The organism is Streptomyces sp. GL_148 (assembly GCF_057834205.1).
The window spans coordinates 802,546-1,252,463 of the sequence record NZ_CM174396.1 but is presented as its reverse complement, the minus strand read 5'-3'; the positions used below and the strand labels follow the sequence as shown (position 1 = coordinate 1,252,463).

Genomic DNA, 449,918 nt, shown 5'->3' with positions numbered 1-449,918 from the left:
GGGATCTTCTGCCCGGGCGGCTGGATCTCGAAGGTCCCGACCATCGCGCACGGGACGACGGGCACCGCGGCGCCCAGCGCCATCGCGGCTACGCCGACCTTGCCCTTGTACAGCCGCCCGTCGTGCGAGCGGGTGCCCTCCGGATAGATGCCCAGCAGCTCGCCCTTGGACAGCACCCCGAGCCCCTCGCGGAGCGCGGCCTGACCGGCGTCCTTACCGGAGCGGTCGACCGGGATCTGTCCGGCGCTGCGGAAGAAGGCGGCGGTGAGCCGTCCCTTCACTCCCGGTCCGGTGAAGTACTCGGCCTTCGCGAGGAAGGTGATGCGCCGCTTGAGGATCGCGGGCATCAGGAAGTGGTCGGAGAAGGAGAGGTGGTTGCCCGCGATGATCGCGGCCCCGTCCTCGGGAATGTTCTCCAGTCCTTCGATGCGGGGCCGGAACAGGAGCCGCAGCAGCGGCCCCAGGATCACGTGCTTGAGCAAGTGGTAGAACACCAGGCGGCTCCCGTCGACGTCCCGTGGTCACGGACATCCTACGGACGGCTCGCCCGGGGACGGAGGGGGCGTCGGCTCAGGTACCGCCCGAGGCCGCCATGCCCGCGGTGAGCAGCCCCAGCACCACCCAGCCGAACCACAGCCAGCCGTTGCTTCCGAGGGCCACGGAATACGTGGCGATCGCCACCAGAGAGGCGAAGGTCATCACTGCCATCGCCTTCACGGATCCGGTCATGCCCCATGGTGGCGCCTGAAGGCGGTCCAGCGCTACTGGCCACGCGCTTGGAGCGAGGCGAGATACGAGTTGTAGGCCGCCAGCTCCTGGTCCCCGTTGCGGTCCTCGGACCGGTCGGAGCGCTTCGCGGCCCGCTGTTCCGAGTGGTACCACTGGTAGACCAGCGCGATGAGCACCAGCACCGAGGGGACCTCGCTGAAGGCCCAGGCGATGCCGCCGCCCCACTGCTGGTCGAGCAGCGGGTCGATGCCGAGGGACGCGGGCGGATTCGCGTACGTCTTGATCATCGGCTCGCTGCCCATCATCAGCGCGATGCCGAAGAAGGCGTGGAAGGGCATTCCGGCGAACAGCTCCAGCATCCGCATCACGTAGCCGGGGCGGTGCGGGCCCGGGTCCACGCCCATGATCGGCCAGAAGAAGACGAGGCCGACGGCGAGGAAGTGCACCATCATCGCGATGTGGCCGGTCTTCGACCCCATCAGGAAGTCGAAGAGCGGGGTGAAGTACAGGCCGTAGAGGCTGGCGATGAACATCGGGATGGTGAACACCGGATGGGTGATCACCTTCATGTACCGGCTGTGCAGGAGCATCAGCAGCAGCTCGCGCGGCCCCTTGTGGCCGCGGGCCGCCGGCGGCAGCGCGCGCAGCGCCAGCGTCACGGGTGCGCCCAGCAGCAGCAGGATCGGGCTGAGCATGCTGATCACCATGTGCTGGACCATGTGCACGCTGAACATGACCATGCCGTAGTCGTTCAGCTTGGTGCACATCACCAGGGCCACGCTCAGCACGCCGATGGTGAAGGCGACCGTCCGCCCGACCGGCCAGGAGTCCCCGCGCCGGCGCAGCCGCACCACGCCCCATCCGTACAGCGCGAGGCCGAGGAGCGAGCCGATCAGGAAGAAGGCGTCGAAGGAGAACTCCAGCCCGCGCCCGAGGGTGAAGGGCGGCAGGTCCATGTTCATGTCGTGCATGTCCATGGTGCCGTGCGCGAGGTAACTCAATCTCTTCACTCCCTTGACCCGTGGTGCCCCACCACAGTAATGCCGCCCCCGGACGGGAAATCGTCCGGGGGCGGCCATTACGGGAGTGACGCGCAGAAAGGGGGAAAGATCACAAAACGTTCTGCGCCTCGGCGTAGCGCTCGGACGGGACCGTCTTCAGGGTCTGCACGGCCTCGTCGAGCGGGACCATGACGATGTCCGTGCCGCGCAGCGCCGTGAGCATCCCGAACTCGCCCCGGTGGGCCGCCTCCACCGCGTGCCAGCCGAAGCGGGTCGCCAGGACCCGGTCGTACGCCGTGGGCGTGCCGCCGCGCTGCACGTGGCCCAGGATGACCGGGCGGGCCTCCTTGCCGAGGCGGTCCTCCAGCTCGACGGCGAGGCGGTTGCCGATGCCGGCGAACCGCTCGTGCCCGTACATGTCGGTGCCGCCCTCCTCCAGGGCCATCGAGCTGCCCTCGGCGGGCTTGGCGCCCTCGGCGACCACGACGATCGCGAAGCGCTTGCCCTGCTCGAAGCGTTCGCCGACGATCGCCGTCAGCTCCTCGATGTCGAAGGGACGCTCCGGTACGACGATCGCGTGCGCACCGGCCGCCATGCCCGAGTGCAGGGCGATCCAGCCGGTGTGGCGGCCCATGACCTCCACGACCATCACGCGCTGGTGGGACTCGGCGGTGGTCTTCAGCCGGTCCAGTGCCTCGGTGGCGACCCCGACGGCGGTGTCGAAGCCGAAGGTGACGTCGGTCGAGGCGATGTCGTTGTCGATCGTCTTGGGGACGCCGACGATCGGCAGACCGCCCTGCGAGAGCAGGTTGGCGGCCTTCAGGGTGCCTTCGCCGCCGATCGGGATGATGGCGTCCAGGCCGAGATCGGCGACGTGGCCGCGGGCCCGCTCCACGCCGTCGCGCAGATGGGCGGGCTGGACCCGGGAGGAGCCCAGAATCGTTCCGCCACGGGCCAGGATGCCGCTCACGGCATCCAGGTCGAGCTTGCGGTAGTCGCACTCCAGCAGGCCGCGCCAGCCGTCGTGGAAACCGATGACCTCGTCCCCGTGGTCGACGACGGCGCGGTGCACGACGGAGCGGATGACGGCATTGAGGCCGGGGCAGTCGCCTCCGGAAGTGAGCACACCTATGCGCATGGCAGGGAGGACCTTTGCAACGTGGGCCGACGACCGGACCACGTCGTCCGGTTGGAACTACCCAGCACCCTACAAGCGGATCGAGGGTGGACTGAACCATCCTCCACATGCTGGTCAGATCAGTCGTACGAAAACACGTCGGCCCGGACACCCCGAGGGGAATCCGGGCCGAACGCCGGGTATCGGCGGTGCCGGTGGCGGTGTGGCTACGTGGGCTACGCGGGCTGTGTGGCCGCCGCGATCCGCTCGGCGCGCAGCGCCTCGTACCAGCGGTCGTCGATGGGCGGCAGCGCGTTCACGTCGAGGGCCAGCTTCAGCAGCAGGTCCGCGATCTGCGGGTTGCGCGCCATCACGGGACCGTGCATGTACGTGCCGAACACCGTGTCGTTGTACGCGCCTTCGGTACCGTCACCGGTGCCGTTGCCCCGGCCGAGCCGGGTGTGGGCGAACGGCTTGGCCGTCGGGCCGAGGTGCGTGACCCCCTGGTGGTTCTCGAAGCCGGTCAGCTGCGGCAGGCCGAGCCGCGGATCGATGTCCGCCAGCACGTCGCCGACGCACCGCTCGCCCTCGCCGCGCACGGTCACCACGTCCAGCAGGCCGAGGCCCTGCTGACGCTCGCCGACGTCGTTGACGAACTCCTGCCCCAGGATCTGGTAGCCGGCGCAGACGGAGAAGACGATCGCCCCGTTCGAGACGGCGCGCTCCAGACCGCCGTCGCGCAGCAGCCGCTCCGCGGCCAGCCGCTGCGGCCGGTCCTCGCCGCCGCCGATCAGGTAGATGTCGCCCGAGGTCGGGATCGGCTGGTCGCTGCGCACGTCCACGCGCTGCACGTCCAGGCCGCGCCGGCGGGCCCGGCGCTCGACGACCAGGGCGTTGCCCTGGTCTCCGTACGTGCTGAGCAGGTCGGGGTAGACCCACACCAGACGCAGGCTGTTGTCGCTCATGCTCTTGTCCTTATGGGTACTAGTTGCCGACGCGGCGGCGCACGTCCTGGAAGGCGGTGTAGTTGGCGATCAGCTCGATCTGTCCGGGCGGCGCCAGCTGCACGGCCTCGTCGAGGGTCTCGCACACCCGGAAGTCCAGGCCCGCGACTTCCAGACGGACCGCGAGGTCCAGCTTGCGGTCGCCGATCACGAAGATCGGGTGGCCGGCCAGGCGCGGGTAGTCCACGTCCCACAGCCAGGAGGTGTCGGTGCCGTCCGCGCCGCGTGCGTTCACCGACAGGATCACCGGGGTCGGCGGCGGGTCGATCAGGGAGAAGGTCTCCAGCCAGCCGGCCGGGTTCTTCGCGAGCAGCAGGCGCAGTTCGCGGCCCTGGAAGCTCACCACGTCGTAGCGTCCGGCGACGGCCTGCACCTGGTACATCCGCTCCAGCGCCACCTGCGGCGGGACGCCGAAGACGGCTGCCACGGCGGCCGAGGTGGCCGCGTTCGCCTTGTTGGCGCGGCCCGGGAGCTGGAGGCTGATCGGCCAGGCGCTGCCGTGCGGGTCGAGCACGTGGTCACCGGAGAGCACCCAGCTCGGGGTGGGGCGCCGGAAACCGCACTCGCCGCAGAACCAGTCGTCGCCCGGACGCTGCATGACGCCACCGCAGGAGGGGCACGACCAGGCGTCGTCCTTCCACTCCTGGCCGGCCGCGACCCACACCACGTTCTGCGAGGAGGAGGCGGCCCACACGATCAGCGGGTCGTCGCAGTTCGCGACGACGACCGCCTTGGAACCCGAGAGGCCCTCGCGCCACTTCTCCGCGAGCATGCGGGTCTCGGCGGCGCGGTCCAGCTGGTCGCGGGAGAGGTTCAGCAGGGCGATCACCTTGGGGGTGACGTCCCGGGCCACTCCGGCCAGGTACTTCTCGTCCACCTCGATGACGCCGTACTTGGCGTCCGAGCCGCCCGCCAGGGCGGAGGTGATGCCCGCCGGCATGTTGGCGCCCAGGGCGTTCGAGACGACCGGGCCGCTGGCCCGCAGGGCCTCCGCGATGAGCCGGGTCGTCGTGGTCTTGCCGTTCGTCGCCGAGACGAGGACGACGTCGAGATGCTGCGCCAGCGCGCCGAGGAGATCGGGGTCGAGCTTGAGCGCGACCTTTCCTCCGATCACCGATCCGCTTCCGCGTCCCGCGGCCCGCGACACCGCCGCCGCGGCCTTGCCCGCCGTCACGGCCAGCTTGGCCCGCGGCGAAAGCGGCTCTGTGTTGCCTGCCATCGTCCCTTGTCCTCCTTGCGTCGGTCACCCCCAGCCTATCCATGACCTGCCCGCGCCCCGACCGCGGCGCCCCCGGTCTGCCGAAGATCTCCTCATATAGTCGCCCGTCGTAGTCTTACCGCCATGCGACAGCGCCCCCTCCCCGGTACCTCCGGCATCGTCCGCACCATGAGCCTGCTGGGCGACCCGGTGCTCCATTCCGCTTGCGCGGAGGTCACCGAGTTCGGCCCGGCCCTCGACCGGCTCATCGAGGACATGTTCGCCACGATGTACGCCGCCCAGGGCGTCGGCCTCGCCGCGAACCAGATCGGCGTCGGACAGCGGGTGTTCGTATACGACTGCCCCGACGACGAGGACGTCCGCCACGTCGGGCACATCGTCAACCCGCGGCTGGTGTCCGCCGACGGGGACGAGTTCCTGGGCCCCGAGGGCTGCTTGTCCCTGCCGGGGCTGGAGGCGGGGACGCTCCGCTACGACAGCGCGGTGGTGGAGGGTGTCACCTCGGACGGCGCGGCCGTACGGATCTCCGGGACCGGGTTCTTCGCGCGGTGCCTGCAGCACGAGTGCGATCACCTGGCCGGTGTGGTGTACGCGGACCGGGTGACCGGGCTGCGGGCCCGGCGCCTGCGGAGGGCCATCCGCAAGACCGACTGGGGCGCGGCGGCGCTGCGCGACTAGCTTGCGGACGGCCGGCGCCCCAGGAACCCCGGCTCCGCCGGGCGCCGGGCTCTGCCCGGACCCGCGCCTCAAACGCCGGCGAGGCTGGATTTGCCCCGGCGGCGCCGGATGTGCCCGGGTGGGCTCAGAAGCCCGGGCCGTCCGCCCGGTTGCCGGCTGTGGCCAGGCGGCCCCACAGGAGGTCGGTGAGGGCGCCGACGAGTTCCGCGCGTTCGCAGGGGCGTTCGCCGAGCCACCAGTCGCCGGCCGCGTGCATCATGCCGACGATGCCGTGGCCCCAGACCCGGGCCAGGCGTTCGCCGCCGGGGCCCAGGTCCACGCGTTCGCCGATCACCTGGGCCAGTTCCTCGCCGAGGCGGCGCAGCAGCGGGGCCGAGTGCAGGCCGACGTCGAAGCCGCGCTCGGGGGCCTGGGAGTCCTCGGCCGGGTGCATGAGGAAGCGGTAGACCTGGGGCCGGGCCTCGATCGCCGCGAGATAGGTGTCGAGGGTGGCCTCCACCCGCCTGCGACGTTCGGCGGGTGCGTCCAGCGCCGCGCGCAGCGAGTCGAGCAGGGCGTCCGTGTGCCGGACGGCCAGGGCCTGGTAGAGGCCCGCCTTGTCGCCGAAGTGGCGGTAGAGGATGGGCTTGGTGATCCCGGCCTCCGCCGCGATGGCGTTCATGGACGCCTTGGGTCCGTCTCTGAGGACGACCCGGTCGGCGGCCTCCAGCAGCTCCCGCCGCCGGCGCTCGCCCGCTCCCGGCTCGCCGGACTGCCGTGTGGTCTCCATGCCCTGTTCACTCCCCGCCCTTGCGATGTCCTGACGCCCACGCAACGTAACACCCCGCACACCCTGGTGATCTCATCGGCGGTCCGTGATCGCTGCTGCTTGACAGTGCTTACCGGCCGGTAACAGACTGGAGTCGGAGTGAGGGTTACCGCTGGTAACTCCTGTGCAGAGAAAGCTGGAGGGGACATGGCGGAGTTCACCATGGAGCTCAACGACGACCAGAAGCAGGTACGGGACTGGATCCACGGCTTCGCCGCCGACGTGATCCGCCCCGCCGCCGCGGAATGGGACGAGCGCGAAGAGACTCCGTGGCCCGTCATCCAGGAGGCCGCCAAGGTCGGCATCTACTCCCTCGACTTCTACGCCCAGCAGTTCTTCGACCCCACCGGCCTCGGCATCCCGATGGCCATGGAGGAGCTGTTCTGGGGCGACGCGGGCATCGCGCTGTCGATCGTCGGCACCGGGCTCGCCGCCATCGGCGTCGTCGCCAACGGCACCGAGGAGCAGATCGGGACCTGGATCCCGCAGATGTACGGCACCCCGGACGACGTGAAGGTCGCCGCCTTCTGCTCCTCCGAGCCCGACGCCGGCTCCGACGTCGGCGCGATGCGCACCCGCGCCGTGTACGACCAGGCGACGGACGAGTGGGTGCTCAACGGGACCAAGACCTGGGCGACCAACGGCGGCATCGCCAACGTCCACATCGTGGTGGCGGTCGTCGACCCGGAGCTGGGGACCAAGGGGCACGCCTCCTTCATCGTGCCGCCGAACACCCCGGGCCTGTCGCAGGGGCAGAAGTTCAAGAAGCACGGCATCCGCGCCTCGCACACCGCCGAGGTGGTGCTGGAGGACGTACGGATTCCCGGCTCCTGCCTGCTCGGCGGCAAGGAGAAGCTGGACGAGCGGCTCGCGCGGGCCCACGAGCGGGCCAAGGCGGGCGGCGGGGAGCGTGTGAAGAACGCGGCCATGGCCACCTTCGAGGCCTCCCGCCCGGCCGTCGGCGCCATGGCGGTCGGCACGGCGCGCGCCGCGTACGAGGTGGCGCTGGACTACGCGAAGACCCGTACGCAGTTCGGCCGGCCGATCATCGACAACCAGGGCGTCGCCTTCCAGCTCGCGGACATGCGGACCTCCATCGACGCGGCCCGGCTGCTGGTGTGGCGGGCTTCCTGGATGGCGGTCGCGGGCAAGCCCTTCACCTCGGCCGAGGGCTCGATGTCCAAGCTGTTCGCGAGCGAGACCGCCAAGAAGGTCACCGCCCAGGCGGTCCAGATCCTCGGCGGCAACGGCTTCACCCGCGAGTACCCGGTGGAGCGCATGCACCGCGACAGCGCGATCTACACCATTTTCGAGGGGACGAGTGAGATCCAGCGGCTGGTGATCGCGCGCACGCTCTCGGGCATGCCGATCCGCTAGCGCGGGGCTGGAGCGGGGAAGGTCAGGGGCCCGGGGCCGCCGTGAGGCGGCCCCGGGCCCCTGCGTGCGCCGGTGCCGCCCGGCGGCCCCTCGTGCCGCCCCGGGCCCCGAAGGCCCGGCCGTGCCGTTCAGGGGCGCAGGAGGGCTTCCAGGGCGCGGGTGAAGAAGAGGCGCGCCGCCGCTGCCACCAGGGGGTCGAAGGGGCGGCCCAGGCCGCGTACGCGCAGTTCCTCGCGCCATTCGGCCTCGCAGCCGCCCGCGGGCGAGGGGCGGAGCTCGATCTCCGCCCGGCCGCGCACCACGCGGCCGTGTTTGACGAGCCGGACCAGTCCCGCGGAGCCGCCCTGCGGGGGCTGCCAGAAGGTCACTTCCATCGGGTCGTCGAAGGTGATGCTCCCCACGCCCGTACGCATGGTGAAACGGGTTCCGGTGTGCGTGGGAGGCGGCGTTTCGACGATCGCCCGGGTGAGCGGGACGGCGGCGGCGTGGCGTTCCCAGTCCGTCAGCCTCCTCCACGCCACCTCGGTGTCGAGAAGTGTGCGGCGAATGATCCGGATAGCGGGCATGAGCGCATCGTAAGCGGGCATACACACCCTGAACTGGGCGGCGAATATGGGTTCCGCCCGGGGGTGGCGATCAGTAATACTCACCGCCACCGTGGATCGCGGATTCGACCGGGTGACCACCGGCCTTCCCGCCCCACTCTGCGAGGAGGTGCGCCATGTGCTCCCACCAGCCCCCCTGCCCGACCGCCGACAGCGTCGACCACGACGCCGCACGCACCGTGGCCTTCCACCCCGAACAGGGCTGGAACCTGCTGTGCAACGGCGCCGTCGTCTTCGATGACACAGGTGAACTGCTCCCCGACGGCCGCACGGTGGAACCCCGCCGCCCGGCCCTGGTCTGAGCGAGGAGGCAGCATGCGCCAGCAGCTGATCCGAAAGCCCGTCCCGAAGCCCGCACCCCGAGACCTGGACCTGCGTACACCGTCGGGCAGACCCCTCCCGTACTGACGGGAGCCCCGGAGTTACGCCACGGCGACATCGGCTGAGCCCACGGCGGGCGTCAGCCGGTGGAAGCCGCCGCGCCGCCCAGGAAGGCGCTCTCGTACGCCTCGTCGCCGATCGCCGCCCTGGCCTGCCGTTCGCCCTGGTCGCGCACGGCCGTGAGCGAGGGGGAGCCCATCTGCGGCCGGCCCACCGTGCGCCACCAGGCGTGCCCCGTGCCCAGTAGCCGGGCCGCCAGCTCGCCGTCTCCCAGGGCCGCCACCGCCGCCGCCAGCAGGTCGAGACCGAGCGCGATCCCGAAGCGGTCGCCCAGCAGCCGCTTGCCCGACAGCATCGCCCGCGCGTGTCGGGCCGCCTCCCCGTGGTGGCCGAGCCCGAACGCCGCCATGGCCAGGATGTAGTCCGCGTACGCCCGCAGCCAGCGCTCGCCCAGCTCCGCGCAGGCCTCGCGCAGGCCCCGCGCCTCCTGCTCGGCCTCCTCGAAGCGCCCGAGGTCGCACAGGGCGTAGCCGGTGGCCAGCCGGCACAGCAGCCAGCCCACGCCGGTGGGTCTCCCGCCGTGGCCCCCGCGCGCCCGGGGGCCGGCGAGCGCCAGGGCCCGTACGGGATCGCCCGGCATCAGCACCGACACCGCGAGCAGGTACGCGGCGCGCAGCTCCGGCTCCGGGTCGGCCAGGGTGGCCGCCGCGCCGGTGCACGCCTTGCCGAGCTCCTGGGACGTGGTCAGGTCGCCCTGGAGCAGAGCGGTGAGCCCCAGGGCCCACAGGGCCTGGACGTAGGCGGCTCCCGAGCGCGGACCCCGGCTCAGAGCCCGTTCCAGGAAGGCCCGGCCCTCGTGGACGTGGCCGCAGGAGAACCAGAAGAACCAGAGCGCGCCGGCCGTCTCCAGGGCCGCCGTGGGATCCGAGCGGAGCAGGTGCTCCAGGGCGGTACGCAGCTGCGCGTGCTCGGCGGTCATCCTGCGGTACCAGTCCACCTGGCCCGGGCCCATCCAGCCCGGGTCGGCGGCCTTCGAGAGGGCTGCGTACCAGTGGGCGTGCCGGTCGGCGACGACCCGTTCCTCGCCGAGCTCCGCCAGCCAGTCCTGGCCGTACTCGCGGATGGTGTCCAGCAGCCGGTAGCGGGCGCCCGCGCCCCGTTCCCGGCTGCACCGGACCACCGACTTGGCCACCAGGCCGGCCAGCACCCGCTCCACCCGTGCGGCGGGCAGCGGTCCGCCCGAGCACACCGCGCGCGCCGCGGCCACGTCGAAGTCCCCGGTGAACACCGAGAGTCGGGCCCACAGCAGCCGCTCGACCGGCTCGCACAGTTCGTGGCTCCAGCCGATCGCGGTGCGCATCGTCTGGTGCCGGGGGAGCGGGGCCGTGGCGGTGCCGGAGAGCAGGTCGAAGCGGCCTTCGAGGCGCTGCGCCATCTGTTCCAGGGTCCAGAGCCGCATCCGGGCGCCGGCCAGTTCGAGGGCGAGGGGAATCCCGTCCAGGCGGCGGCAGATGTCCGCGGCGAGGGCCGCCCGGTCCGGGTCGGCGAAGGCGGCCGCGGCGTGCGGGGTGGCGGCGATCGCACGGGCCCGGAACAGGGCGAGGGCGTCGCTGTCGGGTCCGTCGCTGGGCAGCGGGCTGACCTCGACCAGGTCCTCACCGGGGCTGCGGAGCGGCTCGCGGGTGGTGATGAGCACGGTCAGGCCCGGTGCGGACTGCAGGAGTTCGCCCACCAGGTGCCGGCAGGCGGCCACCAGGTGCTCGCACGTGTCGAGGACGAGCAGCAGCTCCTTGTCGGCCATCCACGCGCACAGTTCCTCGTCCAGGGGGCGCGGGGACTGGTGGGCGAGGCCGACGGCGTGCGCGACGGTGGCGGTCAGCAGTTCGGTGTCGCGCAGCGGGGAGAGCTCCACCCACCACACCCCGTCGGGCCTGCGCTGGCGGGGGTCGGCGGCGGCCCGCAGGGCCAGCCTGGACTTGCCGACGCCGCCGACGCCCGTGAGCGTCACGAGCCGTCGCTCGCGCAGCAGGTCGCAGAGGAGGCCGAGTTCACGCTCACGGCCCACGAAGCTCGCCGTTTCCGGCGGCAGGTTTCCCGGCACGGCGCCAGAGTCTGGCCCAGGATCGCCGTCCGTGGAATCTGCCTGATTGTTGTTGACCGAGTACTCACCGAACACGGGAGTATTCTGCGCGATCTTCTTTCTCCGCAGTACCGTTCGGGACAGATCGAACGAACGGGTTGTCAGGAACCGCTCCACCGCGCGGAGTTCGGGAGGCGGTTCAGGAGGCTTCAGGAGGCAAGTACGATCCGCCGTTCTGCGGAGAAGGCGCCCCAGGTGCCGTCGGGCAGCCGCGCCCGGAGCTTCACCGTCCATGCGGTTCCGGGCGGTTCGGCGACCGTGAGGCGGTGCTCCGCCCAGCCGGCCGGGACGGCGCCCCCGCCGAACTGGATGACGGTGGTGGGGCGTCCGTTGACGTAGAGCTCGTACGCGGTGGTCTCCCGGCCGGTCGCCGGGGCGGTCCAGGCGAGGGTGACCGCGCCCGGCGAGGCGACCGCCGTGAACTCGGCCGGAGCGGTGTCGGTCCGCTGTCCGGGCCCGGGCGGGGTGGTCACGTCCGCGGCGGGACCGGCCGGGGAGGAGTTGTCGGCCCCGTCCCGGGCCCGGACGGTGAAGGTGTACGCGCTGTCGGGCCGGAGGTCCTCCAGGACCGTCGTGGTGGTGCCGGGGCCGACCGTGTGGATCCGGGCGTCGCCCTGGTAGACGTCGTACGCGGTGACGCCCGTGTCGTCGGTGGCCGCGGCCCAGGTCAGTCGGGCGGAGGTGGGCGTGAGGGCCTGCCCGTCCGTACGGGGCGGGGCGGTCGGGGCCTGCCGGTCCTCGGCCGAGGCCGCGGGGGTGGTGGCCGAGGCGGCCGCAGCGGCCGGGGAGGTGTTCCCGGCGGCGTCCCGGGCGCGGACGGTGAACGCGTAGGCCGTCCGCGGGGTGAGGCCGGTGATGTCGGTCATCGTCTTGTCGGCGGGCAGTTCACGGACCAGCCGGTCCGCCTGGAAGACGAGGAAGGAGGTCACCCCGTCGGCGGGCGCGGGCGACTGCCACATGACGTGGACCGAAGTGGCGCTGCCCGCTTGGGCGGTGAGCCCGGCCGGGGCCGCCGGGGGCGTGGTGTCGGAGGCGCCGCACGCCGTCAGCGCGGCGCTCGCGAGGGCCAGGGCGGCGAGGGCGGGCGCCGTTCCCCGTACGGACGGCCACGGGGAGGCGTGCGTGGGGTGGGGCGCGGTGCGGGGTGCGGGGTGGTGCACGGCGGGCGCCCTCTTCTTCCGTTCTTCGGGTCTTCCGGTTCTCCGGTTCTTCCGGCTCCCCGGTTCTTCCGGCTCCCCGGAAAGGTCTAGACATATATGGCATGCCCCGCGGCGGCCGGGCAAGACCCCTGCGCGCCCCCTTCCCGCCGGCGGAGTCCGGTGCGGGCCTGCCGGCGGTGGGGGACGACCCCGTGCTGCTCGGCCGCTGGTGCGGGCGAACGGTCCACTGGGGCGAGATCGTCAAGGACTGAACACCGGTCACGGACCGTCAACACCCGTTTGGCGGACACGAGTTTCGCCCGAAGGGCCCTCCCACTGCGCCACCATGGCGGCGCGTAAGGAGGTGTTCCGATGGTGATCTCCCTCTCCGTCCTCGTCCTGCTCCTCGTCCTCGCATGGATCTTCATGCGCGGTGGCGGCCTCAAGCTGTCGCACGCGCTCGTCTGTGTCCTGCTCGGCTTCTACCTCGCGAGCAGCAGTCTCGCGCAGACCATCCACAACGGGGTCTCGGCCACGGCGAACGTGGTCGGAGGCTTCAAGCCCTGACCCGCGCCCGGTACCGGCGACCCGGCACCCGCCCCTCTCCGTCCGCGAGTTGATCAACTGTTGCGCCTTCGTGAATCATCCGGCTCTTCCATGGACTCCTCAGGCAGTGCGATCTAGCGTCTGGCCCCGGCGCGATGTCAGACGCAATGTCAATAAAACTGAGGACAAGGGAGGAAGTCCGGATGTTCCGAAGAGCGCTGAACTGCGCCGTGGCACCCGCTCTCGCCGCATGTGCGGTGGTGTACGGGGTCTCGCCGGCCGCCGCCGAGGAGATACCCCTGGCCCCTGGCCACCGCCTGGTCAGTCACTACGAGGGCGCCCCGGCCACGGCCGCGCCGCTGCCCGGCGAAGCCCCGCCGCAGCACCCCTTCCTCGCGCCCAACGGCCGCAGCGGCATGCACTCCGACGCGGCGGGCAGCGCCACCTCGCCCTGGTCGGGGCCGCTCGGCAAGAACCCGCAGGTGACCAGCGAGAAGATCGCCGCCCTCGGCGGCGAATGCGCCACCGCCACCTTCGACTCGGGCGGCCGGCTGGTCACGGTCTGCGGCACCTTCGGTGGCTTCAAGGTCAAACTGCTGGAGCCCCGTACGCTCGCCACGCTCGCGGAGTACCAGCTCCCGCAGCGTTCCTCGACGGTCCAGGCGATCACCTCGCTCGACTTCTCGAAGATCTTCAAGGACACCTCGGGCGGCGCCTACTTCTACCTGGACAACCAGGACCGGGCGGTGCTGGCCGACTCCCGCCAGCACGTTCTGAGGCTCTCGCACGGGCAGAAGCCGGACGGCGGCTGGGAGTTCAAGGTCGACAACGACTGGGACCTCACCGGCCAGGTCCCGCACGACTGCGTCGACTGGACCAACCTGTGGCCCACCGGAACCTGTGACCCGGTCACCTCGGTGATGCCCGACTGGAACGGCCGCATCTGGTGGGTCACCCGCCAGGGCCGCGTCGGCACCGTGGACCCGGCGACCTCGGTGATCCGCTCGGTCCGGCTGGCGGGGGAGGAGATCCAGAACTCCTTCTCGGTCGGCGAGGACGGCGTCTCCATCGTCACCGACCACGCGCTGTACAGCTTCACCGCCTCCGCAGACGGCACCCCCGTCGTGCAGTGGCGCCAGACCTACGACCGGGGTACGGGAACCAAACCCGGCTCGGTCAACCAGGGGTCGGGCACCACCCCGGACCTCTTCGGCAACGGCTACGTCGCGATCACCGACAACGCCGACGACCGGATGAACGTGCTGGTCTTCAAGCGGGGCCTGGACGTGCCCGACGGTGAGAGGCTGGTGTGCAAGGTCCCGGTCTTCGGGCCGGGCGCCTCGACCACTGACAACTCCCTGATCACCTGGGGCAACAGCATCGTCGTCGAGAACAACTACGGCTACGAGAACGTCACGTCGCTGGTCCTGGGCAAGTCGGTCGTCGGCGGCGTCAGCCGCATCGACGTCCGCGCCGACGGCAGCGGCTGCGACACGGTCTGGCAGAGCGCGATCCGCTCGCCCTCCGTGGTCCCCAAGCTCTCCACCGCGAACGGACTGCTCTACTTCTACGAGAAGGAGCCGAACGTCTGGGGGATCGACGCCTGGTACCTCACGGCTGTCGACTTCCGCACCGGTGAGCGCCGCTGGCGCCGGCTGACCGGCACCGGCCCGCTGTACGACAACAACTGGGCCCCGATCACGCTGGGCCCCGACGGGACGGCCTACGTCGGCGTCTTCAACGGCATCGTCGCGGTCCGCGACGGCGGCTGAGCCACAGCGCCGACCCACCACGCCGACCCACCACGCCGACCCACCACGCCGACCCACCGCGGGGGCCCGTCCACCGGACGGGCCCCCGCTCAGGGCAGCCGGCCGACGCGCTCGATGGCCACCATCGCCGCGTCGTCGCCCAGGAGGCCGTCCGGGGTGTGGGCGAGCAGGTCCGCGCAGAGGTGGCGCAGGAGGGCTTCCGGGCCGTCGCAGGGCCAGTCCGCGGCCCGCTCCGGCAGCGGGTAGAAGGCCCCCGATGCGTCACGGGCCTCGATGACGCCGTCCGTGTACAGCAGGACCACGTCCCCCGGCTCGAAGGAGAAGGACTGCGGGGTGAAGCCGGTGTCCACGAACTCGGAGAGACCGAGCGGCGGCGCCGGATGCTCCACCTGGAGGGGGATGGCACGGCCCCCGCGCAGCAGCAGCGGGGGTGGGTGCCCGCAGCTGACCAGCCACAGCGACGGCTCCCCGTCGGGAATGTCGAGCACCGCCGCCGTGGTGAACCCCTCCTCCGGCCGGCCGGGGCCCCCGGCGCCGTCCGCGCCCCGGTCGGGGTCGGCGGCCACGGCGGCCTCCAGGTAGCCGACCAGCCCCGGCAGGTCCGCCTCCAGGTGGGCGGCGGCCCGGAAGGCGCCGAGGACGATGGCCGCGTCGCCGACCGCCTCCAGCCCCTTGCCCCGGACATCGCCGATGATCAGCCGGGTGCCGTCGGCGGTACGGACGGCCGCGTACAGGTCGCCTCCGATCTGGGCCTCGGCGTCGGCCGACAGGTACACCGCGGCGATCCGCAGCGGGCCCATCCGGTCGCGCAGCGGTCGTAGGACCACCTGCTGCGCCGCGACCGCGACGGAACGCAGCCGGGTGAGCTGGCGCTCGTGCACTTCGCGCAAGTGTGCGAAGAAGGTGACGAAGGCCGAGATCAGGACGAGGGCGATGATCTGGAAGGTGTGGTTCAGGTCCGTCAGGGAGGTGCGCGCGATGGCCACGCCCACCTGCGCGAGGACCGCCACGGCGCCCACGAAGCCGGTCATGCGCGGCCCGGCGAACGAAGCCGTGAGGGCGGGGGCGGCCACCAGGAAGGGACCCAGGTGGACCTCCGGCGGCGCCAGCACGTCGACCACCGTGACGACGGCGATCAGGGCGAAGGGGACCGGCAGCAGCACCGCGCGTGATTCCCGGAGGCTGCTGGAGCGTGGGTGCGTCGGTGAGGGGTCCATGCCTCCTGCATACACCGCACACGGCCGGGCGGCACCCGCTCCGGCCGTGGGCCGGGGCGGGTGCCGCCCGGGTGGTGCTCAGGGTGCCGGGGGCGTCAGCTCACCTGGAGGGTGACGTCGTCCACGACGAAGGAGGTCTGCAGGGAGGCGTCCTCCACGCCCTGGAACTTCAGGGTGACGCTCTGGCCGGCGAACCGGGAGACGTCGTACGTCTTGAGCTGGTAGCCGGAGGCCGCGTTCACGTTGGACAGGGTCGTCAGCGTCTGGCCGCCCACCGAGACCGTGAAGGTGTCGTAGACCGTGTTCTCGGTCTCGGCGGTGTCGATGTGCAGGTAGAAGCCGAGCTGGTACGAGGAGCAGCCGGTCGGGATGGTCACGGACTGGGAGGCGCTGTCCGTGCGGGTCGTGCCGTAGCCGTTGAGCCAGGCCTTGTAGGTGCCGCCGTGTGGGGTCTGGCCGGCCTGGTTCGTGATGACGTTCGTGGTGGTCGTCCACGGGGTGGTGCCGCTCTCGAACCCGCCGTTGGCGACGAGCTGGCGCGGGGTGCAGGAGGGGCCGGTCCCGGTGACGGTCAGGGTGTAGGTGGTGGTGTGGCTGACCGAGCCCGTGCCGGTGACGGTCAGGGTGTACGTGCCGGGCGCGGTGCTCGCGCCGACCTGGACCGAGAGCGTCGAGGAGCTGCCCGACTGGACCGAGGCGGGGCTCAGCGAGGCGGTGGTGCCGGCCGGGGCTCCGGTCACCGACAGGGCGACGGTCTGGGCGGCGCCGCTGGTGGTGGCGGTGTTGACGGTGGAGGTGGCGGTACCGCCCTGGGCGGCGCTGCCGGTGGCCGGGGAGGCGCTGATCGAGAAGTCCGGGCCGGGGGTGGTGTCGCCGACGGCCTGGTTCCAGACGGTGTAGGCCACGCCGTCGGCGCTGCGGTCCAGGACCGTGGCGCTGATGTTGTTCGTGGTGTCGCAGGAGGCGTGGTAGCAGGGGTCGTACGCCGCGTTCGCGGTGCCGCCCCACTTGGTGGCCTGCGCCGAGGTCTTGCGGGCGCTGGCGCCGGCCGCGTAGCCGGAGGTGGGGATGCCGCCCTGCTGGAAGGAGTAGTCGTCACTGCGGCCCTGGCCCTCTGTGTTCTCCTCGGGAGCGAGGTTCAGGGAGGTCCAGTAGGCCTTGAGCGGGGCGGCCGCCGTGGAGTTGACGTTGTTGATGAAGTAGCCGCCGTTGGTCGAGCCGACCATGTCGAAGTTGTAGTAGGCCTTGATGGCCGACTTCTGGGTGCTGCTGAGCTGGTTGACGTAGAACTTCGAGCCGTTGAGGCCCTGCTCCTCGTCGGTCCACCAGGCGAAGCGCACGTGCTTGGTCATGGTGGGGTTCTTCTGGGCGAGGACGAGCGCGTTCTCCAGCAGGGTCGCGGAGCCCGAGCCGTTGTCGTTGATGCCCGGACCCGCCGAGACGCTGTCGAGGTGCGCGCCGAACATGATCGTCTGGTCGGCGGGACCGCCGGGCCAGTCGGCGATCAGGTTGTTCGACGGGTAGGTGCACGAGCTGCAGTTCTGCTCGGTCACCGTGTAGCCGGCGGCCTGCAGCTTGCCCTTGACGTACGTCACCGACGCCGTGTAACCGGCGCTGCCCGCACGGCGGTTGCCGCCGTTCTGGGAGGCGATCGTGTTGAACTGGGTCAGGTGCGCCTGGACCGCGGCCACGTCGATGTTCGGCGCGCCGGGGTTGGGAGTGGTGCCGCCGACGGTGAGCGCGTAGTCGACGGTGTGCGAGAGGCTGGTGCCCTGGCCCTTGACCACGACGGTCGAGGAGCCGGGGGCCGCGCTGGAGGAGGCGGTCAGCGTCAGCGTCGAGGACTGGCCGGACTGCACGGTGGCCGGGCTGAACGAAGCGGTGACCCCGGCCGGCAGGCCGGACGCGGTGAGGGTCACCTGCTGGGCCGTGCCCGTGGAGATCGCGGTGGCGACCGTGGTGGTGGCCGAGGCGCCCTGCTGGACGGTGCCCGAAGCCGGGTTCAGCGCCAGCGAGAAGTCGCTGTTCTGGCCGCTCGGGGTACAGGTCGGGTCAGCCGCCTGGGCGGGCACGCTGATGGCGTCCCAGGCACCCTTGGTCTTGTTGAACAGGTCGCAGGTGGTGTCCAGCGACTTGGCGGAACTGAGCGTCGCCGTGCGGTACTTCTTGTAGGACATGCTGGAGGTCTTCAGCAGCATGCCGCCGTAGAAGATCTTGCCGGCGTTCTGGACGCCCACGCCGGTCAGCGTGGACTGGTTGCAGGTGCTGCTGTTCGGCTTGCCGCCGCCCGGGCTGGTGCCCTCGGCGAGCAGGTAGAACCAGTGGTTCAGGGGGCCGGCCGCCGCGTGCACCTCGGTGCCTGGTATGGAGGAGCTGTAGCAGGCCGGGTCGTTGTTGACGGCCGCCGGGTTGTACATGTTGCGGATGGGCCCGCTGCCCACGAGGTTGATCGTCTCGCCGACGAGGTAGTCCGGAGTGTCGTACGGCGAGGGCTCGTTGATGTAGGCCTCGGTCAGCGCGCCGAAGATGTCACCGGTGCCCTCGCCGAGCCCGGCCTCCTGGCCGCTGGTGCCGCCCGGGGTGTTGGAGTCGATGGCGTGCCCGTACTCGTGGGCCACCACGTCCACGCTGGCGATCCACTCGTTCGCGTTGTTGTGGCCGATGGTGACCGTGCTGCCGTCCCAGTACGCGTTCACGTCATTGAGGCCGACCTTGCCCGGGAAGCTGCGACCGCTGCCGTTCACGCCGTTGCGGCCGAGCCACTGGCTCAGCATGTCCCACTGCTTCTGCGCCGCGAACATCAGGTCCGTGCAACCGGTCTCCTTGGAGGTCGGGTTGCCGGTGCCCCAGGAGTCGGAGGACTTCGAGAAGACCGTGCCGGAGCTGTAGTCGGCGCAGCTCAGGCCGGTCCGGTTCGGGTCGCGCAGGGAGTACGTGCCACCGGAGGCCGTGGTGTCGATGGTCAGCGGGTTCGGGCCGTTCCATTTGCTGTTGCCGCTGCCCGCGACCACCTCGTCGAAGCTGTCGACGAACTTTCCGGTGCGGGCGTCCACGAACACGTGGAGCCTGCTGGGCGCCTTGGCGGTCCGGCCGATCAGGACGGTCTCCCAGGCCAGCACCGGCTTGTCGTCCTTGATCTTGACGACGAGCCGGCTGCTCTCCACCTTGTCGGTCTTGACCTGCCGGCCGCGGGAGACGGCCTCGGCGGCCTTGGCCGAGAACGACGCGGTGGTCGACACGTCGATCACGGTCGCGGAGGCCGACTGGAGGGCGCGTACCCGGCCCTGCCCGTCGGCGAGGACGACCGCGTCGCCGCCGACGACCGGCAGGCCGCGGTAGCTGCGCTCGTACGCGACGGAGTAGAGGTCCTTCACCCAGGGGGTGACCAGGCGCCGGTCGTACTGCTGCTGCGGGGAGTTGACCAGGCTGTCGAGCCCGCTGCGCACGGCCGCGTCGGCCGCGGCGACCGCCCGTTCGGCAGCGGTGGGCGGGAGGGGATCCGCGTTCTGCGAGGCGGTGGCGGTGGTGGCCAGCGTGCCGGCGAGGCCCGTGGTCAGCACCATGGCCGTGAGGGCGGCCATCCATCTGGTGGGCTGCAAGAGTCCACTCCGATCGTGTGGGGGGGATGGGACGGGGATGCGGATGGGACGGGGATGCGGATGGGGCGGGGACGGGGTTGGGGCGGGGAAAGGCGGTCTGGCTGTTCGCGGCCGAGTATGGGCGTGTCCATGACGACATCGGGACATCCCTGCGGGCATAAGACCGGCGTTATGGCGGCGAAGGATGACGCTGCGTAAGCTGCCGGGATGCAGCTGGAGTTGAGACATCTGCAAGCCGTCTGCCAGATAGCGGAGACCGGAAGCCTGGGGGGCGCGGCGCGGATCCTCGGGGTCTCCCAGCCGGCGCTCTCCGCCCAGCTGCGCCGGATCGAGCGGGTCACCGGCGGCGAACTCTTCGTCCGGGGCCGCCTCGGTGTCGAACCCACCCCGCTCGGCGAGTTCGTCCTGGCGAAGGCCCGCCGGGTGCTCAGCGAGATGGACGCCCTCGGCTCGGAGGCGCGGGCCCGGACGGCCGACGCCCCCCTGCGCCTGGGCTGCATCCTGCTGGTGCTGATCGACGGACTGATCGCCCAGCAGGACCTGGTCCTGCCCGGCCGGGGGATCACCGTGAACATCGAGGACTCGGTGACCGCCCTGGTGCGGATGCTCGGCGCCGGCCGCTACGACGTCATCGTGTACGGCGAGGTGAACGACCACGAGGTGCCTCTGCCCGCGGGCGTGACGGCCCGCACCCTGGTCCCCAAGGAGCCCTTCTGCATCCGCATGTCGGCCCGGCACCCGCTGGCCCGGCTGGAGGCCCTCGACCTCGCGGACCTCGCCGACGAGCAGTGGATGACGCTGGTCGAGGACGACGACGGCGGCCCCGAGGCGCTGGTCGAGGCCTGCGCCAAAGCCGGCTTCGTCCCCGCGCTGCGCTACCGGATCACCGACCGCATGATGCAGTACGACCTGATCTCCGCGGGCCGCGCCGTCTCCCTCAGCCAGCCCACCGCCCCCGCCGTGGCGGGCACGGTGATGCGCCCGCTGATCGGGGCCCCGGTCACGGGCCGCATCCGGCTGGCCTGGAACCGCTCGACGGTCTCGGCCCGGCAGGCGGAGCTCTTCTACCGGTCGGCCGTCTCCGCGTACCTGGCCAATGTGGACAACAACCCCTTCCACCGGACCTGGTGGGACGAGCATCCGGAAGCCCACCCGGCCCTCGACTGAGGTCATTTCACACTCCGTACACGGAACGGGTGTGCGGATCCCCTTACGCTCCGCAGGGAAATGGCCGCCAGACGTTCACCGGAGCAACCATGTCCACCGTGTCCTCTTCGGACTCTTCCTGCTGCACCCCGGGCCACGACGTCCCGGCCGGCGCCCTCACCCTGCTCGCCGCGCCGGCGGTCCCCGCGCCCCGGCCCGTACGCGGTCTGCTCGACCTGCCCGGGGGCCGGTTCCTCATGGGCACCGAGGCCGCGGACGGATTTCCGGCGGACGGGGAGGGCCCGGTCAGGGAGGTCGCGGTGGCACCCTTCCGGATCGCACCGACCACGGTGACGAACGCCCAGTACGCCACCTTCGTCAAGGCCACCGGACACGTCACGGAAGCCGAGGACTTCGGATTCTCCTTCGTCTTCGCCGGCCTGCTCGCGGCGGAACTCGCCGACACCGCACCGGCCGTGGAGGGGGTCCCTTGGTGGCGGGCGGTGTCCGGCGCGACCTGGAAGCGGCCCGAGGGGCCCGGCTCGTCCATCGCCTCCCGGCAGAACCACCCCGTCGTGCACGTCTCGTGGAACGACGCGACGGCGTACTGCGCCTGGTCCGGCACCAGGCTGCCCACCGAGGCCGAGTGGGAGTACGCGGCCCGCGGCGGCCTGGAGCAGCGCCGCTACCCCTGGGGCGACGAACTGGCCCCGGACGGAAGGGCGATGCTGAACATCTGGCAGGGCGACTTCCCCGTCCTGCACACCGGACCCCACCTCGGAACCGTCCCCGTGAAGTCGTACCGTCCCAACGGCCACGGTCTGTACAACACGGTGGGCAACGTCTGGGAGTGGTGCTCCGACCCGTTCGCCCCGGGCCACGCCTCCCGCGCCATGCGCGGAGGTTCCTTCCTCTGCCACGACTCGTACTGCAACCGCTACCGGGTCGCGGCCCGCAGTTCGAACACCCCCGACAGCTCCACGTCCAACATCGGCTTCCGCGTGGCGGCTTGAGGGCGACCGGGCGACCCGGCGACCCGGCAGGCCGGCTCAGTCCGTGCGCACGAGACCGACCACGTGATCGGTGACCATGTCCAGGATCTCGGCGGCGGCCTTTTCGTCGCCGAGGACCAGGAAGTTCAGGGTCACCCCGTCCGTCATGGCCGCCAGATAGCGGGCCAGCACGGCCACCGGCACGCTCAGCTCGAACGGCGTGATCCGGCGCAGCTCTTCGAGCAGCTCGGTGTACGTATCGCAGTAGGACTCATACTGCTTGCGCGCCAGGTGCCCGAACTCCGGCTGGCGCAGCGCGTACTGGGTGAGCTCGTAGGTGAGCATGTGCGCCTCGGGGCCGGCCACCACGTGGTCCCAGTACGCTTGGAAGCCGGCCCGGATGGTCTCGCGCAGCGTCGGCCTCGGCACGATGGCGGCCTTCACGAGGGTGACGTAGTGCGCGGTGATGGTCTCGATGACCGACTCCAGCAGCGCCTGCTTGGAGTCGAAGCAGTAGTGGAAGACGCTCAGGGAGACGCCCGCCTCGGCGGCGATGGACCGGGTCGTGGTCCTGGACACCCCGTCGCGGGTCATCGCGCGGATCGCCGCCTCCGTCAGCTGCCTGCGCCGGTCGGTCAACGGCATCCGTGCCATGTACGGGTTCCCCTTCGCTCCGGTGCGCCCCGAGCGGGGTGTCCGCGGGCGCACCGGCCCCCGGACACCCCGCTCGACGCCGTCAGCTGCTGTATACGCCGACTTCGTACAGGGAGTAACCCCACTGGGTACCGCGTCCCGCTCCGTGGACGCGTACGTACCGGGCCGGGACCCCCGCGAACTGCGCGGTGTCCAGGCCGCCGTCACCGCTCGCCGTGGACCAGGCCGTCTGCCAGTTCGTTCCGTCCGGGGAGAGCTCGATGCGGTACGACCTTCCGTACGCGCGCTCCCATTCGAGCGTGACCCGCTTGACCAGGGACGGGGAGCCCAGGTCGAACTGCACCCACTGGTCGTCGCTCCAGTCGCTCGCCCAGCGGCTGCCCCGGTCGCCGTCCACGGCCTTGCCGGGCGCGTAGCTGATGAACGGGTTCCACTCGGCGGAGCTCGCCGAGGCGGCCCTGCCCGCCGCGAGGTTCACCCCGGCCTTGTGCTGCTCGGAGTTGCCCCAGGTGCGCAGGTAGGACTCGGCGCCCTTGAACAGGTCGTCCACCACGCCCTGGCCGCCGACGAGCCGGATGTCCTCGATCCAGTCCGGCACCAGGCCGTAGTGGGAGGCGCCGTCGGTGTTGAGGTCCCACGTGCGCTGCCCGGTGGTCTGCTTGTCGATGACCGAGCCGCCGTCGGTGCTGCGGAACGGGTACGTGACCGGGTTCGGCGTGTTCGCCCCGCGCGGGCCGGGCCAGCCGCCGACGCCGTTCATGTCGGTGCCGTAGCCGTAGCCGACGTTGTACTTCTCGCGCAGCGCGTCGGTCCGCTTGGCCTCGGCGCTGAAGCCCTCGGAGCCGCCCATGTACGCGGCGGCGAAGCCGCCGAGCTTGTAGAGCCGCTCCATCCAGCCGAGGTCCATCCAGCTGTGCGAGGAGATCACGCCCGGGTACGACTCGGTCTCGAGGATGTCGAAGGCCTGGCCGGCCGCCTTCACGCTCATGTGGTCGAGTTCGAGCATCATCTTGCGCTTCATCATGCCGCGCACCGCGTAGTCACCGAGGTCGGTGAGGCCGCGGGTGTTGCACTGGGCGTTCGAGGCGTACGAGGGCACGCTCACGCCCGCCGGCAGCTCCTTCTCGGCGGCGGCCGCCGGGGCCAGTCCGATGGGGTTGTCGTGCTGCGGGCCCGCGCACTGCTCGGTCTTCCAGAAGGTGCCGGTCGACAGGAACTGGCCGACGTTGATGGCCGTTCCCAGCGCGCCCTCGTCGAAGCGGACCCCGCACAGGGCGTTGTCGAACTTGTGGCACAGGAACATGCTGCGCACGCCGAGGTTGTACAGCTCGTCGAGGCCGCGGTCGATGTCCTGCCTGCTGCACTGGGCGACGTCCAGGATCTGCTTGCAGCCGAAGGGCTCGGAGGTCTCGACGCCGAGGACCACGGCCAGCTTGCCCTGCTTGATCACCTCGCGGGCCTGCGCGGAGTCGGTGACGATGCGGAACCAGCCCTTGCCGGCGCCGCCGTACATCTTGTCGATGTAGGCCTGCATGTCGTAGGTCTTCTGCGCCTCCAGGCGGATGGCGGTCATCTCGTCGCAGCTGCGGTCCTTGAAGAAGTAGACCGAGCAGATCACCCCGTTGGTGACGAGGTCGTTGACGAGGACGCGCTGGCCGCCGCGCCAGGCGCGCTCGATCCAGGCGTAGTAGTTCTGCTGGTGGGTCAGCGAGTCGTGGGCGGGCCAGTCCTTGAAGGTGGGCCAGCCGTCGGGGTCGTGCTTGCCGTCGCCGCCCTTGGTGATGAAGTCGAAGATCGCCAGACTGCCGTCGGGGTAGTGCTCGGGACAGTCCTTGAGCGCGTCGGCGATCCCGGCGTCGGAGAACGGCTTTCCGCAGATCAGCCGGCCGCCGAAGCCCTCGTTCGACATGATGTGGTCGTGCGCGTCGACGAAGCCCCGGACGTTGCCCTGGGCGTCGGTGCCCTTGAAGGGCTCGCCGGTCACGTTGATCTGGGAGTCGGGTGCGGGCCGTGCGGTGGGGTTCCACCAGCCGTTGTCGGCCGACGCTCCCGGTACGGGGCCGAGCGCCATGGCGAGCAGGCCGAGGAGCAGGGACAGGATCGCGATCGGCTTGCGCCGGCGGTGGGGGCGCGCCTCCGGTCGTTGCCTTCGTGGTTCTCGGGTCAGGGCCACTACTCACGTCCTCGGTCGGCGGAGGGCGCGGTCGAGGACACGGTCCACCGGAGGCGTGGCCGCCCTGGCACCTGTTTGTCATGTCCCGCGCAAGCATTGGGACGAGAATCGCTACTGCCGGGTACAGAGTCAAGAGTCCGGGTCACATGACCTGATGGATCGTCACCCTACTCGCCCGTAGGGTCGCCGTCAGCGGGATGCGGAGGATCGGGGCGCGGAGGATCGGGCGTAGCGCCCCGGGGTGGTGCCGACGACACGCTTGAAGTGCCGGGTGAAGTGCGACTGGTCGTAGAAGCCCGCCGCGACCGCCACCTCGGCGGCCGGGCGGCCGTCGAGGAGCAGCCGGCGGGCCAGGGTGACCCGGCGCGAGAGGAGGTACTGGTGCGGCGCGATGCCGAAGGCGCCGCTGAACGCACGCACCAGGTGGGCGGGATGGGCCTGGAGCAGACCGGCCGCCTCATCGAGGGACAGGCCGCCGGCCGCCCGCTCGTCGAGGAGGTCGCGGAGGTTTCGCGCGAGGCCGGGGCCGGGCGATGGGGCCTGGGCGTGGGGGAGTTCGAGGCGGGGCCGGAGCAGGGTGCGCAGCCGTTCGCCGATCAGGGCCAGCCGGCTCTCCGCCTCGAACTCGTCACCGGGGGCGGCCAGGGGCCGGTGGAGCTGTCCGACGCGCCGGCGCAGTACGGGGTCGGTCAGGTCGGGGCCGTCCACGGCGGCGCCGATGAAGCGTTCGTCCAGCAGGGTGGTGTCGAGGTAGACGACGCGCTTCTGGAACCCGTGCGGGGTCGCGGCGGAGCCGTTGTGCGGAACCTGCGGCGGGAGCAGGCTCACGGTGTCGCCCGGGGTGCCGCGCCGGTGGCGGTCCAGGTCGTAGCGGACGGCGCCGTCGTCGACGATCAGCAGGGTCCACGCGTCGTGGACGTGCATGGGGTACGCGTGCGCGGTGAAGCGGGCGTGGAAGACCTCGACGACACCCGCGACCCGCGGACGCCAGGCCGAAACCTCCTGCTGGGGCTGCACGCAAAGAACGTACAAGACCGTGCGCGGGGACGCCCGGCAGTCTCAGGGCATGAGCGACGAGATGCAGAACGAGACGCAGAGCGAGATGCAGAGCGAGACGCAGAACGAGGTGCAGAGTGAGAAGCGGAACGAGGCGGGCGAGCGGGACGTGCCCGTGCGGTTCGACACCAAGATCGCGGTGCTGCTGCGCGACGACCTGGAGACCTGGCAGCGGCTGAACGTCACCGCGTTCCTCGTCAGCGGGCTCGGAACGGCGTACCCCGAGGTGGTCGGCGAGCCGTACGAGGACGCCGACGGGACCCCCTACCTGCCGATGTTCCGCCAGCCCGTACTGGTCTTCGAGGGCGGCAAGGAGACGATGACGGTGGCGCACGAGCGGGCGGTGCGGCGCGGGCTGGCGACGGCGGTGTTCACCTCGGACCTGTTCGGCACGGGCGACGACCGGGCCAACCGGGCGGCCGTGGCGGCGGTGGGCAAGGAGCAGCTCGACCTGGTCGGGATCGCCGTCCACGGGGCGCGCAACTCCGTGGACAAGGTGCTCAAGGGTGCCCGCATGCACGGCTGACGGGCCGGCCGGGCGACGGGAAGCCCGGCGCCGGGAAGCCGTGCGGCGGGTGGCGTTTCAGCCAATCGACCTCAGCGGGCCGAGCCGGTTCACGGGGGCCGAGGGCCGCTCCCCGCGGGAGGCGGCCCCTGCTGCTCCTCCCTGCCGCGGTTGCGGGTTCCGGCTGCCGCCGGGTCGGAAAAGGGGGCCGAGGGTCCCGGCGGAGGCCTCCCGTAGTCCTGCTTCCCGCCAACTTCCGGTCGCCGCAGGCGAAACGCGCCTCCGCCGCGCGTTCACGTGTTCTCCGTTTCTGCTTCACCGATCCGTGTGCCCCAGAGTCCTACGCCCCGTGGATTGTCATGCCCGCGGCCATGGGTGGGTGGCCGGTTTCAGGCCACGCACGGCTTGTGGGGAAGGGGGGCGGTCCGGTGTCTCAGCCACGTTTTCTGTTCGTGTCCTGGGTGGACGTAGAAAGACGTCAGGCGCCTGCGCCGACGGCGGGGGGATCGCACGGAGTGTGCGGGGACGGCGGCCACGGCAGTCACGGCGGCGGGCCCGACGCCGTGACCTGGCGCCTGATCGGCTCCAACAATCACGAACTCGGCCGCAGCCCTTCCGTGTTCCGAGCGCTGGGTGCCTGCGGTGCGGCCGTGGAACGGCTCCGGGAACGGATCGGCGAGGCCGTCCCGATCGTGGCGATGTCCACGGGTGCGGTGGCCGCTGCGGGTACCCGTGGGGTGGGGGGCGCGGCCCCGGGAGGCTCCGCCTCCGGCACTGTGTCCGCCTCCGGCGCCGTGTCCGGCTTCGGCTCCGGCGCCGCCTCCGCCACCGTGTCCGGCTCCGGCATCGGCGCCTGGACCTGGCAGCTCGTCCTCGACGAACAGTGCGTGGCCGTGGCCGTCCGCACCTTCCGTCGCCAGCGCGAATGCCGGCACAGCCTCCAGCTGTTCCTGTCCGCCACCGCCGAGGCGCAGGTGGCCTCCGGCGTCACCCACACCCGGCGTCTGCGCGGTCTGCGGCTGCCCGGCGCCGGGGACGCCCCGGGGCTGGCCCTGCGCGGGGGAGGCCTGCGGTGACCGCGACCACGGTGATCCCTCCGGCCGCCCCCGAGGACGAGCACATCGCCCCGCGCGCCCTCACCAAGAGCGGCGACCCGGCCGACCGGATCTTCCGCGGCTCGGCCCGCACCGCAGGCGCCGCCGTGCTGCTCATCATGGCCCTGGTCGGCGTCTTCCTCGGCGGCCGCGCGCTGCCGGCCCTGGACGATGCCGGCTGGGCCTTCCTCACCACCTCCGCCTGGGAGCCCGACTCCCACAACTTCGGCGTGGCGGCGGTCCTGGTCGGCACCCTGCTCATCGGCGGCGTCGCGATCCTCTTCGCGCTGCCGCTGGCGATGGGCACCGCCCTCTACATCACCGAGTACGCGCCGCGCCGCATCAAGCAGACCCTGATCAGCCTGGTCGACCTGATGGCCGCGGTGCCCAGCGTGGTCTACGGCCTGTGGGGGCTGTTCCTGTTCCAGCCGAACGTGGTCGGCCTGTCCCGCTGGCTCACCACCTACCTGGGCTGGTTCCCGCCCTTCGCGGTGGCAGGTGACGACCCGAGCGATCCGCTCAACCCCAACACCGTCTACACCTCCTCCACCTTCATCGCCGGCATGGTCGTCGCCCTGATGGTCACGCCGATCGCCTGCTCGGTGATGCGCGAGGCCTTCGCCCAGGCGCCGCCCGGCGAACGCGAGGGTGCCTTCGCGCTCGGCGCCACCCAGTGGGGCGTCATCCGCTCCGTCGTCCTGCCCTTCGGCCGGGGCGGGATCATCGGCGGAACCATGCTCGGGCTCGGCCGGGCGCTGGGGGAGACCATCGCCGTCTTCCTGATCATCTCCCCGGTCTTCGTCATCCAGCCGCACATCCTCGAGAACGGCGCCATCTCCGTGTCCGCCCTGATCGCCCTGCGCTACGGCTCGGCCAGCCCCCTGGGGATGTCCGCCCTGATGGCGGCCGGCCTCACCCTCTTCCTGATGACCCTGGTGGTCAACTTCGCCGCCTCCTCGGTCGTGGCCCGCAGCCGCTCCGGAGCGGGGGCCGACGCATGACCGCCCTCACACACAGGCCGCACGGCCCGGGCGCCGCCGACGCTCCGGGTGCTCCGGGAAGTCCCGGGGCTCCGGGTGCTCCGGAGGCGCCCGTCGCCACCGTCCGTCCGCCCGTGGTGCACGACGGCGTCGGCATCCCGCCCGAACACCGGCGCAACACCGCGACCCTGCACGTCCGCGACGTCCTGGCCATGGTGGGCGCGGTCGCCTCCGCGCTCGCCGTGACCGCCCTGCTGTTCGGCCGGCTGCTGCCCTTCAACGCCCCCCTCGGCTTCACGGTCGTCCTCTACCTGGCCTTCATGGCCCTCTACGCCGTCCTCGTGTCCCTCGACGAGTCCGCCGCCACCGTGCGGGCCCGCCTCGCGCAGGTCCTCGTGCACAGCGTCGCCGCCCTGCTGCTGGCGGCCCTGGTCTTCGTCGTCGGCTACGTGCTCATGCGCGGCTGGGACGCCCTGGCCCACCTCAACTTCTTCACCGAGGACATGGCGGCCACCGGTCCGCTGGAGCCGCTGACCCAGGGCGGGGCGCTGCACGCCATCGTCGGCACCCTGCAGCAGATCGGCATCGCGCTGGCCGTGACCGTGCCGCTGGGGCTGGCCTGCGCGGTGTTCCTCAACGAAGTCCCGGGCCGCTACGCGCGGTTCGTCCGCACCATCGTCGAAGCCATGACCGCGCTGCCCTCGATCGTGGCCGGCCTGTTCGTCTACGCGACCTGGATCCTGCTGCTCCACTTCGACAAGTCCGGCTTCGCCGCCGCCCTCGCGCTGTCCGTGATGATGCTGCCGATCGTCATCAGGGCCTCCGACGTGGTGATCCGGCTGGTGCCGGGCTCGCTGAAGGAGGCCTCCTACGCCCTGGGCGCCGGCCAGTGGCGCACCGTGTGGACGGTGGTCCTGCCCACGTCCCGCTCCGGACTGACCACCGCCGTCATCCTGGGCACCGCCCGCGGCGTCGGGGAGACCTCCCCGGTGCTGCTCACCTCGGGCATCGCCAATGGGCTCAACGCCAATCCCTTCGAGGGACCGCAACTCTCGCTGCCGCTCGCGGTCTTCAGCCTGGTCCAGTCCCCGGAGAAGTCCATGATCGCCCGGGGGTTCGGCTGCGCCGCCCTGTTGATGGCCCTGGTGCTGCTGCTGTTCGTGCTCGCCCGCCTCATCGGCGGCAAGGCCCCGGGCCAGCTCAGCCGTGGTGCCCAGCACCGCCGGGTCCTCGCGTCGGCCCGTGACATGGAGCGGATGCGGGCCCGGGCCGCCGAGCGGGACCTCGCACTGACCGAAGAGGAGGCCGGGGGTCCGGAGCCACAGGGGTGACAGGCCGTACCTCCGCCCGGGGCGTAGCCCGCCCCGTTCCTCGCGGCCCGCGCCGCGTCCATTCGTACGATCTGTGACCGATCAGGAGAGTTACCCATGCCCGGACGACCCCCGGCATACCCCGTGCGTGCCCCTTCGGGCGACCGCGCACCCGCCCGGCGCGGACGCCTGCTCGTCCGCGGACTCGCGCTGCTCCTGGCGGCGCTGGCCGCCGCCTTGCCCGGCGCGGCGCCCGCCGTGGCCGAGAGCTACGTACCGGTCTCCGGCGCGGGTTCCACCTGGAGCCAGAACGCCCTCGACCAGTGGCGGGCCAACGTCAAGCAGTACGGCATGACGGTCAACTACAGCGGTACGGGATCGTCCGACGGCCGCAACCAGTTCCGCAACGGCACCGTCGACTTCGCGGTCTCCGAGATCCCCTACGGGATCAAGGACTCGGGGGTCGTCGACCCGCCGCCCGCGCGGAAGTTCGGCTACATGCCGATCGTCTCGGGCGGTACGGCCTTCATGTACAACCTCAAGATCGGCAACCGCCGGGTCACCAACCTCCGCCTGTCCGGCGAGGTCGTGGCCAAGATCTTCACCGGTGTGATCACCACCTGGAACGACCCGGCGATCAAGGCCGACAACCCGGGCCTCGCCGCCTCCCTCCCCGCCCGCAGGATCGTCCCCGTCGTGCGCTCCGACGGCTCGGGCACGACGGCCCAGCTGACCAAGTGGATGAGCACGCAGCACGGGCCCTTGTGGGACGCCTACTGCAGCAAGGCCGGCCGCTCCACCCCCTGCGGGCAGACCTCCAACTTCCCGACCGTCGCCGGCCGCGGGTTCGTCGGCCAGTCCGGCTCCAACGGCGTCTCCGGCTACGTGGCCCAAGAGGGCAACATCGGCACGATCACGTACGTGGAGTACTCCTACGCGGTCTCCACGACGGGCTTCCCGGTCGCCAAGATCCTCAACAAGTCGGGCTTCTACACCGAGCCCACCGCGCAGAACGTCGCCGTGTCGCTGGGCAAGGCGCAGATCGACCCCGTCGACCTCACGCAGAAGCTGGAAGGCGTCTACACGGGTGACGACCAGCGCACCTACCCGCTCTCCAGCTACAGCTACATGATCATCCCGACCGCGCAGGAATCGAACTTCAACCCGCAGAAGGGCAAGGCGCTGGGCGCCTTCGCCTACTACTTCCTGTGCGAGGGCCAGCGCTCCGTCGACCGCCTCGGCTACTCGCCGCTCCCCATCAACCTCGTCCAGGCCGGCCTGGAGCAGGTCCGGCGCATCCCCGGCGTGACCGTGGCCAACATCGACATCAAGAACTGCCGCAACCCCACCTTCTCGGCCGACGGCAGGAACACCCTGGCCGAGACCGCCCCGATGCCCGCCGCCTGCGACAAGCAGGGCCCCACCCAGTGCGAGACCGGCACCGGCGGCAACAAGACCCCGACCCAGACCGGCAGTTCCGGTGGCGTCGGGGCGGCGGCCTCCGGCGGCGCCGCGGCCTCCGGCGGCGGTACGGGCGGTGCCACGGGCGGCGCCGCCACGGGCGGTACGGGCTCGGGCGGAGCCACGGGCGGCTCCGCGGGCGCGGCCTCGGGCGGCACGGGCGGAGCCGACGGCGCGAGCGGCGCGGCAGCCGCCACCGGCGGTACGGGTGACGGCTCGGGCAGCGGCGGCGCGGACGGCGGGGGAGTCGACCCGGTGACCGGGCAGCCCCTCGCGGCGGGCGCGGCCGACCTGTTCGGGATCCCCGTCACCACCTCGACCGGCATCGGCGGGACCCTGCAGAGCGTCCTGATGGTGCTCGGCGCCCTGATCCTGCTGGCCGTCACGGTCGCCCCGCCGCTGCTCACCCGGCGCCTGACGCGGCGCGGCCGCACGGGAGGCGGGTCCTGATGCGCACACCGTTCCCGAAGCGCCGGATCCGGCTGCTCTTCGGCTCGCTCTGCCTGGTGCTGCTCCCCGTGGTCGCCACCTCCGGGCCCGCCGGCCTGGGCCCGCAGGCCGCGTACGCCGCCGGCGGGGAGGGCTCCGAGGTCACCGTGTCCGGGGCCGGCGACTTCGCCGACCTCAAGGTGACGGTCGGCCAGACCCGCAACCTCGTCGGCCAGGTCGTCAAGATCTCCTGGACCGGCGGAAAGCCCACCGTCTCCGACACCGCCTATAGCGCCAACTACCTGCAGATCATGCAGTGCTGGGGCGACGAGGCCACCGGGCCCGCCGTCGACCAGTGCCAGTTCGGCGGTTCCTCCGCCCTCGGAGCGGGCGCGGGCAACCAGGCCGGGGCCTACACCAACACCCGCCAGCTCAACTACGGAGCCAACCTCCAGGACGCGGAACACGAGCCGCTGCCACCTCCCACCCCGAGCGGGATCTCGTACGCACCCTTCCGCACCGTGGGCGGGGACCCGGTCAGCCCCGGCAACTGGAACGAGTTCTACGACGTCAACAGCACCAACGAGGTTCCGTACGCCCGCACCAACGCCCGCGGCGCCGGCGAGGTCTGGTTCGAGACCCAGACCGCCGTCGAAGCCCCCGGCCTCGGCTGCGGCTCCGTGGCCCCCGGCTCCCAGGGCGCCGTGACCGGACGCGGCTGCTGGCTGGTGATCGTGCCGCGCGGCGAGAAGGAGGTCGACGGCAGCCCGCACACCGCGCAGTCCAGCGGCCAGCTCCAGTCCTCCCCGCTCAGCCCGGCCAACTGGAAGCAGCGCATCGTCGTCCCGCTCGGGTTCGAACCCCTGGGCAGCTACTGCCCGATCGGCGCCGAGGAACGCGGCACCATCGGCAGCGAGATGGCCGCCGAGGCCGTCACCCGCTGGCAGCCCGCCCTCTGCCAGACCGGCGGCAAGGCCATCTACGGCTACGCCCAGGTCCCCGACGAGACGGCCCGCGTCAAGCTGCTCTCCGGCATGCCCGGACTGGTCTTCCTCGGCCGGCCCGCGCCGCCCGACCCCGACCGCAAGCCCGTCTACGCACCCGTGGCCCTCTCCGGCATCACCATCGGCTTCTTCATCGAGAGCCAGGCCGGATTCCAGGCCCCCGACGAGGTCAGGGCCCGCAACGGAACCCGGCTCGGCACCCTTCGGCTGACCCCGAGGCTGGTGGCGAAGCTGCTGACCGAGTCCTACCAGGACGGCAACTCACGCTTCGCCGAGAGCACCGCCAAGAACCCGGTGAACCTGGGCCACGACCCGGAGTTCATGCACCACAACCCCGACTACGCGGGACTGGACTTCGGCGGCAAGCTCGGTGACGCGCTGGTCCCGCAGCCGCTCGCCGACACCACCCGGCAACTGTGGGAGTGGGTGGCCCGGGACCCGGCCGCACGGGAGTTCCTCGACGGCACGCCCGACAACACGGGCGCGCACGGGGACGCCTCGTACGCCGGCATGGCCGTGAACCCGAACTACCGCGGGCTGGCGGTGCCGTTGGACACCTTCCCCAAGAGCGACCCGTACTGCCAGCCCTTCCCGGAGGAGCACCCGGAGTCCCCGCTCTGCATCCAGGACAAGCACCCCTACGCCACCGACATGCACGCCGCCGCGCGCGCCGCGAGCCGCGGGGACACCCTGGCCCGTACCTCCTGGGACGCCACGGCGACCCCGCCCACCTACAAGAAGGACCCGCCGCAACTCGCCGGTTCGCGCGCCGTGCTCGCCGTCACCGACACCGCGACCGCCGACCGGTACGGCCTGGTGCGCGCCGAACTCCTCAACGCCGGCGGCACGTTCGTCGCCCCCGAGCCGGCGGCCCTGATCGCCGCCGCGAACGCACGCAAGGCCGGGGCCGACGGGGTCAGTTCCCCCGACCCGGCGGCCGCGGACCCGGCGGCGTACCCGCTCACCGTCCTCACCTACGCCGCCACCGTGCCCGCCGACCTCACGGAGGTGGAGGGCAGGGACTACGGCGCCATGCTGGCCTACGCGGCCGCCCAGGGGCAGACGCCGGGCGTGTCCGCGGGCAGCCTGCCGCACGGCTACGCCCCGCTGCCGGAAGCCCTGCGCGCCCAGACCCGGGCGGCGGCGCAGCGGGTGAGCACCGAGGCGGGCAAGAAGCCGACACCGACGCCGGAGCCTTCGGCGCCGAGCAGCCCGGCCCCGGGCGCCGCAGGCGGTACGCCGTCGGGCCCGGGCGGCGCGGCAGCCCCCTCGGGCTCCGGCGCGGCCGGTACGGGGACCTCCGTCTCCGGAGGCTCGGCGGCGGGCGCAGGCTCCGCCGCGGGCGGCGCGGCCGCGACCGTCCCCGCCACGGCCTCACCCAGTGCCGCCGCCGCGGCCACCACCGGCGGCGCGGGGGCCACCGGCACCTCGGGCGCCGCGGCGGCCCGGGCGACGGGGACCACCCCGGACTGGGTGGTCGGAGCCATCCGCAACGTCCTGCTGATCTGCCTCGTGGTCGGGGCGCTCGCGGCCTTCGCGGGACCGGTGCTCCCGCGCTTCCTGCCCAGGGCCCTGCCGTGGCTGCGGTCGCTGCGCGGCGCGGCGGGGGGAGCGGCCGTGGCGTCCGGCGGGCCCGCGGACCTTCCGGCGGACTGGGCGACCCACAAGAAGGCGGGCCCCAGGGACTGGAGCCCGCCGGACCAGGACTGACCGAAGCGGACCAGGACTGACCGAAGCCCGCATCCCGTCCCGGCTCCACACGACGAAAGCTCCGCACGACGAAAGGAGGTGGTGCCCGGCGACAACCGTCTGACCAATCCGCGCCAACGGAACTTCATCCCACGCGCGCCGGGCACCACCCGGGGCGCAGCCTAGCTGAGGGGTCATCCCAAGTGAACAAGAAGAAGATCGTCTTCGGCGTCTCGGCCTTCGCTCTCGCGGCCACCATCGCCGGAGCCGGCCTCGCCGCCGCCGACCCGTCGGGCCCGCCGCCGTACCGCCAGCTCTCCGGCGTCGGCTCCGACACCACCCAGGACGTCATGAACGGCCTGGCCGCGGCCATCACCGTGAATGGCCAGAAGGTCATCGGCTCCTACGACTCCACCGGTTCCGCCAACATCACCACCAAGGACCCGGCGGTCAACGCGAACTGCACCATCCCCCGCCCGAACGGCTCGGGCGCCGGCCGCTCCGCGCTGCTCACCTCCCTCCAGGCGAGCAACGGCTGTCTGGACTTCGCCCGTTCCTCCTCGCTGAACCTGGCGGCGGCGGCCCCGGGCCTGACCTACGTGCCCTTCGCGGTCGACGGCGTCAGCTACGCCATCACCCCCGGTTCGGCGATCCCGCGCAAGCTGTCGCTGGCCGACCTGAAGGCGATCTACCACTGCGACCCGAACTACGTGGGCACGGGCCCCAACTACGCGATGACGGTCTACCTGCCGCAGGCCGGCTCGGGCACCCGCAGCTTCTGGGAGTCCCAGATGGGGATCACGGACCCCGACGTGGTCGCGGGCATCTACCCCTGCATCAAGGACAAGAAGGGCACCACACCGGTGCAGGAGCACGACGGCCGTCTCCTCGACGACAAGTCGATCGTGCCGTTCTCCATCGCCCAGTACCAGTCGCAGTCCTCGCAGACGATCGCGGACCTGCGCGGCCGCGCCATCCTCGGCACGGTCGACGGCACGGCGCCCACCGTCCTCAACAGCGGGTTCGGCGTGAAGCGTGACGTCTACAACGTGATCCCGACCAACAAGGTCGCCACGGCTCCGTGGAGCACGGTCTTCGTCGGCCCCAACTCCGAGATCTGCAAGCAGACCTCAGTGATCAACACCTACGGCTTCGCCACCAGCCCGAACTGTGGCGACACCACCAAGCAGACCCCGTGACCCTCCCCGTGACCCTGATCGCCGCCCGAGCTTCACATTCTGGAGACGTTGTGCTGAAGAACAGAGTTTTGCGGACCATGGCCCTGGGGGTCGCCGCCGTGACCACCGCCTTCGCGGCCGGTCTGGCCGGGGCGAGCGCCGCGTACGCCGCCCCGATCGGCACCCTGGAGATCAACCCGGCGACCGGCGCGGACACGTCCGGCATCGCGTTCACCACCTCGGCCGCCTGCCCGGCCAACGCCACCAACGTGCTGGTCACGGTGGCGGGTTCCGGCTTCCCGGCCGAGGGTCTCAACGTGGTCGGCAACTCGCCCATCGCGACCTACCCGACCGCTGCCAACGGCGGCATGGTCATCCCGCTGACCTCCACCATGCGGGACTACGCCAGCCAGGCGGGCTTCACCACCCTCCAGGGCAAGTACGACTTCACCGTGATCTGCCGGACCGCCTTCAACGGCACCAGCCTCGGCGACTACACCGGCGCGATCTGGTTCACCTCGAACACGACGTACCAGAACACCGACCCGGCGGTGAAGACCGACACCGTCACCTCGCTCGCGGTCACCCCCGCCGGCCCCGCGCAGGCGGGCACCCCGGTCACCATCACCGCGGGCGTCACCCCGGCCGGCGCCGGCGGCACCGTCCAGTTCAAGGACGGCGCGGCCGACCTGGGCACCCCGGTCACCGTGAACAACGGCACCGCGGCGCTCACCACATCCAACCTGACCGCCGGTACGCACAGCCTGACGGCCGTCTTCACGCCGGCGAGCGCCTCGTACAACGGCTCGGCCTCCTCCGCCGTCTCCTACGTGGTCACGGCGGCCGCGGCCACGACCACCACGACCGCCCTGGCCGTCTCCCCGGCCGGCACCGCGCCGCAGTACAGCCCGGTGACCCTGACCGGTACGGTCACCCCCGCGGGCGCGGCGGGCGCGGTGAAGTTCACCGACACCGTCGGCGGCTCCACCGTCACCCTGGGCACCGTCCCGGTGGCGAACGGCACCGCGGTGCTGAACACCAGCAGCCTCCCGGTGGGCGACCACTCCTTCACCGCCGTCTTCGTCCCGGCCAACGCCGGCGCCTTCACCGGCTCCGACTCGGGCGCGATCCCGTACGTGGTGGGCGCCTTCGCCGGTGTCTCCGCCTCGGAGACGATCACCACCACCGTCAACTCGGGCGCGCTGGCCATCAGCGTCGCCAACCCGCAGGTCACGCTGCCCTCGCCGGTGCTCAACGCCGACGGGGACCTGCTGACCACGGCCGGTTCCATCAACCCGGTCACCCTCACCGACACCCGCGCCGGCAACCCGGGCTGGACCGTCAGCGGCCAGGTCACCGACTTCTCCGACGGTGCCACCCACGCCATCAACGGCCAGAACCTGGGCTGGACCCCGAAGCTCGCCGACAAGGCGCCCGCGCAGACGGTGACGGCCGGTTCCGCCGTCCCCGCCGCGAACGGCGTGGCCACCGGTGACGCGGGCACGGCGGGCCTCAAGTCCGCCCGCACGCTCGCCAACGGCACCGGTCTCGGCACCGCGCACGTCGGCGCCGACCTCGCGCTGAACGTCCCGACCTCCACGGTGGCCGGTACGTACTCCGCCACCCTCACGCTCACCGCCATCTGATCCAGGCGTGAGCTCCGGGCCGGAGCGGGCCCGCGCAGTCCCGCGGCCCCGCTCCGGCCCGCCCCTGACGTCTGGATCCGTCGCAGCCGCCGCGGCTGCCCGCCCCGGCCTTCCCGCCGCAGCCCCCTCGCACTGCCCGCCCGCCCGCCGCAGCCGCCGCCCGCCGGCCCGCCGCAGCCCTTCTCCGGATCGGACGCCCGAGCCATGAACCCCACCGCCCCCGCCACCCGGCGCGGCCGCCGCCCCGGCCCGCCGGCCCCGGCCGCCCCGCTCCTCGCCCTCCTGCTCGCACTGCTCGCGCTGGTCTTCGTCGCACCGGCACAGGCCGCGGCCTCGGCCCCGGCCGCTCCCGGGGAGGACCGCAAGTCCACCTTCGGCGTGCAGCCCGCCGGGCCGAAGGGGCCCGACGCCCGGCCCCACTTCTCCTACGGGGTCACCGGCGGAGCCACGACGCGCGACCAGATCGCCATCTGGAACTACGGCGAGCAGCCGCTCACCCTCGCCGTCTACGCGAGCGACGCGGTCAACACCGTCGACGGCGGCTTCGACCTGCTCCCGGCAGGCCAGGCCCCGAAGGACGCGGGCAGCTGGATCAAGCTGGACAAGGACAAGGTGACCGTCCCGGCCAAGGGCAACGTCATCGTGCCCTTCACCGTCACCGTCCCCCGCGAGGTCACCCCCGGGGACCACACCGGCGGCATCGTCGCCTCGCTCGCCGCCGGAGCCCAGGACGCCCAGGGCAACAAGGTCAGGCTCGACCAGCGGGTCGGCGCCCGCGTCTACGTACGCGCCGCCGGGACCCTCACCCCGCGCCTGGAAGTCCAGCAGGTCACCGCCTCGTACGAAGGATCCGCGAACCCCTTCTCGGAGGGCTCGGCGACCGTCACGTACACCCTGAGCAACACCGGCAACGTGCGGCTCGGCGCCCGCCAGGCCGTACGCGTCAACGGCCTGTTCGGCACCTCCGTCACCGCGAACGGGGTCAAGGACCTGGGCGACCTGCTGCCGGGCACCTCGCTGACGATCACCGCCAAGGCCGACGGGGTGGCCCAGGTGCTGAGGTCCTCCGCCGTCGTCTCCGTCCAGCCGGTCGCCGCCCGCGACGGCGTGGACCCCAAGCTTCCGTCCCTGACCCGATCGGTGTCGCTGTGGACGGTCCCGTGGGCGCTGCTCGCGATGGTCCTCGTGATCACCGGGGGCGGGCTGTGGGTGTGGCGCCGCAGGCGCCTGGCCCGGGCCGCGGCCGCCGCGTCGGCCCGCCGGCGCGTCACCTCCCCTACGAACCAACGCCAGAACGCCAAGAAGGAGTCCATCGTGCAGTTCACCCGCCCCAGCCGGCGATTCGCGGCAGGCGCCGCGACCGCGGCCGCCGCCGCCCTCGTGGGTCTGGCCCTGACCGTGCCGACGGCGGCCCACGCCGCCCCGGCCGGCTCGGCGAAGATCAACCCGGCCACCGGCAACGACGGCAGCAGCGTCGACGTGACCACGTCGGCCGCCTGCCCGGAGCCCGCCACGAACATCATGATGACGGTGACCGGCAAGGGCTTCCCGGCCGAGGGCCTCAACGTGGTCGGCAACTCGCCCATCACCACCTACCCGACCGTGGAGTCGGGCGGCATCAGCATCCCGCTCACGATGACCATGCGGGACTACGCGAACCAGGCCGGCTTCGCCACCCTGGAAGGCCGCTATGACCTGACGGTCGTGTGCCGCAAGGCCTTCCTCTCGGAGATCTACGGGAAGTTCGAAGCCTCCCTGTGGTTCACCTCCAACACCGAGTACACGACGACGGACCCGGGGACGGGGAACCCGACGCCCACCCCCACGCCCACGCCCACCCCGACCCCGACCGCGACGCCCACGCCGACCCCCACTCCGACCGCGACGCCCACCCCGACCCCGACGCCGACCCCCTCGGAGTCGGCGTCCCCCACTCCCACCCCGTCCGAGACGCCCTCTCCGTCCGCGTCGGCCTCCGCGGGTACGACCACGAGCGGCGGCAGCGTGGGCGTCTCCACCAACGTCTCGGGCGGAGCCGCCGGCGGCTCCGGCGGACCTGGCGGAGGCCTGGCCAACACCGGCGCCAACGCCACCACGCTCGGCCTGCTGAGCGCGGGCCTCGTGATCACCGGCGGAGCGTTCGTCTGGTGGGCCCGCCGCCGCGGCCTGCTGACCTTCTCGGGCAACTGACCGGATCCGCCGCACCCGCCGCACCCCCGCAGCATCCGCATCCGCATCCGCATTCGGAGAAGACACGATGACAGCCACCTCCACCCCGCCGGTGGACGTGCGCCCCGACCCCGCCGGAGCCCCCGAGGCCCCGGCGGGGCGTACGGGCCCACCCGGCCTGTGGGCCACCGGCGCGGCCCTGGCCATCCTGGGCGCCCTGCTCCTCGGCTTCGTCGCGGAAGTGGGCCCGCTCGGACACCTCCGCCACGAACGGGACCGCCGGGTGGGGTACGCACAGCTGCGGGAACAGCTCGCCAACGCCACCGCGCCGCTCGGCCCGACCGCGCCCGGTACCCCCGTCGCCCTGCTGGAGATCCCGCAGATCGGGCTGCGCGAAGTGGTCCGCGAGGCGACCACCTCCGGGGTACTGGCCTCCGGGCCAGGCCACCGGCGCGACACGGTCCTGCCCGGCCAGCCCGGCACGAGCATCCTCATGGGCCGCCAGGCGGGCTACGGCGGCCCCTTCGCCCACATCGCGGACCTGGCGCGCGGGGAGACCTTCCTGGTCGTCACCGGCCAGGGCGAGCACACGTACAAGGTGCTGGGCGTCCGCCGCGCGGGCGACCCGCAGCCGGCCCGGCCGACCGGCGGTGCGGCCCTGCTCACGCTCATGACCGCGGACGGCACCCCGTACATGCCGCACGGCGTGGTGCACGTCGACGCCGAACTCGCCACCCCCGTCCAGCAGTCCGGCGGCCGCACCCCGGGGCGGCTGGCCGCGGACGAGGCACCGCTCGGGAGCCAGACCTCGGCCTGGTTCCCGCTGGTCCTGTGGGCGCAGGGGCTGCTGCTCGCCGCGGCGGCCCTGGCCTGGGCGCGGATCCGCTGGGGCCGCGCGCACACCTGGCTGGTCGGCTTCCCCGTACTGGCGGCCCTCGGCCTGGCGGTCGCCGACCAGGCCGCCCTCCTCCTGCCCAACCTCCTGTGAACGAGGCCGTGATGACGACGCAGACGATCCCCCTCCCGGCGCTCCCCGCAACAGGGGCGTCCACCCTCGACGCCCGCGACATCTCGGCGTGGTTCGGTGGCCGCAAGGTCCTGAACCGCGTCTCCCTGACGATGCCCGGCGGCCAGGTCACGGCCCTGATCGGCCCCTCGGGCTGCGGAAAGTCCACCTTCCTGCGGATCCTGAACCGGATGCACGAGCTGATCCCGGGCGCCGAACTGGCCGGCGAGGTCCTGCTCGACGGAGAGGACGTCTACGCCCGCGGCCGGCGCCTCACCGACGCCCGCCGGCGGATCGGCATGGTCTTCCAGAAGCCGAACCCCTTCCCGGCGATGTCGGTCTACGACAACGTCACGGCGGGCCTCAAGCTGACGGGCACCCGCGCCTCGGGGGCCGAGAAGGACGCGCTGGTGGAGGAGTGCCTGACCAAGGCCGGGCTGTGGAAGGAGGTCCAGGACCGGCTCCGCCAGCCGGGCGGCGCGCTCTCCGGCGGCCAGCAGCAGCGCCTGTGCATCGCCCGCTCCCTCGCGGTCCGGCCGCGGATCCTGCTGATGGACGAACCCTGCTCGGCCCTGGACCCCACCTCCACGCGCCGCATCGAGGAGACCGTCCGCGAGCTGGCCGACGAGGTCACCATCGTGATCGTGACGCACAACATGCAGCAGGCGGCCCGGGTTTCCGACCAGTGCGCCTTCTTCCTCGCGGAACAGGGCACGCCCGGCCAGATCGTGGAACACGGACCCACGGCTGCCATGTTCTCCACCCCCGCGGATCCGCGCACCTCGGACTACGTCCAGGGCCGCTTCGGCTGACCCCGGCGGCTCCGTCCTGTGACGGATCACTACATTGGTGCACATGCCTACGCCGCCTGTGATCCTCTTGCTGTCGGGAAGCCTGCGGGCCGGCTCCTCCAACGAGACCGTCCTGCGCACCGCGCAGGCCGCGGCCCCCTCCCGGGTGCGAACGGTCCTCTACGAGGGGCTGGCGGACCTCCCGCACTTCAACCCCGACGAAGACGCCGATCCGCTGCCCGGTCCCGTGGCCGGCCTGCGCGCGGCGATCGCCGGGGCGGCCGGGGTGCTGATCTGCACCCCGGAGTACGCCGGCACCCTGCCCGGTTCCTTCAAGAACCTGCTGGACTGGACGGTCGGCGGCACCGAGATCTGCGACAAGCCCGTCGCCTGGGTGAACGCGGCGGCCCCGGGGCGCGGCCAGGGCGCGGAGGCCACGCTGCGGACCGTGCTCGGCTACACCGGCGCCGACATCAGGGACGCGGCGTGCGCACGGATCCCCGTGGACCGCAGCACGGTCGCCGCGGACGGGACCATCACCGACGAAGCCGTACGCGCACGACTCGCTCAGATCCTCACTCTGCTGGCGGACGAGGGCTAGGGCGTCTCTTTCGGACCGGGTTTGAGGCGGCGCAGGGTGTAGCCCTCGTGCGCCGGGTCCAGGGGCTTGGTGGCCTCCTTGAAGAGGTGCTCGGCCCGCTCGTAGGACAGGCGGCGCCGGCCCGTGTCCGGGCACAGATCGGTGGGCCCGGGGGTCCGGGCCGGTCCGGGCCGCCGGTCGGAGAGGAACACCGGGCCCCGGGTCCGGCCGGCCAGCAGCAGGGGCAGGAGCCCGGCCGTACCGGAGCGCCAGCTCACCCACGTGCGGCCCGCGCGGGCCCGGCGGTCCTCCAGATCCAGGTCCTCCACGTTCAGGGACAAGGCGGCCTTCACCCCCGCAGCCGATTCGTGCAGGAGCCGCCACAACGTCTTTTCCCGCAGCGCCACTTCGGGATCGCTCCACAGGTCGTCGAGCTGCGCGGGGCCCAGCGCGGACGCCCGGGGGCGGGACTCGGTGCGCCGCTCCAGCCCGGCCGCGAGCCCGTCCAGGCCGGCCCAGGCGCCGAAGGAGCGTACGGCCGCGCGGTGCCGGTTCCAGGTCCTGGCCGCCTCAGCGCCCCAGGCGGCCGTGCACGCCCGTGCCACCTCCTCGGACGTCAGGCCGGACAGCGGCGTGCCGTCGCCGAGGTCCAGGCGCAGCCGCCGCAGGGTCTGCCCGTACGAGCGGACCGTCGCCGCGTCCAGATCCGCCCGGCCCAGGAAGCCCTCCGCGGCCCGGCCGAGGACCGGACCCGGTGCGGGACCGGCCGGGCCGCCGGTGGCGGGGACCTCCTGTGCGCGCCGGAGCAGGAAGGCGCGCTCGGCGGCGTTCCTGGCGAGGGCCGCGGCCCGGAGGAACTCCGTCCGCGCCTCCGGGCCGCGGTCCAGGCGCAGCAGCAGGTCTCCCCGGACGCTGGGCAGGAGGTGGTAGTCGCGGAGCACGGGATCGGCGACCAGGGAGTCCGCCAGGTCGAGGCCTGCCTGCGGCCCGTGCGCCATCCCGAGCGCCACCGCCCGGTTGAGCTGGACCACCGCCGTCGGCAGCAGCCGCGCCAAGGCCCCGTACAGGGCCGCGATCTGCGCCCAGTCGGTCTCCTCGGCGGTGCGTGCCTGCGCGTGGCACACGGCGATCGCCGCTTGCAGCATGTACGGGCCGGGGGCCCCGCCGGCCTCCCGCGCGCGCAGCATCGCGGTGAAGCCGCGGCGGACGAGCAACTGGTCCCAGCGCCCCCGGTTCTGCTCGTGGAGCTGGACGGGCTCGCCCGAGGGGCCGGTGCGCGCAGCCGAGCGGGAGGCCTGGATCTCCATCAGCGCGACCAGGGCGTGCACCTCGGCCTCCCGGGGGGCCAGCTCGGCCAGCAGCCGCCCCAGCCGGAGCGCTTCGAGGCAGAGTCCGGGCCGCATCAGATCGTCGCCGGAGGTGGCCGAGTAGCCCTCGTTGAAGATCAGGTAGACGACCTCCAGGACCGAGGACAGCCGCTCGGGCAGCTCCGTCTCCTCCGGCAGGTCGAAGGGCACGTGGTGCTCGGCCAGCGTGCGCTTGGCCGCGGCGATGCGCCGGGTGACGGCGCTCGCCGTGACGAGGAAGGCCCGTGCGATCTCCTCGGCCGTCAGGCCGCCCAGCAGCCGCAGGGTGAGCGCCGCACGGGCCTCGGCCGGCAGCACGGGGTGGCAGGAGAGGAACATCAGCCGCAGGACGTCGTCCTGTTCGGGTTCCTGCCGCTCCTCCAGCTCGTGGGCGAGCTGTTCCTGCTTGTCCGTCAGCAGCCGGGAGCGCCGGATGTGGTCGACCGCCCGCCGTTTGGCCGTGGTCGTCAGCCAGGCGCCGGGGTTGTCCGGGACCCCGGCGCCCGGCCACTGCTCGAGCGCGGCGACGAGCGCGTCCTGGGCCAGCTCCTCGGCCAGGCCGACATCGTGCACCATGCGCGTGAGCGTGGCGATGATCCTGGCCGATTCGAGCTTCCAGACCGCGTCGATCGTCCGCGAGGTGTCCGGCACGGATCAGGGGCCGAAGACCTGCTGGACCACGCTCTCGCCGTCACCGACGATCCTGCGGAAGCGGCGGGCCAGCTCGATCGCCTCTTCCCTGGACCGGACCTCGATCAGGGCGAAACCGGCCACGGCCTCCTTGGCCTCGGCGAACGGCCCGTCCGTCACGGTGATCTCCTCGCCGGCGGAGGCCACCAGGATGCCGCCCGGTTCCAGGCCGCCCGTGGCCAGCAGGACGCCGGCCGCCGTCAGCTCCTCGATGAACTTGCCCATTTCGGTGTACAGCCGCTCGTCGGGGGCGGTGTCGGAAGGCTTCGTCGTCATCAGGTAGCGCATGGGGACTCCTCGTCTCATGGTGCCGAGCTGCTGCCCGCACCTTGCTTACACGTCGAACGGGCGATGTGACAGGGAACGCGGCCGTTCCCTGTCACTTTTCTGATTCGACGTGTCAGCGAGAACCGAACGAGAGCCGCCTACGACGAACCCGAGAGGTACCCGCCATGAGCACCCGGACCCCCACCGCCACCGTCTCCTCCGCCACCCGCTCCTCCTCCTCTTCCTCCGCCGCCACCCGCTCCCTGCTCACCTGCGCGGTCGTGGCCTCGCCGCTGTGGGCGCTGGTCTCCCTGACCCAGGCCGCGACCCGCCAGGGCTTCGACATCACCCGCCACCCGCTGAGCGCGCTGAGCAACGGCAGCCTCGGCTGGCTCCAGATCACCAACTTCCTGCTCGCCGGAGCCCTCCTCGCCCTCGGGGCGACCGGCCTGCGCCGGGCCCTGCGCGGTACCCCGGGAGGCACCTGGGCGCCACGGCTGGTCCGGACCGCCGGCATCGGCATGATCGCCGCGGGGGCCTTCGTCATGGATCCGATCGACGGCTTCCCCCTGGGAGCCCCCTCCGCGGAGACCGCCACCCTCACCTGGCACAGCTACGCCCACTTCGCCGCCGGGTCGGTCACCTTCACCTCGCTGATCGCCGCCTGCTACGTCCTGGGCCGGCACTTCGGCCGCGCCGGGAACCGCCCGTACGCGGTCGCCTCCCGGGTCGCCGGTACCGCCCTCCTGATCGGCAACGGCTGGGCCATGGGCGGCGGCCGGGCCGGCACCCTGACCCTGGCCGTCGGAGCCGTCACGGCGCTCCTCTGGGTCTCGGTGGTCGCGTACCGCAGCCGCCGCGTCGTCTGACCCGCCGGGAGCACCGGCACCCGCTGCGGCGACAGCCGGGAACCGTCGCCGCACAAGGCCGTGGCCACGATGGCGGCGCTGCTCGCCCCACGGGCGTGCGTGTGGATCACTGGATAGACTTGCCGAGGGAGGCGCCTGATGGGCACGGCAGCGAACCAGGGCCTATATACGGGACGGGCCTCCGGCCTGATCGGGAGGCAGATCGCCGGCTACCGGATCGAGCGCATCATCGGCCGGGGCGGGATGGCCGTCGTCTACCAGGCGAAGGACCTGCGCCTGGACCGTACGGTCGCGCTCAAGCTGGTCGCCCCGGAGCGCGTCCGGGACGAGGTCTTCCGGCGCCGCTTCGCCCACGAATCCCGGGTCGCCGCGAGGATCGACCACCCGCACATCGTCCCCGTCTTCGAAGCCGGGGAGACCGACGGGGTCCTCTACATCGCCATGCGGTACGTCGTCGGGCCGGACCTGCGGGCCCTGCTGGACCGGGAGGGACCGCTGCCCGTGGCGACCGCACTGCGCATCGCCGGCCAGGTGGCATCCGCGCTCGACGCCGCCCACGAGCACGATCTGGTGCACCGGGACGTCAAACCCGCCAACATCCTGGTCGCCGAGGGCACGGACAGCGACCACCCGGAGCACGTCTACCTCACGGACTTCGGACTGACGAAGAAGTCGCTGGCGCTGACCGGGTTCACCTCGGCGGGGGAGTTCGTCGGCACGATCGACTACGTGGCGCCGGAACAGATCTCGGGGCGCCCGGTGGACGGCCGGTGCGACGTGTACAGCCTCGGCTGTGTCGTCTACGAGTCCCTCGCCGGCGAGCCGCCCTTCGTCCGGGACGACGCCCCCGCGCTGCTGTGGGCGCACCAGTACGACGAGCCGCCTCCCCTCACGGAGAAGCGGCCCGATGTCCCGCCGGCGGCCGACGGCGTACTGGCGAAGGCTCTGGCGAAGGTCCCGGAGGACCGCTACGACTCCTGCCTGGAATTCGTGGCGGCGCTGCGTGCCGCCACCGCCACCGCACCTGCCCGGCGGACGGCCCCGCAGCCCGGGGATCCGGCGAGCGGGACACCGCCCGGGGAGCCGGGGGAGTCCAGGGAGCCCCCGGACTGGGCCCGGCCGGTGTTCACAGTCCCAGGGAAACGGCCAGGCGGGTCATTTCCGCCGTGGTGTTGATGCCCAGCTTGGCGCGGATGCGGCGCAGGTAGGCGTCGACGGTGTGCTTGGAGAGTCCCATGGAGCGGGCCGTCTGCACGTAGGTGCACCCGGCGGCGATGTGGCGCAGCGCCTCCTGCTCGCGCGGGGCGAGGGCGGCTGCGGGGGCTTCGGCTTCGGTGTGCGGCGCGACCAGGGTGAGGCTCATGGGACTTCCTCCGCTTGGGCTCAGTCATCACGGCTGCTCGCACCTTTGAAAGCAGAGGACATGTCCACGAATGTGAATGTATGTCCGTGTTAAAGAGCATGTCGGGGGAAGTTCATCGACCTGTCCGTCGTCTGTCACGGGCGTGTCACAGGGAAGGGGAGAAGGTCCCGGGAAGGCCTCAGAGCTCGACGAGGGACTGCTCGGCCCAGATGGTCTTGCCGAACAGGGTGTGCCGGGTCCCCCAGCGCTGGGTGAGCTGCGCGACCAGCAGCAGGCCGCGCCCTCCCTCGTCGAAGATCCGGGCGCGGCGCATGTGCGGGGCGGTACCGCTCGCGTCCGAGACCTCGCAGATCAGCGTCGAGCCCTCGTGGATCAGCCGGAGCTGCACGGGCGCCTCGCCATAGCGGATGGCGTTGGTGACCAGCTCGCTGACCACGAGCTCGGTGACGAAGGCAGCCTCGTCGAGCCCCCAGACCGTCAGCTGGTCGGTGGCGTTGCGGCGGGCCTGCCCGACGAAGGAGGGGTCGGAGGGCAGGTCCCAGACCGCGACCTTGTCGGTGTGCAGGGCCCGGGTCCGGGCCACGAGCAGGGCCACGTCGTCGTCGGGGCGGTGGGTCAGCAGAGCCGTCAGCACCCGGTCGCAGACGGTGTCCAGGGTGGAGGCGGGCCGGACCAGGGCCGCGAGCAGGCTGTCCAGGGCCTGGTCGATGTCGTGGTCCCGGGCCTGCAGGAGGCCGTCGGTGTACAGCGCGAGGAGGCTGCCCTCGGGAAGTTCGACCTCGACGGTCTCGAAGGGCAGACCCCCCAGGCCCAGCGGCGGCCCCGCCGGGACGTCGAGGAGGTACGCGGAACCCTCGGGGGAGACCACGGCGGGCGGGGGATGACCGGCCCGGGCGGCGGTGCACCGGCGGGTCACCGGGTCGTACACCACGTAGAGGCAGGTGGTGCCGATGCCCCCGGCCGTCTCCCCGCCCGACTCGTCCCCCGACAAGTGGATGATCAGGTCGTCGAGGTGGGTGAGCAGCTCGTCGGGCGGCAGGTCGACGTCCGCCAGCGTGCGCACCGCGGTGCGCAGCCGGCCCATGGTGGCGGAGGCGCGCATGCCGTGGCCGACGACATCGCCCACGACCAGAGCCACCCGGGCTCCGGACAGCGGGATCACGTCGAACCAGTCGCCGCCCACACCGGCCTCGCCGCCGGCGGGCAGGTAGCGGGAGGCGATCTCCAGCGCCGACTGCACGGGCAGCGTGTGCGGGAGCAGGCTGCGCTGCAGCGTCATGGTGCTGGTGTGCTCCCGCACGGTCCGGCGCGCACGGTGGATGCCGGTGGCCGCCCTGGCCGCGAGCTCCTCGGCCAGCCGCAGGTCCTCCGGGTCGAAGGGCTCCCGGCCTTGGTGACGGCTGAAGAGGGCCAGGCCGACGGTGGTCCCGCCGTCGCGCAGCGGCACCAGCATCATCGAATGGGTTCCGTACTCGCTGATCCAGCCGGCCCCGGGATCCTGCGCAGCCCACCGGACGACGGCCGGGTCGGCGGCTCCGTACACGGCGCCCCGCCCTGCGGCCAGGCACTCCACGGGGGGCGACATCGCCGGGTAGACGGCTGTTTCCCCGACCGCGAACCGGGACTCCTGGCTCGCGCCGAGGACCGACCGTACGGCGCTGCGGGACACCGTGAGCGCCCCCGTCCCGGGACTCCGGGCCGGGCCCTCATCGCGCGGGGAGGGTTCCAGGAGGTCGACGACCGCGAAGTCGGCGAGCCGGGGGACGGCCCCGTCGGCGAGTTCCAGCGCGGTGCGGGCACTGTCCGGGGCGGGGCCGATGCGGGCTGCGTCAAGGTCCGGCGGGAGCGCCTGGCGCGGGGCGGCGTCACCCGTGGGGCTCTCCTGTGCGCTCAGGTACACGGCCCGTACCCGGCCGTCCGGACCCGGTACGGGAGCCAGCGAGGTCACCCAGCCGTGCGCCGCGCCCCCGGGCGGCCGGACGAAGCCGTCCACGGACTGCGGCTCGCCCGTCTCCAGCACCCGGCGCATTCCCCGCTCGGTCTCCTCGCCCACCGGGTCGGGGGAGATCTCCGACAGGCGCAGCCCGCGCATCTCGGCCTCCGTGAGGGAGAGCGCGCGGTGCATGCCCGCGTTCGCCCGCACCAGCCGCAGGTCCCCGTCGAAGACCGCCAGGACGCAGGGGGACCGGTCGAAGGCCCATTCGCCCAGGGGTCCGTCCCAGGACGCATCGGGCGCCCCCGCCACGGCGGACACGACGAACCACTCGGCCGCCCCGTCGGCGGCCGCCCTGCGGTGCGCGAGCAGTCCCGCGTCCAGTCGGCGGCCGTCCCGGTGGCGCAGCGGGACGGTGCCGCTCCACCGCGACTGCCCGGGGGCGACCGGCGGCGCGTCAGTGCCCGTACCTCCGGGTCCGTCGGACCTGGCGGACCCGTCGGACCCGGCGGACCCGGCGGACCGGTCCGCGAGCAGGTACGCGGCGGACCGCCCCAGGACCTCCGCGGGCGCGTAGCCGAGCAGCCGGCGGGCGTCCTCGCTCCACCCGGTCACGATGCCCTGCTCGCTGACGGTGGCCGTGGCCGTGTACGCCGCCGCCGGGGAGGCGTGCGTCGTCCCGGCCGGCCGCTCACCGGGTGGGGTGGGAACTTGCTCCATCGCCGCTCATCTCGCCTTCGCTGGCCAGGGGCTCCACTGACAAGCATGATCCGGCGCGGCAAGGAGCACCAACGCAGTGCGGTCACGTGTCCGGGTGCGCGTGGACGGGGGCCGGGAGCGCGTCCAGGGCCCGCCACGCCGTCGCGGGCCTACGGCCGCCAGCGGCGTGCGGTCCGCCGCGTCGAGTAGGGCGAGTACCTCGCCGATGCGCTGGTCCAGCAGCTCGGGGCCTTCGGTGCCGCGGGCGTCTGCGATGCTCCCGGCGTTCGCGCCGCGCTCCGCAAACCGGGAGCGGGAATGCGGCGGCCGAGTCCGATGGTGGCGATGTCGGTCATGGCGGGCCCGCCTTCCGTCCGGATGGCGCGTCGCGCCTGCTCTGCGCAGGACGGCCGCTTTCCACCACCCTGCCCGGAGGCGGTGCGGAGCCGTAGACCCGACTGTTCGTTACTTGACAGGTGCCGGGATCAGGGCTGCCCCGGCGCCGGGCGTGCGGCCGCCTCCTGGAGGTGGGCGGCGATCATGGCGACGTCGTCGGCGATGTCGAGGATGCCGCTCGGGTCGGTCGTCGGGGTCGAGGCGCCGGTGACGCCGGCGTAGAACACGTCGAAGCGGCCGTCGCCCTTGTCCAGGTAGCCGGCGATGGTGATGGCGCCGATGCCCAGCCTGTCGTTCAGGGCGTCCAGCCCGACGGCGGCGCCGGTCTTGGCGAACACCTTCCCGCGCGCCGGGCAGTCGCGGCAGTTCTCGGCCAGCAGGCCGTCGACCCCGAGGATCGGCAGGGCCTCGCGGAAGCGGCGCGCCTCGGGGGAGCGCAGCCAGTACGTCAGCATCTGGATCTCCGCCTGCGGCGTGGACCGGTCGACGGGGTTGCCGCCCCGCCCGTCCAGGAGCTGCACCTGGGCGCGGTCCACCTTGGCCCCGTCCAGGAAGGAGGCCAGGACGGGGAAGCCGTCCATGCACGCGCGGCTGCCGGTGGTGACCGCCATCAGGCACATGCCGAGGTTGGCGCCCAGGTTGTGGCTGACCTTGAGGATGAGCTTGGCGTAGTCGGCGAAGGGCGGTGAGGTGTACGCGGCCACTCGCGCCCGGCCCTCGTAGCCGGCGGGCAGCCGGTCCACCGGGTTCCCGCCCGCCGGATCGGCGGTCACGTCCACCCCGGCCCGTTCGAGGGCCTCGATCAGCGCGGTCCGGCCGAAGGCCGCCGGGTCGGAGATGGGGGAGACCTTCAGCACCGGTGCGGCGCCCGCCGCGATCGTGCCGGACAGCCGGATGCGGGTGCCGTCGTCCGAGGTCGTGACCGTGACGGCCGTCGGCTTGCCCGCCGCCACGGTCTTCACCGTCGAGGTGACCCGGTACGGGGCGACCTTCGGCCGCCAGTCCAGCCGGGCGGGAGCGTCGGCGCGGTCCCCGGGGGTGGTCGTCAGGTCGATGAGGTTGTCGTTGACGATCAGCGGGGTCGGGGTGGGGATCAGGACCGGCTCGGGCGCGAAGAGCCGGTCGTCGACGATCACGTTCCCGTCGACGCGGGTGATGCCGGAGTCACGCACCTGGCGCGCGAGGAGGTCGATGCCGGCGAGCGGGTTCTGCGGGGTGAGGGTGGCACCGGGGACGTCGTCGGCGTAGGTGTGGTCGAGGTCGGTGAAGGCGACCGTACCGTCGGGGCGGGTCCTGCCGCCCAGGGTCAGATCGCCTTGGGCGACCAGGGCGAGATCGCCGGTCAGGGTCGTACCGCGCCGCTCGCCGACCGCGTAGAGCGGTGTCACGAAGCGGTGGTCGGGACCGAGGGCGTGCCAGGCACCGGAGACGCTGAACAGCTTGGCGGTGGACCCGGGGATGAAGAGCTGGTCGGGGAACCGGCTGTGGACGGTCCGCCCGGTGTCCGGGTCGACCTGGAGGAGGCCCCACTGGGCGTTGCGGTACCCCGGCTTTCGCATGATCTCCGTGATCCGGGGGTCGAGCGGGTCGGAGCCGTGCGTGCGGGAGGGTGCCGGCGTGGGCGTGGGCGTGGGCGTGGGCGTCGGCGTCGCTCCGGCGGCCGTGCCCGCGGTCAGGACCACGAGCAGGAGGGCCGCGCATCCGGCGGCCGTACGCCGCCGCAGGGACCGGGGGTGCGTTCCTCTTGGCACGGCGAGCCCCGTTCGTCTCGGCGGCGGGCTCCGGAGGCGTCACCCGGTCGCGTGAATGCGGTACGCAGGGTTCAGTCAGCGTGGCACGCCCGCATCCGGCCCGCACGTCGCGCCCACGGGTGGGGGCCGCCGCGAGTGCGCGACGGCCCCCACCGGTACGGGGCGGACGGTCAGCCGGTGAAGCCGGCCGTGATGGAGGTGAACTGCCAGTCGCTCTGGGCGATGCCGGAGCAGGTCTCCTGCAGGCCGCCGCCGGGGCAGCCGCGGTCGCGGTTCACCGACCAGAAGGCGAGGCGCGCGATGTGGTGGGAGTTGGCCCAGTTGCGGATGTCGGTCCAGTTCTGGACGGTGGTGGTCTCCTGGGTGTCGCTGATGCCGTTCATGCCCGAGATGCCGATGTGGGAGTACGCGGTCGCGTCGTCCCAGCCGTAGACGGACTTCAGCTTGGCCTTGAGGCCCTCGGTGGCGCTGACGGTGCTGGCGTACATGTCCGTCGAGGCGTTGCCGAAGTCGAACGGCATGATCGTGAAGACGTCGATGCCGGTGTTCAGCGCCTTGGACTGCTCGATCAGGCGGTTGCCCCAGCTGGTCGGGCCGGTGGTGGAGGTACCGAAGGTCAGGATGGTCTTCAGGCCGGGGTTGTTCTGCTTGACGATCTTGAGCGCGCCCAGGATGCGGTCCTGGACCACCGCGTTCTCGAACTCGTCGGTGTTCTCGATGTCCACGTCGATGGCCTTGAGCCCGTAGGCGTCGATGACCTTCTGGTACGCGCCGGCCAGGGCCTCGGCGCTGGAGCAGTTGGGGCCGAGCTTGTTGCCCTGCCAGCCGCCGATGGAGGGCACGATGTCGCCGCCCGCAGCGCGGATCGAGGCGATGGTGCTCTGGTCCACGCCGCCGGTCAGCGGGCGCTGACCGTCCCAGGACGGGTTGCAGCCGCCGGAGGAGAGGATGAACGCCATGGTGAACCACTTGGTGCCGGTCGCGTTCATCACGGTGGTCGGGCTCGGCGGGTTGCCCCAGCCGAGGTAGAGGTACGGCGCGGCCTGCTTGAAGCCGGTCGGCGGCGTGGTCCCGGTGTCGGTGGTGACGTTGACCGTGTTCGAGGCGGCCGAGGTGTTCCCCGCGGCGTCGCGGGCGCGCACGGTGAACGCGTAGGCGGTGCTGGGGGTCAGGCCCGTGACGGTCGCGCTGGTGGTGCCCGACGTGGCGACCAACGCACCGCCCCGGTAGACGTCGTAGCCGTTGACGCCGACGTTGTCGGTGGACGCGGTCCAGGACAGAGAGGCCGTGGTGGAGGTCTTGCCGGTGGCGGCGAGGCTGCCGGGCACGGAGGGCGCCTGGGTGTCGACGGCGCCGCCGGGGCCGTCCAGGGTGATGTCGTCGGCGTGGTAAGTGCCCTGTCCGTACCAGCCGTTGAGGTAGACCTCGGCGCTCGTCTGGGAGGCGCCGGTGGTGAAGGCGACGGTCAGCTTGGTGTAGGTCGCGGCCGAGGGGGTCCAGGTGGAGGCGCCGCCGGTGACCCCGAGGTAGACGTAGCTGCCGCGGACCCAGGCGGAGAGCGTGTAGCTGGTGTTGGGCTGCACGGCGACGGTCTGGACGCACTTGGCGTTGTCGCTCGCACTGGCCGCGCCGGCCAGGGCCTTGCTCCCGCCGTGCACCGGTGAGCCGACCACGGAGCCCAGCCCGCCCGAACAGGTCCAGCCGGCCGTGGTGCCGGACTCGAAGTCGCCGTTCGAGAGGATGTTGGCGCCGAAGGCCGCCCCGGGAGAGGTCAGCACCGCGGCCGCGCCGAGCAGGGTGGCGCCGAGGGCGCAGGCCAGCCGGGTACGCGTTCGGTTTGGGGTACGCAAGGAAGTGCCTCCAGTGGGAATGGGGGGACGGCGTGGAGCGCGAAGCGGGGACGTGCGGCCCGCCGGGGACGCGTGGGGACGGGGCGGCGGGCCCGTGGGTGGGGGCCCTGCGGCCGGGCGGGCGTGGGGAGTTGACGTCGTATCCGCTTCGTATCGGCTTCGTATCCGCTTCGTGGCCGGGAACCTAATCCTCCGGAAGGACCGCCGTCAACAGGTCTGGACCAACTGATAGGTGGTTATCTCAATCGGAAGGTTTACTAACCGTGGTGCTTGACAAGCCTCCCGCCCCTTCGGAAGCATGTCGCGGTGCCAGCCTCCCGCCCCCACCACGTCGCCGTCCTCGTCCTCGAAGGGGCGAAACCCCTCGACGTCGGCATCCCCGCGCAGGTGTTCACGACCCGCGCGAGCATGCCCTACGAGGTCCGCGTGTGCGGCGCCGCCCCGGGGCTGGTGACCGGCGGTGACGGCCTGTCGTACTCCGTCGCCCACGGCCTCGAAGCCCTCGCCTGGGCCGACACCGTCTTCGTCCCCGGCTACCGGTTCCCCGACCGCGAGGACCCGCCGCGGGCCGTCGTCGACGCGCTGATCGCCGCCCACGAACGGGGCGCGCGGCTCGCGGCCATCTCGACGGGAGCCTTCGCGCTCGCCGCCACGGGCCTGCTCGACGGCAAGCGGGCCACCACCCACTGGCACTACGCCCGGGCGCTCGCCGCGAAGTGGCCGCTCGTCCGGGTCGACGAGAACGTCCTGTTCGTCGACGAGGGCTCCGTACTGACCTCGGCCGGAGCCGCCTCGGGCATCGACCTTTGCCTGCACGTCCTGCGCAGTGACCTCGGGGTGGCCGCCTCGAACCACACCGCCCGGCGGCTGGTCGCGGCCCCCTACCGCAGCGGCGGCCAGGCGCAGTACGTACCGCGCAGCGTGCCGGAGCCGCTCGGCCCGCGCTTCGCCGCCACCCGCGAGTGGGCGCTGCACCGGCTCGGCGAACCCCTCACCCTGGAGGTGCTCGCCCGGCACGCGGCGGTGTCCCCGCGCACGTTCTCGCGGCGGTTCGCCGAGGACACCGGGTACACGCCGATGCAGTGGGTGATGCGCGCCCGCATCGACGTGGCACGCGAACTGCTGGAGCGCTCGGAGCGGAGCGTGGAGCAGATCGCCGCGGACGTGGGCCTGGGCACCGGCGCGAACCTGCGGCTGCACTTCCAGCACATCCTGCGGACCACGCCGAGCGAGTACCGGCGCACCTTCGCCCGGGGCGAGTGACGGGGGACGGCGCGCAGCTGCCGCCGGCCAGTGCGCAGCCTCCGCCGGGCAGTGCAGAGCCGCTGCCGGCCAGTGCGCAGCCCCCGCCGGCGCGTGGCGCGATCCTTGCGGACCGTGGCGATCGCGCCGCTGTCGCAGGCGCCGCCGACCCGCGAACCTGGTGACGAACCCAAGGGACAGGGAACAGGGAGACACCATGACTCGCATCGCCATCAACGGATTCGGCCGCATCGGACGCAACGTGCTCCGCGCGCTGCTCGAACGCGACAGCACGCTCGACGTCGTCGCGGTCAACGACCTCACCGAACCCGCCACCCTCGCGCGGCTGCTCGCCTACGACACCACCTCCGGCCGACTCGGCCGGCCGGTGACCGTGGACGGTGACGTCCTCGTCGTCGACGGCCGCCGCATCAAGGTGCTCGCCGAGCGCGAGCCGGCGCAACTGCCCTGGGCCGAGCTCGGCGTGGACATCGTGCTGGAGGCCACCGGCCGGTTCGCCACCGCCAAGGCCGCCCGCGCCCACATCGACGCGGGAGCCAAGCGGGTGCTCGTCAGCGCGCCGGCGGACGGGGCCGACATCACGCTCGCGTACGGGGTGAACAGCGACTCCTACGATCCGGCCCTGCACACGATCGTCTCCAACGCCTCGTGCACGACCAACGCGCTCGCGCCGCTGGCCGCCGTCCTCGACGAACTCGCGGGCATCGAGCACGGCTTCATGACCACGGTGCACGCCTACACGCAGGAGCAGAACCTGCAGGACGGTCCGCACCGCGACCCGCGGCGCGCCCGCGCCGCCGCCGTGAACATCGTGCCCACCACGACGGGCGCCGCCAAGGCCATCGGCCTGGTCCTGCCGAACCTGGACGGCAAGCTCTCCGGCGACTCGATCCGCGTCCCGGTTCCGGTGGGGTCGATCGTCGAACTGAACACCACCGTCGCCCGCGACGTGACCCGCGAGGACGTCCTGTCCGCCTACCGCGCCGCCGCCGAAGGGCCGCTCGCCGGAGTGCTGGAGTACTCCGAGGACCCGCTCGTGTCCTCGGACATCACGGGCAACCCCGCCTCGTCGATCTTCGACTCGGCCCTCACCCGCGTCGAAGGCCGCCACATCAAGGTGGTCGCCTGGTACGACAACGAGTGGGGCTTCTCGAACCGGGTCATCGACACGCTCGAGCTCCTCGCCGGCCGCTGAGGCCACCGCCCCCGGTGAGTCGGCGCCGCGGACCGGGTTTCCGGTCCGCGGCGCGCTGCTTTTACCGTCCCTTCCCGGCCATGCGCAAGGCTTGAACCAGAAAATTCTTGATGTCGCACTAGACTGGTGGGTTGTTTGGCGCTGGACCGGAACAACCTGGGCAGACCCGGGCTCCGCCCGGCGACCCGGAGGCTTCCGGGAACACGACGCGAGGGCCGATGGCAGCCACACCAGAGCACGGTGAAGTCACTCTGCTCGACGACGGGACCGGGCTCGGCGAAGGGCCCGCGCCCGACGCCGGGGAGGGACACGAGGAGTCCGGCAAGTCGGCCCTGTTCTCCGCCGGACCCGCCGCCCCCACGCGCACCCTCGTCGACGTCTTCGAGGCCTCCGTACGGGCCCACCCCGACGAACTCGCCCTGGACGACGGGGCCACCCGGCTGACCTACCGGGCGCTCGCCGTCGAGGTGGAGCGCCGCCGTCAGGCCCTCGCGGCGGCCGGGGTGGGGCTCGGCGACCGGGTCGGCGTACGCGTCCCGTCCGGGACCAACGAGCTGTACGCGGGCATCCTGGCCGTCCTCGCGGCGGGCGCCGCCTACGTGCCCGTGGACGCCGAGGACCCGGACGAGCGGGCCGACCTGGTCTTCGGCGAGGCCGGGGTCCGGGCAGTCCTGGGCGCCGGCCAGCGCATCGAGGTCGCCGCGCCGGGCAAGGGCGCCGGCCCCGCAGGCGCCCCCGCCGCCCGCCCCGGCCCCGAACACGACGCCTGGATCATCTTCACCTCCGGCTCCACCGGCAAGCCCAAGGGCGTGGCCGTCAGCCACCGCAGCGCCGCCGCCTTCGTGGACGCCGAGGCCGCGCTGTTCCTCACCGAGGAGCCGATCGGCCCCGGCGACCGGGTCATGGCGGGACTGTCCGTAGCCTTCGACGCCTCCTGCGAGGAGATGTGGCTGGCCTGGCGCTACGGCGCCTGCCTCGTGCCCGTCCCCCGCTCCCAGGTCCGCAGCGGCGCCGACCTCGGCCCCTGGCTGGCCGAGCAGGAGATCACCGTGGTCTCCACGGTGCCGACCCTGGCCGCCCTGTGGGAGCCCGAGACCCTCAACGAGGTCCGGCTGCTGATCTTCGGCGGCGAGGCCTGCCCGCCCGAGCTCACCCAGCGCCTGGTCACCGAGGGCCGCGAGGTCTGGAACACCTACGGGCCCACCGAAGCCACCGTCGTCGCGTGCGCCTCGCTCCTGACCGGCGAGGAACCGATCCGCATCGGCCTCCCGCTGAACGGCTGGGAACTGGCCGTCGTCGACGAATCCGGCGAACCGGTCCCCATGGGCGGCAGCGGCCAGCTCGTCATCGGCGGCGTCGGCCTGGCCCGCTACCTCGACCCCGAGAAGGACGCGGAGAAGTACGCCCCGCTGGAATCCCTCGGCTGGGAGCGCGCCTACCGCAGCGGCGACCTCGTCCGCGCGGAACCCGAGGGCCTGGTCTTCCTGGGCCGCGGCGACGAGCAGATCAAGCTCGGCGGCCGCCGGATCGAGCTCGGCGAGGTGGACGCCGCCCTCCAGGCCCTGCCCGGGGTCGCCGGCGCGGCCGCCGCCGTCCGCACGGCGCGCAGCGGCAACCAGCTCCTCGTCGGCTACCTGGTCACCCAGGACGGCTGGGACCACGCGGCGGCCGTCACGCGGCTCCGCGCCGAGCTGCCCGCAGCCCTCGTACCGCTGCTCGCACCAGTGGAGGAGCTGCCCACCCGCACCTCCGGCAAGGTGGACCGGAACGCCCTGCCCTGGCCGCTCCCGGAACTGGAGACCAGCGGCCCCACCGAGCAGCTCTACGGGACCGAGGCCTGGCTCGCCGAGCAGTGGAGCGAGACCCTGGGCGTGGCCGTCACCGGCGCCGCCGACGACTTCTTCGCGATCGGCGGCAGCAGCCTCGCCGCCGCCCAGCTCACCACCCGGCTGCGCACCCGCTACCCGAGCGCGGCCGTCGTCGACATCTACCAGCAGCCCACCCTGCGAAAGCTGGCCCGGCACCTGGAGAAGTCCGCACAGGACGACGGCACCGTCCGGACCATCGCGCCCGTGCCGGTGCGGACCAGGGTGATCCAGTCCCTGCTGTTGCTTCCGCTCTTCACCCTGGTCGGCCTGCGCTGGACGGTGGCGCTGCTCGCCCTGGGCAACGTACTGCACTGGTTCGGGGCCTATCCGTGGGCGCCGGCCGCCTCCTGGTGGCTCGTCGCCGCCGGCGCCGCACTGCTCTTCAGCCCGCCCGGCCGCCTCGCGATCGCGGCAGGCGGCGCCCGGCTGCTGCTCCGCGGGGTGAAGGCGGGGCGCCACCCGCGCGGCGGAAACGTTCACCTGCGGCTGTGGACGGCCGAGCGGCTCGCCGAGTACTCCGGCGCGACCTCGCTCACCGGCTCCTGGCTGGAGCGCTACGGGCGGGCGCTCGGCGCCAAGATCGGCCCCGAGGTGGACCTGCACTCGCTGCCGCCCGTCACGGGCATGCTCAAGCTCGGCCGCGGCTGCGCCGTGGAGTCCGAGGTGGACCTCTCCGGCCACTGGCTGGACGGGGACCGGCTGGAGATCGGCGCCGTGAAGGTCGGCGCGGGCGCCGTGGTCGGCACCCGCAGCATCCTCTTCCCCGGCGCACGCGTCGGAAAGCGGGCCGAGGTGGCCCCCGGCTCCGCCGTGGTCGGCCAGATCCCGACCGGCCAGCGCTGGGCCGGAGCCCCCGCCGGCAAACTCGGCAAGGCCAAGCGGAACTGGCCCAAGGAGCGCCCGCCGCGCGGTCTGCCCTGGCGCGCCGCCTACGGGGCGGCCGGCTTCTGCCTCACCTCCCTGCCCGTGCTCGCCGCCCTGCCCGCCCTCCTCGTGGCCGGCCGCTTCGTGCCCGCCGACGCCGGAATCGGCCGGGCCCTGGCCGGAGCGCTGCTCGCCGTGGTGCCGGGGGCGCTCGCCTTTGGATTCGCGTACGCAGCTCTGATCCTGGTCTCCGTACGCCTCCTCAGCCTCGGGCTGCGCACCGGAACCCATCCGACGCACAGCAGGATCGGCTGGCAGGCCTGGACGGTCACCCAGCTGATGGACCTCTCCCGGGAGACCCTCTTCCCCCTGTACGCCGGGCTGATCACCCCGGTGTGGCTGCGGCTCCTCGGCATGAAGATCGGCCGGGGCGCCGAGGTGTCCACGGTGCTCGCGCTCCCGAGCCTCACCACCGTCGGCGAGGGCGCGTTCCTCGCCGACGACACCCTGACCGCCCCCTACGAGCTGGGCGGCGGCTGGCTGCGGATCGGCCACTCCGAGATCGGTCGCCGGGCCTTCCTCGGCAACTCCGGAATGACCGCGCCGGGCCGTTCCGTGCCGGACGACGGGCTGGTCGGCGTCCTGTCCGCCACCCCGAAGAAGGCCAAGAAGGGCAGCTCCTACCTGGGCCTGCCGCCGGTCCGGCTGCCGAGGTCAGCGGCAGACTCCGACCAGAGCCGCACCTACGATCCGCCCGCGCGGCTGCTGTGGGCGCGCGGGCTGGTGGAGCTGTGCCGGCTCGTCCCGGTGTTCTGCTCGACCGCGCTGGCCGTGGTGACCGTGGCGGCGTTCTGCGCGCTGGCCGGAGCGGACGGGCCCGGCGTGTGGGGGACCGCACTGCTGTCCGGAGCGGTCCTGCTCGCCGCCGGGGTGGCCGCTTGCGTGGTCGCGACGGCCGCGAAGTGGCTGCTGGTGGGCCGCCACCGGGTGGGCGAGCACCCGCTGTGGAGCGGCTTCGTGTGGCGCAACGAACTGGCCGACACCTTCGTCGAGGTCCTGGCCGTGCCCTGGCTGGTCGGCTCGGTGCCCGGGACGCCGGTGCTGTCCCTGTGGCTGCGCGGACTCGGTGCCCGGATCGGGCGCGGCGTATGGTGCGAGAGCTACTGGCTGCCCGAGACCGACCTGGTCACCCTGGGCGACGCGGTCAGCGTGAACCGGGGCTGCGTGTTGCAGACGCACCTCTTCCACGACCGGATCTTGAGGACGGATACTGTGGTCCTCCGTGAGGGCGCCACCCTGGGCCCGGGTGGAATCGTCCTGCCCGGGAGCACGGTCGGGGCCCGCAGCACACTGGGTCCGGCCTCCCTCGTGATGGCTGGGGAATCCGTTCCCGCCGACACCCGCTGGCTGGGCAACCCGATCGAGGCGTGGCGGTCCTGAAGGGCGGGGCCGGGCGTTCGGACCCGGGCGTACGGTCCCGGCACCACCAGCACGTCGTACGAGCACAACGCAGGGAGCGGAAGCGGCAGTGAACGGCCAGAAGACAGCGGCATCGGACCCGTACTTTCCGGCCAACGGCGACCCCCGTTACCGCGTGCACCGGTACGAACTCGCTCTGGAGTACCGTCCCGGCCCCAACCGGCTCGCCGGGACGGCCCGGCTCAGCGCGATCGCCGGGCGGGCGCCGCTCACCGAGTTCCACCTCAACCTGGCCGAGTTCAAAATAGGCCGCGTCCTGGTCAACGGCAGGGCGCCGCACTACAGCCACCGGGGCGGCAAGCTCCGGATCCGGCCGCCCAAGCCGCTGCCCGCCGGCGCCGCCTTCACCGTGGACGTGCACTGGGCGGGCAACCCCACACCGGTGCGCAGCCCCTGGGGCGGCCTCGGCTGGGAGGAACTGACCGACGGCGCGCTGGTGGCCAGCCAGCCGGTCGGCGCGCCCTCCTGGTACCCGTGCAACGACCGGCCCGCGGACAAGGCCTCGTACCAGATCTCGGTCAACACCCCCTCCGCCTACACCGTGGTGGCCGGCGGCCGCCTGCTCACGCGGACAACCCGGGCCTCCACGACGACCTGGGTGTACGAGCAGCCGGCGCCGACCTCCACCTACCTGGTCGGCCTGTCCATCGGCATGTACCAGACGGTGCTGCTCGGCGACCCCGGGCTCGGCGGGGTCCCGCAGAGCGCCCACGTACCGGCGCACCTGCTGCCCCGCTTCTCCCGCGACTTCGCGCGCCAGCCCGCCATGATGCAGCTGTTCGAGGAGCTGTTCGGCCCCTACCCCTTCGGCGAGTACGCGGTGGTCGTCGCCGACGAGGAACTGGACGTGCCGGTGGAGGCGCAGGGGCTCTCGCTGTTCGGCGCCAACCACCTGGACGGCGTACGGGGCTCCGAGCGGCTCATCGCCCACGAGCTCGCGCACCAGTGGTTCGGCAACAGCGTCACCATCGCCGACTGGCGGCACATCTGGCTCAACGAGGGCTTCGCCAAGTACGCGGAATGGCTCTGGTCGGAGCGCTCCGGCTGCCGCACCGCGCACGAACTGGCGGCCGCCGCACACCGCTTGCTGTCCGGGCAGCCGCAGGACCTCGTGCTGGCCGACCCGGGACGCAAGCTGATGTTCGACGACCGCCTCTACGAGCGCGGCGGCCTCGCCGTGCACGCGATCCGCTGCGCACTGGGGGACGGCCCGTTCTTCCGCATGCTGCGGGAGTGGGCCACCGTGAACCGCCACGGCGTGGTCACCACGGCCGGCTTCACCGCGCACGCGTCCCGCTACGCGCTCGAACCGCTGGACGGCCTGTTCACGGCCTGGCTGTCCGGGCCGGCCCTCCCGGCCCTGCCCGCGCCGGCCGCGGCCTAGAGCGGTCGTGCGGTGAGCCGGGTCAGTACCTGAGCGCGGTGCCGACGGTCGCGCGCACCTCGCCCGAGAGCTTGTGGGTGCTGCGCGCGGTCCCGTCCTTGGACTGGCCGGCGGGCACGTCGGAGACGGTGACGACCATCGTGTCCAGCGGATTGCCGGAGGCGTCCTTGTAGTCGACCTGGACGGCGAAGGACTTCGCCCCGCCGTCGGTGTTGCGGGCCGTGACGGTCACGGCGGACAGTCCGTCGCCATCGGTGCTGACGCTGCCGAGCGTCACCGCGTCCTTGGCGTCGACGCCGTCCTTGACCTCGTCCAGCTGCTTCTTCGCGGCCGCGGTGGCCGAGTCGACCGCGTCGGCGGCCTGCGACTGGACGGAGGCGGCGGCCGAGGCCGCCTTGGACACCCCGGTCGACACCTCGCCGTCGGAGTCGGAGCAGCCGGCCGTCGTGGCGAGTACCGCCACCGCGAGCAGGGCGCCGCAGACGCCGCGGATCCTCAGGGGGGTCAGGGGCATGTGACGCCGACCGAGGCCGCGACGAGGGTCTCGTCGAACTTCTGGATCTGGGGCTTCAGCTGGGTCATGGCCTGGGATCCGGTGGTGTCGCCCGGCAGGTTCCCGAAGCCGGACTTGAGGTCGCCCGCGGCGGCACCCACCGCCGACCTCTTCGCGGATTCCAGGTCCTTCAGGGAAGAGGCGACGTTGTCCCAGTCCTTCTGGATCGCGTCGACGGCGTCCTTGACCTGGTCCTTCGTCGCGGAAGCCGGGTCCAGCGCCGCCAGCTCGGCCTGGTCCGCCTTCAGCGTGGAGAGACCGGTGCAGAGCTCCGAGGCGGCCTGGGTCGCCTGCGCCTTGGGGCTCGGGTCGTCCGAGGAGCAAGCGGTGAGGAACAGGGCCGCGGCCGCGCCCAGGGCCGCGGTGATCGGGAGACGCTTCATGGAAATCCTTCCCATTTCGGAACTTCTGGGTAAAACCTGACATGCAAACTAATGAGCTGCATCCGGGGGGAGTTCGGCCCGCCCGGCCCCCCTGCGGAGACCGCCCCGTCGACGGTGCGATGGACCCCCCGGCGCGCCCAGGCGATCGCCGAGCGGGTGGCGGGCCAGCTCCCCGGCACCTCGACGAGCTTCGCGGTCTGCCGGACGACAATGGTCAGGGCCATGCCGAACAGGAAGCCCACCAGGGCCGGTCCGGCGAACACGCACGCCGCTGCGGCCCGGACCGGGGGAGAAGACCCACGGGTCCGGGCCGCAGCGGCGTATCGGTTGCTGGTTCTCAGGCCGCGAAGACCTCGCGGAGCTGCTGCTCCTGCGCGCCGGAGAGGTTGGAGCGGATCAGCTGCGCCTGCCCGCCCGGGAAGGAGCCGCGGACCCGCTCGACCACGGCGTCGGAGGAGAGCAGGAACAGTGCGGAGGTTCCGGGCTTCACCTCGGACTTCACGTCGTCGATGAACTTGTCGTCGATGCCGACGTCGGACAGCGATCCACCGTTCCTGGACGGTGTTGCTTGGCGTCCAGCACAACCCACAATCTGACAATTCACCACAATTGCCACAATCATGACTCTGTGTCATCTGTCGAGCCGTCAGCGTCATTCGCCCGTTCGGCCGTACTCGGCTGTCCGGCCGACCGGATCCGCACCAAGGGTGGGGGAGGCGTGGTGCATCGACGCCCCGCCGGACGAGCCGGACGAAGGAGTTCCCCATGGCACAGACCACATCCCCGCTGGCCCCGCCGTCCGGCTGCGGCCGGACCTGATGTGGGGTCGCGAAGGGCAACGCATCGAACTGGGCCGTTCACCCAGGACTCGAGGCGGCGTCAGTGCACCGACACGGGGGAACCGGGCTCCCTGTCCGGGGTGTTGTCGTCCTTGTCGCTGCGGCCGATGTGGTTGAAGACGAGGTTGAGGAGGACCGCGGCGACGCATCCGGTGCTGATGCCGGAGTCGAGGATGATGCGCATGCTCTCGGGGAAGCCGTGGTAGAAGCCCTCGCTGGCCATGGGGATCACGCCGATGCCGAGGCTGATGGCGACGATGAGGACGTTGTCACCGCGTTCGAGGCCGGCTTGGGCCAGGGTCTGGATGCCGCTGGCGGCCACCGTGCCGAATAGGGCGAGGCCGACGCCGCCAAGGACGGGCTGCGGCACCAGGGAGACGACCGAAGCGAGGAACGGGCACAGGCCGAGCAGGATCAGGATGCCGCCGCTCGCGGCCACGACGTAGCGGCTGCGGACCTTGGTGATGGCGACCAAGCCGACGTTCTGCGCGAAGGCGCTGGCGGCGAAGCCGTTGAAGAGCGGGCTCAGTGCGGTGCCCAGGCCGTCCGCGCGCAGCGCGGCGGCGAGGGTCTTCTCGTCCGCGGGCTTGTCGACGATCTGGCCGAGGGCGATCACGTCGGCCGTGCTCTCGGTCATGGAGACGATCATCACGATCATCATGGAGATGATCGCGGCGACGGCGAACTGCGGAGCGCCGAAGTGGAGGGGCGTGGGAAAGCCGACGATGTCGGCGTCGGTGACGGCGCTGAAGTCGGCCAGGCCGAGGGGCAGGGCGATCAGGGTGCCGGCGACGAGTCCGAGCAGGACGGATATCTGCTTGAGGAAGCCGGTGAGGACCCTGCGAAGCACCACGGTGATCAGCAGGGTCGCCGCGGCGAGGCCGATGTACTTGACGTCTCCGTAGTCCGCGGCCCGCGGGTTGCCGCCCTGGGCCCAGTTGAAGGCGACGGGCAGCAGGGACAGGCCGATCAGTGTGATGACGGTGCCGGTGACGACGGGCGGGAAGAACCGGATGAGCTTGCAGAACCAGGGGGCGAGCAGGAAGCCGAACACTCCGGCCACGATCACCGCGCCGTAGATCACGGGCAGTGCGTCATCGGGGCCCTCGGCCTTGGCGATGGCCAGCATCGGGGCCACGCCGGCGAAGGAGACGCCGTTGACGAAGGGGAGGCGCGCGCCGATGTTCCAGAAGCCGAGTGTCTGCAGCAGGGTGGCGATGCCGGCGGCGAAGAGGCTGGCGCTCATCAGGAACGCGATCTCGCTCTGGCTCAGCCCCACGCCGATGCCGACGACCAGGGGCGGGGCGACGACGCCGGCGTACATGGCCGCCACGTGCTGGAGGCCGGCGCCGAGGAGCTTTCCGAACGGCAGGGTCTGGTCGACCGGATGCTTCGTGGCGGGGGGCGTGGCCGGGTCCGGCGCGGGGGCCGGGGCGGGGATGGGTGTGGCGGTGGGCGACACGGAAGGTACCTCCAGGACTGCTGTGGCACGGCGATCGCCGGGGAGGGGCGCGCTGGGGCGCGGCCGATGCCTCGGGGGCCGTGTGGACTGGTTCGATGACGCAGTCGAGCGGGCGACAGGAGGGCCCGGGGGCATGGAGGTGCCCTGAGTAGCGGGGAACGGGGGAGTTGCCCGCACCGGGGTGCCGTGGGGTGAGCGAGCCCCGACGGCCCTGCCGAAGACTGCATGAACGGATCGTCCACGATGCGGAAAGCAGTTTCCGTATGGCTGGGTGGGTCCAGTGCCTCACGCCGAGGGGAGCGTGTCAAGAGCTGATGTCCGGGAGACGGTCGGGGTCAGGCTCCCTGCGGGCGCAGCCGCTGCCACAGCTGCTCGTCGATCCGGTCGAGGAAGGCCAGGGCCTCGCGCTCGACCGCTTCGGCGGCGGCGCCGGTCCGGCCGTGGTTGTCGATGCGCTGGTAGGCCAGGTGGAGCTGTTCCAGGGCGCGCTGGATCTCCGCCGGCTCCACGGGCACGATCTTCGCGACGGGTCGCACGTAGTTCGGCCACCACCCGGTGGCCGCCTCGCGCAGCAGCACCCGCAACTGGCCCGTCCTGCCGGACGCCCCGACGAAGCAGGCGGGTGGCGGACGGAGCACCTCGAACAGTGCCTGGGTCTGCCGCCCCGACCCGCGCCAGCGGTTGCGGCGTTCCGCCTCGGCGTAGCGGTCGCGGGTCATGCCGACCGCCACGGCCGCCTGCTCCACCGTCAGTCCGAGGAGCGTCCGGCACTGCAGGAGCGTGGCCGGTTCGCCGAGCAGATCGGCCGGTGAACACCACAACGCGGCGGCCAGCGCCTTGATCTGATGATCCGTCGGTACCTGTGTGCCCTGCTCCCAGGCCAGGAGCGTGTCGGGGTGGAGCGGGTGTCCCTGGAAGGCCGAGACGGCCCAGGCGACCTGGCCGGGGGTGAGTCCGAGCTGCTCGCGCACGGCAGCGGCGCGGCGTGGGTCCAGCGGGGGATAGGGGGATATTTCGCCCTCGGGCGGGCTGTGGAGATCGTTCTGGGATGGCATAGCCGCACACCGTAGGGCGGCGGGGCGCCCCAGCCAAGGCCTGCGGATGTCGCAGGCGCCCGGGGCGCCGGTCGACGCGCGCCGAAAGGGCCCGGTCAACGGTCGTTGTGCGTACATCCAAAGAATCCAAGGAATCGATTCGCCCCCCTGGAGGAGTTGACGACCGGGGGGCCGGTTCGTAGGGTCGCACTCGTCCACAGTGGAAAGTGAATTCCGCAATGAGGAATCTGGCCGCTCTCCCCACCCGGGAAACCGGCACGATTTCCGTATCCCTCCGGGCAAGTCCGTCCACTTGCCCGGCTCTTCCGGCCGTGCTCCACCCCGACCGTCCCCGCCGCCCGCCGGCCGGGAGGTCTCTCGGAGGGACTGTCCCTTTTGCGCTCGCCCACGCTCTTCACGCACGAACGCTCCACCCGGCCCGTCCCCGTCCATCCCGCGGACGAGGTCCTGCCCATGCGGCGGATGGTCCCCGCCGCCCTGCAGCACGTGGCCAGCATGTACGCGGGCCTCGCGGCGCCCCCGCTGATCATCGGCGGCGCCCTCGGCCTGACCGCGGCGCAGCTCACCGTGCTGCTGGCCGCGAGCCTGGTCGTCGCAGGCCTGGCCACCGTCGCCCAGACGCTGCGCTTGTGGGGTGTGGGGGCCGGGCTGCCGGTCACCAACGGCGTCTCCTTCGCCGTGGTCTCCCCGGTCCTGGCCGCTTCCGTGTCACGGGGGCAGGACACCCTGCCCCTGGTGTTCGGCGCCACGCTCGTCGCCGGGATCGCCTGCTTCCTCCTGGCGCCGGCCTTCTGCCGGCTCCTGCGCTTCTTCCCGCCCGTCGTCAGCGGCTCCGTCATCACCCTGGTCGGACTTTCGCTGCTGCCGGTGGCCGGGCAATGGGCCCGGGGCGGCGACCCCGGGTCCTCGGGTTACGGCTCACCCTCCAACCTCGCGCTCGCCGCCGGAACCCTCGCCTTCACGCTCCTCCTCCACCGGCTCCTCAGCGGACGCTTCCTGCAGCGGGTGGCCATCCTGCTCGGCCTCATCGCCGGCACGGCCGCCGCGGCGGCGATGGGCAAGGTCGACTTCCAAGCTCTCTCCCAGGCACCGCTGTTCGCGCTCCCCGAACCGTTCGCCTTCGGAGCCCCGCAGTTCGAGGCGCCGGTCATCGCCACCCTGCTCGTCGTCATGCTCGTCTCCATGACGGAATCCACCGCCTCCCTGATCGCCGTGGGATCGGTCGTCGACCGACCGGTCGACGCCCGCATCATCGCGGGCAGCCTGCGCGCCCAGGGGCTGGGCACCGCGCTGGGCGGAGTCCTGGGCGCCTTCGTGAGCACCGCCTACGCGCAGAACGTCGGCCTGGTCGCGATCAGTCGCATCCGCAGCCGGTACGCGGTCACCCTGTGCGGAGCGATCCTGGTCCTCATGGGCCTCGTGCCGGTCCTGGGCTCGCTCGTCGCGCTCGTGCCGCTGCCCGTACTCGGCGGGGCGGCGGTCGTCTTCTTCGGCTCGATCACCGTCGCCGGGATCCGGACGCTGGCCAAGGCCTCCCTGGCCACCGGACACAACGGCATCATCGTGTCCGTGACCCTCGCCCTCGGTCTCTTCCCCGTCGCCTCGGCCGACTTCTACGAACGGCTCCCCGCGCCCGTGACCATGGTGCTGGGATCGGGCATCACGGCGGGATGTCTCGTCGCCGTCCTCCTCAACCTGCTCCTGAACCACTTCGGACGGGGCAGCGAGGCCGACGAGAGCCACGTCCCCACCGCCCAGGTCAACGCCTTCGGCGGCATCGACCGCATCGGCGGCTCACGCGCGACCGGGGGCGGGGGCGGGGCCTTCCCCTCCGGGTGAGGACCGGATAGGGCCACATTCGGGGAGTCTTGATGTCCGGGTTCGGCCGGTGCTGTCGGGAAGGTGTCCACGGCCGTACACCTCGTGTCAACGGGGCTGACGCACAGCCGATTCCGGCCGCCGGATAGGGTCCTGACATGATCACGGCCCGAGCTGCATCCAGCGCGAAGCGGGCCCGCCGTCCGGCGGGCGCGCTGCGACTGCTGTGGCTGGCCGCCCTGTTGTTCGCCTTCCTCTACACGCATGCCGCCGGAGCCGACAGTGCCTCGGCGCACGTCGCCCGCGGAGCCGTCCCCGTCGCGCACCTCGATGCCATCGGGGCCGACCGAGCCGACGGCGCCGGTCCTCACGGCGCCCCGGCGCCCCGCGGGCATGACGACGACGGCGGGCACGGTCACCCCGCCGAGGCGTGCGTCTCCGGTCATCCCGAACAGGGTGCGGAGCTGCCCGCGCCGCCGCTGGTTCCCCTCGGTGATCTGTCCCCTGCCGTCGCCTCGATGCGGCCGGGCTCGTGGGCGCCGACCGTTCCGTCCGGCCTTCCGCCCTTGCGAAGCGTCCTCGGCTCCGTGGTGCAGCAGGTATAGAACCGGGTGCTTTGCCCCGTTCTATACCCGACTCTCATCGCAGACCCCGCCCGACCTCCCCTGGTCGACGGGGTGATGAGCCATGCACGCAGCACCAAAGGAACTCGTACGTGACTTCGCCCCAGCTCCTCGGCACCCGGACCGCGGACACCTCACAGGACTCTCCCGCCACGGGACGCGCCGCCCGGCGCAAGCACCACGCCGGCGCGGCCCGCAGGCGGTCCCTGACCGCCCGGTACCTCGGCTACGTCGGCTACTTCGTCGGCGCCGGCCTCATCAGCGGCGCGGTCGTCCACCACCCGCTCGACCCCGACCGCTACACCCGCATCGCCGTGTACGGCGCCCTCGTCTTCCTCGCCGCGACCGTGCTCAACGAGTTCGTGCTCACCAGGGAGCGTCCCGGGCTGCCCCGTCTGCTGCTGGTGATGGGCGCCTCGCTGCTGCTGTCCTTCGGCATCGGCATGCTCAGCGGCGGCCTTCAGCACTTCGACGACTTCCCCGCCCGAGGCGCCGTCCTGGTCCCCGCAGGACTCGTCGTCTCCTTCGTCGCCTACGTGATCAAGGACGCCGACACCCCGGCGCGCCGGATCTTCAGCCTCGTGGGCCTGGCCGTTCTCGTCACCGCCGCACTCGCCTTCATGGGCCTGCGGGAAGTCGCGGCCTCCATGGAGAGCGCGCCCGGCGGCGGTCACAGCCACGGCACTGCGGAAGAACCCGCGGCGGACGACCACGCCCCTGCCGCCACCGCCCCGGCGAGCCCGGCGGCGCCCGCCCCCGGCGCCTCGCGGACCGTAAAGCCCGCTCCGTCGGCGACGTCTCACAACGACGGTCACGCTCACTGAGTCACGGGGAGGGGCGGGCTCACCTGCCCCTCCCCGTGAGGGCTTTCGTCCGCGCGGACACGCCTCTCATCAGCCGGGCGACGCCGGCCGCGTAGGCGATGCCGAAGAGGAGCGAGGCGAGGAACGCCACGTGCCGGGAGAACCCGTCGATGAGCGGGAAGATCTGCCAGTGGGTCAGGTAGATGTAGAGGGAGCTGGTCGCGAGGAGGCCGGCCAATTGGTTGAGGCGCTCCCGGCTGGGGAGGCTGGGCACCCACACCAGCAGCACGAATCCGGCGACGATGATCGCCTCGCGCCCGGGGTCGCCGGGGAAGAAGCCCGGCACGGTGGCCAGGGCCGCGAGGGTGACCAGGAGGCGCTGTCGCACGGTGGCGGCCTTCCCCGCCGCCCAGCCGAGCGTGAACAGCCAGAAGACCGTGATGGCGTCGGGGATCTGCTCGCGCTCCGGCAGGCCGACGAGGTCGTAGCGGGTGAGGAGTCCCAGGCCCGCGAGAGCCAGGGGCAGGGCGTACGGGAACCGGCGTTCCGCCCGGTCCACCGCGGGCAGGCTCAGGAGGCCGACGGCGGCGATCAGGATGTAGACGAGGGCCTCGATGAACCAGAAGTGCATACCGGTCTTGAGGCCGTCGGGACCCATGACGCTGTCGAGCAGGAAGAGATTGGCGAGCGTGTAATCGTCGTTGAGGAGCAGGATCACCCCGATCCAGGCCATGCTCGGCAGCGCGACGCGGGCGAGGCTGGTCCAGCCCCGGCGTACGCGTACGCGCCGTTCGGCAGAAGTGAGGTGGAAGCGGGCGAAGTTGTATCCGGCGACCGCGAGCAGGATGTGCGCTCCGCCCTTGATGCCGAACACCTGGATGTGCGAGCCGACGATGCAGAAGATCGCCAGCGCGCGGAGCGCGACGCTCGTCTCCAGGGTCCGCCTGCGGGAGGTTTCCGCGTGCACGGGCGGCCTGAGGTCCCGGATCGGTGTCGTGTGCCAGCCGGCCGGCAGGTGACCGAGCCGCTCTTCGAGCTGGATCGACATCTCCACGTACGAGAGCGAATCGCCGCCCAGGCTGACGAAGGAGCTGTCGTCGGTCACGTCCGAGCGGTCGAGGACCCGCGCGTAGAGCAGGCGCAGGCTTTCGGGGGCCCCGTCCGGTGTGGCCGCGGGGCCGGCGGCGGTGTCGGCGGCGGCGATGCCGGGCGCCTGACGGGTCAGTTCGCGCACTGCCCGGTAGTCGGGCTTGCCCGTGGGGAGGCGGGGGAGGTCGGTCAGGATCCGGACGTGGACGGCGCGGGCCGGCAGACCGCAGTCGTCGGCCACCCGCCTGGCTATCCGGCGGGCTTCCAGGTCGTGGCCGCCGACGGCCGCGATGCGCAGTGCCTCGTCGTCGCCGGTGCACAGGGCCGTGACGCCGTGCCGGGCGAGCATCGCCTCGACCTGCGTGGGGTCGATGCGCAGGCCGAGGATCTTCGCGAACCGGCTGCGCCGGCCGACGATCTCGTACAGCCCGTCGGGCGAGCGGCGCGCGATGTCGCCGGTGCGGAGCTCGTGCACGGTCCGGCCCAGCGCGAGGTCGTCGGGGGAACCGGCGTAGCCGAGCATGACGTTGGGGCCCGAGTAGACCAGTTCGCCGGTGTTCTCGTCGGGGCGGTCGGGGCGGTCTGAGCGGTCCGGGCCGTCGGAGCGGTCGGGGCCGTCGGCGCTGTCGCCGCCGCCGGGCAGCGGCCGGAGGCGGAAGGAGCCGCCGGGGATCGGGATTCCCACCGCCTCGGGGCGGGATTCCGCGAGGTGTGGCGGCAGGTAGCCCATGCGGGCCGTGGCCTCGGTCTGGCCGTACATCACGAAGAGCTGCCAGCCGGCGGCGCGGCCGAGCGCGGCGTACCGCCGGACCCGGTCGGGCGCCAGGCGGCCGCCGGCCTGGGTGACGTAGCGCAGGTGGGGCAGTTCCATGGCGGCGAAGCCGACCCGGTCGAGCAGGTCGAAGGTGTACGGGACCCCGGCGAGGGACGTCCCCCGGGCGGCTTTGAACAGCTCCCAGAAGCAGGTGTCGGCGACCGACAGGTCGGTCAGGATCAGTCCGGCGCCGCGCAGGAGGTGGCTGTGTACGACGGACAGGCCGTAGCAGTAGTGCAGCGGCAGGGTGGTCGCGGCGCGGTCGGTGTCCCGGACGTCCAGGTACTGCGCGATGGACTCCGCGTTGGCCTGGAGGTTCTCGTGCGACAGCCGGACGAGCTTCGGCGATCCGGTCGAGCCCGAGGTGCTGAGCAGCAGGGCGAGGTCGGGGTGCAGCTCGTGCGCCGAGACCTCGCGCCGCTCGTCGAGCAGCATGTCCCCGCCCGCGGAGCGGGCCACGATGTCCGGGTCGTACGCGTCGATCAGGGACTGGACGGCTTCGGGGTGGTCGCCCGGCACCAGGAGGACGGGGTGCCCGGCCGCGAGGGCGGCGAGGTGGATGACGAGGGCGTCGACGGTGTTGGAACCGACCAGCAGGACGAGACGGCGTTCCCTGCCGAGACGGCGGGCCGCCCTGTCCACGCGCGCGGCCAACTCGGCATAGCTGACCGGGCCGTCGGCCGTGATGACGGCGGTCCGGTCGCCGTGCGCGGCGAGGCCGAGGGCGAACGGGACCGACGCGGTGCCGGGGAGTAGGTCGGGAAGGACTGTCACGGGCGCATCTTAGGAATGCCTTACCTCGCCCGATAGTCACAGGAAAGTCACAGATGGCTCATGGAAGATCCACAGGAAAATAAACGGTAAGGTCGGCTTCGCCGATGCGCGGGCGCGGTCGAATTGTTGTGTGCGTCACTCTTGACCTTTAGGTTAGCTTTACCTTACTTATGGGGTGCTACCCGGTTTCTGCTGCCCTTGTAGGAAGGCTTTCCATGCGACGCCCCCTGGTCCGACGCCTGACCGCGCTCTTCGCGGCGGCACTTCTCCTCCCCGCCGTCGCGGCCTGCGGCGTAGACGAGGACGACGCGGGGCTCGTCATCTACTCGGGGCGCAACGAGAAGCTGGTCAAGCCGCTCCTCGACGAGCTGGAGAAGGCCGTCGGCACCACGGTCGCCGTCCGCTACGGCGAGAGCGCCGAACTCGCCGCCCAGATCCAGGAAGAGGGCGGCAAGACCAAGGCCGGGCTGTTCTTCTCCCAGGACGCGGGCGCCCTCGGAGCCCTGTCCACCAAGGGCCTGCTGGAGAAGCTTCCGCAGGCCTCCCTCGACAAGGTGGACCCCGGCTTCCGCGGCGGCGGCGGCGACTGGGTGGGCACGTCCGGTCGGGTCCGCGTCCTCGCTTACAACCCCGGACAGGTGGCCAAGGTCCCTGACACCGTCCACGATCTGGTCAAGCCGGAGTGGAAGGGGAAGGTCGGCTACGTCCCGACCAACGCCTCCTTCCAGGCGTTCGTCACCGGCATGCGCGTCCTGGAGGGCGACGACGCCACCCGCACCTGGCTGAAGGGCCTGAAAGCCAACGAGCCCAAGGTGTACGACAACAACCTCAAGGTGCTGGAGGCGGTCGGCAAGGGCGAGGTCTCCCTCGGACTGGTCAACCACTACTACTGGTACGAGCAGGTCGCCGAGAAGGGCGAGGACAAGGTCAAGGCGAAGATCCACTTCCTTCCCGCCGGTGACCCGGGCGGCCTCGTCAACACCGCCGGTGTCGCCATCGTCAAGGGAACCGACCAGGCCCCGGTCGCCCAGAAGGCCGTCGACTTCCTGCTCTCGGAGAAGGCGCAGAAGTACTTCGCCGAGGACACCAAGGAGTACCCGCTCGCCGCCGGCGTGACCAGCACGGTCAAGGGCCTTCCGCCGCTGGCCACCCTGGATGCCCCGAAGATCGACCTCGGGAAGCTGGAATCGCTTCAGGAAACCCTGAAGATGCTCCAGGAAGCCGGGATGGTCTGACCCCCCATGCACTCCACGGATCCCGTCGCGCCGACGGATCCCGCCACTGCCCACCGCCCGGACGGCGCCACCGCGCCGACCGGGCGGTGGCGCGGCGGACACCGGCCACCCGCCATCCTGCTCGTCCCCGCGGCCGTCGCCGCGGTGTTCGCCCTGCTGCCGCTCGGCTACCTCGCGGTCCGCTCCCTGGAGCGCGGCCCGGCCTTCGCCTGGGAGGTCATCGCCGACGAGCGCACCGCCCAACTGCTCGGCCGCAGCATCGGACTGGCCGCCGTGGTCGTCTCGGCCTGCCTGGTCCTGGGCGTCTCGCTGGCGTGGCTGACCGTACGGACCGACCTGCCCGGAGCCCGCGCCTGGTCGGTGCTGGTGACCCTGCCGCTGGCCGTACCGAGCTACGTGGCCGCGTTCGCCTGGCTGTCCGCCTTCCCGGAACTGGCCGGCTTCACCGGGTCGGCCCTCGCCCTGACACTGGTCAGCTTCCCGTACGTCTACCTCCCCGTCACCGCCGCACTGCGCGGCACCGACCCGGCGCAGGAGGAGGTCGCCCGCTCGCTCGGCCACGGACCGCTGAAGACCTTCCTGCGGGTGACGCTGCCGCAGCTGCGGCCCGCGGCCGCCGGCGGGGCGGTACTCGTCGCGCTGTACGTGTTCTCCGACTTCGGCGCCGTATCGCTGATGCGGTACGACACCTTCACCCGCGGCATCTACACCTCCTACCGGGCCAGCTTCGACCGCACCCCGGCGGCCGCCCTCAGCCTCGTCCTCGTCGTGATGACGATCGCCCTGGTCGCCGCCGAGGCACGGACCCGCGGCCGGGCCGGCCACGCGCGAACGGGCGGCGGCACCGCGCGCCCCGCCGCTCCCGCGGCGCTGGGCCACTGGCGGCTACCCGCGCTGGCCTGGTGCGCGGCGGTCACCGCCGTCGCCGTCCTCACCCCGCTGGCCACCCTCGGCTACTGGCTGGCCGTCGGGAACTCCGCGACCTGGGACCCGGCGACTCTCTTCGACACGGCCGCCACCACCCTCGGGGTCGCCGCCGCGGGAGCAGCCCTCACCACCCTGCTCGCCCTGCCGGTCGGCGTCATCGCGGCCCGCCACCGCGGCCGGACGGCCCGGCTGCTGGAGCAGTCGGCGTACGCCGGCCACGCGCTCCCGGGCATCACCGTCGCGCTGTCCCTGGTCTTCTTCGCGGTCCGCTACGCCGAGCCGGTCTACCAGGAACTCCCGCTGCTGGTCTGCGCGTACGCCGTGCTCTTCCTGCCCGTCGCCGTCGCCGGGACCCGCGCCGCCGTGCTCCAGTCCCCGCCCGTCCTGGAGGACGTCGCCCGCTCGCTGGGCCGCTCCCCGCTGCGCGTGCTGCGCGAGGTGACCGTGCCGCTGGCCGCACCCGGGGTCGCCGCCGGAGCCGCGCTCACCTTCGTCGTGTGCATGAAGGAACTCCCCGCCACCCTCCTGCTGCGCCCCACGGGAATGGACACCCTGGCCACCCGCCTGTGGACGGAAACCGGCACCGGATCCTTCGCCGCCGCCGCGCCCTACGCCGCGGCGCTGATCCTGCTGGCCGCCATCCCGTCCTACCTCCTCGGAAGGCACCGCACATGACCGACCTGCAGATCGCCGGACTGGCCAAGGCGTACGGCCCCGGCGCGGCGCCGGTCCTCGACGGTCTCGACCTCACCGTCCCCGGAGGCGCGCTGACCGCCGTCCTCGGCCCCTCGGGCTGCGGCAAGACCACGATGCTGCGCATCATCGCGGGCTTCCTGCGCGCCGACGCGGGCACCGTCACCCTCGACGGACGTACGCTGACCGGCCCCGGAGTCCACCTTCCGCCCGAACGCCGCCGCATCGGCATCGTGCCCCAAGAGGGCGCGCTCTTCCCGCACTTGAGCGTGGCCCGCAATGTCGCCTTCGGCCTGACCGGCCTGGACCGGGCCGCCCGCCGGCAGCGTACGCAGGAAATGCTCGAACTCGTCGGCCTGGCCGGCTACGGCGAGCGCATGCCGCACGAGCTGTCCGGCGGCCAGCAGCAGCGCATCGCGCTGGCCCGGGCCCTGGCACCGCAGCCCGCCCTGGTCCTCCTCGACGAGCCGTTCAACGCCCTCGACGCCGCGCTGCGCACCGGCGTACGGGCCGACGTACGGGCAGCCCTGCGCGCCACCGGGGCCACCGCGCTGCTGGTCACCCACGACCAGCAGGAAGCCCTCTCCACGGCCGACCTCGTCGCCGTCGTCCGGGACGGCCGCGTGGCCCAGTGCGCCACACCGCACGAGGTGTACAGCCGTCCTGCCGACCCCTGGGTCGCCGCCTTCGTCGGTGACGCGGTACTCGTCTGCGCCACCGCGGACCGGGACGTCGCGGCCACCGCGCTCGGCCGCATCCCCCTCGCGGACCCGCCCGGCCGGCTCCGCGAGGGCGTCGTGCTGCTGCGCCCGGAGCAGCTCCGGCTGACCGACCCGGACGCGGCCCTGGCCGGCGGTACGGTGACCGACGTCCGCTTCTACGGCCACGACGCCATGGTCACCGTCGCCGTCGACGGCATGGACGAGCCGGTCGACGTCCGGGTCCCGAGCCCGGCCGCGGCCCGCCCCGGGGAGCGCACGGGCATCGAGGTGACGGGCGAGACGACCCTGCACCCCGTCGTCGGAGCGTGACCCCGGTGAGCACCGGCCGCTGCTCCGAACCGCTGCTCCGAACCGCTGCTCCGAACCGCTGCTCCGAACCGCTGCTCCGAACCGCTGCTCCGAACCGCTGCTCCGAGCCGCTGCTCTGACCACCGCTCCCGCCGGCGGTCACAGCGCAGGGGTGTTCCCCGGGGCTGCCGGGGTGACCAAGCCCGTCTCGTAGGCCGCGATCACCGCCTGGGCGCGGTCACGGAGGCGGAGCTTGGCCAGGATGCGGGCGACGTGCGTCTTGGCCGTGGCCTCGCTGACGTGGAAGCGGCCCGCCAGCTCCGCGTTGCTGAGACCGAGGGCCAGGGCTTCGAGGAACTCCAGCTCGCGCGGGGTGAGCGCGGACAGGTCCCGGTGCAGGGGAGCGGCCCGGTCGTCGGCGGAGGCGAAGCGCTCCACCAGGCGGCGGGTGATGGCCGGTGCCAGCAGGGCGTCGCCGGAGCGCACCAGACGGACCGCGGCCGCCAAGTGCTCGGGGGTGACGTCCTTCAGCAGGAAGCCGCTCGCCCCTGCGCCGAGGGCGGCGTACACGTACCGGTCGAGGTCATAGGTCGTGAGGATGACGATCCGGGGCGCCGGGCCCTCGTGCCCGAGGATGCGGCGCGTGGCCTCCAGGCCGTCGGTGCCGGGCATCCGGACGTCCATCAGGACGACGTCGGGCCGGGTGCGCCGGACCACGGCGACCGCCTCCTCGCCGTCGGCGGCCTCGCCGACCACCTCGATGCCGTCGGCGGCGAGGATCATCCGGAAGCCGGTACGGACCAGCGCCTGGTCGTCGACGATCACCACACGCGGTGCCTCGGTCACGAACCCTCCACCGGGATGACGGCGCGGACCCGGAAACCTCCGCCGGGGCGGGGGCCCGCGTGCAGGGTACCGCCGTAGAGCGCCAGTCGTTCGTGCAGACCGGCCAGGCCGCGCCCGCCGCCCGGACCCGGGGGACGCGGGCGGCCGCCGCTGTCGGTCACCTCCACCCGCAGCTCCGCGGGCGCGTACTCCACCAGGACCGACACGGCGGCGCCCGCCGCATGCGTGAGCGTGTTGGTCAGTGCCTCCTGCACGACCCGGTACGCGGCCAGGTCCACACCCCCCGGGAGCTCCGCCGGGGTGCCGCGCACCGTCAGTTCCACCGGCACGCCGCTGTCGCGTACCCGGTCGGCCAGCTCCGGCAGCCGGTCCAGACCGGGCTGCGGCGCGAGGTCCGCGTCGGCGGCCGGGTCGGGGCCGTCGGAGGTCATGGTGAGCAGGCCCATCACATGGCGCAGTTCCGACATCGCCGACCGCCCGGCGGCCTCCACCGCCAGCAGCGCCTCCCTGGCCTGGCCGGGGGCGGTGTCCAGCACCTTGCGCGCGGCGCCGGCCTGAATGGTCATCATGCTCACGTTGTGGGTGACCACGTCGTGCAGCTCCCGGGCGATCCGCGCCCGCTCCTGGTCCACAGCGCGCCGCAGCGCCGCACGCTGCTCCTCCTGGAGGGCCCGGGCGCGCTGCCTCCAGGTGTGGATGCCGTGCGCGGCGAGGCCGACCGGGAGCAGGACGAGTACGGGGACCAGCCCCTTGTCCACATCGGGGACCAGGGGGAAGACCGCGTACAGCACGGCTCCCGCAAGCAGGGACCCCGCCACGGCCTTGCGGTGGGGGCTGTACACCGCCGCGCTGTACGCCGCGATCAGGCCCGAGGCGAACGTGACCGTGGTGGCGTCCGCGGCGACCGCTCCCCGGTGCAGCAGCAGCGTCGCGCCCATCACGGCCCAGTAGGCGGCCAGCGGGTACCGGCGGCGCATCACCAGCGGCAGGGCGGTCAGGACGGCGACCAGCAGTTCCCAGGGCTCCGCGGGAGGCAGGGTGTGCTCGACGACCGGTACGGGATGCGGCACGGCGGGCGGCCCCGGTATCCGTACCGGGGGCGGCACGGCGACGTCGGGCCCCGCCTGGACCTCCACGTACGACCGGTTGAGCTCGCCGATGACCGTGTACACGGCGAGCACCAGGGCGACGACCGCGTCGAACGCCCACGACGGGCGCGACAGCCGTGGCGGCGCGCCGGCAGGCCGCAGTCCGCGGGCCCAGTGGACGAAGGCGTCTCTTGTGCGCATCGGACCAGTGTGCCCACCGGCGGGCGGCCGCGGATCAGCCGCGAGGACCGGTGGCGTCCACCTCCCGACTACACCGCGGGGATGACGCCGCGGGGCGTCGTCCGGACACGGTACCGAAGGTCCGTATCGCGACCGACGCGGCGCAGGGAGCCCCGCTCCTAGCGTCGGGGAGGCGACCGGGCAGCTGATCCGGGCGCTGCCGCAGGACGTACGGACCGTGGAGGATCCATGACCGAGAACCACCTCATCGACGTGCGCGAGGTGAGCAAGACCTACGGTGCGGGCCCGGCCGTGCTGGCCGGGCTCACCCTGCGGGTGCGGGCGGGGGAGGCGCTCGCCGTGCTCGGCCCCTCCGGCAGCGGCAAGTCCACGCTGCTCAACCTGATCGCGGGTCTGGACCGGCCGAGCGAGGGCAGCGTGAGCGTCGACGGGGTGCGCGTGGACGGGCTGACCGAAACGGCGTCCGCGAAGTACCGGCGCTCCCGGATCGGCATGGTCTTCCAGTTCTTCAACCTCCTGGACGACCTCACCGTTCTGGACAACGTGCTGCTTCCGGCCCAACTGTCCGGCGTGCCCCGCACCGAGGCCGCGGCGCGGGCCGCCGAACTGCTGGCGCACCTGGGCATCGACCGGCACGCCCAGGCCTTCCCCGGCCGGCTGTCGGGCGGTGAGCGCCAGCGCGTGGCGGTGGCACGGGCGCTGATGAACCGTCCGGCGCTGCTCCTCGCCGACGAGCCGACGGGCGCGCTGGACAGCGCGTCCGGCGCCGACGTACGCGACCTGCTGCGGGAGCTGAACGCCGACGGGCAGACGATCGTGCTGGTCACGCACGACCTGGCGCTGGCCGAAGCGTGCGCGACCCGCACCATCGAACTCGTCGACGGGCGCATCGCGCGCGATGTCGCGGCGGTGCGGCGATGAGCGGGACGGGTGCCCGGGGACGAGGTCGACGTACGTCCCCCGGGAGCGGCCGGCGGCGCGCAGGAGCCCTGGGACGGGTGGTGCGCGCGGGGGTGGCGAGACGGCGCGCGCAGACCGCCGTGATGGCCCTCACCGCGCTCATCTCGGTCGCCGCGTCGGTCCTCGCGCTCGGCCTGCTGGTCGCCTCCCGGGCGCCCTTCGACCGGGCCTTCGCCCGGCAGCAAGGGGCGCATCTCACCGTGCAGTTCGACGGTTCCGCGGTGACCGCGGCGCAGTTGGCGGACACCGCCCGGCTCCCCGGGGTCGCGGCCGCGACGGGGCCGTTCGGCGTCGCCTCCGTACGCTTCCGGCCGAAGGGTGACACGCCGCCCGGCTTCCAGCCGCCGCCGCTGGCCGTGGCGGGACGGGCGTCGGCCGGGGGCGAGGTGGACCGCGTCGCGCTGGTCGAGGGCCGGTGGGCCACCGCGCCCGGTGAGATCGTGCTGGAGGCCGGCTCGCGGCAGCCCGGGGTGCGGACCGGGACGCGCCTGGAGACCGGCGGGCCGGGGGAGACCGGCGGCACCGGGGAGACCGGCGGCACCCGGCTCACGGTGGTCGGCGTCGCCGAGTCGGTGGGCGAGAGCGCCGACGCCTGGGTCGTGCCCGCGCAGCTGAGCCGCCTCGCCGGGGAGCGGGCGGGCCACCAGATGCTGTACCGGCTCACCGACGCCGCCGACGCTGCCGCCGTCGGGCGTGTGCGCGACGCGATCGCCGCGGCCCTGCCGCCGGAGGCCGTCACCGGCGCCCAGTCCTACCTCGACATACGGCAGGCCGCCCAGGAGAACACGGCGGCCTACGTCCCCTTCGTGACCGCGTTCGCGGTACTGGGCCTGGCCATGTCGGTGCTGGTCATCGGCATCGTGGTGAGTGGCGCGGTCGGCGCCGCGACCCGGCGGATCGGCATCCTCAAGTCGCTCGGTTTCACACCGCTCCAAGTGGGCCGGGCGTACGTGGCCCAGGCGCTGATCCCCGCCGCGGCGGGCGCGGCGGCGGGCGTGGCGCTGGGCAACGGCCTTGCCGTACCGCTGATGGCGGAGGTGGCCCAGTCGTACGGGACCGGGGCCGTGCTCATCCCGCTCTGGGTGGACCTCGCGGTGCCCGCCGGCGCCCTGGCAGTGGTGGCGGTCACGGCTTCGGTGCCCGCGCTGCGGGCGGCCCGGCTGCGCACCGCGCAGGTGATCGCGATGGGCCGGGGCGCCGGGGGCGGGCGCGGACGCCGGGTGCGGCACCTGCTGGGCCGGCTGCCGCTGCCGCGTGCGGTCAGCCTCGGGCTGGCGGGCCCGTTCGCCCGCCCGGCGCGCTCGGCGACGATGGCCGCGGCCGTCACCTTCGGCGCGCTCGCGGTGACCTTCGCGGTGGGCCTGGGCAGCACGCTCATCGCGGTCCAGCAGGACGGGGACCCGGACCGGGGCGGCGAGGTGACGGTCCGTTCGCTGGCCGGGCCCGGTGAGGGACCGGCGAGCAGGCCCCCGGCGCCCGCCGACCCCGCGGCGGTCACCGAGGCGGTCGGCGCCCGGCCCGGGACCGCGTCCTGGTACCGGACCGCCAGGACACAGGTGTCGGTGGCGGGCCTGAAGGGCGGCGCGCCCCTCGTGGCGTACGAGGGCGAGGCGCCCGGCGCCGACCACACGATGGTGTCCGGCCGCTGGTTCGGCGCCCGGGGCGAGGCGGTGGCCGCCACCCGCTTCCTCCGGGCCACGGGGATCCGACTGGGGGGCACCGTGGTTCTGTCGGAGCAGGGGCGCACCGTCCGGCTGCGCATCGTAGGGGAGGTGTTCGACCTCGGCGACCAGGGGATGGCGCTGCGTACGGACGTGGATTCGGTCGCGGGTCTGGGGAGCCGGTACCTGCCGAGCGACTTCAGTGTGCGGCTGGCCCCCGGGACGGACGCCGGTCGCTATGTCGAGGCCCTGAACGCAGAGTTGAAGCCGCTGGGCGCGCGAGCCGAGGCCGCGGGGCCGGGCAAGTCGAGCGTGATCCGCGCGATGCAGGCCCTGATCGGGATGCTCACGCTGATGCTGGTGGCCGTGGCCTGCCTGGGGGTGCTCAACACCGTGGTGCTGGACACCCGGGACCGGGTGCGCGACCTCGGGGTGTTCAAGGCGCTGGGGATGACGCCCCGGCAGACGGTCGTCCAGGTACTCACCTCGGTGGGCGCGATCGGCCTTGCCGCAGGGGCGGTTGGCGTACCGCTCGGGGTGGCCCTGCACGGCTGGGTCATGCCGGAGATGGGCCGGGCCGTCGCCGCCACGATCCCGCCGGCGCACATGGACGTGTACGGCCCCGTGCTGCTGGGGTCGCTGGCGCTGGCCGGGGTGCTGATCGCGGTGGCGGGCGCGCTGCTGCCGGCGGGGTGGGCGGCGCGGACGCGGACGGCGCAGGCGCTACGGGCGGAGTGAGCCGGGCCGGCCGGGGGCGGCGGCGGGCGGCCCGGCCGGGCGCGGCTCGCTCCGGACCGGGGGCAGGACTTCGGCACGGTGTTGATGTGGTTGGTGCCGGCGCTGTAGAAGCCGTCCACTTCGCCGAAGAGTGACGTGGCCGCCAAACGCTCACCGCGGCTCCTGCCGTACCCGCGCCGCCAGCGCGGCAGGCGCCGGTCCACCGACTGACGGGGCGGAGCGGTCGTGGCCTCGTGGTCGTTCCGCCAGACTGAGTGAAGAGGGCTCCGCCGCGACGACGAGTCTGCGGGCACCAGCAGGTTCCCGCGGGTCCGTGTCCCGACGGAGACGACCGACTCATCGGGAGCAAGCCATGGGCCTCATTCACATCGAGCTGTTCGCGACCCTCGACCTCGTCGGGCAGGCGCCCGGCGGCCCCGATGAGGACCCGGTCGGGTTCCCGTTCGGCGGCTGGCAGGCACCTCTGCTGGACGAGGTGGCCGGGGCGCAGGTCGGTGCCGCGTACGAGGGTACGGACGCCCTCCTGCTCGGCCGGCGGACGTACGACATCTTCGCCGCCTACTGGCCCCACCAGAAGGGCGGCGAGGACGGCGAGATCGCCACGCTCTTCAACAGCGTCCCGAAGTACGTGGCCTCCCGTGGCAGGCCCGACCTCTCGTGGGCCGGGTCGACACAGCTCGGCCCGGACCTCGCCGACGCGGTGCGCGAGATCCGTGACCGGCACGAGCACGTGAAGGTGGTCGGGAGCCTGCATCTGGTGCAGACCCTCCTGCGCGAGAAGCTCTTCGACCGTCTCGACCTCTGGGTGCACCCGATCGTGCTCGGTGTCGGGAAGAAGGTGTTCGACGGCGGGGCGGTCCCCACGAACCTGACCCTCCTCGAACCGCCGGCAGCCGGCCCGAAGGGCACCGTCTACCTGCGCTACGGGCTCGCCCCCGGCACGCCCGCCACGGGCGACATGAGCGCACCCGATCGCGGCGTAGCGAGCGGCGTGGAAAGCGACGCCTGAGGCCACCCCCTGCTCGCCAGGGCGCTGTATCCACATTTGGCAGATATTCTGAGGAATGTGATCGAGTCTGGACGGCCGCGGCTCCACAGGCGCCCCGGCCAGGGACGACTTGTGCGGCTGTCACCGGTCATCCTGACCATCGTCATCGCCAGCCTCGCTTACACCACTCCGCCGGAAATGGCCTTCAGCCGCCTCCTGCCCGCGGCGCCGGCCCTTGCCGCCGCCATGTGGCCAGTCCTCCCCACCGTCCTGCTCGGGACGGTCTGCCTCCTTCTCATGATCGGCCTCAGCCTGGTCTTCCCCGATCTGGGGACGTGGTGGACGGCCTCGGGGATCATCGCGGTCACCGTGGCCGCCGCGTACGGGAGCCACGTCCGGCTCAAGCGGGAGCGCACGCTCTTTCAGGTACGGCTCGTCGCCGACGCCGCGCAGCAGGTGGTGCTGAGCCCCATGCCGCGCCGCATCGGCCGCATCGAGATCGAGTCGCTGTATCTCGCGGCCGCGGCGGAGGCCCGCATCGGCGGGGACTTCTACGAGGTCGTCGACACTCCGTACGGGGTCAGGCTGCTCATCGGTGACGTACGGGGCAAGGGCCTTCCGGCGGTGGGGGCCGCCGCGGCGATCGTCAACGCCTTCCGGGAGGCGGCCTACGGCGAGACCGGCTTGGTGAACGTCGCACGCAGGCTGGACGCCAGCAGCACCCGCTACAACGCCGCCTTCCCTCCGGAGGGGCCGATGGAGCGCTTCGCCACCGCCCTTCTCGTCGAGATCCCGCACGAGGGCGGACGCATCGACATCCTCAACTGCGGACACCCTCCGCCGCTGATCCTGAACCGCGGGAGACTCCGTGTCCTCGACCCGGCCAGCCCGTCCCCGCTCCTCAGCCTCGCGGAGCTGATCGGCGATCAGTACAGCGTCGACACCTTCGACTTCGCCACCAACGACGTGCTGCTCCTGTACACCGACGGGATCGCCGAAGCCCGCGCCCGCGACGGTGAGTTCTTCCCGCTGACGGCTTGGATGCGTCGACAGCCGGCGGCCCCGCCCCGCGAACTGCTCACGGCGCTCCACCGCGATCTGCTCCGCTACAGCAGGGGGCGCCTTGACGACGACATCGCCGCCCTCGCCGTACGCCTGTGTGAGCAGCAGCCCTGAGGAACGCGGGGTCAGGCCGTCTCCCCGGCCCGGGTGGCGATCCGTCCGGCTGCTTCGAGCCGGGACAGGCGCTCGTGCTCCCGGCCGGCCCAACGCCGGACGCGGTCGGGGTCCAGCGGGGCGCCGTGGCCGACGTGGAGTCGGGTGGGGTTCAGGGCGAGCATGGCGCGGAGGCTGGTGAGGTTCTGCCGCGGGTCGTCGTGGAAGGGCGGATTGGCCGGCTTGCCCGGGATGAGGCCCATGAAGGAGTTCGCCACCAGGTCGCCGGCGACGAGGTCCCCGTCGTCGGTGAGGACGGAGACCGATCCGGCGGTGTGGCCGGGGGTGGGCATGATGCGGGCTGCGATCCCGAAGTCCGCAAGGGGGGTCTCGCCGCGTATCAGGACATCGGGGTCGAGGGGCTCGGCCTGGGCGTGCAGGTCCTTGCTCCGGTCCATGATGCGGCCCATCGGGCCGGTCGGCAGGTACGGTTCGCGGACCCGGCCCGTGCGGTACGGCCCGAGGTCGGCGATGTGGCCGGCGACGGGCGCACCCGTGAGACGGTGCAATTCGGCGGCGGAGCCGAAGTGGTCGATGTGCCCGTGGGTGATGACGATCAGCGAGACGTCGCAGGGGTCCACTCCGTGCTCGCTGATCCGGTCGTAGATCTTCCGGCCGCTGCCGGGTGTCCCGGCGTCGACGATCACGGGCCGCCGGCCCAGGAGCAGGTAGGCGTTGATGGCGGTCCGGCCCATGACGGGGATGGGAATGACCTTCGTACGGGACATGGAGTCCTCCGTGACGTGACTGACGGCTGCCGCTCGTGCGGGCATGCCGGGGATCCGCCGGGCTGCCGACGGATGGTGCGGGCGATGGGCGGGCGATGGTGCGGGCGATGGGGCGGGCCGGGCAGGACCCGAAGGGGACGGCCTAGCGGAATCGGCGCCGGTATTCGGCGGGAGTGGTCCCCAGCCGGCGCTGGAAGGAGCGGTGCAAGGTCTCCACCGAGCCGAGGCCGCTGGCCGCTGCGATCTCCGGCAGGCTGCCGTCGCTCTCCTCCAGCAGCCGGCGGGCGGCTTCGAGGCGGGCGGATTCCACGTAGGCGGCAGGCGTGCCCCGGGTGCGCAGCCGGAACAGCCGGGAGAAGTGGCGCACGCTCAGGTGCAGCCGCGCGGCCAGGGCCTCTGCGCTGAGGTCCTCGGTGAGGTGGTCGGCGATCCACACGCGCAGCTCGTCGATCCGGTCGCCCGACGTGGCCGGGGCGGAGAGCGGAACGCTGAACTGGCTCTGCCCGCCGGAGCGCTTGACGTACATGACCATCATCCGTGCGGTGGCCAGGGCAAGGGCCTGGCCGTGGTCCTCGGCGACCATCGCCAGCGCCATGTCCAGCCCGGAGGTGACACCGGCGCAGGTCCACACGCTCCCGGACCGGATGAAGATCGGGTCCGGATCCACGGCGACCCGGGGATGGTCGGCGGCCAGCCGCGCGGCGGTGAGCCAGTGGGTCGTCGCGGACAGTCCGTCCAGCAGGCCCGCCGCGGCCAGCAGGTGCGCTCCCGCGCAGATCGACCCGGTCCTGCGCGCCGGAGGCGCCGCGTCGCGCAGCCAGCCGGTGACCTCGCTGTCGATCACCGGCTCCACGCCGTCGCCCACCAGGCTGACCGCGCCGGCCACGAGCAGGGTGTCGACCCTGCCGTGCACCTCGTCGAGGGCCAGGTCCGCCAGCAGCCGGACGCCGCTGGAGGTGGCCACCGGTCCGCCGTCGGCCGTGGCGATCTGGACGAGATAGCCGGGGCGGGTGGCGCCGGCTACCCGCGTGGCGACCGAGAACACCTCGGCCGGGCCGGTAACGTCCAGCAGTTCGGTGCCGGGGAAGGCCACGATGACGACTCTGTGCGGTTCGGGCATGCGCTGATCATTTCGCCCCGCCGTGATGGCCGCAATGACGAGGTTCTGTCAGATTCGGCCAGCGCCCCCGGCACCGTGGGCCGCGCCGCCGTCAGACGGCAGGCCGGTCCGTGTCCGTGTCCGTGCCCGATCCCGCCCCGCCCGTCCGGTCCGCCCTGCCCGTCCAGGCCGGATCGCGCCCGCTCAGCCCCACCGTCCGGTCCAGCAGCGGGGCGCCGTCCGCTACGGGGACCACGGCGCCGAAGATGTCCCCGCCGCGGTCCCCTGCCTTCGCCGCTTCCAGGAGGAACGCGTACGAGGTGTCCAGCGCGGCCTGATCGGGTGCGTACTCCTGGCCGGTGGCCCGAGCCAGGTCCCAGCCGTGGATGACCAGCTCGTCGACCGCCACCACACCCGCGATCTCCCCCGGCAGGTCTACGCCGCCGGCGCGGGTCATGCCGGTCCAGGCGGCCGGATCCTGCCAGGCTTCGGCCAGTTCGCCGAGGACCCGGGGCAGTTCCTCGCGCCAGCCGTCGGGGAGGGAGGGCACGGCCGAGTCGGGGGCCGTGTCCGTCGTGGTGCCCAGGTCCTTGCGGGCGGCGTCGCGGAAAGCGACGGCGAGGCCGGCGAGGTGGCCCAGCAGATTGCCGACCGTGTACTTGGGGCAAGGGGTCGGGTCGGCGAGCCGGGCGTCCGGGACGCCCGCCGCCAGGCGGGCAACGATCCGGGCTTGCGGTCCGAGGTCGAGCATCGTCGTATCGGTCATCTGCCACTCCTTCGTGATGATGGGGCTGGAGGGTAGACCGGCGGCGGAGCCCGAACTCATCGCGACGCGCCCGGGTTGTTCACCCGGAGGGACAGCTCGGCCCGGGAGGGGCGGAGAACCCCTCCCGGGCGTCGTGTGAGCCGGTCGGCGGCCCAGGGCGCGCCGCACGGTTCAGTGGGCGGCACGCTCAGGGGCAGCTGATGCGGGTGTCGCCCGGGTCGGTGGTGCAGATGTCGGAGCCCATGCCGCCGTTGGCGGTGTCGTTGGCGCTGACGCCGTCGGTGGTGGTCAGGCGGTCGTTGCCGTAGTAGCCCGTGAGGATGTCGTTGCCCGGGCCGCCGATCAGGGTGTCGTCGCCGAAGCCCCCGTCGATGCTGTCGTTGCCGGGCCCACCGTGGACGGTGTCGTTGCCGTAGCTCGCGCGGATGGTGTCGTTGCCGCTGAGGCCGCAGACGACGTCGTTGGAGTAGCCGCCGCTCAGGGTGTCCGTACCGCTGGTCCCGATGATCGTGCATCCGCGGGAGTTGTTCACCGAGGTCGACGCGCCCGCACTGTTGTTGGCCGGGTTCGGGTCCTGGGTCGTGGCGCTGGCGGAGGCGCTGTTCGTCAGGGTGCCGGTGGCACGCGGTTCGGCGGTCACCGTGACCGTGGCGCTCGCACCCGGTGCGAGGCTGCCGAGGGCGCAGCTGGCCCCGGTCGACGTGGTCGTACAGGTGCCCTGGGAGGGGACGGCCGACAGGAGGGTTCCGCCGGCTCCGGAGAGGGTGTCGGTGAGCGTCACGCCCGTCGCGGTCACGGTGGACGTCGCGGCGCTGGAGACCCGTACCGTGTACGAGGCCTGGTCGCCGATGCTCACGGCCGTGGTGCCGGTCTTCGTCACCGACAGGTCGGCGGTCGGCGGGGGCGGAGGCGGGGTGCTGCCGCCGCCTTCGTAGCGGGCGATGCCGAAGGCACCCAGCCCGGCCAGGCCCGCGGCCACGATCTTCCCGTCGGGCTGTACGAGCAGTCCCCGGATCTCCTCCCCGCCCAGCATGCCGGTGTACACCCGGCCGTCACCGTCGCCGAAGCCGGAGTCCAGGCTGCCGCTCGGCAGGTAGCGGGCGAGGGCGAAGTCGGAGGCCTCCTGGCTGTCCGGGTCGTCGGCCGTGCCGCCCACGAGGATCTTCCCGTCCTGCTGGAGCGTCATGTCGTACGCCACCGCCGTGCTGAGGGGCCAGACGGTGGCGACGCGGCCGCCGGTGCCGAAGGCGGCGTCGGGAGCGCCGCCGGAGGTGAACCGGGCCAGTGCGAAACCGGTGTTGGTCGACCCGGCGGCGACGACCGCGCCGTCGGACTGGACCGCCACGGCCCGGCCGAAGTCCGTACCGCCGAAGTCCGCGGTGGCCATGCCGTCACCGCTGAAGGACGTGTCGAGGGTGCCGTTGGACAGGTAGCGGGCCACCCCGAAGTCGAAGGCGGTACTGCCCACGTAGCCGACGGCGACGAACCTGCCGTCCGGCTGGAGTGCCAGGCCGGTGGCCTGGCCACCGCCCGCGTCCCCGGGGAAGGCGGGAGCGAAGCCCGCCACCACCGTGCCGTCCCCGCCGAAGGACGGGTCGGGACTGCCGTCGGGGTTGAGGCGGGCCAGCGCGAAGCCCGCCCCGCCACTGAGCCCCACCGCGAGGATCTTTCCGTCCGGCTGGACGACCAGGTCGGCGGCCCCCGAGGCGCTGCCGAACGCGTCGACGCGCACCAGGCCGGCCGAGCCGAAGCCCTGATCGAGCGATCCGTCGGTGTGGTAGCGGGCGAGGGAGAAGAAGCAGCAGCCGCCGCCCTCGTCCACGACCTCCGTACGGCCGGCGACCACGATCTTCCCGTCGGACGGCTGTACCGCCACCGCCTCGGCCTGGTCGTCACCCCCGAAATCGCTGGTCACCCGGCCGTCGCCACCACCGAATCCGGTATCGACACCGCCGTCGGCGTTGTACCGGATCAGAGCCATGTCGAACGGGACGCCCGGCCCCGTGACGCGGCCGGCCACGACCAGCTTGCCGTCGCCCTGCCGGGCGACGTCCAGACCCTCGGAGTAGTCCCACGGCCCGCCGTCGTCCGGGAAGTACGTCTGGACCTTGCCGGAGCCCGCGAAAGCGGGGTCCAGGTCCCCCGGAGCCGCCAGCGCGGTGCCGGGCAGCACGAGGACCATCGCCAGGGCGGCACCACCACCGTGGCCGCCCGTCCGCCGTGCCGGACGGAGCGGTGGCGCTGTTCAGGTGCTCTGGGGTGCGAGTGGGTCATGGGCGTACGGGCCTCCGAGTCGCGCCGGGGAGTGAGCAGGCAGCAGCTTGGTGCCGGACGTGCGCCGGGCGGCCGAGGCGGGGGCCGGGCTAAGCCCTCCGAGGGAGGGGATCCACCCCTGTGGGCGAACCGGGAGGGGGCGGGGAGGGTCTCCGCGCCGGCGGCACCGACGGGAGCCGTCCGTTCTGACAGAGAGGCCGGTGAGCAGCGGGCTTCCTCAGACCACGGAGATCAGGTCCACCACGAAGACGAGCGTGGAACCCGCCGGGATCAACGGCGAGGGGGACTGGTTGCCGTAGCCGAGGCGCGGGGGAATGATGATCTCGCGCCGACCGCCGACCTTCATCCCCCTGAGTCCCCGGTCCCAGCCCTTGATGACCCTGCCACCCCCCACGGCGAACTTGAACGGCTGGCCCCGGTCCCAGGAGGCGTCGAACTCCTTCCCGGACTCGAAGGTGACCCCGACGTAGTGAACCCGGACGACCCTGCCCGGCTTCGCCTCGGGCCCGTCCCCGACGACGAGGTCCCGGATGGTCAGCTCCTGAGGAGCGTCACCCCCGGGAAGTTCGATCTCGGGCTTCGTCCGTTCACTCATCGCAGCCCCATAGCTCTCCGCTTGCTCTCAGCTTTCTCGCCGCCGGAACCCCCCCGGCGGCGACGTAGCCTACCTGGCCGGGCTCGCGTCATCCGGCCAGCCGTAACCGGTGCGCGGCGGATCGGGTACGGCGCCCACCGCGGCCAGGTCCTGGTCGGCGGCGCGCATCAGCTGACCGGCCAGGTCGCGCATCGCCCGGCTCGCCGCGAGCTCGTCACCGATCTCGGGGATCTCCACGTCCTGCGGATTGCAGCGGGCCTTGCCACGGCCGACCATCGGCGTCTTCCCGTTGTCGAGCACTGCCCGGGCTTTGGTCGTGCCGTCCTCCCCGGTCAGGTGGACGCTGACCTTCCACTCTTCGGTGTGTGTCATGACGTCCTCCTCGGACTCCGGGGCCCTCTGACTCCACTGACTCCACCCGTTTCCAGAATCCCTCCGTGCGGGCTCATTCGCTTGTTGCGTACCGCGTCCTGGCCTATGCCGGCCGGGCGCCGAGGGTGAGGGTGCCGTCCGGGTCGTACGCGATGCGTGAGCCGAAGCCGCGGCTGATCCGGCCCAGGAGGTCCTGAACCCACCGGCAGTCCTTCGCCGACGCCCTCCCAAGCCGCATCCGCCGGGCATGGAAGGGCGTGATGCGCAGGTCGCGGAGCATGCCGGTGCCGGGCTCGAGCGAGGCGAGGTAGAGCAGCCTCAGATCGTCCCTGTAGTTCTCGTAGCCGGTGATGCCCTCGTAGTCGTTGACCAGGTCGCCGCAGCCGTAAACGATGAGCTTTCCCCGGTAGAGCTCAAGCGGGCGTGGATGGTGCGAGGAATGCCCGTGGACGACGTCTGCGCCTCCGTCGACGAGCGCGTGCGCGAATCGGGCCGTTCGCGGCCTCCGCCAGCTCGACGTAGGAGCGGGCGTCCCGGACGTACGTCTCCGCCAGCGCCGGGTCACCGGGGTGCGGAAGTATCTGGTCGACGCCCCGCCCGAGCATCACGTCGCCGACGAGGCACAGCGTGACCAGATCACCGTGCATCCGTCCAGGCTGGAACCCTGCCACCGGGATGTCACGGGGGCTCCGCTCCGAGGGCCGTGACGGCGGCGATCATCCGGTCCCAGAACGGGTCGGTCTCCAGACCCACCGCGACTCGGGCGTTGACCGGGCGGTCGACGTAACGCTGCAGGTCCACCACGGTGGCGCCGCGCGTGTACCGGCCGTGCAACTCCACGACGACGTTCGCGTCCACGCAGTGCACGAGCCCGGGATCGATGACGCGGGCCACCGCGACGGGGTCGTGCAACGGCGGGTGCGGGAACCCCCACAGCGTGCGGTACGTGGACGCGAAGAAGGTCAACAACTCGGCGCACATGCGTCCGAGGGGTGTCCCGAGCCCCTCGAAGCGGGCCACCACCTCGGGCGTGGCCAGTGCCTGGTGAGTGACGTTGAGACCGCACATGGTGACGGGCACGCCACTGCGGAAGACGATGTCCGCGGCCTCAGGATCCGTGAGGACGTTGAACTCGGCCGCCGGGGTCCGGTTGCCCCGCTCCGTCGACCCGCCCATCAGGACGATCTCGCGGATACGGGAAGCGTCCTCGGGAAAGCGGGTCAGCAGGAGGGCGATGTTGGTCAACGGCGCCGTCGGTACGAGGGTGACCGGCTCCGGGTGCCCGGTCAGGATCCGGTGGATGAGGTCCACCGCGTGCTCCGGGACGACGTCCACGGTGGGCTCCGGGAACATCGGCCCGTCGAGGCCGGAGGCACCGTGCACGTCGTCCGCGACGCCGAGTGCCTGGACGAGCGGCCGGGCGCAGCCCGCCGCGATGGGCACATCGGTGATCCCGGCCACCGTGCAGACGCGCCGCGCGTTCAAGGTGGTCTTCTCGACCGTCTGATTGCCCGCGACGGTGGTGATGGCCAGCAGATCGACCGCGGGATCCCCGGCCGCCAGCATGATCGCGAGGGCGTCGTCGTGTCCGGGATCGCAGTCGATGATGATCGGGACGGGCACGTCACTCCTGCCGGTGCGGGGCCGTGGACCCTTCAGTGTGCCGCCGTGCCGGTCCCGTGACCAGGAGGCGCCCGATGAGCGGCTGGGAAACGCTGCGCCCGGCTTCCGGTCGACCGTGCTACCCGGCCGCCGCCACCAGGTGCTTCGTGAACCAGTCCAGGGCAAGGCCGGCCACCTCGTCCAGTGCTCCCGGTTCCTCGAAGAGGTGTGTGGCGCCGGGGACGATGTCGAGCCGGTTCTCGCAGCGCAGCTCCCGCTGGGCCTGCTGGTTGAGGTCGAGCACCCTCGTGTCGCGGCCGCCCACGATGAGGAGCGTGGGTGCCCGTACGTCGGCGAGCCGTGGCCCGGCGAGGTCGGGGCGGCCGCCGCGGGAGACCACGGCGCCGATGTCCGCGTCGGGAGACGCGGCGGCCCGCAAGGCTGCAGCGGCTCCGGTGCTCGCTCCGAAATAGCCGATCGGGACGGCCTGGAGGTGCCGCAGCCAGCGGGTGGCGTCCGCCAGCCTCCGGCCGAGTGTTTCGGTGTCGAAGACGTTCGCGCGGTTGGCTTCCTCCGCCGGCGTGAGCAGGTCGAAGAGCAGGGTGCCCAGCCCGGCCCGGTTCAGGGCCGCCGCCACCGACCGGTTGCGCGGGCTGTGGCGGCTGCTGCCGGAGCCGTGGGCGAACATGACAACGGCCCGTGCACCCTGCGGCATGGTCAGCTCCCCGGTCAGTCTGAGGTCGCCCGCGTCCACCACCACCTCGGCGGTCCGCGCGGGCCGACGCGCCACGAGCCCGTCCGCGGCCTGTGACAGCAGGGCGACGACCTCGTCGTCGGGGGTCTGGGAGAAGTCCTGGTACCACTCGCCGACGGCGCGAAAGGCACGCGGTGTGGAGAGGCACACCACGTCGTCCGCTTCTGTGCGCAGCCGGGCGAGGGCATCCGGCGGCGCCACGGGAACGGCGAGAACCACCCGCGCCGCACCCATCGCCCGCACGACCGCGCACGCGGCCGCGGCCGTGGAGCCGGTCGCGATCCCGTCGTCCACCACGATCACCGTCCGGCCGTCGAGCGGCACGCGCGGGCGGTCGTCGCGGAACCTTCGTGCCTGGCGTACGAGCTCGGCCTCCTCGGCGTGCTCGACCGCCGCGAGGTCCTCCTTGTTGACCCGGCTCTGGCGGACGATGTCGTCGCTGATGACCCGAACGCCACCCTCGCCGATGGCGCCGAATCCCAGCTCCCGGTGGTACGGGACCCCGAGCTTGCGCACCACGATCACGTCGAGTGGGGCGCCCAGCGCCCGCGCCACCTGGAAGGCCACCGGGACGCCGCCACGGGGCAGGCCCAGGACGACGGGATTCGCCCCTGCCAGGTGACGCAGAGCTTCGGCGAGCTGCTGTCCGGCGTCCGGGCGATCAGTGAACATCATGGTGGTTCACCCCAATGAGGGGAGACGGAACCCTGTACACGCCTACTTCGACGCAACCCCATTTGCGACTTCGGCGCAAGCCGGGGACGGTCGGCGTATGGAACGAATCCGAGCGGTCCTGATCGACATCGACGGTGTGCTCACGGTGTCGTGGAAGCCGCTGCCCGGCTCCGTGGAGGCCATGCGGCAGCTCCGGGCCGAGGGAATCCCGCTGGTGCTGGTCACCAACACCACCTCACGGACCCGCGCCTCGATCGCCGCGAGGCTGGCCGCGGAGGGCTTCCCCGTAGGCGTCGACGACATCCTCACCGCACCCGCCGTCACCGCCGGATACCTGCGGGAGCACTACCCGGGCGCCCGCTGTCTGCTGGTCAACACCGGTGACGTCCGTGACGATCTCGCGGGTGTGACGCTCGTCGACGAAGCGGAATCGGATGCGGACGGCGCCGCGCCGGACGTGGTCGTCTTCGGGGGAGCGGGCGAAGCTTTCAGCTATAGGGCCCTCAACCGGGTCTTCAGACATCTGCAGCATGGGGCGCGTCTCGTCGCGATGCATCGGAATCTGTACTGGCGTACCGCCACCGGCCTCGACCTCGACACGGGGGCCTTCCTCCTGGGACTGGAACGGGCCGCCCGGGTCGAGGCGGAGATCACCGGCAAACCCGCCGAAGCGTTCTTCGCCTCCGCCCTCACGCACCTGGGCGCGACCCCGTCCGAGGCCCTCATGGTGGGCGACGACATCGAATCCGACGTGCTGGCGGCCCAGCGCAGCGCAATCACCGGCGTACTCGTCAGGACCGGAAAATACCTCCCCGAGACGCACCGGGCGGCCGACGGTACACCGGACCACGTCCTCGACTCCTTCGCTGACCTTCCCGCGCTGCTGGAACGGCTCGGGCATCGGGAGTGATGCGACGGCGCGCGCGGGTCAGCCGAGCATGGCCGGGGAGTGGGCGTCGCGTACCAGCTGACGTGGCTCGCCGGAGCCGTCGGCGGGTACGGACCACAGGTCCTTGGTGCCGTCGTCGTGCTGCTGGGCGTAGGCGAGGGTGGAGTCGTCGAGCCAGGCCGCTTGGTCGTCCACGCTGCGGGTCTCGGCCGTGGCGGTGATGCGCTGGGTGGCCAGGTCGAGTACGGAGAGCCGCCAGCCCCGGGTCGAGTCGCCGTCGATGGGTGCCTTGAAGGCGATCCTGGTCTCGTCGGGGGAGAGCGAGGGGCATTCGACCTGGTCGCGCACGGTGCGGACGGTGCGCGCGGCGAAGTCGCCCCGAACCAGGTAGCGGTGGCCCTCGGTGTACATGGTCGCGTAGAAGGTGTTGTCGTCCTTGGCGAACGTCACTCCCCAGTAGTTGACGTCGACCGACTGGTAGGGCTTGTCGTCCTTGATGACGGAGAAGGTCTCCAGTGTCTTGAACAGGGTTCCCGTCCGGGTGTCGTAGATTCCGGTGCGCGTGGCGAAGTTGAGGGTGGCGTAGCTGTCACCGCCCACGAAGGCGGTCCAGGAGACCATGCGGCCGTCGGCCGATACGCGGACCCGGTTCGGGACGCCGCTGACCGGGATGGCTTTGCGTTCCTTGAGGTCCGCGGCGAGGACGCGCATCGTGACGGTGCCGAGGACCCCGTCGGCGTAGAGGCAGGCCACCGTCCCCGAGGCGGCGTAGACACGGTCGCACTTGGTCTTCGACACCGCGCGCTTGCCGGCCGGGTCGCCCTTGTCGACGGTGGTCACCTGCCCGGTGCTCGTCAGGGTCAGCAGCCGCGGGCCCGCCGCCAGCGACACGGTCTCGACGGTGGCGGCCGTGTCGGGGGACTGGGCCGACGAGCTGTACCGGACGTAGCCGATCGCGACGGCGGCGAGTGCGAGGGTGGCGGCCACCGTGGTGCCGATGCGAGCCGTGCGCCCGGTCCGGCGCCGTGCGGGAGATGGGCTCGGCTGCGGCTCGGCTTCGGCTTCGATGGTCTGCTCGCTCATGCGGATTCCTCGGTGTCGAAAGCGGTGTCGGAAGCGGTGTCGGATCGGTTGATCAGGAGAAACGCGGTGGCCCCGAGGGCCAGGACGCCCACGGCGGCGGCGCACAGGCCGGCGGTGACCGGGCCCCACAGCTGCCAGGCGAGTCCGAACAGGACGGAGGAGGCGAGGTAGGCGAGCGCCTGCCCGGTCTGGATCAGCGCGAGGCCGGTGGTGCGCAGATGTTCGGGCAGCACCGGAGCCGCCAGCGCCACCAGTACGCCGTCGGTCGCCGCGTAGAACAAGCCGTAGAGGAACAGAACCACTGCCAGGAGCGGCCATCCGTGCAGGGGGCCGAACAGGAGCAGGTACACGAGGACCAGGGTCGTGTAGCCGCCCAGTACGACGGGCACGCGGCCGATCCGGTCGGCCAGCGCCCCGATGGGGACCGCCAGGAGGAGATAGGCCAGGCTGGTGCCGACCGCGAGCAGCGGGAAGGTGCCGACGGACAGCTCCTCGCGGCGTTGCAGGAGCAGGTAGACGAAGCCGTCCCCGATGACGGCGAAGCCGAGCAGGCACGCCGCGACGAGCAGCCGGCGCACCGGCGCGGCCCGCACCAGGGTCAGAGCCTCCCGGGGGGAGACGACGACGGCCGGTGGGCGTCGGCCCGGCCGGTCCCGGACGAACAGAACGAGGATCAGCACGCCGAGCACGGCGATGCAGAAGCTGGTGACCAGGACGGCGTCGAAGGCCTGGCCCGCGGCCGCCAGCACGGCCAGCGCGACCAGCGGCCCCAGAAAGGCGCCGAGACTGTCCATCGCCCGGTGCACTCCGAAGGCGCGGCCCAACGCGTGTGAAGGGGCCGACAGGGTGATCAGTGCGTCCCGGGGTGCGGTACGAAGGCCCTTGCCCGCCCGATCGGCCGCGATGACCAAGCCGATCGCGCCCGCCGAGCGGCCGGCCGCAAGGAATCCGAGCTTGGCCAGTGCCGATATCGCGTATCCGACGCCCGCCACCGCTTTGGGCCGACGGACCCGGTCCGCGACGTACCCGCCGACGAGCCGCAGCAGCGCGGTGGCTCCGGTGTAGAGCCCGTCGAGCATGCCGTAGGCCAGCGGGCTCATGGACAGCCCGACCACGAGGTACATCGGGAGGATGGCGCTGACCATTTCGGCGGAGATGTCGGTCAGCAGGCTGACCGTGCCGAGGGCGAACACGTTGCCGCCGACGACCGTGATCCCGCGGAGGCGGGAGCGGACCGTGGTGCGCGTGGCATCGGCCCCGGGCCTGTCGATCGAGGACAGATACATGCGGGCGGACCTTTCGGGGCGGGAGACGGAGCGGGCACGCGGCCGGGGGCAGGGTGCCCTCCCTCCCCCGAAGGGAGGGCACCCGTCGTCCGGGGTGCCGGTCAGTGACAGGCGTTGGTGCCGCTGTCGGTGAAGGTCTTGCCCGCCTCGGGGACGAACTGCCAGTCGTAGCTGTTGGAATGCAGGGTCAGCTTCAGCACGCCCCACGTGCTGCTGTTGCGGACCTGGCTGTTGGGCTGGATGGTGCCGAAGCCGCCCAGGCCGGTGCCGCCCATGCCGGCGACGAACTGCCGGATGCCGCGGGTGTTGTCCAGTCCGCCGGTGGCGTTCATCGGGGCGAACCGCTCGTAGTTGTGGTTGTGCCCGGTCACGATCGCCTCGGCGTTGTTGTCGTACAGCGCCTGGTACAGCGGCTGCACCGAGGTGTTCGGGCCGTGGCTGGAGCCCGAGGTGTAGCGCGGGTGGTGCCAGTACGCGACGGTGCACGCCTTCGTGCTGGCCGCCAGGTCGCCCCGCAGCCACTGCTCCTGCGCCGAGCCGGCCGAGCACGCCACGATCGAGCAGTTGGAGTTGAGCGCGACGACGTGCCAGTTGCCGAGGTCGAAGGAGTAGTAGCCCTTGGCCGGGTCTCCCGCCGAAGAGCCGAAGTAGTTGAAGTACCCCGAGGCACCTGAGGTGTGGTACTCGTGGTTGCCGGTGGCGGGCTTGGTGCGGGCCTTGTGCCTGCCCCACGACGGGTTGTAGCAGTTGGTGAAGTCGGCGGCCGTGCCGTCCGGGTAGGCGGTGTCTCCGATGGCCATGACGGTGCCGGTGATGCCGTCCAGCAGGTTGGCGGTGGCCTCGTCACCGCCGACGCCGCAGTTGGCGATGTCCCCGGCGCCGACCAGCACCGGGTCACCGGACGGCGGCGGCGTGGACGTCGTGGGCGTGGGCGACGGGCCGGTGCCGGTGGTGACCACCAGCTGCGGGGCGTCCGCGCCGGATTCGCGGGCGTCGTAGTACGCGCCGTCGGAACTGGCGGAGGTGCCGCCGAAGCCGAACGTGCCGTTGCCGGTCACTACCGAGGCCACGTCGATCTCGACCCACTGGTCGTTCGACACCGCGCCGAGCGACGCGAGCGTGGCGCCGTCGATGACCGGCTTGTTGTTCCACGTGACCGCGGTCTCGGACCAGGTGGTGTCGGTCATCGACTTCCAGGTGCCGCCGTTGCCGCTGTTGCCGCCGCTGGTGACGCGGATCCGCAGCTTGGCGCTGGAGACGGCCTCGGTGAGACCGCTGACGGTGAACTTCAAGAACGACCGGCGTACCGGCGAGTTGTCCACGGTGAACTGCGACGAGGTGCCGTAGTTCGTCGTCGGGGTGGTGTCCTGCACATAGGTGTCGGCGACCGGAGTGAAGGTGTTGGTGGCCGCGCTGGCTGCGGGCGCGGCCGTGAGCAGGGCCACGAGGGCGGCGGTCGATGTGGCGATCGCTGCGGTTGCTATGGATGCTCTTCGGATGTGGCGGGTGCCCATCACGTGATCCCTTCCGAGGTGAAGACTGGCGCCCCGTACGCGAGGCGATGAGGAACCTAGGGATCCGCTGTGAGCCACAACTACAGCGGCCACGTGAACGTTGGGCGTGCAGCAGGTGATGTCCTCTTCGTTGTTGAACAGGGGATGCCAACGGCCCGTTGGAGGGGTTCCGCCGACGGGCGTATCGCCATGAGTTCAACGAGGCGTCGCCATCGGGACATGAACACGACATGCGCTCCACGCCTCGGATCGCTCCACTTCCTCGGTGTGACGACATGGACTCCGCCAGGCCTCCGAGCTGCCCCCGGCCGAATGATCAGCGCGCTTCGCGTCGCGCTGGGCGGCATGGTTCTCGCGGGGATTCTGGTGTCGTTGACGGCCCCGACGGCATCGGCCCATGTCCCGACGACGGACGGCACGACCACGATCCGCCAGGAAGGGCCACTGGTTCGCAACACGCTGGAGCTGGACTACGACACGCTCACGAAGGCCGCCGGCCTCGGCGCACTGCCGCGTGACACGAAGGACGCCGAGCACGAGGCCTTTCTCCAGACCCACCGGGCACAACTCGTGGCCTACCTGGCCGACCGCCTGACCGTCGCCCTCGACGGCGCCCCCTGCCCCGCCGAACTCGACGACACGGGGATCACGAAGCGGCAGCAGTTCCTCTACGCCCGCTTGCTCCTGATCCACCGGTGTCCGGGCACGGGGGCCGGTGAATTCACCGTGCGCTACGGGGTGTTCTCCGAGACGCAGGCCATCGGGGCCGAGCACACCAACATGGTCGACTACGAACTCGGCGGTTCGGGCGGGAGCGACGTCTTCGACGCCGGCCACCGTGAACTGCGGGTCGGCCGGAGCGGCGCCGCTGACGCGGGGCGCGGGGCTTCGCACTCCGATGGCCTTGACGTCTCCTGGTCGTCGGTGGGCCGGTTCGTGTCCATGGGGCTCGAGCACATCCTGCTCGGCATCGACCATGTGCTCTTCCTGGTCCTCCTCTTGCTCGGTGCGCAAGGATGGCGCAGCGTCGTCCGGCTCGCGACCAGCTTCACCGTGGCGCACAGCGTGACGCTCGCTCTTGCCGTGCTCGGGTGGGTCGAAGTCCCCGCCGAGATCGTCGAGCCCCTGATCGCCCTGTCCATCGTCTACGTCGCAGTGGAGAACATCACGCGCGGCGAATCGCGGCACCGCGTCCTCGTCGTGTTCGGCTTCGGCCTGTTGCACGGCCTCGGCTTCGCCGGGGCCCTGAGCTTCACCGACGACTTCGCAGGCCGGCTGCTCCTCTCGCTGCTGAGCTTCAACCTGGGCATCGAACTGGGACAGCTCGCCATCGTTCTGGTGGCATTCCCGCTGTTCCTGCTGGCGCGACGCTGCTCCTGGTCGACCCTCGCCCACGCAGCCGCGGCCGCGATCGTCGGCGTCATCGGCCTGGTCTGGTTCGTCGAACGCCTCCTGCCGGCGGGCGGCGCCGCGTAGCCCCCTGTACCAGTGCTTGCCGGGAGGTGCCCGGGGGAGGGGCGGGCGCTGTCGTGCCGTCCGCCCCTCCGCCCGGGTCGACGGATCAGGCCGTCGCAGGCTGCTTCTGGGATTCGGGCAGCGGCGGCTTGAGGCGGCCGGTGCGGTGCAGCCCGTACAGCGCGGTGGAGCAGGCGAAGCCGAGGGCGGCCAGCGCGGCCCACGGCAGTGCGGACATCCCGGAAGCGCGGGCGGCGTCCAGGGCCGCACCGATCCCCAGGTTCCCCAGGGCGATGCCGATGCCGCAGATGGTGTTGTACAGCCCGTAGTGGGTGGCGACCAGGCGGTCGCCGGAGAGCCGCACGATCGTGTCCATCTCGAATGGGTAGGCGATCATCGTGCCCAGGGCCAGCAGCAGGGCGGCGAGTGTCGAGGGCACGGCCGCGAGCAGCCAGCGCCCCGCCCCGCCGTCCGGCACGGGGACGGCCGTGGCGATGAGCAGCGGGATGAACGCGGTGCCCATGGCGAGCAGTCCCCAGGTGAGTGCCCGGCCCGGCTCCGTCCGGGCCTTGCACCAGGCCGTCACCTTGGTCTGGAAGAGGATCGTGCTGAGCCCGGATACAGCGAAGAGCATGGCCGCGGCGCCCGTTCCGAACGCCCCGTCGCCGCCCAGGCGCCGGACTTCCAAGGGCAGGGCGAGATACACCTGGAACGTGAGCACGTACGAGCCGACCATGGCTACGGAGAAGAGCAGGAACGGGCGGTTGGCCAAGATGCCCCGCCATTGGCTGAGCACGCTCTCGCGCGGGGACTCCGCCCGGTCCTTCGCGTCGTTGCCCCGGCGGGCGGGCAAGGCCCGGATCTGCACGATGCTCAGCAGAGCGAAGATCGCGGCGGCCACGAGGCAGGTGATGCGGAAGTCGACCCCGGTCAGCACCATGCCCACCAAGGGGCCCAGCAGGATGCCCGCCTGGTAGAAGACGTTGAACAGGGCGAAGGCCTCGATCCGGCGGTCACCCGCGTCCGCCGCCAGGTAGGCCCGCGTGGCGGGGTTGAACAGGGCTCCGGCCAGCCCTGTCGCGGCGGAGGCGGCGATCAGTGCGGGCACGGAGCCGACCAGCCCGAGGGTCGCGAAGCCCACGATGCGCAGCGCGAGCCCGGCAATGATCATCGGCTTGTAGCCGAAGCGGTCGGCCAGCGTCCCACCGATCAGGAACATGCCCTGCTGGCTGAAGTTGCGTACGCCCAGGACGAGTCCGACGATCCAGCCCGCCAGCCCGAGCGATCCGGAGAGATGCTGAGCGAGGTACGGCATCAGCATGTAGAAGCCGAGGTTGATGGTGAATTGGTTCACCATCAACAGCTGGACGCTGTGTTCGTAGGAACGCATGTGTGCCAGGGTGCTCTTCACCGGTCGCCCTCCTCCACCGCGGTGGAGTCCGGGTTCGGCTCGGACTCATCGGCGAGGGTGAGGGGGTCGACCACGGTGGTGCACCGCGTCCAGCGAGTGACCTCCTTCTCGTCCATGCGGCCCACCGTCTCCGGTTCGACGGCGGGCGGCCCGTCGAGCAGCCCGTGGGCGGCGCAGTAGTCGTCGTCGTAGACCGTGCCCAGGTAGCGCTGCGGCCCGTCGGGAAAGACGGCGGCGATACGAGCGTCCGCGGGCAGGGTGCGGGCCAGCCACCCCGCGACCAGGGCGACCGCTCCCACGCTCCAGCCGCCGGTGGCGTAATGGGATGCCGCGAGCCGGCGGCAGGTCCACACGGCTTCGCCGGGGGAGACCCAGTGAACCTCGGAGAAGTTCTCGTACGCGACGTTGCGGGGGTAGATGCTGGAGCCGAGGCCGCGCATCAGGCGGGAGCGGGCGGGCTGGCCGAAGATCGTGGAGCCGATGGTGTCCACGCCGACGAGCTTCAATCCCGGGTAGAGCTGCTGCAGGACGCGGGAGACACCCGCGGAGTGACCGCCGGTCCCCACACTGCACACCAGGACGTCGATGTGGCCGAGTTCGGCTGCCAGCTCCAGTGCCAGCGGGGTGTACGCGGTGGTGTTGTCGGGGTTGTTGTACTGGTCGGGGCACCAAGAGCCCGGGTGCTGCTGCATCAGCTGGGTCACCCGGTCGCGGCGGGCCTGCTGCCAGCCGCCGGTCGGGTGGGGCTCCGAGACGAGGTTGACCTGTGCCCCGTACGCGGTCAGCAACCGGTTCATGGACATCTCGAGCCCGGGGTCGGTGACCAGAGTGACCGGATGGCCGTAGACCATGCCGGCCAGGGCGAGGCCGAGGCCGAGGGTGCCGCTGGTGGATTCGATGATCCGGGCGCCGGGGAGCAGCTCGCCGCGGGCACGGGCCCGCTCGACCATGTGCAGGGCCGGACGGTCCTTGATCCCGCCCGGGTTGAAGCCCTCCAGCTTCGCCCAGAAGCCGCGGCCTTCCCGGGTGAAGGGCTCGGATACATGCAGGAGCGGTGTGTTGCCGACCAGCCCGGACAGGGAGGACCGGGCGGACGGGGCGGACGGGGTGGACGGGGTGTCAGCAGTGGGAAGAGTGGTCATCTTTTCGGCTCTCATGCGTAGATGGCTGTTTGTGTGCGCATCTCGCCGACTGCTGCGGTCAGGGGTGGGAGGGAGATTCCTCCCGCGTCCCATCGGGGCAGCAACGGCGGCGGCCGGTACGGGCGGCCGCACGGATGAGCTCTAGATTCGCCACCGGCACACTCTTATGAGCGTGAAGCGCCCCGCATTGACTGCCAGACGTCGGGGAACCGGCCGGTGCCGGGCCACCGGGAAGCTGATGGTGACGCCGGTCACGGCTGGGATCGCAGCGGCAGGGGTATGAGCGGGCGCTGGTTGCCCCTCAGCCAGGGAGCGGCCGGCCGGAATGCAAAATTCGGCAGAATCCGGCACCTGGGGTGCACCGCCTGTGAATTCGGCGGTCCGGTGGTGGGGCGGCGCGAGGGTCTCGCCGTGGGAGTGTCCGGCTGCCTGAGGATGGACCAAGCAGGTGATCGAAGCGATCGTCACCGCGGCGAGAATGCAGGCGGCCAGCGTGCTCCGCATTCGGCCGGCTACACCGTAGAGAATCTTGAGCGGGTGGAACGGCACTATTCCTCCGTGCGGTGCCCCCTCTCGGTAACTCCGAAGAGGGAAGCAGACAGAGATCGATCAGGTCGGGGAGGCGCCGACGACAGTCCCGTTCAGATCTGTGAACCATAGGGGTGCGGGGGTCCGATTCCACCGGACGCACCGAAGACGGCAGCTGAGGTCAGCCGCATGGTTCAACGGGGGGAGTCGACCAGCTCGAGGAGAGCCCCAGGACCTAGATCTGCAGGACCGCCGGCCCTCTTGACGCCGCCGACGGCGGACGGTTGGCCCGGCCGTCGGCCGCGGGAACCTTGGGGGAGAAGTGATCGCAGCGCACGTCGTCACCAAGAACATCCGGACAGGTGATCTGCGGCGTGGCAGCGCCCTGCTGTGACTGTCCGGGCATGCACTGCTCGGCCGGATGCTCCGGCGTCGTCGTGGCGACTTCGTCAGCCACCGCAGTGGACTGAAAAGCGCTCTGCGAAATCTCGCCGGTATCGGCAGGCGTATGGCTGGAATTCAGCAGGGCCATGGAGGGGCCGGTGGAGTGGTGCGGCGCATTCTCGGCGCTGACGCCGTGTGCGTACACGAGGCCCAGCATCAGCAGGGTCAGCCAAAGGGCGCGCAGCGGACCGGTGGATACCTGGGCCCGCAGAACACCGATGGGTGACCGCGCCGTAATCATGTCGTGATCGTAGCCGATTCCGCGGACCTGATGGCAACCCCCCTCTGGCTGTGGCGAATTTACATAGGTGCGCATAGGGAGCATGGGGGATGTTCGGCACTGGCCGGAACATGTACATGTTCCGGCCAGTGCCGAATGTGGCGTGAATTCTCCGTGAGCATCGAACGAACCGTGAATGAGCTCGGGTGCCTGAACTCCCAGCCGGCCCCGGACGACGCCGAGGACACATCGCCGCAGCTGCCGTTGCAGGCCGCTTGCCCCCGACTACGCCTCTTGTTCGGTCTCGACCTGCGCGTGCCAGTCCCGTTTGACGGCGCTCCACGCCTCGTCGCTCTGGCCTTGGCGCCAGTAGCCGGAGAGTGAAAGGCGATCGCGCGGGACCTGCCGCTCCTGGCGGAGGTGGCGGCGAAGTTCCCTGACGAAGCCGGCCTCGCCGTGGACGAAGACGTCCGGGGTGCCTTCGGGGAAGGCGAGCGAGGAGACCGCCTCCAGCAGCGGTTCGCCGATCGGGCGCTCGCCTCGGTGGAGCCAGACCGGGACAACACCGTCGGCCGTCACGATCTTCTGTTCCTCCGCCGGGCCGGAGACCTCGATGAAGGCGTGCACGGTGGCCCCCTCCGGCATCCGCTCCATGGCCGCGGCGATGGCCGGCAGCGCGCTCTCGTCCCCGGCCAGCAGATGCCAGTCGGCATCCGGATCGGGCGCGTAGGAACCGCCCGGGCCGATGAAGTACACCCGCTCGCCCGGCTGGACCCGGGCCGCCCACGGACCGGCGAGGCCTTCCTCGCCGTGAACGACGAAGTCCACCGACAGCTCCAGCTGGTCCGGATCCCAAGTGCGCACGGTGTAGACCCGGTTGCGCGGCCATTCCTCGCGCGCAAACGCCGATCGGATGTGTCCCATGTCCCAGGGCTCCGGGTAGGTGACGCCCTCGGCCGCGAAGAGGATCTTGATGTAGTGGTCGGTGAAGCGGCCGGCCGTGAACCCGGCCAGTTCCTCACCGCCCAGGACGATCCGCACCATGTGCGGAGTCAGCTGTTCGGTGCGCACGACGCGTGCGGTACCGGTCTTGCGGGCGGGCCGTTCGGCCACGACGCCTCCTCCACTTGAAAGTTCGAGTGATCGAGGGCCTGCGGGGCCCTGGGGAGCCGCAGCCTACGGGGCGAGGGCTTCCGGGGTTCCTTGAGGGTGGAGAGAGCGGGGTCCACCTTCGGGGACCGGGGTGCCGCTCGCCTTGGCCTGGCGGATCTCGCCGAGGGCAACGATGGCGGTGGCCATGTCGAGGAGCAGCGGTGCGTGGCCCCCGGCGGGTACGGCGATGGTGAGCGGCCTGGCGGCCACGGCGGCGCCCTTGACGCCGGTGCAACCCATGTTGGGGCATGCCGGCGACGAAGCCGAAGCCGAAGCCGATGCCGAGCATGCCCTGTTCGGCGATCCTGACGGGCAACGACGTCACCTACTCCTACGGCGCCCCGGGCTCGGCGGACAACGCCGCGTCGCGGATCACCGAGGTCCGGGGCGCGGCCGGGACGATCACCCGCGGCTACGGGCCGCTGGGTGAGCTGACCAGGGAGGCGCGCACGATCAGCGCCGTCAGCGGGTCACCACGCACCTATGCGACCGCGTGGCGCTACGACACGTTCAACCGCGTGCTGCAGTTGACCTACCCCGACGGCGAGGTGCTCACCTACGCCTACGACTCCGGTGGCCAGGTCACGCGGGCGACCGGGGTCAAGGGCGGGACCGACTTCACCCACCTGGAACGGCTGGACTACGACAAGTTCGGCCAGAAGACCCTCCAGGAGACCGGCAAGGGGGTGCGCACGACCTACACCTACGACGCCAACGGCAACCTCACCGCCACGGTGAACACCGCCGCGACGGGCAAGCGCAGGCAGTTCGTGTGGGACGAGGAGAACTGCCTGGCCTGCAACCAGGACACCACGAACCCCGGTGAGACGCGGCTCACCCCGGGTGCATGGGCCCCGGGGGCAACGGCAACGGTGACATGGTGGTGTACCCGGGCACCGGCAGCAGCACCGCCGACAGCCAGCTCAGCGGGCCCCTCACCATCGGCGTGGGCTGGGGCGGGGCCGACTTCCTGGTCGGCGACGTCAACAACGACGGCCTGACCGATGTGCTCGCCACGATCCGGAACACAGGGGAGATGTACCTGTACCCGGGCACCACCGGAGACACCGGCACCTCGTCCTTCGGCGCTCCGGCCTTCGTCGGCAATGGCTGGAACGACTACGAGGCCTTCCAGTAGCGGCCACCGAGCCCCGGGCCGCCGTCCCCGAACTCTCGGGGACGGCGGCCGTTCGCTGTTCACGGCCCGGATCGAATCCCCGCGCACCGCAGCCGCATGCGTCAGTGGTGGGCCGCAGGTCAGGCGCCGTTCTCACGTGGCTCGGATCTTGGTCCGCACTCATTGGGGTGGCCGCCCAGCACCACCCGGGTCCTGTAGTCACCACTGGGACTTCTTCTTCGTGCCGGGGCGACGTCGTCGCCGTGCGTGGTTCACGCAACGCTGCTACTGCGAGAAGGGGTTCGATTCGACGGGCCCGGCACAGGTTTGGGGAGGTCCTGAGCATGCGCACCCGACAGGGCTCCTACCCGTCGAGCCAGCTCAGGGGGTCGCTCTCGGGAACCCCTGCCTCCGTAAGGCAGGTGAAGGTGACCGGAGTGCCCAGGGACGCCAACTCCGACAGGAGAGCGGGGGGCACGACCATCGTCGACCCGGTTTCCGCCGTGCCTGCGATGTCCACATGCACTGAATATCCATCTCGCTGGAGCGCCAGCAGGCTTTCCAGTCTGGGGTGGATCTGGGTAACCAGGGTGAAAGCCTGGACCTCCAGCGTATCCCTCTCGCCCTTGCTGACATTCCAGGTCCAGCGGTCCACCGTCGACTCGACGTGGGAGCCGTCAGTCAACAGCTCCGGTACCAGTTCCACGGCCGCGGCAACGCGGTGCGCGTCGACTCCTTCCTTGCCGACCACCAGCGCGACGCGTACACCTCGCCAGCTCTCACGCATGCTCAAGAGTCCTCCATTTCTTCTGCCGGGTCACCGGGAGTTCAAGTTGGGTGTGAGAGACAAGGGAACACCCAGCTGGGCAATCCTGGAAAACAGGGGAGCAGGAACCAGGAATTCTGACCCGTGGTCCGCGAAACCGTAGACCTCCAGATGCACCTCAGAGCCTTCCGCCTGCATCAAGCGCAGCTGGGAGACGCACCCTTCCGCCGCGGACTGCCCGCAGGACCACCGCCCCCAGCGTTCCGGCCGCCGCCGCGCCGCCCAGGGCGTAGAGAGCGATGAGGAATATGTCCTGGTCCCGCATCGTGTTCAGCCCTTCTCTGCAGTGGGATCGAAGCGGTAGCCCACGCCCCAGACGGTCTGGATCAGCCTGGGGTTCGCCGGGTCTTCCTCGATCTTGGTACGGAGCCGTCGCGCGTGGACGGTCACCGTGGACAGGTCGCCGAACTCCCAGTCCCATACGTCTTGCAGCAACTGTTCCCGCGTGATGGCCCGCCCCGGATTGCGCATCAGGTAGACCAGGAGGTCGAACTCGCGCAGGGTGAGGGCGAGTTCCCTCCCTCCCTGGACGGCCAGGCGGGCGGCCGGGTCAACCACCAGGTCCGCGGCCCTCAGGAGGGCTCCGGTGCGGGGCGCGGCCGAGACGGCGGCACGGCGGCGCAGTACGGACTGCACCCGCAGTACGAGTTCGCGCGGGCTGAAGGGCTTGGTGACGTAGTCGTCGGCCCCGACCTCCAGGCCGAGTACGCGGTCCTCTTCCTCTCCTCGTGCCGTGAGCATGATGACGGCGGGCGACGCCGCGTCTCCCTCGCGCAGGGCGCGGCACACATCGATGCCGTCCATTCCGGGGAGCATCAGGTCCAGGACGACGAGATCGGGCCGGCCGCGCGCGGCGCACACCAGGGCCTCGTGTCCGTCGGCGGCGGTGTCGACGAGGAAGCCGGCGTTCTTCAGGTAACCGGTGACGACCTCGGTGACCGTCGCGTCGTCATCGACGACAAGAATCCGAAGGGGTGGTTCAGGTTGCATGCGGTCAGCCTCGCACGCGGCTTCCACGAGGTCACGGCCAGTCCAGGACGATCCTGCCGACTGCCTCCGGCCCACCGCCCGTTCGTCCGGATGATCCACGTAAGCGTTCCGTAACCGCCTGGCGCCTACCGGACCGGAGTGCCGCCGGTCAACCATGAATGAGGCAAATGGCAGGGGGAATTGATGGGGGGACTGGAATGGGAACGGGAACGGGACCGGGAACGGCAGATCTGGACCGGCGGATCCCGGTCGTGGTCCACGCGGCGGATCCGATATCCCGTGCGGGGGTGGTCAGCCAGCTGCGGCAGCATCCTGTGGTCGAACTCCGTGACGAGGCGGAGGCCGGGCCCGGGGCCGTCGCGGTGCTGATCGGCGAGACGCTGGACGAGACCACGTTCACGCGCCTGCGCCGGGTGGTGCGCGGGGAAGGGGCCCGCGCCGTCCTCGTGGTGAGCGCCGTACGGGAGGCCGAACTCCTCGACGTCATCGAATGCGGTGTCGGGGCCGTCGTCTGGCGCCACGAGGCCACCGCGCACCGTCTGCTGCAAGCCGTGCTCGCGGCCTCACGGGGGGACGGAGACCTCCCCGCGGACCTGCTCGGCCGCCTGATGAGTCAGGTGGGCACGCTCCAGCGATCGGCTGTCGGACGGACCGGCGCACCGGTGACGGGACTGGCGCCGCGCGAGGTGGACGTCCTGCGGCTCGTCGCGGAGGGACTCGACACCGCCGAGATCGCCGACAAGCTCTCCTACTCCGAACGCACCGTCAAGAACGTCATGCACGGGCTGACCACCCGCCTGTACCTGCGCAACCGGGCCCATGCCGTGGCCTATGCCCTGCGGGAAGGCTACCTCTGACCTCGAGGGCAACGGCGGGTGTCCGACCGGACGCAAGGCTCCGCCCCCGCGCCGGTCCCCGAGTGCTTGCGGGCCGTCCGCGGCGCCGAGAAGGATGGAAAGCGCCCGTCCGGCGATCGCGCCGGGGCGGCGGAGCGGCACCTCAGGCAAGGCGGGAGCGCGACGATGATCCACGAGGTGGACGAGGTCCTCGAACGGCTGCTGAACGGTGGCGCACTGGCCGGCTCCGGCATCGAGGTCTCCTTCGAAGCTCCGACCCGCGACTGGGCCGCCCGCCGCAACACCACAGCTGTCAACGCCTACTTGTACGACATCCGTGAGGACGTCGGACGGCGCCACCGCGGCACCGTCCCGGTCAAGGACGACCGGGGAGCCGTGCTCAAGCGCCGACAGCCACCCCGCTGGTTCCGGCTGTCCTATCTCGTCACGGCCTGGACGAAGCAGCCCAAGGACGAACACCGGCTGCTCTCCGCGGTACTGGCCACCCTGCTGCCCCGCGAGATGCTGCCCGCCGAGGAACTGCCGGGCTCCTTGCGCGCGCTGGGACTGTCCGTGCCCGTGACGGTCGCCGGGATCCAGACCGAGGCGCGGTCCCTGGCCGAGATCTGGTCCGCGCTCGGCGGGGAACTGAAGCCCTCCCTGGACCTGGTGGTGACCGCCCCGTTCCCCGCGTTCCCCGAGTACGACGCCGGGCCGCCGGTCACCGAGGGCGCCGCCGTGCGCGTGCGCGCCGTCGACGGCAGCCTGGACGACTCGCCGGAAAGGCGGCACCAGCCGAGGCACGCCGAGGCGGCCGCCCGCCGGAGCCCGGAGCCCCGACAGCGATGACCCCGTACGCCGCCCCCGCCCACCAGGAAGACACCGTGCCGTCCTCACCCGGGCCCGTACCGGACGCGGCCCACGCGCTCCTCGCCCGGCTGGACCTGGTCCGCGACCGGGCCGCCCTGCTGGTCGAGCAGCGCAGCGCCACCGATCCCACCGCCGACGACCCGCTGCGCGGCCTGTACCTCTCCGACGAGGCCGTACGGCACCTGCTGGACCCCGGCGTACCGGATCCGTCACCGACGGCCGGCGAGGCGGGGGCGGACGCGGTGGACCGGGCGATGCGCGGGGCCGCGGCCCTCAGCGGCGACCGGCTCGCCGGGCTCGTGGACCGGCACGGACTCACGATGCTGGACGCCTGCCTGCTGCTGGTCGCCCTGGCGCCCGACGTGGACCGCACCTTCGAGTCGTTGTACGGCTACCTGAACGACGACGTCAGCCGACGCCGGGCCACCACCGGGCTCGCCCTCGACCTGTGCGCCGTGCCCGTCCACCTGGCCTGGGCCCGTGCCAGGTTCCATCCGTCGGCGCAGCTGTCCGCGCTCGGTTTCGTTGAGGTCGAGGAGCCCGAACGGCCCTTCCTCAGCCGCGTGTTGCGCGTACCAGACCGGCTGATCGCCCATCTGCTCGGCGACGACCGCCCGGACGCCGCGCTCGCCGGGCACATCCGTGCGCTGGCCACGCCCGAGGGGCCGTACGACGAGGAGTTCACCCGCAGGCTCGCCGATTGGCTGACCGTCCCCACGCGCACCCCGGCCCGCCGTTCCGTCTACCTGCGCGAACACCGCGAGGGCGACGGGCTCGCAGTCGCCGCGGCGGCCCTGCGGGCGGCCGGGCTCGACGCCCTGCACGTCACCGCCCACGGCGACGGCGGCGACGTACCGCTCCCGGAGCTGCTGCGCGAGGCACGGCTGCGGGGCTGCGCGCTCGTCGTGTCACAGGTGCCGGACGAGCCGGGCCCGCTGCTGCGGGCGCTGGCCGCGGCCGACGTCCCCGTGCTGTTCATCGGGGCGCGGCCCTACGACCCCCGGTGGTGCGCCCGCGACCCGCTGGTGCTGGACGCGCCCCGGCTGCCGGCCGGAGCCGTGGCGGCCTGGTCGGCCGCGCTCGGCGGGGCCCCGGCGTTCGACATGGCCGCGACCGTGGCCCCGTACCGGCTCGGCGGCGACGGCATCGCCCGGGCCGCGCGCGCCGCACGTGAGCTCGCCGCGTTCGACGGCACCCCGCCGACCGCCGACCACCTGCGGCTGGCCGCCCGCCAGCAGTCCGCGTCCGGCCTGGAACGGCACGCCCGCCGGATCCGGCCCGACGTCGGCTGGGAGGACCTCGTCCTGCCGGATCAGCCCCTGGCCCGGCTGCGCGAACTCGCGCTGCGCGCCCGCCACCGCGACCGGGTCCTCGGTGACTGGCGGCTCAGTGCCGGCGGAGGCCGGGGCCGCGGAGTCCTGGGGCTCCTCGCCGGCGAGTCCGGTACGGGAAAGACACTGTCGGCCGAGGTCGTCGCCGCCGAACTCGGCCTCGATCTCTACGTCGTCCAGCTCTCCTCGATCGTCGACAAGTACGTGGGCGAGACGGAGAAGAACCTGGAGCGGATCTTCACCGAGGCCGACCAGACCGACGCCGTGCTCCTCTTCGACGAGGCGGATGCCGTGTTCGGCAAGCGCTCCGAGGTCAAGGATTCGCACGACCGCTACGCCAACATGGAGAGCGCGTACCTGCTCCAGCGTCTGGAGTCCTTCGACGGCATCGCGCTGCTCACCACCAACCTGCGGGCCAACATCGACGAGGCGTTCACCCGGCGGCTGGACCTGGTGATCGACTTCCCGTTCCCGGACGCGGAGCAGAGGCTGGCGCTGTGGCGCCACAGCCTCGCCCGCGTGCCGTGCGCCGAGGGCACCGACCCGGGCGCGTGCGCCCGGGACTTCGAGCTGGCCGGCGGGTCGATCCGCAGCGCCGTCGTCACCGCCGCCTACGCCGCGGCCGGCCGCGGTGAACACGTCACCACGGCCGACCTGTTGGAAGGGGCCCGCCGCGAGTACCGCAAGGCGGGCCGCCTGGTGCCGGGCGAGGGCGGCTGGTAGCGGCGGCCGGTGGCCGGCCGCCGTGCTCAGCCCAGGGGGTGGACGATCTGCCAGTCCGGCACCGTGGGGTTGATCAGCTGCCACAGGTCCTCGCCCTTGCGGCAGTCGTTGTTCCTGAGCCTGAGCCGGGCGGGGTCATTGCTCTGGGTGGGGCCGGTCCAGTCCAGGCAGGTGTTGTTGCTGGCGAAGTTGCGGATCCAGTAGGTCTCGCTGTCCTGCTTCTCCAGCCACCACAGCTGGTTGTCGGCGGTGGTGCCGTTGCAGCCGTACGTGGACAGCGCGGTGCCGGCGGGCTTTGCGCCCACCCCCGGCAGGTCCAGGCAGAGCCCGCCCCTGACGCTGCGGATCTGGAAGAGCGCCGAGCCCCCGGGACCCATGGTCGGGTGGACCAGCTCCAGGTTCCAGCGCTCGTTGTCCTTGGGGTCCGGGTTGCAGGTGCCCACATTGGCCGGACCTCCGCGTTGCGCGTCGTCGCGGCCGGGGAGGTCGATGCACGCCTTGACGGGCCGGAGCCTCAGCAGGATGTTGTTCAGGGTCCGCGGCTCGGGCTTCTTCGGGACCGGCGGAGCCGGCGGGGGCTTGGCTGCACCGCCACCGCCCCCACCTCCGCCACCTCCGCCACCGCTTCCGCCCGTTGCGCCGCCGGCGCCCTCCGGGGGCTTGGACGGCGCCGGTTCTTCCACCGGAGGAGGGGACGGCGCTGCGAGCGGCGGGGCCGCGCTCGGCTCGGCCGGCGGGATCGTGCTCGCGCCGGCTTCCTGGAGCTGCTCCACGGCGGCGCTGCGAACCTGGGGCTTGTACGCGATCCAGAGCAGCACGAATGTGATGGCGAGCGCCAGGAAGATGCCGAGGAAGGTGGCGAGCCAGCCGGGCAGGAACCCGCGCTGGACGTACTTGCCCTCGACGTCGAGCGGGGCCACCCCCGACCGCTGCACGGTCAGCGCGTACGGTCGCTGCTGCTTCGAGCCGAACCAGATGATCTCGCGCGGCTTGAGCGTCGTCTTCACGAACGCGGCGCGGCCCGGCTGGATCTGGATGTTGCTCGGCTGGATGTCGTACGAGAGCTGGTCGCCGTTGTCGCTGCCGCTGAGGGAGGCGGTGAGCGGGGTGTTGCCGATGTTGTCCACGGCGAGCCTGGGGCGTCCGCGGAGGCGGCCCTTGACGGTGTGCGGTACCAGCTCCGTGCGTATCTCGCTGAACGGCGTGATGGTCAGATTGCCCTCGGGTACGGTCACCGCCTCGGGGTGCTCGGTCGGGGTGATGCGTACGGCGTACGGGTTCGCGCCGGCCGTCGCGTCGGGCGTGCGCGGCGGCGCGAACGTCAGCTCCACCGTCCCCGTGGTCCCGGGGTACAGCCGGAGTGCGGCCGGTTCCACGGTGGTCCACGGCGCGATGGCGCCGACCGGTTCGAAGCGGTACTCGTCGACGACATCACCGGTGTTGCGCAAGCGTAGCCGCACCGCGGTGCTGCCGCCCGGGTCCACGGTCGCGGAGGCGGGTTCCAAGGAAGTCCAAAGGCTCACGCCACGACGCTAAGACGGCGCCGTCGCGCCGGTCAGAAGCCCCGGGGCAGCCTTCCCTGCCCCTGCGGGCAACCGTGCTGCCCTCGAACAGGTACCGCAGGACGTTCCGCCGGACCGGCTCACGGCCGAGGGTGGATGCATCCCGTCCCGTACCCCGAGGAGAGCAGAGCATGCCGTCCTACCTGTCGCCGGGCGTATATGTCGAGGAGGTGGCCAGTGGCTCCCGCCCCATCGAGGGGGTGGGCACCTCGGTGGCCGCCTTCGTGGGTCTCGCGCCGGCCGGCCCCCTGCACGAGCCGACGCTGGTGACCAACTGGACCCAGTACGTGGCGTCCTTCGGTGACTTCACCGACGGCTACTACCTCGCGCACAGCGTCTACGGCTTCTTCAACAACGGTGGTTCGGCCGCCTACGTCGTCCGCGTCGGCGGCGCCCCCGGAGGCGCGCCCGTCGATTCCGCCCCGCCCGCAGCCGTGAAGGGCGCAGCGGCACCCGCCGCGCTGCCGCCCGGGGAGCCCAAGCAGCTCGGCACCTTCACGGTGGCGGCCGCGGCGCCCGGCGCCCTGAGCGTCGAGGTCGCCGACCCGGAGGGCGAGGGCCCCGGCGACCGGTTCAAGCTGATCGTCAAGGACGGCGACAGGGTCGCCGAGACCTTCGACGTGAGCGCCAAGAAGGCCGGCCGCACGTACGTGGTCACCCAGGTCAAGGAGCAGTCCAAGCTCATCACCGTGCAGGAGGCGGCCCCCGCCGGGCAGTTGGCGCGGCCCGAGAACCAGACGGTGGCGCTGGCGGCCCAGGCGCCGGCCGCGGCCCCCGCGCAGCCCGTCCCGGCCGCGGCGGCCGGCGCCCACCCCGGTCCCGCCCAGTACCTCGGCGATTCGGCCGACCGCACCGGATTCGGCGGCCTGGAGGCCGTCGACGAGGTCTCGATGGTCGCGGTTCCCGACCTGATGGCCGCCTATCAGCGCGGCGCCATCGACCTGGAGCAGGTCAAGGCCGTACAGCTGGGGCTGATCGCGCACTGCGAGCTGATGGGCGACCGCGTCGCGGTCATCGACCCGCCGCCGGGCCTCAACGCCCGCCAGATCCGCGTCTGGCGGCAGGAGACCGCCGGATACGACTCCAAGTACGCGGCCCTGTACTACCCCTGGATCAAGGCGTTCGACCCGGCCAGCGGCCAGTCCCGGCTGATCCCGCCGAGCGGTCACATCGCCGGTGTCTGGGCCCGCAACGACGCCGAGCGCGGAGTGCACAAGGCGCCGGCCAACGAGGTCGTACGCGGCGCGGTTGACCTGGAGATCCAGATCACCCGCGGTGAGCAGGACCTGCTCAACCCCGTCGGCGTCAACTGCATCCGCGCCTTCCCCGGCCGCGGCATCCGCGTCTGGGGAGCCCGCACCCTGTCCTCCGACCCGGCCTGGCGCTACCTGAACGTGCGCCGCTACTTCAACTACCTGGAGGAGTCGATCCTGATCGGCACCCAGTGGGTGGTCTTCGAGCCGAACGACCAGCACCTGTGGGCCCGGATCCGGCGCAACGTCTCCGCCTTCCTGGTCAACGAGTGGCGCAACGGCGCGCTGTTCGGCGGCCGGCCCGAAGAGGCGTACTACGTCAAGTGCGACGAGGAGACCAACCCGGCGGAGTCGGTCGACCTGGGGCGGGTCATCTGCGAGATCGGCATCGCGCCGGTCAAGCCCGCCGAGTTCGTGATCTTCCGGCTGGCCCAGTTCTCCAGCGGCAGCGGAGAGCTGGAGGAGTAGCCCCCAGAGCTCCGCCCCCTTCTCCGCTTTCTCCGTACGCAGTCAAGACCTTTCGGAAGGACACCGCGCACATGAGTCTCCAGCCGGGTGACGCCCTCACTTCACATAATTTCGGGCTCCAGATCGACGGGGTGATGGTCGAGTACCTCGCCGAGGTCAGCGGCCTCAGCCTCGAACAGGACGTCATCGAATACCAGCAGGTCTCCGCGCAGGGCAAGGCCGTGGTCAAGAAGCTGCCAGGCGTGAAGAAGGCCGGCACGTGCACCGTCGTCCGCGGTATGACGCAGTCGGCCGCCTTCAACCAGTGGATCACCGAGTCCGTCAACGGCAACATGGGCACGGCCCGCAAGAACGCCACCATCATGGTGATGGACTATCAGGACAACCCGGTCAAGCGGTACAACATGCGCAACGCCTGGTGCAGCAAGGTCGACACCAGCACCGTGAAGGCCGGCGAGGCGGCGGCGCTCACCGAGACCGTGACCATCACCTTCGAAGAACTGGTCGTCGAATAATGCGGCGCGCGGCTCCAGGGACGACCGCGGTGGCCGTCGGCGGCGATGCGGGCCCGGTCGCCGACGCCTCGGCGCAGGCCGTGGCATCGGCTGCCGCCCCGGCGGCACAACGGCTGCGTACGGAGTTCAACTTCGAGCTGCCGCGCGGATACGTCGACGAATCCGGAGCCGTGCACCGGGACGGCACCATGCGGCTCGCCACAGCCCGGGACGAGCTGATCCCACTGCGGGACATGCGGGTGCAGGAGAACCCGGCCTATCTGTCGGTGGTGCTGCTCGGCCGGGTGATCACCCGGCTGGGCAAGCTGCCGATGGTGCACGACGGGGTGGTGGAGAACATGTTCGCCTCCGACCTGGCGTTCCTGCAGGACTTCTACCGGCAGGTCAACGCCGAGGGCCACACCCGGGCGGGAGTCACCTGCCCCCACTGCGAGCAGCCGTTCGAGGTCGAACTCGGCGGGAGCCGCCTGGGGGAATCGTGACGTACGCGACCGACCGCCTGCACGAGGAGATCGCGTACATCGCCTACCACTTCCACTGGAGCCTGGAGGACATCCTGGACCTCGAACACCGTGACCGCCGCCGGTACACGGAACAGATCGCCGGGTTCGTCGCCCGCGCCTCCTCCTCGGTCGAGGGGTGACGGCGTGGGACTTCTCGGGCGGTTGAGGGATGGTTTGACGGGTGGCCGGGGGCGGCAGGCTGCGCCGGAACCGGGTGCGGGGGCCGGTGCTGAGCCGGCTGCCGGATCTTCGGTCCCGCCGGTGCCCGGTGTAGTCCGGGAGGCCGGGTGGTCCGCGCTGCCGCCGATCCAGCGCGTGACGGCTTCCGGTTCCGGCGCGGCCGCGGCGGTCGCGGACGCGGGGTTCGGCGGTCGCCTGAGCACGTGGCGGGACCCGTCCTTCCGCGGGACCTTGTCCCACGCCGTACTCGACGGTGCGCCGGGCGGCCTGGTGGAGGGGCTGCTCAGCACCTCGGCAGCACCCGGCTACGGACTCGAACTGCCGTCACTCACCCTGCCGGTGGTGCCGTACGGCGAGCCGGGCGACGGGCCCGCCGCCGCTCCGCCGGTGCAGCGGACATCCCGTCCGGTGGGTGCCGGGGTGGCCCCGGTCGCCCCGACACCCACCCGGCGGACCTCACTGACCAGGTCGAGGCGCACGCCCGCGGTGCAGCGCCGGGCGCTGCCGGTGGCCCGCCGGGCGGCTTCCGCCGGCCCGGCGGTGGCCTCCGGCGGTTCGGCGGCGGGCTCCAGCGGTCCGGCACCGGCTGCCGGTGGTTCGGCGTCCGCTTCCGCCGGGCAGGCACCGTCCTCCGGCGGCCCGGTGTCCGCTTCCGCGGGCTCGGCGCCGGATGGCGCCCGCCGGGGTTCCCCGGCGCCGGATCCCGACCGGGCGTTCCCCGGCGCCCGGAACCCGGGGCCCGGCGACGGCGTACCCCCGTCCCCGGGTACGCCGTCGACCGGTCGGGCACCCGTTCAGCGGAGCACTCCCGATGGGGCACGGCACACCCCGGCTGTGCTCGCGGCCCCCGCCCCGGCCCCCGGCCAGGGGGGAGAGCTTTCGGGCGGCCCGCGCCCGGCCCCGTCCGGCGGCGCGCCCATGTCCCCGGGCGCGCCGCCGGCCGGTCAGTCGGCTCCTGTTCAGCGGAGCACTCCCGGCAGGGCTCGGCGGTCTGGGCTCGGCGCACCGATGCCCGGTGGCCCGGCCGCGCCCGCGGCTCCGGCCTCCGGTCCGGGCGGGGAGCCGTCCACCGGCCTGCGCCCGGCTCCGGCCGGCGGTGTACCCCCGTTCCCGGGTACGCCGTCGGCTGGCCGGGCGGCTCCCGTGCAGCGCAGCGCCGCTGACGGGGTGCGGCTCTCCCCGGCCGCCCCCGCGGCCGCGGCGCCGGGGCCGGATCTGAAGCCGGCGCCGGGGCCGGATCCGGGTCCGGGTCCGGGTCCGGGTCCGGGTGTTGGGGTCTCCTCGTCCCCGGGTGTGTCCGCGGCCGGTCAGGCGGGCCCAGCAGCCCCGGCTCCCCAGCCGGTCTCCGGTCCGAACGGCGGGCCCTCAGACGGCCCGCGCCCGGCTCCGGCTGCCCGTACGTCCGCGTACCCGTCCCCGCACTCGTCTCCGGACGCGCCATCGGGCGGTCCGGCGGCACCGGTTCAGCGGAGGGCTGCGGACGGTGCGCGGCGGCTGGATGCGGGCGCGCCGGTGTCCGGCGTGCCGGTCCCGGCCGCGCCCGCGACGCCTCCGGCCGGGTCTGCCTCGGCTTCGGTGTCCCGGGGCACGCCGGTTGCTCCGGTGCAGCGGCGTACCGCCGTCAGCCCGCGGCAGCCGGGAGCGAGCCTGCCGGTGTCCACCGGCCCGGCGTCGGCTCCCATGGCCAGGTCGGCCTCCGGCGGGCCGGGCCCGGCGCCTGCCGGCGGCGTATTCCCGTCCCGCCATGTGCCGTCGGGCGGTGCGGCGGCCCCTGTTCAGCGGAGCACTCCCGTCAGGCCGAGGCGAGCAGGACTCGGCGCGCCATGGTCTGGTGGTCCAGCCGCGCCCGCGGTGTCCGTTGCGCCTCCTGCCCGGTCTGCCAACGCGCCGTCAGACGGTGCGCGGCAACCGGATCCGGGCATGCCCGTGTCCGGCGGACCGGCCCCGGCCGCGCCCGCACCGCTGTTGACCCGGTCGGCCGACGGATCCGTGTCCCGGAGCGCATCGCCGGCCGGTGGCGGGGCTCCTGTGCAGCGGAGTGCTGTCGGCGGCCCACGGCAGCCGGGGCCGAGCGTGCCCCTGCCCACCGGCCCGGCCTCGGCGGGCAAGCCGACTTCCGAGGGGCCCAGCCCGGCGGCGGCCGACGGGGTAACCCCGTCCCGGAACACGCCAGCGGCAGGCCCGGCCCCCGTTCAGCGGAAGACTTCCGGCAGGGCGCGGCGAGCGGGACTCGGCACACCGGTGGCCCCGGTGCAGCGGCATGCCGTCGGCGGAGCGCGACCGCCGGAACCGGGGGGCATGCCGGTGTCCGGCGGCCCGGCCGCGACCGGGGCCCGGACGGGCAGGCGGCCGCTGCTGGGCACGCCCCTGTCGGCCGCCCCCACGGCTGCCGGGCCCCTCACTGGCGGCGGCGCCGGTGCCGTCCTGCGCGCGGCGACGGCCGAAGCGTGGCGCAGCGATGGACACGTCGCCGGGACACCGGCTCCGGCACGGGGACCGCTGCCCGTGCCGGATCAGGCCGTTCGGCGTGCCGCCGTAGCTCCCACGGTCCAGCGCGCACCGGTCGCACCCGCGTCTTCCGCGCCGGGGCTGGGCCCGGGCCACCGGGCGGGGAGAGCCGGTGGGCGCACGCTCGGAGTCGCCGTACCCCTGCCCGTGCGGGCTCTGGCTCCCGCACGGGCGCTGACCCCCGCCGTGCCGTCCACCACGCCGCCCGTTCACCCCCGTCGCCCGCAGGCGCCGGCCTCCGCACCACCCGTACCACCCGTACCACCAGTGCAGCGCGTGCAACGGGTCCCGGCACCGGCGGGAGGGTCCGCGCCCGCTCCTGCCGTGCAGCGGATGGCCGTGGCAAGCAATCAGGAGGTGCCCCGCTCGCCGCTCGCCGTTCAGCGTCTCGCCCACCCCGAGACGGTGTCCGGGAGCGGCGGTGGCACACCGGCCCGGCCGACGGGGACCGGGACGCCCCGGCCCCCCGTCCGCACCCGGTCGGTGCCGGGGGGTGCGGCAGTCCCTGCCGGGGGCACGCCCGTGGCACGGGTCTCCGTACAGCGCGCATCGCCGCACGCCACCGCACTGGCCATGCCGGTGCAGCGGTTCCCGGCGACTCCGGCAACGCCTCTCCTGCCGCCTGTTCGTCCCGCACCCCCACCCCCTGTTGCCCACACCATCCAGCGCGCCACCGAACCCAGGACGCGCACGGCAGACAGGACAGCCACGGTGCACTCGACGCACGCACAACGGCCCACACCCACGCACCCCCCGGTCCCCGACGCCGCGTTCAACCCCCGTTCCCTGACCGAATTCCAGCTCGACGAGTTGACCCACCGCCTCATCAGCCGGATCACCCGCCAGCTCCGTACCGACCTCCGGCTCGACCGGGAGCGCATCGGCAGGCTCCGCGACCCGCGTCCCTGACCCCTCCGCCGCAGAAAGGACCACCCGATGCCCCGCGATCTCGACCCGGGCTCCACCGTCTTCTTCACCCTCACCATCGACGGCGCGAGCCTCGGCTACTTCAACGGGTGCGAGGGCCTCTCCTCCACCGTGGAGATCGAGCAGCGCCAGGAGGGCGGCAACAACGGGTTCGTCTGGCAGCTCCCGTCCCGGGTGACCTTCTCCAACATCCGGCTGACCCGGCCCCTGACCCCCGACACCGCCAAGGTCGCGGCCTGGATCTCCTCCGTGACCACGGGCGTCACCCGGCCCACCGCCCAGATCGCCGCGCTGCGCGCGGACGGTTCCGAGGTGGCCCGCTGGGGGCTGATCGACGTACTGCCGGTCAGCTGGCAGGGGCCCTCCCTCGACCCGGCCAGCCCGGCCGTGGCGACGGAGGTACTGGAGATCACGCACCACGGGTTCACGGACTGAGGGGCGGCAGCACATGGCAGCCAAGGGAGGAAGGGGCGGCGGCGGTGGCAAGGGAGGCGGTGCGGGCAAGAGCCTGGTGCGCGCCTCGCTGGCCATTCACGAGCCGCCGATCGGCCAGAGCACCACACCCGGTCCGCTGATCAGGAACTTCACCTTCGAGTTCAATCCGTCGCAGCTCGCGCTCAGCCGGCGTGCGCAGTGGAAGGCCACCCCGACCGCCGCGGTGCGCGACGGCGCCGTCCCCGAGTTCATGGGGCCCGAGCCCCGGGAGATGACGGTGGAGATCTTCCTGGACGCCTCCGGCAGTCCGGGCGGCAATACGGTGCTCAAGAACGTGGAGGCGCTCTTCTCCTGCTGCGAGGTGACGGCGAAGAGCATCGCCGCCAAGCAGCCCTCCACGCCCTGGGTGGTCTTCCAGTGGGGGTCCTTCTCGACCGCGCGCTTCACGGCGTACGTCTCCTCCGTGGACGCCGCCTACTCACTGTTCAGCACGACGGGCGTGCCCGTCCGGGCCACCTGCCAGGTGCGGATGCACGAGATCCCCAGCAAGACCAAGGGCCAGAACCCGACCTCCGGCGCGCTCACCGCGCAGCGCGTGCACCGGGTCGTCGCGGGCGACACGCTGCAGTCGCTGGCCTGGCGGGAATACGGCGACGCGAACGACTGGCGGGCGATCGCCGAGGCCAACGGCATCGACGACCCGGCACAGCTGAAGACCGGCACGGAAGTGGTGCTTCCGGCTGCCGAGGAACTGGGGGGTCACTGATGGTGCAGGCATCGTTCTCCAACGTCGTCCACGTGACGATCGGTGGCGGCAAGCTCCCCGACCACGTCGCCGACGACCTCGTCGGCGCCTGGGTCGACCTGGGGGCCGGCGTGCCCGGCGCGTTCCGCCTCACTTTCCGCGACCCGCACGGGCTTCTGCTCGGCGAGCTGAAGGTGAAGTTCGGCACGAAGGTGGTCATCGCGCCCGTCTCCGGAAGCAAGGGCGCTGCCTCGCCGTTGCTCACCGGCGAGGTGACCGGCATGGAGACCGACTACGACGGCGCCGGCACGTTCACCGTGATCCGCGGTTACGACCTGGGCCACCGGCTGATGCGTCAGCGCCGGGTTGCCGCGTACCGCAATCAGACCGCCGCCGACATGGCCCGCAAGCTGGCCGCGCAGAGCGGCATCCCGATCGGCAAGGTCCAGCCCACCAAGACGGTCTACGAGTTCATCTCCCAGGCGAACGTAACCGACTGGGACTTCCTCTCCCGGCTCGCCGACGAGAACGCGATGGTGATGTCCCTGGATCCCCAGGGCAAGTTCCAGTTCGTCCGGCCGACGCCGGCGTCCGGCGCGCCGCCGACGAGCACCGACGGTGAGAAGAGCCCGTTCGTGCTGCACGCCGGCCAGGACGTGCTGCGCTGCCGGGCCGCGGTCACCTCCGCCGACCAGATCGGCAAGGTCGAGTCGCGCGGCTGGGACGTCACCACCAAACGGCCGCTCACCGCCATGGCGCCCGCCATCCGTACCCCGGCCGTCGCCATCGGCACCACACCGGGCCAGGCAGCCTCGGCGTTCAAGCCGGGGAAACTGGTGGAGACCGAGACCCCGTACGACCGCCAGTCCGAGGTCAAGAACGCCGCCGACTCGCTCGCCGACGACATCACCTCCTCCTTCGCCGAGCTGGAGGTCACGGTGCGCGGCAATCCGAAGCTGCGCCCCGGGGTACCGGTCACGCTCCGGGACGTGGGCACCCCGTTCGAGGGCAAGTACACGGTCACCTCCGTGCGGCACGTCTTCGGCGACGACAGTCACTACCAGACCTGGGTGACCGTCAGCGGGAGGCAGTGGCGTTCCCTGTACGGGCTCGCCTCCGGCTCCGGCGGCGGGTCCGCGCCGCGGCTGCCGAGCGTGGCCAACGCCCTGGTCACCGACGTACAGGACCCGCTGAGGCAGGGCCGGGTGAAGCTGCGGTTCCCGTGGCTGGACGATGCGTACGTCAGCGACTGGACCCGTACCGTCCAGCTGGGCGGCAAGGCAGGGGGCGGGATCTTCCCGCTGGACGTCGGCGACGAGGTACTGGTCGCCTTCGACCGGGGGGCCCTGGACCACCCGTTCGTCATCGGCGGCCTCTACAACGGCGTGGACAAGCCGACCCCCGTCAATGACGTGCCGCTGCACGACGGGCTGCGGAGGAAGGCGATCCGGCACACGCTGTCCGACCGGGACGGCAACCGGGTGGACCTGCTCAGCCAGACGACCGGCCGCCGCAAGCAGGGCGTGCGGATCGCCACCGGCAACGACCGGCTCACCATCAACCTCGACCGCACGCGGACCGAGATCACCGTGGACAGCAAGGGGTCCGTCTCCATCACGGGCGGCCTGGCGGTGTCCGTGGAGGCGGGCACGGACCTGACGCTGAGCGCGCGCCGGGCCCTGACCATCAGGAGCGGCGGGCCCCTCAACATCCAGGGCGGCGGCCTGGTCAGCATGAGGGCGGCGGGCGCGGTCAACGTGAGCGCGCTGGGCGCCCTCAGCCTCAACGCGGCGGGCGCGGCAGCGATCAGCGCGGGCGGAACCGTCCAGGTCAGCGCTACCGCGAACCTCGGCTTGCGGGCCGCCAGCCTCCTGCTGCAAGGCGTGGTGCTGGTCAACAACAAGCCGTACCCGATCCCGTGACGGCCGGGGAGCGCTCGGTACGCGTCGAGCAATGGAGAAGGCAGGTGGTCTGCTGATGGCCGAGCAGTTCGTCGGGTCCGGCTGGGCGTTCCCCCTGCGCATCGGACCGACCGGAGGCATCGCCCTGGTCAGCGGGGAGCGGGAGATCGAGGAGGCCATCCGGCTGGTGCTGGCCACCTCGCCGGGCGAGCGCCCGATGCGGCCCGAGTTCGGCTGCGCCATCCACGACCTGGTGTTCGCGCCGGTCAACGAGGCCACCGCGGGCCGCATCCAGCACGAGGTGTACGTCAGCCTCGACCGCTGGGAGCCCCGGATCGAGGTGACCGACGTCGACGTCACCGCGGGCGCGGAGCAGGGCGTGCTCTTCATCGACGTCCGCTATGCCATCCGCGGCACCAACAACCCGCGCAGCCTGGTCTTCCCCTTCTACGTCATCCCGTCCCACGAGGAGCCCGGCGACGGCGACTCGGACGCCGCGGGCGCCTCCGGCGCTTCGGGCACCTACGGCACCTACAGCACCTACGGCACCTCTCCGGAAAGCGAACGCTGATGGCACTGCCCTCCCCGAACCTCGACGACCGCCGCTTCCAGCAGTTCGTCGACGACGCCAAGCGCTACATCCAGCGGCGCGCCCCCGAGTGGACCGACCACAACGTCTCCGACCCGGGCGTCACCCTCGTGGAGACGGTCGCGCACATGGCCGACCAGATCGTCTACCGGCTCAACCGGGTGCCGGAGAAGAACCATCTGGCCTTCCTCGACCTGGTCGGCATCAAGCTGTTCCCGCCGTCGGCCGCCCGTACCGAGGTCACCTTCTGGCTCTCCGCGCCGCAGGAGGAGCCGGTGCTGCTGCCCGCCGGCACCGAGGTCGCCACCGCGCGCACGGAGGGCGAGGAGGCGGTCGTCTTCGCAACCGAGCAGGAACTGGCAGTCGTACCGAGCGAGTTGCTCCATGTCATGGTGCAGCGCCAAGGCGAGCCCGTCGCCGACATGACCGCCGACCTCGCCGAGGCCAAGGACGTGATGTGCTTCGCCGAGGCCCCGCGGCCCGGCGACTGCATGCTGCTCGGGCTGAGCGCCGCCGTGCCGCACTGCGCGGTGGCGCTGGGTGTGGACAGCCGGGTCGACGGCGTCGGTGTGGATCCGCGGCAGCCGCCGCTGGTGTGGGAGGCGTGGACCGAGGACGGCTGGGCCCTCTGCGAGGTCGACCGGGACGGCACCGGCGGGCTCAACCGGCCGGGCGACGCCGTGCTGCACGTACCCGGTGGGCACGCGGTGTCCCGTACTGGCGGGCGGCAGGCCGGCTGGCTGCGCTGCCGGGTCACCGAGCCGCTGCTCGGCCAGCCCTTCTACACCACGTCGCCGACCGTGCGGTCCGCCGAGGCGTTCACCATCGGCGGCACCACCGGCGTGGTGCACGCCGAGACCGTGTACGACGAGCCCCTCGGCGAGTCCACCGGCCTGCCCGGCCAGCGGCTGCGGCTGGCCCATGCGCCCGTCGTGGCCGACGACCCGACGGTGCTGCTGCAGACCGCCGAGGACGACGGCTGGCGGGACTGGGAGGTCGTGCCGCACTTCGCCTCCTCCGGACCGCGCGACCGGCACGTCACGCTCGACGCCGCGACGGGGGAGGTCGCCTTCGGACCGGCGGTACGGGAGCCGGACGGCAGCCTGCGCCAGTACGGGGCGCTGCCAGCGCAGGGCGCGGTCATACGGGCACGCCGCTACCGCATCGGCGGGGGCCGCTCCGGGAACGTGGCCCGCGGCGCGGTCCGGGTGCTGCGCAACTCCGTCCCGTACGTCTCCGAGGTCGTCAACCGGGAGGCGGCGCGCGGCGGGGTCGACGGCGAGACGGTGGCGGAGGCGAAGGCACGTGCACCGATCACACTGCGCGCCCAGGAGCGTGCGGTGACCCTGCGCGACTACGAGGAGCTGGCCCGCCGCGCCGCGCCCGAGACGGCCCGGATCGCCTGCCTGGAGGGTGAGGAGAGCGAGCACGGGGCGTACGCGGTACGGGTGCTGGTGGTCCCGCAGGCCGTACCGGACCCGGGCGGGCGGCTGCGGTTCGAGCAACTCGTCCCCGGTGACGCCCTGTTGAGGCGCATCACGCGCTACCTCGACGACCGCAGGCTCATCGGGACGCGGCTGGCGGTGGGCCCGCCCTTCTACCAGGGCGTCACCGTCGTCGCCACTGTGCACGCCTTCGGCGGCGTGGACGCCGACCTGGTGCGGCAGAAGGCGCACGACGCCCTCTACCGCCACCTCGACCCGCTGACCGGCGGCGCCGACGGTACGGGCTGGCCCTTCGGCCGCCGGGTCCAGGCGGGCGAGATCTTCGCGGTGCTGCAGCGCGTGGCGGGCGTGGAGCTCGTCGACGAGGTGCGGCTGCACCCGGCGGACCCGCTGAGCGGCAAGCGCGGAGACGCCACGGACCGCATCGACCTCGAACCCGCTGCGCTGGTCTTCTCCTTCGACCACCGGGTGCGTGTGATCGGGGACGACGCATGAGCACGGGCACGGGCACGGGCGTGAGCGTGAGCGCGAGGGGATCCATCGACGGGCTCCGGTCCTCCGCGCCACTGGGCGAGATGCTGCCCGCGGTCTTCGCCGACGACCAGCTGGCGCAGCACTTCGTCGCAGGCCTGGACGAGGTCCTCGCGCCGATCCTGAACGTCCTGGACTGCCTGGACTCCTACTTCAACCCGGCTCTGGCCCCGCTGGACTTCACCCGCTGGCTGGGCGGCTGGGTCGGCGCCGAGACCGACGGCACGGAGCCGGAGGACCGGCTGCGCGCGGCCGTGGCCGCCGCCGCGTACCTGCACCGGGTACGGGGAACCCGGCGCGGCCTGGCGGAGGCGATCCGGCTGGCCTTCGGCGTGGAACCGGAGATCAGCGAGAGCGGAGCCGCCGACTGGAGCGCCCGGCCGCTGGGCCCGGTCCCGGGCGAGCCCCGTCCGCGCCTGCACGTCACGCTGCGGCTGCCCGACCCGGCCCCCTCGGACGAGCACCGGCTCGACAGCCTCGTGGCGGCGGCCCGCCCCGCACACATGCCCTACACGGTCCAGGTGACCGCCGCGGAAAGGAACCTTGAGAGATGACCAGCCAGACCCCCGCCACCGGGCCCCGGAGGGACGGGGCCGCGCACTGCGCCGAGTGCGGAACCCGGGCGGAACCCGGCCAGTCCTTCTGCGACTCCTGCGGCGCGGTCCTGGGCTGGGTGGAGCGCGCGGCGGACGGCGACACCTCTGCCGCCGCTGACGGGGGCGCCCCCGAGCGGGGCGCTCCGGTGGCGGCCACGACCGAGCCGGGTGACCCGGAGCGGCGCGCTCGCGCGTCGGGCAGGACCTCGCGGGACGCGCACGACGCGGGCACGGCCGCGCCGGGAGCTCCTGAGCCGGGTGCCGCCGAGCCGGGTGCCGCCGGGTCTGGTGCCGCCGGATCCGGATCCGGCGGGGACCAGGCTGCCGTCACCGCGGCGCTGCCCTCCGGGGCCTCGGAGGCAGCCCCGGTCCCGGCCGACACCGCGCGGGCCCGGTCGCTGCTCGTGCCCGTCGCCGATCCCGCGCCGCGGGAGACGGCGGCGCCGGCCGTGGTGGCCGTGCTGCCGGGGCGGCCGGTCGCGGACCGGCCGCAGGTCCGTACCCCCGGGCGGGAGGCAGGCGCCGAGGGCGGCGTGCCCTGCCCCTGGTGTGCCACGCCCAACCGGCCGGACCGGCACTTCTGCGTCCTCTGCGCCATGCCGCTGGCCGCCGGCCCCGCCGCACCCGGCGCGCGCCTCACCTGGTGGCGCCGCGTGCTGGACTTCCGCAACCGGGAGACCCCGTGGGCCGGCGACCGGCCGCGCCTGCGCCGCGGCTTCGGGTACCTGATGACCTGGGTGCTCTGGGCGCTGGCGCTGGCCCTGCTGATCACCGCCGTGGTCCAGGCCGACAACGCCTACAACGCCGTCCGCGACCACTTCGCCAAGCGCACCCCGGTCGCACCGGACAGCGTCGCGGCCTCGCGGTCCTACGAGGGGCACGAGCCCCAGCTCACCTTCGACAAACTCAACAACACCTGGTGGGGCCCGGGGATCACCCAGTCCGCCGCGGGGGAGTGGGTCGAAGCCCGCTTCGACCGGCCCACCCGGCTCCTCGACGTCATCATCACCCCGGGCACCTCCACCCGCGCGGACAAGCTGTCCCAGTCGGCCCTCCCGCACCGCGTCGAGGCCGTGATCACCACGTCCGACGGCAGGACGGTCACCCGCTTCCTCACCCTGGATCAGGGCGCCGGGGGCCAGCGCCGCACGTTCCGGGTCGGCGAGGTTACCGCCGTGCGCTTCGTCCTGCGCTCGGCCCACGCCGCCGCCGCCGACAAGCAGGTCGCCGTCGCCGAGATCGAGTTCTTCGGCCCGTCGAACGGCGGCCGGTCCCAGTAGTTCACGAAAGCCCGAGGTGAGGAAGGTCCCATGGTCTCCGCGAAGGAGAAGAACTCCGGCTCCACAGCCAAAAGCGACTCCGTGCGCCAGCGTCGTCCCGCCGCCCCCACGAGCACGGCCGATCATGGGCTGTTGGGGCTGCAGACCGCGGCGGGGAACGCCGCCGTCGTCCAGCTGCTCCGTCAGGCCGGCCATCGGTCGGCCGAGGACCGGCACCAGCACGGTGAAGGCTGCGGGCACACGCAAGAGGCGCCCGCGGTGCAACGGTCCGTCGCCCACGACGTCCTGCGGGCGTCCGGGCGGCCGATGGACGACGCCACCCGGTCCGAGATGGAATCACGTCTGGGCGCGGACTTCTCGGACGTCCGCCTCCACACCGACAGCACGGCGCGGCGGTCCGCCGCCGAACTGGGCGCCCGGGCCTACACGTCGGGCAGTCACGTGGTCATCGGAGAGGGCGGGGGCGACAAGCACACACTCGCCCACGAACTCACCCACGTCATCCAGCAGCGCCAAGGGTCCGTGTCCGGTACCGACAACGGAGCGGGCCTGCGCGTCAGCGACCCCTCGGACCGTTTCGAGCGCGCGGCCGAGGCCAATGCCACCGCCGTGATGGGCCGTCCGGCACCCTCGCCGTCGACGGATGTCCAGCGTTCCGCCGCCCCCGGGGCGCGGCACCCGGAAGCGCCGGTGCAGCGCGCAGTGGTGGTGAAGGACCGGATGTACTCCAACGCCCACCCGCAGGCGCACGAGAAGGACTCCGCGCCGCTGTGGAAGGAGATCGAGACGTTTGTCCGGAACGAACCCCCGCAGCGCCAGACCGAGTTCCGTAAGCACCAGACGGCGATGAAGTACCAGTTGGACAAGTGGGTCGATGACCTCGGGGCGGGCGAGAAGAACGCCGTGGGCGGCCCCTCCAAGCACCACCCCCTGCACGGCCGCAAGATCCGCAACCACAGCTATCCCGAAGTCGGCCAGCTCTACTCGAGCCTGTTGGGCTGGGTGCTCCAGAAGCCGGGGCGCCACCGGGAGAAGGAACTCGCCCAGGACGTGAAGGCCAATGGCGAGATCGAGGTCCACCTCGACATCCTCCTGGCGAAGGTGCACCGCTGGATCGGCGACCTCGCCAACAAGCAGCTCCAGCCGAACCAGTTCCAGTGGATCATCGAGGAGCTCCGGACCGGTCTCGTGCAGGGGAAGGAGTACGGCATCTACCGGACCCACTTCGACCTCAAGATCGGCGCGGCCAACCCCGCGGTGCGGACGGGGATCAACGGCAACATGCTCGCGGTGTTCCAGCACCCGGAGAACTACGACATGCGCGACAAGATCGTGGCCCTGCACGATGTGATGGAGTACTTCCTGGCCGTCCGCCACGGTACGGCGACCGCGGGCAGCGGCCTTCTCGACCCCCCGGCCCGGGAGAAGAAGGTGGGCACTTCGCACATCGCCCCGGACGGCCTGCGGTCCGCGGCGGTGAACAGCAAGGGGATGCACGTCGACCGCGGCGTCGGCTTCATCACCCGCGACGAGACCGACCTCACGACTGAGCTGGCCCGGGAGAACAACGTGCCCGTCTGGGTGGGCCAGTCGGAGACGACCGCGCGCATGATGAACCTCGGAGCCACGGCCGGAGCCAACACCCTTGAGCTCGGCGCCGCCGCGTGGGCGCTCTTCGCCTTCTGGCGCCTCGACTACGACCACACGGTCACCTGGGGCTACCACACCCTGCACGAAGTGCTCGACATGGCGAACAACTTCGGGGTCCAGTACAACGTCCTGGACCGGGAACAGGGACTCCAGGACTACACGCCGGGCCGCCTCTCCGGATTCCTGGACGGCCGGCAGGCCCATCTGGCGGGGGAGGTGCACAGGCTCCGGGCGGCCGTCGCGGACCACGACCACCGCGCTTCCTCGGGAGGCTTCCGCCCGCTGGCCGGCTCCCTCTCGAACCTCCAGCAGAATGTGGCCGGCCTCAGCACGCTGTCCGCCAGGTTCCGGAGCAGCGTCCGGGCGGGCCGGCGCGAGGACCAGCAGGCCGCACTGCGCGAGTACGCGCTTCTCGTCCAGGACTCCATCAAGCTGTACCGGCGCATCGCCGACGCCCTCGCGGCCGCGGCGCCGCCGGTCCCGGCCGCCGGCGGCCAGGGCGCCGCACCCGGCGCCATCCACTAGCGCGCCCCGCCACGTGGCGGCGAGGGCCGGGGCTGCTGCCCCGGCCCTCCGGCATGTCTACGGGGCGGGCGGGGGCGTGGCCGGGCTCAGGTGGTTGCCATCGTCCTTCAGCCGGTCGCCCTGAGCGGCCAGCATGCGGCGGACGACGGGCTCCGGCATGCGGATCACCACCGGGTGCGCCAGCGTCGCCTCCTTGACCGCGGTGGTCGTGCGGCCCTTGGACCGGCGGTCGGTCACGTGGGCCGTCACCCTGACGTCCAGCGTGAACTGGACCAGGACCGAGTTCATCTTCGGCTTGTGCACCGGCATCGAGCCGGAGGAGTTCACCGCGGCGTCGATCGCGCCGCCCGAACCTCCAGCGTTGGCCAGGAGCTGGTTGAGGCGGAATTCAGTGGTGTTGAGCACCCCCGCGCCGAACACCGGGCGGGCGGAACGGCTGTGGTCGGTGGAACTCTGGCCGTCCGCCTGGGTGGGGCGGGGAGCGTTCAGATGGCTCTGGCCGATCGTCTCGAAAGTCGTCTTGTCGCCGAGGCCCAGCACGCGTCCGTTCCGCAGCCGGGCGTGCAGGGAGGTCCGTAGATCCTGGCCCAGCGCGCCGGTGGCGTGCACCGGCGGCAGGTCGGCCCCGGCGGTGGTGAGCAGAGGCAGCGCGGCGATCATCCACTCGGTGGACACCGCCTCGTTCACGGCGTACGCGGCGGCCTGCCCCTTGTCCTCGAACCGGTCGCCTCCGCCCGCCTGCCGGATTGCCGAGTTCACCAGCCACCTGACCTGCGGGGCCCCTTGGAAGCCGTTGACCTGCGCCTCCATCGGCAGCCGCACGCCGGCCTCCCGCCAGGCGCCGGGTGCGACCCCGCCGCCGTCGCGACGGCCCCGCGCGGCGAGCCGTACGTCTTCCACCGGGAGCCGCACCCGGGAGAGCGCCTCCAGGTCCTTGCGCGGAAGACGATGGGTCAGCGTCACATTGCTCAGTTGGGCGAACTCCAGCCGGGTGTTGCCCTTGTACAGTTCGAGGCGCGCCGTGATCGGCATGTGCACCTTGGTCGACTGCGCGGAGCCGTCCACGACGGACTTCATGCCGAGCTGGCGGCGGCCCACGGCAGCGTTGCGCCGCGTGTCGCCGGACGCGTAGCCGAGGCCGGCCGCACCGCCCGCGCTCTTCAACGGGCCCGCCCCGCCGTCCGGTCTGCCCGATCCGGCGAGGACGCCGTCGATACCGGTCAGGGCGGCCTTGTCGTGGGAGGCGCCCTGCTGGACGACGGCCGAGGTGATGTACTCCATGTCCCGGCCGTCGTGCGCGTCGCCCGCCGATACGCCGTCGCCCGCGCGGTCCACTCTGAACACCGCCCAGTACGGGGTCTTGCGGCCGTCGAACAGCTCGACGGTGACCCCGCCGTCCATGGCCCCCGACAGCAGCCCGGCGGAGCCGTCCCGGTCCAGGACGCGCAGCAGCCGCTGCACGTTGTCGTTGCGGTCCTTGAGCTGCTGCCGGGGCAACAGGTCGTCGGCGAGGCCCCGGTGCCTGCCCCCGGAGAGGCGGGTACGCAGCTGGGTGAGCAGCGGGAGGAAATCCGGCAGCCGCTCGATCATGCCGAAGCCGAGGGCAAGGTCACGGGCGAGGTTCGGGGCGAGGGTTGCGGGGGCTCGCCGCGCGGGCGTGGACGAGCCGGCCTCCACCTGGGCGGCGGCCCGATCGGCGGCCGTCCGGGAGCTCTCCGCGCGGGTCTCACCCTGGGGGGTGGTGGAGGTGGCGGTGGCCGCGGTACGTGCGGCTTCGGCCCGCCTCACCTGGTTGCGTACGCCGGCCGGAAGCTGTGCCTCCGTCAGCCACACTCCCGCCGCGGCCGGCAGCGTCCGGACGCCCTTCGCCACGTAGGGGCCGCCGCCGGTGACCTTGACCTCCGCGACCATGGTGACCAGTACGTCGCACTGCACCAGGTACAGCGGGGCCTGCTTCGGGGTGTGGGCGTTGCGTTCGACCGTGCCGGACAGGGCGAGGGACCGGGTGTCGGTCTCGCCGGAGCTGCGGAACGCCGACACGCCCTGGCCGGTGCGCCACAGGGGGCCGCTCTCCGTGACACCGATTCCGAACTGCGTCGTGCTGCTGGAGCCCTGGCCCGACTGCCCGGCCGACTGGTGGCCGCCTTGCACGAAGGTTTCGGTGCCCGGGCCCGCCCCCTTGTGCAGGAATGTGGGGTTGGCCAGGGAGAGCCTGGTGCCGACCGCGCCGTTCAGGCCCGCGAGACGTCGCGGATAGCGGAGGTTCTTCACGACCCAGCCGGAGGAAGCGGCCTGCCGCAGCGCCCCCTGGATCGACCGCTCGCCGAACCTCTCCTCGATCGCCTGTCGCGGCGCGAGCCCTTCCGTCGCCAGCGCCGGGTCCTCGCGCACGCTCTTGTTGCGGGCCGCGGCCCGGGACAGCAGCTGGTACGCGAGGTCCCGCACGGGCTCCCCGTCGACGGCCTCCACCAGCTGCCAGTCCCGTAACAGGGCCCCGGTGGACGGCTGCGGAGCGAGCATGGCCAGATCGCCGATGCCTTCCGCGTCGACATCGTGCTCGGGAGCCGTGGCCTGCCCCAGGCGGTTCGCGGTCACCGCGTCGAGCCGGTCCTTCCCCGCCCGGTCCAGCGTGAACTCGCTGGGAGTGAGCAGCCGTACGTCCTGGGGCCCGAGGTTCATGTACGACAGCGTCTTGACCTCCGGCACCGACCGGCCCGGCGCATCGGGAGTGAGGGTCCGGGCGGTCTTGCGGGGCCGGGAGGTCCTGGTGACCTCCACGTCGAGCTGCAAGGACGCCGTGAAGGCACTCGCTGAGTCGGAGCCGTTGGCCACGACGTCCGTCCGGCCCGTGGGGCCCGCCTGGTTGCGGCGGGTGCCGGTGCTGTGGATCTCGTGGCGGGCGGTGGCGGTCAGCATGCCGGGGATCACCCGGGCCTGGCCGAGGACCAGCCCGCCGAGGGACCGCGAACTGCTGCGCCCGCTCTGCGAACCGCCGCTGACACCGGCGTGGCTGCGAACCGACCAGTCCTTGATGTCGCCTTCGTAATCGGTACCGCTCAACCGCCCTTTGACGAGGAGCTGCACGTCGTGCGCGTGCATGCTCGTCTTGCGGCGCAGCCGCACCCGGATGCCGGTGGACAGCAACTGGTCCTTGTTTACCTTGAGGTTGGTCTCCGAGAGGGTGGTCATCAGTTCGCGGTAGTTGCGCCTCTGGCTCTCGGACTCCTCTCTGCTGGTCTTCTCGAGGCCGGGCGGTGTGGCGCCGAAGTCGGGGAAGTATCCGGCCAGTCGGGGGTCGGTGGCGAACAGTTCGCGCACGGCGCGCACCAGCGGCCCGGTGTCGAGCTTGCCGAGTGCCACGCTCGACCCCTTGCCGCCGAAGGGGAGGTGCCGCTCGACGTCCACCTCGGCGCCGTTCTCATCGGTTCTCGTCGGCTTCTTGACGAAGTCCCCGGCCTGCACGCCCGGCGGTAACGGCAGGCCCAACTCCTTCGCCTCGTCGGCCCGCAGGCTGAGCCACACGTTCATCAGGTGCGAGGCCACCCGGGTCCTCGGGTCCAGGACCATCGCGGGCGAGGACAGGCCCGTGCCCTCCACGGTGAACATCACCGTTCCGAAGTAGAGCGCCTTCTCGCCGCGGACCTCCGCGCCCTGCCGGCTTGCCACGGTCTGTTCGTTCACGGTGAAGCGCGCCTTACGGGCGCCCAGGACCGGCATCGCGGTGGCCCGTACGACGGCCGCGTTGCCCAGCGCCCCGACGCCCGCTGCCGGGCCCGCTCCGCCCTGGAGGGCACGCCCCTTGCCGGCGCTCTCCGTGACCGAGGTCTGGCCGTGCTGGTGGGTGCGCAGCTGGGTCTTTCCGGTGCCCCAGGCGGGGGCAAGACTCCTGATCGCGGCCCTCAGGTGGTAACTGCTCGCCGTTTTGCCGTCCTTGGACTGAAGGTCCGCGCCGACTACACCACCGCGCAGCAGCCGGGGCAGATCCTCCAGTACGGTCGCCACGGAGGTCGCCTGGTACAGCGCGGTCCGGCCGGGCGCGCCGGGTGCGGTGGTCGCGGGGTGCAGCACGGAGGCGACCGCGTCGAACAGCCCGCCGCCGCCCTCGTGCGGCGCGGCGGTGTCGGTCGCGGCGACGGGGGCCATCGAGTCCGCGAGGGAGACGGCGCGGGCGGTTGCGGGGGTCAGGCGTCGCCGCAGTGCCGGCGTGCTGCCGTCGGCCGGTACGAGGTGCTCGGTCGGCACGCGGTGGGTGAGCGTGCCGGAGCCCTCGTAGGTGTCCGCGTTCTGCCCTCCGTGCCGCTTGATCCGCACCTCGTACCGCACCTTGCGCGGCACCTCGACCGTCCCCTTGTCACTGCGCAGCACGCGTGGTTCGGCCACGCCCTGCTGCCGGCGGGACTCGCGGGAGGACTGCCAGGGCTGGGCGCTGCCGGTCGTGGCAGCGCCCAGCCACAATCCCGGTACGACGGGCGACAGCCCGAAGGCCGCGCCTCCGACGCCCTTGCTCGACGACCCGCCGCCCGAATTACTCACGTTGGCGGCGGTGTTGCGGTGGACATCGAGCTTGGTGTCCTTGCCTTCCGGTATCTCCAGATCGTGAAAGGCGGGCGGCGCGTCGTCCTGGGCCCGGCCGATGCGGACGGTGACGTCGTACCACTCCTTGCCCGTACCCCCGCCCTTCTTGCCTTGCGCGTCGAAGGCCCGGCCCGAACCGAAGAAGCTCTCCGGCCGTCCGGTCAGCTCGTTCACGATGTCGGCGACGGTCCCGTCGCGGTACCCGAGCACCGAGGCGAGCACGTGCCCCACGAAGGAGTCCCCGGTCAGCCCGTACGTCGAGGAGAGCCCGGCCGCCTGGAGTTCCATCAAGTACGACGGCAGCTCGTACGCCGTCTCGGCGCGTTCCTCGATGTCCGCCAGCGCGGCGCGCGGGCGCTGCGGCGCCACGGTCCGGGGGCCTGCGCTCCGCGCCCGGCGGATCGCGTCCGCAGTGGCCGCGTTGCCCGCGGACTGCTGGAAGGCGAGCAAGGAGTGGGCCGCGCCGCCGGGAGCGGGCCTGGTGGGGCGGGGCGCCTGGGGCGCCTGATGAGAATCGCCGGTCCGGCCGTGCCCCGGCTGTCGCTGAGTCCGCACGTGATCACCCTAACCAGCCTCGGGGCGGAGGGGGATCCTTCCGCAACTCACCTTTCTCTTGCCGTTGTTGGGCCACCTGTCGGCAAAGTCCGGTACACGGTCTGGTCATCGGCGGCCATGGCCGTAAGGGATTCGTCATGGGCGGATGCCTACCGGCTCGAAGCCTCCCCGGCCAATCATGAAAGCCCATGCGGAGAGGAGCAGCACGTTCATGGATGACGAGGCGGCGGACGTGGTGGCAACGGCCACGATGATCGTGCGTGCGGCGGCGGCCAGACGGGCGGGGCAGGACCGGGTCGTACGGGTGGGGGCTCGGTTGTCGGCCACGGTGTTCCTGGCCGGCTGCCCGTCCGGTCTGTGGTGGAAGGGGGACCGGGCGGACATCCCGCTCGTCGGACGGGTCCTCGCAGGCTGGGGACCGGGCGGCGCGATGCCCTATCCCACCGACCTGATCGGGCTGCTGCTCTTGGTGTTCGCGGCCCTCTTCGGTGCCGCCGGGGTCGGCGCGCTGTGGTGTGGCGCCGCCGACGTGGCCCGCCGCGAGAGCCCGTTCGCCCGGTACGACCGCGACCGCTACCGGGGCGGCCGAGGGTCCGGTTCGGACAGGGTGAGGGAGCCGCCGAGGTAGCGCGCCTCCACGTGGCTGCTGCCGAGCTCACCGTGCGCGGCGAGCAGCGACGTCGCCGTGTCTTGTCGGGGGTCCAGCCCGTGACACGGGGCGTAATAGGTCTCCTGCCCAAAGGCGTTGGCAGCGAACGTGACCGGCTGCCTGTCAGAGCAAGGAGAATCCTGCCTCGGCGGCAACTCCGAACAGGCCTCCGTGCAGCTCTGCAACGGCAGCACCTCTGTGAATGCGGCTGCTGGTCTCAACCCGTACATCAGCTTCGCCGGTGACGCGAAGCAAGCCATGGAGTTCTTCAAGGAGGTCTTCGGCGGCGACCTGGCCGGCCTCACCGCCTTGACACCGATCAGGTCCAGGCGAAGAGCACCATGACGGCTCCGGCCACGAGCAGCAGCACCGCCTGCGTACGAGGGCTCGGTTGCACAACCAGTGCAGATCAGGAGTGGCCGCCGCCGGAGGCGGGGCATGGGGCCACGGGGGCGGGAGTGCGCTCAGACCGGGGCGTTGCCGCTGCGCATTTCACCAGGGCACGACGCCGGCGTCCTCGACGAACGTGCCGGTCGGGCCGTCGTCGGGCAAGGTCGCCAGCTTGATGGCGATCGCCGCGCCCTGTTCGGGGGTGCGCACGCCGCGGAAGCCGTTGAGGTCGGTCGCGACGTAGCCGGGGCAGCCCACGTTGATCAGGATGTTCGTGCCTTTCAGCTCTCGGGCGTACTGGAGGGTGACCGCATTCAGGAACGTCTTCGACGGCGAGTACGCCGCAGCCACCGGACCAATCGTCAGCTCGGTGGCGGTTCCTGACTGCCGGGTGAGGGAGCCGACACCGCTGGACATGTTCACGATCCGCGGCGAGGCGGAGCGGCGCAGCAGAGGCAGCATCGCGTTGGTGACGCGGATGACGCCGATCACATTGGTCTCCACGACCGTCCGGATGGTGGCGGGGTCGACCCGGGTTGGCTCCTGCGGCATCCCGCCGGTGATGGCGGCATTGTTGACGAGTACGTCGAGGCGCCCGGCCCGCTCCTCGATCAGCCGTGCGGCGGCGGTCACACTCGCGTCCTCGGTCACGTCCAGTGGTACGCCGAACGCGTCGACGCCGGCAGCGCGCAGTTTCTCCACCGCTGCCTCACGGCGCTGTTCGTCTCGGGCGCCGACGCCGATGCTCCAGCCGAGGGCGCCCAGGCCCGCGGCGATCTCGTAACCGATCCCCTTGTTCGCGCCGCTGACCAGCGCAATCGTTCGTTCGTTCATAGGACCATGCTGCTCTCGGAACCTGCCGGGGGTCCAAGACCGATCGAGTGGGCAGCGATACCGTCCGGGTATTGATCCGGGGTAACGTGGCTGCATGGAGACCCGGGAACTGCGGTATTTCGTCGCCGTCGCCGAAGAGCTGCACTTCGGGCGCGCAGCGCAGCGACTCGGGATCGCGCAGCCGCCCTTGTCACGGGCCATCCAGCAGCTCGAACGCCGGCTCGGGGCAGCGCTGTTGGACCGGACGAGCCGTAGCGTCACGCTGACCGAGGCCGGCTCGGTGCTGTTGGTCGAGGGCCGGGCGGCCCTCGACGCGGTCGACGCCGCCGAGCGTCGGACCCGCCGCGCCGCCCCTTCCGTGACCGGCCGTCCCGGCCTGGTCCTGGTCACCAAAGCCAACGCGTCCAGAGAACTGCTGGCGAAACTGCTCCCCGCGTACGCCGCCGAACCCGGCGCGGTCCCCGTCGAGGTCATCCTGTGCGGTCCGGCCGAGCAGGGACGACTCCTGCGCGAGGGCCGGGCCGATGTGGCGCTGCTGCACCGGCCGTTCGACTCGACGGCCGGGTTCCACACCGAAGAGCTCAGCGCGGAGGGCCAGGTCGTGGTCCTGCCGGCCGGGCACCCGCTCACCGTCCGCACCCATGTGCACATGGCCGACATCACCGACCTGCCGGGCCTGCCCCTGCCACGCTGGCCCGACCGTGACGGCACCTACCCGCCCGGCCCCGGCCCGCAGGTCCGCGACCACGCGCAGTTGTTGCAGCTCGTCGCGCTCGGTCGGACCTGTGTGGTCCTACCGGAGTCGTGCCGAGCCCAACTGCACAGTGACCTCGCCGCCGTGCCCGTGCTGGACACGCCGACAGTCACCACCGTGATTGCCTGGCCACCGCACAGTCGGTCCAGAGCCGTCGCCGACCTTGTCCGGACTGCGACACGTCTCTAGCAGCTCCAACATGCCCAGTTCCACGCGCTGCAGCGTCCCGACCAGGTCGCCGGGGTGGTCCTGTACGAGAGTGGGTCGGTCACCGGGGCCGAGTCCGGCGAGGAGATGATGCGCACGGTGTGGGAGTTCGCCGCCCCGAAGAAGGAGGCGGTTGGACCGTATGCCGCCACGGGGCACCGTGGTTCGTCCCGCTGTGCACGGCCTTTGTCCTGAGCCGTACGAGGTTGAACGCCTTGACGCCCTGCGCACCCGGTGCCGCCGCGGCAAGTCGGCCCGCCGACGAGAGGCCGCCTTCCGTCAGCAGCCGGAAGCCGGGTCCGACCGGATTGGCGCAGTCGAGCAGGACTTTCCCGCTCAGTGCCGCCTGGAGCCCCGCGATGACGACCGCCCCCACGCCGTACGGCAGCGCGGCCGGCACCACCTCACCGAAGCGCGCCGCCGCGTGCAGACTCCCGTGCCCCGCACCGCCCCCGATGCGTGCCGCAAGCCGTCGGGCCTTCCGTCCAGGCGAACTCCGTGAGCGCATCGGCGGCATCAGCCCCAAGGTCTTGACCGAGACGCTGCGGCGGCTGGAGTTCAACGGTCTGGTGGAACGACACGCCTATGCCGAAGCGCCGCCCCGCGTCGAGTACGAACTCACCACGCTGGGAAGGACATTGCTCGGCCCGATCGACGCATTCGGCGTCTGGGCCTTCGAGCACGGCGATGAGGTCATGGCTGCCCAAGACCGAAACAGTGGGTGAGTTCCAGACCGCGACCTACGCTCCGACACGCCTTCATCGCGATGAGTTCAACCGTCACCCCGTTCGCCGTCAGGCACGACGGCGCACACGTGACCACGATCGAGGGACTCGCGCGCGGCGGCCGGCTGCACCCCCTCCAGCAGGCGTTCATCGACCACGACGGGCTGCAGTGCGGGTGCTCCACGCTGGGCCGGATCGTCTCGGGGGGCGGTCTCGGGATCCAATTCCGGGCTACGGGCGGCGAAGACTGCCAATGTCTGCTGGTAAGCGCGGTGGACCGACGATCACGCTGGCCCGTGCACGGCCCGGATCTTGCTCCACCCAGGGGCGCGTCGGTCACTGCGTCCGGGTGGCGGTGCCGCGTCAGCCGAGTGCGCGGTCGAGGTTGAAGGCGGCGCTGATCAGCGAGAGGTGGGTGAAGGCCTGGGGGAAGTTGCCGAGTTGTTCGCCGGTCGGGCCGATCTCCTCGGCGAACAGACCGAGGTGGTTGGCGTAGGTGAGCATCTTCTCGAAGGCGAGCCGGGCCTCCTCCAGCCGGCCTGCGCGGGCCAGTGCCTCCACGTACCAGAAGGAGCAGATCGAGAAGGTGCCCTCCGGGCCGTGCAGGCCGTCGGGGCTGGCGGTCGGGTCGTAGCGGTAGACCAGGGAGTCGGAGACCAGGTCCGTGGTGAGCGCGTCCAGGGTGGAGAGCCATTTGGGGTCGGTGGGCGAGATGAACTTGGCCATCGGCATCATCAGCAGCGAGGCGTCCAGGACATCGCCGTCCAGGGCCTGGACGAACGCGCCCCGACGGGCCGACCAGCCGCGCTGCATGATCTGCCGGTAGATCGCGTCCCGGGACTCCCGCCAGCGGGGCAGGTCCGCCGGCAGACCGCGGCGGTTCGCCATGCGCATCGCGCGCTCCAGCGCCACCCAGCACATCAGCCGCGAGTACACGAAGTTCCGCCGGCCCCCTCTGGTCTCCCACACCCCCTCGTCGGGTTGGTCCCAGTGCTCGCACAGCCAGTCCACCACGGCACCGACCTCGTCCCAGCGGTCACTGCTGATCGGCTGCCCCCACTTGTCGTACAGGTAGATCGAGTCGATCAGCGCACCGTAGATGTCCAGCTGAAGCTGGCCGGTGGCGGCGTTGCCGACCCGGACCGGTGCGGAGCCGAGGTAGCCCTCCAGGTGCGGAAGCTCGTACTCGGGCAGATCGGTGCGCCCGTCGATGCCGTACATGATCTGCAACGGACCGCTCTCCCCCGTGCCCCGCAGGATGCCCCGCTCGGAGATGAACCCCATGAACGCCTCGGCCTCCGAGGTGAACCCCAGGCGCAGCATCGCGTAGACGCAGAAGGCGGCGTCGCGGACCCAGACGTAGCGGTAGTCCCAGTTGCGCCCGCCCCCGATCTGCTCGGGCAGGCTGGTGGTCGGCGCGGCGACGATCGCACCGGTCGGCGCGTAGGTGAGCAGCTTGAGTACCAGAGCGGAGCGGTTCACGGTTTCCCGCCACCGCCCGTGGTAGCGCGAACCGGCCAGCCAGTGACGCCAGAACCTGATCGTCGCCTCGGCCTGCTCCTGCGCCTCGGCGCGTGGACAGGACCGAGGGGCCACGTCGTCGCCGATCTGGTCGAGGGCGAACACGTTGGACTCGCCCTCGAGGAGCTTGAAGTGCGACCACACGTCCAGGCCGTCGCTCTCCAGGGGTGCGGTGGCGGTCAGCGCGAGCGTCAGGGATGGGGAGCGGAACACCGCCTGGTGGCCTTCGAGGTGCGTGGTGTGCGCTTCGGCGCCGTAGCCGAAGCGGGGGGCGATCCGCGCCCTGAAGGGGAGGGTTCCGCGGACGCAGATCACCCGCCGGATCAGCCGGTGCCGGGCCGCCTCGCGCGAGTCGTCGACCACGGGCATGAAGTCCTGTATCTCGGCCACGCCGTCTGCGGCGAAGAACCGCGTGATCAGGACGTTCGTGTCGGGGAAGTAGAACTGCCTGGTGCGTGTCGGGACCTCGGCGGCCAGCTCGAACGAGCCGCCCCGGTCGGCGTCGAGGATGGACCCGAAGACGCTGGGCGCGTCGAAGCGCGGGCAGCAGTACCAGTCGATGGTGCCGTTCGTGCCGACAAGGGCGGTCGTTCGAAGATCGCCGATCAGGCCGTGTTCGGGGATCGGTATGTAGCGGCTGCTGTCGGCCTGCTCGAAACCAGTCGTGTCGAACGCCATGACGGACTCCGTAAGTTGTTAGGCGGCCCGGGAGGGCCGGGTGTGGCTAATGACGGCTTGCCAGTCGTGGCTCGCAGGGAGTGGCCGTCCGGCTCTTCGGGGCGCCCTGGCTGCTGATTGAGATGTGCGCGCTATGTGCGGTCGCTGATTACGGAGATGACAGCGGGGTGTTCCTCGGGCCAACGGCATGCCGTGCGGCACGAGGAGGGGCAAGTGAACGAGCAACGAGACCAGGTCTGGGCCGGTATCGACGCCGGCAAGGGCCACCACTGGGCGGCGGTGGTCGACAACAGCGGCGTGACCCTGTGGTCGAAGAAGATCGACAACGACGAGACGGCGATCCTGACCGCGATGGGCGAGATCCTGGATCTGGCCGACGCAGTCCACTGGGCGGTGGACATCTCCGGCACGGTCTCGGCCCTGCTGCTGGCCCTGCTCGCGGCCCACGGGCAGAGGGCCGTCTACGTGCCTGGCCGTACCGTCAACCGCATGGCGGGGGCCTACCGGGGCGAGGCGAAGACCGACGCCCGCGATGCTTACGTCATCGCCGAGACCGCCCGCCACCGCCGGGACTTCACCGCGATCGATGTCCCGGCCCAGCTGGCCGCCGGCCTCGCGCTGCTGACCACCCACCGATCCGACCTGATGGCCGACCGAGTCCGGCTGATCAACCGGCTCCGTGACGTCCTGACCGGCATCTTCCCCGCACTGGAGCGGGCCTTCGACTACAGCAGTCACAAAGGCGCCCTTGTGCTGTTGACCGGCTACCAGACCCCGGCCGCCCTGCGGCGCCGCGGCCATGCGCGACTTACGGCCTGGCTGGCAAACCGCCACGTACGCAGTGCCGACCAGGTCGCGGCAGCCGCCCTGGAAGCGGCCCAGGCCCAGCACACCACCCTGCCCGGCGAGGACGTCGCCGCGCAGATCGTCGCCGATCTCGCCACCCAGATCCTGGCCCTGGACGACCGGATCAAGAAGATCGACCGGCAGATCCGCGACACCTTCCGCACTCATCCGCAGGCGGAGGTCATCGAGTCGCTGCCCGGTATGGGCCCCCTCCTCGGGGCCGAGTTCGTCGTCGTGGCCGGCGACCTGGCCGCCTGCACCGACGCCGGTCACCTCGCCTCGGCGGCCGGGCTCGTGCCCGTCGCCCGCGACTCCGGCCGCCGCACCGGGAACTTCCACCGGCCCAAGCGCTACAGCCGCCGCCTGCGGCGGGTCTTCTCCATGTCCGCGCAGACCAGCATCATCCGCGACGGACCGAACCGTGACTTCTACCTCAAGAAGCGCGCCGAGGGCTGCAAACACGTCCAGGCCGTCATCGCACTGGCCCGCCGACGCGCCAGTGTCCTGTGGGCACTCCTGCGTGACAACCGGGCCTTCACCTCCGCCCCGCCGGTCACGCAAGCGGCTTGACTTCGTCATTGAGACTCCCTGCCGGTGCGGCGCGGTCCTGGGGTTGAAGCCCTGCTTTTCATGCTAGATCGCTACTCGATGCGGGGGTCTGGTGAAGCTCGACGGTCCGGATCGCGTTCGTCGAAGACGTCGAGAAGGTTGCGACGCATGAGGTCGGCGACACTGCTGGTCATAGGCATTCCCTTGGGGTGAAGTCGTGGTCGTCGAACATTCCGGCGGGCTAGCGCGTCGCCGGAAAATGTCTGGCCAACTCTGCTCTGGAAGCCTCATCAAGCTGGACTCCCGCGGCGTCGAGGTTCTCGGCCAGGTGAGTGCGCGTGCGGGTTCCGGGGATGAGAAGGATGTTGGGCGCGAGGTCGATGAGCCAGGCGAGTGCGATCTGTGCGGGGGTCGCCTGCAGCCGATTGCCCAGCGCCGCGAGCGCCGGGCTCGTCAGGATCTGGTTCCGGCCGCCCCGAGGCGAGCCGAGCGGGAAGAAGGGAACGAACGCGATGCCCCGGTTCGTACACTCCTGGAGCACGTCCAGCGAGCTCTGATCGGCGAGGTTGAAGAGGTTCTGGACGCAGGCGACCTCCGTCTGCTCGAGCGCTCGCAGCAGGTGCCGCTTCGAGATGCTGCTGAGGCCGATGCCGTCGATCAAGCCCTCCTCGCGGGCCTGGATCAGGGCTGCCAGTTGGGAGTCGAACCGCGTGCCGGGTGTTGACTGGTCCATCATGCGCAGGTTCACCGCGGCCAGGTGGCTGATGCCCAGGGTGGCGAGGTTCTCTTCGATGCCCTGGCGGAGCTCGTGTGGTTCGTCGAAGGGCAGTACCGCGCCGGCGGCATCGCGACGGGCGCCCACCTTGCTGACGATCGCCAGGCCGGCCGCGTAGGGGCGCAACGCGTCGCGGATGAGCTTGTTCACCACGCCGGGGCCGTAGTACTGCGCGGTGTCGATGTGGTTCACGCCGCTGTCGACTGCGGCACGCAGCACGCGCAGCGCTTCGTCGTGGTCTCGTGGCGGGGCGAAGACGTTGTCGCCGGCCAACTGCATCGCGCCGTATCCGATCCGGCGCACGTGCCAGGGGCCGAGAGCGTACGACCCTGCGGATTCGATGACGTGCAGGTGGTCCGACATGGTTTCTCCTGCGCTGGGGTGATCGGTCAGGTCGCGCGCGGTTCTGGCTGAGCCCCGACCGTGTTCCGTAGAGCGCCGTCCGGGTCCTCTGGGGCGAGGCGAGTCAGTGGTTGCGGGTGTAGCCGCCGTCGGCTGCGATGAACTTGGCGGTGACGAAGGCGGAGTCCTCGCCGGTGAGGAAGAGCACGGTGCCGACAATGTCCTCGGGCGTGGCGCGGCGTTTGATCGCCTGCTCGGTCCGGGTCGGAAACGTCGGCGACCAACGGAACGCACGTGCCGCCGGCCTCCTGGATCTCCTCGTACGTCTGCTCGGGGGCCGACAGGTCGACCGCGGCGACGGTCGCGCCCCGGCGCGCCAGTCCGCGGGCGATGGCGGCGCCGAGGCCGCGCGCGGCACCGGTTACGACGGCGACGCGGCCTTGGTGCGTGGCCCACGGTGCGTCCTGGGCGGAGAAGCTGTTCTCTGTCATGGGGGGCCTCCTGGTCACACCCACGGCGGCCGTGACCTGCTGAGAGCTGCGGGGACCAGGCGCCGCGCGCGGGTCAGTCCCGCGAGGCAGGGCTGCCGGTGGCGCGGCGGGCTCGGATGGTCGCGGTCAGCTGCAGGTGCCGGGCCGCCATGCCCTTGAGCTTGGTGACGCCGTGGGCGTAGCGGTCCACGGTCGCGGTGGCCTCCACGGCGATCTCGTCCCCGTCGACCTGGGCCTTTGCCACGGTGAAGGTGAGGGGTGCGCGGACGCCGTGGGCGGTCAGCAGGCCCTGGAGGACCCAGGCGCCCGCCTGGTCCAGCTCCGCAGCGGTCGATGTGAAGGGGATGTCCGGGTAGGTGTCGGTGTCCAGCAGCGTCTTGGACAGGACCTGGCGGTCCCGGTTCTTGTTGCCGGTCTCGAAGCTGGTCGCGTCGACGACCGCGTCCACCCGAGAACCGGCCAACGGGTCGGCCAGCGAGACAGTGCCGCCGCGCAGCCTGAAGCTGCCGCGGACCATGCCCAGGCCGAAGAGATGCCTGGTGGTGAAGGTGATCCGGGAGCCGGGGACGTCGATGATGTACTGGCCAGGCTCCGGCGTGGCGGTGGTCATGACGACCTCCTGTGAGTTGAGCATTCAAGTCAGAATGAGCAGGAGCGCTGTGTTGTCCGGCGTGATGAGATGGCCGGCGAGCGGGTCGCGCACGGGGGTGCTGGTCAGGGGAGCGCCTTCCCGTAGCGAAACAGACGCGCCCGACGGTAGTGGCCGTCACGGTGAGCGGCGGTCACCGGATCCTGGTGATTCGCGGTGCGGGGTGAGCTTTCGGATCTCGAGCAGGTCCAGGCCGAGCGCCTCGATCTCGGCCAGTACGCCGTAGAGCGCGGACTGGTCCAGGAGCCCGGTGAGCACGGTATGCGCGCCGTGCCGCTGCGGCGTCATGGCCGGGAACGCGGACAGCACGGTGGCGCCGAGGTGCCCGTTGATCCGGATCAGGTAGGGGGCGGGTGCCGGGTCCATGACGCCATGATCACCGGTGGGAAGGTGACCCCGCACCACCCGGATCCGGTGACCTGCACAGGGGGCTGGCTAGCGCGTATGGTGCGCGGCCAGCAGCCGCAGTTCCCGGGCGCGCCGCACGGCCGAGGACCGGTTACGAACCTGGAGCTTGGCGTAAATGCTGCGCAGGTGCGTGCTGACGGTGTTCAGCGAGACGGACAGTTCGCCGGCGATCTCGGGCCGGGACAGGTTCGTCGGCAGATACCGCAGCACCCTGAGCTCGCCCGGGCTGAGCTCCGCCGCCAGCGGTGGTGAGGACTGCTCTTTGGCCGCCGGGGATGAGTTGTGCAGGACATCCAGGATGTCGGCGAGCAGCGCGCCATGTGCTGTCTGGTGCCGGGGGAGTGCCTCCAGCAATTCTTGGGAGTCCGTCATCGCGAATGGCAGGACCAGCCGGTTGGACTCCGCCAGGTCCAGCGCCTGTTCCGCCGCCTGGTTCGCCGCGCGCTGGTCACCGAGTTCACGATGGGCGAGCCCGGCGAGTAGGTGCGCCTCGATGACCGTGACGTAACCGAGGACCGGTGCCGTGCCACCGAGGACATCGTGCAACGCATCCAGGGCTCCGGCCGGATCGCCTTCCGCGAGGCAGATCGCCGCACGGGCGTTGCGGATCTCACCGGAGCCGACTCGCTCGTCATCGAGCGCCGCGAGGGCGGAGCGGGCTTCGCCGGGCAGCCCGAGGCGGGCTTGCGTGGCGAGCAGCCAGCCGGTCATCTGGGTCGCCAGCGCCCATGATCCCTCCAACCGCGATACCAGATGTTCGGCTGCGCCGAACTCATCGAGCGCCTCGCGGCGGCGGCCGCGACCGGCGTGCAGCATCGCGGCCGTCTGGTGCAGCAGCAGCCTGATGTCCGGCCCGGTGTCTGTTCGCAGAGCCCGTTCGGTGCGCCGCAACCACCGCTCGCCCTCGTCGAACTCACCCAGCCACACCATCGTGCCGGCGAGCGTCATCAGCGCGGGTGCGATCACCGGTTCCGTGCCCCAGCCGTACCGTTCGGCGAGCTCTATCGCCTCGCGGCACCGTCGCTGGGTCGTGGCGAACGCATCGATCTTCGGCATATCAGCACCATGGAAGATGTACGCGAAACTGAGCTGCGCGAGGCAGCCCACTTCCAGGTACGGCCGGCCGATCTCCCGGGCCAGCACGGCGCCCTCCCGGAGGTGGCGTACGGCGTCAGGCAACCCCAGCGACCACGCCTCGGCCGTCCCCAGATTCATCAGCGCCACCGCGCGCAGGTCGCTGCCCAAGGCGATGTCCTCGTCGGACTGCCCGGATACCGGGGAGTCGAGGAACCTGACGTTCTCGACGACACCGGCCAGGTGACCTCGCCGTCTGGCCAGTGACAGCTGCAGCGACGCGATCGCCACCCCGAGGCGGCGCCGGCGCTCCGGCGTCGTCGTCGCGGCGTACGTCTGTGCGACCGCTAGATGCGCGGCCGCCTCGTCCAGGCGCCCCTGGACCAGGTCACCCATCGCGCGCACCAGGGCCAGCTCGGGGAGGTCCTCGCCCGGTGGGAAGGCCCGCACCAGCGCCTGCATGGTCTGCGCCTGCCCGTCGAGCGTCAGGCTGAACGCATGGTCGGCCAGTAGCAGGGCCGCGTCAGCCCAGGCGCCGGCCGCCTGGGTGTGCCGGACGGCCTCGGCCACCTGGCCCTGCAAGGTGAACCATCCGGCGGCGCGCCGGTGCAGTGCGGGTACTTCTTCGGGCAGCGTCCGGCGCAACTCCAGCCTCAGGAGATCCGCGAACAGGTGGTGGTAGCGGAACCAGGTGCGCTCGGGGTTGAGCGATTCGACGAACGCGTTCGCGTCTTCGAGACTCAGCAGGACCTGTTCCGAGCCCGGGCGGCCGGTCAGCAGGTCGGCCAGCTCGCCGTTGACCCGATCCAGCAGGGAGGTGCGCAGCAGCAGATCCTGGACGTCGGGCGGCTGGCGTTCGAGCATCTCGGCGATCAGGTACTCGGCGACCGTGCGGTCGCTGCCGGAGAACTCCGCGACGAACCGCTCGGGGTCGGGATGGCCGACCAGGGAGAGCGTCGCCAGCCGCAGGCCCGCGGCCCACCCTTCGGTCCGCCGGTGCAGCAGCGCCGCTCCGGAGTCGGAGAGCGCGATGCCCGAGGCGTCGAGCAGCTCGCGGGTTTCCCGCTCGGAGAAACGCAGGTCCGCCGCGCGTATCTCGGCGAGCTCGCCCGTCAGGCGCAGCCGGTGCAGCCGCAGCCGGACATCGTGACGCATGGCCAGTATCGCGTGCGTCTGCGGGGGAAGGCCGGTCAGCAGCCGGGTGAGCTGAGCGGGGGCCTCTGGCGAGAGCAGCTCGTGGAGATCATCGATGACCAGCGTGACGCCGCCGTGGGCGTCGGCCAGCTCCGACAACACCCGGTCGACCATCGCCGACGCGTCGAAGTCGGGCGTCGCTGCGGGCAGTGCCGCGCCGCTGCCCGCGTTGCCGTCGGCGCCGGTGGCGTGACGGACCGCACCGAGCAGGGCCAGCCAAAACTGCTGGGCGTCTTGCTGGCCGCGCGGCACCTGCACGAGGGCGAGCCGACGTGGCTGACCCGGCCGGTCGGCCCAGGCGCGCAGCAGTGATGTCTTCCCGCTGCCGGCCGGAGCCGAGATGACCGTCACCTTGCCCGCCGCCGCGTGATCCAGGGCAGCGACGAGATCGTCCCGGTCGATCAGCCGGGGAGCTGTTGGAGGCACCATTAAAGGCCCGCCTTGCTATCCACGCTATCCACGCCCGACACCCTGGCGCCGGTCACCCAGCTCCGGCGCCTTTCCCGTCGGTACCAGGCTAGCGGCACCTACTGACGACTGCGCGCGAACCCCCGATCACCCGGTGTCACGCTGGCGCAGCCGGGCAATCACCGGGATCGGGTGACGGCATCTCACCCGACTGGCAGCGAGCCTGGGCCCGTAGCGAAAGCTCGCACGGCCGCCAGGGACGTGCTCCGAGATCCAGGGGAGATACCGTGACCTCGCCAGCCTCCGGCGCGGGCAGCGCCTCCGACCTGCCCGACTACGCGCCCACCACCCGGTCGGCGCGATCCGAGACCGGGCGGGCGGCCTCACCCTCCGCCCCGGCCGACGGCCGGGACCACCGCCTCGGCCTGGGTCTCCTGGTCATCGCCACCGCCCAGCTCATGGTCGTGCTCGACGCGACCATCGTGAACGTTGCCCTCCCGGACATCCAGAAGGCGCTCGGCTTCTCCGGCAGCGGCCTGGAGTGGGTGGTGAACGCCTACGCGGTCACCTTCGGCGGCCTGCTCCTGCTCGGCGGCCGCGCCGGCGACATCCTCGGCCGGCGGCGGATGTTCGTCTTCGGCCTGCTCCTGTTCTCCGCGGCGTCGCTGCTCGGCGGGTTCGCCACCAGCCAGACGTGGCTGCTCACCGCGAGGGCGGTACAGGGAGTCGGCGGCGCGGTGATCGCGCCGACCGCCCTGGCGCTGATCACCACCAACTTTCCCGAAGGCGGGGAACGCAACAGGGCGTTCGGCGTCTACGCGGCGATGGCCGGCGCCGGCAGCGCGGTGGGCCTGCTGCTGGGCGGCATACTGACGACCTACGCGTCGTGGCGGTGGGTGATGTTCGTCAATGTCCCGATCGGGATCCTGGTGGCGGCCGCGGCGCCGCGCATGCTGACCGAATCGCCCCGCCGACCGGGCCGCATCGACGTGGCCGGCGCGATCACCGGCACCGGGGGCGTCGCGCTGCTGGTCTACGGCCTGTCCAAGGCCGCCACGGGGCCCGACGGGGTATCGCATTGGGGTGACGCGCAGGTGATGGCGTCGCTGGCCGCATCCGTGGTGCTTCTCGTATCGTTCGTGCTGGTCGAGAGGCGTAGCTCGCACCCGCTGCTTCCGATGCGGGTGCTCGCCGACCGCAACAGGTCGGGTGCCTACCTGATCATGCTGTGCGTCTCCACCGGGCTCTTCGGTTTGTTCTTCTTCCTCACCCTCTTCATACAGAACGTCCTCGGCTACAGCGCGATCCGGACGGGCATCGCGTACCTGGCGTTCGCGATCGGGGTCGTGATCGCCTCCGCGCTGGCCTCGCGGCTGGTGCAGCGGTTTGGCTCACGGCCGCTGATCGTGGCCGGCACCGCTGCGGTCGCGGGTGGGATGTTCTGGTTCTCCATGCTGACCGAGCACGCCGGCTACGCCGGCCAGCTACTCGGCCCGATGCTCGTCAGCTCGCTCGGGCTCGGCCTGGTGTTCGTTCCGCTGGCCCTGGTCGCCCTGCACGAGGTTGCCGAGCAGGACTCCGGTGTCGCCTCCAGCTTGCTCAACGCCGCCCAGCAGGTCGGCGGCGCAATCGGGCTCGCTCTGCTCGGCACCGTCGCCTGGACGACCACTGCGGACAGCGTGCGGACTCAGGTCGCGCAGGCGGGCCGGCCGTTGCCGAAGCCGGGCACGCCCGCGCCTGCGTCCATCTACGACCACGCGCTGACGGTCGGCTTTTCCCGTGCGTTCTTGGTCGCCGCGGGGATCGGGCTGCTCGGCTTGCTCATCGCGATCACCACCATCCGGGTCCCGCGCCAGGAACTGTCCGGTGCCGTCCCGGCGCTGCCGGAGATGGCGCCGCAGCCCGCCGTATCGCAGCCCGTGGCACAACAGCCCGTGACTGTGCAGCGGCAGGATGACCGAGCCGCCCTCGCTGCGGCGGCCCGTCCTTGCCGGCTTTGCTAGCCGACGCGCCGCTACCACCGGAACTTCAGACGCTCGAGAGTATGAGCGCAGCATGCGATCTATCAGACAACGCGCTTCCGCGACGAAGCGCCGCAGATGAGAAGGCAAACGTCATGCTCAAGATCGGCATCATCCTCGGCAGCACCCGCCCCAACCGCAACGGCGAACAGGTGGCGAAGTGGGTGATCGACATCGCCTCGCGCCGCGTCGACGCCGCGTTCGAGCTCATCGACCTCCGCGACCACCCCCTGCCACACTTCGACGAGCCGATGCCGCCGATGTTCGGCCAGTACCAGAACGAGCACACCAGGCAGTGGGCGGCCAAGATCGCGTCGTTCGACGGGTTCGTCATCGTGACACCCGAGTACAACCACGGCATCCCCGGCGTGCTCAAGAACGCCTTCGACTTCCTCTACGCCGAGTGGAACAACAAGGCGGTCGGCTTCGTGTCCTACGGCGGGGTCGGCGGTGTCCGGGCCGTCGAGCACCTACGCGCCGTCGCCGCCGAGCTCCAGATGGCCGACGTACGCCAGCAGGTCGCACTGTCGATGATCACCGAATTCGAGAATTTCAGCGTCTTCAAGCCCGGCGAGTACAACCTGCCCGCCCTGGACACGATGCTCGACCAGGTCATCGCCTGGACCGCCGCGCTCGCACCGCTGCGCACGGCCTCGGCCGCCGTAGCCTGAACCGCCCGCCGGGCCCTGTTCACCCATGTGCGCCGAACAGGAGAGGGCCTCGAAGCGATCCTGCGGCAGTCAGCCTTCCCTGCGGCCAGCGGCGTCGATGGGCAGCGGCGCTCGCGGAACCGCGTGGCGCAAGGCAGAGCCCGCCCTGTCCCTACAGCTCAACCTCCCGGGGCATAACCCGGATCGTGAACGACAGGAGTTCGACATGAGCGAAGCACTCGACCGGAACGCGAAGACCATCGCAGAGTTCCGAGCGAACGAGGGCAGGGCCGGCGGGGTCTTCGAGGGCGCTCCGATCGTCCTCGTCCATCACCGCGGCCGCAAGAGCGGTCAGGAGCACGTCAACCCGATGATGTACCTTCCGCACGACACCGCGCCGGACATCGTCTACGTCTTCGCGACCAAGGGCGGAGCACCCACCAACCCGGACTGGTACCGCAACCTGACCGCCGCCGGTGAGGGCACCGTCGAACGTGGCACCGCGACCTATCAGGTGACCGTCCGCGAACTGACGGGCGCCGAACGCGACCGCATCTACGCCGAGCAAGCGCGGCGTTACCCCGGCTTTGCCGAGTACGAACGCCGGACTGCCGGAATCCGCATCATTCCCGTGCTCGAACTCCGGCGGGCGTAGCCCACACCCCCGTCAGCTTCAGCGAGTCGAAGGAGAGAGACCATGCCCAAGGCGGTCAGGTACGACGAGTTCGGCGGGATCGACGTGCTGCGGGTCGACGAGGTGGAACGCCCGGTGCCCGGGGACGGGCAGGTCCTCGTACGCGTGAAAGCGGCCGGCATCAACCCCAGTGAGGCGGTCATCCGCACGGGGGCGCTGGCGGACCTGTTCCCCTCGACGTTCCCGTCCGGGCAGGGCAGCGACCTCGCCGGGGTCATCGAGGAGGCCGGCGCCGGGGTTGCCGGATTCTCGCCCGGCGACGAGGTGATCGGATTCAACCAGAAGCGGGCCTCCCAGGCCGAGCTGGTCCTGGTCGAGGCCGGTGACCTCACGCGGAAGCCGGAGAAGGTCTCATGGGAGGTCGCCGGCAGCCTGTACGTCGTCGGCGTCACCGCATGGGGGGCGGTGCACGCCGTCCAGCCCAAGGAGGGCGAGACCGTCGTCATCTCCGGAGCCGCCGGGGGAGTCGGCTCGCTCGCCGTCCAGCTCGCGCGCCGTACCGGGGCCACGGTCATCGGTCTGGCGAGCGAGAGCAACCACGAGTGGCTGAAGAGCCACGACGTGATCCCGGTCGCGTACGGCGAGGGCGTCGCGGACCGCATCAGGGCCGCCGCGCCCACCGGCGTGGACGCCTTCATCGACACCTTCGGCGACGGGTACGTCGAGCTGGCCCTCGCCCTCGGCGTCGCGACCGATCGGATCGACACCATCGCCGATTTCGAGGCCGCCGAGAAGCACGGGGTGAAGACCGACGGGGGCGTCGCGGCCGGGCCGGGCGCCAAGGTACTCGCCGAGCTTGCCGGCCTGATCGCCGACGGACACCTCGAGGTGCCGATCGCGAACGTCTACGCGCTGGCGCAAGTCCGCGAGGCCTACACCGAGCTCGAACACCGCCACACCCACGGCAAGATCGTCCTCAGGCCGTAGTGCTGCTCCGCAGAAGTTCGTGGAGGCGGTCAGGCCGCTGGGCAGCACGGTGCCTCGCAGCGGTTGTGGTTGTGGTTGTGCGATGTCAGTGGTGCTGGGTCATGTGGGCGAGGGTCTGGGTGGCGCTGTCGGGGGAGAAGGCGCTGTTGATGCCTTCTGCGGCTCCTTCGGCTGCCTGGATGGAGCGGGGCAGTAGGACGGTTTCGTATGCGCGGATGGCGTCGTCGGTGGTGGGGCTTTCGATGAGCGCGTGGGCGAGGTCGGCGCCGTCGCGCATGGCGAGGTTGGCGCCCATGCCGGAGAAGGGGGACATGAGGTGGGCGGCGTCGCCGAGGAGGGTGACGCCGGGGGTGTGGGTCCAGGTGTGGGGGACGGGCAGGGCGAACAGGGGCCGGTTGGTGCAGCCGGTGTCGGTGGCGGTGATGAAGCCGAGCAGGTCGGGGCTCCAGCCGGCGAACTTCTTGAGGAGGGCGTCGCGGACGGCGGCGGTGTCGGTGAGGTCGAGGCCGGCCTGCTGGTGCCAGTCCTGTGCGGTGCGCATGCCGACGTAGACGCGGATGTGTCCGCCGCTGTTGCGCTGGGCGACGAGGCCCTGGTTGTCGTCGAGGGCCATCATGGTGCCGTTGCCGGTGAGTTCGGCGAGGCGGGGGTGGCGGGCGTCGGCGTCGTTGAGGCCGGTCTCGACGAAGGTGACGCCTGTGTAGAGGGGTGTCGCGTCGGACAGGAGGGGGCGGACCTGGGACCAGGCGCCGTCGGCTCCGATGACGAGGTCGGCGTCGGTGGTGGTGCCGTCTGCGAAGTGCAGGCGGTGGGTGCCGTTGCCGAGGGTTTCGGCGCGATTGAGCTTGTGTCCCCAGCGCACGGTGTCGGGCTTGAGGGAGTCGAGGAGGAGGTCGCGGAGTTGTCCGCGGTCGATCTCGGGGTTGCCTTCAGCAGTGTCGGCCTCAGGCGGGATCGCGTCGAACAGGATGAGGCCGTCGCGGCTGACCAGGCGCATCTGCTGGCCTTCGGGGCGGGCCTGGGCGAGGAAGTCGTCCCAGACGCCGGCCGCGCGCAGGGCGTGCTGGCCGGTATCGGGGTGCATGTCGAGGGTGCCGCCCTGGTTGCGGGCGGTGCGGGAGGCGTCCAGGTCGTAGACGGCTGCGGTGATGCCATGTTGCTGCAGGATGCGGGCGCAGGTCAGGCTGCCGGGGCCGGCGCCGATGATCGCGATGCGGTGGGTGGGCATGGCTGGTCACGCCTTTCGGGCAGAAGGGTGCATGTGGAACGGGCCGGGCTGTGCCAGGCGGCCGCGCCACTCCAGAAGAGCACATCAGCTAAATAAGTGCAACGACACAACTTTTGTAGTTGAGCAACCGGGGGTGTAGGGTCGTGGCATGACCGACACGACGAGCGGCACCGCGGCGACGGCACCGGCGGGACGCCGCGAACGCAAGAAGGCCGCCACCCGCCGAGCCCTGGCCGAGGCGGCTCTGCGTCTGTTCCTGGAGCAGGGATACGAGCAGGTCGGTATCCGTGAGATCGCGGACGCCGCTGACGTGTCCACCACCACCCTGTTCAAGCACTTCCCGGTCAAGGAAGCCCTCGTCTTCGACGAGGACGCAGACCAGGAAGCCCGTCTGCTCGCCGCCGTACGCGAGCGGCCCCAAGGCCGGTCCATCCCCGCGGCCCTGCGCGAGCATGCCCTGCGCTACCGCGTCGCAGCCGTGGACGACGGCGCCGGTTTCACCGCGTTCAGTGAGCTGGTGGAGACCACCCCGGCCCTGCGGGACTACGCCCAGCGCATGTGGTTGCGCCACGAAACCGCCCTCGCTCGCGCGATTGCCGAGGAAAGCGGACTTCCGGCCGACGACCCGGCCTGCGCCGCCCTCGCCCACTTTGCCCTGGAAGCACCCCGTGCCGCCCGCGGCAGCCAAGATCCCCGCCAGGCCGTCACGCGCGCCTTCGACCTCCTGGAGAAGGGCTGGAGCGCCGTCGCCTCCACGGGATGAGTCCACCGACGCCGACGCGGCCACGGCGCGCGTCGTCGAGGAGTTCCATGGCTTTGCCAGGAGCTTTGCCGTTTCGTACAGCCCATTCCCGACAACGACCGGCCGTCACCATCAGCTTGGAAAAGGCTCTGCGTCTTTGGCCTGGATCTTGGTCGTGGGGGAGGTGGGGGGGGGCGCCGCCTCCTCGGTTCCTCGGTCAGGTGTCGAAGCGGTGGCGAGAGGCTTCGATGTGGCCGAGGTGTCGGTGGGTCCAGTCGCACAGTCCGGCGATCGTGACGCGCAGGGCCCGGCCGGGCTCGGTGAGCGTGTACTCGACCCGTGGCGGCACGACGGGGTGGACCGTGCGCTCGATCAGGCCGTAGCGCTCGAGCATGCGCAGGTTCTGGGTGAGCATCTTGTGGCTGATGCCTTCGATCTCGCCGCGCACCTCGCTGAACCGCAGCGTGCGTTCCCCCAGCGCCTCGATGATCAGGAGCGCCCATTTGTTGGCGACGTCCGAGAAGATCTCCCGCGCCAGGGAGTCTGCGCGCCTGAGGTCCGCCTCCTCGGGCGAGCCGCTGTACTGCTTGGTCACCATCAGGTTCCCCAGTCACCGAAAAGTGCGTTCTTCCATGTCAGGAGCCACTCTCTTACGGTTCCTGAGTAACCACAAGAGAGCGCCTCTCACGGCGTCTCTCACAGCATGCGGAGGCAGGCAGCATGGCCATCACCCTGGTGAACCCCAACGGATTGCCGGAAATCCCTGTCTACCGGCAGGTGTCGGTCGCGACCGGGTCGAAGCTGGTCTTCATCGCCGGACAGGTCGCCTGGGGCCCCGATGGGGTCACGGTCGGCGAAGGGGACCTCGCCGCGCAGGTCGAGCAGTGCTACGTCAACATCGCCGCCGCCCTGGACGGCGTCGGTGCCACCCTCGAGGACCTGGCGAAGCTGACCGTCTACGTCGTCGACTGGACCCCCGACAAGATGCCCCTGCTGCTGGAGGGCATCGCACGGGCGGCCAAGAGGCTGGGCGCCGCACCGGTCCCGCCGGCGAGCATGATCGGCGTCGCGGCTCTGGACGTCCCCGAGCACCTGGTGGAGATCGAAGCCACCGCCGTTGTCGACTGAGCTCCTGTGAGGCACCCGGCAGGGTGCCGAGCCGTTGCGCTGCCAGTCCTCGCCGACCGGATCCTCGCCGAGGGCCCTCTGTCCGTGCTGGTCGACAACGTCGGGTGATGTTCGCGGACCGGCAGACTCGGTCGACGGGATCGAGGCGTCGTTCGCCGTCAACCACCTCCCTCCGTACCTGCTGACCGAACTGCTGCTGCCCGCACTCGAAGCCGGCACTCCGAGCCGGATCGTGAACGTCGCCTCAGGCGCGGTGGGTGCACGCTCGACGACCGGCCCGGCGTCCGCGGCGGCCAAGCCTTCGCCCTTCGCCGCGACCGACGCCGTGCTGAGCGGCCGGACCGGCCTCGTCATCGGCCCGCAGGTGCAACCGGTCGCCCCTTCCCGCCGGCGATCGATCCACGCACCGCCGCCGTCCTCCGCCGCCTCAGCGCGCGCCTCGCGACTCTCGCTGCGTGACGGGATGGGTGGCTCATCGGATCCCCGCACCGCCACGGCAAATGCGGATGAGTCATCCAGTTAGGCTTCTCCCATGACGACTGCCCCGCTTCGCAAGGACGCCGCCCGTAACTGGGAGCGGATCGTCGCCGTGGCCCGCGATCTGGTGGACGAAGGCACACCACTCCAGCTCAACGATGTCGCCCGGCGCGTCTCCGTGGGCGTCGGCACCGTCTACCGTCATTTCCCCACCGCCGAGGCGCTCCTGGAGACCGTCGCCACGCCCTGCCTGGAGTCACTCGTCGACCACGGCGAACGGGCACTGACCGACGACGACCCTCGGAGCGCCCTCGCCGGATTCCTGACCCGCACCATCGAAGCACAGGTCACCGACGCGTCTCTGCCCATGGTCGCCGCCGCGGCCACGGACGCCCTGCCCCGCACCACCGAACTGAAGCAATCCCTGCGGTCGGTCGGCGCACGGCTGCTGGAACGCGCCCGCGGTGCCGGGGTGGTGCGCCCGGACCTGACCTCCGACGACCTGGTCCCACTCATGTGCGGAGTCGCCTACGCGGCAAACGTCCACAGCGTCCCCGCCACTCGCGTCGATACCGCCCGCCGCTATCTGAACGCCCTTCTGGAAGGCTTGTACACCCAGAACCCGCATCACGTCCCCAGCGACAGCGGACGTTCACAGCGGCAAGACGGCACGCCTCACGGGTGACTTCGGGCCGGGCCGGGCTTGTCCCGCTGCTCGAACGGGCGGGCCGTGTCGCGTTTGCGTCGGCCGCGATCTGCCGGTCCACAGCCCTTTGGGGCGTCCGGTGGCAGGTCGCCGCGCGGCGCGGTCATGTGCGCACCGCGTTCGGGATATCTCTGGTCGCAGGCGGCGGTCGGCGTGACCGCCACGGTCCGGAAGGCAGGTGGCCGGTGAGTGTCCAGCCCGTCCCCGAGGGGTATCCGCGTGTCACGCCGTACCTCTGTATTGACGGCGCCGCGGCCGCGATCGACTTCTACGCCTCCGTGCTCGGCGCTCGGGAGCGGATGAGGATGGCCGCTCCGGGAGCCAAGATCGGCCACGCCGAGCTGGAGCTCGGAAGTTCGGTCATCATGCTCGCGGACGAGTACCCCGACATGGGCTTCCGCTCACCGAAGTCGGTGGGCGGCACGCCCGTCACCCTGCATGTGTACGTCGAAGACGTCGACGCGGTCTTCGCCAAGGCCCTGGCCGGGGGTGCCACCGAGCTGCGGCCGGTCAAGGACGAGTTCTACGGCGACCGCACCGGCCAGTTCGAGGACCCGTTCGGACATCGCTGGAACATCGCCACGCACATCGAGGACGTCCCGCCGGACGAGATGGAGAAGCGGTCCGAGGAAGCCGAGCGCGCCATGGAGTCCAAGCCGGGCGGCGAGTGAAGGATCCGCCCGTATCCCCTGCCGGTTCCTGGTACCTGCTGTTCTTGGCAGCCGCCTTGCCGGTCGGGCGGTGGGATTCACGGGGTCCGGAGTGCGGCGACGGACTGTGCGGTGAGGTGGCCGCCGTGGCCGACGTAGGCGGTGGTCGGGGTGTGGTCGGCGATGGTGCGCATGCTGTGTGCGGCGGCGTCCAGGTCGGTGGCGAACATGGGCTTGCGGGCCGTGCGGGCTCGCATCATGCCGCCGGAGAGGGCGTCGCCGGCCAGGATGCTGTGGTCGGGGAGTAGGACGCAGGTGGATCCGGGGGTGTGGCCGGGGGTGACGAAGGACCGGCCGATTCCTCCGTGGCGGGTCAGGTCCTCTTCGTCGCCGAGGATGATGTCGGGCTGGATGGCGGGGATTTTGGCCTTGGCCAGCATGACCTTCATGAGTCGGGGCATGAGGCTGGTCGGCTGGAGGTCGACCCGGCCGCCGTGGCGGAGCTGGTCGGCGTCGTCGCGGTGGATGGCGATGGGCGCTCCGGTGGCCTCGCGGAGGGCGAGTGCGGATCCGCTGTGGTCGGCGTGGTGGTGGGTGAGCAGGATGAGCTTGACGTCGGCGGGGCGCAGGCCGGCATCGGCGATCTGCTGGAGCATCGCGGGGGCGCGGCCGGCGACGCCGGTGTCCACGATCATGGCGCCGTTCTCGTCGGTGACGAGGAAGGCGGACGAGGCGATGTTCTTGACGGTGTAGACGGTGTTGACGGTCATGACTTCTCCCGGAGGTTGGTGGCGCGGTCGGAGTGCGAGGGCGTGCGGGTGAGTCAGATTGCGGGTTGGACTTCAGGCGGGTCGGATGCCTGGCGTCGGGCCGGTCAACCGGTGGTCGCGGCCTGTGGGGTGGGCTTGCCGGGCCGGGTCGTGGGGGACGCCGTGAGGTGCAGTGCGGGCAGGCCGCGGCGGCGGATCATGAATTCGGCGATGACGATGTTGGGCAGCCAGCACAGGAAGGGCAGGGGGGCGTAGGCCTGCGTCAGGATGGCGTCGAAGGGGTCCGGGCCGTGTGCGAAGGGCACTTGGGCGAAGATCAGTACCCCGAACCACAGCCGGAGGGTGACGGCCGCGTAGGTGAGGGCGAAGTTGCGGATCATCCAGGCCTGGTGGCTGCGGATGTCACGCTCGCGGATGGCCTTGTAGCCGCGCCATGCCGTCCACCCCCACAGCACCGCCAGTGAGCCGGCCACTCTGCACGGCCTCGCGGTGCTCAGCCTCCGTCAACCCCACCAGAGGTTCGGCATGGACGGAACTCCGGAAGACCTCGCGGCCGGGACCCTGTCCGCGATCTTCGGAATGTAGTCAGGTCCCGGATGGTTCGGGGCTGTTGCCGAGCACGTTGTCGATGTGGGCGGCGAGCGAGGCGCGCAGGTCTTCGGGCGCCATCTTCTGATCCTCGATCAGGTGCACCACGAGATCGGCGCGGATGGCGGCCAGAAGTGCGTGGGCGGTGAAATCCGGGTTGTGTACGCCGGGCACCTGGTCCAGTGCGGCGCGGAGGGTTCCGTGCCACCAGCCGTAGTGCTCGGCCTGGTAGGGGCTGCTGAGCCCGGCGTCCTCCGCGGCCGCCATCAGGTTCCGGTTCTCGATCTTGAAGCGCAGCGAGGCGTCGAGGAGGTCCAGCACCCGCCGGCGCGGTGATGGCCCGGCTGTCTCCGCTGCCTTCTGAGCGGCTTCCCGCAGGGGTTCGAGGCGGGAGGCGATCACGGCGCCGATCAGGCCGGCACGGTCTCCGAAGCGACGGAAGAGCGTGCGGAGCCGCCGAAGCCCAGCGCCGAAGGAACAGCCTCACCCCAGGGCCACGACCTGGCGGTCAGGAAATTGCTACCAATCAAGAACGTCATCTGCCCTGGCTGCAACAGGGCGTGCGGCCAACAAGGTCAAGCGCCCGCACGCGCACACCGGCCGGAGATCGCACCGGCTCCCAGCCTGCACGTGACAGACCCGCACCCAATGGAGAACGCATGAGCGACATGCGTACGAGCACCTTGGGTGATATCACCATCTCCCGGACCGAGGAGACGCACGGGCCGATCACGACTCCTTCCACCGAGTCCGTCGTGACCACCTGAGCACCGTGGGGGCCCGGTCCGGCGGCACCTCACGCGTACCAGGCGCTGGCGAAGACTGCCGACGCCGTCCGTGCGAGGGCTCTGTAGAACCTCACGGACGCCCGGGTCCGATACGCCTCCCGCTGAGGACGGGCGCTTCTCCGGCAGCCATCGCTTCTGCCCCGCGGTGAAGGCCGCCGACCGGCCGGGGGGCATGTGGGGGCGGTCGTCATGAGAGCAGTTACCTGGATGGCTCATCCGTATCGCGTTGGAGGGCGAACCGGATGAGCCAACCGGCACGTGAGGTGACGGGGCAACTCCGTGCCGAGCCTGCGAGAGCTCAGGGTTTCGTCACCCTGCCGTGAGGGGTGCGAGGCGCTGGCTGAGGTGGCGGACGGCCTCGGCGATGAGGGGATCGGTTGCCGAACGGAAGGGGGCGACCGGATGCGCCTGGGGTCCGATGACGATGCCGGTCCGGCCAGTGAGCGAGCCGTCGGTCGCGGCGAAGATCGAGGGCTTGGCGGCCACGGATGCCGGGCCGGAGGTGGAGCGTGAGAACTTCCGGCGGACCAGCGGCCAGAGCAGTCGCAGCCCCGGTGAGACGATCTTCGGGTCGTTCATGGTGCCGTTCGTCATGTCAGTCGCGGCGCCACCGGGATCCGCGGCGAAGACCGAGACGCCCGTACCGTCGAGCCGACCGGCCAGTTCCAGTGTGTACGCGAGGTTGGCGAGCTTGGCACGGCCGTACCAGTGGAAGCCGTAGTAGCCGCCGGGCGGCTCGACCGAGTCGAAGGCGCGCTTCGCAACGCCGACGGCGCCCGAGGTGACGTTGACGATCCGGCTCGGAGTGCCGGATCGCAGTGCGGGAAGCAGCAGTTCGGTCAGCAGATACGGGGAGAGATGGTTGACGGCGAACGTCGCCTCGATCCCGTCGGCAGAGTCCTGCCGGTCCGGGAACATCGCACCGACGTTGTTGACCAGCGCGGTCAGAGGGCCGTCGGCGCCGATCCGGTCGGCAAGCGCGCGGACCGCGTCGAGCGAGGCGAGGTCAGTGGCCAGGAACCGGGCGGGATGCGCGGGTCCCGTGGCGTTGATCCGCTCGATCGCGTGGGCGCCGCGCTCGGCGTTGCGCCCCACCACGGTCACCGCGAGGCCTGCCGCGGCCAGCCCGAAGGCGGTCTCAAAGCCTATTCCTGCTGTTCCTGCTGTGACCACCGCTGTTCGCTTCACCGTATGACCCGTTCCGTCTATGTGGATTATCTATCCGGTTAGCATCAACATAGCAGAAGCGGATGGTCTATCCGATTCGCGGGCGGCTGGTGTGGCCACGAGGCTGGCGGCCGGCGGTCGCGGGCGGCCGGGTAGGAGCGAAGGGCTACGCCGCCCCCCGATCCCCGCTCCTCAACTCCCACCGGTGCCGCCGCTGAAGGCACATGGACGGGCGTGCTGACCTGCGATTTTCTCGGCGCCTCAGCGTGGTCAGGTCGCCCGCAAGGGGGTTTCTCGCAGGAGCAGCACCGAGATCAGGGCGGTGAGTGAGAAGGGAAGCGCCGTCGCGAAGGCATTGCCCGGCGCCTTTCCGTAAGCGACCCGGAGTGCGGCCTGCGGCATGGGGCCCGGCGTGGTCGGTCCGGCCACTGCCCGGACGCCGACTGCCGTGACGGCGCCGAAGGCCGTCATGCCGACGATGGCGCCGAGCTCTCGGGCGAGCACCGAGGAGCGGTCACACCCGGATCCCGTTCCGGAACGGCGCTCCGGGTGATCAGGGCCAGGGCCTGCGTGCTCATGCCGACACAGGCGCCGCCGAAGATGGATAGGCGCAGACAAGCGGCAGCGGTGTGCCGGTCCTTACGGTGGGCGGCAGCGTGAAGCTCGTCGTCAGGAGCGTGCAACCGGTGGCCAGGTGCCGCTTCCGCAGGCCGTGTGCGGCGATCGGACGGCCGCTGGCAGCCGTCGCCTCCAGCAGCCCCAGAACGGTGGGGAGGGTCGGTAGTCGGCCGGTGTGGGCCCTGGCTCCGGGCGGTCTGGAAGTACTGACTGAGAACGGCGGGGGCGGCGAACGGTGCTTCCGAAGGAGACGCGGCGGTACGACGGGATCGGCCGTCCGGGTCTCGACCGCTCGCGCGGCCCCCACGTCCGAAGACCTGCCCGTTGCCCGTACGCGGACGATTCCGTGTGCGGAGATCCCGGTGACCTCGTGGGCTGGTCGGCGCACACATCGAGCGGCACATGTGCGGCAATTCCGCGACGTGGGCCGCCCGTTGTGTCGTTCCTCTGCGTCCGCGCCCCGTTGCCGGGACGTTTCTGGACACATCTCGCGAAGGAGAGTTCCGTGACGGTGAAGCCCGCAGCCGCGGCAGCAACCTCCCGACGTATCGAGGTTCTCGGTGCTCCGGGCCCTCGCTGAGGAGATCCTCACTCCCACGGCACGGGACTTCATCGCGCAGCTGGATGCGGCATTCGCCAAGCGACGCCTGGACATCCTCAAAGAGCGTCCCGTTCCTTGTAGAGGTCGGCGTCGTGGCTGACGGGCCGGCCGCCTTTCGCGTCCTTCTTCTTGCGATTGGCGGCCTGGTCCCGTTTTTCCGGGATGACTGCCTTGATGCCGCGTCTGCGTAGGGAGGAGCGGTTACCGCGGGATGAGTAGGCCTAATAGGCATCGAGGCCGGGCCGTTGCTAGGCCTCGGCAGGGGCCGTGCGAGACGTCTGTTCTGTAAGCCGCGCCTGGGAGTGCTTCGACAAGAGGGATGCGTGCACGGCCCCTGCCCCTGCGACCGCGGCGCCCGTAGCGTGCCGTGGGCCGAGCCGTATCCAGGGCCACCTCCCGATCAGCCGGAGCCGTGGAGCTCTTCACAAGAGCGAGGACCCTGGACATTGCTGGGGCCACGGACGGCTGATGGGGTGGTGCGCCCGCGAGCGCTTCTATTAGGTCGCCGGGTGGTCCCTGCCGCGGCTCGACGCCGACGGATTACAGACGTTTCGAGGGGAGCACGCAGTGCACGTGACCTGCGGAATCGACTGGGCCGAGGACCATCACGACATCGCGGTGGTCGACGCCGACGCCCGCCTGCTCGGCAAGCTGCGGATCGGCGACGACGCCTCGGGTTTCCAGGACCTGCTGCGGCTGCTGGTCGAGCACGGCGACAGCCCAGAAGATCCGATCCCGATCGCGATCGAGACCTCCCGAGGTCTGCTGGTGGCCTGTCTGCGGGCGGCCGGCCGACGTGTCTATGCGATCAATCCGATGGCGGTCGCCCGCTACCGAGACCGGCACGCCGTATCCCGCAAGAGGTCCGACCACCAAGATGCCGTCGTCCTGGCGAACATCCTGCGGACCGACGCTGAACTTCACCGGCCGCTGCCCGACGACTCCGACCTGGCCCGGGCGATCGCCGTCCTGGCCAGGGCCCAGCAGGACGCCGTCTGGGACCGCACCCGCGCCCACAACCGGCTCCGTTCCCACCTTCGCGAGTACTACCCGGCGATACTCGAGGCGTTCGCCGACAAACGCGAACGGCTGCTAGTGCTGTGGCCGGAAAGGTTTGCCGGGTCGCGGTGTTCGGTGTGGTGCCTCGCAAGGCGGAGGGCCGTGCCTCGTACTGGACGTACTTGCGCGGTCCGACAACGCGGCGAGGTGCCGTGCCGGGCGCCGCGACACGGTGAACCTTTCCGGTCACAGCACTAGCGCGGGAGGCCCGCTCGATCCTGGCCATCGCCCCCACGCCGGGTGAGGCCGCCCGCCTCACCCGCAGCCGACTCAAAGCCGCCGTCACCCGAGCGGGCCGCCAACGGCGGATCGACGCCGAGACCGACCGGCTCCTGGAGGTGCTCCACCGCACCCGGCTCCGCCAGCCCGACCTGGTCGAAGCCGCGATGGGACGCCAGGCCCTCGCTCTCCTCGCCCAACTCGACGCGGCCTGCCACGCCTGCGACGACCTGGCCCAGGCCACCGAAGAGCTCTTCCTCAAGCACCCCGACGCGGAGATCATCACCAGCTTCCCAGGCCTGGCCGTGCTCACCGGCGCCAGGATCCTCGCTGAGATCGGCGACGACCGCACCCGCTTCGACACCGCCCGCGACCTGAAGGCCTACGCAGGAAGCGCCCCGGTCACCCGCGAATCCGGCCGCAGCCGCCGCGTCAGCCACCGCCGAATCAAGAACAGCCGACTCGCAGCGACCGGCCGGCACTGGGCATTCGCCGCCCTGACCGCCTCACCCGGAGCCCACGCCCGCTACAACCGCCGACGCGAAACCGGCGACCGCTACTACGCAGCCCTCCGCCACCTGTTCAACCGCATGATCGGCCAACTCCACCACTGCCTGACCACCCACCAGAAATTCGACGAAGCCACCGCCTTCACCCCGCCAACGAAACCCCAACTCGCCACCGCTGCTTGACGCGATAACTGCATGGGGTGTCTTGTCCCCGGCGACCGCGCCGGGCGTCGTGCGGGGACGGCTGACCGGCAGGCGGACTCTCACCCTCGCGAGCACGGGAATGAACTGGGGACTGTCCCCGGCCTGCCCGGCGGTCAGGACCAACGCGAGCGGGCGGCACCTGCGGTCCGCGGCGAGATGAATCTTGCTGGTCAGCCCACCCCGGGACCTGCCGAGCAAAGCCTCCTTCAGGCGGAGCTTGCGCCCGCGCCGGAGGCGCTGGCGCTCGGCCTGTCCGTTCTGTTCTTCCGGTCCGCCCCCTTTTGCCGGGCCGCTTCCTGCTCCTGCACGGCTCTTCCAGGGCCTTCATGAGGTGCTTGCTGACGCGCATTCCTGCGGCGTCATGGTGGGCGCGGACCGTCGTGGAGTCCACGCTGACCAGCGACAAGTCCGCTCCCCACGCGGGCGCCCTCGGCGATCAGGCCTTCCAACAGGGCGGTGAAAACACCGGCGTCCCGCCAGACGCGGAAACGTCCGTAGACGGTGGCCCAGGGGCCGAACTCGGCAGGCATCTCCCGCCACTGGGCACTGGATCGGAACCGCCAGATCACACCCTCGAACTGCTCCCGCAACCGCTCCGGGTACGGGCCGTACCTACCGATCGGCAGGTGCGGCTCGGTGAACTTCCACTGGGGATTGGTGAGTTGCCTGGGCGCCGCCGCGGCCCTGGCCGCCACCTGTTACTTGCCGAAGACCGCCGGCTGGGCCGCGGTCGACACGCGTCACCGGCGGACCGAAGAGCGACGCGCGGTACCGGCCTGGGGCGGCGTCCGACCGCTCGCGGGTGCCCGACGCCATGCAGCGGCGTCAGTTGCGCGGCATGCGGAGTTCGGGGGTGAGACCCGAGCGGCGGTCACGGCCGCAGCGGTCGTGAGGAGAACAAGGGTCACGGCCTGGACCACCTCGGCGGTCAGCACGCTTCCGGAAGCCCCTGCGTCCAGCAGGAAGGAGGTGCTGATCAGGCGCCGGATCCGGAGGGCGAGCCCGAGGGTGGCCGGCGCGAGGGCGACGGTCGGACCGTAGGCCCGCGCGGCCGGCCGGTTGCGTAGGAGCAGCGATGTCAGGGTGGCCGCGGCGAGAGTCCAGCCCGCTGCCCCCTGGGTGTCGACCAAGACTTCGGGCCAGAGGACGATCACGGCGCCCGTCAGAACGCAACCGCCCACCAGGGCGAGTCCGTTGGGCAGGCCCGGTAGCCGGGCGGCAGGCGCCTCGGTGTGGAAGCCGCACCACACCGCCAGGGCGGTCGGCCAGGCGAAGGCGGCCGTCGCGAGGTGGATGGCGTAGAGCCCGGGGCGGAGCGGCTGGCGAGTACGTCGATGGCAGCCGCGGGGAAAGGCAGGGACTGGGTAAGTGCGGCCAGCGTCACCAGGGCTCGGACGGCACGCCGCCGTCCTGTGGGCCAGCCCCACGTAGGCCCCGCCCCAGAGCAGGGGCGGCGCCCACACCGTCGTCCACCGGGCCAGGGCCAACGGCCCGTCGCCGGTCGGCGACTCCTGCAGCAGGGTGCGGCCCTCCGGTGAGCCCCACATCCAGGTGAGGTTCAGTGCGCAGGTGCTGGTCGCGGCCGTGGAGTGGAAGAGCACGGCGAACAGCGCGAAGTACCGTGTGCCGCTGCCGCTGCCGCTGCCGCTGCCGCTGCCGCTGCCGCTGCCGCTGCCGCTGCCGCTGCCGAGCGCGGCCGGTCCAGGCGTCGAGCCCGTCGCGCCGAGCCTGCTGCGGACGGCCAGGGCGCCGATGCTGGCCAGCTCGTGCCTGACCCAGTGCTGTGTGACGCCGACTGTCTCGTCAATCGTATGGCGCTGAGGTTCCGAACGAACGTCGCGGAGGTTCAAGTGCGCGCCGTGTCGGAATTCCTAAGATTCGACGGCAGAAGGGAGACCCGGGCTGTTCCAGGACGGGTACACACCAAGGACGAGAAGCGCGTGAAACGAGAGAAGCCCAGCCGTAAGGCCGTCATCGCAGGCACCGGCGCCGGTATGGACATCCCCAACGGGGCGATCGGCCATGGCCGGACCGGGCGCGCCCGGGCCCGTCGGAGCAAGGTGATCGGTTGCCACCGGGCCGCCTCGGTGGCCGTCAGCACCAGCAGCGCGCGGCCTGCCTCCGGACAGCCCCGCTCCGCTGGAGCCCGCTCGCTGCTGATCAGCCGGTTCCACGCCTTCTGCACGCCGAGCTCGGAGGTGGCAGAACGAGGCGCAGGGCCGATCTGGCGAGAACCATTCCGGCTTCTCGGCCCCCATTTTGTGCATGCAAGCAATCAGCTTCTTGAACGCCGAGGAGCCTTTCCTGAGACCCGGTGGTCGGACAGTGCTGCCGTGGGAAGCGGAGACATGATGGGCCAGAGTCCTTATGACTATGTCGTTGTGGGAGCGGGGACGGCGGGGTGCGTGATTGCCTCCCGGCTTTCGGAACGCCCGGGCGTGCGGGTGCTGTTGCTGGAGGCGGGGGCCCGGGACGCGACCGAGGCGATGGCATCCCCTTGGGGGTTCCTGGGGTTCGACCCGTCCTCCCTCTGGCTGGGCGTCTCGACCGTGCAGGCCGGTACGGGCAGGGCCGCTGACGTGCTGCGCGGCAAGGTGCTCGGCGGATCGTCGAGCATCAATGGCCTCTACCACCTGCGGGGGCACCGCTCCGCTTACGACGAATGGCCCGGACTCGGGGCTCCGGGCTGGGGTTTCGACGATCTGCTGCCCTATCTCCGTCGCAGCGAGAGCACTCGCAGTCGTGATGCCTCCGTGCGGGGCACGGACGGGCCGGTCGCAGTCGCCCCGGTTCCGCAGCCCCATCCCCTGGCCACGGCGGGCGTCAACGCCGCGGTGCAGGCTGGGTTCACACGCGCCGATGACATCGGCGGCGGGCTGCAGACCGGGTTCGGGTGGAGCGACATGAATCTGCCCGGCGGCGCCCGCCAAAGCGCGGCCGACGCCTACATCCGTCCGTTCCTCGACCGGCCGAACCTGCACGTCGTCACGGACGCGACCGTGCGGCGGCTGCGCATCACCGTGGGCCGCTGCACTGGCGTCGAGTACACCGTGGGTGGCGAGCACCTGTCCGTCGAGAGCGCCGAGGTCATATTGACCGCAGGGGCCATCGGTTCCGCGCACCTCCTGATGCTGTCGGGGATCGGCCCAGCCCGACACCTCGGCGAACACGGCGTCGGCGTCGTCGCCGACCTGCCGGGAGTGGGATCCCATCTGCAGGACCATCCGATGGCGGCAGTGGTGTACGAGGCCTGCCAGCCCGTACCGTTCGTTCCCGCCAACCCGCCGGCCGAAATGATGGGCCTGCTGTACAGCGACCCTGCCGCGCCCCGGCCGGACCTCCAGGTCTACATCGTCGCCGCACCGCTCCCGTCGGCATGGGGCCGGCCGCCGGCCAACGGCTACTCCATCGCCTTCTCCGCGATGGCTCCGCACAGCAGCGGCACCGTGCGCCTGGCGGACGCCGATCCCGCCAGTGCTCCCGTCGTCGACCCGGGCTACCTAAGCGACGACCGTGACCTGGAGGTCATGTGCAAGGGCCTGGCAGTGGCACGCCGCATCGGCGAGGCCGACGCGTTCGCCGACTGGCGCAAGCAGGAGGCGGTGCCGGGCTCCGGGACGAGCGGCGAATCCGCAGACGAGTTCATCCGCAGGGCCACCGGCCCCTACTTCCACTTCACCGGTACCTGTCGCATGGGAACCGACGCCGATGCCGTCGTCGACCCTGCAACCCTTCGTGTACACGGGATCGCCGGGCTGCGGGTCGCCGACGCCTCCGTGATGCCGTCCATCCCCTCGGCCAACACCAACGCGACCGTCTACGCCATCGCCGAACGGGCTGCCGAACTGCTCCACTGAGCCTTCTTCCGCGCCGCGCCCACGGCGCTTCCACCATGCGCTTCATCCCCCTGTCGTGCGCCGAACGCGGGCCCGACCGACCTCATCACCCCTCCTCAGACAGGAGCACCACCATGTCCGAAACCCTCCAGACCACTGAGACCGCGTTTGAGATCTGTCAGCGGATGCGTTGCAGTGGTCGTCGTCCGGTCCGGACGACGGGCCTGCCGCGTGTGAGCCGTCGCAGTATGACGTCGGTCATGGCCCAGCGGATCATGGTTTCGGAGTGGGCCGGGCTGCGTTCGTAGTCGCAGGCCAGGCGCCGGCGCATGGTGATCCAGCTGAACGTACGCTCTACCGCCCACCGCTTGGGCTGGACCTGGAAGCCGCGCTGTCCGGGCTGTTTACGGACGATCTCCACGGTGCGGCCGAGGATCTCCTGGGCCCAGACCACGAGGCGGCCGGCGAATCCCTGGTCTGCCCAGATCAGCCGTACCGTCGGGTGGTCCAGGCGGGTCCACAGCAATGGCCGCTTGGCGCCGTCCCGGTCCTGGACACTCGCTGCAACGACGTGCACGGCCAGCAGCAGGCCGAGGGTGTCGGTGACGATGAACCGCTTGCGGCCCTTGGTCTTCTTGCCCGCGTCGTAACCGCTGGTCTCCTTCGGCACGGTGTCGGCGGCCCGCACGGACTGCGAGTCGATCAGAGCGGCCGACGGTTCCGCGTCCCGACCGTCCGCCTCGCGAACCTTTGCACGCAGCGTGTCGTGGATCTTCTCCACCGTGCCCCCGTCATGCCACCTGCTGAAGTACCAGTACACCGTCTCCCACGGGGGAAAGTCCTTCGGCAACTGCCTCCAGGAGCAGCCCGTCCGCACCACGTAGAAGATCGCGTCCACGACCCGGCGTCTGGGGTGTTTCTCCCGCCGTCCACCCTTCGGCCCGGTCCGCGGCGGCGGCAGCAACTCATCGATCAGTGCCCACTGTTCATCCGTCAGATCCGACGGGTAGCCCTCCCCGACAGCGCTCATGCACCACTCAACGAGCCAGTCCCGCCGCCGCAACGCCAGATCTCAAACGCGGTCTGAGGTCGTCACCTCCGACGCCGACCTGCTCGTCCGTACCGAGACAGCCGTGCGCGCCGCCGGTGCGGTGCTGCGCGGGCGTTTCGGCGAGGTGGTCCGCTACGAGACCCGTGAAGAGTTGATGCGTGCGCTCGCCGTCAACGACGACGCGGCCCTGGACATCCTGCGCCCCCGTCTCACGAGCCTGCGTCCGGAGGCCGGCTGGGTGGAGGACGAGCTGGACGGCGGGGCGCTGCCGTCCGGTGAGTGGTGGGTCGTGGACCCGGCCGAAGGCAATGTCAACCACCTGCACGCGCTGCCGGACTGGGCGGTGACCGCGACCCTCGTGCGTGAGAACCAGCCGGTGCTCACCGTGGTCCACCTGCCGTTGACCGGCGAGACCTACACCGCGCTCACCGGCGCCGGCGCCCACCTCGACGGCCGGCCGCTGCGCGTCTCCCCAACCGCGGACCTGGCTCTGGGCATCGTGGCCACCAGCCAGGCCCGGCCGGACGAGGACGAGAAGGTCGTACGGCGCGTCGGCTCCTCGATCACCGCGATGCTCTTCGACGCGCTCGTCGTCCGCACCGCCGTGCCCGCGACCCTGCACCTGACGAACGTGGCAGCCGGCCGGATCGACGCCTTCTGGCAGTTCGCCGGCGCCCGGGCGGACCTCCTGCCCGGGGCGCTGCTCGTCACCGAGGCCGGCGGACGGATCTCCGACGCCGAGGGCCGCCCCTGGACCCCGCAGAGCGAGAGCTTCCTGGCCACCGCGCCCGGCGTCCACGCCGCAGCCGTCGCCACGCTCTCCCGCTGACCCCGCACCCCGCACCCCGCACCCACGCAAGGACCACATCACCATGATCACGATCGCAGTTCTCGGAAACGGCCGCGTCGGCAGCAACCTGGCGAAAGCCCTCACCCAAGCAGGACACGAGGTGACCGTCGCGGACCGCGAGCCCGGCGCCGCCTCCGACGCCGCCCGCGCGGCCCGGATCGTCATCAACGCCACCCCGGGCGCCGGCGCCCTGGAACGTCTCACCGCCCTGCGCGAAGACCTGCACGGCAAGATCCTCGTGGACGTCTCCAACGCCACCGTCGACGGACCGGACGGACTGCCCGCCGGCCTGATCTACCCCGGCACAAGCCTCGCCGAGCAACTCCAGGCAGCGCTCCCCGAAACGCACGTCGTCAAGACGCTCAACACCATGCTCTTCCCCGTGATGACCGCCCCGGCCACGCTCACCCAGACGCCCACCGCCTTCCTCTCCGGCGAGGACCCCGAGGCCAAGCAGACCGTCCGTGAACTGCTCATCGACCTGGGCTGGCACAAGGAGTGGATCACCGACCTCGGCGGGATCCAGACCGCCCGCGCCACGGAGGCCGCGATCCTCTTCGTGCCCCACGTGATCCGGTCCAGCGGATTCACCCCCTTCGCCATCTCGATCACCCGCTGATTGCCGAGCCGCACAAGCCGCAGTTGACCGGAGCCGGCACCGGCACGACCGAGCGCGAGTACGACCCCTGGCGATCAGGCTGATTCAAGCCTGATCGCCAGGGGTCGTGTCGCTCCCGTCGCCGCAATGGGCGGACCGGCCACCGCGGTGCGCACTCGGGCGATCAGCTCATCTCGCCGCATCAGAAGCATCAGCCCTGAATCTCGGCCGCTGCAATGCGAGCCGTCCATAGGAAGATTGGCACGGTGGCCACATGGGTCATGGCGTCGTCCTGCGGAACACGATCACCACAGGATGGCGTTGAAGCAATGAAGTGGAGAGGATCGCAGAGGGATGCACGGTATTGGAGCGGAGGTCGACGGCGGGCGCGGGGTGTTCGCATTGGACTCGACCGCCCCGGACTCCGCACCGCGGGGGCTCGACGTCTTCCGGCGGGGGTGGCAGACGCAGGTGGGCGACGATGTCTTCCAACTGCCGGCCTTCAGCCCGGACACGATCGGTGACTTCCGGGTCAAGGGCAAGGTGGCCAAGGTGCACGGGGCGGCGATCGCCGATCTCCACGCCGCGTCGGCGACCCGGACCGCGGACGTCCCGGGCGGTGATCAGGATCTGGTTGCCATGTACGTCGTGCGGAGCGGCGCATGGACCCTGGGAGGCCCGTCCGGTTACGGCGACCAGACCGTGTCGGCCGGGCAGTTCCTCGTCCGGCACCTCGGGCGCCTGACGGCCTTCGACACGACGGCGCACCTCACGGCGAAGTTTCTCGTCCTGCCCCCCGGCGAGCTCAAACCCCTGCTCGGGAACCGGGCCATAACCGGGCCGGCGGATTCAGCCGAGATGCGCTTGCTGACGGCCCTCGCAGACATGATTCACACGACCGTGGCCGACCTCGGCCCGGCCGGTGTGGAAGCGGCCCAAGGCACCCTGATCGAGCTGACCAAGGCGGTGGTGAAGGGCCGGTTCGACGACGTGGAGCCCCGGTTGGCTCCCGCGCTCACCCAGGCGGCCAAGGACCTCGCGGACCGTCGGCTCGCTGATCCCGAACTCTCTCCGGCGACGCTCGCGCGTGAACTCAACGTCTCCGTCCGGACGCTGCACCGGGCATTCGCCGCGGTGGGCGAGCAGGTGAGCACCTACATCCGCCACCGGCGACTGCACGAGGCCCGGCTCGCCCTCGTCTCGCCGTCAGGGCGCCTGAGCATTTCGGAACTCGCCGCGCACTGGCAATTCGCGGACGGCAGTCACTTCACCCGAGCCTTCAAGAAGCACTTCGGTCAGACCCCCACCGAGTACGCCCGCTCGACCGGACCGGCCTCGCTATCGCCGAACCGGCGCCCACCTGGCAGCGGACGGGAGAGCGCGTGACCGGCATCATTCAAATAGAGGGGCGCGCCGCGCAGACCGCCTTGATCTGCGCAGCCCCGGCCGATCTTCAGAACGCCGGTTCCTGCCCGCGTGTCACGCGTCCGGCCGGGACCGGCGAGAGGGCGCTGCCGGCCCACGGCCGGGCCTGGGAGCGACGCGGGCTCGCATTCTCTGCCCCGCACGAACCGCTGCGCCCCGTGCTCCCGCGCTGATCGACGAGAAGGTCGCCTCACACCTCGACACCGCTGCCGAGCACTCCTTGGCATTCGGTCACCCCGGCGTCGTACGGCAGACCGACGGCCGAGGTTTTGTCGGATTCAGGAGGTGAGGTTAGATCTGGTACGCCGGGTGGCGGTTTGTTGGAGTTGAAGGGGGGCGATCGTGATGGGTGCGGGTCGGGCCGACGCGGGGCTGGTGGGGCGGGACGGGCCGATCGCGGTCATCACGAGTGTGCTGGCGGGGGTCGAAGGGGGTGGGGGGACCGTTCTGTTGCGGGGGGATCCCGGGATGGGGAAGACCGCGCTGCTCGGGATCGGCGAGGGTCACGGCGCGGCGGATGGGGTTCCGGGTTCTGCGGATGAGCGGCGCGCACGCGGAGTCCGGATTGCCGTTCGCCGCGCTGCATCAGGCGCTCTGGCCGCTGCTCGGCGAGGTGCGGACTCTGGATGACGCACAACAGGACTCGCTGGAGAGGGCGTTGGGCGTGCGCGACGGGGCGCCGCCCGAGGGGTTCGCGGTAGCGGGTGCTGCGCTCACGCTGCTCGCGCACGCCGCCGCGCGTCGCCCCGTCGTGCTGCTCCTGGACGACCTGCAGTGGGCGGATCCTTCGAGCGTCGCGGTGTTCGGGTACCTGTGTAGGCGGCTGAGCCCCTTGCCGGTGATTCTCATCGGCGCCACTCGGGAGAACGGTGTCGCCGACGAGTTGCCCGGACGGGTTGCTCGCCGGTGCTCGGGTGGCGCGCGGTGAGGTCCATCGCGGAGAACGCACATGACGACACCTGTCACGATCATCGGAGCAGGTCTGGGCGGCCTGACGCTGGCCCGTGTCCTGCACGTGCACGGCATCCCGGCCACGGTCTACGAGGCGGAGCCCGCGCCGGACGCCCGCCGCCAGGGCGGCCTGCTCGACCTACATCCCCGCAGCGGGCAGGCCGCTCTGGAAGCGGCCGGACTGATCGAGGAGTTCCACAAGCTGATCCTCCCGGGCCGCGAGGCCTACCGGGTCATGGACCAGGCGGGGAACGTGCTGCTCGACCTGCCTGACGATGGAACCGGCGAACGCCCGGAGGCGCCGCGCGGCGAACTGCGGCAGATGCTCCTCGACTCCCTGCCCGTCGGCACCGTCCGCTGGGGCCGCGAGGTCACCGTGGTGCGGGGCCTCGGCGACGGCCGCCACCAGGTCGACTTCGCCGACGGCGCCACCGTCGTCGCGGACCTGCTCATCGGCGCCGACGGGGCCTGGTCGCGCGTACGACCGCTGCTCTCGAAGGCCGCTCCCGAGTACTTCGGCGTCTGCAGCGTGGAGACGTTCCTTTTCGACGCAGAAACCCGCCACCGCGCTTCCGTCGAGGCGGTCGGTGCCGGCTCGCTGTTCGCGGTCGCACCGGGCAGGGGACTGCTGGCCCACCGTGAAGGCGGCGGAACCCTGCACACCTACGCGCAGCTGAAGAAGCCCCAGGACTGGTTCACTGACTTCGACACCGCCGATGCCGCAGCCCTCACCGCTCGGGTTGCGAGGGAGTTCGACGGGTGGGCTCCCGCACTCACCGCCCTGATCACCGACAGCGACACCCCGCTGGCCCTGCGTCCCATCTTCACACTGCCGGCCGGGCACCGCTGGGACCACGTGCCTGGGGTGACCCTGCTCGGCGATGCCGCCCACCTCCGGGCGCCGAACGGCGAAGGCGCCAACCTGGCCATGTTGGACGGCGCCGAGCTCGGCCGAGCCCTCGCCGCGCACCCCGGCGATGCGGAGACCGCGCTCACCACGCACGAACACGCCATGTTCGCCCGCGCCGCCGCTGTGGAAGCGGACGACGACGGCTTCTACACGCTCATGATCGACGACCGCGCGCCCCACAGCTTGCTCGCCCTGATGACCGGAGCCGAACCAAACGCGTGATCCATACTTCCCGCATCCGAGATTCGGGCCATCAGGCAACGGACGACCTGGTACGACGTCGCCCATGCCTACATCGATGAGCGATGGGACCGAACGCCAGGCACTACGCGACGCACCCTTGCTGACGCGTTGGCAACCATCACTCCGGCCCTGGTGCGACCGGGGGCGGCCTATTCCGAGCCGAGGGTTCCGGCGTGCGCTGTACTCGTGGGCGTTCAACAAGAGGGCATGGGAGGCGAGCCGCCGGACGAGTGGAAGCATGCCCTGGAATGGATACAGAAGCACTCCCTGCCCATCAGTGAGCTGCTGGAACCGGACACTGTCCGAAGGACGTTGGAGGCCCTCGGCCGAAAGCTCGACGGTAAGCCCGCCACAGCGAAGACTGCCGTGCGTAAGCGATCGGCCTTCAGCGAGGTCCTCGGAACCGCTGTCGACCAGGGGTACTTCACCGAGAATCCGCTCGCCAGGGTCAAGTGGAAGCCCCCACCAGTCAGTGAGGAGGTCGATCCGGCCTGCGTTCCCAACCCGACGCAGGTGACTCGACTCCTGTCCGCAGTCGGTGGGCAGAAAGGGCGAGGCCCCCACCTGGAGGCGTTCTTCGGCTGCATGTACTACGCGGCGATGCGGCCGGCAGAGGTCATCCACCTTCAACTCTCCCAATGCCACCTGCCGACATCAGGTTGGGGCCTGCTCAACTTGTCGGGCGGGGTTGTCGCGGCGGGCAAGGGGTGGACGGATGACGGGTCGGTCCATGAGGTGCACTCGCTGAAACGGCGAGCCCTGAAGGCCACACGGCCTGTGCCGATACCACCGGCGTTCGTGAGCACCCTGCGTGCGCACGTCGACCGTTTCGGCGTGGCGCCAGACGGCCGCCTCTTCCGTAATGCAGCGGGCAACTACGTCGAAGCGGGGGCCTACGGGATCACGTGGGCACGGGCGCGCAGGACGGCCCTGGCGGACCACGAGCAGTTGTCCTTGCTCGCCAAGAGACCCTACGACCTGCGCCATGCCGGCATCTCGTTCTGGCTGTACTCCGGCGTTGACCCTGCTGAATGTGCCCGTCGGGCCGGCCAGAGCATCCAGGTGCTCTTCCAGTTCTACGCCAAGTTCTTGGACGGCCTGCAGGAGCACTCCAACCGCCTCATCGAGGAGTCGATGCAGGAGTGGAACCGGCGCAGCGCGGAAGCTGTGGACTGATCGTGAATCTGGCCCGTGCATGGCCCGGAACAGCTGGTCAGGGGTGGGAGACGGGTGGGAGGAACTGGAAGGACCAGTGCATTTTCGCCGTCGCCGTGAACGGGGTGGCCTGGGGATCGAAGAAGGCGCCTGCCGGGCATAAGTCCAGGTCAGGCGCCTTCTTTTGTGCGCCTAGAAGAAGCCCAGCTTCTTCGGCGAGTAGGACACCAGCAGATTCTTGGTCTGCTGGTAGTGCTCCAGCATCATCTTGTGGGTCTCGCGGCCGATGCCCGACTGCTTGTAGCCGCCGAAGGCGGCGTGGGCGGGGTAGGCGTGGTAGCAGTTCGTCCAGACTCGGCCCGCCTGGATCGCGCGGCCCGCGCGGTAGGCCGTGTTGATGTCGCGGGTCCAGACGCCGGCGCCCAGGCCGTACGCCGTGTCGTTCGCGATGCGCACGGCGTCGTCGAAGTCCTGGAACGAGGTCACCGACACCACCGGGCCGAAGATCTCCTCCTGGAAGATCCGCATGCGGTTGTCGCCCTCGAAGATGGTCGGCTGGACGTAGAAGCCGCCCGCCAGTTCCCCGCCGTGCTCCACGCGCTGCCCGCCGGTCAGGAGCTTCGCGCCCTCCTGCTGCCCGATCTCCACGTACGACAGCACCTTCTTCAGCTGCTCCGCCGAGGCCTGCGCGCCGATCATCGTGTCCGTGTCCAACGGGTGCCCCGGCACGATCAGTTCGGTGCGGGCCACGGCCGCGTCGAGGAAGTCGCCGTAGCGGCCGCGCTCGATCAGGGCGCGGGAGGGGCTCGTGCACACCTCGCCCTGGTTGAGGGCGAACATCGTGAAGCCTTCGAGGGCCTTGTCCCGCAGGTCGTCGTCGGCGGTCCAGATGTCGTCGAAGAAGAGGTTGGGGCTCTTGCCGCCCAACTCCAGCGTGACCGGCTTGAGGTGCTCCGCCGCGTACTGCATGATCAGCCGCCCGGTGGATGTCTCCCCGGTGAAGGCCACCTTCGCCACGCGCGGGCTGGACGCGAGCGGCTTGCCCGCCTCCTCGCCGAAGCCGTTGACGATGTTCACCACGCCCGGCGGCAGCAGGTCGCCGATCAGACTCATCAGGTAGTGCACCGACACCGGGGTCTGCTCGGCCGGTTTCAGCACCACCGTGTTGCCCGCGGCCAGGGCCGGCGCCAGTTTCCACACGGCCATCAGGATGGGGAAGTTCCACGGGATGATCTGGGCGACCACGCCCAGCGGCTCGTGGAAGTGATAGGCCACCGTGTCTTCGTCGATCTGGCTGAGGGCCCCCTCCTGGGCGCGCAGCGCGCCCGCGAAGTAGCGGAACTGGTCGACGGCGAGCGGCATGTCGGCGGCCAGGGTCTCGCGGATCGGCTTGCCGTTCTCCCAGGTCTCCGCGACCGCGAGCGCCTCCAGGTGCTGCTCCATCCGGTCCGCGATGCGCAGCAGGATCGTGGAACGCTCGGTGATCGAGGTGCGTCCCCACGCGGGCGCGGCGGCGTGCGCCGCGTCCAGTGCGCGCTCGACGTCCTCGGCCGTACCGCGCGCGACCTCGGTGAAGGTCTCGCCGGTCACGGGGGAGGGGTTGGCGAAGTACCGTCCGAGGGCGGGCTCGACGTGCTCGCCTCCGATGAAGTGGCCGTAGCGGGACGCGTACGACATGAGCGCGCCTTCGGTACCGGGCGCAGCGTAACGAGCCATGGATGGTCCTCCCCTTGCCGGGCGCCGGCCGCCGTCGGCCGGTGCTCGCCGTGAGGCTAGGGGCGGGCAGGTTGCCGGTACGTTGCACGGCCGCGCGGTGAACGGGCCCCGGGAGGTGGTGGGGTGGTGGACCTCTCCTGCGCGGTGCGCCGGGGCCCCTGCCCGTTGCCCGGCACGTCCTGTGGTGGTACGCCGAGTTCCGCGTCGAGGGCCCGTACGCGGGCCAGCGCGGCCGTCCGGCCGGCAGCCGGGAGTACGGCCGCCAGGGCCCGCCAGACTTCGGCGTCCTCCGCGCCCCACGGGCTGCACACCCAGTCGGTCAGCAGCCCCGGGTCGGCCCGCGCGATCACGGCGGCCCGCGCCTGCTCCTCGATGCGGCGCCGGAGCCGGACGATGGCGGGCGCCGTGGAGGCGGGCAGCAGCGGGCCCGGGTAGCGGGCCAGCGCGGCCGAGACGGCGCCCGAGGCCAGGTGGCGGGTGACGGCGGTGAAATCGGCCTCCAGCGGCGCGGCCGTGCGGTACGGGCGGGAGAGCGGGGCCCGGGTCCCCAACAGGCCGCGCAGCCGTGACATTTCGGCGCGCAGGGTCACCGGCGACACCGACTCGTCCTCGTACAGGGCGATCGCCAGTTCCTCCCCCGACAGCCCCTCCGGATGGTGCGCGAGAAGCGCCATGATCTCGCTGTGCCGCCGCCCGAGCCGGACCTCACGGTCACCGCCGGTCAGCAGCGCCTCGTCGCGGCCGAGCGCGGTGAGGCGGTCCCCGGGAACCCGGGGCGCCGGATCCAGCAGCGCGAGCCGGGCCTCCGCCGCGTACGCCACGGCCCGCACGAAGGCCAGGGAGTGCGGATGGGCCAGCCAGTCGCCCCCGGTGACGTCGACGGCGCCGAGCAGCCTTCCGGTGCGCGGATCGCGGACCGGAGCCGCCGCGCAGGTCCACGGATGCACCCGACGGCTGAAGTGCTCGGCGCCGAAGACCTGGACCGGCTCCCCGACCGCCACCGCCGTGCCGGGGGCGTTGGTCCCCATCGCCGTCTCCGCCCAGCGGGCACCCGGCACGAAGCCGAGGCCCTCCGCGCGCCGCATCGTGGCGGGTTCGCCCTCCACCCAGAGCAGGCTGCCCCGCGCGTCGCACACCGCCAGCAGATGGGCCCCGTCCGAGGCGAAGGCCCCCACGAGTTCCCGGAACAGCGGCAGCACCCGGGCCAGCGGGTGCTGCTCCCGGTACGACCGCAGTTCCGCGCCGGACAGCTCCACCCGCGGCACGCACTCCGGGCTGACCCGGGCCCGGGCGCAGCGGCGCCAGGACCTCGCGATGACCGCCCGCACCGGGGCCTCGACCCGCCCGTCCTGGGTGAACGCGGCGTGGGCCCGCCGTAGTTCCCGCGTCCGCTCGGCGGGGTCGGCTCCGCCCGGCAGAGCCACCGATGGATCGCCCATGTCGCCCATGTCGCCCTCTCGCGGTGCCTCGGTACCCGGAGCGCCCCATCGTCGTACCGGCCCGGTGGGTCGGCAAGCGGTACGTCGGCCAGTACGTCGGCATGCGCCTGCCGAAACCCGACCCCGCCGAACCCGACCCTGCCGAAACCCGCCCCGGCCGAAGCCGAAACCCGCCCCGGCCGGAGCCGCGGCAGGCGGGCTCAGTGGCCCATGACCGCCGCGACGCCCCGCGCGAGGCAGGGGATGCGGTGTTCCGGGATGCCCGCGATGTTGATGCGCCCCGAGGCCGTGCCGTAAATCGCGAACTCCGTGCGCAGCCGCAGCATCTGCTGCCCGGTCAGGGGCAGCATCGAGAACATCCCCTTCTGCCGGGCGAGCGTCCGCGCCTCGCCGGCCCGGCCGAGCGCGCTGAGACCGGCGGTCAGCACGGCCCGGTTGGTGGTGATCCGGCTGCGCATCAGGTCCAGTTCCGCGCGCCAGGCGGCCCGTAGCCCGTCGTCCTCCAGGATCGCCGTGACGACGGCGGCGCCGTGCTCGGGCGGCATCGAGTACTGGGTCCGGGCGGCGTTCTGCAGGGCCGTCTCGGCGTGCCGCGCCGCCCCGGCCGAGGCGCCGAGGACGATCGCGCCGCCGACACGGTCGCTGTAGAGGCCGAAGTTCTTCGAGCAGCTGACCGCGATCAGCATCTCCGGCACGCGCGCGGCCAGCATCCGGGTGGGCACCAGGTCGGCCTCAAGGCCGTCGCCGAGCCCGTGGTAGGCGAGGTCGACGAAGGGGATCCAGCCGCCGCTGACGGCCGACTCGGCGAGTGCCTCCCAGTCGTCCAGGAGCGGGTCCACCCCGGTGGGGTTGTGGCAGCAGCCCTGGAGCAGGACCACGTCGTCGCGACCGGCGCCGGCCAGCTCCCGCAGGACGCCCTCCGTGTCGAAGCCGCCCTCGGCGTCGCGCCAGCCGTAGCCGCGCACCTTCAGCCCGGCGGCCTCCAGGATGGGCCGGTGGTTGACGTACGCCGGTTCGCTGATCCAGACGGTGGCGCCGGGGCGGGTGCGGCAGATCAGGTCGGCCAGCAGCCGCAGGGCCCCGGAGCCCGCGACGGTCTGGACGGCGGCGGCCCGTTCGGTCGGACCGCCCCGGCCGGTGCCGAGCACCATCGCGAGCAGGGCCCGGTTGAAGGCGGTGTTGCCGGAGAGCCCCCGGTACTCCTTGGACGCGGAGCGCTCGGCGAGGCGGATCTCGGCCTCACGCACGGCGGCCATGACGGGGGTGCGCCCGGTCTCGTCGCGGTAGACGCCGAGGACCAGGTTGAGCCGCTCGGGCCGCTCGTCGGCGCCGAACTCGTCGGTCAGTACCCACAGCGGGTCGGCGGGCGGCGGCGGGAGGAGCTCAAGCATCTGCGGGAACCTCGGGTCGGGGCTGGGGCTGGGGCTGGGGCTGGGGCTGGGTGTCGGGCTGTACCGGGAGCCGGGGGCGGCGGTTGGCCAGGACGACGCCGGCGGTGATGAGCGGGACGCCGACGAGGACGGCGGCGGTCGGTGACTCGCCCAGCACCGGGACGGCGAGCAGGACGACGGCGACGGGGCTGAGGCTTCCGACGACCGAGCTGCGCTCGGCGCCCAGCCTGCGGATGGCGAAGGCGTACAGCAGGCCGGCGCAGAGCCCGACCCCGAGCCCCTGCACGACGAGGAACAGCGCGATGTCGGCTCCGGCGGCCTGTGCGAGGCCCGTGGGGAGTACCCCGGTCAGGACGAGGAGTCCGATGACGGCGAACGAGGGCAGGCAGAGCAGGCCGATCGAGCCGACGGGATCGAGATCGACCTCCTTCAGCCCCACCGTGTACAGCGCCCACAGGCCGCTGGCCACCAGGAGCGTGCCTGCGCCCTCCAGTACGTCCGCGTCCACCGGGACCACGTAGCGCCAGACGAGGGCGGCCACGCCGACCGCGATCAGCGCGAGCCCGGCCGCCTGCGTGCCGCGGGGAGCGCGGTGCCCGCGGCCGACCATGAGCGCGGAGACGAACAGCGGGACCATGCCGGGCACGATCGAACCGACGAAGGCCGCGGAGGTCAGGGCACCGCCGTGCATCGCCGCCAGGAAGAACGGGACCCCCGCCCCGCAGACGATCTTGGCGGCGGCGCCCGGCCGCACCGCCGCGATGCGGCGCCGACGCCGCCACAGGGCGGGTGCCAGCACCACGAGCGGGACGCCGAAGCGCAGCAGGGCGGCGTCGGCCGGCAGCAGGGAGGAGGCGCTCAGGGCGCGGGCGCTGAGCGCGAAGGCGGCCCAGATCGCCACGGTCACCAGCAGTGCCGCCATGCCCACGCTCTGCGGGGAGAACCGGTGGGCGAGCGCTCGGCCAGGGGCCCGGGGAGGGGCCGCGGCCGGGGTGTCGATGGCGGCCAAGGAGGTTGCTCCAGCTCTGGGGCCCGGGTGGGGGCTTCCCGTACGGGGGTGCGTACGGGAAGTCCCCACGGGAAGGACGTACGGGAGGTACGCAGGGGTAGCGCGTACGGCAAGTGCGTACGGGTTTCCGTACAACCGCAACGCTAGGGCCTCGGGCGGGGCAGTCGATTGCCAGTTCTGCCTCCTGGACATACGTTTGGGGCAGAATCTGCCAAGGAGTGGCCGTGGACGCAGTCGATCTGCAGATCATCCGGGAATTGCAGGCCGATGGACGGCTGTCGAACCAGGACCTCGCCGACCGGGTCCGGCTCTCCCCCTCGCCCTGTCTGCGGCGGGTCCGGCGGCTGGAGGAGGCCGGCCTGATCCGCGGCTACACGGCCGTGGTCGACCAGGTCGCCTTCGGGCTGCCGATCACCGTCTTCGTACGGATCCGCCTGGAACGCCACACGGCGCCGGCGGTCCGCGTCTTCGAGGAGCACGTCGGGCTCATCGAGCACATCCAGGACTGCTACCTGATGGCGGGAAGCAGCGACTACCTGCTCCGGGTCGTCATCGAGGACCTGGAGGCCTACGAGTCCCTGGTGCGCGACCGCATCCACGCCATCCCCGGCATCGCCTCGATCGAGTCGAGCTTCGCCTTCGGCAGTGTCAAACAATCCCGGACGTACCCCCGCCCCACCCCGGGCACCTCGGCGCGCCGCCTCTGACACCGCGCGAGGGAGCGGCTCGGCGGCCTGCTCGCGCGGGACCGAGGGGCCCTACCACGGCACCCTTCAGTCCTCCGGGTCCAGCGCCGCCAGCGCCGACGCCGGGTCCGGGCAGGACGGGCCCGCCGGGAGCCAGTGGCCCGCCGAGCTGTGGTACGGCCACCAGCGGCCCTCCCGGCCCAGCCGGAGCTGCCGGTCGCCGCCCGGCTCCGTCCAGCGGGCGCGAACCCGGCGCAGCACGGGGGCGGGGGCCGGGTCGGCGTCGGTGTAGGCGCCCGCCCCGTCGGACCAGGCGGACGCCAGCGCGGCCCGGGCCCGGGCGAGCGACGCCCGGTCCGGGGTCCAGTCCTCCTCCAGTACCGCGACGGCCTGTGCCCCGCCGAAGCCCCAGGCGAGTACGGCCCGGTCCATGGCGGCCCGGTCCCTGTCGGCAGCCGCCGACAGGCGGGAGCGGACCCGAAGGTCGTGGGCCTGCGCCGTGAGCCGTACGGCGTCGTGCGCGATCGTGGGCTCGGGCTGCGGGGCACGCTCCGCGTGAGCCGGAGCGAGCGCCTCCGCGAGCAGCAGGTACGCCTGCGTCGCGGCCGCCTGTGCCAGGAACTCCACACCGTCCACGTCCAGGCCCGGCGGCTCCGTCCCCGTCTCCGTGTCCAGCGTCGGAGGCTGGCCCGGCGCGTCCGGCAGCCGCGCGGGCGGGGGCAGCGGGGGCAGGGCGGCAGCCTCCGCGTACACCTCGGACGCGGGGATGCCGACGTCGGCGGCGGAATGCGGAGATCCTGTTTCCGCCTCCGCCGTGCTGCGCTCCTCCAACTCCGCCATCAGGCCGGCCTCCGCGCGCCCGCGCAGCAGCAACAGCACGAAGGGGTCCTGGTCCAGCAGCCGCGCCACCTGGTAGCAGAGGGCCGCCGTGTGCGGGCAGTGGTCCCACTCGTCGCAGTCGCAGCGCGGGTCGAGGTCGCCGATCCCGGGCAGCAGCTCCACCCCGGCCGCCGCCGCGTCCTCCGTGAGCTCAGGCGGTACCTCCCGGTCGAGCAGCGCCGCGATGTGGCCGGACTCGGCGGCCGCCAGCCCGAGCAGCCGGTCCCATTGCGCTTCCGTGAACTCCTGCACCAGCACGTCCGTCCGGTGCGCCGTCCCGTCCGGGTCGCGCACCACGGCCGTCAGCCCGCCCGGCCGTACGGACACGGCTCCGACCGCGCCCGAACGCGCGTACCGCCGACCCTGCTTGACCTGCTGCCCGTCGAGCGCGCTGTCCTCCAGGGCGCGCAGCCAGGCATGGCCCCACCAGGTGCGGGCGAAGCCGCGGCCGGGGGCGGGCGGGAGCGGCGGGAAGGTCTTCTCGTACGGGTCCTTCGCGTACGCGTCCTTCTCGTACGGGTCCCCGGCGTACGGGTCCTTGGCGTTCATCCGTGTCACTCCCCGGAGGCGGTCGGGCGGAGCGCGACGAGTTCCGCCAGCTCCGCGTCGCTCAGTTCGGTCAGCGCGGCTTCTCCGCCCGCCAGCACGGCATCGGCCAGGGCCCTTTTGCGTTCCAGGAGTTCGGCGATCCGGTCCTCGACGGTGCCTTCGGCGATGATGCGGTGGACCTGGACGGGCTGGGTCTGGCCGATCCGGTAGGCGCGGTCGGTGGCCTGTTCCTCGACGGCCGGGTTCCACCAGCGGTCGTAGTGGATGACGTGGCCGGCGCGGGTGAGGTTGAGGCCGGTGCCGGCGGCCTTGAGGGAGAGCAGGAACACGGGCACCTCGCCCGCCTGGAAGCGGTCCACGAGCTCCTCGCGGCGCGGAACGGGCGTGCCCCCGTGGAGCAGTTGGGACGCGATGCCGCGCCCGACGAGATGGCGTTCGATGATGCGGGCCATCGCCACGTACTGCGTGAAGACCAGCACCGAGCCGCCCTCGGCGAGGATCGTGTCGAGCAGCTCGTCGAGGAGTTCCAGCTTGCCGGAGGCCGCCCCGGTGGCCTCCTTCGAGCCGTGCTGCTCCTTCGTGTACTGCGCGGGGTGGTTGCAGATCTGCTTGAGCGAGGTCAGCAGCTTCACGACGAGCCCGCGGCGCTCCATCCCGTCCGCCCCGGCGATCGCCGCGAGGGTCTCCCGCACGACCGCCTCGTACAGCCCGGCCTGCTCGCGGGTCAGGGACACGGCGTGGTCGGTCTCGGTCTTGGGCGGCAGTTCGGGTGCGATTCCGGGATCGGATTTCTTGCGGCGGAGCAGGAACGGTCTGACCAGCGCTCCGAGTCGGGCCGCAGCCAGCGGGTCGCGGCCGCTTTCGGCCGGCTCGGCGTAGCGCGTGCTGAAGGTGCCGAGACGGCCGAGCAGGCCGGGCGTGGTCCAGTCGAGGACGGCCCACAGCTCGGACAGGTTGTTCTCGACCGGGGTGCCGGTGAGGGCCACGCGGGCGGCCGAGGGGAGGGTGCGCAGGGCCTTGGCGGTCGAGGAGCGCGGGTTCTTGACGTGCTGGGCCTCATCCGCGACGACCATGCCCCAGTGCACGGCGGCGAGCCGGGGCGCGTCCAGGCGCATGGTTCCGTAGGTGGTGAGGACGAATCCCCCGGCGGGTCGGTCGGTCAGCCCTTCGAGGTCGCGGCCCGAGCCGTGGAAGCGGCGCACCGGCGTGCCGGGGGCGAACCTCTCGATCTCCCGCTGCCAGTTGCCCAGCAGCGAGGCCGGGCAGACCACCAGCGTCGGGCCCTCGTGCCCGTGCTCCTGGCGGTGCAGGTGGAGCGCGATCAGCGTGACGGTCTTGCCCAGACCCATGTCGTCGGCGAGGCAGGCTCCGAAGCCGAGCCCGGTCAGCCGGGCGAGCCAGCGCAGGCCGCGGAGCTGGTAGTCGCGCAGGGTGGCGCGGAGGGTGGCCGGAGCCTGTACGTCGGCCGCCGGCGCGGCGGCGGGCTCCGGGGCGGGGTGCGCGGCGTCTGCGTGCCCGCGGTCTGCGTGCCCGGGGTCCGCGGGCTCTGGGGCCGCACGCTCGGGGTCGGCGGTGAGGAGCGTGCGGAGCCGTTCCAGCGCACCGGTGGCCTCTACGTCGTACCGCGTGCCGTCGAGCTCCGCCGAGCCGGTCAGTACGGCGGCCAGCGCGTCGGCGGCCGTCACCTCGTGGTCCTGGCGGGCAAGGGCCCGGGCCCGGCGGGCCGCGGCGGGATCGATCAGGACCCACTGGTCGCGCAGCCGGACCAGGGGCCGCTTCGCCTCGGCGAGCCGGTCCAGTTCGTCGGCGGTCAGATCGCCCTGGCCGCCCAGGGCGTAGCGCCAGCCGACGGGGTGTGCGGAGGCGGTGGAGAGCGGGCCGGCCAGGCCGGGCAGACCGGAGCCGGTGGCGGGCCGGCCCACGACGGCCCGCGCGGTGAGCGTACGGGCGAGCCCGCGCGGCCAGTGCACCTGCACCCCGTCGGCCGCCAGGGCGCCGGAGGCCTCCCCGAGCAACTCCGCGACCTCCTCGTCGGCGAGGTGCACCGCGTCGGGGACGGCGGCGCCGAGCAGCGGCGCGAGCGGCGGCCACAGGCGGGCGGCCCGGCGCAGGGCCCGGAGGGCGTCCAGACGGGCGCGGGGCGGGAAGGCGGCCGCTGCGGGCCCGGAGCCGGCCCAGACGTCGGCGGCGTCCGCGACGAGGGTGGCGTCCGCGAGGCCGTGCATCTGCAGGACGGCGCGGAAGACGGGGGGTTCGGCGTCCGGGTCCACCTCGATGCGGAGCGAGACCCGTACTCCGGCGTCGTGCCCGGCCGCGACCTCCGCGGCCCAGTCGCGAAGCTCGGGGTGGAGCCGGGCCGGGCGGGCGGCGAAGGCGGGGCCGCCGGCGGCGGCGGGTGCGGCGGGGGAGCGCGGCAGGGTGTCGGCGACGGCGTCGAGGAAGGCGCGCAGCAGCGGCTCCGGGGCGGGCAGCAGCGGTGGGGCACCGGGGTCGGCGGGGGCACGGGGGTCGGCGGGTACGCCGGGGTCGACGGGTACGCAGTGCGCGTTGGGCGGCATGGCCGCCGCCAGCTCCCGGACCTCCTCCAGGTCGGCGGCGCCAAGCGGCCCGAGCCGCCAGGCGTCGTACCCGGCGGGGCTCAGTCCCGGCAGCAGCAGCCCGCGGGCGGCGAAGCGCAGGGCCAGCAGGGCGGCGGCGCCCCAGAAGGGCGCGGCGCCGGCCGATTCGGCGGCCCGGACCCGGGTGAGCAGGGGCAGGGCTTCGGCGAGGGGCAGGACGAGGGCCGTCACCGTGGTGCGCCGCAGATCGGGCGTGACGATGGTGAGCTGCTCGGCGGCGCCCTGGCCGTCCAGGTGGAGGCCCTCGGCCGGGTCCGCCCGCCAGAAGGCGACACGGCCGTCGCGGGCCGGTTCGGCGGGGAGGAAGACGGCGGAGCACGGGATGAGGCCGGAGATCGTCGGGAGCACGCATTCCTCAAACTTGACTACCGAATACAGGGTGGCCGAGGGTAACCCACCCGCGGCTGCCCCGGCTCGCGGCGACACCGTGACCCGGGTCACTTCGTCGGCGTTCGCGCGATCGGAAACGTACGGGCGGAAACGTAGGGGCGGAAACGTGCCGGGAGAAGCGCGCGAGCGGAAATGCGGGGGCGGGAACGCGGCGGCGGGAACGCGCGTTGTGTGGGGTAGTGGCCGACGGAGAAAGAGGGTGCCGCAGATGTCCACGAGCGGAAAGATCGCGGTTGCCGGTGTGGTGGCAGCCATCGTCCTGTTCTGGGCGGTCGGGTTCTGGGCCGGACTGCTGGTCCTGATCGGTGTTCCTGTGGCCGCCTACCTGCTGTTGGACTCCTCGCAGCGCCGTAGGCTGCGGGGCATATCCAGGAAGCAGATCGGCCGCTGACGGCGGCAGGGGGGCAACCATGAGCACGGCGAATACGGCGAATACGGCGAATACGGCGAATACGGCGGGCGCGGCGGGCGTGGCGCAGGTCGCGGCGGTCAGCAGCAACGGGGTCTATTCGTTCACCAAGCCCACACGCGAGAGCATCACGCTCCTCGAGGGGCTCGGGGTCGAGGGAGACGTTCACGCGGGGGTCACGGTCAAGCACCGTTCCCGCGTGGCCCAGGACCCCACGCAGCCGAACCTCCGGCAGGTGCACCTGATTCACCGGGAGCTCTTCGAGGAGGTGGCCGAGGCCGGCCACCGGGTCGAGCCGGGCCAGCTCGGGGAGAACGTCACCACCGAGGGCATAGACCTGCTCGCCCTGCCGACCGGCAGCTTGCTGCGCCTCGGTGCGGACGCGGTGGTCGAGGTGACCGGGCTGCGCAATCCGTGCCAGCAGATCGACACCTTCCAGCACGGGCTGCTCAAGCAGGTGGTGGGCCGGGACGACGAGGGCAACGTGCTCCGCAAGGCCGGAATCATGGGCGTGGTCCACCGGGGCGGCACCATCCACCCCGGCGACGCCATCGAGGTCACCCTCCCCCCGACCCCGCACATCCCCCTCGAGCGAGTCTGACCCACCGAGCCCACGGCCCGGCCGGGCCGCGTCAGGCCCGGCAAACGGGCGCCGGGTCTGTCAGCCGCTCTCGCAGCCGATCCACGCACGCAGGCGCTCGCTGAGCACCACGTCGTGGGGCAGCCGCTCCAGCTGGTGCGCAGGCACGTCCACCCCGTGCTGCCCGAGGACGCCGGCCAGATAGCCCCCGTGTCCGGCCGCCATCTGCTCCTGCGTCCTGCCGCCGAAGGGCTCGTCCGGCCCGACCACCGTCCGGGCCGTCTCCTCGATGTCCTCGGCGGAGGTCAGCGCGGGGATGCCGGACGGGCCCGAGCTGCTCCAGCCGCGATCGTCGAGCAACACCACACGGCGGCCGTCCGCGAGTTCGGCCTCCAGCCGCGCCGACACCGACAGCTGCTGTGAGCTCGTAGCGGCGACGTGCAGATCGGTGTAAGTGACCAAGCGGGTCACCACAGCCATGGCGCACTCCTGTCGGCTCGCCCAACGCCCGGCCCTGTTCGCGAGCTTCCCGTTGCGGCCTGCCGCACGTGCTCACGGAATCTCGGAGCCTACACTCGGCGCCCCGTCCCGCCCCGCGCGACTCAGTAGTAGTCGCGCATCAGCTCCGTCGCCCACTCCGGCTGGCGGTGCTCGCCGCGCGGGCCGAATTCCGTCATGTACGGCTTGAGGTCGAGCACCGGAGTGCCCGCGACCGCGTCCAGCCCTTCCACGTGCAGCTCCGGGCCGTCAGCCGCCAGCACGTCCACCTTCAGGACGCGACAGCGCGAGAGGCCCAGCCGGTTGGGGCGGTTCTTGCCGCGCTGGGCGAAGATGCCGACGAGCGGCCAGTCCGGATTGCCCCGGGGGCGCCGCGCCCCCGTCTCGATCTTGTCCTCCGGCACTCGGTCGAAGTGGAAGACCACCTCGACGTGCGAGAAGTCCTCCAGTCCGTACAGGGCCTGCGGACCGAACTGCTCCGGGTCCAGGCGGATCACCGCCGTCTCCCGCCCCCAGTCGTCGTCGACGACCGCCGCGCGGCCGCCCACCACCACGCCCACCGGGACCACTTCCACCGGATCCATCAGCACATCCTCCCCCTCGCACCCAGCTCAGACACTGCACACCGCACGCGCCTCGCCGGCGCACGGCACCCCATCCCATCCCATCCCAATCCAGCCCATCCCAATCCAGCCGAGCCAACCTCAACCCGACCAGCCCCACCCCGGCCCCGCTCAGGCCGGCCGCACCGCGACCCGGTCCAACGCCGCCAGCAGCTCCGACAGCTCCGGAAGTTCCCCGTGCGCCTCGTGCGGTACGGCCAGCACCTCGCTCGGCTCCTCGTCCAGCAGGACGAAGGCGGCCCCGCCGGTGCGGGCCACCAGCGACCACCCCGGCCCGTCGACGCGCAGCGTCCGCGCCTCGTCGCCCGCGAAGGACGACCGCACCCTGCCGGGCGGCGGCGGGCTCTGCGTGTACCCCAGGGCCTCCTCCAAGGCCCGCGCCAGCCCCGGGTGCGCGGCAGCGGCGGCCCCGCCGTCCGTGGCTACGCGTTCGCTCCAGTCGGCCCACTCCCGGGCTATCTGGTCGGCGCCCATCCGCCGCTGCACCGGACCCCAGGCCTCGGCCGACGGCGGGGCCAGCGGTACCCGCCCGGTGCCGTCCGCGCCCTGCTCGGGATCGTGCGGATCGGGGATCCCGTCGGTGGCCACCGCGAGCGCCAGCGGCCAGCCCGCCAGCGAGACCACGATGGACCGTTCGTCGGGGGACAGGTCGTACTCCATCCCGCAGTCCCACGAGGCGATGGCCATGGCCACGAGCGAGACGTCGTCGACCACGACCGTCCAGCGCGCGCCCTCCTCGTCCTGCCCCAGCACCAGGCCGTACCCGGCGGCCGCCGGCGCAACGCCGAGCAGCGAGCAGGCCTCGGGATAATCGTCACCCAGGATGCTCGGGAACTGCGCGGGGGTCAGCAGCACGGCGGTCAGCACGTACAGCGACCCGCCGTCCTCCTCTTCGGACACGTGGCCTCCCGGTCGTTCTCTCGTCGGCGCACCCTAACCAGCGAGTAACCACCGCGTCGAGAGCTGACGGGAAGCGATTTCCAAGCCCGCCACCTGCACGGAGGGCCGGCCGCCCGCCACGGAAACCGGCTCGCCGCCGACGACGGCGCGCCCAGGGGACGGCGGGACGCGTCGGCAGGGGCCACTCGCCCCGCCGCCGTCACCGGTCTGATCGTCCTGTGCCGACCGGCCGCGGGCCGCGGCGGGCAGTGCCGCGCCGGCCGGCCCCGGGCACGTGGCCGACGTAGGGCCTTCGTTGGTCAGGGGGTGCGGACCGCCAGTGCGAGGAACCGGGTGTCCTCGTCGGCGTACGAGGTCAGCTGCCAGCCCGAACCGGCCAGGAGCGGGCCGAGGTTGTGCTCGGCGCGCATGTCGTCCGGGGTCAGCTCGCGGCCGTGCCGCGCCGCGAGGGCCGCCCTGCCGATCGGGTGGAACAGCGCGAGCCCGCCGCCCGGGCGGACCACGCGGGCGAGCTCGCGCAAGTTGGCCCCGGGGTCGGGCAGATGGGCGACGAGGCCGGCGGCGAAGACGGCGTCCAGCGCTCCGTCGCGCAGCGGCAGCCGGGCCACGTCCGCCAGCAGCAGGGCGCCGTCCGCGTCCCGGCCGGCCTCGTGCGCGGCGGTCAGCATCTGCGGAGTGACGTCGGCGCCCAGCACCGTTCCCGACGGGCCGACGGCCGCGCGGAGCGCGGTCAGCGCCCGACCGGTGCCGCAGCCCGCGTCGAGCACCCGGTCCCCGGGACGCAGTCCGAACTCGCCCACGGCGGTGGCGAAGGCGGGCGCGTCCCCGGGGAACTTGCGGTCCCAGCCGGCCGCGCGCGCCCCGAAGAACTCCTGGACGTGGCCGCGGTCCCGCGACTGGTCCCGGGGCCGGTCCCGAGCCGGGTCCTGTGGCCGGTCCTGGGCGTGGTCCTGTGTGCGGTCTTCGCTCATGTGCCCATGATCCCTCACCGCGGCTCCGGCACATGCCTGCGGAACGTGTGCAAGGTGGTACGTGGCGTGATCGAAGATGAACGTATCTCTGTCATATTCCAGCAGTTCCAGTGGCTTTCGAAATGCTGCCCGTGTTCGCTCCCTCACCCGGACTAGCTTCCGTGGCCATGGGACACCTGGACCACGCCGCCTATGGCTGGCTTACCCCCGCGCTGTCATACGTGATGGCTTCGATCGGCGCCGCCCTCGGGCTGCGCTGCACCGTTCGCGCGCTCGCCGCGACGACCGGCGCCTCCCGCCGCAACTGGCTCCTCACGGCGGCCTCGGCCATCGGCACCGGGATCTGGACGATGCACTTCGTCGCCATGCTCGGATTCCACGTCACCGGGACCGAAATCCGCTACAACGTGCCGCTGACCATCCTCAGCCTCCTCGTCGCGATGATCGTCGTCGGCGCCGGAGTCTTCGCCGTCGGCTACGGGAAGGACCGCGGCCGGGCCCTCGTCCTCGGCGGCCTCACCACCGGCCTCGGCGTCGCCAGCATGCACTACCTCGGCATGGCCGCCCTGCGCCTGCACGGCTCGGTCTCCTACGCGCCGCTCACGGTCGGGCTCTCCGTCGCCATCGCGGTCGTCGCGGCCACGGCCGCACTGTGGGCGGCCCTCAACATCAAGTCCCCCGTGGCCGTCGCCGTCGCCTCGCTCGTCATGGGCGCCGCCGTCAGCAGCATGCACTACACCGGCATGCTCGCGGTCGCCGTCGAGGTCACCCCCACGGACGAGGCCCTGCCGGGCGTCACCGCCATGCAGTTCATCTTCCCGCTCGCCGTCGGCCTCGGCTCCTACCTCTTCATCACCTCCGCGTTCGTCGCCCTCTCGCCGACCGCCGACGAGCGGGAGGCCTCCGCGATGGCCTCCGCCGACCTGCGCCTGGGAGAGCGGGGTGCCACCGCCCCGACCGGCTAGGGCGCCTCCGCGACCCTGGCCGCCGCTGATGCCCGCCACCACGCCCCCGCCACCGCGCCCCCCCACCGCCACCGCCCCCGCGATCGTCACGTCCGTACGCACCGCCCGGAACGAGGAGCCCATGCGCAGACCCCGCAGAACACCGGAAGCAGCGGCGTCGCGGCCGCCCGCGCCCGCGCCGGCGGGTGGCGGCGGCAAGGGGCCGGGCCGCCGGGCACACGCCGGACCGCCCGCCGAGGAGCCGACGCAGCGCGCGGCCTCCGGCGTGCTCACGGCGATACCCGGCGCGGCCGGGGGCGGTGGCCGCGGTCCGCGCCTGCGGCTGCGCCCCGCCACCGTACGGGCGAAGATCGTCTCGCTGCTGATGGTGCCGGTGGTCTCCCTGCTCGCCCTCTGGGCCTTCGCGACCGTCGACGCGGCCCAGGACGTCGCCCGCCTCAGTCGCGCCCAGCGCGTCGACCGGGAACTGCGGGCCCCGGTCGAGACCGCCGTCACCGCCTTGCAGGCCGAACGGCGCACGGCCGTACGGCTGCTGGCCGACCCCACCAGCGGTCAGGCGGCCGCCGCCCAGGCCCCCGGCCAGGCCGCCGCACTGGACGAGCAGGCCCGCCGCACCGACGGAGCCGTACGCTCGCTGCGGCTCGGCGAGAGCAACACCGTGGCCGACTCCGGCGACTACCGCACCGAGATCGTCATCCGGCTGCGCGCCTTCGTCGCCGCCGCGGAGGGGCTGGGCCCGGCGCGCAAGGACGTCGCCGAGCACCGGGCGACCCCGGAAGCGGCCTACGAGACGTACACCCGGGTGATCGACGCGGCGCTGGAGGTCGGCGGCGCCCTCTCCGGAGGCGGCCAGGACGCCGAACTGGGCGTCGACGCCCGGGTCCTGCTGGAGTTCGCGCGGGCCGGGGAACAACTGTCGCGCGAGGACGCCCTGCTGACGGCCCCGGGGCCGCGCACCGCCGAAACGCTTCGCCGGCTGACCGGCGCCGTCGAGACCCGCCGGGCCCTGACCGCCTCCGCCGCCCGGGACCTGCCCGCCGCCCAGCAGGACGCCTGGCAGTCCGTGGCCAAGAGCGCCGCCTACGCCGACCTCACCGGGGCCGAGGACCGGGCGCTGGCCGCCGCGGCCGGTTCCGGATCCGGGCCCGCCGGCCCGCCCTCCGGCTGGGAGGCCGCGTACACCTCCGTCGCCGGCTCGATGCGGGAGATCACGGACGCCGCCCACGCGGCGTCCGCGGACCGCACCGACCCGTTCGGCGCGGGCGCGCTGAGTCCCGCCGGAGCCGCCGTCGTCCTGGGCCTGGCCGCCGTGGCCGCCTCGCTCGTCATCTCGGTCCGCATCGGCCGGGCCCTCGTCGTCGAGCTGGTCTCGCTGCGCAACACCGCGCTGGAGATCGCGCACCGCAAACTCCCGCAGGCCATGGACCGGTTGCGGGCCGGCCAGGACATCGACGTGTCCGCCGAAACCCCGCGGGGACCGGCCGCCGACGACGAGATCGCCCAGGTCGGCGAGGCCCTGGCCACGGTCCACCGGGCCGCGCTCAGCGCCGCCGTCGAACGCGCCGAACTGGCCAGCGGCGTGAGCGGGGTCTTCGTCAACCTCGCCCGGCGCAGCCAGGTCCTGGTGCACAAGCAGCTCACCCTGCTCGACTCGATGGAGCGGCGCGCCGACGACCCGAACGAACTCGGCGACCTCTTCCGCCTCGACCACCTCACCACCCGGATGCGGCGGCACGCGGAAAGCCTGATCATCCTCTCGGGCGCCGCCCCCGGGCGCGCCTGGCGGATGCCGATCCCGCTGACGAACGTCGTACGGGCCGCCGTCTCCGAGATCGAGGACTACCCGCGCGTCGAGGTCCGTCAGCTCGCCGAGGCCGCCGTCGTCGGCGGAGCCGTCGCCGACCTCACCCACCTGCTCGCCGAACTCATCGAGAACGCCACCCAGTTCTCCCCGCCCCACACCAAGGTCCGGGTCAGCGGGGAGCCCGTCGGCGCCGGCTACGTCCTGGAGGTCGAGGACCGGGGGCTCGGCATGGGCCGCGAATCCCTCCAGGAGGCCAACCGGCGCATCGAGCAGTCCGAGGCGCTCGACCTCTTCGACAGCGACCGGCTCGGGCTCTTCGTGGTCAGCCGCCTCTCGGCCCGCCACGGGGTGAAGGTGCACCTGCGCATGTCACCGTACGGCGGCACCACCGCGGTGGTGCTGCTCCCCAACTCCCTGCTCCAGGGCGCCCTCACGGCCGCCTCCCCGCAGCCCGAGGAGCAGGCACCCGCGGCCCCGGCTCCGCAGCCGGTCACCGAACCGGTCCGGGAGCGGCTGCGGGAGCCTTCCCAGGCCATCAGCGTCGTACGGGACGACGTGCGCGGGGTCCCGGTCCCGGACCGGAGCCCCGTACGGGAGGAGCCCCGGCCCTCCCCGGTGGCTCCGCTGAGGCCGCGCGGCTCCGCGGGCGCGGTTCCCCGTACGCCCGCCCCGGCGGTCGCGGCGGCTCCGGCGGCTCCCTCGGGCCCGGCCTCTTCGGGACCGGCCTCCTCGGGCCCGGCTGCCTCGGTCACCGAACTGCCGCGCCGGGTCCGGCAGGCGAGCCTCGTCCCGCAGCTGCGCGAAGCCCCCGCCCCCCAAGCCCCGGCCGGTGTCCGGGAGGCGGAGGCACCGCCCGGCCGCAGCCCCGAGCAGGCGCGCGAGCGGATGGCGGCGTACCGGGCGGGCTGGGTGCGGGGCACACAGGCGAGCGGCGAAGCCGGCGCGGACGGTCCGGGGCGTGCGGGGGGCACGGGGGGCGCGGGCGATACGGGCGGCGGCGGCACAGGCAGTACTGGCGAAGGCGAAGGAGCACGATGATGATCGAACATCAGAGGATCGACCTCGACGGCGTCCGCAGGTCGGGCGAACTCGACTGGCTCCTGGACGACCTCGTGGTCCGGGTGCGCGAGGTCCGGCACGCCGTGGTCCTGTCCAACGACGGCCTGGCGGTGGGCGCTTCCAGTGCGCTCAGCCGGGAGGACGCCGAGCACCTGGCGGCCGTGGCCTCGGGCTTCCACAGCCTGGCGAAGGGCGCGGGCCGGCACTTCCACGCCGGGGGCGTGCGCCAGACGATGGTGGAGATGGACGAGGGCTTCCTCTTCGTGGCCGCCGCCGGAGACGGCTCCTGCCTCGCCGTGCTCAGCGGGGCCGGCGCCGACATGGGGCTGATCGCCTACGAGATGGCCCGGCTGGTCAAGCGGGTCGGCGAGCACCTGTACACCCCGGCCCGGTTCGCGGCGCGGCCGCCGGCCGCCGGTTGAGGGCGGCGGCCTTGAGCACGAACGGCCGGTGGTACGACGCCGACGCGGGCCCCCTCGTCCGTCCGTACGCCATGACCGGCGGACGCACGAAGCCGGGACCCCACGGGGTCCGCTTCGACCTGATCGCGCTGGTCGTCGTGGACCCGGCGGGAACGGACGAGGCGGCCGAGTCGCTGCTGGGACCGGAACACCGCGCGCTGCTCGGCCTGTGCCGCGACGAGACCCAGTCGGTGGCCGAGCTCGCGGCGGACGCGGACCTGCCCGTGGGCGTGGTGCGCGTACTGCTGGGGGACCTGCTGGAGGCCGGGCACGTCAAGGTCAGCCGGCCGGTGCCGCCCGCACAGCTGCCGGACGAGCGGATTCTGCGTGAAGTCATCGAGGGATTGCGAGCGCTGTGATGGGACTGCACGACAACGGGCCGTCGCCGGCCGCCGAGGGCGGAGAGGAACTGGCGGCGCTCGCGCTGAAGATACTCGTGGCGGGCGGCTTCGGCGTCGGGAAGACGACCCTGGTCGGCTCGGTCAGCGAGATCCGGCCGCTGCGGACGGAGGAGCTGCTCAGCGAGGCCGGGGAGCTGGTCGACGACACGGGCGGCGTCGACCAGAAGACGACGACCACCGTGGCCATGGACTTCGGGCGGATCACGATCAGGTCGGGGCTGTCGCTCTACCTGTTCGGGACCCCGGGACAGGACCGGTTCTGGTTCCTGTGGGACGAGCTGTCGCAGGGTGCGCTGGGCGCGGTGGTCCTCGCCGACACGCGGCGGCTGGAGGACTGCTTCCCGGCGGTGGACTACTTCGAACACCGCAAGATCCCCTTCGTGGTGGCCGTCAACTGCTTCGCGAACGCGCGGCGGTACGCCTCGAACGAGGTCGCGCGGGCGCTGGACCTGGATCAGGGGACGCCGGTGGTGCTGTGCGACGCACGGGACAAGGACTCGGGGAAGGAAGTGCTGATCCGGCTGGTGGAGTACGCGGGACGGGTGCACACGGCGCGGTTGCTGGAGTCGGTGGAACCGCGGGCCGACTCGGTGTGAACCGGCCCGCGGCGAAGGGGCGGTGCGGGGGCGTGCGGGTCGTGCTTGGTCATGCGGGGTTGTGCGGGTGTTGCGGGGCGGGGCGGGAGGTGCGGTCAGTCGGCCACGCCGGCGGCCGAGATCACCTTGTCGATGCCGACCCGCACGAGGAGTTCGCCGGGGACGGCGTTGCGGCGGCCGAAGGCCTCGCCGTGCTCCTCTCCCATGTAGCGGGCGCCGATCCTGGTCGACCAGGGGAGCATCTCGTCCAGGTCCTCGCTGATCTGTGCCCGGCCCTGGAGGACGACGTAGGAGAAGGGCGGCCGGTCGTCGTCCACGCAGAGCGCTACGCGGCCGTCACGGGCCAGATTGCGCCCCTTGACGGTGTCCTTCCCGGTGTTGAACACGAAGGAATCGCCGTCGAGAACGAACCAGATGGGAGCGATGTGAGGGCTTCCGTCCTCACGGACCGTGGACAGTTTCCCGGTGCGGGTGGAGCGGGAGACGAACTCCCGCCATTCCTCTTGAGTCATCTTCTTCACCATGGGTCCATCCTCCTTGCCGGAAAGCCGCTGGTGGGGAAGGCTGGCGGCACGACTATGCGGGGTGGGGCGCGGCCGGTCCGGCCGCGTCGACGGGGAGGGACTGTATATGGCGCTGGACAAGCAGCTGGACTGGCTGCTGGACGACTTGACGCGGCGGGTGCAGCAGGTGCGGCACGCGGTGGTGCTGTCCAACGACGGCCTGGTGACGGGCGCGAGCGCGGGGCTGGCACGGGAGGACGCGGAGCACCTGGCGGCCGTCGCGGCGGGGCTGCAGAGCCTGGCGAAGGGCTCGGGGCGGCACTTCAGGGCCGGTGAGGTCCGTCAGACGATGGTCGAGTACGACGACGGGGTCCTCTTCGTCATGGCGGCGGGTGCGGGCAGCTGCCTGTGCGTGCTGAGCGCCTCCGAGGCCGACATCGGGCACGTGGCGTACGAGATGACGCTGCTGGTGAACCGGGTGGGCGAGCACCTGGGTGTCGCGGAGCGGCGGATCACCGGCGGCTGAGGCGGGCGGCGCAGTCCGCCCTTTCCGAGTTGTCCACAGGCTCTGCGCCGTGCCGTTGCTCTGAGTAACGTTCTTCACACACAGTAATCACTCTGGTGGGGAGAGCACGATGACCGCGATGATTTCGATGGCTGCGATGACCGCCATGGCCGGGATGCCACAGACGGTCCAGGCACCGCCGACGGCGATGGCGGCATCCGTGGTGGCGGGGTGTGAAGAGGCGGCCGGGCTGATGGGCGGCGGGCGGGCCGCAGGAGAACTGGGGCTGAGCCGCAGCGAGTTCGCCCGCGCCGTCCAGCTGGGCCTCGTACGGGCCGGGCCCCAAGGGGCCGCCGGGGCAGCGCGGTACACCCGGACCGAGCTCGACCGGGTCCGGTCGGCCGGGGGATTCCCGGACGTGCTGCGCGAGCGCGTGGAGACGGTCGCGGGAGCGGAGGCCGCGGCCGCCGTCCTGGGGGTCGGCCCGAGCCGGTTCACCCGGCTCGCACGCTGCGGGCACCTCACTCCGGTGGGATACCGGATCAACCGCTACCGGGCGGTGGTGTGGCTCTATCTGACCGCGGAGCTACGGGACTTCGCGGCCCGCGAGCCCGGAATGCTCCGCGGGAGCGCGCCGCCGGGGGACCGGGAGCTGATCGAGTTCAGGGCCGATCTGCGACCCCGGAAGTGGCGCGAGCGGCATGTCGGGCTCTTGCTGAGACGGACCGCCGACCCCTGGGAGCGGGCTGCCGTACTGGCCTCCGTGCTCCCCGAGGACGACGTGCGCAGGGCCGTGCCCGACGCGGCCGAGCGGATCCTGCTCGGGGTACTCGCCCCGCCCCCGCCCTACGGGCACCCGCAGGTCGCGGCAGCCGCCGAGGTGGCGGCCCGGCTGCTGAGAGCCGGGCCACCGGACGAGATCGGCTGGTACCGCACCAGCCTCGACTTCGCCCTGACCGGAGCGAGGGGTCAGTCGAAGTCGACGGGGGAGAGGGGGCCGACGTAGACCCAGGCCCCGTTCTCCCGGGCGAAGGAACTGTGCTCGTGCAGCGAGCCGGTGTGCCTGCCCTCGCGGTAGTGCGCCCGGAACTCCACCGCCCCCTCCGTCTCGAACATCCCGCCGCGCTCGGTGGCCAGGATCTCCAGCCGTTCCCAGCGCTGCCCGGGATCCAGGTCGAGCACGCCCGGCCGGGTCGACGGGTGCCAGGAGCGCAGGAGGTAGGCGGTGTCGCCGACGGCGAAGGCGCTGAAGCGGGAGCGCATCAGCAGTTCGGCGGTGGGCGCCTGCCGCTCGCCGGAGTGGAAGCGGCCGCAGCACTCCGGGTAGGCGGCGGGCAGGCCGCAGGGGCAGGGGAGGGCCGGAGCGGGAGCCGGGGTGGGCATGAAGGCACTCAGTTCTTCGGGGAGGGGAGGGACTACTACTGCGGGGACACGGCCGGCCTGGAGGCCTTGGCGCCGTAGGGACGGAAGAGCCCCTCCTGGACCACCGACACCAGCAGCCTGCCCTCGAGGTCGTAGATGCGGCCGCGGGCCAGGCCCCGGCCGCCGTGCGCGATGGGCGACTCCTGGTCGTACAGGAACCATTCGTCCGTCCGGAACGGCCGGTGGAACCACATGGCGTGGTCGAGCGAGGCCATGTCGAAACCGCGCATGCCCCACAGGGGTTCCACGGGGATGCGCACGGCGTCGAGGAGGGTCATGTCACTGGCGTAGGTGAGGGCGCAGGTGTGCACGAGCGGGTCGTCGCCCAGCGGGCCGACGGCGCGCATCCACACCGCGCTACGCGGATCGGCGCCCTTGAGATCCTCGGGGGTCCAGCGGAGCCGGTCCACGTAACGGATGTCGAAGGGCTGGCGGCGGGCCATCCGCTCCAGCGCCTCCGGCAGCGTGCCCAGGTGCTCGCGGATCTCGTCCACGACCTTCGGGAGCGTTTCCGGATGGGGGAAATGGCGAGGAGGCAGCTGGTGCTCGATGCTGCCCTCCTCCGGGTGATGGAAGGAGGCGGTCAGATTGAAGATGGTCTTGCCCTGCTGGACCGCGGTGACCCGGCGGGTGGTGAAGGAGCGCCCGTCGCGTACCCGCTCCACCTGGTACACGATCGGCACCCCGGGGATGCCGGGGCGCAGGAAGTACGAGTGGAGGGAGTGGACGGGCCGGTCGCTCTCGGTGGTGCGGCCGGCCGCCACCAGCGCCTGGCCGGCCACCTGGCCGCCGAAGACGCGCTGGAGGGACTCCTGGGGGCTTGCGCCCCGGAAGATGTTGACCTCGATCTGCTCCAGGTCGAGCAGATCGACCAGCCTCTCGGCGGGGTTCGTCATCAGAGGATCTCCACTGTCGGGCCCGGCGGCCGTGACGGCGCCGGTCGGTTGCGGGGCGGGTGTCCGCCCGGGCGGAGCCGGGAGGAGGTCAGAGCTGGCCGAGTTCGCCGACCGAGGTGACGCGCAGGACCGCACGGCCCTCCTCGTCGGAGGCGGCGAGGTCCACCTCGGCGCTGATGCCCCAGCCATGGTCCCCGTTGGGGTCGGCGAAGGTCTGCCGGACGCGCCACAGGCCGTGCGCCGGGTCCTCCTCGATCTGGAGCAGCTTGGGGCCGCGCGCGTCGGGGCCCGTGCCCAGATCGTCGTACTCGTCCCAGTAGCCGTCCATGGCATCGCCCCAGGCGTCGGCGTCCCAGCCGGAGTCGCCGTCCAGCTCGCCCAGCACGTTGACGTGGTCCAGGGCCGCCAGCTCCACGCGGCGGAACATGGCGTTGCGGACCAGGACGCGGAAGGCGCGGGCGTTCGCGGTGACCGGCTTGACCTGGTCGGCCTTCTCCTGGGCCTGCTCCGCCGTCTCCACCTCCGGGTTCGCCAGCTGCTCCCACTCGTCGAGCAGGCTGGAGTCGACCTGGCGGACCAGCTCGCCGAGCCACTCGATCAGGTCCTGGAGGTCCTCGGACTTGAGGTCGTCGGGGATGGTGTGGTCCAGAGCCTTGAAGGCGCTCGCCAGGTAGCGCAGCACGATGCCCTCGGTGCGCGCCAGTTCGTAGTACGAGGTGAACTCGGTGAAGGTCATCGCGCGTTCGTACATGTCGCGGATGATCGACTTCGGGGAGACGGGGTGGTCGCGGACCCACGGGTGGCTCTTGCTGTACACGTCGTAGGCGTGCAGGAGCAGCTCTTCGAGGGGCTTGGGATAGGTGATCTCCTGGAGCCGCTCCATCCGCTCCTCGTACTCGACCCCGTCGGCCTTCATCGCGCCCACGGCCATGCCGCGTTCCTTGTTCTGCTGGGCGGCGAGGATCTGGCGCGGGTCGTCCAGCGTGGACTCCACGACCGAGACCATGTCCAGCGCGTAGGAAGGCGACTCCGGGTCCAGCAGGTCGAAGGAGGCCAGCGCGAAGGTGGACAGCGGCTGGTTCAGGGCGAAGTCCTGCTGCAGGTCGACGGTCAGCCGGATCGTGCGGCCCTCGGCGTCCGGGGTGTCGAGCTTCTCGACGACACCGCCGTCCAGCAGGGAGCGGTAGATCGCGATGGCCCGGCGGATGTGGCGCAGCTGGGCCTTGCGCGGCTCGTGGTTGTCCTCGAGCAGGTGGCGCATCGCCTTGAAGGCGTCGCCGGGCCGGGCGATGACCGACAGGAGCATGATGTTGGTGACCTTGAAGCGCGAGGTCAGCGCCTCCGGGTCGGCGCCGATGAGCTTCTCGAAGGTGGTGTCCGACCAGGCCACGAAGCCCTCCGGGGCCTTCTTGCGGACCACCTTGCGGCGCTTCTTCGGGTCGTCGCCCGCCTTCGCCAGGGCCTTCTCGTTCTCGATGACGTGCTCGGGCGCCTGGGCCACCACATAGCCGGCGGTGTCGAAGCCGGCCCGGCCGGCCCGGCCGGCGATCTGGTGGAACTCCCGGGCGCGGAGCGTGCGGACCCGGGTGCCGTCGTACTTGGTCAGCGCCGTGAACAGCACCGTGCGGATCGGGACGTTGACGCCGACGCCGAGGGTGTCGGTGCCGCAGATGACCTTCAGCAGACCGGCCTGGGCCAGCTTCTCCACCAGACGGCGGTACTTGGGCAGCATGCCCGCGTGGTGCACGCCGATGCCGTGCCGGACGTAGCGCGAGAGGTTCTGGCCGAACTTGGTGGTGAAGCGGAAGTTGCCGATCAGCTCGGCGATCTTGTCCTTCTCCTCGCGGGTGCACATGTTGATGCTCATCAGCGACTGCGCCCGCTCGACCGCCTGGGCCTGGGTGAAGTGCACGATGTAGACCGGCGCCTGCCGGGTCTCCAGCAGCTCGGTGATGGTGTCGGTGATCGGCGTCGTGACGTACTCGTACGACAGCGGGACGGGACGGGTCACCGAGCGGACCACCGAGGTGGGCCGGCCGGTGCGCCGGGTCAGGTCCTCCTCGAACCGCTTCATGTCGCCGAGCGTCGCCGACATCAGGATGAACTGCGCCTGCGGAAGCTCCAGGATCGGGATCTGCCAGGCCCAGCCGCGGTCCGGCTCCGCGTAGAAGTGGAACTCGTCCATCACGACCTGGCCGATGTCGGCGTACTTGCCGTCGCGCAGGGCGATCGAGGCCAGCACCTCGGCGGTGCAGCAGATCACCGGGGCGTCCGAGTTCACCGAGGCGTCGCCGGTCAGCATGCCGACGTTCTCGGTGCCGAAGAGCTTGCACAGGTCGAAGAACTTCTCCGACACCAGCGCCTTGATCGGCGCGGTGTAGAAGGTGACCTTGTCCTGGGCCAGGGCGGTGAAGTGCGCGCCCGCCGCCACCAGGCTCTTGCCGGAGCCGGTCGGGGTGGACAGGATCACGTTCGCGCCCGAGACGACCTCGATCAGCGCTTCTTCCTGAGCCGGGTACAGGGTGATGCCCTGGTCCTCCGCCCACGAGGAGAAAGCCTCGAAGAGGGCGTCGGGGTCGGCGTTCGGCGGGAGCTGATCGATGAGGGTCACACCCCCCATCTTGCCTGGCTTCCCCCCGGATCAGGGAACCGGCGGACAGAAGGAAGATCATCGGCGGTACGCTGTGCCGTCGATGCGGCCCGAACGACACCGTCAACAGGGCCCGACCAGCACACCACCGGGGCGGGGAACGACCATGATGGGTCCGGCGCACTCACTGTCCGGGGCAGCGGCCTGGCTGGGGGTGGGCGCCGCGGCGGCCGCCTCGGGACACTCGATGCCCTGGCCCGTCCTCGTCGTCGGCGCGCTCATCTGCGCCGGAGCCGCCCTCGCCCCCGACCTGGACCACAAGTCGGCGACGATCTCCCGCGCCTTCGGTCCACTCTCCCGGGGCCTGTGCGAGGTGGTCGACAAGATCTCCTACGGGGTCTACAAAGCCACCCGGGCCCCGCGCGACGCCCGCCGCAGCGGAGGCCACCGCACCCTCACCCACACCTGGGTCTGGGCCGTCCTGATCGGCGCCGGCTCCTCCGCGCTCGCCGTCACCGCGGACCGCTGGGGCGTGCTCGCCCTCCTCTTCATCCACCTGGTCCTCGCCGTCGAAGGCCTGCTGTGGAAGGCAGCCCGCATGTCCAGCGACGTCCTGGTCTGGCTGCTCGGCGCGACCAGCGCATGGATACTGGCCGGCGTCCTCGACCAGCCCGGCAACGGCTCCGACTGGCTCTTCACCGCCCCCGGCCAGGAATACCTGTGGCTCGGCATCCCCATCGTGCTCGGCGCCCTGGTCCACGACATCGGCGACGCCCTGACCGTCTCCGGCTGCCCGATCCTGTGGCCCCTGCCCATCGGGGGCAAGCGCTGGTACCCGATCGGCCCGCCGAAGATGATGCGCTTCCGCGCCGGAAGCTGGGTGGAGCTCAAGGTCCTCATGCCCGTGTTCATGCTGCTGGGCGGAGTCGGCGGGGCCTCGGCCCTCGGCTTCTTCTAGGCCCTGGCGGTTCCTCTCGCGTATACCGCCCGTAGCCTGCGGGGATGGTTGCCCTACACGAGCTGTGGCCGATCGCGCCGTCCTCGGAGACCGACTGGCTGACCGAACTGTGCGGGGACGGGCTCACCGGTTTCGAACCGCCCCGCAGGCCGGACGCGGCCTGGGTGCTGAACGCGATGTACGAGCACACCGGCGGCATCCTGGGCATCTCCCACCACGAGGCGCGTCAGGCGGCTCTCGCGGCCGGCGGCATCGAACCTCACCGGATCGGTGACATCGACCTGGAAGCGGGGGTCACCACGGGCGGCGGCCTGGGACGTGCGGAGCACCCTGGGCCGCGGTACCGACGCCTGCGCTGGGCGGAGCTGTCCGCCCGGTGCGGGGACCCCGTGGTCCCGGAAGGGAAGTATCCGTCGCTGCGCTGCTTCCCCTCGATGAAGAAGGACGGGAGCTGGCCCGTCGGCATCCGGCCGCCCACCGAGGGCAGCCTTGACCGGCCGACCTGGGACCGGCTGGTCGGCCTGCTCACCGCGCACGGCCCCGGGGGCCCGGACACTCGGTGCCTGGCCTACTACAACCCGCTGACGACCGGCGACTACGACTTCGACAGCCTCCGCGTCCGGGCGGGTCGGCTCGGGGACGCGTACGCCCTCTACGGCAATCCGGAGGCGGACTTCAGCCCCGCCAACCTGTGGGCAGAGGACCGCTCCTGGATCGTGTACACCGACTACGACCTCTGGGCTACCAAGGTCTGCGGCCCCCGCACGCTCGTCGACGCGCTCCTCGCCGACCCCGAGATCGAGGCCGTCCGCCTGCCCTGGACCACCTAGACGCGTCCAGGGGCGGGCGGGGTGGCGCGGATCAGCCGTGCCAGGAGCGCCACAGGGCGGCGTACGCGCCGTCGGCCTCGACCAGGGCGTCGTGCGAGCCGAGCTCGGTGATGCGGCCGGCCTCGACCACCGCGATCACGTCCGCGTCGTGCGCGGTGTGCAGCCGGTGCGCGATCGCGATCACCGTGCGGCCGTCCAGCACCCGGGCCAGCGAGCGCTCCAAGTGCCGGGCCGCGCGCGGGTCCAGCAGCGAAGTGGCCTCGTCCAGTACGAGCGTGTGCGGATCGGCCAGCACCAGTCGGGCCAGCGCGATCTGCTGGGCCTGGGCCGGGGTCAGCGCCGCTGCCCCCGAGCCGACCTCGGTGTCCAGGCCGGCGTCCAGCGCCCGCGCCCAGTCCTGCGCGTCGACGGCGCCGAGCGCCGCCCACAGCTCGGCGTCACCGGCCTGCGTGCGCGCCAGCCTCAGGTTGTCCCGCAGGGAACCCACGAACACGTGGTGCTCCTGGTTCACCAGGGCCACGTGCTCGCGCACCCGCTCCGCCGGCATCTGTGACAGCCGCGCCCCGCCGAGGGTGATCTCACCGGTCCGCGGCGCGTAGATGCCCGCCAGGAGCCGGCCCAGCGTGGACTTGCCGGCGCCCGAAGGCCCGACCAGGGCCATCCGGGTGCCCGGCGGCACCGACATCGACACCTGGTGCAGTACGTCGACGCCCTCGCGGTACCCGAAGTGCACCTGTTCCGCCTGGACGTCCCTGCCGTCAGGGGAGACGCCCGCGTCGCCCGCATCAGGCTGGATCTCCCGCACGCCCACCAGCCGGGCCAGCGAGACCTGCGCGACCTGCAGTTCGTCGTACCAGCGCAGGATCAGGCCGATCGGATCGACCATCATCTGCGCGAGCAGGGCGCCCGTGGTCAGCTGCCCCACCGACATCCAGCCCTGGATCACGCAGTACCCGCCGATCATCAGCACCGAGCCGAGGATCGTCACGTAGGTGACGTTGACGACGGGGAAGAGGACCGTCCGCAGGAACAGCGTGTACCGCTCCCACGCCGTCCACTCCTTGATCCGCCGCTCCGAGAGCTCGATCCGGCGCCCGCCGAGACGGTGCGCCTCGATGGTGCGGCCCGCGTCCACCGTCTCGGTCAGCACGGCGGCGACCGCCGCGTACCCGGCCGCCTCGGAACGATAGGCCCGGGGCGCCCGCTTGAAGTACCAGCGGCAGCCGACCACCAGCACCGGCAGCGCCACCAGAGCGGCCAGCGCGAGCGGCGGCGCGGTCACGGCGAGCGCCCCGTAGAGCAGCCCCGCCCAGACCACGCCGATGGCCAGCTGCGGCACGGCCTCGCGCATCGCGTTGGCCAGCCGGTCGATGTCGGTGGTGATCCGCGACAGCAGGTCACCGGTTCCCGCGCGCTCCAGCACGCCCGGCGGCAGGCCCACCGACCGCACGAGGAAGTCCTCGCGCAGATCGGCCAGCATCTCCTCGCCGAGCATCGCCCCGCGCAGCCGGACCAGCCGCACGAACACGGTCTGGACGCCGAGCGCCAGGGCGAACAGGAGCCCCACCCGGCCCAGATGGAGTTCGCGGGCTCCTTCCGAGAGCCGGTCCACGACCTGGCCCAGCAGGTACGGGCCGACCATGGAGGCGATCACCGCGACGGTGTTGACGCCCACCAGGATCAGGAAGGCCCGCCGGTGGCGGCGGAACAGGCCGCGCACGTAGCCCCGTACGGTCGCGGAGCTGCCCACGGGCAGGGTCGCGGCCGTTTCCGGGGCGGCCGGATCGTACGGTGGCGGCGCCACGCCGATCATGCGGATTCCTCGATCTCTGTCAGTACGGATTCCAGCTGGGGGAGCCGCTGTTCTTCTTCGGCCCGCTGTTCTTCCTCGGTCTGGCGGGTTACGACCGCCCGGTAGCGCGGGTCGCCGTGGAGCAGCTCGCGGTGCGTGCCGCTCGCCGCCGCCTTGCCCTCGTGGATCAGGACGACCCGGTCGGCGCGGTCCAGCAGCAGTGGCGAGGAAGCCAGCACCACCGTCGTGCGCCCGGCGCGCAGGGCCGAGATCCCGTCCGCGATCCGGGCCTCGGTGTGCGAGTCGACCGCGGAGGTCGGCTCGTCCAGCACCAGCACCTCGGGATCGGTCACCAGGGACCGCGCGAGTGCCAGCCGCTGGCGCTGCCCACCGGACAGCGAGCGGCCGCGCTCGGTGATCCGGGCGTCCATCGGGTCGTCCACCCCGTCCGGGGCGGACTGCAGCAGGGCGTCCAGCACGTCCGCGCACTGGGCCGCCGCGAGCGCCGCCGACGCTTCGACCGCCCCGGACGCCGGTACGTCGAACAGCGCGCGCAGCGTCCCGGACAGCAGGACCGGATCCTTGTCCTGTACGAGGACCAGCGTGCGCGCGGTGTCGAGCGCGAGCTCGTCCAGCGCGACCCCGCCCAGCAGGACGGAGGGCCCGGCCGCGGCGTCCATCGGGTGCCCGCCCAGGCGCTCCGCGAGGCGGCCCGCCAGGTCGGGGTCCCCGCACACCACGGCGGTGAACCGGGCCGCGGGGACGAGCAGTCCGGTCTCGGGGTCGTACAGGTCGGCGCCGGGGGCCGGGGTACGCGGAACCTGGGCGGCGACCACCGGCTGCGCGCGGGCGACCGGCTCCGCGCCGGCCTCCGCCTTCGCGTCGGTCCGTGTCAGCGACAGCACCCGCGCCGCCCGCTTGGCGGAGGGGCGCGAGAAGGAGTACGCCATCGCGATCTCCTCGAAGTGCCGCAGCGGGTAGAGCATGGTGGCCACCGCGCTGAAGGCGGCGACGAGTTCGCCGACGTCCAGCCGGCCGTCCAGCACGAGCGCGGCCCCGTACCAGACCACCGTGACCAGCAGCGCGCCCGGCAGCAGCACCTGGATCGCGGAGATCAGGGCCCACATCCGGGCACTGTGCACCGCCGCTTCGCGGACCTGCTGCGAGGCCTCGCGGTAGCGGCCGAGGAAGAGTTCCTCGCCGCCGATGCCGCGCAGGACGCGCAGCCCCGCCACGGTGTCCGAGGCCAGCTCGGTGGCCCGGCCCGCCTTTTCCCGCTGGACGTCGGCGCGTCGGGTGGCGCGCGGCAGCAGCGGCAGGACGGCCAGGGCGAGCACCGGTATGCCGATGGCGACGACCACGCCGATCGTGGGCGCGTAGAAGAGCAGGACGACGCAGCCGATGACCAGGGTCAGGGCGGCGGCCAGGAAGCGGGAGACCGCCTCGACGAACCAGCCGATCTTCTCCACGTCGCCCGTGGACACGGCCACCACCTCGCCCGCCGCGACCCGCCGGGTCAGGGCGGAACCCAGCTCGGCGGTCTTGCGGGCGAGCAGCTGCTGGACCCGCGCGGCGGCGGTGATCCAGTTGGTGACGGCCGTGCGGTGCAGCATCGCGTCGCCGAGCGAGATCGCGACGCCGAGCAGCGCGATCAGACCGCCGACCCACAGCAGTCGGGCGCCGTCGCCGTCCACGACCGCGTCGATGCCCATGCCCACGGTGTACGGCAGGCCCGCGATGCCGCCGAAGTGGAGCAGCCCCCAGCACAGGCTTTTGGCCTGTCCGCCGAGTTGGCCCCGACCCAGCCACCAGAGGAAGCGGGGGCCGGAGCGAGCGTCGGGTACCCCTGGGTCCGGATACGGAAGATCGCTGATCTGCATGACGCCCCATGACTGGTCGAGTGTTCCAAACCGTGCAAGGTTCGCGTTCCGGACCGGTCCGGGGCAATCGATTTTCCGTTGGCCAAAGCTCTTCGCGGCGAGGCTGCTCACCCGGCGCGCGAGCCGGAACGCGACGCCGTCCTGCCGGGGACACCGGGCCCGCCGGGTGTCTTCTGTCAAGGCACGAATTCCCGAGACATGACGTGCGGTCTTTCGATCATGCCTAGTGGAAAGCGACCCTTCACTCCGCAGGACGGCTTGGGAGAGACACATGGCGACGAATCCTGAGATCAATACGATCGCATGCGTGCGAAAAATGGATAAGGGTTGCCCTTGCGCGCTTCGCGACACGTGCGGATCGCGGGCGTCGGCCCTGCGCGAGATCAAGCGCTGGGCAGCTGCCGACCGAATGCCGGAGGAATCCGACGGCATTTCCCTCGCCCGGTCCGTGACGGAACATGTGCGGCGGACGGGGAAGCATTTCCTTACGGATCGAGCACTTGTGCGATTGAGTGACATCAGGCGACGGCATGGGGCGAACCGCCCGATCCTCAGCGCTTTTCTCGACTGCGCCCTCGACAAACACGAGGGGCGTTTCCAGAACCGCACCTACCTCGCGCTGCCGGTCCTGGAGCTCCTCGCGGCCGACCCGCGCGCCGCGCTGAGCGTGGACCGGATGTCGACCCTGCTGATGGCCGACGTGGTCCGGTTCGAGATCGAGGCGGCCGCCGGGTCGCCCGAAGAGCCAGGGCGGGGCCGGCCGGATGCGTCGACGCTGAGTACGCGGTTGAGGCACGCCTTGCGACTCGTGTCGACGGGGCTCGGTCAGCCGGAGGCCGACGACCTTCCGTCGCGGCTGGCGCACACTCCCCAGTCCCGCCTCGAAGGCCTCGTCGACCGCCTGCCCCGGCCGCCGGCGACGGACGGCGCCCGGTGGTTCGACGTCACCGTCCAGCCCGTCTACGTCGTTCACGACGAATACTTCTTCATCCGCGCTCTCCAGGCCCACGAAATGTATTTCACCGTCATAGCGGAAGTCATGAAGAAGGTGATCGGGGCGCTGCGCGCAGGGAATCCGGAACGGGCCGTGGAGCTGATGGATCACGCGGTGGTGACGTTCGAGCGGGCCGCGACGCTCTTCCGCGTCGTGGCCACGATGAGGGCGGAGCAGTTCTCAGCCTTCCGGCAGTACACCCAGGGTGCCAGCGCCATTCAGTCCGAGCAGTACAAACGGTTCGAGAGCCTGTGCGGTGTTCCGCCCATACCGCGCCTCCAGTCGTCCGCATTCACGAGCGTGCCCGCCGTACGGGCCGAGGCGGAAGATCCGGGCCACGACACCGTCACCCGGGCCTATCTCGACCTCCGGAACGAGGGGCGTTTCGACCGGGCGCGGTGGAACCGCCTCGACATGGCGATCAGCCGTCTGGAGGGCGGGCACCAGCGGTGGAAGTCGGCACATCGCGGGCTCGCCGCACGCATGCTCGGCGACGCCCATGGTTCGGGCTACACCGACGGCGTTCCCTACCTGACGGAATGCCTGGGGAACCGACTGTTCTGGCAACTGGACACCAGCCCCTGACCGCCGAAGCCTCCGCAGCGCGCGCAGCCGCGCGTTGCCGCCGCTACGGCCGGGTGGCGCGCTCCAGTTCCAGCAGCGCCGAGTAGTAGCTGCGGCCCGTGGCCCGGTCCATGCCCACCTCGCACATCCGGTTCGCCGACAGGTGCGCGTCGAACTCCCGCGCCGTCACCTCGGCGGCCTCGCGCGCCGTCGCCGACTCCGTCAGCTCCGGGTGGAGCATGCCGCGGTCGCCCGCGAAGGCGCAGCACCCCGCGTCGTACGGGACCACCACCTCGTCGGCGCAGGCCTCGGCCACCGCCCGTAGCTGCGCCTCGTCGTCCAGGTGCCGCATCGAACAGGTGGGGTGGAGCACCGCCGAGCCCACCGTGCGCCGGACCTCCAGGTGCGGCAGCAGCTCCTCGGCGGCCCAGACGATGGAGTCGACGATCCGCAGCTCGGCGTGGAGCGAGCGGTTGTCGTCGGTCAGGTACGGGACCACCTCGTGCGCGATGCCCAGGGTGCAGGAGGACGCGTCGACCACGAGCGGCAGCCGCCCGCCAGCCGTCCAGCCCCAGGCGGCCTCCACGATCCGGTTGGCCATCACGCGGTTGCCGGCGTCGTACCCCTTGGAGTGCCAGATCGTCGCGCAGCAGGTGCCCCGGACGTCCCCGGGGATCCACACCGGCCTGCCGGCCCTCTCCGACACCGCCACCACGGCCTCGGGGAGGGAAGGCCCGGGCCGGTCTCCCGGACCGCCGAAGATCCGGTTGACGCAGGCCGGGTAGTACACCGCAGCGGCGCCCGCGCGCCGGGTGGCGGGCAGCTTGCGGGCCGCGGCGCCGGGAACCTGCGGCAGCCACGCCGGAACCAGGTCGGGCCGTACGGCCTTGCGCGCGGCCCCCGTCACGGCCTGCAGGATCCGGTCCCCGACGGCGTCGGTGATCTTGTCGGCGGCGGCCACGGCCAGCCGCGCGGCCACTTCGACCGCGCCGAAGCTCAGGGCGGCTAGCTCGGCCGCGCGCTCCTCGCGCGGGCTGTGCCGGCGGTGGCGGAAGTCCTTCATCAGGGCGCCGGTGTCGATGCCGACGGGGCAGGCGAGCTTGCAGGTGGAGTCGCCGGCGCAGGTGTCCACGGCGTCGTACCCGTACGCGTCGAGCAGACCGGCGAGCACGGGGGAGCCGGGCTGCTGGCGCATCATCTCCCGGCGCAGCACGATCCGCTGGCGCGGGGTGGTCGTCAGGTCCTCGCTGGGGCAGGTCGGTTCGCAGAACCCGCACTCGATGCAGGGATCGGCGACGGCCTCCACCTGCGGGATCGTCTTGAGGCCGCGCAGGTGCGCCTTCGGGTCGCGGTCCAGGAGGATCCGCGGGGCGAGGACCAGGTCGGGGTCGATGACCCGCTTGGTGCGCCACATCATCTCGGTCGCCCGGGGCCCCCACTCCAGTTCCAGGAAGGGGGCCATGTTGCGGCCGGTGGAGTGCTCGGCCTTCAGGGAGCCGTCGAAGCGCTCCACGGTGAGCCGGCAGAAGGCCTCCATGAACGCGGCGTACCGCTCCACGTCCGCGGGCCGGGCGGCGTCGAAGGCGAGCAGGAAGTGCAGGTTTCCGTGGGCGGCGTGACCGGCGACGGCGGCGTCGAAGCCGTGCTCCGCCTGGAGTGCGAGGAGGGCCTCGCAGGCCTCGGCCAGCCGGGACGGGGGGACCGCAAAATCCTCGGTGATCAGGGTGGTGCCGGACGCGCGGGCCCCGCCGACGGCGGTGACGAAGGCCTTGCGGGCCTTCCAGTAGCCGGAGATGGTCTTGGCGTCGCGGGTGAAGGCATTGGTCACCGAAGCCACCGGCGCCACCAGGTCCAGCCCGGCCAGCACCTCGGCGGCGCGCCGCTCGTACTCCGCGCGGCCGGCCTCGTCGGGGGCCCGGAACTCCACCAGCAGCGCGGTGGTGTCCTTGGGCAGCCGAGCCCAGTCGGCGGGGACGCCCGCGACGCTCACCGAGGCGCGCAGGGTGTTGCCGTCCATCAGCTCGACGGCCAGCGCCCCCGCCTTGTTGAAGAGCGGTACGGCGGCGGCCGCGGCGGGCAGCGAGGGGAAGAAGAGCAGGGCGCTGGTGAGCTCGCGGTCCAGCGGCAGGGTGTCGAAGACGACCTCGGCGATGAAGCCGAGCGTGCCCTCGGAGCCGACCATCAGCCCGCGCAGGATCTCCACCGGGGTGGCGCCGTCGAGGTAGGCGTCGAGGCGGTAGCCGGTGGTGTTCTTGATCTCGTACTTGGCCCGGATGCGCGCGACGAGCTCCGGATCGGCCTCGATCTCCTTCTTGATCTCCATCAGACCGTGGCACAGGGCGGGCTCGGCGTGCTTCAGCTCCTCGTCGGCGAGCGGGTCGGCGGTGTCCACGACGGTGCCGCTCGGCAGGACGAAGGTGAGGGAGGACAGGGTGCGGTACGAGTTCCTCGTGGTGCCCGCCGTCATGCCGGAGGCGTTGTTCGCGACGACTCCGCCGAGGGTGCAGGCGATGGCGCTGGCCGGGTCCGGGCCGAGGACCCGGCCGCGGCGGGCCAGCGCGGCGTTGGCGCGCACGACGGTGGTGCCGGGCTGGATCCGGGCGCGCAGGCCCTCCTCGAGCACCTCGACCCCGGCCCAGTGGCGGCGGACGTCGACGAGGATGTCCTCGCCCTGGGCCTGGCCGTTGAGCGAGGTCCCGGCGGCCCGGAAGACCACCTCGCGCTGCTTGCCGTGGGCGTAGGACAGGACGGCGGAGACGTCGTCGATGTCCTCGGCGATCACCACGACCTGCGGGATGAAGCGGTACGGGGAGGCGTCGGACGCGTAGCGGACCAGGTCGGAGATGCCCGAGAGCACCTTGTCGGCGCCCAGCAGCTCGGCCAGCTCGCTGCGCAGTACCTCGGGGGTGCCCGTCGAGGCGCGGTCCGGCACTCGGTCGGGGGCGGGGCCGCTGATGGTGCGCGGGCGCAGGGCCCCCGGCTTCGGTTCCAGCAGTGGCATGTGCAGCAGCCCCTCAACTCGCGCCGTGTCGGTCGTTCTCACTCGTTCGGCGCAGCCCCGGCCCGGTCCCGGCCGGACCGTCGCCCGTCAGCAGCCGTGCTCCGCCGGAGCGTCCGCCAGAGCGTTCAGCAGACCGCCGAGCACCTCGCGCTGATCGGCGGTCAATGGAGCCAGGATCTCCTCTGCGGCGCCGGTTCGCGCGTTGCGCAGTCGGCGCAGCGTGGCGCGGCCGGTGTCGGTGAGCTCGATCCTTATGACGCGGCGGTTCTCCGGGTCGGGCACGCGGCGGACGCAGTCGGCGCCCTCCAGGCCGTCGACCAGCGTGGTCACGGCACGGGGCACCACCTCCAGGCGGGCGGCGAGGTCCGCCATCCGGGGCGGCCGCGCCGTCGAGAGGTGGGCGACGGTGCGCAGCAGCCGGGACTGGGCCGGGGTGATGCCGAGCGGCTCCAGATGGCGCTTCTGGATGCGGTGGAGCCGCCGGGTCAGGCGGAGCAGCTGCTCGGCGAGCACGCTGTCTGTGGTGTCAGTGCCGTCGGTGCTGCCGGTGGTCTCGGTCTCGGGAGCGGTGCTCATGCTGCGGTCCTCATAATGGGAACGATATCAGGACCAGATTCATTGTGAGTATAGGTAACAATGAGCTATGCTCATTCGAGTCTCGTCACCTGTCATGAAGGAGGCCGATGCGCCCCAAAGAACCCGAGTGGGAACCATCGAAAGAATCCCTGGACCCCACCGGTCCCGCCCCGGACGAGCGGCCGCGCGAGCTGCGCCGCATCGTCGCTCTCTTCCGCCCCTACCGCGGCCGCCTCGCCGTCGTCGGCGTGCTGGTCGCCGCCTCCTCGCTGGTCGGGGTCGCCACCCCCTTCCTGCTCAAGGAGGTCCTCGACGTCGCGATCCCGCAGGGCCGTACCGGGCTGCTCAGCCTGCTCGCCCTCGGCATGATCGCGACCGCGGTCGTCACCAGCATCTTCGGCGTGCTCCAGACCCTGATATCCACCACCGTCGGCCAGCGCGTCATGCACGATCTGCGCACCGCCGTCTACGCACAGCTGCAGCGGATGCCGCTGGCCTTCTTCACCCGTACGCGGACCGGCGAGGTGCAGTCCCGCATCGCCAATGACATCGGCGGCATGCAGGCCACGGTCACCTCCACGGCGACCTCCCTCGTCTCGAACGCGACGGCCGTCATCGCCTCCGTCGTCGCCATGCTCGCGCTCGACTGGCGGCTCACGCTCGTCTCGCTCGCCCTGCTGCCCGTCTTCGTGTGGATCAGCCGCCGCGTCGGCGGGGAGCGCAAGAAGATCACCGCGCAGCGGCAGAAGCAGATGGCCGCGATGGCCGCGACGGTCACCGAGTCCCTGTCGGTCAGCGGCATCCTGCTCGGCCGCACGATGGGCCGCGCCGATTCGCTCACCACCTCCTTCGCGGAGGAGTCCGAGAAGCTCGTCGACCTCGAAGTGCGCTCCAGCATGGCCGGGCGCTGGCGGATGTCCACCATCGGCATCGTCATGGCCGCCATGCCCGCGCTCATCTACTGGGCGGCCGGCATAGCCCTGCAGACCGGAGCCCCCTCGCTCTCGGTCGGTACCCTCGTCGCCTTCGTCACCCTCCAGCAGGGGCTGTTCCGGCCCGCCGTGAGCCTGTTGTCGACCGGCGTCCAGATCCAGACCTCCCTGGCGCTCTTCGCCCGCATCTTCGAGTACCTCGACCTGCCGGTGGACATCACCGAGCGCGAGGACCCCGTCCGCCTCGACCGCGCCAAGGGTGAGGTCCGCCTGGAGGACGTCCACTTCGCCTACGAGGCCAAGAGCGGCCCCACCCTGACGGGCATCGACATCACGGTTCCGGCCGGTGGTTCCCTCGCGGTGGTCGGGCCGACCGGATCCGGCAAGAGCACGCTGAGCTACCTCGTGCCCCGGCTCTACGACGTCACCGGCGGCCGGGTCGCCCTCGACGGCGTCGACGTGCGCGACCTCGACTTCGACTCCCTGGCCCGCTCCATCGGCGTGGTCTCCCAGGAGACCTACCTCTTCCACGCCTCCGTCGCCGACAACCTGCGCTTCGCCAAGCCGGACGCCACCGACGAGGAGATAGCGGAGGCGGCCCGCGCGGCCCAGATCCACGATCACATCGAGTCCCTGCCCGACGGGTACGACACCCTGGTCGGCGAGCGCGGCTACCGGTTCTCCGGTGGAGAGAAGCAGCGCCTGGCCATCGCGCGCACCATCCTGCGCGACCCGCCGGTGCTCATCCTCGACGAGGCCACCAGTGCGCTGGACACCCGCACCGAGCACGCCGTGCAGCGTGCCATCGACAACCTCTCCCAGGGCCGCACCACCATCACCATCGCCCACCGGCTCTCCACCGTCCGCGACGCCGACCAGATCGTGGTGCTCGACGGAGGCCGGATCGCGGAGCGCGGCACCCACGAAGAACTGCTCAAGGCCGACGGCCGGTACGCCGCCCTGGTCCGGCGCGACCAGGAGAGTGCGCTCAAGCCGGAGACTCAGACGTCCGGAGGGCTCCTGTCCGGGGCACTCGGTTCCGAGATGCGCACGGCGGATCTGCTGAAGCCCGGGGCGTTCAAGCCGGACACCCTGCGCGGCACGGAGCCGACCCCGGTGAACGTGTGATCGTATGACCGGCACACGGGTGGGATGTCGGGAATCCGGCGGCTCGCGGGTTAGCGTGCCCGCATGCGTCATGAGAACCGGCCGCCGTCACCGCGCCGTTCCCGGCTCACCCGCCGGGGCAGGCTGGCGCTCTTCCTCGGAACCGTCCTGGGACTCGGGGCAGCCCTCCTGATCCCCTTGTTTCCCGGCGAGGAACCGCCCGAGAAGCCGCGCCAGTTGCTGATCCCCGAGGGCTGGCGGGCCCCGCAGGTCTACGCCGCCATCGACCGCGAACTGAAACTCCCGGCCGGCTCCGCCAAGGCCACGGCCGCCACGGCCGCCCTGCCCCTGCCCGCCGAGGCGAATGGCAATCCGGAGGGGTACCTCTTCCCGGCCACCTATCCGGTGACCTCGCGGTCCACCCCGGCCTCCCTGCTCACGTACATGGTCGAGACGGCCAACAAGAGCCTCGCCACCCAGGCCGTCGCGGACGGCGGCAAGGCCCACGGGATGACCCCGTACCAGACGGCCACCCTCGCCAGCATCATCGAGGCGGAGGCCGAGACCCGCGGGGACATGGGCAAGGTCGCCCGGGTGGTGCACAACCGGCTGGCGAAATCGATGCCGCTCCAGATGGACTCCACCATCAACTACGCGCTGAACCGCTCCACGGTGGACACCAAGCTGAGCGAGACGAAGATCGACAGCCCCTTCAACACCTACGAGCGCCAAGGACTGCCGCCCACCCCGATCGACAGCCCCGGCCTGCAGGCCATGGCGGCCGCGGTGGCCCCGACCCCCGGGAACTGGCTCTTCTTCGTCACCGTGAAGCAGGGAGACACCCGCTTCTCGGCGACGTACGAGGAACACAGGCGGCACGTGGCCGAGTTCAACCGGATCCGGGCAGCCTCGCGCGCGACCTGAGGCACTCCGCGAGGGCCGGCCGAGATCCGAAAGAGACGGCCTAGTAGTGCTTCGTTACGTCGGGTGATCTATCGCCTGGTGGTGGGCATCCTCCGGTTATGAGGCTTGGGGAGGTGGAACGGCTCCGTGGCGAGTTGGCGGAGTTCGTTGCCGATGTGTTCGCTTCGCTTCCGCGGCGGGATCAGCGCAGGTGGGGCGGGTGTTATCTGCGGGGTTTGATGCTGGACGGGCGGCGTAAGTCGATCCAGCCGATGGCCGAGCGGTTGCCGGACGGGAACATGCAGGCCTTGCAGCAGTTCGTGAATCAGTCGCCGTGGGATCCGCTGCCGGTGCGGCGGAGGATCGCCGAGCGGCTGACGGAAGCTGTCGGGCCCGAGGTGTGGGTGGTCGACGACGTGTCGTTCCCCAAGTGCGGGACGGCGTCGGCGGGAGTGGCCCGGCAGTACTGCGGCGCGTTGGGCAAGACGGCCAACTGCCAGGTCGCGGTCAGCGTCCACGCAGCGACCGACTTCGCGTCCTGCCCGTTGGAGTGGGAGTTGTTCCTGCCCGAGGACTGGGCCGGGGACGAGGGGCGGCGGCGGAGGGCCGGGGTGCCCGACGAGATCGGGCATGTCTCCAAGATCCGTCTTGCTCTGGGTCTGCTCGACCGCCTCGCCACCTGGTTGCCGCGGGTGCCGGTGATCGTGGCCGATGCCGGCTACGGCCGCAGCGTCGCGTTCCGGCTCGCGCTGGAGGAACGCGGATGGTCCTACGTGATGGCGGTCGATCCCAAAGAAGTCGCACGGCCTGCCGCCGCCGAGCCCCTCCAGCCGGCTTACGGCGGGCTGGGGCCGCCCACACTGGCCCGCTACCGCGAGGCGGCACAGTCCCTGCCAGGCTTCATCGATGCCGGCACCTGTTTCCGGGAAGTCACCTGGCGCCAGGGCAGCAAGGGTGCGATGACCTCGCGTTTCGCTGTCCTGGAAGTGCGTCCGTCGGGCAAAGAGGCCTGCCGGACCGCCCAGGAACAGGCCGGTGGACGCAACCAGTGGAACGGGGTCCTGCCGCTGCGAACCCTGCTGGTCGAACAGCCCGCAGGAGCGGACGGGCCGACCCGCTACTGGATGACCAACCTGCCCGCCACCACCCCGATCGCCGACCTGGTGCGGTGGGCGAAGATGCGCTGGCGGATCGAGCACGACTACCGCGAACTCAAGCACGGACTGGGCCTGGACCACTTCGAAGGCCGGACCTGGCGCGGCTGGCACCACCACGTCACCCTCGTCACCGCCGCCCAGGCCTTCCTCACCCTGCGACGGCTCGACCCAAAAGCGCACACGCCGGCCTGACCCTCTACCAGATCCTGGACGTGCTCCAGGACCTGCTGAGGTGCTGGACCGGCACCTGCACCACCTGCGGCCACCCCCTGCCCCGCAACAGAACCAGACCCAGAACCTAACGAAGCACTACTAGTGGATGCCGGTGCGGGTGCGGGTGAGCAGGCGGTGGATCTCGCGGACCGCGGCGCCGCCGGCGCGGTTGGCGCCGATGGTCGACGCCGAAGGACCGTAGCCGACCAAGTGGATCCGCTCGTCGCGGACCGCGCGGGTGCCGTCGAGCCGGATGCCGCCGCCCGGCTCGCGCAGGCGCAGCGGAGCCAGGTGGTCGATGACCGGGCGGAAGCCCGTCGCCCACAGGATCACGTCCGCTTCGACCCGGGTGCCGTCCGGCCAGGCGGCCCCGCTCCTGGTGAGGTGGTCGAACATCGGCCGGCGGTCCAGGACTCCCGACGCCAGCCCGCCCCGGACGGCCTCGTTCAGCGGCAGCCCGGTGACGCTGACCACGCTCCGGGGCGGCAGCCCCTGCCGTACCCGTTCCTCCACCAGGGCCACCGCCGCACGGCCCTGCGCCTCGCCGAAGCTCCCGTCGCGGAACACCGGGGGCCGACGGGTGACCCAGGTGGTCTCCGCCGCCACCTCGGCGATCTCCAGCAGGTGCTGCACCGCCGAGGTGCCGCCGCCCACCACGATGACCCGGGCTCCGGCGAACTCCGCCGGCCCCGGATAGTTCGCCGTGTGCAGCTGGCGGCCGCGGAAGAGCTCCTGCCCGGGGTAGCGCGGCCAGAACGGCCGGTCCCAGGTCCCGGTGGCGTTGATCAGTGCCCGCGCCGACCAAGTGCCGGATCCGGATTCCACCAGCAGTCGGCGGTCCGCCCCGTCGCGTACGGCGGTGACGTCGACCGGGCGGCGTACGCGCAGGTCGAAGCGGTCCTCGTAGGCGGCGAAGTACTCCGCGATCACCTCGGAGGACGGGCGCAGCGGATCGGCGCCGGTGAGTTCCATCCCGGGCAGCGCGTGCATGCCGTGGACCTTGCCGTAGGTGAGCGAGGGCCAGCGGAACTGCCAGGCGCCGCCCGGGCGCGGCGCGTGGTCCAGGACCACGTGGTCGATGCCCGCCCGCATCAGGTGGTAGGCGCCGGACAGGCCCGCCTGCCCCGCGCCCACGACGACCACGTCCACGTCCTGTACCGCGAAATCGTTCACGGTTCTACTAACTGGGGTCGGCGCCGAGATCTTCCCGGAGCCCGGATCCCCCCGCTCAGCGGGCGAGCAGGCCGCGCGCCGCGAGCTCCGGAGTCACCCCCTCGCCGAACCAGTAGGCCTCCTCCAGGTGCGGATAGCCCGACAGTACGAAGTTCTCGATCCCGAGCGCGTGGTACTCCTCGATCCGGTCCGCCACGTCCCCGTGGCTGCCGACCAGGGCGGTGCCCGCGCCCCCGCGCACCAGGCCGACCCCGGCCCACAGGTTCGGGGAGATCTCCAGCTTGTCGCGCGAGCCGCCGTGCAGGGCCAGCATTCGCTGCTGGCCGACCGACTCGCTCGCGCCCAGCGCCGCCTGCGCCGTGGCGATGGACGCGTCGTCCAGGTCTCCGAGCAGCCGGTCCACCGCTGCCCAGGCCTCCTTCGCCGAATCCCGGGAGATGGTGTGCAGCCGGATGCCGAACTTCACCGTCCGGCCGCGCTCCTCGGCCAGCGCACGGATCCAGTCGATCTTCTCCTTCACCTCCTGCGGCCGCTCGCCCCACGTCAGGTAGACGTCCGCGTGCTCGGCGGCCACCGGACCCGCCGCGGCCGAGGACCCGCCGAAGAAGATCTCCGGCAGTGGGTCGGGCGGCAGCGCCGTGAGCCCGCCGTCGATCTGGTAGTGCTCGCCGTGGAAGTCGAAGGGCTGCCCGCCCCACACGCCCCGTACGACCGAGAGGAACTCGGCCGTGCGCGCGTAGCGCAGATCGTGCCCGAGGTGGTCGCCGAACCTCCGCTGCTCCGCCGAGTCGCCGCCCGTGACCACGTTGAGCAGCAGCCGGCCGCGCGTGATCCGCTGGTACGTCGCCGCCATCTGCGCGGCGAGCGTCGGCGAGATCACCCCCGGCCGGAAGGCCACCAGGAACTTCAGCCGCTCGGTGTGCTGCGCCAGCGCCACCGTCGTCAGCCAGGCGTCCTCGCACCAGGTACCGGTCGGGGTCAGCACCGCCTCGAAGCCGAGCCGCTCGGCCGCCTTCGCGATCTGCGCGAGGTACTCGATGTCGGGCTCGCGCACCCCGGCGTCGGCGTGGTTGTTGGCGTAGGCGTGCCGGTCGACCAGGGTGCGGCCGTCGCCGCCGGTCGGCAGGAACCAGTGCAGTCGTACCGTCATCAGGAGTCCTTCCCGTACGTGCGCGCGGGGGTGGTGGAGGGCGGCAGGTCCCGGTTGAAGCGGGTGTCCACGAAGTCCTTGAAGACGACCTTGCCGGGGATCAGCTTCAGCTCGGCGAAGGTGTCGGCGATCTTCTGCTCGGAGGCCACGGCCGCATCGTCCACGGCCACCGGCACCCGGGTGCCGTTGCTCCGCTTCACCGCGTCGAAGGCCACCTCGTACGGCAGCCCGGTCTCCTTCGACCACACCTTGGCCCACTCCGCCGGGTGCTTGAACACCCACTCCTGGGCGCGCTGGAGGCGCTGGAGGTAGTCCCCGATGGCCTTGCTCTTGCCCTCGTCCGCCAGTGCGCCGGGCGCCGCCACCTGCAAGCCGAGCCCGTTGACGACCCCCTCGCCGCTGGTCAGGATGCGGGCGCCGGAGCGCAGCACCTGGGAGGTGTACGGGTCCCAGATCGCCCAGGCGTCGACCTTGCCGCTGTTGAAGGCGGCCAGCGCGTCGGCCGGCTGGAGCAGGGTGATCTGCACGTCGGCCGGGGACAGGCCGGCCTGGTGGAGGCTCGCGATGAGCTGGAAGTGCGCCGAACTGCCCTGCGCCACCGCGATCTTCTTGCCGCGCAGCTCGGCGGGGGACTGGAGGGCGGAGTCCTTGGGCACGAGGATCGCCTCGCCGGCGGAGGAGCCGTGCGTGGCCGCCACCACCGTGATCTTCGACTTGGCCGCGGCGGCGAAGACGGGCGGGGTGTTGCCGACGCCGCCTATGTCGACGGCCTTGGCGTTGACGGCCTCCAGCAGCGGCGGACCGGAGGTGAAGGTGGACCACTTGATCGCGTAGTCGAGCTGGTCCAGTTCGCCGGCGGCCCGCAGCAGCGACTCGTAACCGCCCTTCTGGTCACCCACGTTGAGGGTGACCTTGGCGCCGCTCTTGGCGCCGTCCTTCGAGCCGGAGCCGGTGTCGGCGGCCGAACTCCCGCCGCAGGCGGTCAGGACCAGCGACAGCGGAAGCAGCGCGGCGAGCAGGGGCAGGGTGTGACGTCTCATGTCGCTTCTCTTCGATCTCTCGTACGGGAACCAGGGCAGGCGAAGCAGAGGGGCAGGCCGGAGCTCAGCCGACGCCGAGCTCGGCCAGCAGCCGGGCGCGCAGCGCGGCGAAACCGGGGTCGCCGACCGAGCGCGGCCGCTCCAGCAGAACTTCGGTGTCGTGGGCGATGCGGCCCTCGTCCATCACGAGCACGCGGTCGGCCAGCAGCACCGCCTCGTCGACGTCGTGCGTGACCAGCAGCACCGCGCAGCCGCTCCGCTGCCACAACTCGGCGACGAGCCGCTGGGCGTTGATCCGGGTCAGTGCGTCGAGCGCGCCGAACGGCTCGTCCAGCAGCAGCAGATCGGGTTCGCGGACCAGGGCGCGGGCCAGTGATGCCCGCTGCGCCTCGCCGCCGGACAGGGTCTTCGGCCAGGCGTCGGTGCGGTGGTCCAGCCCCACCTCGGCCAAGGCCCGCTCCGCGCGGTCGCGTTCGGGGCGTCCGGGCAGGCCGAGCAGTACGTTGCGCCAGACCCGCTTCCAGGGCATCAGCCGGGGAGCCTGGAAGGCCACCGCCCGGCGTTCGGGCACCAGGACCTCGCCCTCGATCTCCCGGTCCAGGCCGGCGAGCACGCGCAGCAGCGTGGATTTGCCGCAGCCGCTGCGACCGAGGAGCGCGGTGAACTGACCGGCCCGCAGGGTCAGATCGAGTCCGTCGATGACGGCCCGGCCGTCGAAGGCCCGGGTCAGCCCCCGGACTCGTACGGCGGTGTCGGGCGGGGCGGCCGCTACGGAGGCGGCGGCGGTCACTGGCCGGTGAAGGTCGGTCGCCATTGCAGCAGCAGCCTTTCGAGAGCGCGGACGATGAGGTCGGCGGTGAGGCCGAGGAAGGCGTAGACGACGAGGCAGACGACGATGACGTCGGTGCGGAAGAACTCGCGGGCCTGGTTCATCAGGAAGCCGATCCCGGCGTCGGCGTTGATGGACTCCCCGAACACCAGGGCCAGCCAGGCGGTGGCGAGGGAGTAGCGCAGGCCGGTCATGAATCCGGGCAGCGCGCCCGGGAGCACCACGTGCCGCACCAGGCCCCAGCGGCCCAGCCCCAAGGCCCCGCCCGCTTCGATGAGTTGCTCATCGACCCCGCGGATCCCGGCGTACACGTTCAGGTACAGGTGGAAGGCCGTACCGAGGGCGATGAGGGCCACCTTCGGCGCCTCCCCGATGCCCATCCAGATGATGAACAGCGGGATGAGGCCCACCCAGGGCACCGTGCGCAACATCTGCACGCTCACGTCGATCAGGTCCTCGCCCAGCCGGGAGAGCCCGGACAGCAGCGCCAGCACCGTCCCCACCGCCCCGCCCAGGACGAGTCCGATCGCCACGCGCTGGAGCGACACCCCCATCGCGGCGGGCAGGGTGCCGTCCCCGATCAGGCCGGCCGCGGCGCTCGCGATGGTCGAGGGCGGAGCGAGCACGTCGGCTGGCAACCAGCCGAAGCTGCTGGCCAGTTGCCAGGCGGCGAGCAGCAGGAGCGGGCCGATCGTGCGCCGCGCCCAGCGGGGCGGGGAGCGGCGTTTCGCCGAGGCGGGTACGACTGGTACGAGCGCGGGGGCGCCACCGGTCGAGCGCGCGGATGGTGTTTTAGGCGATATATCCGGCCGTGCATGGCTGGTGAGGGTCATGGGTGCTGCTCCACGGAAGGGGAGGGGGAGGGGGTGAGGCAGGAGGAGCGCACGCCCGTCGGCCCCCACGCCGGTACGGAGACGGAGTTCGGGGGCTGCGGAGCCGCGGAGAGCCGGAACCGCGAGAACGGGGGCCGCGGAGGTCCGGGGCCACGGGGAACCGGAGCCGCGGAGGTCCGGGGCCACGGAGAACCGGAGCCGCGGAGGTCCGGGGCTCAGGGGATCAGCGGCTCAAGGAATCATCGGCTCAGGGCGTGCGAAAGGGGAGCGCGGAGCGCTCGTGCCACAGGTGAAAGGACGTCAGCAGCCGCGGCAACACGCGGCGGAGGCCACCCGCAGCAGGTCGATGTGACCGCGCGTGGTGAGCATGACTGAACGCAACATGCGGCGAAACTTAGCCATTCGCCCGCTCCCGGTCAATGGCGTCTCGCCCCCTGGGATCCCGGTGTCCCCCGTCGGGACGCGATCCGTCAGGCGCGGTGCGCGCGGAGGGTGGCCAGGACCGGGTCCCTGGGCTGGAGGGTGAGCCCCGGGAGGACCCTCGCGCGGGTGGGACCGCTGTCCAGGTGGAAGCGCTGGGCGATGACGGCCAGGACGAGGGCGGCCTCGACCAGGGCGAAGCGGGCACCCAGGCAGGCGCGCGGGCCGCCGCCGAAGGGGAACCAGGCGTGTTCCGGGATCTGGTGGGCTGCGTCCGCATCCCACCGTTCGGGGCGGAAGGCCTCCGGCTCCGGGAACCAGCGCTCGTCCCGGTGTACGGACCACGGGCTGGTCCACACCGACAGGCCGGCCGGGACCGGACGCCCGCCGAGGGTGGCGCCCTCCCTCGCCACCGCGGAGATCAGCCAGATCGGCGGGTAGATCCGCAGCGCTTCCTTGACCACCTGCTGGGTCCAGGGCAGCCGCGCGTAGTCCTCGTAGGTGGGCAGCCGGCCGCCGAGCACCCGGTCCAGCTCCTCCGTCAGCCGTTCCCGTGCCTCCGGTGCCCCCGAGAGCAGTTGCCAGGCCCAGGTCAGGGTGGTGGACGTGGTCTCGTGGCCGCCGATGTACAGGGTGATCGACTCGTCCCGCAGCTCCGTGCGCGAGAGCGGCGCGCCGTCCTCGTCGCGGGCGGAGAGGAGCCTGCCGAGCAGGTCGTCCCGCTCCTCGCCGGCCGCCGAGGCCGCCTCGTGCTCCCGGATGACGTGCTCGATCTCGCGGTCGAGGACGTCCACGGCCGCCCGCATCCGGCGCCTCCCCGGAGTCTGCACCCACGGCGGCAGGAACATCGTCACGCCCCGGAACTCGGCGCCGAGTTCGCGCTGCGCGGTGGCCATGGCCGCGCTGATCGGCGCCTCCCGGCCGGCGGCGTCGCTCCCGAACAGGGTGCGGACCGCGATCCGTTGGGTGAGTCCGGCCATCTCGCGGTGCACGTCGATCCGCGCGCCGTCGCCCCAGCCGCAGACCAGCGCGTCGGCGCATTCCACCATCGTGCCCGCGTACGCGCGCACTTGGCGCGGGCGCACCGAGGGCTGGACCAGTGCGCGCTTGCGCCGCCAGTCCTCGCCGGTGGCGACGACCACCCCGTTGCCGAGCAACTGGCGGAAGGCCCAGCCCAGTTCGGTGGGACTGAAAGTGGACTCCACGGCGCCGAGCAGTTCACCGGCGTGCTCCGGCCGCGAGACCAGGATGTTGCGCTGCGGGCCGAGCGCCCAGGGCACCCAGTCCCCGTACTCGTCGCGCAGCGACTCGAAGAAGGCCAGCGGATCGCGGGCGAAGGCGGGGAGGTTCCCCACCAGGGGCCAGCGGCGCGGTCCGCGCTCGGAGCCCGGGGGCAGCAGGGTGGCGGTCACCCGGGCATGGTGACAGCGCCGCCCCCAGGACGCCAGAGCATCCGTGGAACGCCGGGTGGCCGCAGAAGCGCCGACCCCGGGGCGTCCGGACGGCTCAGGCCGCTTGCGCGGCGGTGAGCCAGGTGTAGGCGCTCTCCGCGCTGAACTCCCGCTGCCCGGAGGGGAAGAGGAGCCCGGCCGCCGCGAAGGCCGGGTCGTCGGCGGTGGCCGCCACGTACGGGACCGCCACGCACCGCATGCCCGCCGCATGCGCGGCCAGGGCGCCCGGCGCCGCGTCCTCGACGACCACGCAGTCGGCGGGGTCCGCGCCCAGCCGGCGCGCCGCCTCCAGGAACACGTCCGGGGCGGGCTTGCCCTGCGCGACCTCCTCGGCGGAGACCACCGTGGTCAGCAGCGCGTCCAGCCCGGTGCCCGCCAGGACCGCGTCGATCGCCTCGCGCGAGGAACCGGAGGCCACCGCCATCGGGACGCCCTCGCAGTGCAGCCGCCGCACGAACGCGCGCATCTCGGGATAGGCCTCGGTGTGGGTACGGGCGAGCTCCAGGTAGGCGGCGTTCTGCTCGGCGAGCAGTTGCTCCACCGGGGCCGCGATCCCGTACTCGTCCCGGAGGATCTCCAGGGTTTCCAGGGTGCCGATGCCGATGTACCGGGAGTGCTGCTCCCAGGTGAAAGCGGGGACCCCGTGGCGCTCCAGCGTGCGCCGCCCCGACTCGTAGTAGTTCGGCTCGCTGTCCACGAGGGTGCCGTCGAGATCGAATATGACGGAGATCATCCGTAGTGCCCGTCCTGCCGGTGCCTGTCCTGTACCTGTCCGGACCATCTTGTCAGGGTTTGCGTGCGGCCCGTCCGACGGACTCGACCAGCGGGAGGAGCCGGTGCGGCACCCGCTCGCGCAGCGCGACCTCCGTCCGGGTGCGCACCACGCCGGGCAGCCGGATCAGCCTCTGGATGACGTCCTCGAGATGCGCGTTGTCCCGGGCGGCCACCCTGGTCAGCAGGTCCCCGCCGCCGGTGATGGAGAAGGCCTCGATGATCTCCGGTACGGAGGCCAGCGCGTCGCCGACTTCGTCCAGGTGCCCCTGGGTGACCTCGATGTGCACGAAGGCCAGGACGGGATGCCCGAGCGCGGCGGGGGAGAGTACGGGCCCGGTCCCGGTGATCACCCCGGTGCGCTCCAGCCGGTCCAGCCGGGCCTGGAGGGTGCCGCGCGCGACGCCGAGGATCCGGGCGTACTCCCGGATGCTGGTGCGCGGCTGCTCGATCAGCAGGCGCAGGATCCGTGTGTCGAGCTCGTCCACCGCCATGCCGCGACTGTACCAACGCGTGCCCGATACCAGCACGTACCCGATCAAACCCCCCGTGACCTGCGGCGCCCCTCGCTCGGCCATCGCGTTCCCCCCTCTTCACCCCGTCCTCCGGGGCACCCCGGCACCCCTTCTTCGGAGCCGAGGGGGGTCTTGGATGTGCCGTACGGGGGAATCCCGCATCCGATCCGGCGCGCCACGGAGAATCGCAGGGAGGGGGCGGAGGTATCGAAGAACAGTGCGCGAGGAGCGGAGACAGCCATGACGGGCAAGAACTGCCTGGTCACCGGGGCCACCGGATACATCGGCGGACGCCTCGTACCCGAACTCCTGGACGCCGGGCACCGGGTCCGCTGCCTGGCCCGCACCCCGGAAAAACTGCGCGACCACCCCTGGGCCGGGGACGCCGAGATCGTCCGGGGAGACGTCACCGACCCCTCGTCCCTCGCCGGGGCGATGGACGGCATCGACGTCGCCTACTACCTCGTGCACTCCCTCGGCACCGGATCCCGCTTCGAGGAACGCGACCGGGACGCCGCCCGGGCCTTCGCGGACGAGGCCCGCGCCGCAGGCGTCGGCCGCATCGTCTACCTCGGCGGCCTCACCCCGGCCGACATCCCCGTCCGGTCCCTCTCACCGCACCTGCGCTCCCGCGCCGAAGTCGGGGAGGTCTTCCTCGCCGGAGCCGTCCCGGCGACCGTCCTGCGCGCCGCCGTCGTCATCGGGTCCGGGTCCGCCTCCTTCGAGATGCTGCGCTACCTGACCGAACGGCTGCCCGTCATGGTCACCCCCAGCTGGGTCGGCACCCGCTGCCAGCCCATCGCCGTCCGCGACGTGCTGCGCTACCTCGTCGGCAGCGCCGGCATGCCGCCCGAGGTGAACCGGGCCTTCGACATCGGGGGGCCCGACGTGCTCTCGTACGAGGAGATGATGCGCCGCTACGCCGCCGTCGCGCGGCTCCCCGCCCGCCTGATCCTGCGGGTTCCGATGCTCACCCCGCGGCTGTCCAGCCACTGGATCGGCCTGGTCACCCCCGTGCCGAGGGCGCTGGCCCGGCCGCTCGCCGAATCCCTGCGGCACGAGGTGGTGTGCGCGGAGCACGACATCGCCGTCCACGTCCCGGACCCGCTGGGCGCGCCCATCGGCTTCGACGAGGCCCTCGCGCTGGCCCTGCGGCGGATCCGCGAGGCCCGGGTGACCACCCGCTGGTCCTCCGCCGCCGTCCCGGGCACGCCGAGCGACCCGCTGCCCACCGACCCCGACTGGGCGGGCGGCAGCCTCTACACCGACCATCGGGAGCTGACCGTCGAGGCCCCGACGGCCGCGCTGTGGCGGGTGGTGGAGGGCATCGGCGGGGAGAACGGCTGGTACTCCTTCCCGCTGGCCTGGGCCGTACGGGGCTGGCTGGACCGGCTCGTCGGCGGGGTCGGCATCCGGCGCGGCCGCCGGGACGCGGCGCGGCTGCGGGTGGGCGACTCGCTGGACTTCTGGCGGGTGGAGGAGATCGAACCGGGCCGGCTGCTGCGGCTGCGCGCCGAAATGCGGCTGCCGGGGCTGGCCTGGCTGGAACTGCACGCCGATCCGCCGTCCCCGGGGGAGGCTGGATCCCGCTACCGCCAGCGGGCCCTGTTCCATCCGCACGGCCTGCTGGGCCACCTGTACTGGTGGAGCGTGTCACCGTTCCACGCCGTCGTCTTCGGCGGCATGGCACGCAACATCGCCCGCGCGGCCGAGCGCGCGGACGACGCCGACGAGGGTGCGGTGTAACTTCGTGGGCCGGGGATCAGAGGCCGCTGGCCGCCGCGCTACGGAAGCGTGCCGCCAACGGCTCCCGGCGGGTGCGGAGGCCGGGCGGGACGAACCCGGGCCACCAAGCGGCAGCGCCATCGCCTCCGGGAGCGGGGCCGCGGGCGAAGTACCCCACGACACCCCGTACCCATGTCCCCCATCCCCCCACGCGGAGCGAAACCCATGAACGTCGCGGTGGTCCTCTACACCTCCGACCTGCGGCTGCACGACCATCCGCCGCTGCGGGCCGCCCTGTCGTCTTCCGAGCAGGTGGTGCCGCTCTTCGTGCGCGACCCGGCGGTCGCCGCCCCGCCCAACCGGCTCGCCTTCCTCGCCGACTGCCTCGCCGGTCTCGACGCCGGGCTGCGCTCCAGGGGCGGCCGTCTCGTCGTGCGGTCCGGCGACCCGGTCGCCGCAACCATGGCCCTGGTACGGGAGGCCGACGCCGACGAGGTGCACATGGCGGCCGGGGTCAGCGCCTACGCCCACGCGCGTGAGGAGCGGCTGCGGGGGGCCCTCGAAGCCGAGGGGCGGCGGTTCCACGTCCACGACGCGGTGATCACCGCGGTCGCCCCCGGGGCCGTCACCCCCGCCGGGTCCACCGCCTCCGACCACTTCGCCGTCTTCACGCCGTACCACCGCCACTGGTCGGAGTACCCCCTGCGCGCCGCCGCCCCCGCGCCCCGCGCCGTCCCGGTGCCCGATGCGATCCGCTCCGAACCCCTGCCCGAGCGGGCCGCCGTCACCGGCACCTCCCCGGGCCTCGCCGCCGGAGGGGAGCCCGAGGCGCGCCGGCTGATGACCCGGTGGCTGCGCTCCGGGATCGACCGCTACGGCGAGACCCACGACGACCTGGCCGGCGACGCCACCTCCCGGCTCTCCCCGCACCTGCACTTCGGCACGCTCTCGCCCACCGAGTCCGTCCACCGCGCCCGCGCCGCCGGCGGCCCCGGCGCGGAGGCCTTCGTACGGCAGTTGTGCTGGCGCGACTTCCACCACCAGGTGCTCGCGGCCAGGCCCGAGGCCGCCGTCGAGGACTACCGGGACCGCGGCGACCGCTGGCGCACCGGCCCCGCCGCCGAGGAGGAGACCCGGGCCTGGAAGGAGGGCCGCACCGGCTACCCGGTCGTCGACGCGGCGATGCGCCAACTGGCCCACGAGGGCTGGATGCACAACCGCGGCCGGCTGCTGGTCGCGAGCTTCCTGACCAAGACCCTGTACGTCGACTGGCGCGTCGGAGCCCGCCACTTCATGGAACTCCTCGTCGACGGGGACCTCGCCAACAACCAGCTCAACTGGCAGTGGGTGGCGGGCACGGGCACCGACACCCGACCCAACCGGGTCCTCAACCCGGTGCGCCAGGGCCTGCGTTACGACCCCGACGGAGGCTACGTCCACCACTGGGTCCCCGAACTGGCCGGTCTCCCCGCACCGCGCGTGCACGAGCCCTGGCGGCTCCCGGGCCTGGAACGGGCTCGCTACGACTACCCCGACCCGGTGGTCGGCCTCGCCGACGGCCTGGACCGCTTCCGCAGGGGCCGCGGGACAGGGACGGATTCCGCGGACGGGCCGGAGCCGGACTCCGCAGGACGCCCGGGACCGGGGTGACGGCCCGCCCCGGCCCGACCCCCGGAGGGCCCCGCGCGCTGCGCCTCGGGGACGTCCGCCCGGAGTGCAGGGGGCTCGCGCGGGCCGCCGTACGGCTGGACGCGCCGGCCGTGGAGGACCTGCTGGCGGCCGTGCTCGCGGAGCTGGGGCCGGTCACCGCCTGGGAGGAGGTGACCGAGCCGACCCTGCACGCGGTGGGCCGCAAGTGGGCCTCGGCCGGGGAGCGTTACGTCGAGGTCGAACACCTGCTGTCCTGGTACGTCTCCGCTGCCCTGCCCTGCCCTGCCCTGCCCTGCCCTGCCCTGCACCGGATCCGGCCCGCCCCGGATCCGCTCCCGGCCCCGCCCGTGCTCCTGGCCTGCGCGCCCGGGGAGCAGCACAGCCTCCCGATGGAAGCGCTGGCCGCCGCCCTCGGTGAACGGGCCCTGCCGGTGCGGATGTTCGGAGCGGCCCTGCCAGCCGACGCCCTGTGCGAGGCCGTCCGGCGGACGGGTCCGCGGGCCGTCGTCCTGTGGGCGCAGTCCCGTACGACCGCGGACGCCGCGCTGGCGAGGGCGGTGGCGGGCATCGAGTGGGGCCCGCGCGGCGCCCGCGGCCACGCGGCGCTGCTGCTAGGCACAGTCCGCCCGCACCGAGCGGCTGTTCGGACTCCGCTCGGGGCTGGCCGTCATCGAAACTGTTGCGGCACTCCGGGCTCCGGCGAATGCACCGGCGAATGCTCCAGGGAAGGGGCCAGGGAATGCCGCAGGACGTCGGCCACCTTGTGCCGGGTGATGCCGGGTGATGCCGGTCAGCCAGGCCCCGAGGCCGCCCGGCCCGGGCCGGTACCCGCCGCGGCCCCGCCACGCGGCGAGGAAGACCTGCTGGGTCACGCCGCTTGCGCATCGATTCCCGACGCGCGCACAGCGGGCGGACACACCACGGGGCGCGGCCCCTCAGGGACTGCGCCCCGATGGCGCAGGCACTAGGGTCCGAAGGGTGAGCGATCTGCTGCTGGTGAGGCACGGCGAGACCGCCTGGAGCGCGGCCGGACGGCACACGGGCCGCACCGACGTCCCGCTGACCCCGCGCGGGGTCGAGGAGGCCATCTCGCTCTTCCCGTACTTCCGCGACCGCAGCCCCGCCCTGGTCCTGACCAGCCCGCTGCGCAGGGCCGCCGCCACCGCCGAGCTCGCCGGCCTGACCGGCGCCGCGACCGACCCCGACCTGTACGAGTGGGACTACGGCGGCTACGAGGGCATCACCACGGCCGAGATCCTGCGCGAGCGCCCCGACTGGTCCCTGTGGACCGACGGGGTACCACCCGGCGACGAGGAGCACCCCGGCGAGAACGCCGCCCAGGTCGGCGCCCGCGCGGACCGGGTGCTCGCCCGGGTGGCCGAGGTACTGCGCGCCGACGGCGGCAACGTCGTCCTGGTGGCCCACGCGCACCTGCTGCGGGTGCTGACCGCCCGCTACCTCGGTCTGCCGCCCGAGGCCGGACGCCTCTTCCTGCTCCGTACGGGCACCTTCAGCATGCTGTCCACGGAGCACGGCCTGCCCGTCGTCGCGGGGTGGAACACCCGCCCCTGACGCTCGCGTGACGGCCCCGCCTCGCGCGCCGGCCGCGTCTGCGTGACGATGCGTACATGGCCCACCATGGCTCGGACGGCATGCCCCCTGAGCCCCCGGAACCGGTTCCGGCGCCGGAACCGGCAGCGAGGGCCGTCACGGACCCCGCCGACGTGGAACCGGGGCTCAAGGCCAACGCGATCGGCTTCCTCGACGCCCTCGTCATCGGCCTGAACTCGACCTCGCCCGCCTACTCCCTGGCCGCGGTCATCGGGCCGATCGTCGCGCTCGTCGGCATCTACGCGCCCGGCGTCATGCTGGCCTCCTTCGTCCCGATGCTGCTGATCGCCGCCGCCTTCTACTACCTCAACAAGGTCGACCAGGACTGCGGGACCACCTTCTCGTGGGTGACGCGCGCCATGGGCCCCTGGGCGGGCTGGCTCGGCGGCTGGGCCATCGCGATGACCGGAGTCCTCGTCATCGGCTCGCTGGCCGACGTCGCCGTCCACTTCGGACTGCTCGCCGCCGGACTCGACGGCTGGGCGGCGAACGAGGCACTGCGCCAGACCCTGACCGTCGTCGTGATCCTGGCCATGACGGCCGTCTGCGTCATCGGCACCGAGATGTCGGCCCGGCTCCAGGACGTCCTGATCCTCGCCCAGGTCTTCTGCCTGCTGGTCTTCGCCGTGGTCGCCCTCTACCGCGTCTACGCCGGCACCAGCAGCCTCGACGGCACCAGACCCGCGCTCGAGTGGCTCAACCCCTTCGGAGCCGGCGGCGCCGCCCTCACCGGCGGCCTGCTGCTGGGCGTGTTCATCTACTGGGGCTGGGAGTCGGCGGTCAACCTCACCGAGGAGGTCGAGAACTCGGCCACCGCACCGGGCAAAGCCGGCATCTGGTCCACCGTGGTCCTGCTGGTGACGTACCTGTCCGTCGGCTTCGCGGTCGTCGGCTACGCCGGGACGCAGTTCCTCGCCGAGAACGCCGGCGAGGAGGAGGCCGTCTTCGCGGTCCTCGCGCACGAGGTCATGGGCGGCTGGGACTGGGTCGTGCTGCTCGCCGTCTGCACCTCCGCGCTCGCCTCCACCCAGACCACGATCATCCCGGCCTCCCGTACCGCCCTGTCCATGGCCCGCCGGCACGCGCTGCCGCCGAACCTGTCGCACATCCACCCCCGCTTCCGGACCCCGGACGTGAGCACCTGGTGGGTGGCGGGCATCGCCATCGCCTGGTACCTCGCCGTCAACCAGATCAGCGAGAACGCCCTCCTGGACTCCCTGACCGCCCTCTCCCTGCTGATCTCCTTCTACTACGCCCTCACCGGCCTGGCCTGCGCCGTCTACTACCGGCGCCACCTGCTGGAGAGCGTGCACAACTTCCTGCTGATCGGCCTCGGCCCGGTGCTTGGCGCCGGGCTGCTGGCCTGGCTGCTCGTGCAGTCGGTCGACGACATGTCCGACCCGGAGAACTCGGCGGGCGGCGTCTCCTGGTTCGGCCTCGGCCCGCCGCTGGTCATCGGGATCGGCATCGCCGTCGTCGGCGTGCTCGTCATGTGCTTCTGGCGGATCAGGGACGGCCGCTTCTGGCAGGAGCGGCGCGGCGTCGCCGACCCGGCCCTCGTCCACGCGGCCAAGAAGCCCCGAAGACCTGACGTTCCGAAGCCCTGAACGCCGCGTTCCGCAGTTCCTCCGCCCCGCAGTTCCTCAGTTCCGCGTCCCGCATCCCGCCTCCAGCAGCCCCGCAGCACCGACCGCAGGCCGGCCGAGAGGAGCCCCGATGTCCGTCGTCCTCGGGTACGACGAGTCGCCCGGCGCCGAGCGCGCCCTGCGGGTGGCCCTGGAGGTGGCCACCGCCTTCGGCGAGCCGCTCGTCCTCGTCTACGGGGCAGCCGCCCCGGGCCCCACCGGCGAGGAGTACCGCGCACACCGGGAGGCCGTCCTGGAGGCCGGCCGCAGCGCGCTCGCCCGGGCGGTGGAAGCCGCCGACGAGGCGGGAGTGCCGTCCACGGTCGAGGTGGCCGACGCGAAACCGGCCCAGGCGCTGCTCGACGCCGCCGAACGGCACGACGCCCGGGTGATCATCGTGGGGAGCTGGGGCGACAGCCCGATCCGAGGCGCCCTGCTCGGATCCACTCCGCACAAGCTCCTGCACCTCTCCCCGGTCCCGGTGCTGTGCGTCCCGACCGAGCACGTCTCCGGGGACTGACCGCGCCGCCCGGGTCCGTTGGCCTTCCCATGGCCGAAGATCGCCGCTCCGGCCTGTGCCAATGGCCCATCCAGGGCGGGCCGAGTTGAGCCATTGCCCCTGTGGATGCTTATCTGTGTCCTATCCATGTATCTACGGCGCCACGCAGCGCCGGACGGCAACGAGGCCGCTCCGGACCGTGGCGCCTTCGCCGTGCCCGTGTGCCGCCCACCACCCCCGGGCGCGAGCGGGTCCGGCGTGCTCCATCGCAAGGGGGGCGGCACACCGCCGTGAAGAGGATGTTCGTGGCTCCGGATCCGGGGCGCGCAAGACTCAGGAACGCCGCGAGGGCCGTCATCGGCGTCGCTCTCGCCGTGGCCGTGGCCGAGCTCTGCGGGCTCTCCCTCGTCGCGTCGATCACCGGGGGACTGGCGGCCCTGCTCGCCCTCTTCACCGTGACCGACTCGACGGTGCGCGCCCAGCGGGTGACCACCGCCCTGCTGCCCGCCGCCGGATTCCCCGTGCTGGCCCTGGCCACCACCCTGCACGGCGTACCGCTCGCCCGTGACGCGGTGTTCGTCGCCGTGGTGTTCGCCGGCGTCTACGCCCGCAGGTGGGGGGTGCGCGGCCACGCCCTCGGGATCTTCGCGTTCATGAACTTCTTCGTCACGCAGTTCCTGCACGCGCGGCCCGGGCAGCTGCCCGAGCTCTACGCGGCCGTCGCACTGGCCCTCCTCTCGGCCGCCGCCGTACGGTTCGTGCTGTGGCCGATCGAGCGGCGCGTTCCGCCCGCCGCCGTACCGCCCGCGCCGCCCGGGACCGGGCTGGCCCGCCCGACCACCCGCCAGGCCTTCCAGGCCACCGCCGCCTGTGCGGTCGCGCTGGGCATCGGCCAGACCCTGTCGCAGGACCGCTGGTACTGGGCGGTCGGCACCGCCTGGTGGATCTTCGTCAACACCGCCTCGCGCGGCGAGACCCTGGTCCGAGGCTTCCGCCGGGTCCTCGGCACGGTGTTCGGGATCGGCGCGGGCCTGCTGATAGCCATCCCGCTGAACGGGGCGCCGGCGCCCACGGCCGTCCTGGTGGCTCTCTGCGTCTTCGGGATCTTCTACACCGCCGCCGTGTCCTACAGCTGGATGATGCTGGCCGTGACGGTGATGGCCGGCCTGCTCTACGGACTGCTGGGCGTACTCGATCCCGGGCTGCTCGTCCTGCGCCTGGAGCAGACGGCCGTCGGCGCGGTGTGCGCCGGGCTGGCCGTGATCCTGGTGCTCCCGGTGACCACGCACGCGACCAACGACATGTGGATCCAGCGCGCGCTGCGCTGCGTCCGCACCTGCACGGCCGAGGCCGCGGCCCGGCTCGCCGGCTCCCCGGTCGCCGACCCCGCGCCGCACGCCGCGGAGCTCGAGCTGTTCCTGGGCCGGGTACGGCTCTCCCTGGCTCCGCTCGTCCACCCGCTGAGCCCCTACCGCGGCCGCAAGGCCAGGGCCCGCCGGGTGCTCGCGCTGCTCGACGAGTGCGCCGCGGAAGTCCGCGGGCTGGTCTCCGTGGCGGCGGACCCGGACGCGAGCCACGACGCCCGGCTCGCGGCGGCGTGCTGGCGCGTGGAGGCCGCCGTGGAAGCCTTGCTGACGCCGGAAGCGGAACGCGCCACGGAGGCGGAGCACCGGTCGGCCGCCGCGGCGCTGAACCCCGCGCGGGCCGCCTCGGAGCCCGCACTGGCCCATCTGCACGGTCTGGAGCGGGTCCTCGCACAGCTCGACGGACCGCTGCGCAGTGCGACACGCCCGCCGCTGGTGGGAGCCTGACCCCGGCGGTCTCGTGCTGCCGCGGATGGTACGTCTCCCCAAGTCCCGTCCGCAGGCCGATCGATGAAGATCACACGGAGGAGTGTTCCGGGCGCGCCTTCCGCATGCCGCTGACCTGCGACGTGTACAACGGGTGATTGTTCATTGCACATTCATCCGGCATGGCGCCGCTCCACGGCGCGCGGGGTGGACCTGGTCGGACAGGGGGTAACCGCCCGGAATGGAAATACTTCAACAGCGCGCCGGCACCGCTCAGGTGTGGGAAGCGGCCGAGGAGTTCATCCGAATGTTCCACAGGGAGAACCCGCACGCGGGTGATCCGCGCGAGCGGCTCGCCGCCGTACGGGCCGAGCTCGCCGAGACGGACACGTACCGGCACACTCCCGAGGAACTGGAGCACGGCGCCCGCGTCGCGTGGCGCAACAGCAACCGCTGCATAGGCAGGCTGTACTGGAACTCGCTGCGCGTCCGCGACCGCCGCGGGCTCAGCGACGCCGACGGGATCGCGGAGGAGTGCTTCGAGCACCTGCGCGAGGCCACCAACGGCGGCCGGGTCCGGCCCACCATCACGGTCTTCGCCCCCGACGCCCCGGACCGTCCCGGCCCGGTCATCTGGAGCGAGCAACTGGTCCGGTACGCCGGCTACGGCGACCACCCCTCGATAACCGTCGGCGACGCCCGCAACGCCGAGCTCACGAGCGCGTTGCTCGCGCTGGGCTGGTCCCGCGGTCCCGGCACCCCCTTCGACCTCCTTCCGCTGGTCGTGCAGGGGGTCGACGACAAACCCCGCTGGTTCGACGTCCCCCCGGACGCGGTGCTGGAGGTGCCCATCGAGCACCCCGACGGAGCGGCGGGCGGTGACGGCTGGTCGGACTGGGGCCTGCGCTGGCACGCCGTACCCGCGATCTCCAACATGTGCCTGGAGATCGGCGGCATCCACTACCCGGCGGCGCCCTTCAACGGCTGGTACATGGGCACCGAGATCGGCGCCCGGAACCTCGCCGACACCGACCGCTACAACCTGCTGCCCGCGGTCGCCCGCCGCATGGGCCTCGACACCGCCAGCGACCGTTCCCTCTGGAAGGACCGCGCGCTCGTCGAGCTCAACCGGGCGGTGCTGCACTCCTTCGACCGGGCCAAGGTCACCATCGCCGACCACCACACGGAGTCCCGGCGCTTCTTGACCCACCTGGAGAAGGAGGAGCGCAAGGGCCGTGACGTGGGCGCGGACTGGTCCTGGATCGTGCCGCCCATCTCCGGGTCGGCGACCCCGGTCTTCCACCGCACCTACGAGGACCGGCCGAGTTCGACCGCCTACGTCCATCACCCCGGCGCCCAGGAACGGGCCCAAGGGCGGGATTTGGTCTAGACCTTCTGTTACCGTCGCTCACGAACGGATCCGGAACGGCGGAGAGGGGCCTCCCGTGGGCGACGCGGACAGTGGTGTGGGCAGTACGGACCGTACCGCCCACGGCGGCGAACACCTGGCCTGGATCGGCTCGTTCACCTCGGGGGGCGGCCGCGGTGTCACCACCGCGGCCGTGGATCCGGCCACCGGAGCGCTGACCCCGCTCTCGGTCACGGACGCCGTCGCGGACCCCTCGTACCTGGCCCACGACCCCGCCACCGGCGTGCTGTACGCCGTGAGCGAGGCAGAAGAGGGCGCCGTGGGCGCCTTCCGGACCACCGCCGCGGGGCTCGTCCCCCTCGGTTCGGCCGTCCCCGTCGGCGGCTCCGGCCCCACCCACCTCAGCGTGGCCGGGCGCCGGCTGCTGACCGCCAACTACACCTCGGGCAGCGTCAGCAGCCTCCCGCTCGCCGCCGACGGCTCGATCGGGGAGCCCGCCGCCGTACTGGCCCACCAGGGCTCCGGCCCCGACTCCGGCCGCCAGCGGGGCCCGCACGCCCACCAGGTGCTGCCCGCTCCCGGCGGCCGCTGGGTGCTCAGCGTCGACCTCGGCACCGACTCGGTACGGGTCTGCGCGCTCGACCCGGCCACCGGAGCCCCGGCCCTGCACGCCGAGGCCGCGCTGCGCGCCGGGACCGGCCCCCGGCACCTCGCCTTCCACCCCTCCGGCGAAGTGGTCTACGTACTGCACGAGCTGGAGCCGCAGCTGACCGTCTGCCGCTGGAACGGGGGGTCGGGTGAGCTGGAACCGGTCGCCGAGGTTCCGGTAGCCTCCACGGGTGCTCCAGGGGCCCCAGCGGCCTACCCCTCGGCGGTCGTGGCCTCCGCCGACGGCCGTTTCCTCTGGGCGGCCGTCCGCGGAGCCGACACCATCGCCACCCTCTCCCTCGCCGACGGCGCGGAGAAGCCGCAGCTCACGGGCACCGTGCCCTGCGGGGGCAGTTGGCCGCGCGATCTCGCCGCCGACCCGTCGGGGCGCAGGCTCTACGCGGCCAACGAGCGCTCCGGCGACGTCACCTGGTTCGACGTGGACCCCCTGACCGGCGAGCCGCACCGGGCCGGATCGGTGGCCGTACCCGCCGCCACCTGCGTGGTCTTCGGCTGAGACGTCGGCCGGCGCCGTACCGCCGTACGTACGAGGGCCCGCGCCCCGGCTCGTTCGATTCAGAACAGTCCGGGGCGCGGGCCCTCGTACGTACGGCATGAGCGGGGGGTCAGTGGGCGGCGGCGCCGTGGGTGATGCCGAGGGCGGCGGAGTACTGCGCGACGGCCAGCTTGCCGAGCGCGGGGTACGCGCCGAGCACGTCGGCGGCGCTGCAGCCGGCCTCCTTGCAAGCGGTGTCGAGGAGTCCCTCGGCGACCTCCGGGCCGATCAGGTACGGGGCCAGCGCCAGCTGCGTCGAACCCTCGCGGCGGAGCTGGTCGGCGATGGCGGCCACCGAACCCTCCTCGTCCAGCGCGGCGGCCATCACCGGCACGGCGAGACGGGCGGCCAGCAGCATGCCGGTGATGCCCGCGGCCTGCACGGCCTCCTCGCCGCCGGTGGTGGCCAGGACGATGCCGTCGGCGGCCGTGGTCACGCTGAAGAGCCTGGCCCGGTCGGCGCGGGCGAGGCCGGCCTCGGACAGTCGCACGTGCAGCGCCTCGGCGAGCAGCGGGTGCGGGCCGAGCGGGTCGGCCAGCTCGGCGGCGGCCGAGGAATCCATCAGGGCCTGGCGCACGCGGCGCAGCAGACCCCCGTCGGGGCCGGCCAGCAAGGGCACGACCACGGCGTCCGGGCCGGTCGGCGCGGGCACGTCCTGCCCGGCGGCGCGGGCGGACTCCGCGCGCGCGGCGCGGTCGCGGGCGACGGCGGTCAGCACGCCCGACAGGGACGGGAACTCGGAGGAGTCGTCACCGTCGAGGAAACCGACCCGGGCGTCCAGGCCCGGCAGCTCGGAGCGGCCGATGCTGATGATCTCTTCCGCGAGCCCCCGCGAGGCGGCCGAAGGGGCACCGGGCACGGCGAGCACCAGCGCGGGCGCGCCCTCGGGCGCCACCGCGGGCTCGGGCCGGCGGTGCCGTCCGGTCTGGCGGGGTCGCGGCATTCGTACGGGCAGGCCATTTGCGGGCCCAGTGGGGGAGCTCATGGCGCCGCATGCTACTGGTTTATCGAAACCGGGTGTTCGGGCAGGGCCTTCTCCGGCGGCATCTGTCCGTATTTATCCGCGGAATGTCAGATACGGATCAGCTCTTCGGTCACCCCGCGGAGGGAAGCCGCCAGTCCACGGGCTGCGCGCCCTGGCGGACCAGCAGGTCGTTCGTCCTGCTGAACGGCCTGGACCCGAAGAACCCGTTGTCCGCGGACATCGGGGAGGGATGCACCGACTCCACGGCCGGCAGCTCGCCCAGCAGCGGCCGGAGGTTGCGCGCCTCGCGCCCCCACAGCACCGACACCAAGGGCTTGCCACGAGCCGCGAGCGCGCGGATGGCCTGTTCGGTCACCGCCTCCCAGCCCTTGCCGCGATGGGCGTTGGGCTTGCGCGGGGCGGTGGTGAGCGAGCGGTTCAGCAACAGGACGCCCTGCCGGGTCCACGGGGTCAGGTCCCCGTTCCGGGGCTTGCCCGTGCCGAGATCGGCGTGCAGTTCGCGGAAGATGTTGTCGAGGCTCGGAGGCCACGGGCTGACCTCGGGGGCCACGGAGAAGGAGAGGCCGATCGCGTGCCCCGGCGTCGGGTACGGATCCTGCCCGACGATCAGCACCTTCACCTCGTCGAAGGGCTGCTGGAACGCGCGCAGCACGTTCGCGCCCGCGGGGACGTAGGTCCTGCCCGCCGCGATCTCCGCGCGCAGGAAGTCGCCCATCGCGGCGATCTGCGCCGCCACCGGCTCCAGAGCCCGGGCCCAGCCCGGCTCGACGATCTCGTTCAACGGTCGTGCTGCCACGATCGATCACTCTACTGGCCCAGTCCGCCGCCCGCAGCCACCGCTCGCACGCGCGGGGCACCTCGGTCAGTGCTGGGGCACCGCCCCGGTCATCGGCCGGCGCTGGAGCAGGCGGAGACGGTCGGCGGCGAAGGCCCACTCCAGGTCCTGCGTCCCGCCGAAGACCTGCTCGCAGCGGGCGGTGAGTTCCCGCAGGCTCTCCAACCGCGTCTCGTCGAGGCAGAGCCGGTGGATTCGGTCGGCGGGGACGGGGATCTGGCTCGTTCCGCCGGCCGGCGCGGGCTCCACGGCCAGGTCCTTCATGCCCGCCGTGCGCTCGATCACCCGGCCGTCGCGGCGGACCCGGTAGTGATCCGGCACGACCAAGCCGCTGACCACGGCTTCTCCCAGGCCCCAACTCGCCTCGATCACCAGGACGTCGGAGCCGTCGAGGGGGTCTCGGGAGAACAGGACTCCGGCGCACTCCGGTACCACCAACTCCTGTACCACCACTGCCACTCTGGCCCGGCCGGGCAGCCCGAGCCGCTCACGGTAGGCGAGCGCGGCGTCCGAGTGCGCAGAATCCCTCACCCTGCGGACCGCCTCCGTCAACCCGTCCGGACCCCGTACGTTGAGGCAGGTGAGGTGCTGTCCGGCGAAGCTCGCCGCAGCCGAGTCCTCGCCCAGCGCCGATGAACGCACGGCCAGAGCGCCGCCCCGCAAGTCGGCGGTCGACACGTGCAGGGCGGCGAGCGCCTCGTCGTCGCCTGCTGCGACGGCGTCGACGAACAGCCATTCCAGGGCGATTCCCTCCGGTACCGGTAGACCAGCCCGGGCGGCGACCGCGAGCTGCGAGGACTTGCCGCCGTACCGGCTCTCGTCGGTGGCCAGGCGGAGCGGCACGGGGGCGGACCACGTGCTCGGCGACAGCGGAACCGTCATCGGACCACCGCCGCCTCTCCGGCCCGGCCGTCGACCCGCACCCGGGCGCCGTCGGGTATCACCGCCGTGGCATCCGTGCATCCGACGACGCCGGGGATGGCGAACTCCCGGGCGACGATGGCTGCGTGGGAGAGCGCCCCGCCGCGATCGGTGACGATCGCGCCGAGCAGCGGCAGGACGATGTTGAAGGCCGTGGTGGTCGCGCCGGTGACCAGGACGTCGCCGGGCTGGATGCGGTCGAACTCGGGCACGCCGCTGATCACCCGTGCCGTGCCCTCGTACACGCCCGGGCTCGCGCCGAGCCCGTGTACGGTCCGCCCCTCGGTCCTGGCCGCCGGGCTGCTGAACATGGCGAGGACGACGGCCCCGAGGGCGCGTTCCAGGCGTGCCGCGGCGGGCGGCAGCCAATCGGGCGGCAGCGGGTCGCCCGGCGGCGGACCCAGCATCGGCGGCGCGTCCGCGTACCGGGCGTGGTCGCGGTAGTGCGCCCGGGCGGCGAGTTCTGCGGCGTCGGGCCCGGAGCCCGTACGGACCAGGTCGCGCAGCTCGGCGTAGCCCGCCTCGGCCAGGTGGGCGGGCGCGTGGATCCGGCCCTGCTCGGTGAGCCGTCGGCCGGCCGCCAGGATGGCGCGCCGGGTGAGGCCGATGGCCGGCAGGTCCGCGCACGACCCGCGCTCGTCGCGCAGCCGGGAGACCAGCCGCGCCTCGGCGAGCAGCTCGTCGAAGCGGGAGCGGTGCGGCGCGGGTACGGCGTCGCGAAGGTCGGCCGCCGCGTCGGCGCGCTGGTCGGTGCGGGCGTCCGCCTGGGACCTCGTCGAGGAGGAGACCGCCGAGCGAATGGCCGCGAGCACGACGGCGGGCAACTCCGCCACGCAGGGATCGCCCACGTCCTCGCCATTGACGGGGCGCCAGCCCGCCGTCTCCAGGTACTCGGCGAGGGCGGTACTCGTACGTCCCGCGACGGCTCCCAGCGCCGCCAGCAGGTCCTGGGGTCGCGCCGGGGAGGCGAGCAGCTCGCTCGCCCGGGGGTCCGCTGCTACGGCGGCGGCCAGCTCGGCCAGTGCCTCCCGGTCCGCCAGCGGGTCGGGGCTCGATCCGGCCAGCGGGGCCAGGATCTCGCCGGTGGTGCGCCCGGTCCACTCCTGGCAGTGTGCGAGCAGATCGCCCATCGGCAGCAGCGCCGGCATGTTGAACAGGTGGTGCATGTAGCCGGCTCGGCGCTGGTGCTCCCGGCACCGGTCGAGGTACGCGAGCAGACTGCCGGTATCGAGGAGACCGGGCTCGACCTGCTGCAGTTCGCGCCGCTCGCGCTGCAGCCCGGGTCTGACCTCCTCGTCCCAGCGGCGCAGGTCCTCGCGCCACAGCTTGCGCTCGAAGACGGTCGCGCTGGTCGCGAGCCTGGTGCGGATCTCGGGATGATCGGCGGCAAGGCGTTCCCAGACCTCTCTCGGCGGGTGGTCCGTGGCGTCCGGCGGGGCTCCCAGCGGCTGGGGATGGTAGTAGCAGAAGCCGTTGACGAAGGCCCAGTCCAGCCGTTCGAGCAGCGACCCGTACCGGCGGAGGCTCTCTCCGAAGCCGCGGTGCATCTCCTCGATGAAGATCTCGGCGTGGAACCTGGTCACCGGGCGGGTGAAGTGGGTCGGGTCCAGGAACCAGGTACCCGGCCCCGGTGGAGCGAACGTGCGTTCCGTGGTGATGCTCATGGCTCTCCTCCTCGCCGGTCATCCGCCCGGGTGGCGCAGCGGGCCGTCCGGGTCTCGCCGCAGCTCGTCCGTGAGCACCCGCACCGCCCAGGCGGCGGCCGTGCCGGCCTCCGCCCCGTCGAGCCCCGCCTGCAGCCGCATGGCCTGCCAGGCCGGGGCGCTCACCAGCAGGTACACCACGGCGACCGCGCGGCGGCGGGCTACCGGGTCGGCCTGCGCGGTGAGCTCGGCCAGCGCCGTCTCCACCGCGTGGAACCGGTGCCTGCGGCCTTGCTCCCGCAGCGGCCGGGCCGCCTTGGAGTTCAGCATGGCGAGGATCAGTGGCGCGTGCTCGTCGTACGAGCGGTAGAGCTCCGGCGCCACGCGGCGCAGCCCGTCCAGGGTGTCCGGGTAGGACTGCAGGAGCACGTGCAGATTCTCCTGGGCCCACCCGCTCCAGGCCGCGAAGAGCGCCTCCCTGGTCGGGAAGTGCCGGTAGACGGTGCGGACGGCGACGCCTGCGCGCTCCGCCACGAGCGGGATGGTCAGCTCCTGGACGCCTTCGTCGGCGATGGCCTCGGTGAGCGCGGCGAGGATCAGCTGCCGGGTCTGCTCAAGCTGTCCGGCACGCAGCGGACTCTCGTACGCGCGCTTCTCTTTCATGGCACGGTGACCGTACTCCAATTCACAGCAAACTGTCAAGAAACGGTATGAATACCCCCCAAGGGGGTGGGATCATCCGCTGTCGGCTGCCCGTGTCCAGCTCACGGCGTAGTACAGCAGCCGCGCGTCCTCGCCGGCCGGGAGCATGCCGGCGGCGGTCATGACGTGCTGCGAGGCCGTGTTCTCCCGGTCGGTGTCGCCCGACACCGAGACCGCCCCGTGAGCGCGGGCGTGCTCCAGCAGGGCCCGCAGGGCCTCGGCGGCGTAGCCCCGGCCCCGCACGGCGGGAACCAGCCCGTAGCCGACGGTCACTCCGCCCGCCTCGTCGGCAGGACCGTGAAACCCCGCGCCGCCGATCAGCAGTCCGTCGGACCGGCGCTGGATCTCGAACGCCCCGTACGGTGCCGGATCGCCCGTAGCGGCCAGCACCCGCAGATACCGCTCGGCCCCGGCCCGGTCCCCGTCGTCCGGATAGCCCTCGGCCCAGCGGTAGCGGTCTTGCGGCCCCGGTGGCCCGACGGCCAGCCGCCGGGCCCGATCCGCGTCCAACGGGAGAAGCGCGAGGCGTCGCGTCAGGATGGGTTCCATCCTCCAGGAGATATCAGCCCCGCTCCGCGTACCGCATCCGGATTCCGGCACGCCTCCGGCGCCTCCCCGGCCGCCCGTTGTCGCTTCGATACCTGTTCGCAACAGGTTCGATTGCTCCAACTCCCGCTCCCGGGCGTCACATTCAGCACCGATGACGTTCGAGGGAGACGGTATGGAGCCCCACGAGGACCGCACGCCCGGCGCGCCCCGCACGCCCAGTACCCCCGGCCCGTCCCGCAGGGGCCGCCCGGCCCGGCGGAGAACCTACGGCAGACTGACCGCCGCGCTCCTCGCCGGCGGCCTCCTGCTGACCGGCTGCGGAGGCGGCGGCCCGAACCGCACCGCCGACGGGGAGTGGAAGGGCGGCGACTCCAGACCGCGGCCGTCCGCCACCCGTCCCGGCGGGGAAGGCACCGAAAGCGCGGAAGGGGAGAGCGACGGGCGGCGCCCCACCACACCGCCCGCCGATTACCTCTCCACCTTCGCGCTCGACGTGGACACCGCCAGCTACGGGTACGCCCGCCGCACCCTCGCGGACGGCAAGCTCCCCGACCCCGCCACCGTGCGCCCCGAGGAGTTCGTCAACAGCTTCCGGCAGGACTACCGGGAGCCCGACGGCGACGGCTTCTCCGTCACCGTCGACGGGGCCCGCACCACCGAGGCGAACTGGTCCCTGGTCCGCGTCGGCCTCGCCACCCGGGTCGGGAACGGCGGGGCGGACGGCGCGGAGGCCCGGCCGCCCGCGGCGCTCACCTTCGTCGTGGACGTCTCCGGTTCCATGGCCGAGCCGGGCCGCCTCGACCTCGTCCGCAGCTCCATGAAGCTGATGACCGACCAGCTCCGCGAAGACGACTCGGTCGCCGTCGTCACCTTCAGCGCCGCGGCCCAGACCCGGCTGCCGATGACCCGCGTCGAGGGCCACCGCGACCGGATCCACGAGGTCGTCGCAGCGCTGCGCACCGCCGACTCGACCAACGTGGAGGCCGGGGTCGTCCGCGGGTACGAGGTCGCGGTCGAGTCGCTGCGGCCCGGGGCCACCAACCGGGTCGTCCTGCTCTCCGACGCCCTGGCCAACACCGGCGCCACCTCCGCCGACACCATCCTGAACCGGATCGGCGAAGCCCGGACCAAGCACGGCATCACCCTGTTCGGCGTGGGCGTCGGCAGCGAGTACAACGACGCCTTCATGGAACAGCTCGCCGACCGGGGCGACGGGCACACCACCTACGTCTCCGACGCGGAGGGCGCCCGCAAGGTGTTCTGCGAGGACCTCCCGGCGCAGGTGCAGCTGCGGGCCCGCGACGCCAAGGCGCAGGTGGCCTTCGATCCGCAGACCGTCGAACGGTTCCGGCTCATCGGCTACGACGACCGCCGCGTCGCCGACGGTGACTTCAGGAACGACACCGTGGACGGGGGAGAGGTCGGCTCCGGCCACACCGTGACCGCCCTGTACGCGGTGCGGCTGCGCCCCGGCGCCACCGGACACCTGGCGACGGCGACGGTGCGCTGGCTGGACCCGCGCACCCGCGCGCCGCACGAGGAGTCCGGCCGGATCGAGGCGGCGGCCCTGTCGGGCGACGTGTGGACCGGGGCGTCCACCCGCTTCCAGGTCACCGCGGTGGCGGCCTACTTCGCCTCCGCCCTGCGCGAGCGCGACGGGGGCTGGGAGCGGGTGCCGGGGGCCGTCCCGCTGGGGAGCCTGGCCGGACACGCGGACCGGCTGGCCGGGACCACCGAGGACCCGGCCGTACGCCAGCTGGCACAGGCCGTGCGCGAGTCCCGCGGTCTCACCGGCTGAGGGCCCGGCCGCTGGGCGGGCCGCCACCGCGACGGATCACGCGGCAGTACGACATCTGCGTTGTGCCTCTGCTCCCCGAATGCCGGACCAGCGCCCTGAGCGACCCCGGATGAGCCGCCCTCGGGCGGCCACGCCGGACAGCCCAGGAACCGCCCCGGCTGCAGTCCGTCATCCCTGCGGGAATAGCGGATCAAGTCTTAGCTGTTCAGTACGGCGGCCCGTACGCACAGGACGTCGGGGAGGTGCTCGGCCAGCAACTGCCAGCTGTTCCCGTCGTCCTGGCTGGCGTACAGCTCGCCGTTGCGGTTCCCGAAGTAGATGCCGGCCGGGTCCGCGTCGTCCGTGCAGAGCGCGTCCCGCAGCACCGTGCCGTAGTGGTCCCCTGCCGGCAGGCCCTTCGTCAGGGGCTCCCAGGTCGCGCCCGCGTCCTGGGTCCGGAAGACCCGGCAGCGGTGCTCCGCCGGGACGCGGTCGATGTCGGCGTTGAGCGGGAAGACGTAGGCGGTGCCGGGCCGGTGCGGGTGGGCGGCCACCGCGAAGCCGAAGTCGGAGGGCAGACCGGCGCCGATGTCCGTCCAGTGGGTCCCGGCGTCGTCGCTGCGGTACACGCCCCAGTGGTTCTGCAGGTACAGCCGGTCGGTGTCCCCCGCGTCCTGAGCGATCTTGTGCACGCACTGGCCGAACTCGGGATCCGGATCGGGCAGGAACACCGCTGAGACCCCGTGGTTGGAGGGGGCCCAGCTCGCCCCGCCGTCCGTGGTCCGGAACACCCCGGCCGTGGAGACCGCCACCGTGACCAGGTCCGGGTCGCCCGGGTCGGTGATCACCGTGTGCAGGCCCTCGCCGCCGCCGCCCGGGACCCACTTGTCCCGGGTCGGGTGCTCCCACAGGGGGCGGATCAGCTCGAAGGACTCGCCGCGGTCGGCCGAGCGGAACAGCGCGGCCGGTTCGGTCCCCGCGTAGACCACGCCGGGGGCCTCCGGGCCGGCCGGATGCAGCTGCCAGACCCGCTCCAGGGAGGCTCCGGTGTCCTCGGGGAACTTCACGGCGGCCGCGGCGGGCTCCTGCCAGGTCGTTCCCAGGTCGTCGGAGCTGAAGACGGACGGTCCCCAGTGGGTGCTGTCCCCGGCGACCAGGAGCCGGGGTGCGCCGCCGCGCCGGTCGATGGCGACGGCCGAGACCGCCTGGGCGTTGAACTGCGGCTCGCCGAACTCCCAGGTGCCGCCTGAGCCCCGGCGGCCGATGAACAGTCCCTTGCGGGTCCCCGCGAGCAGTACCACGTCGGTCATGGCCGACACCTCCGGACGTCTTTGTCCTGCACGGCAGCTTTTCCGCCAGTCTGCACCCGACCACTGACAGAGGCGGGCCGCGGCGCGCGAGCCCGCCCGGTCATACGAAGGGTCTCGTACTACGAGGGATTTCGTAGTACGGTGACTCTCGTACTTAGCGGCCGGTTCCCCGGTGCGCTTCCAGTCGCCCCTGGAGATCCCTCATGAGTGCTGCTCCCGTTTCCTTCGCCGCCCTGTTCCAGCCGTGGACCATCCGCTCGGTCACCGTCCCGAACCGGGTGTGGATGGCCGCGATGTGCCAGTACAGCGCCGCGCCCTCCGGCCCGGACGCCGGCGTGGCCCACGACTGGCACTTCGCGCACTACGCGGCCCGCGCCACCGGCGGCGCCGGCCTCATCATCCAGGAGGCCACGGCCGTCGCCCCCGAGGGGCGGATCTCGCCGTACGACCTCGGCATCTGGAACGACACCCAGGTCGAGGCGCTGCGCCGGATCACCTCCTTCGTCAAGAGCCAGGGCGCGGTCCCCGGCATCCAGCTCGGTCACGCCGGCCGCAAGGCCTCCACCGACCGCACCTGGAAGGGCGGGCAGCCCGTGGGTCCCGAGGCGCACGGCTGGCTGCCCAGCGCCCCGAGCCCCGTGCCGTTCTCCGAGGACCACCAGGTCCCGCACGAGCTGACGGCCGGTGAGATCCGGGACGTCGTGGAGCAGTTCGCGGCCGCCGCCCGGCGCTCGCTCGCCGCCGGCTACCAGGTCGTCGAGATTCACGGTGCCCACGGCTACCTGATCGGCGAGTTCCTCTCCCCGCACACCAACAAGCGCACCGACGAGTACGGCGGCTCCTTCGAGAACCGCGCCCGCCTCGCCCTCGAAGTCGTCGACGCCGTACGGGCGGTGTGGCCCGAGGAACTCCCGCTGTTCTTCCGGATCTCCGCCACCGACTGGCTGGAGGAGGACGGCTGGACCGCGGACGAGACCGTCCGGCTGGCCGGGCTGCTCGAGCAGCACGGCGTGGACCTCCTCGACGTCTCCACCGGCGGCCTCGCCCCCGGAGTGACGATCCCGGTCGGACCCGGCTACCAGGTGCCCTTCGCGGCCCGGGTCAAGACCGAGACCACCCTTCCGGTCGCCGCCGTGGGCCTGATCACCGAGCCGGAGCAGGCCGAGAAGATCCTGGCCAACGGCGAGGCCGACGCCGTCCTGCTGGGCCGCGAACTGCTGCGCGACCCGTTCTGGGCCCGCCGCGCGGCCGCCGAGCTCGGCGCGGAGATCCGTACGCCCGAGCAGTACCACCGCTCCTGGTGAACCGGTGCGGCGCGGGGACGGGGGTCCCGCGCCGCACCCGCCGTTCGGCTCCGCTCCTACGATGGTTCTCGTACGATGGAGGCGGAGACCAGGCATCACCCAGCGAGTGGAGTACGGACATGACGGAACGTGACGCGGCCCGTGTCCTCGCCCACCCCGAAGCCGCCGAGATCCGGCTCGAAGGGGTCCTGCACGCCCTCTCGGACCCGGTCCGGCTGTCCATCGTCCGCGATCTCGCGGCCACGGACGCCGAGTTGGCCTGCTCTTACTTCGAGCTCCCGGTCACCAAGTCCACGACCACGCACCACTTCCGCGTCCTGCGCGAGAGCGGGGTCGTGCGCCAGTGCTACCGCGGCACGGCCAAGCTGAACGGGCTGCGCCGCGCCGAGCTGGCGGAGCTGTTCCCCGGGCTCCTCGACGGCGTCCTCGCGGCGGCCGCCGCCGAGCAGGCGCGCGACCACGGCTGAGGCGGACCCCGGCTGAGGCGGACCCCGGCCCGGGGGGTCAGTCGGTGCCGTCCGCCGCCGCGAGCAGGCCCTCCCAGTCCGGGATCTTGACGGAGCGCCGGCCCAGGGAGCGCCCCAGTTCCGCCTCCGCCGTCTCGATGGCCAGCCACCCCGGCCACCGGACCGGTCGCAGCCCGGCCTCCCGCAGGGCCTCCAGCGGGTCCCGATCCCGGTCGCGACGGGCCAGCGCCCCCGCGTCCTGGAGCAGGGAGGAGGCCGTCTCCTTCGCGCAGGGCCGGTTGGTGCCGATGACCCCGGTCGGGCCGCGCTTGATCCAGCCCGCCACGTACTCGCCCACGGAGGCGCGGCCCTCCCGGAGCACCCGGCCCGCCGCGTGCGGGACCGTACCGCGCCGCTCGTCGAAGGGCAGGCCGGGCAGCGGCACGCCCTGGTACCCCACCGAGCGCAGGACCAACTGCGCCGGGACGTCCTCGTAGACCCCCGTGCCGGTGACCCCGCCCAGGCCGTCGGGGGCCGTCCGCTCGAACCGCATCCCGGTGACCCGGCCGTCCGGCCCGCCGAGCACCTCCACCGGGCGCAGGAAGAACCGCAGCGCGATCCGCCGCGCCCCGCCGCTAGCCGGAGCCGTCGCCCAGCCGCGCAGCACCTCCACGTTGCGCCGGTTCACCGCGGGCAGGGCCGCGCCCGGGTCCGCGTACGCCGGGTCGAGGGCCAGCTCCGCCGGGTCGGCAGTTGCGTCCACGCCCGGCAGCGTGCCCAGCTCGCGCAGCTCCTTGGTGGTGAACTTGCCCTGCGAGGGCCCGCGCCGGGCCACCATGTGGACCGCGCGCACCGCACTGTCGCCGAGCGCACCCAGGGCCGGCTGCGGCATGTCGGTGGGGGTCAGCTCCGGTACGCCCCGGGCCAGGATCCGCGTCACGTCGACCGCCACGTTCCCGGCGCCGACCACGATCGCCGAATCCACCCCGGGCAGCCCGAAGGCCTCGGCCGCGGCGTCCGGATGGCCGCTGTACCAGGCCACGAAGGCCGTGGCGGAGTGCACCCCGGCGAGGTCCTCGCCGGGGATGCCGAGCATCCGGTCCCGGGCCGCGCCGACGCAGTACACCACCGCGTGGTACAGCTCCAGGAGCCGGGCGGTGGGCAGCGCGTCCCCGCCGACCTCGACGTTCCCGAGGAAGCGGATCCGCTCGTCCTCCAGCACGGTGCGCAGGCTGCCCTGCAGGGACTTGATCTTCTCGTGGTCGGGGGCCACCCCGTAGCGCACGAGCCCGTACGGGGCCGGCAGCCGGTCGAGCACGTCGACCCGGATCCCCGGCACCTCACGCTGCTGTACGAGTGTCTGTGCGGCATAGACCCCGCTGGGGCCCGATCCGACGACGGCGATACGAAGCACGGCGGAGCTCCTCCCGCAGGTGTTCCCAGCATGACACCGGGTGCCGGGGCCGTCAGCCCATCGCGCGCATCCGGTGGATCTCGGCGCTCTGGGTGGCCGCCACCTCGTTGGCCATCTCCTCCACGGCGGTGTTGTTGCCCGAGGCCAGGACCTCGCCCGCCATCTTCAGGGCGCCCTCGTGGTGGGCGGTCATCAGAGCGAGGAAGAGCCGGTCGAAGTCGGCCCCCCTGGCCGCTGTCAGCTCCCCCAGCTGCTGCTCGGTGGCCATGCCGGGCATCGTCGCGTGGTCGTGGCCCCCCGGGCCGGCGGTGGGCGCCGGGTTGCGGGCCGCCCATCCCTCCATTGCGCCGATCTCGGGCTTCTGTGCGGCCGCGATCCGCTCGGCGAGCCGTTTGACCCCGTCGGCCGCGGCCCGGTCCGGAGCGAGGGCGCTCATGGTCAGTGCCTGCCCGTGGTGTTCGATCATGTTCCGTACGTACGCTCGGTCCGCCGCGTTGGGGGTGTCGTCGGGCAGCTCCTTCGCCGCCTGTTCGGGGGAGATGGTGCGCGCCTTCTCGCCGGGTTTGCCCGGGGCGATCACCATCGGCTTGCCGTCGGCCGCCGCGCCGTCCGTCCCACCGCCGTCGGTGCAGCCGGTGAGGGGGAGCAGGAGCCCGACGGTCAGGGCCGCTCCGACGATTCGCCCGAGTGAGACTTTCGCCATGTCCATGCAAAGGACCATACTGCCGGGGTCCACGTTCCGTTCCCACCACGGGCGGAACCGATCGGACTCATGGGAGGGCACAGTGACCTCGATGCACACCAGCAGACGGCGCGGATCCCTGGGAGTGGCCGCAGCCGCGGCCGGACTCCTCACCACGTTACTGGCGGCCGGACCCGCGGCCGCCACCCCCGACCCGGGAGACCTGCTCCCGGGCGCGGGTACGTCGCAGAGCGCCGCCACCGCGGCCGACGCGGGCCGGGAGTTGGCGCCGGGCGAGATACCGGGCCAGGACGAGATCGTCCACAGCGGGAACATCAAACCCCTGGCCAACATCCCCAGTTCCAACCCGGCCGTCATCAACTCCGACATGGCGTTCCAGGGCAAGTACGCCTACGCGGGCAGCTACAACGGCTTCACGATCTATGACATCGGCAACCCCAAGGCGCCGAAGAAGGTCACCGAAGTCCTGTGCCCCGGCGGGCAGAACGACATCTCGGTCGACGGGGACCTGCTCTTCCTGTCCACCGACTCCTCGCGCAGCGACGACTCCTGCAACAGCGTCTCGCAGCCCGCCACGGAGAAGTCCTCGTGGGAGGGCATCAAGATCTTCGACATCAAGGACAAGAAGAACCCCAAGTACATCAAGTCCGTCGAGACCCCGTGCGGCTCCCACACCCACACGCTGGTGCCGGGCGGCCGGGACGCCTACCTCTACGTCTCCTCATACAGCCCGAACGACGCCTTCCCCGACTGCAAGCCGCCGCACGACGGCATCTCGGTCGTGAAGGTCCCCAAGAAGAGCCCCACGCAGGCCGCGGTCGTGGCCTTCCCGATCCTCTTCCCGGACGGCGGCAACCCGGGCGCGCCCACCAACCCGGGCGTCTCCAAGACCACGGGCTGCCACGACATCACCGTGCTGCCCTCCAAGGACCTCGCCGCGGGCGCCTGCATGGGCGACGGCATCCTCTTCGACATCAGCAACCCCGAGGAGCCGCGCGTCATCGACCGGGTTCAGGACAACGTGAACTTCGCGTTCTGGCACTCGGCCACCTTCAACGAGCGGGCGAACAAGGTGGTGTTCACCGACGAACTGGGCGGCGGTGGCGGCGCCACCTGCAACGAGGCCACCGGCCCCAACCGGGGAGCCGACGGCATCTACGAGATCACCGGCCAGGGTGACCAGCGCAAGCTCGTCTTCAAGAGCTACTTCAAGATCCCGCGCCTGCAGGCCGACACCGAGAACTGCGTGGCCCACAACGGCTCGCTGATCCCGGTCGGCGGCGGCCGCGACATCATGGTCCAGGCCTGGTACCAGGGCGGCATCTCCGTCTGGGAGTTCACCGACTCCACCAGCCCGAAGGAGATCGCCTACTTCGAGCGGGGCCCGCTGACCACCGACAAGCTCGGCCTCGGCGGCTCCTGGTCCGCGTACTACTACAACGGGCACATCTACTCGAACGACATCGTCAAGGGCCTCGACGTGCTGAGGCTCGACGACTGGCGCACCGACAGCGCCAAGTGGGTGTGGCTGGACCGGCTCAACGTGCAGAGCCAGCCCGCCTACCACTAACGGGGCGAGGGAAACGTCCCGCCGGGCGGTCCACCGTCCGGCGGGACACCCGACTCCCAGTCCAGCCCGTACCGCTGGAACAGCTCGGCCCGCAGCCGGGCCGCCGGCATCGGCGCGCCCGGCAGCAGCACCGCCACCACCGCGCCCATCAACAGAGCCCGCAGCAGCGGGTAGTCGGTGTCCACGTTCGCCGATCCGTACCGTACGACGGTGTCCCGCAGCAGCTCCGCGAGCCGCTGCTGCTCGGCGCACTGGACGAATCCCTCCGCCTGCAGGATCCCCGCCATGTGCGTCCGCATCAGCCGGGGCTGGTCCCGGGCCAGCCCGAGGATCGCGTCGATGGCCCGGGCCAGGCGCTCCCGGCCGGCGTCGGGCCCCTCGGGCCGCGGCTCCCGCTCCAGCGCCGCCTCCAAGGTGAGGTGCATCAGCCGGTGCACGGCGGACTGTAGGAGCTGGCGCTTGCCCGGGAAGTAGTACGACACCAGGCCGCGGGCGGCTCCGGCCCGGTCGGCGATGTCCCCGAGCGTGGTGGCCTCGAAGCCGCGCTCCGCGACCAGCTCGACCGTGGCCTGCAGCAGCCGCTCCCGGGAACGCCTGCGCAATTCTTCATTGACCGATGCGCTGCGCGGGGACATGCTTGCTCCTGCGTTGACTGGCTCGCAGCCAGTATACTCAGCGCGCCGGACCGCCTGCTCTGGGCGACACGGGGGATCGCCCAGAGCAGGCACCGTCCGAGACCGTGACCGTCAGGGCCACGAGCACCGAGCCCAGCAGCCAGCCCGCCAGGACGTCCGAGAACCAGTGGACGCCGAGGTAGACCCGGGTGAAGCCGACCCCGAGGACCGAGACCGCGGCCAGCAGCATCGCCAGGGCCGGGACGGACCGCGTGAACGGATGCGCGGACGGGCGCGGGAACGGCCCTGCGGACGGGCGCGCGACCAGCCACACCAGCAGACCGCAGACCACCGTCGCCGTCAGGGCGTGTCCCGACGGATAGGCGGCGTAGTCCGCGGAGGCGACCGGATCCGGCCATACCGGCCGCTCCCGCCCCATCAAGACCTTCAGCCCCTGAGTGGCCGCCGTGGCCGCGAGGGTGGCCAGGGCGATCCGCAGCGCGCACCGGCCCTCGCCGCGCCACCACAGCCACACGCAGGCCGCGCCGGCCAGGGCCCGCATGGCCCACGGATCCCAGACCCAGTCGGTGAGCACCCGCATCAGCCGGGTGACCGCGGGATGGGAGACGGCGTAGGAGTGCAGCCCCCGGGAGATCCGGCCGTCGAAGGACAGGAGCGGGCCCCAGCTGACGGCCACCAGGACCGTCAGCACGGCCACTGCGGCGGACAGCGCGCACACCAGGGGGGTCCGCAACCGTACGTGATCGCTCCGCATCCGCCGATCCTCGCACCCGCCGCCGCCGATGCTCCGTAAGGGCGACGGCCCCGCCACATTCGGCGGGAGGCCGCCCTCAGGCCGCCTAGGCGAGCGCGCCCAGCCCCGGTCCGAACGCCACCAGCAGCGGAACCGCCGGAGCCAGCGTCGCCAGGGCCGTCAGCCGCATCCGGCGCACGGCCGACAGACGGGGCGCGGCCGCCAGCAGCCGCCGGACCCGCTCGGGAACGTGCGCGTCCGGCGCGGGGGACGGGCCGAAGACCCCGCGGTCCTCGTTCAGGCCGATCAGGGCCAGGGCGGTGGTCAGGCGCCCGTAGCGCCGCGAGGCCACGTCGTCGGCCGCCAGCTCCACCAGCCGGTGCATCTGCGCCTCGAACGCTGCGAAGACCGGGACCCGCGGGAACCCCCCGGACAGCGCCCGCGAGCAGTGCAGCAGCCAGTCGTGCCGGGCCGCCGCGTGCCCCTGTTCGTGGGCCAGTACGGCGTCCAGCTGACTCCCCTTGAGCCGGCCCAGCGCCGCCGTCGTGACCACCAGCCGCGGGGCCGGACCCGGCAGCCACCAGCTGTCGGGCCGCTGCCCCTCCAGGACCACGAGCCGGGCCCCGGAGGCCTGCTCCCCGGGCAACAGGGGGGCCCGCAGCGACAGTTCGGCGCCCTGCGCGCGGCGCCGGGCGCGGGCCCGCAGGATTTCCCGGGCCAGCATCGCGCCGGTCCACAGCCCGCCGCCCGCCAGTGCGACGGCGGTGCCCGCGGCCCAGAGCCCGCCCGCGGCGTCCAGCGCGTAGGCGTCGACCACGCCGTGCGGAGCCGCGGCGAACAGCCCGCCCCGTACGGCCTGCCAGGCGGCGGCCGCGCTCAGCAGCATGGACAGCGCGAGGCACAGCAGGACGGCGCCCACCACGCACTGCCAGGTCCACAGGGCCACGACGGGTTCACGCTCGGGCCATCGGGCCCGGGCCAGCAGGCGGGGTGCGAGCACCGCGGTCAGGGCGCCGAGCAGCAGGAGAACGGCGGGGACCATCATGGGCCTCAGCCTAGGAGCGTGCGACTACCTGCGGGTATGGTCCGGGCCAAGGGTGACGGACGACACGTTTGCCCGGCCCGCCCGCGACCTCACATCGCGAGCAGCATCGCCAACATCCCCATTCCCATGGCCAGTCGGCAGGCACGGATCACTTCCGCCGGTCCGGCGGGGGCTCCGGGGCCGCCCGAGCCGGGCGCGCCGCCCGTGCCGCCCGTCCCGCGCGCGCCGCCCGCGCCCCCGACCGTGACCAGCCGGGCGCCGCCCAGCACCACGTACCCGGCGTAGTAGACGAGCAGCAGGCCCGTGAGCAGCGGCAGCCCGGCGCCCTGCCCGTGGGCGTGGGCGTGGGCGGAGGACCCCGTCCCCGAACCAGTCCCCGCGGCCAGCGCCATGTAGACCATGGTCAGCGACCCCACCAGATGGTGCGCGTGGTGCGGTCCTCCGCGCAGCAGCCACAGTGCGTGCAGCGCCGCCCCGCAGAAGAACACGCCCAGCACGGGCGCCTGCCAGCCGCCGCCCAGCCGGAGCGGCACCGCCATCAGGGCCATGCCGAACCCCATCGCCGCCTCCCCGGCCGCCGCTCCGCCGCCGGCTCTGCCCGCGCGCCGCAGACAGTACGCGCCGCTCACCGCGCAGAGCAGGACGAGGAGCCAGGCGGAGACGGAGGTGGAGAGGGACGTGGCGGGACCGTGCACGGCGGAACCTCCCGGTTCGTCGGGTTCACCGGAAGAGATGCCCCCTTCACAGGGCCATCACGCCGGGCGGGGTTAGGCTCTGCGTGACCACCGCACGCAGCACGTCGCACGACCTCGCGCAGAACGGAGCCCTCGATGCCGAGCGCCGCCCCCCACGCCCTGACCTATCGCAGCGCCGTGGAGGCGGACATCCCGGCGCTCGTGGCGCTCGTGGAATCGGCGTACCGGGGAGACTCGAGCCGCGGGGGATGGACCACCGAGGCGGACTTCCTGGACGGGCAGCGGACCGACGCCGAGGACGTGGCCCGGATCGTCGGGCACCCCGAGGGCATGCTCCTCGTCGTGGAGCGTGCCGGCGAGATCGTCTCCTGCTGCCACCTCGAACACCGGGGAGACCACGTCTACTTCGGCATGTTCGCCGTCCGCCCCGGACAGCAGGGCGGCGGACTGGGCAAGGAGGTCATGGCGGAGGCCGAGCGCCGCGCCCGCGAGCAGTGGGCGGCCAAGGAGATGCGGATGAGCGTGATCAACGTACGGGAGGAGCTCATCGCCTTCTACGTGCGCCGTGGTTACGAGCGCACCGGCGAGATGAGCCCCTTCCCCTACGGGGACGAGCGGTTCGGCGTCCCGCTCCGCGACGACCTGGCCTTCGAGCTGCTGGTGAAGCCGCTGTAGTCGGGGGCTGGGCGGGGCTGGGCGGGGCCCACGGGTCGTCCGTGGGCCGACCGCCGACCGCTGTCCGCCGACCGCTGTCCGCTCCGCTTCGCGCGGACCGTCGTGCGCGGTCCTCAGGCGGTGAAGCGGCCCGTGGAGCGGATCTCCGGGAAGTCGGTGAGCACGCCGTCGAGTTCGAGGGCCCGCGCGAGGCGCAGCCGCTCCAGCGTGTTGACCGTCCACCCCGTCACGCGCAGTCCGGCCTCGTGCGCCGACTCCACGGTGTGCAGGGTGAGGTGGCCGATGTTGAGGGCCACCGTTTCCGCGCCCGCGAGGGCCGCCCGGGCGACGATCTCCCCGGCCTCGGCCGGGGTCTGGTTCGCGTGGAGCACGGTCCGTACGCCCGGCACCAGTCGGGCCGCCTGCACGAGCACCTCGTCGCGGACGGAGGCCACTTCCACCCGGCCGGTCAGATCGCGGCGCAGCATCAGCTCCGCGAAGGGTCCGACGGCGGCGAGGTCGTGGACCTGGATCCGCAGCGGGGCGCGGACCGCGTCGAGGACCTCGTCCAGGACCGGCACGTGCTCGCCGTCCCCGGCGTCCAGCTCGCGCAGTTCGGCCAGCGTCAGATCGGCTACGGCTCCCGAACCGTCGGTGGTCCGGTCGACCTCGGCGTCGTGCAGGACGACGAGGGCGCCGTCCTTGCTGAGCCGCACGTCCAGCGCGACGACGTCCATGCCGGAACGTTCCGCGCGGACGAACGACCGCAAGGTGTTCTCCGGTTCGACACCCATGACCCCGCGGTGCCCGATGGTGAGGAAAGTCAAGGTTCTCATCCTTCCGTCGACGGCGGCTCCCCGCGCGGTCGCGGTGTCCCGACCGGCCGCGCGCGATGTGAGGACGCATGCTAGTGCGCCCCGCGTGCGATGGAACCGCCCGTGCGGGGCCTCCGCAACGCCGTCCGGCCGCTTCCGGACGGGCCCGCCGGGGGCTGGGGAGCCCCCCGCGCGGCCCGCGCGGTCACCCGGGGGTGGGCGCGTCCCCGCCGGCTTGACGTTCCTGCCCGCCGAGGCCCTCCAGGTCCGCCAGCAGCGCCCGCGTCAGCTCCAGTTCGGCCAGGTGCTGGCGCTCGCTCCAGCGCAGGGCGAGCACCGGGAAGGCCCAGTCGGGCTCGGCGGCCGCGTGCGCCATGGCCTCCCGTACGGAGGTCAACTCCTCGGTGGTGCGCTCCAGATGCTCCGTCACCATCCCGCGCAGCCGCTCCGGCTCGGCCAGGTGGCCGAGCCAGACCCGCAGCAGCAGCCCGTGCTTGAGCACCGGGGGACCCGCCTCGGCGACGTCCGAGGCCCAGCCGGCCAGCGCCTCACGCCCGGCGGGGGTGATGCCGTAGCGGCGCTTGGCCCGCGCCTCCTCGGGCCCCGAGCGCACGGAGGCCGCGTAGCCGAGTTCCTCCAGGCGGCGCAGTTCGGCGTAGATCTGGCTGATGGCCGGGGACCAGTAGAAGAAGCGCAGCGAGGAGTCCGCCCACTTCTTCAACTCGTAGCCGGTCCGCTCCCCGGGGAAGGACAGCAGACCGAGAACCGCCCACGCGGTCGGTGGAAGCTCTTGCTTCTTCGACGTCTGACTACTAGTCATATTTCGAATAGAAGTGAGACCGGGTACGGGACGCAACCCTGGAGGCATAAGTGAAGTTCTCCGTCATCTTCGAGGCACAGCTGGCCGACCCGACCGTGGAGCGCGAGCACCAGGTCATCCGTGACTGCGTGGAGCAGGCGGTGCTCGCCGAACAGATGGGATTCGACCGGATCTGGGCCGTCGAGCACCACTCCCTGAAGTGGTACGCGCACATGTCCGCCCCGGAAATCTTTCTTAGTTTCGTCGCGGCTCGGACGAACACCATACGCATCGGGCACGGAGTCGTGTGCATGCCCTTCGCCTTCAACCACCCCGTCCGGGTCGCCGAGCGGGCCGCGATGCTCGACCTGCTGTCCGGCGGCCGGGTCGACCTCGGGGCCGGGCGGGGCGGGACCGTGCAGGAGACCTCGCTGTGCGGGGTGGACAGGGACCGCACCACGGCGGAGGTCGAGGAGGCGCTGCGGATCATCGGGAAGGCCTGGCAAGAGGAGGAGCTGGAGTACCACGGGGAGCTCATCGACATCGATCCGCACCCGATCCTGCCGCGGCCGAACCAGCGGCCCCATCCGCCGCTGTTCCTCGCATGCAGCCGCGCCGAGACCCTGGTGCAGGCCGCGGAGCTGGGCGTCGGGGCGCTCGTGATGGGATTCGCCGGGCCGGAGTCCATCGCGGGGATGCGCTCCGTCTACGACGCCGCGATCGCCGGCCGGGACGGCGGCCGCTTCGTCTCCACGGCCGTCAACGACCACTTCTCGGTGCTCTGCCCGACGATCGTGCTCGACGACCCCGAGGAGGCCCGGCGGATCGGGATCCGGGGACAGCGGTTCTTCGCGCAGTCCATCGGTCACTGGTACGGCGGGGCGGGGGTGCCGGACGAGGCGGTGGTCGCGGGCGCCGACGAGGGGGCGGAGATGCGCAGGGCGGCCGAGCAGGTGGTGGCCCGGCTGCACGAGCAGGACATCCCCGTACGGCCCACCGCCACGGACACCTTCAACGCGGACCACGCCTACGGGAGCGCGGACGAGGCGATCGCATACGTGGAGCGGCTGCGGGAGGCGGGGGCCGACGAGATCATGTGCCTGATCCAGATGGGCACCGTGCCGCAGGAGGCCTGTCTGGAGACCCTGCGGCAGTGGGGCGAGAAGTCATCCCGCACTTCGCGAACCAGCGGGCGTAGGGGCCGGCGCCGTGACGGATGTGACGTCTGGGGCTGCTGCGGCCGACGGGAGCGCTGGGGCCGCTCGGGCCGATGGGGCCGCTTGGGCCGATGGGGCCGCTTGGGTCGATGGGGCTGACCGGGTCGATGGGGCCGCCCGGGCCGACTGCCTCGACGGCCCCGCCCGCCTCGACGGCCCTGTCCGGGGTGACCGCCTCGACCCCGCCGCCCGTCCCCACGCCGACGCGCTGGCCTCCCTCTTCCCCGACCTCGGGGGCCGCGTCACCGACGCCGACGAGGCCCGCCGGATCCTCGCCGCCCTGCCCCGGGCGGCCCGGCCGGCCGTCGTGGGCGCCGTGGAGGACCGGGAGGTACCCGGGCCGGCCGGGGCGCCGCCCGTCCCCGTACGCGTCTACTACCCGGACCCGGAGCGGTGGCCGGGGCCACGGCCGACCGTGGTGTTCTGCCACGGTGGCGGCTGGGTCCTGGGTGACCTCGACAGCTACGACGCCACCGCCCGGGCGCTCTGCCGGGCCTCCGGCGCCGTCCTGGTCTCCGTGGACTACCGGCGGGCGCCCGAGGCCCGCTTCCCCGCCGCCGTCCGCGACGCGTACGCCGCCCTGTGCTGGGCCGGCACGCACCTCGACGAGCTCGGCGGGGACCCGGACGCACTGGTGGTGGCGGGCGACAGCGCCGGCGGGAACCTCGCCGCGGCCTCCTGCCTGCTGGCGCGCGACCTCGGGGGCCCCGCCGTCGCCCTACAGGCGCTGATCTACCCGTGCCTGGACGTCGCCCGGGACACCGGGTCCTACCGGAGCAACGCCGAGGGCTACTTCCTGACCGCGGCGCACCTGCGCTGGTTCTGGGAGCAGTACCTGGGCCCCGACGGCGACGGCGGCGATCCGCTGGCCTCCCCGCTCGCCGCGGACCCGACGGGGCTGCCACCCGCGTACGTGGTGGTCGCCGGCTGCGATCCGCTGCGGGACGAGGGGGAGGCGTACCACCGCCGGCTGCTCGGCGCCGGGGTCCGTTCGGCCCTCGACCTCCACCCCGGGATGTTCCACGGGTTCCTCGCGCTGGCCGGAGTGCTCCCCGAAGCCCGACAGGCCTTGGCGCGACTGGGCGAAGTCATCGACTCCACGCATAAGAACGGGAAGACTTCCGGTGAGACCAGGGGTGACGCAGGATAATTTCCCGGATCTACTCTTGAGTGGAAGAGCCTCACGCGCTTACGCTGTGCCGACGTGAGATTCTCCTGTGGAGGAAGTGACATGACGGAAACTCTTGTGCCGGGTATCGGCGGTGCCGTGATAACCGCCGGTGTACGGGTGGTGGACCACCCGGCGTGGCCCGAGCTCAAGGCCGCCGTGGAGGAGATCCGGCCCTGGCAGTCGGCCGACGGGTCCATCGACTTCGAGGTCGAGGGGCACCACGCCCGCGTCGCCGCCCCGGCCGCGGTCGAGCGCGTCATCGCGGGCATCGAGGCGCTGTCGCCGCTGCTCCCGCACGGTGAGGCATACCACCGGGCTCTCGTCGGCGACCTGCGCAAGTGGGCCGACGGCGGCTTCGGCGTGCCGGACTTCCTCGACTCCCTGCTGGCCTTCGCCCCGGCCGCCGAGCGCGCCGACGGGCTCCAGCACCTCGTGGTCTTCCCGATGTACACGCAGAACGGCAACCCGGACCGCAACCTCGAGGCCGTCGTGCTGAAGATGGTGTGGCCCGAGTGGCTCTCCGAGCTGGAGCGCACCCGGTACGACAACCCGCTCTTCCTCGGCATCACCTTCGAGGACTTCACCCCGGGCTACGACACGCACTCCGCCGTGCTCTTCCCGGAGACCATCGCGGTGCGTGAGGCCCCCGAGCGCTTCACCTGGGGCGGCATCTTCTGCGACCGCGAGGCCGCCCGCTACCGCAAGGTCACCGAGGCCGCCGTGGACATCCTGGGCATCGAGCTGCCCGAGGACATCGCCCGGATGGTCGAGGACCAGGAGCGCTGCGAGAAGGCCTTCGTCCTGTGGGACATGGTCCACGACCGCACCCACAGCCACGGCGACCTGCCGTTCGACCCCTTCATGATCAAGCAGCGCCAGCCGTTCTGGATGTACGGCCTGGAAGAGCTGCGCTGCGACCTCACCGCCTTCAAGGAGGCCGTGAAGCTGGAGTCCGAGGGCAACGAGCACGGCCGTGACGTGCAGTACGCCGTCCTCTTCGACCGGATGTTCCGCTTCCCGGTGTCCGGCGACCGCAACCGGAACTACGACGGCCTCGGCGGCCAGCTCCTCTTCGCGTACCTCCACAAGCACGACGTCGTGCGCTGGACGGACAACAAGCTGAAGATCGACTGGATGCGTGCCCCGCAGGTCACCAACCAGCTGTGCGCCGAGATCGAGGACCTCTACCGGGCCGGCATCGACCGCCCGAAGCTCGTCCACTGGTTCAAGGCCTACGACCTCGTCGCCGAGTACCTCGCCCCCCACCCGGGATCCAGGTGGGCCAAGGGTCCCGACGCCCTGGACCTGACGCAGCCGCCGCGCAAGCTCGTCGACGACGTGCTTCCGGACGAGTTTCCGCTCAGCATGTTCTATGAGGCCCTCGCCAAGAAGCTCAAGGGCGTGATCGCCTCGACCAAGGGCATCACCGCCCTCAATGGCGAGCAGGCCGAGCGGGTCGCCGCGTGACCACTCGCCCACAGGAGGCTGCACAGATGAACGGCTCCGGTAACGGGAACGGGAAGCTCCATGGAGCGGTAGTGGCAGTGGCGGGGGCCGGCGGGCCCGCCGGCCGCGCCACCCTGCTCCGCCTCGCCGAGGCGGGAGCCGTGGTCGTCGCCTCCGACGCCGACGCGGCCCGCCTCGCCGAGGCCGTGGACGCAGCGCGCTACGCCCACGGCGGCGCCACCATCACCGGTGACACCGTCGACCTGCTCGACCTGGACGCCACCAAGGCCTGGGCCGAGCAGACCGAGAAGGAGTTCGGCCGCATCGACGGCCTGGTCCACCTCGTCGGCGGCTGGCGCGGCAGCAAGACCTTCACCGACGTCGACCTCGCGGACTGGGCCTTCCTGGAGAAGCTCCTCATCCGCACCGTCCAGCACACCTCGCTCGCCTTCCACGACGGGCTGCTGCGCAGCGACCGCGGGCGCTACGTCCTGGTCAGCCAGTCCGGTGCGCACAAGCCGGTCGCCAACAACGCCGCGTACAACGCGGGCAAGGCGGCGGCCGAGGCCTGGACGCTCGCGATGGCGGATTCCTTCCGCAAGGCGGGTGGCGAGGACGGTCCGGGCGCCGCGGCTGCGATCCTGGTGATCAAGGCATTGGTGCACGACGCGATGCGCGCCGAGCGTCCCACTGCGAAGTTCGCGGGCTTCACCGACGTCAAGGAGCTGGCCGAGGCCATCGCCGGCGTCTGGGAGCGGCCCGCCACCGATGTGAACGGACAGCGCCTGTGGCTCACCCCCCAACCGTGAAGACCGGTGCCGTGAAGACCGCGATACGCAAGTCCGCGGCGAAGACCGATGCCCGCCGGCACCACGACCCGGCGGTACGCGGCTTCGCGAGCGACAACTACGCCGGGATTCACCCGGAGATCCTCGCGGCCATCGCGCTGGCCAACGGGGGCCACCAGGTCTCCTACGGCGACGACGAGTACACCGAACACCTGCAGACGGTCTTCCGCGGCCACTTCGGCCCGCACGCCGAGGCCTACCCGGTCTTCAACGGCACCGGCGCGAACGTGACGGCCCTGCAGGCACTCACCGACCGCTGGGGCGCGGTGATCTGCGCCGAGTCGGCGCACATCAACGTCGACGAGGGCGGTGCGCCCGAGCGGATGGCGGGCCTCAAGCTGCTCACCGTCCCCACGCCGGACGGCAAGCTCACCCCCGAGCTCATCGACCGGCAGGCCTGGGGCTGGGAGGACGAGCACCGGGCGATGCCGCAGGTCGTCTCGATCACGCAGAACACCGAGCTCGGCACGGTGTACACCGTGGACGAGGTCCGCGCCATCTGCGAGCACGCGCACGCCAAGGGGATGAAGGTCCACCTCGACGGCGCCCGGATAGCCAACGCCGCGGCCTCGCTCGACGTGCCGATGCGCAGCTTCACGAACGCGGTCGGCGTGGACGTGCTGTCCTACGGCGGCACCAAGAACGGGATGATGGCCGGCGAGGCCGTCGTCGTGCTGAACCCGGACTCGGTCCGGCAGATGAAGCACATCCGCAAGATGTCGATGCAGCTCGCCTCCAAGATGCGCTTCGTGTCGGTGCAGTTCGAAGCGCTCCTCGCGAAGGACCTGTGGCTGCGCAACGCCCGCCACGCCAACGCGATGGCGGAGCGGCTGGCGGCCGGGGTGCGCCAGACCGACGGGGTGGAGATCCTCTACCCGGTGCAGGCGAACGCGGTGTTCGCGCGGCTCCCGCACGAGGTCACGCGGCGGCTGCAGGAGCGCTACCGCTTCTACTTCTGGGACGAGATCGCGGGCGACGTCCGGTGGATGTGCAGCTACGACACCCAGGAGGAGGACGTGGACGGTTTCCTCCAGGCCCTCAAGGAAGAGCTGGCCCGCTAGCCCGTCCTCGAAACCGGCGTCGAATCCGAAGCCATAAATCTATAGGCATGCAGAGTGATGCATGAGTATGCTCCTGGATCATGGAATTGATCCAGGAGCATACTGACCTTGCCGCCTATCTGGCCGCCGATGAGGTGGTCGATCACGGCCATCCGCTGGTCGAAGAGACGGTCAACGCCCTGTGGACCGCCACGGGCGATGCATATTCATACGCCAAAGCGGCCTTCGAGTTCGTCCGTGACACCATCCCGCACTCCGCCGACTCCGGCGACGACCGCGTCTCGTGGCGCGCCTCCGACGTCCTGGATACGCGCAACGGGATCTGCTACGCCAAGGCCCACGCGCTGACCGCGCTGCTGCGCGCCCGGGGCATCCCGGCCGGCCTCTGTTACCAGCTCCTGGGCGACGACGACGGAGCCAACCCCGTCATCCACGGCCTCGTCGCGCTGCGCCTGCCCGGCAGTGAGGACTGGTCCCGGGTGGACCCCCGGGGCAACAAGCCGGGGGTGGACGCCCAGTTCACCCTGGACCGCGAACAACTCGCCTTCCCCGTCCGCCCGGAGCTCGGTGAGATCGACTACCCCGGGGTGTACGCGGCGGCGCATCCGGCCACGCTCAAGGCGCTCCAGGAGTCCGCGGACCGGCCGCAGTTGTGGCGGAACCTGCCGACGGGCCTGTAGCTGACGGGCCTGTAGTCGACGGGCCTGTAGTCGACGGGCCGGTGTCCGCCTCCGGGACCGCGTCAGGGACCGCGTCCCGTGCGGGGCCGCGTGCCGCCACCGCGGTGTGCAGCAGGGCCGCGGCCAGTTGCAGGGCGGCGATCGCGAGCACCAGGATCCAGGGCGGCACATCGGCCGCGAGTCCCACGAGCGCGGCGCCCGTCGACGCGGCCGTCACCTTCAGCCCGGCGCCGAGGGTGAACACCTGGGTGCGCGCCCGTGCGGGCGCGTACTCCGAGCGGATGCGCAAGGTGGCCGTCAGCAGCGGGCCGTCGCACACCCCGGCGGCCGCGAACGCCACCGCCGTGAGGGGGACGGACGGGGTGAAGGCCGCCGCCGTCAGTGCCACCCCGGTCGCCGCCATCGCCCAGCGGGCCAGTCGCCCCGGCGGCACGGACGTGATCCGGCCCAGCGTCAGGGAGCCCGTCAGGGCGCCCAGGGCGAAGGCGGTCATGAGCACCCCGCCGCCACGCGGGCTGCCCAGCGTGGTGGCCAGGAGCACCGCGGTGGTGGTGAGCGCCCCGATGCCCACGAAGGCCAGGGTCGTGGCCGAGGTGACGGCCCGCAGCTCCCGGATCCGCCACAGGGCGGCCAGTCCTGCGCCGAGCCCGGCGCGGGGTGCGCCGGGGGCGGGTCCCGGGTCCGGGTCCGCGTAGGGCAGGGTCGCCGCCAGGGCCGCCGCCAGCGCGCCGGAAGCCGCGAGCAGGGCCATCGCCGGCCCGGCCGAGCCGAAGGCCGCGACCAGACTGACGGCCGCCGGAGCGGTGACCGCGGCGCCGTTGTAGGTCGACGCGTCCCAGCCGTACGCCCGGTCGCGCTCGGGACCGGCCGGAACCAGCCCCGCCACCAGGCTCGACAGCCCGCCCGTCACCATCGGCCCGCAGGAGCCGCCGAGTACCGCCACCGCGAGCACCACCGGGGTCGGCGCCCGCCCGAGCAGGAGCGCCAGTGCCGCCATGGCCGCGGTGAATCCCGCCAGGGCCCCCACCTGGAAGAGTCGGGGCCGGCGCGACCGGGCCGCGGCGGCGCCCGCGAGCGGAGCCGCGAGCACGTGCGGGGCCAGCCAGGCGGTCAGCACGAACGCGCCGTGGGCGGCGCTCCCGGTGCGCTGGAGGGCGAGCAGCACGACGGCCATGCTCATTCCCTCGGAGGCGAAGCGCGCCGCCAGTGCGGCGGCCAAGTACCGTCCGAGCCCCGGCATCCCGGCCCCTTTCGCCAGGTGACGTGGCAGAGGGTGCGAGGTTACGCCATACGGGTGTAGGGCGAAAGCATCGCTGTTTTCGGTCAATAGGAAACTTTCCTGTCTGACATCGTTGTCAGCTTGGCATGTGCATGAGTATCTTCGGCCGCAGGAATCCCCCCACGGACCCTGATCCCCCCCCACGGACCCTCCGAAGGAAGGCGCTTCATGCGTTACGGAGTCCCCGCCGGGCTGCTCGCCTCGGCCCTCGGCCTGGTCGCGGCGCTGACCCTCGCCCCCACCTCCGCCGCCGTCACCCCCCGCACCCCCGTCGCCCCAGCTGCCGCGCCCGCGGCCTTCGCCCATCCCGGAGTCCTGAACAGCCGCGCCCAGCTGGACTTCGTACGCACCAAGGTGCAGGCGGGGCAGCAGCCGTGGAAGGCGGCGTTCGATTCCATGCTCGCGAGCCGGTACGGCTCGCTGTCGCGGACGCCCAAGCCCCGCGAGATCGTCGAATGCGGCTCCTACTCCAACCCCAACCTCGGCTGCACCGACGAGCGGGAGGACGCCATAGCCGCGTACACCGACGCGCTCGCCTGGTACATCACCGGCGACGCCCGGTACGCGAAGAAGTCGATCGAGCTGATGGACGCGTGGTCCGCGCGGATCAAGGACCACACCAACAGCAACGCCCCGCTGCAGAGCGGCTGGGCGGGCTCCACCTGGCCGCGCGCCGCCGAGATCGTCAAGCACACCTACACCGGCGGCTGGCCGAACCAGGGGCGCTTCGCCACGATGCTGCGCGAGGTCTACCTGCCCGAGGTGATCGGCGGGAGGCCGAACAGCAACGGCAACTGGGAACTGATCATGATGGACGCGGCCGTCGGCATCTCCGTCCACCTCGACGACCGCGCGAGCTACGACAAGGCGATGGCGATCTACCTCGGCCGGGTGCCCGCCTACTTCTACTTGACCTCCGACGGGCCGCAGCCCAAGTACCCGCCGCGCTCCGGCATCGACACCAGGAGCGAACTGATCGGCTACTGGCACGATCAGAGCACCTTCGTGGACGGTCTGGCGCAGGAGACCTGTCGGGACTTCGGCCACACCGGCATGGGCATCGCGGCGACGATGCACGTGGCCGAGACCTCGCGCATCCAAGGACGGGACCTGTACCCGGAGTTCAAGGACCGGTTCCGCCACGCGCTGGGCTTCCACGCCAAGTACGAACTCGGTGAGGCCGTGCCCTCCTGGCTGTGCGGCGGGAGCCTGACCAAGGGCCTGGGCCCGGCCACCGAGGTCGCCTACAACGCCCTGCACACGCGGCTCGGCGTCACGATGGAGAACACCCGCAGACTCACCGAGGGCCGCCGCCCGGCGGGAACCGAGAACCACTTCGAGGCGTGGGAGACGCTGACCCACGCCGAGAACCCGAGCTGACGCCCCCGCCCCCCGACGGCAGACCGCGGCCCCGCCATCAGGCGGGGCTGTGGTCATGCGGAAGGCTCAGGCGGGCTTCGGTGGTCCTCAGCCGGGCTTTGGTGTTCCTCAGCCTGCCTCGGCAGTGCTCAGCCGGCTTCCTTGACCTGCGCCGGGGTCGGCGCGGTGCCGCCGAGGTGGGCCGGCAGCCACCAGGAGTCCTCGGCGCCCTTGGGCTTGGCCGGGTAGGCACTCTGGGCGGCGTCGAGCAGCTCCTGCACCCGCTCGCGGAGCCGGCGGGTGATCGCCCCGGCGTACTGGTCGGTGGGCGCCTCCAGCGGCTCGCCCACCCGCATCGTCACCGGGATGTGGCTGCGCTTGAGGTCCTTGGGGCGGCCCTTGGTCCACATCCGCTGCGTTCCCCACAGCGCAACCGGGATGAGCGGGACGCCGGCTTCCTGGGCCATGCGCGCCGCACCGGACTTGAAGCTCTTGAGCGTGAAGGACTGGGAGATCGTCGCTTCCGGGAACACGCCGATGATCTCGCCGGAGCGCAGCGAGTCGAGCGCGTGCTGGTAAGCCGTCTCGCCCTGGGCGCGGTCCACCGGGATGTGCTTCATCGCGCGCATCAGCGGACCGGACACCTTGTGCCGGAACACCGACTCCTTCGCCATGAAGCGGACGAGCCGCTTCTGCGGGCGCGCGGTCAGCCCGGCGAAGATGAAGTCGAGGTAGCCGATGTGGTTCGACACCAGAACCGCCCCGCCCTGGCGCGGAATGTTCTCGGTGCCCTTCATGTCGATGCGGACGTCCAGCGCGCGGAACAGCGCGTGTGCGGCACCGACAACCGGGGGGTAGACGAGCTCAGCCATGGTGGGGAGGCCCCGCTTTCTGCCTGGAGGTGCTCCCGGCCGGAAGTTACGGCAGCGTAGGTACGCGGCCATGGGGATCGTGCCCCATACGCGAGCCGCAGGCCAGCCCAGACGGCCGTGCCCGGCGAGATTCTCGTCACGCCGGGAATGCGGCGCGCCCGCGGGGCGCTCCGATCAGCGTATGACCGTACCGGGATGATGGGCGAGTGCCCGTACGGGCACGGCGGCGGCGGACACGGTGGAGACGGGGGCGCGGGTGCGTGCGGGCGAGCGGGACGAGGGAGCGGGCGAAGGCCGGCTGGGCCGGGCCGAACTGGGCGCCGAGCCGGGGGAGCGGGCCACGCTCGTGCAGTTCTCCAGTGCCTTCTGCCAGCCTTGCCGGGCAACCCGGCGGATCCTGGACGAGGTCGCGGCCATGGTCGCGGGCGTCCGGCACATCGAGATCGACGCGGAGAAGAACCTGGACCTCGTACGGAATCTGGGCATCGAGAAGACCCCGACGGTACTGGTTCTGGACGCGGCGGGCCGGATCGTGCGGCGGGCCGCCGGAATGCCGCGCAAGGCGGACGTGATCGCCGCCCTGGGGGCCGCCGTATGACGCGGGTGCGATCCGCGGCAGGCGCGGGCGCCGGGCGCCCGGAGCGTCCGGTGAGCCGGTACATACATCCGCACGCAGCGTGACGCGCCCTACATCTGACCGTTCGGGCTTGACTGTGTACACGAGAGATCGCCAGGCTTGCGATATGCGGTATGAACTCCTGCTTTACGGACGGGGAACCCCCTCATGACGGCTCCGACGGCTCCGTCACCACGGGCCGGCGCCGGCCTGCCCGGCTCGCCCGCACTGTTGCGCTCGGTGTTCCGCCGGCACGCCGCGGGCGTCGCCGTGATCACCGCCGAGAGTGGCGGCCGGCCGGTGGGTTTCACCGCGACCTCCCTCAACTCCGTCTCGGCGGACCCCCCGCTCCTGTCGTTCACCATCGGCACCGGGTCCTCGAGCTGGCCCGGGATACGGGACTCCGAGCACCTCGGGGTCCACATACTCGGCGAGCACCAGGGTGAGCTGGCGGGCCTGTTCGCCCGCAACGGGGCCGACCGCTTCGGGCCGGCCACCGACTGGGCGCCCGGCCCGCACGGGGTTCCGGTCCTGGGCGGCGTGCTGGCCTGGCTGGTGTGCCGGATCGTGGCGCGGGTTCCGGCCGGCGAGCACCGCGTGATCATCGCGGAGGCGGTCGCCGGGGACCCGGCGGGGGACCCGGTGGGAGATCCGGCCGGTGAGGCCCGCCCGCTGCTGTACCACCAGGGGCGCTTCAACGCGTTGAGGGACTGAATCGTCCCTCCTGGGGCCGGTGCGCCGGCGTTGGCCAGATCACAGTTCGCCGGCCTTGCAACCTGGCAGAACCCGCTGTGTACTGACGAGTAACATTCCTGAACGGGGCGCGGGCCGCCCCGGCGGGAACGGCCCGAGATGGCGCCTATGCTGCCTGAACAAGGCGGTACCAGAAATGTCGATGCGGTAGGAGAGCCGGCGTGAGCCTGAGGATCGTTGTCTGTGTGAAGTACGTGCCCGACGCCACTGGCGACCGGCAGTTCACCGAAGACCTGACCGTCAACCGTGACGACGTCGACGGCCTGCTGTCGGAGCTCGACGAGTACGCCGTCGAGCAGGCGCTGCAGATCGCCGACGAGGCCGACGACGCGGAGATCACCGTCCTGACGGTGGGCCCCGAGGACGCGAAGGACGCGCTGCGCAAGGCGCTGTCGATGGGTGCCGACAAGGCCATCCACGTCGAGGACGACGACCTGCACGGCAGCGACGTCATGGCCACCTCGCTGGTGCTCGCCAAGGCGATCGAGAAGGCCGGTTACGACCTGGTCATCACGGGCATGGCCTCGACCGACGGCACCATGGGTGTCCTCCCGGCGATCCTGGCCGAGCGCCTGGGCGTCCCGCAGGTCACCCTGCTCTCCGAGGTCAAGGTCGAGGACGGTGTCGTGACCGGCCGTCGCGACGGCGACTCCGCGAGCGAGCAGCTGGAGGCCTCCCTCCCCGCGCTCGTCTCGGTGACGGACCAGTCGGGCGAGGCCCGCTACCCGTCCTTCAAGGGCATCATGGCCGCCAAGAAGAAGCCGGTGGAGTCCTGGGACCTGGAGGAGCTGGAGATCGAGTCCGACGAGGTCGGTCTCGAAGGCTCGTGGACCGCGGTCGACTCCGCGACCCAGCGTCCGGCCCGCACCGCCGGCACGATCGTCAAGGACGAGGGCGAGGGCGGCAAGTCGCTGGCCGCCTTCCTTGCGGAGCAGAAGTTCATCTAGGAACTGTCTGGCCGGCCAGAAGTTCATCTAGAGCTTCGGTCACCTCTCGATACCCCCTGACTACTTTGCATTCGCAGGAGCATCCCCATGGCTGAAGTCCTCGTCTACGTCGACCACGTCGACGGCGCCGTCCGCAAGCCCACCCTCGAACTGCTGACGCTGGCCCGCCGCATCGGCGAGCCCGTCGCCGTCGCCCTCGGCAACGGCGCCGAGGCCACCGCCGCCGTGCTCGCCGAGCACGGTGCCGTCAAGGTCCTCACCGCCGACGCCCCGGAGTTCTCCGACTACCTCGTCGTACCGAAGGTGGACGCGCTCCAGGCCGCGTACGACGCCGTCTCCCCGGCCGCCGTACTGGTCCCCTCCTCCGCGGAGGGCAAGGAGATCGCCGCCCGCCTGGCGGTCCGCATCGGCTCCGGCATCATCACCGACGCCACCGACCTGGAGGCGGGTGACGAGGGTCCGGTCGCGACGCAGGCCGCGTTCGCCGCGTCCTTCAGCGTCAAGTCCCGCGTCTCCAAGGGCACCCCGGTCATCACCGTGAAGCCGAACTCGGCCCCGGTCGAGGCCGCCCCGGCCGCCGGCACCGTCGAGGCGCTCGCCGTCACCTTCGGCGCCCTGGCCACCGGCACCAAGGTCACCTCCCGCACCCCGCGCGAGGCGACCGGCCGCCCCGAGCTGACCGAGGCCGCGATCGTCGTCTCCGGCGGCCGTGGCGTCAACGGCGCCGAGAACTTCCACATCATCGAGGCGCTCGCGGACTCCCTCGGTGCGGCCGTCGGCGCCTCGCGCGCCGCCGTCGACGCCGGCTGGTACCCGCACTCCAACCAGGTCGGCCAGACCGGCAAGTCGGTCTCCCCGCAGCTGTACATCGCCTCCGGCATCTCGGGCGCGATCCAGCACCGCGCCGGCATGCAGACCTCCAAGACGATCGTCGCGATCAACAAGGACGCCGAGGCCCCGATCTTCGACCTCGTCGACTACGGCGTGGTCGGCGACCTCTTCGCGGTCGTCCCGCAGCTGACCGACGAGATCAAGGCGCGCAAGGGCTAAAACCCTGCCGCAGGCGCTGACCTGCGGGGTAAGTGGTCTCCGGGGCCGTGTGGTGTTTCTCACCGCACGGCCCCGAGTCGTTTGTCCAGGACGGCGGGGGGACCATTGACTGAGCGGAACCCCGTGACTAAATTCTGTAATGCGGATCTAAGATTCCGTGAAGCGGAAAAGAGGAGAGTGCACGATGGGTCAGCAGGAGAAGGTGGCGACGAGCCTCGCAGGCGCGGTCAGCGAGGGCATCAGCGCTTCCCTCAAGCCGGTGGACGCGGAACTCGCGCGCCACTACCCGGGCGACCCCGGCACCCGTCAGCCCATCCACACGGTCTACGTGCCCGGTGACGTCTTCGCGGCGGACACCATCCGCAGCTGGGGCGACCAGGCCCTCGCGGCCCTGGACGAGCACGCCCCGGACGCCGCCACCTTCGCCAAGGTACTCGGCATCTCCGACGAGCTGGCCGTACCGGTCTACGACCGCGTCCGCGCCAAGCTCGCCTCCGAGCCCATCGAGGACCTCCGCGTCGACTTCGAGGACGGCTTCGGCGTCCGCTCCGACGAGGAGGAGGACCAGGCCGCGGCCCGCGCCGCCCGCCTCGTCGCCGAAGCCTTCTCCAACGGCACGAACGCCCCGTACATGGGCATCCGGATGAAGTGCATGGAGTCCAACGTCCGCGACCGCGGCATCCGGACCACCGACATCTTCCTCTCCGGCCTGCTCGCGCACGGCGGCCTGCCCGAGGGCCTGGTCCTGACCCTGCCCAAGGTCACCTACCCCGAGCAGGTCACGGCCTTCGTGCAGCTGCTGGAGGCCTTCGAGACCGCCCGCGGCCTGCGCCCGGGCCGGATCGGCTTCGAGATCCAGATCGAGACCAGCCAGTCCATCCTGGCCTCCGACGGCACCGCCGCGGTCGCCCGGATGATCGAGGCCTCCAAGGGCCGCGCCACCGGCCTGCACTACGGCACCTTCGACTACAGCGCCTGCGTCGGCGTCTCCGCCGCGTACCAGTCGAGCGACCACCCCGCCGCCGACCACGCCAAGGCGATCATGCAGGTCGCGGCCGCCGGAACCGGCGTGCGCGTCTCCGACGGCTCGACCAACGTCCTGCCGATCGGCACCACCGAGCACGTCCACGAGGCCTGGAAGCTGCACTACGGCCTCACCCGCCGCGCCCTGGCCCGTGCCTACTACCAGGGCTGGGACATGCACCCGGCGCACCTGCCGACCCGCTACGCGGCGGTCTTCGTCTTCTACCGCGAGGGCCTGGAGACGGCCGCCGCGCGCCTGAAGGCGTACGTCGCCAAGATCGAGGGCGACGTCATGGACGAGCCCGCCACCGCGAAGGCCCTGGCCGGCTACCTGGTCCGCGGCCTGGACTGCGGCGCCGTCGGCGCCGACGAGGTCACCGCCCTGACCGGCCTGACCCGCGCGGAGCTCGACGCCTTCGCCATCCCGCGCCGCTCGGCGACGATGACGGCCACCGCCTGAGGCGAGTAGCCCCTCGTACGAGGCCCGGCCGGTCTGCCCCCGGCCGGGCCTTTCGGCGTTCCCGGACGGGCCCCGGTGTTTACCGGCAGCCCCGCCCGTCCGTATGGTTTCCGCTGGTTCAGCACGGTATGAGTCTGGTTATCGCGGTTGCGGGGCCCTGGCGAAGCCTGGCGAATGTTCGGTGGAGTGCCTGCGGGGGGTCAGCCTGTTGGAGGATGCCGACGGGCGTGGAACGGCCGGGTGGGTCCGGCATCCACGTCTTCCACCCCGCCAGGCCCATTTCCTCGCGTGCTCCGGGAGAACTTCGCATGGTTGAACACTCGGGCGTCGTCCCTGAGACGACGAATGTCGTCCCCGCAGCGACATTCGCACGCGGGGCCGGAGCAGAGCGCGAACCGCTCCTGGCCTGGCGGCACCTGATGGCGCCGGGCAAGAGCGACAACGAGTTGCTCAACCGGCTGGCGGCCACGCGAGACCTGCCACGGCCGCTCGTGGCCATCGCGCAGAAGTACGACCAGATCGCTCTCGGCGTCGCGCTGGGCGAGGGGGAGGACGTTACGGAGACGGACCTGCTGGCTGCACTGCTGGTCATCAGGCAGCTCCGCGAGAAGCTCCAGGCCGACGAAGTCCGAATCCTCGGAGCTGCCCGGGGCAAGAGGATCACCTGGGCCCGGATCGCCCAGGCCTTGGGGTTGAAGTCCCGGCAGGCCGCCGAACGCCGCTACTTCCAACTGCGTTCCGACCTCGACGAGGCCAAGGGCACCCCCCTCAAGCAGTCGGAGCGGGTCGCGTACGCCCGCTCGCTGCGCGACCGGCCGGACGAGCGAGAACCAGCGGATCCGCAGGGCGGCACGGCGATCGGGCTCGCCCGGCGGCTCGCCGCTCTGTCCGACCTGGGAGAGCGGGCGGCCGCACCCTGGACGGAGCGGCTTGCGGCGGTTCTGGAGGCACTGGCCGCCTCGGAGCCCGCGGGAGCGGGGCATCGCACCTCGGCCCTGCCGGGACGCTATGCCGACGGGTGGCGGATCGAGTACACCGGCAAGCTGACCGAACTCCTCCACCAGGCCCGCGACGCGAACGTCGTCGACCTGAGCGGTCACCCCCGCCTCCTGGCGGACCTTGACGAGTTCTGCGCGGCGGCAGGTCCCGCCGGCCGGTCATGAACGCCGCGGAACCTGCCCCGGACCGGATCGACGAGCTGGCTCTCGACCTGCTGCTCTGGTTCAAAGCGTGCCGGACGGGACTCGGGTCGACGGTCTCGCTCGCCGAGTTCGTCGCCGACGAGGACCCGCGTAACGCGGCGGCGCAGGACGCGGCCCGCCTGCTGCGGAGCAGGCGTCACAGCACCCTGGAGTACACGTTCGGCGCGGCACTCGTGGGCCCGACCGCGGCCGGACTGGCCGAGGCCGACCGGGTCGCCCGGGCCCGCGGACGGGTGGACGAGCAGTTCGCTTTCGCCGTGGACGAGCTCGTCCGGCAGGCAGCCGCGGCCCCCGACGCCGTGGTCCGGCTTCGCCCCTTCATGGCCGGCACCCGGTTCCTCGGCGCGCCGTTGCGCGAAAGCATCGTCTGGCGGGCCGCCCGCTACCTGAGCGGTCACAGGCTGGCCCGCCTGTGGACGGACGATGCCGAAGCGCCGGCCCTGATGCTCACCTCGCGCGGCGAGGACTGCGCGATGTCCCTGTCCACCTCGACCGTGAGGCACCAGATGAACGACCAGCGACCCCAGGTGGCACCCGCCTTCACCATGCACGTCTACGGGGGCGCCGCCGCGCAGGGTATGTCCGTCACCCAGAACGTGGGCGGGTCGGCCGAGGAGACGGCCCTGGCCGTGGACCGGATCCGGGCCCTGGCGACCGTGCACGGCCTCGGCGGATCCGCGTTCGACGCGGATGTGGAGGTCGTCCGGGACCCGGGGCTACAGCCGGCCCGCCGGGCCCACGCCTGGCACCGGATCAAGGAGTGCCTGCTCCGGGCCGCGCCCGCGCTCGCCGGGCAGACTGCGCTCGTCGCCATCGAGCGGGGGCTGGGCCTCCTGAACGGGTAGCACGGGGCCTGACAGGACTCAGGAGGCGGGCGGGAGTTCGCCCGAGCCGCGGGGAATCAGGCGGGTGGGGAGCTCGATGCGGGCCGGAGGGAGGTCGGCGCCCGCCAGGCGCTGGAAGAGGCGGTCGGCGGCCACGCGGCCCAGGGCCGCGGCGTCCTGGGCGATCACCGTGATCCCGGGATTCAGCAGGTCGGCGAGTTCGAAGTCGTCGAAGCCGACCAGGGCCACCGGGCGGGACAGGGACGCGAGGACGCGTACGGCCGTGACCGTCACGCGGTTGTTCCCGGCGAAGAGGGCCGTGACCGGCTCCGGGCCGGACAGCATCGACCGGGCGGCGGCCGCGACGCGCTCCGGGGCCGTCGCGCCGAGGGAGACCCAGGAGCCGTCGACCGGCAGACCGGCGTCCCCCATGGCCGCGCGGTAGCCCCGCAGCCGCTCGGTCGCCGTGTGGATGTGCGGGTGGTCGCCGATGAAGCCGATCCGGCGGTGGCCGCCCGCGATCAGGTGCGCCGCCCCGTCCCGGGCCCCGCCGAAGCTGTCGGACAGTACGACGTCCGCGTCGATCCGGCCCGCCGGGCGGTCCACGAACACCGTGGCCACTCCCGCCCTGATCTCCGGCTCCAGGTAGCGGTGGTCGTTCCCGGCCGGGATCACCACGAGCCCGTCCACCCGGCGGGCGCACAGCGCGAGCGCCAACTCCCGCTCGCGCTCCGGGTCCTCGTCGCTGGAGCCGTTGATGAGCAGGGCGCCGTGGGCCCGTGCCACCTCTTCCACGGCCCGGTTGAGCGGTCCGTAGAAGGGGTCGGAGAGGTCCTCCAGGACCAGGCCGACGGTGGCGGTGCGGCCCTTGCGCAGGACGCGCGCGCTGTCGTTGCGCCGGAAACCGAGCGCGTCGATGGCCTCCTGGACCCGCTTCTCGGTGTCCGGGGTGACCCCCGGCTCGCCGTTGACCACGCGCGACACCGTTTTGAGGCCCACGCCGGCCCGGGCCGCCACGTCCTTCATGGTCGGCCGGTTGCCGTAGCGGGGCTCGGGCGGGCGGCGGGTGTGGGGCACGGTGTCGGACCTCCGGAGGGGTGGGCGCTGTGGCGGTGCGGGACCGACGCTGCGCAGAGGCCCCTGACCTTGAGGATAAGCACTCGGCGGGGCGCCGGGGTTTCCGTGGCAGGGTGGTGCGGGCAAGCCACTGGGGGCATCGGGAGAGGGGTAGACGTGATTGTCTGGATCAACGGCACTTTCAGCGCCGGGAAGAGCAGCACGGCCCGGGAACTGACCGGACTCCTGCCGGACAGCACGCTGTTCGACCCGGAGTTCATCGGTGACGCGGTCCGCGTGCTGCTGCCGCGCAAGCGCCTCACGGAGGTCTCCGACTACCAGGACCTGCCGATCTGGCGACGGCTCGTCGTGGACACGGCGGCGGCGATGCTCGCGGAGCTGGGCGGGGTGCTGGTGGTTCCGATGACGCTGCTGAGGCAGGAGTACCGGGACGAGATCTTCGGAGGGCTCGCGGCACGCAGGATCGCGGTGCGGCACGTGCTGCTGGCCCCGGCGGAAACGATACTGCGCAAGCGGATCGCGACCCGGGAGGAGCCCGGGGCGGCGGCGGAGGTGGACCTGCGGGTGCGGCAGTGGGCCTACGACCACATCCCGGCCTACCAGACCGCGCTGGGCTGGCTGACGGCCGACGCGCACGTCGTCGACAACGGGGCCCTGACCGTACGGGAGACAGCGGAGCGGATCGCCGAGGCCGTACGCACCGACACGGCCCGGGTCTGCGACATCGTGCAGACCCCCCAGCCGACGCGCGAGACGGTGGCCGCCGGAGTGCTGCTCTTCGACGACGCCGACCGGGTGCTCCTGGTGGACCCGACGTACAAGCCGGGGTGGGAGTTCCCCGGCGGAGTCGTCGAGGCCGGGGAAGCCCCGGCCTGCGCGGGGGTACGGGAGGTCGAGGAGGAACTCGGACTCGTACTGGAGCGCCTCCCGGAGCTCCTGGTCGTGGACTGGGAGCCGCCGGGGCCTCCGGCGGGCTACGGCGGCCTGCGGTTGCTGTTCGACGGCGGCCGGCTGTCGGCGGCCCAGACCGGGCGGCTGCGGCTGCCCGGCCCGGAGCTGCGGGCCTGGCGGTTCGTGACCGAGGAGGAAGCGGCGGACCTGCTGCCGCAGGTGCGGTTCGAGCGGCTCCGGTGGGCCCTGCGGGCCCGCGAACGGGGCCGGGCGGCGTACTTGGAGGCGGGGCGGGCGGTTCCGTAGCCGGGGGCCCCGGGCCTACGCTTCGGCTTCGGCTTCGGCTTCGGTCCCGGACTTGGCCCCGGCTTCCGCCTGGGCTGCCGATTCCGCTGCCGCGAGTAGGGTGGCCGCGGTGTCCGACGTCAGGGGGTCGCCGTGGCCGAAGCAGGCCACCGAAGGGGCCAGTGCGGCCAGCCGGAGCATCGACTCGACGGCCCGGGCGCGGTCCACGTTGAAGACGCCGAGCATCACCTGGACGACACCGGCGATGCAGTCACCCGTGAACAGCACCCCGTGCGCAGGGAGATGGATGCCGATGCTGCCCGGGGTGTGACCCGGAGCGTGGACGACGACCGCCCCGTCACCGAAGGGGAGCACCTCGCCGTCCTTCACCTCCCGGTCCACCCGGGTCGGCGGCGCCTCGGGGACCGTCAGTCCGTGTGCGTACAGCGGGAGTTCCCAGTCCAGCAGCACCGGCTCCGGGACCGGTTGCTCGCCGCGGACGACCGGCGCATCGAGCCCGTGCGCCAGCACCTCCGCGCCCCAGCGGGTGGCGAGTTCGCCCGCCGCGCCGACGTGGTCGCGGTGGCAGTGGGTCAGGACGATCCGCTCCAGCCGCTCCGGCAGCAGCCCGAGGGAACGTATCGCCCCTTCGATCGCGTCCGCCGAACCGGCGTGACCCGCGTCGATCAGGGTCAGGGCCGCACCGTCGCGCCAGAGGTAGGCCTGGCCGATGGGGAAGCGGAGCATGTGCAGGCGGTCGGGGATGACTTCGACGAGATCCATCACCCGAACGTACGCGGGCGAACCGCGCCCCCGGCCGAGGTTACGCCGGTAGCGTGGTTCGCCCGTAGCGGAGCGTCGTGGGGCCGCCCGCCACACCGTCAGGCGAGCTTGGACTCCGCGTAGTTGACGAGGAACAGCGCCTCCGTGACCGACAGGCGCTCCAGTTCCTCCGGGGAGACGCTCTCGTTCACCGCGTGGATCTGCGCCTCCGGCTCACTCAGGCCGATGAGCAGCATCTCCGCGTCCGGGTACAGCTCCGTCAGCGTGTTGCACAGCGGGATCGAGCCGCCCATGCCGCTGATCTGCATCTCCTGGCCGGGGTAGGCCGCCTTCATGGCCTGCGCCATCGAGGCGTACGCGGGGCTGTCCGTGTCCGCCTGGAACGGCTGTCCCTGGCCGACGACTTCGAGCTCCAGACGCGCCTTCCACGGGGTGTGCGCCACCAGGTGCGCATCCAGCAGCTTGATCGCCTCCGCGGTGTCCACACCCGGCGGCACCCGCAGGCTCAGCAGCGCGCCCGCGCTCGCGTGCACCGAGGGGGTGGCGCCGATCAGCGGCGGGGAGTCGATGGCCAGCACGGTGACGGCCGGCCGGGACCACAGCCGGTCCGCGATCGTGCCCTCGCCGATCAGCTCGACCCCGTCGAGCACCTTGGCGTCGGAGCGGAAGTCGGCCTCCGGGTACTGGAGCCCCTCCCACACCGCGTCCGAGGCCAGCCCGTCCACCGTGGTCGAACCGTCCGGCGCGCGCAGCGAGGCCAGGAGCTGGATCAGGGCGGCCATCGCGTCGGGTGCGGCCCCGCCGAACATGCCGGAGTGCAGATTGCCGCCCAGGGTGTCGATCTTGATCTTCAGCAGGCACATGCCGCGCAGGGTCGCGGTGACCGTCGGCAGGCCCGTACGGAAGTTGCCCGCGTCGCCGATCACGACGGCGTCGGCGGCCAGCAGCTCGGGGTGGGCCGTAGCGTACTGCTGGAGGCCTCCGGTGCCCTGCTCCTCCGACCCCTCGACGATCACCTTCACGCTCACCGGCACACCGCCGTTGGCCTTCAGGGCGCGCAGCGCGAGCAGGTGCATGATGAACCCGCCCTTGCAGTCGGCGGTGCCGCGGCCGTACCAGCGGCCGTTCCGCTCGGTCAGCTCGAAGGCGGGGGAGACCCAGGCCGCGTCGTCCAGCGGGGGCTGCACGTCGTAGTGCGCGTACAGCAGGACGGTCGGCGCGTCCGCCGGGCCGGGCAGGAACCCGTACACCGACTGGGTGCCGTCGGGGGTGTCGAGCAGCGCGACGTCCTGGAAGCCCTCGGCGCGCAGCGCGCCGGCCACCCAGTTCGCGGCGGCCTGGCTCTCGCTCTGGGGGAACTGGGCCCAGTCCGCCACCGACTGGAAAGCCACCAGCTCGGACAGCTCCTGCTTGGCGCGGGGCATCAGCGAGGCGACGGTCTCGGCGATCGGATGAGACGGCATGGGCACGCTCCTCTTGGGTGCGACGTTGGTGTACGTGTACGGGGTGCGTATACGTGTCCCGCATGCGCGGGGTGTGCGTATGCGGGCTACGGAAAATGACTCTTCCGATCCTCGCACAACGGGGCAGTCGATCTCGCGCCGTAGGATTTCCCCGGCATCGGAGCAACGGCATGAACCGCATGATCAGGAGCAGCAGCACATCGTGAGCAGCGACGAGAGCGACAGCGGCGACGTACGCGACGCGCAGGCAGGACAGGCCGATCAGGGGGCGGACGCGCAGACGGCCGGGGGGACCGGCGAGGTGTGGGACGTGGTCGTGGTCGGGGCCGGGCCTGCCGGGTCCTCGGCCGCGTACGCGGCGGCCGCCGCGGGGCGGCGCGTTCTGCTGTTGGAGAAGGCGGAACTGCCCCGGTACAAGACCTGTGGCGGAGGCATCATCGGCCCCTCGCGGGATGCGCTCCCGCCGGGTTTCGTGCTGCCCTTCAAGGACCGCGTGCACGCGGTCACCTTCTCGCTGGACGGGAAGTTCACCCGGACCCGGCGCTCGAAGCAGATGTTGTTCGGGCTGATCAACCGGCCCGAGTTCGACGCGGCGCTGGTCGCCGAGGCGGAGAAGGCCGGCGCCACGGTCCGTACGGGTACGGCCGTCGCGCGGGTGGAACAGCACGGGGCGTCCGTGCCCGACCGGCGGACCGTCGCAGTGATCCTCGCCGACGGCGAGACCGTCCTGGCGCGGTCCGTGGTCGGGGCGGACGGCAGCGCGAGCCGGATCGGCGCGCACGTCGGCGTCGAGATGGACCAGGTCGACCTCGGCCTGGAGGCGGAGATCCCCGTCCCGGAGACGGTCGCCGCGGACTGGAAGGGCCGGGTCCTCATCGACTGGGGACCCCTGCCGGGCAGTTACGGCTGGGTCTTCCCCAAGGGCGACACCCTCACCGTCGGGGTCATCTCGGCGAAGGGCGAAGGCGCCGCGACCAAGCGGTACCTGGACGACTTCATCGCCCGGCTGGGCCTGTCGGGTTTCGAACCGGCGCTCTCCTCCGGACACTTGACCCGTTGCCGCAAGCCCGGATCGCCGCTTTCGCGCGGGCGGGTCCTGGTCGCGGGCGACGCGGCCGGACTGCTGGAGCCGTGGACCCGGGAGGGCATCTCCTTCGCGCTGCGCTCGGGGCGGCTCGCCGGGGAGTGGGCCGTGAAGATCTCCGAGGCCCAGGACGCCGTGGACGCGCGGCGCCAGGCCCTCAACTACGCCTTCGCCGTCAAGGCCGGGCTGGGCGTGGAGATGGGCGTCGGCAAGCGGATGCTGGAACTGTTCGAGGCCAAGCCGGGCCTGCTGCACGCGGCGATCACGGGCCTTCGGCCGGCCTGGCTGGCCTTCGCCCGGATCGCCCGGGGCTCGCTGACGCTGGCCGAGATGGTGCGTACGTACCCGGTGGCGCGCAAGGCGCTGCACGTCCTCGACGCACGGCAGGCGCGGAGCCGGGGCGCGGCCGCGGGAGGAATCGGGGGCGGAACCGCGGGCGGAACCGTGGCCGAGGCCGAGGCCGGATCCGGATCCGGGGAGCAGGACGGAACCCAGGGCGGGGGCAAGGGCTGAGCCCAGGGGTGAGCCCGGAGCTGAGCCGCGGGTTGCGCCTGGGGTTGAGCCGAGGGTTGCGCCCGGGCTGGATGGAGTCGCCGCTCCCGATGGGGGAGCGGCGGCGCCGAAGTGCGGAGTGTGGCGGTCTTGCCGGGTGTGCCGGCGAGGCCGCCGCCGCGTTTCGGGGCCGGGGTGGCGACAGGCGGGCGGCAGGTTCCCCGAGGCCGCCCGGGGCGGCCGGGAGGGTCAGGGGGTGAGCGTGATGCGGAAGACCGGGTGGTCGGGGGCGGCGGCCCGGAGCTCGGACTCGGAGGACTTCGCGGTGACCCCGTTGAAGAACCGGTTGACCTCCCAGCCCCACTTCTTCAGGTATCCGCGCAGGACGACGGCCTGCTCGGCGGGGTCGGTGATCTCGGTGACGGTGAAGGTGTGCACGGTGCGGCCCAAGCGGAGCTCGCCGCCGCCCGCGGCGCGCATGTTGCGGACCCACTGGGAGTGGCCGCGGGCGGAGACCAGGTACCGGGTGCCGTCCTGGGTGTACGGGTTCACCGGGATCCGCTGCATCGTGCCGGAGGTGCGGCCGCAGACGGACAGCTCGGCGGTTCCGGCCACGCTCATGCCGAGGCGGGCGAGCTTGCCGATGAGGGCGTTGAAGCGGATGTCGAGCGGGCCGGCCTGGACGTAGTACGGCTTGGGCGCGTTCATCGTGGCCTCCGAGGAGTTTGGGAGAGCGCTGCTCTCGCTTGAGAACAGTGTGCACGGATCGGCGCTCCAAAACAAGAGCAGTGCTCTCTCAATGGATCGACGCTCTCGTTGTTGGGCGGTGCTCTGCCTGCATGGCACACTGACTCCCATGAGTACCGTGCGAGGGGCCAGGGAACGAGCCCGCATCGAAGTCACCGCCGCCATCAAGGACGAAGCGCGCCGCGCGCTCGCGGCGGAGGGCGCCGCCAAGCTCTCGCTGCGCGCCGTCGCCCGGGAGCTGGGCATGGTCTCCTCCGCCCTCTACCGCTACTTCCCCAGCCGCGACGAGCTCCTCACCGCCCTGATCGTCGACGCCTACAACAGCGTCGGCGCCGCCGCCGAAGACGCCGGCGCCCGCTCGCTCGCCGCCGGCGGCACCCCCCGCGCCCGCTGGGCCGCGGTCTGCGCGTCCGTCCGCGACTGGGCGCTGGAGCACCCGCACGAGTACGCCCTCATCTACGGCTCGCCCGTTCCCGGCTACACCGCCCCCCTCGACACCGTCGGGCCCGCCTCCCGCGTGGGCAACACCCTCATCGGCATCGTCCGTGCCGCCTACGAGGGCCGTGGCATCTCCCTCCCGCCGCTCCCCGCCGAGCTGCGCCCCGAAGCCGCCCGCATGGCCGCGGACTTCGCCGAAGGCCTGCCACCGGAGGCCGCAGCGGCCCTGGTCGCCGCCTGGGCGCAGCTCGTCGGACTGATCTCCTTCGAACTGTTCGGCCAGTTCAACCGGGTCGTCGAGGACCGTGCCGCCTTCTTCGCGCACGCCGCCGGACAGCTTGCGCACGGGGTCGGACTGCCCGCCGTATAGGACGGCACGGGCAGTGCGGGGTCCGTCCGGTACGAGCCCTGCGGGGCCGTACCGGCGGAGCGGGGAAAGTTCGCTTGTCAGTTCCTCGTACGGAAGCAGGGGAATCGGCCCTGGTGCGCCCGGCCGCCCGTCTAGTGTTCCTCGGGCCGGGCTCCCGTCCCGGCCGTCGTCCCCGGCGCCCGGCCATCGCTCCGGCGCCGCCCTGCCGTCGCCCCGAGGAGCAGTCATGACCCGCGCCGCGAAGGCCGTTTACGCCGTCCTCGCCACCCTCTTACTGGCCGCGCCGGCGCCGGCCGTCACCGCGTCGGCGAGCTCGGAGCCGAGCGGCGCCCAAGCCCCGGACCGCGCCCCGGCCCCCGATTTCAGACCGACGCCCCGGGCGGCCGGCGTACGGGGCCTGGAGATAGCCGTCCCGGCCTACGTCTGGGCCGACGACCCGATGCTCGTCGATCTCACCGCCACCAGCCCCGCCGCCTCGGTCGTGGTCCTCAACCCGGGCAACGGCGACTCCCCGTTCGACGCCCCCTGGCGGGCCCGCGCCGACGTCCTGCGCACCGGCACCACCGCCACCGGCGAGAAGACCAAGGTGCTCGGCTACGTCCACACCGACCACGGCAACCGCGACATCGCCGCGGTCAAGGCCTCCGTGGACAACTACCTGAAGACTCCCGACGGCCGCCTCCACGTGGACGGCATCTTCTTCGACGTCGTCAGCCGCGACTGCGGCCCGGCCAACGCCGTCCGTGACCACTACGCGGAACTCCGCGGCTATGTGCAGGACACCATGGAGGCCATCGCCCCCGGCACGGCGGACCTGGTCGTCAACAACCCGGGTACGGCCATCGCCGACTGCTTCCTGGAGCCCGGCCGCCGCACCGCCGACGTCTTCGTCACCTTCGAGGACACGTACGCGGCCTACACGGGCGCCGGCTGGCTCGGCGGCAACGTCTTCAACGCGCTCACCGGCTACCGCTCCGGCGCCGAAATCGACCCGAGCGGCACCGCGTTCTGGCACCTCGTACACGACGTCCCGGACGCCACCGCGATGCGCGCGACGCTTCGCACGGCCTTCGAACGTGGCGCGGGCTACGCCTACGCCACCAGCGCGAAGATGCCCAACCCCTGGAACGCGCAGCCCAGTTGGACGTACCGCGCCCAGACGTCCTACGCGTCGAACGTGGGCTGAGCCGCGCCGGTTCCCCGCACTGCCGGGAGCGTCACCAGTCGAAGGCGAGGGTGACACCGCGTGCGGCGAGGCCTTCGATGACCCGGGCGTTGTCGAATGCGGAACGGACCGGGTGCTCGTCCCCGCGGATGCGGGCGAAGCGGCGGTGGCGCAGCGTGCGCAGGGACGTGATGCGCTCCAATGGCGCGAGGTCGATCACGTCGTGGCCTTCGGCGTCGTGGCAGCCGTCGAGGGAGAGGTGCTCCAGCGGGAGGCCGCTCAGGGGGCGCAGGTCATCCACTCGCTTGGAGCCCAGCGTGAGTGAGGTCAGCGTGCGGGAGCCGGCGAGGGGCGCGAGGTCCGTCGCGTCGTCGTAGCCCCCGGTCAGGGTGAGCGCACGGAGCTGGTCGCAGGAGGCCAGGGGCGTCAGGTCGGTGACCTCGGTCAGCTCCAGATGAAGTGCTTCAAGGCCGGGCAGGGCCGTGCCCAAGCCGTCGAGTGCGCGAATGTGGAACTCCTCGCACTCGCCGCCCCACTCGCTCCAGACCAGGGCGATGGCCTTCGAGGAGGTGTGCCACCTCAGCTCCCGTACGGTGGCGCACTGGGCCTCGGTGACGGGCAGTCCGAGCAGGGCATCGGCCACGTCCTGCCGGTAGTCGAAGCTCTCGAGGCCGTCGAGCCACTCCTCGCAGACGGCATCGCACGCGTCCCCGCAGACGTGCGCGCCTTCGGACACCGGGGGCTGGAAGAGCGGCAGCGTGCCCGCTTCCATCAGCTGACTGACCACCGCCAGCCGCAGATTGGTGTCGGTGAGCGCGTTGAGGGGGACGGCGATGCGCATGCCGGGACTCTAGTGCCCGGCCCCGTGTCCCTCGCACGGCGGGACGTCGTTCTGCGGCCGCCGGGCGAAGCGCCACAGGACGTGCGTGACCCGGAGCAGGAACACCGTCGCGGCCAGGACGCCGCCCACCGTCGCCAGGGTTCGGCCCACGGCGGGGGAGAGGCCGAAGGCGAGGACCGGGCCGTACAGCGCCGCGAAGACGAGTCCGGCCGCGAAACCGCCGCTGACGAAGGCGTACACGATCTCGATGGTGACCGCGTCCCGGTCGGCCTGCCTGCGTTGCTCCATGCACGCAGTCTCTCCGCGCGGGACGCACCACCACAAGGGTTCCCGCCGGTGCGGCGGGCCGCCGCACCGGCGGTTCGCGGGCCGAGGGGTCAGATTCCGGCCGTTTCCACCCAGAGCCGGGCCAGTTCCGCGTCGCCCGTCACGCCGGGACCGGTGAGCGGCTGCCGGTTCCACAGCGCCGAGTAGAGCCAGGCGGCCTCGCCCGTCAGCGTGCAGTCGGCCTCCGCGCCGTCCGCGTCCCCGCGCACCGTGCGCGCCGGCTCCTGGGACAGGTGTACGGTCCACACCGCGCCCGTGTCGGAGGCCCGTACCCGCATCACCCGCGGCTCCGCCGTCCGGACCCGGCTCTGCGGCCGCGCGTGGAACCCGGTCAGCAGCTCGTCCACCCCGTCCTCCGCGAAGGCGGGATCCACCGGCCCGAAGGGCACGCCCAGCGCGGCTTCCGCGTCCATCCGGTGCACGGTGGTCTCGTGCGCCTGGCGCCGCGCCCAGAAGGCCAGCGGCGAAGGCGGCGCGGTCGGCAGGAAGGTCCAGCACTGCGCGTCGGCCGACGTGCCGGTCAGCGTCCGCACCAGCGTCGCGTGGCCCTCGCGGAACCAGGCCAGCAGTTCCGCGCCCACCAGCTCCGGAGCCTCCGGGAACGGCGCCCGCTCGGTCAGGCCCTGCGCCACGTACCCGGTGGCCCAGCGGTGCACGGAGCCGGTGTGGCGCAGCAGGTCGGCAACCCGCCACTGGGGGCAGGTGGGCACCAGGGCGTCCGTACCGGCCCGTTCGGCGGTGGCGGCGAGCTGCTCGCCCTCGCGGGCCACGGTCTTCACATAGCTGATGATCTCCATGCCGGGAGTCTCGCAGCAGCCCGCGGGGACGCACAACGACGGATGATGGAGGTCACGGAGGAGGTGGCGGAGGAGGTGGGAATGGTCATGGAGCACCCGGGCGGCGAGCTCTTCCCGCGCGAGCGAACCGAGATCGTGCCCGGCGCCGTGCACGTGCCCGACTGGCTGGGGCCCGGGCGGCAGCGGGAGTTGGTGGAGGCCTGCCGGGGATGGGCCCGGCCGCCGGCCGGGCTGCGGACGGTGCGCACCCCGGGCGGGGGGACGATGACCGCCCGGCAGCTGTGCCTGGGGCTGCACTGGTACCCGTACGGATACGCGGCCACGGCCGTCGACGGGGACGGCGCGCCGGTCAAGGCGATGCCCGACTGGCTCGCACGGCTGGGACGCAGCGCCGTGGCCGCCGCGTACGGGCAGGCTCCGGATCCGCTCGTCGCGTACGACATCGCCTTGGTCAACTTCTACGAGGGCGACTCCCGCATGGGCATGCACCGGGACGCCGAGGAGCGCTCCGAAGCCCCCGTGGTCTCGCTGAGCCTGGGTGATTCCTGCCTCTTCCGCTTCGGCAACACCGCCTCCCGCGGGCGTCCGTATCGGGACGTTGAGCTGCGCAGCGGGGACCTGTTCGTCTTCGGAGGACCGGTCCGACGGGCCTTTCACGGGGTGCCGAAAGTCCTGCCCGGCACCGCTCCGGCCGGCCTCGGGCTGACCGGGCGGCTGAACATCACACTGCGGGTCGGCGGGCTCGGCTAGCAGGCGGCGTCCTCGACGCTCCGATCATGCGAGGATCGCTGTCATGAACGGCAACGGGGCCCCGCGGCGGGTGGGGGATGTGACCACGGTGTCCGCTGGGACGGACGGGACAGGCGGGACGGGCGGGACGGAAGGGGCCGGCACGGCCGAGGGGTCCGACAGGGCTTCGGCCTCGGCATCTGCCTCCGCTGCGGCCTCCGCGTCCGCGGCAGCGGGCTCCGCGCGGACCAAGCTGGAGCGGGGCCGTGGCGCGCTCGGGCCGGCGCTGGAGCTCGTCCACACCGGCCGGGCCCCGACCCGCGCGGTCCTGACGGCCGAGCTCGGCGTCACGCGCGCCACCGCCGGCGCCGTCGCCGCCGAGCTGGAGGCGCTCGGCCTGATCCGCGTGGACTCCCGCCCCGGCGGGGCCGGCGGAACCCAGGGCCGCCCTTCGCACCGGCTCTCCGTGGACGAGAACGGCCCGGTGGCCCTGGCGGCGCAGGTGCACTCGGACGGGTTCCGGGCCGCCCTGGTCGGCCTCGGCGGCCGGATCGTCGCCACGGCTCCCGGCAGGGTGCCCGTGTCGGCCGACCCCGCGCAGGTGCTCGGCGCGGTCGTCGAAGCCGGGGCCGCGCTGCTCGCGCAGAGCGGCCGGCGCTGCATCGGCGCCGGCCTCGCGGTGCCCTCGGCGGTCGCGGAGCCGGAGGGCACGGCGCTGAACCCGCTGCACCTGGCCTGGCCGGCCGGCTCCCCCGTCCGGGCCATCTTCGCCGACTGCGTGAAGCAGGCCGGTATCGACGGCCCGGCGCTGACCGGCAACGACGTGAACCTCGCCGCGCTCGCCGAGCACCGCCACGGCGCAGGCCGCAGCGCCCAGCACCTGCTGTGCGTGGCCACCGGGCACCGCGGGGTCGGCGGGGCGCTCGTCCTGGACGGCCGTCTGCACAGCGGGAGTTCGGGCCTGGCCCTGGAGGTCGGCCACCTCACCGTGAATCCGGAAGGGCGCGCCTGCCACTGCGGCAGCCGCGGCTGCCTCGACGTGGAGGCCGACCCGCTGGCCTTCCTCACCGCCGCCGGACGCACCCCGGGCCCCGAGGTGTCCCTGCTCCAGCAGGCCCGCGACCTGCTGCGCGAGGAGTCCGCGGACCCGGGGGTACGGGCCGCCACCGAGGAGCTCATCGACCGGCTCGGGCTGGGCCTCGCGGGCCTGGTCAACATCCTGAATCCGGACCGCATCATCCTGGGCGGACTCCACCGCGAGCTGCTCTACGCCGACCCCGAGCGGCTGCGCGCGGTGGTCGCGGACCGCAGCCTGTGGGGGCGCAGCGGCGGCGTGCCGATCCTGCCGTGCACGCTCGACCACAACAGCCTGGTCGGCGCCGCCGAGCTGGCGTGGCAGCCGGTGCTGGACGACCCGCTCGGGACCCTGGGCGCGGCGGCCTAGGGCCTGTCGTCAAACTCCCGTCGTCGCCCGAAGGGCGGCCGCGCGGCAGACGGGAGTTTGACGACAGGCCCTAGAGAGCCTGGACGGCCCCTCCGGGCGGCTGCGGCGGCCGGAGGCTACCCGGGCCGGGCGCCGACCGAGGCGGACACCGACAGGCCGGCGGAGACCGGCTCGGGGGGTGCGGCGGCGGGCGGGGCCGGCGCGGGTTCCCGTACGGCCTTCTTCTCGGGCGGCGACGCCGGCTTCTCGGCCAGGAGCACCGGGTGGCGTTCCGGTGCGGCCGGGCCGGGGGTGGCGCGCAGGGAGAACCACACCACCTTGCCCGGGCAGTCGTCCTGCCGCCTGGCGCCCCACGCCTCGCTCAGCGCCTCCACGAGCGCGAGCCCGCGTCCGGAGGTCTCCAGGGCATCGACGGAGGCAGCATCGACAGGGACCGCATCGACAGGGGCAACGTCCGCGGGGCGAGCGGCCCCGGAAGCCCCGGCGGCCCCACAAGCCCCGGCGGCCCCGGAATCCCGGAGCATCGGGAGGCGGGGGTCGCTGTCGTAGACGGAGACCGTCAGCCGGCCGAGGCGGAGCTCGATCTCGACCGTGCAGGTCTTGTCCGGCTGCGCATGGCGGTGGACGTTGCTGAGCAGCTCCGTCACGCCGAGCGCGGCCCGGTCTATGAGCGGATCGAGCTGCCAGTGGCGCAGTTGCGCCGAAACGATTCGGCGGATCTGTCCGATCCGCAAGGGCAGGGCCTGCAGTTCGACGACGCAGTGCCTGCGGGAATGACTGATCACGGCTGCGACTCCCCGACATCAGTGTTACGGGTGCTGCACCCTCGGTGACGCCTCCCCAGGGTCACCCACTGTGGGCCGGTGTGCAACCGAACGCGATCGAAAGTGATTCGCATAGATACCCAAAGTGACCGTTTGTGCAGGTGGGCGGGGTACATTTCGAAAGCGAGCGGTGCGCAGACACGCCTTGCGCGCACTCGGAACCTCGGGAAGTACGAAGGAGCACGGCGCATGAGCACCACCACCGGTACGACCGCCACGACCATCGACGTCGACCGCAGCGACGCGGACTACCGCGCCTGGCTGAAAGAGGCCGTCCGCAAGGTGCAGGCGGACGCGAACCGCTCCGCCGACACCCACCTGCTGCGCTTCCCGCTCCCGGAGGCCTGGGGCATCGACCTCTACCTCAAGGACGAGTCCACCCACCCGACGGGCTCCCTCAAGCACCGCCTCGCCCGCTCCCTGTTCCTCTACGCCCTCTGCAACGGCTGGATCCGCCCCGGCCGCCCCGTCATCGAGGCCTCGTCCGGTTCCACCGCCGTCTCGGAGGCGTACTTCGCCAAGCTGATCGGCGTCCCGTTCATCGCCGTCATGCCGCGTACGACGAGCCCCGAGAAGTGCCGGCTCATCGAGTTCCACGGCGGCGAATGCCACTTCGTCGACGACTCGATGAAGATGTACGAGGAGTCGGCCGAGCTCGCCGCCCGCACCGGCGGCCACTACATGGACCAGTTCACGTACGCGGAGCGGGCGACGGACTGGCGCGGCAACAACAACATCGCCGAATCGATGTACCAGCAGCTGCGGTTGGAGCGTTACCCCGAGCCCGCCTGGATCGTGGCCACGGCCGGCACCGGCGGCACCTCCGCGACGATCGCGCGCTACGTGCACTACATGCAGCACGACACCCGCATCTGCGTCCCGGACCCCGAGAACTCCTGCTTCTTCGACGGCTGGACCCGGAGTGACCCGCACGCCACCAGCGACTGCGGCTCGCGCATCGAGGGCATCGGCCGGCCCCGGATGGAGCCGAGCTTCGTCCCCGGGGCCATCGACCGGATGATGCGGGTGCCGGATGCCGCGAGCGTCGCCGCGTGCCGTGAGCTGGAGAGGGTGATCGGCCGCAAGGCCGGCGGTTCCACCGGTACCGGAGTGTGGAGCGCGCTGAAGATCATCTCGGAGATGGTGGCGGAGGGCCGCACGGGCAGCGTCGTGACCCTGCTCTGCGACGGGGGCGAGCGCTACCTCGACAAGTACTACTCCGACGCGTGGCTGGCGCAGCAGGGGCTCGACATCGCCCCGTACGCGCGGACGCTCGAGACCATGCTGGCGACCGGCGTGTGGAGCGAGCCCGTCAGCTGAATCGTTTCCCCTGGCCGGTGCCGGGTCCGCTGGCTACGCTGTGCTGACTTTGGACGGGGTACGACGCGGGGTGGGGAGCCATGGCGGAGTCGGCGGACGGCGGTACGGGAACACAGGGCCAAGGCGGGGGCGGCGAGGGCTCGTTGGCCTGTCCCCGGTGCGGCCGGGAGGACCAAGTGCTGGGCGTGTCCGCCGCCTACCTGCGGGCCAAGGCCAAGCTGAGCGTGGAGAGAAAAGGCAGCGACGGCGAGGACGTCACGACCCGCGAGGAGAACTCGGCACTGGCCAAGGCCCTCGCGATCGCCCCGGACGAGCCGGACGACAGCGCCATGGGCTGCCTCGGGGCGGTGCTCGTCCTGGTGGCGATCGGCGCCTTCATCTGGGGCGGGATGGCGGGGAAGTGGTTCGAGGGCGATGCGGCCCCGCAGTTCTACGGGGGCGACGGAGACCTCCCCTTCGGAGTCGATGACCCCACGACCTACCTGGGCTGGATCTCGGCGGCCTCGGTGATCTTGGCCCCCGTGCTGATAGCCCTGTCGGGCCGGGCCGTACGGGCCTGGCGCCGCCGGACCGAACCGGGCCGGGTGGCCGCCGACCGCGTCTGGGCGGAGGCCTGGTACTGCGGCCGCTGCGGCACGGTCCACTTCCCCGGAGAACGGGCCATGACCTTGCAGGAGTTCCGCACCCGCGTCTGGTCGGCGGGCGGTTACGGGGACCTGGCGGTCCGGCACCCCGCGATCTGAACCGCGACGGGCCCGTGGCCACGACCCCGTAGGCACGGCGGCGCCGACTGCTGACGCAGCGCGCTCCTGGCGTGGGCCCCGGCCGGCTCGTCTGATCAGCCCCGTGCCGCCAGTCGCAGGTCCAGTGCGCGGACCGCCGAGCGGAACGAGTGGCCGAGGCCCGGGCGGGCCGCGGTCAGGGCGAGGCGTACGGGGGTCGGGCCGTCCGCCGCGAAGGTCCACTGGATGTGGGTGCCGGAGCCGGAGGGGGAGAGGCGCCACTCCTCCAGCAGGGCCCGTATGCCGGGGGCGTTGGTCTCGTCGACCCGGTACGCGTAGCGCCGCTCCGGATCCGCGGCCATGATCGTCTCCTGGAACCGGACCCCGCCCGCCAGTTTGATCTCGCGCCCGGCGCCCCCGTGGGTGGGCCGGGCCAGGGTGACCGCCCGGAACCAGCGCGGCCAGCCCTCGACCTCCTCCGCCAGCGCCCGGTAGACGGCCTCGGGAGCCGCCGTGGTCCGGCCGGCGAAGACCAGGCGGGTGGGGGCGACCTCGATGAAGTCCAGTCCTACGGGGCGGAGTCGACGGGCCATGGCGGCACTCCCTCGGTTGGGCGGGCGGTCGGCTGCAGTCGGTCGCAGTCGGTCGCAGCCGACGGCATCCGGCGGGCTGTCACTTTAGCTGTCGGTCCGTCAGTTGTCCGCCGCGGGGTGACGAACCCGTTTCGCGGACCGGGTCCCGGCCGGGACAATGCCGTACATGCTTATCAGAGCAGCGCACATCGACGAGCTGTCCCTCCTGCAGGACATCGAGAGGGCATCCGGGGAATGCTTCCGAACCATCGGCATGCCGGAGATCGCCGACGACGAACCGATTCCGCTGGAGGAACTCCTCGGCTACCGGCGGGCCGGACTGGCCTGGGTCGCGGCCGAGGGCGCCGGGACGGGGAACCCCGTCGGCTATCTCCTCGCCGACCGCGTCGACGGGAACCTCCACGTCGAGCAGGTGTCGGTGCACCCGGACCGCGCCCACCGCCGCATCGGCCGGTCCCTGCTGGAACACCTCGCGGAGCGGGCCCGGGCGGAGGGCGCCCCCGCGCTGACCCTCACGACCTTCACCGACGTACCGTGGAACGCCCCGTACTACGTCCGGTGCGGCTTCCGGACCCTGGACGAGAGCGGCCTCGGCCCCGGCCTGCGGGACATCCGGGACCGCGAGGCCGTGCACGGGCTCGCCCGCTGGCCCCGGGTGTGCATGCGCCGGGACCTGCTCGCGGGACGTCGAACCCCGGGGGCGGCGTCCGGTCAGAGCTCCGGAAGGTCCGCCGGGTAGAGCAGGGTGAGGTCGTCCTTGCTCGGCTCCGACAACTGCGCGACCCGCCCCGCGTGCCGCTCGACCATCGACTCGAAGGTCTGGCGCGCGGTGCGGCCGTTGCCGAAGGCGGGCCCCTTGGGCAGGTCGGTGAAGTAGGTCAGCAGTGCGTCGGAGGTCTTCTCGCCGAGCAGGTACTCGTGCTCCTCGGCCTGCTGCTCCACGATCCGCAGCAGCTCCGCCGGCCCGTAGTCCCCGAAGGTGATGGTCCGGGAGAAGCGCGAGGCCACCCCGGGGTTCACGGTGAGGAAGCGGTCCATCTCCGCCGTGTATCCGGCGACGATCACCACCACCGCGTCCCGGTGGTCCTCCATCAGCTTCACCAGCGTGTCGATCGCCTCGCGCCCGAAATCGCGGCCCGAGTCCTCGGGCGCCAGCGCGTACGCCTCGTCGATGAACAGCACCCCGCCGCGCGCCCGGTCGAAGGCCTCCTGCGTGCGGATCGCGGTGGACCCGATGTGCTCGCCGACCAAGTCGACCCGGGACACCTCCACGAGGTGGCCGCGCTCCAGCACGCCGAGGGAGGCCAGGATCTCCCCGTACAGCCGGGCCACGGTGGTCTTGCCGGTGCCGGGGGAGCCGGTGAAGACCAGGTGGCGGCGGACCGAGGCGGCCTTGAGCCCCGCCTGCTGCCGGCGCCGGCCCACCTCGATCATGTCGGTGAGCGCGCGGACCTCGCGTTTGACGCTGTCCAGCCCCACCAGCGCGTCGAGGTGTCCCAGGACCTCGACCGAACCGCGGGCCGCGGGCTGCCCGGTCGCCGCGGCGTCCGTCTCGTCGGCCGGCCGCTGGGCCGGCACCCGCTCGGCCGTGCCCGCGGCAGCTACGGATCCCGGCGCGGCCGACACCGTGCGGATCCCCGTACGCTCCCCGGCCCCCGCCACCCCTGCCCCCGAGCCGACACCCGAGCCGACACCCGAGCCGGAGCCCAGGCCGGAGCCCAGGCCGGAGGCGGACCGGGCGGCGAGGCGCGGTCCGGACTCGTCGCTCGTGCAGTCCTCGGCGGCCGGGCCGTCCTCCGCGAACTCGTAGCCCCCGCGCGCGCAGCGCTCGGTGTGGCAGCGGTGCAGGGAGGTCCGGCAGCCGTCGATGACGTGGAAACCGAAGCCCGCACTGCCCGTGACCCGGCACGCCGTGAAGGTGCCGCGCCCGCCCGCCGACACGTAGAACCCGGCTTCGGCGGGGGAACTGACCGTGCAGCGCTCCAGCGTGGGGTCCGCGCCCTTGGTGACGATCACGCCGGTCTGGACGGAGTCGATGGTGCAGTTGGCGAGCGTGCCGCCGCTGCCGTGGTCGCGGAACCAGGCCCCCGTGGCCGCCTCCCGGATCCGGCAGTCGTCCAGCTGGGCCGTCGCTCCGTCGCTCACCGAGACGGCGGTGTTGCGCACTTGGGAGATGTCGCTGTCCACGACGTCCACCCGCGAACCCCGGTCCAGTACGAACAGGGCGTCCGGTACGTCGTGCACCCGGCAGGAGTCCAGCGAGACCCCGGCCCCGTCGCTGATCCAGACGGCCGGATAGTCGCCGGTGCTGTCGTGGATCTCGCAGGAGTCGGCGACGACGCGGGTGCCGGGATCCCACACGGACAGGCCGTTGCGGCCGAAGCGGCGGACGGTGGTGCGGCTGAGGGTGAGCACGGAGCGCGAGCGCAGGTCCACCGCGTTCTCGGGGATGTCGTGGATGTCGCAGCCGGCGAGCGTGAGGACGGCGTCCGTGTCGAGGGTGACCCCGTCGGCCGAGGTGCGGTGGACCGCGCAGTCGGTGAGCACGGCCGTGGCCCGCGCGGCGATCTGCACGCCGGCGCCCTTGATCTCGTACACCTCGCAGCCCAGCGCCTCCAGGCCCGAACCGTCGCCGGTCACGGCGATGCCGGCGCCCGTGGCGTGGTGGATCCGGCAGCGCTCCAGCCGCGGGCGGCCACCGCTGCGCACGGAGACCCCGGTCTGGCCGGCGGCCACGACCTCGCAGTCGGCGAACACCCCGCCGCCGCCGTCCAGTACGGCGATGCCGGTTCCGGCGGAATTCTCCACCGTGCAGCGCCGGACCAAGGGCCGGGCGCCGCTCCCGCGGACCTCGATGCCGGCCGCCGAGCGGGTGCTCACCCGCAGGTCGGTGAGCTCGGGGGACCCGTCCTCGACGAGCAGCGCGGGCGCCGTGGGGTCCTGGCCCTCCAGGTGGAGGTCCTGGATGACCGCCGAGGCGCGGACGGTCAGCGCGACCCCGTCGAGCGGTGCGATCCGCACCGAACCGAGCGAGCCCTCCGGGCCGCGCAGGGTCACGGCGTGGTTCAGCACCAGATTCTCCCGGTAGGTGCCGGGCGCGATGGACAGGACGTCGCCGTCGCCCGCCACGGCCAGCGCGGCGGTCAGCGTCGGATAATCACCGGAGCGGCGACGCCACCGCGAGGAACCGCCGTGCGTCACCTGGACCGTGCCCTGAGCCATGGTGCTGTCGTGCCCCCACCCTCGTGTTCCGTAGAGCCGCCTGCTGATCGTCCGCGGGCCGAAACCGTCCGCGTGTCCGACCGTGTACGTGTCCTGCCGTGTACCTGTACGTGTCCTGCCGTTCGCGCCCTGCCGTTCGGGGCTCGCGCCGCCGCACCGTCCGCCCCGATCGCCCGGCCGTTTCACCGGCCCCGATCGGAGCAGCCGCTCCGGCGCTCCACCGTAGCGCGCGCGGGGCCGGTGAGTTGCCAGGTCAGCTGCCCGCGCCCGCCCGGCCCCAGTCCGGTCCCGCCGCGGCCCACGCGCGGTCCAGCCGGGTGTACCGCCGATGCATGAGCCTTCGTACGACCAGGCGGCGAAGCGTCTCCACCAGTGCGGCAATGCCCAGGGCCGCCGCGAGCCCCGCCACGCCCGCGTGGAAACTGGCGGAGGAGGGGTCGAGGGGCTGTCCGACGAGGCGGCCGTGCGTATCGGTCCATATGCGGAACCGGTCACCGGGACGCGGCGGTTCCTCGGCGGCCGGCACCGTGCCCTGGTGGTTGCTGCCGTCGGGCGCCGTCCACGACGCGACGATCTGCGTGCGCTGCGGGGTCTGGCGCTGCGCCGCCGGTTCGGTGGCCGCGCCGAGGAGCGGATCCGGTGTCGGCCGCACCACCACCGCCGGTACGAGATGGCGCTCGCTGCGCTGTTCGCGCACGGCCCGCTGCAGCGTGCCGTCCACCCGCAGGCCGGCGGCCCAGCCGATGGCCGGAGCCACCAACAGGACGCACAGCAGCGCCGCGAAGGCCACCCAGGCCTCGAATAGATCCGTCTGGCGGCGTAGCGGATTGCGCCGCCAGCGCCACACTCCCATTGCTGTCCGCACGGTCCGGCTCCCCCTACTTGTGCCAGTCTGCGCCTGCCTGCCGTCCCAGCCTCCCGCATGCCCCGGCCACCCGCATTCCGGGACGCGCGAGACGTGTGTCACCCGGTCCGGTGCTCACGTCTCGCTTGTTCCAACGGGCAGGCAGTGGCGGTTGGTTCCAGGGTGATGCCAGAGCCCCTCGAAGGTGTCAATCCGGGTGGTCTCACCGGCCCCCTGGAGGCGGCTCCGTCCCTGCGGACGCCCTCACGCCAGGACGCGCACCTCGTCGCCGACCCGCAGCGTCCCCAGCCGAACCGGCACCAGCAGCCGCCCGAAGGCCAGGGACTTCCCGATCCGCCGGTGCCTGGCCAGGGTCTGGAGCGGCTCCTTGCCCCGCACCGCCGTCGTCTGGTCGGTGGTCGTCACGACACAGCGTCCGCACTCGCGCGCCCCGCGGAAGACGGCGTCGCCGATCGCGACGCGCTCCCAGCGGTCCTCGGCCCACGCCTCGGCTCCGGACACCACCACGTTCGGGCGGAACCGGTTCATCGGGAGGGGGCCCTCGTCAGGATGGTTCCCCCGGGCGATCAGGGCGTTGAGCGCGTCCAGGGAGGCGAGGGTGGCGATCAACAGCGGATAGCCGTCGGCGAGACTCACGGTCTCGCCGGGCAGCGCGTACTCGGGATCCACCGGCCGCCGTACGGCCGGGTCGTCCAAGTGCACCAGGTGTGCCGGTACGCCCAGGTACGCGGTGAACCAGTCGGCTGCGGCTTGCGCCGCCGCCACGGTCTCGATCTTCTTGCCGAAGAGCGCCACCGGCTCCAGCGGACCCCGCTCCGGGACCTCTACCGTCAGATCCGCCATGCCCGGCGCCGAGACCTCGAACCCGCCGCCCCCCAGCGGACGGGCCCGTGCCAAGGCCAGCCTCGGCTGCTGGCGTTGGGTGATGACCGTGCCCTCCCCGTCCACCACCGCCCATCGGCGGTCGCCGGACAGACCCCAGGGCTCCACGGCCACCTCGTCGGGTGCCGTCCCCGCCACCGATTTGACGGGATGGACGTGGAGCGCCTGGACACGCAGTTTCACCATGGGGAAATTCTGCCAGCCGCCCCTCGCGGACTCCGCGGCGACCTCGTCGCAAGGGGCCGGCCGGGCGCGGCGGTCAGTAACCGCGCCCCTGCGGCTGGTACGGACGTCCGTACGGGTCCTCGAACGAGGCGGCCGGCACGGGCGCGGGCTGCGCCTGCATCGGACGCGGCGCGGCCGGGCGCATCGCCTCGTACCCGGTGCTCGTGGCGACCGGGCGGGGCTGCTGCGGCTGGGGCTGCGGGACGTAACCCGTGCGGGCCGCGAACGGCTGCGGCTGCTGCGGGACGTACGGCACCGGCGCCTGCTGGAGCGGCATCGGCATCGACATGGGCTGCGGCATCGGCGGCATCTGCTGCATGTGCGGCATCTGCTGGGGCGCGGCCTGCTGCTGGTACGGGTACCCGTACGCCGGGGCCTGCTGTTGTTGCGGGCGGGCGGGCGGCAGCGCCGCCGGCAGGGCGGGGAGCGCGGACGCGAGGGCCGGGAGGTACCCACCGCTCGAGTAGCCGGCGCTCGGCGAGTCGTAGGCGGCGGGGACCCGGATCGGGGCGATCTGCGGGGTCCCGCGTTCGGCGACGAGGGAGTCGTAGATAGGGGTGTCCGGGAAGGAGGGCGCGGAGTAGTAACCGCCGCCATAAGTGGAGCGGGGGGAGGTCATGGACCTAAGTTAAGCCCACGACTTCACCGGGTCCATAGCGAGGTGCCGTCAACACCGCCCTGACCTGCATATTCGCAGGTCAGGGCCACAGGTTTCACTTGACGTTCACGTGCACGATTTGGTCACTTCCGCCCCATCTTGCTCCTACTCGTGCTCACCGGTTGGGTGTTGCACGGATCGCGCGCCGGCCTTGTGCTGACGAAGCGTCATAAGCCACTGACCTCGGATGACGTGAATGAGAAGGGCGGAGTCCGGTTTCAGGCGTCGCCGGGGCGGGCATAGGTACGTCCCTTCCATGCCGCTCCGCGTCCGCGGTAGTGCTGCACGGCCGAGTCGACGGTCATCAGGAGGTACAGCAGCGCGGTCAGCGGGAGGAGCGGCGCGAGGACCGCCGGCTGGCGGTAGTAGCGCAGCATCGGCAGGTAGGTGCCGGCCATCAGCAGCCAGGCCAGGCCGCCGGCCCAGGCGACGGCGGGCCGGCCGGCGGCCAGGCCGGCGAGGAGCGCGGCCGGCGGCACGAGGTACACCAGGGCCAGCCCGGCCACCGTCCCGGCCAGGAGCGCGGGCCGGTGGCGCAGTTGCGCGTAGGCGCTGCGCGAGACCATCCGCCACAGGTCCGCGAGGGAGGTGTACGGGCGCACGCTGTCCACCCGCTCCGCGAGCCCGAGCCAGATCCGCCCGCCGGTGCGCTGGACCGCCCGGGCGAGCGAGACGTCGTCGATGACGGCCTGCCGGATCGACTCCGGGACCCCGGCCCGCACGGCCGCCTCGGTGCGCAGCAGGACGCACCCGCCGGCGGCGGCCGCGGTGCGGGCGGCGGGGCGGTTGATCCAGCGGAAGGGGTAGAGCTGGGCGAAGAAGTACACGAAGGCCGGGACGATCAGCCGCTCCCAGACGCTGACGGCGCGCAGCCGGGCCATCTGGGAGACCAGATCGAGGTCGGCGGCGGTCGCGGCGCAGACCAGCTCGCGCAGGCTGTCGGGTTCGTGGGCGATGTCGGCGTCGGTGAGGAGGAGGTAGTCGGGGGCGGGGCCCGGGCTGGAACCCGGGCGGGAATCCGGCCCGGAGCCCAGGACGGAGCCGGCGCCGGAGCGGGCGTGCGTGATGCCGTGCCGCAGTGCCCAGAGCTTGCCGGTCCACCCGGGGTCGGGCTCGCCGGGGGAGAGGACGGTCAGGGGCAGCCCGGGGTGCGCGTCGGCGAGCCGACGGGCGAGGTCGGCCGTGCCGTCCGTACTGCCGTCGTCGACCAGGATGACCTCGGCCTCGCCGGGATAGTCCTGCGCGAGCAGCGAGGGCAGGCTGAGCGGCAGCACCTCGGCCTCGTCCCTGGCCGGGACCACGATCGCGACGGACGGCCAGCGGGCGGGGGCGTGCCGGGGCGGGAGGCGCGTATCGGTCCGCCAGAACATGCCTTGGCCGAGGGTGAGCCAGAGCCAGACGGCGAGCGAGGCGCACGCGGCGACGAGGAGGTAACCCATCCCGGCAGTGTGCCGGGACGGGCACCCCGCGAGGTGGCGGGACACCGGGTTCGGAGGCCCGGATCGGTCCGGGGGCCGATTCGGGCCGGGCGGGTGGTGGCGGATCACCGTGGGGCACGGACGTGGGGGCCGGTGGCCTTCTGGGATGCGGCGCGGCGCGGCGCGGCGCGGTGCAGTGCAGTGCGGTCCGGTGCCGTGCCGAGGGCGGAGGTGCGGTCCCGTTGCCCCGGGTGGGGTGGGGGGATCGATTAAGGTGACCAAGTGAAGATCGCCCTCATGGACTCCGGTATCGGCCTCCTCGCAGCGGCTGCCGCGATGCGACGGCTGCGGCCGGACGCGGACCTGGTGCTGTCCTGCGACCCCGACGGCATGCCCTGGGGTCCGAGGACCCCGCAGGACCTCACCGGGCGGGCCCTCACCGTCGCGCGGGCCGCCGCGACGCACCGGCCGGACGCGCTGATCGTCGCCTGCAACACCGCCTCCGTGCACGCGCTGCCCGCGCTGCGCGCCGCGCTGGAGCCCGCGATCCCGGTCATCGGGACCGTGCCGGCGATCAAGCCCGCCGCGGCCGCCGGAGGGCGCGTGGCCATCTGGGCCACCCCCGCCACCACCGGAAGCCCCTACCAGCGCGGCCTGATCCGCGACTTCGCCGACGGGGCGCGCGTCACCGAGGTGCCCTGCCCGGGTCTGGCCGACGCCGTCGAAGCGGGCGACGGGGCCGCCGTCGTACGGGCCGTCGCCGCGGCCGCCGCTCTGACCCCGGCCGACGTCACCGACGTCGTGCTCGGCTGCACCCACTACGAGCTGGTCGAAGCCCCCATCCGGGCCGCCCTCGACCGGCGCACCGGGGGCGGCGCGTACGTCTTCCACGGCTCCGCCGAGCCCGTCGCCGTCCAGGCCCTGCGCCGGCTCGGCGCCCGCCCGGAGCCCGGTCTGCCGCACACCGGCAGCCTGACCGTCCTGCTCAGCGGCCGCCCCGGCACGCTCCCCGCGCCCGCCCTCGGGTACGCCGAAGGGCGTCTGCTGGCCGGGCTGAGCGCCGGCGCCGCCGTCGGGGAAACCGTCGGGGGATCCCTCCAGGGGTGACCTGGGATCCCTCCAGGGGTCGCGGACCTCGCCGCGCCCGCGCGGGTGCCGCCGGGTAAGTCCGGCGGTCAGCTGAACGCGCGGCGGTAGGCGTGGGGACTGACCCCGGTGGTGCGCTTGAAGCGGTCGCGGAAAGCGGTGGGCGAACCGAAGCCGACCTGGGTGCCGATGCGTTCCACGGAGTGCTGCGTGGTCTCCAGGAGGTGCTGCGCCTGGCGGATGCGGGCGCGGTGGAGCCACTGGAGCGGGGTGGTGCCGGTCTGTTCGCGGAAGCGGCGGATCAGGGTCCGCGTGCTCGTTCCGGCGCGCGCGGCGATGTCGGCGAGCGTGAGGTCGCGGGCCAGGTTCTCCTGCAGCCAGGAGAGCAGGGGTTCCAGTACGGAACCCCTGGGGGTCGGCGCGTGGTCGTGCACGATGAACTGAGCCTGCCCGCCCTCCCGCTCCAGGGGCATGACGGACAGCCGGGCCGCGTCGGCGGCGACCGCCGAGCCGTAGTCCCTGCGGATCATGTGCAGGCACAGGTCCAGGCCCGCGGCGGCGCCGGCCGAGGTGAGGATCCGGCCGTTGTCGACGTACAGGACGTCCGGGTCGACCTCGATGTCCGGATAGGTGGCGGCGAGGAGGTCGGCCGCCATCCAATGGGTTGTCGCCCGCAGGCCGTTCAGGAGCCCGGTGGCGGCCAGCGGGAACGTGCCCGAGCAGATGGAGGCGATGCGCGTGCCCCGCTCGGCCGCCGTCAGCAGCGCGGTGCGGACGGCGGGAGCGAGCGGGGCCGTGGGGACGTAGGTACCGGGCACGATGATCGTGTCCGCGCCCTGGAGTGCCTCCAGCCCCCACGGTGCGCGCAGGGTGAAGGCGCCCGCGTCGACCTCCGGCTGCTCCGCGCACACCCGGATCTGGTAGGCCGGGCGGCCGTCCGGCAGGCGGGTACGGGTGAAGACCTCGATAGGGGTGGACAGATCGAAGGGGACCACCCGGTCCAGGGCGAGGACGGCGACGGTGTGCATGGCCAGAACATAGCCGGTCACCGGGCGGGCTGAAGGGGCCAAGGATCCTCGGATCGCATCCTTCTGCAGGTCAAAGGTGCTTGTGCGGGCTGTGGCGTTATCCCGTTGGAAGGTGTCGTTAATGCCACTGGGGCAGGAGGCGCCGGACCCATAGCGTCAAGGGTGAGTCCGGACCGGCAGGGACCGGACCGGACCGCCGCACGCGGAGGAACCCTTCATGCACGCCCAGATCGTCCTGTTCGACGGATTCGATCCACTCGACGTCATCGCCCCCTACGAAGTGCTCCACGCCGGGGGCGCCGCATCCGGCGGCGCGGTGAGCGTGGAGCTGGTCTCCGCCGAAGGGCCGCGCGAGGTGGTCAGCGGTGCCGGGGGCCTGGCGCTGCGCGCCACGGGCGGCCTGGACCCCGGCCGTGCGGGCCTGGTCCTCGTTCCCGGCGCCTCGGGCCGCATCGGAGAACCCGGCGAGGTCCCGGACCTCGACACGGGCGAGGGGCCGTGGCGGCAGGACGAGTTCATCCCCGTCCTGATCGGCCGCACCCTGACCACCGAGCTGCCCGCGCTGCTCAAGGCGGCGATGGCCAACCCGCGGGTGACGGTCGCCGCGGTGTGCGGCGGCTCGCTCGTACTGGCCATGGCCGGCCTGCTGGAGGGCCGCCACGCCACCACCCACCACCTGGGCCTGGACATGCTCGACACCACCGGCGTCCACGCCGTCCGCGCCCGCGTCGTCGACGACGGCGACCTCGTCACCGGCGCCGGTGTCACCTCGGGACTCGATCTGGGCCTGTACCTGCTGGAACGCGAGGTGGGTCCGCGGATCGCGCAGGCCGTGGAGGAACTGTTCGCCCATGAACGCCGCGGCACCGTCTGGCGCGAGCGGGGCCCGGCCCCAGTCGGCTTCTGACCGGGCGCACCCGTCCAGTACCCGCGTCCGGTACCCGCCTGCAGTACCCGCGTCCCCTCTCGCCCCGCACCTCGAGGAAAGAACCACAGCATGTCCGTTGAAGGAACCTGGGACCTGGCCGTCTCCACACCCATCGGCCGGATCGACGCCGTAGTCGAGCTCCTGCGCCAGGACGCGGAGCCGCGCCCGTGACGAAGCTCTTCCTTTCCCTCCACGTCCTCGCCGCCGTACTGGCCATCGGGCCGGTCGCCGTCGCCGCGAGCATGTTCCCCGCGGCGCTGCGCCGGGCAACGGGTGAATCGGGTGCCGGTGCCCCGAGCGACCGTGCCCCGGGTGACCGCGACGCCCTCGCGAACCTGCGGATGCTGCACCGCGTCTGCCGTGTCTACGCGGCCGTCGGCACCGCGGTGCCCGTCCTCGGGTTCGCCACGGCGAGCAGCCTCGGAGTGCTCGGCAGCGGATGGCTGATCGTCTCGATCGTGCTGACCACCGCGGCGGCCGCCGTCCTCGCCCTGCTGATCCTTCCGGCCCAGGACGCCGCCCTCACCGCACTGCAGGAGCAGGCGGGACCGGGTCTCGATGCCAGCCCTGGTCCCGGTCCCGGTGCCCGGGCCGCCGCTCGCCTCGCGATGCTCACCGGGGTCTTCAACCTGCTGTGGGCCACGGTGACCGTCCTGATGGTCATCCGACCGGGCTCCACCACGGGAGGCTGACGGTTCCGCACCGCCGCCCGGGGGCCTACGCCTCCCGGGCGGCGGAGGCGGCTCCGGCCGTCGCGAGGCGCCGGGCCATGTCCCGTAGCCCGGCGGCGTCGAGCACGTGGTCCCCGTAGCCCGGCACGGGTACGTGCAGCGGTTCCGTCCAGGACTCCGGGACCGCCGCCGCGCCGTACCGTGCCCCGGCGAGGGTGCCGGTCACCGCCGCCACTGTGTCGGTGTCGCCGCCCAGGTCCACGGCGGCCCGTACGGCCTCCGCGAAGCCGGTGGTGGTGCGCAGCGCCCACACCGCCGAGCCCAGGCAGGGCCACGCCGCCCCGTTGAACTCGGTGGCCAGGCCCGGATGCCAGTCCGGGGCCAGGACCCGCGCGTACCGCTCGCGGTGGTCTGGATGCACCTGCGTCAGCGTCGAGGGGAGCGCGGCGAACGGGTCACCGCCGTCCAGGGCCACGCGTACGAAATCGTGCAGGACGGCCGTGCCTTCCCAGGCGGCCCGGTCCCCGTGGGTGAGCGCGGCGATCCGCCGGGCCGCGGCCATGGTCGACTCCCGCCCGGAGGGGGCGAAGTACACCGCCGAGGTCGAGGCGCGCATCAGGGAACCGTTGCCCGCCGCCCGCCCGCTGACCTGGAAGTGCAGCGCGGCGGCCAGGTCCCACGGGTCGCCGCTCGTCAGCACGGTCTTCGTCTGCAGTCCGATGTCCTTGGGGTCTCCGGCCGCCCAGCGCCGGAACCGGCCGAAGACGTCGGGGAGTTCCAGCCCGCCGCAGGCCAGCAGGGATTCCCCGACCAGTACCGCCATCTGCGTGTCGTCGGTGGCCTCGCCCGGATCCCAGCCGCCACCTCCGCGCATCTCCTCGCCGCGGGCGCTCAACTGCCCGGCGGGGCCGAACTCGTAGGGTGCGCCGAGTGCGTCCCCGGCCGCCGAGCCGAGCACGGCTCCGACGGCACGGTCGGTCCGGGTGGTCACCGGGTTCCCTCGTGCGGTGCGGGGCATACGCGGTCCAGCACACGGCGCGTGAAGGTGTCCAGGTCGGTGAGCCCGGCCGCGGCCAGGGTGTGCGGGGCGCCCGTCAGGAGGTGGGGGACGGCTCCGTGCAGCGTGAGGGTGAGGTCGCGGGCGTGCTCCGGGCCGGCCGGCAGTCCGGCGGCGGCCAGCAGGTGCCCGAACGCCGCGAAGTCCGCCGCCGCGATCGGGTCCAGCAGCTGCGCCAGCCACGGCCTTCGGGTCGCCTCGGCCTGGAGCTCCAAGTAGGCCACCACGCGCGGCCGCCCGGCTCCGGCGGTATCGCGGAGCAGTCCGGCGAGCAGCGCAGCGAGTGCGGCGCGGTCAGTGGGTCCGGGGCCGGCCCCCGCGAGCCGGTCGGCGAGTGCCCGGTACTGCTCCAGGCAGCGCTCGGCGACCGCGCGCAGCAGTGCGTCGCGGGTCGGGAAGTAGTTCTTGGCGGTGCCGAGCGGCACGTCCGCCGCGGCGTCGACGGCTCGGTGCGTCAGCCCCCGCCCGCCCGCCTCGGCAAGCACCGCGATGGCCGCGTCCCGCAGCCGGTCCCTTCGGTCCTGGTTCACCTTGCCAGCTTAACCACAACCGTGGTACCACAGGTGTAGCACCACAGTTGTGGTGGTCGAGTGGAAGCGACTCGAACGAGGGGTGTGCCATGGGCGTGAGCACTGGGGGCAGGGGTACCGAGAGGGGCTCGGCGGTGGTCGTCGGTGCCGGGGTCGGCGGTCTCGCCACCGCCATCGGCCTGCGCCGGGCCGGATGGGAGGTGACCGTTCTGGAGCGCCGGGCCGAGCCGGAGCGGTACGGCACCGCCTTCGGCATCCACCCCACCGCCCAGGCGGCCCTCGATCGGCTCGGCCTCGGCGGGGCGCTGCGGGAGCGCGCGGTCCCGTACCGCGACGCGCAGATCCGGTGCCCCGACGGCCGGGTCCTGGCCGCGCTCCCGCTGGAGCGGATCGAACGCAAGGCAGGTCGCCCCGAACTCCTCATCTCACGGCCCTACTTGACCGAAGCGCTGCTCGCCGAGCTCGCGCGGCTCGGCGGCACGGAGATCGCGTACGGCCGGGCCTACGAGGCTTCGGCCGCGCGGCGCGCGGACCTCCTCGTCGGCGCCGACGGGATCAACAGCGCGGTCCGCGCCGCTCACTTCGAGGGCGGGAGCCGGCCGCGCGAGCTCGCCTCCACGGCCTGGATCGGCATCGCCGGGTTCGAGACCGGCGTCTACGGCGAGACCTGGGGCCGGGGCCGCTTCTTCGGGATGACCCCGGTCGAACCCGGCCGCACCAACTGGTACGCCACCGTGCCCGAGGCCACCACGGCGGAGGAACTGCGGGCCGCCTTCGCCGACTGGCACGACCCCATCCCGCGCGTGCTCGCCGACACCGACCCGCAGACCTGGATCCGCCACCGAATGCGTCACCTCCATCCGGCGCTGCCCTCCTTCACCCGCACGGCCGGGCCCGGACCGGTCGCGCTGGTCGGCGACGCGGCGCACGCCATGACCCCGAACCTCGGCCAGGGCGCCTGCACCGCTCTCCTCGACGCGGAGGCCTTCACCCGGGCCGTGGCCGCCCACGGCGCCGGCAATCTGCCCGCCGCCCTGCGCGCGTACGACGGCGAGCGCCGCCGCAGCGCCCAGCGGGTGGCATTCGGCTCCCGGAACCTGCACCGCTTCATGACCGTCCGCCACCCGGCCCTGCGGGACGCGCTCGTCGGCCTGCTGCCCGGGTAGCCCGCCCGGTGAGCCCGTCCCGGTGAGCCCGTCCCCGGTGAGCCCGTCCTGGCTAGGCCGTCCCGGCAGAGGCGAGTCGGCGTTCCACTTCCTGCCCCGACAGGTCCTCCAGGTGGGTCAAGAAGATCCACGTGTGTCCGTACGGGTCTCGCAGGTGGGCCGTCCGGTCGCCGTGGAACTGGTCCGCGGGCTCCTGCAGCACTTCCGCGCCCGCCGCCGCGGCCGTCCGGACGAGTCCGTCCACGTCCGCGACGAACACGTGCAGCGCCACCGACGTCCCGCCCAGCGCCGTCGGCGAGGTGAACCCGCCGCCGCCGTCGGTGTCGCCCAGCATCAGCACCGCCCCGCCGATGCGGATCTCCGCGTGCAGGACGCCGCCGCCCGGTGCGTCCAGCCGGTACTCCTCCACGGCCCCGAAGGCCCGTACGTAGAAATCCAGGGCGCCGACCGCGTCGGCCACCATGATGTGCGGCACCACCGCCGTGCGATAGCGCTCCGGGATCGTCTTCCCTGACACTTCTGCCGCCTCGTTGTTCGTCATGTCCGTGACCGTAAAACCTCAAGTCCGATTGAGGTCAAGAGGGCCGGTGGCGTCCCTGCGGAACGTGAGTACGCTGCTACACATGACGGGTCACCCCCCGGGTCCGCTCTGGACGGGCCGGGCCTCCAACCGTGTGCAGTGGATCCTCGCCGGAGCCGGTGCGGCCTGTCTGGCGCTCGGAATCCAGCTCGCCGTCGACCACGCCTGGGGCGCCGGCATCGTCGCGCTGCTCATGGCGGTGATCGGCTGCCTCGCTGCGGGCCTGCTCATCCTCTTCGGCACCCTCGCCTTCGTGCACGCCGCCGTCACCGTCGACGCCGAGGCCATCGAGGTGCGCTGCGGGCACATCGGGCTGCCGCGCCGCAGGATCCGGCTCACGGAGGTGGAGGCCGCCGAGTACGTGCCCCTGATCACCCCACAGCAGTGGGGCGGCTGGGGCTACCGCTGGCGTCCCGAGCGCGGCACCGCCGTCATCGTCCGGCGAGGCGAGGGACTGGAGCTGCGGCTCGGCGACGGCAAGCTCTTCACCGTCACGGTCGACGACGCGCAGAACGCGGTCCTCGTGATCCGCGCCCATCTGCGTGCCCTGGCCCACTGACTCCGCCGCCGGCACAGGCAGGGGACGTACACTCCGCCAGATGAGCAGCAGTGCGACCCGCGCGGCCGGGAACGAAGCCGGGAACGAGTCCGGGAACGAGCCCCAAGGGCAGGGCCAGGGGCAAGACGGAGCCGGCGGGCGGCCTGCGCAGGCGCCCGAGGCCGGGGCCGTCGCGCGCCGGTGGGCCGGCCGGCTGGCGCGGCCCGGGGCCGCCGTCCTGTCCGGCGTGCTCCTCTACCTCAGCTTCCCGCCCCGCCCCCTGTGGTGGCTGGCCCCCCTCGCCCTCGCCCTGCTCGGCTGGTGCCTGTACGGGCGCCGCGCGCGGGCCGGTTTCGGCCTCGGGGTGCTGCACGGCCTCGGCTTCCTGCTGCCGCTGCTCGTCTGGACCGGCGAGGGCGTCGGCCCGGTGCCGTGGCTGGCGCTCGTCACCCTCGAATCCCTGCTGATCGGCCTCACCACCCTCGGCATCGCCCTCGTCAGCCGGCTCCCCGCCTGGCCGCTGTGGGGCGCCGCCGTCTGGATCGCCGGCGAGGCACTGCGCGCCCGGGCCCCCTTCGGCGGCTTCCCCTGGGGCAAGCTCGCCTTCGGCCAGCCCGACGGGGTCTTCCTGCCGCTCGCCGCGCTCGGCGGCACCCCGCTGCTCTCCTTCGCCGTGGCCCTGTGCGGATTCGGGCTCTACGAGGTCCTGCGCGTCGGCGCCGACACCCGCCGGGCCACCGCCGCGCTGCTCGCCGCCACCGCCGTGGCCGCCCCGCTCGCCGGGGCACTGGCAGCCCGGCCGCTGGTCTCCGACGCGGCCGAGGACGGCACCGTGGTGGCCGCCGTCATCCAGGGCAACGTCCCGCGCGCCGGGTTCGACTTCAACGCCCAGCGCCGCCAGGTCCTGGACAACCACGCCAACCGCACGATCCAGCTCGCCGAGGACATCAAGCTCGGCAAGGTCGCGAAGCCGGACTTCGTCGTCTGGCCGGAGAACTCCTCCGACATCGACCCGTACACCGAGCCCGACGCCTACGGCGTCATCGACAACGCGGTCAAGACCATCGGGGTGCCCGTCGCCATCGGCTCCGTCCTCGCCCCGGAGACCGGCCCGCTGCGCAACACGATGATCCTGTGGGACCCGGTCAAGGGCCCCGTGGACACCTACGACAAGCGCAAGATCCAGCCCTTCGGTGAGCGCATCCCGATGCGCTCCTTCGTCCGGCTCTTCAGCTCCGACGTGGACCGGGTGCGGCGCGACTTCGGCCCCGGCAAGGAGCCCGGGGTCTTCGACATGGCGGGCAGCGGAGTCGGCATGGTCACCTGCTACGAGGCCGCCTTCGACGACGCGGTCCGCTCCACCGTCCAGGCCGGCGCCCAGGTCATCGCGGTACCGAGCAACAACGCCACCTTCGGCCGCACCGAGATGACCTACCAGCAGCTCGCCATGGACCGGGTCCGGGCCGTGGAGCACAGCCGGACCGTACTGGTCCCCGTCACCAGCGGGGTCAGCGCCGTGATCCGCCCCGACGGCGAGATCGTGCAGCAGACGAAGCTGTTCACGGCCGACGCCCTGGTCGCCGAGATCCCGCTGCGCTCCACGCAGACCCCGGCCACCCGCTTCGGCCCGCTCGCCGAGTACCTCCTGCTGGCCGTCGCCGTGGCCGGACTCGGCTGGACCTTCGCACGCCGGATGCGCAAGGCCTCGTAGGGTCGGGGAATGACCACACCTGACTTCATCCGTACCCTGCGCGCCACCGCCGGTCACCAGTTGCTGCTGCTGCCCGGGGTGACCGCCGTCGTCGTCGACGAGCGGGGGCGGGTCCTGCTGGGCCGGCGCGCGGACACCGGACGGTGGTCGGTCGTCGGCGGGATCGCGGAGCCGGGGGAGCAGCCGGCCGACACGGCGGTGCGCGAGGTGTACGAGGAGACGGCGGTGCGGTGCGTACCGGACCGGGTGGTGCTGGTGCAGATGCTCCCGCCGATCACCTATCCGAACGGTGACGTCTGCCAGTTCCAGGACATCACCTTCCGCTGCCGGGCCACGGGCGGGGAGGCGCGGGTCAACGACAACGAGTCGCTGGAGGTGGCCTGGTTCGCACCGGACGCGCTGCCGGAGCCGCTGGAGTCCTTCGCGGTCGACCGGATCCGCCAGGCCCTGCGGGACGAGCCGACCTGGTTCGCGGCCCCCGCCCCGGTCGGCCCCGGCAACTGACCGCCCGGCCGAGGGCGGCGACGGCCCCGCTGCACGCGGCCCCGGCGCACACGCTCCGCCGCACACGGCCCTGGCTCAGCCGCGGTCGGAGGCCTCGCGGTAGAGCTCCACGGCCTGGTCGCCCATGACCGCGCTGTACGAGACCTCCGGGACGGTCCCGCCGCCCTCGTGGCCCCCCAGGACGCCCGCCAGGGCGCCGTCGACGAGCCAGGGGCTGCCGCTGGTGCCGCCGCTGAGGTCCGGGCACTCGACGCGGCGCTGGGTCGCGGAGAACAGGGTGGTGGCGTTGGTGCAGTACAGCGGGGACTCGTCGCGGCTCGGGTAGCCCACGACGGACACCGTGGCATCGGCCGGCTGCTCCGCCGCGACCGGGAAGCCCCCGACCACGTCCTCGATCTGCCGGCCGTTCAGCGGGTCGCCGTCCAGCCGGCGGTCGTCCAGCGGGGCCACCGTCGCGAAGGCGATGTCGGCGTCGGGCTCCGCGCCGTCCGTCCAGTCCGGGGCCACGTACGTGCCGGTCAGCTTCCACAGGCCGTACGGGGCCTCGCCGTCGCGGTAGCCCGGGGCGAAGACGGTGGTGTCCGGGCTGCCCAGGCAGTGCGCGGCGGTGACGATCACGTCGCGGTCCGCGCTGCGCACCACGGACGCGGTGCAGAAGTGGCCGCCGCCGAGCCCGCCCGCGAAGAGCGCGCCGACCCGCCCGGCCGTCTCGTCGGCGGCAGCCGTGACCGTGACGCCGAGCGGCGGTCCGGCCGACGCGTCGGGGGCGTCGACGCCCAGCAGGGCCGTCATGGTGGCCAGGGCGAGCAGGATCCGCGCAGCGCGCCGGCCACGGGCACGGGCGCGGGAGCGGCGGTCCGGTCGGGAGGGGAAGCGCTGGATCATGCTCCGAGCCTCACGGGGCAACCTGTGACCGGAGCCGGGGAATCCATATGAATCCGCTGTGAATCGGCGGGGCAGGCCGGCGCGTCCCTTCACGGGCCGCATCCCCTCCGCCGTCGGCGCGGCCGGCGCGCCGTGCGGGTCCGCCGACCGGATGGGCGCCGCCCGTTGGCCGCGGGGATGTGAGGTAGTCGGGGATAGCCATCAGGCGGCCGGGGATATCAGGCGCGGATGCCCACCGAACAGCTCAGGGATCGCGTCCTGGCACCGGCCGCACCGGTCGCGATGCTGTTCCTGCTGGTGATCTGGCTGTTGCTGTTCCTCCTCGGCTACGGGCTCCTGGAACACGGCGTCTCCGACATGCCGCTCACCGTCGCCCTGCGCGAAGCCGGCTCCTCCGTCCTCACCCTCGGCTTCGCCGGCATCAGTCACACCGCCCGTCAGCCGCGCCGCTCGTACACCGTCACCCGGCGGCCGCGGACCTCCCGGTCCTCCACCACGGTGAACTCCGCCCGCAGGACGGCCGCCTTCGTCCGGTCCGCCGCGGAGCCCGAGGGCTTGGCCGTCTTCCGCGAGTCCGTCACCAGGAGGACCCGCCGCTGTTCCCGCAGGGCCGCCGAGATCCGTGCAGGGGCGGCCTCCTCGCCCTTGAGGGTGCCCGACTCCGCGGGGCCGCGGGACAGGGCGATGTCCTTCAGGCCGGCGAACGCCCCGGGCGAGACCAGTGCGGTGTCCCGCCGGGCCGCCGGGACGAAGAGCACGGCGTCGCCGTCCCGCTTCAGCGCGGACACCTCCCCGGCCACCGCCAGGACGTCGTCCACCCGGCTGGCCGGAGACCGGTCGGCCAGCGCCACGGGCAGCAGCGCCACCGCCGAGACCGCGACCACGGCCGGCACGAGCGCGCCCGACGCCTTCGGGTACCGGGGCGCGAGGGCCCGTACGGCCGCGCCCAGCGCCGCACCGGTCAGCAGGGCCAGACCCAGCATGGAGAACAGCACGTACCGGTCCAGGAACAGCGGCTGTATCAGCGAGGCGGCGGCCAGCCCCAGCAGGGGCACCGCCAGCAGTGGCAGCCCGACCGAGGCCGCCGTCAGCCGGGCGGGGAGACCGGTGCGCGGCCCGCCCCGGAGGTCCGCCCACGCGCCCAGCGCGCCGACCGCCAGCAGGACGCCCGGGCCGATCATCATGTGCCAGGTCAGCGGTGGTATCCAGGAGACCTGGCCGGACTGCGTGCGGCTGAACAGGATCAGCGGCAGCGCCCCCGCCACGGCCGCCGCGGAGGCGAGCAGCCAGGGCGCCACGACACCGCGCCGGGCCCGCGCCCACCACAGGGTCACCGCGTGGGCGGGCAGGATCAGCAGGGAGAACCAGTTCAGCAGGGCGCAGACCAGCACGAGAGCCCCGTACGCCGTCCAGCGCGGCCGGGTCCGCCGCCCGGCCCCGGCTCCGGTCTCCGCTTCGGTTTCGGCCCCGGCCCCGGCCCCGGCCCCGGCCCCGGCTCCGGCGCTCGCGATCAGCGAGACGAGCAGCAGGGTCGACAGCCCGGCCCCGCCTGCGATCAGCGCGTAGGACCGGCCCTCCTGGAGCTGGAACTGCACGGCCGGCAGCAGCCCGAGGGCCAGCCCGCCGCCCAGCCCGGCCCACGGGCCCGCCAGCCGGCGCCCGATCAGCGCCACACAGCCGGCGGCGACCGCCACCGCCAGCACCGAGGGGAGGCGCAGGGTGGTCGTGCTCGCCCCGAACACCTCGAAGAGCATGTGCATCAGCAGGTAGTACAGGCCGTGGACCGCGTCCACGTTGCCGAGCAGGTGCCAGATCTCACCGGGCGAGCGCTCCGCCACTTGCCAGGTCGCCGCCTCGTCCCGCCACACGCTGTTCTGCCGGGAGAGCCCCCACAGCCCGAGGGACAGCGTCCAGAGGACCGGAACCAGCCACACGAGATACAGCCGTCGGATGCCGGTGGATATGTGGGAAGTCATGAAGGCTTGACGATCCTCGAGCAGCAGTTCGGGCGGAAACCACCAGTCTATGGACGATACGGAGGGTTCCCCGACCGGGTGTTGTGCACGACGGAGCGTGATCAACGGGCGGTCCGCCCCTAGCCTCGCGGCAGCAAGGTGCGCAACAGGCGCGCAGCAGGCACGCAGGAGCACGAACGAGGGGCGGTACCCGGTGAACTGGCTGATCCACGACTACCGCGAGAGCGATCTCGCGGCCGTTGTCCATCTGATCGACACCACGGCCGAACTCGGCCAGGAGTCGGTCTTCTCACTCGCCGAATGCATCAGCGCCCTCACCGACCGGCAGCCCTGCGTGGTCGCCGTCCACCAGGGCGTCCCGATCGGCGCCGCCCTCGCCTGCGTCACCGGCGAACGCGCCTGGGTCATGCGCATCGCCATCGCCGCCGGCTGGCGCGGCCGGGGCCTGGCCAGCGCGCTGCTCGTGGAGCTGGAGCGGCGGCTCATCGCCGCCCGCGTCGGGCGCATCGCCTACGTCCTGCCCGAGGAGGACCTGCTCGGCGAGGGCCTGCTCAACGCCGGCTACACCCGCCAGCCCGCCGTCGCCTACTTCGAGAAGACCGAGCCGCTGCACGGCCCGGCCGCCGGCCTCCTCGACGACCTCGGCGGCCGCTTCCTGCCGAACGACCTGTGGGCCAAGGTCGCCGGCATGGAGACGGAGAAGGACCTCATCGAGCGGCGCGTGGTGCTGCCGCTCGCCGAGCCCGAGCGGGCCGCCGCGCACGGCGTGCGGCCGCCGCGCGCCATCACCCTCTTCGGCCCGCCCGGTACCGGCAAGACCACCTTCGCCCGGGCCATCGCCTCCCGGCTCGGCTGGCCCTTCGTGGAACTGCTGCCCTCCCGCCTCGCCGACGAGGGGAACCTCGCGGCGGCGCTGCGCGACGCGTTCGCCCGCATCGCCGAGCTGGAACGCGTGCTCGTCTTCATCGACGAGGTCGAGGAGATCGCGCCCGTGCGCACCGAACCCGCCCAGCCCGGCGGGATCCACGGGGTGACCAACGAACTGCTCAAGCTGATACCCGGCTTCCGCGAGGGCGACGAACGGCTGCTGGTCTGCGCGACCAACTCCATCCGCTCCCTCGACCCGGCCTTCCTGCGCCCCGGCCGCTTCGACTACCTGATCCCGATCGGCACCCCGGACGCGGGCGCCCGCGCCGCGATCTGGGCCCGGTACACGGCGGGCCGTCCCGATGTGGACGTGGCGGCGCTGGTCGGGGCGAGCGAACTGTTCACCCCGGCCGACATCGAGCACGCGGCGCGGATCGCGGCGCAGGTGTCCTTCGAGCGGGACCTGGAGGCGGTGGGCGCACGCGGCGCGGCGGCGGCCCAGCTCGGCGCGAGCACGGAGGACTACCTGGCGGCGGTGGCGCAGTGCCGGCCGACGGTGACCCCGGCGATGACGGGGGAGTTCGCGGCGGACATCACCGCGCACGCCCGCTTCTGAAGAAGGAGCGGAGCGATCTGAGCTGCCCGCCACGGACGGGCAGGCAAGACGGCCCGCAGCCACTCCCCAAAGCGGCTGCGGGCCTCCCGCGCGGACTTGGCATCCGTGCGGGACAGCCACGTTCCGGTTGGGGTGTATCGCCGGCTGGAACGTGGCAGCAAGGGTGCCGTGAGGGCCATCCCTGATGCCCTCGCCAACACATTCGAGTCAACCAGGGGCGGGGGTGGCGGCGCCTCGGCCGCACGGCCACGATCGCCCGGCCGGAAGGACCGGTCCGGGGCCCGGGCCGTTGGCCGAAAGGAGGACCGGGGTGGGGGTCGGGGTGCAGGACCGGGATTAGGGTCGGGCCATGGCCTTCGTCGTCTTCATGACCCTCCCAGGGCTGGCTCTGCTGCTCACCGCCATCGCCTTCCTCGACCTCACGCTGGAGCGCGCGGGCCGCGCCGGTCTGCTGCCCTGGCGCTGGAACGGCCGCAAGGGGCAGATGTCCGCGACCGGCTTCGAGCAACTGCACGCGAGCTTCTCGCCGGGCAAGCAGAACGAGCTCAAGGAGCGGCAGAGCGCGCTGATCATGCGCGACGACGAGGAGGACGGCGCCCCGCCCCGTTCCCGCGTGGACCTCGACGGCGGGCTCGCGGTGATCCGCATGCCCGCTCCCTCTCCCGCTACGGGCGGCAGCGGTACGTGAACTCCGCCGCGGCCGTCCGCCGTACGGGCGAGACGAGCTCGAGCTCGGCCTTCGCGGGGTAGGTCCCCGCGCCCTGGAAGGTCCACAGCAGGTGCAGCCGGGCCTCCTTCCGGCCGCTCGGCACCCGCTCGGTGAGCTGCTCCGAGCGGGTGCCGTCACTGCGCAGCCAGCGGTACGCGAGGACCCCCGGCCGCCCGTTGGTCCGTACGACGGCCACCACGTCGGCGGTCCCGTCGCAGCCGGGACCCTTGGCCTCGGTGCTCACCACCACGTCCCCGACCTCCAGGGCCGGGCCGTAGCGCTGCCAGCCCAGGTAGCAGAGGACCCCGATCAGGACCACGGCGGCCAGGGTGTAGCGCCGCCATTCGCGGCGCCGGCGGGGGGCCGGGCCGGGGAACAGCGGGAACGGCGCGGGCAGCGCGGCCGTCACCCCCGGTCCGAAGCGCAGTACGGAGCCCTCGACCCGGTCCGGCACGGCCCCGATCGGCACGTCGAACCGCGCGGTCGCGCCGGTGCCGTCGAGCCGTTCGGTCCGCTCCGTGTCCTGGGGCGGTCCGGTGATCCAGTGGCTGCCGAGCACGGTGGCGCTGTAGTCGTCGTCGCCCTGCGGGGCGTGGGGATCGCTCATGCCGGCTTGCACCCTCGGATGTAGATGCTCTGGACGGAACTCTGGTTGGCGGCGGCCGGCTGGGTGGTGGCGCGGACGCTCCAGTAGCAGCCGGCGCCCTGCGCGAAGGTGTGTGCGAGGGTCTGCGTACCGGGGCTCCCGGCGCCGAACGCGACCGTCTGGCGACCGTCGGGCACCGTCAGGGCGCCCTTGGTGTCACCCGTGAACCATTCGACGACCAGGGTGTACGGGCCCGCGCCGTCGCTTTCGACGGAGAAGGCGGCCTCGGTGGTGCCCGGGGCCGTCTGCCGGAAGGAAGTGACGTTCACCGCGGAGATCTTGACCTTCGGGGTCGGGCTCGGGGTGGGCGTGGGGGTCGTGGACGGGGTCGGGGTCGGCGGCTTGGTCACCGTCCAGGTCGGCGTCGGTGTCGGGGTGGGTGTCGGCATCGTGTAGCTCGGGCTCGGACTCGGACTCGTGCTCGCCGACGGCGAAGCGGATGCCGACGCGGACGGTGTCGCCGAAGGCGAAGCCGACAGGCTCGGTCCGGGCGCCGGGGTGGCCGGGCCCGGCGCCGACGCGCTCGACGTGGCGAACGCGTTCAGCGCCTTCGCGCCGCCCGGCTCCGAGCCCACCGCCTGGTAGCCGAGTACGGCCACCAGCCCGAGCACGAGCGCCGCCCCCGCCGCGAGCAGCCCGCGCCCGCCCGGGGCCCAGCCCGCGGGCGGCGCCGGCAGGACCGTCGTGGCCAGGGCGGTGACGCCCTGCGCCGGTGCGCCCGCGGAGGGGAACAGCAGCGGCAGCAGGGCCGCCAGCGCGGCCAGCTTGCGCTGTCCGCGCTCCTCCCACTGGGGCCCGTACGCCGCCAGGGCCACCGCCTCCAGTTCCGCGACGAACGCGTCGGCGTCCTCGGGCCGCTGTTCGGGAGCCTTCGCCAGTCCCCGCCGGATCAGCGGGCGCACCGGCTCGGGCGCCTCGGTCTCCGGGACCGGCGCCTCGATGTGCTGGACCGCGAGCTCCGCGAAGTTCTGCCCGTCGTAGGGCTTGCGGCCGGTCAGGCATTCGAAGAAGGTCGCCGTCGCCGCGTACACGTCGGCCTCGGGCGAGGCGGGCCGGCCCTGCCACTGTTCCGGGGCCATGTAGGCAGGGGTGCCCGCCGCTCCGGGCGTGGTGCCCAGGGGGGTGGCGATTCCGAAGTCCACCAGCTTGGAGGTCCCGTTGGCCGCGACCAGGACGTTCGCCGGCTTGTAGTCCCGGTGGACCACACCGGCCCGGTGGGCGTCGGCGAGCCCCAGCAAGGAGCCCTTCAGCAGCACCAGCGCCGCCTCCGGTCCGGTCCGCCCGCACTGCTTCAGCAGGGCGTTCAGCGGGATGCCGTCCACGAGCTCCATGACGATCGCGGCGCCGCCGGGCGCCTCGACGTACTCGTACAGCCCGACCACGTACGGGGAGCGCAGGGCGCCGAGGAGTTGGGCCTCCGCCCGGAACTCCCGGACGAAGACCGGGTTCTCGAGCATCCGGTCGTTCAGGTACTTCACCGCGACGGCCGTTGCGGTGACCTCGTGGACCGCCAGGACCACGCGGCCGCTGGCGCCAGAGCCGAGCTCGCGGACTTCCGAGTAACCGGGAACCGACCACACGCCGTTCATGCCTTCCCCCCTTGCCGTGGCGTGACCGCGCCCCGGAGCCGGTCGTTCCATGGACCGGCCATCACCTGGGACACATTTCCGCCACGGCCGGTTCCCTGTCGGGGACACCTCCGCGCCGGGGGTCAGGCCGCTGCGGCCCTCGCTCCGATCATGGCGTGCAGCCGGTCGGCCGCCGCCCGCCCGAAGTCCGGATCGTTGATGTGGGTGTCGTAGTCGTGGATCCGGGCGGCGCTGCCCCGCAGCCCGTCGCGCAGCGCCGAGAACAGCGCCCCGTCGGCGTCGGGGTCGTGATAGGGCCCGCCGGGGGCGCCGAGCGTGGACAGCCCGCGCAGGGGCACGCAGACGGCCGTGGGGCCGGTGGCCGCACGGAGTTTGGCGGCGACCCGGCGGCCGAGCTCGGCGCACTCGGCCTCGGTCGTACGGATCACCGTGATCGAGGGGTTGTGGACGCGGACCCTGCGGTAGCGGACCCGTTCGGGCAGGTTCTCCATCGGGCCGAACTTCACCATGTCCAGCGCCCCCAGGCTCACCACCTGCGGGATCCCGGCCCGCCCGGCGGCGCTGAGCCGGTCGGGCCCGGCGGTCAGGATGCCGCCGCACAGTTCGTCGGCGAGCTCGCTGAGGGTGAGGTCGAGGACGCCGGCGAAGACCCCCTGGCCGGCCAGGGTCTCCAGGGTCCGGCCGCCGGCGCCGCTGACGTGGAAGACGAGTACCTCGTAGCCCAGTTCGGTCAGGCGTTCCCGTGCCGCGTCCACGCCGATCGTGGTCACGCCCGCCATGCTCGCCGCGATCAGCGGCCGGGGCCCCGAGCCCAGCCGGGCGGACCGGCGCAGCTCCATGGCGGAGCGCTCGTAGGCCTCGGCCATCCCGGCGACGGCCGCGACGGCATTGGCCAGGACCGGCGCGGAGACGCTGTTGATCCCCGCGATGTCCACGACGCTGTACATCATGGTGATGTCCGCCGATCCGACGTACGGGGCCACGTCCCCGGACGCCATCGAGGAGACCATCACCTTCGGGACGCCGAGCGGCAGTGCGCGCATCGCCCGGGTGGCGATGGAGGTCCCGCCGCTGCCGCCTATCGCGAGCACTCCGTGCAGCCGGCCTTCGGCGTGCAGGCGTAACAGGGTCGCTTCCGCGCCCAGGGCCATCGTGGTGACGGCCGCACCCCGGTCGGCGGCCGCGCGCAGTGCGGACAGTTCCGTTCCCGCGGCCCGCGCCACCGCTTCGCGCGGTACGTCGGCGGGCACGCGGGGCTCGTTCATGATTCCTGCATCGACCGTGATCACTTCGACGCCGGCGCGCAGCAGCCTCTCGCGCAACCAGCCGTACTCCACACCCTTGGTGTCCAGGGTTCCCACCAGCACGACGTTCGTCATACGTGCAATGTCCATGCAGGTAGGGTTTGTTGGCAAGTAAAGGTCAGGTCAACCCTCGTTTTCCAGAACGTCCAACAGCCGTTCCAGAAAAGGAATCTGAGACACCACCAGCTTGGTTCTGGCCACCGGGGGAGTGAACCACTCCACCCGGTCCAGCTCGGGGAACTCCGCCGTCCGCCCCGATTTCGGCGGCCACTCCATGGTGAAGGTGCCGGGCACCGCGAGGGCCGGATCCAGGTCCGCCCGCACCGCCCAGATGGTCACGAGCTTCCCGCCGATCATCCGCACCTCGCCCAGCGGCAGGTACGGACCCTCCGGCGGCGGCAGCCCGATCTCTTCCTCGAACTCCCGGCGGGCCGCGTCGCGCGGGGTCTCCTCGGGGCCGTACTCGCCCTTCGGGATCGCCCAGGCGCCCGCGTCGCGGCGCTCCCAGAGCGGGCCGCCCATGTGGCCGAGCAGGATTTCCACCCCCGCTCCGGTGTGCTGGCGGAACAGGAGGAGTCCGGCACTGCGCTTGGCGGTCATGGCCCCATGCATACCCCGTCCGGGCACGGCTCAGGCAGCGGCTCAGTGGTCGTGTGGACCCTGGCGGTGGACCGGGCCGTGGGCGTCCGAGCAGTGCGTGTCGGTCCGGTCCTCGCCGGGGCGGCCCACCGTGAGGAGGGAGTCCTGGACGTGGTCCACCTGGAGGGTGGTGTGCGTGATCCCGTACTCCTTCGCCAGCAGGGCCTCCAGGTCCCGGCGCACGGCGTGGCAGTCGCCCTCCGGGGCCACCAGCACGTGCGCGGACAGCGCGGCCTGCCCCGAGGTGATGGTCCAGATGTGCAGGTCGTGGACCTCGGTGACCGGGGGCTGCCCGACCAGGCGGTCGCCGACCGTGTCCGGGTCCACGTGGGCCGGGGCGGCCTCCAGCAGGATCCGGCCGGACTCGCGGACCAGTCCGTAGCCCGCCTTGACCATCAGGACGACCACGACGAGCGAGGCGATCGAGTCGGCCTGCCGGAAGCCGGTGGTGAGCACGATCAGACCGGCGACGGCGGTTCCGATGAAGGCGAACAGGTCGTTGAGGATGTGCTGGTAGGCGCCCTCCACCGCGAGCGAGGTGCGGTTCGCCTTCGAGATGCACCAGGCCGCCGCGATGTTGACGACGATGCCCGCGAGCGCCGTCACCAGCACCAGCCCGCCTTCCACGGGCGGCGGATCGAGCAGCCGTCGTACGGCCTCGTACGCCAGCCAGACCGCCAGCAGCAGCAGGGTGAGGCCGTTGGCCTGGGCGGAGAGTATCTCCGCGCGCTTGAGGCCGTACGTGAATCCGCCGCGCGCCGGCCGGGCCGCCAGCCGCATCGCGATCAGCGCGAGGACGATCGAGACGGCGTCCGTCAGCATGTGCGCGGCATCGGAGATCAGGGCCAGCGAGTGTGCCAGGACGCCGATGACCACCTCGATGGCCATGAAGCCCGCGATCAGGCCGAGGGCGATGCCGAGCCAGCGCCGGTCGGCGTCGGCGGCGACACCGTGGCTGTGGCCTCCGTGACCCCCGTGACCCCCGTGGCCGTGGGTCTCGTGGCCGCCGGCGTCGTGGTCGTGCGGCGCGTGATCGTGCGCGCTCATGGTGTCCCCCGTGAGTCGTGGTGTGCCGACGGCGCTTGTACGTATCCGGCGTGGTGGCGGCGTATCCGGCGGCCGCGTATCCGTATGGCCTGAAGTGAAGCGCACCTCGCCGCGATGGGCAAAGGCTGCAACGGGGACCGTTGTCATTACCTATAACGCCCGCCTGACCTGCGGTTATGCCGGGCGCGCCGGATCGTGGGAAAATCGCCCCATGGCCCAGCGTCCCGGTGTGCCGACCGCGCCAGAGCTCCTCCTGGAAACGGACAGGGGCTCCACTGCGATGAGCCCGCGCCGGACGTACCACGTCGGCCGGGACCCCCTCTGCGAGATCTGCCTCGACGACGCCCGCGTCTCCTGGCACCACGCCGTGCTGCGCCCGGACGGCGACCACTGGACGCTGGAGGACGAGGACAGCACCAACGGCACGTGGGTCGACGGCCACCGCATCCGCGAGTGGGCGGTCGGCGTCGGCAGCGAACTGCGCTTCGGCAGCGCCGCCGACGGCCCGCGCGTCCGCTTCGCCGAACCGGCCGCCACCTCCCGCCCCTCCTCGGTCTCCCGCCCGGACAGGACCAGCACCTTCCGGCAGCCGACCTCGGTCCGCCCGCTGGCCGACCGGGCCGCCGTCCGCATCGGCCGCGCCCCCGACAACGACCTCGTCATCAACGACCTCGTCGTCTCCCGCCACCACGCCGAACTGCGCACCCGCCCCGACGGCAGGTACGAGATCGCCGACCTCGGCAGCCACAACGGCACCTACCTCAACGGTGCCCGCCTCGCCGGCGCCGCCGCCATCGGCGAGGGCGACATCGTCGGCATCGGCCACTCCGCCTTCTGCCTGGTCGGGAACCAGTTGCAGGAGTACGTGGACACCGGCGAGGTCTCCCTCGACGTGCAGGACCTCGGCGTGGCCGTCGACCAGGGCCGCAAGACCCTCCTCGACCACGTCTCCTTCCCCGTCGGCGCCACCTCCCTGCTCGCGGTGGTCGGCCCCAGCGGCGCCGGCAAGTCCACCTTGCTCGGGGCGCTGACCGGCCTGCGCCCCGCCGACCACGGCACCGTCCTCTACGACGGCCGCGACCTCTACCGGGACTACGCCGAACTGCGCAGCCGCATCGGCCTCGTCCCGCAGGACGACATCCTGCACGCGCAGCTCACCGTGCGCCGCGCCCTCGTCTACGCCGCCGAGCTGCGCTTCCCGCAGGACACCGCCAAGGCCGAACGCGAGGCCCGGGTCGACGAGGTGATCGGCGAACTCGGCCTCCAGCAGCGCGCCGACCAGCCCATCCACAGCCTCTCCGGCGGCCAGCGCAAACGGGTCTCCGTCGCCCTGGAACTGCTGACCAAGCCCTCCCTGCTCTTCCTGGACGAGCCCACCTCCGGGCTCGACCCGGGCATGGACCGCTCGGTGATGAACATGCTGCGCGGGCTCGCCGACGACGGCCGCACCGTCATCGTCGTCACCCACAGCGTGCTCAACCTGAGCGTCTGCGACCGCCTCCTGGTCCTCGCGCCCGGCGGCCGCATCGCGTTCTACGGGCCTCCGGACGAGGCGCTCGGCTTCTTCGGCTTCGAGCAGTGGCCCGAGGCCTTCGAAGCCTTCGAGAACGAGCGCGAGCGCGACTGGGCCGGGGAGCACCGGACCTCACCGCTGTACAGCCGCTATGTCGACGTCGCCGGCCGGGTCCCGCTCGCGGGGGCCGGCGAACGGGCCGCGGGCATCGCGCCGAAGCCGCCGCCCAAGGCGCAGAGCTGGGGTTCGCAGCTGTCCACCCTGATCCGCCGCTACGCCGCCGTGCTCAGCGCCGACCGCACCTTCCTGATCATCATGGTCGCCCTGCCGTTCGTCATGGGCGCGATGGCCCGCGCACTGGCGGGCAGTGAACTCGGCCCGGAGACGGCGCTCAACGCCCTGTTCATCCTGTGCGTGGGCGGCGTCCTGACCGGAGCCGCCAACGCCGTCCGCGAACTGGTGAAGGAACGCGTCATCTACCAGCGCGAACGAGCCGTGGGGCTCTCCCGGTCGGCCTACCTGATGTCCAAGGTGGTGGTCCTCGGCGCCATCACCATCGCCCAGGCGGTGGTCCTCACCCTCGTCGGCCTCGCCGGAGTCAAGACGAACGCCCCCGGCGGCAAGGGCCTCTTCCTGCCCCCGCTGATCGAGATCACCTTCGTCGTCGCCCTGCTGTCCGTCACCGCCATGGTGCTCGGACTCCTGATCTCCGCCCTGGTGTCCAAGGAAGAGGTCACCATGCCGCTGCTCGTCCTGCTCACCATCGTGCAGGTCGTCTTCTGCGGCTCCCTGCTGAAACTCACCGGGGTCCCCGTCATCGAACAGTTCGCCTGGTTCGTGCCGGCCCGCTGGGCGATGGGCGCGATGTCGGCCACCATCGACCTCGGCGCCATCGTGCCCGGCAAGATCACGCAGGATCCGATGTTCGACCACAAGCCCGGTTTGTGGCTCACGGAGGTGGCGATGCTCACCGGCCTGGCCGTGCTGTTCGGTGTCCTGGTGGGCCGGGTGCTGCGCCGCCACGAGCCGGCCATCATGCGGAAGTAGCCGCGATGACCAGCCCCGGCCAAGCCGCGGAATTCCGGCCCACCCACATCGTCCCGCAGGACGGACTCCCCGCCTGGGAGACCCCGGACCTGTCCCGCCCCACGGCGGCGCTCGACGCCTTCCTCCCCGTACGGCTGCTGTCCCGGCGCGGGGAGTGGGGGGAGATCCTGTGCGCCAACGGGTGGTCCGCCTGGGTGGACGGACGCCTGCTCCTCGCCGTGCCGCAGCCCCCGCCGACCGGCGGGCACCCGCTGACACGCGTCGAGGACCCGCAGCCGCTGCTCACCCGGTCCGCCGAGGAACTGGAACGCTACCGGCGGGCCGTCACCGATCTCGCCGCCGGGCGGCTCGACCCCGAATCCTTCCGGCGCTCCGTGCGGGGACTGCGGGTCGGCGTCGTCGTCGACGGGGAGTCCGTGTGGCTCTACGACGAGACGGCGGGACGGTGGATGTACGGGGACGGGAGCCGCCTGGCCACCTACGCGGTCGTCGCGGGACCCGGTGCCCCGGCCGCGCGGGAGGCCCCGCCGGAGGAAGCCGACACCGAGGGCGGTGGCGACGTACGAGGTGTTCCGCATGTTCCGCACGAACCCACGAAGATCGTGGAGCTGCCCGGGCCCGAGGCGCGCTGATGGGCTCCGATCCGGCTGCGGAGCCGTTCCGCGGGCGTGAGTCCGACCTGCGGGGGCGGCGGATCGCCGGGTACGTGGTGGAGGCCGAGATCGGGCGCGGCGGGATGGCGGTCGTCTACCGCGCGCACGACGTACGGCTGGACCGGACGGTCGCGCTGAAACTGCTCGCGCCCGAACTCGCGCGCAACGACGTCTTCCGGCAGCGGTTCGCGCACGAGTCGAAGGTCGCGGCGGCCATCGACCACCCGCACATCGTGCCCGTCTTCGAGGCGGGGGAGACCGACGGAATGCTCTACATCGCCATGCGGTACGTGGCCGGCCAGGACCTGCGGGCCATGCTGGACCGCACGGGCCCGCTGCCCGTGGAGGCGGCGGCCCGGATCGCCGGCCAGGTCGCCTCGGCGCTGGACGCGGCGCACGCCCACGACCTGGTCCACCGGGACGTGAAGCCCGGCAACATCCTGGTCGCGGGCGGCACCGACAGCGAACACCCCGAGCACGTCTACCTGACCGACTTCGGGCTGACGAAGAAATCGCTGTCGCTGACCGGGTTCACGAGCGTCGGGCAGTTCGTCGGGACCCTGGACTACGTCGCGCCCGAGCAGATCGCCGGGAAGCCGGTCGACGGCCGGTGCGACGTCTACAGCCTGGGATGCGTGGTCTACGAAACCCTGGCCGGCGGCCCGCCCTTCGAGCGCGACGACGACATGGCGCTGCTCTGGGCCCACCAGTACGATCCGCCGCCGGCGGTGTCCTCGCGGCGGGAAGGCCTCCCGCCGGGGGTGGACGAGGTGCTGGCGCGGGCCCTCGCGAAGGCGCCCGAGGACCGGTGGGGGAGCTGCCTGGAGTTCACGGGTGCGCTGCGGCGGGCGGGTGCGGGGGAGGGCGCGAGTCCCGGCGTGGCGGCGTTCGTCCGCGCGCCCGCCCGGGCGGCCTCCGACGGGCCGCCGCCACCGCCGCCCAGGTGGGCGCTGCCGGTGTTCTAGTTCTGGTTCTGGTTCGGATCCTGGTTCTAGTCGTCGCTGTCGTGGTCCGGGGCGGGCGTGCACACCACGTGGGCCGTGACCTCGGCGTGCGCGGCCGAGGCGTACCAGCCCTTGCGGCCGTCCGCGTCGACGACGGGGTGGGAGGCCAGGACGGTGTGCCGGAGCGTGCCGTCGCGGCCGTGGTCCCAGTGGGTGGTGGAGTACCCGCCGGACTGCACGGCCGTGCCGCGCGGACAGAACACCCTGCTGACGGACACCGCCTGGGCGGAGGCGTCCTTGCGGCCGGTGTCGCCGGAGAGGTGGCGTGCACCGGGGCCGGTCGCCTGGGTGGGGAGGGCGGTGGAGAGGGTCAGGGCGAGCGCGGAGAGGGCGATCAGGCCAGCGGCGTGAAGCGGCCGGAACAGGCCTTTGGTCATGTTCACGGAGGCGAGCGTGTCATGCGGAAACGATCCCCCGATGAGCCGATTTGCGCCTGTTCACTCGAACGGCGCAACAGGTGGCCGGGGTGGGTGGCCGGGTGGCGGCCGGGTCAGCGGGCCGCGGGAGCGGCCGGCTCGGCGGGTTCCCGGCGGCCGGGTCCGCCCCGGCGGCGGGGGAGCAGGGCGCCGAGGAAGCCCGCCACCGCGCCCGCGAGGAAGGCGAGGCCGACCGTACGCCAGAGCAGCGGACTCAGCTCCACCTTGCCGCTGAGGCCGGAGACGTCGCCGATGCCCAGCAGGGAGAGGCCGAACTGGGCCTGGATCCGGGCCAGCAGGCAGACCACCAGGGTGGCCAGGGCCAGGGCGACGGCCAGGTGGAGGGCGTGCTGCCAGGGGCGGACGTGCACGGGCGAGCGGGCGGCGGCCAGCGCGCCGGCGCCGAGCAGGAGGACGACGGCCAGGACGACGAGCCACCAGGCCCGGGAGTCCTGCTCCGCGAGCGAGGCCACGTCGATGGTCGACAGGTCCGAGCCGGAGCCTTGGCCGGTGGCGCGCAGCACCTCGTCCAGGACTTTGGGGACGGGCAGCCCGAACGGCCCCTCGGCCTTGCCCTCCCAGGCCCCGCCGAAGCCGAGCGTGAGGGCGGGCCAGACCAGGTTGGGCAGGCCCAGCAGGATCACGGCCAGGGTGCGGTCCGCATGCCCCCGGGTCGCCGCCACCACCAGGCCGACGCCGATCCCGACGACCACGTACGCGAGGAGCAGCGCGACCACGGCGAACGCCGCCGGCCGCACCGCCGCGTGGAAGCGGACCAGCCCCGTGGGGAGCGGCGCGCGCCGGGACACCAGCAGGGAGATCAGCAACAGGCCCAGGATCCACAGCAGTCCGTAGCCGAGGGTGGCGGGGATCGCGGCCTCGAAGCCCACCGTCGGGCCGGCATCGAGGACTTCACCGATGTCGCCGAGGATCGAATCGCCTGTGGAGATCGCGAAGTCCTGGCGGGCCAGCAGGGCGACGCCGGTCAGCGCCACCAGCCACAGCAGCACCAAGGGCGCGGCGCGGGCGAGTAGTTCGCGCGCGCCGGCCACCGCACGGTTGTGCAGGGGGCGCAGGAAGAGCCAGCCGGTGGTCAGGGCGCCGGCCAGGCTGACGGAGAGGGGGAGTACGGACAGGCTCGCGTCGGCCCCCGCCAGGAAGCCGGCCCCGCCCGTCACGTCCACCGAGCCGCCCGCGGCCATCAGCACGACGGCGGCCACCACGTGCGGGAAGGCGCCGCCGGGCAGATCGCCGGCGCCGGCGAGGGCGAGCCCCGCGGAGGCGACGGCCGCCATGACCACGAAGCCCGCCAGGACTGCGACGAGGGCGTCGCGCCAGGCTCGCGCGGCCGGTGCCGTTGTATGGCTCACCCTGCCACCGTAGGCAGCTCCGCTTGCGGCCACCACCCGGACGGCGCACACAATGGTCGCCAGGAGTGCACTAAATCCGGAGATTTCCGCTGATGATCCGCGGAAGTTCCATAACGGAACGTCCACGGAGCACCGTCCGAAGGGTCCGAAGACCCGCAGGGTCCGCAGATCCGAAGGGTCCGAAGGGGCCGCAGGGTCCGAGTCCAGGGCCCGCAGTCCACAGGGTCCGCAGCGGAACGTCCACAGGGGACCGGAACCCCTCCGCCTGGGAAGAAGAGCCCGTGACCACTCAACCCTCCGGCCAGCAGCCGCCGTGGCCGTCACAGCCGTCGCAGCCGCCCTCGCAGCCGCCGTCGTCTTCGTCCGGGCGCCCCACGGGCCCGCCCTCCGGGCCCCTGTCAGGGGGCCGGGAAGGCCCCCCGCCACCTCCGCCGCCGGCCCCTCCCGGAGGATCCGGGAGCGGGGTGCCCCCCGGACCGCCCGAGCCCCCGCACAAGGCCTGGTGGCGCTCGGTTCCCCGGCTGGCCACCACGATCGTCGCCCTCGCCGCCGCCGTGACCCTGGCCGTCGTACTGACCAGGCCCACCGGCGGCGGGGGCACCTCGACCTCCGCGGGCAACGAGGTCTTCCTGCAGCCCGCGGCGGCGTCCGGGCCCGACCCCTTCACCGAGTCCACCGCCGCCAAGCAGGCCACGGCCCCGCCCGAGAGCCCGCCGCCCCCGACGAAGGGGACGAAGCCCGAGTCGAAGGCCCCGTCGCCCACGGGAACCACGGCGACCCGCAGTGTCAGCGGCGCCTCGCCCGAGCTGTACGGGGGCACGCCGGCCGTGCCCGCCTGCGACGTCGAGAAGCAGATCCGGGTCCTCTCGGCGCAGCCCGCCAAGAACGCGGCCTTCGCCTCGTCGCTCGGCATCGCGCCGACGGCCGTGCCGGGGTACCTGCGCTCCCTCACCCCGGTCCAGCTCCGGGTGGACACCCGGGTCACCAACCACGGCTACGTGGACGGCCGCTCCACCACCTACCAGTCCGTCCTCCAGGCCGGGACCGCCGTGCTCGTGGACGACCGCGGGGTGCCGCGGGTGCGCTGCGCCTGCGGGAACCCGCTCGGGCCGCCGGTGGCGCTGAAGGCCAACCCGAAGCGGTTCGGGCAGCCCTGGACCTCGTACCAGCCCTCGCGGGTCGTGGTCATCGCCCCGTCCGTGACCATCGTGAACAAGTTCGTGATCTACAACTACCACGACCACCGCTGGTTCGAGCGTGACCGGGGCGACCACCGCGGCCGCCACGACAGGCCGATCCCGCCGCCGGTGATCCCGACCCCGATCTTCACCACCCCGCCGCCGTCGCCGACGTTCACTTCGCCGTCCCCGACCTTCACTTCGCCGTCTCCGACGGTCACTTCCCCGTCGCCGACCTCGCCGTCTCCGACGGTGTCTCCGTCCGAGTCGCCTTCCGAGTCGCCTTCCGAGTCCCCGTCCGAGTCGCCTTCGGAGTCCGTGTCGGCGTCGGTGACCGGGTCGGAGTCTCCCTCGGAGTCCCCGTCCGAGTCGCCGTCGGTGTCCGAGTCGGCCTCCACCTCACCGTCCGCGGACCGGCGGGCGACCTCGCCGACGCCGTCCGTGTCGCCCTCGAAGAGCGCGGTGGTGCCGTCGCCCTCGCTCAGCTCGTCGGAAGCGCAGCCTCCGGCCCCGCCCAAGATCTCCTCGGCGGCGCCGGTGGTTCCCGAGCCCCCGGCGACCGAGGTGCGGCCCGTGCTGCCGCCGTCGCCCCCGCCGCCCCCGGTCACCTCGCTGATCCCGCCCCCGCCGCCTTCGCCCTCCCCGGTCGGGCCCGGAGCGGGTAACGAGGAGGGCTCGGATGGCGGTCCGGCCGCCGGTAACGGCAGCCGGTAGGGTCCCGCCGGACACGAAGACCTCCCCGAGGGCCGGTGGCCCTCGGGGAGGTCTCGTTCAGCCGTCGCGCGGGGGCGGCTGCTAGCGGACGCGCCCGTACATGTTCGGGTTGTACGCGCTGAAGCTGGAGACGCGGACCTGCCTGCCCGGGCGGGGGGCCTCGATGTACTTGCCGCCGCCGAGGTAGACGGCGACGTGGTGGATGCCCGAGGCGCTGCCGTTCGAGGTCCAGAACACCAGGTCCCCGCGGCGCAGTTGGGAGCGGGAGATCGGGGTGGTGACCCGGTACTGGTCGGAGGCCACGCGGGGGAGGGAGATCCCGGCGGAGCGGTACGCGGCCTGGACCAGGCCCGAGCAGTCCCAGCCGCGGGGGCCGTTGCCGCCCCAGACGTACGGGTCGCCGAGGTGGCGGTTGGCGAAGGAGATGGCGCCCTCCGTGCCCTGGCGGATGGGGGCGCCGGAGGAGCCCGAGGAGCCGGACGAGCCCGAGGAAGAGCCGGAGCTGGATCCGGAGCCGCCGGCGAAGCGCTCGTACTTGTCCTTGTGCTGGGTCCAGCGCCACCAGCCGGTGCCGTCCTTGTACCAGTACACGCGGTCCGTCGCGTCCCAGCCCGCGCGGCCGCGGAAGGTCGGCTCGGAGGTGCGTACGGAGGAGGCCGAGGAGGAAGAAGAGGAAGAGGAGGCGCCGGCGGAGGAACCTCCGCTGTTCGCCACGTACTTGCTGTAGTGCTGGGTCCAGCGCCACCAGCCGGTCGCGTCCTTGTACCAGTACTTCGAGCCGTCCCAGCCCGCGTGTGCCGGCGCCGGCTCGGCGGAGGCGGTGCCCACTCCGGTGCCCATCAGCAGCGTGGCGCCGACGGCCGCGACCACGGCGCCGCGCAGGGTGCAGCGGCGGCGGCGGGCCGCGGCGGCCGTCATGGCCGTCGTGCCGCGCGCGCAGCCGGTGCAGTCACAGCTGTCGGGTATTTCTTCGGTGAACTCGGGCGTGCGCATGCATGGTTCCTTATCCATCGGGGGCTTTTTTATCGGGGGTGCTTCAACGGGCGTCGGCGGCAGGGCCGCGTGCCGTGTAGAAGGCCACGGTCAAGTCCTTGACCAGGGCCTTGCGTTCGTAGTCGTCCAGGCTCACGAGCCCGCGGTCCGACATCCGGTGAACGGTGTCGTCGACGGCGTCGAGCACGGAGGTGAGGACGGAGTCCCGGTGCCGGGCGTCGATCGAGGCGACCCGGCGGCGCTGCATCGCGGCGGCGACCTCGGGGGCGTACTCGACGTGCAGCGGCCGGGCGGAGAAGACTTCGACGCCGACGGCCTTGCACTCGGCGGCGAGCAGCCGGGTCAGTTCGTCGCCGACGGCCTCGGTGTCGCGCAGGGTCTCCGGTTCGGCCGCTTCCGGGCCGAAGGAGTCGGCGGGCATCCGGGAGAGCACCCGGGCGGTCGTGGACTCCACCTGCCCGCTCAGGTACGCGGTGTGGTCGTCGACCGCGAGCAGCGCGCGGGCGGTGTCCCTGACCCGCCATACGACGAGGACCACGGCCCGCAGCGCGGTGCCCTCGGAGTCGACGACGCAGAGCGGCTCGCTGCGCCAGTGGCGCAGCCGTACGTCGACGCGGGTGTGCCGGGGCAGCGGGTTGGACCAGATGAGGCCGGTACGGCGGATCGTGCCGCGGTAGCGGCCGAAGAGGGTCAGTGACCAGGCCCGGCCGGCGCGGCCGCGCCGCAGTCCGCAGAGCGCGGCGAGCGTGAGGAGCGCGCAGCACGCGACGACGGCCAGGGGCCAGGCCTCGGTGGGGGAGGTGGAGGGGCGGAGCTCCTCGAACCGCGGGAGGACGGCGGCGCCGGCCGTGGCCAGAGCGGCGGCGAGCAGGGCCCACCAGCCCGAACAGGCCCGCGCGGGGCGTTCGGTGAGCTCGGGGTCGAGTACGGCGGGGAGGGTCCGCGGGGCGGCCGGCCATGCCGTCGCCGGTCCGGCGGGCCGGGGTATCGCCGCGTGGACGGCCGCCTGCCGGAGGGTGTCGGGCTCGGCGGGTCCGCGGCGTCCGCGGGGGTGGTCGGGGCTGCTGCCGGAAGTCCCGGCTCCGCCGGGTGCGCCGAGTCCGTGGGGTCGGCCGGGACCGGCCGGGCCGCCCGGTGTGCCGGAGCCGTCGGGGCGGACGGTGACGGTGGCCGTGGCGCGGGCGACTGGCCGTTCCTCGTCACGGAAGAGCGGGCCGAGGACGAGCGGATCCCGGTACGGCCGCACGACCAGACTCCCGCGCCCGGTGCGGGCCCCGCGGTAGCCGTCGCCGTCGCCACCGGAATCGCATTCGGGGTCGGAGTCGGAGTCGGCGAGCGAGGCGGATATTCGGCCCGGGGTCTGCGCCCCTTCCTGCGCCGCTTCCTGCGCCCTTTCCGTCCCTCCCGCCACCCGTCCCTCCGGTCCTCCTTCCACTCCTCCCTTCGGTGCTCCGGCCGGTTCTCCGGTCGTCTTCGGCGCTTGCGACAAGCCACACCCCACACAGCCATGGGCGTCAACGACCCCGTGCCCGGGGGTTCCTGACGCCAGCAAAGATGATCATGAACGGATCGATCTTCGCGAAATCGTACAAGTCGGCCATTAGGCGAAAGTCACGACAGGCCGGGACTTTGGCCCTTTTTCGTCCCGGTGTTCGGCGTCCCGGGCGGTCGCTAGCGCACGAGGGATGCGGGGCCCCGTCGACACACCGCATCCGTCCTTCGCTCACTGCGAACCCGTGTCCTCCCCGCCCCGCCCGCGGCAAGCTCCCGCAGACCGGCGCACACCGCCGAAGAGTGAGACCCTGAAGGTGTGGCCGAAAGGGGAGTGACCCCCCAGGTCGAGTGGCCTGCCCGGACGGACACGAGCCTCGCGCTCAACCGCATGGGCACCTTCGACTGGGACCTCGACAGCGGGCAGATGTTTCTGGACACCACCGCCCTCGAGGTCCTCGACTTGCGCCCCGAGGAGTTCGCGGGAACCCCCGCCGGACTGCGGATCCGCCTCGCGCCCGGCGAGGAGGCCCAGCTAGACGCGCGGGTCGCGCAGGCGCTGAAGGCCGGCCGCAGTCACTACGGGGCCTACGTGCGCAGCCGCGATCGGGAGGGAGCCCCGGGCTGGACCCATGTCCAGGGCCGCATCCTGCGGGACCCGCACGGGCGTCCGTACCGGATCATCGGGATCGTCCGCGACGCCGTCCACGACCCCGGCGAGCCCGGCGCGGCCGGTGAGCGGGACGAGGGCCGGCGCCGCATGACCGGGGTCGTCGAGCGGACCACGGCGATCCTGGCGCACGCGCGCACGGTCAACGACGTCACCGACGTCCTCAAGGACCCCGAGGCCCTCGGCCACCTCGGCGCGGTCAGCGTCATGCTCGGCGTGGTCGACGGCGGCCGGATCCACCTGGTCGCGGAGGGGCAGCTGGGCGCGTACGTACCGGAGACCGAGTACACGCGGATCGACGCGCCGCTGCCGCTGAGCGAGGCCGTACGGACGATGCGGCCGGTGTTCATCGGCTCCCGCGAGGAGTTCCAGCAGCGCTACCCGGACCTGTGGCCGTACATCGAGCCGCTGTCCGTCCGCAGCGGCGTCTACCTGCCCCTGATCGCGCAGGGCCGTCCCGTCGGCGCGCTCGGACTGCTCTACACGCGGGAGGGCGACTTCAACGCCGAGGAGCGCAACGTACTGATGGCGCTGGGCAGCGGCATCGCGCAGAGCCTCCAGCGCGCCATCCTCTTCGAGCAGGAGCACGACCTCGCCGAAGGGCTCCAGAAGGCCATGCTGCCGCGCCGGATCCCGGAGGTGGCGGGTGCGGTGATCGCCGTACGGTACCGGGCCGCCCGGATGGGGCGGGACATCGGCGGCGACTGGTACGACGTGGTCCCGCTCGGCGAGGGCCGGGTCGGCGTGATGATCGGCGACGTCGAGGGCCACGACACGGACGCCGCCGCCGTCATGGGCCAGCTGCGCATCGCCCTGCGCGCGTACATCGCCGAGGGCCACACCCCCGGCGCGGCCATGGCGCGGGCCTCGGCCTTCCTGCGGGACCTGGAGACGGAACGCTTCGCCACCTGCACGTACGCCGACATCGACCTCACCAGCGGCATGGCCCGGCTGGTCCGCGCCGGGCACCTCGACCCCGTGGTGCGGCGCGGCGACGGCAGCTGCCACCGGGTGCAGGCGGCGGGCGGGCTGCCGCTGGGCCTGCCGGCGCGCGAGCCGGGAGCGCCCGGCGCGGGTCCCTCCGGTGACCCGGGTGCTTCCGGCGCCGCCGGTACGGGATACCCGGTCACCAGCCTCGAACTGCACCCCGGGGACACCCTGCTGCTGTGCACGGACGGGCTGACCGAACGGCCCGGCCGGGATCCCGACGCCGGTCTGCGCGAGCTCATGGAGGCGGTCCGGGACGGACCGGCCGACGTGGAGGAACTCGCCGACGTGCTGTGCGACCTGGTCGGGGACTCGGGCGGCGGGGACGACATGGCCCTGCTCCTGCTGCGCCGCCGCGGCACCCCGCTCCCGCGCGGCAGCGGCCCGTTGCGCCACCGGCTCACCCCCGGGGACCCGGACGCCCCGGCGATGGCACGCCACCTGATCCGGGCGGCCGCCGCGGCGTGGGGCGCGTGGGACGTGGCCGACGAGATCGAGCTGGCGGCGGACGAGCTGATGACCAACGCGCTGGTCCACACGGACGGAGTCGGCGGGGTCAGCATGCGGCTGACCCCGGAGGGCCGGATCCGGATCGAGGTGGAGGACACCAGCAGCGCCCTGCCGCGGCGCCGGGAGGCCGACGACTTGGCGGTGTCGGGGCGCGGCCTGATGCTGGTGGACCGGCTCGCGGATGCCTGGGGAGTGGAGCCTCGGGGCGGCGGGAAGTGCGTCTGGTGCGAGTTCGCCGTCCCGACTCCCGCCCACGCGGTTCCGGCCCACCCGGCTCCGGCCGACTCGACTCCCGCTCATGCGGCTCCGGCCGACTCGGGCCCTGCCCATCCGGCTCCCGTCCCCCCGTCTCCGGAGCCCGGAGCGGTGTAGGCGCCGGGCCGCAGGGGCGGGTGGTGGAGCGGGAGCGGGAGCGGGAGCGGGAGCGGGAGCAGGAGCCGGAAACGGGTTCGCGGGCTATTCGGGTGCGGAGGGTCCCTGCGCGGCCTTGGCGAGCTGCATCGCCGTCAGCCCGCGCACGAAGCGGATCGCGAGGACGGAGGCCGCGAGCAGCACCACGCCGTACACGGCTTCGGCGGTGGCGGCGGTGGCGAGCCCGTCCGCGTCGTCGGCGCGGCCGTAGAGGGTGTCGTAGACGCGGTTGGCGAACAGTGCGGTGATCCACACCAGCCACCAGGTGGTGATGGGCGCGTGCGAGACGGGACTTTGGGCGCCGTCCGGCCCGGGCGGGAGGCTGGCGGTCCAGATCTCCTTCGCCATCTTGTACGGGATGCGGAGGAAGGCGAAGGGTACGAACCAGCCGCCGATGGCCCAGGCCGCGGACCGGGTGACCGCGTCCGGGCCGAGCACCAGGGCATTGTGGTGGACGCGGTGGAACCAGCTGACGAAGAGGACCGCAGTGATGACCAGCAGCGGAATCTCCATGAGGCGCGCCAGCGCCATCAAGGTGTCCGGCAGGGTGCCGCCGTCGTCGGTTCCCGCGTCCGGGTAGCTCCCGGCGCGCAGGGCCGAGCCGAGGTACAGGCCGGTTCCGGCCAGGAGCAGGGCGTACAGGCCGGAGAGGGCGAGCAGGACGGTCGTCGCCGTCGCGAGCCCACCGGGTGGGCGCAGCGGGCCGAGGGGCTCCGGGGTGGGAACCTGCGGGGAGGGCGCCCGGGGCGGTCTCTGCTGTGCGGGGTCGACGGGCGGCGGCGAGCCGGTCGCGCTGATGGACATGAAGTGGTACCCCCAGGAACAGGTGACATGGGCAGAAGGCCCGCCGGCCCGCCGCCATGTGATCACGGTCGAAGCTATGGCCGGGCCAAGGTCTCAGACCGCACCTTTGAACGGCTTGGATCGAGTGGACGGCTTCCCGGGACGGGTGCGGGCGAATGGCTGATACCCGCCGGACTCGCGCTGTGTTCATGTACTCATACGCATGGAGCCGGATGAGCCTGCCTGAATGTCCACCCTGCGCCCGCTGTTGCCCGTCATGCTGCCGGCCCCTGCTCACCGCGCTGCCCGTGGCCCCGGCGCCCTCGAGCGCGAGGGGATCGAGCCGGCCCGCACCGCCCGGCAGGTCGCCCCCGCCACCCGGCCGGGCCGGGCCGCCGCGTGGTCGCCGCCGTGAACGGTGACTTCTTCGACATCCGGGGTACGGGCGCCCCGCTCGGCCCGGACGGGCTGGAGCGGATCACGGCCCTGCGCGCGGGCCTCGCGGAGTCCGCCCGGGAGCCGGGCACGGGCGCGCTGGCCGTCGTAGAGCCGTACGCGTCATCACCGTCGGCGCCCCCCGCTTCGCGGCCGGCCGCGCCGAGGGCGTGCTCACCGTCGTCGCACCGCGCACCGGCCGCACCGTGATCGGCGCCTTCGCGGCGGGCGACTGGCTCTCCGTACTGCCGGCCGGCCGCCGGTGAAACCCGTCAGGAACGGAGAAGCACCGGCCGCCCACCCGCCCCTAGCGTGAAACCCATGGACGATATCAACCTTTCGCAGTGCTTCATCGCCGTCGACGACCACGAAACGGCGCTCCCCTTCTACCGGGACGTCCTCGGTCTGGAGGTCCGAAACGACGTCGGGTTCGCGGGGATGCGCTGGGTCACCCTCGGATCGCCCGCGCAGCCGGACGTGGACATCGTCCTCGAACCGCCCGTCGCGAACCCGAACGCCTCGTCCGCCGACCGGGAGGCCATGGCGGAACTGCTGGCCAAGGGCCTGCTGCGCGGTGTCATCTTCAGCACCGACGACTGCGACGCCACCTTCGAACGCATCCGGGCCGCCGGCGGTGACGTCCTCCAGGAGCCGATCGACCAGCCGTACGGGGTCCGGGACTGCGCCTTCCGCGACCCGGCCGGAAACATGATCCGGTTCCACCAGCCCCGCACGCCCTGAGATCCACCGCCTCTCCTACCTGGCGCCGCTCCCGGATGACACCGCCGATCGGGTAGACAGGGGAGCGTTGCCGCGACCGCGCAGGCGGCGCCGGCCCGACAGCGCGGCGTCAGCCCAACAGTATGGAGACACGATGAGCAAGGTCACGAGGACGGGCGCGCAGTCACCCGAGCCGCACGCCGCCGACGTCCACGACCTGATCCGCGTACACGGTGCGCGGGTGAACAACCTCAAGGACGTCAGCGTCGAGATCCCCAAGCGCCGGCTCACGGTCTTCACCGGCGTGTCCGGCTCGGGCAAGAGCTCCCTGGTGTTCGACACGATCGCCGCCGAGTCGCAGCGGCTGATCAACGAGACCTACAGCGCCTTCGTCCAGGGCTTCATGCCGACCCTGGCCCGGCCGGAGGTGGACGTCCTCGACGGACTGACCACCGTGATCACCGTCGACCAGCAGCGGATGGGCTCCGACCCCCGCTCGACGGTGGGCACCGCCACCGACGCGAACGCGATGCTGCGCATCCTCTTCAGCCGGCTCGGAAAGCCCCACATCGGATCGCCCAAGGCCTTCTCCTTCAACGTGGCCTCGATCAGCGGGGCCGGCGCGGTCACCGTGGAGCGCGCGGGGCAGACCGTGAAGGAGCAGCGCAGCTTCCGCATCACCGGCGGCATGTGCCCGCGCTGCGAGGGCCGCGGCTCGGTCAACGACATCGACCTCACCGCGCTGTACGACGACACCAAGTCGCTCGGCGAGGGCGCCCTCACCATCCCCGGCTACACGATGGACGGCTGGTACGGCCGCATCTTCAGCGGCTCCGGCTTCTTCGACATGGACAAGCCGATCCGCAAGTACACCAAGCGCGAACTGAGCGACCTGCTCCACAAGGAGCCGACCAAGATCAAGGTCGACGGGATCAACCTCACCTACGAGGGCATCATCCCGAAGCTCCAGAAGTCGATGCTGTCCAAGGACGTCGAGGCGCTGCAGCCGCACATCCGGGCGTTCGTGAAGCGCGCGGTCACCTTCACGGTCTGTCCCGACTGCGAGGGCACCCGGCTCAGCGCGGGGGCCCGGTCCTCGAAGATCAAGAAGATCAGCATCGCCGACGCCTGCGCGATGCAGATCAGCGACCTGGCCAAGTGGGTGCGCGACCTCGACGAGCCCTCGGTGGCCCCGCTCCTCGCCACGCTCCGCCAGACCCTCGACTCCTTCGTGGAGATCGGGCTCGGCTACCTCTCGCTGGACCGGCCCTCGGGCACGCTGTCGGGCGGCGAGGCCCAGCGCGTCAAGATGATCCGCCACCTCGGCTCCTCTCTCACCGACGTCACCTACGTCTTCGACGAGCCCACCGTCGGCCTGCACCCCCACGACATCCAGCAGATGAACGGTCTCCTGCTGCGGCTGCGCGACAAGGGCAACACGGTGCTCGTCGTGGAGCACAAGCCGGAGACCATCGCGATCGCCGACCACGTCGTCGACCTCGGCCCCGGCGCGGGCCAGGGGGGCGGCACCATCTGCTTCGAGGGCACCGTCGAGGGTCTGCGGGCGGGCGACACCATCACGGGCCGGCACTTCGGCGACCGCGCGAGCCTCAAGGAGGCGGTGCGCGAGCCCAACGGAAAGCTGGAGATCCGCGGCGCCACGACGCACAACCTGCGGGGCGTCGACGTCGACGTACCGCTCGGGGTGCTCGTCGTGGTCACCGGCGTCGCCGGCTCCGGCAAGAGCTCGCTCGTCCACGGCTCGCTGCCGCATCGGGCGGGGGCCGCGGGCGAGGGCGTGGTCTCGGTCGGCCAGGGCGCGATCCGCGGCTCCCGGCGCAGCAACCCGGCCACCTACACCGGCCTGCTCGACCCGATCCGCAAGGCCTTCGCCAAGGCCAACGGCGTGAAGCCGGCCCTGTTCAGCGCCAACTCCGAGGGCGCCTGCCCCGGTTGCAACGGCGCGGGGGTCGTCTACACCGACCTGGCGATGATGGCCGGCGTCTCCACCACCTGCGAGGAGTGCGAGGGCAAGCGCTTCCACGCCTCGGTGCTGGAACACCACCTCGGCGGCCGCGACATCAGCGAGGTCCTGGCGATGCCGGTCACCGAAGCCGCCGAGTTCTTCGGCGCCGGCGAGGCGCGCACCCCGGCCGCGCACAAGATCCTGGAGCGGCTGGCGGACGTGGGCCTGGGATACCTCAGCCTCGGCCAGCCGCTGACCACCCTCTCCGGCGGCGAGCGGCAGCGGCTCAAGCTGGCCACGCACATGGCGGACAAGGGCGGGATCTACGTACTCGACGAGCCGACCGCCGGCCTGCACCTCGCCGACGTCGAGCAGCTCCTCGGCCTGCTCGACCGCCTCGTCGACTCCGGCAAGTCGGTGATCGTGGTCGAACACCACCAGGCGGTCATGGCGCACGCCGACTGGATCATCGACCTCGGCCCCGGCGCCGGTCACGACGGCGGCCGGATCGTCTTCGAGGGCACCCCCGCCGCCCTGGTCGAGGGCCGTGGCACCCTCACCGGCGACCACCTGGCGACCTACGTGGGCGCCTAGGCCGTGGGCGTGTTCGCTACAGCTGTACGAGGGTGACCTCGGTCGCCTTCACGCTGGTCCACACCGCGGCGCCGTCGACGATTCCCAGTTCGGCGGCGGCCTCGGGGGTGATCTCCGCGACGAGGTCGGGCGCCTGGTCCGAGCCGACCAGCACGCGCAGGCGGCTGCCGACCGAGGTGATCTCCCGTACGGTGCCGGGCCATACGTTACGAGGGCTGCCGCCCGGGCGGTCCCGGTGCACGGACACCGCCTCGGGGGCGATGATCGCGAGGGCCCGCGCCCCCGGGGGCAGCGCCTCGGCCACCACCAGGCGGCCCCCGGCGGCGAGTTCCAGCCCGTGGGCCGAGGCCGTACCGGGCCAGGCGTTGCGCCCCAGCATCCGGGCCACCCACGGGGAGCGCGGGTGCCGGGTCACCTCGGAGGGCGCAGCGTCCTGCAGGGTCCGCCCGTCGGAGAGTACGAGGACCCGGTCGGCCAGGGACACCGCCTCGACGGGGTCGTGCGTGACGATGAGGCACACCCCGCCGAAGCCCGCCAGATGCGTGCGCAGGGTGTGCCGGACCCGGGCGCGGGTGGTCTGGTCCAGGGCGGCGAGCGGCTCGTCGAGCAGCAGCAGCCGGGGCCGGGCGGCCAGCGCGCGGGCCAGCGCCACCCGCTGGGCCTGCCCGCCGGAGAGCTGGGCGGGCTTGCGGTGGGCGAGGTGCCCGACACCGAGCCGGTCCAGCCAGGCCTGCGCCTCGGCCCGGGCCGCGGCCCGGGGCACCCGGCGGGCGCGCAGCCCGTACGAGGTGTTGGCGAGCGCGCTCAGGTGCGGGAACAGTGCGCCGTCCTGGGGGACCCAGGCGACCTGACGCCGGTGCGGGGGCAGGTCGGTCACATCGGCGTCGCCGAGCCGGAGCTCGGCGTGGGCGCGGGGGGTCAGGCCGAGCAGGGCGCGCAGCAGGGTGGTCTTGCCGGCGCCGTTCTCGCCGACGACGGCGATGGTGGTGCCGGGTTCGGCGTCGAGGGTGAGGTCGTTGAAACCGGTGACGGTGGCGTGCAGCGGCCAGTGCCCGCCCTCGGCGGAGGTCCCGGCCGACGGCTCCGTCGGCTCGGCCGGCCCCGTCGGCGAGGGCGCCGGGGACGCGGGGGAGCTCGGAGCCCCGGGCGGTACGGGGCTCACGGGATCCGGGCCGGCGGCCTCCTCGGCGACCACCGGCGCACCGGCGTCCTTGCGGGCGACGGGGGTCCCCGTCCACCTCCCGCGCAGGGCGATGAGTACGGCCATGGCGATCGCGAGGAGCAGCAGGGACACGGAGGTGGCGGCCTCGGGCTGGTCCTGGAGCAGCAGGTAGACCTGGAGCGGCAGGGTCTGGGTGGTGCCCGGCAGGTTGCCCGCGAAGGTGATGGTGGCGCCGAACTCGCCGAGCGCCCGCGCCCAGGTCAGCGCGGCTCCGGCGACCAGGCCCGGGGCCACCATCGGCAGCGTCACGGTGAAGAACACGCGCAGCGGCGTGGAACCGAGGGAGGCGGCGGTCTCCTCGTAGCTCGGCTTGAGCCCGGCGAGCGCGCCCTCCAGGCTGATCACGAGGAAGGGCATCGCGACGAAGGTGGCCGCGACGACCGCGCCGGAGGTGTGGAAGGGCAGCGTGATGCCGAAGGTGCCCTCCAGCCAGGGTCCGAGCAGCCCGCGCCGGCCGAAACCGAGCAGCAGGGCCACACCGCCGACCGTGGGCGGCAGGACCATGGGGAGCAGGACCAGCGAGCGCACCAGCGCCTTGCCCTTGAACTCGACGCGGGCCAGGAGCCAGGCGAGCGGCACCCCGAGGAGGAGGGAGAAGCCGAGCGCCCACAGGGACACGACCAGCGAGAGCCGCAGCGCCTCGACCACACCCGGGCTGGTGAGGTGCGAGCCGAGATCGCTCCACTGGGTACGGGTGAGGATGCCGACGAGCGGCATCAGCAGGAACGCCACGGCGAGCAGCGCGGGGAGCGCCAGAGCCACAGGGGGCCGGGCGCGACGGGTACGGAGTCTGCTCATGTGGGTTCCTGGCCGAAGACGTCGGGACGCCACCGGGGACGTCGGGAGGCCCGGGAGGCGTGTGAAGCGTAATGCGAAGGGCGGCAAACGAAGAGGGACTGCCCGTCCCCCCGGACCAGGCAGTCCCTCTCCGTCACCGGACCCGTCAGGCGGTCACGCCTTCTGGAAGCCCGCGTCCTGGAGGATCTTCTGGGCCTCCGGGGTGCTCAGCCAGGCCACGAACGCGGCCGCGGCCTCGGCGTTCTTGGAGCCCTTGAGCGAGGCGGCCGGGTACGAGGCCACGGCGTTCTCGGCGTCCGGGATGTCCACGACGACGACCTTGTCACCGGACTTGAGGGTGTCGGTCTTGTAGACGAGACCGGCGTCGGCCTCGCCCATCTCGACCTTGCTCAGCACGGCGCGGACGTTGGGCTCCTGGGAGACCGGCTTCACCTCGATCTTCTGGGCGTCGAGGATCTGCTTGCTGTAGCGGCCCACCGGGACCTCGGGCGCGGCCAGCACGACCTTGAGCTTGGTGTCGGCGAGGTCCTTGAGACCGGCGACCTTGAACGGGTTGCCCTTGCCGGTCGCGATGACCAGACGGTTCTTGGCGATGACCGCCGGGTCGTTGGTCTCGGCCTTCAGGCCGTCCATCGTCTTGGTGTCGGCGGTGACCAGCGCGTCGGCCGGGGCACCCTGCTTGACCTGCGCGGCGAGCTCCTGCGAACCGGCGAAGGAGAAGGTGACCTTGGTGCCCGGGTGGGCCTTCTCGTACGCGGCGCCGGCGGCCTTGAAGACGTCAGTGAGGGAGGAGGCGGCGAGCACCGTCAGGTTCGCGGCCTTGGGCTCGGCGGACCCGGAGGCGGCGTTCGGGGAGGCGGCGGCCCCGTCCTTCTTGTCGTCGCTGCTGCCGCAGGCGGCGAGCGCCGGCACCAGCAGGGCGGCGGAGAGGGTGAGTGCGGCGGTACGGCGGTTCAGCGGCAGGATCGGGGACATGAGCTGGTGCTCCTCGGTCGGGTCGGCGGCCGGCCTGGTGCCGGATCCGCGCGGTGGTGACCCCGCGCCGGGGACGGGCGGAGCGGGTGGGGACGCGTCGTACTGAGCGGTGTTGAACTGGGTGCTGCTGAGCGGGGTCAGGCGGGGTCAGGCGCGGTCGATGTGCACGCTGGTGGACTTCACGCGGGCGGTGGCCCGCATGCCGACCTGCAGCCCGAGCTCGTCGACGGCCTCCCGGGTGAGCAGGGAGACCAGGCGATGGGGACCGGCCTGGATCTCGACCTGGGCGGCCACGTCGCCGAGCTTGACGGCGGTCACGATCCCGGGGAAGGCGTTGCGCGCCGAGGTGTAGGTCTCGCCGTCCTCGGCGTGGGCCCCCTGCGCCACCTCGACGGAGAAGGCGGCCAGGGCGCGGCCGTCGATCAGCCGGCGACCGCCCTCGTCGCGGTGGGTCGCGACGCGGCCGGCGTCGGCCCAGCGGCGGGCGGTGTCCGGGCTGACGCCCAGAAGGCGCGCCGCCTGACCGATGGTGTAGGACTGCATGTGCGACAAGGTAGGGGCACGTGTGCCGCATTTGCAATTCCATTGGGATGATATCCATGGCAGATACCACCACCCTTGTTGGAACCGCCAAAAGCCATTCCGCTTCTACGGGCTCGGCCCGGCCCCGCTCGCCTCGCTACAGTCGGGGCATGGCTGAAGAGGGAACCGCAGGTGCGGGGTCGGGGTCGGCGCGGGTCGACGTGTGGATCTGGTCGGTCCGGCTGACGAAGACGCGGGCGATCGCCGCCACGGCGTGCCGGGCGGGGCACGTGCGGGTCAACGGGGAGCGCGCGAAGCCGGCGCAGGCGGTGCGGGCCGGGGACGAGGTGCGCCTCTTCCATGCGGGGCGGGAACGCATCGTGGTGGTCCGGCGCCCGGTGTCCAAGCGGGTCGGCGCCCCGGCCGCCGCGGAATGCCTGACGGACAACAGCCCGCCGCCGCCGACCCCGGTGGAGGCGGCGGTGGTCGGCATCCGCGACCGCGGCGCGGGCCGCCCGACGAAGCGCGAACGCCGCGAGATCGAAACCCTGCGCGGCGGCCGGTAGCGGCGAAGCCTCCGGGGCCGGCGCGGCCCCGGAGGCTTCGCCCGGCCCTGCGGCTCCCTGCGGCTCCCTGCGGCTCCCTGAGCTGCGGACGGCTCCCGCAGCCGTCGCCCAGTGGGCGCGCGCATCATTCATGTCGACTTATCGACGTCCTCAGGGTCCCGCTCTAGCCTGCGCGAATCCGCGTGGCGAAAATTTCTGCAAGCCATTGCGGCAGTTCTCCCCATAAAGGGTCCCTCCGGGCTGCCTGGACGTGCCCAGTGGTGAGATTTCCGGTTCACAAGGGGTTCACGTGCTGGTGACAGGTGGATAACCTCCCCGCAAAACCTTGCGGCAAATTTTCAATGCCGCGGAGCTGCAGGGCTGTTGGGCCCCGCTTCGAGGAGCAGACCTTGAGATCACGTACGCGATCACATCCCAGACGGCGGTCCACAGCCCTGGCCCTGGCCGTCGCAGGATGCCTGGCAGCCGCGCTGCCGGCCGCCGGAGCCTCTCTCGCCGAGGCAGCCGCCATGACCAACACGCCCACCGTCGCCCCCGCCGCCGCCGCCGCGACGGCGGCCGACGACGGCACGGCGACGGTCTTCTACTACACCAAGACCCGCAACTGGGCTGCGTACAACCTGCATTGGGCCCCCGATGGCGGTAGTTGGACGGCCGTCCCCGGCACCGGGATGGAAGCCGCCTGTACCGACTGGGTGAAGAAGACCGTCAGCCTCGGCTCGGCAGCAGGCCTCCAAGCCACCTTCAACAACGGCCAGGGCACCTGGGACAACAACGGGGGCAAGAACTACGCCCTGGGCACCGGGGTCATCACGGTCAAGGACGGGGTCGTGGCCCACAGCGACCCCTGCACCACCGACCCCGGTACCGGCGCGAGCGCCACCGTCTACTACGCGACGACCACGGTCGGCTGGCCGACCGTCAATCTGCACTGGGCCCCGACCGGTGGCTCCTGGACCACCGTCCCCGGCACCGGCATGGACCCGGCCTGCACGGGCTGGGTGAAGAAGACGGTCCCGCTCGGCTCGGCCGCCGGACTCGCCGCCACCTTCAACAACGGCAACGGCACTTGGGACAACAACAACGGCAGGAACTACGCCCTGGGCACGGGCCTGTCCACGGTGAAGGACACCACGGTCACCGCGAACGCCGCCGACCCGTGCGCCGCCGTCGTCCCCGACACGACCGCGCCCACCGTTCCCGCGAACCTGCGGGCCGCCGCCACCGACGTGTCCACCGTCGTGACCTGGGACGCCGCCACGGACGACCGGGGAGTGAGCGGCTACCAGGTCACCCGCTCGGGCGGCACGAAGGGCACCGTGGTCACCTCCGTCACCTCCACGGTCCTCACCGAATCCGGGCTGGAGGAGCGCACCGCCTACACCTACACGGTCAAGGCGGCGGACGCCGCCGGGAACCTCTCCGCCGCCTCCGCCGCGGCCGTCGCCACCACGGGCACCCGGCCCCCGGCCCCGGCCGGATCCGCGCCGCTGGGCGGCGACCCGCGCAGGGACCCGATCTACTTCGTGCTCACCGCCCGCTTCAACGACGGTGACAGTGCCAACAACCGGGGCGGCAGCCAGGACGTGAAGTCCGGGAACGCCGCCAACAACGACCCGATGTTCCGCGGGGACTTCAAGGGTCTGGTCGAGAAACTGGACTACGTCAAAGCCCTCGGCTTCTCCGCGATCTGGATCACCCCGGTCGTGCTGAACCGCTCCGACTACGACTACCACGGCTATCACGGCTACGACTTCTACAAGGTCGACCCGCGCCTGGAATCCGCCGGCGCCTCCTATCAGGACCTCATCAACGCCGCCCACGCCAAGGGCGTCAAGATCTATCAGGACGTGGTCTACAACCACAGCGCCCGCTGGGGAGCCAAGGGCCTGTTCACCCCCACCGTCTTCGGCGTGCGCGACGCGCAGTGGTCCTGGTACTACGACGAGAAGCAGGCCGGCTTCGAGTACGACGGCCTCACCGTGGACCCCAAGAGCGGAAAGTCGTACTACAACGGCGACTTGTGGTCGACGGCCGAGCCGGCCGGGAACACCTGCGTCAACTGGGGCGTGGCCACCCCGTACAAGAGCGCCGAGGGCTACACCATCTACAACTGCCAGTGGCCGAACCCGACCTCGGGCATGTTCCCGAAAGCCCTGTTCCACCAGTGCTGGATAGGCAACTGGGAGGGTGAGGACGCCCGTTCCTGCTGGATCCACGAGGACCTGGCGGACTTCAACACCGAGAACCCCACCGTCCAGAACTACCTCATCGGCGCGTACAACAAGTACATCGACATGGGCGTCGACGGGTTCCGCGTCGACACGGCCGTGCACATCCCCCGCGTCACCTGGAACCGGCGCTTCCTGCCCGCCATCCAGCAGCGCGTGGCCCAGCAGTTCGGCGCCCAGAAGGCCGAGGACTTCTACGTCTTCGGCGAGGTCGGCTCCTTCGTCAACGACAAGTGGAACCGCGGCTCGGCCAACCAGTCCGCGCAGTACTACACCTGGAAGGAGTCCGCGACGTACAGCGCGGACGACGCCACCGCCGCCGTCCAGCAGTACACGACCGACAACGACCCGGCCAAACAGCCGACCAGCACCAACGCCTTCCTGAGCGGCAACCTCTACCACGCCCCCGACCACAGCAAGTTCTCCGGCATGAACGTCATCGACATGCGCATGCACATGAACTTCGGGGACGCCAACAACGCCTTCCAGAACGGCAAGGACTCCGACGACAGCTACAACGACGCCACCTACAACGTCGTCTACGTCGACAGCCACGACTTCGGCCCCGGCAAATCCTCCACCCGTTACGCGGGCGGCACCGAGGCCTGGGCCGAGAACATGGCCCTGATGTGGACCTTCCGCGGTATCCCGACCCTGTACTACGGCTCCGAGACCGAGTTCCAGGCCGGCAAGCAGATCGACTGCGGCCCGACCTGCCCGCTCGCCGGCACCGGCCGCGCCTACTACGGGGACAAGATCGCGGGATCGGTCACCGCCTCCGGCTTCTCGAAGGTCGCCACCGCCACCGGGCCGGTCGCCACCACCCTCGAATCCCCGCTGGTCAAACACCTCCAGCGGCTGAACGAGATCCGCCGCGCCGTGCCCGCCCTCCAGATGGGCCAGTACTCCACGGAGGGAGTCTCGGGAGGCATGGCCTTCAAGCGCCGCTACACCGACACGGCCACCGGAGTGGACAGCTTCGCCCTGGTGACCGTCACCGGGTCCGCCACGTACACGGGCGTCCCCAACGGCACGTACAAGGACGCCGTCACCGGCGACGTGAAGACGGTCTCCAACGGCACCCTGTCCGTCCCGGCCCCCGGAAAGGGCAACCTCCGGGTCTACATCCTCGACCTGGCCGGCAGCAACGCCGCCCCCGGCAAGGTGGGCACCGCCGGCCCCTACCTCAAGTAGCCGCGCGGGAGCCCCGTCAGCGCAGGCCGCGGGAGAGACGGGTCTTGACCGTGCCCTGCGCGAGGCCGAGCCGTTCGGCGATCCCCCGGTTGCCGAGTCCGTCGGCGAGCGCGACGGATGGTGGTGGGCAGAGAAGCGGCCCATGACGGTGAAGATCACGTCGGGGCTGAGCGCAGCGCGGTGTCCGACCGCGCTGTGCACCACCTCCCCGAACGGCCCCGTCGGCATCGGCGGGGCCGCTGACCGGCCCGGCTTCGAGCCGGCCGCCCGGTGACGTTGAGCGTCGGCGTTCCGGCGGGGGCCTCCGTCGGCTCCGCCAGTACCTCCGGCAGGGCCGGGCCGTCGATCGCGGCTACGGGGAAGACGGGGGGCTTCGCGCCCCGGCGGGCGTGTCCGGTCGACGCCGGTTCGCCGGTTCGCCGGTGAGCATCCACCCCCACGTCGTCAGCGAGATCCGGTAGATCCGCGCGGACGACTTCACGCTGTCTGGTGACCCCGGTGTCGATCACACGAAGCGGTGGGCCGGGCGGGTTCAGGGAGCCGGACGCAGGCCGTCGAGGGTGACGGCGACCAGCCGGGTCACCGACGCCTGGGAGGTGAGGGTGGCCGCTGCGGTCAGGGCGTGCAGGCAGTACTGGGCGAGCTCGGCGGATGGGACGTCGGAGCGCAGGTCGCCGGCTTCGGCTGCTTCGGCGATCAGGTGCTGGAGCATGCCGTGCAGGTGCCGCTCGGCGTGGGTGACGTGCTCGCCCATCGTGCTGATCGTGGTGTTCGTGGTCGTGCACCTGGCCGGCGGCGGCATGGCGGGGCACGGGTCGTGAGCCCGTTCCCGCCGCGACTGCGCAAACTGGCCCTCACGCTCCACGTCGCCACGTCGGTCGGCTGGCTGGGCGCGGTCGCGGCGTTCCTCGCCCTCGCCGTCGCGGGGCTGACCAGTGGCGCACCCCAGACGGTGCGGGGCGCCTACCTCGCCATGGACGTGGTCGGCTGGTACGTGATCGTCCCGTTCAGCGTCGCCTGCCTGCTGACCGGCCTGGTGCAGTGCCTCGGCACGGTGTGGGGGCTGCTGCGCCACTACTGGGTCATCGCCAAGCTCCTGATCACCGTGGTGGGCGACCGTTTTGCTGCTGGTTCACATGCAGCCGGTCGGACACCTCGCGGACGCAGCCGCCCGCGCGGCCCTTACGGGCGGTGAGCTCGAGGGCATGCGCGTCCAGCTGGTCGCGGACGCCGCCGCCGCCCTGCTCGTGCTTCTCACGGCGGCCGCGCTGTCGGTGTTCAAGCCGCGCGGGATGACCCGTTACGGGCGCCGCCTCCAGCGCCGGCAGATCCCCCAGCCGCGCTGACCAGCCCCCGGTCCTGTCAGCCGAGGGCGCCGAGGAGTTCGTTGCACGCCTGCTCGCAGGAGCGGCAGGCTTCGGCGCAGAGGCGGCAGTGCTCGTGCATGTCCGCGTGGCGTCCGCATTCGTCGGCGCACGCCTTGCAGACCATGGCGCACGCGTTCAGGATCGCGGCGGTGATGTTGGCGTCGTAGCCGGTGTGGCGGGAGAGGACCGCGGCGGTGGCGGTGCAGATGTCGGCGCAGTCCATGTCGGTGCGAATGCACTTCGCCAGATCGCCCACCATGCCCTCGGACAGGCAGGCGTCCGCGCACGCCGTGCACGCCTGGGCGCAGGCGATGCATTCCTCGATGCAGCGGGTGAGCTTGGCCTGGTCGATGGCGCCGAGGTCGGCCGGGTAGGTGGCGAGCATGTCCTTGACGGTGCTGGACATCGTCGGTGCCTCCGTTCCCCGCGGGGCCGGCGGATCCGGGACGGCCGCCGTCGAAGCCCCCGGTACCTCCAGCTAACGCCCGTCCACGCGAACGCGCCCGGCCGCACCGCAAGGGTGGGGCCGGGCGCGGGTGCCGTACGAGCCGGGTCAGTGGTAGGCGTGGACGACGGCGTGGCCCTTGCCGCGGCCGATCATCCACTTGTTCACCGGGGTCGTGATCACGAAGGCGACGGCGAAGCCGCCCAGCAGCGCCGCCCAGAACAGCGTGTCCGACAGGTGGGCGTCCATCGCGCCGGGGACCAGGGCAATGATTCCGTTGTCGACGAGCTCCATCACCGCGATCGAGACGGTGTCGGCGGCCAGCGCGACCTTCACGGCCGTCTTGAAGTCCAGGCCGGCCTTGCGGACCGCGAACAGGGTGAACGAGTAGCCGAAGACGAACGCCAGCGCGATCGCCAGGATCATCGTCTGGACGTTGCCCCACATCAGGGCGGTGCCGATGACCATGCCGAGGATCTCGCCGATGGCGCATCCCGTCAGGCAGTGCAGCGTCGCCTTCGCCGCGGCCCCCCACGTCACCCCGCCCATCTGGTGCCCGGCATGACCCGTGTGCGCCTGGTGCGCGGCGTGGTCGTGCGCGGTGCTGGTGTGGTGTGCGCTGTGATCCATGACCGTCATCCCCAATCCCGTCCAGTGTGACCCCGCTCCCGCGGACTCACACCAACCGTATACCCCCCAGGGGTATTTCGCGAGGTGGTTGAGCTCAGCAAAAACGGGAGGGGTGTGCCGGGCCACGAAGGCTCGGCACACCCCTCCCGCCGCGTCAGGTCAGCTCTTGCCGAGCAGGCTGTTCATCCTGGTGATCTCAGCACTCTGCGAGGTGATGATGGCGTCGGCCATGGTCTTGGCGTCGAGGAAGGCGCCGTCCGCCTTCTCCGTCTTCGCCATCGCCACGGCGCCCTCGTGGTGCTTGATCATCATTTCCATGAAGGCGGTGTCGAACGCCTTGCCCGAGGACGCCTTCAGCTCGTCCATCTCCTCAGGCGTCATCATTCCGTCGCCGGCGCCGTGCATGGAGTGGTCCATGGCACCCTCGGCAGGGACCTGCTCGCCCCAGGAAGTCAGCCAGCCCGAGAGCGTCTTGATCTCCGGGTCCTGGGCCTTCTTGATCTCGTCGGCGAGCTTCTTCACCTCGGCGGACTCGGCCCTGGTGGGCGCGAGGTCGGCCATCTCCACGGCCTGACGGTGGTGGGGGATCATCCCCTCGGCGAACGCGACGTCGGCCGCGTTGTGCTGACCCTGCGAGGCAGGAGCGGACGAGGACGCCGAGGGCGAAGGGCTGTGGCCGTTGTGCCCGGCGGAGGTGTCGTCGCTCGACCCGCACGCGACGAGCACGAAGGAGGCGGCGCCCGCGACAGCGACGAGGGCGGTCCGGCGGATGAGGTTGTTGTTCATGATGCTGCGACTCCTTGACGCGCCGGCCCTTGGCAGGGCAGGCGCCGATACGGACATAGGACGTGCCGGAGCAGGGCATCCCCGTCGGCCGGGCCGGGCCGGGCCGGGACGGGGGGTGCCATGCGGGCGGTCCTATATCCGCAGGAGTTGCAGCTCGGCGAGATCGGGCGGAGCACGCCCGCTCTCTGGGGTCCCCGCCGCGCTACCAGGCACCATCACCGGTGCGGGCCCGGTATCGAGAGCTGCGGCCAGGGCGGGGGGCGCGTACGCAGCTCCGACACCGGTCGCCGCACACGTGCCGTCCGCGTGGTCCGCGTGGCCCATTCCGCCGTCAGTGTGCGAGCAGTCACCAGCCACCTGCCGGCCGGCCTCTTCGTGAGCCATCGCCATGGCGTGGCCCCTGACGGCCGCCGACGGCTTCGCGGGCGCCGGTCCGGGCCCCAGGCCGTGCATAGCCAGCACACCGGCCAGCACCGCCAGCACCGGCAGTACGAAGCCACGCCTGACAGGGCGCCGCCTCGACTGCATCGTGCTGGTCATGCGGTCATCGTACGATCCGCCCCCACGGCTTCGCCTCCCCCGACCGTCCGCGACCCACCGACCCCTGGCGCGGCGGGACCTGCGGGCGTTCCCGGACGTCGTCCGTGAACCGCCGGCCCGGCCGGCCACAGTGCGGGCTCCGGTCAGTGAGCGCCCATCGCTTCGTGCGATCTCCTGAACCGCCGTTCCCCGAGCTGGTGCAGAAGTGGGCCCGGAGGGTGCTTGGCGCACGATCTGACACTGATGTTCCTCAGGCCGGGCCGCTTGCCCTGCAGCGGCGGGCCGCACGTCAGCGTGCGGCGATGGTGCACACGCAGGTCACGATGAGGGCCACGGCCGTTCCGGCTGCGGTCAGTGGCGCGTTCAGGGCCGGGTGGCGGTGGACGGTGTAGCCGATGGCGGCTGCCAGGAGCAGCGTTACCAGGATCAGGAGCAGTAGTACGGCCAGGGCGATCGAGGACATGGGGTCTTCCTTTCGTCGGGGCGGGGAAGTTGGCCGGTGTCGGCTCTGTGATCGACCTTCGCGCCTAGGCTCGGTGTCCCCTCCTGGGAGCAGGTGGTTTCCCGGTGGGGAAGATTTCCGTGTGCCTTGGGGGAGCAGGAGCAGTCATGTCTGAGAGCGATGGCCGCAGCGGGAGCGGGGGCGGTTCCGGCTTGGAGGGTGCGGGGGAGCCGGGTTCCGTGGCGGCGGCGCGGGCGCTGGGTGAGCAGCTGCGGCTGCTGCGGGAGAACGCCGGTCTGTCGCAGCGGGCGATGGTCGCCCTGCACGGCGGGAGCATCACGTCGGTGTCGCGGTACGAGAACGGGGACCGGCTGCCGCGCAGTGCGTACGTGGAGGCGTTGCTGGAGGAGGCGGACCGGCGCGGGCGGGCCCCGCTCACCACCGCTGTGCGTGAGTTGGTGACGGCCCTGTACGAGCGGGCGCTGGGCCCGGTGGGCGGGCGCAACAGTGAGCGGGCCGCGCTCTACGAACAGGAGCGGGCACTGCGGGAGGTTCAGGACCGGGAGGCCGAGACCGCCCGGCTGCTGGCCGAGCTGGCCGAGCTGGCCGACCATGGGCAGGCCCCGCAGGCCGGCACCGAACCCGGGGACGGGGTGGACGCGCGGGCGGCGCAGCTGGAACGGCGCAGCGCCCACCTGGCCGTGCAGCGGCAGCGGATCCTGGGCGAGATCGACCGCCTCCTGACCCGGCTTCCCGGCGAGGACTCCACTGCACTCGTACCCCACCGTGGGATGTGGCCGTTTCCCGAGGCTGTTTCCGGCACTGGCCGCGAGGCTGTTTCCCCCTGGAGACACCGTCTCCCGCTCGCAGGTCTGGCCGCCGTCTTGTTCGCGGTGGCCGCGATCGTCTGGGGGGCGGTACTGCTCCAGCGGGGGAATCCGGCGGCGGGAGAGAGCCCGGTAGCCGATGACGGCCCGCAGCCCGTGAGCTCCGCATCGTCCCCGACCCCGCCCCCTTCACCGAGCCCCACGCCCTCGCCGACGCCGACGCCTTCCCCCACACCGTCCGCCCCGGCCTCCACCTCCCCCTCGCCGAGCCCGGCGCCCGTCCCGCCGCCGAGCCCCACCCCGCCCCCGGCGAGCGAACCCCCCACCCCGACGGTGCCTTCGGCCGTACGCGTCCGGTGGCGCGGAACGCTGACGCTGGACGACGGAAGCAAAACCGGGATCCCGACGACGGGCTGGTTCCTGGATCCCGTCCCGCCCCAGCGGGCACCGCTGGGGGACCTCGGACTGTCCTGCCAACTCAGCTGCGATCCAGGACGCTACGTCGGCAACAGGATCGTCGCCTTCAACGGTCCCGGGACACCCGGCCGCCAAACGTGCGCCGACCTCCTGAACGCAAACCTCGGCCAACGCACCGCCGACGTCCCCGCAGGCCGCTCCGCCTGCTTCGAAACCGAAGACGGCCGGGTCGGATACTTCACACCCGGCGCAGGAAACGGTGGCCAGGTCAGACTTCAAACGACCGTGTGGGAACTACCCGCCTGAACGATCAGGTCGTGACCAGCGAACACCCCGTCAAGAAGGGCGTCCGCCGGGAGTACGGCGGCGTCCTGGGCAACAGACTGGGCACGATCCTCGCCCGGATCGCAGTCATCTCCCAGTACGACTACAAGACCACCGACAACGCCTACGAGCTCGCCGACACGAGCCGGAAGATCGGCACGATCACCGCCTACTGCGAGCGGGTGGCCCGCAACAAGTACCCGAACGCGGTGAACGGGACGTGAGCGCACCACCGCCCTCCTCTCCTTCCTCCCCCGACGAGCGGTCCGCTCAGTCCGCGGCGCGCTGGGAGGGCGACGGACCGACACAGCGGCAGGCCGCGGCCACCCGGGCCCTGCTCCGCCTGACGGCCACACCTCTGGGTGGCGGCCCCGTGGTGAGGGGTGTCCTGCCGCTGCGGCACCATCGGGACCTCGTCCGTGTCGTCGTAGGGGACGGTGCCACCCCGACCGCGTCGACGGCGTACGGCGTCCCCCTGTTGGACCGCGACGGGAACGACATCCCTGCCACCGAGCTGCCGGCCGCCCTACGACAGCTCGTACGGCACGCCCCGGGGAACCGCCCCCTCGCCTCGGACGGACCCGGCATCCCCGTGGTGCCGGTGGACACCGTGCGACTCATCCTGGACGCCCACCCCGCGGAACTCGACCTCGCGGACGGCCTCCACGCGGCCGCCACCGGCATCGCGCCGAGCGCCGACACCGACAACCAGGACGGCCTCGTCCTGCTGGGCTTCCTCCTGCTCCACGACGAACGCGCACGCCTCTACCTCATCGGCGGCTTGCCTACCCGACCCCGTCGGCCTCGACGTCCGCCTCCCAGCGCCCAGCTGCCTCGCACGAGCCCGCTACCTGGTTTTGGTCTGAATCCCGGTCTTGGCGGGTCAGCGGGCGAGGGAGACGGCGAAGGGCTTGAAGCCGTGTCGGCGCAGGATGTGGGGCACGATCAGGATCATGGCTTCGGTGGCGCGGGCTGTGGTGATGTCGCCGAGGTCCTCGATCCGTTCGGGCTGCCAGCCCAGGTCGCCCAGCAGGCCGGTGACGGTCTTCTTCGCGTTCTCGTCGTCGCCCGAGAGATAGGCGGTCGGTGGGGTGCCCAGGGTTTCGGGAGCGGTCATGACCATGAACAGCATGGTGTTGAGGGTCTTGACCACACGAGTGTCAGGGAGGGCGGCCTGGAGCTTCTCGGCGAGGCTGCTGCCGGGATAGCGCAGGTCGCCGGGCAGGCCGTCAGCGGTGTCGCGGGTTGCGTTGGAGACGTCGATGAGGATCTTGCCGGAGAGCTCGGCGTGCAGGTCGGTGAGGCGGTCCAGGGAACTGTCGCCGGGCGTCGCGTTGATCACGATGTCCGCGGTGCGGGCAGTGGTGCGCTGGTCGGCCAAGGCGATCCGCGAGGCGAGTCCGGCGGTCCGGGCGGCGGTGACTTCGGGGTTCCGGCTGCCGAGGGTGACGTGGTGTCCGGCTGCGGAGAGCTTGCCGGCGAGGTTGGTGCCGACGCGGCCGGCGCCCAGGATGCCGATGTTGGTCATGCGGTGATGCTCCTTGCGGTATCGGGTGGGAAGGGCGGAGACGTCCGGTCAGGCGATCGGCGAGAGGACCTTGAGGGCGGCGGCGTGGATGCCGGGGGCGGCGGCCAGGAAGTCGCGGCTGGCCGTGTTCCAGGGTTCGCCCGCCAGGTCGGTGACGATGCCTCCGGCCTCGGAGACCAGCAGGGCGCCGGCGACCAGGCCGGAGCGGACGTCGGAGAACTGCCAGAACGCGTCCATGCGTCCGGCGGCGACGTGGATGAGCTGCATCGTGGCGGGTACGGACACGCGCACGACCAGGCCGTTGACGAGCATCGCGGTGACCGAGTCACCGATCCGCCGGAAGGTGCGCTCGTCCTCGCCGGGCTTGGCCTGGCCGGTGCCGATGAGTGCGGCGCCCAGGTCGGTCTTGGCGGACACCCTCAGGGGCCGGCCGCCCAGGCGGGCGCCGCCGCCAGCGACGGCGGTGTAGGTGTCGCCGGTCAGCGGCAGGTGGACGACGGTGAGTACCGGCTGGTTGTCGCGGACCAGGGTGGCGGTGACGGCCCAGTCGTCCATGCCGTGGACGTGGTTGATGTTGCCCTCGGCGGGGTCGACGACCCACCACTCCCCGGGCGGGAGCGCACCGCCGGCCAGCTCGTCCTCGGCCCACTGCGACCCCGGCCGGGCCCGCAGCAGGGGTTCCCGCAGCACGTCCAGCACCGCGTCGTCGTTGGCGTGGATCTCGCCGACGACCTCGTCCAGACTCACGCCCCGGGCGTGCGAGGTGTAGCGGTCGCGCAGTGTGACGCCGGCGGCCTCCACCGCGGCGGTCACGTCGGACAGAAGCGTCGTACCGGCGTCGAAAGGCATGACTGTGCTCATGGTGGGCTCCCTGGGATCGATAGAAGCGGGGCTGTTGTCCCGCCCCGCACTTCGAAGGTAGGCCGCTCGATCATTAACAACAAGTGCATGCTTTTCACTTGTAGAGTTACTGTCATGCAACTGGATTTGAACCTGCTCACGGCCCTCGATGCCCTGCTGGAGGAGGGGAGCGTCGCGGGCGCGGCCGCACGCCTCCACGTCACCTCACCGGCGATGAGCCGCTCCCTGGGCCGTATCCGCAAGGCCACCGGTGACCAGATCCTTGTCCGTACCGGTCGCAGCATGGTCCCCACCACCCGCGCGCTGGCCATGCGCGCCGAGGTCCACGCCCTGGTGCAGCAGGCCCACCAGCTTCTTTCCGCGCAACAGGAACTCGACCTGGCGGCTCTGGACCGGGTGTTCACCGTGCGCTGGCACGACGCCCTGACCTCCGCATGCGGCACCACGCTGATCACCGCCGTCCACCGCCAGGCCCCCGGCGTCCGACTGCGCCTGTCCGCCGAACCCGGGACGGACGACGCCGAGCTGCGCCGTGGTGAGGTCGACCTCGAATCGAGCTCCAGCACTCCGACGCTCCCCGACATCCGCCACCGCCTCGTGGGCAGGGACCGGCTCATCGTCGCCGTCCGACCGGGGCACCCGCTCACCGAAGGCCCGCTGAGCCTCGAGCGCTACGCAGCCGCCGAACACCTCACCGTGTCGCGGCGCGGAAGCCTGCGCGACCCGATCGACGACGCCCTGACCACACGCGGCCTCGACCGACGTGTCGCCGCCGCCGGGCCCACCGCCGCCTTCGCACTGCAACTCGCCCTCGACACCGACCTGGTCGTCACCCTCCCCGACGCGGTCACCCGCACCGCCCGGGAACAACTCGGCCTGGCCACACTGCCACCGCCACTCCCGCTGCCCGACGTCCCCCTGTACCTGCTGTGGCACCAGCGCTACGACGACGACCGCGCCCACACCTGGCTGCGAGACCTCGCCACTGAAACCGTTCAGGCACTCTTCACACCACCGACCGCTCGCAACAGCGATGCGCCATGTTGAGCCTGAGGTGAGTCTTTGCCCAGGTGTCAGCCCGCGGCCCGGTCTGCAGCTTCTCGGGTGATGTCGGCGTAGAGGCGGAAGAGGGTTGGGCGGGCTTCGCCGCCTTCTCGTTCGTGCAGGACCGCCCAGCACCGGGCGACGAGCTCCCGGGCCTCGGTGCCGGGCCAGGGCTGGGGCAGGAGCTGAGGCGGCAACAGCGGGTCGGGCTCCATCGCGCGGGTGAGTTCGGCGGCAAGCTCGACCGCGATGGTGAGGAGTTCGGACTCGCGGAGTCCGGCAGGGCCGGTGAGCCGGGTGAGGCGGGGCCGGGCGACGCGGCCGAGGCGGTGGTAGCGGTCGGCGATCTCCTGCAGGGACCACAGGCTGCGGGCGAGTTCGACAGGCTCGTGGGTGTCGCCCTTGCGCAGGTCGGTCGTGGTGAGGAGGGTGAGCGCACCATGGGCGCCGAGGCGCTGGGCCGCTTCTTCTACGTACGGTTCCCAGGCGTTGGCGCAGACGTACAGTCCGCCCTGGAGCGGGGCGCCGCCGAGGTGGACGAGCGTCTCACGCAGGGCGTCCCGGGCCGTGCGCGCCGATTCGGGCACTGCGAAGGCGGCCAGGTGCCAGACGCCGTCCCAGGGAGCGAGTCCGGCGTCCTGCTGGAACGCGTGCCGGAGGAAGTCCGCGTTGGGAGCCAGGGCGCGCGTGGTGTCCGCGGTCGCGTGCAGCTGCGCCTTGCGGCCACGGCCCTCGTGGGTGAAGCGGCCCTCGGCCACGAGGCGTTTGACGCACAGCCGCACCTGTTGGTCGCTCATGCCCAGGGTGTTGGCGACGGTGTAGAGCTCGTCCGCGCCGACGGTGCCGTCCTCGCGGATCAGCGCGTGGACGAGCATGCGGGTGGGGACCTCGACGTGGTCCGCTTCGGTGCTCACAGTTCTTTCGCCCCTCTCGTTCCGACGGCGCGCCGCATGGTGGTCACCGCGCCGAACCCCAGCAGCCCGCGCAGGTAGGGCGTGCGCTCGGTCCGCACGGCCGTGAAGCCGCGCCGCTCGTACAGGGCCCTGGCGCGCGGGTTGGTGTCGATCACATCCAGTCTGATCTCCCGGCAGTGCTGCTCCGCCGCAAGGGTGGCCACTTCCTCGATGAGCAGGCTCCCGACGCCACGCCCGCGCAGGCCCGGGTCCACGGCGATGCCGTCCATGACGAGCTGTCCGGGGGCCGGGTGGCGTTCGAGCAGAGCGAGGAGCAGGAGCCTGGGCAGCCCTCGCATGTGTCCGTACGCGCGCAGCACGGCGGCGGCCGATCCCCCGGTGAGGGCACGGCCGCCGAGCTGGTAGCCGGCGAGGCCGACGAGCCGCCCGTCGAGGAGCGCGCACACCGCGCGATCGGCGTTCAGGTGGGCGGCGATGAAGGGCACCGACTTTTCCGGCGGGTTCAGCGCGGGGCCGAGTTTGCGGCCGAAGGCGTCCCAGTACATCTCGGCCGCCCGCCGCTCGGCGCCGGCCGGAAGGCCCCGCCGGACCGTCACCGGTCCAGTACCGGTGTCCGTCGTGTCCAGTCCCAGTCCCATGCCGTGCCCTCTTCTCTCCACTGCAACCCGGAACTCAAAACTATCACTCTTCCGACGGTCGTGCTCGTAGTGATAGTTTTCGGTGGACTCACCCGAACAGAGGCGGTCAGATCCCATGCATCCAAAGCTCCAGCCACCCCGACGGCGCGGGCTCCGCGTGGCCGTGTGGTCACTCGTCACGGCCATGGTCGTGGCCGCCGGTCTCGTCGGCGTGGTGCTGTGGCAGCACTCCTACGCCATGGACGAGCAGCGGGTATCGATCCGCCACGGCGGCCACACCCTCAACGGAGTACTGGCCACTCCCAAGGACGGCCGCAAGCGCCACGGCCTGGTCGTGTACGTCCACGGCGACGGCCCCCTCGACGCCACCCACGACGACGGGTACAAGCCCCTGTGGGAAGCGAACGCCAAGGCCGGCTACGCCTCCCTGTCCTGGGACAAGCCCGGCGTCGCGGGCGCGCCCGGGAACTGGCTCGGCCAGTCCATGGACGACCGGGCGGACGAGGCGGCCGCCGCCATCGCCTGGGCCCGCGCCCGCCCGGACATCGACGGCGACCGGATCGGCCTCTGGGGCGCCAGCCAGGCGGGCTGGGTCCTGCCGAAGGTCGCCGCCAAGACGCCCGTCAGCTTCGTCATCGCCGTCTCGCCCGCGATCAACTGGCTCCGGCAGGGCCGCTACAACCTCCTTGCGGAGCTGCGCGCCGACGGCGCGTCAGCAGGCCGTACCGACGCGGCGATCGCCAAGAGCGACACGACCCGACGGCTGCTGGAACGCCACGCGGCCTTCGAGGAGTACGTCCAGGCCATGGGCGGCGACGCGGACGGCATGACCGCCGATCGCTGGGGCTTCATCTCCAAGAACTACACCGCGGACGCCACGCACGACCTTCGCGCCCTGCGCGGCGTACCGGTGCTGCTGGCCCTCGCGGGTCATGACATCAACGTGGACACCGCCGACACGGAGCGCGTCTACCGCGAGGTGCTGGACGCAGGCGGCGCATTGACGGCCAAGCACTACCCGGACGCGACCCATTCACTGCTCAAGCAGTCCCTCGAGCAGTCGGACCTCAAGCTCACGCTCACTGCGCTCTTCGCGCCCCGCTCGCTCTTCGGCGACGCATTCCTGGACGGCCAACGTCAGTTCCTCAAGGATCTCGACCGAGGCGGCCATGCCACTCCGTGAGGCAGTCCGGCAAGACCGGCCATGACGCGTGGTGCACGTTCGCGTGTACCGCCCGCGGTGCACATGGGCGACGGCCTCCAGGTCGTCGAGAACTGGAACAGCGCGAACCACGACCTGTTCTACGGCAAGCATCCGGCCTGTCGAATGGCGCCGAAGACCCCCCGGTCGATATGTCTTGGTCAGTTGGGTCAAAGACCGGGAGAATCAGATGCTGTGAGCATGGGGATCTCTGGTTTCGAACCGTCCTTCCTGATCGGGGTCGACGCGATTCGGCAGGCGCACGGATCACGTCTGGCGACACTCGCCCGTAGGCGGCTGACGGGGTGCGCACTGGTGCGGTTCGCCGAAGACGGGGACTGGTTCGCCGACTGCCCGGTGGTACTGGACTTCGACGGTCTCCAGGTGGAGGTCTGCCACTGGAAGCTCGACGAACTCTCCATCGGCTGGGACACGATCGACACCACGGCGGCCATCACCGGGTGGGAGTCGTTCGAGCTCACGCCCCAGTGGTCGCACAGCGACGAACGCATCGAACCGTTTGTCGGCCAGGAATTGTGCGAGGTCGCACTTCTCGAATGGCGACCAGCAGACCGTGACCTGGCGGCAGGAACCGTGGCAGTGGAGTTCGTCTTCGCCAACGGCCGCCTGCGCATCGTCAACGGCCTCGACGAGAACCGCATCGAGGTCGATGCGGCCCATCCGGATTACGTCCGGCACAGGCTGGGCGGCTGAGTACTACCGCTCGGTCGGTTCGATGGTCGGGGACGGTTGGTCAGTGGGACGCACCGGCCACCGGCGGCAGGTCACTCAACCGAGTCGGGGCCGCAGTGATCTCGTGAAGGCTTGATTGTCAGTGGCTCGTCGTACTCTCCGGCAGGTGAGTGGACATCCCGTAGGGGCAAGCGCCCTTGAAGCTGCGATGCGCGACGCGCGTCACGCTCTGGCCGACTACGACGGCACTGTGGAGTGGTTGCTCCGCCCCGATGCGGCCCTGGAAGGCCCGCTCGCAACGGAGGTGTGGGTGTTCGACTGCGCCTTGACCCACGTCCTGCTGGTGAGTCACCGCTGGCGAGGGTGGGTGCCGCCGGGCGGCAAGGTGGATCCCGGCGAGACGCCGCGAGAGGCGGCGCGGCGGGAGCTGTTCGAGGAAACCGGTGTGCGGGCGGAGCTGCATGCGACACCGGCGGCCGCGACGGTGCGCTCGTATCACCCCGGCTGGTCGGCCACCGCGGGCCTTTCCTACGTGGCCGTCGTCGATCAACGGACGCAGCTGGCGCCTGAACGCGGCCAGCCCGCTGCCTGGCACCGGCTGGACGAGCCATGGCAGGGATGGTTCTCCGGCGATCGGCTCCGCATGAAGCAGTGCGCCCTCTGGCTCGGAGGTGGTGGTGCCCGGCACCTGCCGCGCCGGCCCTCGGACCCGAATCGCTAGTTTGGTGCGATGGATCACGACGCCGCCGCAGGGCTGGTCGAGGAGTGGCTGGCGGGGCCGAACTCCGAGGCCAGTGGCCACTTCAGCTACCAGGCCGTCGAGCACCACCGGCCCGCGGTCCTGCACTGGCTCACCGTGGGCTGCGGTGCCGACGGGGGCCTGCCGACCCCGAGGTCCATCTCCGGCCGACCCCGGCGGCCCTGCAGGACTGTGCCGTCGGCTATGCCGGGGCGGCCCGCTCCCGTGACGCCGCCTGCGGGGCCGTACGGTCCTTCTACCGCTGGCTCGAAACCCCGGCAGGCGCGGGCGGACCGGGCCTCGTACCGGCCGGCACCGCCAAGTCACTCCAGTTCCAGCGCTGCGGGAACTTCGCCGCCGGGCTGCCCGGCCGCGAACTCTGGACCCCCGACCAGTGCCGCTGGCTCGCCCAGGCCGCCGACCGCTATTGGGGCACCCGCCGCGAAGCCCGCACCGCGCCCGGGCCCTCGTATACCTCTGCCTCAACCACTACCCGTGGGGACGCGGCTCCGAAGACGACGTCCTGCGGCCCGGGCAGATCGCCGCGATGCGCCTGAGCGGCCGCCACCAGGAACAGCACCGCACCACTTGGGACGTCCCCCAGAAGAACGCCGTCAGCGACGCGACCCGTCTCCAGCCCGTCCACCACGACGCCGTCCGCGCCATCGACGAGTACCTGCCCCACCGCGCGACCGCCCTCCCCGATACCGGTCACCTCTTCACCACCCTCAACGGCCGCCCCCTGGAACCCCAGTCCCTCCTCCGCATCCTGCGCACCGTCGCCGCCACCCACCCCGACCTCGAAGAGACGGCCCGCACCCTGTCCGCCGACGCGGTCACACACTCGCCGGCGGACCCCGCCCGGCCCCCGGCCGGTCCGTCCGGCGACGTCTCGACCGCCGGAGGCACCCGCAGATCAGGCGGCACGGCAGGCTGAACCACCTTGGGGTCAATTCGCCGCTGTGCTGCCGGAGGGGCCGGTCTACGCGGCGACTCATCCGCTGGGCTGCCACCGCCCGCGCATCACCGGCCTGATCGGCGGTCAGCCCGCGTCGGCTTCCGTCCTCCACGTGGGACGGAGTTGGGCGTCGACGTCGCCGGCCTGGCGAAGACCCGCCCGGTAGGCCGGTTCCCAGGCTTCCATGTCGCCCATGTCCGAGCCGAAGGCGCGCACCGAGGCCGGATCAGGGCTGATGGTCACCACGGTGTCTGCCCCCACGGCCGCCAGCTGCTGGTTGAGTGGCTCGCGGGGAAACAGGTGGGCCATCGGCTCGACCACGACCAGCGTGCGGGCTCCAGCAGCGAGATCGGCGTTGGGGCCCGATCGCAGCGCACCGTCCATGTACCGCCGGCCGTCGATGGCAACGGGCGGCGCGGCCCCGGGGAAGGCGCTGCTCGCCGCCACTGCGGACACCAACGGCACGCCGCTGTCGCGGTCCCACACCACGGGCTCACCGGTGGTCGCGTCCACGGCGGTGATCATCAGGCGTCGCTCCGGCCACGCGTCCGCACCGATCAAGGCGGCGCGCCCCGCGAGCAGCGCCTCATCCGCCTGGGGGTCGGTGCTGTCGAGTGCGAGCCGGCCGACGCGACGCCTGGCCTCGCCGGGCTCCAGGCTGCGGTCACCAAGTACGGCGAACACCTCGCCCATCCGCGCGGGGTCCGCGTTGAGCCGGTGAGCGGGCTGGCGATGCGAAGTCGCGAGCTGCCCCGGGTCCTGCCCGGTGGCGAGTAGTGCTCCGACGATCGCGCCGGCTGACGTGCCGACGATCAGGTCGGCTTCGCCCAGATCCACGCCGTCGCGGCGCAATCCGTAGGCCAGCCCGGCCATCCAGGCCGTGCCGACGGGACCCCCGGGGCCCAGGACGAGTGCTCGGTCGAAGGTGTGCATAGCGGTCTCCCCTCGTTAGTGAAACAGTCGTACCAGATGCTCGCTAACGCTGTTTCAATTCCGAGCCGCTGAGAGGAGATCCGCCGTGGGGGCGGCGTCTGGTCCTGGGCGGCGGTTCGGGCGTTCGTCCCAGCGGTGGGTCGTCCATGCCCTGCGGACCAGGCGCTTGCACGGCGATGATGGTGTCGGTGAGGTCGAAGAAGGCGTTGATGACGGTGGCGCGGCGCTCGTAACAGCGGGCGAGGCGGTGGAAGGCGCTCTGCCAGGCGTGGGTGCGTTCGACGTGCCACCTCTGACTTGCATGGATCGGCACCTTCTCGCTCTTGTGCGCGATGTGGCCATGCAGGAGGCCACGTTCGTCGAGGAGGGCGCGGGTCTTGTCTGAGTCCTAGCCGGCGTCCAAGTGCACGGTGATGTCGTCGGGTAGTGGTCCCAGGTCGTCCAGACGGTCCAGGGTCGGGGCGAGCAGAGGGGAGTCGTGATCGTTCGCACTCCGCCGAGCCGCCCCAGGCCCTCGTCGCGTGGGGTGCCTCCCGTTCTCACCCATTCCGTGAGAGGTAGAACGGTGGGGCAGGCGGCGGCCTTGGTGCGTGTCGTGTCGTGTCCTCGATGCCGCGGCAATTACCCCTGGGGTAATCGCACCGCCCAACACCCGCAGCTACGTTCTGGTCATCGCTAGCCCCCCGGAACGAAGGAGCCCCGTGGTGTCCGCTTATGGCTTCGCTCATCTCCGCAGCCGCCGGAATCACTCCGACATCATCGAGTACCTGGAGCGCATCCAGTCAACCCTCGACCCCTTCGCGGGCCGCTTCGTCATCCACGGTCCGCCGGCCGAAGTCGTGGAGGGGACGTGGCCCGGCAGCATGGTGCTGATCGAGTTTCCCCATCTGGCCGAAGCCCGTGCCTGGTACGACTCTCCCGGCTACCGGGCCATCCTGCGTCTGCGTACCGACCACATCGAGGGCGACTTGCTGCTGATCGATGGCGTCGGGCCGAACTACGACCCTGCCGAGCGGGCTCTCACGCTGCGAACGGAAGCCGGGCGAGCGGGCCAGTCGGGCACATAGTCCTGGCAGACATTCGGGCGCTGAGATGGGTTGTCATCACGACCTTTCCAGGGGATCCCCAGGTGTGCGGGGGCCGGCGAAGGAAGAACGTCCGGCCATCGCCCCGGGCGAGGGGGCACATCCTGTGCTCGATCGCCCGGGGCAGCCGGCCTCCCGTGAAACACACCCGGGACTGACCGCGGCCACAACAGCAAGTGCCCCCTGGCGCTGACGCTACTTGGACCCGGACCGCGCCGTCAGAGCAGCACCGCAGGGACGTGGATCAAGTACTTACGCGGCACGACCCCTTCGGATGAAAGTCTGGATGGCATCCTTGCGCGGTCCAAGATCGGCGGGGAACCTAGCGGTTCGGGTAGTAGGCCGGGAAGCACACGGCGTCGTCCGCGCCGCAGATCTCAGTCTCCGGAATCTGGCGCGAGTGCTTCTCGTAGGAGATCAGGCCCAGCTTGCGGCCCGAAGCGAAGGTCAGGACGGCGTCGTGGATCGAGCCCGCCGCTTCTGGCGTCGCCCCCCTGTAGTCATACGGGCCGTGCTCGCCCTCGACGACGGCAAGGAAGACGAACAGGCTGGGCTGCTCGCCGGGCTTCTCCTGGTACGGCTCACCCGTAGTCACCTTCAGGATGCCCTTGCGCGGCAGGCTCTCCGGCAGAGAGCCGCACTCGATCCTGGCCGGCCCCTCGCGAACGATCGCGGAGCAGTACGCACGGTCGTCCTTCATCCACAGGAGCTCACCGGCGTCCGGCGCGTCCCGCCGGATCACCGCTACGAAGTCGTCGGACGGCATCTCGTAGGACGGCATCTCGTAGGACGGCATCGACTTCATGCTCTTGCGGACCGACGCCAGCACCGGTCCGTCGGCGACCTCACGCCCGCCGTCCCCGCATCGCCACCAGTCGGTGCATCTCCTCGTCGGCCAATGCCGGGTTCGCCGCGGCCGCGTGGGCCAGTTCCTCGTCGTCGAGGAGTTCCGTCAGCCGGTGCTGTGGAAGATTCGGGTGGCGTGCCAGTGCGGCGCGCACGGTGGGGTTCGGGTCCCGGGTGAGGCGCTCTACGGTGGCCGGCGCGGTGTGGGGGTCGCGGGCGGCCAAGGCGCGGACCTCGGGGTCCTCGTGGTCGGCGAAGGCTGCCAGGCCGGCCGTAGGGAAGTTCGGCCGGGTGGTGAGGTGTGCGCGCTCGTGGCCGGTGTAGTCGAGGAAGCTGCGCAGCAGGAGTGACGCCGGGGCGTCCGGATGGTTCTGGGCCAGCAGGACGCGTACGCCGAGATCCTCGTCGGCGGCCAGGCGTTCTACGAGGTCGGGCGGCAGGGTGCGGTCCATGGCCGCCCTCTGGCGCAGGAACGGGTGGGCGGAGCTCGCGTCCCGGCGGACGTGGTGGGGGTCTCGGGGCACGAGGGGCCCGGGCCACGGTTGGAAGGAGTCGTCCACGGGGATCTCGTAGTCGATCGCGGCCCGTTCCTCCTCGCTCAGCTCGGGGTGCACGGACAGGGCGAGCCGCACCCTCGGGTCAGGGTCCACGGCGAGCGCTCGGCGCTCGGCAGGTCCGAGGTCCCTGCGGTACGCGATCCGCTCGCGCACCGCGGGGTCCGGATCGCCGGCCAGGAGGACCGCCACGTCGGCGGGCAGGCTGGGGTTGCCGGCGATCGCACCCCGTTCGTCGTCGGCGACCGGAGCGGTCAGGACGCTGTCCACGACGGTTCTGCTGAGGGCCTGGTGCATCAGCATGTCCCAGCGTGCGTGGCACGTCCGGTCGGGCAGATTGTGCTCCACCCACGCCGGATCCTGGGATTGCGCGTGCCGCTGTGCGCTTCTCTGTGCGCTCTCCCGGACGTCCTTGTCCGGATCTGCCAGCAGCGCGTCCTGGATCTCGGCGGGCAGCTGGTTCCACCTTCCGACCCCCCAGCAACGGACCTTCGCGACCGGATGGGTGGGCATGGAGAGCTGCAGCACGGGGGAGATCTGTCGGTAGATGGTGCCCTGCAGGATGTCATTGTCATACGTGCTGATCATGTGGACGATGACCTCGTCGGGCAGCGGCCTGGGCACACCGCCGACGGGCATTCTGGGAGCCTCGGCGAGGTGAGCGCGGACGAACCACTCGGGATCGTCCACCAGTTGGGCCCGTTGGGTCGGATCGACGTGGGGGTTGCGGGCGAAGAAGCTGCGGGTACGGGTGTCGGGGTGCTTGAGTACGGCGTCGACTACGGCGTCGGGCAGGATCCGGTCCCGGCACAGCACCATCCGTACGGCCGGCGGACCGTCGGCGAGCAGACGCAACAGGACATCGTCGGGAGAGGACGGATTGAGGGCCACCCCGGCGAGCCGACGCGCGGGGAGGTCGGCTGCCTCCCAGATTTCCTCAGGCGTAAGCAATTGTCGAAACCCCCGTGTGTCGGCCGGCCCCCTGGGACCACTCGCCATGACCTTACCGGCCTCGCCCGGCTCCACGCCGATCCTCTTCCCTGCGCGGTTGCGGGGCCGCCACGGGGACCCTCTCGACCCCCAGGAAGAACACGTGCGGATCGCCGTCGCGATGGCTCGTTGAGGCTTGCCCCGGGGGCGCGATCTCAGAACCCTCGTATAAATTCCCTTATACAAGGGTGATTGCCCAGGAAGGATCGTCAGGGGAGGGGTACATGAGCGAGCATCAGCAGTCCGCGGTGGAGGAGCGGGACAGCGCCGAGATCGTCGAGGCCGAGCTCGTCGAGTATGGCGAGCTACTACCGGCACCCGCGGCCAACCCGGCACGCCTTCCTCGACCCCTGGTCGACCAGCACACGATCCTCTACCCGGGGGAGGCCGTCCCCACGGAGGCGGACGCGCCGACGTACACCCGGACGGACTTCGAGGTGTCCGCGGACACGGCCCAGCGCCTGCGCGACAAGTCCGCGCCCGCCAACACCAACCGCAACTACGCCAGCCAGCGCAGGAAGTTCGCCGAGTGGTGTGAGGAGATGGGCCGGGTCGCGCGGCCCTGTACGACGGCCACGTACGTGGAGTGGGTCGCCGGGCTCATCGCCCGCGAGATGGCGCCGAACACCATCCGTACGTACATGTCGGGCGTCCGCATGTGGATGCCCGAGGACCGCCGGCCCGGGACGACCGAAGCGCGCGGCATGTTGGCGGAGTACCGCAAGGAGTGGGGCAAGCGGAACCGTGTCCGCAAGGCACCGGCCATCACCGAGGCGATGCTGCACGCCATGGTCGACACCTGCGACCTCCACACACCCGCCGGACTACGGGACCGCTGCGCGCTCCTGGTCGGCCGGGGAGCGCTGAACCGCCGCATCGAACTGGCTGACCTGGACATCGCCGACGTCGAGGTCGAGGACGGCGGAGTCGACCTGTGGATCGCCTACTCGAAGACCGACCAGGAGGGAAAGGGAGAGAGCACCTTCATCCCGTCCGACCCCTCATCCCCCCGCTACGACCCGGTCACAGCCGTAAGGGACTGGCTGAACTGCCTGCACCGTATGGGAATCCACGAGGGCACCCTCCTGCGGGCCCTCACTTCAAAAGGCCGGCTCCAGAACCGCTCAGCGGCCACCGCCCGCGGCGACTACGTCACCGGCGACGCCCTCAACGACTGGGTCCGCCACCGCGCCTACCTGGCCGGCCTCCCCACCTGGCACCTGGTCACCTCCCACGGCCTACGCCGCGGCGGAGCCCAGCAGATCGCGGACGCCGGCGCCGACCCGACCCACCAGGGCCGCTGGAAACCGGGCTCGGCCACGGTAAAGCGCGAGTACCTCGAGCGCGCCCAGTCCCGCGCCCAAAACCCCTGGCACCAGGTCCGGGGCGTGGCTGGATCGACCCCCCGATAGCGAGCGTGGACCACCCTCAACCAAACAATCGGGAGATACAAAACGGACCAAACACCCTCTTGCGGAAATAGCGACACCGCCCATATCGCGCCAGTCAGAATGTGGCGCGTACATGACAGAACATACTTGCAGAGTTTGCGTACGGGAAGAGCGACACTCATTCCAGATCGACAGCAGCATCAGAGGTCGCAATTTTTTGCCAGTGGGGCAGCAAGAAGCTCAGAAACCTATGGTAGATGGCCTGATCTTTCCGTCGGGAAGCGAGAAGATGTTGACCCAATGTATCCATTTTTGAGCCCAATACAGCCCGCAGTGACCTAATGTCAGTTTGTTGGCGCAAATTCTCTCTACCGTGATCAACGGATCATCGAATCCGCATTGAAGACCTCTTATCCAATGCTTAGTCTCTGCCGTGCGGCGCACATAGTTTCGTCGCCGTGGGGGCCGGGGAGGCCCTCATCCTTCTTCTGGGGTGGGCATGTGTCAGTAAGCCAACGGAGACGGCTTCGTCGTGCTCTAAGTACCACAATTGGTGTGGCTCTACTAGTCGGAGTTTCACCCGCTTACGGCGCTGGTGCGTCGACAACCGGACCGGAAGCGCCGCTGCCTGAGGGGCAGCAAGCATTGAAGGAGGCCGCCGAGAGCGGCCAGCGTGTAGAACTCGTGGGCGAACGCTCGGAGTTCACCACCACATACGCGAACCCCGATGGAGCATCGTTCCGTCTCGTCCAGTCGACCGTGCCTGTGCGAGTCAAGAGCGCAGATGGTGCCTGGGTAGAGCCTGATGCGACGTTGGTGACTCGGCCGGACGGAACAGTGGGGCCGAAAGCTGCCGTTGTCGGACTGAGCTTCTCGGGCGGCGGTACCGGATCAGACCTGGTGGAGATCGAGCGGGACGGTCGCACCCTCGCGCTGGGCTGGGCCAAGCCCCTGCCCAAGCCGACGCTCGAGGGAGACAGCGCCACCTACCCGGAGGTGCTGCCGGGCGTCGACCTCCGCATGACGGCCACGGTGGAGGGTTTCCGCGAGGTACTCGTCGTCAAGACTCCCCAGGCCGCGGCGAGCCCGGCGCTGAAGGAAGTCAAGTTCGCGCTCAAGGCCAACGGGCTGGAGGTCTCCGGGTCCAAGGAGAACGGACTGACAGCCTGGAACAGCGACGGTCAGACCGTCTTCAAGGCCCCGCCGGCACTGATGTGGGACTCGAGCGGCCCGGAAGACCCTGCGCCGGTTCAGTCAACGGTCAAGTCGGCCTCCACCGTGATGAACAGCATCTCCGCAGTGACTTCCGAAGAGCCGAGCCCCACGGCCGGGTCGGGCGAGGGTGATGAGTCGCCGTTCGATGGCCCTGGCCTCGGCGATCAGACGGCGAGCCTGCCCCTGGCTGTAGACGCCACGAGTCTCACCGTCGTCCCGAACGCCGAGCTCATGGCGCAGAAGGATCCCTCGGTCTTTCCTCTGTACATCGACCCGCAGGTCAACGCGGACGAAACCGTGGAGCGCCTTCTGCTGCGCGACGACGGGTACGAGTCGCATGCCTGGGGGAACGGCGAGGACAATCTCGGCAAGGGTGTGGGCCAGTGCGGGTGGTGGCACGGCATCCCCTGCGGTGAAGCTCCGGGGTACGTGCAGCGGCTCTACTTCCAGTTCACGCCGGACAACCTGCGAGGCAAGCGGGTCCTGGACGCGACCTTCACCATCACGGAGCCGTGGGCCTTCCAGTGTGAGCCGCGGAACGTGTGGCTCGTGCGTACAGCGGGCCGCTTCACCCAGTCGACGACCTGGGGATCCAGGCCCGCCTACGCGGACCTGATGGGAGACCGCTATGTGTCCGCGGGGCGGGGATCTGCATGCGATCCGAACTCGCCGGCTGCTCCGATCGAGTTCAATGACAATCCCGACGAACCGGAAGAGAACCTGACTCCCACGGTCCAGGCCTGGGCGACCGGCAGCGCACCGCTCACCCTGGAACTGCGGGCCGAGAACGAGAGCGACACCAGCGCCTGGAAGCGCTTCCGCAACGACGCCGCGCTCACCGTGGACTTCATCGGCAACCCGGCTGCCCCCACCGGCCAGACCATCGACGGAACCCCTTGCGAGAAAAGCCTCGCCGAAGCCACGACCATCTGGCACACCAAGCCTGATCTGCGCGCCACGACCAAGGTCTATCCGGGTGGCGAGCTGGAGGCACGGCTGCGCGTGGCCTTCCTCATCGAGAGGCAGGACGGGGCGAGCTGGGTCAAGGTGAACGCCGGCCCGTTCATCGACAGTCCCAACAACAGCTACTACGGGGCCAACGCCCAGGTCCGCGCCGAACCGGAACTGATGCCGACCCTCCAGGACGGCAAGACGTACCGCGTCCTCACCTGGACCAGATCCTTCGCCGCCAACGCGGCGACTGCGGGAAGCGCCTACGTCACCTGCTACTTCAAGCTGGACTCGTCAGCTCCGGGGAAGCCACGGATTTCGTCCAGCGGTCCCTACAGCAAGTGCGACTCGAGCAGCTGTACGGCCGCGGGCGCGCCAGCAGAGCTGGGCACGTTCACCTTCCGTCCGGCCGTGGGCGAGGACTCCAAGGTCGTGGGGTACATGTACAGAGTTACCGGGGACGAAGATTGGACCCCTATATCGGCTGCGGCTGGTGCGTCCATCAAGATTGCCCCGCGCTATCCAGGACTGAACAAGCTCCGGGTCAAGGCCGTGGATAACGTGGGCATCGGGCGCCCGGGGCTGGAGGAGGAGTTCCCGTTCGCCGTCGATGAGGACCCCGACCCGGTGGCGCACTGGAACTTCTACGACATGTCCGGTGACGATGCCAAGGACACCGCGACCAGGGACGTCTCACCCGATCCGGCTGACCTGCGCAACGGCGCCACCCGCCCCTCGGACGGTCGCCGCGGCTGGCTCCCCGAGCTCAATCACGAGGACACCGCTCTCAGGCTCGACGGCGTCGACGACTACGCGACGACCTCCGGATCCGTGATCAACACCCGGAAGCCCTTCACCATCGCAGGCTGGGTACGTCCCGACCGCGTTGATACCGACTTCGCCATGGCGGGCATAGCCGGCGAGTACATGAGCGCGGTCGCCATCACCCACGAGGCGGGCGGAACCTGGTCAGTCTCCCTGCCCACCACAGACGACTCCAGCGCCAGCACCACCAAGTACGTCGTGAACGCCACCACGAAGACCGTGCCAAAGGTCTGGACCCATATAGCCGTCGAGTACGACAACAACGCTGACGGCGACCCCTACAAGGAGACCAAGCGACTTCGGCTGTACGTCAACGGCAACTTCCAGGGCGGACTCGACCTGCCCTCCACCTTCACGCCCGTGGCCGCGACGGGCCCGCTGACCATCGGACGGAACAAGCACCGTAATGCTTGGGTGAACGACTTCCCCGGCCTCATCGACGAGGTGACCGTCTGGCAGGCCGCCCTGAGCCCGGACTCACTGCGGGCAGACGTGCAGATGCACGACAAGACCACCGGCAGGAACAAGGTCGAACTCTCGGCCCGCTGGAACCCTGACACCGCCGCGGGAAGCGTCCTGACGGACACCTCCGGCTACAACCGGGACCTGAACCTGTCCTCGGGCGCGACCATCGCCGGCGGGAAGCTGGTCCTCAACGGGACCACGGGCGACGGATGGGCCGCAGGACCGCTCGTCGACGAACTGGGATCGTTCACCGCTACCGCCGAAGTCGAACTCGACAAGGCAAAACTCGCCACCAAACAAGATGGTTACATCGCACAGATCCTGGGCCAGCGCGCCAGTAGTGGGACGGCCTGGGGCCTCTGGTTCAAGATGGACGGAAAAATCCCAGGCGGCCACAACCCTGACGGTGAGGAAGTGCACTTTATCGTCGGCAAGTGGTACTTCGGCCGCCTCACTTCCAGCGGTGGCACGTACTGGGTGGAGAGCGAGCAAGCAGTGCTTGACGCGTCCACGCAGATCACTGTCGTCCACGACGCTCAGGACAACCGGCTGACGTTGTACCTCGACGGCCGCCTCGTCTCTGAAAAGGAAAAATATTACGCCCCCGCGTCGGACGGCACGACCTTCGCGGTCGGCAAGGGCCTCCTCGCGAATGGCGACTGGGGCAACTACCTGCCCGGGAAGATCAACGACGTACGTCTGTGGTCCGGAGCCATGGAGAACGCCACCCAGGTGATGGACTTCACCTAGTCCAGACACCGCTGCCCTCTTGAGGGCAGTCAGGGCCCGCGCTTAGCGGCCGGGGCCGCAGAACGCGGCCCCGGCCTGCCGGCCCCTTGTCTACGCCGTGTGCCCATCACCAGTCACACGCACCTCTACCCCGCGGCTCGTCCGCTCTGGAGTTTTTTGTGTTCAAAAGAAGTCCGTTGGCGAGAACACCGATCATCGGAGTCCTCGCCCTGGCCATATCCGTGTCCGGTGCGATCGCGCCCCTCGCCAGCGCCGCAGAGGCACCTGGCCGCCCATCAAGCCCCCAGCACCGGCCTGCCAAGGTGACTTCGGTGCCGGTCGCAACTGTGGCCTCAGCCGACCTGATCGCCAAACTGAAGGCCGAGGACAAGGCCCAGGCCGAGCGAGCCAAGGCCAATCCGAAGAACACCTGGCCCCAGTCCACCACCCTCACGGGCGACGTGAACAACGCCCCGACCCGGGGCTCGCTGGTGACCCTCGGCTCTCCGGGCCGAACCGTCCGCTCGGGCGCCGCCGCCTCCGGGAAGGCCACGGTGCGGGTCCTGGACCAGCAGGCCGCTCGCAAGGCGGGTATCACCGGCGTGCTGTTTACTGCCACCGCCGCCACCCCCGGCAGCGCTCGGGTCGCAGTGAACTACGACTCCTTCGCAGCAGCCGTCGGCGGCTCCTGGTCCACCCGCCTGGGCCTAGTAGTCATGCCCGCCTGCGCGCTGACCACTCCTGACAACCCGGAGTGCCGCACGACAACACCTGTGGCCTCCAGCAACAACCTCGCCAGCCATGAGCTGTCTGCGACCGTCACCGTGTCCGGCCCCAAGCCGGCCCCCACGGGCAGTGTCTTGGTCCGGGATCAGGACGAACCCCTGAGTCCGCCATCGCTGGGTGCCGCCTCGGCCGAACCCACCGTGCTCGCGGTGATGGCCACAACCCTCGCCTCGTCCTCGGGCGGCGGCGATTACAAGGCCACCCCGCTGGCCAGCTCTTCCACATGGGAGGCCGGCGGGTCATCGGGATCGTTCACGTGGTCCTACCCGATCACGGTGCCACCTGCGGCAGCGGGCCCCGTGCCGGCCCTGTCCCTGTCGTACGACTCGGGGTCCCTCGACGGCCGCACCGCGAACACAAACAACCAGGGTTCCCAGGTCGGTGAGGGCTTCGACCTGACCTCCTCCTACATCGAGCGCAAGTACGGCTTGTGCGAGGACGACGGCCAAGCAGGCAAGGACGACCTGTGCTGGAAGTACGACAACGCCTCCCTCGTCCTGAACGGCAAGGCCAATGAACTGGTCAAGGACCCTTCGGACACGACGGGCAACACCTGGCGCCTGAAGAACGACGACGGCACGAAGGTCATACGGGGACGGGGCGCAGGCAGCACCGATGACGGTGACACCGCCACCGACCCGAAGGACAGTGATGGCGAGTTCTGGAAGGTGGTCACCGGTAACGGCACCACCTACACCTTCGGCCTGAACAAGCTCCCCGGTGCAGCCGCGGCCACCGAGACAAACTCGGTCTGGACCGTTCCTGTTTTCGGTGACGACGACGGCGAGCCCGGCTACAAGAAGAGCAGCACTTTCTCCGGGCGTGCCGTTCAGCAGGCCTGGCGCTGGAATCTGGACCTGGTCCAGGACCTGCGGGGCAACGCCTCCACGTACTGGTACACGAAGGAAGGCAACTACTACGCGAAGAATGGCGACAAGACGACGCTGGGCTCCTACACGCGTGGCGGCTATCTAAAGGAAATCAAGTACGGGCAGCGGGCCGATTCGCTCTTCACGGGCATAGCCTCCGGCAGGGTCGCCTTCGCCTATGAGGAGCGCTGCGACTCCGACTGCACCTCACTTACCCAGGACTCCGCCGACAACTGGCCCGACGTACCCTTCGACACCATCTGCGCCAGCACGGCGACGGACTGCCAGGCCACGGGGCCTTCCTTCTTCACTCGGAAACGCCTGACCGGCATCAACACGCAGGTGTGGTCCACCGCCCTCGAGCCGGACGCCTTCACCGACGTCGACAGCTACGCCCTTGACTCGGCGTACAGGCCACCGGTCGATCTCAACGCTCCGAGCGAGAAGATCCTGGCCCTCAAGTCGATCGTCCGCACCGGTAAGAACGGCACCGACCTCAAGCTGGACCCGGTCGACTTCCAATACCAGAACCTGTCCAACCGGGTCGACGTAGCGGGCGACGACGTTTTGGCGTTCAAGCGTCCCCGCATGCAGACCATCACCTCTGAGACCGGGTCAACGACCACAGTCACCCTGTCCGACCCGCAGTGTGTCCGCGGCACCAAAATGCCGACCGCGGAAGACGACAACGACGATGCCACACGCCCCTGCTACCCGGTGAAGTGGAAGGTCAACGGGGGCGACAGCGAGCTGGACTGGTTCCACAAGTACCGTGTCACCAACGTCACGACTAAGGACGCCGTCACCGCTGCGACCGTGTCCACCTCGTACGAGTACGAGAAGCCCGGCTGGCGCTACAACGACGACCCCATGACGAAGGAGGAGGACCGCACCTGGTCCAGCTGGCGCGGCTACGGCCGGGTCACCACCTACACCGGCGTCGGCTCCAACCGCTCCAAGACCACAAACGTGTACATGCAGGGCATGTACGGCGACAAGACAGCCGACCCGAACGTCACCCGCACCAACAAGGTGCCCGTCATCGACATCGACGGCACCGGCTCCATCGCGATCGCCGACTACACCGACTACGACCAGCTGGCCAGCTACCTGCGCCAGTCGGTCACCTACAACGGGGCAACCGTCCTCGCGTCCTCCCTGAACTACCCGTCATACACGAACACAGCAAAGCAGACCGTCTACAAGACGGACGATCCAGGCACACCGGTCGACAAGACCATCACCGCCTCACGGGTCCGTACCTCGCGCGCGTCCAGCTACGCCTACCTCACCGCCTCCGCCGACTTCCGTCGGACCCAGACCGACTATGTGTACGACGACTACGGCATGGTCACGCGCGTCAACGCTTGGGGCGACACTTCCAAGCCCGGCGACGAGACCTGCACCAACACCTGGTACGCCCGCAACCCGCAGGCCGGCCTGACCGACCTGGTCTCCCGTACCCGGACCGTGGGCAAGGCGTGTACCGATGCCGACGGAAACGACGTCACCGATGACAAGCTGACCCTGCCCACCTCGCTCACCAGCCGCGGCGACGTCATCTCCGACACCGCCACCGTCTACGACGACGCCACGGTCACCGGCTGGAAGGACGGGCGCGTCCCGACCAAGGGCCTGCCGACCTGGACCGGCCGGCCCAAGGCCTACCCGGCCGCCAACGGCACCACCCCGCGCACCCCGTCCGAGACGGACGGCTGGCAGAAACTGGGCAGCGCCACCTACGACATCCTCGGCCGGCCCCTGAGCGCCACCGACACGGCGGGCAACACCTCCACCACCACCTACACCCCGGCGACCGTCGGCCCTCTCACGGCCACCGTGGGCATCAAGCCCACGCTGGACTCCAACGGACAGACCCACCGGACCTACACCTACTTCGACCCCGCCCGCGGTGCGGTGATCAAAACCGAAGACGCCAACGCCAAGTTCACCAGCAGTGCCTACGACGCGCTCGGCCGCATCACCGGCAGCTGGCTCCCCAACCGCAGTCAGTCCGCCGGACACTCCCCGAACATCAAGTACGGGTACTCCCTCAAGCGCGGATCCGCACCCTGGACCTCGATAACCCGACTCAAGCACGACAACGCCACCTACCGGACCCCCGTCTACTCCATCACCGACTCCCTGCTGCGCCCGCTGCAGACCCAGAGCGCCTCGGCCAACGGCGGACGGATCCTCACCGACACCCGCTACGACTCCCGCGGCCTGGCCTACGACACGTACGCCGACGCCTGGGAAGACGACAAGGAAGACACCAAGGTAATCCCGGACGGCATCTACAAGTCCGTCAACGCCGGCGGGCCCTTCCCGCAGACCAAGACCACCTTCGACGGCGCGGGCCGGCCCACGACCACCGCGCTGTGGGTCAACGACGTCAAGAAGTGGTCCACGACCACCAGCTACACCGGCGACTCCGTAGCAACCTCCGCACCCGACGGAGGAACGGCCACCCGTACCATCACCGACGCGCTGGGACGGACGACGGAAACCCGCACCTACTCGGGCGAGCAGCCCGACGACGCCGCGTACGGCGCCACACTCGGCACCGCCTACACCAGCGTGAAGTCCACCTACACCCGCGACGGTCTGCCCGCCACGATCACCGGGCCGGACAGCGCCAAGTGGTCGTACACCTACGACCTCTACGGCCGTCAGCGCACCGCCACCGACCCGGACAGCGGCACGACCACCACGCACTACACGTCCCTGGACCAGATCTCCAGCACGGACGACGCCCGCGGCACCACGCTCCTGTACTCCTACGACGAGCACGGCCGCAAAACCGACAAGTGGCAGACCGCCCGCACGGACGCCAACAAGCTCGCCGCCTGGACCTACGACACCGTCCTGCGGGGTGCGCCGACCGCCGCCATCCGCTACGTCGGCGGCACGAGTGGCAAGGCCTACACCAAGGAGATATCCCGGTACGACTCCCTCGGCCGGCCCGCCACAACCGAGCTGACGCTGCCCTCCGATGACCCGCTGGTCACCTCGGGCGCCATCAAGGCGACCACCTCGTACGAGACGAACCTCTGGGAAGACGGCACCGTCTCCACCACAGTCGAGCCGGCAGCCGGCGGCCTCCCCTCGGAAGCCATCGAAACCGACTACAACGACCACCTGCTTCCGAACGGACTCTCCGGAACCTCCGGATACGTCCAAAGCGCCGACTACTCGCCCCTGGGACAGCTCCAGCAGCTGAAGCTCTCGCGCTCGGGCGCGCTCGGCGTCAAGGACGTCGACATCGCCAACACCTTCGAGGAGGGGACGGGCCGCCTCAAGGGAACCAAGGTCTACGAGCCCACCCACGGCCTCGTCCAGGAAACCACCTACACCCATGACGACGCCGGCAACGTCAAGTCGATCTTCGATAAGGCGACCGTCAGCGGTGCCAGCGCGGCCGACTACCAGTGCTTCGTCTACGACGGCCAGCGCCGCGTCACCGAAGCCTGGACCCCGAAGACCGACAACTGCGACAGCACCGGCCGAACCACCGCCAACCTCGGAGGCCCCGCCTCCTACTGGAAGTCCTACACCTACACCGCAGGCGGCCAGCGCGCGTCGGAAACCACGCACACCAGCTCCAGCACCACCAACCGCACCTACTGCTACGACACCACCCGCAAGCACGCCCTCGCCTCCACCACCACCGGCACCGACTGCACGGGCGTCGCGGACCAGTACACCTACGACGACATCGGCAACACCACCAAACGCCTACGCGCCCCCTCCAGCACCGACAGCCAAACCCTGACCTGGAACGGCGAGAACAAACTCAGCAAGCTCGTCGAGGGAACCGACACCACCACCTACCTGTACGACGCCGACGGCGAACTCCTCATCCGCCGCAACACCAGCGGCGAAACCGTCCTCTACGCCGGCGCCACAGAGGTCCACCTCGAAGGCACCAAGAAGTGGGCCAACCGCTACTACACCCTCGCCGGCCAGCGCGTCGCCGTCCGCAGCACCGAGACAGGCACCCCCAAGGTCTCCTTCCTCGCCGGCGACCACCACGGCACCTCCTCCGTCGCCATCGACAGCGGCGACGACCAGGCCGTCAGCAAGCGCTACATCACCCCATTCGGCGCCCCCCGCGGCGACACCCTCGGCACCTGGCCTGATGACAAACGCTTCCTCGGCAAAACTGCCGACACCAACACCGCACTCACCCACATCGGCGCACGCGAATACGACCCCTACACGGGCCAGTTCATCAACGTCGACCCGATCCTGACCCTCGACCAGCACCAGTCCCTCAACGGCTACGCCTACGCCAACAACAACCCGGTCTCGTACAGCGACCCCACCGGCCTCCAGAGGCCGGCCGACGACTGGGAAATCCCGGCCAACGAGCATCCGATAGAGGGAGGGAAGGGAGGCCAGGACGACACGCGCGGAACGAGCGGCACCGGGTCGGGACAGGAAATCGTCACCAGCACCGACAAGGGCAACTCCTTCACCGTCGTCAACGAAACGGTGATCGTCTACCCCGAAGTCACGATCCCGCTGAACTGGGACCACGCGACCGAGTTCGTCGACAAGTTCAACTCCTACATCCAGGGGAACTGCGGAGGCTTCTACGGAAAGCTCACCTGCCCTTGGACGAGCCATGAAGGACCTAGCGCGTACGCCCGGAACTACGCCGTCATGGTCACCTGTGCTCAGATCAGCGGGGAATGCGGTGACGTCGACGTCTTCCGGTGGACGAGGCTGCTGGCCGCAGGCGCGGCGGAAGGCTTGGCCTTCGGCGGAAAGGACGGCTCAGGCATAGGCAACCTGCGCATCGGCAAGCAGCCAGGCCGAGGTGGCCGAGGCGGCTGCACCCAGTGCTTCCTCGCAGGCACCGAGGTCCTGATGGCCGACGGCTCAACGAAGGACATCGAGGACGTCGAGGTCGGCGACAAGGTCCTGGCCACGGACCCCGAGTCCGGCAAGACTGCCGCCCGTGAGGTGACCCGCCTCATCAAGACCGAGGACGACAAGCACTTCAACACCCTCTCCATCGCCACCGAGAACGGCATCGAGACCCTCACCGCCACCTACGAGCACCCCTTCTGGTCGCCGTCCGCGCACGCGTGGATGAACGCCCAGGACCTAGCTCCGGGCATGACGCTGCTGACGGACGACGGCAACACCGTCATCGTCACCGCCAACAAGCCCTTCTCGAAGCACGCCACGACCTACAACCTGACCGTCAACGACCTCCACACGTACTATGTGCTGGCAGGAAAGACACCGGTTCTAGTTCACAATGCGGGCTGCGATGAGTGGGCAGCCAAGAATGCCGCCAAGAATGGCGGCGACATCTTCACATTCAGTGGTCCGGAAGGGAAGAGGCTCCCCATGGGCCCGTATCGACCCAATGGGCCTGGCACTCCAGAACTCGACGAGAGTTGGTTTCATCACACTGTGGTGGTCAGGGACGGGAAGGTCTACGACCAATGGGCGCCGAGAGGAATCAAGGTTGACGAATTCAAGAAACGCTTCGACTATGGAGACGACATTGATTTCGGATTCTAGGCATGGGTGAACCGCTGCGTGGGTTCTTTCCTGAGCTAAAAAAGCATCACGGCATCTATGTCATGCGGCGAACCTATGAAGGAACCTGCGCGTTTCTTTCGGGGTACGAGATGGGGTCAGGCCATTTTTTCCTGAAGGAATTCCACAGCTGGCTACTTCCTCGAAGGAAGGGGCGGCCGGAGCTTTTCTGGCCGCTCCTCGTGCTCTGTGAGGTTTATCGCGATGGCTCACTGCCGGACATCAGATACTTCACTCCCGAACAGGATGAACAAATGGTGGCGGTGCTTTTTGACTTGCTGGATGAGTTCTTCAACGCAGCAAATGAACCGGAAATGGCCGCAAACTGATGGCCTGTCGACTCGGAACCATGGAGAATATCCCGTAGTCGAATGATCGAAGTTGCTGCCCCGCTGAAGCCTGTTCGGCGGGGCAGCTCAGTTGGACCTCACCGTCGACGACTTCGACGACTTCGACGACGGCCAACACCCTGGAGGCCCCTGCGGCTGTCGCCTGCGGGCTCCCGGCCTGGAGATCCACTCCCTCCCGTGGGCCCGCACCGACGCTCCCCGCGAGAGCACCTCCGAGTACAAGGTCACCCTGACCGTCACCGCCCCGCCCCTGGCACCGGCGAACACAACGGAGCCACCCACCACAGGGTGGCCGTGACCGTCAGCGCAGAAGAGGAATCCCGTGCCCGACGCCCCCACCCCCATCGCCCCGTCATCAATCCGGATGCGCCCGTCCCTGTCCGGACCCTGCTGGGAAACCGCAACGCAATCCTCGCCGCCGGTCGGCAGTTCACCCCGTGGCGGCGGCGGGTCCGATCGTCCTCAAAGGCGGCCTTGCGCTCGTCGCAATGGGGCCGCCGTGGGTGCTGACCACACCATCTGACGTAGAACCTGTCCCCGGCACCATCACCGCCGGGACGGCGCACGCGGCCGCGACCCTGCACTGGCTCGCAGGCCTGTGGCCGTACGCCGGGGCCGCCGCCGTACTGCTCGCGGGTGTGAAGGCCTTCCGGTGCGTCATGTGCAGCCGCAAGCTCCGCGCCCTGGACGGGGCAGCGGACCACTACGTGCAGGACCGGGACCTCACCGAAGGCGCCCGGCATCTCCTTGCCCGCGCCCAGCAAGCCCAGAGCCCGATCATCACCTCGCAGGTCCACCGGCTCGACCTGATCGGCCGCCAGCGCAACGAAGCCGTCCTGCCGGTGCAGGTATGGGAGATCGCGAGCGCCCTGCGCGAGTACAGCCGGCTGTCCGACAGCACTCGCGGCCGCCCTTGAGCCGGATCAGTTCGTCCTGGATCGCGGGCAGGTAAGACGGGCACCCGGCGCATTGGAATCGGATCGGGCAGGCTTGGCCGCCGGCCTTCACGTTCGTCGGCTCCTCGCAGTTGCCGTACGGGACGGCGACGGACTTGCGCTCGTACCCGAGGGCGGTCCCACCCGCGCGTGGCTGGCCAGCGCGATCGAGGATAAATTTCCGCATGGTTTCGGCGACCTCACGACGGCGCTTCAGGGAGACCTTGCAGTAACCGCGAGTCACATCAAGGGTGTTGTGGTCCCTGAGCTCCATCAGGAGATGTGGCAGCTCAGCGGGCTTCGGCAGTTCCAAGTCGTGCGCTGCCTCGTCACGGGACATCGAGGTCGTTTCGGCGTAGAAGTCTCAGTCGTTGAGCCTGAATCAAACGTTCCGGCGTGCATCGATTTCGTCATGTTGAGTGATGGGGCAGGGCATCCGACGCCGGAAGACTTCCATCCAGTGGGTAACCTTCTTGACGCCGTGACGCTGGATTTTATGACAGGAGGCGAACTGCGCCTTTCGGCTCGCCCGCCTTCGCTTGCTCGGCAGCGGGAGCGCAATGCGGGGGCCTGAAATGGGTTCAAAGTGAGGCTCTGTCAATATGACATTGCGTCCGGGCGTCCCTGGATGGATTCCCTGACGGCTTGACGTCGATGGAGCTGGGGAATATAAAAACTGCTGGGGAGTGTGTCCGCACACTCCCCAGCAGTTTTCTTGTATGGGTATCAGGCGCGAGGAAACCCGGGCGTTCCCGCACGGCGGGGGCCCAGGTCGACGGCGAGGCAGCGACAGCGCAGTGGCCGGTGCGTACCTCGTGACACTTCCACACACGCCCACGAACTGGCCGAATTCTACTGACCTACGAAAACACAGATGACGGCACCTCGGCACGCACGCGTACTATGTGCTCGCAGGCGCCCCCCCGGTCCTCGCCCATAACTGCGATGTTGCGCTCGGATTGAAAGAAGAGAATAACCTGAAGAGTTTTTCCGACTCTAATGGATACGAACATTTCGTGACGCTTCACGGGCTAACGCTTTGGCATCCGTGAGGGATATTGCTCGCAGGCGGCAACCCTCACGAAGAGTGCCGTTCTCTGACGCAGCCACGCTGAATCAAACCTGTGAGGCCGGCGTTGCCTGCTTGGAGGTCTTCGACGGCATGGGCTGTGGCTGGGTAAGCCAGCAGGACCCAGGACCCTGCCAAGGCCGCCGCCCACACCATCCGTAGCGTCGAGGGCGCTGCTGAATTCCCCATCGCGCACCCCCGCTGCCGCAGGTCCTTCGTCGCTGGCCCTGACGTGGCCGGTAGGAACGTGGCGACGGCTGATCCCTTGTAGGTTCGAGATGGGTCCCGGCGTGCACTGGACACGGCAACGCCCAGACGACAGGGGAGGACATCGTGGCGACTGAGATCGTGATCGCGCAGACCACCATCGATGACGAGGAGGGGGCCAGGGATCTGGCACAGGGCGCAGTGGGTGCCCGGCTGGCCGCCTGTGCTCACATCGATGCTCCCATCACCGCGGTGTACCGCTGGGAGGGGAAGGTCGAGACCGCTTCGGAGTGGCGTGTGTCCTTCAAGACCACGGAGGACCGTCTGCCGGCCCTGGCGGAGTGGGTTGGCCGTGAGCACCGCTACGACGTGCCTGAGTGGATCGTCCTGCCGGTGAGCGGCGCTTCCGACGGCTACCGCGCGTGGGTCATGGAGGAGACCAGCCCCGAGTAGGTCCGACTGACATGTCTGCGGTGGCCAGCTGGCTATGCGGCGAATGTGCGCAGCTGCGATGCGAGCTCACTTTCATGGTCGGGCAGCTGGTCGACGATGGCGTGTGCTCGGGCGCGGCCCATGGTGTTGGGGCGAGCGATGGCTGCCGTGGCGAACTTCCGAGCGACGTGTAGGCCCTGCTCGGTGTCGCTGCCTCGCAGGAGAGCGGCGGCGAGATCGCCGAGGATGACGACGCCCGCGTCGGATAGTTCGCCGCCCAGCTTCTGTGTGGCCGCCGAGGCGACCTCGTCCAGCTCCGGGTGCGCCAGCCTGCCCAGTACCGACAGCGCGAGCGCGTCCATACGCGCGGGCGACATGAACTGCACCCAGGCCTGCTCGGCCATCGGGTCGGCGTAGTCGTATGCGACTCGGGCGCGGTCGAGTGCGCGCAAGGCGGAGGTCGAGTCCCCGATGCCGGCCATCTCCTCGGCGTGGCGGCCATGGATCCAGGCGGCGGCAGCGGCGTTGCCGGGCCCGCGTACGTGGGCGGCGGCACGGTGAGGAGTTCGATGCGACGGCTGGTGGCGGCAGCCCCATAGCTCGCGTACGTCAGGGCGAGTGCCCGAAGAGGAGGGTGCCCTGCGGCTCGGGCGCAGTCGAGTGTGACCTGGTAGTAAGAATGGGCGGCCCGATGGTCGCCCAGGTCCCACGCGATCCATCCGGCAAGTGCGGCCGTTTCCCCGGCCGCGACGCTCAGCTCCGCTTGGTGAGTGTCGGAGTACGCGAGTGCATCGGTGATGGTGTCGAGATGTGCCGCGACGTTGCGCTGCAACTGCTGCGCGGTCAGGTGGTTCTCGCTGACGTGGAGGGCTTCGGCACGCTCGGTCAGGGCGGTGACCGAGTGGGTGTCCAGCCGGGATCCCTTGGTGAGGGCGTGGGCGAGCCGTGCCCACGGTTCGCTCGCGGCAGCAGCTCCGATTGCCGGTCCCGCGAGGAGGGTGCGCCGCCTCATGTCGATGAACTCCTGTTCCTCCCGCGCCGAGGACTTCCTACGGTCCGCACGTGCGGCAGCGGCTTCTTGCTTGAGTTGGTCCGGGGGCAGGCCACAGGCGATCGCGATGTGCGTGAGCGTGTGGTTGGTCGGGATGTTCTGGCCGGTCTCGTACCGGCTGATCTCGCGGCGCGTCATGGTGTCGCGGCCGGAGACGGTGTTGATCGCGTCTGCCTGCTGTTCCTGAGTGCGTCCGGCCTGGACCCGAAGCCGGAGCAGCCGCTGGCCGAATCCATCGCCTGACACGAGTGTGGCCCCTGTCCGTCGGTGTGCCCCCATGGTGGCGCCGATTTCCCCCTCCACGTCCCCCCTTTACAGGTTTTTCCCCCTCTGGATTCCCCTGGGAAGCACGTCCCAATGCCGATGTGATGTCTTCATGACCACGGGCAGAAGGGGCGTGCCATGACGCAGACGATCACCCCGTTCCAGGCCGTGCCGGAGCAAACGGCAGGCCGGCCTCGGCGAACGAACAACCTCATGGAGTGCGAGTTCGCCGTCGAGGGTGCCGTGGGTACGGCGCCGTCCGAAGCGGATGTGCGCCGTGTCCGGCAGATGCGGACGATCGTGGGCGATCAGCTACGGGGCCTGGGGCTCTCCTGGCTTCGGGAGACCGCGGAGGTAGTCGTGAGCGAGCTGGTCACCAACGCGATCGTCTACGGAGGCGGGACGGTCAAGCTGTCCCTCCTCGTCACCCGCGCGGAGGTCCGCCTGCTCGTGCGGGACTCCGGCATCGGTTCGCCTCTCCAAGACAACCCCGCCCCGGAGGCAGAGAGCGGGCGTGGCCTCCTGATCGTGGACCTGCTCACCGCCGAACTCGGCGGGGGGTGGGGGTTCACCCCTGAAAGCAGAACCTCGTGGTGCGCGCTGCCCATCCGCCAGGCCGACTCTCAGGCCGGCCTGCCGGCCAGCGGCGGCTCACGGGCTGATGAGGAGGCCTCCAGCACACCGCCAGTCAGTCCTGCCTTGTATGTGACCCGCGCCCCGCGTCCGTCCCTGACCGATCCGCTGAATCCCCGCGACTGGCGGCCCACAGACCCCGGTCACCGCGCCGGGGCCACAGCCCCGCCATGACCGGCCCGCCTCGCCGCCCTGCGGCGGTGAGGCGAAGGAACACCCCGTCACGTTCCACCCGAACCCTGTTCCCGGAGGCATCGTGCACCACCGCTCAGACCTCACCGCCCTGTCCGGCGCCACCGTCCTGGTGACCGGCGGCGCCGGACTCATCGGCTCCCGCATCACCGCCCAGCTGCGGGACCTGGGCGCCCGCCCGGTGGCCGTGTGCACCATGAACGCCTATCCCGAGTACGTGTACGCCGACCTGTTCGACGTCCGTCCCGGCGACCCGGGGGTGGTCCTGGGGGACATCCGCGACACCGCGCTGGTGCGGAAGCTGGTCGCGGACTCGGACTACGTGATCCATGCCGCCGCCCTGGCGGACGTCGCCGCCTGCACCCGCGAACCGCTGGCCGCCATCGACACCAACGTGGCCGGCACCCAGAACATCCTGGACGCCGTCGCCGCCACGGACCGCGTCCGCCGCATGGTGTTCGTCTCCTCCGCCAGCGTCTACGGCGACGGAAACCCCGAGGAGACCGACAGCCCCGACCTCCTGGCCGTGCGCCAACTCCTGGAGTCCGTCCACGGCCGCATCCCGCCCCAGTTCCACGAGTTCACCCGCATGTGCCCGAAGTCCGTCTACGGCAACACGAAGGCCTGGGGCGAGGAGCAGACCGCGCTCGTCCTCGGGCAGGCCGGCACCTCGTACGCGATCGTCCGCTACTTCTCCGTGTACGGGGAACCCCAGACCATCAAGCCCGACTCCCACTCGTGGGTGGTGGCCTGGTTCGCGGCGCGGGCCCACCTCGGCCTCCCGCTCCACCTGAACGGCGGCGGCAGGCAGGTGCGGGACATGGTCCACGTGGACGACATCGCCGAGGGCACGCTGCGTGCCCTGGCCAGCCCTCGCGCGCACACCGATACCGTGAACATCGGTACCGGCGTCCCCACCAGCGTCAGGAATATCGCCCAGCTCGTCCAAGGCCACTACCCGAACACGCCGTTCCTGGGGACACCGCTCCCGGCCGGTGATCCGCTCGGCGGGTACGCGGCCACCCGCCGGATGGAGAACATCCTGGGCTGGAAGCCGAAGGTCACCATCACCGAGGGGGTGGCCCGCTACGTGAAGTGGCTACGGAACACCCCGGCCGCAGCCCCGGACTGGCTCAGGCAGGAGCCCGCCATCGCCTAAACGACCGGGGGCCGACCCAGCCTGGTCAGCCGCCACACCGTCCGCCAGCGCATGGGACGCCGCGGGCCGCCGCTCGTACGGACGCCTTCGGCGAATCCGGCGAACCAGGGCCGCAGGCCGGCCAGGGACCGCGTGCGCGCCACGGTCAGCAGCGTCCACACGCCCAGGTAGACCGGGACCAGCGGGGCGGGCAGGTGCCGCTTGGCCAGCCAGACCCGGTTGCGGGCCGTCATCCGGTAGTAGACGGCATGCCGGGCCGGTGAGGTCTTCGGATGCTGGAGCACCAACTGCGGTTCGTAGAGGATGTCCCAGCCGCGGTCGAGGGCCCGCCAGGCCAGATCCGTTTCCTCGTGCGTGAAGAAGAAGGCGTCCGGCCAGCTCCCGGTCTCCTCCAGCATCGGCATCGACAGGGCGTGCCCGCCGCCCAGGAACGTCGTCACCAGGCCCCGCCGCATCGGGTCACCCGCCCGCAGGCGGGGCACGTGCCGCCGCTGCGTCTCGCCCGTCTCGTCCGCGATCCGGAACGAGACGATGCCCAGCCGGCGGTCCGCCGCGTACAGGTCGGCGATCCGCCGGACGACGTCCGCCTCGATCAACAGGCCGTCGTCGTCCAGGTCCACCAGGACATCGACGTCCCCGAACTCCCGCAAGCGGCGCCAGGCGACGTTCCGGCCGCCCGACACCCCCAGGTTCTCCACGAGCTCCACTCCGGTCACACCCTCGGGCAGGCCCGGAAGGGCTGTCCCGTTCCCGACCACCACGACCCGGGCCGCCGGTTCGTCCTGCTTGGCCACCGAGGCCAGCAGGGCCAGTAGCTCAGGCATCCGGTCGCCCATCGTCAGTACGGCGACACCCACACGCGGCCGGGTCACGACCACCACCACTTCCATCCGGGGCCAGGTGAACGGCGAGCGTACCCCTGTCGAACCCTGGATCCGGACCGTACGAGAGGCCACGGCAATGGAACGGATCAACCTCGGCGACTACGTCACCGCCCCCACCCAGGGCCCCGTCGCCACGACCGTCTACGGCGGCCTGGCGAACTTCGAGCTGGCCGAGTTCCTGGCCCAGTGGCAGGGCCTCCAGCGCGAAGCCCTGGTCACACTGGGGGAGGACCAGCGCATCCACCCTTCCGCGTTCATCCACCCCACGGCGATCATCGGAGACGACGTGATCATCGGGCCGGACGTCAAGGTCCACGAATTCACCACTGTGCGAAAGGGCAGCGTCCTGTGCGCCGGCGCACAGGTCGGCTTCAACTGCGAAGTCACCGCCACCTTCGTCGGCGAAGGAGCCGTCCTCGGGCACCGGATCGGCGTCAACCGGACGATCATCGGAGCCCGGGCCCACCTCTCCGCCAACGTCACCGTGGCCGCGATCAACATGACCACGGACATGCGCAAGCCCGACCGAGAAGTGATCATGAGGACCGGCAGCGGCCTGTACCGGTCGGGCACGACCCGGTTCGGGGCCGTCATCGGGGACGACACTCAGACCGGCACCAACATCAGCATCGGCCCCGGCGTCGCCATCGGCCGCCGCTGCCAGATCACCAGCGGCGTGACCCTGGCCATCCGAACCGTGCCGAAGGACTGCACCGTCACCGCCCCGCACGCCATGGAAACCGACATCCGCCGCCGCCGGAGCACCTTCGCACGCTGAACCGAAGCGGCGCCCGGCCCAGCATGGGCGGGATGGAGATCCTGCGTACGCCGGCAGCAGCCCTGGACGCCGAGGGGCACATCCCCGCTGAGGGGGGATCCCCGCGTGTGCGGGGTCCTCCCCACGTGCGCGGGGAAACAGGCTTACTGAGCTGCCACTTTAGGGAGCGAAGAAGGTGTTCTGAAGCAATTTCACCGAAACCGACATATCTGACAGTCCCCGTTGGGGCTTCAGGGTGTCCCCGCCGGGCTGCTGCGCAGGTCACGGAGCGTGACCGCGTAGAGGGGGAGTCGGGGAAGGGTCGGCGTTCGCCGACCTTGGTGTAGTGCCAGCTCTCGTAGAGGGTCAGGAGGATCTCGTGGAGGCGGTGGGCTATGCCGGTCTTGCGCCACTCGCCGCGGACCATCAGTTCGGAGGCGGCGAAGGTGGTGCTCGGGTCGGGCGCGGGGTCGAGGTGGTCGCGCCACCATTCGCGGCCCGGGTTGGACGGGGCGCCGTACGAGAACCCGACCGGCTCGGCCGGGTCGTCGCCCTCGGAGTCGTCGTAGGCGATCACGCAGACGAAGCCGGGGTGAGCACCCCAAGTCGTAAACCAGGTCCGGCCTCGCATTCGCGGCGCGCGCGGCGCTGTACCCGACGACGCTGCCCCCGGCCGAGTTCTCTCGGCCGGGGGCAGCGGGTCGTGCGTGCGCATCCGCACGAAGTGCGGTCGCGGGGCCTACGGGTCCTGCGGGTCGGCGTCCAGGGCGCCGACGGTGTAGGTGTCGTAGACGTCGAGGAGGTCCTCTTCGGCGTCCAGCAGGATCTCCGGCGGCATCCGGCACACCAGCGCCGTGAGTCGCACCAGGGCGGTCAGCCCCGGCCCGGCCGCATCTCCGGCCAACGGCCGGGCATGCGGCCACTCGTCCGCCAGCTGCCGCAGGCAGGCGCGCCGCGCCCCGTCCTCCGCCGTGCCGGGACGATCGTCCGACACGTGCCACAGGCCTTCGGTGGGAATCGGCCGGCAGGCCCGCACCACGCGTCTGCGCAGTCCGGGGTCCGCTCCTTCCCACGATGCCGGGTGGACGAGACCGCCCAGGACGGCGGAGGCCAGGGCCTGCGCCTCGGCCAGCCGGTCCGGCGCGAACCCGACCGCGGTGAGACCGTAGGGCGGCTCACCGTGCCAGTCGAGTACGAGTACGCACACGGGCTGGGGGCGGGTCATCCGACGAAGCGGCACCGAGACCGCTAGACAAGGGCGCGGCTCGGTGGACGACGGGTTTCCGCGAGGCCCTGTGGAGAATGGCCGCGGCTGCGATGCTGTCCCCCTCCGACAGCGTCTCGCGGACGCCAACTCAGCAGGGGGAGCCGCTGATGACGGTCTTAGAAGGATGCCTTTGGGGGCTGCTGGGCGCGGCACTCATTGAGGGCCTGGACCTCTACACCGCAATCCACACCACGGACGGCTGGCCCTGGAAGAAGAAGGGCGAGCCGGCGTTGGCACCGTACGCGGTCGCCGTGATCATCAGACTGGGCGTGGGGATGGGGCTGACCGCGGCCTTCGCCGCGTCAGGGCAGGTGGCCGGGCCCCTCGCGGCCCTCACCATCGGGATCGCCGCTCCCAAGATCCTTCAGCAGCTGGCGAAGCAAGGGCTCTCCCACTCAGCGGTTAGCGCCCCGCCCATAGTGCCTGCTGCCGTGCCGGCGCCCCTTCCTCAGCAGCCGACGGCCTCGGAAATGACGACGAATTCGGGAGGGCAGATCGGTGCGCTCTGACTCCTTCGCTTCCCAGGTTCTGGGGAACATTGCCCGGACTGCTCAGCCATTCGCAGACCGTCAGTTCGGTCAGGCGGAGGACCGTATCACCGCGGAGGCGGAGCCTCGTTCCTTCTTCTCCTGGCTGCGCCATGCTCTCGCCTACGAGCCTCTGCACGACGACTCCCCGGGCCGAGACGAGATGCGCATCCGGCGTGGCGAGGAAGGGTTTCAGCCTCTGCGGCCGTACACATTGGCGCCACAGCCAAATCCCCCGGACGAGGCGGTTCCCGTTCAGCCCGAAGACCACCGCCTTCACGAGCACCAGGCGCAGGAGCCGGTGGACCAGCCGATCGCCCCCGCAGCCGCGAAGTCGGACGCCGAATGGGTGCTTGACGCGGCACGTCAGGTCTGGCTCGCGTTGGCAACCTTGGAAAGCGCGGCATCCACGGTGTCGGCGCGAGAAGTCCGTCCGGACGAGGTGGCCAGGGACCGAGTACGTCTGCTCCTCGAACTCCTCCGGACTACGGACCTCAATAGCCTTGACCCGTCCGACCCGCTGTACGCGCAATACCTGGGCGAACTGATCGCGCTGCGGGGAACTCTGGACACCGTCTTGGGCCGCTCCCAGGTCGTCCTCTCATCTCAGCGCCGTAGCCCACGGTCCGGACTTGCCGATGCTGATCTTTCCGATGAGCAGCCCCCGGACCAGCCGGCTACCCACCGGTCTTCGTCCGCCGGTTCGGGCAGGGCCCAGGAACTGGTCGAGGGCGTCGAGTTCCTCACCGTGGCCGAAGTCGCCTCGGTGATGCGCGTCACGAAGATGACCGTCCACCGCCTCGTGCACAGCGGCCACCTTCCGGCGATCAGGGTCGGCCGCTCATTCCGAGTCCCCGCCAACGCCGTCGACGAATACCTTCGAGGGAAAGCGAATGCACTCAGCCCCTCGGGGGACCAGACCGACGGGCAGTAGCAGTCGGGCAGTCGGGACCCCGGCGCTGTAGCCAGGCTGGAGGCTGCTTGCGGACGGTGTACCTCCTACCGGCAGGGGGAGCAGGCGAGGCAGCTCTCCCACAGGCGGCCGAACTCGGGGTCGGCCTCTCAGGCGGCGAGGATCTCCCGGGTGCGTTGGGCGACGGTCTCGGGCTGGATGACGGTGGTCATGGAGGTGCCCTCTACGCCGTCGGACGTGGTGCCCGTGCGCCCGCGGTCGGGCTGGTACGGCGGTGCCGGGCTGCGCACCCCGGGGTCGGGCGTCCGCCCGGGTGCGGAGCGGTCAGGGGGCCGGGCCCCAAGGGATTCGATGTTGCACACAGCGGTCGGCAGCTCGCGGCCGCCGGCCTCGGGAAGGATGTAGGCGCGACGGGTCCAGTGCGGGCCGGTGTGGGTGTCAACTTCCTCGATGACGACGGCCATCACTTCGCCCTCGGCGCCGGAGGCGACGTCGCGGACTCGGCTGCCCAGCAGCGGGTGTTCCTCGCGGCCGGGAGCGAGCTCGGCGTTCTCCTTCATGCCTCGCCCCCGTGGGTGGCGCTCTCCCGCTCCTCGTCCTGGTCGCCGAGAAGCGGGCAAAGCCACGGTCCGTGCGGGCCAGCAGCTCCGAGGAGGTGGTGCCGTAGCCGGACTGCGCCAGGGTCCACGGGGCGGGCTCCGGGCCGTTGGTGGGTGCGCTCATCAGGGGACTCCGTGCTGCCGGTGGAATCCCAACACCCTTGAAGCTAAGGATCCGGACAGAGGCACCTCAACGTTCTTGCGGGAAATTGCAGACCTTCACCCGTGCGCTGCGGCGGCAGGCCGGATCAGGGCGATGGCTCCGGCCCCGTAGACGGCGCTTGCGGCGAGGTCGGCGAAGGCCCGCTCGTAGCGCCAGGCTGTTGGCCTGTCATGCCCGAAGATATTCCGTCACGGGCAGGCACTCGGCGAGCAGGTCGACGACGTCGCGCCAGGCTCGCTGTGCGTGCTGTGGGTGGTAGCCGACGCCGGGGACCGTGGGGTGGTCGACCGGCGGGTGGTGGAAGGCGTGCAAGGCGCCGCCGTAGACCGCGAGGCGCCAGTCGACGCCCGCGGCCTGCATCTCGGCGGTGAACGCGTTCCGTTGTGCGGGCGGCATGATCGGGTCTTCCGATCCGACGCCGGCCCACACCGGGCAGCGAATGTGCGCTGCTTCGCCCGGTCGGCCCGTGGTCAGTGCGTTGACTGTCCCGATCGCGCGCAGGTTGACGCCGTCGCGCCCGAGTTCCAGCCCGACGGCGCCTCCGGTGCCGTAGCCGATGGCGGCGATCCGGTCGGGGTCGGTCCGCGGTTCGGTGCGCAACACGTCGAGCGCCGCATGCCCGATGCCCCGCATCCGGTCGGGGTCGGCGAGCAGCGGCAGGCAACGGGCAAGCATCTCCTCGGGGTCGCCCAAATAGCGCCCGCCGTGAAGGTCGAAGGCCAGCGCTACGTATCCCAGCTCGGCGAGAGCATCGGCCCGGTGGCGCTCGACGTCGCTGAGTCCCATGCCCTCTGGTCCGAGCAGCACCGCGGGCCGGCGGTCGACACCGGCCGGGAGTGCGAGGTGTCCGATCATCGTCAAGCCGTCGGCCGGGTACTCGACCGTACGCGTCGTGATCGTCGTCATGAGACTGGACTGTAGTGATCGTCGAGCCCGGTTCGGTCGGTGTTCTGCCGCTGGCAGAACAGCGTGCGTGTCCCTCGTGTCTCTCTGAAATGCGGGGGCCGAGCGCCCAGGGCTTCAAGATCATCTCGTTGCCCCTTTGGCGTGTACCTCGGTCACACCCCCGTACTGGACCCACCGCCACTTCGGCAGGCGATCCCCTCGCTACTGCGCGCGGCCTCGCCTGTGTCGGGACCAGGCGTAACGCGACCGCCACCGCGCGAACCGGGCCCTGCCCGCCCGCAGTGTGCTCGCCGGGGCCGGCCACAGCCTCGACGTCCACCTGCAGAACGTGCGCGAGGTCCTCCTCCAGGCAGTGCTGCGGCAGGACGCCTGGCCCGAGGTGTTCGCCGTCGCGGCTGCAGGCGTGGAGTCCCGGGCGGCCGACATGGTGCTCGTGTGCGTGCTGGGGGAGCGCGCCGCCGGCACCTCCTGGGAGACGATCGGGGAGCCGTTCGGCATCAGCGCGGACGCCGCCCGCAAGTGCTGGGGCCACTAGGATCTCGCCCCTGATCCCGAAGACGAGCAGGCCAGCAGCAGTTAGACCCGCTAGGTCTGACAGGTCGGGCTGAGGTCATGTTCCTCGTTGGACGCGAGCCAGATCCTGAGTCCATGGCAGGTGGGAAGCGTCGCGGTGGCGGACGAACATTCGCTCGCTGCCGTCGGTGCCGATCCGGACCACCGGGCCCAGGCGGCGCATTTGGACTTTCCCGCCGACGTCGAGGACGTCGAAGCCGTGTCCCTGGTAGGGGCTCACCTCTGGCTGGACCCCTAGAACCGGAGATTGACCCACTGCCGTGTTTCGGGATTCCATTCCACGTCGATGATCTGCCCGTCCTTGATGCTGATGGCATGCCACCTCGCGTCTTCGAGGGTGCGGAGGGTGGGAAGCCATCTAACGGTGGCGGGGACATCTCCGAGTTCGTGCACTTCGGTGAAGTCGATGCTGGGAAGCAGCGACAGCGCCTCGACTGGGGTCGCGGTCGTCAACTGGATCCGCGCTCCCCCTTCGGTCTTGACGCTGAGGATGGCGAGGATCGGGTGGTCGACCTCCTCCTCCGGCACGGCATCGCCGGCCTCCGCCTGCACCCTGCGCAACCCCATCGACCTGAAGTGGATCGCGGAACGCGGTAGGTGCCGCATGACGCGTACGGCCGCTCCTTCGATCCGCTGGCCTGCTTCAGCGGACGTGTGTAGTTCGGCGTACCGGCCCCCCCGGTCCGCCTCTATAGCGGGACACCCTGTTCTCCCTCCACGAGCCGGTCGACCTCGGGAGGACCTGACTCCCGATCCCAGCTACTGACCGTTCAGATCCTCCCCAAGGGCCGATACCGGACGTGAGTCGTTGAGGTCCAGGAAGTAGCGCCGTCGTTGATCATGGTCGCGTGCTGGGCATCCCAGTAAGTCTGGTCGGCGCCGGGGTCACCGCGCCTTGATTGGGTCGCCACTGGGCGATGAACGGGAAGATGTTGTCCACCCACAACACCCCGGCCAGGTCCGGTGGCATGTCCCAGCGCGCCGGCTTGCCGGGTTCGAAGGAAACCGGCTCGTGGACGAGGGTGTCCCCGTAGCTGAACTGGACGGTCAGTGTGTGGATGCCGTTTAGCAGGTCGTCGAGCTGGCGGACTTCGAGGCCAGTGAACTTGTGCGCGCCCGCGGCCACGATCAGCGGTAGCCCGGTCTCCGTCGCCAGGGCGCGGTACTTGCTGACCTTCTCCTCGATACCGGAGGTCAGCGGCTGGGCGGAGACCACGCCGGCCATATTGCTGGGCGGGACCAGGATGGTACTCATCCCGGGTGGCTGCATCGTTCGCCCGGTCCGCGGATCCGCCTGGAGGAGGAAGGTGTATCCCTGACTTCGGTAGACGAGTTGGTGGAGCGGGGAGAGCAGGGCGCGGCGCAGGTCCTGAGCGATCCTCTTCGCGGTGCGGGCGTCCGGGGCCTCGATGGGCCGGCTGCTGTCACCGGCAACCGTGAGGACGACGGGGACGGGGATCTGCTTGAGGCGCTCGACCAGGTTGTGCCACGCCTTCATCCGCCCGTACGTCTCCTTCGACGGGCAGTGGGTAAGCACCTCCACCAGCGCCACTGGCGTGCCGTCTACGTCTGTGACGGTCCAGTCCGGGGTCTGGTCGCCCCATCGGCGTTCGAACTCCACACCGAAGCCGCGGGCGCGTAGAGCTGCTCCAGCGGCCAGCTCGATGATGTCGGGCCAGAAGTTCTGGTCCTGCCACAGGTTCGCCGCGAAGGTGGCGGCCGTCTTGTCCGGCAGCAGTGTTAGCTGTTCGTCGAGCCAGGTCCGCCAGGGCTCGTACTCGTCTTCCGCCGCGAGGTCGTAGGACAGCATCCTGCCCTCCGGCTGACGCGAGCCGTAGCGGCGGCGTTGCTCCCCAACGAACTCCGGCCCGAAGCGTTGGACGGTGGGCTGATGCGTCTTCATGGGGAGGATTCTCAGCCCCTCCACCTTGGGTTCGCATCCGACTTGAAACATCCACAGAGTTCCTGGTAGGGCCGCTGATGTGGAAGGTAGACCAGGTGGGCTTGCGCGGCGGCGAGGTCAGGCGGGTCACGCGCTGGTCGACGACCCACATCAGGTCCCCGCCCTCGGCCGCCGCGGCCGGACTTCGACGCCACCCCGGAGAGTGAGCTGGTGCTGGCCGCGCTGTTGTCGCTGCCGGAGCTGATGGGCCGCAAGAAGGTCGGACCGGCCGAGATCGACACCGGCCTGCTGACGGGGTCGTGGCGGCGCCTGGTGCTGGCGGTCCCGCACCTGGAGCCTGGCACGGTGGACTGGAAGGCGTACACGTTCTGCGTGCTGGAGCAACTGCACCGGATGCTGGGCAGCAAAGCAGGTCTTCGCCCGCAACTCCTCCAAGTGGGGGGACCCGCGGGCGAAGCAGGTGGCCGGTGAGGCGTGGCGGCAGGCTCGGCCGACCGTGCGGCCTCGCTGAACCTGCCCGGTGAGGCGGGTGCTCGCCTTCAGGCGCGGGCCGCGCTGCTGGACGGCACCTACCGGGCCGCGAACGCCGCCCTCATCGACCACCAGGCGTCCATCGGCCTCGCACAGCGCTGGGGCGGGGGCCTGGTCGCCTCGGTAGGCGGGATGCGGTTCGTCGTCCCCGTGCCCAGCGTGTACGCGCGGCCGAACCCGAAATACTTCGGGCGCCGCGGCGGCGCGACTTGGCTCAACATGATCAACGACCAGGCGGCGGGCTGGGCGGGAAGGTCGTGGCCGGCACCCCGCGCGACTCCCTGTACGTGCTGGACGTCCTCTACGACCGCGACGGCGGCCGCCGTCCGGAGATGATCGTCACCGACACCGCGAGCTATAGCGACATCGTGTTCGGGTTGCTCACCCTGGCCGGGTTCGCCGACGCCCCGCAGCTCGCGGACCTGCCGGATCAGAAGATGTGGCGCGTCGATCGCACGGCCGACTACGGCGCGTTCCAGGGCGCGGCCCGCGGCCGGATCGACTTGGCCCGCATCGAGCGGCACTGGGAGGACATCCTGCGGATCACCGGCTCCATCCACACCGGATCCGTTCGTCCGCCACCACATCAACGTGCTGGGCCGCTACTCCTTCCAGCTCCCCGACCTGCCCGGCGGGCTGCGGCCCCTCCGCGCCCCGGACCCTGTCGACGAGTAGCGAGACGCGGCGGGCGCGTCTGGCCGCGCCCGCCGCTCGCACCGTCGTGGGAACTCTATGCATGGGCCGCCTGGACGCGGACGGCTCGGGCGCGGACCACGAAGGGCCGGGAGAAGACGGTGATGGCGATGGAGACGGCGGCCACCAAGGTGATGGCCATGCCAGAAGTGAAGTGCTGGGCAATGCCGCCGGCGATCGCGGCTCCGATACCTTGCCACGTCATCCGGCCGGCGGACTCAACTCCCTGGACCTGGCCACGGACCGGATCAGGGGTCAACTCCAGAAGCTGCTCCTGGAGCGGCAGGGTGGCAGCGAAGCCGGCACTGGCGATGAACACCGCGGCTGTCGCCATCAGCACGGGCGGGTGGACGGCGAACAGCAGGTAGGGGGCGGCGAGCAGCAGTCGCAGGGCGAATGCGTAGCGGCGCCGTTGCTCGGCGGTGAACAGCCGTCCGACCGCAAGGTCACCGAAGAGCATGCCTGCCGATCCGGCGGCCAGGAAGACACCGGCGTGATGGGGGGGCGTAGGAGATGAACAGGGCTCCGCAGCCGACGATCAGACCGTTGGGGACCCACAGGTTCAGCAGCAGCGCGCGCTGGCCGGAGTGGGAGAAGAGCTCGATGTTCGTCGTCCAGGTCTGGCGCAGTCCAGGGCGACGGGTCAGACGGATCGAACGTTCCCGGACCGTCACCGCCACCATGATCAATCCACCGCCGGTCAGGGCTGTCGCGACGGCGAAGACCTCCTGCGGGCTCAGGTACCGCAGCAGTACGGCGCCGATGGCGTAGCCGAGGATGGCCATGCCTCCCGAGGTGATGTTCATCAGCGAACGTGCCAGTGCATAGGTGGAGGTCGGCACCACCTCGGCGAGCAGGCCCATCCGTGCGCCCGTACCCAGGGACTGGAAGAACCCCAGTGCAAGGAGCAGACCGAAGCGGGCGGCGAGCGGCAGGCCTGGAACCGCCTGTGCCGCAACACCTACGAGCGAGACGCACTGGAGCGCGACGAGGATCCGGCGAGGACGGCTTCCGTCCGCGACCGACATCAGCGTCAGCGCACCGAGTACCGTCGCGAAGGCGGCGCCGTACATGCTCACAGCGGTCAGGAACGGGGACTTGGTCTGCTGGTTGACCAGCGTGCCGAGCGCGAAGCCCGACAAGGTGCTCGCAGCGACCGACAGTGTGAAGCTGGCGTACAGGCCGACGAATTCACGGTTGCGGAGCAGGTCACGGTAGGTGGTGGGAGGTGTGCCGGAGGCAGATGTGTCAGAGGGCATGAAAAAAGCCTTCGCGCGAACCCAACCTGGGGCGCTGAAGGCCGACTCGTAGATTATAGCGCGTGCCCCGGTCCCGCATCGGACCGGGGGAGACGCGGAGGCGTGCCTCGACTTCGCCATCAGCATCAGCAGGGAGGCGCCCTGCTCGCTCAGGTGGGTCAGGGCGGAATGACGGTACTCGTGCAGGTCCCAGCCCGTCCCCGGCCCGTGTACGGCGGTGTGCTCGTCGAGCAGGGCGCGGGCCTGGCGTAGGAGAGGCGGGCCAGGCCGGGCCGGGCACACGTCGCGCGGGTTGACGACCTTACCCGGCCCGGGGTGGCGGTGGGTGACGAACACTGGGCCGCAGGTGCGGGCGCACAGCAGGCGCAGCAGGCGGCAGGAGCCGGGCGGTGCCGGCATCCCAGTAGATGGTCTCCAGCACGAAGTCCTCCCGGGCCTGCCCTCGGCGTGCCTTGCTCCGGGCGCCCTTGGCCTTGACCGGGCAGCGGCGGGCGGCCAAGTCCGGGTCCTCAATGTTCACGCCGAGGACCTCCTCGGGGTGACATCCCGTCGTCCGGAGCGGGCGCGCGGCAGCAGGAGCAATCGATGCTGCTGCAGAGCGGTGACGGGGTCTCCGCGTAGGTGCCTTGGCGGGAGTCCAGCAACTGGCTCGAGGTGAAGTTGCTTCGATCAAATGCGTCGAATTTCCACTATGCCGGAATCCGCGGAAGTGACGAAAATGGCCCTATGGCCGCTATAGAGTGCCAGGTCAGTCAGTCTGCTCTCCGAGCACGGGAATGACCCCTGCTCGTGGTGGACCTGCACACGGATGGATACCTGTTGTCCCCGCGTTCACGCGGGGATGACCCCAGGGTGGCTTGCGGATCGAGGGTTCGCGAAGCTGGTGAAGGTGGTGCGGGAACGGGCCCGGTGGCGGCCGGCCCTGGTGCCTGCCGCTGCCCGACCGGGTGCTGTTGGCGGCCGTGTACTACCGCACGAACCTGACCATGCGGCAGCTCGCTCCGCTCTTCGGGATCTCCTCCGTCGCGGTGACCGCGCCAGTGAACGTCTTGGCCGTGGTGGCGCCGACCACGACGTTCTTGCCGCCGTTGACAACCGCCTTGGTGATGGCGGTGTCACCATGGCTACCGTCCGTCCGCCTGGGCGGCCGGGACGGCGAGGGCGGACAGGGCCAGGGCGCCGGAAACGGCAGCCACAGTGGTACGAACGCGCATGTACGTTCCCCATGTTCGATGCGATCCCTCCACGGCTGCCCCGGACGGAATCTCGGAGTGCTGAGCGAAGTACGCAACGGCCGCCCCAGAGCCGGTCTGGCTCGGGGGCGGCCGCCGCTTCCCCCTCGAAGGAGGGGTGCAGTGCTTACTGCACGTCGATGTAGTCACCGGCCGCGGAGACCGCGGAGGTGGTGGTCGTACCCGCGAACGAGTAGCGGTAGTAACCGTCGTACGCCGCCGTGACGGTGGTCGACAGGTCGCCGGTGCTGTTCGTGTTGATCGTCTTGACCGTGGTGTACGTGCTGGTGCCGGCCTTCTTGAACTGAAGCTTCACCGGCTGGGCGCTGTAGCCCGTGTAGGTGAAGGTGTTCCAGTTGGCGCGGGTCAGCTTGCCCGTGACCGTGATGGTCTTGCCCTTGACGACCGGCTCGGGGGAAGCGTTGGCCGTCAGCTTGGAGTAGCGCTGCAGCTTGAAGGAGGAGGCCTTGTCGACGCTGGCGTAGTCACCGTCTTTGGCGTCCACCCAGACATTGACGTACCAGGTACCGGCCATGTCGTTGGAGTAGGCCAGGTCGACCTGCGGGTCCACGGTGAAGTTGGCGGTGCAGGTCGACGTGGTGGCGCTCACGGCGGTGCAGGTCGAGGAGCCGGTCGGGGTGAGCATGCCGAAACCCGGACCCTGGAGCCAGAGCAGGTCGTCGTCGAGGCCCGCGATACCGGAGTCGTCCGTGGCGGTCACGGAGACGGAGAACGTCTTCGCGGTGCTGGTACCGACCGCAACGTTCTTGCCGCCGTTGACAACCACCTTGGTGATCTTCGTGTCGCCTTCACTGTCCGTGGCCGCCTGCGCGGACGGCACGGCGAGGGCGGACAGGGCCAGGGCGCCGGCAACGGCAGCCACAGTGGCACGAATACGCATTCTTTTCCCCTAGGGACACGGAGGCGCACGGGTGAGAAGGTCACCCATGCGCCCCAAGGGTTCTGTGGAGTCTCCTGACTCCACAGAACAGACATGCGACTCCCGTAAATGGTTGTGCACTTACGGGAAGAAGATTCTTACTGCACGTCGATGTAGTCACCGGCCGCGGAGACCGCGGGGTGGTGGTCGTACCCGCGAACGAGCAGCGGTAGTAACCGTCGTACGCCGCGGTGGTGGTCTTACGAGCCACCGCCACACCCTCGCCCACCAGATGTTCCCGGAACGCGGCCCGTGGGCCGCCCCACGGTCGGGACCGGTGCCGAGGTAGGCCAGGTCCAGGTCAACGACCCGGGCCTTGCTCGTTTCCTGACCGCCGACGTCGGCGCGGAGGCCGACGGCCCGGCGCGCATGCCACGGGTGGGTGACGTTGCTGCCGGGCCGTCAGTCACTCACGCAATCTCACTTCCCGTGCAAACCCCTGCGGCGACGTCCGCGAAGCACCAGCAAGCCGCCGACAGCGATGACCAGCAGGCCACCGAGGGCGCTGTACGTGACAACAGCGTTGCTCGCTCCGGTGGAAGCCAGGTCGCCGGACGTGCTGCTCGGGGTCGCCTGGCCGACGGGTGCGCCGATCTGCCCTTGCGCACGGGTGCCGGTCGTGCCGGAGGCGGAGACAACCGGCGCGGGGGCGGTCGGCGTGGGGGCGGGCGTCGGCTTGTCAGCGCCGGCAGTCCCCGACGCGGGCTTCAGCTGAAGAGTCGTGATCGAGTACGGCGGCAGCGTCTGTGCGACCGCCGTGCCCCGCTTCGCCGTCGTCAGGGCGGTGCCTCCCTTGGCATACGAAACGGTCGTGACCGCCCCTGCGGCCGGGGTGAACCCGGCGTACGAGAGCGACACCTGCGCCGCGTTCTGCGGGCTCTTGTTGGTCAGCATGACGTTCAGCCCGCCGTTGCTGCTCCGCACCGCGTGCACAGTGACCGACGAGTTGCCCGAGGACGACTTGACCATGGTGTCGCCAGGCTGCGCCAGTGCGGTCAGCGCGCGGATGCCCCAGTAGGTGGGGAAGGGCGTGTCGCGCGGCGGTTCGCACTTCCCCCCGGCGCAGGTTCCAGCGGAGAGAATGCCCCCGTCCTGGTAGTCGGTCTCGCCGTTGACGGTGGTGGGTGCTTCGCCCGAGCCGTTGTGCAGGTTCCACCAGTCCACGTGGGTGGCGCCTTGCTCGAACCAGGTCATGTAGGTGTCCGGCGCAAACAGGGCTGCGGCCTGACTGGTCAAGACGGGCGAGAAGACGGTGTCGGTCTCGGTGACCGCGATCTCCACCGAAGCAGCGCGCGAGCCCGCGTACTTGGCGATCAGCGAGCGCAGCGAGGACGTGACACCGGCGATCCGGGAGGGGGTGTTCAGCAGGTCGGCCGTGGTCGTGCCGCCCGGATACCAGTGGACGATGACGAAGTCGATCGAGCTTCCCGCGATGGAGAGCACCGTGTTGTTCCAGTCGGCGCTGTCACCGGGAGCCTTTTCCGCGTCCGGCCAGAAGCCGGGGGTGGTGAGCACCGCTCCGATCTTCACCTTCGGGTCCACGGCCTTCATCGCCTTCGAGTAGGCGACCAGGTTCTTTCCGTACTCCTTCGGGCTCTTGTCGGCGTGCGTGTCGGTTTCCCAGCCCTTGCCGTTGCCGTAGTGCCCGTTGCCGTAGACCTCGTTGCCGATCTCCCAGTACTTCACGCCGTAACCCTTGTCGACGTTGGCGTACTTGACCCAGTCGGCGGCTTCCTGGGGGGTGCCGGAACCGTAGTTCGCGGTCAGGATCGGCTGGGCGCCGACCTTCTTCGCGGTGGCCATGAAGCGGTCGAAGTTGGTGTTGGAGGGGATCCAGCCGCTGCCGTCGCCGGAGGTGTGGGTCTTCCAGTGGTAGTCGTCCGCGCCGGAGCCGCCGGGATACCGCAGCTGCCGAACTCCCGCGGCCTTCATCAGCGATGTCACCTTGGCGCCCCCCATGTGCTCGTCGCCGAAGCCCGTGTTGAGGCCGACACCACTGCTGGGCACCGTGCCCAAGGAGGTACCGGCATTCACACTGATGCCGACGGTCGACGCGGCGCCCGCGCTGGGCGCCAGGACGCCGACACCGGCCGAGGCGGCGAGCACCGCCACCGCCCCCGCGACAAAGCGGAGGCGCATTCGGCTACGGCGGGGCGTGCGACCCCGAGGCATCGGCTGCTCGGCGGATCTCGGGTCTTCTGATGACACGTAATGCTCCGATCGGGTGTTGACACAGAGGGCGTAGCGCCGCTGACCACGGCTTGCCCTCGTCGGTACACCCCTAAGTGGCCACTCAGAGCGGAAAGGTTGCCGGCTCAATCATTTTTCGCCGAGACACGGTCGGCGGCCGCCGCCACCGTGACGGCCCTGTTCTCGTATAGCTACCGCCAGGTGGTGTCGCCGTATTCGGCGAGCAGGTCCAGCAGGTCCAGCAGGATCTTGTAGCCGGCCGCGTCGTCGGTGATGTGCCGTTTGGCCAGGAGTTGGCCGCTGTCGTCGACGAGGGCGACGTCGTGAGTCTTCTCCGCCCAGTCCATTCCGTAGTAGATCAAGACGTTCCCTCCCCAGTGGTGCGGGTGTATGCGCGAGGACGCCGGACGTCGCCGCTCTATCTCTAGGAATCCGCTGCCCGGGGCACCACAGGCATCCGCCACGACCACGAGGCCGCCACCACTTCGCGGCAAGGCCGTCCGCACAATCTACCCAGAGGCCTCACGGACCAGGTTGGCGACAGGCGTAACGGAGCGGCCTGTCCTACCGTCACGGGTAGGGTCCGAGGGGGCCTGCGGGGCTCGGGGCTGGAGGAGCTATGGCTGCGTTGTTGGGGCAGCAGGCGTTGGATGCCGAGGTTGCGTTCAGGTCGTTCGGGTTCCAGGAATCGGACGACAGCGTGGTGCCCGTGCCGTATCCCGACGGCTTTGAGCGGGGGGTGTTCCTGCAACAGCACGTGCGTCGGTTCGACCTGTTCAGCGCAGGTCACACGCACACTGCCGCGGTAGTCACGCGTGTCTGGGACGGCGAGCCCGACGCGGAGGCTGCTGGTTGGGACGAGCAGGCCGAGGTCGACTACGAGTCGGTCACGGGCGATGTGGCGGTGTGGGGAACCGGGGCGCTCCGATCAGCTGATCCGGCTGGGGCGGGCCGGACTGTGGCGGGTCCGCGTGACCTGCGCGGGCAGAGCCGAGGTCGAGAGGGCGACACGTAGCGAAGGCACTGCGCAGGGGGGTGGAGCGGTACACGATCGACTTCTGGCCGAAGGCGACGTGAGCGGCGGGCCTGCCGCCAGGTGCTCTCGACTTCGCCACCGGCATCACCGTTCAGTTCTCCGGCGGGAACATCCGCATCCTCAACCTCGCAGACGAGATCGTCCTCGCCCACGACCAGCACCTGGGCCCGGTGGAGGCGCATCTCCACGCGGCGACGACGTACGCAGGCCCGGATCCCTCGCCCTCGGCTCTTATCTAGGGTGAATCGCCGTTGTGGCAGGTCAGAGCTTGATTGCGTGTCAGGCAAGTCGGGCAAGTCAGGAAGTTACTCGACGTTGGGTAGCGCGGCGAGCCGCCCACAGGGACCAGGCCGTCGAGGACGTCGACGACGAACTGGGACGCGGGGCATGGCTTCGAACTCGTCTCGTGAGTCGTCGTTCAGCACCGTGTGCGTATCAGGTGACGGATGCTCAGCGATGGCTGGGCCTGCCGGTCAGTCGATGCCGTCGATGATGCGGAAGTCGCGCTCGAAGCCGTCGGGGAGGGCCACCAGCGCCTTCTGGTATGCCTCGCTCTCGTATGCCGCGACGGCCTGTTCAAAGCTGTCGAACTCGATCAGAACGACGCGTTGCGTGAGTCCGGCCTCGTGGGCGACGACTCGACCGCCAAGGGACAGGAGGCGGGACAGGACGCGCCCGCCCCCAGCCTGGACAGCCGGACCGGCCAGCTTGTCGTAGGCAGTCAGCCTCTCAGGGTCGGAAATGGCGGGGTAGACACTGACCCAGTAGCCCTTGGCCATGGAAACCTCCTGTGTTCGGCCGGACACGTCTGACTTCGAATTGACACTCAGATCGATCGATCCCGGCATGCGCAGGTTAGGGCTTGATGTGCGGTCGAGGGAAAGACCGGTACGGGATAGGCTCAGAACGGATCGTTATCAATCGGCAGGGGGGCACTTGGCGCCGGATACGGTGAGCCTGCGGTACTTCCTGGTGCTGGCACAGGAGTTGAACTTCACCCGCGCGGCCGCACGGATCGGTATCGCACAGCCCGCACTCAGCGCCCGGATGCGCCGATTGGAGGCGGAACTCGGTACGGCCCTGCTGGTCCGCAACACACGTAGCGTCGTATTGACCACGGCCGGTGCGGCTTTGGCGGAGTCCGCGCCGCCCGCGCTGGCGGCGCTGGACCGGGCGTGGGACACCGCCCGGAGCGCGGCGGCCGGTGAACTGGGCACGCTGCGCATCGGATACAGCCTCAGCGCCGGGGCCGAGACGGCACCGGCCCTGGTGGACAGGTTGATTCGCGGCAACAGCGGACTCGAGGTCGGCGCGGTCCCGATGGCGACACCGGAGATCTCTCCCGCGGTCGCCGACGGCCGCATCGATGCCGGGATCACCCGCGGTGAGCAGCCGGGCCGTGGCGTGCGCCGGTTCCTGCTGCGGCGTGAGCGCATCGGGGTCCAGCTGGCGCAGCACCATCCGCTGGCCGAACGCCCGGAGATCGAGATCGCCGACGCGGCCGCGTATCCGCTGCGAATCCCGGACCGTGCGGCCAACCCCGTGATCCACGATCAGCTGTCCGCACTGTTCCAAGACACCCGACCACACCCCCGATTCCACACGCTCGCAGTCGCTTTCGACATGTCTCAGCGCGACCTGCGCGACGGGGCCACCCTCGCCCCGGCCGGAGAAACCGCGGCCCCGGCACAACCGGCCGGTCTCACCTGGCGACCGCTGCGGGGCGCGCCCAGCCTGACGTTCCATCTGGTCCTCCCACGCGAGCAGTCGCCACTACACCGCCGCATCCGTGCCGTCGCCAAGACCCTGGCGCACGAGCTGCACTGGCTGCCGGACTGACGCGCAAGAAGGCAAGCGAGACGGACGTCTGCCGTGGCGGGGCCGAAGACCCTGCGCCCGGCGGACTTCGCGATGATGACGACGACGGCGGCGGTCTTGCGGAATGTCCGACACGACCTCGCTACGCCGGCGGCCCAGCATCCGAAAGCCTGAGGACGAACGCGCCTTCGAGGTACCTGCCGAGCGGCTGTACCAAGCACTCCAACGGACCCGAGCCGACTGGGCTGCCGACTGCGCGCGATGGCACCGACACCACGAAATTGCCTAACAGACCCTTGGATATCAGTCAGGCAAGTTCGCTCCGGATTACTTGCCTGACTTGCCTTACACCTGCTGGGCACCCTGGATAAGAGTTCGAGACGAACTCGCGGGTCCACCCCTCGCAGAACTCAGGACCGTCTCGATGGCAGTCCCACAGCTTGAGCAGGCCGCTCTGGCGCGCATCTCCCATCCGTGGCCGTGCCTTGAAACTCCGGGACTGGCCATGCCACGGCAAGCAGTGCTCAACCTGGGTGGGGCATGCACTCTCGGCCAAAGAGCCAGGGAGCGGTTACGGAGAGCGCTTGCCTGGGAACCCTCGGTCGTGATGGGGTGGATGGTTACCGGCGGGCCGCCTGGGGGGTGCCTCTATGTTCTTCGTCAAGGACGTGGTGACGGGTATGCGGGTGTTTGCGGTGTTCATGCGGCGAGGCTGACGGTGGAGGTTTGAGCTGCCGGTTTCCGCCGCGGGGTGCGTGTTCGCCGTGGATCGAGGTGCCCGACGACTTGTAGGTGGGGGGCGAGGCCGGCGTATGAGGCGAGGTGGGCGGCACTTGGAAAGCCGGTCCCGTCGCCGACGGTAACCAGCAGGACGGCAGCCGTCCTGACTCCGACTCCCGGCATCGAGGTCAGGACCTGGTGAAGAGGGTGGCCCTCCAGCAGGGTGCTGATCTGGGCTTCCGGTGCCCGGCGCTGGGCATGGACCGCGGCGAGTGAGGCGGCCAGCGACGGGATCACGATGTCGAGCGTGCCCGTGCCGGGAACGACGACGGTCTGCTCGTCGAAGCGTCGAAGACCTCGTCGATCAGCCTCTGTGCCATCCGCGGGGCCTTGGATCGGATGAGTTCGACGAGTCTGCGGCGGCCTGCCTTGCGCAGCGCAGCCGGGGATCCGTAGGGCTCGAGGAGCCAGGTGACGGCGGGGTGGTCCAGTCGCGGGCCGAGCACGCGCTCCAGCGAGGGGTGGAACTGAGTGAGCAGGCCGCGTATCCGGTTGGAGGTGCGGGTGGCCTCGGCGGCGAGGTCCGGCCTGCGCCGCAGTGCTGCTGCCGTCCGCTCCGCCGCCTCACGCACTGCCCGCGCCGAGTTCCACGTGGGGTGGGGGTGGAGTGATGACCGCCCCGCACTCTCCTGCCCGTGCGTTACCGAATCGCTCCGGTGCACTGCCACGTCCTCAGTGCGAAGGCTACGGCAGAAAGGCGTACTACCTCCCCATCGCCGCCGGTGGCTTGCTCGTGTCGGGTCGACGGCGTCTGCAACACATGCCACGGCTGCGGCCGAGCTGACCACCGCCAGTGTTCGCCCCAGCGTGCCACCGACCTGGTTCGCTCCTCCCTGGGGCCGGTGTTCGGACGCAGGGGCTGACCTTGGCTGTCTCGCCTGACCCGGTCCCTTGTGTGCGAATCGGGCAAGGTCAGGCGAGATGGAGGCCGGATCTCGTGAGACGGGGCAAACGCGTCACGGGTCGTCAGGAGCAGTCAGACCAATTGCCGCTGGTGACGGAAGCCCTCGACCGATTACACGGGACATTTCGTAAGAAGAAGTGAGCGAGTCGATTTACTCGTGCAGGTGTTCGAATCGCGCGTTACGCTGGACCCATGCACGCACTCCAGGGCTCGCTCTTCGATCAAGGTGACGAGATCCGCCTCGGCCCGCTGGTGGGCGTCCGGCGTACGGAGCTGGGCGCCGGTGCCTGGGCGGATCATCTGCCGGGCTGGCTGGCGGGCGCCGATGCGCTGTTCGAGCGGCTTGCGGTCGACGTCCCGTGGCATGCCGAGCGGCGGCAGATGTACGAGCGGGAGGTGGCGGTCCCGCGCCTGCTGGCGCACTACGGCGAGGCCGACCCGCTGCCGCACCCCGTTCTTGCCGGGGCTCGGGCCGCGCTGAGCCGTCACTATGCCCCCGAGCTGGGCGAACCCTTCGTCACGGCGGGCCTGTGCCTCTACCGTGACGGCCGCGACAGCGTCGCCTGGCACGGCGACCGGACCGGGCGCTCCGCCACTGAGGACACGATGGTCGCGATTCTCTCGGTGGGTGACCCCCGCGACCTGGTTCTGCGCCCCCGCGACGGTGGCGCCACCCTGCTCCGCCTCCCCCTGGGCCACGGCGACCTGGTGGTGATGGGCGGCTCCTGCCAGCGCACGATGGAACACGCCGTCCCCAAGACGGCCCGCCCGGTCGGCCCCCGCATCAGCGTCCAGTTCCGCCCGCGCGGGGTCAGTTGAGCCGACGGGCGCGGATGTCGCTACGTCGCGTCGAGTTCCTTGGGCGTGCGGGCTGCCGAGGCCGCCGCGTGCAGGGAGCGCAGGGCCAGGAGCAGGATGCCGATGTCGTCCAGGTAGACCGGGTCCGGGATCAGGTCCACCGGGGAGATCGTGTACGCCACGGCCGCCCAGAACAGGGCCTTGTCGCGCAGGGGGATGCCCGCGTCGCGCAGGAGCCGGCGGGCCGCGAAGACCCGTACGAGGAGCACGGCCGCGGTGACCGCCAGGCCGGCCGCCACCACCGCGGCCACGATGAGCCAGAGCGTCGTCGCGTCCATCAGGCGCCTTGGGTCCGGAGCCGGCGGCTGACCTCGCCGAGCCCGTCCGCGAGCACGTCGAGCTGTTCGGGGGTGAGGACGTCCACCAGGACCTCCCGGACCGTGGTCACGTGCCCGGGTGCGGCTTCCGTCAGCCGGGCGCGGCCCGTCTCGGTGAGCACGGCGTAGATCCCCCGGACGTCGGAGGGGCAGGTGCGGCGGCGGACGAGGCCCGCCTTCTCCATCTGGGTGACCTGGTAGGTCAGGCCGCTCTTGGAGTTGACCAGTCCGTTGGCGAGCTCCGTCATGCGCAGTTCGCCCTCCGGCGCCCTGGCCAGCCGTACGAGGATCTCGTACTGCGGGTGGGAGAGTCCGGAATCGTCCTTGAGCTGCTGATCGAGGCGGCGGTTGACCAGGGCGGAAGCGGCCAGGAACCCCTCCCAGGCCCGCATCTCGCGGTCGTCCAGCCATTTCGTCTCAGCCATGGATCCAGGCTACACGTGAGGTTCCAATTTGAATCAGCGGTGGATGTGGAGCTAGGGTCGGGGAGGTTGTTTGAATTTGAACGAACCTCCTCCTTGGGCCGCCGACCGGAAGGACCCCCCATGACCAGCCCCGTGACCAGCTCGTCCGCCACCACGCCGAAGCCGCGGGCCGGTGAACCGGCCGCGCCCCTCGCGCGCACCTCGGGCGCCCTGGCCCCGTCCACCCCCGCCCACGACGTCGGCCTCCTCCTCCTGCGCGTGGTCCTCGGCCTGACCATGGCCGCCCACGGCACCCAGAAGCTCTTCGGCTGGTTCGGCGGCGGCGGTATCAGCGGCACCGGGCAGTTCTTCACCGCCAGCGGCTACCCGGCGGGTGACGCCATGGCCGTCCTCGCCGGCCTGACCGAGACCCTCGGCGGGCTCGGCCTCGTCCTCGGGCTGCTCACGCCGCTGGCGGGCGCCGCTCTGGTCGGCACCATGATCAACGCCATCGCCGTGCACGGTGCCGGCTCCTTCTTCGCCCCGCAGGGCATCGAGTACGAGCTCCTGCTCACCGCCGGCGCCGCCGCCCTCGCGCTCACCGGCCCCGGCCGGTACGCCGCCGACCGCTTCCTGCCCTTCCTGCGGGGCCACCGCCTCGCCCACGGCGCCCTCGCGGTCGGCCTCGGCGTCGTGACCGCGGGCGTGCTGCTCCTCGTACGGAACTGAGCCGTCGAGCGGGGCCGTCGAGCTGGGCCGTCGAGCTGGGTCGTAGAGCGGGGCCGTCCAGCCGAGCCGTCCCCGGGGCGGCGCGGCTCGGCGCGGCGCGGGGACCCGTACGGGCTGATTGAGTGCGGGCATTCGGGGGAAATTGCCCTAAATGACACAACCCATCGAAGACTACGCACTCATCGGCGACCTGATGACCAGTGGGCTGGTCGGCCGCGACGGGTCCATCGACTGGCTGTGCCTGCCGCGCTTCGACTCGGGCGCCTGCTTCGCCGCTCTGCTCGGCGACGAGGAGAACGGCCACTGGCGCATCGCCCCGGCCGCCGCCTCCGCTACCGCGCGCTGCACCCGCCGCGCCTACGTCGACGGCACGCTCGTCCTCGAATCCTTCTGGGAGACCGAGGACGGCGCCTCGTTCAAGGTCATCGACTTCATGCCGCAGCGCGACACCGCGCCCGACCTGATGCGGATCGTCGAAGGACTCACCGGCGAATCGACCGTGGGCAGCACCCTGCGCCTGCGCTTCGACTACGGGCACGTCGTGCCCTGGGTCCGGCGCGGCGGCAACCGCGAGGGCGACCGGGTCGCCGTCGCCGGACCCGACGCCGCGTGGCTGCGCAGCGAACCTTCCGTGCACACGTGGGGCGAGGGCATGAGCACCCGCTCCGAGTTCACGGTCGCCGCCGGCGAGCGCGTCGCCTTCGTGCTCACCTGGCACCCCTCGCACGAGCCGCGCCCGGAGCCGCTGGACCCGTACGCCGCCCTGGAGCAGAGCCTCGCCGACTGGCAGGAATGGACCGCGCAGTGCACGTACGAGGGCCCCTACCGGGAGGCGGTGGTCCGGTCCCTGATCACCCTCAAGGCCCTCACCTACGCCCCGACCGGCGGAATCGCCGCCGCTGCGACCACCTCCCTGCCGGAGGACCTCGGCGGCGTCCGCAACTGGGACTACCGCTACTGCTGGCTGCGCGACTCCACCCTCACCCTCGGCTCGCTGGTGGCCACCGGGTACCTCGACGAGGCCCGCGCCTGGCGGGAGTGGCTGCTGCGGGCCGTCGCGGGCGACCCGGCCGACCTGCAGATCATGTACGGGATCGGCGGCGAGCGGCGCATCCCGGAGACCGAGCTGCCCTGGCTGAAGGGGTACGCGGGCTCCGCGCCGGTCCGTGTCGGCAACGCGGCCGTCGACCAGCTCCAGCTCGACGTGTACGGAGAGGTCCTCGACTCCCTGTACGTGGCCCGCTCCGCCGGACTCCCCGCCGAGTGGCACTCCTGGAAGATCCAGCTCGCGCTCCTCGACTTCCTGGAGCAGAACTGGCACCGCCCCGACGAGGGGCTGTGGGAAGTGCGCGGCCCGCGCCGCCACTTCACGCACTCCAAGGTCATGGCGTGGGTCGCCGCCGACCGGGCCGTGCGCACCCTCGAACTCAACCCGAAACTGCCCGGCGACGTGCACCGCTGGCGCGCCATGAGGGAGGCGGTGCACCGCGACGTGTGCGAGAACGCCTACGACGCGGAGCGGCGCACCTTCACCCAGTACTACGGCTCCCGCGAACTGGACGCCGCCACCCTCCTCATCCCGCGCGTCGGCTTCCTGCCGCCCGACGACCCCCGTGTCACCGGCACGGTCGACGCGGTGCGCGAGGAACTGGGCCGCAGCGGCCTGCTCCGCCGCTACAGCACCGAGGGGCTCTCGGTGGACGGCCTGCCCGGCGACGAAGGCGCCTTCCTCGCCTGCTCGTTCTGGCTGACCGACGCCCTGCACCTGACCGGCCGGGAGAAGGAGGCGCGGGAGCTCTTCGATCGCCTGCTGGCCGTACGCAACGACGTGGGACTCCTCGCCGAGGAGTACGACCCCGTATCGGGACGCCAACTCGGCAACTTCCCCCAGGCGTTCAGCCACGTCGGCCTGGTGAACACCGCGCTCACCCTGGGCGGGAGCAGCCTGGTGGCGGGCCAGGTGCAAGGTCCGGGCGCGCCGGCCGGGCCGGGCGCAGTGCCCCCTACCGGCCGCGGTTGAAGGGCAGCCGGCCGAGCACCACGGCCATGCCGCAGGTGTCGGTGAGGGCGGAGAAGACCAGCCCGGCCGCGATCCCGGCGCTGAGCAGCTCGAACGCCGGGTGCACCAGCAGGCCGAGGAGCAGGCCGAGGAGGACGAGCGAGCCCGCGGTGAACCGGACCTGACGCTCCATGGCCCAGACCCGGCGGGGCCCTTGGGCGGGGTAGTCGAGCGGATGCCCGTGCGCCGACCACGAGGTGGTGCCGCCGGTCAGGCTGGTGGCCGCGATGCCGTGCCCGGCCAGGGTCCGGGCCGCGTTCTCCGAGCGGGTCCCCGAGGCGCACACCAGCAGCAGTTCCTGCTCCTGCGCGGCCAGGCGCAGCTCGGGCAGCGAGCGGCCGAGCCGGTCGAGGGGGATGTTCAGCGCGCCGGGGAGGTGGCCGGAGGCGTACTCGCCCGGAGTGCGGACATCGACGATCCGGAACTCGGCGTGACGGGCGTGGGCCTGGCTGACGTCGAGGAGGGCGGGGCTGCGGCTCATGGCGAACGGGCTCCTTCGAGAGGCGGGACCGGCGGGCCGGACGCGGAGCATAGACGAAGGGGCGGGGCGGGCGAGACACCCGTTCCACCATTCGGGACGGCGGTACGCGAAGAGGTGCGGGGCCACGGGATGTGCACCCGTGGCCCCGCACCTGCACTAGGCGCCTCTCCCAGGCACCTCTGCGTACCTCTGCCGGTCGACTGCTACACGGAGGCAGCCGGCGCCGGCGCCGGGTCGTCCTCGTCCACCGGGAGGGTGACCAGCCAGCGGGTGTCCTTGTGCGGGCGCAGGTGCAGCGCCCAGTACACGGTGGCGACGGCGGTGATCCCGCCGGTCCACAGCAGGTACTGGGTCTCCTGCTGGGTGAGGATGTACGCGAACACCAGGATCAGCACGACCGGGACGGCGGGCCAAAGCGGCATCCGCCAGGCGGCCGTCTCGCGGTGCGCCCCGCGGCGGCTGGACAGGGCGGCCACGGCGACCAGCAGGTACATGCCGGTCACCGAGACGCCGGTGACCCCGTAGAGGGTGTCCAGGTTGACGAAGCACATCGCCGCGCCGGGGATGCCGACGAGCAGGGTGGCCACCCACGGGGAGCCGAACCGGCCGAGCCGCGAGAGCGCGGAGTTGACGGGCGCGGGCCAGGCCTTGTCGCGGGCGGAGGCGAACAGCACCCGGGAGTTCTGGATGACCATGACGATGCCGGCGTTGACGATGGCGAGGGCCACGCAGAGGCTGACGAAGGTGCCGACGGCCGAGTTGGACCAGGCGGTCACCATGGTGCCGAGGTCGCCGGAGGTCAGGGCCTCCAGGTCGGGGGCGCCCAGGGTGATGGCGATGACGGGGACCAGGATCACGGCGGCGGAGATGGCGAGGGTGGCCAGCACGGTCCGCGGGACGTTGCGGCGCGGGTTCTCCAGCTCCTCCGAGAGGTAGACGGCCGTCGAGAAGCCCTGGGTGACGAAGAGGGCGATGGCGAGCCCGGAGACGACCATCATCGCGGTGACGGTGGAAGTACCGCCGCCCTCCGCCGCGACCGTGCCGTGCACGAGGGCGCCGGCGCCCCGCTCGCTGTGGGCGAAGCCGAGTACGGCGACGAGCCCGGCGGCCACGACCTCCAGGACGAGGAAGATGCCGGTGATCCAGGCGTTGGCCCGCAGGTCGAGGAGACCGGCGAGGGTGGCGAGCAGCATCACGGCGGCCCCGGCGGCCGGGGCCGGTACGTCGATGACGGGGGCGAGGTAGTCGGCGGTGCCCATGGCGATCACGGGCGGCACGATCATCACGACCAGCAGGGACAGGACGAAGACCAGCCAGCCGGCGAGCCGGCCGGACAGGGTGGACACCATCGCGTACTCGCCGCCGGCGCTGGGGATCAGGGTGCCCAGCTCCGAGTAGCAGAACGCGACCCCGATGCAGAGCAGGGAGCCGATGGCGATGGTGAGCGCGGTCCAGGTGCCGAGGCTGGAGAAGAGGTCCGGGACCACGACGAAGAGGGTCGAGGCCGGCGTCACGCACGAGAGGGTGAGCAGGGTTCCGCCGACGACGCCGATGGAACGCTTGAGCTTCTGGGGCACGGGACCGGTGGCGGGGGAGAGGGCCTGAGGGGCGCTGATCGTGTCAGACATCGGTGCGGTGTTCCGATCGGCAGATGCGGTGAGTGAGTGCGGGAGCGGTATCGCCTCCGAGGCGGTGGTGGGCACGTCTGGTTCGGGGGCTCCCGGGCCGAATGGAATCTCTGCGAGATCCGCAGGTCAAGAGCTGTTCACCTGCGGATTCCGTCGTTCGGTCGGCCCGCCGCCGACTGCATGGGCCGTTAACGCCGCGTAAACGCTGAGCGATCACGATGTGCGAGAACCGCGGGTGACCGCGGGTGACCGCAGGTAAATTTCCCTCCGCTTTGCCCATCCGCCGCGCCCCCGTGTCACGGGATGACCGAGCTGACCGCCGCCGGGATCCGCTCCAGGACGCCGCCCGCGAAGACGTCGTAGAGCGGGAGCGTCTCCAGGTGGACGTAGCCGATGTGGCAGTCGCAGACCGCCAGGGGGCAGGCGCGCGGGCGCAGGGCGGCCCGGTAGGAGCCGTCGTAGAGGTTGCCCAGCTCCGCCTTGACGAAGTGGCAGCGGCGGACCGTGCCGGCGCCGTCCACCGAGATCACCGAGGCGCCCGTGCGGCAGGGCAGGCCCGCCGAGCGGTGCGGGTGGCGGCTGAACGGGAAGAGCGGGTCCAGGGCGGTCCAGTCGGCCGCCTCCGGATCGGTGTACGCGTGCCCCTCCGCCGCGTTGACCCACAGGTACACCTCGGGCGGCAGCGCGGTGCGCAGCCGGCGGGCCTCCGCGAGGTGTTCCGGCAGCCCGACCACGCCCACGCTGAACCGCACCCCGGCGGCGGCCAGTTCCCGGCACTTGCCCAGGAAGCGGTCGTACGGGGTCTGCCCCGGGTGGTACGTGCACCAGAGCGCGAGCGTGTCCCTGTCGGCCTCGGCGGTCCATCCGGTGCGGCCGCTCAGGTTGGTCTGGATCGCGACCCGGCGCACGTGCGGCAGGTGCGACAGCTCCACCAGGGCGCGCCGGTACCAGGAGCGGACCAGGCCCTCGCCCCACGGGGTGAACAGGACGGACAGCCGGTCGCCGCTGTTCCCGGCGGCCCAGCCGGCGAACCGCTCCAGGGCGGCCCGGTCTGCCGCCAGCAGCTCCCGGCCGTCCCGCCGCTTGGCGAACGGGCAGTAGGGACAGTCGTAGTCGCAGGAGGACAGCGGGCCCCGGTAGAGCACGGTCAGGTCCATCGGCGGCCCCGAGGCCTGCGCCTGCGCCCCCGTCACTTGCGCTCGTACGCGGCCATCGTGGCCCGTACGTCCGCCGAGAACAGTGCCGGGCCCGCCGCGTCCGAGTGCGCCAGCCCCTCCGGGGTCAGCCGCAGCAGCTCCGCGTCGTCCACGAGCCAGCCGCGCTCCGCGAAGGCCGCCAGCTCCGCCGGGAAGTCCTCCCACGGACCGCTCCCGAACCGCTCCCGGTACTCGCTCACCGGCATCCCGCGCGCCTGGAGCAGGGACTGCAGCAGGTGTCGGCGCCGGGCCTCCTCCGCGTCGATCCGGCGGCCGTGCTCGGCCCGTGCGAAGTCCTCCTGGGGGCGGCTCACGTAGTCGTCGATGATGCCGCGGATCTCGCTCATGCCGACCGCGTAGTCGAAGGAGTAGTGGAGCCCGGCCGTGTACGAGCGGGCCCCGCAGCCGAGGCCGATCATGCCGTCGGTCTGGCAGGCGCCCGGCTCGATGTCCTGGTCGGCGCCCTCCGCGGGCGCGTCCGCCCGGCGGAACATCCGCATCGACACCTGCTCGTACCCGGCGGCCAGCAGGTGGTCGCGCCCGGCCCGGTACAGCCGCAGTCGCTGCTCGTCCCACCCGGCGGCCGTGGACTCGCCCGGCCTGCGCCCCAGGCCCGTCAGGGGGCGCACGTAGAGCGGGTAGAGGTAGAGCTCCTCCGGGCGCCAGGCGAGGGCCGCGTCCAGCGAGTAGCGCCAGCTCTCCTCCGTCTGCCCGTCGATGCCGTAGATCAAGTCGATGTTCAGGACCGGTATCGCCGCGTCCCGGACCCGGGCCAGCGCCGCCTCCACGTCCGCCCGCTTCTGCGGACGCACGGCCGAACGCGCCTCGGCGGGCACGAAGCTCTGCACGCCCAGGCTGAGCCGGGTCGTACCCCGGTCGGCCAGCACGGTGAGCCGGTCCGCCGTCGCCGTGGCCGGCGAGGCCTCCACGGACAGCGGCACCGCCCGCAGATCAGCGCCCGCGCGCTTCTCCGCGATGTCGCAGAGCCGCTCCAGCTCGGACGCCATCAGGAAGGTCGGCGTCCCGCCGCCGAAGGCCGCCGCCGTGAACCGCACGGGCTCCTCGTCGCCCAACGCGCCCCGGACCGCGGTCGCTTGCCGCTCCAGCGCGTCGAGATAGGCCGTGGTCAGACCCTCCGGTGCGCCGATGCGGGTGAAGAGGTTGCAGAACCCGCAGCGCACCTCGCAGAAGGGAATGTGGAGGTAGAGGGAAAGGGCGTCCTTGGGCTGCCGTGCCCACTCCCGGCTCAGCTCGGCGGGCTCGGGCAGCTCGCGGTACGCCGTCTTGTGCGGGTAGGCGTAGACGTAATTCTCGTAGGGGGTAGGGCCGTTCATAGGGGCTATAGGGGCTATAGGGGCTATGGGGGCTATGGGGGTCATCGGGGGCCGGGCTCCTCGTGGTTCAGGTGGAACTGTGCGTACGGGACCGTCCAGACCGCCTCGTGGGCGAGCCGGTGCCCCGTGTACCCGTCGTCCCCGTACGTGGTCCCGTGGTCGGAGCAGACGATCGCGAAGCAGCGGCGCCGCGACCGCATCACGTCGAAGAGCCGCCCGATGTGCCGGTCGACGTACTCCAGTGCGGCCGCGTGCGTCTCCCAGGAGTCGCCGTCCGCCGCGGTCGCCCCGGGGGAGTGGAACCAGTTGGGCTGGTGCATCGCCGACACGTTCAGGAAGAGGAACAGCCGCCGGTCCTGCGGCAGTCCGGCGACGACCTGCTCGGCGCGGGTCACCTGGGCCTCGAAGGAGGTCGGTGACGCCACCCCGAACTCCGGTTCCCAGTGCGACTCCTGGAACATCCCGGGCAGTACGGAGCCCAGCGCGGCCGCCTTGTTGAAGAAGCCGACGCCGCCCACGCACACGGTCCGGTAGCCCGCCCCGGCCAGCCCCGACACCAGATCCGGAGTGTCGAAGACCCAGGTGCGCCCGGCGGTGGTCTCGCTGCCCGGGAACCGGGCGGCGAACAGCCGCGCATGCGGGCCGGGCCCGTCGGGGGTGGGCAGGAAGCCCGCGAACATGGCCTGGTGGGAGGCGTAGGTGAAACTCCCCGGCGCGTGCCGCCGCTCCCACACCCCGCCGGGCAGGTGCGCGGCCAGGTTCGGGATCCGTCCCTCGGCGGCCAGCCGCGCGGCCACGTCGTGGCGCAGCGTGTCGAGGGTGACGAGCAGCAGGTCGTCGCGGCCGACGACCTCGTTCATGTCGGGTTCGGGTTCGGGTTCGAGGTCGGGGTCAGGCGCCCGGTCAGGGGCGGGCGGGGGCAGGTGCATGCTGCTGTTCCTGTCGTACGGCGGCCACTTGGGCCGCGTAGGTGTCCTGGCCCTCGGCGGGCGAGCCGGGCAGTCCCGTCAGCCGGGGAAGCAGGTCCCCGAAGGCGTTGACCTCGCCCACGGCGAAGCTCCGCCAGCCGAGGGCGGGCAGCAGATCGACCCCGACGCACAGCGTGCGCGGGAAGGCGGCCGCCGCCCGCTCGCAGACGGCGAGTACGTCCGTCTCCCAGCGGCCGCCCGCCGCCGTCACGGCGGCCATGGCCGCACCGAGATCACCTCTGGCACCGCCGAGGTGCAGGTTCGTGAGCGGACCGGCGGCCGTGCGGACCACCGCGTGGGTGGCCCGGCCGCCGATGACGACCACCCGCAGATCGGCCGAGCGCCCCTGCTGGGATGCCTTCGGCAGCCACCGCTCGATGTGCAGGCCGTCGGGGGCCAGGGCGTCGACGATGGCGCCGATCACCCGCTCGTCCTCGTACCGCCGCAGGCGCAGCGAGTTGTGCAGGGCCCCGGAAGGGGCCCGCTCCACGGAGGTGGTGGCGCGGATCCGGCCGCCCGCACCCGTCTCCACCGCGAGCACCCCGGAGGCCGAGGAACCGTGCGCGAGCTTCACGAAGGCCCGGCGGTAGCCGGGGAGGGCGAGTACCGCCCGGACCTCTTCCCAGCCGCGCACCGGTGCGCGGACGGCGTCCGGGCCCGACGTCGGGGAGGCCGGCAGGGGAGTTCCGGCATCCGTCAGCACCCCATGGCAGAGCCGCTTGTCGAACAGCACCGCGAGGTCGTCCGGGTCGCACGTCAGCGTGCCGCCGGCCGATCGCACGCCCTGCGCCACCGCCTGCACGGCCTCGGTGAACCGGCGGTACCAGCGTCCGGTGCCCTCGACCCGGGTGGTGTCGGCGGTCCCGCGCAGCAGCCGCTCCACCTCGGGGTCCTCGCCGGGCGAGTCGATCCGTACGCACTCGCCCGCCCGGAAGGCGGCCCGGCCGGTCAGCACGTCCCGCCACGGAACCACTCGCGCTTCGGGCAGCCCGGCGGCGCGCACGGCGTCCTGGAAGAGGGCGACCCGGCGGTTGCCCGGATTGCCGACGACGGCGAAGGACGCGGTGAGGGGCGCGGCACCGGGCGCGGCCACGGGCGCGGCGATGGGAGCGGCGAAGGCCGGGTCCACGGCGGGAGCCGTACGGCTCACTCCGCCACCGCGATGTAGCGGTACTTGGTCTTGTCGTTCCCGTTCCGGCTCTGCACGTCGCCGAGGTCGACCTCCACGCCGTGCGGGGCGAGCGCCGCGCAGAGCCGCTCGCGGAGCGGCTCGCTGACGTAGTGGTGGTGCAGGTCGAGCTTGGTGAGGTGGGTGAGCGGGCGGCCGGCCAGCAGCGCTTCGGCGCCCCGGTCGTCCAGGATCCCCATGGAGAGGTCCAGTACCTCGAGCCGCTCGACGACCGGAGCGGTGGCCAGCGCGGCGGCGACCTCGTTCTGGATCTCGCTGTTGCGCAGCGCGAGCCGGCGCAGGGACGGCAGCCGCTCACCGGTCAGGAACGGCTCCAGATCGCCGGCCTCCGCGTCGCCGCCGTAATCGGGCGTGCCGAGCCACAGGTCGAGATCGGTGAGCGCGGGCAGTTCGCTCGCGGCGATCCCGCGCACCACCTCCCGCGGCAGTCCTCCGGTTTCGACGCGGAGCACGCGCAGCGCCTCGTGACTGACGGGCGGGAAGGCCAGGCCCTCGCCGCCGCGCACCCCGAACTCCTCCAGCGCGGGATACGCCCGCAGCAGCGGGCCCACGTCCGACTGCTGGATCCAGGAGATCTCGCACTCCTCGAAGGTGATGTCACCGACGAACAGCGCCCGCAGCACGGGGAACTCCGGGGCGGCCCCGGCGAGTACCCCGACGATCCCGGCATTGGAGTCCTCGTACGCGTCGGACCAGCCACCCACGATCAGGGCCCGCACCTGCCGGGTGTCCACGGCCTCGGTGAACCGGGTGAAGGCCTGCTGCCACTCCTCCTCGGCCCCGTAGGTCTCCACCGAGATCCGCCAGGCCACGGCGCCCGGCTCGGGCAGGGCGCGGGTGTCCTTGAGCCCCGGGAAGTCGAAGACGGGCAGGCCGCCGAGCTCGCTCAGGTGGGTCCCGATGGTCATGTGCCCAGCTCCTGACGGTATGGCGGGTGGTGGTGCCCGGCCGTGCGGTGTCGTCCGACAACAGTTCTACCAAGCCCCGCCGACAAGCCCCACGGCCCACGGCCGACTGCCGACTGTGGTCGGCTCAGAGCCGCCCGGCCTCCCTCAACCACCGCATCAGCGATTCCCAGGTCTCCCAGCCCACCGGCACGTGGCGTCCGGGTCAGCGCTTGCGGTAGCCGCGCGCGTCCTCGGCGGCGGCCAGGACGGCATCGAGGTCGCCGCCGATGGCCGAGGTCAGCGTGATGGCCACGGCGCCCTCCAGGAACGGCGCGTCCACGATCCGTGCGCCGTCGGGCAGTTGCGAGGGCGCCTCGCCGAGCAGGGCGTTCACCGTCAGCACCGCACTGCCCATGTCACACAGCACGGCCACGCCCCGGCCCTCGTCCACCGACCGGGCGGCGGCCGTGATCAGCTCCGCGCTGGTGCCGATCCCGCCGTCGGGGGTGCCGCCCGCCACCGCCAGCGGAGCCGGCTCGAGCGAGCCGAGCAGCGCGCCCGCCAGTGCGGCCACGGACTCCGCGACCGCCTTGCTGTGCGAGACGAGCACCACGCCGACACGGCCGGTACGGGTCTTCGGCTCCTGCTCCTGTGCCGGCTCCTGCTCTTGCGCCTGCTTCTGCGCCGGAGCCTCGGCAGCGGCCGGCTCGTCGGTGACGAGCTCGGCCTCGGGTGCGTCGACCGCGGCGCGCAGCGCCTCCATGAGCAGGGCCACGGAGTTGGCCCCGGCGTCCTGGTGGCCGATGCTGCGCTCGCCGAGGTAACTGGCCCGGCCCTTGCGGGCTTCGAGCGGCTCGGTGGCGTCGGCGCCCGCGCGGGCCGCCCGTACGGCCTCGTCCAGGGCCTCGCGCAGCGGCCGGTCCGCCTCGGCGGCTTCGGCCAGCGCCGTCACCGCGGGAGCCAGGGCGTCCACCAGGGTGGCGTCGCCGAGCTCGGCGCCGCCCAGTTTCTGCACCGACTTCAGCCCGGCCCCGAGTGCGGCCCCCAGCTCCGCCACGGTCGGCGCCCCGGCGTCGCCGAGCACCTTGCCCGTGCGGCGCAGGGCAGTGCCGAACAGCGGGCCGGAGGCACCGCCCACGGTGTTCGTCAGGGTGGTGCCGGCCAGCGTCAGCAGCGCCCCCGGGGTGGCGGGCCGGTGCTCGGCCACGGCCGCGCCGACGGCGCCGAAGCCCCGTACGAGATTGGCCCCGTGGTCCCCGTCGCCGATGACCGCGTCCAGCTCGGTGAGGCGCGCGCTGTCCCGCCGTACGAGCCGGTTGGTCTCGGTGATCCAGCGGCGGAAGCAGGCGGTGTCCAACGTCGTGTCCGACGCCGTGTCCAGCGCGGGGGCCTGGGCGGCGGGCGGGGTCGTGGAGGTCGTCGGGGTGGCGGGCGTGGCGGTCATGGAGAGGGGCTCCTGGAGAGTGTCGGGAGGGGGAGAGCGGGCGGGGTCAGCAGCCCCAGCGCAGGGACGGGGTGTTCACCGGTGCGTCCCAGAGGCGCAGCAGCTCCTCGTCGGCGCGGCACAGGGTGAGGGTGCAGCCGGCCATGTCCAGGCTGGTGACGTAGTTCCCGACGAGGGAGCGGGCCACGGTGATCCCGCGCTCGCCGAGCACCCGCTCGACCTCCGCGCGCATGATGTACAGCTCCACGGGCGGGGTCCCGCCCAGGCCGTTGACGAGGAGGATGACGGGGGCGCCGGCCGCCTCCGGGAGGTCGTCGAGGATGGCGTCGAGCATCGCCTCGGCCGTCTCGGCGGCCGTCATGATCTTCCGGCGCTCGCGGCCGGGTTCGCCGTGGATGCCGATGCCCAGCTCGATCTCGTCCTCGCCGAGCGTGAAGTTGGGGCTGCCCTTGGCGGGGGTGGTGCAGGAGGTCAGGGCGACGCCGTAACTGCGCGCGTTCGCATTGACCTTGCGGGCGACCGCGGCCACCTCGGCGAGCGCAGCGCCCTCCTCGGCGAGCGCGCCCGCGATCTTCTCCACGAACAGGGTGGCGCCGGTGCCGCGGCGGCCCGGTCCGTGCTCGGTCCGGGCCACGGCCACGTCGTCGTCCACGACGACTTGCTCGACCTTGACGCCCTCGTCCTCGCAGTCCTCCGCCGCCATCGTGAAGTTGAGGATGTCGCCCGTGTAGTTCTTCACGATGTGCAGGACGCCCGCACCCGCGTCGACCGCGCAGGTGGCGGCCGCGATGTTGTCCGGGACCGGGGAGGTGAACACCGGGCCGGCCACGGCTGCCGCCAGCATGCCGCGCCCGACGAACCCGGCGTGCAGCGGCTCGTGCCCGCTGCCGCCGCCCGACAGCAGCGCGACCTTCCCGGCCGGCTCCCCGGCTGGCTCCCCGGCCGCTTCGGCGGCCCGCGTGACGATGCCCTTCTCCGCCTCGACGCAGAGCCCCGGGTGAGCGGCGGCCATTCCGCGCAGTGCGTCGGCGACGACACTCTCGGGGGAATTGATGAGCTTCTTCACGGGGGCCTCTTTCCTGGAAAGGGGAACGCGGAACGGGGAACTCGGCACGCCGGTCCGGGGTGGAAAGTGGAATTGCGGGACGGTATGAAGCCGGCGCCGTCGCCGATCCGCCACCGCTTCCGGGGCACTTGGCTGGAACTTTACTCTGGTGAACCTGCGGAACAGCTCGGGTCCTTGGTCCCGGATCGGGGCGCGGAAGGGCCCGTTCGCAAGGGGGACCGTGCATATCTCGGACGCAGCCGGAATCCGTGATAGGGATGAATAAGCAAGCGCAAATGAATTCGCAATGAGGAGGATTCGCGTGAAGACCGTCGGTACGCGCATGATGATCAGCCCGCCCAAGTACGTGCAGGGCGCCGGTGCGATGAACGACCTGGGCGAGCACACGGCCCGCCTCGGGACGAACGCCGTGGTCCTCGCGGACGGGGGCGTCTGGGGCTTCGTGGACACGGCCGTCACCGCTTCCCTTTCCGGAGCCGGGGTCAAGCTGACCAAGGAGGTCTTCGGCGGGCTCTGCACCCAGAAGGAGATCGACCGGGTCGCCGCGGCCGCCCAGGCCGCCGGCGCGGACGTCATCATCGGCATCGGCGGCGGCACCGCCATCGACACCGCGAAGGCCGTGGGCCACGCGCTCGGCGACATCGCCGTGGTGTCCGCGCCCACGGTGGCCTCCACCGACGCACCGACCAGCGCGCTCGCCGTGATCTACACCGAGGGCGGCGCCTTCGAGCGCTACTCCTTCTTCCAGCGCAACCCCAACCTGGTGCTCGTCGACACCGCGCTCGTCGCGGGTGCGCCGAGCCGTTTCATCGTCTCCGGCATGGGCGACGCGCTCGCCACCTGGTACGAAGCCCGGGTCTGCGTCGCCGCCAACCGGGTCGCCATGGCCGGCGGGCTCGCCACCGAGGCCTCCCTCGCGCTCGCCCGGCTGTGCTGGGAGACCCTCATGGAGTACGGCCCCCAGGCCCGGCTGGCCGCCGAGGCGCACGTGGTCACCCCGGCCCTGGAGAAGGTCACCGAGGCCAACACGCTGCTCTCCGGCCTCGGTTTCGAGTCCTGCGGCCTCGCCGCCGCGCACGGCATCCACAACGGGCTGACCGTCTCGCACAAGGTGCACGGCATGATGCACGGCGAGAAGGTCAACATCGGCACCCTCGCCCAGCTGGTCCTGGAAGGCGCCCCGACCGACGAGCTGGACACCTACCTGCGCTTCAGCCGCGCCGTCGGCCTGCCGACCACCCTCGCCGAGATCGGCCTCGGCGACCCGGACCGCGAAGAGCTCCTCGCCATCGGGCGCGCGGCCACCGCGGAGGGCGAGACCACGCACAACATGCCCTTCCCGGTGACCCCGGAGATGGTCGCCGACGCCCTGATCGCGGGCGACTCGTACGCCCGCGCCTACGCCAAGAGGTAGCGGCAGCGGGCAGGGCGCGGGCGGCTCGTGGGCAGCCCGCGTCCTACGGGGGCGTCCTACGCGGACGTCCTACGGGGGCGTCCTACGCGGACGTCCTACGCGGACGTCCTACGGGGTCGCCCTACGGGGCTCCGCCGCGCGGGCCGTCCCCCGCGCGGCGGGCCTCGTCGGGGTCGGCCCGGTCCGGGGCCGCCCGGTCCGAGTCCGCCCGGTCCGGGGTGACCACCTCCGGGGCGGACGTGCGGGACGCCAGGAGCAGGGCGATGTCGTCCGGCCGGTCGGTGGAATGCCCCGCCTCGGAGACCAGCCGGTCCGCCGTCTCGGTCAGCGGACCGGGACCGGCGGCCGCCAGCGCGGCCCGCAGCCGTTCCACTCCCACGTCGATGTCCGTGCCCGGGATCTCCACCAGCCCGTCGGTGTACAGGGCGAGCACCGCCCCCGGCTCGATCCGCAGCCGGGTCACCGGATACACGGCCCCGGCGTCGATGCCGAGGACCATCCCGCCCGGCAGGTCCAGCACCTCCGTCCGGCCGCCCGGATGCCGCAGCAGCGGCTGGGGGTGCCCGGCCCGGACGGCGAGGGCGAGGCCGGACCCCGGGTCGAGCAGGATGTAGCAACAGCTGGCGAACTGGCCCGGGTCGAGGTCGATGAGCAGCTCGTTCGTGCCGCGCATCACCTGCTCCGGTGTATTGCCGCCGAGCGTGAAAGCCCGTACGGCGCTGCGTAGTTGGCCCATCGTGGCCGCGGCCGCCACCCCGTGCCCCTGGACGTCTCCGATGACCAGGGCGAGCCGCCCGCCGCCCGCCTCGATGACGTCGTACCAGTCGCCGCCGACGTCCATCCCGGCGGTGCCTGGCAGGTACCGCGCCACCGTCGCCACGTGCTCGCGGACCGGCAGCCGGTGCGGGAGCAGCGCCGCCTGGAGCCCGCGGGCCAGCGCCGACTCGCTGTCGTAGCGGCGGGCACGCTCCAGCGCCTGCGCGATCAGCCCGGCCAGCGCCGTGAGCACCGTACGCTCCTCCGGACTGAACCCGCGCGGGGCGTCGAAGCCGAGGATGCACGAGCCGACCGGTCGGCCCGAGGCGATCAGGGGGAGGAAGGCCCGGGCGCCGACATGGGCGTCCAGCTCGATCCCCGGGTAGGCGGCGGCGAGGTGCTGCATCGACTCGAAGAACAGCGGGCGGCCCGAGGTGAGGGTCTCCACGCCGGGCAGCCGGACGTCCAGCGCCACCCCGTCGAACCGGTCGAGGAACCCCTGCGGGAAACCGGTCTCCCACGCCAGGTGCAGATGCCCCTCCCCGAGCAGGTAGATCGCCAACTGCCGTCCGCCGAAGGCAGGGAGCAGCTCGTCGGTGACCACCATCGACACCTGGCGGGCCGTCACCGCCTCGGTCAGTGCGATCGCCAGCGCCACCGGCCGGTACAGGGCCGAAGCCCGGTCGGCGGGCGAACCAAGGCCCGGCGACCCGAGCCCGGCGCCGGGCCGCATCACCGACTCGGGCGCGTACGTGGGTGGTTCGGCTTCGGCGATGGTGACGGTGATCCCGTCGATCCCGGGATGCAGGCCCACCGACAGCCACTGCGGGGAGGGTTCGGGTCCGCGCCGGCTGGCTTGGAAGTGCACCGGGGCGGGGGCGAGGAACACGGCCCGGAAGTGGTCCTCGTAGGTGGGGTGTCCGAGCCAGGGCAGCGCCTCCCAGAGCATCCGCCCGGAGAGTTCCGCCCCGTGGGAGCCGAGCAGGGTCGTGGCGGCGGAGCGGGCACGGGAGTTGGTGAAGCCGATCACGCCCTGCCGGTCCACGGACAGGACGGCCAGGTCGAGCCGGTCCACGGCGGCGCGGGCGCCGGCACCGGGAAAGTCCGCGGGGCTGCCGGCCACGCGGCTGACCGGGGGTTCGCCCGCAGCACGGTCTGCAGCATGATCCGCCGCACCGCCCGCCGGGGCCTGCACCGGGGCCGGTACCGGGGCCCGCACCGGGGCTGCCGCCGGGCCCGGACCGGGCAGGCACACCGGGTCACCCTCCCAGGTCACCGTGGCCCCGCTCGCGGAGAGCGCGGCCAGCTCCCCGGCCAGCCTGGCGGCGACCGCGCGCAGCCGCTTCCGGTCGCCGGGCCCGACGGGGACCCCGGGGGTCGCGGGGCGCAGCACCACGAGGACTCCGTAGCGCTCGCGGCCGCGGGTCACGGGCTCGTAGAGCGAGCCGAAGGGGAAGGGCAGCCCGGCCATCAGCTGGGGGAAGCGCCGCATCGCCGATTCCGCGTCGGGCAGGTGTACGGACTGGCCGGACCGGTAGGCCTCGGCGACGGGGTACGGGCGGTTCACGTGCATCCGCCACCAGGGGCGGAACAGCGGGCCCGGGATCCCGGTCAGGGCCGCCATCAGCAGCAGCCCCTCGGTGTCGGAGCGCAGGTAGACCCCGCCCGCGTACCCGCCGGCGGCCCCCACGGCATCGAGAGCGGCCCGCGCGAGCGCCTGGGCCGTGGCGTCGGTGACGGGGCCGCCGGTGTCTGGTCTCGCCGTCACCCCTTCAGAATGCGCCCGGGCCGGTGCTTCCGCACACCCCGCGGAGCCCTCCCCGCCGGCATCCCCGCTCCCATTTCGTCCGATTACCGGATGTGTGGCGCTGCCATTCGGAATTCCGTGCCCTGAATGGCGGAAGGGATCTTGCCGGGTTAGCGTCGGCTGATGATCGCTCTCGTGGCACATGACCAGAGGAAGAACGACCTACTGAATTGGGTGCGGCGCAATCACCGTGCAGTGACCCGGCACGGACTGGTGGGGACCAGTTCCACCGCACGGCTGCTCAGATCAGAACTCGGCTTGCAGATCAGGTCGGTTGAGTCCGGACCGCACGGCGGGGACCAGCAGATCGGCTCGATGGTCATTTCCGGCGACGTCACCTCGCTCGTATTCTTTTGGGACCCCCTGTGGGCCGCCCCGCACGTTCACGACGTACTCGCCCTCGTACGCATTGCAGTGCTCCGCAATATCCCCGTCGCGTTGAATCCGGCCAGCGCGGAGGCCATGTCCGAGGACGGATTCTCCTTCGACGGCCGGTCCGTCCACCCGGTCGCGGCAGGCGCCGTAGCGAGCTAGCCGGCAGCTCGGCCGATCGCCAGCTCGCCAGCTCGGCCGATGGCCGGGCGGGACCGGTGGGCTGAAAGTCCCTGCTGATCAGGGTCTTCGCCCGGCCGCCACCCCTCCTCGAACTGCTTAGGTTTGCCTTAGTGGATTCGAACAAGGAGGTCCGGTGCCGTCGCTCAACGTCAGCCGTCCAGGGACGACCGTACGCATCATGGGGATCGACCCCGGTCAGGCCGGCGGGAGCCGGCGCCGGCTGCTGGAGTTCGGCTTCGTGCCGGGCGCGGACGTCACCGTGATCGCCCGGGGCGCCACCGGAGGCTCGTCGGGCTCGGGGACACCCGGGTCGCGCTGGACACCCGGACCGCTGGCCGGCTGAGGTGCGCCGGATGAGCTGCCACGCCGCCGGGGCCGCTGCGAGCGCCACGGCGGAGCGGCGGACCGGTATGCCGTTCGTCGCCCTCGTCGGCAATCCCAACGTCGGCAAGTCGACCCTCTTCAACGCGCTCACCGGAGCCCATCAGTGCCTCGGCAACTGGCCGGGCAAGACCGTCTCCGTCGCCCAGGGCGACTGGCGCACCGCGGGCGGCCGCCCGCTGCGCGTCGCCGACCTGCCCGGCTCCTACAGCCTGCTGCCCGATTCCCCGGACGAGGCGCTGGTGCGCGACCTGCTGACCGCGCCGCCGGGGGAGCGGCCCGACTGGAACTGCCCCCGTACCGGCTGCCCACCCTGCGGGTAACCGGCGCTCAGGTCTGGCAGAAGCTCGCCGCGTTCCTGCGCACCGCCGGCGGCATCATCGTGGCGGCCGCGGCCGCCGTCTGGCTCCTCATGGCGATCCCGGCCGCGGCCGGCCACGGAGGCTTCGGCACGGTCGACGTCGAGCAGAGCGTGTTCGGTACGGTCACACGCGCCACGGCGCCCCTCGTTGACCCGGCCGGCTTCGGCGACTGGCACGCCACGGCCGCGCTCGGCACCGGCCTGATCGCCAAGGAGGGCGTGATCTCCACCCTCGCCCAGACCTACTCGGCCGAGGAGGACGGCGACCCCAAGCTCACCGCGAGCCTGCACGCCACCTTCGAGGCATCCTCCGGCGGGCACCAGCGGGCGGCCGCGCTCGCCTTCCTGGTCTTCATCCTCGCCTACACCCCCTGCTTCGCCACCCTGGCCGCGCAGCGGGCAGAGATCGGCACCCGGCTGACCGTCATCGGCTTCGGCATCCAGTTGGCGGCGGCCTGGCTGCTCGCCGTGGGCGTCTTCCAGATCGCGAGGCTGGTGTGGTGAGCGGGACCGACGCAGACACCGGACACCGGACACACGGGGGACACCGGGGGCACCGGTCCCGGCATGTTGCGCCGCCTGCTGCGCGCCTTCGAGGAGGCGGCCCCCGGCGAGGGCCTCGCGCAGATCGCCGACCGGCTGGGCATCGACCGGGCCGAGGCGGGGAACCTCGCCGCGTACTGGGTCCGCAAGGGCCGGCTGCGCCGCGAGGAGATCGGCGGCCGCGACTGCCGAGGCTGCCTGGCCGCCACCCGCGCTTGCACGGCGTGCCCCGGCGGCACCGCGCCGCCCGCTCCCACCCGGCCGGTACTGGTCGCGCTGACCCCCGTACGCCCCTCACGGTCGGGGGCCCCGCACACCTAGTGCCGGCACGTTCCTGTCACCGTGTCCGGTGATGGCGCTTCGCGTACGACCAGGTCACCGCGGTCAGCAGGGCCGGTATGGCCAGCAGCGGGGCAAAGACCAAGCCCCACACGGTCTGTGCCGTACCGCTCGACAGGTACGTATGGCTTTCGACGGTGAAGAGGACCACGAGTTGCGAAAGCGCCCCCAGGACCAGGATCCCCGAGGCGGTCCAGGCCAGGGGGGTGAGGACCCTGGGGCTCACCGGCCGCCACCGGTCGCTGACCAGCAGCAACGGTAAGAAGGCAGCCAGTTCGGCAAGGACGGACAGCCCGACGACGTAGGCGATGCCCCAGCCCGGGATGTCGAAGACCTCGCGCAGCACCTGGTCGCTGTAGCCCACGTAGACGCCGGATGCCATGGCGATGCGCCACAGGCCGGACGGGACGGCGCACAGCGCGATGGCGTGGGCGGCGCGGCGAGCCCAGACGGGCGCGGGGGCAGGTGCGGGGAGAGGAGCGGTCGCTGTCGTCATGCGGCCCATGCTGGCCCCGGAGGGGGCGGCCGCGCTTCATCCGTGACGGCGGACCGTATCCGCCCTGCGGACGAGGGCGAACCCGCCGAGGGAGGACCTGAGGAGGGGGCCATGGCCGCACGCGCCGGTGTCGCCGGATGTCTCACGGGCACAAGGGCGCAGCCCCGTCCGACGTACGGACTGATCCGAACGCCTCCCCCGTCCGGGGGAGGTACGGGGCGGGGACCGACGGCCACCGCCCAGGGGCGGGCAGGCTTGCGGACATGCGACAGCAGTACGACACGTCAACGCCCCCGCCGGCCTTCTCGGTCGCCGACGCCTTCACCCTGAGTACGGCCCTGGACGCCCTCGGCGGCGTCCGTGGCCTCGACGCCCTCGACCTGGCCTGCGGACACGGCAGCACCACCCGGCTGCTGGCGAGCGGCGGGGCCCGCCGGACGGTGGGGGTCGACAGCTGCCCCGAGCGCATCCGCCGGGCCCGGGAGACCGGTGCGGACCTCGCGCACGCCGTCGAGTACGTCGTCGCGGACGCGGCGGCCGGCATGCCGGCCCTGGGGCCGTTCGACCTGGCCACCGCCGTGTACCTGTTCAACCAGGCCCACGACCGGACAGCGCTGCACGCCATGTTCCGCGCCGTACGCGCCAACCTGCGCCCCGGCGGTCGGCTCCTGGCCATCGTGCCGAACCCGGGGGCCTTTCCCTACGCGGACTGGGAGCCGTACGGGATCAGCGTCGTCGAGCGGTCTCCCGGCGGGGACGCCCCGCTGCTGCGGGCGCGCCTGGAGACCGACCCGCCGGTCCCGTTCGAATGCCGCGAATGGGCCCACGCGGACTTCGCGGAGGCCGCCGCCGACGCCGGCTTCGCCACCGTGACCTGGCAGCCGACCCGGACTCCGCCCGCGTGCGCGGCCCGGGACGAGTCCTACTGGGCCCGCTACCGCACGGCTCCCGTCGGCTCCCTGATGAACTGCGTGGCCTGAGCCGCGGGCCGACCCTTCGGCCCAGCCCGAAACGTTGGACGTCGCCGGCACGCAGCTTCCAAGCTCGTGTCACTCGCCGGATGGCTGAGCCCATCCTTGACGGAAGGACGTCCCCGTCGTGAAGCTCTGGAAGACACTCCTCATCGGCTTACTCACCACCGTTCCGCTCACCCTGACCGGAGCGGCATCGGCCGGCACGGCCCCGGCCGGCGCCGCGCCGGCCGATCCCGCTCGCCGGGCAGCCACGGCGGCGCTGAGTGCGGCTCAGCCCCTCGAAACGGTGGACTGCTACGACAACATCACCATCAGGGGAGCGAACGGCCAGTTCGTCTCCGCCGAACTCGGGTACGCGGGAGCACGCTACGGCGAGCTGCGGGCCCGCGGCACGGCGATCGGCCCCTGGGAGCTGTTCGGCCTCTGCCGGAGCCGGGACACCGGACATACGGTCCTGTGGTCGGAGGCCAACGGCCGCATCGTCTCGGCGGAACTCGGTTACAGCGGGTCCGACTACGCGGAACTGCGTGCGCGCGCCACGGAGGTAGGTCCGTGGGAGGAGTTCTACACGTCCACCGCACCCGGTCAGGGGGACACGGCCTTCTGGTCTTACGCCAACGAGGGCTTCGTCTCCGCCGAACTCGGATACACCGGCGACGGCTACGCCAAGCTGCGAGCCCGCTCGTCGACCGCCGGTGCCTGGGAAACCTTCCGCTGGTAGTTCGCCCGCTTCACCCGAGCCGGTGGAGCTGAAGGGCCCGCGCCGGCGTGTCCGGCCCTACTCCGCGCCCCGACCCGCCCCCATGGGTCGGGGCCCGGTCCTTTTCTCGGGCCCCGAGGGTCTCACCGGGACGGTCATCGGACGGGACGGGACTGGACGGGGTGAGGGGGCCCGACGCCCCGCCCGGCGCACCGCGGCTCAGGACTCCGCCGCCGCCGCGCGGACCAGTTCCACGATCCGGTCGCGGGCCGCCCTGCCCTCCGGGACCGGCAGCAGCGGGTAGACGTGCGGCAGCCCCGGCTCCTCGATGAACTCCACCTCGGCGCCGGCCGCCCGCGCCCGGTTCAGCAGCTCGCGGCTGTCGGTCGTCAGAACGTCCCGGGTGCCCGTGAACACCGTCAGCGGTGCCAGCCCCGCGAACGACCCGTGCAGCGGGCTCACCCGGGGATCGTCGGCCGCCAGGTTGCCCGCGTACAGCCGCCCGGCCTCCCGCAGGCCGGGGCGGGCCAGCATCGGGTCGCCCGCCTCGATGGCCGCCTGGTCGGGGTGGCTCATGGACACGTCCAGCCAGGGCGAGATCAGCACGATCCGGGACGGCTGCGCCCCGTTGCGGTCGCGCAGCCGCTGCGCCGCGGCCAGCGCCAGGCCGGCGCCCGCCGAATCCCCGAGGAGCACCGTGCCGCCCGCGCCCCCGCTCGCGATCAGGCCGCTGAGCAGATCGGCGGCGACCGGGACGGTCCGGTCGGCGGTTCCGCGCGGGGCCAGTATGTAGGCCGGTACGACGACCCGGGCCTGCGCCTGCGCGACCAGGGTCCGGATCAGCGACCAGTGCGGCCGGACCAGTTCGTTGATGTACCCGCCGCCGTGCACGTACAGCACCCGGGCGGCCGGTTCCGCGCCGAGAGGCGAGACCTCGTACACCGGCCAGGCCCCGACGAAGGTCCGCGAGACCTCCGCCACCCGGCCCAGCGAACGCGGGGGAAGGTGCGACGCCGGGCGCCGCATCGATTCCGCCACCCGGGTACGGACCGCCTCCGCGCTCCCGAACCGTCTTCGCCGTCCCGCCGCGATCAGCGCGACCGAAAGCGCCCTGCTGCGCAGACTCGGCACGCCCCTCACCTCCCCATTCCCGGCCCGGACCACTCCCCGGCCCCTGCCCGTCATCCCAGGAGCATAGGCGTGAAGCTGGGCTGTGGACCCGCTTAAGAAATCCTCGATGGACTGATCACCCGCAGGTCGGCAGATTGGTGCCGTCAGAACGCTGCCCGGCCCGCACGCCCCGTAGCGCTTCCTTCCGCATGCCTGGAGCCACCCCCATGAAGGCACTCGTCAAGCACAAGGCCGAGCCCGGGCTGTGGCTGATGGACGTTCCCGAGCCCGAGTACGGCCCCGGCGACGTGCTGATCAAGGTGCTGCGCACCGGCATCTGCGGGACGGACCTGCACATCCGCTCCTGGGACGGCTGGGCGCAGGGCGCCGTCAAGACCCCCCTCGTGCTCGGCCACGAGTTCGTCGGCGAGGTCGCCGCGATCGGTGCGGGCGTGACCGAGATCGAGATCGGCGCGCTGGTCAGCGGCGAGGGCCACCTGGTGTGCGGGAAGTGCCGCAACTGCCTGGCCGGGCGCCGGCACCTGTGCCGCAGCACGATCGGGCTCGGCGTGGGACGCGACGGCGCCTTCGCCGAGTACGTGGTGCTGCCCGCGCAGAACGTGTGGGTGCACCGGACGAAGGTCGACCTGGACGTCGCGGCGATCTTCGACCCGTTCGGCAACGCCGTGCACACCGCGCTCTCCTTCCCGCTGGTCGGCGAGGACGTACTGATCACCGGCGCGGGCCCGATCGGGATCATGGCGGCGGCCGTGGCCCGGCACGCGGGAGCGCGCAACGTGGTCATCACCGACGTCAGCCCGGAGCGTCTGGAGATCGCCCGCAAGGCCGGCGCCACCCTCGCGCTCGACGTTTCGAAGGCGACCATCGCCGACGCGCAGGCCCAGCTCGGCCTGCGCGAGGGCTTCGACATCGGCCTGGAGATGTCCGGCCGCGGCGAGGCCATGCGCGACATGATCGACAACATGACGCACGGCGGCCGGATCGCCATGCTCGGCCTGCCGGCGCAGGAGTTCGCCGTCGACTGGGCCAAGGTCGTCACCTCGATGATCACGATCAAGGGCATCTACGGACGCGAGATGTTCGAAACCTGGTACGCGATGACCGTGCTGCTGGAGGGCGGGCTCGACCTCAGCCCCGTCATCACCGGCCGGTACGCCTACGGGGACTTCGAGGCCGCGTTCGACGAGGCCGCGACCGCGCGCAGCGGCAAGATCATTTTGGACTGGACCCAGGCGTAGCGATCCGGGCCCAGCGATCCGGGCCCAGCAGCCCGGGTCTAGCGGCCCGGGCGTCCAGCCCCCACAGACCATTTCCCTCCGGCCGGGCCCCGCCCCCCTCCGCGGGGCCCGGCCCCCCTCCGTCCGCCGCACCAGGAGAAAGAGAGCACCGCACATGTTCGAGACCGTCCGCGCGGACCTCCGTACGACCCTCGACGAGATCCGCGCCGCGGGTCTGCACAAGCCCGAGCGCGTCATCGGCACCCCGCAGAACGCCGCCGTCGCCGTGACCTCGGGCGGCGCCCCCGGTGAGGTCCTCAACTTCTGCGCCAACAACTACCTCGGCCTCGCCGACCACCCCGAGGTGGTCACCGCGGCGAAGGAGGCCCTGGACCGCTGGGGCTACGGCATGGCCTCCGTGCGCTTCATCTGCGGTACGCAGGAGGTGCACAAGGAGCTGGAGGCTCGGCTCTCCGCCTTCCTCGGCCAGGAGGACACGATCCTCTACTCCTCCTGCTTCGACGCCAACGGCGGAGTCTTCGAGACCATCCTCGGCCCCGAGGACGCGGTGATCTCCGACGCCCTGAACCACGCCTCGATCATCGACGGCATCCGCCTCTCGAAGGCCCGGCGCTTCCGCTACGCCAACCGCGACATGGCGGAGCTGGAGACCAGGCTCAAGGAGGCCACCGAGGGCGGTGCCCGCCGCAAGCTGATCGTCACCGACGGCGTGTTCTCCATGGACGGCTACGTCGCCCCGCTCGCCGAGATCTGCGACCTCGCGGAGCGCTACGACGCCATGGTCATGGTCGACGACTCGCACGCCGTCGGCTTCGTCGGCCCCGGCGGCCGCGGCACCCCCGAACTGCACGGGGTCATGGACCGCGTGGACATCATCACCGGCACCCTCGGCAAGGCGCTGGGCGGAGCCTCCGGCGGCTACGTCGCGGCACGCACCGAGATCGTCGAGCTGCTGCGCCAGCGCTCGCGCCCGTACCTCTTCTCCAACTCCCTCGCCCCGGTCATCGCGGCGGCCTCCCTCAAGGTCCTCGACCTGCTGGAGTCGGCCGACGACCTGCGCGAGCGGCTCGCCGCCAACACCGCGCTCTTCCGCACGAAGATGACCGAGGCCGGCTTCGAGATCCTGCCCGGTGACCACGCCATCGCCCCCGTGATGATCGGCGACGCGGCGGAGGCGGCCAGGATGGCGGAACTCCTGCTGGAGCGCGGCGTCTACGTGATCGGCTTCTCCTACCCGGTGGTGCCGATGGGTGCTGCGCGGATCCGCGTCCAGCTCTCGGCCGCGCACTCGACGGCCGACGTGGAACGCGCGATCGCGGCGTTCATCGACGCGCGGGCGGCCCTGGCGGGCGCCGAGTCCTGAGCCTGGGCCGGCCCCCGTTCGCCGGGTGCGGCGCCGTTGCCGGGGGCCGGCCCCCGGACCCCCCTCCTCAAACGCCGGAGGGGCTGGATTTGGCCGGCGTTCGAGGCGCGAGGGCTGGGGCGGAGCCCCAGGGGCCTGGGCGGAGCGCCGCCGCCCCTGGACTTCGGGTGCGGCCCGCACGGGCCCCGCGGCCTGCGAGAATGGCAGCGTGATCGACCCCCGGCGGCTGCGCATCCTGCGGGCCGTGGCGGACCACCGTACGGTGACCGCCGCGGCCGCGGCGCTGTACCTCACCCCCTCCGCTGTGTCCCAGCAGCTCGCGGCGCTGGAGCAGGAGACGGGGCACGCCCTGCTGACCCGCAGCGGCCGGGGCGTACGCCTCACCGCGGCCGGCGAGATCCTGCTCGGGCACGCCCACGAGGTCCTGGCGCAGCTCGAGCGGGCCGAAGCCGAACTCGCCGCCTACGCGGGCGGGTCGGCGGGCTCCGTCACCGTGGCGGCCTTCGCCACCGGGATCGCCGAGGTACTGGCCCCGGCCATCGCCCGGCTCGCCGTGGACCACCCGGGGATCCGGCTGCGCGTACGCGACGCGGAGGGCGACCAGAGCCTGCCGCTGCTGCTCGACGGCGAGGCTGACCTGGCCCTGGCCGTGGAGTACCGGGGCGCCCCCGGCGCCGACGACGGCCGGCTGTCCGTGCTCCCGCTGTACGCGGAACCCTTCGACGCGGTGCTGCCCGCCGGCCATCCCCTCGGTGATCTGCCCGAGGTGCCGCTGGCCGGTCTCTCGGACGCCGACTGGGTGGGCCAGTACCCCGGCAACCCCTGCCACGACGTCATGCAGCTCGCCTGCGAACTCGCGGGCTTCCAGCCCCGGCTGGTGCACTCCTCCGACGACTTCCGCGCCGTGGTCGCGCTGGTCGGCGCCGGCGCCGGGGTCGCCCTGGTGCCCCGTTCCGCCCTGCGCGGCATGGAGCTCAAGGAGGTCCAGGTCCGCCCGGTGACCGGCCCGGCGGCGACCCGGCGGGTCTTCGCGGCCACCCGGCGCGGCGCCGAGACGCATCCGCTGATCGCCCCGGTCCTGGCAGCCCTCGCCCGCGAGGCGGGGCGGCTCCCGGCGCACTGACGGATACGAGCACTCAACCTGGCGGGCATGCGGGTGGTGAATTGCTATTATCCGGCGGCCGAATTACATTCGGCCATAATTATCAATCGGACAACGGGTTGTATTGTATGGAATTCCCCGGCGGATATTTTCCGAGAGTTGTCGATATGGGCGAGAATGAAGGATTGAGTATCGGGCCGGAAATGCTCTGAGGGGGTGGGCTGTGGCATGTCAGGATTGTTTCGATCGCAAGGGGCGATTGATTGACAGTCCGAGTTCGGGGGATTTATGAAACTCCTGTCACATCGCGGCCGGGTCCGTGTCGGCATGCTGGTCACGGCCACCGCGGGCACTCTGGTCATGGGTCTGGCCAGCCCGGCCTCCGCGGCTATCGGGGTCCCGGGAGACCGGTACGGGGTCTACTTCGAGGCCAACGGCGACAAGCTCCAGGCCTGCGACAACAACCCCGACGGATGGGGCGTCTACGGCGAGCTGTGGGTGAACGGGGTCTTCAACCGTTCGGTCACCACGCAGGGCCACGCGTCTCCGTACTGCACCCCGTGGAAGACGGGCGACATCCAGGAGCCGGCCAACGTCGAGGTAAAGGCGTGGCTGCGCAAGGGCACCGACTGGGTATGGATCGGAAATGCGTACGGCCAGGCGTGATGAGGTCGGTATTCGACCCTGAGTGACGCCAATGTGGCGGCCCGGCCTCCAGAGTGAGGCCGGGCCACTTTCATTCCCCCGTGATTTCCCCTGTGATTTCCCCCGCTTGTTCCCCCGTGCCTTGGGTGATTCCCCTGTGATCACCCAAGGCTCCCCCGATTCGGTTACCCCTGGTCGTTCAGGTCAGGGGCACCTCCCATCACATGCCGGCGCGCGGCCTGCCCCGGGTGGTTGCTCACGAAGGTGCATGTGCTGCTCCCCCCTGTTGTCGACCGGGCATCCGGCCCGTGTTCGCAGTGACTCTCCTGCGCCAACCTCGGCGGCGTCCAGCGCGCTCGGCGAACGGGGTCAACGTGGGACGTCCCACGCCCTGACCTGCTGGGACGTTCCGCGCCGGGACGCTCTCGTGGGACGATGGGAGCGAAAAGGATCACGTCAAGCCGCGCGAAACGCTGAAAGCCCGGAGCCCGGGGCCGATGCTTGAGCCCGGACCGAGGGGGACGAACAAGTGGCGCGTTGGAAGGAACTGCCCGCCGTACTCGACGGGCGGGAGCAGCGGCTCATCGCAGAGCTGCGGCGACTGAAGGACCACAGCGGGCTGAGCCTGGCCGCGCTCGCGGCGAAGACCGGCTACAGCCGTTCGTCGTGGGAGCGGTACCTCAACGGGAAGCAGCCGGTGCCCCGCGAGGCCGTCGAGGAGCTCGCGGCGGTGTGCGGGGCGGAGCCCACGCGCCTGGTGGTGCTGCACGACGTAGCCGTACAGGCGCGGCGGGACACCGCCGGCCGGACGGCCGCCGCAGTGCTGGAGGGCGGGCAGCCGGAGGAGGATCGGGACGGCGTCGCGGAGGGGCCGGCGCCGGCGCTGGTCGTTCGTACGGTCTCCCTGCGCGGCTTCGTCGCGGGGATCGTCGCCTCCGTGGTCCTGGCCTTCACCGCCGGACTGCTGACCGGTGGTGTGTGGGCCGACGACGAGAAGGCGGCCGCGGACACCGGGAAGTCCGGCTACCTGCGGGGAGTGGCGTACGAGTGCGACATCGGTCGCCGGGACGGAGATCTCCGCGCGGGGCACAGCACCAACCGGGAGATCCTGCTCGACATCAACAGCACCGGTTTCGACGTCGTCGAGGTCCAGTGCCTGCTGCGCGAGCACGGCTTCGACCCGGGCACCACGGACGGCCTGTACGGCCAGACCACCAAGGACGCCGCGACGCGGTTCCAGGCGGCGCGCGGACTGGTCGCCGACGGCATCGTCGGACCGAAGACCTGGGGAGAGCTGCGCGAGTGACGACACCCGCGGAGGGTGGGCAGCTCGCCGCAGAGATGCGGGGGCTGCGGGAGCGCACGGGCCTGAGTCTCGCGGCCCTCGCCCGGCACACTCCCTACAGCAAGTCCTCGTGGGAGCGGTACCTCAATGGCAAGCAGCCCGCGCCCCGGCAGGCCGTCGAGGCGCTGTGCGCGGTCGCGCGCGAGCGGCCGACCCGGCTGCTGGCCCTGTGGGAGCTTGCCGACGCCGCCTGGAGCGACCGGGGCCGGCCGGCCGCGGAGGTACCCGACGCCGAACCTGACGCCCAACCTGTTGCCCGACCTGATACCCGGCCTGATGCCGAGCCAGCCGCTCCGGTCCGGCGGTGGGTGGCCGTGGCCGTCGGCGCGCTGTCCGTCGCCATGCTCGCGACGGCCGCGGCACTGCTGCCCCGCGGGGCCGGGCCGGGGGCGGACCCGGCCGATCCGGCGGCGGAGAAGCCCATCCGCAATCCCGGATGTCTGGCGGCTAGCTGTGCCGGCAAGGACCCGCTGAGCATGGGGTGCGGGGGAGCGGGCATGGTGACCACGGCGCTGACTGGCACGGCCCCGGGTGGTCGCCAACTGGAGCTGCGCCACGGAGAGTTGTGCCAGGCGGTGTGGGTGCGGGCCTCGGGCCTGAAGGACGGGGACCACGTCGAGCTGTCGGTGCCGGACGGTCCGCCACCCCAGGAGCTCAGGGTGACCGGCCGGGACGTCGGCAAGTACGTGGCTACCCCGATGGCGCCGGCGGTGGAGGGGCCGGCCGGCGCCCGGTTCTGTGTGACGCCGGGCAGTCCGGCGGAGGGCGGCCGGGTCTGTTTCGGCTGACCCGGCCACCACCCCTGTGCCGGGATCCCGGCCTGTCGGCCGCCCACCCCGGGAGGACCTGGCCGTGTGCTCAGGCGCGGATGACCTCCACGCCCGCCGCCTCGAAGGCCTCGGCCACCGACGGGGACAGCCCGGTGTCGGTCACCAGCACGTCCACGGCGTCGGTCGAGACGATGCGGGCGAAGGCGCGGACGCCCAGCTTGCTGGAGTCGGCCGCGATCACCACGCGGCGGGCGCGCTCGCAGAGCAGCCGGTTCATGGCGGCCTCGTCCTCGTGGCGGGTGGCGGCCCCGTCGGCCGGGTCGAAGGCGTCGACGCCGACGACGGCGGTGTCCACGGTGAGCTGCCCGAGCACCTCCATGGCGAGCGGCCCGGTGAGCTCGTAGGACTGGGGCCGGGCCACGCCGCCGGTGAGCACGATCTTGAACTGCGGTCTGATGACCAGTTCACCCGCGATGTTCAGCGCGTTGGTGACCACGGTGAGGGCGGGGGAGCCGGTGGCGAGGTCGGGGCGGGCGGCCAGTGCACGCGCCACCTCGGTGGTCGTGGTGCCGCCGGTCAGGCCGATCACCTCGCCGGGGACGATCAGCGCCGCGACGGTCTCGCTGATGCGGCTCTTCTCGGCGGCCCGGCGCGAGGTGCGGTAGCGCAGCGGGAGTTCGTAGGAGACCCCGTGCAGGACCGCTCCGCCGCGCGTGCGGACCAGCAGCTGCTGCTCGGCGAGCTGGTCGAGGTCGCGCCGGATGGTGGCGGCGGACACGCCGAGGGCCTCGGCGGCGGGCTCGACTTCCAGCTCGCCCCGCTCCACCAGCAGGTCCAGCAGTGTCTGCCAGCGTTCCTTGCGGGTCATCGGCCGCCCTTTCGGTCTCGTCTTCGATCGTGGCTTCGATCGCGCCGTCGATCGCGTCGTCGATCGCGTCTTCGGTCGTGCTCGCGGTAGTCGATTCGCCGTTCGCTTCGGCGCTCTCGCTTGGCCTATGCGTCGAGATTAACGCAGGGGATCATCCCTGAGATGCTTGAAGTTGCGTGAAAGAGCCCACTATCTTGCAGGAACACGCATTCAGGGGTGCACGCACCGCGCTAGGGAGCCGCCATGAGCCATGTCGCGTACGAGTTGGGCACGCAGCCCGCATGCTGGGAGCGGGCCGCCGAACTGGCCCCGGAACACCGGGCGGTGCTGCCGCGGCCGGGGGAGCGTACCGCGATCGTCGGATGCGGGACCTCGTACTACATGGCCCAGGCCGCCGCCGTGTTGCGCGAGGAGGCCGGACAGGGCGAAACCGACGCCTTCCCCGCCTCGGAGTTCCCCCGCCACCGGCGCTACGACCGGGTCGTCGCGCTGACCCGGTCCGGGACCACCACCGAGGTCCTCGACCTGCTGGCCGGACTGCGGGACGCGGGCGTGCCCACCACCGCCGTCATCGGGGACCCCGCCACCCCCGTCATCACCCTCGCCGACGAGCTCGTCGTACTCGACTTCGCCGACGAGCGGTCCGTCGTCCAGACCCGCTTCGCCACCACCGCCCTCACCCTGCTGCGCGCCCACGTCGGCCTGCACAGCCCGTCCGTCGTCGCCGACGGGCGAGCCGCACTGGCCGACCCGCTCCCCGCGGAGCTGGAGACCCGGGGCCAGTTCACCTTCCTCGGGCGCGGATGGAGCGTCGGACTCGCCAACGAGGCCGCGCTGAAGATGCGCGAAGCCGCCCTGGCCTGGGCCGAGTCCTACCCGGCCATGGAGTACCGGCACGGCCCCATCAGCGTCTCGGCGCCCGGCACCGCCACCTGGTCGCTCGGCGATGCGCCCGAAGGGCTCGCCGAACAGGTCCGGGGGACCGGAGCCCAGTGGGTGGCCGGGCACCTCGACCCGCTCGCCGAGCTGGTCCGCGTACACCGTCTGGCCGTCGCCGTCGCCGCCCACCAGGGGCTGGACCCGGACGCGCCGCGCAATCTGACCCGGTCCGTCATCCTCACCACGGGCGAGGAGGCCGTCCGATGAGCCTGGTCTCCGCCGGCACGCTCGTCCTGGAGGCCGCAGCCCGGGGCCGCGCCGTCGCCGCCTTCAACATCATCACGCTGGAACACGCCGAAGCGGTCGTCGCGGGCGCCGAATCGGCCGGACTGCCGGTGGTCCTCCAGCTCAGCGAGAACGCCGTCAAGTTCCGGGGCGGAGCGCTGCTGCCGATCAGCCGCGCCGCCGTAGCCATCGCCGAGGCCGCCGGGGTCCCGGTCGGACTGCACCTGGACCACGTCAAGAGCTCCGAACTGCTGCGGCAGGCCGTGGACGCCGGATTCAGCTCGGTCATGTTCGACGCCGCGCACCTCTCCTATGCCGAGAACCTGGAGGCCACCCGCTCCGCCGCCGACTGGGCCCACGTCAACGGGCTCTGGATCGAAGCCGAACTGGGCGAGGTCGGCGGGAAGAACGGGGCCGCGCCACTGGATCCGCACGCACCCGGCGCACGTACCGACCCGGACGAGGCGCGGCGGTTCGTCGCCGACTCCGGGGTCGACGCACTGGCCGTCGCCATCGGCAGCAGCCACGCCATGACCAGCCGGACCGCAGCCCTGGACCACGTGCTGCTCGGCCGCCTCGCCAAGACGGTCGACGTGCCGCTGGTGCTGCACGGTTCCTCCGGTCTGCCGGACGCGGAACTCGCCGCGGCCGTCGCCGGCGGCATCCGCAAGGTCAACATCGGCACCGCGCTCAACGTGGCGATGACCCAAGCCATCCGCACCCATCTGACCCCCGCCGATCCCCGCCCGTACTTGACCGCCGCGCGGGAGGCGATGACGGCGACGGCCGCCGCCATGATCAGCGCCCTGAACTGACGGGAACGGGTACCCGGGGGACTGGACGGGCGGAAACGGTGTGGTGGCCCGCTGACTGCCCGCCGGCCCTTCCGGATTCTTGGAACAGGTTCTAGTCTGCCCCCGCGGCGGCGGCGGACGGCCGCGCGACCTTGAGCCACGAGAGACCCGGAGGGGCCGTGCACCTCGAATACACGCCTGAGCAGCAGCGGTTGCGCACCGAGCTGCGCGCCTACTTCGCCGAACTGATTCCGGAGGACGTCCACGCCCGGTACGAGGACCCGGCCGAGCAGAAGCGCTTCTACCGGGAGACCATCCGCCGGCTCGGCGCCGACGGCTGGCTCGGGGTCGGCTGGCCCAAGGAGTACGGCGGGCGCGGGATGTCGCCCATGGACCAGTTCATCTTCTTCGACGAGGCCGCACAGGCCGTCGTACCGCTGCCGCTGATGGCCCTCAACACCGTCGGGCCGACCATCATGCAGTTCGGCACCGACGAGCAGAAGGCGTACTTCCTGCCCAAGATCCTCGCGGGCGAGATCGACTTCGCCATCGGCTACAGCGAGCCCGACGCCGGCACCGACCTCGCCGCCCTCAAGTGCAAGGCCGTCCGCGAGGGCGACGAGGAGACCGGCACCTACGTCGTCGACGGGCAGAAGATCTGGACCACCAACGGAGACACCGCCGACTGGGTCTGGCTCGCCGTCCGCACCGACCCGGACGCCCCCGCCCACAAGGGCATCACCATGCTCCTCGTGCCGACCTCAGACCCCGGATACTCCTGCACCCTCATCAACACCCTCGCCTCGCACGACACCACCGCCAGCTACTACGAGAACATCCGAGTTCCCGCGAGCCGCCGCGTCGGCCAGGAGAACAAGGGCTGGCGACTGATCACCAACCAGCTCAACCACGAGCGCGTCACCCTCGCCGCCCACGGCACCATGGCCATCCGCGCCCTGCACGACGTCCAGCGCTGGGCCGCCGAGACCAAGCTCGCCGACGGCCGCCGCGTCATCGACCTCTCCTGGGTCCGCGGCCGCCTCGCCCGCACGCACGCCCGCCTCGACGCGATGAAACTGCTGAACTGGCAGATGGTCAACGCCGTCCAGGACGGCGTCCTCACCCCGCAGGACGCCTCCGCCGTCAAGGTCTACGGCTCCGAGGCGCGCAGGGACGCGTACGCCTGGCTGATGGAGGTCGTCGGCGCGGCCGGCTCCCTGAAGGACGGCTCCGCGGGCGCGGTCCTGCACGGCGAACTGGAACGCGGCTACCGCAGCGCCGTCATCTTCACCTTCGGCGGCGGCAACAACGAGATCCAGCGCGAGATCATCTCGTGGATCGGCCTCGGCATGCCGAGGGTGCGCCGCTGAACCCCTGTCCGCAAGGCGAGCTGATGAATGTGGAACTCCCGTGACCCCGTTCGCGTCTTCGCTCGTATAGTTCTGGGACGCGAGCGGGCGGAGGTGGGGAAGTGGCGCCGGAAAACTCCCCGGAGGGTGCCGCACCCTTGCAGGTACGACAGATCCGCCAGGCGCTCGTCAGCGAGTTCGACGGCCTGATTCCGACGGGTGACGTCGAGCGGACCGGCGCCCACCGCGATCCCACGTTTCTGAACCGCGCCTTGGCCGCGAAGGCCGTGCGGATCCTCACCAACTGCAGTGCGCGGGAAGCAGCCGCCACCGTGACCGACGGGTTCGATGACTTCGGTATCGACGCCGTGGCCGTCTCCTCCGCCACCGGCGAGCTCTGGCTGGTTCAGTCCAAGTGGAGCGACCAGGGCGCCGCCCGGTTCGGGTCCACCGACACCAGCAGGCTCGTCAGCGCCTTCCGCGCCTTGGACAACGGGCAGTTCGACCGCTTCGACCCCCGGATCCAGGCTCACGCCGATGCGGTTCACCGGGTACTCGCCCATCCGCAGCCCCGGGTCCATCTCGTGGCGGCGGTCATGGGCCCGGCGAGGCCCACGGTGAGTTCCCTGCAGCTGATGCGCGAGGAGTCCGCCGATCTGGGCACCATCTCGGATTTGAGGGTGCTGGCGAGCAGCGACCTGTACGCCGCGATCCGGCGGGATCTGGCTCCGCACCCGTTGACGGTGGCCGTGACCTTCGCCGACGGCTGGTACGGGCAGGACCTGCCGTACGCCGCTTACGTCGGAACGGTCTCGGCCGAGGAAATCGCCCACTGGTACGAGCTGCACGGCGGGGACCTCTTCGCCGCCAACGTGCGCCGTTCGCTGGGGCGATCATCGGTCAACACGACGATGGACGCCAGCCTGGCAGAGAGCCCCGGCCACTTCTGGTACCTGAACAACGGCATCACCCTCCTGTGCGATTCGGCTTCGGCCGAGTACTTCGGCCCGCGGACTCGCGGGGCGCCGATGCGCCTGACCCTCATCGGAGCAGGGATCGTCAACGGTGCCCAGACCGCGGCCTCGCTGTACCGGGCCTTCGCGGACGATGCGAAGGCGCTCACGGAGGCCAAGGTCATGGTGCGGGTCATCGTTGCCGGGGAGGCTCCGGCGGGGTTCGCCGGTGCGGTCACCATTGCCACCAACACCCAGAACCACGTGGAACCGCGGGACTTCATCGCGCTGGATCCGGTGCAGGCACTCATCCGCGATGACTTCCGGCTCACCTTGGACAAGGACTACACCGTCCAGCGCGGTGACCTCGCACCGGCCCCCGAGGCGGGCTGCACGGTACTGGAAGCGGCCACCGCATTGGCCTGCGCCCATCCCGACGTGCGCATGGCCGCATCCACCCGTGCCTCCACCGACTTCCTGTGGCAGAGGTCCCCGGAGGGCGGATATACACAGCTCTTCGCCGAACCCCCCGGCGCCGTGCAGATCTGGCGTTCCGTGCAGCTCCTGCGCGCCGTGCAACAGGCTCTTCACGACCTCGCCGCCGCCTTGACGGGCCGGGCGGCGGTGATCGCCGAAAGTGGTGTGCTGCTGATCGCACACATCGTGTTCCAGTGCGTGGACACCGAGGCGATCGATGACCCGGACGCGGACTGGCAGCCCGTGCCGGCAGGGACCTCGGAACTGACCGCCCGGGTCCTGATCCACCTCGTTGCCGAGGTCGACATACAGTTCGGGCCGCGCAGCTTCGTTTCGCGGACCTTCACGCAGACTCCGGCCTGCCGGACCCTGACCGCGGGCGTCATGGCCGCGATGAGCGGGGAACATCACCGCCCCGACCTCGCGACGTACGTTCAACGCCCCGTGTCGCAGCGGACGAGGCGCCCCAGCAGTGTGCGCCTCCTCGTGGATCAGCGCCGATTGCCGGACGGTACCCAGCTCATGTACCACCCCGGGCGCCGGGAGGACGAGGCGATCGGGGACTGGCTGAACGCCGATCCGAACCGGTTCATGGCCACCTGGACGAATGACGTGGCCAAACCCCTGCGGTGGGAGGCCGATGGGGTGCGCTACTCCCTCAACGGGCTGGTCATGAAGATGTGGCGGCACGCCGCCTGGGACGGTGCTCCCGTCGCCGTCAACGCGGCCACGCAGTGGGGGCTGCCCGGTGGCCCCACCTTGAACGAGCTCGCCGAGGAGATCTGGCAGGCGAGTCAGGTGGAAGGGTCCCACGCGGACGGGACCCGCGGGGCGGCCCGGGAGGACGGCGCGAGCGGTGCCTGATCTGCGGGTCGTAGCCAAACGCTACGAGCTGCGGGAGGCGCTCGACTCAGGCGGCATGGGTCAGGTCTGGCGCGCCAATGACCGGATCCTGGGACGCGATGTCGCCGTGAAGCTCATCCTCGACAACCTTGCCGTGCGCGGTGAGGGTGAGGCCGTCATGGAGCGCTTCCGGCGGGAGGTACGAGTGACCGCCCAGCTGCGCCATGCCAACATCCCCCAGGTTTACGACGCCTTCCTGGATGGTGCCGCCGACCGCATGTTCATGGTGATGGAGCTCGTACAGGGAGACTCCCTAAGGGACTTGCTCAGCGCCTCCCGCGGATTGCCTACCGCGTGGGTGGTGTGCCTGGCCCTGCACGTGTGTGCCGCGCTGGACCACGCACACGAGGTACCGGTCGTCCATCGCGACATCAAGCCCGAGAACATCATGATCGCGCCCGACGGGGCGGTGAAGGTCTTGGACTTCGGCATCGCCATGGTGCTGGGTACCGACGCGCCCTCCCGCCTGACCAAGCGCGAGCACCTCGTCGGAAGTCCGCACTACATGGCCCCAGAGCAGTTCGATGCGGGCCACATCACACCCCGGACCGATCTGTACGCGCTCGGTGTGGTTCTGTACGAGCTCCTGGCGGGCGAGCCACCCTTCGACGGTGGCAACGTGGTCAACCTCATCTACGCACACGCCTTCCTGGAGCCTGCCTCCGTGCGCAGTATCCGTCCGGACGTCGACGCGCGACTTGACCTCCTGATCTCGAATCTGTTGGCCAAGCGCCCGGATGAACGACCCGGCAGCGCCCGCCACGTGATCGAGGAGTTGCTGCTGCACCTGCCGGACCAGCACCCCGGCTACGTGGCCTTCCCGGGGCTGCCGTCCCTGGCCGTACCCCCCGTCCTGCTTCCCGGTACCAGCGTGCCCCGGCGAGCTGACCGGCTGTCCGCCGCCCAGGCTCTCTTCGACGCGGGTGAATTGAGGGCGGCGCTGCTGTCCTACGAAGCCCTGGCCGGCGAACTCGCGCGGCTCGGCGAGGAGTCGGGGCACGACGTGCGGACCTGTCGCATCCAGGCCGCCCGCTGTCGCATCGGACTGGGGGAACATCAGCGTGCCCTGAGGGAGCTCCAGAGCGAACTGTCCCAACTGCGCGAGCAGCGGGCGGACACGGACACCTTGGCCCTGCACATCCGGCTGGAGGTCGGGCTGTTGCTCCGTGACGTGCACCGGTTCGGCGAGGCCGCCCGGGAATTGAGCAGTCTGTACAACGATCTGATGCACGCGCAGGGGCCGGACGCTGACTTGGTGGACCGGGTCCGCCAGGCCCTGATCGGCATTCGCCGCCGACCGCCGAGCGGCCGTTGATCTGTGCGGCTCCGAGACGTCCCGGCAGAGCGAACTAGCCTGCGGCGGTGACCGTTGCGGCGTGCCGGGCTTCCGTCGCGGCGATCACCCGCTGCCGGGCCAGCCGCCGGGCCTGCCTGAGCTTCATGTCGGCCAGCAGGAGGGGCGCGTACCAGACCCAGCCCCACATGCTTCGGGACAGCGTCCCGCTCAGCACCAGCGCATTGTTGGTGACCATGACCAGCACGAAAGTGGCGACGTACGCGGCCACCCGGTGACGGACCATGAGGCGCAGCGGTGCCCGCCAGGGGCCGGCCAGCAGTTCCAGTGCGGCGGCCACCTCGGCGGCCCGCAGGTCCTCGGGATGGGCGGGCGCAGCCGTGCCGCCCTGCTCCAGCGCCTCCGCGACATCGGAGCTGTGGGAGGTCAGAGCCGCCCGCTCGTCCCGCGCTTCGGCGGTCTTCTCGCGGAAGTCCTGCCAGTAGCCCCGCCCGGCCCAGCCGACCGCGGCCTCCACCTGGGCCGCCTCGGGGGACCCGGGCGGCGCCAGTTCGGCGATCCGTTCCTTGAGCCGGTCCGCCTGCTTGGCGCGCCAGGGGTACGTCCACCCGTCGGCCCGCAGGCACAGTTCCAGGTACGAGACGAGCAGTCCGAGGTCGTCGGGCCACTGGGCGAGTCCGGCCTCGTAGGCCTTCTCCGCCTCGGTGTCGTGGTCGTCCTCGTCCTCTTTGGCGTGCGCGAGGCCGAGCCACCGGTAGAGCACCGGATCGGGTCCGAGCTCGGACAGGCCGGATTCGGCCAGGCTGCGGACCTTGGAGAAACCGCCCACCGCGAAGAGTTCCTCGCAGCGTACGGCGTAGTCGTCGTGTGTCATCGTTCCCGCCCCAGTCGATCAGTAGGGTCACTTTCAGCCAAGTGAACCCGCTGGTCAAGAGAGGGCGGCGGCGGCCCCGCGGCTCAGACCTGGCCGGCTCCGCCGTCCACGAACAGTTCGATCCCGGTGATGAAGCTGCTCTCCCGCGAGGCCAGGAACAGGGCCGCCGCGGCCACCTCCTCGGGGCGTCCGGCCCGGCCGAGCGGCACTCCGGAGGTCGCCCGCTCGCGTACGTGCGCCGGGGCGCCGGCCAGGGCCGGGGTGTCGATCGGGCCCGGGCTGAGGGTGTTGACCCGGATGGAGCGCCCCGCGAGCTCCAGTGCCAGGCTGCGCGCGAGGGACCGTACGGCCGCCTTCGTGGCGGCGTACACCCCGTACCGCGTGGACGCCGAGGAGCCGGCGGCCGAGCCCAGCAGGATGACCGAGGCGCCGTCGCGCAGCAGCGGCAGGGCCCGTTGGACGGTGAAGAAGGCACCCCGGAAGTTGAGGTCCGCGGTGGCGTCGAACTGCTCCTCGGTGAACTCGGCGAGAGCGCCGGGCGGGCCGCCGCCCGCGTTCACGACCAGCACGTCGACGGCCTCGCAGCCCGCGGCCGCGACCGCCGCGTAGAGCCGGTCCAGGTCCGCGACGCGGGACGCGTCACCGCGGACGGCCACCGCGCCCGGGCCCAGGTCGCGGACCGCCGCGGCGAGTTCCTCCGGCCGCCTGCCGGTGACGAAGACCCGGGCGCCCTCCTGGACGAAGCGCCGGGCCGTCGCCAGGCCGATGCCGGACGAACCGCCCGTGACGACGGCGACCTTTCCTTCGAGCTGTCCCGTACGCATGACCGTGCCTCCGCGTCCCGAGGGGAGGCGGGTGCGGTCCGCCGGCGAGAAAGCCTAGGCGGCGTACGGGCGTGCGTGCGGACGTTCGGTGGAATGCTGGAAGGGCGAACAGAGCGCACGGGGTCCGACCCGCCCAGGTGCACCGGGGCGAGCGACAGGGCAGGAGCCGGACATGGACGAGATCGCGGGCCCCGATCCGGGGCTCTACGGCCCCGGCTCCGTGACCTGGCAGTGCCACGGCGACCCGGTCATGTGGATCGCGGGGGTCCGCGCGCTCTACCTCCAGGCCCTGCACCCGCGTGCGGTCCGCGGGGTCATGGAGAACAGCTCCGCCTTCAGCGGGGAGAACGGCGGCGGCGACGCCTGGGGACGCCTGCTGCGCACCGCCGACTTCGTCGGCACCGTCACCTACGGCACCACCGAGGCCGCCGAACGGGCCGGCGCCCGCGTCCGCAAGATCCACACCATGCTGTCGGCGACCGATCCGGCCACCGGCGCACGGTTCCGCGTGGACGAGCCCGAGCTGCTGCTCTGGATCCACTGCGCCCAGATCGACAGCTTCCTGCACGTCCTGCGCCGCTCCGGGGTCCCGCTCAGCGCCGCCCAGGCGGACCGCTACGTGGCGGAGAACCGCGTCAACGCCCGCCTCGTCGGGCTCGACCCGTCCGGGGTACCTGAGGACACCGCGGCCCTGGCCGCCTACTTCGAGCGGATCCGCCCCGAACTCGCCGCCGGCCCCGACGCCCGCGCCGTCGACGCCTTCCTGTGCGCCCCGCCCATCCACCCCCTCCTCGTCCCTGGCCGAAACCTGGTGTGGCGCCCGCTCGCCGCCCTCGCCTACGGATCCCTCCCCGGCTGGGCACACCAGCTGTACGGCCGCCCCGCACCGGCCCCGCGCAGCGTCACCCGCCGCCTGCGTCTCACCGGTAGCCTGCTGCGCAGCATTCCCGCAGGTCTGCGCTGGCAGCTGCCTCCAGGTCACATCTTGAAAGCGATGCGCCGCATGGGCCCCGGGAGCCGCCCCGCGCCGTACACACTGCGTACATCAGCGGCCATACTGGACCGGCCGGGGAGGGCGTAGCACGACACACGGGGGCGGCTTCAAGACATGACGGAGTCCAGACTGATCCAGGGCCGGTACCGGTCGCTCGACCTCATCGGTCGCGGCGGCATGGGCGAGGTGTGGCGTGCCCGCGACGAGTCGCTGGGCCGGCAGGTCGCCGTCAAGTGCCTGAAGCCCATCGGGCCCGAGCAGGACACCCACTTCACCCAGGTGCTGCGCGAGCGCTTCCGCCGCGAGGCGCGGGTCGCCGCCTCCCTCCAGCACCGGGGCGTCACCGTCGTCCACGACTTCGGCGACGACAGCGCGGCCGGCGGTCCCCTCTACCTCGTCATGGAGCTCCTCGAGGGCCGCAACCTCAGCCAGCTCCTGGAGGACAACGACGCGCGCCCGCTCCCCGTGGACGTGGTCGTCGACATCGCCGAGCAGATGGCGGCCGCCCTCGGCTACACGCACGAGCAGGGAGTCGTCCACCGCGACCTGAAGCCCGCCAACATCATGCGGCTCACCGACGGCACGGTGAAGATCTGCGACTTCGGCATCGCCCGGCTGGCCGCCGACATCGGCTTCACCGCGAAACTGACCGGCGGCGGGATCGCCATGGGCACCCCGCACTACATGTCGCCCGAGCAGATCGCCGGCGGCGAGGTCGACCACCGCAGCGACCTCTACTCCCTCGGCTGCGTCCTGTACGAGATCGCCACCGGAGCCCCGCCCTTCGACCTCGGCGACTCCTGGTCCGTGCTGGTCGGCCACCGCGACACCGCGCCCGTGCCGCCGCGCGAGCACCGCCCCGAACTGCCCGCCTCCTTCGAGCGGCTGGTGCTCGACCTGCTCGCCAAATGCCCCGAGGACCGGCCGGGCGACGCCCACCACCTGCACCGCCAGCTCGTCGAGGCCCGGCTCGGCCCCGGCGCCGCGACCGGAGCGCACCCGCCGCTGCCCGAGTGGGCGGACGGGATGACCGCCGGACGCAAGGCCGGCATCGAGGCCCGCCCCGCCAGCGGGGAGTGGGCCGTCCTCACCGGTTCCTGGACCGCCGCGCGAGCCGGCGGCGAGCACCCGGGCGGCGAGCACCCGACGGCCGCCGGAGCCGCCCCTGCTGCCACCGGCCCCGTCCCCCGGGCCACGCCGACCGTCGTACGCCCCCGTCCGTCCGAGGACCCCCGGCTCACCGCCGCCTACGGGTTCCCGCGCGGCCCCGGCCCCGCCGCGGATCCTCGGCGGGGCGTGGCCGCGCTCGACGCCGGCCACACGCGGGCCTTCGCCCTCAGCCGGGCCGGCCGTACCGAGGAGGCCCTCGCCGGGTACGCGGCCGTCGCCGAAGGACGCGCCCGGGTGCTCGGAGCCGACCACCCGGACACCCTCGCCGCGCGGCAGGAGGCGGCGTACGAGACGGGCCTGCTCGGCCGCCACCAGGAGGCGTACGAGGGCTACCGCGCGGTGCTCGCCGCCCGCGAGCGGACCGTGGGCCGGATCCACCCCGACACCCTGCGCTGCCGGCACAACCTGGCCTGCGCGCTGGGCGCCCTCGGCCGCTTCTCCGAGGCCCACGCCGCCGCCGCCGAGGTGGCCGCCGACCGGGCGGCCGTCCTGGGGGCGGAGCACGCGGACACCCTGCTGACCCGGTACGAGGTGGCGTACGCGCTGGGCCGCCTGGAACGCTGGGAGGAGGCCCTGGAGGCCTTCCGGCAGATCGCGGCCGTACGGGAGCGCGTGCTCGGCCGTGACCACCCCGACACGCTCGCCGCGCGCTACGAGGCCGGGATCGCGCTCGGCCGGACCGGGCGCTCGGCCCAGGCCCTGGAGCTGTTCCGGGACCTGGTCCGCGACCGCACCCGCGCCTACGGGGCCGCCGACCCGGAGACGCTGCGGGCCCGGCACGTCCTCGGAGTGAACCTCGGGCGCTTGGAACGCTGGGAGGAAGCGGTGGCCGAAGCCCGGGAGGTGGGCGAGGCGCGGGCCCGCACGCTGGGCGCCGAACACCCCGACACCCTGGTCAGCCGCCGCGAACTCGCCGTGGGACTGGGCCGGCTGGGCCACTGGGACCAGGCGCTGCCCGTCTACCGGGAACTCTCCGGCATCCGCGAGCGGTCGCTGGGCGACGGCCATCCGGACACGGTCGCCGCCCACGCCGACGAAGCGCACTGTCTGGAGCGGCTGGGGCAGGTGTGTTACCAAGAGCCATGACGACCTCGCGGGGCTTCGGGCACGACGTGTACGACGCGGTGATCGTGGGCGGGGGCCACAACGGCCTCGTCGCCGCCGCCTACCTGGCCCGGGCCGGCCGATCGGTCCTGGTCCTGGAGCGGCTGGGCCGCACCGGCGGGGCCGCCGTGTCCACCCGGCCGTTCCCGGGCGTCGACGCCCGCCTGTCCCGGTACTCCTACCTGGTCTCGCTGCTCCCCGAGAAGATCGTGCGCGAGCTGGGGCTGGACTTCGAGGTGCGCAGGCGCACGGTCTCCTCGTACACCCCCGTCGAGCGCGCCGGACGCCCCGGCGGCCTGCTGGTCGGCGGCGGCGAGGCACGCACCCGGGAGTCCTTCGCGCGGCTGACCGGCTCGGAGCGGGAGTACGAGAACTGGCGCGCCTTCTACGGGACCACCGGGCGGGCCGCGGAGCGCCTCTTCCCGACGCTGACCGAGCCGCTGCCCACGCGCGCGGAGCTGCGGGCGCGGCTGGATGACGAGGCGGCCTGGCGGATGCTGTTCGAGGAGCCGATCGGACGGGCCGTCGAGCGGGAGTTCGCCGACGACCTGGTGCGCGGGGTCGTCCTCACCGACGCGCTGATCGGCACCTTCGCCGACGCCCACGACCCGGGCCTGGCCCAGAACCGCTGCTTCCTCTACCACGTCATCGGAGGCGGCACCGGCGACTGGGACGTACCGGTCGGCGGCATGGGCGCGCTCACCGACGCCCTGGCGGCGTCCGCGCTGGCGGCCGGGGCGCAGATCGCCACCGGGCACGAGGCGCTGCGCATCGACACGGACGGCACGACCGCCCCGGCCGAGGTGACCTTCCGCACGGCGACGGGCGAGGGGCGGGTCGCCGGCCGGGTGGTGCTCGTCAACGCCTCGCCGCGGGCGCTGGCCGAACTGCTGGGGGAGGAACCGGCGCACCCGGCCCCCGAGGGGGCCCAGCTCAAGGTCAACATGCTGCTGCGCCGCCTGCCCCGGCTGCGGGACACCTCGGTGGACCCGCGCGAGGCCTTCGGGGGCACCTTCCACATCGCGGAGGGGTACGAACAGCTCGCCCGGGCCCACGCGGAGGCCGCCGCCGGCGAACTGCCCTCCGTACCGCCCTCGGAGATCTACTGCCACTCGCTGACGGACCCGACGATCCTGGGGCCCGAGCTGGCGGAACAGGGCTACCAGACCCTGACCCTCTTCGGACTGCACACCCCGGCGCGGCTGTTCGGGCACGACAACCAGGGGGCGCGGGAGGTGCTGCTCGCCGCCACCCTCGCCCAGCTCGACGCCCACCTGGCCGAACCGATCACCGACTGCCTGGCCTTCGACGCCGACGGCCGCCCGTGCATCGAGGCCAAGACCCCGCTCGACCTGGAGCGCGAACTGCGCCTGCCCGGCGGGCACATCTTCCACCGGGACCTGTCCTGGCCCTACTCCGAGGAGGGCGGCGGCCGCTGGGGCGTGGAGACCGCCCACCGCAATGTGCTGCTGTGCGGCGCGGGGGCGGTCCGCGGCGGCGGCGTCAGCGGGGTCCCCGGCCACAACGCGGCGATGGCGGTGCTGGGGCACTGACGCGCCCCGGCGCCCTGTCAGCCGACGGGGTCGATCACGACGATCGGGATCTCCCGGCTGGTCTTGGTCTGGTACTCGTCGTACGAGGGCCAGTGCTTCACCATCAGCGGCCAGAACCCGGCACGCTCCTCGGAGGTCGCGGTCCGCGCGACGCCCTGGACCACCTTCGGGCCGACCTGCACCCGGACCTCGGGGTGTTCGGTGAGGTTCCGGTACCAGAGCGGGTCCGCGGGGTCGCCGCCCTTGGAGGCGACGATGAGGTAACGGCCGTCGTCCTCGCCGTAGATGAGCGGGGTCCGCACCGGCTTCCCGGACTTGCGGCCGATGGTGGTAAGCAGCAGGGTCTGGGTGTTGTTCCAGTACTGCCCCTCGGTCCCGCCCGAACCGACGTAGAGCTTGACGTGATCCAGGGTCCAGCCGGGCTTGGGGTCGATCGGGTTGTCCCAGTCGATGTCGGTCATATGGACTCGCCTGCCTTCGTGTTGAACGGTCAACGAACCACAACAACGAGCGCCGACGCCACAGGGCACGGTCCTTTCGGCCTAGGTCGTCTCTTTCGGAAGCGCGAACCCGTCGAAGAGGTCGTCCAGGGCGCGCCGCGCGGCGCGGGCCGGGGTGGCACGGACGGCGAGGTCGCGGGCGGCCACAGCGAGGGGGTGCGTGAGGGCGGCGACCCGGCCCGCGCGGCGGGAGCGGATGCGCAGGGCGTCGGTGCGGGCGCAGCGGGCCGCGCTGTAGGCGGCCAGGGCGGCCGGCACGTCGGGCCCCTCCAGCAGGTGCGCGAGGACGGCGGCGTCCTCGACGGCCTGGCACCCGCCCTGACCGAGGTTGGGGGTCATGGCGTGCGCCGCGTCACCGAGCCACGCCAGCCGGCCCTGGTGGAAGACGGGGAGAGGGGCGGCGAGGTCGTACAGGTCGTGCTGGAGCACGGCCGCCGGATCGATCCGCTCCAGCAGGGCGGGGATCGGATCGTGCCAGGTGCCGTAGCGGCGCAGGAGTTCGGCGCGGACGTCGGCGGGCCGGTAGCCCTCGGGGACGACCGCGGTGGCGTACAGGTAGACGCGGCCGTCGGCGAGCGGTACGACGCCGAAGCGCTCCCCGCGGCCCCAGGTTTCTGCGGCGGCGTGCACGGGCGGGCCGCCGGCGGCGAGGACGGTCCGCCAGGCGGTCTCCCCGCTGTAGTGCAGGCCGGGATGGGCCGGGAAGTACTGGCGGCGGATCGGGCTGTGGATGCCGTCGGCGGCGATGACGACGTCGGCGGTGAGGGCCTCGGCGGTCAGAGCGCCGGCCGAGGTGTGGACGACCGGATGGCCGTCCGCGTCGTCCGCGCCGTCGACGGCGGTCACGGTCGTGCCGTACCGGAGGGCGCCCTCGGGGAGTGCGGCGGTCAGAGCGGCCGCGAGGGCCGGGCGGTGCACGGCGAGCGGGGGCCGGCCGTACCGGGCGGTCAGCGCGGCGCCGTCGGCGCGGCTGAGGCAGCGGCCGCCGGGGCGGCGCAGGTCCATCGCGGCGGGGACGGCGTGCCCCGCCGCGCGGGTGGCGTCGAAGCCGATGGCATCGAAGGCGCGCAGGGCGTTGGGGGCGAGGACGATTCCCGCGCCGACGGCGGACGGCCCCGTCGCGCGTTCGCAGACCGTGACGTCCCACCCGCGAGCGTGCAGGGCCACCGCCACGGCGAGTCCGCCGATCCCGGCACCTGCGATCACCGCACGACGTCGAGTCATGACAGTCCCTTCCCCGTTCCCCATGCCCTCTACAGCTGTAGAGGGCATGGGCGTCACTCTACACTTGTAGAGTGGGGGTATGCACTCCTCCGAGCGCGGAAACGACCGCAGAACCCTGATCGCGGACAGCGCGATCGACCTCGTGGCCTCCGCCGGGCTGCGGGGCCTGACCCACCGGGCGGTCGACGGCGCGGCCGGGCTTCCGGCGGGCAGCACCTCGTACTACTTCCGTACGAGGACGGCGCTGATCGGCGCCTGCTACGCGCGGCTGGCCGAACTGGACCTCGGAGACTTCGACGGGGACGCCGCACCCTCCGCCTCCCCGATGGACCGCGACGCCGTTGCCGCGGCGCTCGCCGCGCTGCTGTACCGATGGCTGACCTCGGGGCGTTCCCGGCAACTGGCCCGATTCGAGCTGAGCCTGGAGGCCGCGCGGAATCCGGAGCTGGCGACGGAACTGCACCGGGCCGGCCAGGGCTCGCGGGACCGGGCCGCCGGGATCCTCGCGGCACTCGGCGCGGCCCGGCCGGGCGAGTCCGCCGAACTCCTGGTCGCGTGGGCCGACGGACTCCTCTACGACCGGCTCGCGGGCGCGCTCGCCCGCACCCGCCCCGCACCGCGGCTGGACGAACTGACGGCCGTGACCCGCAGGATGATCGACGCGGCCCTCGCCTAGGTCTCCTCGGGGCGGGCTGCGGCCCTCAGTCCGCCGAGCGGGACCAGCCCGTCGCCTCGATGCGGGCCGCGTCCGCGGGGCGGTCCTCGGCGAAGAGGAGGCGGGCGGGCTCCGAGACGCGCAGGACGTCGACGTAGGCGCCGCGGCCCACGTAGCGGCCCTGGGCGGTGTGGCGGAAGCGGAGGCGGACCTCGCGGCCGGCCCAGGCGGTGAGCGGGGCTTCGAGGCGGTGCCAGAGGCGGCCCGACCAGCCGGAGACGGAGCCCTGCGGCCACTGTTCGGGGGCTCCGCCGGTGGTGCGGACGGTGCTGAAGGGGAGCGGCTCCCAGGTCTGCCCGTCGGCGGAGGCCTCCACGTGGAGCGCTCCCGCGCCCGGCACGGTGTCCCACCACAGTGCGCAGCGCAGCCGGGCGGAACCGGTGGCGGGGGTGAGGGGCGGGAGGGTCAGGGTGCCCGAGCCGCCGGTCTCCATGCCGGAGTACCAGGCCGGGCCGCCGTGCTTCGTGCGGACGGGCACGGCGCGGGCGAAGCGGTTGCCCACGGCGACGCGGGGGGCGCTGCCCGCGCGCCAGGTGCGCACGGGGTGCACGGAGTTGCCCAGGAGGATCAGGAAGGAGTCCGTGGAGGGGTCCAGGACCAGGGAGGTACCGGTGAAACCGGTGTGGCCGGCGGAGTGCGGGGTGGCCATGGCGCCCATGTACCAGTGCTGGTAGAGCTCGAAGCCCAGGCCGTGGTCGTCGCCGGGGAAGGCGGTGTTGTAGTCGGTGAAGAGGAGCTCGACGGAGGCGGGGCGCAGGATGCGCTTGCCGGCGTAGACCCCGCCGTCGAGGAGGGTGCGGGCGAGGATCGCCAGGTCCCAGGCGGTGCCGAAGACCCCGGCGTGGCCGGCGACGCCGCCCAGCGCGTGCGCGTTCTCGTCGTGGACCTCCCCCCAGACGAGCCCGCGGTCCAGTCCGGACCACGGCGGGCGCTGCACCTCGGTGGCGGCCGTGACCCGGCGCCAGGAGAGCGGTGGGTTGTAACGAGTGCGGTGCATCCCGAGAGGAGCGGTGATCTCGTCTTGGAGCAGGAGGTCCAGCGTGTGACCGGTGATCCGTTCCAAGAGCAGTTGGAGCGCGATCAGGTTGAGGTCGGAGTAGCGGTAGACCGTCCCCGGGGTTTCCTGTGGCCTCACCGACCACAGCAGCCTCAACTGACCCGCCTTGGTGGGTTCCTGGTAGAAGGGGGCCCAGGACCGGAGCCCCGAGGTGTGCGTGAGGAGCTGGCGTACGGTGATCGACTCCTTGCCCCCGCCCGTGAACTCGGGCAGGTACCGGTTCACCGGCGCCTCCAGCTCGAGGCGCCCGCGCTCCATCTGCTGCACGGCCAGCAGCGAGGTGAACAGCTTCGAGAGGGAGGCCAGGTCGAAGACCGTGTCCTCGGCCATCGCGATCCGCTGGGCGGCCGGGAACTCCCGGACCCGGTCCGTGCGGCCGTCGTAGTCGGCGTACCGGACGGCGTCGCCCATCGCCCGGTGCAGCGCCACGGTGCGGCCCCGCCCGGCGAGGACCACGGCCCCGGCGTAGTAAGGGTGTTCGGGGGAGGGGCCGAGGAAGCGCCGCGCCTCGTCCGCCACCCCTTCGAGGTGCTTCTCCACCAGCCCGGCCTGGCGGGCGGACCCGTACCGCAGTCGCAGTCCCTGGAGCGCGCGCCGTTCGGCGGGTCCTCCGGCAGCCCCGGCGGACCCGGGCAGTGCGGCCTGGAGTACGAGCACACCGCCCAGCGCCAGCAGCCGCGCCCCGAGCCGCCGCCGGGAAAGCCCGCGCCCGCTTCCGGCGTGCCCGTCCGCCCCGGGCCCGCCGCCGTCCGCCCCGGGCCCGCCGCTGCCGCCGCCGTCCGGCGCCGTCTGGCCGGTCGTGCCGGAGTCCTTCGTGTCACCGTCGTTCCCGGCTGCCCGTCGTGTCTTCATGACCGGTCCTCCCGTCCACCGTCGCGCCCTCCCGAGTATCTGCCCGCTCACGGCGCGGGCCCCGCGGCGACCGGTCGGTAAAGAATCTGACGCTGCATCAGAAAACCCCTTCCCTCGGCGGCCGGGCTGCGGCATCCTGCCGCCCATGGAGACGGAGCTGAGCAGAAAACTGGGAATCGAGCACGCCATCTTCGGCTTCACGCCCTTCCCGGCGGTGGCCGCTGCCATCACCCGCGCGGGCGGGTTCGGGGTGCTCGGGGCGGTCCGCTACACCGCCCCCGACGACCTGAAGCGCGACCTCGACTGGATGCAGGAGCACACCGACGGAAAGCCCTACGGGCTCGACGTGGTCATGCCCGCGAAGAAGGCCGTCGACGGCGTCAGCGAGGCCGACATCGAGGCGATGATCCCGGCCGCGCACCGGGAGTACGTCCGCGAAACCCTCGCCAAACACCACGTACCCGAACTCCCGGAGGGTGAGGCCTCCGGCTGGCGCATCACCGGCTGGATGGAACAGGTCGCCCGCAACCAACTCGACGTCGCCTTCGACTACCCCATCAAACTCCTGGCGAACGCGCTGGGTTCCCCGCCCGCCGACGTCATCGCGCGCGCCCACGACCACGGCGTCCTCGTCGCCGCCCTCGCCGGCAGCGCCAAGCACGCCCGCCGGCACGCCGAGGCCGGCATCGACATCGTCGTCGCCCAGGGCTACGAGGCGGGCGGACACACCGGCGACATCGCCACCATGGTCCTGGTCCCCGAGGTGGTCGACGCGGTCGCCCCGCTCCCGGTCCTCGCCGCCGGCGGCATCGGCAGCGGCGAGCAGATCGCCGCCGGGCTGGCCCTCGGCGCCCAGGGCGCCTGGCTCGGCTCCCTCTGGCTGACCACCACCGAGGCGGACATGCACTCCCGCGCCCTCACAGAGAAGCTGCTCGCCGCCGGCTCCGGGGACACCGTCCGCTCCCGCGCGCTGACCGGCAAGCCCGCCCGGCAGCTGCGCACCGAGTGGACCGACGCGTGGGACGACCCGGAGGGCCCCGGCGCCCTGCCGATGCCCCTGCAGGGCCTCCTGGTCGCGGAAGCCGTGTCCCGCATCCAGAAGTACGAGATCCAGCCGCTGCTGGGCACACCCGTCGGGCAGATCGTCGGCCGGATGAACAGCGAACGCAGCGTCCAGGCCGTCTTCGACGACCTCACCAGCGGGTTCGAGCGTGCCATCGACCGCATCACCCGCATCGCCGGCCGGGCCTGAGGATCTGAGGAGTGGACAAGATGACCGACACGCCCCCCAACGGCTTCTGGGCCCAGGCGGCCTCCGACCCCGAGCGCACCGTCCTCGTCACCCCCGAGGGCGAGACCTGGTCCGCCGCCCGGCTGCACGCCGACGTCAACCGCCTCGTGCACGGCCTGCGCGCCGCCGGCCTGGAGCGGGGCGACGTCTTCGCCGTCGTCCTCCCCAACAGCGTCGAGTTCCTCACCGCCTATCTGGCCGCCTCCCAGGCCGGCTTCTACCTCGTCCCGGTCAACCACCACCTCGTCGGCCCAGAGATCGCCTGGATCGTCTCCGACTCCGGAGCCAAGGTCCTCATCGCCCACCAACGGTTCGCCGACGCCGCCACCGCCGCGGCCGACGAGGCGGGCCTGCCCGCGAGCCACCGGTACGCGGTCGGAGCCGTCGCGGGCTTCCACCCGTACGGCGAACTGCTCGACGGGCAGCCGGACACCGTGCCCGCCGACCGCACGCTCGGCTGGGTCATGAACTACACCTCCGGCACCACCGGCCGGCCGCGCGGCATCCGCCGTCCGCTGCCCGGCAAGCTCCCGGAGGAGACGTACCTCGGCGGCTTCCTCGGCATCTTCGGCATCCGCGCCTTCGACGACAACGTCCACCTCGTGTGCTCGCCGCTGTACCACACGGCCGTCCTGCAGTTCGCCGCCGCGGCCCTGCACATCGGGCACCCGCTGGTGCTGATGGACAAGTGGACCGCCGAGGAGATGCTGCGCCTCATCGACGAGCACGCCTGCACGCACACCCACATGGTGCCGACCCAGTTCCACCGGCTCCTCGCGCTCCCGCAGGAGACCAAGGACGCGTACGACGTCTCCTCCATGCGGCACGCCATCCACGGCGCCGCGCCCTGCCCCGACCACGTCAAGCGGGCGATGATCGACTGGTGGGGCGGGTGCGTGGAGGAGTACTACGCGGCGAGCGAGGGCGGCGGCGCCTTCGCGACGGCCGAGGACTGGCTGAAGAAGCCGGGCACCGTCGGCAAGGCCTGGCCGATCAGCGAGCTCGCCATCTTCGACGACGACGGCGAGCGGCTGCCCGCCGGTGAACTCGGCACCGTCTACATCAAGATGAACACCGGCGGCTTCAGCTACCACAAGGACGAGGGCAAGACGAAGAAGAACCGCATCGGCGACTTCTTCACCGTCGGCGACCTCGGCCTGATGGACGAGGAGGGCTACCTCTTCCTGCGCGACCGGAAGATCGACATGATCATCTCGGGCGGGGTGAACATCTACCCGGCCGAGATCGAATCGGCGCTGCTCACCCATCCGGCGGTCGCGGACGCCGCCGCCTTCGGGATTCCCCACCCCTCCTGGGGCGAGGAGGTCAAGGCGGTCATCGAACCGGCCGAGGGCTTCGCGGCGAGCGACGCCCTCGCCGCGGAGATCCTGAACCACTGCGAGCGGCAACTGGCCGGGTACAAGCGGCCCAAGACCGTGGACTTCATCGAGACGATGCCGCGCGACCCCAACGGCAAGCTGTACAAGCGCCGGCTGCGCGAGCCGTACTGGGAGGGCCACGAGCGCGCGATGTGACGGCCGGTCCGGTCCTGCCGGGCGTGGGGGTCCGGCCCTGGCGGGCGTGGCGGTCCGGCCCACCGGGCCGGGCCCGCCACGCCCGGAGTTTCGTGAGAAGTGCCACGTCAGGGGTGTGAAGGCGGCTGTTCGACCGCACGGGCCAAACCGTTCTGGCAAGTTGGCTGATATGAGTACGGCTACACGTAAATCCCCCCTGGTCGACTGGACCGTCGTGGTCCCCGTGGTCGCGCTCGTCGCGCTCGTCTTCAGCTGGGGACGCGACCTGCCCTCACTCGCCGTGGCCCTGGTGGCCCTCTGCCTGGCCGGCGCCGTGCTGGCGGCGGTCCACCACGCCGAAGTCGTCGCGCACCGGGTCGGCGAGCCCTTCGGTTCGCTGGTCCTGGCCGTCGCGGTCACCGTCATCGAAGTGGCCCTCATCGTCACCCTGCTGGCAGACGGCGGGGACAAGACCTCCTCCCTCGCCCGGGACACCGTCTTCGCCGCCGTCATGATCACGTGCAACGGGATCGTCGGCCTGTCCCTGCTCGTCGGCGCCCTGCGCAACCGCGTCGCCGTCTTCAACGCCGAGGACTCGGGTGCGGCCCTGGCCACCGTCGCCACGCTCGCCGTACTCAGCCTCGTCCTGCCCACCTTCACCACCACCAAGCCCGGCCCCGAGTTCTCCACGGCCCAGCTCGCCTTCGCCGCCACCGCCTCGCTCGCTCTCTACGGCCTGTTCGTCGCCGTCCAGACGGTCCGCCACCGCGACTACTTCCTGCCCGTCGCCACCCAGCGCATCCGCAAGGAGGCCGCGCGGGCGGCCGCCGCCGCGGCCGCCGGTGAAGAGGACGAGCACGCCGAGCCGCCCACCGCCCGAGCCGCCCTGATCAGCCTCGGGCTGCTGCTCGTCGCCCTCGTCGCCGTCGTGGGAAACGCCAAGGCGGTCTCCCCGACCATCGAACGCGGAGTCGCGGACCTCGGCCTGCCCTACGCCGTGGTCGGTGTGATCATCGCCCTGCTCGTGCTGGCGCCCGAGACCCTGGCCGCCGTCCGCGCGGCCCGTCGCGACCGCGTGCAGACCAGCCTCAACCTCGCCTACGGCTCCGCCATCGCGAGCATCGGCCTGACCATCCCGGCCATCGCCCTCGCCTCGGTCTGGCTCTCCGGGCCGCTGGTCCTCGGGCTCGAACCCGTCCACATGGTGCTGCTCGCGCTGACCGTCGTCGTCAGCGCCCTCACCATCGCCCCTGGCCGCGCCACGCTGCTCCAGGGCGGCGTGCACCTCGTGCTGCTGGCCGCGTACCTCTTCCTCGCCGTCAGCCCCTGAGCGCGCCGCGACCCCGTACGACAGGCCCTGGAAGCCTGTCGTAAGGGGTCGCGCGCAGGTCAGTGCCGCTCGCGCGGCCAGACCACCTTCAGTGCGGGCGAGGTGAGGATGTCCCGCTCGCAGAACCGTGCCTTCACCCAGCGCTCCCGGGAGAAGAGCCGGGTCTGGTCGGCCGAGTGCGGGGAATCCGGGTTCGAGGACTGGCTGTACGTCAGCAGCGTGCGCGCCACGGGACAGCGCCCGCCGTCCCAGCCGACCGCCTGGATGTGGCTGGAGCCGTGCAGGACCTCCGGGTAGCCGCCGGCCGCGGCGTTCCACGGAGCCTCGATCTTGTTCCAGACGCCCAGGGCCTCCGTTCCGCCGCCCACCGGCAGCTTCTGCCCGCCGCGCACCACGAACTGGTGCTCCCCGAGCGGGGCGTCCGCAGCGATGCCCGCCTTCTTCAGCTCCGCCACCGTGTCCGCGAGGGCACGCCCGATCCCGGGCGCCGCCCGGTTGAGCGTGCGGGGCGTCCGTACCGGATCGGCCGCATCGAAGGGCACCAGCCACAGGTCCTTCGCCGCCGTGTTCGCGGTGAGCTTCCGCCAGAACCGGTCGAAGAGCAGAGCTCCGCGGCTCGACGCGTCGGCCGTGCGGTCCCAGGCCGCCAGCACCGGGCAGGCCGCCGACACGTCCACGGCGGCGCCGTCGGAGCCCGTGGCCGTCCCGCCCGGCAGGGCCGCGCAGGCCTTCGCCGCGTCGGCCGCCGCCAGATCACCGGCCGGGACCCGGTTGGCGAACTGCTGCTCCTGCAGGTCCGCCACCGTCAGCCCGCCCCGGTCGGCCATCGCGGAGACGTCCTCCAGCGCGCCCCGGGTACGCAGCGAACGCGGGGATCCGACATTGCCCCAGATGCGCTCGTAGCCGATGAGCGGCTGCTCCGCGTTGGCCAGCCAGGCGCTGTCGTTGGAGTTCTCGGCGTACGAGGCGCCGAGCAGCGTCGGCGCCCGGCCCGGGCCGAAGACCCCGGGCTGGACCGCGTCCGGGTCGGAGCCGGGCGCGCAGTCACCGCGCGAGCCGTCGAGCACCGCCAGCCCCGAGGAGGGGTACGTAGCCCTGCCCAGCGGGGTCGAGCAGCGCGCGGCGAGCTCGTCCGTGATCCGGGGGAGCACCTGGGACTGGGTGAAGAGGGTGCCGCCCGCCGCGTCGGCGGCCACCGTGTTGACCCAGGGCAGCCCCTGGGTGCGCCGCAGGGCGTCCTGGACGCCCGCGACCGAGCGGGCCCTGCCCATGGCCAGGGCCGTGTCGGAGCCCCGCATGTTCGCGGCGTTGGGGTCGGCCAGCGCGAAGGCGGTGGTCGTGGTCCAGGGCAGCGGGAGGGCGCCGCCGAGGCCGGACAGGACCGGGCCGTAGCGGGTCCACCACTGCGTCCGGGTGACCGGTGCGCCGCCCGCGACCGGAACGCTGACGATGCGCGTGGTCATCTTCTCCGGCTTGCCGTCCACCAGATAGGCGGTCGGGTCGGCCGGGTCGAGGACCAGTTGGTGGAGGTTGACGGGGGTGCCGGTGGCCACCGTGTGGCTCCAGGCGACCTTCTCGTTGAAGCCGATGTTCACCACGGTGGTGCCCAGCAGCGAGCCGCCCGAGACGTTCAGCTCGCCGGGGATGGTCTGCTGCGACTGCCAGAACCGGCGGCCGCCCTGCCACGGATAGTGCGGGTTGCCGAGGAGCAGGCCGGAGCCGGTCGCCGTGGTGGAGCCGGCGAAGGCCACCGCGTTGGACCCCATGTCGTAGCGGGTGGTGTCGAAGAACTCCCGGGCCGCCTCCGCGGCGGCCGCAGGATCGACGCCGGCCGCATCCGTGGCGGCCGGGGCTGCCGGGGCGGCTGTGGCCGGGCCCGGGGGCCGCGCCGAGGTGATGCCGTCGACGGCGCGGCCCTGGCCGCCGAGGACCGAGACGGCGAAGCCGCGGGCAGCGACGTCGGTGGCGGTGACCGGGCGCACCCACCCGGCGCCCTTGCAGGCCGGGTCGGTGATCTTGTTCTGGGCCAGCCAGGCGTTGTAGCCGGCGGCCCAGCCGCGCATCAGCTCCTTGACCTCCTTGCCCGGCCCGGCCGGCGCGGGCACGGCCAGCAGCTTCTCCACGGTGCCGGAGTCGCGCACGCCCTTGAAGAACAGGTCGCTGGAGAGGTTCCCGGCGGCGGAGGAGAGCGAACCGTCGGGCGCGGCGTCCTGGCCGAACCACCGCGACCGTTCCCCGGAGACGGTCAGGAAGCCGTCGGCGAGCACGCACACCTGGTCGGCGGCCTGCGCCCAGCCGGTGCCGAACCCGAGGTGGGCGTAGTCACGGGCCAGGATGTGCGGGATCCCGTTCTCGGTGTACCGGATGACGGCGGACAGGCCGCCGCCGGACGGGCCGCCGCCGGACGGGCCGGAGCCCTGGTCCCGGGCGGCGGCCTCGGGTATCGCCGACGCGGCGGCCAGCAGCGCGGCGGCGGTGACGGCGACACGACGGAGGAGCGGGCGGGCGCGACGGTGTCCGTGGAGTAGGCGCAACGTACCTCCCAAGTAGCCTGCGGACGGGCGCGATCGCCCGTGC

General features: G+C 71.9%; 393 protein-coding genes and 20 pseudogenes (1 of these 413 running past the window's edge). 211 read left to right on the top strand and 202 right to left on the bottom strand.

The window, feature by feature from the left end; translation table 11 throughout:
* The 6 genes from AC3IYI_RS05645 to AC3IYI_RS05620 all read right to left on the bottom strand — a co-directional run.
* Nucleotides 1-494, bottom strand: partial view of a lysophospholipid acyltransferase family protein gene (locus tag AC3IYI_RS05645; RefSeq protein WP_489409157.1) — the 5' portion only. 217 nt of this gene lie to the left of the window's left edge; 494 of the gene's 711 nt are visible here — the first part of the coding sequence; the start codon lies at nt 492-494; its stop codon lies beyond the left edge, outside the window.
* Between the two features lie 76 nt (nt 495-570).
* On the bottom strand, nt 571-729 hold the full coding sequence (locus tag AC3IYI_RS05640) for a hypothetical protein (protein ID WP_250740168.1): 159 nt from the start codon (nt 727-729) through the stop codon (nt 571-573).
* 32 nt (nt 730-761) lie between these two features.
* Nucleotides 762-1,706, bottom strand: coding sequence for a cytochrome c oxidase assembly protein (locus AC3IYI_RS05635; protein ID WP_489411898.1), 945 nt, complete (start codon nt 1,704-1,706; stop codon nt 762-764).
* Between the two features lie 133 nt (nt 1,707-1,839).
* Complete coding sequence (locus tag AC3IYI_RS05630) at nt 1,840-2,868, bottom strand: 6-phosphofructokinase (protein WP_243339607.1); 1,029 nt, start codon at nt 2,866-2,868, stop codon at nt 1,840-1,842.
* A 215-nt stretch (nt 2,869-3,083) separates the two neighbouring features.
* Nucleotides 3,084-3,812, bottom strand: coding sequence for a type 1 glutamine amidotransferase (locus tag AC3IYI_RS05625; protein ID WP_489409156.1), 729 nt, complete (start codon nt 3,810-3,812; stop codon nt 3,084-3,086).
* Between the two features lie 19 nt (nt 3,813-3,831).
* A complete protein-coding gene (locus AC3IYI_RS05620; RefSeq protein WP_243339605.1) occupies nt 3,832-5,070 on the bottom strand; it encodes a MurT ligase domain-containing protein in 1,239 nt (412 codons plus the stop codon).
* Between the two features lie 123 nt (nt 5,071-5,193).
* On the opposite strand from AC3IYI_RS05620, the gene def reads away from it, so the two are divergent.
* Nucleotides 5,194-5,748 carry a peptide deformylase gene (def, locus tag AC3IYI_RS05615; RefSeq protein WP_327251569.1) on the top strand — a complete coding sequence of 185 codons (555 nt, stop codon included), beginning with the start codon at nt 5,194-5,196 and terminating at the stop codon, nt 5,746-5,748.
* A 124-nt stretch (nt 5,749-5,872) separates the two neighbouring features.
* Here def and AC3IYI_RS05610 read toward each other — a convergent pair whose 3' ends face one another.
* On the bottom strand, nt 5,873-6,517 hold the full coding sequence (locus tag AC3IYI_RS05610; RefSeq protein WP_489409155.1) for a TetR/AcrR family transcriptional regulator: 645 nt from the start codon (nt 6,515-6,517) through the stop codon (nt 5,873-5,875).
* 186 nt (nt 6,518-6,703) lie between these two features.
* Here AC3IYI_RS05610 and AC3IYI_RS05605 point away from each other — a divergent pair, with 186 nt between their 5' ends.
* Nucleotides 6,704-7,933 (top strand): acyl-CoA dehydrogenase family protein, encoded by a 1,230-nt coding sequence (locus tag AC3IYI_RS05605; protein WP_250740162.1) that lies wholly within the window; start codon nt 6,704-6,706, stop codon nt 7,931-7,933.
* A gap of 128 nt (nt 7,934-8,061) precedes the next feature.
* Here AC3IYI_RS05605 and AC3IYI_RS05600 read toward each other — a convergent pair whose 3' ends face one another.
* Nucleotides 8,062-8,499: an SRPBCC family protein gene (locus tag AC3IYI_RS05600; protein ID WP_489409154.1), complete on the bottom strand. Its 438-nt coding sequence runs from the start codon at nt 8,497-8,499 to the stop codon at nt 8,062-8,064.
* 155 nt (nt 8,500-8,654) lie between these two features.
* Here AC3IYI_RS05600 and AC3IYI_RS05595 point away from each other — a divergent pair, with 155 nt between their 5' ends.
* Nucleotides 8,655-8,840, top strand: a complete 186-nt coding sequence (locus AC3IYI_RS05595) for a DUF5999 family protein (RefSeq protein WP_243341733.1) — start codon at nt 8,655-8,657, stop codon at nt 8,838-8,840.
* 158 nt (nt 8,841-8,998) lie between these two features.
* Here the strand turns inward: AC3IYI_RS05595 and AC3IYI_RS05590 are convergent, their stop codons facing one another.
* The gene (locus AC3IYI_RS05590; RefSeq protein ID WP_489409153.1) at nt 8,999-11,020 is read right to left on the bottom strand and encodes an ATP-binding protein; all 2,022 of its coding nucleotides are present in this window, start codon (nt 11,018-11,020) and stop codon (nt 8,999-9,001) included.
* Between the two features lie 188 nt (nt 11,021-11,208).
* A complete protein-coding gene (locus tag AC3IYI_RS05585) occupies nt 11,209-12,219 on the bottom strand; it encodes a fibronectin type III domain-containing protein (protein WP_489409152.1) in 1,011 nt (336 codons plus the stop codon).
* Nucleotides 12,220-12,320: 101 nt separating this feature from the next.
* Here AC3IYI_RS05585 and AC3IYI_RS05580 point away from each other — a divergent pair, with 101 nt between their 5' ends.
* The 3 genes from AC3IYI_RS05580 (at nt 12,321) to AC3IYI_RS05570 (ending at nt 14,516) form a co-directional block, all read left to right on the top strand.
* Entirely contained in the window at nt 12,321-12,470 is a 150-nt protein-coding gene (locus AC3IYI_RS05580; protein ID WP_489409151.1) for a hypothetical protein, read from the top strand.
* 100 nt (nt 12,471-12,570) lie between these two features.
* Nucleotides 12,571-12,765 (top strand): hypothetical protein, encoded by a 195-nt coding sequence (locus AC3IYI_RS05575; RefSeq protein ID WP_388495237.1) that lies wholly within the window; start codon nt 12,571-12,573, stop codon nt 12,763-12,765.
* A 182-nt stretch (nt 12,766-12,947) separates the two neighbouring features.
* Nucleotides 12,948-14,516, top strand: coding sequence for a hypothetical protein (locus tag AC3IYI_RS05570; RefSeq protein ID WP_489409150.1), 1,569 nt, complete (start codon nt 12,948-12,950; stop codon nt 14,514-14,516).
* A gap of 89 nt (nt 14,517-14,605) precedes the next feature.
* Here AC3IYI_RS05570 and AC3IYI_RS05565 read toward each other — a convergent pair whose 3' ends face one another.
* Together AC3IYI_RS05565 and AC3IYI_RS05560 are read right to left on the bottom strand one after the other, a co-directional pair.
* Nucleotides 14,606-15,733, bottom strand: coding sequence for a PP2C family protein-serine/threonine phosphatase (locus AC3IYI_RS05565; RefSeq protein WP_489409149.1), 1,128 nt, complete (start codon nt 15,731-15,733; stop codon nt 14,606-14,608).
* A gap of 95 nt (nt 15,734-15,828) precedes the next feature.
* Entirely contained in the window at nt 15,829-19,314 is a 3,486-nt protein-coding gene (locus AC3IYI_RS05560; RefSeq protein ID WP_489411897.1) for a M28 family peptidase, read from the bottom strand.
* Nucleotides 19,315-19,539: 225 nt separating this feature from the next.
* Here AC3IYI_RS05560 and AC3IYI_RS05555 point away from each other — a divergent pair, with 225 nt between their 5' ends.
* The gene (locus tag AC3IYI_RS05555; RefSeq protein WP_489409148.1) at nt 19,540-20,499 is read left to right on the top strand and encodes a LysR family transcriptional regulator; all 960 of its coding nucleotides are present in this window, start codon (nt 19,540-19,542) and stop codon (nt 20,497-20,499) included.
* An 89-nt stretch (nt 20,500-20,588) separates the two neighbouring features.
* A complete protein-coding gene (locus AC3IYI_RS05550; protein ID WP_489409147.1) occupies nt 20,589-21,491 on the top strand; it encodes a formylglycine-generating enzyme family protein in 903 nt (300 codons plus the stop codon).
* 36 nt (nt 21,492-21,527) lie between these two features.
* Here the strand turns inward: AC3IYI_RS05550 and AC3IYI_RS05545 are convergent, their stop codons facing one another.
* The 3 genes from AC3IYI_RS05545 to AC3IYI_RS05535 form a co-directional block, all read right to left on the bottom strand.
* Nucleotides 21,528-22,124, bottom strand: coding sequence for a TetR/AcrR family transcriptional regulator (locus AC3IYI_RS05545; protein WP_489409146.1), 597 nt, complete (start codon nt 22,122-22,124; stop codon nt 21,528-21,530).
* Between the two features lie 82 nt (nt 22,125-22,206).
* Nucleotides 22,207-24,195 carry a galactose-binding domain-containing protein gene (locus AC3IYI_RS05540; RefSeq protein WP_489411896.1) on the bottom strand — a complete coding sequence of 663 codons (1,989 nt, stop codon included), beginning with the start codon at nt 24,193-24,195 and terminating at the stop codon, nt 22,207-22,209.
* A 291-nt stretch (nt 24,196-24,486) separates the two neighbouring features.
* Nucleotides 24,487-25,314: a helix-turn-helix domain-containing protein gene (locus tag AC3IYI_RS05535; RefSeq protein ID WP_489409145.1), complete on the bottom strand. Its 828-nt coding sequence runs from the start codon at nt 25,312-25,314 to the stop codon at nt 24,487-24,489.
* A gap of 85 nt (nt 25,315-25,399) precedes the next feature.
* Here AC3IYI_RS05535 and AC3IYI_RS05530 point away from each other — a divergent pair, with 85 nt between their 5' ends.
* From AC3IYI_RS05530 to AC3IYI_RS05475, 12 genes are all read left to right on the top strand, one after another.
* Nucleotides 25,400-25,879 (top strand): DUF2000 family protein, encoded by a 480-nt coding sequence (locus tag AC3IYI_RS05530; RefSeq protein ID WP_489411895.1) that lies wholly within the window; start codon nt 25,400-25,402, stop codon nt 25,877-25,879.
* A 494-nt stretch (nt 25,880-26,373) separates the two neighbouring features.
* Nucleotides 26,374-26,934: a hypothetical protein gene (locus AC3IYI_RS05525; protein WP_489409144.1), complete on the top strand. Its 561-nt coding sequence runs from the start codon at nt 26,374-26,376 to the stop codon at nt 26,932-26,934.
* Nucleotides 26,931-27,953, top strand: a complete 1,023-nt coding sequence (pstC, locus tag AC3IYI_RS05520) for a phosphate ABC transporter permease subunit PstC (protein WP_489409143.1) — start codon at nt 26,931-26,933, stop codon at nt 27,951-27,953. The genes AC3IYI_RS05525 and pstC overlap by 4 nt, the downstream gene beginning before the upstream one ends.
* The gene (gene pstA / locus AC3IYI_RS05515; protein ID WP_489409142.1) at nt 27,950-29,263 is read left to right on the top strand and encodes a phosphate ABC transporter permease PstA; all 1,314 of its coding nucleotides are present in this window, start codon (nt 27,950-27,952) and stop codon (nt 29,261-29,263) included. The genes pstC and pstA overlap by 4 nt, the downstream gene beginning before the upstream one ends.
* A 96-nt stretch (nt 29,264-29,359) precedes the next feature.
* On the top strand, nt 29,360-31,153 hold the full coding sequence (gene pstS, locus AC3IYI_RS05510) for a phosphate ABC transporter substrate-binding protein PstS (RefSeq protein ID WP_489409141.1): 1,794 nt from the start codon (nt 29,360-29,362) through the stop codon (nt 31,151-31,153).
* Nucleotides 31,153-33,846 (top strand): hypothetical protein, encoded by a 2,694-nt coding sequence (locus AC3IYI_RS05505; RefSeq protein ID WP_489409140.1) that lies wholly within the window; start codon nt 31,153-31,155, stop codon nt 33,844-33,846. The genes pstS and AC3IYI_RS05505 overlap by 1 nt, the downstream gene beginning before the upstream one ends.
* A gap of 182 nt (nt 33,847-34,028) precedes the next feature.
* Nucleotides 34,029-35,024 (top strand): hypothetical protein, encoded by a 996-nt coding sequence (locus AC3IYI_RS05500; protein WP_489409139.1) that lies wholly within the window; start codon nt 34,029-34,031, stop codon nt 35,022-35,024.
* Nucleotides 35,025-35,074: 50 nt separating this feature from the next.
* On the top strand, nt 35,075-36,649 hold the full coding sequence (locus AC3IYI_RS05495; RefSeq protein WP_489409138.1) for an Ig-like domain repeat protein: 1,575 nt from the start codon (nt 35,075-35,077) through the stop codon (nt 36,647-36,649).
* A 204-nt stretch (nt 36,650-36,853) separates the two neighbouring features.
* The gene (locus tag AC3IYI_RS05490; protein ID WP_489409137.1) at nt 36,854-38,839 is read left to right on the top strand and encodes a hypothetical protein; all 1,986 of its coding nucleotides are present in this window, start codon (nt 36,854-36,856) and stop codon (nt 38,837-38,839) included.
* A gap of 67 nt (nt 38,840-38,906) precedes the next feature.
* Nucleotides 38,907-39,806, top strand: a complete 900-nt coding sequence (locus AC3IYI_RS05485) for a sortase (RefSeq protein WP_489409136.1) — start codon at nt 38,907-38,909, stop codon at nt 39,804-39,806.
* A gap of 11 nt (nt 39,807-39,817) precedes the next feature.
* Entirely contained in the window at nt 39,818-40,636 is an 819-nt protein-coding gene (locus AC3IYI_RS05480) for a phosphate ABC transporter ATP-binding protein (protein ID WP_489409135.1), read from the top strand.
* Between the two features lie 43 nt (nt 40,637-40,679).
* Nucleotides 40,680-41,216 carry an NADPH-dependent FMN reductase gene (locus AC3IYI_RS05475; RefSeq protein ID WP_489409134.1) on the top strand — a complete coding sequence of 179 codons (537 nt, stop codon included), beginning with the start codon at nt 40,680-40,682 and terminating at the stop codon, nt 41,214-41,216.
* Here AC3IYI_RS05475 and AC3IYI_RS05470 read toward each other — a convergent pair.
* Both AC3IYI_RS05470 and AC3IYI_RS05465 read right to left on the bottom strand, forming a co-directional pair.
* A complete protein-coding gene (locus tag AC3IYI_RS05470) occupies nt 41,213-43,192 on the bottom strand; it encodes a sigma-70 family RNA polymerase sigma factor (RefSeq protein ID WP_489409133.1) in 1,980 nt (659 codons plus the stop codon). The two genes, AC3IYI_RS05475 and AC3IYI_RS05470, sit on opposite strands and share 4 nt — an antisense overlap.
* 3 nt (nt 43,193-43,195) lie before the next feature.
* Nucleotides 43,196-43,519 (bottom strand): YciI family protein, encoded by a 324-nt coding sequence (locus tag AC3IYI_RS05465; protein ID WP_489409132.1) that lies wholly within the window; start codon nt 43,517-43,519, stop codon nt 43,196-43,198.
* A gap of 164 nt (nt 43,520-43,683) precedes the next feature.
* Between AC3IYI_RS05465 and AC3IYI_RS05460 the strand changes: the two genes are divergently transcribed.
* Together AC3IYI_RS05460 and AC3IYI_RS05455 are read left to right on the top strand one after the other, a co-directional pair.
* Entirely contained in the window at nt 43,684-44,367 is a 684-nt protein-coding gene (locus tag AC3IYI_RS05460) for a DUF998 domain-containing protein (RefSeq protein ID WP_489409131.1), read from the top strand.
* A 138-nt stretch (nt 44,368-44,505) separates the two neighbouring features.
* Nucleotides 44,506-45,543 (top strand): serine/threonine-protein kinase, encoded by a 1,038-nt coding sequence (locus AC3IYI_RS05455; protein WP_489409130.1) that lies wholly within the window; start codon nt 44,506-44,508, stop codon nt 45,541-45,543.
* On the opposite strand, the gene AC3IYI_RS05450 is transcribed toward AC3IYI_RS05455, so the two are convergent.
* The 4 genes from AC3IYI_RS05450 to AC3IYI_RS05435 form a co-directional block, all read right to left on the bottom strand.
* Nucleotides 45,494-45,730 (bottom strand): response regulator transcription factor, encoded by a 237-nt coding sequence (locus AC3IYI_RS05450; protein WP_489409129.1) that lies wholly within the window; start codon nt 45,728-45,730, stop codon nt 45,494-45,496. The two genes, AC3IYI_RS05455 and AC3IYI_RS05450, sit on opposite strands and share 50 nt — an antisense overlap.
* A 178-nt stretch (nt 45,731-45,908) precedes the next feature.
* Nucleotides 45,909-48,383: a SpoIIE family protein phosphatase gene (locus tag AC3IYI_RS05445; protein ID WP_489409128.1), complete on the bottom strand. Its 2,475-nt coding sequence runs from the start codon at nt 48,381-48,383 to the stop codon at nt 45,909-45,911.
* 464 nt (nt 48,384-48,847) lie between these two features.
* The gene (gene dacB / locus AC3IYI_RS05440) at nt 48,848-50,509 is read right to left on the bottom strand and encodes a D-alanyl-D-alanine carboxypeptidase/D-alanyl-D-alanine endopeptidase (protein WP_489409127.1); all 1,662 of its coding nucleotides are present in this window, start codon (nt 50,507-50,509) and stop codon (nt 48,848-48,850) included.
* Between the two features lie 170 nt (nt 50,510-50,679).
* Nucleotides 50,680-52,359, bottom strand: coding sequence for a carbohydrate binding domain-containing protein (locus AC3IYI_RS05435; RefSeq protein WP_489409126.1), 1,680 nt, complete (start codon nt 52,357-52,359; stop codon nt 50,680-50,682).
* A 306-nt stretch (nt 52,360-52,665) separates the two neighbouring features.
* Between AC3IYI_RS05435 and AC3IYI_RS05430 the strand changes: the two genes are divergently transcribed.
* From AC3IYI_RS05430 to AC3IYI_RS05415, 4 genes are all read left to right on the top strand, one after another.
* Complete coding sequence (locus AC3IYI_RS05430) at nt 52,666-53,622, top strand: GlxA family transcriptional regulator (RefSeq protein WP_489409125.1); 957 nt, start codon at nt 52,666-52,668, stop codon at nt 53,620-53,622.
* Nucleotides 53,623-53,818: 196 nt separating this feature from the next.
* On the top strand, nt 53,819-54,817 hold the full coding sequence (gap, locus tag AC3IYI_RS05425) for a type I glyceraldehyde-3-phosphate dehydrogenase (protein WP_489409124.1): 999 nt from the start codon (nt 53,819-53,821) through the stop codon (nt 54,815-54,817).
* Between the two features lie 218 nt (nt 54,818-55,035).
* Nucleotides 55,036-58,989, top strand: coding sequence for a Pls/PosA family non-ribosomal peptide synthetase (locus AC3IYI_RS05420; RefSeq protein ID WP_489409123.1), 3,954 nt, complete (start codon nt 55,036-55,038; stop codon nt 58,987-58,989).
* An 88-nt stretch (nt 58,990-59,077) separates the two neighbouring features.
* Nucleotides 59,078-60,412, top strand: coding sequence for a M1 family metallopeptidase (locus AC3IYI_RS05415; protein WP_489409122.1), 1,335 nt, complete (start codon nt 59,078-59,080; stop codon nt 60,410-60,412).
* A gap of 22 nt (nt 60,413-60,434) precedes the next feature.
* Here AC3IYI_RS05415 and AC3IYI_RS05410 read toward each other — a convergent pair whose 3' ends face one another.
* The 5 genes from AC3IYI_RS05410 to AC3IYI_RS05390 form a co-directional block, all read right to left on the bottom strand.
* Nucleotides 60,435-60,926 carry a hypothetical protein gene (locus AC3IYI_RS05410; protein ID WP_489409121.1) on the bottom strand — a complete coding sequence of 164 codons (492 nt, stop codon included), beginning with the start codon at nt 60,924-60,926 and terminating at the stop codon, nt 60,435-60,437.
* Entirely contained in the window at nt 60,917-61,348 is a 432-nt protein-coding gene (locus AC3IYI_RS05405) for a hypothetical protein (protein ID WP_489409120.1), read from the bottom strand. The genes AC3IYI_RS05410 and AC3IYI_RS05405 overlap by 10 nt, the downstream gene beginning before the upstream one ends.
* Nucleotides 61,349-61,685: 337 nt before the next feature.
* Complete coding sequence (locus AC3IYI_RS05400) at nt 61,686-61,850, bottom strand: DUF1269 domain-containing protein (RefSeq protein WP_489409119.1); 165 nt, start codon at nt 61,848-61,850, stop codon at nt 61,686-61,688.
* Nucleotides 61,851-62,227: 377 nt separating this feature from the next.
* Nucleotides 62,228-63,784 (bottom strand): nucleobase:cation symporter-2 family protein, encoded by a 1,557-nt coding sequence (locus AC3IYI_RS05395; RefSeq protein WP_489409118.1) that lies wholly within the window; start codon nt 63,782-63,784, stop codon nt 62,228-62,230.
* 200 nt (nt 63,785-63,984) lie between these two features.
* Entirely contained in the window at nt 63,985-64,704 is a 720-nt protein-coding gene (locus tag AC3IYI_RS05390) for a helix-turn-helix domain-containing protein (RefSeq protein WP_489409117.1), read from the bottom strand.
* Between the two features lie 375 nt (nt 64,705-65,079).
* Between AC3IYI_RS05390 and AC3IYI_RS05385 the strand changes: the two genes are divergently transcribed.
* From AC3IYI_RS05385 to AC3IYI_RS05375, 3 genes are all read left to right on the top strand, one after another.
* Entirely contained in the window at nt 65,080-66,543 is a 1,464-nt protein-coding gene (locus AC3IYI_RS05385) for a nucleobase:cation symporter-2 family protein (RefSeq protein WP_489409116.1), read from the top strand.
* Between the two features lie 137 nt (nt 66,544-66,680).
* Complete coding sequence (locus tag AC3IYI_RS05380) at nt 66,681-67,127, top strand: hypothetical protein (protein WP_489409115.1); 447 nt, start codon at nt 66,681-66,683, stop codon at nt 67,125-67,127.
* Between the two features lie 110 nt (nt 67,128-67,237).
* Nucleotides 67,238-67,969 (top strand): hypothetical protein, encoded by a 732-nt coding sequence (locus AC3IYI_RS05375; RefSeq protein WP_489409114.1) that lies wholly within the window; start codon nt 67,238-67,240, stop codon nt 67,967-67,969.
* 19 nt (nt 67,970-67,988) lie between these two features.
* Here the strand turns inward: AC3IYI_RS05375 and AC3IYI_RS05370 are convergent, their stop codons facing one another.
* Nucleotides 67,989-70,625 (bottom strand): AMP-binding protein, encoded by a 2,637-nt coding sequence (locus AC3IYI_RS05370; RefSeq protein ID WP_489409113.1) that lies wholly within the window; start codon nt 70,623-70,625, stop codon nt 67,989-67,991.
* Between the two features lie 215 nt (nt 70,626-70,840).
* Between AC3IYI_RS05370 and AC3IYI_RS05365 the strand changes: the two genes are divergently transcribed.
* The 3 genes from AC3IYI_RS05365 to AC3IYI_RS05355 are packed head-to-tail and all read left to right on the top strand — an operon-like array spanning nt 70,841 to nt 74,511.
* Nucleotides 70,841-71,860, top strand: coding sequence for an iron ABC transporter substrate-binding protein (locus AC3IYI_RS05365; RefSeq protein WP_489409112.1), 1,020 nt, complete (start codon nt 70,841-70,843; stop codon nt 71,858-71,860).
* Between the two features lie 6 nt (nt 71,861-71,866).
* Nucleotides 71,867-73,462: an ABC transporter permease gene (locus tag AC3IYI_RS05360; RefSeq protein WP_489409111.1), complete on the top strand. Its 1,596-nt coding sequence runs from the start codon at nt 71,867-71,869 to the stop codon at nt 73,460-73,462.
* Complete coding sequence (locus tag AC3IYI_RS05355; protein ID WP_489409110.1) at nt 73,459-74,511, top strand: ABC transporter ATP-binding protein; 1,053 nt, start codon at nt 73,459-73,461, stop codon at nt 74,509-74,511. Before AC3IYI_RS05360 ends, AC3IYI_RS05355 begins: the two co-directional genes overlap by 4 nt.
* Nucleotides 74,512-74,649: 138 nt before the next feature.
* Here AC3IYI_RS05355 and AC3IYI_RS05350 read toward each other — a convergent pair whose 3' ends face one another.
* Together AC3IYI_RS05350 and AC3IYI_RS05345 are read right to left on the bottom strand one after the other, a co-directional pair.
* Nucleotides 74,650-75,336 (bottom strand): response regulator, encoded by a 687-nt coding sequence (locus AC3IYI_RS05350; protein ID WP_489409109.1) that lies wholly within the window; start codon nt 75,334-75,336, stop codon nt 74,650-74,652.
* Complete coding sequence (locus AC3IYI_RS05345) at nt 75,333-76,625, bottom strand: sensor histidine kinase (protein WP_489409108.1); 1,293 nt, start codon at nt 76,623-76,625, stop codon at nt 75,333-75,335. Before AC3IYI_RS05345 ends, AC3IYI_RS05350 begins: the two co-directional genes overlap by 4 nt.
* 228 nt (nt 76,626-76,853) lie before the next feature.
* Here AC3IYI_RS05345 and AC3IYI_RS05340 point away from each other — a divergent pair, with 228 nt between their 5' ends.
* The 4 genes from AC3IYI_RS05340 to AC3IYI_RS05325 all read left to right on the top strand — a co-directional run bounded on the left by AC3IYI_RS05340 (nt 76,854) and on the right by AC3IYI_RS05325 (nt 82,148).
* On the top strand, nt 76,854-77,546 hold the full coding sequence (locus tag AC3IYI_RS05340; protein ID WP_489409107.1) for an ABC transporter ATP-binding protein: 693 nt from the start codon (nt 76,854-76,856) through the stop codon (nt 77,544-77,546).
* A 122-nt stretch (nt 77,547-77,668) separates the two neighbouring features.
* Nucleotides 77,669-79,984, top strand: coding sequence for an ABC transporter permease (locus AC3IYI_RS05335; RefSeq protein WP_489411894.1), 2,316 nt, complete (start codon nt 77,669-77,671; stop codon nt 79,982-79,984).
* Between the two features lie 352 nt (nt 79,985-80,336).
* The gene (locus tag AC3IYI_RS05330) at nt 80,337-80,993 is read left to right on the top strand and encodes a dihydrofolate reductase family protein (RefSeq protein WP_489409106.1); all 657 of its coding nucleotides are present in this window, start codon (nt 80,337-80,339) and stop codon (nt 80,991-80,993) included.
* 111 nt (nt 80,994-81,104) lie between these two features.
* A complete protein-coding gene (locus tag AC3IYI_RS05325) occupies nt 81,105-82,148 on the top strand; it encodes a PP2C family protein-serine/threonine phosphatase (protein WP_489409105.1) in 1,044 nt (347 codons plus the stop codon).
* Between the two features lie 11 nt (nt 82,149-82,159).
* Here AC3IYI_RS05325 and AC3IYI_RS05320 read toward each other — a convergent pair whose 3' ends face one another.
* The 9 genes and pseudogenes from AC3IYI_RS05320 to AC3IYI_RS05280 all read right to left on the bottom strand — a co-directional run bounded on the left by AC3IYI_RS05320 (nt 82,160) and on the right by AC3IYI_RS05280 (nt 91,052).
* On the bottom strand, nt 82,160-82,915 hold the full coding sequence (locus AC3IYI_RS05320) for an MBL fold metallo-hydrolase (protein WP_489409104.1): 756 nt from the start codon (nt 82,913-82,915) through the stop codon (nt 82,160-82,162).
* Between the two features lie 142 nt (nt 82,916-83,057).
* Nucleotides 83,058-84,035, bottom strand: coding sequence for a GlxA family transcriptional regulator (locus AC3IYI_RS05315; protein ID WP_489409103.1), 978 nt, complete (start codon nt 84,033-84,035; stop codon nt 83,058-83,060).
* Nucleotides 84,036-84,126: 91 nt separating this feature from the next.
* On the bottom strand, nt 84,127-84,780 hold the full coding sequence (locus tag AC3IYI_RS05310) for a TIGR03086 family metal-binding protein (protein WP_489409102.1): 654 nt from the start codon (nt 84,778-84,780) through the stop codon (nt 84,127-84,129).
* A gap of 187 nt (nt 84,781-84,967) precedes the next feature.
* Nucleotides 84,968-86,962 (bottom strand): calcium-binding protein, encoded by a 1,995-nt coding sequence (locus tag AC3IYI_RS05305; RefSeq protein ID WP_489409101.1) that lies wholly within the window; start codon nt 86,960-86,962, stop codon nt 84,968-84,970.
* A 309-nt stretch (nt 86,963-87,271) separates the two neighbouring features.
* Nucleotides 87,272-87,649, bottom strand: a complete 378-nt coding sequence (locus AC3IYI_RS05300; RefSeq protein WP_489409100.1) for an FKBP-type peptidyl-prolyl cis-trans isomerase — start codon at nt 87,647-87,649, stop codon at nt 87,272-87,274.
* Nucleotides 87,650-87,718: 69 nt separating this feature from the next.
* A complete protein-coding gene (locus AC3IYI_RS05295) occupies nt 87,719-88,021 on the bottom strand; it encodes a DUF1876 domain-containing protein (protein ID WP_489409099.1) in 303 nt (100 codons plus the stop codon).
* Between the two features lie 103 nt (nt 88,022-88,124).
* Nucleotides 88,125-88,514: pseudogene (locus AC3IYI_RS05290) on the bottom strand (CapA family protein); the annotation flags it as partial.
* Between the two features lie 185 nt (nt 88,515-88,699).
* On the bottom strand, nt 88,700-89,644 hold the full coding sequence (locus AC3IYI_RS05285; RefSeq protein ID WP_489409098.1) for a nucleoside hydrolase: 945 nt from the start codon (nt 89,642-89,644) through the stop codon (nt 88,700-88,702).
* Between the two features lie 118 nt (nt 89,645-89,762).
* Nucleotides 89,763-91,052, bottom strand: coding sequence for a phosphoribosyltransferase family protein (locus AC3IYI_RS05280; RefSeq protein ID WP_489409097.1), 1,290 nt, complete (start codon nt 91,050-91,052; stop codon nt 89,763-89,765).
* A gap of 97 nt (nt 91,053-91,149) precedes the next feature.
* Between AC3IYI_RS05280 and AC3IYI_RS05275 the strand changes: the two genes are divergently transcribed.
* Nucleotides 91,150-91,962 carry an HAD-IIA family hydrolase gene (locus AC3IYI_RS05275; RefSeq protein WP_489409096.1) on the top strand — a complete coding sequence of 271 codons (813 nt, stop codon included), beginning with the start codon at nt 91,150-91,152 and terminating at the stop codon, nt 91,960-91,962.
* An 18-nt stretch (nt 91,963-91,980) separates the two neighbouring features.
* On the opposite strand, the gene AC3IYI_RS05270 is transcribed toward AC3IYI_RS05275, so the two are convergent.
* From AC3IYI_RS05270 to AC3IYI_RS05260, 3 genes are all read right to left on the bottom strand, one after another.
* Nucleotides 91,981-93,024 carry a hypothetical protein gene (locus AC3IYI_RS05270; RefSeq protein WP_489409095.1) on the bottom strand — a complete coding sequence of 348 codons (1,044 nt, stop codon included), beginning with the start codon at nt 93,022-93,024 and terminating at the stop codon, nt 91,981-91,983.
* Nucleotides 93,021-94,310, bottom strand: a complete 1,290-nt coding sequence (locus AC3IYI_RS05265; protein ID WP_489409094.1) for an MFS transporter — start codon at nt 94,308-94,310, stop codon at nt 93,021-93,023. Before AC3IYI_RS05265 ends, AC3IYI_RS05270 begins: the two co-directional genes overlap by 4 nt.
* A 101-nt stretch (nt 94,311-94,411) precedes the next feature.
* Nucleotides 94,412-95,824, bottom strand: a complete 1,413-nt coding sequence (locus AC3IYI_RS05260) for a CBM96 family carbohydrate-binding protein (RefSeq protein ID WP_489409093.1) — start codon at nt 95,822-95,824, stop codon at nt 94,412-94,414.
* A gap of 312 nt (nt 95,825-96,136) precedes the next feature.
* On the opposite strand from AC3IYI_RS05260, the gene AC3IYI_RS05255 reads away from it, so the two are divergent.
* Nucleotides 96,137-97,300 carry a HupE/UreJ family protein gene (locus tag AC3IYI_RS05255; protein WP_489409092.1) on the top strand — a complete coding sequence of 388 codons (1,164 nt, stop codon included), beginning with the start codon at nt 96,137-96,139 and terminating at the stop codon, nt 97,298-97,300.
* A gap of 85 nt (nt 97,301-97,385) precedes the next feature.
* Here AC3IYI_RS05255 and AC3IYI_RS05250 read toward each other — a convergent pair whose 3' ends face one another.
* The 5 genes from AC3IYI_RS05250 to AC3IYI_RS05230 all read right to left on the bottom strand — a co-directional run bounded on the left by AC3IYI_RS05250 (nt 97,386) and on the right by AC3IYI_RS05230 (nt 102,386).
* Nucleotides 97,386-98,669, bottom strand: coding sequence for an MDR family MFS transporter (locus tag AC3IYI_RS05250; RefSeq protein ID WP_489411893.1), 1,284 nt, complete (start codon nt 98,667-98,669; stop codon nt 97,386-97,388).
* 17 nt (nt 98,670-98,686) lie between these two features.
* Nucleotides 98,687-99,832, bottom strand: a complete 1,146-nt coding sequence (locus AC3IYI_RS05245) for a PLP-dependent cysteine synthase family protein (protein ID WP_489409091.1) — start codon at nt 99,830-99,832, stop codon at nt 98,687-98,689.
* A 763-nt stretch (nt 99,833-100,595) separates the two neighbouring features.
* Nucleotides 100,596-101,045, bottom strand: a complete 450-nt coding sequence (locus AC3IYI_RS05240; protein WP_489409090.1) for a hypothetical protein — start codon at nt 101,043-101,045, stop codon at nt 100,596-100,598.
* Between the two features lie 264 nt (nt 101,046-101,309).
* The gene (locus AC3IYI_RS05235; protein ID WP_489409089.1) at nt 101,310-102,137 is read right to left on the bottom strand and encodes a siderophore-interacting protein; all 828 of its coding nucleotides are present in this window, start codon (nt 102,135-102,137) and stop codon (nt 101,310-101,312) included.
* A gap of 63 nt (nt 102,138-102,200) precedes the next feature.
* Nucleotides 102,201-102,386: an Ldh family oxidoreductase gene (locus tag AC3IYI_RS05230; protein WP_489409088.1), complete on the bottom strand. Its 186-nt coding sequence runs from the start codon at nt 102,384-102,386 to the stop codon at nt 102,201-102,203.
* Nucleotides 102,387-102,424: 38 nt separating this feature from the next.
* Here AC3IYI_RS05230 and AC3IYI_RS05225 point away from each other — a divergent pair, with 38 nt between their 5' ends.
* Complete coding sequence (locus AC3IYI_RS05225; protein ID WP_489409087.1) at nt 102,425-103,177, top strand: hypothetical protein; 753 nt, start codon at nt 102,425-102,427, stop codon at nt 103,175-103,177.
* Nucleotides 103,123-103,314, top strand: coding sequence for a hypothetical protein (locus tag AC3IYI_RS05220; RefSeq protein WP_489409086.1), 192 nt, complete (start codon nt 103,123-103,125; stop codon nt 103,312-103,314). The genes AC3IYI_RS05225 and AC3IYI_RS05220 overlap by 55 nt, the downstream gene beginning before the upstream one ends.
* 343 nt (nt 103,315-103,657) lie before the next feature.
* Here the strand turns inward: AC3IYI_RS05220 and AC3IYI_RS05215 are convergent, their stop codons facing one another.
* The gene (locus AC3IYI_RS05215) at nt 103,658-104,080 is read right to left on the bottom strand and encodes a hypothetical protein (protein WP_489409085.1); all 423 of its coding nucleotides are present in this window, start codon (nt 104,078-104,080) and stop codon (nt 103,658-103,660) included.
* Nucleotides 104,081-104,389: 309 nt separating this feature from the next.
* Entirely contained in the window at nt 104,390-105,109 is a 720-nt protein-coding gene (locus tag AC3IYI_RS05210) for a response regulator transcription factor (RefSeq protein ID WP_489409084.1), read from the bottom strand.
* A gap of 197 nt (nt 105,110-105,306) precedes the next feature.
* Between AC3IYI_RS05210 and AC3IYI_RS05205 the strand changes: the two genes are divergently transcribed.
* The 3 genes from AC3IYI_RS05205 (at nt 105,307) to AC3IYI_RS05195 (ending at nt 108,869) form a co-directional block, all read left to right on the top strand.
* A complete protein-coding gene (locus AC3IYI_RS05205) occupies nt 105,307-105,966 on the top strand; it encodes a helix-turn-helix transcriptional regulator (protein WP_489409083.1) in 660 nt (219 codons plus the stop codon).
* A 165-nt stretch (nt 105,967-106,131) separates the two neighbouring features.
* Nucleotides 106,132-106,794, top strand: coding sequence for a Pvc16 family protein (locus AC3IYI_RS05200; protein ID WP_489409082.1), 663 nt, complete (start codon nt 106,132-106,134; stop codon nt 106,792-106,794).
* Complete coding sequence (locus AC3IYI_RS05195) at nt 106,791-108,869, top strand: ATP-binding protein (protein ID WP_489409081.1); 2,079 nt, start codon at nt 106,791-106,793, stop codon at nt 108,867-108,869. The genes AC3IYI_RS05200 and AC3IYI_RS05195 overlap by 4 nt, the downstream gene beginning before the upstream one ends.
* A gap of 26 nt (nt 108,870-108,895) precedes the next feature.
* Here AC3IYI_RS05195 and AC3IYI_RS05190 read toward each other — a convergent pair whose 3' ends face one another.
* The gene (locus tag AC3IYI_RS05190; protein WP_489409080.1) at nt 108,896-110,392 is read right to left on the bottom strand and encodes an RICIN domain-containing protein; all 1,497 of its coding nucleotides are present in this window, start codon (nt 110,390-110,392) and stop codon (nt 108,896-108,898) included.
* Between the two features lie 170 nt (nt 110,393-110,562).
* On the opposite strand from AC3IYI_RS05190, the gene AC3IYI_RS05185 reads away from it, so the two are divergent.
* From AC3IYI_RS05185 to AC3IYI_RS05170, 4 genes are all read left to right on the top strand, one after another.
* Complete coding sequence (locus AC3IYI_RS05185) at nt 110,563-112,152, top strand: phage tail sheath subtilisin-like domain-containing protein (protein WP_489409079.1); 1,590 nt, start codon at nt 110,563-110,565, stop codon at nt 112,150-112,152.
* A 71-nt stretch (nt 112,153-112,223) separates the two neighbouring features.
* Nucleotides 112,224-112,667, top strand: a complete 444-nt coding sequence (locus tag AC3IYI_RS05180; protein ID WP_489409078.1) for a phage tail protein — start codon at nt 112,224-112,226, stop codon at nt 112,665-112,667.
* A complete protein-coding gene (locus tag AC3IYI_RS05175) occupies nt 112,667-113,149 on the top strand; it encodes a hypothetical protein (protein WP_489409077.1) in 483 nt (160 codons plus the stop codon). Before AC3IYI_RS05180 ends, AC3IYI_RS05175 begins: the two co-directional genes overlap by 1 nt.
* Nucleotides 113,146-113,310, top strand: a complete 165-nt coding sequence (locus AC3IYI_RS05170) for a DUF6760 family protein (RefSeq protein ID WP_489409076.1) — start codon at nt 113,146-113,148, stop codon at nt 113,308-113,310. The genes AC3IYI_RS05175 and AC3IYI_RS05170 overlap by 4 nt, the downstream gene beginning before the upstream one ends.
* Before the next feature lie 1,503 nt (nt 113,311-114,813).
* On the opposite strand, the gene AC3IYI_RS05165 is transcribed toward AC3IYI_RS05170, so the two are convergent.
* Nucleotides 114,814-115,032 (bottom strand): hypothetical protein, encoded by a 219-nt coding sequence (locus AC3IYI_RS05165; protein ID WP_489409075.1) that lies wholly within the window; start codon nt 115,030-115,032, stop codon nt 114,814-114,816.
* Between the two features lie 1,537 nt (nt 115,033-116,569).
* Here AC3IYI_RS05165 and AC3IYI_RS05160 point away from each other — a divergent pair.
* From AC3IYI_RS05160 to AC3IYI_RS05120, 9 genes are read left to right on the top strand one after another with little or no spacing between them, the layout of a single operon-like run.
* Nucleotides 116,570-116,767 (top strand): hypothetical protein, encoded by a 198-nt coding sequence (locus AC3IYI_RS05160; protein ID WP_489409074.1) that lies wholly within the window; start codon nt 116,570-116,572, stop codon nt 116,765-116,767.
* 27 nt (nt 116,768-116,794) lie between these two features.
* On the top strand, nt 116,795-117,220 hold the full coding sequence (locus tag AC3IYI_RS05155; protein WP_489409073.1) for a phage tail protein: 426 nt from the start codon (nt 116,795-116,797) through the stop codon (nt 117,218-117,220).
* A gap of 13 nt (nt 117,221-117,233) precedes the next feature.
* Complete coding sequence (locus tag AC3IYI_RS05150) at nt 117,234-117,986, top strand: CIS tube protein (RefSeq protein ID WP_489409072.1); 753 nt, start codon at nt 117,234-117,236, stop codon at nt 117,984-117,986.
* Nucleotides 117,986-119,887, top strand: a complete 1,902-nt coding sequence (locus tag AC3IYI_RS05145) for a VgrG-related protein (RefSeq protein ID WP_489409071.1) — start codon at nt 117,986-117,988, stop codon at nt 119,885-119,887. The genes AC3IYI_RS05150 and AC3IYI_RS05145 overlap by 1 nt, the downstream gene beginning before the upstream one ends.
* A 55-nt stretch (nt 119,888-119,942) precedes the next feature.
* Complete coding sequence (locus AC3IYI_RS05140; protein ID WP_489411892.1) at nt 119,943-120,437, top strand: GPW/gp25 family protein; 495 nt, start codon at nt 119,943-119,945, stop codon at nt 120,435-120,437.
* Nucleotides 120,437-122,395, top strand: a complete 1,959-nt coding sequence (locus AC3IYI_RS05135) for a putative baseplate assembly protein (protein WP_489409070.1) — start codon at nt 120,437-120,439, stop codon at nt 122,393-122,395. The genes AC3IYI_RS05140 and AC3IYI_RS05135 overlap by 1 nt, the downstream gene beginning before the upstream one ends.
* Nucleotides 122,392-122,985 (top strand): phage tail protein, encoded by a 594-nt coding sequence (locus tag AC3IYI_RS05130; protein ID WP_489409069.1) that lies wholly within the window; start codon nt 122,392-122,394, stop codon nt 122,983-122,985. Before AC3IYI_RS05135 ends, AC3IYI_RS05130 begins: the two co-directional genes overlap by 4 nt.
* On the top strand, nt 122,982-124,307 hold the full coding sequence (locus AC3IYI_RS05125; RefSeq protein ID WP_489409068.1) for an NADase-type glycan-binding domain-containing protein: 1,326 nt from the start codon (nt 122,982-122,984) through the stop codon (nt 124,305-124,307). The genes AC3IYI_RS05130 and AC3IYI_RS05125 overlap by 4 nt, the downstream gene beginning before the upstream one ends.
* A 30-nt stretch (nt 124,308-124,337) precedes the next feature.
* Complete coding sequence (locus AC3IYI_RS05120) at nt 124,338-126,482, top strand: eCIS core domain-containing protein (protein ID WP_489409067.1); 2,145 nt, start codon at nt 124,338-124,340, stop codon at nt 126,480-126,482.
* Nucleotides 126,483-126,539: 57 nt separating this feature from the next.
* Here the strand turns inward: AC3IYI_RS05120 and AC3IYI_RS05115 are convergent, their stop codons facing one another.
* Nucleotides 126,540-131,612 carry a hypothetical protein gene (locus AC3IYI_RS05115; protein WP_489409066.1) on the bottom strand — a complete coding sequence of 1,691 codons (5,073 nt, stop codon included), beginning with the start codon at nt 131,610-131,612 and terminating at the stop codon, nt 126,540-126,542.
* Nucleotides 131,613-131,823: 211 nt separating this feature from the next.
* Here AC3IYI_RS05115 and AC3IYI_RS05110 point away from each other — a divergent pair, with 211 nt between their 5' ends.
* Both AC3IYI_RS05110 and AC3IYI_RS05105 read left to right on the top strand, forming a co-directional pair.
* Nucleotides 131,824-132,240: a hypothetical protein gene (locus AC3IYI_RS05110; RefSeq protein ID WP_489409065.1), complete on the top strand. Its 417-nt coding sequence runs from the start codon at nt 131,824-131,826 to the stop codon at nt 132,238-132,240.
* A 219-nt stretch (nt 132,241-132,459) separates the two neighbouring features.
* A pseudogene (locus AC3IYI_RS05105) lies at nt 132,460-132,555 on the top strand (VOC family protein); the annotation flags it as partial.
* A 198-nt stretch (nt 132,556-132,753) separates the two neighbouring features.
* On the opposite strand, the gene AC3IYI_RS05100 reads toward AC3IYI_RS05105, so the two are convergent.
* On the bottom strand, nt 132,754-133,485 hold the full coding sequence (locus AC3IYI_RS05100) for an SDR family oxidoreductase (RefSeq protein WP_489409064.1): 732 nt from the start codon (nt 133,483-133,485) through the stop codon (nt 132,754-132,756).
* 94 nt (nt 133,486-133,579) lie between these two features.
* Here AC3IYI_RS05100 and AC3IYI_RS05095 point away from each other — a divergent pair, with 94 nt between their 5' ends.
* The 3 genes and pseudogenes from AC3IYI_RS05095 to AC3IYI_RS05085 form a co-directional block, all read left to right on the top strand.
* Nucleotides 133,580-134,428, top strand: coding sequence for a LysR family transcriptional regulator (locus AC3IYI_RS05095; RefSeq protein WP_489409063.1), 849 nt, complete (start codon nt 133,580-133,582; stop codon nt 134,426-134,428).
* A gap of 377 nt (nt 134,429-134,805) precedes the next feature.
* Nucleotides 134,806-135,171, top strand: coding sequence for a winged helix-turn-helix transcriptional regulator (locus AC3IYI_RS05090; protein ID WP_489409062.1), 366 nt, complete (start codon nt 134,806-134,808; stop codon nt 135,169-135,171).
* Between the two features lie 65 nt (nt 135,172-135,236).
* Nucleotides 135,237-135,383, top strand: a pseudogene (locus tag AC3IYI_RS05085) (2Fe-2S iron-sulfur cluster-binding protein); the annotation flags it as partial.
* A gap of 151 nt (nt 135,384-135,534) precedes the next feature.
* Here the strand turns inward: AC3IYI_RS05085 and AC3IYI_RS05080 are convergent.
* A complete protein-coding gene (locus AC3IYI_RS05080) occupies nt 135,535-137,370 on the bottom strand; it encodes a glycoside hydrolase family 15 protein (RefSeq protein WP_489409061.1) in 1,836 nt (611 codons plus the stop codon).
* A gap of 213 nt (nt 137,371-137,583) precedes the next feature.
* Here AC3IYI_RS05080 and AC3IYI_RS05075 point away from each other — a divergent pair, with 213 nt between their 5' ends.
* Nucleotides 137,584-138,786 (top strand): IS110 family RNA-guided transposase, encoded by a 1,203-nt coding sequence (locus AC3IYI_RS05075; RefSeq protein ID WP_489409060.1) that lies wholly within the window; start codon nt 137,584-137,586, stop codon nt 138,784-138,786.
* A 220-nt stretch (nt 138,787-139,006) separates the two neighbouring features.
* On the opposite strand, the gene AC3IYI_RS05070 is transcribed toward AC3IYI_RS05075, so the two are convergent.
* The 6 genes and pseudogenes from AC3IYI_RS05070 to AC3IYI_RS05045 all read right to left on the bottom strand — a co-directional run bounded on the left by AC3IYI_RS05070 (nt 139,007) and on the right by AC3IYI_RS05045 (nt 144,127).
* A complete protein-coding gene (locus AC3IYI_RS05070) occupies nt 139,007-139,903 on the bottom strand; it encodes an oxidoreductase (protein ID WP_489409059.1) in 897 nt (298 codons plus the stop codon).
* A gap of 103 nt (nt 139,904-140,006) precedes the next feature.
* Complete coding sequence (locus AC3IYI_RS05065) at nt 140,007-140,090, bottom strand: hypothetical protein (protein WP_489411891.1); 84 nt, start codon at nt 140,088-140,090, stop codon at nt 140,007-140,009.
* Between the two features lie 106 nt (nt 140,091-140,196).
* Nucleotides 140,197-140,373 (bottom strand): annotated as a pseudogene (locus AC3IYI_RS05060) (SDR family NAD(P)-dependent oxidoreductase); the annotation flags it as partial.
* A gap of 73 nt (nt 140,374-140,446) precedes the next feature.
* Complete coding sequence (locus AC3IYI_RS05055; RefSeq protein WP_489409058.1) at nt 140,447-140,983, bottom strand: YceI family protein; 537 nt, start codon at nt 140,981-140,983, stop codon at nt 140,447-140,449.
* A 156-nt stretch (nt 140,984-141,139) separates the two neighbouring features.
* The gene (locus tag AC3IYI_RS05050) at nt 141,140-141,388 is read right to left on the bottom strand and encodes a hypothetical protein (RefSeq protein WP_489409057.1); all 249 of its coding nucleotides are present in this window, start codon (nt 141,386-141,388) and stop codon (nt 141,140-141,142) included.
* Nucleotides 141,389-141,457: 69 nt separating this feature from the next.
* The gene (locus AC3IYI_RS05045; RefSeq protein WP_489409056.1) at nt 141,458-144,127 is read right to left on the bottom strand and encodes a winged helix-turn-helix domain-containing protein; all 2,670 of its coding nucleotides are present in this window, start codon (nt 144,125-144,127) and stop codon (nt 141,458-141,460) included.
* Nucleotides 144,128-144,393: 266 nt separating this feature from the next.
* Between AC3IYI_RS05045 and AC3IYI_RS05040 the strand changes: the two genes are divergently transcribed.
* From AC3IYI_RS05040 to AC3IYI_RS05025, 4 genes are all read left to right on the top strand, one after another.
* Nucleotides 144,394-146,109 carry an MFS transporter gene (locus tag AC3IYI_RS05040; RefSeq protein ID WP_489409055.1) on the top strand — a complete coding sequence of 572 codons (1,716 nt, stop codon included), beginning with the start codon at nt 144,394-144,396 and terminating at the stop codon, nt 146,107-146,109.
* 113 nt (nt 146,110-146,222) lie between these two features.
* Complete coding sequence (locus AC3IYI_RS05035; protein ID WP_489409054.1) at nt 146,223-146,798, top strand: NADPH-dependent FMN reductase; 576 nt, start codon at nt 146,223-146,225, stop codon at nt 146,796-146,798.
* A gap of 205 nt (nt 146,799-147,003) precedes the next feature.
* Nucleotides 147,004-147,432, top strand: coding sequence for a nitroreductase family deazaflavin-dependent oxidoreductase (locus AC3IYI_RS05030; RefSeq protein WP_489409053.1), 429 nt, complete (start codon nt 147,004-147,006; stop codon nt 147,430-147,432).
* 42 nt (nt 147,433-147,474) lie between these two features.
* Nucleotides 147,475-148,398: an NADP-dependent oxidoreductase gene (locus AC3IYI_RS05025; RefSeq protein WP_489409052.1), complete on the top strand. Its 924-nt coding sequence runs from the start codon at nt 147,475-147,477 to the stop codon at nt 148,396-148,398.
* An 85-nt stretch (nt 148,399-148,483) separates the two neighbouring features.
* On the opposite strand, the gene AC3IYI_RS05020 is transcribed toward AC3IYI_RS05025, so the two are convergent.
* Entirely contained in the window at nt 148,484-149,626 is a 1,143-nt protein-coding gene (locus tag AC3IYI_RS05020; RefSeq protein WP_489409051.1) for an FAD-dependent oxidoreductase, read from the bottom strand.
* A gap of 148 nt (nt 149,627-149,774) precedes the next feature.
* Between AC3IYI_RS05020 and AC3IYI_RS05015 the strand changes: the two genes are divergently transcribed.
* A complete protein-coding gene (locus AC3IYI_RS05015; protein ID WP_489409050.1) occupies nt 149,775-150,389 on the top strand; it encodes a TetR/AcrR family transcriptional regulator in 615 nt (204 codons plus the stop codon).
* 196 nt (nt 150,390-150,585) lie between these two features.
* On the opposite strand, the gene AC3IYI_RS05010 is transcribed toward AC3IYI_RS05015, so the two are convergent.
* Nucleotides 150,586-150,966: a winged helix-turn-helix transcriptional regulator gene (locus tag AC3IYI_RS05010; protein WP_489409049.1), complete on the bottom strand. Its 381-nt coding sequence runs from the start codon at nt 150,964-150,966 to the stop codon at nt 150,586-150,588.
* 122 nt (nt 150,967-151,088) lie between these two features.
* Between AC3IYI_RS05010 and AC3IYI_RS05005 the strand changes: the two genes are divergently transcribed.
* The 3 genes from AC3IYI_RS05005 (at nt 151,089) to AC3IYI_RS04995 (ending at nt 153,350) form a co-directional block, all read left to right on the top strand.
* The gene (locus AC3IYI_RS05005; RefSeq protein WP_489409048.1) at nt 151,089-151,496 is read left to right on the top strand and encodes a RidA family protein; all 408 of its coding nucleotides are present in this window, start codon (nt 151,089-151,091) and stop codon (nt 151,494-151,496) included.
* A gap of 532 nt (nt 151,497-152,028) precedes the next feature.
* Nucleotides 152,029-152,658 (top strand): TetR/AcrR family transcriptional regulator, encoded by a 630-nt coding sequence (locus AC3IYI_RS05000; protein WP_489409047.1) that lies wholly within the window; start codon nt 152,029-152,031, stop codon nt 152,656-152,658.
* 206 nt (nt 152,659-152,864) lie between these two features.
* Nucleotides 152,865-153,350, top strand: coding sequence for a VOC family protein (locus AC3IYI_RS04995; RefSeq protein WP_489409046.1), 486 nt, complete (start codon nt 152,865-152,867; stop codon nt 153,348-153,350).
* 77 nt (nt 153,351-153,427) lie between these two features.
* On the opposite strand, the gene AC3IYI_RS04990 is transcribed toward AC3IYI_RS04995, so the two are convergent.
* The 6 genes and pseudogenes from AC3IYI_RS04990 to AC3IYI_RS04965 all read right to left on the bottom strand — a co-directional run.
* Nucleotides 153,428-154,099, bottom strand: coding sequence for an MBL fold metallo-hydrolase (locus AC3IYI_RS04990; protein ID WP_489409045.1), 672 nt, complete (start codon nt 154,097-154,099; stop codon nt 153,428-153,430).
* Nucleotides 154,100-154,203: 104 nt separating this feature from the next.
* Complete coding sequence (locus AC3IYI_RS04985; RefSeq protein ID WP_489409044.1) at nt 154,204-154,572, bottom strand: DUF2306 domain-containing protein; 369 nt, start codon at nt 154,570-154,572, stop codon at nt 154,204-154,206.
* Between the two features lie 112 nt (nt 154,573-154,684).
* Complete coding sequence (locus AC3IYI_RS04980) at nt 154,685-155,089, bottom strand: hypothetical protein (RefSeq protein ID WP_489409043.1); 405 nt, start codon at nt 155,087-155,089, stop codon at nt 154,685-154,687.
* Between the two features lie 695 nt (nt 155,090-155,784).
* Nucleotides 155,785-156,648 carry an SDR family NAD(P)-dependent oxidoreductase gene (locus AC3IYI_RS04975; protein WP_489409042.1) on the bottom strand — a complete coding sequence of 288 codons (864 nt, stop codon included), beginning with the start codon at nt 156,646-156,648 and terminating at the stop codon, nt 155,785-155,787.
* A gap of 264 nt (nt 156,649-156,912) precedes the next feature.
* Nucleotides 156,913-157,146 (bottom strand): hypothetical protein, encoded by a 234-nt coding sequence (locus AC3IYI_RS04970; protein WP_489409041.1) that lies wholly within the window; start codon nt 157,144-157,146, stop codon nt 156,913-156,915.
* A gap of 774 nt (nt 157,147-157,920) precedes the next feature.
* Nucleotides 157,921-158,082, bottom strand: a pseudogene (locus AC3IYI_RS04965) (IS5/IS1182 family transposase); the annotation flags it as partial.
* 346 nt (nt 158,083-158,428) lie between these two features.
* Here AC3IYI_RS04965 and AC3IYI_RS04960 point away from each other — a divergent pair.
* Nucleotides 158,429-158,941: pseudogene (locus tag AC3IYI_RS04960) on the top strand (IS110 family transposase); the annotation flags it as partial.
* Between the two features lie 365 nt (nt 158,942-159,306).
* Nucleotides 159,307-159,831, top strand: coding sequence for a transposase (locus AC3IYI_RS04955; protein ID WP_489411890.1), 525 nt, complete (start codon nt 159,307-159,309; stop codon nt 159,829-159,831).
* Here the strand turns inward: AC3IYI_RS04955 and AC3IYI_RS04950 are convergent.
* Nucleotides 159,793-160,547: pseudogene (locus AC3IYI_RS04950) on the bottom strand (IS5 family transposase); the annotation flags it as partial. The gene AC3IYI_RS04955 and the pseudogene AC3IYI_RS04950 overlap by 39 nt on opposite strands.
* Before the next feature lie 45 nt (nt 160,548-160,592).
* Nucleotides 160,593-161,702, bottom strand: coding sequence for a hypothetical protein (locus AC3IYI_RS04945; RefSeq protein WP_489409040.1), 1,110 nt, complete (start codon nt 161,700-161,702; stop codon nt 160,593-160,595).
* Between the two features lie 501 nt (nt 161,703-162,203).
* On the opposite strand from AC3IYI_RS04945, the gene AC3IYI_RS04940 reads away from it, so the two are divergent.
* The gene (locus AC3IYI_RS04940) at nt 162,204-163,709 is read left to right on the top strand and encodes a GMC family oxidoreductase (protein ID WP_489411889.1); all 1,506 of its coding nucleotides are present in this window, start codon (nt 162,204-162,206) and stop codon (nt 163,707-163,709) included.
* A 157-nt stretch (nt 163,710-163,866) separates the two neighbouring features.
* Here the strand turns inward: AC3IYI_RS04940 and AC3IYI_RS04935 are convergent, their stop codons facing one another.
* On the bottom strand, nt 163,867-164,718 hold the full coding sequence (locus AC3IYI_RS04935; protein WP_489409039.1) for an IS5 family transposase: 852 nt from the start codon (nt 164,716-164,718) through the stop codon (nt 163,867-163,869).
* Between AC3IYI_RS04935 and AC3IYI_RS04930 the strand changes: the two genes are divergently transcribed.
* The 6 genes from AC3IYI_RS04930 (at nt 164,717) to AC3IYI_RS04905 (ending at nt 170,892) form a co-directional block, all read left to right on the top strand.
* Nucleotides 164,717-165,568: an inositol monophosphatase family protein gene (locus AC3IYI_RS04930; protein WP_489409038.1), complete on the top strand. Its 852-nt coding sequence runs from the start codon at nt 164,717-164,719 to the stop codon at nt 165,566-165,568. The genes AC3IYI_RS04935 and AC3IYI_RS04930 overlap by 2 nt on opposite strands.
* A 43-nt stretch (nt 165,569-165,611) precedes the next feature.
* Complete coding sequence (locus tag AC3IYI_RS04925; RefSeq protein WP_489409037.1) at nt 165,612-166,208, top strand: NADPH-dependent F420 reductase; 597 nt, start codon at nt 165,612-165,614, stop codon at nt 166,206-166,208.
* A gap of 333 nt (nt 166,209-166,541) precedes the next feature.
* A complete protein-coding gene (locus AC3IYI_RS04920) occupies nt 166,542-167,573 on the top strand; it encodes a helix-turn-helix domain-containing protein (RefSeq protein WP_489409036.1) in 1,032 nt (343 codons plus the stop codon).
* A gap of 388 nt (nt 167,574-167,961) precedes the next feature.
* Complete coding sequence (locus tag AC3IYI_RS04915; RefSeq protein ID WP_489409035.1) at nt 167,962-168,540, top strand: AAA family ATPase; 579 nt, start codon at nt 167,962-167,964, stop codon at nt 168,538-168,540.
* 21 nt (nt 168,541-168,561) lie between these two features.
* The gene (locus tag AC3IYI_RS04910) at nt 168,562-169,695 is read left to right on the top strand and encodes an FAD-dependent oxidoreductase (RefSeq protein ID WP_489409034.1); all 1,134 of its coding nucleotides are present in this window, start codon (nt 168,562-168,564) and stop codon (nt 169,693-169,695) included.
* A gap of 207 nt (nt 169,696-169,902) precedes the next feature.
* Complete coding sequence (locus AC3IYI_RS04905) at nt 169,903-170,892, top strand: tyrosine-type recombinase/integrase (RefSeq protein ID WP_489409033.1); 990 nt, start codon at nt 169,903-169,905, stop codon at nt 170,890-170,892.
* 171 nt (nt 170,893-171,063) lie between these two features.
* On the opposite strand, the gene exaC is transcribed toward AC3IYI_RS04905, so the two are convergent.
* The 4 genes from exaC to AC3IYI_RS04885 form a co-directional block, all read right to left on the bottom strand.
* Nucleotides 171,064-172,587, bottom strand: a complete 1,524-nt coding sequence (gene exaC / locus AC3IYI_RS04900; RefSeq protein WP_489409032.1) for an acetaldehyde dehydrogenase ExaC — start codon at nt 172,585-172,587, stop codon at nt 171,064-171,066.
* A 56-nt stretch (nt 172,588-172,643) separates the two neighbouring features.
* Nucleotides 172,644-174,026: a GAF domain-containing protein gene (locus tag AC3IYI_RS04895; protein ID WP_489411888.1), complete on the bottom strand. Its 1,383-nt coding sequence runs from the start codon at nt 174,024-174,026 to the stop codon at nt 172,644-172,646.
* 200 nt (nt 174,027-174,226) lie between these two features.
* Nucleotides 174,227-175,417 (bottom strand): amino acid aminotransferase, encoded by a 1,191-nt coding sequence (locus tag AC3IYI_RS04890; RefSeq protein ID WP_489409031.1) that lies wholly within the window; start codon nt 175,415-175,417, stop codon nt 174,227-174,229.
* Nucleotides 175,410-176,426: an EamA family transporter gene (locus AC3IYI_RS04885; RefSeq protein ID WP_489409030.1), complete on the bottom strand. Its 1,017-nt coding sequence runs from the start codon at nt 176,424-176,426 to the stop codon at nt 175,410-175,412. Before AC3IYI_RS04885 ends, AC3IYI_RS04890 begins: the two co-directional genes overlap by 8 nt.
* Before the next feature lie 224 nt (nt 176,427-176,650).
* On the opposite strand from AC3IYI_RS04885, the gene AC3IYI_RS04880 reads away from it, so the two are divergent.
* A complete protein-coding gene (locus AC3IYI_RS04880) occupies nt 176,651-177,133 on the top strand; it encodes an Lrp/AsnC family transcriptional regulator (RefSeq protein WP_489409029.1) in 483 nt (160 codons plus the stop codon).
* Nucleotides 177,134-177,199: 66 nt separating this feature from the next.
* On the opposite strand, the gene AC3IYI_RS04875 is transcribed toward AC3IYI_RS04880, so the two are convergent.
* Nucleotides 177,200-178,540, bottom strand: coding sequence for an SWIM zinc finger family protein (locus tag AC3IYI_RS04875; protein WP_489409028.1), 1,341 nt, complete (start codon nt 178,538-178,540; stop codon nt 177,200-177,202).
* A gap of 5 nt (nt 178,541-178,545) precedes the next feature.
* Nucleotides 178,546-181,506 carry a DEAD/DEAH box helicase gene (locus tag AC3IYI_RS04870; protein ID WP_489409027.1) on the bottom strand — a complete coding sequence of 987 codons (2,961 nt, stop codon included), beginning with the start codon at nt 181,504-181,506 and terminating at the stop codon, nt 178,546-178,548.
* A gap of 250 nt (nt 181,507-181,756) precedes the next feature.
* Between AC3IYI_RS04870 and AC3IYI_RS04865 the strand changes: the two genes are divergently transcribed.
* On the top strand, nt 181,757-181,939 hold the full coding sequence (locus AC3IYI_RS04865) for a hypothetical protein (RefSeq protein WP_266875995.1): 183 nt from the start codon (nt 181,757-181,759) through the stop codon (nt 181,937-181,939).
* A gap of 19 nt (nt 181,940-181,958) precedes the next feature.
* A complete protein-coding gene (locus tag AC3IYI_RS04860) occupies nt 181,959-182,558 on the top strand; it encodes an MOSC domain-containing protein (protein ID WP_489409026.1) in 600 nt (199 codons plus the stop codon).
* 60 nt (nt 182,559-182,618) lie between these two features.
* Here AC3IYI_RS04860 and AC3IYI_RS04855 read toward each other — a convergent pair whose 3' ends face one another.
* The 4 genes from AC3IYI_RS04855 to AC3IYI_RS04840 form a co-directional block, all read right to left on the bottom strand.
* Entirely contained in the window at nt 182,619-183,017 is a 399-nt protein-coding gene (locus tag AC3IYI_RS04855) for a hypothetical protein (RefSeq protein WP_489409025.1), read from the bottom strand.
* 122 nt (nt 183,018-183,139) lie between these two features.
* Nucleotides 183,140-183,619 (bottom strand): SAM-dependent methyltransferase, encoded by a 480-nt coding sequence (locus AC3IYI_RS04850; protein WP_489409024.1) that lies wholly within the window; start codon nt 183,617-183,619, stop codon nt 183,140-183,142.
* Nucleotides 183,620-183,769: 150 nt separating this feature from the next.
* The gene (locus AC3IYI_RS04845; RefSeq protein ID WP_489409023.1) at nt 183,770-184,558 is read right to left on the bottom strand and encodes a hypothetical protein; all 789 of its coding nucleotides are present in this window, start codon (nt 184,556-184,558) and stop codon (nt 183,770-183,772) included.
* A gap of 299 nt (nt 184,559-184,857) precedes the next feature.
* Nucleotides 184,858-185,529 carry a class I SAM-dependent methyltransferase gene (locus tag AC3IYI_RS04840; protein WP_489409022.1) on the bottom strand — a complete coding sequence of 224 codons (672 nt, stop codon included), beginning with the start codon at nt 185,527-185,529 and terminating at the stop codon, nt 184,858-184,860.
* 167 nt (nt 185,530-185,696) lie between these two features.
* Between AC3IYI_RS04840 and AC3IYI_RS04835 the strand changes: the two genes are divergently transcribed.
* The 5 genes from AC3IYI_RS04835 to AC3IYI_RS04815 all read left to right on the top strand — a co-directional run bounded on the left by AC3IYI_RS04835 (nt 185,697) and on the right by AC3IYI_RS04815 (nt 190,815).
* Nucleotides 185,697-186,494, top strand: coding sequence for an MHYT domain-containing protein (locus tag AC3IYI_RS04835; protein WP_489409021.1), 798 nt, complete (start codon nt 185,697-185,699; stop codon nt 186,492-186,494).
* Nucleotides 186,495-186,615: 121 nt separating this feature from the next.
* Nucleotides 186,616-189,336, top strand: a complete 2,721-nt coding sequence (locus AC3IYI_RS04830; protein WP_489409020.1) for a sensor histidine kinase — start codon at nt 186,616-186,618, stop codon at nt 189,334-189,336.
* A complete protein-coding gene (locus tag AC3IYI_RS04825) occupies nt 189,336-189,779 on the top strand; it encodes a roadblock/LC7 domain-containing protein (protein WP_243340590.1) in 444 nt (147 codons plus the stop codon). Before AC3IYI_RS04830 ends, AC3IYI_RS04825 begins: the two co-directional genes overlap by 1 nt.
* A 71-nt stretch (nt 189,780-189,850) precedes the next feature.
* On the top strand, nt 189,851-190,177 hold the full coding sequence (locus tag AC3IYI_RS04820) for a DUF742 domain-containing protein (protein WP_254381858.1): 327 nt from the start codon (nt 189,851-189,853) through the stop codon (nt 190,175-190,177).
* The gene (locus tag AC3IYI_RS04815) at nt 190,177-190,815 is read left to right on the top strand and encodes a GTP-binding protein (RefSeq protein WP_489411887.1); all 639 of its coding nucleotides are present in this window, start codon (nt 190,177-190,179) and stop codon (nt 190,813-190,815) included. The genes AC3IYI_RS04820 and AC3IYI_RS04815 overlap by 1 nt, the downstream gene beginning before the upstream one ends.
* A gap of 95 nt (nt 190,816-190,910) precedes the next feature.
* Here the strand turns inward: AC3IYI_RS04815 and AC3IYI_RS04810 are convergent, their stop codons facing one another.
* Nucleotides 190,911-191,339: a PPOX class F420-dependent oxidoreductase gene (locus tag AC3IYI_RS04810; RefSeq protein WP_489409019.1), complete on the bottom strand. Its 429-nt coding sequence runs from the start codon at nt 191,337-191,339 to the stop codon at nt 190,911-190,913.
* A 106-nt stretch (nt 191,340-191,445) separates the two neighbouring features.
* Here AC3IYI_RS04810 and AC3IYI_RS04805 point away from each other — a divergent pair, with 106 nt between their 5' ends.
* On the top strand, nt 191,446-191,844 hold the full coding sequence (locus AC3IYI_RS04805) for a roadblock/LC7 domain-containing protein (protein WP_243340556.1): 399 nt from the start codon (nt 191,446-191,448) through the stop codon (nt 191,842-191,844).
* A 109-nt stretch (nt 191,845-191,953) separates the two neighbouring features.
* Nucleotides 191,954-192,829 carry a DUF6397 family protein gene (locus AC3IYI_RS04800; RefSeq protein ID WP_489409018.1) on the top strand — a complete coding sequence of 292 codons (876 nt, stop codon included), beginning with the start codon at nt 191,954-191,956 and terminating at the stop codon, nt 192,827-192,829.
* Here the strand turns inward: AC3IYI_RS04800 and AC3IYI_RS04795 are convergent.
* The 3 genes from AC3IYI_RS04795 to AC3IYI_RS04785 form a co-directional block, all read right to left on the bottom strand.
* The gene (locus AC3IYI_RS04795) at nt 192,793-193,206 is read right to left on the bottom strand and encodes a YchJ family protein (protein WP_489409017.1); all 414 of its coding nucleotides are present in this window, start codon (nt 193,204-193,206) and stop codon (nt 192,793-192,795) included. The genes AC3IYI_RS04800 and AC3IYI_RS04795 overlap by 37 nt on opposite strands.
* Nucleotides 193,207-193,241: 35 nt before the next feature.
* Entirely contained in the window at nt 193,242-194,141 is a 900-nt protein-coding gene (locus tag AC3IYI_RS04790; RefSeq protein WP_489409016.1) for an acyl-CoA thioesterase, read from the bottom strand.
* 88 nt (nt 194,142-194,229) lie between these two features.
* A complete protein-coding gene (locus AC3IYI_RS04785; protein WP_489409015.1) occupies nt 194,230-196,752 on the bottom strand; it encodes a DEAD/DEAH box helicase in 2,523 nt (840 codons plus the stop codon).
* Nucleotides 196,753-196,897: 145 nt separating this feature from the next.
* Between AC3IYI_RS04785 and AC3IYI_RS04780 the strand changes: the two genes are divergently transcribed.
* On the top strand, nt 196,898-197,689 hold the full coding sequence (locus AC3IYI_RS04780; protein ID WP_489409014.1) for a metal-dependent hydrolase: 792 nt from the start codon (nt 196,898-196,900) through the stop codon (nt 197,687-197,689).
* Nucleotides 197,690-197,733: 44 nt separating this feature from the next.
* Nucleotides 197,734-198,519: a hypothetical protein gene (locus AC3IYI_RS04775; protein ID WP_489409013.1), complete on the top strand. Its 786-nt coding sequence runs from the start codon at nt 197,734-197,736 to the stop codon at nt 198,517-198,519.
* A 31-nt stretch (nt 198,520-198,550) separates the two neighbouring features.
* Here the strand turns inward: AC3IYI_RS04775 and AC3IYI_RS04770 are convergent, their stop codons facing one another.
* Nucleotides 198,551-200,332 (bottom strand): ABC transporter ATP-binding protein, encoded by a 1,782-nt coding sequence (locus AC3IYI_RS04770; protein ID WP_489409012.1) that lies wholly within the window; start codon nt 200,330-200,332, stop codon nt 198,551-198,553.
* Entirely contained in the window at nt 200,329-202,191 is a 1,863-nt protein-coding gene (locus AC3IYI_RS04765) for an ABC transporter transmembrane domain-containing protein (protein WP_489409011.1), read from the bottom strand. Before AC3IYI_RS04765 ends, AC3IYI_RS04770 begins: the two co-directional genes overlap by 4 nt.
* Before the next feature lie 271 nt (nt 202,192-202,462).
* Between AC3IYI_RS04765 and AC3IYI_RS04760 the strand changes: the two genes are divergently transcribed.
* Nucleotides 202,463-203,770: a tryptophan 2,3-dioxygenase family protein gene (locus AC3IYI_RS04760; protein WP_489409010.1), complete on the top strand. Its 1,308-nt coding sequence runs from the start codon at nt 202,463-202,465 to the stop codon at nt 203,768-203,770.
* Nucleotides 203,771-203,813: 43 nt separating this feature from the next.
* Here the strand turns inward: AC3IYI_RS04760 and AC3IYI_RS04755 are convergent, their stop codons facing one another.
* Nucleotides 203,814-206,750: an FAD-binding and (Fe-S)-binding domain-containing protein gene (locus AC3IYI_RS04755; RefSeq protein ID WP_489409009.1), complete on the bottom strand. Its 2,937-nt coding sequence runs from the start codon at nt 206,748-206,750 to the stop codon at nt 203,814-203,816.
* Nucleotides 206,751-206,837: 87 nt separating this feature from the next.
* Nucleotides 206,838-207,326, bottom strand: coding sequence for a MarR family winged helix-turn-helix transcriptional regulator (locus AC3IYI_RS04750; protein WP_489409008.1), 489 nt, complete (start codon nt 207,324-207,326; stop codon nt 206,838-206,840).
* Between the two features lie 107 nt (nt 207,327-207,433).
* Here AC3IYI_RS04750 and AC3IYI_RS04745 point away from each other — a divergent pair, with 107 nt between their 5' ends.
* From AC3IYI_RS04745 to AC3IYI_RS04735, 3 genes are all read left to right on the top strand, one after another.
* Nucleotides 207,434-209,386 carry an ABC transporter ATP-binding protein gene (locus AC3IYI_RS04745; protein WP_489409007.1) on the top strand — a complete coding sequence of 651 codons (1,953 nt, stop codon included), beginning with the start codon at nt 207,434-207,436 and terminating at the stop codon, nt 209,384-209,386.
* A 63-nt stretch (nt 209,387-209,449) separates the two neighbouring features.
* Nucleotides 209,450-210,289, top strand: a complete 840-nt coding sequence (gene mltG, locus AC3IYI_RS04740; protein ID WP_489409006.1) for an endolytic transglycosylase MltG — start codon at nt 209,450-209,452, stop codon at nt 210,287-210,289.
* Nucleotides 210,290-210,387: 98 nt separating this feature from the next.
* Nucleotides 210,388-211,617 (top strand): IS701 family transposase, encoded by a 1,230-nt coding sequence (locus tag AC3IYI_RS04735; protein WP_489409005.1) that lies wholly within the window; start codon nt 210,388-210,390, stop codon nt 211,615-211,617.
* A gap of 120 nt (nt 211,618-211,737) precedes the next feature.
* On the opposite strand, the gene AC3IYI_RS04730 is transcribed toward AC3IYI_RS04735, so the two are convergent.
* From AC3IYI_RS04730 to AC3IYI_RS04695, 8 genes are all read right to left on the bottom strand, one after another.
* On the bottom strand, nt 211,738-212,811 hold the full coding sequence (locus tag AC3IYI_RS04730; RefSeq protein ID WP_489409004.1) for an NAD(P)-binding domain-containing protein: 1,074 nt from the start codon (nt 212,809-212,811) through the stop codon (nt 211,738-211,740).
* Between the two features lie 55 nt (nt 212,812-212,866).
* Nucleotides 212,867-213,961, bottom strand: a complete 1,095-nt coding sequence (locus AC3IYI_RS04725) for an LLM class flavin-dependent oxidoreductase (RefSeq protein ID WP_489409003.1) — start codon at nt 213,959-213,961, stop codon at nt 212,867-212,869.
* Nucleotides 213,961-215,001, bottom strand: coding sequence for an ABC transporter substrate-binding protein (locus AC3IYI_RS04720; RefSeq protein WP_489409002.1), 1,041 nt, complete (start codon nt 214,999-215,001; stop codon nt 213,961-213,963). Before AC3IYI_RS04720 ends, AC3IYI_RS04725 begins: the two co-directional genes overlap by 1 nt.
* 64 nt (nt 215,002-215,065) lie before the next feature.
* Nucleotides 215,066-215,815, bottom strand: coding sequence for an ABC transporter ATP-binding protein (locus AC3IYI_RS04715; RefSeq protein WP_489409001.1), 750 nt, complete (start codon nt 215,813-215,815; stop codon nt 215,066-215,068).
* Nucleotides 215,788-216,663 carry an ABC transporter permease gene (locus tag AC3IYI_RS04710; protein ID WP_489409000.1) on the bottom strand — a complete coding sequence of 292 codons (876 nt, stop codon included), beginning with the start codon at nt 216,661-216,663 and terminating at the stop codon, nt 215,788-215,790. The genes AC3IYI_RS04715 and AC3IYI_RS04710 overlap by 28 nt, the downstream gene beginning before the upstream one ends.
* A gap of 470 nt (nt 216,664-217,133) precedes the next feature.
* Nucleotides 217,134-218,495 (bottom strand): cytochrome P450, encoded by a 1,362-nt coding sequence (locus AC3IYI_RS04705; protein WP_489408999.1) that lies wholly within the window; start codon nt 218,493-218,495, stop codon nt 217,134-217,136.
* 94 nt (nt 218,496-218,589) lie between these two features.
* The gene (locus AC3IYI_RS04700) at nt 218,590-219,267 is read right to left on the bottom strand and encodes an HAD family hydrolase (protein WP_489408998.1); all 678 of its coding nucleotides are present in this window, start codon (nt 219,265-219,267) and stop codon (nt 218,590-218,592) included.
* A 52-nt stretch (nt 219,268-219,319) separates the two neighbouring features.
* A complete protein-coding gene (locus AC3IYI_RS04695; protein ID WP_243340573.1) occupies nt 219,320-219,799 on the bottom strand; it encodes an Lrp/AsnC family transcriptional regulator in 480 nt (159 codons plus the stop codon).
* Nucleotides 219,800-220,060: 261 nt separating this feature from the next.
* On the opposite strand from AC3IYI_RS04695, the gene AC3IYI_RS04690 reads away from it, so the two are divergent.
* The 3 genes and pseudogenes from AC3IYI_RS04690 to AC3IYI_RS04680 form a co-directional block, all read left to right on the top strand.
* Nucleotides 220,061-221,566: an SDR family oxidoreductase gene (locus AC3IYI_RS04690; RefSeq protein WP_489408997.1), complete on the top strand. Its 1,506-nt coding sequence runs from the start codon at nt 220,061-220,063 to the stop codon at nt 221,564-221,566.
* 204 nt (nt 221,567-221,770) lie between these two features.
* Nucleotides 221,771-223,195 carry a cryptochrome/photolyase family protein gene (locus tag AC3IYI_RS04685; protein ID WP_489408996.1) on the top strand — a complete coding sequence of 475 codons (1,425 nt, stop codon included), beginning with the start codon at nt 221,771-221,773 and terminating at the stop codon, nt 223,193-223,195.
* A pseudogene (locus AC3IYI_RS04680) lies at nt 223,192-223,410 on the top strand (B12-binding domain-containing protein); the annotation flags it as partial. The gene AC3IYI_RS04685 and the pseudogene AC3IYI_RS04680, both read left to right, overlap by 4 nt.
* A gap of 561 nt (nt 223,411-223,971) precedes the next feature.
* Here the strand turns inward: AC3IYI_RS04680 and AC3IYI_RS04675 are convergent.
* Nucleotides 223,972-224,076, bottom strand: a pseudogene (locus AC3IYI_RS04675) (sigma factor); the annotation flags it as partial.
* A 97-nt stretch (nt 224,077-224,173) separates the two neighbouring features.
* Between AC3IYI_RS04675 and AC3IYI_RS04670 the strand changes: the two are divergent.
* The 6 genes from AC3IYI_RS04670 (at nt 224,174) to AC3IYI_RS04645 (ending at nt 231,254) form a co-directional block, all read left to right on the top strand.
* Nucleotides 224,174-224,767 carry a histidine phosphatase family protein gene (locus AC3IYI_RS04670; protein ID WP_489408995.1) on the top strand — a complete coding sequence of 198 codons (594 nt, stop codon included), beginning with the start codon at nt 224,174-224,176 and terminating at the stop codon, nt 224,765-224,767.
* Between the two features lie 80 nt (nt 224,768-224,847).
* Entirely contained in the window at nt 224,848-226,413 is a 1,566-nt protein-coding gene (locus AC3IYI_RS04665) for an APC family permease (RefSeq protein WP_489411886.1), read from the top strand.
* 109 nt (nt 226,414-226,522) lie between these two features.
* Nucleotides 226,523-226,951 (top strand): universal stress protein, encoded by a 429-nt coding sequence (locus tag AC3IYI_RS04660; protein ID WP_489408994.1) that lies wholly within the window; start codon nt 226,523-226,525, stop codon nt 226,949-226,951.
* A 278-nt stretch (nt 226,952-227,229) separates the two neighbouring features.
* Nucleotides 227,230-228,741, top strand: coding sequence for an FUSC family protein (locus AC3IYI_RS04655; RefSeq protein ID WP_489411885.1), 1,512 nt, complete (start codon nt 227,230-227,232; stop codon nt 228,739-228,741).
* Nucleotides 228,742-228,961: 220 nt separating this feature from the next.
* Entirely contained in the window at nt 228,962-230,110 is a 1,149-nt protein-coding gene (locus tag AC3IYI_RS04650; protein WP_489408993.1) for a nitric oxide synthase oxygenase, read from the top strand.
* Nucleotides 230,111-230,186: 76 nt separating this feature from the next.
* Nucleotides 230,187-231,254 (top strand): lactonase family protein, encoded by a 1,068-nt coding sequence (locus AC3IYI_RS04645; protein WP_489411884.1) that lies wholly within the window; start codon nt 230,187-230,189, stop codon nt 231,252-231,254.
* Between the two features lie 109 nt (nt 231,255-231,363).
* On the opposite strand, the gene AC3IYI_RS04640 is transcribed toward AC3IYI_RS04645, so the two are convergent.
* The 6 genes from AC3IYI_RS04640 to AC3IYI_RS04615 all read right to left on the bottom strand — a co-directional run bounded on the left by AC3IYI_RS04640 (nt 231,364) and on the right by AC3IYI_RS04615 (nt 236,928).
* On the bottom strand, nt 231,364-232,278 hold the full coding sequence (locus tag AC3IYI_RS04640) for a sirohydrochlorin chelatase (RefSeq protein ID WP_489408992.1): 915 nt from the start codon (nt 232,276-232,278) through the stop codon (nt 231,364-231,366).
* A 109-nt stretch (nt 232,279-232,387) separates the two neighbouring features.
* Nucleotides 232,388-233,074 carry a uracil-DNA glycosylase gene (locus AC3IYI_RS04635; protein WP_489408991.1) on the bottom strand — a complete coding sequence of 229 codons (687 nt, stop codon included), beginning with the start codon at nt 233,072-233,074 and terminating at the stop codon, nt 232,388-232,390.
* Nucleotides 233,075-233,140: 66 nt separating this feature from the next.
* Nucleotides 233,141-233,995 (bottom strand): PEP/pyruvate-binding domain-containing protein, encoded by an 855-nt coding sequence (locus AC3IYI_RS04630; protein ID WP_489408990.1) that lies wholly within the window; start codon nt 233,993-233,995, stop codon nt 233,141-233,143.
* On the bottom strand, nt 233,992-235,698 hold the full coding sequence (locus AC3IYI_RS04625) for a PEP-utilizing enzyme (protein WP_489408989.1): 1,707 nt from the start codon (nt 235,696-235,698) through the stop codon (nt 233,992-233,994). The genes AC3IYI_RS04630 and AC3IYI_RS04625 overlap by 4 nt, the downstream gene beginning before the upstream one ends.
* A gap of 18 nt (nt 235,699-235,716) precedes the next feature.
* A complete protein-coding gene (locus AC3IYI_RS04620; RefSeq protein ID WP_489408988.1) occupies nt 235,717-236,340 on the bottom strand; it encodes a TetR/AcrR family transcriptional regulator in 624 nt (207 codons plus the stop codon).
* 72 nt (nt 236,341-236,412) lie between these two features.
* On the bottom strand, nt 236,413-236,928 hold the full coding sequence (locus tag AC3IYI_RS04615) for a GNAT family N-acetyltransferase (protein ID WP_489408987.1): 516 nt from the start codon (nt 236,926-236,928) through the stop codon (nt 236,413-236,415).
* Nucleotides 236,929-237,100: 172 nt separating this feature from the next.
* Here AC3IYI_RS04615 and AC3IYI_RS04610 point away from each other — a divergent pair, with 172 nt between their 5' ends.
* A complete protein-coding gene (locus AC3IYI_RS04610; RefSeq protein WP_489408986.1) occupies nt 237,101-238,726 on the top strand; it encodes a vWA domain-containing protein in 1,626 nt (541 codons plus the stop codon).
* A gap of 197 nt (nt 238,727-238,923) precedes the next feature.
* Here AC3IYI_RS04610 and AC3IYI_RS04605 read toward each other — a convergent pair whose 3' ends face one another.
* Nucleotides 238,924-240,015: a WD40/YVTN/BNR-like repeat-containing protein gene (locus AC3IYI_RS04605; RefSeq protein WP_489408985.1), complete on the bottom strand. Its 1,092-nt coding sequence runs from the start codon at nt 240,013-240,015 to the stop codon at nt 238,924-238,926.
* Nucleotides 240,016-240,218: 203 nt separating this feature from the next.
* Here AC3IYI_RS04605 and AC3IYI_RS04600 point away from each other — a divergent pair, with 203 nt between their 5' ends.
* Nucleotides 240,219-241,319 (top strand): NADH:flavin oxidoreductase/NADH oxidase, encoded by a 1,101-nt coding sequence (locus AC3IYI_RS04600; protein ID WP_489408984.1) that lies wholly within the window; start codon nt 240,219-240,221, stop codon nt 241,317-241,319.
* A gap of 119 nt (nt 241,320-241,438) precedes the next feature.
* The gene (locus tag AC3IYI_RS04595) at nt 241,439-241,786 is read left to right on the top strand and encodes an ArsR/SmtB family transcription factor (RefSeq protein ID WP_489408983.1); all 348 of its coding nucleotides are present in this window, start codon (nt 241,439-241,441) and stop codon (nt 241,784-241,786) included.
* 37 nt (nt 241,787-241,823) lie between these two features.
* Here the strand turns inward: AC3IYI_RS04595 and AC3IYI_RS04590 are convergent, their stop codons facing one another.
* On the bottom strand, nt 241,824-243,179 hold the full coding sequence (locus AC3IYI_RS04590) for an FAD-dependent oxidoreductase (protein ID WP_489408982.1): 1,356 nt from the start codon (nt 243,177-243,179) through the stop codon (nt 241,824-241,826).
* Nucleotides 243,180-243,231: 52 nt separating this feature from the next.
* Nucleotides 243,232-243,888 (bottom strand): DUF305 domain-containing protein, encoded by a 657-nt coding sequence (locus AC3IYI_RS04585; RefSeq protein WP_489408981.1) that lies wholly within the window; start codon nt 243,886-243,888, stop codon nt 243,232-243,234.
* Nucleotides 243,889-243,973: 85 nt separating this feature from the next.
* Between AC3IYI_RS04585 and AC3IYI_RS04580 the strand changes: the two genes are divergently transcribed.
* Nucleotides 243,974-245,452 (top strand): LVIVD repeat-containing protein, encoded by a 1,479-nt coding sequence (locus tag AC3IYI_RS04580; protein ID WP_489408980.1) that lies wholly within the window; start codon nt 243,974-243,976, stop codon nt 245,450-245,452.
* Here AC3IYI_RS04580 and AC3IYI_RS04575 read toward each other — a convergent pair.
* From AC3IYI_RS04575 to AC3IYI_RS04560, 4 genes are all read right to left on the bottom strand, one after another.
* A complete protein-coding gene (locus AC3IYI_RS04575) occupies nt 245,449-246,087 on the bottom strand; it encodes a TetR/AcrR family transcriptional regulator (protein WP_489408979.1) in 639 nt (212 codons plus the stop codon). The two genes, AC3IYI_RS04580 and AC3IYI_RS04575, sit on opposite strands and share 4 nt — an antisense overlap.
* A gap of 37 nt (nt 246,088-246,124) precedes the next feature.
* Complete coding sequence (locus tag AC3IYI_RS04570) at nt 246,125-246,841, bottom strand: phosphatase PAP2 family protein (protein WP_489408978.1); 717 nt, start codon at nt 246,839-246,841, stop codon at nt 246,125-246,127.
* Between the two features lie 85 nt (nt 246,842-246,926).
* Nucleotides 246,927-247,865: a M56 family metallopeptidase gene (locus AC3IYI_RS04565; protein ID WP_489408977.1), complete on the bottom strand. Its 939-nt coding sequence runs from the start codon at nt 247,863-247,865 to the stop codon at nt 246,927-246,929.
* An 89-nt stretch (nt 247,866-247,954) separates the two neighbouring features.
* On the bottom strand, nt 247,955-248,560 hold the full coding sequence (locus tag AC3IYI_RS04560) for a DUF5134 domain-containing protein (protein ID WP_489408976.1): 606 nt from the start codon (nt 248,558-248,560) through the stop codon (nt 247,955-247,957).
* A gap of 135 nt (nt 248,561-248,695) precedes the next feature.
* On the opposite strand from AC3IYI_RS04560, the gene AC3IYI_RS04555 reads away from it, so the two are divergent.
* Nucleotides 248,696-249,235: a GNAT family N-acetyltransferase gene (locus AC3IYI_RS04555; RefSeq protein ID WP_489408975.1), complete on the top strand. Its 540-nt coding sequence runs from the start codon at nt 248,696-248,698 to the stop codon at nt 249,233-249,235.
* Between the two features lie 113 nt (nt 249,236-249,348).
* On the opposite strand, the gene AC3IYI_RS04550 is transcribed toward AC3IYI_RS04555, so the two are convergent.
* Both AC3IYI_RS04550 and AC3IYI_RS04545 read right to left on the bottom strand, forming a co-directional pair.
* Entirely contained in the window at nt 249,349-250,041 is a 693-nt protein-coding gene (locus AC3IYI_RS04550) for a glycerophosphodiester phosphodiesterase (protein WP_489408974.1), read from the bottom strand.
* Nucleotides 250,042-250,234: 193 nt separating this feature from the next.
* Complete coding sequence (locus tag AC3IYI_RS04545) at nt 250,235-250,849, bottom strand: PadR family transcriptional regulator (RefSeq protein WP_489408973.1); 615 nt, start codon at nt 250,847-250,849, stop codon at nt 250,235-250,237.
* A gap of 50 nt (nt 250,850-250,899) precedes the next feature.
* Here AC3IYI_RS04545 and AC3IYI_RS04540 point away from each other — a divergent pair.
* The 6 genes and pseudogenes from AC3IYI_RS04540 to AC3IYI_RS04515 all read left to right on the top strand — a co-directional run bounded on the left by AC3IYI_RS04540 (nt 250,900) and on the right by AC3IYI_RS04515 (nt 257,251).
* Nucleotides 250,900-252,026 (top strand): annotated as a pseudogene (locus tag AC3IYI_RS04540) (LLM class flavin-dependent oxidoreductase).
* An 11-nt stretch (nt 252,027-252,037) separates the two neighbouring features.
* On the top strand, nt 252,038-253,195 hold the full coding sequence (locus AC3IYI_RS04535; protein ID WP_489408972.1) for an alpha/beta hydrolase: 1,158 nt from the start codon (nt 252,038-252,040) through the stop codon (nt 253,193-253,195).
* An 81-nt stretch (nt 253,196-253,276) separates the two neighbouring features.
* Nucleotides 253,277-254,683, top strand: coding sequence for a DUF6421 family protein (locus AC3IYI_RS04530; protein ID WP_489408971.1), 1,407 nt, complete (start codon nt 253,277-253,279; stop codon nt 254,681-254,683).
* Between the two features lie 26 nt (nt 254,684-254,709).
* Nucleotides 254,710-255,471, top strand: coding sequence for an SDR family NAD(P)-dependent oxidoreductase (locus tag AC3IYI_RS04525; protein WP_489408970.1), 762 nt, complete (start codon nt 254,710-254,712; stop codon nt 255,469-255,471).
* Nucleotides 255,468-256,571 (top strand): threonine aldolase family protein, encoded by a 1,104-nt coding sequence (locus tag AC3IYI_RS04520; protein WP_489408969.1) that lies wholly within the window; start codon nt 255,468-255,470, stop codon nt 256,569-256,571. Before AC3IYI_RS04525 ends, AC3IYI_RS04520 begins: the two co-directional genes overlap by 4 nt.
* 80 nt (nt 256,572-256,651) lie before the next feature.
* Nucleotides 256,652-257,251 (top strand): transglutaminase-like domain-containing protein, encoded by a 600-nt coding sequence (locus tag AC3IYI_RS04515; RefSeq protein ID WP_489408968.1) that lies wholly within the window; start codon nt 256,652-256,654, stop codon nt 257,249-257,251.
* Here the strand turns inward: AC3IYI_RS04515 and AC3IYI_RS04510 are convergent.
* Nucleotides 257,187-258,491: an MFS transporter gene (locus tag AC3IYI_RS04510; RefSeq protein ID WP_489408967.1), complete on the bottom strand. Its 1,305-nt coding sequence runs from the start codon at nt 258,489-258,491 to the stop codon at nt 257,187-257,189. The two genes, AC3IYI_RS04515 and AC3IYI_RS04510, sit on opposite strands and share 65 nt — an antisense overlap.
* A gap of 207 nt (nt 258,492-258,698) precedes the next feature.
* Between AC3IYI_RS04510 and AC3IYI_RS04505 the strand changes: the two genes are divergently transcribed.
* Complete coding sequence (locus AC3IYI_RS04505; protein WP_489408966.1) at nt 258,699-259,910, top strand: alginate lyase family protein; 1,212 nt, start codon at nt 258,699-258,701, stop codon at nt 259,908-259,910.
* A gap of 128 nt (nt 259,911-260,038) precedes the next feature.
* On the opposite strand, the gene AC3IYI_RS04500 is transcribed toward AC3IYI_RS04505, so the two are convergent.
* Complete coding sequence (locus AC3IYI_RS04500) at nt 260,039-260,761, bottom strand: lysophospholipid acyltransferase family protein (RefSeq protein WP_489408965.1); 723 nt, start codon at nt 260,759-260,761, stop codon at nt 260,039-260,041.
* A 238-nt stretch (nt 260,762-260,999) separates the two neighbouring features.
* Between AC3IYI_RS04500 and AC3IYI_RS04495 the strand changes: the two genes are divergently transcribed.
* The 7 genes from AC3IYI_RS04495 (at nt 261,000) to AC3IYI_RS04465 (ending at nt 267,657) form a co-directional block, all read left to right on the top strand.
* Nucleotides 261,000-261,359, top strand: a complete 360-nt coding sequence (locus AC3IYI_RS04495) for a TlpA family protein disulfide reductase (protein WP_489408964.1) — start codon at nt 261,000-261,002, stop codon at nt 261,357-261,359.
* Between the two features lie 186 nt (nt 261,360-261,545).
* A complete protein-coding gene (locus AC3IYI_RS04490; RefSeq protein ID WP_489408963.1) occupies nt 261,546-262,091 on the top strand; it encodes a flavin reductase family protein in 546 nt (181 codons plus the stop codon).
* 200 nt (nt 262,092-262,291) lie between these two features.
* Entirely contained in the window at nt 262,292-263,077 is a 786-nt protein-coding gene (locus tag AC3IYI_RS04485) for an electron transfer flavoprotein subunit beta/FixA family protein (RefSeq protein ID WP_243342015.1), read from the top strand.
* Nucleotides 263,078-263,164: 87 nt separating this feature from the next.
* Complete coding sequence (locus tag AC3IYI_RS04480; RefSeq protein WP_489408962.1) at nt 263,165-264,127, top strand: electron transfer flavoprotein subunit alpha/FixB family protein; 963 nt, start codon at nt 263,165-263,167, stop codon at nt 264,125-264,127.
* Nucleotides 264,128-264,311: 184 nt separating this feature from the next.
* Nucleotides 264,312-265,610, top strand: coding sequence for a DUF6986 family protein (locus AC3IYI_RS04475; protein ID WP_489408961.1), 1,299 nt, complete (start codon nt 264,312-264,314; stop codon nt 265,608-265,610).
* 308 nt (nt 265,611-265,918) lie between these two features.
* Nucleotides 265,919-266,773, top strand: a complete 855-nt coding sequence (locus AC3IYI_RS04470; RefSeq protein ID WP_489408960.1) for a hypothetical protein — start codon at nt 265,919-265,921, stop codon at nt 266,771-266,773.
* Entirely contained in the window at nt 266,770-267,657 is an 888-nt protein-coding gene (locus tag AC3IYI_RS04465) for a hypothetical protein (RefSeq protein WP_489408959.1), read from the top strand. The genes AC3IYI_RS04470 and AC3IYI_RS04465 overlap by 4 nt, the downstream gene beginning before the upstream one ends.
* Before the next feature lie 18 nt (nt 267,658-267,675).
* On the opposite strand, the gene AC3IYI_RS04460 is transcribed toward AC3IYI_RS04465, so the two are convergent.
* Nucleotides 267,676-268,662 carry a LacI family DNA-binding transcriptional regulator gene (locus AC3IYI_RS04460; protein WP_489411883.1) on the bottom strand — a complete coding sequence of 329 codons (987 nt, stop codon included), beginning with the start codon at nt 268,660-268,662 and terminating at the stop codon, nt 267,676-267,678.
* A gap of 207 nt (nt 268,663-268,869) precedes the next feature.
* Between AC3IYI_RS04460 and AC3IYI_RS04455 the strand changes: the two genes are divergently transcribed.
* The gene (locus tag AC3IYI_RS04455) at nt 268,870-269,910 is read left to right on the top strand and encodes an NUDIX hydrolase (RefSeq protein WP_489408958.1); all 1,041 of its coding nucleotides are present in this window, start codon (nt 268,870-268,872) and stop codon (nt 269,908-269,910) included.
* A 15-nt stretch (nt 269,911-269,925) separates the two neighbouring features.
* Here the strand turns inward: AC3IYI_RS04455 and AC3IYI_RS04450 are convergent, their stop codons facing one another.
* Both AC3IYI_RS04450 and AC3IYI_RS04445 read right to left on the bottom strand, forming a co-directional pair.
* Nucleotides 269,926-270,672, bottom strand: coding sequence for an MBL fold metallo-hydrolase (locus AC3IYI_RS04450; protein ID WP_489408957.1), 747 nt, complete (start codon nt 270,670-270,672; stop codon nt 269,926-269,928).
* 98 nt (nt 270,673-270,770) lie between these two features.
* A complete protein-coding gene (locus AC3IYI_RS04445) occupies nt 270,771-272,135 on the bottom strand; it encodes a dipeptidase (RefSeq protein ID WP_489408956.1) in 1,365 nt (454 codons plus the stop codon).
* A 301-nt stretch (nt 272,136-272,436) separates the two neighbouring features.
* Between AC3IYI_RS04445 and AC3IYI_RS04440 the strand changes: the two genes are divergently transcribed.
* Nucleotides 272,437-273,732: a geranylgeranyl reductase family protein gene (locus AC3IYI_RS04440; RefSeq protein ID WP_489411882.1), complete on the top strand. Its 1,296-nt coding sequence runs from the start codon at nt 272,437-272,439 to the stop codon at nt 273,730-273,732.
* Between the two features lie 228 nt (nt 273,733-273,960).
* Here the strand turns inward: AC3IYI_RS04440 and AC3IYI_RS04435 are convergent, their stop codons facing one another.
* On the bottom strand, nt 273,961-274,419 hold the full coding sequence (locus AC3IYI_RS04435; protein ID WP_489408955.1) for a nitroreductase/quinone reductase family protein: 459 nt from the start codon (nt 274,417-274,419) through the stop codon (nt 273,961-273,963).
* Nucleotides 274,420-274,567: 148 nt separating this feature from the next.
* Between AC3IYI_RS04435 and AC3IYI_RS04430 the strand changes: the two genes are divergently transcribed.
* Both AC3IYI_RS04430 and AC3IYI_RS04425 read left to right on the top strand, forming a co-directional pair.
* Nucleotides 274,568-275,266: a TetR/AcrR family transcriptional regulator gene (locus AC3IYI_RS04430; RefSeq protein WP_489408954.1), complete on the top strand. Its 699-nt coding sequence runs from the start codon at nt 274,568-274,570 to the stop codon at nt 275,264-275,266.
* Nucleotides 275,267-275,492: 226 nt separating this feature from the next.
* A complete protein-coding gene (locus AC3IYI_RS04425) occupies nt 275,493-276,452 on the top strand; it encodes a spherulation-specific family 4 protein (protein WP_489408953.1) in 960 nt (319 codons plus the stop codon).
* Between the two features lie 31 nt (nt 276,453-276,483).
* Here the strand turns inward: AC3IYI_RS04425 and AC3IYI_RS04420 are convergent, their stop codons facing one another.
* The 3 genes from AC3IYI_RS04420 to AC3IYI_RS04410 form a co-directional block, all read right to left on the bottom strand.
* Nucleotides 276,484-277,272: a DUF6892 domain-containing protein gene (locus tag AC3IYI_RS04420; RefSeq protein ID WP_489408952.1), complete on the bottom strand. Its 789-nt coding sequence runs from the start codon at nt 277,270-277,272 to the stop codon at nt 276,484-276,486.
* Between the two features lie 9 nt (nt 277,273-277,281).
* Nucleotides 277,282-277,560: a DUF6332 family protein gene (locus AC3IYI_RS04415; protein WP_489408951.1), complete on the bottom strand. Its 279-nt coding sequence runs from the start codon at nt 277,558-277,560 to the stop codon at nt 277,282-277,284.
* An 89-nt stretch (nt 277,561-277,649) separates the two neighbouring features.
* Complete coding sequence (locus tag AC3IYI_RS04410; protein ID WP_489408950.1) at nt 277,650-278,396, bottom strand: maleylpyruvate isomerase family mycothiol-dependent enzyme; 747 nt, start codon at nt 278,394-278,396, stop codon at nt 277,650-277,652.
* A gap of 45 nt (nt 278,397-278,441) precedes the next feature.
* On the opposite strand from AC3IYI_RS04410, the gene AC3IYI_RS04405 reads away from it, so the two are divergent.
* Together AC3IYI_RS04405 and AC3IYI_RS04400 are read left to right on the top strand one after the other, a co-directional pair.
* Nucleotides 278,442-279,146, top strand: coding sequence for an alpha-ketoglutarate-dependent dioxygenase AlkB family protein (locus AC3IYI_RS04405; RefSeq protein WP_489411881.1), 705 nt, complete (start codon nt 278,442-278,444; stop codon nt 279,144-279,146).
* A gap of 43 nt (nt 279,147-279,189) precedes the next feature.
* Nucleotides 279,190-280,569 carry an ROK family transcriptional regulator gene (locus AC3IYI_RS04400; protein ID WP_489408949.1) on the top strand — a complete coding sequence of 460 codons (1,380 nt, stop codon included), beginning with the start codon at nt 279,190-279,192 and terminating at the stop codon, nt 280,567-280,569.
* A 116-nt stretch (nt 280,570-280,685) separates the two neighbouring features.
* Here AC3IYI_RS04400 and AC3IYI_RS04395 read toward each other — a convergent pair whose 3' ends face one another.
* Entirely contained in the window at nt 280,686-281,354 is a 669-nt protein-coding gene (locus AC3IYI_RS04395) for an ATP-binding protein (protein WP_489408948.1), read from the bottom strand.
* Between the two features lie 228 nt (nt 281,355-281,582).
* Between AC3IYI_RS04395 and cds1 the strand changes: the two genes are divergently transcribed.
* Entirely contained in the window at nt 281,583-282,713 is a 1,131-nt protein-coding gene (gene cds1 / locus AC3IYI_RS04390; protein WP_489408947.1) for an L-cysteine desulfhydrase Cds1, read from the top strand.
* 176 nt (nt 282,714-282,889) lie between these two features.
* Complete coding sequence (locus AC3IYI_RS04385) at nt 282,890-283,456, top strand: hypothetical protein (RefSeq protein ID WP_489408946.1); 567 nt, start codon at nt 282,890-282,892, stop codon at nt 283,454-283,456.
* A gap of 95 nt (nt 283,457-283,551) precedes the next feature.
* Here the strand turns inward: AC3IYI_RS04385 and AC3IYI_RS04380 are convergent, their stop codons facing one another.
* Nucleotides 283,552-284,028, bottom strand: coding sequence for an SRPBCC family protein (locus tag AC3IYI_RS04380; protein ID WP_489408945.1), 477 nt, complete (start codon nt 284,026-284,028; stop codon nt 283,552-283,554).
* Between the two features lie 166 nt (nt 284,029-284,194).
* On the opposite strand from AC3IYI_RS04380, the gene AC3IYI_RS04375 reads away from it, so the two are divergent.
* On the top strand, nt 284,195-284,767 hold the full coding sequence (locus AC3IYI_RS04375) for a GNAT family N-acetyltransferase (protein ID WP_489408944.1): 573 nt from the start codon (nt 284,195-284,197) through the stop codon (nt 284,765-284,767).
* Here the strand turns inward: AC3IYI_RS04375 and AC3IYI_RS04370 are convergent.
* The 5 genes from AC3IYI_RS04370 to AC3IYI_RS04350 all read right to left on the bottom strand — a co-directional run bounded on the left by AC3IYI_RS04370 (nt 284,740) and on the right by AC3IYI_RS04350 (nt 291,319).
* Nucleotides 284,740-287,250: a right-handed parallel beta-helix repeat-containing protein gene (locus AC3IYI_RS04370; RefSeq protein ID WP_489408943.1), complete on the bottom strand. Its 2,511-nt coding sequence runs from the start codon at nt 287,248-287,250 to the stop codon at nt 284,740-284,742. The genes AC3IYI_RS04375 and AC3IYI_RS04370 overlap by 28 nt on opposite strands.
* A gap of 253 nt (nt 287,251-287,503) precedes the next feature.
* Nucleotides 287,504-288,115, bottom strand: coding sequence for an Rv1733c family protein (locus tag AC3IYI_RS04365; protein ID WP_489408942.1), 612 nt, complete (start codon nt 288,113-288,115; stop codon nt 287,504-287,506).
* A gap of 243 nt (nt 288,116-288,358) precedes the next feature.
* Entirely contained in the window at nt 288,359-289,183 is an 825-nt protein-coding gene (locus AC3IYI_RS04360; protein ID WP_489408941.1) for an MOSC domain-containing protein, read from the bottom strand.
* Between the two features lie 73 nt (nt 289,184-289,256).
* Nucleotides 289,257-289,841: a DUF6643 family protein gene (locus tag AC3IYI_RS04355; RefSeq protein ID WP_489408940.1), complete on the bottom strand. Its 585-nt coding sequence runs from the start codon at nt 289,839-289,841 to the stop codon at nt 289,257-289,259.
* Between the two features lie 257 nt (nt 289,842-290,098).
* Nucleotides 290,099-291,319: a glycosyltransferase gene (locus tag AC3IYI_RS04350; protein WP_489408939.1), complete on the bottom strand. Its 1,221-nt coding sequence runs from the start codon at nt 291,317-291,319 to the stop codon at nt 290,099-290,101.
* Nucleotides 291,320-291,580: 261 nt separating this feature from the next.
* On the opposite strand from AC3IYI_RS04350, the gene AC3IYI_RS04345 reads away from it, so the two are divergent.
* Nucleotides 291,581-292,405 (top strand): glutamate racemase, encoded by an 825-nt coding sequence (locus tag AC3IYI_RS04345; RefSeq protein WP_489408938.1) that lies wholly within the window; start codon nt 291,581-291,583, stop codon nt 292,403-292,405.
* A gap of 68 nt (nt 292,406-292,473) precedes the next feature.
* On the opposite strand, the gene AC3IYI_RS04340 is transcribed toward AC3IYI_RS04345, so the two are convergent.
* On the bottom strand, nt 292,474-293,412 hold the full coding sequence (locus tag AC3IYI_RS04340) for a GlxA family transcriptional regulator (protein WP_489408937.1): 939 nt from the start codon (nt 293,410-293,412) through the stop codon (nt 292,474-292,476).
* 217 nt (nt 293,413-293,629) lie between these two features.
* On the opposite strand from AC3IYI_RS04340, the gene AC3IYI_RS04335 reads away from it, so the two are divergent.
* Nucleotides 293,630-294,319: a DJ-1/PfpI family protein gene (locus AC3IYI_RS04335; protein WP_489408936.1), complete on the top strand. Its 690-nt coding sequence runs from the start codon at nt 293,630-293,632 to the stop codon at nt 294,317-294,319.
* A gap of 188 nt (nt 294,320-294,507) precedes the next feature.
* Nucleotides 294,508-295,032 carry a hypothetical protein gene (locus AC3IYI_RS04330; RefSeq protein ID WP_489408935.1) on the top strand — a complete coding sequence of 175 codons (525 nt, stop codon included), beginning with the start codon at nt 294,508-294,510 and terminating at the stop codon, nt 295,030-295,032.
* Between the two features lie 25 nt (nt 295,033-295,057).
* Here AC3IYI_RS04330 and AC3IYI_RS04325 read toward each other — a convergent pair whose 3' ends face one another.
* Together AC3IYI_RS04325 and AC3IYI_RS04320 are read right to left on the bottom strand one after the other, a co-directional pair.
* Nucleotides 295,058-296,029 (bottom strand): ADP-ribosylglycohydrolase family protein, encoded by a 972-nt coding sequence (locus tag AC3IYI_RS04325; RefSeq protein WP_489408934.1) that lies wholly within the window; start codon nt 296,027-296,029, stop codon nt 295,058-295,060.
* Nucleotides 295,999-296,598: a TetR/AcrR family transcriptional regulator gene (locus tag AC3IYI_RS04320; RefSeq protein ID WP_489408933.1), complete on the bottom strand. Its 600-nt coding sequence runs from the start codon at nt 296,596-296,598 to the stop codon at nt 295,999-296,001. The genes AC3IYI_RS04325 and AC3IYI_RS04320 overlap by 31 nt, the downstream gene beginning before the upstream one ends.
* Before the next feature lie 89 nt (nt 296,599-296,687).
* Between AC3IYI_RS04320 and AC3IYI_RS04315 the strand changes: the two genes are divergently transcribed.
* The gene (locus AC3IYI_RS04315) at nt 296,688-297,764 is read left to right on the top strand and encodes an FAD-dependent oxidoreductase (protein ID WP_489408932.1); all 1,077 of its coding nucleotides are present in this window, start codon (nt 296,688-296,690) and stop codon (nt 297,762-297,764) included.
* 52 nt (nt 297,765-297,816) lie between these two features.
* On the opposite strand, the gene AC3IYI_RS04310 is transcribed toward AC3IYI_RS04315, so the two are convergent.
* Nucleotides 297,817-298,305 (bottom strand): VOC family protein, encoded by a 489-nt coding sequence (locus tag AC3IYI_RS04310; RefSeq protein ID WP_489408931.1) that lies wholly within the window; start codon nt 298,303-298,305, stop codon nt 297,817-297,819.
* Nucleotides 298,306-298,387: 82 nt separating this feature from the next.
* On the opposite strand from AC3IYI_RS04310, the gene AC3IYI_RS04305 reads away from it, so the two are divergent.
* From AC3IYI_RS04305 to AC3IYI_RS04295, 3 genes are read left to right on the top strand one after another with little or no spacing between them, the layout of a single operon-like run.
* On the top strand, nt 298,388-298,903 hold the full coding sequence (locus AC3IYI_RS04305) for a hypothetical protein (RefSeq protein WP_489408930.1): 516 nt from the start codon (nt 298,388-298,390) through the stop codon (nt 298,901-298,903).
* Nucleotides 298,904-298,943: 40 nt separating this feature from the next.
* Nucleotides 298,944-300,593, top strand: coding sequence for an apolipoprotein N-acyltransferase (gene lnt, locus AC3IYI_RS04300; protein ID WP_489408929.1), 1,650 nt, complete (start codon nt 298,944-298,946; stop codon nt 300,591-300,593).
* Between the two features lie 9 nt (nt 300,594-300,602).
* Nucleotides 300,603-301,097 carry an NUDIX hydrolase gene (locus AC3IYI_RS04295; protein ID WP_489408928.1) on the top strand — a complete coding sequence of 165 codons (495 nt, stop codon included), beginning with the start codon at nt 300,603-300,605 and terminating at the stop codon, nt 301,095-301,097.
* A gap of 75 nt (nt 301,098-301,172) precedes the next feature.
* Here the strand turns inward: AC3IYI_RS04295 and AC3IYI_RS04290 are convergent, their stop codons facing one another.
* Entirely contained in the window at nt 301,173-301,982 is an 810-nt protein-coding gene (locus AC3IYI_RS04290) for a trypsin-like serine peptidase (protein ID WP_489408927.1), read from the bottom strand.
* 437 nt (nt 301,983-302,419) lie between these two features.
* Complete coding sequence (locus AC3IYI_RS04285) at nt 302,420-303,958, bottom strand: glycosyltransferase family 39 protein (RefSeq protein ID WP_489408926.1); 1,539 nt, start codon at nt 303,956-303,958, stop codon at nt 302,420-302,422.
* A gap of 193 nt (nt 303,959-304,151) precedes the next feature.
* Between AC3IYI_RS04285 and AC3IYI_RS04280 the strand changes: the two genes are divergently transcribed.
* Both AC3IYI_RS04280 and AC3IYI_RS04275 read left to right on the top strand, forming a co-directional pair.
* On the top strand, nt 304,152-305,441 hold the full coding sequence (locus AC3IYI_RS04280) for an ATP-binding protein (RefSeq protein ID WP_243340769.1): 1,290 nt from the start codon (nt 304,152-304,154) through the stop codon (nt 305,439-305,441).
* 349 nt (nt 305,442-305,790) lie between these two features.
* Nucleotides 305,791-306,129, top strand: coding sequence for a DUF6191 domain-containing protein (locus tag AC3IYI_RS04275; RefSeq protein WP_489408925.1), 339 nt, complete (start codon nt 305,791-305,793; stop codon nt 306,127-306,129).
* Here AC3IYI_RS04275 and AC3IYI_RS04270 read toward each other — a convergent pair.
* From AC3IYI_RS04270 to AC3IYI_RS04250, 5 genes are all read right to left on the bottom strand, one after another.
* Nucleotides 306,107-306,757, bottom strand: a complete 651-nt coding sequence (locus AC3IYI_RS04270; RefSeq protein WP_489408924.1) for a hypothetical protein — start codon at nt 306,755-306,757, stop codon at nt 306,107-306,109. The genes AC3IYI_RS04275 and AC3IYI_RS04270 overlap by 23 nt on opposite strands.
* Entirely contained in the window at nt 306,754-308,385 is a 1,632-nt protein-coding gene (locus AC3IYI_RS04265; RefSeq protein WP_489408923.1) for a serine/threonine-protein kinase, read from the bottom strand. The genes AC3IYI_RS04270 and AC3IYI_RS04265 overlap by 4 nt, the downstream gene beginning before the upstream one ends.
* Nucleotides 308,386-308,507: 122 nt before the next feature.
* Nucleotides 308,508-309,764, bottom strand: a complete 1,257-nt coding sequence (locus tag AC3IYI_RS04260; RefSeq protein WP_489411880.1) for a Tm-1-like ATP-binding domain-containing protein — start codon at nt 309,762-309,764, stop codon at nt 308,508-308,510.
* A 48-nt stretch (nt 309,765-309,812) separates the two neighbouring features.
* Nucleotides 309,813-310,289: an NUDIX hydrolase gene (locus AC3IYI_RS04255; protein ID WP_489408922.1), complete on the bottom strand. Its 477-nt coding sequence runs from the start codon at nt 310,287-310,289 to the stop codon at nt 309,813-309,815.
* A 42-nt stretch (nt 310,290-310,331) separates the two neighbouring features.
* Complete coding sequence (locus tag AC3IYI_RS04250) at nt 310,332-311,375, bottom strand: cation diffusion facilitator family transporter (RefSeq protein ID WP_489408921.1); 1,044 nt, start codon at nt 311,373-311,375, stop codon at nt 310,332-310,334.
* A gap of 211 nt (nt 311,376-311,586) precedes the next feature.
* Between AC3IYI_RS04250 and AC3IYI_RS04245 the strand changes: the two genes are divergently transcribed.
* Genes AC3IYI_RS04245 through AC3IYI_RS04235 form a run of 3 tightly spaced genes read left to right on the top strand, consistent with a single transcriptional unit; the run spans nt 311,587 to nt 315,553 of the window.
* Nucleotides 311,587-313,935, top strand: coding sequence for an FHA domain-containing protein (locus AC3IYI_RS04245; protein WP_489408920.1), 2,349 nt, complete (start codon nt 311,587-311,589; stop codon nt 313,933-313,935).
* A 5-nt stretch (nt 313,936-313,940) separates the two neighbouring features.
* Nucleotides 313,941-314,567 carry a hypothetical protein gene (locus AC3IYI_RS04240; RefSeq protein WP_489408919.1) on the top strand — a complete coding sequence of 209 codons (627 nt, stop codon included), beginning with the start codon at nt 313,941-313,943 and terminating at the stop codon, nt 314,565-314,567.
* Nucleotides 314,567-315,553, top strand: coding sequence for a serine/threonine-protein kinase (locus AC3IYI_RS04235; protein WP_489408918.1), 987 nt, complete (start codon nt 314,567-314,569; stop codon nt 315,551-315,553). Before AC3IYI_RS04240 ends, AC3IYI_RS04235 begins: the two co-directional genes overlap by 1 nt.
* Before the next feature lie 26 nt (nt 315,554-315,579).
* On the opposite strand, the gene AC3IYI_RS04230 is transcribed toward AC3IYI_RS04235, so the two are convergent.
* On the bottom strand, nt 315,580-315,975 hold the full coding sequence (locus AC3IYI_RS04230; RefSeq protein ID WP_489408917.1) for a hypothetical protein: 396 nt from the start codon (nt 315,973-315,975) through the stop codon (nt 315,580-315,582).
* A 107-nt stretch (nt 315,976-316,082) separates the two neighbouring features.
* Entirely contained in the window at nt 316,083-317,378 is a 1,296-nt protein-coding gene (locus AC3IYI_RS04225) for a streptophobe family protein (RefSeq protein ID WP_489408916.1), read from the bottom strand.
* A gap of 395 nt (nt 317,379-317,773) precedes the next feature.
* Between AC3IYI_RS04225 and AC3IYI_RS04220 the strand changes: the two are divergent.
* Nucleotides 317,774-318,961: pseudogene (locus AC3IYI_RS04220) on the top strand (DUF6777 domain-containing protein); the annotation flags it as partial.
* A gap of 390 nt (nt 318,962-319,351) precedes the next feature.
* Here the strand turns inward: AC3IYI_RS04220 and AC3IYI_RS04215 are convergent.
* Together AC3IYI_RS04215 and AC3IYI_RS04210 are read right to left on the bottom strand one after the other, a co-directional pair.
* Complete coding sequence (locus AC3IYI_RS04215) at nt 319,352-320,263, bottom strand: C40 family peptidase (protein ID WP_489408915.1); 912 nt, start codon at nt 320,261-320,263, stop codon at nt 319,352-319,354.
* A 43-nt stretch (nt 320,264-320,306) separates the two neighbouring features.
* A complete protein-coding gene (locus AC3IYI_RS04210; protein ID WP_489408914.1) occupies nt 320,307-321,674 on the bottom strand; it encodes an SPFH domain-containing protein in 1,368 nt (455 codons plus the stop codon).
* A gap of 471 nt (nt 321,675-322,145) precedes the next feature.
* On the opposite strand from AC3IYI_RS04210, the gene AC3IYI_RS04205 reads away from it, so the two are divergent.
* Nucleotides 322,146-324,293, top strand: coding sequence for a SpoIIE family protein phosphatase (locus AC3IYI_RS04205; RefSeq protein WP_489411879.1), 2,148 nt, complete (start codon nt 322,146-322,148; stop codon nt 324,291-324,293).
* An 84-nt stretch (nt 324,294-324,377) separates the two neighbouring features.
* Here AC3IYI_RS04205 and AC3IYI_RS04200 read toward each other — a convergent pair whose 3' ends face one another.
* Nucleotides 324,378-325,136, bottom strand: coding sequence for a DUF4328 domain-containing protein (locus AC3IYI_RS04200; RefSeq protein WP_489408913.1), 759 nt, complete (start codon nt 325,134-325,136; stop codon nt 324,378-324,380).
* 226 nt (nt 325,137-325,362) lie between these two features.
* Between AC3IYI_RS04200 and AC3IYI_RS04195 the strand changes: the two genes are divergently transcribed.
* The 4 genes from AC3IYI_RS04195 to AC3IYI_RS04180 all read left to right on the top strand — a co-directional run bounded on the left by AC3IYI_RS04195 (nt 325,363) and on the right by AC3IYI_RS04180 (nt 328,830).
* Nucleotides 325,363-325,530: a hypothetical protein gene (locus AC3IYI_RS04195; RefSeq protein ID WP_489408912.1), complete on the top strand. Its 168-nt coding sequence runs from the start codon at nt 325,363-325,365 to the stop codon at nt 325,528-325,530.
* Complete coding sequence (locus tag AC3IYI_RS04190) at nt 325,527-325,760, top strand: hypothetical protein (protein ID WP_489408911.1); 234 nt, start codon at nt 325,527-325,529, stop codon at nt 325,758-325,760. The genes AC3IYI_RS04195 and AC3IYI_RS04190 overlap by 4 nt, the downstream gene beginning before the upstream one ends.
* 111 nt (nt 325,761-325,871) lie before the next feature.
* Nucleotides 325,872-326,291, top strand: a complete 420-nt coding sequence (locus tag AC3IYI_RS04185; protein ID WP_489408910.1) for a VOC family protein — start codon at nt 325,872-325,874, stop codon at nt 326,289-326,291.
* Nucleotides 326,292-326,424: 133 nt separating this feature from the next.
* Nucleotides 326,425-328,830 (top strand): ATP-binding cassette domain-containing protein, encoded by a 2,406-nt coding sequence (locus tag AC3IYI_RS04180; RefSeq protein WP_489408909.1) that lies wholly within the window; start codon nt 326,425-326,427, stop codon nt 328,828-328,830.
* 16 nt (nt 328,831-328,846) lie between these two features.
* On the opposite strand, the gene AC3IYI_RS04175 is transcribed toward AC3IYI_RS04180, so the two are convergent.
* The 3 genes from AC3IYI_RS04175 to AC3IYI_RS04165 all read right to left on the bottom strand — a co-directional run bounded on the left by AC3IYI_RS04175 (nt 328,847) and on the right by AC3IYI_RS04165 (nt 332,368).
* The gene (locus AC3IYI_RS04175; RefSeq protein WP_489408908.1) at nt 328,847-330,850 is read right to left on the bottom strand and encodes an ABC transporter permease; all 2,004 of its coding nucleotides are present in this window, start codon (nt 330,848-330,850) and stop codon (nt 328,847-328,849) included.
* A 153-nt stretch (nt 330,851-331,003) separates the two neighbouring features.
* Nucleotides 331,004-331,825, bottom strand: a complete 822-nt coding sequence (gene modA, locus AC3IYI_RS04170; RefSeq protein ID WP_489408907.1) for a molybdate ABC transporter substrate-binding protein — start codon at nt 331,823-331,825, stop codon at nt 331,004-331,006.
* A gap of 147 nt (nt 331,826-331,972) precedes the next feature.
* Nucleotides 331,973-332,368, bottom strand: a complete 396-nt coding sequence (locus AC3IYI_RS04165) for a TOBE domain-containing protein (protein ID WP_489408906.1) — start codon at nt 332,366-332,368, stop codon at nt 331,973-331,975.
* Between the two features lie 149 nt (nt 332,369-332,517).
* Here AC3IYI_RS04165 and AC3IYI_RS04160 point away from each other — a divergent pair, with 149 nt between their 5' ends.
* Both AC3IYI_RS04160 and AC3IYI_RS04155 read left to right on the top strand, forming a co-directional pair.
* Nucleotides 332,518-332,913 (top strand): RNA-binding S4 domain-containing protein, encoded by a 396-nt coding sequence (locus tag AC3IYI_RS04160; RefSeq protein ID WP_243340813.1) that lies wholly within the window; start codon nt 332,518-332,520, stop codon nt 332,911-332,913.
* A 509-nt stretch (nt 332,914-333,422) separates the two neighbouring features.
* Nucleotides 333,423-336,338, top strand: a complete 2,916-nt coding sequence (locus tag AC3IYI_RS04155) for a carbohydrate binding domain-containing protein (protein WP_489408905.1) — start codon at nt 333,423-333,425, stop codon at nt 336,336-336,338.
* 16 nt (nt 336,339-336,354) lie between these two features.
* Here the strand turns inward: AC3IYI_RS04155 and AC3IYI_RS04150 are convergent, their stop codons facing one another.
* Nucleotides 336,355-336,420 carry a hypothetical protein gene (locus AC3IYI_RS04150; protein WP_489411878.1) on the bottom strand — a complete coding sequence of 22 codons (66 nt, stop codon included), beginning with the start codon at nt 336,418-336,420 and terminating at the stop codon, nt 336,355-336,357.
* A gap of 60 nt (nt 336,421-336,480) precedes the next feature.
* On the opposite strand from AC3IYI_RS04150, the gene AC3IYI_RS04145 reads away from it, so the two are divergent.
* On the top strand, nt 336,481-336,612 hold the full coding sequence (locus AC3IYI_RS04145; RefSeq protein ID WP_489408904.1) for a hypothetical protein: 132 nt from the start codon (nt 336,481-336,483) through the stop codon (nt 336,610-336,612).
* A gap of 258 nt (nt 336,613-336,870) precedes the next feature.
* On the opposite strand, the gene AC3IYI_RS04140 is transcribed toward AC3IYI_RS04145, so the two are convergent.
* A complete protein-coding gene (locus AC3IYI_RS04140; RefSeq protein ID WP_489408903.1) occupies nt 336,871-337,092 on the bottom strand; it encodes an SbtR family transcriptional regulator in 222 nt (73 codons plus the stop codon).
* Between the two features lie 63 nt (nt 337,093-337,155).
* On the opposite strand from AC3IYI_RS04140, the gene AC3IYI_RS04135 reads away from it, so the two are divergent.
* Both AC3IYI_RS04135 and AC3IYI_RS04130 read left to right on the top strand, forming a co-directional pair.
* The gene (locus AC3IYI_RS04135; protein WP_489408902.1) at nt 337,156-337,533 is read left to right on the top strand and encodes a hypothetical protein; all 378 of its coding nucleotides are present in this window, start codon (nt 337,156-337,158) and stop codon (nt 337,531-337,533) included.
* A gap of 10 nt (nt 337,534-337,543) precedes the next feature.
* Nucleotides 337,544-337,684 carry a hypothetical protein gene (locus tag AC3IYI_RS04130; RefSeq protein ID WP_489408901.1) on the top strand — a complete coding sequence of 47 codons (141 nt, stop codon included), beginning with the start codon at nt 337,544-337,546 and terminating at the stop codon, nt 337,682-337,684.
* A gap of 16 nt (nt 337,685-337,700) precedes the next feature.
* On the opposite strand, the gene AC3IYI_RS04125 is transcribed toward AC3IYI_RS04130, so the two are convergent.
* The 5 genes from AC3IYI_RS04125 to AC3IYI_RS04105 all read right to left on the bottom strand — a co-directional run bounded on the left by AC3IYI_RS04125 (nt 337,701) and on the right by AC3IYI_RS04105 (nt 340,569).
* Nucleotides 337,701-338,111: a four-helix bundle copper-binding protein gene (locus AC3IYI_RS04125; protein WP_489408662.1), complete on the bottom strand. Its 411-nt coding sequence runs from the start codon at nt 338,109-338,111 to the stop codon at nt 337,701-337,703.
* A 147-nt stretch (nt 338,112-338,258) separates the two neighbouring features.
* Nucleotides 338,259-338,780 carry a DUF4396 domain-containing protein gene (locus AC3IYI_RS04120; RefSeq protein ID WP_489408900.1) on the bottom strand — a complete coding sequence of 174 codons (522 nt, stop codon included), beginning with the start codon at nt 338,778-338,780 and terminating at the stop codon, nt 338,259-338,261.
* A gap of 159 nt (nt 338,781-338,939) precedes the next feature.
* On the bottom strand, nt 338,940-339,566 hold the full coding sequence (locus AC3IYI_RS04115; protein ID WP_489408899.1) for a DUF305 domain-containing protein: 627 nt from the start codon (nt 339,564-339,566) through the stop codon (nt 338,940-338,942).
* Between the two features lie 132 nt (nt 339,567-339,698).
* A complete protein-coding gene (locus AC3IYI_RS04110; protein ID WP_489411877.1) occupies nt 339,699-340,019 on the bottom strand; it encodes a DUF6153 family protein in 321 nt (106 codons plus the stop codon).
* 376 nt (nt 340,020-340,395) lie between these two features.
* The gene (locus AC3IYI_RS04105) at nt 340,396-340,569 is read right to left on the bottom strand and encodes a hypothetical protein (protein ID WP_489408898.1); all 174 of its coding nucleotides are present in this window, start codon (nt 340,567-340,569) and stop codon (nt 340,396-340,398) included.
* A gap of 146 nt (nt 340,570-340,715) precedes the next feature.
* Here AC3IYI_RS04105 and AC3IYI_RS04100 point away from each other — a divergent pair, with 146 nt between their 5' ends.
* Together AC3IYI_RS04100 and AC3IYI_RS04095 are read left to right on the top strand one after the other, a co-directional pair.
* On the top strand, nt 340,716-342,098 hold the full coding sequence (locus AC3IYI_RS04100; RefSeq protein WP_489408897.1) for a helix-turn-helix domain-containing protein: 1,383 nt from the start codon (nt 340,716-340,718) through the stop codon (nt 342,096-342,098).
* 11 nt (nt 342,099-342,109) lie between these two features.
* Nucleotides 342,110-342,340, top strand: coding sequence for a hypothetical protein (locus tag AC3IYI_RS04095; RefSeq protein WP_489408896.1), 231 nt, complete (start codon nt 342,110-342,112; stop codon nt 342,338-342,340).
* Nucleotides 342,341-342,642: 302 nt separating this feature from the next.
* On the opposite strand, the gene AC3IYI_RS04090 is transcribed toward AC3IYI_RS04095, so the two are convergent.
* The 3 genes from AC3IYI_RS04090 to AC3IYI_RS04080 all read right to left on the bottom strand — a co-directional run bounded on the left by AC3IYI_RS04090 (nt 342,643) and on the right by AC3IYI_RS04080 (nt 344,505).
* Nucleotides 342,643-342,864 (bottom strand): hypothetical protein, encoded by a 222-nt coding sequence (locus tag AC3IYI_RS04090; RefSeq protein WP_489408895.1) that lies wholly within the window; start codon nt 342,862-342,864, stop codon nt 342,643-342,645.
* A gap of 135 nt (nt 342,865-342,999) precedes the next feature.
* The gene (locus AC3IYI_RS04085; protein ID WP_489408894.1) at nt 343,000-343,644 is read right to left on the bottom strand and encodes an NADPH-dependent F420 reductase; all 645 of its coding nucleotides are present in this window, start codon (nt 343,642-343,644) and stop codon (nt 343,000-343,002) included.
* Nucleotides 343,645-343,692: 48 nt separating this feature from the next.
* The gene (locus tag AC3IYI_RS04080; protein ID WP_489408893.1) at nt 343,693-344,505 is read right to left on the bottom strand and encodes an inositol monophosphatase family protein; all 813 of its coding nucleotides are present in this window, start codon (nt 344,503-344,505) and stop codon (nt 343,693-343,695) included.
* Between the two features lie 114 nt (nt 344,506-344,619).
* Between AC3IYI_RS04080 and AC3IYI_RS04075 the strand changes: the two genes are divergently transcribed.
* A complete protein-coding gene (locus tag AC3IYI_RS04075; protein WP_489408892.1) occupies nt 344,620-345,552 on the top strand; it encodes a LysR family transcriptional regulator in 933 nt (310 codons plus the stop codon).
* A gap of 26 nt (nt 345,553-345,578) precedes the next feature.
* Here AC3IYI_RS04075 and AC3IYI_RS04070 read toward each other — a convergent pair whose 3' ends face one another.
* Together AC3IYI_RS04070 and AC3IYI_RS04065 are read right to left on the bottom strand one after the other, a co-directional pair.
* Nucleotides 345,579-346,424, bottom strand: coding sequence for a PaaX family transcriptional regulator C-terminal domain-containing protein (locus tag AC3IYI_RS04070; RefSeq protein ID WP_489411876.1), 846 nt, complete (start codon nt 346,422-346,424; stop codon nt 345,579-345,581).
* A 35-nt stretch (nt 346,425-346,459) separates the two neighbouring features.
* On the bottom strand, nt 346,460-347,101 hold the full coding sequence (locus AC3IYI_RS04065) for a GNAT family N-acetyltransferase (protein ID WP_489408891.1): 642 nt from the start codon (nt 347,099-347,101) through the stop codon (nt 346,460-346,462).
* Nucleotides 347,102-347,216: 115 nt separating this feature from the next.
* On the opposite strand from AC3IYI_RS04065, the gene AC3IYI_RS04060 reads away from it, so the two are divergent.
* From AC3IYI_RS04060 to AC3IYI_RS04045, 4 genes are all read left to right on the top strand, one after another.
* On the top strand, nt 347,217-348,284 hold the full coding sequence (locus AC3IYI_RS04060) for an alpha/beta hydrolase family protein (RefSeq protein WP_489408890.1): 1,068 nt from the start codon (nt 347,217-347,219) through the stop codon (nt 348,282-348,284).
* Nucleotides 348,285-348,347: 63 nt separating this feature from the next.
* Complete coding sequence (locus AC3IYI_RS04055; RefSeq protein WP_489408889.1) at nt 348,348-349,016, top strand: hypothetical protein; 669 nt, start codon at nt 348,348-348,350, stop codon at nt 349,014-349,016.
* 187 nt (nt 349,017-349,203) lie between these two features.
* Nucleotides 349,204-349,716 (top strand): NUDIX domain-containing protein, encoded by a 513-nt coding sequence (locus AC3IYI_RS04050; RefSeq protein ID WP_489408888.1) that lies wholly within the window; start codon nt 349,204-349,206, stop codon nt 349,714-349,716.
* 445 nt (nt 349,717-350,161) lie between these two features.
* Complete coding sequence (locus AC3IYI_RS04045) at nt 350,162-350,671, top strand: hypothetical protein (RefSeq protein ID WP_489408887.1); 510 nt, start codon at nt 350,162-350,164, stop codon at nt 350,669-350,671.
* 105 nt (nt 350,672-350,776) lie between these two features.
* Here AC3IYI_RS04045 and AC3IYI_RS04040 read toward each other — a convergent pair whose 3' ends face one another.
* Both AC3IYI_RS04040 and AC3IYI_RS04035 read right to left on the bottom strand, forming a co-directional pair.
* Nucleotides 350,777-351,625 carry a patatin-like phospholipase family protein gene (locus tag AC3IYI_RS04040; protein ID WP_489408886.1) on the bottom strand — a complete coding sequence of 283 codons (849 nt, stop codon included), beginning with the start codon at nt 351,623-351,625 and terminating at the stop codon, nt 350,777-350,779.
* Between the two features lie 54 nt (nt 351,626-351,679).
* Nucleotides 351,680-352,160: pseudogene (locus AC3IYI_RS04035) on the bottom strand (transposase); the annotation flags it as partial.
* A gap of 169 nt (nt 352,161-352,329) precedes the next feature.
* Between AC3IYI_RS04035 and AC3IYI_RS04030 the strand changes: the two are divergent.
* A complete protein-coding gene (locus tag AC3IYI_RS04030; protein ID WP_489408885.1) occupies nt 352,330-352,692 on the top strand; it encodes a DUF1330 domain-containing protein in 363 nt (120 codons plus the stop codon).
* A 340-nt stretch (nt 352,693-353,032) separates the two neighbouring features.
* On the opposite strand, the gene AC3IYI_RS04025 is transcribed toward AC3IYI_RS04030, so the two are convergent.
* Both AC3IYI_RS04025 and AC3IYI_RS04020 read right to left on the bottom strand, forming a co-directional pair.
* Nucleotides 353,033-353,506 (bottom strand): hypothetical protein, encoded by a 474-nt coding sequence (locus tag AC3IYI_RS04025; protein ID WP_489408884.1) that lies wholly within the window; start codon nt 353,504-353,506, stop codon nt 353,033-353,035.
* A gap of 49 nt (nt 353,507-353,555) precedes the next feature.
* Entirely contained in the window at nt 353,556-355,001 is a 1,446-nt protein-coding gene (locus AC3IYI_RS04020) for a hypothetical protein (RefSeq protein ID WP_489408883.1), read from the bottom strand.
* Between the two features lie 323 nt (nt 355,002-355,324).
* On the opposite strand from AC3IYI_RS04020, the gene AC3IYI_RS04015 reads away from it, so the two are divergent.
* The 8 genes from AC3IYI_RS04015 (at nt 355,325) to cutA (ending at nt 370,904) form a co-directional block, all read left to right on the top strand.
* Nucleotides 355,325-356,512 (top strand): site-specific integrase, encoded by a 1,188-nt coding sequence (locus AC3IYI_RS04015; RefSeq protein ID WP_489408882.1) that lies wholly within the window; start codon nt 355,325-355,327, stop codon nt 356,510-356,512.
* 624 nt (nt 356,513-357,136) lie between these two features.
* On the top strand, nt 357,137-360,697 hold the full coding sequence (locus AC3IYI_RS04010; protein WP_489408881.1) for a LamG-like jellyroll fold domain-containing protein: 3,561 nt from the start codon (nt 357,137-357,139) through the stop codon (nt 360,695-360,697).
* Between the two features lie 311 nt (nt 360,698-361,008).
* Nucleotides 361,009-367,872 (top strand): polymorphic toxin-type HINT domain-containing protein, encoded by a 6,864-nt coding sequence (locus tag AC3IYI_RS04005; RefSeq protein WP_489408880.1) that lies wholly within the window; start codon nt 361,009-361,011, stop codon nt 367,870-367,872.
* A gap of 2 nt (nt 367,873-367,874) precedes the next feature.
* Nucleotides 367,875-368,219: a hypothetical protein gene (locus AC3IYI_RS04000; RefSeq protein ID WP_489408879.1), complete on the top strand. Its 345-nt coding sequence runs from the start codon at nt 367,875-367,877 to the stop codon at nt 368,217-368,219.
* 91 nt (nt 368,220-368,310) lie between these two features.
* Nucleotides 368,311-368,538: a hypothetical protein gene (locus tag AC3IYI_RS03995; protein ID WP_489408878.1), complete on the top strand. Its 228-nt coding sequence runs from the start codon at nt 368,311-368,313 to the stop codon at nt 368,536-368,538.
* A 205-nt stretch (nt 368,539-368,743) separates the two neighbouring features.
* The gene (locus tag AC3IYI_RS03990) at nt 368,744-369,157 is read left to right on the top strand and encodes a hypothetical protein (protein ID WP_489408877.1); all 414 of its coding nucleotides are present in this window, start codon (nt 368,744-368,746) and stop codon (nt 369,155-369,157) included.
* A gap of 73 nt (nt 369,158-369,230) precedes the next feature.
* Complete coding sequence (locus AC3IYI_RS03985; RefSeq protein WP_489408876.1) at nt 369,231-369,749, top strand: hypothetical protein; 519 nt, start codon at nt 369,231-369,233, stop codon at nt 369,747-369,749.
* Between the two features lie 828 nt (nt 369,750-370,577).
* Complete coding sequence (gene cutA, locus AC3IYI_RS03980; RefSeq protein ID WP_489408875.1) at nt 370,578-370,904, top strand: divalent-cation tolerance protein CutA; 327 nt, start codon at nt 370,578-370,580, stop codon at nt 370,902-370,904.
* Between the two features lie 32 nt (nt 370,905-370,936).
* On the opposite strand, the gene AC3IYI_RS03975 is transcribed toward cutA, so the two are convergent.
* Nucleotides 370,937-371,365, bottom strand: a complete 429-nt coding sequence (locus AC3IYI_RS03975) for a hypothetical protein (RefSeq protein ID WP_489411917.1) — start codon at nt 371,363-371,365, stop codon at nt 370,937-370,939.
* Between the two features lie 155 nt (nt 371,366-371,520).
* A pseudogene (locus AC3IYI_RS03970) lies at nt 371,521-372,213 on the bottom strand (helix-turn-helix domain-containing protein); the annotation flags it as partial.
* Nucleotides 372,214-372,336: 123 nt separating this feature from the next.
* On the opposite strand from AC3IYI_RS03970, the gene AC3IYI_RS03965 reads away from it, so the two are divergent.
* Nucleotides 372,337-373,005, top strand: coding sequence for an ATP-binding protein (locus AC3IYI_RS03965; RefSeq protein WP_489408874.1), 669 nt, complete (start codon nt 372,337-372,339; stop codon nt 373,003-373,005).
* An 82-nt stretch (nt 373,006-373,087) separates the two neighbouring features.
* Entirely contained in the window at nt 373,088-374,182 is a 1,095-nt protein-coding gene (locus tag AC3IYI_RS03960) for an NAD-dependent epimerase/dehydratase family protein (protein ID WP_489408873.1), read from the top strand.
* On the opposite strand, the gene AC3IYI_RS03955 is transcribed toward AC3IYI_RS03960, so the two are convergent.
* Nucleotides 374,179-375,054 (bottom strand): glycosyltransferase family 2 protein, encoded by an 876-nt coding sequence (locus AC3IYI_RS03955; protein WP_489408872.1) that lies wholly within the window; start codon nt 375,052-375,054, stop codon nt 374,179-374,181. The two genes, AC3IYI_RS03960 and AC3IYI_RS03955, sit on opposite strands and share 4 nt — an antisense overlap.
* Nucleotides 375,055-375,142: 88 nt before the next feature.
* On the opposite strand from AC3IYI_RS03955, the gene AC3IYI_RS03950 reads away from it, so the two are divergent.
* Nucleotides 375,143-375,844 carry a DapH/DapD/GlmU-related protein gene (locus AC3IYI_RS03950; RefSeq protein ID WP_489408871.1) on the top strand — a complete coding sequence of 234 codons (702 nt, stop codon included), beginning with the start codon at nt 375,143-375,145 and terminating at the stop codon, nt 375,842-375,844.
* 718 nt (nt 375,845-376,562) lie between these two features.
* Here AC3IYI_RS03950 and AC3IYI_RS03945 read toward each other — a convergent pair.
* Entirely contained in the window at nt 376,563-377,048 is a 486-nt protein-coding gene (locus AC3IYI_RS03945) for a hypothetical protein (protein WP_489408870.1), read from the bottom strand.
* Between the two features lie 92 nt (nt 377,049-377,140).
* Between AC3IYI_RS03945 and AC3IYI_RS03940 the strand changes: the two genes are divergently transcribed.
* Together AC3IYI_RS03940 and AC3IYI_RS03935 are read left to right on the top strand one after the other, a co-directional pair.
* A complete protein-coding gene (locus AC3IYI_RS03940; RefSeq protein ID WP_489408869.1) occupies nt 377,141-377,599 on the top strand; it encodes a hypothetical protein in 459 nt (152 codons plus the stop codon).
* Nucleotides 377,600-378,338: 739 nt separating this feature from the next.
* On the top strand, nt 378,339-378,551 hold the full coding sequence (locus AC3IYI_RS03935) for a helix-turn-helix domain-containing protein (protein ID WP_489411875.1): 213 nt from the start codon (nt 378,339-378,341) through the stop codon (nt 378,549-378,551).
* Between the two features lie 128 nt (nt 378,552-378,679).
* Here the strand turns inward: AC3IYI_RS03935 and AC3IYI_RS03930 are convergent, their stop codons facing one another.
* Both AC3IYI_RS03930 and AC3IYI_RS03925 read right to left on the bottom strand, forming a co-directional pair.
* On the bottom strand, nt 378,680-379,090 hold the full coding sequence (locus AC3IYI_RS03930) for a hypothetical protein (protein WP_489408868.1): 411 nt from the start codon (nt 379,088-379,090) through the stop codon (nt 378,680-378,682).
* 370 nt (nt 379,091-379,460) lie between these two features.
* On the bottom strand, nt 379,461-380,198 hold the full coding sequence (locus AC3IYI_RS03925) for a dienelactone hydrolase family protein (protein WP_489408867.1): 738 nt from the start codon (nt 380,196-380,198) through the stop codon (nt 379,461-379,463).
* 283 nt (nt 380,199-380,481) lie between these two features.
* On the opposite strand from AC3IYI_RS03925, the gene AC3IYI_RS03920 reads away from it, so the two are divergent.
* Nucleotides 380,482-380,733 (top strand): hypothetical protein, encoded by a 252-nt coding sequence (locus AC3IYI_RS03920; RefSeq protein ID WP_489408866.1) that lies wholly within the window; start codon nt 380,482-380,484, stop codon nt 380,731-380,733.
* A 135-nt stretch (nt 380,734-380,868) separates the two neighbouring features.
* Nucleotides 380,869-381,009 (top strand): hypothetical protein, encoded by a 141-nt coding sequence (locus AC3IYI_RS03915; RefSeq protein WP_489408865.1) that lies wholly within the window; start codon nt 380,869-380,871, stop codon nt 381,007-381,009.
* On the opposite strand, the gene AC3IYI_RS03910 is transcribed toward AC3IYI_RS03915, so the two are convergent.
* Nucleotides 381,006-381,377 carry a hypothetical protein gene (locus AC3IYI_RS03910; RefSeq protein WP_489408864.1) on the bottom strand — a complete coding sequence of 124 codons (372 nt, stop codon included), beginning with the start codon at nt 381,375-381,377 and terminating at the stop codon, nt 381,006-381,008. The genes AC3IYI_RS03915 and AC3IYI_RS03910 overlap by 4 nt on opposite strands.
* A gap of 232 nt (nt 381,378-381,609) precedes the next feature.
* A complete protein-coding gene (locus AC3IYI_RS03905) occupies nt 381,610-382,674 on the bottom strand; it encodes a hypothetical protein (RefSeq protein WP_489408863.1) in 1,065 nt (354 codons plus the stop codon).
* A gap of 180 nt (nt 382,675-382,854) precedes the next feature.
* On the opposite strand from AC3IYI_RS03905, the pseudogene AC3IYI_RS03900 reads away from it, so the two are divergent.
* Nucleotides 382,855-383,780: pseudogene (locus AC3IYI_RS03900) on the top strand (Tn3 family transposase); the annotation flags it as partial.
* A 155-nt stretch (nt 383,781-383,935) separates the two neighbouring features.
* Here the strand turns inward: AC3IYI_RS03900 and AC3IYI_RS03895 are convergent.
* From AC3IYI_RS03895 to AC3IYI_RS03885, 3 genes and pseudogenes are all read right to left on the bottom strand, one after another.
* Nucleotides 383,936-384,358 (bottom strand): hypothetical protein, encoded by a 423-nt coding sequence (locus tag AC3IYI_RS03895; protein ID WP_489411916.1) that lies wholly within the window; start codon nt 384,356-384,358, stop codon nt 383,936-383,938.
* A complete protein-coding gene (locus AC3IYI_RS03890) occupies nt 384,345-385,157 on the bottom strand; it encodes an MFS transporter (protein ID WP_489411874.1) in 813 nt (270 codons plus the stop codon). The genes AC3IYI_RS03895 and AC3IYI_RS03890 overlap by 14 nt, the downstream gene beginning before the upstream one ends.
* A 102-nt stretch (nt 385,158-385,259) precedes the next feature.
* Nucleotides 385,260-385,692: pseudogene (locus AC3IYI_RS03885) on the bottom strand (site-specific integrase); the annotation flags it as partial.
* A 306-nt stretch (nt 385,693-385,998) separates the two neighbouring features.
* Between AC3IYI_RS03885 and AC3IYI_RS03880 the strand changes: the two are divergent.
* A pseudogene (locus AC3IYI_RS03880) lies at nt 385,999-386,185 on the top strand (helix-turn-helix domain-containing protein); the annotation flags it as partial.
* Here the strand turns inward: AC3IYI_RS03880 and AC3IYI_RS03875 are convergent.
* The 4 genes and pseudogenes from AC3IYI_RS03875 to AC3IYI_RS03860 form a co-directional block, all read right to left on the bottom strand.
* Nucleotides 386,173-386,371 (bottom strand): annotated as a pseudogene (locus tag AC3IYI_RS03875) (calcium-binding protein); the annotation flags it as partial. The pseudogenes AC3IYI_RS03880 and AC3IYI_RS03875 sit on opposite strands and share 13 nt — an antisense overlap.
* Nucleotides 386,372-386,516: 145 nt before the next feature.
* Nucleotides 386,517-387,290 carry a calcium-binding protein gene (locus AC3IYI_RS03870; RefSeq protein WP_489408862.1) on the bottom strand — a complete coding sequence of 258 codons (774 nt, stop codon included), beginning with the start codon at nt 387,288-387,290 and terminating at the stop codon, nt 386,517-386,519.
* Nucleotides 387,291-387,749: 459 nt separating this feature from the next.
* A complete protein-coding gene (locus tag AC3IYI_RS03865) occupies nt 387,750-389,468 on the bottom strand; it encodes an LPXTG cell wall anchor domain-containing protein (RefSeq protein ID WP_489408861.1) in 1,719 nt (572 codons plus the stop codon).
* A gap of 251 nt (nt 389,469-389,719) precedes the next feature.
* Nucleotides 389,720-389,866 (bottom strand): annotated as a pseudogene (locus tag AC3IYI_RS03860) (IS110 family transposase); the annotation flags it as partial.
* A 272-nt stretch (nt 389,867-390,138) separates the two neighbouring features.
* Between AC3IYI_RS03860 and AC3IYI_RS03855 the strand changes: the two are divergent.
* On the top strand, nt 390,139-390,534 hold the full coding sequence (locus AC3IYI_RS03855) for a hypothetical protein (protein ID WP_489408860.1): 396 nt from the start codon (nt 390,139-390,141) through the stop codon (nt 390,532-390,534).
* A gap of 494 nt (nt 390,535-391,028) precedes the next feature.
* On the opposite strand, the gene AC3IYI_RS03850 is transcribed toward AC3IYI_RS03855, so the two are convergent.
* On the bottom strand, nt 391,029-391,334 hold the full coding sequence (locus AC3IYI_RS03850) for a DUF1330 domain-containing protein (protein WP_489408859.1): 306 nt from the start codon (nt 391,332-391,334) through the stop codon (nt 391,029-391,031).
* Between the two features lie 157 nt (nt 391,335-391,491).
* Between AC3IYI_RS03850 and AC3IYI_RS03845 the strand changes: the two genes are divergently transcribed.
* On the top strand, nt 391,492-392,394 hold the full coding sequence (locus AC3IYI_RS03845) for a LysR family transcriptional regulator (protein ID WP_489408858.1): 903 nt from the start codon (nt 391,492-391,494) through the stop codon (nt 392,392-392,394).
* 704 nt (nt 392,395-393,098) lie between these two features.
* Here AC3IYI_RS03845 and AC3IYI_RS03840 read toward each other — a convergent pair.
* Nucleotides 393,099-393,677, bottom strand: a pseudogene (locus AC3IYI_RS03840) (transposase); the annotation flags it as partial.
* A 572-nt stretch (nt 393,678-394,249) separates the two neighbouring features.
* Here AC3IYI_RS03840 and AC3IYI_RS03835 point away from each other — a divergent pair.
* Complete coding sequence (locus tag AC3IYI_RS03835) at nt 394,250-394,876, top strand: alpha-ketoglutarate-dependent dioxygenase AlkB (protein ID WP_489408857.1); 627 nt, start codon at nt 394,250-394,252, stop codon at nt 394,874-394,876.
* A 20-nt stretch (nt 394,877-394,896) separates the two neighbouring features.
* Here the strand turns inward: AC3IYI_RS03835 and AC3IYI_RS03830 are convergent, their stop codons facing one another.
* Together AC3IYI_RS03830 and AC3IYI_RS03825 are read right to left on the bottom strand one after the other, a co-directional pair.
* A complete protein-coding gene (locus AC3IYI_RS03830) occupies nt 394,897-395,193 on the bottom strand; it encodes a YkvA family protein (RefSeq protein WP_489408856.1) in 297 nt (98 codons plus the stop codon).
* The gene (locus tag AC3IYI_RS03825) at nt 395,193-395,657 is read right to left on the bottom strand and encodes a MarR family winged helix-turn-helix transcriptional regulator (protein ID WP_250739021.1); all 465 of its coding nucleotides are present in this window, start codon (nt 395,655-395,657) and stop codon (nt 395,193-395,195) included. The genes AC3IYI_RS03830 and AC3IYI_RS03825 overlap by 1 nt, the downstream gene beginning before the upstream one ends.
* Before the next feature lie 120 nt (nt 395,658-395,777).
* On the opposite strand from AC3IYI_RS03825, the gene AC3IYI_RS03820 reads away from it, so the two are divergent.
* Together AC3IYI_RS03820 and AC3IYI_RS03815 are read left to right on the top strand one after the other, a co-directional pair.
* Entirely contained in the window at nt 395,778-396,365 is a 588-nt protein-coding gene (locus AC3IYI_RS03820; RefSeq protein WP_489408855.1) for a DoxX family protein, read from the top strand.
* A gap of 151 nt (nt 396,366-396,516) precedes the next feature.
* Entirely contained in the window at nt 396,517-398,385 is a 1,869-nt protein-coding gene (locus tag AC3IYI_RS03815; protein WP_489408854.1) for a glycoside hydrolase family 15 protein, read from the top strand.
* Here AC3IYI_RS03815 and AC3IYI_RS03810 read toward each other — a convergent pair.
* From AC3IYI_RS03810 to dhaK, 10 genes and pseudogenes are all read right to left on the bottom strand, one after another.
* Entirely contained in the window at nt 398,369-398,905 is a 537-nt protein-coding gene (locus AC3IYI_RS03810; protein ID WP_489408853.1) for a rhodanese-like domain-containing protein, read from the bottom strand. The genes AC3IYI_RS03815 and AC3IYI_RS03810 overlap by 17 nt on opposite strands.
* 203 nt (nt 398,906-399,108) lie before the next feature.
* A complete protein-coding gene (locus AC3IYI_RS03805; protein ID WP_489408852.1) occupies nt 399,109-400,533 on the bottom strand; it encodes an APC family permease in 1,425 nt (474 codons plus the stop codon).
* 296 nt (nt 400,534-400,829) lie between these two features.
* Nucleotides 400,830-401,690: an STM4011 family radical SAM protein gene (locus tag AC3IYI_RS03800; protein ID WP_489411873.1), complete on the bottom strand. Its 861-nt coding sequence runs from the start codon at nt 401,688-401,690 to the stop codon at nt 400,830-400,832.
* A gap of 32 nt (nt 401,691-401,722) precedes the next feature.
* Nucleotides 401,723-403,063 (bottom strand): STM4012 family radical SAM protein, encoded by a 1,341-nt coding sequence (locus tag AC3IYI_RS03795; protein ID WP_489408851.1) that lies wholly within the window; start codon nt 403,061-403,063, stop codon nt 401,723-401,725.
* A gap of 41 nt (nt 403,064-403,104) precedes the next feature.
* Nucleotides 403,105-403,923 (bottom strand): STM4013/SEN3800 family hydrolase, encoded by an 819-nt coding sequence (locus tag AC3IYI_RS03790; protein WP_489411872.1) that lies wholly within the window; start codon nt 403,921-403,923, stop codon nt 403,105-403,107.
* 43 nt (nt 403,924-403,966) lie between these two features.
* On the bottom strand, nt 403,967-405,124 hold the full coding sequence (locus AC3IYI_RS03785; RefSeq protein WP_489411871.1) for an STM4014 family protein: 1,158 nt from the start codon (nt 405,122-405,124) through the stop codon (nt 403,967-403,969).
* A gap of 53 nt (nt 405,125-405,177) precedes the next feature.
* Entirely contained in the window at nt 405,178-406,128 is a 951-nt protein-coding gene (locus AC3IYI_RS03780; RefSeq protein WP_489408850.1) for an STM4015 family protein, read from the bottom strand.
* Nucleotides 406,129-406,330: 202 nt separating this feature from the next.
* The gene (locus AC3IYI_RS03775; RefSeq protein WP_489411870.1) at nt 406,331-406,681 is read right to left on the bottom strand and encodes a PTS-dependent dihydroxyacetone kinase phosphotransferase subunit DhaM; all 351 of its coding nucleotides are present in this window, start codon (nt 406,679-406,681) and stop codon (nt 406,331-406,333) included.
* A 159-nt stretch (nt 406,682-406,840) separates the two neighbouring features.
* Nucleotides 406,841-407,488: pseudogene (dhaL, locus tag AC3IYI_RS03770) on the bottom strand (dihydroxyacetone kinase subunit DhaL); the annotation flags it as partial.
* Nucleotides 407,489-407,597: 109 nt separating this feature from the next.
* The gene (dhaK, locus tag AC3IYI_RS03765; protein ID WP_489408849.1) at nt 407,598-408,617 is read right to left on the bottom strand and encodes a dihydroxyacetone kinase subunit DhaK; all 1,020 of its coding nucleotides are present in this window, start codon (nt 408,615-408,617) and stop codon (nt 407,598-407,600) included.
* Between the two features lie 301 nt (nt 408,618-408,918).
* Between dhaK and AC3IYI_RS03760 the strand changes: the two genes are divergently transcribed.
* A complete protein-coding gene (locus AC3IYI_RS03760) occupies nt 408,919-410,031 on the top strand; it encodes a glycerol dehydrogenase (protein ID WP_489408848.1) in 1,113 nt (370 codons plus the stop codon).
* Between the two features lie 121 nt (nt 410,032-410,152).
* Here AC3IYI_RS03760 and AC3IYI_RS03755 read toward each other — a convergent pair whose 3' ends face one another.
* Nucleotides 410,153-412,555, bottom strand: a complete 2,403-nt coding sequence (locus AC3IYI_RS03755; RefSeq protein ID WP_489408847.1) for a SpoIIE family protein phosphatase — start codon at nt 412,553-412,555, stop codon at nt 410,153-410,155.
* Between the two features lie 162 nt (nt 412,556-412,717).
* Between AC3IYI_RS03755 and AC3IYI_RS03750 the strand changes: the two genes are divergently transcribed.
* The 5 genes from AC3IYI_RS03750 to AC3IYI_RS03730 all read left to right on the top strand — a co-directional run bounded on the left by AC3IYI_RS03750 (nt 412,718) and on the right by AC3IYI_RS03730 (nt 414,755).
* Nucleotides 412,718-413,128, top strand: coding sequence for a methylglyoxal synthase (locus AC3IYI_RS03750; RefSeq protein WP_489408846.1), 411 nt, complete (start codon nt 412,718-412,720; stop codon nt 413,126-413,128).
* 154 nt (nt 413,129-413,282) lie between these two features.
* On the top strand, nt 413,283-413,492 hold the full coding sequence (locus AC3IYI_RS03745; protein ID WP_489408845.1) for a FeoA family protein: 210 nt from the start codon (nt 413,283-413,285) through the stop codon (nt 413,490-413,492).
* 10 nt (nt 413,493-413,502) lie between these two features.
* The gene (locus AC3IYI_RS03740) at nt 413,503-413,853 is read left to right on the top strand and encodes a FeoB small GTPase domain-containing protein (RefSeq protein ID WP_489408844.1); all 351 of its coding nucleotides are present in this window, start codon (nt 413,503-413,505) and stop codon (nt 413,851-413,853) included.
* Nucleotides 413,814-414,395, top strand: a complete 582-nt coding sequence (locus tag AC3IYI_RS03735) for a nucleoside recognition domain-containing protein (RefSeq protein ID WP_489411869.1) — start codon at nt 413,814-413,816, stop codon at nt 414,393-414,395. The genes AC3IYI_RS03740 and AC3IYI_RS03735 overlap by 40 nt, the downstream gene beginning before the upstream one ends.
* A gap of 63 nt (nt 414,396-414,458) precedes the next feature.
* Complete coding sequence (locus tag AC3IYI_RS03730) at nt 414,459-414,755, top strand: helix-turn-helix domain-containing protein (protein WP_489408843.1); 297 nt, start codon at nt 414,459-414,461, stop codon at nt 414,753-414,755.
* A gap of 16 nt (nt 414,756-414,771) precedes the next feature.
* Here the strand turns inward: AC3IYI_RS03730 and AC3IYI_RS03725 are convergent, their stop codons facing one another.
* Nucleotides 414,772-415,278, bottom strand: coding sequence for a hypothetical protein (locus AC3IYI_RS03725; RefSeq protein WP_489408842.1), 507 nt, complete (start codon nt 415,276-415,278; stop codon nt 414,772-414,774).
* Between the two features lie 254 nt (nt 415,279-415,532).
* Here AC3IYI_RS03725 and AC3IYI_RS03720 point away from each other — a divergent pair, with 254 nt between their 5' ends.
* Together AC3IYI_RS03720 and AC3IYI_RS03715 are read left to right on the top strand one after the other, a co-directional pair.
* Nucleotides 415,533-416,249, top strand: coding sequence for a class I SAM-dependent methyltransferase (locus tag AC3IYI_RS03720; RefSeq protein ID WP_489408841.1), 717 nt, complete (start codon nt 415,533-415,535; stop codon nt 416,247-416,249).
* Between the two features lie 118 nt (nt 416,250-416,367).
* A complete protein-coding gene (locus AC3IYI_RS03715) occupies nt 416,368-416,964 on the top strand; it encodes a fascin domain-containing protein (RefSeq protein WP_489408840.1) in 597 nt (198 codons plus the stop codon).
* A 198-nt stretch (nt 416,965-417,162) separates the two neighbouring features.
* Here AC3IYI_RS03715 and AC3IYI_RS03710 read toward each other — a convergent pair whose 3' ends face one another.
* Complete coding sequence (locus tag AC3IYI_RS03710; RefSeq protein WP_489408839.1) at nt 417,163-418,074, bottom strand: alpha/beta hydrolase fold domain-containing protein; 912 nt, start codon at nt 418,072-418,074, stop codon at nt 417,163-417,165.
* A 206-nt stretch (nt 418,075-418,280) separates the two neighbouring features.
* Here AC3IYI_RS03710 and tdh point away from each other — a divergent pair, with 206 nt between their 5' ends.
* The 6 genes from tdh to AC3IYI_RS03680 all read left to right on the top strand — a co-directional run bounded on the left by tdh (nt 418,281) and on the right by AC3IYI_RS03680 (nt 424,555).
* Nucleotides 418,281-419,312 (top strand): L-threonine 3-dehydrogenase, encoded by a 1,032-nt coding sequence (gene tdh, locus AC3IYI_RS03705; protein WP_489408838.1) that lies wholly within the window; start codon nt 418,281-418,283, stop codon nt 419,310-419,312.
* 154 nt (nt 419,313-419,466) lie between these two features.
* Nucleotides 419,467-420,675, top strand: coding sequence for a glycine C-acetyltransferase (locus AC3IYI_RS03700; protein WP_489408837.1), 1,209 nt, complete (start codon nt 419,467-419,469; stop codon nt 420,673-420,675).
* Nucleotides 420,676-420,883: 208 nt separating this feature from the next.
* Entirely contained in the window at nt 420,884-421,798 is a 915-nt protein-coding gene (locus tag AC3IYI_RS03695) for a LysR family transcriptional regulator (protein ID WP_243340858.1), read from the top strand.
* Nucleotides 421,799-422,065: 267 nt separating this feature from the next.
* Nucleotides 422,066-422,443: a hypothetical protein gene (locus AC3IYI_RS03690; RefSeq protein WP_489408836.1), complete on the top strand. Its 378-nt coding sequence runs from the start codon at nt 422,066-422,068 to the stop codon at nt 422,441-422,443.
* Nucleotides 422,444-422,951: 508 nt separating this feature from the next.
* The gene (locus AC3IYI_RS03685) at nt 422,952-423,728 is read left to right on the top strand and encodes a helix-turn-helix domain-containing protein (protein WP_489408835.1); all 777 of its coding nucleotides are present in this window, start codon (nt 422,952-422,954) and stop codon (nt 423,726-423,728) included.
* The gene (locus tag AC3IYI_RS03680) at nt 423,725-424,555 is read left to right on the top strand and encodes a helix-turn-helix domain-containing protein (RefSeq protein ID WP_489408834.1); all 831 of its coding nucleotides are present in this window, start codon (nt 423,725-423,727) and stop codon (nt 424,553-424,555) included. Before AC3IYI_RS03685 ends, AC3IYI_RS03680 begins: the two co-directional genes overlap by 4 nt.
* A gap of 70 nt (nt 424,556-424,625) precedes the next feature.
* Here AC3IYI_RS03680 and AC3IYI_RS03675 read toward each other — a convergent pair whose 3' ends face one another.
* A complete protein-coding gene (locus AC3IYI_RS03675; protein ID WP_489408833.1) occupies nt 424,626-425,405 on the bottom strand; it encodes a DeoR/GlpR family DNA-binding transcription regulator in 780 nt (259 codons plus the stop codon).
* Nucleotides 425,406-425,648: 243 nt separating this feature from the next.
* Here AC3IYI_RS03675 and AC3IYI_RS03670 point away from each other — a divergent pair, with 243 nt between their 5' ends.
* From AC3IYI_RS03670 to AC3IYI_RS03650, 5 genes are all read left to right on the top strand, one after another.
* Nucleotides 425,649-426,551, top strand: coding sequence for an SIS domain-containing protein (locus AC3IYI_RS03670; RefSeq protein ID WP_489408832.1), 903 nt, complete (start codon nt 425,649-425,651; stop codon nt 426,549-426,551).
* Entirely contained in the window at nt 426,548-427,384 is an 837-nt protein-coding gene (locus tag AC3IYI_RS03665; protein WP_489408831.1) for a class II fructose-bisphosphate aldolase, read from the top strand. The genes AC3IYI_RS03670 and AC3IYI_RS03665 overlap by 4 nt, the downstream gene beginning before the upstream one ends.
* 158 nt (nt 427,385-427,542) lie before the next feature.
* Nucleotides 427,543-428,733 carry an acyl-CoA dehydrogenase family protein gene (locus tag AC3IYI_RS03660; protein ID WP_489408830.1) on the top strand — a complete coding sequence of 397 codons (1,191 nt, stop codon included), beginning with the start codon at nt 427,543-427,545 and terminating at the stop codon, nt 428,731-428,733.
* 137 nt (nt 428,734-428,870) lie between these two features.
* A complete protein-coding gene (locus tag AC3IYI_RS03655) occupies nt 428,871-431,006 on the top strand; it encodes an AIPR family protein (RefSeq protein WP_489408829.1) in 2,136 nt (711 codons plus the stop codon).
* A complete protein-coding gene (locus tag AC3IYI_RS03650) occupies nt 430,999-432,360 on the top strand; it encodes a serine/threonine-protein kinase (protein ID WP_489408828.1) in 1,362 nt (453 codons plus the stop codon). Before AC3IYI_RS03655 ends, AC3IYI_RS03650 begins: the two co-directional genes overlap by 8 nt.
* A 34-nt stretch (nt 432,361-432,394) precedes the next feature.
* Here AC3IYI_RS03650 and AC3IYI_RS03645 read toward each other — a convergent pair whose 3' ends face one another.
* Both AC3IYI_RS03645 and AC3IYI_RS03640 read right to left on the bottom strand, forming a co-directional pair.
* Nucleotides 432,395-433,213: a hypothetical protein gene (locus tag AC3IYI_RS03645; protein ID WP_489408827.1), complete on the bottom strand. Its 819-nt coding sequence runs from the start codon at nt 433,211-433,213 to the stop codon at nt 432,395-432,397.
* An 83-nt stretch (nt 433,214-433,296) separates the two neighbouring features.
* Entirely contained in the window at nt 433,297-434,037 is a 741-nt protein-coding gene (locus AC3IYI_RS03640) for an SDR family NAD(P)-dependent oxidoreductase (RefSeq protein ID WP_489408826.1), read from the bottom strand.
* Between the two features lie 172 nt (nt 434,038-434,209).
* On the opposite strand from AC3IYI_RS03640, the gene AC3IYI_RS03635 reads away from it, so the two are divergent.
* Genes AC3IYI_RS03635 through AC3IYI_RS03625 form a run of 3 tightly spaced genes read left to right on the top strand, consistent with a single transcriptional unit; the run spans nt 434,210 to nt 438,858 of the window.
* Nucleotides 434,210-435,118: an oxygenase MpaB family protein gene (locus AC3IYI_RS03635; RefSeq protein ID WP_489408825.1), complete on the top strand. Its 909-nt coding sequence runs from the start codon at nt 434,210-434,212 to the stop codon at nt 435,116-435,118.
* 27 nt (nt 435,119-435,145) lie between these two features.
* Complete coding sequence (locus AC3IYI_RS03630; RefSeq protein ID WP_489408824.1) at nt 435,146-437,287, top strand: serine/threonine-protein kinase; 2,142 nt, start codon at nt 435,146-435,148, stop codon at nt 437,285-437,287.
* Nucleotides 437,284-438,858, top strand: a complete 1,575-nt coding sequence (locus tag AC3IYI_RS03625; RefSeq protein WP_489408823.1) for a phytoene desaturase family protein — start codon at nt 437,284-437,286, stop codon at nt 438,856-438,858. The genes AC3IYI_RS03630 and AC3IYI_RS03625 overlap by 4 nt, the downstream gene beginning before the upstream one ends.
* 17 nt (nt 438,859-438,875) lie before the next feature.
* Here AC3IYI_RS03625 and AC3IYI_RS03620 read toward each other — a convergent pair whose 3' ends face one another.
* Nucleotides 438,876-439,319, bottom strand: a complete 444-nt coding sequence (locus AC3IYI_RS03620; protein ID WP_489408822.1) for a nitroreductase family deazaflavin-dependent oxidoreductase — start codon at nt 439,317-439,319, stop codon at nt 438,876-438,878.
* A gap of 81 nt (nt 439,320-439,400) precedes the next feature.
* Nucleotides 439,401-440,582, bottom strand: coding sequence for an FAD-dependent monooxygenase (locus tag AC3IYI_RS03615; protein ID WP_489408821.1), 1,182 nt, complete (start codon nt 440,580-440,582; stop codon nt 439,401-439,403).
* A 79-nt stretch (nt 440,583-440,661) separates the two neighbouring features.
* On the opposite strand from AC3IYI_RS03615, the gene AC3IYI_RS03610 reads away from it, so the two are divergent.
* A complete protein-coding gene (locus AC3IYI_RS03610; RefSeq protein ID WP_489408820.1) occupies nt 440,662-441,258 on the top strand; it encodes a TetR/AcrR family transcriptional regulator in 597 nt (198 codons plus the stop codon).
* 25 nt (nt 441,259-441,283) lie between these two features.
* Here AC3IYI_RS03610 and AC3IYI_RS03605 read toward each other — a convergent pair whose 3' ends face one another.
* A complete protein-coding gene (locus tag AC3IYI_RS03605) occupies nt 441,284-443,206 on the bottom strand; it encodes a serine hydrolase domain-containing protein (protein WP_489408819.1) in 1,923 nt (640 codons plus the stop codon).
* 145 nt (nt 443,207-443,351) lie between these two features.
* Between AC3IYI_RS03605 and AC3IYI_RS03600 the strand changes: the two genes are divergently transcribed.
* The 3 genes from AC3IYI_RS03600 to AC3IYI_RS03590 all read left to right on the top strand — a co-directional run bounded on the left by AC3IYI_RS03600 (nt 443,352) and on the right by AC3IYI_RS03590 (nt 447,341).
* Nucleotides 443,352-444,458 (top strand): nitronate monooxygenase, encoded by a 1,107-nt coding sequence (locus AC3IYI_RS03600; RefSeq protein ID WP_489408818.1) that lies wholly within the window; start codon nt 443,352-443,354, stop codon nt 444,456-444,458.
* A gap of 20 nt (nt 444,459-444,478) precedes the next feature.
* The gene (locus tag AC3IYI_RS03595) at nt 444,479-446,032 is read left to right on the top strand and encodes an acyl-CoA synthetase (RefSeq protein WP_489408817.1); all 1,554 of its coding nucleotides are present in this window, start codon (nt 444,479-444,481) and stop codon (nt 446,030-446,032) included.
* Nucleotides 446,033-446,201: 169 nt separating this feature from the next.
* Nucleotides 446,202-447,341: a calcium:cation antiporter gene (locus tag AC3IYI_RS03590; protein ID WP_489408816.1), complete on the top strand. Its 1,140-nt coding sequence runs from the start codon at nt 446,202-446,204 to the stop codon at nt 447,339-447,341.
* A 59-nt stretch (nt 447,342-447,400) separates the two neighbouring features.
* Here AC3IYI_RS03590 and AC3IYI_RS03585 read toward each other — a convergent pair whose 3' ends face one another.
* Complete coding sequence (locus tag AC3IYI_RS03585; protein WP_489408815.1) at nt 447,401-449,875, bottom strand: penicillin acylase family protein; 2,475 nt, start codon at nt 449,873-449,875, stop codon at nt 447,401-447,403.
* Nucleotides 449,876-449,918 lie beyond the last annotated feature (43 nt).

Bases quoted from the DNA above. Each gene is read 5' to 3' on its own strand.
- AC3IYI_RS05640 (WP_250740168.1), bottom strand. From the start codon at position 729: ATGACCGGATCCGTGAAGGCGATGGCAGTGATGACCTTCGCCTCTCTG.
- AC3IYI_RS05635 (WP_489411898.1), bottom strand. From the start codon at position 1,706: ATGGACATGCACGACATGAACATGGACCTGCCGCCCTTCACCCTCGGG.
- AC3IYI_RS05630 (WP_243339607.1), bottom strand. From the start codon at position 2,868: ATGCGCATAGGTGTGCTCACTTCCGGAGGCGACTGCCCCGGCCTCAAT.
- AC3IYI_RS05625 (WP_489409156.1), bottom strand. From the start codon at position 3,812: ATGAGCGACAACAGCCTGCGTCTGGTGTGGGTCTACCCCGACCTGCTC.
- AC3IYI_RS05620 (WP_243339605.1), bottom strand. From the start codon at position 5,070: ATGGCAGGCAACACAGAGCCGCTTTCGCCGCGGGCCAAGCTGGCCGTG.
- def (WP_327251569.1), top strand. From the start codon at position 5,194: ATGCGACAGCGCCCCCTCCCCGGTACCTCCGGCATCGTCCGCACCATG.
- AC3IYI_RS05610 (WP_489409155.1), bottom strand. From the start codon at position 6,517: ATGGAGACCACACGGCAGTCCGGCGAGCCGGGAGCGGGCGAGCGCCGG.
- AC3IYI_RS05605 (WP_250740162.1), top strand. From the start codon at position 6,704: ATGGCGGAGTTCACCATGGAGCTCAACGACGACCAGAAGCAGGTACGG.
- AC3IYI_RS05600 (WP_489409154.1), bottom strand. From the start codon at position 8,499: ATGCCCGCTATCCGGATCATTCGCCGCACACTTCTCGACACCGAGGTG.
- AC3IYI_RS05595 (WP_243341733.1), top strand. From the start codon at position 8,655: ATGTGCTCCCACCAGCCCCCCTGCCCGACCGCCGACAGCGTCGACCAC.
- AC3IYI_RS05580 (WP_489409151.1), top strand. From the start codon at position 12,321: ATGCCCCGCGGCGGCCGGGCAAGACCCCTGCGCGCCCCCTTCCCGCCG.
- AC3IYI_RS05575 (WP_388495237.1), top strand. From the start codon at position 12,571: ATGGTGATCTCCCTCTCCGTCCTCGTCCTGCTCCTCGTCCTCGCATGG.
- AC3IYI_RS05570 (WP_489409150.1), top strand. From the start codon at position 12,948: ATGTTCCGAAGAGCGCTGAACTGCGCCGTGGCACCCGCTCTCGCCGCA.
- AC3IYI_RS05565 (WP_489409149.1), bottom strand. From the start codon at position 15,733: ATGGACCCCTCACCGACGCACCCACGCTCCAGCAGCCTCCGGGAATCA.
- AC3IYI_RS05560 (WP_489411897.1), bottom strand. From the start codon at position 19,314: ATGGCCGCCCTCACGGCCATGGTGCTGACCACGGGCCTCGCCGGCACG.
- AC3IYI_RS05555 (WP_489409148.1), top strand. From the start codon at position 19,540: ATGCAGCTGGAGTTGAGACATCTGCAAGCCGTCTGCCAGATAGCGGAG.
- AC3IYI_RS05550 (WP_489409147.1), top strand. From the start codon at position 20,589: ATGTCCACCGTGTCCTCTTCGGACTCTTCCTGCTGCACCCCGGGCCAC.
- AC3IYI_RS05545 (WP_489409146.1), bottom strand. From the start codon at position 22,124: ATGGCACGGATGCCGTTGACCGACCGGCGCAGGCAGCTGACGGAGGCG.
- AC3IYI_RS05540 (WP_489411896.1), bottom strand. From the start codon at position 24,195: ATGGCGCTCGGCCCCGTACCGGGAGCGTCGGCCGACAACGGCTGGTGG.
- AC3IYI_RS05530 (WP_489411895.1), top strand. From the start codon at position 25,400: ATGCAGAGCGAGACGCAGAACGAGGTGCAGAGTGAGAAGCGGAACGAG.
- pstA (WP_489409142.1), top strand. From the start codon at position 27,950: ATGACCGCCCTCACACACAGGCCGCACGGCCCGGGCGCCGCCGACGCT.
- pstS (WP_489409141.1), top strand. From the start codon at position 29,360: ATGCCCGGACGACCCCCGGCATACCCCGTGCGTGCCCCTTCGGGCGAC.
- AC3IYI_RS05505 (WP_489409140.1), top strand. From the start codon at position 31,153: ATGCGCACACCGTTCCCGAAGCGCCGGATCCGGCTGCTCTTCGGCTCG.
- AC3IYI_RS05490 (WP_489409137.1), top strand. From the start codon at position 36,854: ATGAACCCCACCGCCCCCGCCACCCGGCGCGGCCGCCGCCCCGGCCCG.
- AC3IYI_RS05485 (WP_489409136.1), top strand. From the start codon at position 38,907: ATGACAGCCACCTCCACCCCGCCGGTGGACGTGCGCCCCGACCCCGCC.
- AC3IYI_RS05480 (WP_489409135.1), top strand. From the start codon at position 39,818: ATGACGACGCAGACGATCCCCCTCCCGGCGCTCCCCGCAACAGGGGCG.
- AC3IYI_RS05475 (WP_489409134.1), top strand. From the start codon at position 40,680: ATGCCTACGCCGCCTGTGATCCTCTTGCTGTCGGGAAGCCTGCGGGCC.
- AC3IYI_RS05465 (WP_489409132.1), bottom strand. From the start codon at position 43,519: ATGCGCTACCTGATGACGACGAAGCCTTCCGACACCGCCCCCGACGAG.
- AC3IYI_RS05460 (WP_489409131.1), top strand. From the start codon at position 43,684: ATGAGCACCCGGACCCCCACCGCCACCGTCTCCTCCGCCACCCGCTCC.
- AC3IYI_RS05455 (WP_489409130.1), top strand. From the start codon at position 44,506: ATGGGCACGGCAGCGAACCAGGGCCTATATACGGGACGGGCCTCCGGC.
- AC3IYI_RS05450 (WP_489409129.1), bottom strand. From the start codon at position 45,730: ATGAGCCTCACCCTGGTCGCGCCGCACACCGAAGCCGAAGCCCCCGCA.
- AC3IYI_RS05445 (WP_489409128.1), bottom strand. From the start codon at position 48,383: ATGGAGCAAGTTCCCACCCCACCCGGTGAGCGGCCGGCCGGGACGACG.
- gap (WP_489409124.1), top strand. From the start codon at position 53,819: ATGACTCGCATCGCCATCAACGGATTCGGCCGCATCGGACGCAACGTG.
- AC3IYI_RS05420 (WP_489409123.1), top strand. From the start codon at position 55,036: ATGGCAGCCACACCAGAGCACGGTGAAGTCACTCTGCTCGACGACGGG.
- AC3IYI_RS05410 (WP_489409121.1), bottom strand. From the start codon at position 60,926: ATGCCCCTGACCCCCCTGAGGATCCGCGGCGTCTGCGGCGCCCTGCTC.
- AC3IYI_RS05405 (WP_489409120.1), bottom strand. From the start codon at position 61,348: ATGAAGCGTCTCCCGATCACCGCGGCCCTGGGCGCGGCCGCGGCCCTG.
- AC3IYI_RS05395 (WP_489409118.1), bottom strand. From the start codon at position 63,784: ATGCCCCCGGGCCCTCCTGTCGCCCGCTCGACTGCGTCATCGAACCAG.
- AC3IYI_RS05390 (WP_489409117.1), bottom strand. From the start codon at position 64,704: ATGCCATCCCAGAACGATCTCCACAGCCCGCCCGAGGGCGAAATATCC.
- AC3IYI_RS05380 (WP_489409115.1), top strand. From the start codon at position 66,681: ATGATCACGGCCCGAGCTGCATCCAGCGCGAAGCGGGCCCGCCGTCCG.
- AC3IYI_RS05365 (WP_489409112.1), top strand. From the start codon at position 70,841: ATGCGACGCCCCCTGGTCCGACGCCTGACCGCGCTCTTCGCGGCGGCA.
- AC3IYI_RS05360 (WP_489409111.1), top strand. From the start codon at position 71,867: ATGCACTCCACGGATCCCGTCGCGCCGACGGATCCCGCCACTGCCCAC.
- AC3IYI_RS05355 (WP_489409110.1), top strand. From the start codon at position 73,459: ATGACCGACCTGCAGATCGCCGGACTGGCCAAGGCGTACGGCCCCGGC.
- AC3IYI_RS05345 (WP_489409108.1), bottom strand. From the start codon at position 76,625: ATGCGCACAAGAGACGCCTTCGTCCACTGGGCCCGCGGACTGCGGCCT.
- AC3IYI_RS05340 (WP_489409107.1), top strand. From the start codon at position 76,854: ATGACCGAGAACCACCTCATCGACGTGCGCGAGGTGAGCAAGACCTAC.
- AC3IYI_RS05335 (WP_489411894.1), top strand. From the start codon at position 77,669: ATGGCCCTCACCGCGCTCATCTCGGTCGCCGCGTCGGTCCTCGCGCTC.
- AC3IYI_RS05330 (WP_489409106.1), top strand. From the start codon at position 80,337: ATGGGCCTCATTCACATCGAGCTGTTCGCGACCCTCGACCTCGTCGGG.
- AC3IYI_RS05320 (WP_489409104.1), bottom strand. From the start codon at position 82,915: ATGTCCCGTACGAAGGTCATTCCCATCCCCGTCATGGGCCGGACCGCC.
- AC3IYI_RS05315 (WP_489409103.1), bottom strand. From the start codon at position 84,035: ATGCCCGAACCGCACAGAGTCGTCATCGTGGCCTTCCCCGGCACCGAA.
- AC3IYI_RS05310 (WP_489409102.1), bottom strand. From the start codon at position 84,780: ATGACCGATACGACGATGCTCGACCTCGGACCGCAAGCCCGGATCGTT.
- AC3IYI_RS05305 (WP_489409101.1), bottom strand. From the start codon at position 86,962: ATGGTCCTCGTGCTGCCCGGCACCGCGCTGGCGGCTCCGGGGGACCTG.
- AC3IYI_RS05300 (WP_489409100.1), bottom strand. From the start codon at position 87,649: ATGAGTGAACGGACGAAGCCCGAGATCGAACTTCCCGGGGGTGACGCT.
- AC3IYI_RS05295 (WP_489409099.1), bottom strand. From the start codon at position 88,021: ATGACACACACCGAAGAGTGGAAGGTCAGCGTCCACCTGACCGGGGAG.
- AC3IYI_RS05280 (WP_489409097.1), bottom strand. From the start codon at position 91,052: ATGATGTTCACTGATCGCCCGGACGCCGGACAGCAGCTCGCCGAAGCT.
- AC3IYI_RS05275 (WP_489409096.1), top strand. From the start codon at position 91,150: ATGGAACGAATCCGAGCGGTCCTGATCGACATCGACGGTGTGCTCACG.
- AC3IYI_RS05270 (WP_489409095.1), bottom strand. From the start codon at position 93,024: ATGAGCGAGCAGACCATCGAAGCCGAAGCCGAGCCGCAGCCGAGCCCA.
- AC3IYI_RS05265 (WP_489409094.1), bottom strand. From the start codon at position 94,310: ATGTATCTGTCCTCGATCGACAGGCCCGGGGCCGATGCCACGCGCACC.
- AC3IYI_RS05260 (WP_489409093.1), bottom strand. From the start codon at position 95,824: ATGGGCACCCGCCACATCCGAAGAGCATCCATAGCAACCGCAGCGATC.
- AC3IYI_RS05255 (WP_489409092.1), top strand. From the start codon at position 96,137: ATGATCAGCGCGCTTCGCGTCGCGCTGGGCGGCATGGTTCTCGCGGGG.
- AC3IYI_RS05250 (WP_489411893.1), bottom strand. From the start codon at position 98,669: ATGCGTTCCTACGAACACAGCGTCCAGCTGTTGATGGTGAACCAATTC.
- AC3IYI_RS05245 (WP_489409091.1), bottom strand. From the start codon at position 99,832: ATGACCACTCTTCCCACTGCTGACACCCCGTCCACCCCGTCCGCCCCG.
- AC3IYI_RS05240 (WP_489409090.1), bottom strand. From the start codon at position 101,045: ATGATTACGGCGCGGTCACCCATCGGTGTTCTGCGGGCCCAGGTATCC.
- AC3IYI_RS05225 (WP_489409087.1), top strand. From the start codon at position 102,425: ATGCCGGCGACGAAGCCGAAGCCGAAGCCGATGCCGAGCATGCCCTGT.
- AC3IYI_RS05215 (WP_489409085.1), bottom strand. From the start codon at position 104,080: ATGCGTGAGAGCTGGCGAGGTGTACGCGTCGCGCTGGTGGTCGGCAAG.
- AC3IYI_RS05210 (WP_489409084.1), bottom strand. From the start codon at position 105,109: ATGCAACCTGAACCACCCCTTCGGATTCTTGTCGTCGATGACGACGCG.
- AC3IYI_RS05205 (WP_489409083.1), top strand. From the start codon at position 105,307: ATGGGAACGGGAACGGGACCGGGAACGGCAGATCTGGACCGGCGGATC.
- AC3IYI_RS05200 (WP_489409082.1), top strand. From the start codon at position 106,132: ATGATCCACGAGGTGGACGAGGTCCTCGAACGGCTGCTGAACGGTGGC.
- AC3IYI_RS05195 (WP_489409081.1), top strand. From the start codon at position 106,791: ATGACCCCGTACGCCGCCCCCGCCCACCAGGAAGACACCGTGCCGTCC.
- AC3IYI_RS05185 (WP_489409079.1), top strand. From the start codon at position 110,563: ATGCCGTCCTACCTGTCGCCGGGCGTATATGTCGAGGAGGTGGCCAGT.
- AC3IYI_RS05180 (WP_489409078.1), top strand. From the start codon at position 112,224: ATGAGTCTCCAGCCGGGTGACGCCCTCACTTCACATAATTTCGGGCTC.
- AC3IYI_RS05175 (WP_489409077.1), top strand. From the start codon at position 112,667: ATGCGGCGCGCGGCTCCAGGGACGACCGCGGTGGCCGTCGGCGGCGAT.
- AC3IYI_RS05165 (WP_489409075.1), bottom strand. From the start codon at position 115,032: ATGGGAGCCGACGCCGGGCCGGTGGACACCGGCAGGCTCGCTCCCGGC.
- AC3IYI_RS05155 (WP_489409073.1), top strand. From the start codon at position 116,795: ATGCCCCGCGATCTCGACCCGGGCTCCACCGTCTTCTTCACCCTCACC.
- AC3IYI_RS05150 (WP_489409072.1), top strand. From the start codon at position 117,234: ATGGCAGCCAAGGGAGGAAGGGGCGGCGGCGGTGGCAAGGGAGGCGGT.
- AC3IYI_RS05145 (WP_489409071.1), top strand. From the start codon at position 117,986: ATGGTGCAGGCATCGTTCTCCAACGTCGTCCACGTGACGATCGGTGGC.
- AC3IYI_RS05140 (WP_489411892.1), top strand. From the start codon at position 119,943: ATGGCCGAGCAGTTCGTCGGGTCCGGCTGGGCGTTCCCCCTGCGCATC.
- AC3IYI_RS05135 (WP_489409070.1), top strand. From the start codon at position 120,437: ATGGCACTGCCCTCCCCGAACCTCGACGACCGCCGCTTCCAGCAGTTC.
- AC3IYI_RS05130 (WP_489409069.1), top strand. From the start codon at position 122,392: ATGAGCACGGGCACGGGCACGGGCGTGAGCGTGAGCGCGAGGGGATCC.
- AC3IYI_RS05125 (WP_489409068.1), top strand. From the start codon at position 122,982: ATGACCAGCCAGACCCCCGCCACCGGGCCCCGGAGGGACGGGGCCGCG.
- AC3IYI_RS05120 (WP_489409067.1), top strand. From the start codon at position 124,338: ATGGTCTCCGCGAAGGAGAAGAACTCCGGCTCCACAGCCAAAAGCGAC.
- AC3IYI_RS05110 (WP_489409065.1), top strand. From the start codon at position 131,824: ATGGATGACGAGGCGGCGGACGTGGTGGCAACGGCCACGATGATCGTG.
- AC3IYI_RS05100 (WP_489409064.1), bottom strand. From the start codon at position 133,485: ATGAACGAACGAACGATTGCGCTGGTCAGCGGCGCGAACAAGGGGATC.
- AC3IYI_RS05095 (WP_489409063.1), top strand. From the start codon at position 133,580: ATGGAGACCCGGGAACTGCGGTATTTCGTCGCCGTCGCCGAAGAGCTG.
- AC3IYI_RS05090 (WP_489409062.1), top strand. From the start codon at position 134,806: ATGACGACCGCCCCCACGCCGTACGGCAGCGCGGCCGGCACCACCTCA.
- AC3IYI_RS05080 (WP_489409061.1), bottom strand. From the start codon at position 137,370: ATGGCGTTCGACACGACTGGTTTCGAGCAGGCCGACAGCAGCCGCTAC.
- AC3IYI_RS05070 (WP_489409059.1), bottom strand. From the start codon at position 139,903: ATGTCGGACCACCTGCACGTCATCGAATCCGCAGGGTCGTACGCTCTC.
- AC3IYI_RS05055 (WP_489409058.1), bottom strand. From the start codon at position 140,983: ATGACCACCGCCACGCCGGAGCCTGGCCAGTACATCATCGACGTCCCC.
- AC3IYI_RS05050 (WP_489409057.1), bottom strand. From the start codon at position 141,388: ATGGACCCGGCACCCGCCCCCTACCTGATCCGGATCAACGGGCACCTC.
- AC3IYI_RS05045 (WP_489409056.1), bottom strand. From the start codon at position 144,127: ATGGTGCCTCCAACAGCTCCCCGGCTGATCGACCGGGACGATCTCGTC.
- AC3IYI_RS05035 (WP_489409054.1), top strand. From the start codon at position 146,223: ATGCTCAAGATCGGCATCATCCTCGGCAGCACCCGCCCCAACCGCAAC.
- AC3IYI_RS05030 (WP_489409053.1), top strand. From the start codon at position 147,004: ATGAGCGAAGCACTCGACCGGAACGCGAAGACCATCGCAGAGTTCCGA.
- AC3IYI_RS05025 (WP_489409052.1), top strand. From the start codon at position 147,475: ATGCCCAAGGCGGTCAGGTACGACGAGTTCGGCGGGATCGACGTGCTG.
- AC3IYI_RS05020 (WP_489409051.1), bottom strand. From the start codon at position 149,626: ATGCCCACCCACCGCATCGCGATCATCGGCGCCGGCCCCGGCAGCCTG.
- AC3IYI_RS05015 (WP_489409050.1), top strand. From the start codon at position 149,775: ATGACCGACACGACGAGCGGCACCGCGGCGACGGCACCGGCGGGACGC.
- AC3IYI_RS05010 (WP_489409049.1), bottom strand. From the start codon at position 150,966: ATGGTGACCAAGCAGTACAGCGGCTCGCCCGAGGAGGCGGACCTCAGG.
- AC3IYI_RS05005 (WP_489409048.1), top strand. From the start codon at position 151,089: ATGGCCATCACCCTGGTGAACCCCAACGGATTGCCGGAAATCCCTGTC.
- AC3IYI_RS05000 (WP_489409047.1), top strand. From the start codon at position 152,029: ATGACGACTGCCCCGCTTCGCAAGGACGCCGCCCGTAACTGGGAGCGG.
- AC3IYI_RS04990 (WP_489409045.1), bottom strand. From the start codon at position 154,099: ATGACCGTCAACACCGTCTACACCGTCAAGAACATCGCCTCGTCCGCC.
- AC3IYI_RS04955 (WP_489411890.1), top strand. From the start codon at position 159,307: ATGGGACGCCAGGCCCTCGCTCTCCTCGCCCAACTCGACGCGGCCTGC.
- AC3IYI_RS04940 (WP_489411889.1), top strand. From the start codon at position 162,204: ATGGGCCAGAGTCCTTATGACTATGTCGTTGTGGGAGCGGGGACGGCG.
- AC3IYI_RS04930 (WP_489409038.1), top strand. From the start codon at position 164,717: ATGCACCACTCAACGAGCCAGTCCCGCCGCCGCAACGCCAGATCTCAA.
- AC3IYI_RS04935 (WP_489409039.1), bottom strand. From the start codon at position 164,718: ATGAGCGCTGTCGGGGAGGGCTACCCGTCGGATCTGACGGATGAACAG.
- AC3IYI_RS04925 (WP_489409037.1), top strand. From the start codon at position 165,612: ATGATCACGATCGCAGTTCTCGGAAACGGCCGCGTCGGCAGCAACCTG.
- AC3IYI_RS04920 (WP_489409036.1), top strand. From the start codon at position 166,542: ATGCACGGTATTGGAGCGGAGGTCGACGGCGGGCGCGGGGTGTTCGCA.
- AC3IYI_RS04910 (WP_489409034.1), top strand. From the start codon at position 168,562: ATGACGACACCTGTCACGATCATCGGAGCAGGTCTGGGCGGCCTGACG.
- exaC (WP_489409032.1), bottom strand. From the start codon at position 172,587: ATGGCTCGTTACGCTGCGCCCGGTACCGAAGGCGCGCTCATGTCGTAC.
- AC3IYI_RS04895 (WP_489411888.1), bottom strand. From the start codon at position 174,026: ATGGGCGATCCATCGGTGGCTCTGCCGGGCGGAGCCGACCCCGCCGAG.
- AC3IYI_RS04890 (WP_489409031.1), bottom strand. From the start codon at position 175,417: ATGCTTGAGCTCCTCCCGCCGCCGCCCGCCGACCCGCTGTGGGTACTG.
- AC3IYI_RS04875 (WP_489409028.1), bottom strand. From the start codon at position 178,540: ATGAACGCCAAGGACCCGTACGCCGGGGACCCGTACGAGAAGGACGCG.
- AC3IYI_RS04865 (WP_266875995.1), top strand. From the start codon at position 181,757: ATGTCCACGAGCGGAAAGATCGCGGTTGCCGGTGTGGTGGCAGCCATC.
- AC3IYI_RS04860 (WP_489409026.1), top strand. From the start codon at position 181,959: ATGAGCACGGCGAATACGGCGAATACGGCGAATACGGCGAATACGGCG.
- AC3IYI_RS04855 (WP_489409025.1), bottom strand. From the start codon at position 183,017: ATGGCTGTGGTGACCCGCTTGGTCACTTACACCGATCTGCACGTCGCC.
- AC3IYI_RS04850 (WP_489409024.1), bottom strand. From the start codon at position 183,619: ATGGATCCGGTGGAAGTGGTCCCGGTGGGCGTGGTGGTGGGCGGCCGC.
- AC3IYI_RS04840 (WP_489409022.1), bottom strand. From the start codon at position 185,529: ATGAGCGAAGACCGCACACAGGACCACGCCCAGGACCGGCCACAGGAC.
- AC3IYI_RS04835 (WP_489409021.1), top strand. From the start codon at position 185,697: ATGGGACACCTGGACCACGCCGCCTATGGCTGGCTTACCCCCGCGCTG.
- AC3IYI_RS04830 (WP_489409020.1), top strand. From the start codon at position 186,616: ATGCGCAGACCCCGCAGAACACCGGAAGCAGCGGCGTCGCGGCCGCCC.
- AC3IYI_RS04825 (WP_243340590.1), top strand. From the start codon at position 189,336: ATGATCGAACATCAGAGGATCGACCTCGACGGCGTCCGCAGGTCGGGC.
- AC3IYI_RS04820 (WP_254381858.1), top strand. From the start codon at position 189,851: ATGACCGGCGGACGCACGAAGCCGGGACCCCACGGGGTCCGCTTCGAC.
- AC3IYI_RS04815 (WP_489411887.1), top strand. From the start codon at position 190,177: ATGGGACTGCACGACAACGGGCCGTCGCCGGCCGCCGAGGGCGGAGAG.
- AC3IYI_RS04810 (WP_489409019.1), bottom strand. From the start codon at position 191,339: ATGGTGAAGAAGATGACTCAAGAGGAATGGCGGGAGTTCGTCTCCCGC.
- AC3IYI_RS04805 (WP_243340556.1), top strand. From the start codon at position 191,446: ATGGCGCTGGACAAGCAGCTGGACTGGCTGCTGGACGACTTGACGCGG.
- AC3IYI_RS04800 (WP_489409018.1), top strand. From the start codon at position 191,954: ATGACCGCGATGATTTCGATGGCTGCGATGACCGCCATGGCCGGGATG.
- AC3IYI_RS04795 (WP_489409017.1), bottom strand. From the start codon at position 193,206: ATGCCCACCCCGGCTCCCGCTCCGGCCCTCCCCTGCCCCTGCGGCCTG.
- AC3IYI_RS04790 (WP_489409016.1), bottom strand. From the start codon at position 194,141: ATGACGAACCCCGCCGAGAGGCTGGTCGATCTGCTCGACCTGGAGCAG.
- AC3IYI_RS04780 (WP_489409014.1), top strand. From the start codon at position 196,898: ATGATGGGTCCGGCGCACTCACTGTCCGGGGCAGCGGCCTGGCTGGGG.
- AC3IYI_RS04775 (WP_489409013.1), top strand. From the start codon at position 197,734: ATGGTTGCCCTACACGAGCTGTGGCCGATCGCGCCGTCCTCGGAGACC.
- AC3IYI_RS04770 (WP_489409012.1), bottom strand. From the start codon at position 200,332: ATGATCGGCGTGGCGCCGCCACCGTACGATCCGGCCGCCCCGGAAACG.
- AC3IYI_RS04765 (WP_489409011.1), bottom strand. From the start codon at position 202,191: ATGCAGATCAGCGATCTTCCGTATCCGGACCCAGGGGTACCCGACGCT.
- AC3IYI_RS04760 (WP_489409010.1), top strand. From the start codon at position 202,463: ATGGCGACGAATCCTGAGATCAATACGATCGCATGCGTGCGAAAAATG.
- AC3IYI_RS04755 (WP_489409009.1), bottom strand. From the start codon at position 206,750: ATGCCACTGCTGGAACCGAAGCCGGGGGCCCTGCGCCCGCGCACCATC.
- AC3IYI_RS04750 (WP_489409008.1), bottom strand. From the start codon at position 207,326: ATGAGCACCGCTCCCGAGACCGAGACCACCGGCAGCACCGACGGCACT.
- AC3IYI_RS04745 (WP_489409007.1), top strand. From the start codon at position 207,434: ATGCGCCCCAAAGAACCCGAGTGGGAACCATCGAAAGAATCCCTGGAC.
- mltG (WP_489409006.1), top strand. From the start codon at position 209,450: ATGCGTCATGAGAACCGGCCGCCGTCACCGCGCCGTTCCCGGCTCACC.
- AC3IYI_RS04735 (WP_489409005.1), top strand. From the start codon at position 210,388: ATGAGGCTTGGGGAGGTGGAACGGCTCCGTGGCGAGTTGGCGGAGTTC.
- AC3IYI_RS04725 (WP_489409003.1), bottom strand. From the start codon at position 213,961: ATGACGGTACGACTGCACTGGTTCCTGCCGACCGGCGGCGACGGCCGC.
- AC3IYI_RS04720 (WP_489409002.1), bottom strand. From the start codon at position 215,001: ATGAGACGTCACACCCTGCCCCTGCTCGCCGCGCTGCTTCCGCTGTCG.
- AC3IYI_RS04715 (WP_489409001.1), bottom strand. From the start codon at position 215,815: ATGGCGACCGACCTTCACCGGCCAGTGACCGCCGCCGCCTCCGTAGCG.
- AC3IYI_RS04710 (WP_489409000.1), bottom strand. From the start codon at position 216,663: ATGACCCTCACCAGCCATGCACGGCCGGATATATCGCCTAAAACACCA.
- AC3IYI_RS04700 (WP_489408998.1), bottom strand. From the start codon at position 219,267: ATGATCTCCGTCATATTCGATCTCGACGGCACCCTCGTGGACAGCGAG.
- AC3IYI_RS04695 (WP_243340573.1), bottom strand. From the start codon at position 219,799: ATGGCGGTGGACGAGCTCGACACACGGATCCTGCGCCTGCTGATCGAG.
- AC3IYI_RS04690 (WP_489408997.1), top strand. From the start codon at position 220,061: ATGACGGGCAAGAACTGCCTGGTCACCGGGGCCACCGGATACATCGGC.
- AC3IYI_RS04685 (WP_489408996.1), top strand. From the start codon at position 221,771: ATGAACGTCGCGGTGGTCCTCTACACCTCCGACCTGCGGCTGCACGAC.
- AC3IYI_RS04665 (WP_489411886.1), top strand. From the start codon at position 224,848: ATGCCCCCTGAGCCCCCGGAACCGGTTCCGGCGCCGGAACCGGCAGCG.
- AC3IYI_RS04660 (WP_489408994.1), top strand. From the start codon at position 226,523: ATGTCCGTCGTCCTCGGGTACGACGAGTCGCCCGGCGCCGAGCGCGCC.
- AC3IYI_RS04655 (WP_489411885.1), top strand. From the start codon at position 227,230: ATGTTCGTGGCTCCGGATCCGGGGCGCGCAAGACTCAGGAACGCCGCG.
- AC3IYI_RS04650 (WP_489408993.1), top strand. From the start codon at position 228,962: ATGGAAATACTTCAACAGCGCGCCGGCACCGCTCAGGTGTGGGAAGCG.
- AC3IYI_RS04640 (WP_489408992.1), bottom strand. From the start codon at position 232,278: ATGAGCTCCCCCACTGGGCCCGCAAATGGCCTGCCCGTACGAATGCCG.
- AC3IYI_RS04630 (WP_489408990.1), bottom strand. From the start codon at position 233,995: ATGACGGTTCCGCTGTCGCCGAGCACGTGGTCCGCCCCCGTGCCGCTC.
- AC3IYI_RS04625 (WP_489408989.1), bottom strand. From the start codon at position 235,698: ATGAGCATCACCACGGAACGCACGTTCGCTCCACCGGGGCCGGGTACC.
- AC3IYI_RS04620 (WP_489408988.1), bottom strand. From the start codon at position 236,340: ATGAAAGAGAAGCGCGCGTACGAGAGTCCGCTGCGTGCCGGACAGCTT.
- AC3IYI_RS04615 (WP_489408987.1), bottom strand. From the start codon at position 236,928: ATGGAACCCATCCTGACGCGACGCCTCGCGCTTCTCCCGTTGGACGCG.
- AC3IYI_RS04610 (WP_489408986.1), top strand. From the start codon at position 237,101: ATGGAGCCCCACGAGGACCGCACGCCCGGCGCGCCCCGCACGCCCAGT.
- AC3IYI_RS04605 (WP_489408985.1), bottom strand. From the start codon at position 240,015: ATGACCGACGTGGTACTGCTCGCGGGGACCCGCAAGGGACTGTTCATC.
- AC3IYI_RS04600 (WP_489408984.1), top strand. From the start codon at position 240,219: ATGAGTGCTGCTCCCGTTTCCTTCGCCGCCCTGTTCCAGCCGTGGACC.
- AC3IYI_RS04595 (WP_489408983.1), top strand. From the start codon at position 241,439: ATGACGGAACGTGACGCGGCCCGTGTCCTCGCCCACCCCGAAGCCGCC.
- AC3IYI_RS04585 (WP_489408981.1), bottom strand. From the start codon at position 243,888: ATGGACATGGCGAAAGTCTCACTCGGGCGAATCGTCGGAGCGGCCCTG.
- AC3IYI_RS04580 (WP_489408980.1), top strand. From the start codon at position 243,974: ATGCACACCAGCAGACGGCGCGGATCCCTGGGAGTGGCCGCAGCCGCG.
- AC3IYI_RS04575 (WP_489408979.1), bottom strand. From the start codon at position 246,087: ATGTCCCCGCGCAGCGCATCGGTCAATGAAGAATTGCGCAGGCGTTCC.
- AC3IYI_RS04570 (WP_489408978.1), bottom strand. From the start codon at position 246,841: ATGCGGAGCGATCACGTACGGTTGCGGACCCCCCTGGTGTGCGCGCTG.
- AC3IYI_RS04565 (WP_489408977.1), bottom strand. From the start codon at position 247,865: ATGATGGTCCCCGCCGTTCTCCTGCTGCTCGGCGCCCTGACCGCGGTG.
- AC3IYI_RS04555 (WP_489408975.1), top strand. From the start codon at position 248,696: ATGCCGAGCGCCGCCCCCCACGCCCTGACCTATCGCAGCGCCGTGGAG.
- AC3IYI_RS04545 (WP_489408973.1), bottom strand. From the start codon at position 250,849: ATGACTAGTAGTCAGACGTCGAAGAAGCAAGAGCTTCCACCGACCGCG.
- AC3IYI_RS04530 (WP_489408971.1), top strand. From the start codon at position 253,277: ATGACGGAAACTCTTGTGCCGGGTATCGGCGGTGCCGTGATAACCGCC.
- AC3IYI_RS04525 (WP_489408970.1), top strand. From the start codon at position 254,710: ATGAACGGCTCCGGTAACGGGAACGGGAAGCTCCATGGAGCGGTAGTG.
- AC3IYI_RS04515 (WP_489408968.1), top strand. From the start codon at position 256,652: ATGGAATTGATCCAGGAGCATACTGACCTTGCCGCCTATCTGGCCGCC.
- AC3IYI_RS04510 (WP_489408967.1), bottom strand. From the start codon at position 258,491: ATGCCGGGGCTCGGACGGTACTTGGCCGCCGCACTGGCGGCGCGCTTC.
- AC3IYI_RS04505 (WP_489408966.1), top strand. From the start codon at position 258,699: ATGCGTTACGGAGTCCCCGCCGGGCTGCTCGCCTCGGCCCTCGGCCTG.
- AC3IYI_RS04500 (WP_489408965.1), bottom strand. From the start codon at position 260,761: ATGGCTGAGCTCGTCTACCCCCCGGTTGTCGGTGCCGCACACGCGCTG.
- AC3IYI_RS04490 (WP_489408963.1), top strand. From the start codon at position 261,546: ATGACGGCTCCGACGGCTCCGTCACCACGGGCCGGCGCCGGCCTGCCC.
- AC3IYI_RS04480 (WP_489408962.1), top strand. From the start codon at position 263,165: ATGGCTGAAGTCCTCGTCTACGTCGACCACGTCGACGGCGCCGTCCGC.
- AC3IYI_RS04475 (WP_489408961.1), top strand. From the start codon at position 264,312: ATGGGTCAGCAGGAGAAGGTGGCGACGAGCCTCGCAGGCGCGGTCAGC.
- AC3IYI_RS04470 (WP_489408960.1), top strand. From the start codon at position 265,919: ATGGTTGAACACTCGGGCGTCGTCCCTGAGACGACGAATGTCGTCCCC.
- AC3IYI_RS04465 (WP_489408959.1), top strand. From the start codon at position 266,770: ATGAACGCCGCGGAACCTGCCCCGGACCGGATCGACGAGCTGGCTCTC.
- AC3IYI_RS04460 (WP_489411883.1), bottom strand. From the start codon at position 268,662: ATGAAGGACGTGGCGGCCCGGGCCGGCGTGGGCCTCAAAACGGTGTCG.
- AC3IYI_RS04450 (WP_489408957.1), bottom strand. From the start codon at position 270,672: ATGGATCTCGTCGAAGTCATCCCCGACCGCCTGCACATGCTCCGCTTC.
- AC3IYI_RS04445 (WP_489408956.1), bottom strand. From the start codon at position 272,135: ATGCCGTCTCATCCGATCGCCGAGACCGTCGCCTCGCTGATGCCCCGC.
- AC3IYI_RS04435 (WP_489408955.1), bottom strand. From the start codon at position 274,419: ATGAACGCGCCCAAGCCGTACTACGTCCAGGCCGGCCCGCTCGACATC.
- AC3IYI_RS04430 (WP_489408954.1), top strand. From the start codon at position 274,568: ATGAGTACCGTGCGAGGGGCCAGGGAACGAGCCCGCATCGAAGTCACC.
- AC3IYI_RS04425 (WP_489408953.1), top strand. From the start codon at position 275,493: ATGACCCGCGCCGCGAAGGCCGTTTACGCCGTCCTCGCCACCCTCTTA.
- AC3IYI_RS04420 (WP_489408952.1), bottom strand. From the start codon at position 277,272: ATGCGCATCGCCGTCCCCCTCAACGCGCTCACCGACACCAATCTGCGG.
- AC3IYI_RS04415 (WP_489408951.1), bottom strand. From the start codon at position 277,560: ATGGAGCAACGCAGGCAGGCCGACCGGGACGCGGTCACCATCGAGATC.
- AC3IYI_RS04410 (WP_489408950.1), bottom strand. From the start codon at position 278,396: ATGGAGATCATCAGCTATGTGAAGACCGTGGCCCGCGAGGGCGAGCAG.
- AC3IYI_RS04405 (WP_489411881.1), top strand. From the start codon at position 278,442: ATGGAGGTCACGGAGGAGGTGGCGGAGGAGGTGGGAATGGTCATGGAG.
- AC3IYI_RS04400 (WP_489408949.1), top strand. From the start codon at position 279,190: ATGAACGGCAACGGGGCCCCGCGGCGGGTGGGGGATGTGACCACGGTG.
- cds1 (WP_489408947.1), top strand. From the start codon at position 281,583: ATGAGCACCACCACCGGTACGACCGCCACGACCATCGACGTCGACCGC.
- AC3IYI_RS04380 (WP_489408945.1), bottom strand. From the start codon at position 284,028: ATGGCCCGTCGACTCCGCCCCGTAGGACTGGACTTCATCGAGGTCGCC.
- AC3IYI_RS04375 (WP_489408944.1), top strand. From the start codon at position 284,195: ATGCTTATCAGAGCAGCGCACATCGACGAGCTGTCCCTCCTGCAGGAC.
- AC3IYI_RS04370 (WP_489408943.1), bottom strand. From the start codon at position 287,250: ATGGCTCAGGGCACGGTCCAGGTGACGCACGGCGGTTCCTCGCGGTGG.
- AC3IYI_RS04360 (WP_489408941.1), bottom strand. From the start codon at position 289,183: ATGGTGAAACTGCGTGTCCAGGCGCTCCACGTCCATCCCGTCAAATCG.
- AC3IYI_RS04355 (WP_489408940.1), bottom strand. From the start codon at position 289,841: ATGACCTCCCCCCGCTCCACTTATGGCGGCGGTTACTACTCCGCGCCC.
- AC3IYI_RS04350 (WP_489408939.1), bottom strand. From the start codon at position 291,319: ATGGGTTACCTCCTCGTCGCCGCGTGCGCCTCGCTCGCCGTCTGGCTC.
- AC3IYI_RS04340 (WP_489408937.1), bottom strand. From the start codon at position 293,412: ATGCACACCGTCGCCGTCCTCGCCCTGGACCGGGTGGTCCCCTTCGAT.
- AC3IYI_RS04335 (WP_489408936.1), top strand. From the start codon at position 293,630: ATGCACGCCCAGATCGTCCTGTTCGACGGATTCGATCCACTCGACGTC.
- AC3IYI_RS04325 (WP_489408934.1), bottom strand. From the start codon at position 296,029: ATGCCCCGCACCGCACGAGGGAACCCGGTGACCACCCGGACCGACCGT.
- AC3IYI_RS04315 (WP_489408932.1), top strand. From the start codon at position 296,688: ATGGGCGTGAGCACTGGGGGCAGGGGTACCGAGAGGGGCTCGGCGGTG.
- AC3IYI_RS04310 (WP_489408931.1), bottom strand. From the start codon at position 298,305: ATGACGAACAACGAGGCGGCAGAAGTGTCAGGGAAGACGATCCCGGAG.
- AC3IYI_RS04305 (WP_489408930.1), top strand. From the start codon at position 298,388: ATGACGGGTCACCCCCCGGGTCCGCTCTGGACGGGCCGGGCCTCCAAC.
- lnt (WP_489408929.1), top strand. From the start codon at position 298,944: ATGAGCAGCAGTGCGACCCGCGCGGCCGGGAACGAAGCCGGGAACGAG.
- AC3IYI_RS04295 (WP_489408928.1), top strand. From the start codon at position 300,603: ATGACCACACCTGACTTCATCCGTACCCTGCGCGCCACCGCCGGTCAC.
- AC3IYI_RS04290 (WP_489408927.1), bottom strand. From the start codon at position 301,982: ATGATCCAGCGCTTCCCCTCCCGACCGGACCGCCGCTCCCGCGCCCGT.
- AC3IYI_RS04285 (WP_489408926.1), bottom strand. From the start codon at position 303,958: ATGACTTCCCACATATCCACCGGCATCCGACGGCTGTATCTCGTGTGG.
- AC3IYI_RS04275 (WP_489408925.1), top strand. From the start codon at position 305,791: ATGGCCTTCGTCGTCTTCATGACCCTCCCAGGGCTGGCTCTGCTGCTC.
- AC3IYI_RS04270 (WP_489408924.1), bottom strand. From the start codon at position 306,757: ATGAGCGATCCCCACGCCCCGCAGGGCGACGACGACTACAGCGCCACC.
- AC3IYI_RS04265 (WP_489408923.1), bottom strand. From the start codon at position 308,385: ATGAACGGCGTGTGGTCGGTTCCCGGTTACTCGGAAGTCCGCGAGCTC.
- AC3IYI_RS04260 (WP_489411880.1), bottom strand. From the start codon at position 309,764: ATGACGAACGTCGTGCTGGTGGGAACCCTGGACACCAAGGGTGTGGAG.
- AC3IYI_RS04255 (WP_489408922.1), bottom strand. From the start codon at position 310,289: ATGACCGCCAAGCGCAGTGCCGGACTCCTCCTGTTCCGCCAGCACACC.
- AC3IYI_RS04250 (WP_489408921.1), bottom strand. From the start codon at position 311,375: ATGAGCGCGCACGATCACGCGCCGCACGACCACGACGCCGGCGGCCAC.
- AC3IYI_RS04245 (WP_489408920.1), top strand. From the start codon at position 311,587: ATGGCCCAGCGTCCCGGTGTGCCGACCGCGCCAGAGCTCCTCCTGGAA.
- AC3IYI_RS04240 (WP_489408919.1), top strand. From the start codon at position 313,941: ATGACCAGCCCCGGCCAAGCCGCGGAATTCCGGCCCACCCACATCGTC.
- AC3IYI_RS04235 (WP_489408918.1), top strand. From the start codon at position 314,567: ATGGGCTCCGATCCGGCTGCGGAGCCGTTCCGCGGGCGTGAGTCCGAC.
- AC3IYI_RS04215 (WP_489408915.1), bottom strand. From the start codon at position 320,263: ATGCGCACGCCCGAGTTCACCGAAGAAATACCCGACAGCTGTGACTGC.
- AC3IYI_RS04205 (WP_489411879.1), top strand. From the start codon at position 322,146: ATGGGCACCTTCGACTGGGACCTCGACAGCGGGCAGATGTTTCTGGAC.
- AC3IYI_RS04200 (WP_489408913.1), bottom strand. From the start codon at position 325,136: ATGTCCATCAGCGCGACCGGCTCGCCGCCGCCCGTCGACCCCGCACAG.
- AC3IYI_RS04195 (WP_489408912.1), top strand. From the start codon at position 325,363: ATGTCCACCCTGCGCCCGCTGTTGCCCGTCATGCTGCCGGCCCCTGCT.
- AC3IYI_RS04185 (WP_489408910.1), top strand. From the start codon at position 325,872: ATGGACGATATCAACCTTTCGCAGTGCTTCATCGCCGTCGACGACCAC.
- AC3IYI_RS04180 (WP_489408909.1), top strand. From the start codon at position 326,425: ATGAGCAAGGTCACGAGGACGGGCGCGCAGTCACCCGAGCCGCACGCC.
- AC3IYI_RS04175 (WP_489408908.1), bottom strand. From the start codon at position 330,850: ATGAGCAGACTCCGTACCCGTCGCGCCCGGCCCCCTGTGGCTCTGGCG.
- modA (WP_489408907.1), bottom strand. From the start codon at position 331,825: ATGTCCCCGATCCTGCCGCTGAACCGCCGTACCGCCGCACTCACCCTC.
- AC3IYI_RS04165 (WP_489408906.1), bottom strand. From the start codon at position 332,368: ATGCAGTCCTACACCATCGGTCAGGCGGCGCGCCTTCTGGGCGTCAGC.
- AC3IYI_RS04160 (WP_243340813.1), top strand. From the start codon at position 332,518: ATGGCTGAAGAGGGAACCGCAGGTGCGGGGTCGGGGTCGGCGCGGGTC.
- AC3IYI_RS04155 (WP_489408905.1), top strand. From the start codon at position 333,423: ATGACCAACACGCCCACCGTCGCCCCCGCCGCCGCCGCCGCGACGGCG.
- AC3IYI_RS04145 (WP_489408904.1), top strand. From the start codon at position 336,481: ATGACGGTGAAGATCACGTCGGGGCTGAGCGCAGCGCGGTGTCCGACC.
- AC3IYI_RS04140 (WP_489408903.1), bottom strand. From the start codon at position 337,092: ATGGGCGAGCACGTCACCCACGCCGAGCGGCACCTGCACGGCATGCTC.
- AC3IYI_RS04130 (WP_489408901.1), top strand. From the start codon at position 337,544: ATGCGCGTCCAGCTGGTCGCGGACGCCGCCGCCGCCCTGCTCGTGCTT.
- AC3IYI_RS04125 (WP_489408662.1), bottom strand. From the start codon at position 338,111: ATGTCCAGCACCGTCAAGGACATGCTCGCCACCTACCCGGCCGACCTC.
- AC3IYI_RS04120 (WP_489408900.1), bottom strand. From the start codon at position 338,780: ATGGATCACAGCGCACACCACACCAGCACCGCGCACGACCACGCCGCG.
- AC3IYI_RS04115 (WP_489408899.1), bottom strand. From the start codon at position 339,566: ATGAACAACAACCTCATCCGCCGGACCGCCCTCGTCGCTGTCGCGGGC.
- AC3IYI_RS04110 (WP_489411877.1), bottom strand. From the start codon at position 340,019: ATGCACGGCCTGGGGCCCGGACCGGCGCCCGCGAAGCCGTCGGCGGCC.
- AC3IYI_RS04105 (WP_489408898.1), bottom strand. From the start codon at position 340,569: ATGTCCTCGATCGCCCTGGCCGTACTACTGCTCCTGATCCTGGTAACG.
- AC3IYI_RS04100 (WP_489408897.1), top strand. From the start codon at position 340,716: ATGTCTGAGAGCGATGGCCGCAGCGGGAGCGGGGGCGGTTCCGGCTTG.
- AC3IYI_RS04085 (WP_489408894.1), bottom strand. From the start codon at position 343,644: ATGACCAACATCGGCATCCTGGGCGCCGGCCGCGTCGGCACCAACCTC.
- AC3IYI_RS04080 (WP_489408893.1), bottom strand. From the start codon at position 344,505: ATGAGCACAGTCATGCCTTTCGACGCCGGTACGACGCTTCTGTCCGAC.
- AC3IYI_RS04075 (WP_489408892.1), top strand. From the start codon at position 344,620: ATGCAACTGGATTTGAACCTGCTCACGGCCCTCGATGCCCTGCTGGAG.
- AC3IYI_RS04070 (WP_489411876.1), bottom strand. From the start codon at position 346,424: ATGCTCGTCCACGCGCTGATCCGCGAGGACGGCACCGTCGGCGCGGAC.
- AC3IYI_RS04065 (WP_489408891.1), bottom strand. From the start codon at position 347,101: ATGGGACTGGGACTGGACACGACGGACACCGGTACTGGACCGGTGACG.
- AC3IYI_RS04060 (WP_489408890.1), top strand. From the start codon at position 347,217: ATGCATCCAAAGCTCCAGCCACCCCGACGGCGCGGGCTCCGCGTGGCC.
- AC3IYI_RS04055 (WP_489408889.1), top strand. From the start codon at position 348,348: ATGGGCGACGGCCTCCAGGTCGTCGAGAACTGGAACAGCGCGAACCAC.
- AC3IYI_RS04050 (WP_489408888.1), top strand. From the start codon at position 349,204: ATGCGCGACGCGCGTCACGCTCTGGCCGACTACGACGGCACTGTGGAG.
- AC3IYI_RS04040 (WP_489408886.1), bottom strand. From the start codon at position 351,625: ATGCACACCTTCGACCGAGCACTCGTCCTGGGCCCCGGGGGTCCCGTC.
- AC3IYI_RS04025 (WP_489408884.1), bottom strand. From the start codon at position 353,506: ATGCCGTCCTACGAGATGCCGTCCTACGAGATGCCGTCCGACGACTTC.
- AC3IYI_RS04015 (WP_489408882.1), top strand. From the start codon at position 355,325: ATGAGCGAGCATCAGCAGTCCGCGGTGGAGGAGCGGGACAGCGCCGAG.
- AC3IYI_RS04000 (WP_489408879.1), top strand. From the start codon at position 367,875: ATGGGTGAACCGCTGCGTGGGTTCTTTCCTGAGCTAAAAAAGCATCAC.
- AC3IYI_RS03975 (WP_489411917.1), bottom strand. From the start codon at position 371,365: ATGGCCGGCATCGGGGACTCGACCTCCGCCTTGCGCGCACTCGACCGC.
- AC3IYI_RS03965 (WP_489408874.1), top strand. From the start codon at position 372,337: ATGACGCAGACGATCACCCCGTTCCAGGCCGTGCCGGAGCAAACGGCA.
- AC3IYI_RS03950 (WP_489408871.1), top strand. From the start codon at position 375,143: ATGGAACGGATCAACCTCGGCGACTACGTCACCGCCCCCACCCAGGGC.
- AC3IYI_RS03945 (WP_489408870.1), bottom strand. From the start codon at position 377,048: ATGACCCGCCCCCAGCCCGTGTGCGTACTCGTACTCGACTGGCACGGT.
- AC3IYI_RS03940 (WP_489408869.1), top strand. From the start codon at position 377,141: ATGCTGTCCCCCTCCGACAGCGTCTCGCGGACGCCAACTCAGCAGGGG.
- AC3IYI_RS03930 (WP_489408868.1), bottom strand. From the start codon at position 379,090: ATGAAGGAGAACGCCGAGCTCGCTCCCGGCCGCGAGGAACACCCGCTG.
- AC3IYI_RS03925 (WP_489408867.1), bottom strand. From the start codon at position 380,198: ATGACGACGATCACGACGCGTACGGTCGAGTACCCGGCCGACGGCTTG.
- AC3IYI_RS03910 (WP_489408864.1), bottom strand. From the start codon at position 381,377: ATGCGGCACCTACCGCGTTCCGCGATCCACTTCAGGTCGATGGGGTTG.
- AC3IYI_RS03905 (WP_489408863.1), bottom strand. From the start codon at position 382,674: ATGAAGACGCATCAGCCCACCGTCCAACGCTTCGGGCCGGAGTTCGTT.
- AC3IYI_RS03895 (WP_489411916.1), bottom strand. From the start codon at position 384,358: ATGCTCTTCGGTGACCTTGCGGTCGGACGGCTGTTCACCGCCGAGCAA.
- AC3IYI_RS03890 (WP_489411874.1), bottom strand. From the start codon at position 385,157: ATGCCCTCTGACACATCTGCCTCCGGCACACCTCCCACCACCTACCGT.
- AC3IYI_RS03870 (WP_489408862.1), bottom strand. From the start codon at position 387,290: ATGCGTATTCGTGCCACTGTGGCTGCCGTTGCCGGCGCCCTGGCCCTG.
- AC3IYI_RS03865 (WP_489408861.1), bottom strand. From the start codon at position 389,468: ATGCGCCTCCGCTTTGTCGCGGGGGCGGTGGCGGTGCTCGCCGCCTCG.
- AC3IYI_RS03855 (WP_489408860.1), top strand. From the start codon at position 390,139: ATGGCTGCGTTGTTGGGGCAGCAGGCGTTGGATGCCGAGGTTGCGTTC.
- AC3IYI_RS03850 (WP_489408859.1), bottom strand. From the start codon at position 391,334: ATGGCCAAGGGCTACTGGGTCAGTGTCTACCCCGCCATTTCCGACCCT.
- AC3IYI_RS03835 (WP_489408857.1), top strand. From the start codon at position 394,250: ATGCACGCACTCCAGGGCTCGCTCTTCGATCAAGGTGACGAGATCCGC.
- AC3IYI_RS03830 (WP_489408856.1), bottom strand. From the start codon at position 395,193: ATGGACGCGACGACGCTCTGGCTCATCGTGGCCGCGGTGGTGGCGGCC.
- AC3IYI_RS03825 (WP_250739021.1), bottom strand. From the start codon at position 395,657: ATGGCTGAGACGAAATGGCTGGACGACCGCGAGATGCGGGCCTGGGAG.
- AC3IYI_RS03820 (WP_489408855.1), top strand. From the start codon at position 395,778: ATGACCAGCCCCGTGACCAGCTCGTCCGCCACCACGCCGAAGCCGCGG.
- AC3IYI_RS03815 (WP_489408854.1), top strand. From the start codon at position 396,517: ATGACACAACCCATCGAAGACTACGCACTCATCGGCGACCTGATGACC.
- AC3IYI_RS03810 (WP_489408853.1), bottom strand. From the start codon at position 398,905: ATGAGCCGCAGCCCCGCCCTCCTCGACGTCAGCCAGGCCCACGCCCGT.
- AC3IYI_RS03805 (WP_489408852.1), bottom strand. From the start codon at position 400,533: ATGTCTGACACGATCAGCGCCCCTCAGGCCCTCTCCCCCGCCACCGGT.
- AC3IYI_RS03800 (WP_489411873.1), bottom strand. From the start codon at position 401,690: ATGGACCTGACCGTGCTCTACCGGGGCCCGCTGTCCTCCTGCGACTAC.
- AC3IYI_RS03795 (WP_489408851.1), bottom strand. From the start codon at position 403,063: ATGAACGGCCCTACCCCCTACGAGAATTACGTCTACGCCTACCCGCAC.
- AC3IYI_RS03790 (WP_489411872.1), bottom strand. From the start codon at position 403,923: ATGAACGAGGTCGTCGGCCGCGACGACCTGCTGCTCGTCACCCTCGAC.
- AC3IYI_RS03780 (WP_489408850.1), bottom strand. From the start codon at position 406,128: ATGACCATCGGGACCCACCTGAGCGAGCTCGGCGGCCTGCCCGTCTTC.
- AC3IYI_RS03750 (WP_489408846.1), top strand. From the start codon at position 412,718: ATGATCGCTCTCGTGGCACATGACCAGAGGAAGAACGACCTACTGAAT.
- AC3IYI_RS03740 (WP_489408844.1), top strand. From the start codon at position 413,503: ATGAGCTGCCACGCCGCCGGGGCCGCTGCGAGCGCCACGGCGGAGCGG.
- AC3IYI_RS03730 (WP_489408843.1), top strand. From the start codon at position 414,459: ATGTTGCGCCGCCTGCTGCGCGCCTTCGAGGAGGCGGCCCCCGGCGAG.
- AC3IYI_RS03725 (WP_489408842.1), bottom strand. From the start codon at position 415,278: ATGGGCCGCATGACGACAGCGACCGCTCCTCTCCCCGCACCTGCCCCC.
- AC3IYI_RS03720 (WP_489408841.1), top strand. From the start codon at position 415,533: ATGCGACAGCAGTACGACACGTCAACGCCCCCGCCGGCCTTCTCGGTC.
- tdh (WP_489408838.1), top strand. From the start codon at position 418,281: ATGAAGGCACTCGTCAAGCACAAGGCCGAGCCCGGGCTGTGGCTGATG.
- AC3IYI_RS03700 (WP_489408837.1), top strand. From the start codon at position 419,467: ATGTTCGAGACCGTCCGCGCGGACCTCCGTACGACCCTCGACGAGATC.
- AC3IYI_RS03690 (WP_489408836.1), top strand. From the start codon at position 422,066: ATGAAACTCCTGTCACATCGCGGCCGGGTCCGTGTCGGCATGCTGGTC.
- AC3IYI_RS03675 (WP_489408833.1), bottom strand. From the start codon at position 425,405: ATGACCCGCAAGGAACGCTGGCAGACACTGCTGGACCTGCTGGTGGAG.
- AC3IYI_RS03670 (WP_489408832.1), top strand. From the start codon at position 425,649: ATGAGCCATGTCGCGTACGAGTTGGGCACGCAGCCCGCATGCTGGGAG.
- AC3IYI_RS03665 (WP_489408831.1), top strand. From the start codon at position 426,548: ATGAGCCTGGTCTCCGCCGGCACGCTCGTCCTGGAGGCCGCAGCCCGG.
- AC3IYI_RS03645 (WP_489408827.1), bottom strand. From the start codon at position 433,213: ATGACACACGACGACTACGCCGTACGCTGCGAGGAACTCTTCGCGGTG.
- AC3IYI_RS03640 (WP_489408826.1), bottom strand. From the start codon at position 434,037: ATGCGTACGGGACAGCTCGAAGGAAAGGTCGCCGTCGTCACGGGCGGT.
- AC3IYI_RS03635 (WP_489408825.1), top strand. From the start codon at position 434,210: ATGGACGAGATCGCGGGCCCCGATCCGGGGCTCTACGGCCCCGGCTCC.
- AC3IYI_RS03630 (WP_489408824.1), top strand. From the start codon at position 435,146: ATGACGGAGTCCAGACTGATCCAGGGCCGGTACCGGTCGCTCGACCTC.
- AC3IYI_RS03625 (WP_489408823.1), top strand. From the start codon at position 437,284: ATGACGACCTCGCGGGGCTTCGGGCACGACGTGTACGACGCGGTGATC.
- AC3IYI_RS03620 (WP_489408822.1), bottom strand. From the start codon at position 439,319: ATGACCGACATCGACTGGGACAACCCGATCGACCCCAAGCCCGGCTGG.
- AC3IYI_RS03615 (WP_489408821.1), bottom strand. From the start codon at position 440,582: ATGACTCGACGTCGTGCGGTGATCGCAGGTGCCGGGATCGGCGGACTC.
- AC3IYI_RS03610 (WP_489408820.1), top strand. From the start codon at position 440,662: ATGCACTCCTCCGAGCGCGGAAACGACCGCAGAACCCTGATCGCGGAC.
- AC3IYI_RS03605 (WP_489408819.1), bottom strand. From the start codon at position 443,206: ATGAAGACACGACGGGCAGCCGGGAACGACGGTGACACGAAGGACTCC.
- AC3IYI_RS03600 (WP_489408818.1), top strand. From the start codon at position 443,352: ATGGAGACGGAGCTGAGCAGAAAACTGGGAATCGAGCACGCCATCTTC.
- AC3IYI_RS03595 (WP_489408817.1), top strand. From the start codon at position 444,479: ATGACCGACACGCCCCCCAACGGCTTCTGGGCCCAGGCGGCCTCCGAC.
- AC3IYI_RS03590 (WP_489408816.1), top strand. From the start codon at position 446,202: ATGAGTACGGCTACACGTAAATCCCCCCTGGTCGACTGGACCGTCGTG.